This is a genomic window from Variovorax sp. J31P179, assembly GCF_030316985.1.
In the GTDB taxonomy this organism is placed as follows: Bacteria; Pseudomonadota; Gammaproteobacteria; order Burkholderiales; family Burkholderiaceae_C; genus Variovorax; species Variovorax ginsengisoli_B.
Window position 1 is genome coordinate 1 of record NZ_JASZYL010000003.1, and the last position, 443,360, is coordinate 443,360.

Annotated in this window: 435 protein-coding genes, 5 tRNA genes, 1 pseudogene and 3 riboswitches (1 of these 444 running past the window's edge); of the genes and pseudogenes, 245 read left to right on the plus strand and 196 right to left on the minus strand. The window is 68.4% G+C overall.

All coding sequences use genetic code 11. The features are described from left to right. Window positions 1–135: 135 nt before the first annotated feature. The 5 genes from QTI17_RS08100 to QTI17_RS08120 are packed head-to-tail and all read right to left on the minus strand — an operon-like array spanning window position 136 to window position 4,742. Window positions 136–1,431, minus strand: coding sequence for a TRAP transporter large permease (locus tag QTI17_RS08100; RefSeq protein ID WP_286532181.1), 1,296 nt, complete (start codon window positions 1,429–1,431; stop codon window positions 136–138). Window positions 1,432–1,434: 3 nt separating this feature from the next. Beyond that, window positions 1,435–1,923, minus strand: a complete 489-nt coding sequence (locus QTI17_RS08105; protein ID WP_286371336.1) for a TRAP transporter small permease — start codon at window positions 1,921–1,923, stop codon at window positions 1,435–1,437. Window positions 1,924–1,982: 59 nt separating this feature from the next. Beyond that, window positions 1,983–2,954, minus strand: a complete 972-nt coding sequence (locus QTI17_RS08110; protein WP_286526171.1) for a TRAP transporter substrate-binding protein — start codon at window positions 2,952–2,954, stop codon at window positions 1,983–1,985. Between the two features lie 49 nt (window positions 2,955–3,003). Continuing rightward, window positions 3,004–3,894 (minus strand): SMP-30/gluconolactonase/LRE family protein, encoded by an 891-nt coding sequence (locus QTI17_RS08115; RefSeq protein ID WP_286532183.1) that lies wholly within the window; start codon window positions 3,892–3,894, stop codon window positions 3,004–3,006. A 5-nt stretch (window positions 3,895–3,899) separates the two neighbouring features. After that, window positions 3,900–4,742 carry an NAD-dependent epimerase/dehydratase family protein gene (locus QTI17_RS08120; RefSeq protein ID WP_286532185.1) on the minus strand — a complete coding sequence of 281 codons (843 nt, stop codon included), beginning with the start codon at window positions 4,740–4,742 and terminating at the stop codon, window positions 3,900–3,902. Window positions 4,743–4,809: 67 nt separating this feature from the next. Here QTI17_RS08120 and QTI17_RS08125 point away from each other — a divergent pair, with 67 nt between their 5' ends. The 5 genes from QTI17_RS08125 (at window position 4,810) to QTI17_RS08145 (ending at window position 9,701) form a co-directional block, all read left to right on the plus strand. Further along, window positions 4,810–5,613 carry a FadR/GntR family transcriptional regulator gene (locus QTI17_RS08125; protein WP_286532187.1) on the plus strand — a complete coding sequence of 268 codons (804 nt, stop codon included), beginning with the start codon at window positions 4,810–4,812 and terminating at the stop codon, window positions 5,611–5,613. 108 nt (window positions 5,614–5,721) lie between these two features. After that, on the plus strand, window positions 5,722–6,699 hold the full coding sequence (locus tag QTI17_RS08130; protein WP_286532189.1) for a Bug family tripartite tricarboxylate transporter substrate binding protein: 978 nt from the start codon (window positions 5,722–5,724) through the stop codon (window positions 6,697–6,699). Between the two features lie 121 nt (window positions 6,700–6,820). Then, window positions 6,821–7,732 carry a 5-dehydro-4-deoxyglucarate dehydratase gene (gene kdgD / locus QTI17_RS08135; RefSeq protein WP_286532191.1) on the plus strand — a complete coding sequence of 304 codons (912 nt, stop codon included), beginning with the start codon at window positions 6,821–6,823 and terminating at the stop codon, window positions 7,730–7,732. 42 nt (window positions 7,733–7,774) lie between these two features. After that, window positions 7,775–8,227 (plus strand): nuclear transport factor 2 family protein, encoded by a 453-nt coding sequence (locus QTI17_RS08140; RefSeq protein WP_286371343.1) that lies wholly within the window; start codon window positions 7,775–7,777, stop codon window positions 8,225–8,227. A gap of 37 nt (window positions 8,228–8,264) precedes the next feature. Further along, window positions 8,265–9,701: an aldehyde dehydrogenase family protein gene (locus tag QTI17_RS08145; protein WP_286532192.1), complete on the plus strand. Its 1,437-nt coding sequence runs from the start codon at window positions 8,265–8,267 to the stop codon at window positions 9,699–9,701. Between the two features lie 112 nt (window positions 9,702–9,813). Here QTI17_RS08145 and QTI17_RS08150 read toward each other — a convergent pair whose 3' ends face one another. The 4 genes from QTI17_RS08150 to yjgA form a co-directional block, all read right to left on the minus strand. Beyond that, window positions 9,814–10,125 carry an ORF6N domain-containing protein gene (locus QTI17_RS08150; RefSeq protein ID WP_286532194.1) on the minus strand — a complete coding sequence of 104 codons (312 nt, stop codon included), beginning with the start codon at window positions 10,123–10,125 and terminating at the stop codon, window positions 9,814–9,816. Between the two features lie 44 nt (window positions 10,126–10,169). After that, window positions 10,170–10,409, minus strand: coding sequence for an ORF6N domain-containing protein (locus QTI17_RS08155; protein ID WP_286532196.1), 240 nt, complete (start codon window positions 10,407–10,409; stop codon window positions 10,170–10,172). Window positions 10,410–10,570: 161 nt separating this feature from the next. Further along, on the minus strand, window positions 10,571–11,134 hold the full coding sequence (mog, locus tag QTI17_RS08160) for a molybdopterin adenylyltransferase (protein ID WP_503011037.1): 564 nt from the start codon (window positions 11,132–11,134) through the stop codon (window positions 10,571–10,573). Between the two features lie 20 nt (window positions 11,135–11,154). Beyond that, the gene (yjgA, locus tag QTI17_RS08165) at window positions 11,155–11,811 is read right to left on the minus strand and encodes a ribosome biogenesis factor YjgA (RefSeq protein ID WP_286532201.1); all 657 of its coding nucleotides are present in this window, start codon (window positions 11,809–11,811) and stop codon (window positions 11,155–11,157) included. Window positions 11,812–11,869: 58 nt separating this feature from the next. Here yjgA and pmbA point away from each other — a divergent pair, with 58 nt between their 5' ends. After that, window positions 11,870–13,240 (plus strand): metalloprotease PmbA, encoded by a 1,371-nt coding sequence (gene pmbA / locus QTI17_RS08170; RefSeq protein WP_286532202.1) that lies wholly within the window; start codon window positions 11,870–11,872, stop codon window positions 13,238–13,240. Between the two features lie 363 nt (window positions 13,241–13,603). Beyond that, complete coding sequence (locus QTI17_RS08175) at window positions 13,604–14,806, plus strand: ammonium transporter (RefSeq protein ID WP_286526132.1); 1,203 nt, start codon at window positions 13,604–13,606, stop codon at window positions 14,804–14,806. 20 nt (window positions 14,807–14,826) lie between these two features. Here the strand turns inward: QTI17_RS08175 and QTI17_RS08180 are convergent, their stop codons facing one another. The 9 genes from QTI17_RS08180 to nirB form a co-directional block, all read right to left on the minus strand. Continuing rightward, a complete protein-coding gene (locus QTI17_RS08180; RefSeq protein WP_286532204.1) occupies window positions 14,827–15,279 on the minus strand; it encodes an NUDIX domain-containing protein in 453 nt (150 codons plus the stop codon). A 2-nt stretch (window positions 15,280–15,281) separates the two neighbouring features. After that, window positions 15,282–15,731, minus strand: a complete 450-nt coding sequence (locus QTI17_RS08185; RefSeq protein WP_286532205.1) for a GatB/YqeY domain-containing protein — start codon at window positions 15,729–15,731, stop codon at window positions 15,282–15,284. Window positions 15,732–15,840: 109 nt separating this feature from the next. Continuing rightward, the gene (gene rpsU, locus QTI17_RS08190; RefSeq protein ID WP_007833691.1) at window positions 15,841–16,053 is read right to left on the minus strand and encodes a 30S ribosomal protein S21; all 213 of its coding nucleotides are present in this window, start codon (window positions 16,051–16,053) and stop codon (window positions 15,841–15,843) included. A gap of 98 nt (window positions 16,054–16,151) precedes the next feature. After that, window positions 16,152–17,390 (minus strand): BaiN/RdsA family NAD(P)/FAD-dependent oxidoreductase, encoded by a 1,239-nt coding sequence (locus QTI17_RS08195; RefSeq protein WP_286532208.1) that lies wholly within the window; start codon window positions 17,388–17,390, stop codon window positions 16,152–16,154. Between the two features lie 10 nt (window positions 17,391–17,400). Further along, a complete protein-coding gene (gene cobA / locus QTI17_RS08200; protein ID WP_286532210.1) occupies window positions 17,401–18,189 on the minus strand; it encodes a uroporphyrinogen-III C-methyltransferase in 789 nt (262 codons plus the stop codon). Further along, window positions 18,186–19,127, minus strand: a complete 942-nt coding sequence (ybiB, locus tag QTI17_RS08205; RefSeq protein ID WP_286532211.1) for a DNA-binding protein YbiB — start codon at window positions 19,125–19,127, stop codon at window positions 18,186–18,188. Before ybiB ends, cobA begins: the two co-directional genes overlap by 4 nt. Before the next feature lie 24 nt (window positions 19,128–19,151). Next, window positions 19,152–21,968 carry a nitrate reductase gene (locus QTI17_RS08210; protein ID WP_286532212.1) on the minus strand — a complete coding sequence of 939 codons (2,817 nt, stop codon included), beginning with the start codon at window positions 21,966–21,968 and terminating at the stop codon, window positions 19,152–19,154. 8 nt (window positions 21,969–21,976) lie between these two features. Further along, window positions 21,977–22,357 carry a nitrite reductase small subunit NirD gene (gene nirD / locus QTI17_RS08215; protein ID WP_286532214.1) on the minus strand — a complete coding sequence of 127 codons (381 nt, stop codon included), beginning with the start codon at window positions 22,355–22,357 and terminating at the stop codon, window positions 21,977–21,979. Window positions 22,358–22,371: 14 nt separating this feature from the next. Next, window positions 22,372–24,828: a nitrite reductase large subunit NirB gene (gene nirB / locus QTI17_RS08220; protein ID WP_286532215.1), complete on the minus strand. Its 2,457-nt coding sequence runs from the start codon at window positions 24,826–24,828 to the stop codon at window positions 22,372–22,374. Window positions 24,829–24,894: 66 nt separating this feature from the next. On the opposite strand from nirB, the gene QTI17_RS08225 reads away from it, so the two are divergent. Next, the gene (locus QTI17_RS08225; protein ID WP_286532217.1) at window positions 24,895–26,604 is read left to right on the plus strand and encodes a bifunctional protein-serine/threonine kinase/phosphatase; all 1,710 of its coding nucleotides are present in this window, start codon (window positions 24,895–24,897) and stop codon (window positions 26,602–26,604) included. 17 nt (window positions 26,605–26,621) lie between these two features. Here the strand turns inward: QTI17_RS08225 and QTI17_RS08230 are convergent, their stop codons facing one another. After that, on the minus strand, window positions 26,622–27,890 hold the full coding sequence (locus tag QTI17_RS08230; RefSeq protein ID WP_286526114.1) for an MFS transporter: 1,269 nt from the start codon (window positions 27,888–27,890) through the stop codon (window positions 26,622–26,624). Window positions 27,891–28,144: 254 nt separating this feature from the next. Between QTI17_RS08230 and QTI17_RS08235 the strand changes: the two genes are divergently transcribed. After that, the gene (locus tag QTI17_RS08235) at window positions 28,145–29,401 is read left to right on the plus strand and encodes an ANTAR domain-containing protein (RefSeq protein WP_286532218.1); all 1,257 of its coding nucleotides are present in this window, start codon (window positions 28,145–28,147) and stop codon (window positions 29,399–29,401) included. 22 nt (window positions 29,402–29,423) lie between these two features. Here QTI17_RS08235 and QTI17_RS08240 read toward each other — a convergent pair whose 3' ends face one another. The 4 genes from QTI17_RS08240 to QTI17_RS08255 all read right to left on the minus strand — a co-directional run bounded on the left by QTI17_RS08240 (window position 29,424) and on the right by QTI17_RS08255 (window position 33,991). Continuing rightward, window positions 29,424–30,233 carry an ABC transporter ATP-binding protein gene (locus QTI17_RS08240; RefSeq protein WP_286532220.1) on the minus strand — a complete coding sequence of 270 codons (810 nt, stop codon included), beginning with the start codon at window positions 30,231–30,233 and terminating at the stop codon, window positions 29,424–29,426. Further along, entirely contained in the window at window positions 30,230–31,141 is a 912-nt protein-coding gene (gene ntrB, locus QTI17_RS08245) for a nitrate ABC transporter permease (protein WP_286532221.1), read from the minus strand. Before ntrB ends, QTI17_RS08240 begins: the two co-directional genes overlap by 4 nt. 10 nt (window positions 31,142–31,151) lie before the next feature. Beyond that, window positions 31,152–32,396 carry a CmpA/NrtA family ABC transporter substrate-binding protein gene (locus tag QTI17_RS08250; RefSeq protein WP_286532222.1) on the minus strand — a complete coding sequence of 415 codons (1,245 nt, stop codon included), beginning with the start codon at window positions 32,394–32,396 and terminating at the stop codon, window positions 31,152–31,154. Between the two features lie 323 nt (window positions 32,397–32,719). Then, window positions 32,720–33,991 (minus strand): nitrate regulatory protein, encoded by a 1,272-nt coding sequence (locus QTI17_RS08255; RefSeq protein WP_286532223.1) that lies wholly within the window; start codon window positions 33,989–33,991, stop codon window positions 32,720–32,722. Between the two features lie 86 nt (window positions 33,992–34,077). Between QTI17_RS08255 and tsaD the strand changes: the two genes are divergently transcribed. Beyond that, complete coding sequence (tsaD, locus tag QTI17_RS08260) at window positions 34,078–35,115, plus strand: tRNA (adenosine(37)-N6)-threonylcarbamoyltransferase complex transferase subunit TsaD (RefSeq protein ID WP_286526104.1); 1,038 nt, start codon at window positions 34,078–34,080, stop codon at window positions 35,113–35,115. On the opposite strand, the gene QTI17_RS08265 is transcribed toward tsaD, so the two are convergent. After that, the gene (locus QTI17_RS08265; protein WP_286532224.1) at window positions 35,075–35,800 is read right to left on the minus strand and encodes an alpha/beta hydrolase-fold protein; all 726 of its coding nucleotides are present in this window, start codon (window positions 35,798–35,800) and stop codon (window positions 35,075–35,077) included. The genes tsaD and QTI17_RS08265 overlap by 41 nt on opposite strands. A gap of 216 nt (window positions 35,801–36,016) precedes the next feature. After that, the gene (locus tag QTI17_RS08270) at window positions 36,017–36,388 is read right to left on the minus strand and encodes an Hsp20/alpha crystallin family protein (protein WP_286532226.1); all 372 of its coding nucleotides are present in this window, start codon (window positions 36,386–36,388) and stop codon (window positions 36,017–36,019) included. A gap of 127 nt (window positions 36,389–36,515) precedes the next feature. On the opposite strand from QTI17_RS08270, the gene QTI17_RS08275 reads away from it, so the two are divergent. The 25 genes from QTI17_RS08275 (at window position 36,516) to QTI17_RS08395 (ending at window position 60,368) form a co-directional block, all read left to right on the plus strand. Next, on the plus strand, window positions 36,516–37,796 hold the full coding sequence (locus QTI17_RS08275) for a branched-chain amino acid ABC transporter substrate-binding protein (RefSeq protein WP_286532227.1): 1,281 nt from the start codon (window positions 36,516–36,518) through the stop codon (window positions 37,794–37,796). A gap of 93 nt (window positions 37,797–37,889) precedes the next feature. After that, window positions 37,890–39,074, plus strand: a complete 1,185-nt coding sequence (locus tag QTI17_RS08280) for a pyridoxal phosphate-dependent aminotransferase (protein ID WP_286532228.1) — start codon at window positions 37,890–37,892, stop codon at window positions 39,072–39,074. A 108-nt stretch (window positions 39,075–39,182) separates the two neighbouring features. Further along, complete coding sequence (gene rpsO, locus QTI17_RS08285; protein WP_007837783.1) at window positions 39,183–39,449, plus strand: 30S ribosomal protein S15; 267 nt, start codon at window positions 39,183–39,185, stop codon at window positions 39,447–39,449. A gap of 205 nt (window positions 39,450–39,654) precedes the next feature. Then, window positions 39,655–41,982 (plus strand): polyribonucleotide nucleotidyltransferase, encoded by a 2,328-nt coding sequence (pnp, locus tag QTI17_RS08290; protein WP_286532229.1) that lies wholly within the window; start codon window positions 39,655–39,657, stop codon window positions 41,980–41,982. Window positions 41,983–42,066: 84 nt separating this feature from the next. After that, complete coding sequence (locus tag QTI17_RS08295) at window positions 42,067–43,065, plus strand: NAD(P)H-quinone oxidoreductase (RefSeq protein ID WP_286532231.1); 999 nt, start codon at window positions 42,067–42,069, stop codon at window positions 43,063–43,065. An 11-nt stretch (window positions 43,066–43,076) separates the two neighbouring features. Further along, entirely contained in the window at window positions 43,077–43,829 is a 753-nt protein-coding gene (gene tpiA, locus QTI17_RS08300; RefSeq protein WP_286533099.1) for a triose-phosphate isomerase, read from the plus strand. 37 nt (window positions 43,830–43,866) lie between these two features. Further along, on the plus strand, window positions 43,867–44,292 hold the full coding sequence (secG, locus tag QTI17_RS08305; RefSeq protein WP_286532233.1) for a preprotein translocase subunit SecG: 426 nt from the start codon (window positions 43,867–43,869) through the stop codon (window positions 44,290–44,292). A 122-nt stretch (window positions 44,293–44,414) separates the two neighbouring features. Then, window positions 44,415–44,499 (plus strand) — tRNA-Leu (locus QTI17_RS08310). Window positions 44,500–44,557: 58 nt separating this feature from the next. Beyond that, window positions 44,558–44,917: an NADH-quinone oxidoreductase subunit A gene (locus QTI17_RS08315; protein ID WP_286509980.1), complete on the plus strand. Its 360-nt coding sequence runs from the start codon at window positions 44,558–44,560 to the stop codon at window positions 44,915–44,917. Between the two features lie 15 nt (window positions 44,918–44,932). Beyond that, on the plus strand, window positions 44,933–45,412 hold the full coding sequence (locus QTI17_RS08320; protein ID WP_021008163.1) for a NuoB/complex I 20 kDa subunit family protein: 480 nt from the start codon (window positions 44,933–44,935) through the stop codon (window positions 45,410–45,412). A 12-nt stretch (window positions 45,413–45,424) separates the two neighbouring features. Then, window positions 45,425–46,036: an NADH-quinone oxidoreductase subunit C gene (locus QTI17_RS08325; RefSeq protein ID WP_286532235.1), complete on the plus strand. Its 612-nt coding sequence runs from the start codon at window positions 45,425–45,427 to the stop codon at window positions 46,034–46,036. Next, window positions 46,036–47,289, plus strand: coding sequence for an NADH-quinone oxidoreductase subunit D (locus tag QTI17_RS08330; protein WP_286529783.1), 1,254 nt, complete (start codon window positions 46,036–46,038; stop codon window positions 47,287–47,289). Before QTI17_RS08325 ends, QTI17_RS08330 begins: the two co-directional genes overlap by 1 nt. 8 nt (window positions 47,290–47,297) lie before the next feature. Beyond that, window positions 47,298–47,831 (plus strand): NADH-quinone oxidoreductase subunit NuoE family protein, encoded by a 534-nt coding sequence (locus QTI17_RS08335; RefSeq protein ID WP_286532237.1) that lies wholly within the window; start codon window positions 47,298–47,300, stop codon window positions 47,829–47,831. Then, window positions 47,831–49,171: an NADH-quinone oxidoreductase subunit NuoF gene (gene nuoF / locus QTI17_RS08340; RefSeq protein ID WP_286532239.1), complete on the plus strand. Its 1,341-nt coding sequence runs from the start codon at window positions 47,831–47,833 to the stop codon at window positions 49,169–49,171. The genes QTI17_RS08335 and nuoF overlap by 1 nt, the downstream gene beginning before the upstream one ends. A gap of 21 nt (window positions 49,172–49,192) precedes the next feature. Continuing rightward, entirely contained in the window at window positions 49,193–51,337 is a 2,145-nt protein-coding gene (nuoG, locus tag QTI17_RS08345; RefSeq protein WP_286532241.1) for an NADH-quinone oxidoreductase subunit NuoG, read from the plus strand. Further along, entirely contained in the window at window positions 51,334–52,410 is a 1,077-nt protein-coding gene (gene nuoH, locus QTI17_RS08350; protein WP_286529789.1) for an NADH-quinone oxidoreductase subunit NuoH, read from the plus strand. Before nuoG ends, nuoH begins: the two co-directional genes overlap by 4 nt. Window positions 52,411–52,421: 11 nt before the next feature. Next, window positions 52,422–52,964: an NADH-quinone oxidoreductase subunit NuoI gene (nuoI, locus tag QTI17_RS08355; protein ID WP_286371383.1), complete on the plus strand. Its 543-nt coding sequence runs from the start codon at window positions 52,422–52,424 to the stop codon at window positions 52,962–52,964. Window positions 52,965–53,001: 37 nt separating this feature from the next. Next, window positions 53,002–53,652: an NADH-quinone oxidoreductase subunit J gene (locus QTI17_RS08360; RefSeq protein ID WP_286532242.1), complete on the plus strand. Its 651-nt coding sequence runs from the start codon at window positions 53,002–53,004 to the stop codon at window positions 53,650–53,652. After that, on the plus strand, window positions 53,649–53,957 hold the full coding sequence (nuoK, locus tag QTI17_RS08365) for an NADH-quinone oxidoreductase subunit NuoK (protein ID WP_286532244.1): 309 nt from the start codon (window positions 53,649–53,651) through the stop codon (window positions 53,955–53,957). Before QTI17_RS08360 ends, nuoK begins: the two co-directional genes overlap by 4 nt. A gap of 13 nt (window positions 53,958–53,970) precedes the next feature. Continuing rightward, window positions 53,971–55,989: an NADH-quinone oxidoreductase subunit L gene (gene nuoL, locus QTI17_RS08370; RefSeq protein ID WP_286532246.1), complete on the plus strand. Its 2,019-nt coding sequence runs from the start codon at window positions 53,971–53,973 to the stop codon at window positions 55,987–55,989. 24 nt (window positions 55,990–56,013) lie between these two features. Then, on the plus strand, window positions 56,014–57,498 hold the full coding sequence (locus QTI17_RS08375) for an NADH-quinone oxidoreductase subunit M (protein ID WP_286532248.1): 1,485 nt from the start codon (window positions 56,014–56,016) through the stop codon (window positions 57,496–57,498). Window positions 57,499–57,506: 8 nt separating this feature from the next. Next, window positions 57,507–58,994: an NADH-quinone oxidoreductase subunit NuoN gene (nuoN, locus tag QTI17_RS08380; protein ID WP_286532250.1), complete on the plus strand. Its 1,488-nt coding sequence runs from the start codon at window positions 57,507–57,509 to the stop codon at window positions 58,992–58,994. 7 nt (window positions 58,995–59,001) lie between these two features. Then, window positions 59,002–59,325 (plus strand): DUF2818 family protein, encoded by a 324-nt coding sequence (locus QTI17_RS08385; RefSeq protein WP_286532252.1) that lies wholly within the window; start codon window positions 59,002–59,004, stop codon window positions 59,323–59,325. Between the two features lies 1 nt (window position 59,326). Further along, window positions 59,327–59,914: an NUDIX domain-containing protein gene (locus QTI17_RS08390; RefSeq protein ID WP_286532254.1), complete on the plus strand. Its 588-nt coding sequence runs from the start codon at window positions 59,327–59,329 to the stop codon at window positions 59,912–59,914. Between the two features lie 10 nt (window positions 59,915–59,924). Further along, entirely contained in the window at window positions 59,925–60,368 is a 444-nt protein-coding gene (locus QTI17_RS08395; protein WP_286532256.1) for a DUF1178 family protein, read from the plus strand. A 10-nt stretch (window positions 60,369–60,378) separates the two neighbouring features. On the opposite strand, the gene QTI17_RS08400 is transcribed toward QTI17_RS08395, so the two are convergent. Next, window positions 60,379–62,175 carry an ABC transporter transmembrane domain-containing protein gene (locus QTI17_RS08400; protein WP_286532259.1) on the minus strand — a complete coding sequence of 599 codons (1,797 nt, stop codon included), beginning with the start codon at window positions 62,173–62,175 and terminating at the stop codon, window positions 60,379–60,381. 78 nt (window positions 62,176–62,253) lie between these two features. Between QTI17_RS08400 and QTI17_RS08405 the strand changes: the two genes are divergently transcribed. The 10 genes from QTI17_RS08405 (at window position 62,254) to QTI17_RS08450 (ending at window position 73,235) form a co-directional block, all read left to right on the plus strand. After that, on the plus strand, window positions 62,254–62,808 hold the full coding sequence (locus QTI17_RS08405; protein WP_286529806.1) for a MarR family winged helix-turn-helix transcriptional regulator: 555 nt from the start codon (window positions 62,254–62,256) through the stop codon (window positions 62,806–62,808). Beyond that, the gene (locus QTI17_RS08410; protein WP_286532260.1) at window positions 62,789–64,267 is read left to right on the plus strand and encodes an efflux transporter outer membrane subunit; all 1,479 of its coding nucleotides are present in this window, start codon (window positions 62,789–62,791) and stop codon (window positions 64,265–64,267) included. Before QTI17_RS08405 ends, QTI17_RS08410 begins: the two co-directional genes overlap by 20 nt. Window positions 64,268–64,307: 40 nt before the next feature. Continuing rightward, window positions 64,308–65,615, plus strand: a complete 1,308-nt coding sequence (locus QTI17_RS08415) for an HlyD family secretion protein (RefSeq protein ID WP_286532262.1) — start codon at window positions 64,308–64,310, stop codon at window positions 65,613–65,615. Between the two features lie 17 nt (window positions 65,616–65,632). Beyond that, window positions 65,633–67,192, plus strand: a complete 1,560-nt coding sequence (locus QTI17_RS08420) for a DHA2 family efflux MFS transporter permease subunit (RefSeq protein ID WP_286532264.1) — start codon at window positions 65,633–65,635, stop codon at window positions 67,190–67,192. A 168-nt stretch (window positions 67,193–67,360) separates the two neighbouring features. Then, entirely contained in the window at window positions 67,361–68,131 is a 771-nt protein-coding gene (locus tag QTI17_RS08425) for an ABC transporter ATP-binding protein (RefSeq protein WP_286529812.1), read from the plus strand. Continuing rightward, entirely contained in the window at window positions 68,131–68,841 is a 711-nt protein-coding gene (locus tag QTI17_RS08430; RefSeq protein ID WP_286529814.1) for an ABC transporter ATP-binding protein, read from the plus strand. Before QTI17_RS08425 ends, QTI17_RS08430 begins: the two co-directional genes overlap by 1 nt. A 42-nt stretch (window positions 68,842–68,883) precedes the next feature. Continuing rightward, on the plus strand, window positions 68,884–70,080 hold the full coding sequence (locus tag QTI17_RS08435; protein ID WP_286532266.1) for an ABC transporter substrate-binding protein: 1,197 nt from the start codon (window positions 68,884–68,886) through the stop codon (window positions 70,078–70,080). Window positions 70,081–70,125: 45 nt separating this feature from the next. Next, window positions 70,126–71,319, plus strand: coding sequence for an ABC transporter substrate-binding protein (locus QTI17_RS08440; RefSeq protein ID WP_286532268.1), 1,194 nt, complete (start codon window positions 70,126–70,128; stop codon window positions 71,317–71,319). A gap of 38 nt (window positions 71,320–71,357) precedes the next feature. Continuing rightward, window positions 71,358–72,233, plus strand: a complete 876-nt coding sequence (locus QTI17_RS08445) for a branched-chain amino acid ABC transporter permease (protein WP_286532270.1) — start codon at window positions 71,358–71,360, stop codon at window positions 72,231–72,233. A gap of 12 nt (window positions 72,234–72,245) precedes the next feature. Next, the gene (locus QTI17_RS08450) at window positions 72,246–73,235 is read left to right on the plus strand and encodes a branched-chain amino acid ABC transporter permease (protein WP_286532272.1); all 990 of its coding nucleotides are present in this window, start codon (window positions 72,246–72,248) and stop codon (window positions 73,233–73,235) included. Window positions 73,236–73,454: 219 nt separating this feature from the next. Here QTI17_RS08450 and QTI17_RS08455 read toward each other — a convergent pair whose 3' ends face one another. Genes QTI17_RS08455 through QTI17_RS08470 form a run of 4 tightly spaced genes read right to left on the minus strand, consistent with a single transcriptional unit; the run spans window position 73,455 to window position 78,712 of the window. Next, complete coding sequence (locus tag QTI17_RS08455) at window positions 73,455–74,519, minus strand: lipocalin-like domain-containing protein (RefSeq protein WP_286533100.1); 1,065 nt, start codon at window positions 74,517–74,519, stop codon at window positions 73,455–73,457. A gap of 11 nt (window positions 74,520–74,530) precedes the next feature. Next, window positions 74,531–77,080, minus strand: a complete 2,550-nt coding sequence (locus QTI17_RS08460) for an FtsX-like permease family protein (RefSeq protein ID WP_286532275.1) — start codon at window positions 77,078–77,080, stop codon at window positions 74,531–74,533. Window positions 77,081–77,117: 37 nt separating this feature from the next. Next, window positions 77,118–78,359, minus strand: coding sequence for an RNA polymerase sigma factor (locus QTI17_RS08465; RefSeq protein ID WP_286532277.1), 1,242 nt, complete (start codon window positions 78,357–78,359; stop codon window positions 77,118–77,120). Further along, window positions 78,356–78,712, minus strand: a complete 357-nt coding sequence (locus QTI17_RS08470; RefSeq protein ID WP_286532279.1) for a YciI family protein — start codon at window positions 78,710–78,712, stop codon at window positions 78,356–78,358. The genes QTI17_RS08465 and QTI17_RS08470 overlap by 4 nt, the downstream gene beginning before the upstream one ends. Before the next feature lie 125 nt (window positions 78,713–78,837). Between QTI17_RS08470 and QTI17_RS08475 the strand changes: the two genes are divergently transcribed. Continuing rightward, window positions 78,838–79,803, plus strand: a complete 966-nt coding sequence (locus tag QTI17_RS08475; RefSeq protein WP_286532282.1) for a threo-3-hydroxy-L-aspartate ammonia-lyase — start codon at window positions 78,838–78,840, stop codon at window positions 79,801–79,803. A 124-nt stretch (window positions 79,804–79,927) separates the two neighbouring features. Here the strand turns inward: QTI17_RS08475 and QTI17_RS08480 are convergent, their stop codons facing one another. The 4 genes from QTI17_RS08480 to mutL all read right to left on the minus strand — a co-directional run bounded on the left by QTI17_RS08480 (window position 79,928) and on the right by mutL (window position 84,576). Beyond that, window positions 79,928–80,575: an ABC transporter ATP-binding protein gene (locus tag QTI17_RS08480; RefSeq protein WP_286532285.1), complete on the minus strand. Its 648-nt coding sequence runs from the start codon at window positions 80,573–80,575 to the stop codon at window positions 79,928–79,930. Continuing rightward, entirely contained in the window at window positions 80,572–81,549 is a 978-nt protein-coding gene (miaA, locus tag QTI17_RS08485; protein ID WP_286532287.1) for a tRNA (adenosine(37)-N6)-dimethylallyltransferase MiaA, read from the minus strand. The genes QTI17_RS08480 and miaA overlap by 4 nt, the downstream gene beginning before the upstream one ends. Window positions 81,550–81,584: 35 nt before the next feature. After that, a complete protein-coding gene (locus tag QTI17_RS08490; protein ID WP_286532290.1) occupies window positions 81,585–82,559 on the minus strand; it encodes an alpha/beta hydrolase in 975 nt (324 codons plus the stop codon). A gap of 160 nt (window positions 82,560–82,719) precedes the next feature. Next, window positions 82,720–84,576 (minus strand): DNA mismatch repair endonuclease MutL, encoded by a 1,857-nt coding sequence (gene mutL, locus QTI17_RS08495; protein ID WP_286532293.1) that lies wholly within the window; start codon window positions 84,574–84,576, stop codon window positions 82,720–82,722. Between the two features lie 49 nt (window positions 84,577–84,625). Here mutL and QTI17_RS08500 point away from each other — a divergent pair, with 49 nt between their 5' ends. Next, on the plus strand, window positions 84,626–85,273 hold the full coding sequence (locus QTI17_RS08500; RefSeq protein WP_286532296.1) for a DedA family protein: 648 nt from the start codon (window positions 84,626–84,628) through the stop codon (window positions 85,271–85,273). A 7-nt stretch (window positions 85,274–85,280) separates the two neighbouring features. On the opposite strand, the gene QTI17_RS08505 is transcribed toward QTI17_RS08500, so the two are convergent. From QTI17_RS08505 to QTI17_RS08515, 3 genes are all read right to left on the minus strand, one after another. Continuing rightward, entirely contained in the window at window positions 85,281–86,633 is a 1,353-nt protein-coding gene (locus QTI17_RS08505; RefSeq protein WP_503011031.1) for an alpha/beta hydrolase, read from the minus strand. A gap of 81 nt (window positions 86,634–86,714) precedes the next feature. Continuing rightward, window positions 86,715–86,996 carry a YMGG-like glycine zipper-containing protein gene (locus QTI17_RS08510; protein WP_286524841.1) on the minus strand — a complete coding sequence of 94 codons (282 nt, stop codon included), beginning with the start codon at window positions 86,994–86,996 and terminating at the stop codon, window positions 86,715–86,717. A 121-nt stretch (window positions 86,997–87,117) separates the two neighbouring features. Then, complete coding sequence (locus tag QTI17_RS08515; RefSeq protein WP_286532303.1) at window positions 87,118–88,032, minus strand: LysR family transcriptional regulator; 915 nt, start codon at window positions 88,030–88,032, stop codon at window positions 87,118–87,120. Between the two features lie 72 nt (window positions 88,033–88,104). Between QTI17_RS08515 and QTI17_RS08520 the strand changes: the two genes are divergently transcribed. The 3 genes from QTI17_RS08520 to QTI17_RS08530 are packed head-to-tail and all read left to right on the plus strand — an operon-like array spanning window position 88,105 to window position 90,872. After that, window positions 88,105–89,490 carry an acyclic terpene utilization AtuA family protein gene (locus tag QTI17_RS08520; RefSeq protein WP_286532306.1) on the plus strand — a complete coding sequence of 462 codons (1,386 nt, stop codon included), beginning with the start codon at window positions 88,105–88,107 and terminating at the stop codon, window positions 89,488–89,490. Next, window positions 89,487–89,852, plus strand: coding sequence for an AtuA-related protein (locus QTI17_RS08525; RefSeq protein WP_286532307.1), 366 nt, complete (start codon window positions 89,487–89,489; stop codon window positions 89,850–89,852). Before QTI17_RS08520 ends, QTI17_RS08525 begins: the two co-directional genes overlap by 4 nt. A 51-nt stretch (window positions 89,853–89,903) precedes the next feature. Then, window positions 89,904–90,872 (plus strand): Bug family tripartite tricarboxylate transporter substrate binding protein, encoded by a 969-nt coding sequence (locus QTI17_RS08530; RefSeq protein WP_286532310.1) that lies wholly within the window; start codon window positions 89,904–89,906, stop codon window positions 90,870–90,872. Window positions 90,873–90,882: 10 nt separating this feature from the next. On the opposite strand, the gene QTI17_RS08535 is transcribed toward QTI17_RS08530, so the two are convergent. Next, window positions 90,883–92,349 (minus strand): N-acetylmuramoyl-L-alanine amidase, encoded by a 1,467-nt coding sequence (locus QTI17_RS08535; protein ID WP_286532311.1) that lies wholly within the window; start codon window positions 92,347–92,349, stop codon window positions 90,883–90,885. Beyond that, entirely contained in the window at window positions 92,346–92,843 is a 498-nt protein-coding gene (gene tsaE, locus QTI17_RS08540; protein WP_286532313.1) for a tRNA (adenosine(37)-N6)-threonylcarbamoyltransferase complex ATPase subunit type 1 TsaE, read from the minus strand. Before tsaE ends, QTI17_RS08535 begins: the two co-directional genes overlap by 4 nt. Between tsaE and queG the strand changes: the two genes are divergently transcribed. Beyond that, window positions 92,829–93,899, plus strand: a complete 1,071-nt coding sequence (gene queG, locus QTI17_RS08545) for a tRNA epoxyqueuosine(34) reductase QueG (protein ID WP_286532315.1) — start codon at window positions 92,829–92,831, stop codon at window positions 93,897–93,899. The genes tsaE and queG overlap by 15 nt on opposite strands. Here the strand turns inward: queG and QTI17_RS08550 are convergent. Both QTI17_RS08550 and QTI17_RS08555 read right to left on the minus strand, forming a co-directional pair. Further along, a complete protein-coding gene (locus QTI17_RS08550; protein WP_286532317.1) occupies window positions 93,886–94,314 on the minus strand; it encodes a hypothetical protein in 429 nt (142 codons plus the stop codon). The genes queG and QTI17_RS08550 overlap by 14 nt on opposite strands. Before the next feature lie 19 nt (window positions 94,315–94,333). Then, a complete protein-coding gene (locus QTI17_RS08555; RefSeq protein WP_286533102.1) occupies window positions 94,334–95,251 on the minus strand; it encodes an AEC family transporter in 918 nt (305 codons plus the stop codon). 93 nt (window positions 95,252–95,344) lie between these two features. On the opposite strand from QTI17_RS08555, the gene QTI17_RS08560 reads away from it, so the two are divergent. From QTI17_RS08560 to QTI17_RS08585, 6 genes are all read left to right on the plus strand, one after another. After that, complete coding sequence (locus QTI17_RS08560; protein ID WP_286524819.1) at window positions 95,345–96,319, plus strand: tripartite tricarboxylate transporter substrate binding protein BugE; 975 nt, start codon at window positions 95,345–95,347, stop codon at window positions 96,317–96,319. Between the two features lie 69 nt (window positions 96,320–96,388). After that, window positions 96,389–97,303 (plus strand): site-specific tyrosine recombinase XerD, encoded by a 915-nt coding sequence (gene xerD / locus QTI17_RS08565; RefSeq protein ID WP_286532319.1) that lies wholly within the window; start codon window positions 96,389–96,391, stop codon window positions 97,301–97,303. Window positions 97,304–97,340: 37 nt separating this feature from the next. Continuing rightward, on the plus strand, window positions 97,341–98,315 hold the full coding sequence (locus tag QTI17_RS08570) for a Bug family tripartite tricarboxylate transporter substrate binding protein (RefSeq protein WP_436411569.1): 975 nt from the start codon (window positions 97,341–97,343) through the stop codon (window positions 98,313–98,315). A gap of 52 nt (window positions 98,316–98,367) precedes the next feature. Beyond that, complete coding sequence (locus tag QTI17_RS08575) at window positions 98,368–98,934, plus strand: TetR/AcrR family transcriptional regulator (protein WP_286532322.1); 567 nt, start codon at window positions 98,368–98,370, stop codon at window positions 98,932–98,934. Window positions 98,935–99,024: 90 nt separating this feature from the next. Then, on the plus strand, window positions 99,025–100,158 hold the full coding sequence (locus QTI17_RS08580) for a thiolase family protein (RefSeq protein ID WP_286532324.1): 1,134 nt from the start codon (window positions 99,025–99,027) through the stop codon (window positions 100,156–100,158). A gap of 33 nt (window positions 100,159–100,191) precedes the next feature. Continuing rightward, window positions 100,192–100,653, plus strand: a complete 462-nt coding sequence (locus tag QTI17_RS08585) for a MaoC family dehydratase (protein WP_286532326.1) — start codon at window positions 100,192–100,194, stop codon at window positions 100,651–100,653. A 6-nt stretch (window positions 100,654–100,659) separates the two neighbouring features. Here QTI17_RS08585 and QTI17_RS08590 read toward each other — a convergent pair whose 3' ends face one another. Next, a complete protein-coding gene (locus QTI17_RS08590; RefSeq protein WP_286532327.1) occupies window positions 100,660–101,463 on the minus strand; it encodes a ferritin-like domain-containing protein in 804 nt (267 codons plus the stop codon). A 40-nt stretch (window positions 101,464–101,503) separates the two neighbouring features. Between QTI17_RS08590 and QTI17_RS08595 the strand changes: the two genes are divergently transcribed. Then, window positions 101,504–102,028, plus strand: a complete 525-nt coding sequence (locus tag QTI17_RS08595) for a gamma carbonic anhydrase family protein (RefSeq protein ID WP_286532328.1) — start codon at window positions 101,504–101,506, stop codon at window positions 102,026–102,028. Window positions 102,029–102,152: 124 nt separating this feature from the next. Further along, entirely contained in the window at window positions 102,153–103,151 is a 999-nt protein-coding gene (hslO, locus tag QTI17_RS08600) for an Hsp33 family molecular chaperone HslO (RefSeq protein ID WP_286532330.1), read from the plus strand. Window positions 103,152–103,155: 4 nt separating this feature from the next. Here the strand turns inward: hslO and QTI17_RS08605 are convergent, their stop codons facing one another. From QTI17_RS08605 to pyrG, 8 genes are all read right to left on the minus strand, one after another. After that, window positions 103,156–103,572 (minus strand): hypothetical protein, encoded by a 417-nt coding sequence (locus tag QTI17_RS08605; RefSeq protein WP_286524803.1) that lies wholly within the window; start codon window positions 103,570–103,572, stop codon window positions 103,156–103,158. Window positions 103,573–103,691: 119 nt separating this feature from the next. Further along, window positions 103,692–104,282, minus strand: a complete 591-nt coding sequence (locus tag QTI17_RS08610) for an NADPH-dependent FMN reductase (RefSeq protein WP_286532332.1) — start codon at window positions 104,280–104,282, stop codon at window positions 103,692–103,694. A gap of 19 nt (window positions 104,283–104,301) precedes the next feature. Beyond that, complete coding sequence (locus QTI17_RS08615; RefSeq protein ID WP_286532333.1) at window positions 104,302–104,763, minus strand: hypothetical protein; 462 nt, start codon at window positions 104,761–104,763, stop codon at window positions 104,302–104,304. Window positions 104,764–104,783: 20 nt separating this feature from the next. Next, the gene (gene ftsB / locus QTI17_RS08620; RefSeq protein ID WP_286509893.1) at window positions 104,784–105,059 is read right to left on the minus strand and encodes a cell division protein FtsB; all 276 of its coding nucleotides are present in this window, start codon (window positions 105,057–105,059) and stop codon (window positions 104,784–104,786) included. 20 nt (window positions 105,060–105,079) lie between these two features. Beyond that, a complete protein-coding gene (eno, locus tag QTI17_RS08625) occupies window positions 105,080–106,363 on the minus strand; it encodes a phosphopyruvate hydratase (protein WP_286524800.1) in 1,284 nt (427 codons plus the stop codon). Between the two features lie 19 nt (window positions 106,364–106,382). Then, window positions 106,383–106,673 (minus strand): DUF1330 domain-containing protein, encoded by a 291-nt coding sequence (locus QTI17_RS08630; RefSeq protein WP_286524799.1) that lies wholly within the window; start codon window positions 106,671–106,673, stop codon window positions 106,383–106,385. Then, a complete protein-coding gene (kdsA, locus tag QTI17_RS08635; protein WP_286532335.1) occupies window positions 106,670–107,527 on the minus strand; it encodes a 3-deoxy-8-phosphooctulonate synthase in 858 nt (285 codons plus the stop codon). Before kdsA ends, QTI17_RS08630 begins: the two co-directional genes overlap by 4 nt. Beyond that, complete coding sequence (gene pyrG, locus QTI17_RS08640) at window positions 107,524–109,194, minus strand: CTP synthase (RefSeq protein WP_286532339.1); 1,671 nt, start codon at window positions 109,192–109,194, stop codon at window positions 107,524–107,526. Before pyrG ends, kdsA begins: the two co-directional genes overlap by 4 nt. 158 nt (window positions 109,195–109,352) lie before the next feature. Here pyrG and coaBC point away from each other — a divergent pair, with 158 nt between their 5' ends. The 3 genes from coaBC to QTI17_RS08655 all read left to right on the plus strand — a co-directional run bounded on the left by coaBC (window position 109,353) and on the right by QTI17_RS08655 (window position 111,728). Further along, a complete protein-coding gene (gene coaBC / locus QTI17_RS08645; RefSeq protein ID WP_286532341.1) occupies window positions 109,353–110,579 on the plus strand; it encodes a bifunctional phosphopantothenoylcysteine decarboxylase/phosphopantothenate--cysteine ligase CoaBC in 1,227 nt (408 codons plus the stop codon). Between the two features lie 38 nt (window positions 110,580–110,617). Continuing rightward, window positions 110,618–111,064 (plus strand): dUTP diphosphatase, encoded by a 447-nt coding sequence (dut, locus tag QTI17_RS08650; protein ID WP_286532343.1) that lies wholly within the window; start codon window positions 110,618–110,620, stop codon window positions 111,062–111,064. A 172-nt stretch (window positions 111,065–111,236) separates the two neighbouring features. Then, window positions 111,237–111,728 carry an outer membrane lipoprotein gene (locus QTI17_RS08655; protein ID WP_286532345.1) on the plus strand — a complete coding sequence of 164 codons (492 nt, stop codon included), beginning with the start codon at window positions 111,237–111,239 and terminating at the stop codon, window positions 111,726–111,728. 61 nt (window positions 111,729–111,789) lie between these two features. On the opposite strand, the gene QTI17_RS08660 is transcribed toward QTI17_RS08655, so the two are convergent. After that, a complete protein-coding gene (locus QTI17_RS08660) occupies window positions 111,790–112,314 on the minus strand; it encodes an FKBP-type peptidyl-prolyl cis-trans isomerase (protein ID WP_286524790.1) in 525 nt (174 codons plus the stop codon). Window positions 112,315–112,328: 14 nt separating this feature from the next. On the opposite strand from QTI17_RS08660, the gene QTI17_RS08665 reads away from it, so the two are divergent. The 3 genes from QTI17_RS08665 to QTI17_RS08675 all read left to right on the plus strand — a co-directional run bounded on the left by QTI17_RS08665 (window position 112,329) and on the right by QTI17_RS08675 (window position 114,293). Continuing rightward, entirely contained in the window at window positions 112,329–113,468 is a 1,140-nt protein-coding gene (locus QTI17_RS08665; RefSeq protein ID WP_286532347.1) for a JmjC domain-containing protein, read from the plus strand. Beyond that, window positions 113,458–113,961, plus strand: a complete 504-nt coding sequence (locus tag QTI17_RS08670; protein ID WP_286532349.1) for a hypothetical protein — start codon at window positions 113,458–113,460, stop codon at window positions 113,959–113,961. The genes QTI17_RS08665 and QTI17_RS08670 overlap by 11 nt, the downstream gene beginning before the upstream one ends. Window positions 113,962–114,053: 92 nt before the next feature. Further along, a complete protein-coding gene (locus QTI17_RS08675; RefSeq protein ID WP_286509878.1) occupies window positions 114,054–114,293 on the plus strand; it encodes a hypothetical protein in 240 nt (79 codons plus the stop codon). A 52-nt stretch (window positions 114,294–114,345) separates the two neighbouring features. Here QTI17_RS08675 and QTI17_RS08680 read toward each other — a convergent pair whose 3' ends face one another. The 6 genes from QTI17_RS08680 to QTI17_RS08705 form a co-directional block, all read right to left on the minus strand. After that, window positions 114,346–115,122 carry an MBL fold metallo-hydrolase gene (locus tag QTI17_RS08680; protein ID WP_286532350.1) on the minus strand — a complete coding sequence of 259 codons (777 nt, stop codon included), beginning with the start codon at window positions 115,120–115,122 and terminating at the stop codon, window positions 114,346–114,348. A gap of 10 nt (window positions 115,123–115,132) precedes the next feature. After that, the gene (gene bamC / locus QTI17_RS08685) at window positions 115,133–116,209 is read right to left on the minus strand and encodes an NlpB/DapX family lipoprotein (protein ID WP_286532352.1); all 1,077 of its coding nucleotides are present in this window, start codon (window positions 116,207–116,209) and stop codon (window positions 115,133–115,135) included. A gap of 116 nt (window positions 116,210–116,325) precedes the next feature. Next, the gene (gene dapA / locus QTI17_RS08690) at window positions 116,326–117,252 is read right to left on the minus strand and encodes a 4-hydroxy-tetrahydrodipicolinate synthase (RefSeq protein WP_286532356.1); all 927 of its coding nucleotides are present in this window, start codon (window positions 117,250–117,252) and stop codon (window positions 116,326–116,328) included. Window positions 117,253–117,293: 41 nt separating this feature from the next. Beyond that, window positions 117,294–117,845 (minus strand): class I SAM-dependent methyltransferase, encoded by a 552-nt coding sequence (locus QTI17_RS08695; protein WP_286532358.1) that lies wholly within the window; start codon window positions 117,843–117,845, stop codon window positions 117,294–117,296. After that, a complete protein-coding gene (locus QTI17_RS08700; RefSeq protein ID WP_286532360.1) occupies window positions 117,842–117,982 on the minus strand; it encodes a hypothetical protein in 141 nt (46 codons plus the stop codon). The genes QTI17_RS08695 and QTI17_RS08700 overlap by 4 nt, the downstream gene beginning before the upstream one ends. Before the next feature lie 3 nt (window positions 117,983–117,985). Then, on the minus strand, window positions 117,986–119,200 hold the full coding sequence (locus QTI17_RS08705) for an MFS transporter (protein WP_286532362.1): 1,215 nt from the start codon (window positions 119,198–119,200) through the stop codon (window positions 117,986–117,988). A 221-nt stretch (window positions 119,201–119,421) separates the two neighbouring features. Here QTI17_RS08705 and QTI17_RS08710 point away from each other — a divergent pair, with 221 nt between their 5' ends. The 5 genes from QTI17_RS08710 (at window position 119,422) to QTI17_RS08730 (ending at window position 126,156) form a co-directional block, all read left to right on the plus strand. Continuing rightward, complete coding sequence (locus QTI17_RS08710) at window positions 119,422–121,419, plus strand: DNA topoisomerase IV subunit B (RefSeq protein WP_286532363.1); 1,998 nt, start codon at window positions 119,422–119,424, stop codon at window positions 121,417–121,419. Between the two features lie 26 nt (window positions 121,420–121,445). After that, window positions 121,446–122,525 carry a PDDEXK nuclease domain-containing protein gene (locus QTI17_RS08715; protein WP_286532364.1) on the plus strand — a complete coding sequence of 360 codons (1,080 nt, stop codon included), beginning with the start codon at window positions 121,446–121,448 and terminating at the stop codon, window positions 122,523–122,525. A 160-nt stretch (window positions 122,526–122,685) separates the two neighbouring features. After that, window positions 122,686–123,543, plus strand: coding sequence for a lytic transglycosylase domain-containing protein (locus QTI17_RS08720; protein WP_286532366.1), 858 nt, complete (start codon window positions 122,686–122,688; stop codon window positions 123,541–123,543). 37 nt (window positions 123,544–123,580) lie between these two features. Beyond that, window positions 123,581–125,965, plus strand: coding sequence for a DNA topoisomerase IV subunit A (gene parC, locus QTI17_RS08725; RefSeq protein ID WP_286532369.1), 2,385 nt, complete (start codon window positions 123,581–123,583; stop codon window positions 125,963–125,965). An 11-nt stretch (window positions 125,966–125,976) separates the two neighbouring features. Beyond that, on the plus strand, window positions 125,977–126,156 hold the full coding sequence (locus QTI17_RS08730; protein ID WP_286524772.1) for a hypothetical protein: 180 nt from the start codon (window positions 125,977–125,979) through the stop codon (window positions 126,154–126,156). A 16-nt stretch (window positions 126,157–126,172) separates the two neighbouring features. On the opposite strand, the gene QTI17_RS08735 is transcribed toward QTI17_RS08730, so the two are convergent. Then, window positions 126,173–127,270, minus strand: a complete 1,098-nt coding sequence (locus QTI17_RS08735) for an MBL fold metallo-hydrolase (protein ID WP_286532371.1) — start codon at window positions 127,268–127,270, stop codon at window positions 126,173–126,175. Window positions 127,271–127,424: 154 nt separating this feature from the next. Between QTI17_RS08735 and QTI17_RS08740 the strand changes: the two genes are divergently transcribed. Further along, window positions 127,425–130,925 (plus strand): patatin-like phospholipase family protein, encoded by a 3,501-nt coding sequence (locus QTI17_RS08740; RefSeq protein ID WP_286532372.1) that lies wholly within the window; start codon window positions 127,425–127,427, stop codon window positions 130,923–130,925. On the opposite strand, the gene QTI17_RS08745 is transcribed toward QTI17_RS08740, so the two are convergent. Beyond that, window positions 130,922–132,625, minus strand: coding sequence for a magnesium transporter CorA family protein (locus QTI17_RS08745; protein ID WP_286532376.1), 1,704 nt, complete (start codon window positions 132,623–132,625; stop codon window positions 130,922–130,924). The genes QTI17_RS08740 and QTI17_RS08745 overlap by 4 nt on opposite strands. Before the next feature lie 146 nt (window positions 132,626–132,771). Between QTI17_RS08745 and QTI17_RS08750 the strand changes: the two genes are divergently transcribed. From QTI17_RS08750 to QTI17_RS08785, 8 genes are read left to right on the plus strand one after another with little or no spacing between them, the layout of a single operon-like run. Continuing rightward, window positions 132,772–133,443 (plus strand): amino acid ABC transporter permease, encoded by a 672-nt coding sequence (locus QTI17_RS08750; RefSeq protein ID WP_286532378.1) that lies wholly within the window; start codon window positions 132,772–132,774, stop codon window positions 133,441–133,443. A 15-nt stretch (window positions 133,444–133,458) separates the two neighbouring features. Further along, window positions 133,459–134,112 carry an amino acid ABC transporter permease gene (locus tag QTI17_RS08755; protein ID WP_286532380.1) on the plus strand — a complete coding sequence of 218 codons (654 nt, stop codon included), beginning with the start codon at window positions 133,459–133,461 and terminating at the stop codon, window positions 134,110–134,112. 45 nt (window positions 134,113–134,157) lie between these two features. Further along, window positions 134,158–134,955: a transporter substrate-binding domain-containing protein gene (locus tag QTI17_RS08760; RefSeq protein ID WP_286524766.1), complete on the plus strand. Its 798-nt coding sequence runs from the start codon at window positions 134,158–134,160 to the stop codon at window positions 134,953–134,955. A 24-nt stretch (window positions 134,956–134,979) separates the two neighbouring features. Further along, window positions 134,980–135,753, plus strand: coding sequence for an amino acid ABC transporter ATP-binding protein (locus QTI17_RS08765; RefSeq protein ID WP_286532383.1), 774 nt, complete (start codon window positions 134,980–134,982; stop codon window positions 135,751–135,753). Window positions 135,754–135,772: 19 nt separating this feature from the next. Then, window positions 135,773–136,510, plus strand: coding sequence for a sugar phosphate isomerase/epimerase family protein (locus QTI17_RS08770; RefSeq protein WP_286532384.1), 738 nt, complete (start codon window positions 135,773–135,775; stop codon window positions 136,508–136,510). Between the two features lie 8 nt (window positions 136,511–136,518). Next, window positions 136,519–137,469 (plus strand): sugar kinase, encoded by a 951-nt coding sequence (locus tag QTI17_RS08775; RefSeq protein WP_286532386.1) that lies wholly within the window; start codon window positions 136,519–136,521, stop codon window positions 137,467–137,469. Further along, the gene (locus QTI17_RS08780) at window positions 137,466–138,446 is read left to right on the plus strand and encodes a 2-hydroxyacid dehydrogenase (RefSeq protein ID WP_286532388.1); all 981 of its coding nucleotides are present in this window, start codon (window positions 137,466–137,468) and stop codon (window positions 138,444–138,446) included. Before QTI17_RS08775 ends, QTI17_RS08780 begins: the two co-directional genes overlap by 4 nt. Continuing rightward, window positions 138,443–139,486: a LacI family DNA-binding transcriptional regulator gene (locus tag QTI17_RS08785; protein ID WP_286532390.1), complete on the plus strand. Its 1,044-nt coding sequence runs from the start codon at window positions 138,443–138,445 to the stop codon at window positions 139,484–139,486. The genes QTI17_RS08780 and QTI17_RS08785 overlap by 4 nt, the downstream gene beginning before the upstream one ends. Before the next feature lie 41 nt (window positions 139,487–139,527). On the opposite strand, the gene QTI17_RS08790 is transcribed toward QTI17_RS08785, so the two are convergent. Genes QTI17_RS08790 through QTI17_RS08800 form a run of 3 tightly spaced genes read right to left on the minus strand, consistent with a single transcriptional unit; the run spans window position 139,528 to window position 140,954 of the window. Beyond that, window positions 139,528–140,307 carry a cyclase family protein gene (locus tag QTI17_RS08790; RefSeq protein WP_286532391.1) on the minus strand — a complete coding sequence of 260 codons (780 nt, stop codon included), beginning with the start codon at window positions 140,305–140,307 and terminating at the stop codon, window positions 139,528–139,530. A 34-nt stretch (window positions 140,308–140,341) separates the two neighbouring features. Further along, on the minus strand, window positions 140,342–140,737 hold the full coding sequence (locus QTI17_RS08795; RefSeq protein ID WP_286532393.1) for a RidA family protein: 396 nt from the start codon (window positions 140,735–140,737) through the stop codon (window positions 140,342–140,344). A 58-nt stretch (window positions 140,738–140,795) separates the two neighbouring features. Further along, complete coding sequence (locus QTI17_RS08800) at window positions 140,796–140,954, minus strand: hypothetical protein (protein WP_286532394.1); 159 nt, start codon at window positions 140,952–140,954, stop codon at window positions 140,796–140,798. Window positions 140,955–141,017: 63 nt separating this feature from the next. On the opposite strand from QTI17_RS08800, the gene QTI17_RS35025 reads away from it, so the two are divergent. Together QTI17_RS35025 and QTI17_RS08805 are read left to right on the plus strand one after the other, a co-directional pair. Beyond that, the gene (locus QTI17_RS35025; RefSeq protein ID WP_353506697.1) at window positions 141,018–141,131 is read left to right on the plus strand and encodes a hypothetical protein; all 114 of its coding nucleotides are present in this window, start codon (window positions 141,018–141,020) and stop codon (window positions 141,129–141,131) included. Between the two features lie 210 nt (window positions 141,132–141,341). Next, a complete protein-coding gene (locus tag QTI17_RS08805) occupies window positions 141,342–142,532 on the plus strand; it encodes a saccharopine dehydrogenase family protein (RefSeq protein ID WP_286532397.1) in 1,191 nt (396 codons plus the stop codon). Window positions 142,533–142,543: 11 nt separating this feature from the next. On the opposite strand, the gene amrS is transcribed toward QTI17_RS08805, so the two are convergent. The 7 genes from amrS to QTI17_RS08840 all read right to left on the minus strand — a co-directional run bounded on the left by amrS (window position 142,544) and on the right by QTI17_RS08840 (window position 152,723). Next, on the minus strand, window positions 142,544–143,638 hold the full coding sequence (gene amrS / locus QTI17_RS08810) for an AmmeMemoRadiSam system radical SAM enzyme (RefSeq protein WP_286532400.1): 1,095 nt from the start codon (window positions 143,636–143,638) through the stop codon (window positions 142,544–142,546). Continuing rightward, the gene (gene amrB / locus QTI17_RS08815) at window positions 143,635–144,444 is read right to left on the minus strand and encodes an AmmeMemoRadiSam system protein B (protein ID WP_286532403.1); all 810 of its coding nucleotides are present in this window, start codon (window positions 144,442–144,444) and stop codon (window positions 143,635–143,637) included. Before amrB ends, amrS begins: the two co-directional genes overlap by 4 nt. Window positions 144,445–144,489: 45 nt before the next feature. Further along, on the minus strand, window positions 144,490–144,969 hold the full coding sequence (locus QTI17_RS08820; RefSeq protein ID WP_286533104.1) for an Lrp/AsnC family transcriptional regulator: 480 nt from the start codon (window positions 144,967–144,969) through the stop codon (window positions 144,490–144,492). Next, window positions 144,966–145,424 (minus strand): RidA family protein, encoded by a 459-nt coding sequence (locus QTI17_RS08825; RefSeq protein ID WP_286532406.1) that lies wholly within the window; start codon window positions 145,422–145,424, stop codon window positions 144,966–144,968. The genes QTI17_RS08820 and QTI17_RS08825 overlap by 4 nt, the downstream gene beginning before the upstream one ends. Then, entirely contained in the window at window positions 145,421–146,401 is a 981-nt protein-coding gene (locus QTI17_RS08830; protein WP_286532408.1) for a transglutaminase family protein, read from the minus strand. The genes QTI17_RS08825 and QTI17_RS08830 overlap by 4 nt, the downstream gene beginning before the upstream one ends. A gap of 34 nt (window positions 146,402–146,435) precedes the next feature. Beyond that, a complete protein-coding gene (locus QTI17_RS08835; RefSeq protein WP_286532410.1) occupies window positions 146,436–149,138 on the minus strand; it encodes a circularly permuted type 2 ATP-grasp protein in 2,703 nt (900 codons plus the stop codon). An 87-nt stretch (window positions 149,139–149,225) separates the two neighbouring features. Further along, window positions 149,226–152,723, minus strand: coding sequence for a transglutaminase family protein (locus QTI17_RS08840; protein ID WP_286532412.1), 3,498 nt, complete (start codon window positions 152,721–152,723; stop codon window positions 149,226–149,228). 165 nt (window positions 152,724–152,888) lie between these two features. On the opposite strand from QTI17_RS08840, the gene QTI17_RS08845 reads away from it, so the two are divergent. The 3 genes from QTI17_RS08845 (at window position 152,889) to QTI17_RS08855 (ending at window position 157,865) form a co-directional block, all read left to right on the plus strand. After that, window positions 152,889–155,294: a DNA internalization-related competence protein ComEC/Rec2 gene (locus QTI17_RS08845; protein WP_286533106.1), complete on the plus strand. Its 2,406-nt coding sequence runs from the start codon at window positions 152,889–152,891 to the stop codon at window positions 155,292–155,294. An 86-nt stretch (window positions 155,295–155,380) separates the two neighbouring features. After that, window positions 155,381–156,874, plus strand: coding sequence for a circularly permuted type 2 ATP-grasp protein (locus tag QTI17_RS08850; protein WP_286532413.1), 1,494 nt, complete (start codon window positions 155,381–155,383; stop codon window positions 156,872–156,874). Window positions 156,875–156,908: 34 nt separating this feature from the next. Next, window positions 156,909–157,865 carry an alpha-E domain-containing protein gene (locus QTI17_RS08855; RefSeq protein ID WP_286524877.1) on the plus strand — a complete coding sequence of 319 codons (957 nt, stop codon included), beginning with the start codon at window positions 156,909–156,911 and terminating at the stop codon, window positions 157,863–157,865. A gap of 17 nt (window positions 157,866–157,882) precedes the next feature. On the opposite strand, the gene QTI17_RS08860 is transcribed toward QTI17_RS08855, so the two are convergent. Genes QTI17_RS08860 through QTI17_RS08875 form a run of 4 tightly spaced genes read right to left on the minus strand, consistent with a single transcriptional unit; the run spans window position 157,883 to window position 160,843 of the window. Beyond that, on the minus strand, window positions 157,883–158,248 hold the full coding sequence (locus tag QTI17_RS08860; RefSeq protein WP_286532414.1) for a HepT-like ribonuclease domain-containing protein: 366 nt from the start codon (window positions 158,246–158,248) through the stop codon (window positions 157,883–157,885). Next, window positions 158,245–158,535 (minus strand): nucleotidyltransferase family protein, encoded by a 291-nt coding sequence (locus tag QTI17_RS08865; RefSeq protein WP_286532415.1) that lies wholly within the window; start codon window positions 158,533–158,535, stop codon window positions 158,245–158,247. The genes QTI17_RS08860 and QTI17_RS08865 overlap by 4 nt, the downstream gene beginning before the upstream one ends. 31 nt (window positions 158,536–158,566) lie before the next feature. Next, window positions 158,567–160,060 carry a glycerol kinase GlpK gene (glpK, locus tag QTI17_RS08870; RefSeq protein ID WP_286532416.1) on the minus strand — a complete coding sequence of 498 codons (1,494 nt, stop codon included), beginning with the start codon at window positions 160,058–160,060 and terminating at the stop codon, window positions 158,567–158,569. 12 nt (window positions 160,061–160,072) lie between these two features. After that, a complete protein-coding gene (locus QTI17_RS08875) occupies window positions 160,073–160,843 on the minus strand; it encodes a DeoR/GlpR family DNA-binding transcription regulator (protein WP_286532418.1) in 771 nt (256 codons plus the stop codon). Window positions 160,844–160,941: 98 nt separating this feature from the next. Here QTI17_RS08875 and glpD point away from each other — a divergent pair, with 98 nt between their 5' ends. The 10 genes from glpD (at window position 160,942) to QTI17_RS08925 (ending at window position 171,012) form a co-directional block, all read left to right on the plus strand. Further along, complete coding sequence (glpD, locus tag QTI17_RS08880; RefSeq protein ID WP_286532420.1) at window positions 160,942–162,606, plus strand: glycerol-3-phosphate dehydrogenase; 1,665 nt, start codon at window positions 160,942–160,944, stop codon at window positions 162,604–162,606. Next, complete coding sequence (locus QTI17_RS08885) at window positions 162,597–163,673, plus strand: ABC transporter ATP-binding protein (RefSeq protein WP_286532421.1); 1,077 nt, start codon at window positions 162,597–162,599, stop codon at window positions 163,671–163,673. Before glpD ends, QTI17_RS08885 begins: the two co-directional genes overlap by 10 nt. 1 nt (window position 163,674) lies before the next feature. Next, window positions 163,675–164,745, plus strand: coding sequence for an ABC transporter ATP-binding protein (locus tag QTI17_RS08890; protein ID WP_286532422.1), 1,071 nt, complete (start codon window positions 163,675–163,677; stop codon window positions 164,743–164,745). After that, a complete protein-coding gene (locus QTI17_RS08895) occupies window positions 164,742–165,632 on the plus strand; it encodes a carbohydrate ABC transporter permease (protein WP_286532424.1) in 891 nt (296 codons plus the stop codon). Before QTI17_RS08890 ends, QTI17_RS08895 begins: the two co-directional genes overlap by 4 nt. Next, window positions 165,629–166,441 carry a carbohydrate ABC transporter permease gene (locus QTI17_RS08900; RefSeq protein ID WP_286524725.1) on the plus strand — a complete coding sequence of 271 codons (813 nt, stop codon included), beginning with the start codon at window positions 165,629–165,631 and terminating at the stop codon, window positions 166,439–166,441. The genes QTI17_RS08895 and QTI17_RS08900 overlap by 4 nt, the downstream gene beginning before the upstream one ends. A 17-nt stretch (window positions 166,442–166,458) precedes the next feature. Beyond that, window positions 166,459–166,767, plus strand: a complete 309-nt coding sequence (locus QTI17_RS08905) for a DUF2160 domain-containing protein (protein WP_286532426.1) — start codon at window positions 166,459–166,461, stop codon at window positions 166,765–166,767. Between the two features lie 83 nt (window positions 166,768–166,850). Further along, the gene (locus tag QTI17_RS08910) at window positions 166,851–168,581 is read left to right on the plus strand and encodes an ABC transporter substrate-binding protein (protein WP_286532428.1); all 1,731 of its coding nucleotides are present in this window, start codon (window positions 166,851–166,853) and stop codon (window positions 168,579–168,581) included. Between the two features lie 109 nt (window positions 168,582–168,690). After that, window positions 168,691–169,098, plus strand: a complete 408-nt coding sequence (locus tag QTI17_RS08915; protein WP_286532430.1) for an SRPBCC family protein — start codon at window positions 168,691–168,693, stop codon at window positions 169,096–169,098. 3 nt (window positions 169,099–169,101) lie between these two features. Then, window positions 169,102–170,508, plus strand: a complete 1,407-nt coding sequence (locus QTI17_RS08920; RefSeq protein ID WP_286532432.1) for a serine hydrolase domain-containing protein — start codon at window positions 169,102–169,104, stop codon at window positions 170,506–170,508. A gap of 6 nt (window positions 170,509–170,514) precedes the next feature. After that, a complete protein-coding gene (locus QTI17_RS08925; RefSeq protein WP_286532434.1) occupies window positions 170,515–171,012 on the plus strand; it encodes a flavodoxin family protein in 498 nt (165 codons plus the stop codon). 3 nt (window positions 171,013–171,015) lie between these two features. On the opposite strand, the gene QTI17_RS08930 is transcribed toward QTI17_RS08925, so the two are convergent. The 5 genes from QTI17_RS08930 to QTI17_RS08950 all read right to left on the minus strand — a co-directional run bounded on the left by QTI17_RS08930 (window position 171,016) and on the right by QTI17_RS08950 (window position 176,702). Further along, the gene (locus tag QTI17_RS08930; protein WP_286532436.1) at window positions 171,016–171,633 is read right to left on the minus strand and encodes an HD domain-containing protein; all 618 of its coding nucleotides are present in this window, start codon (window positions 171,631–171,633) and stop codon (window positions 171,016–171,018) included. 2 nt (window positions 171,634–171,635) lie between these two features. Continuing rightward, complete coding sequence (gene mltB, locus QTI17_RS08935; RefSeq protein WP_286532438.1) at window positions 171,636–172,712, minus strand: lytic murein transglycosylase B; 1,077 nt, start codon at window positions 172,710–172,712, stop codon at window positions 171,636–171,638. 53 nt (window positions 172,713–172,765) lie between these two features. Next, entirely contained in the window at window positions 172,766–174,760 is a 1,995-nt protein-coding gene (locus QTI17_RS08940) for a transglutaminase TgpA family protein (protein WP_286532439.1), read from the minus strand. After that, the gene (locus tag QTI17_RS08945; RefSeq protein ID WP_286533107.1) at window positions 174,754–175,710 is read right to left on the minus strand and encodes a DUF58 domain-containing protein; all 957 of its coding nucleotides are present in this window, start codon (window positions 175,708–175,710) and stop codon (window positions 174,754–174,756) included. The genes QTI17_RS08940 and QTI17_RS08945 overlap by 7 nt, the downstream gene beginning before the upstream one ends. A gap of 71 nt (window positions 175,711–175,781) precedes the next feature. Then, a complete protein-coding gene (locus tag QTI17_RS08950; protein ID WP_286524698.1) occupies window positions 175,782–176,702 on the minus strand; it encodes an AAA family ATPase in 921 nt (306 codons plus the stop codon). 76 nt (window positions 176,703–176,778) lie between these two features. Here QTI17_RS08950 and QTI17_RS08955 point away from each other — a divergent pair, with 76 nt between their 5' ends. From QTI17_RS08955 to cydX, 12 genes are all read left to right on the plus strand, one after another. Beyond that, entirely contained in the window at window positions 176,779–177,732 is a 954-nt protein-coding gene (locus QTI17_RS08955) for a histone deacetylase family protein (RefSeq protein ID WP_286532440.1), read from the plus strand. Between the two features lie 6 nt (window positions 177,733–177,738). After that, a complete protein-coding gene (locus QTI17_RS08960) occupies window positions 177,739–179,019 on the plus strand; it encodes a mechanosensitive ion channel family protein (protein WP_286532442.1) in 1,281 nt (426 codons plus the stop codon). Window positions 179,020–179,159: 140 nt separating this feature from the next. Next, on the plus strand, window positions 179,160–179,909 hold the full coding sequence (locus QTI17_RS08965; RefSeq protein ID WP_286532443.1) for an electron transfer flavoprotein subunit beta/FixA family protein: 750 nt from the start codon (window positions 179,160–179,162) through the stop codon (window positions 179,907–179,909). 77 nt (window positions 179,910–179,986) lie between these two features. After that, on the plus strand, window positions 179,987–180,922 hold the full coding sequence (locus QTI17_RS08970) for an electron transfer flavoprotein subunit alpha/FixB family protein (RefSeq protein ID WP_286532445.1): 936 nt from the start codon (window positions 179,987–179,989) through the stop codon (window positions 180,920–180,922). Between the two features lie 91 nt (window positions 180,923–181,013). Then, the gene (locus QTI17_RS08975; RefSeq protein WP_286532447.1) at window positions 181,014–182,804 is read left to right on the plus strand and encodes an acyl-CoA dehydrogenase; all 1,791 of its coding nucleotides are present in this window, start codon (window positions 181,014–181,016) and stop codon (window positions 182,802–182,804) included. Window positions 182,805–182,841: 37 nt separating this feature from the next. After that, on the plus strand, window positions 182,842–183,804 hold the full coding sequence (locus tag QTI17_RS08980; protein WP_286532450.1) for an NAD(P)H-dependent flavin oxidoreductase: 963 nt from the start codon (window positions 182,842–182,844) through the stop codon (window positions 183,802–183,804). A 34-nt stretch (window positions 183,805–183,838) separates the two neighbouring features. Further along, window positions 183,839–184,945 carry an acyltransferase family protein gene (locus tag QTI17_RS08985; RefSeq protein WP_478139913.1) on the plus strand — a complete coding sequence of 369 codons (1,107 nt, stop codon included), beginning with the start codon at window positions 183,839–183,841 and terminating at the stop codon, window positions 184,943–184,945. Between the two features lie 152 nt (window positions 184,946–185,097). Then, entirely contained in the window at window positions 185,098–186,753 is a 1,656-nt protein-coding gene (gene cydD / locus QTI17_RS08990; RefSeq protein WP_286532454.1) for a thiol reductant ABC exporter subunit CydD, read from the plus strand. Then, window positions 186,750–188,456 (plus strand): amino acid ABC transporter ATP-binding/permease protein, encoded by a 1,707-nt coding sequence (locus QTI17_RS08995; protein ID WP_286532455.1) that lies wholly within the window; start codon window positions 186,750–186,752, stop codon window positions 188,454–188,456. The genes cydD and QTI17_RS08995 overlap by 4 nt, the downstream gene beginning before the upstream one ends. 25 nt (window positions 188,457–188,481) lie before the next feature. After that, window positions 188,482–190,089, plus strand: coding sequence for a cytochrome ubiquinol oxidase subunit I (locus tag QTI17_RS09000; protein WP_286532457.1), 1,608 nt, complete (start codon window positions 188,482–188,484; stop codon window positions 190,087–190,089). Between the two features lie 2 nt (window positions 190,090–190,091). After that, complete coding sequence (gene cydB / locus QTI17_RS09005) at window positions 190,092–191,246, plus strand: cytochrome d ubiquinol oxidase subunit II (RefSeq protein ID WP_286532459.1); 1,155 nt, start codon at window positions 190,092–190,094, stop codon at window positions 191,244–191,246. A gap of 21 nt (window positions 191,247–191,267) precedes the next feature. Beyond that, window positions 191,268–191,390 (plus strand): cytochrome bd-I oxidase subunit CydX, encoded by a 123-nt coding sequence (gene cydX / locus QTI17_RS09010; protein ID WP_286532461.1) that lies wholly within the window; start codon window positions 191,268–191,270, stop codon window positions 191,388–191,390. Between the two features lie 7 nt (window positions 191,391–191,397). On the opposite strand, the gene QTI17_RS09015 is transcribed toward cydX, so the two are convergent. Together QTI17_RS09015 and QTI17_RS09020 are read right to left on the minus strand one after the other, a co-directional pair. Beyond that, the gene (locus QTI17_RS09015; protein WP_286532463.1) at window positions 191,398–191,976 is read right to left on the minus strand and encodes a GbsR/MarR family transcriptional regulator; all 579 of its coding nucleotides are present in this window, start codon (window positions 191,974–191,976) and stop codon (window positions 191,398–191,400) included. A 49-nt stretch (window positions 191,977–192,025) separates the two neighbouring features. Further along, window positions 192,026–192,448, minus strand: coding sequence for a cupin domain-containing protein (locus QTI17_RS09020; RefSeq protein WP_286532468.1), 423 nt, complete (start codon window positions 192,446–192,448; stop codon window positions 192,026–192,028). A 104-nt stretch (window positions 192,449–192,552) separates the two neighbouring features. Between QTI17_RS09020 and QTI17_RS09025 the strand changes: the two genes are divergently transcribed. The 5 genes from QTI17_RS09025 to QTI17_RS09045 all read left to right on the plus strand — a co-directional run bounded on the left by QTI17_RS09025 (window position 192,553) and on the right by QTI17_RS09045 (window position 195,989). After that, the gene (locus QTI17_RS09025; protein ID WP_286532470.1) at window positions 192,553–192,915 is read left to right on the plus strand and encodes an ArsR/SmtB family transcription factor; all 363 of its coding nucleotides are present in this window, start codon (window positions 192,553–192,555) and stop codon (window positions 192,913–192,915) included. An 8-nt stretch (window positions 192,916–192,923) separates the two neighbouring features. After that, window positions 192,924–194,033, plus strand: coding sequence for a chorismate synthase (gene aroC, locus QTI17_RS09030; protein WP_286524674.1), 1,110 nt, complete (start codon window positions 192,924–192,926; stop codon window positions 194,031–194,033). Further along, window positions 194,033–195,211: an MFS transporter gene (locus tag QTI17_RS09035; RefSeq protein WP_286532473.1), complete on the plus strand. Its 1,179-nt coding sequence runs from the start codon at window positions 194,033–194,035 to the stop codon at window positions 195,209–195,211. Before aroC ends, QTI17_RS09035 begins: the two co-directional genes overlap by 1 nt. 65 nt (window positions 195,212–195,276) lie before the next feature. Beyond that, entirely contained in the window at window positions 195,277–195,561 is a 285-nt protein-coding gene (locus QTI17_RS09040) for an AbrB/MazE/SpoVT family DNA-binding domain-containing protein (RefSeq protein WP_286532474.1), read from the plus strand. A gap of 5 nt (window positions 195,562–195,566) precedes the next feature. Then, window positions 195,567–195,989, plus strand: a complete 423-nt coding sequence (locus QTI17_RS09045; protein ID WP_286532476.1) for a putative toxin-antitoxin system toxin component, PIN family — start codon at window positions 195,567–195,569, stop codon at window positions 195,987–195,989. A gap of 12 nt (window positions 195,990–196,001) precedes the next feature. Here QTI17_RS09045 and QTI17_RS09050 read toward each other — a convergent pair whose 3' ends face one another. Together QTI17_RS09050 and QTI17_RS09055 are read right to left on the minus strand one after the other, a co-directional pair. Next, window positions 196,002–196,928 carry a carbohydrate kinase family protein gene (locus QTI17_RS09050; RefSeq protein WP_286532478.1) on the minus strand — a complete coding sequence of 309 codons (927 nt, stop codon included), beginning with the start codon at window positions 196,926–196,928 and terminating at the stop codon, window positions 196,002–196,004. Window positions 196,929–197,026: 98 nt separating this feature from the next. Continuing rightward, the gene (locus QTI17_RS09055) at window positions 197,027–197,806 is read right to left on the minus strand and encodes an IclR family transcriptional regulator domain-containing protein (RefSeq protein WP_286532481.1); all 780 of its coding nucleotides are present in this window, start codon (window positions 197,804–197,806) and stop codon (window positions 197,027–197,029) included. Between the two features lie 161 nt (window positions 197,807–197,967). Between QTI17_RS09055 and QTI17_RS09060 the strand changes: the two genes are divergently transcribed. The 3 genes from QTI17_RS09060 (at window position 197,968) to QTI17_RS09070 (ending at window position 201,581) form a co-directional block, all read left to right on the plus strand. Continuing rightward, window positions 197,968–199,377 carry an MFS transporter gene (locus QTI17_RS09060; RefSeq protein ID WP_286532483.1) on the plus strand — a complete coding sequence of 470 codons (1,410 nt, stop codon included), beginning with the start codon at window positions 197,968–197,970 and terminating at the stop codon, window positions 199,375–199,377. Between the two features lie 99 nt (window positions 199,378–199,476). Continuing rightward, the gene (locus QTI17_RS09065; protein WP_286532485.1) at window positions 199,477–200,883 is read left to right on the plus strand and encodes a selenium-binding protein SBP56-related protein; all 1,407 of its coding nucleotides are present in this window, start codon (window positions 199,477–199,479) and stop codon (window positions 200,881–200,883) included. 20 nt (window positions 200,884–200,903) lie between these two features. After that, complete coding sequence (locus tag QTI17_RS09070; RefSeq protein WP_286532486.1) at window positions 200,904–201,581, plus strand: hypothetical protein; 678 nt, start codon at window positions 200,904–200,906, stop codon at window positions 201,579–201,581. A 10-nt stretch (window positions 201,582–201,591) separates the two neighbouring features. Here QTI17_RS09070 and QTI17_RS09075 read toward each other — a convergent pair whose 3' ends face one another. Next, window positions 201,592–202,374, minus strand: coding sequence for an IclR family transcriptional regulator domain-containing protein (locus tag QTI17_RS09075; protein ID WP_286532488.1), 783 nt, complete (start codon window positions 202,372–202,374; stop codon window positions 201,592–201,594). Window positions 202,375–202,539: 165 nt separating this feature from the next. Here QTI17_RS09075 and QTI17_RS09080 point away from each other — a divergent pair, with 165 nt between their 5' ends. From QTI17_RS09080 to pcaD, 8 genes are read left to right on the plus strand one after another with little or no spacing between them, the layout of a single operon-like run. After that, window positions 202,540–203,463, plus strand: a complete 924-nt coding sequence (locus tag QTI17_RS09080) for a shikimate dehydrogenase family protein (RefSeq protein WP_286532490.1) — start codon at window positions 202,540–202,542, stop codon at window positions 203,461–203,463. Between the two features lie 44 nt (window positions 203,464–203,507). Continuing rightward, complete coding sequence (locus QTI17_RS09085; RefSeq protein WP_286532492.1) at window positions 203,508–204,857, plus strand: MFS transporter; 1,350 nt, start codon at window positions 203,508–203,510, stop codon at window positions 204,855–204,857. Window positions 204,858–204,880: 23 nt separating this feature from the next. Then, window positions 204,881–206,371: a carboxylesterase/lipase family protein gene (locus QTI17_RS09090; protein WP_286532494.1), complete on the plus strand. Its 1,491-nt coding sequence runs from the start codon at window positions 204,881–204,883 to the stop codon at window positions 206,369–206,371. A gap of 29 nt (window positions 206,372–206,400) precedes the next feature. Continuing rightward, window positions 206,401–207,288, plus strand: coding sequence for a sugar phosphate isomerase/epimerase family protein (locus QTI17_RS09095; protein WP_286532498.1), 888 nt, complete (start codon window positions 206,401–206,403; stop codon window positions 207,286–207,288). Continuing rightward, entirely contained in the window at window positions 207,285–208,118 is an 834-nt protein-coding gene (locus tag QTI17_RS09100) for a shikimate dehydrogenase family protein (protein WP_286532500.1), read from the plus strand. Before QTI17_RS09095 ends, QTI17_RS09100 begins: the two co-directional genes overlap by 4 nt. 5 nt (window positions 208,119–208,123) lie before the next feature. Next, window positions 208,124–209,278: a lyase family protein gene (locus QTI17_RS09105; RefSeq protein ID WP_286532502.1), complete on the plus strand. Its 1,155-nt coding sequence runs from the start codon at window positions 208,124–208,126 to the stop codon at window positions 209,276–209,278. Next, on the plus strand, window positions 209,275–210,483 hold the full coding sequence (locus QTI17_RS09110; RefSeq protein WP_286532505.1) for a multidrug effflux MFS transporter: 1,209 nt from the start codon (window positions 209,275–209,277) through the stop codon (window positions 210,481–210,483). Before QTI17_RS09105 ends, QTI17_RS09110 begins: the two co-directional genes overlap by 4 nt. Next, entirely contained in the window at window positions 210,480–211,244 is a 765-nt protein-coding gene (pcaD, locus tag QTI17_RS09115; protein WP_286532507.1) for a 3-oxoadipate enol-lactonase, read from the plus strand. The genes QTI17_RS09110 and pcaD overlap by 4 nt, the downstream gene beginning before the upstream one ends. Window positions 211,245–211,263: 19 nt before the next feature. Here pcaD and uraH (QTI17_RS09120) read toward each other — a convergent pair whose 3' ends face one another. From uraH (QTI17_RS09120) to QTI17_RS09135, 4 genes are read right to left on the minus strand one after another with little or no spacing between them, the layout of a single operon-like run. Then, window positions 211,264–211,617 carry a hydroxyisourate hydrolase gene (gene uraH, locus QTI17_RS09120; protein ID WP_286532509.1) on the minus strand — a complete coding sequence of 118 codons (354 nt, stop codon included), beginning with the start codon at window positions 211,615–211,617 and terminating at the stop codon, window positions 211,264–211,266. A 23-nt stretch (window positions 211,618–211,640) separates the two neighbouring features. After that, window positions 211,641–212,129, minus strand: coding sequence for a hydroxyisourate hydrolase (gene uraH, locus QTI17_RS09125; protein ID WP_286532511.1), 489 nt, complete (start codon window positions 212,127–212,129; stop codon window positions 211,641–211,643). Window positions 212,130–212,145: 16 nt separating this feature from the next. Beyond that, window positions 212,146–212,682, minus strand: a complete 537-nt coding sequence (uraD, locus tag QTI17_RS09130; protein ID WP_286532513.1) for a 2-oxo-4-hydroxy-4-carboxy-5-ureidoimidazoline decarboxylase — start codon at window positions 212,680–212,682, stop codon at window positions 212,146–212,148. Next, window positions 212,679–214,013 (minus strand): MFS transporter, encoded by a 1,335-nt coding sequence (locus QTI17_RS09135; protein ID WP_286532515.1) that lies wholly within the window; start codon window positions 214,011–214,013, stop codon window positions 212,679–212,681. The genes uraD and QTI17_RS09135 overlap by 4 nt, the downstream gene beginning before the upstream one ends. Window positions 214,014–214,162: 149 nt before the next feature. Here QTI17_RS09135 and QTI17_RS09140 point away from each other — a divergent pair, with 149 nt between their 5' ends. After that, window positions 214,163–215,137 carry a LysR family transcriptional regulator gene (locus QTI17_RS09140; RefSeq protein ID WP_286532517.1) on the plus strand — a complete coding sequence of 325 codons (975 nt, stop codon included), beginning with the start codon at window positions 214,163–214,165 and terminating at the stop codon, window positions 215,135–215,137. A gap of 31 nt (window positions 215,138–215,168) precedes the next feature. Continuing rightward, on the plus strand, window positions 215,169–215,846 hold the full coding sequence (locus QTI17_RS09145) for a DsbA family oxidoreductase (RefSeq protein ID WP_286532520.1): 678 nt from the start codon (window positions 215,169–215,171) through the stop codon (window positions 215,844–215,846). Between the two features lie 24 nt (window positions 215,847–215,870). Here QTI17_RS09145 and QTI17_RS09150 read toward each other — a convergent pair whose 3' ends face one another. Then, window positions 215,871–216,734: a LysR family transcriptional regulator gene (locus QTI17_RS09150; protein WP_286532523.1), complete on the minus strand. Its 864-nt coding sequence runs from the start codon at window positions 216,732–216,734 to the stop codon at window positions 215,871–215,873. A gap of 66 nt (window positions 216,735–216,800) precedes the next feature. Here QTI17_RS09150 and QTI17_RS09155 point away from each other — a divergent pair, with 66 nt between their 5' ends. From QTI17_RS09155 to QTI17_RS09175, 5 genes are all read left to right on the plus strand, one after another. After that, on the plus strand, window positions 216,801–218,006 hold the full coding sequence (locus QTI17_RS09155; RefSeq protein ID WP_286532525.1) for a YbfB/YjiJ family MFS transporter: 1,206 nt from the start codon (window positions 216,801–216,803) through the stop codon (window positions 218,004–218,006). 11 nt (window positions 218,007–218,017) lie between these two features. Further along, complete coding sequence (locus QTI17_RS09160; RefSeq protein WP_286532527.1) at window positions 218,018–218,614, plus strand: carboxymuconolactone decarboxylase family protein; 597 nt, start codon at window positions 218,018–218,020, stop codon at window positions 218,612–218,614. Window positions 218,615–218,731: 117 nt separating this feature from the next. Further along, complete coding sequence (locus QTI17_RS09165; RefSeq protein WP_286532529.1) at window positions 218,732–220,459, plus strand: ABC transporter permease; 1,728 nt, start codon at window positions 218,732–218,734, stop codon at window positions 220,457–220,459. A gap of 23 nt (window positions 220,460–220,482) precedes the next feature. Continuing rightward, the gene (locus QTI17_RS09170) at window positions 220,483–221,799 is read left to right on the plus strand and encodes an ABC transporter ATP-binding protein (RefSeq protein WP_286532531.1); all 1,317 of its coding nucleotides are present in this window, start codon (window positions 220,483–220,485) and stop codon (window positions 221,797–221,799) included. An 11-nt stretch (window positions 221,800–221,810) separates the two neighbouring features. Further along, window positions 221,811–221,886: transfer RNA gene (locus QTI17_RS09175), tRNA-Gly, on the plus strand. 102 nt (window positions 221,887–221,988) lie between these two features. On the opposite strand, the gene QTI17_RS09180 is transcribed toward QTI17_RS09175, so the two are convergent. Next, complete coding sequence (locus tag QTI17_RS09180; protein ID WP_286532533.1) at window positions 221,989–222,561, minus strand: TetR/AcrR family transcriptional regulator; 573 nt, start codon at window positions 222,559–222,561, stop codon at window positions 221,989–221,991. 147 nt (window positions 222,562–222,708) lie between these two features. On the opposite strand from QTI17_RS09180, the gene QTI17_RS09185 reads away from it, so the two are divergent. After that, entirely contained in the window at window positions 222,709–223,818 is a 1,110-nt protein-coding gene (locus tag QTI17_RS09185) for a DUF2855 family protein (protein WP_286532535.1), read from the plus strand. Window positions 223,819–223,830: 12 nt separating this feature from the next. Here the strand turns inward: QTI17_RS09185 and QTI17_RS09190 are convergent, their stop codons facing one another. Then, a complete protein-coding gene (locus QTI17_RS09190) occupies window positions 223,831–224,460 on the minus strand; it encodes a flavin reductase family protein (RefSeq protein WP_286532537.1) in 630 nt (209 codons plus the stop codon). 99 nt (window positions 224,461–224,559) lie between these two features. Between QTI17_RS09190 and QTI17_RS09195 the strand changes: the two genes are divergently transcribed. Then, complete coding sequence (locus QTI17_RS09195; protein ID WP_286524603.1) at window positions 224,560–225,447, plus strand: DUF3014 domain-containing protein; 888 nt, start codon at window positions 224,560–224,562, stop codon at window positions 225,445–225,447. Window positions 225,448–225,451: 4 nt separating this feature from the next. On the opposite strand, the gene QTI17_RS09200 is transcribed toward QTI17_RS09195, so the two are convergent. From QTI17_RS09200 to QTI17_RS09250, 11 genes are all read right to left on the minus strand, one after another. After that, complete coding sequence (locus QTI17_RS09200) at window positions 225,452–226,729, minus strand: RNA polymerase sigma factor (protein ID WP_286532538.1); 1,278 nt, start codon at window positions 226,727–226,729, stop codon at window positions 225,452–225,454. An 11-nt stretch (window positions 226,730–226,740) separates the two neighbouring features. Further along, on the minus strand, window positions 226,741–227,172 hold the full coding sequence (locus QTI17_RS09205) for a YciI family protein (RefSeq protein ID WP_286524597.1): 432 nt from the start codon (window positions 227,170–227,172) through the stop codon (window positions 226,741–226,743). Window positions 227,173–227,194: 22 nt separating this feature from the next. Then, on the minus strand, window positions 227,195–227,617 hold the full coding sequence (locus QTI17_RS09210) for a YciI family protein (RefSeq protein ID WP_286532539.1): 423 nt from the start codon (window positions 227,615–227,617) through the stop codon (window positions 227,195–227,197). Window positions 227,618–227,733: 116 nt separating this feature from the next. Next, window positions 227,734–230,643 (minus strand): aminomethyl-transferring glycine dehydrogenase, encoded by a 2,910-nt coding sequence (gene gcvP / locus QTI17_RS09215; protein WP_286532542.1) that lies wholly within the window; start codon window positions 230,641–230,643, stop codon window positions 227,734–227,736. Between the two features lie 27 nt (window positions 230,644–230,670). After that, window positions 230,671–231,048 carry a glycine cleavage system protein GcvH gene (gene gcvH / locus QTI17_RS09220; RefSeq protein WP_286524594.1) on the minus strand — a complete coding sequence of 126 codons (378 nt, stop codon included), beginning with the start codon at window positions 231,046–231,048 and terminating at the stop codon, window positions 230,671–230,673. 63 nt (window positions 231,049–231,111) lie between these two features. Beyond that, window positions 231,112–232,272, minus strand: a complete 1,161-nt coding sequence (gene gcvT / locus QTI17_RS09225) for a glycine cleavage system aminomethyltransferase GcvT (RefSeq protein WP_286532544.1) — start codon at window positions 232,270–232,272, stop codon at window positions 231,112–231,114. 49 nt (window positions 232,273–232,321) lie between these two features. Then, a riboswitch (glycine riboswitch) is annotated at window positions 232,322–232,437 on the minus strand. A gap of 10 nt (window positions 232,438–232,447) precedes the next feature. Beyond that, window positions 232,448–232,550: riboswitch (glycine riboswitch) on the minus strand. 30 nt (window positions 232,551–232,580) lie between these two features. After that, entirely contained in the window at window positions 232,581–233,081 is a 501-nt protein-coding gene (locus tag QTI17_RS09230) for a hypothetical protein (RefSeq protein ID WP_286532546.1), read from the minus strand. 82 nt (window positions 233,082–233,163) lie between these two features. After that, on the minus strand, window positions 233,164–234,441 hold the full coding sequence (locus QTI17_RS09235; protein WP_286532548.1) for a TRAP transporter large permease: 1,278 nt from the start codon (window positions 234,439–234,441) through the stop codon (window positions 233,164–233,166). Then, complete coding sequence (locus tag QTI17_RS09240) at window positions 234,438–234,932, minus strand: TRAP transporter small permease (RefSeq protein ID WP_286532550.1); 495 nt, start codon at window positions 234,930–234,932, stop codon at window positions 234,438–234,440. Before QTI17_RS09240 ends, QTI17_RS09235 begins: the two co-directional genes overlap by 4 nt. 90 nt (window positions 234,933–235,022) lie before the next feature. Next, window positions 235,023–235,994: a TRAP transporter substrate-binding protein gene (locus QTI17_RS09245; protein WP_286532552.1), complete on the minus strand. Its 972-nt coding sequence runs from the start codon at window positions 235,992–235,994 to the stop codon at window positions 235,023–235,025. A gap of 109 nt (window positions 235,995–236,103) precedes the next feature. Continuing rightward, window positions 236,104–237,642, minus strand: a complete 1,539-nt coding sequence (locus QTI17_RS09250) for an ABC transporter permease/substrate-binding protein (RefSeq protein ID WP_286532554.1) — start codon at window positions 237,640–237,642, stop codon at window positions 236,104–236,106. 122 nt (window positions 237,643–237,764) lie between these two features. Here QTI17_RS09250 and QTI17_RS09255 point away from each other — a divergent pair, with 122 nt between their 5' ends. Together QTI17_RS09255 and QTI17_RS09260 are read left to right on the plus strand one after the other, a co-directional pair. Continuing rightward, window positions 237,765–238,559, plus strand: a complete 795-nt coding sequence (locus QTI17_RS09255; RefSeq protein WP_286532556.1) for an alpha/beta fold hydrolase — start codon at window positions 237,765–237,767, stop codon at window positions 238,557–238,559. 15 nt (window positions 238,560–238,574) lie between these two features. Beyond that, complete coding sequence (locus tag QTI17_RS09260) at window positions 238,575–239,669, plus strand: ROK family protein (protein WP_286532558.1); 1,095 nt, start codon at window positions 238,575–238,577, stop codon at window positions 239,667–239,669. On the opposite strand, the gene QTI17_RS09265 is transcribed toward QTI17_RS09260, so the two are convergent. The 3 genes from QTI17_RS09265 to QTI17_RS09275 are packed head-to-tail and all read right to left on the minus strand — an operon-like array spanning window position 239,647 to window position 242,870. Further along, entirely contained in the window at window positions 239,647–241,029 is a 1,383-nt protein-coding gene (locus QTI17_RS09265) for a phospholipase D-like domain-containing protein (protein WP_286532560.1), read from the minus strand. The genes QTI17_RS09260 and QTI17_RS09265 overlap by 23 nt on opposite strands. Then, window positions 241,026–241,694: a glutathione S-transferase family protein gene (locus QTI17_RS09270; RefSeq protein WP_286532562.1), complete on the minus strand. Its 669-nt coding sequence runs from the start codon at window positions 241,692–241,694 to the stop codon at window positions 241,026–241,028. The genes QTI17_RS09265 and QTI17_RS09270 overlap by 4 nt, the downstream gene beginning before the upstream one ends. A gap of 57 nt (window positions 241,695–241,751) precedes the next feature. Continuing rightward, complete coding sequence (locus QTI17_RS09275; RefSeq protein ID WP_286532564.1) at window positions 241,752–242,870, minus strand: 5-methyltetrahydropteroyltriglutamate--homocysteine S-methyltransferase; 1,119 nt, start codon at window positions 242,868–242,870, stop codon at window positions 241,752–241,754. A gap of 146 nt (window positions 242,871–243,016) precedes the next feature. Between QTI17_RS09275 and QTI17_RS09280 the strand changes: the two genes are divergently transcribed. The 12 genes and pseudogenes from QTI17_RS09280 (at window position 243,017) to QTI17_RS09335 (ending at window position 252,445) form a co-directional block, all read left to right on the plus strand. Then, on the plus strand, window positions 243,017–244,120 hold the full coding sequence (locus QTI17_RS09280; RefSeq protein WP_286532567.1) for an aromatic ring-hydroxylating dioxygenase subunit alpha: 1,104 nt from the start codon (window positions 243,017–243,019) through the stop codon (window positions 244,118–244,120). Then, entirely contained in the window at window positions 244,117–244,875 is a 759-nt protein-coding gene (locus tag QTI17_RS09285) for a GntR family transcriptional regulator (RefSeq protein WP_286532569.1), read from the plus strand. Before QTI17_RS09280 ends, QTI17_RS09285 begins: the two co-directional genes overlap by 4 nt. A gap of 331 nt (window positions 244,876–245,206) precedes the next feature. Next, window positions 245,207–246,217: a PDR/VanB family oxidoreductase gene (locus tag QTI17_RS09290; RefSeq protein WP_286532571.1), complete on the plus strand. Its 1,011-nt coding sequence runs from the start codon at window positions 245,207–245,209 to the stop codon at window positions 246,215–246,217. 158 nt (window positions 246,218–246,375) lie between these two features. After that, window positions 246,376–247,551 carry an ABC transporter substrate-binding protein gene (locus QTI17_RS09295; RefSeq protein ID WP_286532573.1) on the plus strand — a complete coding sequence of 392 codons (1,176 nt, stop codon included), beginning with the start codon at window positions 246,376–246,378 and terminating at the stop codon, window positions 247,549–247,551. Between the two features lie 27 nt (window positions 247,552–247,578). Next, on the plus strand, window positions 247,579–248,451 hold the full coding sequence (locus QTI17_RS09300; protein WP_286532576.1) for a branched-chain amino acid ABC transporter permease: 873 nt from the start codon (window positions 247,579–247,581) through the stop codon (window positions 248,449–248,451). Beyond that, window positions 248,451–249,422, plus strand: coding sequence for a branched-chain amino acid ABC transporter permease (locus QTI17_RS09305; protein ID WP_286532578.1), 972 nt, complete (start codon window positions 248,451–248,453; stop codon window positions 249,420–249,422). The genes QTI17_RS09300 and QTI17_RS09305 overlap by 1 nt, the downstream gene beginning before the upstream one ends. Next, window positions 249,419–250,177, plus strand: coding sequence for an ABC transporter ATP-binding protein (locus QTI17_RS09310; protein WP_286532580.1), 759 nt, complete (start codon window positions 249,419–249,421; stop codon window positions 250,175–250,177). Before QTI17_RS09305 ends, QTI17_RS09310 begins: the two co-directional genes overlap by 4 nt. Then, a complete protein-coding gene (locus QTI17_RS09315; RefSeq protein WP_286532582.1) occupies window positions 250,170–250,874 on the plus strand; it encodes an ABC transporter ATP-binding protein in 705 nt (234 codons plus the stop codon). The genes QTI17_RS09310 and QTI17_RS09315 overlap by 8 nt, the downstream gene beginning before the upstream one ends. A gap of 51 nt (window positions 250,875–250,925) precedes the next feature. Further along, the gene (locus tag QTI17_RS09320) at window positions 250,926–251,327 is read left to right on the plus strand and encodes an SRPBCC family protein (RefSeq protein ID WP_286532584.1); all 402 of its coding nucleotides are present in this window, start codon (window positions 250,926–250,928) and stop codon (window positions 251,325–251,327) included. A 12-nt stretch (window positions 251,328–251,339) separates the two neighbouring features. After that, a pseudogene (locus QTI17_RS35220) lies at window positions 251,340–251,435 on the plus strand (DUF6429 family protein); the annotation flags it as partial. A gap of 109 nt (window positions 251,436–251,544) precedes the next feature. After that, window positions 251,545–251,853 (plus strand): FitA-like ribbon-helix-helix domain-containing protein, encoded by a 309-nt coding sequence (locus tag QTI17_RS35030; protein ID WP_353506698.1) that lies wholly within the window; start codon window positions 251,545–251,547, stop codon window positions 251,851–251,853. A 112-nt stretch (window positions 251,854–251,965) separates the two neighbouring features. Then, window positions 251,966–252,445: a type II toxin-antitoxin system VapC family toxin gene (locus QTI17_RS09335; protein WP_286532588.1), complete on the plus strand. Its 480-nt coding sequence runs from the start codon at window positions 251,966–251,968 to the stop codon at window positions 252,443–252,445. Here QTI17_RS09335 and QTI17_RS09340 read toward each other — a convergent pair. Next, window positions 252,442–253,059, minus strand: coding sequence for an NAD(P)-dependent oxidoreductase (locus QTI17_RS09340; RefSeq protein WP_286532590.1), 618 nt, complete (start codon window positions 253,057–253,059; stop codon window positions 252,442–252,444). The genes QTI17_RS09335 and QTI17_RS09340 overlap by 4 nt on opposite strands. A gap of 97 nt (window positions 253,060–253,156) precedes the next feature. On the opposite strand from QTI17_RS09340, the gene QTI17_RS09345 reads away from it, so the two are divergent. Continuing rightward, window positions 253,157–254,116: a LysR family transcriptional regulator gene (locus QTI17_RS09345; RefSeq protein ID WP_286532592.1), complete on the plus strand. Its 960-nt coding sequence runs from the start codon at window positions 253,157–253,159 to the stop codon at window positions 254,114–254,116. On the opposite strand, the gene QTI17_RS09350 is transcribed toward QTI17_RS09345, so the two are convergent. The 4 genes from QTI17_RS09350 to dnaG form a co-directional block, all read right to left on the minus strand. Next, window positions 254,061–255,188 carry an HPP family protein gene (locus tag QTI17_RS09350; RefSeq protein ID WP_286532593.1) on the minus strand — a complete coding sequence of 376 codons (1,128 nt, stop codon included), beginning with the start codon at window positions 255,186–255,188 and terminating at the stop codon, window positions 254,061–254,063. The two genes, QTI17_RS09345 and QTI17_RS09350, sit on opposite strands and share 56 nt — an antisense overlap. Before the next feature lie 4 nt (window positions 255,189–255,192). Further along, window positions 255,193–256,431, minus strand: coding sequence for a multidrug effflux MFS transporter (locus tag QTI17_RS09355; protein ID WP_286532596.1), 1,239 nt, complete (start codon window positions 256,429–256,431; stop codon window positions 255,193–255,195). Window positions 256,432–256,520: 89 nt separating this feature from the next. Next, on the minus strand, window positions 256,521–258,830 hold the full coding sequence (gene rpoD / locus QTI17_RS09360) for an RNA polymerase sigma factor RpoD (RefSeq protein WP_286532598.1): 2,310 nt from the start codon (window positions 258,828–258,830) through the stop codon (window positions 256,521–256,523). A 299-nt stretch (window positions 258,831–259,129) separates the two neighbouring features. Beyond that, window positions 259,130–261,088: a DNA primase gene (dnaG, locus tag QTI17_RS09365; RefSeq protein WP_286532600.1), complete on the minus strand. Its 1,959-nt coding sequence runs from the start codon at window positions 261,086–261,088 to the stop codon at window positions 259,130–259,132. Window positions 261,089–261,169: 81 nt separating this feature from the next. On the opposite strand from dnaG, the gene QTI17_RS09370 reads away from it, so the two are divergent. After that, the gene (locus QTI17_RS09370; protein ID WP_286532602.1) at window positions 261,170–262,174 is read left to right on the plus strand and encodes a YihY/virulence factor BrkB family protein; all 1,005 of its coding nucleotides are present in this window, start codon (window positions 261,170–261,172) and stop codon (window positions 262,172–262,174) included. 190 nt (window positions 262,175–262,364) lie between these two features. On the opposite strand, the gene QTI17_RS09375 is transcribed toward QTI17_RS09370, so the two are convergent. Both QTI17_RS09375 and QTI17_RS09380 read right to left on the minus strand, forming a co-directional pair. Then, window positions 262,365–263,123: a 3-hydroxyacyl-CoA dehydrogenase gene (locus QTI17_RS09375; RefSeq protein ID WP_286532604.1), complete on the minus strand. Its 759-nt coding sequence runs from the start codon at window positions 263,121–263,123 to the stop codon at window positions 262,365–262,367. A gap of 143 nt (window positions 263,124–263,266) precedes the next feature. Next, window positions 263,267–263,824, minus strand: coding sequence for a phasin family protein (locus QTI17_RS09380; protein WP_286524543.1), 558 nt, complete (start codon window positions 263,822–263,824; stop codon window positions 263,267–263,269). 235 nt (window positions 263,825–264,059) lie between these two features. Between QTI17_RS09380 and QTI17_RS09385 the strand changes: the two genes are divergently transcribed. After that, the gene (locus tag QTI17_RS09385) at window positions 264,060–264,497 is read left to right on the plus strand and encodes an acyl-CoA thioesterase (protein ID WP_286532606.1); all 438 of its coding nucleotides are present in this window, start codon (window positions 264,060–264,062) and stop codon (window positions 264,495–264,497) included. 69 nt (window positions 264,498–264,566) lie between these two features. Here the strand turns inward: QTI17_RS09385 and QTI17_RS09390 are convergent, their stop codons facing one another. Both QTI17_RS09390 and QTI17_RS09395 read right to left on the minus strand, forming a co-directional pair. Beyond that, window positions 264,567–264,968 carry a hypothetical protein gene (locus tag QTI17_RS09390; RefSeq protein WP_286532608.1) on the minus strand — a complete coding sequence of 134 codons (402 nt, stop codon included), beginning with the start codon at window positions 264,966–264,968 and terminating at the stop codon, window positions 264,567–264,569. Between the two features lie 38 nt (window positions 264,969–265,006). Further along, on the minus strand, window positions 265,007–265,240 hold the full coding sequence (locus QTI17_RS09395) for a CsbD family protein (protein ID WP_286524538.1): 234 nt from the start codon (window positions 265,238–265,240) through the stop codon (window positions 265,007–265,009). Between the two features lie 187 nt (window positions 265,241–265,427). On the opposite strand from QTI17_RS09395, the gene pncB reads away from it, so the two are divergent. From pncB to QTI17_RS09420, 5 genes are read left to right on the plus strand one after another with little or no spacing between them, the layout of a single operon-like run. Then, window positions 265,428–266,645, plus strand: a complete 1,218-nt coding sequence (gene pncB / locus QTI17_RS09400; protein ID WP_286507398.1) for a nicotinate phosphoribosyltransferase — start codon at window positions 265,428–265,430, stop codon at window positions 266,643–266,645. Next, entirely contained in the window at window positions 266,642–268,072 is a 1,431-nt protein-coding gene (locus QTI17_RS09405; protein WP_286532611.1) for a sodium:proton antiporter, read from the plus strand. Before pncB ends, QTI17_RS09405 begins: the two co-directional genes overlap by 4 nt. 2 nt (window positions 268,073–268,074) lie before the next feature. Beyond that, window positions 268,075–269,061, plus strand: a complete 987-nt coding sequence (locus QTI17_RS09410; protein ID WP_286532614.1) for a 2-hydroxyacid dehydrogenase — start codon at window positions 268,075–268,077, stop codon at window positions 269,059–269,061. 4 nt (window positions 269,062–269,065) lie between these two features. Continuing rightward, the gene (locus tag QTI17_RS09415) at window positions 269,066–270,400 is read left to right on the plus strand and encodes a DNA recombination protein RmuC (RefSeq protein ID WP_286524533.1); all 1,335 of its coding nucleotides are present in this window, start codon (window positions 269,066–269,068) and stop codon (window positions 270,398–270,400) included. Then, window positions 270,397–271,572: an MFS transporter gene (locus QTI17_RS09420; protein ID WP_286532616.1), complete on the plus strand. Its 1,176-nt coding sequence runs from the start codon at window positions 270,397–270,399 to the stop codon at window positions 271,570–271,572. Before QTI17_RS09415 ends, QTI17_RS09420 begins: the two co-directional genes overlap by 4 nt. On the opposite strand, the gene QTI17_RS09425 is transcribed toward QTI17_RS09420, so the two are convergent. From QTI17_RS09425 to earP, 3 genes are all read right to left on the minus strand, one after another. Further along, window positions 271,573–272,442, minus strand: a complete 870-nt coding sequence (locus QTI17_RS09425; RefSeq protein WP_286532618.1) for an LOG family protein — start codon at window positions 272,440–272,442, stop codon at window positions 271,573–271,575. It lies immediately after the preceding gene. 127 nt (window positions 272,443–272,569) lie between these two features. Next, window positions 272,570–273,124 carry an elongation factor P gene (efp, locus tag QTI17_RS09430; protein WP_286367245.1) on the minus strand — a complete coding sequence of 185 codons (555 nt, stop codon included), beginning with the start codon at window positions 273,122–273,124 and terminating at the stop codon, window positions 272,570–272,572. A 154-nt stretch (window positions 273,125–273,278) separates the two neighbouring features. Continuing rightward, the gene (gene earP, locus QTI17_RS09435) at window positions 273,279–274,346 is read right to left on the minus strand and encodes an elongation factor P maturation arginine rhamnosyltransferase EarP (protein WP_286532621.1); all 1,068 of its coding nucleotides are present in this window, start codon (window positions 274,344–274,346) and stop codon (window positions 273,279–273,281) included. 49 nt (window positions 274,347–274,395) lie between these two features. Between earP and QTI17_RS09440 the strand changes: the two genes are divergently transcribed. From QTI17_RS09440 to QTI17_RS09455, 4 genes are all read left to right on the plus strand, one after another. After that, entirely contained in the window at window positions 274,396–274,878 is a 483-nt protein-coding gene (locus tag QTI17_RS09440) for an OsmC family protein (protein ID WP_286532624.1), read from the plus strand. Between the two features lie 5 nt (window positions 274,879–274,883). Continuing rightward, window positions 274,884–276,851, plus strand: coding sequence for an excinuclease ABC subunit UvrC (uvrC, locus tag QTI17_RS09445; RefSeq protein ID WP_286532627.1), 1,968 nt, complete (start codon window positions 274,884–274,886; stop codon window positions 276,849–276,851). Between the two features lie 320 nt (window positions 276,852–277,171). Further along, on the plus strand, window positions 277,172–277,738 hold the full coding sequence (pgsA, locus tag QTI17_RS09450) for a CDP-diacylglycerol--glycerol-3-phosphate 3-phosphatidyltransferase (protein ID WP_286532630.1): 567 nt from the start codon (window positions 277,172–277,174) through the stop codon (window positions 277,736–277,738). After that, entirely contained in the window at window positions 277,735–278,607 is an 873-nt protein-coding gene (locus tag QTI17_RS09455; protein WP_286532633.1) for a DMT family transporter, read from the plus strand. Before pgsA ends, QTI17_RS09455 begins: the two co-directional genes overlap by 4 nt. On the opposite strand, the gene QTI17_RS09460 is transcribed toward QTI17_RS09455, so the two are convergent. After that, complete coding sequence (locus QTI17_RS09460) at window positions 278,600–279,538, minus strand: LysR family transcriptional regulator (protein WP_286532634.1); 939 nt, start codon at window positions 279,536–279,538, stop codon at window positions 278,600–278,602. The two genes, QTI17_RS09455 and QTI17_RS09460, sit on opposite strands and share 8 nt — an antisense overlap. A gap of 74 nt (window positions 279,539–279,612) precedes the next feature. Here QTI17_RS09460 and QTI17_RS09465 point away from each other — a divergent pair, with 74 nt between their 5' ends. The 7 genes from QTI17_RS09465 (at window position 279,613) to QTI17_RS09495 (ending at window position 284,833) form a co-directional block, all read left to right on the plus strand. After that, window positions 279,613–280,509 (plus strand): alpha/beta fold hydrolase, encoded by an 897-nt coding sequence (locus tag QTI17_RS09465; protein WP_286532637.1) that lies wholly within the window; start codon window positions 279,613–279,615, stop codon window positions 280,507–280,509. Then, window positions 280,506–281,591, plus strand: coding sequence for a tartrate dehydrogenase (locus QTI17_RS09470; RefSeq protein WP_286532639.1), 1,086 nt, complete (start codon window positions 280,506–280,508; stop codon window positions 281,589–281,591). The genes QTI17_RS09465 and QTI17_RS09470 overlap by 4 nt, the downstream gene beginning before the upstream one ends. A 223-nt stretch (window positions 281,592–281,814) precedes the next feature. Further along, a complete protein-coding gene (locus QTI17_RS09475; RefSeq protein ID WP_007830705.1) occupies window positions 281,815–282,087 on the plus strand; it encodes an HU family DNA-binding protein in 273 nt (90 codons plus the stop codon). A gap of 18 nt (window positions 282,088–282,105) precedes the next feature. After that, a tRNA-Val gene (locus QTI17_RS09480) sits at window positions 282,106–282,181 on the plus strand. Between the two features lie 74 nt (window positions 282,182–282,255). After that, window positions 282,256–284,169 (plus strand): SurA N-terminal domain-containing protein, encoded by a 1,914-nt coding sequence (locus QTI17_RS09485; RefSeq protein ID WP_286532641.1) that lies wholly within the window; start codon window positions 282,256–282,258, stop codon window positions 284,167–284,169. 31 nt (window positions 284,170–284,200) lie between these two features. Beyond that, window positions 284,201–284,276, plus strand: a tRNA-His gene (locus QTI17_RS09490). Between the two features lie 218 nt (window positions 284,277–284,494). After that, window positions 284,495–284,833, plus strand: a complete 339-nt coding sequence (locus QTI17_RS09495) for an H-NS histone family protein (protein WP_286532644.1) — start codon at window positions 284,495–284,497, stop codon at window positions 284,831–284,833. Between the two features lie 192 nt (window positions 284,834–285,025). On the opposite strand, the gene QTI17_RS09500 is transcribed toward QTI17_RS09495, so the two are convergent. Further along, window positions 285,026–286,012, minus strand: coding sequence for an NADPH:quinone oxidoreductase family protein (locus tag QTI17_RS09500; protein ID WP_286533108.1), 987 nt, complete (start codon window positions 286,010–286,012; stop codon window positions 285,026–285,028). A 129-nt stretch (window positions 286,013–286,141) separates the two neighbouring features. Here QTI17_RS09500 and surE point away from each other — a divergent pair, with 129 nt between their 5' ends. Genes surE through rlmD form a run of 5 tightly spaced genes read left to right on the plus strand, consistent with a single transcriptional unit; the run spans window position 286,142 to window position 291,125 of the window. After that, window positions 286,142–286,915 (plus strand): 5'/3'-nucleotidase SurE, encoded by a 774-nt coding sequence (gene surE, locus QTI17_RS09505; RefSeq protein WP_286532647.1) that lies wholly within the window; start codon window positions 286,142–286,144, stop codon window positions 286,913–286,915. Between the two features lie 2 nt (window positions 286,916–286,917). After that, complete coding sequence (locus QTI17_RS09510; RefSeq protein WP_503011032.1) at window positions 286,918–287,691, plus strand: protein-L-isoaspartate(D-aspartate) O-methyltransferase; 774 nt, start codon at window positions 286,918–286,920, stop codon at window positions 287,689–287,691. A gap of 14 nt (window positions 287,692–287,705) precedes the next feature. After that, on the plus strand, window positions 287,706–288,656 hold the full coding sequence (locus QTI17_RS09515; protein WP_286532653.1) for a peptidoglycan DD-metalloendopeptidase family protein: 951 nt from the start codon (window positions 287,706–287,708) through the stop codon (window positions 288,654–288,656). A gap of 4 nt (window positions 288,657–288,660) precedes the next feature. After that, window positions 288,661–289,647: a sigma-70 family RNA polymerase sigma factor gene (locus QTI17_RS09520; RefSeq protein ID WP_286532657.1), complete on the plus strand. Its 987-nt coding sequence runs from the start codon at window positions 288,661–288,663 to the stop codon at window positions 289,645–289,647. A 44-nt stretch (window positions 289,648–289,691) separates the two neighbouring features. After that, window positions 289,692–291,125, plus strand: a complete 1,434-nt coding sequence (gene rlmD / locus QTI17_RS09525; RefSeq protein WP_286532659.1) for a 23S rRNA (uracil(1939)-C(5))-methyltransferase RlmD — start codon at window positions 289,692–289,694, stop codon at window positions 291,123–291,125. 45 nt (window positions 291,126–291,170) lie between these two features. Here rlmD and QTI17_RS09530 read toward each other — a convergent pair whose 3' ends face one another. Beyond that, a complete protein-coding gene (locus QTI17_RS09530) occupies window positions 291,171–291,872 on the minus strand; it encodes a Bax inhibitor-1/YccA family protein (protein WP_286532661.1) in 702 nt (233 codons plus the stop codon). Between the two features lie 165 nt (window positions 291,873–292,037). Between QTI17_RS09530 and QTI17_RS09535 the strand changes: the two genes are divergently transcribed. Beyond that, complete coding sequence (locus tag QTI17_RS09535; protein WP_286532665.1) at window positions 292,038–292,445, plus strand: GlcG/HbpS family heme-binding protein; 408 nt, start codon at window positions 292,038–292,040, stop codon at window positions 292,443–292,445. A 175-nt stretch (window positions 292,446–292,620) separates the two neighbouring features. Here QTI17_RS09535 and hemP read toward each other — a convergent pair whose 3' ends face one another. The 13 genes from hemP to bfr all read right to left on the minus strand — a co-directional run bounded on the left by hemP (window position 292,621) and on the right by bfr (window position 303,750). Then, window positions 292,621–292,833, minus strand: coding sequence for a hemin uptake protein HemP (gene hemP / locus QTI17_RS09540; RefSeq protein ID WP_286524492.1), 213 nt, complete (start codon window positions 292,831–292,833; stop codon window positions 292,621–292,623). Window positions 292,834–292,936: 103 nt separating this feature from the next. Beyond that, window positions 292,937–293,350 (minus strand): ExbD/TolR family protein, encoded by a 414-nt coding sequence (locus tag QTI17_RS09545; protein ID WP_286524491.1) that lies wholly within the window; start codon window positions 293,348–293,350, stop codon window positions 292,937–292,939. 5 nt (window positions 293,351–293,355) lie between these two features. Further along, entirely contained in the window at window positions 293,356–294,069 is a 714-nt protein-coding gene (locus QTI17_RS09550; RefSeq protein WP_286532668.1) for a MotA/TolQ/ExbB proton channel family protein, read from the minus strand. Between the two features lie 20 nt (window positions 294,070–294,089). Beyond that, entirely contained in the window at window positions 294,090–294,782 is a 693-nt protein-coding gene (locus tag QTI17_RS09555) for an energy transducer TonB (protein WP_478139911.1), read from the minus strand. 106 nt (window positions 294,783–294,888) lie between these two features. Beyond that, a complete protein-coding gene (locus tag QTI17_RS09560) occupies window positions 294,889–295,161 on the minus strand; it encodes a (2Fe-2S)-binding protein (RefSeq protein ID WP_286532671.1) in 273 nt (90 codons plus the stop codon). Window positions 295,162–295,277: 116 nt separating this feature from the next. Further along, window positions 295,278–295,958, minus strand: coding sequence for a Fe2+-dependent dioxygenase (locus QTI17_RS09565; RefSeq protein ID WP_286532673.1), 681 nt, complete (start codon window positions 295,956–295,958; stop codon window positions 295,278–295,280). An 82-nt stretch (window positions 295,959–296,040) separates the two neighbouring features. Further along, entirely contained in the window at window positions 296,041–298,434 is a 2,394-nt protein-coding gene (locus tag QTI17_RS09570; protein ID WP_286532675.1) for a catecholate siderophore receptor Fiu, read from the minus strand. A 218-nt stretch (window positions 298,435–298,652) separates the two neighbouring features. Next, the gene (locus QTI17_RS09575; protein WP_286532677.1) at window positions 298,653–300,035 is read right to left on the minus strand and encodes a sulfite reductase subunit alpha; all 1,383 of its coding nucleotides are present in this window, start codon (window positions 300,033–300,035) and stop codon (window positions 298,653–298,655) included. After that, on the minus strand, window positions 300,032–301,012 hold the full coding sequence (locus QTI17_RS09580) for an FAD:protein FMN transferase (protein WP_286532679.1): 981 nt from the start codon (window positions 301,010–301,012) through the stop codon (window positions 300,032–300,034). Before QTI17_RS09580 ends, QTI17_RS09575 begins: the two co-directional genes overlap by 4 nt. 41 nt (window positions 301,013–301,053) lie before the next feature. Beyond that, entirely contained in the window at window positions 301,054–301,857 is an 804-nt protein-coding gene (locus QTI17_RS09585; protein ID WP_286532681.1) for a DUF4198 domain-containing protein, read from the minus strand. A gap of 34 nt (window positions 301,858–301,891) precedes the next feature. Further along, window positions 301,892–302,413, minus strand: a complete 522-nt coding sequence (locus tag QTI17_RS09590) for a DUF2271 domain-containing protein (protein ID WP_286532683.1) — start codon at window positions 302,411–302,413, stop codon at window positions 301,892–301,894. Between the two features lie 19 nt (window positions 302,414–302,432). After that, window positions 302,433–303,077, minus strand: coding sequence for a PepSY-associated TM helix domain-containing protein (locus tag QTI17_RS09595; protein ID WP_286532685.1), 645 nt, complete (start codon window positions 303,075–303,077; stop codon window positions 302,433–302,435). A gap of 196 nt (window positions 303,078–303,273) precedes the next feature. Further along, on the minus strand, window positions 303,274–303,750 hold the full coding sequence (bfr, locus tag QTI17_RS09600; protein ID WP_286524467.1) for a bacterioferritin: 477 nt from the start codon (window positions 303,748–303,750) through the stop codon (window positions 303,274–303,276). A 214-nt stretch (window positions 303,751–303,964) separates the two neighbouring features. On the opposite strand from bfr, the gene ahpC reads away from it, so the two are divergent. Both ahpC and ahpF read left to right on the plus strand, forming a co-directional pair. Next, the gene (gene ahpC / locus QTI17_RS09605) at window positions 303,965–304,537 is read left to right on the plus strand and encodes an alkyl hydroperoxide reductase subunit C (RefSeq protein WP_286507442.1); all 573 of its coding nucleotides are present in this window, start codon (window positions 303,965–303,967) and stop codon (window positions 304,535–304,537) included. 81 nt (window positions 304,538–304,618) lie between these two features. After that, entirely contained in the window at window positions 304,619–306,196 is a 1,578-nt protein-coding gene (gene ahpF / locus QTI17_RS09610) for an alkyl hydroperoxide reductase subunit F (protein ID WP_286533109.1), read from the plus strand. Window positions 306,197–306,248: 52 nt separating this feature from the next. Here the strand turns inward: ahpF and ppsR are convergent, their stop codons facing one another. Then, the gene (gene ppsR / locus QTI17_RS09615; protein WP_286532687.1) at window positions 306,249–307,070 is read right to left on the minus strand and encodes a posphoenolpyruvate synthetase regulatory kinase/phosphorylase PpsR; all 822 of its coding nucleotides are present in this window, start codon (window positions 307,068–307,070) and stop codon (window positions 306,249–306,251) included. 188 nt (window positions 307,071–307,258) lie between these two features. Here ppsR and ppsA point away from each other — a divergent pair, with 188 nt between their 5' ends. The 7 genes from ppsA to dnaB all read left to right on the plus strand — a co-directional run bounded on the left by ppsA (window position 307,259) and on the right by dnaB (window position 313,447). Beyond that, window positions 307,259–309,652, plus strand: coding sequence for a phosphoenolpyruvate synthase (gene ppsA, locus QTI17_RS09620; RefSeq protein WP_286532690.1), 2,394 nt, complete (start codon window positions 307,259–307,261; stop codon window positions 309,650–309,652). Window positions 309,653–309,822: 170 nt separating this feature from the next. Next, window positions 309,823–310,314, plus strand: a complete 492-nt coding sequence (locus QTI17_RS09625) for a hypothetical protein (protein ID WP_286532692.1) — start codon at window positions 309,823–309,825, stop codon at window positions 310,312–310,314. 110 nt (window positions 310,315–310,424) lie between these two features. After that, window positions 310,425–310,799 (plus strand): 30S ribosomal protein S6, encoded by a 375-nt coding sequence (gene rpsF, locus QTI17_RS09630; protein WP_286507454.1) that lies wholly within the window; start codon window positions 310,425–310,427, stop codon window positions 310,797–310,799. 4 nt (window positions 310,800–310,803) lie between these two features. Beyond that, window positions 310,804–311,106 (plus strand): primosomal replication protein N, encoded by a 303-nt coding sequence (gene priB / locus QTI17_RS09635; RefSeq protein WP_286524444.1) that lies wholly within the window; start codon window positions 310,804–310,806, stop codon window positions 311,104–311,106. Window positions 311,107–311,124: 18 nt separating this feature from the next. After that, the gene (rpsR, locus tag QTI17_RS09640; protein WP_007830781.1) at window positions 311,125–311,406 is read left to right on the plus strand and encodes a 30S ribosomal protein S18; all 282 of its coding nucleotides are present in this window, start codon (window positions 311,125–311,127) and stop codon (window positions 311,404–311,406) included. 13 nt (window positions 311,407–311,419) lie between these two features. Beyond that, on the plus strand, window positions 311,420–311,872 hold the full coding sequence (rplI, locus tag QTI17_RS09645) for a 50S ribosomal protein L9 (protein ID WP_286532695.1): 453 nt from the start codon (window positions 311,420–311,422) through the stop codon (window positions 311,870–311,872). Between the two features lie 171 nt (window positions 311,873–312,043). Further along, complete coding sequence (gene dnaB / locus QTI17_RS09650) at window positions 312,044–313,447, plus strand: replicative DNA helicase (RefSeq protein ID WP_286507457.1); 1,404 nt, start codon at window positions 312,044–312,046, stop codon at window positions 313,445–313,447. 66 nt (window positions 313,448–313,513) lie between these two features. Here dnaB and QTI17_RS09655 read toward each other — a convergent pair whose 3' ends face one another. The 7 genes from QTI17_RS09655 to QTI17_RS09685 all read right to left on the minus strand — a co-directional run bounded on the left by QTI17_RS09655 (window position 313,514) and on the right by QTI17_RS09685 (window position 318,761). Continuing rightward, complete coding sequence (locus QTI17_RS09655; protein WP_286532697.1) at window positions 313,514–314,197, minus strand: helix-turn-helix transcriptional regulator; 684 nt, start codon at window positions 314,195–314,197, stop codon at window positions 313,514–313,516. 49 nt (window positions 314,198–314,246) lie between these two features. Continuing rightward, complete coding sequence (locus QTI17_RS09660) at window positions 314,247–314,726, minus strand: GyrI-like domain-containing protein (protein WP_286532699.1); 480 nt, start codon at window positions 314,724–314,726, stop codon at window positions 314,247–314,249. Between the two features lie 20 nt (window positions 314,727–314,746). Next, window positions 314,747–315,211 (minus strand): EVE domain-containing protein, encoded by a 465-nt coding sequence (locus QTI17_RS09665; RefSeq protein ID WP_286532701.1) that lies wholly within the window; start codon window positions 315,209–315,211, stop codon window positions 314,747–314,749. Between the two features lie 4 nt (window positions 315,212–315,215). Further along, window positions 315,216–315,590 carry a VOC family protein gene (locus tag QTI17_RS09670; RefSeq protein ID WP_286532702.1) on the minus strand — a complete coding sequence of 125 codons (375 nt, stop codon included), beginning with the start codon at window positions 315,588–315,590 and terminating at the stop codon, window positions 315,216–315,218. A gap of 216 nt (window positions 315,591–315,806) precedes the next feature. Beyond that, on the minus strand, window positions 315,807–317,546 hold the full coding sequence (locus QTI17_RS09675) for a PhoH family protein (RefSeq protein WP_286532704.1): 1,740 nt from the start codon (window positions 317,544–317,546) through the stop codon (window positions 315,807–315,809). A gap of 190 nt (window positions 317,547–317,736) precedes the next feature. Then, window positions 317,737–318,213: a peroxiredoxin gene (locus QTI17_RS09680; RefSeq protein ID WP_286507466.1), complete on the minus strand. Its 477-nt coding sequence runs from the start codon at window positions 318,211–318,213 to the stop codon at window positions 317,737–317,739. A gap of 173 nt (window positions 318,214–318,386) precedes the next feature. Next, window positions 318,387–318,761, minus strand: coding sequence for an Mth938-like domain-containing protein (locus QTI17_RS09685; RefSeq protein WP_286532706.1), 375 nt, complete (start codon window positions 318,759–318,761; stop codon window positions 318,387–318,389). Window positions 318,762–318,827: 66 nt separating this feature from the next. On the opposite strand from QTI17_RS09685, the gene QTI17_RS09690 reads away from it, so the two are divergent. The 6 genes from QTI17_RS09690 to moaD are packed head-to-tail and all read left to right on the plus strand — an operon-like array spanning window position 318,828 to window position 324,880. Beyond that, window positions 318,828–320,054 carry a pyridoxal phosphate-dependent aminotransferase gene (locus tag QTI17_RS09690; protein ID WP_286532708.1) on the plus strand — a complete coding sequence of 409 codons (1,227 nt, stop codon included), beginning with the start codon at window positions 318,828–318,830 and terminating at the stop codon, window positions 320,052–320,054. 30 nt (window positions 320,055–320,084) lie between these two features. After that, on the plus strand, window positions 320,085–321,407 hold the full coding sequence (locus tag QTI17_RS09695; protein ID WP_286532710.1) for a homoserine dehydrogenase: 1,323 nt from the start codon (window positions 320,085–320,087) through the stop codon (window positions 321,405–321,407). Beyond that, the gene (thrC, locus tag QTI17_RS09700; protein ID WP_286532713.1) at window positions 321,407–322,825 is read left to right on the plus strand and encodes a threonine synthase; all 1,419 of its coding nucleotides are present in this window, start codon (window positions 321,407–321,409) and stop codon (window positions 322,823–322,825) included. Before QTI17_RS09695 ends, thrC begins: the two co-directional genes overlap by 1 nt. Before the next feature lie 15 nt (window positions 322,826–322,840). Further along, window positions 322,841–323,386 (plus strand): molybdopterin-guanine dinucleotide biosynthesis protein B, encoded by a 546-nt coding sequence (gene mobB, locus QTI17_RS09705; protein WP_286532716.1) that lies wholly within the window; start codon window positions 322,841–322,843, stop codon window positions 323,384–323,386. Next, entirely contained in the window at window positions 323,379–324,626 is a 1,248-nt protein-coding gene (locus QTI17_RS09710) for a molybdopterin molybdotransferase MoeA (RefSeq protein ID WP_286532717.1), read from the plus strand. Before mobB ends, QTI17_RS09710 begins: the two co-directional genes overlap by 8 nt. A gap of 2 nt (window positions 324,627–324,628) precedes the next feature. Beyond that, entirely contained in the window at window positions 324,629–324,880 is a 252-nt protein-coding gene (moaD, locus tag QTI17_RS09715; protein ID WP_286532719.1) for a molybdopterin converting factor subunit 1, read from the plus strand. Here moaD and dapA (QTI17_RS09720) read toward each other — a convergent pair. The 7 genes from dapA (QTI17_RS09720) to QTI17_RS09750 all read right to left on the minus strand — a co-directional run bounded on the left by dapA (QTI17_RS09720) (window position 324,867) and on the right by QTI17_RS09750 (window position 332,380). Beyond that, window positions 324,867–325,760 carry a 4-hydroxy-tetrahydrodipicolinate synthase gene (gene dapA / locus QTI17_RS09720; protein ID WP_286532721.1) on the minus strand — a complete coding sequence of 298 codons (894 nt, stop codon included), beginning with the start codon at window positions 325,758–325,760 and terminating at the stop codon, window positions 324,867–324,869. The two genes, moaD and dapA (QTI17_RS09720), sit on opposite strands and share 14 nt — an antisense overlap. 275 nt (window positions 325,761–326,035) lie before the next feature. After that, a complete protein-coding gene (locus QTI17_RS09725; RefSeq protein ID WP_286532722.1) occupies window positions 326,036–326,566 on the minus strand; it encodes a GspH/FimT family pseudopilin in 531 nt (176 codons plus the stop codon). 16 nt (window positions 326,567–326,582) lie between these two features. Continuing rightward, window positions 326,583–329,684, minus strand: coding sequence for a pilus assembly protein (locus QTI17_RS09730; RefSeq protein WP_286532725.1), 3,102 nt, complete (start codon window positions 329,682–329,684; stop codon window positions 326,583–326,585). 29 nt (window positions 329,685–329,713) lie between these two features. Then, window positions 329,714–330,274: a pilus assembly PilX family protein gene (locus QTI17_RS09735; protein ID WP_286532729.1), complete on the minus strand. Its 561-nt coding sequence runs from the start codon at window positions 330,272–330,274 to the stop codon at window positions 329,714–329,716. Next, entirely contained in the window at window positions 330,271–331,428 is a 1,158-nt protein-coding gene (locus QTI17_RS09740) for a PilW family protein (RefSeq protein ID WP_286532732.1), read from the minus strand. Before QTI17_RS09740 ends, QTI17_RS09735 begins: the two co-directional genes overlap by 4 nt. Next, a complete protein-coding gene (locus tag QTI17_RS09745) occupies window positions 331,428–332,000 on the minus strand; it encodes a prepilin-type N-terminal cleavage/methylation domain-containing protein (protein WP_286532736.1) in 573 nt (190 codons plus the stop codon). Before QTI17_RS09745 ends, QTI17_RS09740 begins: the two co-directional genes overlap by 1 nt. Beyond that, the gene (locus tag QTI17_RS09750) at window positions 331,994–332,380 is read right to left on the minus strand and encodes a type IV pilin protein (RefSeq protein ID WP_286532738.1); all 387 of its coding nucleotides are present in this window, start codon (window positions 332,378–332,380) and stop codon (window positions 331,994–331,996) included. The genes QTI17_RS09745 and QTI17_RS09750 overlap by 7 nt, the downstream gene beginning before the upstream one ends. A 279-nt stretch (window positions 332,381–332,659) precedes the next feature. Between QTI17_RS09750 and QTI17_RS09755 the strand changes: the two genes are divergently transcribed. The 3 genes from QTI17_RS09755 (at window position 332,660) to QTI17_RS09765 (ending at window position 335,410) form a co-directional block, all read left to right on the plus strand. Continuing rightward, the gene (locus QTI17_RS09755) at window positions 332,660–333,481 is read left to right on the plus strand and encodes a DUF6502 family protein (RefSeq protein WP_286532740.1); all 822 of its coding nucleotides are present in this window, start codon (window positions 332,660–332,662) and stop codon (window positions 333,479–333,481) included. A gap of 41 nt (window positions 333,482–333,522) precedes the next feature. Beyond that, window positions 333,523–334,818, plus strand: coding sequence for a DUF5666 domain-containing protein (locus QTI17_RS09760; protein ID WP_286532741.1), 1,296 nt, complete (start codon window positions 333,523–333,525; stop codon window positions 334,816–334,818). A 112-nt stretch (window positions 334,819–334,930) separates the two neighbouring features. Then, complete coding sequence (locus tag QTI17_RS09765) at window positions 334,931–335,410, plus strand: molybdenum cofactor biosynthesis protein MoaE (protein ID WP_286532742.1); 480 nt, start codon at window positions 334,931–334,933, stop codon at window positions 335,408–335,410. A 3-nt stretch (window positions 335,411–335,413) separates the two neighbouring features. Here the strand turns inward: QTI17_RS09765 and QTI17_RS09770 are convergent, their stop codons facing one another. Then, window positions 335,414–336,406, minus strand: coding sequence for a Bug family tripartite tricarboxylate transporter substrate binding protein (locus QTI17_RS09770; protein ID WP_503011033.1), 993 nt, complete (start codon window positions 336,404–336,406; stop codon window positions 335,414–335,416). A gap of 91 nt (window positions 336,407–336,497) precedes the next feature. On the opposite strand from QTI17_RS09770, the gene clpB reads away from it, so the two are divergent. The 4 genes from clpB (at window position 336,498) to QTI17_RS09790 (ending at window position 340,765) form a co-directional block, all read left to right on the plus strand. Further along, window positions 336,498–339,119, plus strand: coding sequence for an ATP-dependent chaperone ClpB (gene clpB, locus QTI17_RS09775; protein WP_286532745.1), 2,622 nt, complete (start codon window positions 336,498–336,500; stop codon window positions 339,117–339,119). A gap of 5 nt (window positions 339,120–339,124) precedes the next feature. Further along, a complete protein-coding gene (locus QTI17_RS09780) occupies window positions 339,125–339,457 on the plus strand; it encodes a hypothetical protein (RefSeq protein ID WP_286532747.1) in 333 nt (110 codons plus the stop codon). Between the two features lie 26 nt (window positions 339,458–339,483). Then, window positions 339,484–339,897 (plus strand): alternative ribosome rescue aminoacyl-tRNA hydrolase ArfB, encoded by a 414-nt coding sequence (gene arfB, locus QTI17_RS09785; protein ID WP_286532749.1) that lies wholly within the window; start codon window positions 339,484–339,486, stop codon window positions 339,895–339,897. A 79-nt stretch (window positions 339,898–339,976) separates the two neighbouring features. Next, window positions 339,977–340,765: a GntR family transcriptional regulator gene (locus tag QTI17_RS09790; protein WP_286532750.1), complete on the plus strand. Its 789-nt coding sequence runs from the start codon at window positions 339,977–339,979 to the stop codon at window positions 340,763–340,765. Window positions 340,766–340,781: 16 nt separating this feature from the next. Here the strand turns inward: QTI17_RS09790 and QTI17_RS09795 are convergent, their stop codons facing one another. The 4 genes from QTI17_RS09795 to QTI17_RS09810 all read right to left on the minus strand — a co-directional run bounded on the left by QTI17_RS09795 (window position 340,782) and on the right by QTI17_RS09810 (window position 343,764). Continuing rightward, window positions 340,782–341,519, minus strand: coding sequence for an amino acid ABC transporter ATP-binding protein (locus tag QTI17_RS09795; protein ID WP_286532752.1), 738 nt, complete (start codon window positions 341,517–341,519; stop codon window positions 340,782–340,784). Continuing rightward, window positions 341,497–342,186 carry an amino acid ABC transporter permease gene (locus QTI17_RS09800; RefSeq protein ID WP_286532754.1) on the minus strand — a complete coding sequence of 230 codons (690 nt, stop codon included), beginning with the start codon at window positions 342,184–342,186 and terminating at the stop codon, window positions 341,497–341,499. The genes QTI17_RS09795 and QTI17_RS09800 overlap by 23 nt, the downstream gene beginning before the upstream one ends. Then, window positions 342,186–342,854: an amino acid ABC transporter permease gene (locus QTI17_RS09805; RefSeq protein ID WP_286532756.1), complete on the minus strand. Its 669-nt coding sequence runs from the start codon at window positions 342,852–342,854 to the stop codon at window positions 342,186–342,188. Before QTI17_RS09805 ends, QTI17_RS09800 begins: the two co-directional genes overlap by 1 nt. A 76-nt stretch (window positions 342,855–342,930) precedes the next feature. Further along, window positions 342,931–343,764, minus strand: a complete 834-nt coding sequence (locus QTI17_RS09810; protein ID WP_286532758.1) for a transporter substrate-binding domain-containing protein — start codon at window positions 343,762–343,764, stop codon at window positions 342,931–342,933. Between the two features lie 203 nt (window positions 343,765–343,967). On the opposite strand from QTI17_RS09810, the gene QTI17_RS09815 reads away from it, so the two are divergent. From QTI17_RS09815 to QTI17_RS09840, 6 genes are read left to right on the plus strand one after another with little or no spacing between them, the layout of a single operon-like run. Further along, window positions 343,968–344,294 (plus strand): (2Fe-2S)-binding protein, encoded by a 327-nt coding sequence (locus tag QTI17_RS09815; protein WP_286532760.1) that lies wholly within the window; start codon window positions 343,968–343,970, stop codon window positions 344,292–344,294. Continuing rightward, window positions 344,287–345,735, plus strand: coding sequence for an FAD/NAD(P)-dependent oxidoreductase (locus QTI17_RS09820; RefSeq protein WP_286532763.1), 1,449 nt, complete (start codon window positions 344,287–344,289; stop codon window positions 345,733–345,735). The genes QTI17_RS09815 and QTI17_RS09820 overlap by 8 nt, the downstream gene beginning before the upstream one ends. Continuing rightward, window positions 345,732–346,880 carry an NAD(P)/FAD-dependent oxidoreductase gene (locus tag QTI17_RS09825; protein WP_286532764.1) on the plus strand — a complete coding sequence of 383 codons (1,149 nt, stop codon included), beginning with the start codon at window positions 345,732–345,734 and terminating at the stop codon, window positions 346,878–346,880. Before QTI17_RS09820 ends, QTI17_RS09825 begins: the two co-directional genes overlap by 4 nt. Window positions 346,881–346,891: 11 nt before the next feature. Beyond that, the gene (locus tag QTI17_RS09830; RefSeq protein WP_286532766.1) at window positions 346,892–347,827 is read left to right on the plus strand and encodes a dihydrodipicolinate synthase family protein; all 936 of its coding nucleotides are present in this window, start codon (window positions 346,892–346,894) and stop codon (window positions 347,825–347,827) included. A gap of 25 nt (window positions 347,828–347,852) precedes the next feature. Further along, window positions 347,853–349,265 carry a dihydropyrimidinase gene (gene hydA / locus QTI17_RS09835; RefSeq protein WP_286532770.1) on the plus strand — a complete coding sequence of 471 codons (1,413 nt, stop codon included), beginning with the start codon at window positions 347,853–347,855 and terminating at the stop codon, window positions 349,263–349,265. A 10-nt stretch (window positions 349,266–349,275) separates the two neighbouring features. After that, window positions 349,276–349,497: an FmdB family zinc ribbon protein gene (locus QTI17_RS09840; RefSeq protein ID WP_286532775.1), complete on the plus strand. Its 222-nt coding sequence runs from the start codon at window positions 349,276–349,278 to the stop codon at window positions 349,495–349,497. Window positions 349,498–349,515: 18 nt separating this feature from the next. On the opposite strand, the gene QTI17_RS09845 is transcribed toward QTI17_RS09840, so the two are convergent. Continuing rightward, window positions 349,516–351,216 carry a SulP family inorganic anion transporter gene (locus tag QTI17_RS09845; protein WP_286532776.1) on the minus strand — a complete coding sequence of 567 codons (1,701 nt, stop codon included), beginning with the start codon at window positions 351,214–351,216 and terminating at the stop codon, window positions 349,516–349,518. A gap of 70 nt (window positions 351,217–351,286) precedes the next feature. Here QTI17_RS09845 and QTI17_RS09850 point away from each other — a divergent pair, with 70 nt between their 5' ends. Beyond that, on the plus strand, window positions 351,287–352,684 hold the full coding sequence (locus QTI17_RS09850; protein WP_286532778.1) for a coniferyl aldehyde dehydrogenase: 1,398 nt from the start codon (window positions 351,287–351,289) through the stop codon (window positions 352,682–352,684). 10 nt (window positions 352,685–352,694) lie between these two features. Here QTI17_RS09850 and QTI17_RS09855 read toward each other — a convergent pair whose 3' ends face one another. Then, window positions 352,695–353,549, minus strand: coding sequence for an AraC family transcriptional regulator (locus QTI17_RS09855; RefSeq protein WP_286532780.1), 855 nt, complete (start codon window positions 353,547–353,549; stop codon window positions 352,695–352,697). A gap of 88 nt (window positions 353,550–353,637) precedes the next feature. Here QTI17_RS09855 and QTI17_RS09860 point away from each other — a divergent pair, with 88 nt between their 5' ends. After that, window positions 353,638–354,885 carry an MFS transporter gene (locus tag QTI17_RS09860; RefSeq protein WP_286532783.1) on the plus strand — a complete coding sequence of 416 codons (1,248 nt, stop codon included), beginning with the start codon at window positions 353,638–353,640 and terminating at the stop codon, window positions 354,883–354,885. 18 nt (window positions 354,886–354,903) lie between these two features. On the opposite strand, the gene QTI17_RS09865 is transcribed toward QTI17_RS09860, so the two are convergent. From QTI17_RS09865 to QTI17_RS09880, 4 genes are all read right to left on the minus strand, one after another. After that, a complete protein-coding gene (locus QTI17_RS09865; protein ID WP_286532786.1) occupies window positions 354,904–355,416 on the minus strand; it encodes a 6,7-dimethyl-8-ribityllumazine synthase in 513 nt (170 codons plus the stop codon). An 87-nt stretch (window positions 355,417–355,503) separates the two neighbouring features. Beyond that, window positions 355,504–355,662: riboswitch (FMN riboswitch) on the minus strand. A 105-nt stretch (window positions 355,663–355,767) separates the two neighbouring features. Further along, window positions 355,768–356,862 (minus strand): DNA glycosylase AlkZ-like family protein, encoded by a 1,095-nt coding sequence (locus QTI17_RS09870; protein WP_286532788.1) that lies wholly within the window; start codon window positions 356,860–356,862, stop codon window positions 355,768–355,770. 11 nt (window positions 356,863–356,873) lie between these two features. After that, window positions 356,874–357,449: an NnrU family protein gene (locus QTI17_RS09875; protein ID WP_286532790.1), complete on the minus strand. Its 576-nt coding sequence runs from the start codon at window positions 357,447–357,449 to the stop codon at window positions 356,874–356,876. Between the two features lie 48 nt (window positions 357,450–357,497). Continuing rightward, window positions 357,498–357,947, minus strand: a complete 450-nt coding sequence (locus tag QTI17_RS09880) for a GNAT family N-acetyltransferase (protein WP_286532793.1) — start codon at window positions 357,945–357,947, stop codon at window positions 357,498–357,500. A gap of 186 nt (window positions 357,948–358,133) precedes the next feature. Here QTI17_RS09880 and QTI17_RS09885 point away from each other — a divergent pair, with 186 nt between their 5' ends. The 3 genes from QTI17_RS09885 to QTI17_RS09895 are packed head-to-tail and all read left to right on the plus strand — an operon-like array spanning window position 358,134 to window position 359,735. Next, a complete protein-coding gene (locus QTI17_RS09885) occupies window positions 358,134–358,784 on the plus strand; it encodes an FMN-binding negative transcriptional regulator (RefSeq protein ID WP_286532795.1) in 651 nt (216 codons plus the stop codon). Between the two features lie 2 nt (window positions 358,785–358,786). Further along, on the plus strand, window positions 358,787–359,191 hold the full coding sequence (locus QTI17_RS09890) for a hypothetical protein (RefSeq protein WP_286532798.1): 405 nt from the start codon (window positions 358,787–358,789) through the stop codon (window positions 359,189–359,191). Then, complete coding sequence (locus tag QTI17_RS09895) at window positions 359,175–359,735, plus strand: hypothetical protein (protein WP_286532800.1); 561 nt, start codon at window positions 359,175–359,177, stop codon at window positions 359,733–359,735. Before QTI17_RS09890 ends, QTI17_RS09895 begins: the two co-directional genes overlap by 17 nt. A 6-nt stretch (window positions 359,736–359,741) precedes the next feature. Here QTI17_RS09895 and QTI17_RS09900 read toward each other — a convergent pair whose 3' ends face one another. The 9 genes from QTI17_RS09900 to QTI17_RS09940 form a co-directional block, all read right to left on the minus strand. Continuing rightward, a complete protein-coding gene (locus tag QTI17_RS09900) occupies window positions 359,742–360,620 on the minus strand; it encodes a sugar phosphate isomerase/epimerase family protein (RefSeq protein ID WP_286532801.1) in 879 nt (292 codons plus the stop codon). 8 nt (window positions 360,621–360,628) lie between these two features. Continuing rightward, complete coding sequence (locus QTI17_RS09905) at window positions 360,629–361,816, minus strand: dihydrodipicolinate synthase family protein (RefSeq protein ID WP_286532802.1); 1,188 nt, start codon at window positions 361,814–361,816, stop codon at window positions 360,629–360,631. 13 nt (window positions 361,817–361,829) lie between these two features. Beyond that, a complete protein-coding gene (locus QTI17_RS09910; protein ID WP_286532803.1) occupies window positions 361,830–362,993 on the minus strand; it encodes a Gfo/Idh/MocA family protein in 1,164 nt (387 codons plus the stop codon). A gap of 23 nt (window positions 362,994–363,016) precedes the next feature. Further along, the gene (locus QTI17_RS09915; RefSeq protein WP_286532805.1) at window positions 363,017–363,994 is read right to left on the minus strand and encodes a tripartite tricarboxylate transporter substrate binding protein; all 978 of its coding nucleotides are present in this window, start codon (window positions 363,992–363,994) and stop codon (window positions 363,017–363,019) included. Window positions 363,995–364,028: 34 nt separating this feature from the next. Then, window positions 364,029–365,474 (minus strand): enolase C-terminal domain-like protein, encoded by a 1,446-nt coding sequence (locus QTI17_RS09920; RefSeq protein ID WP_286532807.1) that lies wholly within the window; start codon window positions 365,472–365,474, stop codon window positions 364,029–364,031. A 9-nt stretch (window positions 365,475–365,483) separates the two neighbouring features. Beyond that, window positions 365,484–366,266 (minus strand): ABC transporter ATP-binding protein, encoded by a 783-nt coding sequence (locus QTI17_RS09925; RefSeq protein WP_286524369.1) that lies wholly within the window; start codon window positions 366,264–366,266, stop codon window positions 365,484–365,486. Window positions 366,267–366,276: 10 nt separating this feature from the next. Next, window positions 366,277–367,281, minus strand: coding sequence for an ABC transporter substrate-binding protein (locus QTI17_RS09930; RefSeq protein WP_286524367.1), 1,005 nt, complete (start codon window positions 367,279–367,281; stop codon window positions 366,277–366,279). A 34-nt stretch (window positions 367,282–367,315) separates the two neighbouring features. After that, window positions 367,316–368,089: an ABC transporter permease gene (locus QTI17_RS09935; protein WP_286507517.1), complete on the minus strand. Its 774-nt coding sequence runs from the start codon at window positions 368,087–368,089 to the stop codon at window positions 367,316–367,318. A gap of 132 nt (window positions 368,090–368,221) precedes the next feature. Beyond that, window positions 368,222–368,869 carry a TetR/AcrR family transcriptional regulator gene (locus QTI17_RS09940; RefSeq protein WP_286532809.1) on the minus strand — a complete coding sequence of 216 codons (648 nt, stop codon included), beginning with the start codon at window positions 368,867–368,869 and terminating at the stop codon, window positions 368,222–368,224. A 107-nt stretch (window positions 368,870–368,976) separates the two neighbouring features. Between QTI17_RS09940 and QTI17_RS09945 the strand changes: the two genes are divergently transcribed. Beyond that, the gene (locus QTI17_RS09945) at window positions 368,977–370,704 is read left to right on the plus strand and encodes a thiamine pyrophosphate-binding protein (RefSeq protein WP_286532810.1); all 1,728 of its coding nucleotides are present in this window, start codon (window positions 368,977–368,979) and stop codon (window positions 370,702–370,704) included. A 79-nt stretch (window positions 370,705–370,783) separates the two neighbouring features. On the opposite strand, the gene QTI17_RS09950 is transcribed toward QTI17_RS09945, so the two are convergent. Together QTI17_RS09950 and QTI17_RS09955 are read right to left on the minus strand one after the other, a co-directional pair. Continuing rightward, the gene (locus tag QTI17_RS09950) at window positions 370,784–371,209 is read right to left on the minus strand and encodes an SWIB/MDM2 domain-containing protein (protein ID WP_286533111.1); all 426 of its coding nucleotides are present in this window, start codon (window positions 371,207–371,209) and stop codon (window positions 370,784–370,786) included. Window positions 371,210–371,381: 172 nt separating this feature from the next. Beyond that, on the minus strand, window positions 371,382–372,308 hold the full coding sequence (locus QTI17_RS09955) for a DMT family transporter (protein ID WP_286532811.1): 927 nt from the start codon (window positions 372,306–372,308) through the stop codon (window positions 371,382–371,384). A 30-nt stretch (window positions 372,309–372,338) separates the two neighbouring features. Between QTI17_RS09955 and QTI17_RS09960 the strand changes: the two genes are divergently transcribed. Both QTI17_RS09960 and aceA read left to right on the plus strand, forming a co-directional pair. After that, complete coding sequence (locus QTI17_RS09960; protein WP_286532814.1) at window positions 372,339–372,734, plus strand: gamma-glutamylcyclotransferase family protein; 396 nt, start codon at window positions 372,339–372,341, stop codon at window positions 372,732–372,734. 249 nt (window positions 372,735–372,983) lie between these two features. Continuing rightward, a complete protein-coding gene (gene aceA / locus QTI17_RS09965) occupies window positions 372,984–374,315 on the plus strand; it encodes an isocitrate lyase (RefSeq protein ID WP_286532817.1) in 1,332 nt (443 codons plus the stop codon). A gap of 339 nt (window positions 374,316–374,654) precedes the next feature. Here the strand turns inward: aceA and QTI17_RS09970 are convergent, their stop codons facing one another. Next, complete coding sequence (locus QTI17_RS09970; protein WP_286532819.1) at window positions 374,655–375,617, minus strand: GlxA family transcriptional regulator; 963 nt, start codon at window positions 375,615–375,617, stop codon at window positions 374,655–374,657. 113 nt (window positions 375,618–375,730) lie between these two features. Here QTI17_RS09970 and QTI17_RS09975 point away from each other — a divergent pair, with 113 nt between their 5' ends. The 16 genes from QTI17_RS09975 to QTI17_RS10050 all read left to right on the plus strand — a co-directional run bounded on the left by QTI17_RS09975 (window position 375,731) and on the right by QTI17_RS10050 (window position 391,487). Then, window positions 375,731–376,042: a putative quinol monooxygenase gene (locus QTI17_RS09975; protein WP_286524358.1), complete on the plus strand. Its 312-nt coding sequence runs from the start codon at window positions 375,731–375,733 to the stop codon at window positions 376,040–376,042. Window positions 376,043–376,262: 220 nt separating this feature from the next. Next, complete coding sequence (gene thrS, locus QTI17_RS09980) at window positions 376,263–378,170, plus strand: threonine--tRNA ligase (RefSeq protein WP_286524355.1); 1,908 nt, start codon at window positions 376,263–376,265, stop codon at window positions 378,168–378,170. Between the two features lie 99 nt (window positions 378,171–378,269). Then, window positions 378,270–378,893: a translation initiation factor IF-3 gene (gene infC / locus QTI17_RS09985; RefSeq protein ID WP_286507742.1), complete on the plus strand. Its 624-nt coding sequence runs from the start codon at window positions 378,270–378,272 to the stop codon at window positions 378,891–378,893. Window positions 378,894–379,044: 151 nt separating this feature from the next. Beyond that, the gene (gene rpmI, locus QTI17_RS09990) at window positions 379,045–379,248 is read left to right on the plus strand and encodes a 50S ribosomal protein L35 (RefSeq protein ID WP_028253491.1); all 204 of its coding nucleotides are present in this window, start codon (window positions 379,045–379,047) and stop codon (window positions 379,246–379,248) included. A 24-nt stretch (window positions 379,249–379,272) separates the two neighbouring features. Further along, the gene (rplT, locus tag QTI17_RS09995; RefSeq protein ID WP_012747009.1) at window positions 379,273–379,632 is read left to right on the plus strand and encodes a 50S ribosomal protein L20; all 360 of its coding nucleotides are present in this window, start codon (window positions 379,273–379,275) and stop codon (window positions 379,630–379,632) included. A gap of 134 nt (window positions 379,633–379,766) precedes the next feature. After that, window positions 379,767–380,843: a phenylalanine--tRNA ligase subunit alpha gene (gene pheS / locus QTI17_RS10000; RefSeq protein WP_286532821.1), complete on the plus strand. Its 1,077-nt coding sequence runs from the start codon at window positions 379,767–379,769 to the stop codon at window positions 380,841–380,843. A gap of 23 nt (window positions 380,844–380,866) precedes the next feature. Then, the gene (pheT, locus tag QTI17_RS10005; RefSeq protein ID WP_286532823.1) at window positions 380,867–383,299 is read left to right on the plus strand and encodes a phenylalanine--tRNA ligase subunit beta; all 2,433 of its coding nucleotides are present in this window, start codon (window positions 380,867–380,869) and stop codon (window positions 383,297–383,299) included. Continuing rightward, entirely contained in the window at window positions 383,296–383,667 is a 372-nt protein-coding gene (locus QTI17_RS10010) for an integration host factor subunit alpha (RefSeq protein WP_286532826.1), read from the plus strand. The genes pheT and QTI17_RS10010 overlap by 4 nt, the downstream gene beginning before the upstream one ends. 63 nt (window positions 383,668–383,730) lie before the next feature. Next, the gene (locus QTI17_RS10015) at window positions 383,731–384,204 is read left to right on the plus strand and encodes a MerR family transcriptional regulator (protein ID WP_286532828.1); all 474 of its coding nucleotides are present in this window, start codon (window positions 383,731–383,733) and stop codon (window positions 384,202–384,204) included. 26 nt (window positions 384,205–384,230) lie between these two features. Then, window positions 384,231–384,307, plus strand: a tRNA-Pro gene (locus tag QTI17_RS10020). A gap of 327 nt (window positions 384,308–384,634) precedes the next feature. Then, a complete protein-coding gene (locus tag QTI17_RS10025; protein ID WP_286532830.1) occupies window positions 384,635–385,711 on the plus strand; it encodes a glycosyltransferase family 2 protein in 1,077 nt (358 codons plus the stop codon). A gap of 324 nt (window positions 385,712–386,035) precedes the next feature. Then, window positions 386,036–387,058 carry a FecR family protein gene (locus tag QTI17_RS10030; RefSeq protein ID WP_286532831.1) on the plus strand — a complete coding sequence of 341 codons (1,023 nt, stop codon included), beginning with the start codon at window positions 386,036–386,038 and terminating at the stop codon, window positions 387,056–387,058. Between the two features lie 57 nt (window positions 387,059–387,115). Further along, complete coding sequence (locus QTI17_RS10035; RefSeq protein ID WP_286532833.1) at window positions 387,116–387,988, plus strand: Tll0287-like domain-containing protein; 873 nt, start codon at window positions 387,116–387,118, stop codon at window positions 387,986–387,988. 13 nt (window positions 387,989–388,001) lie between these two features. Continuing rightward, on the plus strand, window positions 388,002–389,507 hold the full coding sequence (locus tag QTI17_RS10040; protein ID WP_286532835.1) for a serine/threonine-protein kinase: 1,506 nt from the start codon (window positions 388,002–388,004) through the stop codon (window positions 389,505–389,507). Between the two features lie 16 nt (window positions 389,508–389,523). Next, complete coding sequence (gene tagH, locus QTI17_RS10045) at window positions 389,524–390,765, plus strand: type VI secretion system-associated FHA domain protein TagH (protein WP_286532837.1); 1,242 nt, start codon at window positions 389,524–389,526, stop codon at window positions 390,763–390,765. Beyond that, window positions 390,747–391,487: a PP2C family protein-serine/threonine phosphatase gene (locus QTI17_RS10050; RefSeq protein ID WP_286532839.1), complete on the plus strand. Its 741-nt coding sequence runs from the start codon at window positions 390,747–390,749 to the stop codon at window positions 391,485–391,487. The genes tagH and QTI17_RS10050 overlap by 19 nt, the downstream gene beginning before the upstream one ends. Here QTI17_RS10050 and tagF read toward each other — a convergent pair. The 10 genes from tagF to QTI17_RS10100 all read right to left on the minus strand — a co-directional run bounded on the left by tagF (window position 391,451) and on the right by QTI17_RS10100 (window position 402,203). Next, a complete protein-coding gene (tagF, locus tag QTI17_RS10055; protein WP_286532841.1) occupies window positions 391,451–392,038 on the minus strand; it encodes a type VI secretion system-associated protein TagF in 588 nt (195 codons plus the stop codon). The genes QTI17_RS10050 and tagF overlap by 37 nt on opposite strands. After that, window positions 392,032–395,364: a type VI secretion system membrane subunit TssM gene (tssM, locus tag QTI17_RS10060; protein WP_286532843.1), complete on the minus strand. Its 3,333-nt coding sequence runs from the start codon at window positions 395,362–395,364 to the stop codon at window positions 392,032–392,034. Before tssM ends, tagF begins: the two co-directional genes overlap by 7 nt. Next, a complete protein-coding gene (locus tag QTI17_RS10065) occupies window positions 395,361–396,431 on the minus strand; it encodes a DotU/TssL family secretion system protein (protein WP_286532845.1) in 1,071 nt (356 codons plus the stop codon). Before QTI17_RS10065 ends, tssM begins: the two co-directional genes overlap by 4 nt. Further along, window positions 396,431–397,711, minus strand: coding sequence for a type VI secretion system lipoprotein TssJ (gene tssJ / locus QTI17_RS10070; RefSeq protein WP_286532847.1), 1,281 nt, complete (start codon window positions 397,709–397,711; stop codon window positions 396,431–396,433). The genes QTI17_RS10065 and tssJ overlap by 1 nt, the downstream gene beginning before the upstream one ends. Window positions 397,712–397,767: 56 nt before the next feature. Next, window positions 397,768–398,379 (minus strand): OmpA family protein, encoded by a 612-nt coding sequence (locus QTI17_RS10075; protein ID WP_286532850.1) that lies wholly within the window; start codon window positions 398,377–398,379, stop codon window positions 397,768–397,770. 63 nt (window positions 398,380–398,442) lie between these two features. Further along, window positions 398,443–399,177, minus strand: a complete 735-nt coding sequence (locus QTI17_RS10080) for a GIN domain-containing protein (protein WP_286532851.1) — start codon at window positions 399,175–399,177, stop codon at window positions 398,443–398,445. Window positions 399,178–399,208: 31 nt separating this feature from the next. Then, complete coding sequence (locus QTI17_RS10085) at window positions 399,209–399,628, minus strand: hypothetical protein (RefSeq protein ID WP_286532853.1); 420 nt, start codon at window positions 399,626–399,628, stop codon at window positions 399,209–399,211. Beyond that, window positions 399,612–401,207 carry a DUF4384 domain-containing protein gene (locus tag QTI17_RS10090; RefSeq protein ID WP_286532854.1) on the minus strand — a complete coding sequence of 532 codons (1,596 nt, stop codon included), beginning with the start codon at window positions 401,205–401,207 and terminating at the stop codon, window positions 399,612–399,614. Before QTI17_RS10090 ends, QTI17_RS10085 begins: the two co-directional genes overlap by 17 nt. A gap of 27 nt (window positions 401,208–401,234) precedes the next feature. Then, the gene (locus QTI17_RS10095; RefSeq protein ID WP_286532856.1) at window positions 401,235–401,558 is read right to left on the minus strand and encodes a hypothetical protein; all 324 of its coding nucleotides are present in this window, start codon (window positions 401,556–401,558) and stop codon (window positions 401,235–401,237) included. Window positions 401,559–401,630: 72 nt separating this feature from the next. Then, complete coding sequence (locus QTI17_RS10100; protein ID WP_286532858.1) at window positions 401,631–402,203, minus strand: hypothetical protein; 573 nt, start codon at window positions 402,201–402,203, stop codon at window positions 401,631–401,633. 140 nt (window positions 402,204–402,343) lie between these two features. Between QTI17_RS10100 and QTI17_RS10105 the strand changes: the two genes are divergently transcribed. Then, window positions 402,344–403,303: an alpha/beta fold hydrolase gene (locus QTI17_RS10105; protein WP_286532860.1), complete on the plus strand. Its 960-nt coding sequence runs from the start codon at window positions 402,344–402,346 to the stop codon at window positions 403,301–403,303. Between the two features lie 8 nt (window positions 403,304–403,311). Here the strand turns inward: QTI17_RS10105 and QTI17_RS10110 are convergent, their stop codons facing one another. The 3 genes from QTI17_RS10110 to QTI17_RS10120 all read right to left on the minus strand — a co-directional run bounded on the left by QTI17_RS10110 (window position 403,312) and on the right by QTI17_RS10120 (window position 405,477). Next, a complete protein-coding gene (locus QTI17_RS10110) occupies window positions 403,312–404,151 on the minus strand; it encodes a caspase family protein (protein WP_286532862.1) in 840 nt (279 codons plus the stop codon). Window positions 404,152–404,156: 5 nt separating this feature from the next. Continuing rightward, window positions 404,157–404,774 carry an anti-sigma factor family protein gene (locus QTI17_RS10115; RefSeq protein ID WP_286532866.1) on the minus strand — a complete coding sequence of 206 codons (618 nt, stop codon included), beginning with the start codon at window positions 404,772–404,774 and terminating at the stop codon, window positions 404,157–404,159. Window positions 404,775–404,880: 106 nt separating this feature from the next. Then, window positions 404,881–405,477 carry an RNA polymerase sigma factor gene (locus QTI17_RS10120; RefSeq protein ID WP_286532868.1) on the minus strand — a complete coding sequence of 199 codons (597 nt, stop codon included), beginning with the start codon at window positions 405,475–405,477 and terminating at the stop codon, window positions 404,881–404,883. A 179-nt stretch (window positions 405,478–405,656) separates the two neighbouring features. Between QTI17_RS10120 and QTI17_RS10125 the strand changes: the two genes are divergently transcribed. After that, window positions 405,657–405,839: a DUF3563 family protein gene (locus QTI17_RS10125; RefSeq protein ID WP_286524307.1), complete on the plus strand. Its 183-nt coding sequence runs from the start codon at window positions 405,657–405,659 to the stop codon at window positions 405,837–405,839. A 32-nt stretch (window positions 405,840–405,871) separates the two neighbouring features. Here the strand turns inward: QTI17_RS10125 and QTI17_RS10130 are convergent, their stop codons facing one another. Continuing rightward, entirely contained in the window at window positions 405,872–409,072 is a 3,201-nt protein-coding gene (locus tag QTI17_RS10130) for an ATP-binding protein (protein WP_286532869.1), read from the minus strand. Between the two features lie 89 nt (window positions 409,073–409,161). Here QTI17_RS10130 and QTI17_RS10135 point away from each other — a divergent pair, with 89 nt between their 5' ends. Genes QTI17_RS10135 through QTI17_RS10155 form a run of 5 tightly spaced genes read left to right on the plus strand, consistent with a single transcriptional unit; the run spans window position 409,162 to window position 414,606 of the window. Beyond that, window positions 409,162–410,778 carry a B12-binding domain-containing radical SAM protein gene (locus QTI17_RS10135; protein WP_286532871.1) on the plus strand — a complete coding sequence of 539 codons (1,617 nt, stop codon included), beginning with the start codon at window positions 409,162–409,164 and terminating at the stop codon, window positions 410,776–410,778. Continuing rightward, window positions 410,775–412,313: an alpha/beta hydrolase family protein gene (locus QTI17_RS10140; protein ID WP_286532873.1), complete on the plus strand. Its 1,539-nt coding sequence runs from the start codon at window positions 410,775–410,777 to the stop codon at window positions 412,311–412,313. Before QTI17_RS10135 ends, QTI17_RS10140 begins: the two co-directional genes overlap by 4 nt. Beyond that, a complete protein-coding gene (locus tag QTI17_RS10145) occupies window positions 412,310–413,578 on the plus strand; it encodes a lipase family protein (protein ID WP_286532874.1) in 1,269 nt (422 codons plus the stop codon). Before QTI17_RS10140 ends, QTI17_RS10145 begins: the two co-directional genes overlap by 4 nt. A 9-nt stretch (window positions 413,579–413,587) precedes the next feature. Then, window positions 413,588–413,839: a hypothetical protein gene (locus QTI17_RS10150; protein ID WP_286532875.1), complete on the plus strand. Its 252-nt coding sequence runs from the start codon at window positions 413,588–413,590 to the stop codon at window positions 413,837–413,839. Beyond that, window positions 413,836–414,606 carry an aspartyl/asparaginyl beta-hydroxylase domain-containing protein gene (locus QTI17_RS10155; protein ID WP_286532876.1) on the plus strand — a complete coding sequence of 257 codons (771 nt, stop codon included), beginning with the start codon at window positions 413,836–413,838 and terminating at the stop codon, window positions 414,604–414,606. The genes QTI17_RS10150 and QTI17_RS10155 overlap by 4 nt, the downstream gene beginning before the upstream one ends. Here the strand turns inward: QTI17_RS10155 and QTI17_RS10160 are convergent. Together QTI17_RS10160 and QTI17_RS10165 are read right to left on the minus strand one after the other, a co-directional pair. Continuing rightward, window positions 414,575–415,396, minus strand: a complete 822-nt coding sequence (locus QTI17_RS10160; RefSeq protein WP_286532877.1) for a GNAT family N-acetyltransferase — start codon at window positions 415,394–415,396, stop codon at window positions 414,575–414,577. The genes QTI17_RS10155 and QTI17_RS10160 overlap by 32 nt on opposite strands. Window positions 415,397–415,412: 16 nt before the next feature. Beyond that, window positions 415,413–415,766 (minus strand): DUF2784 domain-containing protein, encoded by a 354-nt coding sequence (locus QTI17_RS10165; RefSeq protein WP_286532878.1) that lies wholly within the window; start codon window positions 415,764–415,766, stop codon window positions 415,413–415,415. 119 nt (window positions 415,767–415,885) lie between these two features. On the opposite strand from QTI17_RS10165, the gene QTI17_RS10170 reads away from it, so the two are divergent. The 6 genes from QTI17_RS10170 (at window position 415,886) to QTI17_RS10195 (ending at window position 426,073) form a co-directional block, all read left to right on the plus strand. Next, window positions 415,886–417,184: a cupin-like domain-containing protein gene (locus tag QTI17_RS10170; protein WP_286532879.1), complete on the plus strand. Its 1,299-nt coding sequence runs from the start codon at window positions 415,886–415,888 to the stop codon at window positions 417,182–417,184. A gap of 431 nt (window positions 417,185–417,615) precedes the next feature. After that, a complete protein-coding gene (locus tag QTI17_RS10175) occupies window positions 417,616–420,768 on the plus strand; it encodes an AAA family ATPase (RefSeq protein WP_286532880.1) in 3,153 nt (1,050 codons plus the stop codon). After that, window positions 420,769–421,671, plus strand: coding sequence for a DUF3237 domain-containing protein (locus tag QTI17_RS10180; RefSeq protein ID WP_286532881.1), 903 nt, complete (start codon window positions 420,769–420,771; stop codon window positions 421,669–421,671). A 44-nt stretch (window positions 421,672–421,715) separates the two neighbouring features. After that, window positions 421,716–422,657, plus strand: coding sequence for an encapsulin (locus QTI17_RS10185; RefSeq protein ID WP_286532882.1), 942 nt, complete (start codon window positions 421,716–421,718; stop codon window positions 422,655–422,657). A gap of 1 nt (window position 422,658) precedes the next feature. Beyond that, entirely contained in the window at window positions 422,659–425,622 is a 2,964-nt protein-coding gene (locus tag QTI17_RS10190; protein WP_286532883.1) for an FAD-dependent oxidoreductase, read from the plus strand. A gap of 112 nt (window positions 425,623–425,734) precedes the next feature. Then, the gene (locus QTI17_RS10195) at window positions 425,735–426,073 is read left to right on the plus strand and encodes a hypothetical protein (protein WP_286524294.1); all 339 of its coding nucleotides are present in this window, start codon (window positions 425,735–425,737) and stop codon (window positions 426,071–426,073) included. 9 nt (window positions 426,074–426,082) lie between these two features. On the opposite strand, the gene QTI17_RS10200 is transcribed toward QTI17_RS10195, so the two are convergent. From QTI17_RS10200 to QTI17_RS10225, 6 genes are all read right to left on the minus strand, one after another. Next, window positions 426,083–426,367, minus strand: a complete 285-nt coding sequence (locus QTI17_RS10200; protein ID WP_286532884.1) for a hypothetical protein — start codon at window positions 426,365–426,367, stop codon at window positions 426,083–426,085. 105 nt (window positions 426,368–426,472) lie between these two features. Continuing rightward, entirely contained in the window at window positions 426,473–427,018 is a 546-nt protein-coding gene (locus QTI17_RS10205) for a murein hydrolase activator EnvC family protein (RefSeq protein ID WP_286532885.1), read from the minus strand. 59 nt (window positions 427,019–427,077) lie between these two features. Next, entirely contained in the window at window positions 427,078–428,862 is a 1,785-nt protein-coding gene (locus tag QTI17_RS10210; protein ID WP_286532886.1) for an ABC transporter ATP-binding protein, read from the minus strand. 16 nt (window positions 428,863–428,878) lie between these two features. Beyond that, complete coding sequence (locus QTI17_RS10215; protein WP_286533112.1) at window positions 428,879–429,343, minus strand: CreA family protein; 465 nt, start codon at window positions 429,341–429,343, stop codon at window positions 428,879–428,881. A gap of 17 nt (window positions 429,344–429,360) precedes the next feature. Beyond that, the gene (locus QTI17_RS10220) at window positions 429,361–429,912 is read right to left on the minus strand and encodes an NUDIX hydrolase (protein WP_286524285.1); all 552 of its coding nucleotides are present in this window, start codon (window positions 429,910–429,912) and stop codon (window positions 429,361–429,363) included. A gap of 8 nt (window positions 429,913–429,920) precedes the next feature. Then, a complete protein-coding gene (locus QTI17_RS10225) occupies window positions 429,921–430,622 on the minus strand; it encodes a fumarylacetoacetate hydrolase family protein (RefSeq protein WP_286524283.1) in 702 nt (233 codons plus the stop codon). Window positions 430,623–430,726: 104 nt separating this feature from the next. Here QTI17_RS10225 and maiA point away from each other — a divergent pair, with 104 nt between their 5' ends. Continuing rightward, window positions 430,727–431,365, plus strand: a complete 639-nt coding sequence (gene maiA / locus QTI17_RS10230; RefSeq protein ID WP_286524864.1) for a maleylacetoacetate isomerase — start codon at window positions 430,727–430,729, stop codon at window positions 431,363–431,365. A 2-nt stretch (window positions 431,366–431,367) separates the two neighbouring features. Further along, complete coding sequence (gene pgeF, locus QTI17_RS10235; RefSeq protein WP_286532887.1) at window positions 431,368–432,117, plus strand: peptidoglycan editing factor PgeF; 750 nt, start codon at window positions 431,368–431,370, stop codon at window positions 432,115–432,117. On the opposite strand, the gene QTI17_RS10240 is transcribed toward pgeF, so the two are convergent. Then, complete coding sequence (locus tag QTI17_RS10240) at window positions 432,049–432,357, minus strand: hypothetical protein (RefSeq protein ID WP_286532888.1); 309 nt, start codon at window positions 432,355–432,357, stop codon at window positions 432,049–432,051. The two genes, pgeF and QTI17_RS10240, sit on opposite strands and share 69 nt — an antisense overlap. 103 nt (window positions 432,358–432,460) lie before the next feature. Between QTI17_RS10240 and QTI17_RS10245 the strand changes: the two genes are divergently transcribed. From QTI17_RS10245 to QTI17_RS10260, 4 genes are all read left to right on the plus strand, one after another. Next, complete coding sequence (locus QTI17_RS10245; protein WP_286532889.1) at window positions 432,461–434,191, plus strand: PHA/PHB synthase family protein; 1,731 nt, start codon at window positions 432,461–432,463, stop codon at window positions 434,189–434,191. A 46-nt stretch (window positions 434,192–434,237) separates the two neighbouring features. Beyond that, the gene (locus QTI17_RS10250; protein ID WP_286532890.1) at window positions 434,238–435,416 is read left to right on the plus strand and encodes an acetyl-CoA C-acetyltransferase; all 1,179 of its coding nucleotides are present in this window, start codon (window positions 434,238–434,240) and stop codon (window positions 435,414–435,416) included. A gap of 5 nt (window positions 435,417–435,421) precedes the next feature. Beyond that, the gene (locus QTI17_RS10255; RefSeq protein ID WP_286532891.1) at window positions 435,422–436,099 is read left to right on the plus strand and encodes an RraA family protein; all 678 of its coding nucleotides are present in this window, start codon (window positions 435,422–435,424) and stop codon (window positions 436,097–436,099) included. A gap of 128 nt (window positions 436,100–436,227) precedes the next feature. After that, a complete protein-coding gene (locus QTI17_RS10260) occupies window positions 436,228–437,220 on the plus strand; it encodes a tripartite tricarboxylate transporter substrate-binding protein (RefSeq protein WP_286532892.1) in 993 nt (330 codons plus the stop codon). Here the strand turns inward: QTI17_RS10260 and QTI17_RS10265 are convergent, their stop codons facing one another. Next, a complete protein-coding gene (locus tag QTI17_RS10265) occupies window positions 437,221–438,096 on the minus strand; it encodes an endonuclease/exonuclease/phosphatase family protein (RefSeq protein WP_286532893.1) in 876 nt (291 codons plus the stop codon). A 10-nt stretch (window positions 438,097–438,106) separates the two neighbouring features. After that, window positions 438,107–439,072 (minus strand): LysR family transcriptional regulator, encoded by a 966-nt coding sequence (locus QTI17_RS10270; RefSeq protein ID WP_286532894.1) that lies wholly within the window; start codon window positions 439,070–439,072, stop codon window positions 438,107–438,109. A 118-nt stretch (window positions 439,073–439,190) separates the two neighbouring features. On the opposite strand from QTI17_RS10270, the gene QTI17_RS10275 reads away from it, so the two are divergent. The 4 genes from QTI17_RS10275 to QTI17_RS10290 are packed head-to-tail and all read left to right on the plus strand — an operon-like array spanning window position 439,191 to window position 442,967. Then, entirely contained in the window at window positions 439,191–440,150 is a 960-nt protein-coding gene (locus QTI17_RS10275; RefSeq protein ID WP_286532895.1) for a Bug family tripartite tricarboxylate transporter substrate binding protein, read from the plus strand. A gap of 2 nt (window positions 440,151–440,152) precedes the next feature. Beyond that, a complete protein-coding gene (locus tag QTI17_RS10280; protein WP_286532896.1) occupies window positions 440,153–441,385 on the plus strand; it encodes a CaiB/BaiF CoA transferase family protein in 1,233 nt (410 codons plus the stop codon). A gap of 14 nt (window positions 441,386–441,399) precedes the next feature. Further along, window positions 441,400–441,789 (plus strand): cupin domain-containing protein, encoded by a 390-nt coding sequence (locus tag QTI17_RS10285; RefSeq protein ID WP_286532897.1) that lies wholly within the window; start codon window positions 441,400–441,402, stop codon window positions 441,787–441,789. Between the two features lie 14 nt (window positions 441,790–441,803). Further along, window positions 441,804–442,967 (plus strand): acyl-CoA dehydrogenase family protein, encoded by a 1,164-nt coding sequence (locus QTI17_RS10290; protein ID WP_286532898.1) that lies wholly within the window; start codon window positions 441,804–441,806, stop codon window positions 442,965–442,967. A gap of 4 nt (window positions 442,968–442,971) precedes the next feature. Here the strand turns inward: QTI17_RS10290 and QTI17_RS10295 are convergent, their stop codons facing one another. Next, a protein-coding gene (locus QTI17_RS10295) for a carbohydrate ABC transporter permease (protein ID WP_503011034.1) crosses the window boundary here: on the minus strand, window positions 442,972–443,360 show its 3' end. It continues 445 nt past the right edge of the window; the window shows 389 of its 834 coding nt (coding positions 446–834); the start codon falls outside the window, past its right edge — the gene reads right to left on this strand; its stop codon occupies window positions 442,972–442,974.

Genomic DNA, 443,360 nt, shown 5'->3' on the forward strand with positions numbered 1-443,360 from the left:
TCGCGCAGCGTGAGGCCCGAGGCGAACACGGTGCCGGCCGCCAGGCCGCCGTCGTTGGCCACGATCGCGACGTTGTCGCGCGCGTGCATGAGGATGGTGAGCGGCGGCCTGACGGTTCCGGACATGTGCGCTCCTTTACTTGACCACCATGAACAGGCTCGGCAGCCAGGTCGAGAAGGCCGGCACGAAGGTGACGACGCCGAGCGCGAAGATCAGCGCGCCATAGAAGGGCCAGATGGTCTTCATCACGGTGCCGACCGAGACCCCCCCGATCGCGCAGCCGACGAACTGGGTGGTGCCCACCGGCGGGGTGTTGAGGCCCAGCGCGCAATTGATCAGCATCACGACGCCGAATTGCACCGAGGTCATGCCGTACTGCTGCGCGATCGGCAGGAAGATCGGCGTGCACAGCAGGATGGTCGCCGCCATGTCCAGGAAGGTGCCCAGCACGAACAGGATGATGTTGATCAGCAGGAAGATCATCCACGGCGTGGTCGTGACCTGCGACAGCATCTGCCCGGTGAGTTCGGCCACGCCGTAGAGGCTGATCAGATAGCCGAATGTGCTCGAGATGCCGATCAGCAGCAGGATCACGCCCGTGGTGCGGACCGCCTTCGCCGCCGCCTTGATGAAGTGCTCCCACTTCAGCGTGCGGTAGACCAGGATCGTCAGGGCCAGCGCATAGAGCACGGCCACGGCGGCCGATTCGGTCGCGGTGAAGACGCCCGACAGGATGCCGCCGAGGATCAGCACGACGATGAACAGGCCCGGCAGCGCGGCCGCGAACGAGCGGGCCACGATCTGCCAGCCCGGGAAGCTGCCGGCCGGATAGCCGCGCTTGACCGCCACCAGATAGGCCGCCGCCAGGTTGCTGATGGTCAGCACCGCCGCGGGCAGCAGTGCCGCGAGGATCAGCGCCGCGATCGACACCTTGCCGCCCGCCGCGAGCGAATAGATGATCAGGTTGTGGCTGGTCGGCATCAGGGCGCCGACCAGGGCCGCGTGGGTCGTCACGTTGACCGCGTAGTCGGCGTGATAGCCCTCCTTCTTCATCATCGGAATCATCACGGCGCCCATGGCCGAGACGTCGGCCACGGGCGAGCCCGAGACGCCGCCGAACAAGGTGCAGGCCACCACGTTCGACATGCCCAGGCCGCCGCGCACGTGGCCCACGAGGTTGCGCGCGAAGTTGACGATGCGGTCGGCGATGCCGCCGTAGAGCATCAGCTCGCCGGCGAAGATGAAGAACGGGATCGCGAGGAACGAGAAGATCCCCATGCCGGAGGTCATCTGCTGGAAGCCGACTTCCAGCGGCAGGCCTTCGTAGAGCAGGGTGGACAGGGCCGACAGGCCGATGGAGAACGCCACCGGCACGCCCAGCAGCAGGAAGACCGTGAAGGAGATGCAGAGGATCAGGAGAGGAATGGTCATGGCTCAGCCCCAGGCGGGTTCGACTTCGCGGCCTTGGGCGAGCGCGATGATGTGTTCGATCGAGAACATCACGATGAGGACGCCGGACACCGCGGCCGGCACGTATTTCCAGCCTTCGGAGATCCACAGCGTGGGAAGGCGGTAGCCCCAGACCGATTCGGCCAGCGAGGCGCAGTTCCAGGCCATCGCGGCGCCGAACAGCAGGATCAGGAAGTGGATCAGGAATTCCATCTTGAGGCGCAGCCAGTCGGGCGCCAGCACCAGGAAGGACTCGAGGCCGATGTGGCCCGCATCGCGCACGCCGACGGCGACGCCGAGCATGGTGACGTAGAGCACCAGCAGCAGCGCCAGGCTCTCGGCCCAAGTGGGGGTGTTGTTGAGGACGTAGCGGCCGAACACCTGCCAGCTCACGGCGCAGATCACCGCGACGAGGCCGAAGATGCCCAGCCACATGCAGGCGCGAGCCAGCGTGCGGCAGATTTTCGTGTACATGATGATGTGGGTTGGCGACGCCCTCCCGCGTGCGGGGGAGGGCGGCCGGGCTCAGACGATTACTTCGTGTCCTGCACGCGCTTGACGAGGTCCTTGAGCTTGGCGTCGACGATGAACTTGTCGTACACCGGCTTCATCGCGGCCTGGAACGGGGCCTTGTCGATGTCGATGATCTCGGCGCCGCCGGCCTTGACGGTCGCGAGCGACTTCACTTCGCGCTCTTCCCACTGCTTGCGCATGTAGGGCACCGACTCCTTGGCGGCCTGGCGCAGCCAGCCCTGCTCCTGCGGCGTCAGCTTGTCCCACGCGCGCTTGGAGAACAGCAGCATCTCGGGGGCCATCGAGTGCTCGGTCTTGGTGTAGTACTTGGCGACCTCGAAGGCGCGCGAGCTTTCATAGGTCGGGTAGTTGTTCTCGGCGGCGTCGATCAGGCCGGTCTTGAGGCCGGTGTAGACCTCGCCCATCGGCATCGGCGTGGCGTTGGCGCCCATCGCCTCGAGCATCGAGACCCACAGGTCGGACTGCTGCACGCGGACCTTCTGGCCCTTCATGTCGGCGAAGCTGCGCACCGGCTTCTTGGCCGTGAACATCGAGCGCGCACCGCTGTCGTAGTAGGCCAGGCCGATGAAGCCCTGCTTCTCGCAGGACTTGAGGATTTCCTCGCCGATCGGGCCGTCCAGCACCTTGTGCAGATGGTCGACCGAGCGGAACAGGAAGGGCATCGTCGGCACCTGCGTCTCGGGGCAGATGTTGTTCATGGGCGCGATGTTCACGCGCACCATCTGCAGCGCGCCGATCTTGGTCTGCTCGATGGTGTCCTTCTCGCTGCCCAGGGCGCTGTTGTTGAACACCTTGATGGTGTCCTTGCCGCCGGACAGCTCCTTGAGCCGTTCGCCCATGAACTTGACCGCGGTCACGGTCGGGTAGTCATCGGGGTGGATGTCGGCCGACCGGAACTCGGTGGCCTGTGCGGCCATCGCGGTCACGCCGGCCGCGATGGCGACGATGAGTGCGTGCTTGTTGAACTTCATTTGTCTTCCTCTTGCTGGTGGTTGTCGTGAAAAATTGAAAGCGATCGGTTCAGCCGCCGAAGGCCGGCTCCGGAATGCCCTGCGTGCCCGGCCGCAGCGCGAACACGCCGCCGGCCAGCGGCTGGTCCGACAGGTCGCCGCCCGGGCGGATCGAGGTGACGAACAGGGTGTCGAGCTTGGGGCCGCCGAAGGCGCACATCGCCGGCTTCTTGACCGGCACCTCGAGCGAGCGGTCGAGCCGTCCCTCGGGCGTGAAGCGGTGCACTTGGCCGGCGTCGTTGCCGCAGATCCAGTAGCAGCCGTCGGCATCGACAGCGGCGCCGTCGGGACGGCCGGGCAGGGGATTCATGTCCACGAACACGCGGCGCTTCGATGGCGTGCCGGTGGCGGTGTCGTAATCGAAGGCCCAGATCGTCTGCACGCCGGGATGCGAGTCCGACAGGTACATCGTGCGGCCGTCGGGGCTGAAGGCGAGTCCGTTCGGCACGATCAGGTCGTCGAGCTGCAGCGACGGCGCGAGGCTGCCCTTGTCGTGGCGGTAGAGCCGGCCGACGCGGGCGCCCGCAGCCATGTCCATCAGCATCGTGCCGGCCCAGAAGCGGCCCTGGCGGTCGCAGCGGCCGTCGTTGAAACGCATGCCGGGCCGCGCGTGCGACACCTCGGCGAGCCGGGTGGCAGCGAGCGTGCCGCCGTCCTGCGGCGTGAGCGAGAACAGGCCGCTCTCCATGCCGGCGATCCAGCTGCCCGGCAGGTCGGCACGCGGCGCGATGCAGGCCGGCATTTCGTCGCTGGCCCACTGCGTGTGGCCGGCCCCCGACCAGCGGTGCAGCGCGCGGCCGGGAATGTCGACCCAGTACAAGGCGGACTCCGCCACCGACCACACCGGGCTCTCGCCCGTGCCGCAGCGCGCGTCGACCACGAGTTCGGCTTGGCTCCCCATGGCGCTCAGTCTCCGAACGGACCCTGGGCGGTGAAGGCGCCGCCCTGGTAGATGGCGTTGGGGTCGGTGGATGCGACCGGTGGCTGCTGCTCGACCTTGTCGCGAAAGACTTCGGACGTGTCTTGCGGCGCGTAGCCGAGGACGGCGGCGCCCGAGTTGTCCCACCAGACGTCGCGGTTGGCCGACACGCCGTAGACCACCGTGTGCCCGACGCCCGGCGTGAACAGCGACTTCTCGATCAGCGTGGTCAGGTCGCGGTAGCTGAGCCAGGTGCTCATCATGCGGCGGTTGAGGGGCTCGGGGAACGAGGAGCCGATGCGGATGCTCACGGTCTCGATGCCCCAGCGGTCGAAGTAGAACTGGGCCACGTCCTCGCCGAAGGACTTCGACAGGCCGTAGTAGCCGTCGGGCCGGCGCTGGACGTGCGCGTCGAGGTGCTCGTCCTGCTTGTAGAAGCCGATCACGTGGTTGGAGCTGGCGAACACCACGCGCTTCACGCCGTGCCGGCGGGCCGCCTCGTAGATATGGAACACGCCCTTGATGTTGGCCTCGAGGATCTCCTCGAAGGGCCGTTCCACCGACACGCCGCCCAGATGCACGATGGCGTCGCAGCCGGCCACCAGCGCATCGACCGCCTGCTTGTCGGACAGGTCGCAGGCGACGACTTCCTCGTGCGGGCCTTCGGCCGCTGACAGCGATGCGATGTCGGAGAGGCGCAGCACGCCCGCATAGGGACGCAGGCGTTCGCGCAGGACCTTGCCCAGGCCGCCGGCGGCGCCGGTCAGGAGGAGGCGGCCGACTTGGAGGACGGGGGAGGAAGGGGTGGCGGAAGCGGAAGCGGCGCTCATTCGTGTCTCTGTCGGTGGTCGTAAGTTATCGGTTGTCGTACAACGTGGAGGCGATTATCATCACGCCATGTCGAACCTGTCAACGGGGTCTACCGCAACCACCGAAGCCGGCGGCGCTCCTCCGCGCCGCAGGGTGCGGGGCCTGGCGCATGGCTTGGTCGACGACCTCGGCGACAAGATCCGCAGCCAGCAATTGCGCCCGGGCGACAAACTGCCGACCGAGTCGGCCATCATGCAGACCTACGGCGTGAGTCGCACCGTGGTGCGCGAGGCGCTCTCCAAGCTGCAGGCAGGCGGGCTGGTCGAGACCCACCACGGCATCGGCACCTTCGTGCTGCAGCCGCGCGCCGCCGGCATGTTCCGGCTCGAGGCCTCGGACATCGCGACCTCGGTCGACGTGCTCGCAGTGCTCGAGCTGCGCATCAGCCTGGAGACCGAGTCCGCAGGCCTGGCCGCGACCCGCCGCACCGAGGGACAGCTGGCCGCCATGCGGCAGGCGCTCGACGACTTCGAACACAACGTGACGACCGCCGGCGATACCGTGGCGCCCGATTTCCGCTTCCACCTGCAGATTGCGCAGGCGACCGGTAATCCCTACTTCGCGGACATCATGAGCCACCTCGGCACCACGATCATTCCGCGCACCCGGATCACCGCCATCCGCAATCACGACCGGCGCGGCGAATACCTGAGCCGCGTGAACCGCGAGCACGAGGAAATCTACGCGGCGATCGCGCGCCGCGACGCCGAGTCGGCGCGCGCGGCGATGCGCATCCATCTCACCAACAGCCGCGAACGGCTTCGCCTCGCCCAGGAAGCGGCCCGGCTCGACGCCGAGACCGCGGCCGCAGGGCAGGCGCCGGCGGCCTGAGCGGCGGCGCAGGTCTTTTGCTGGACATCTGTCGGATCTAGTTGTACGATGACTGACGACATCGCTACCATGCGACTCTCATTCCCCAACGACCCTGGAGACAAACCCATGCGCTTGAATCGACGCCATCTGGTACTAGGTGCACTCGGCAGCGGACTGCTGGCCGCCGGTGGTGCCGCACAGGCCGCCGACGCCTGGCCCTCGAAGCCGATCCGCATCGTCGTGCCGTACCCGCCCGGCGGGTCGTCCGACATCATCGCCCGCTCGATCAGCGTACCGCTGGCCGAAGCGCTGAAGACCTCGGTGATCGTCGAGAACCGTGCCGGCGCCAATGGCAATCTCGGCGCCGACCTGGTGTCAAAGGCCCAGCCCGACGGCTACACGCTGCTGCTTTGCGACGTCGGCGCGCTGGCGATCAGCCCCTCGGTCTACACGAAACTGTCCTTCGATCCCGCCAAGGACCTGCGCGGCGTGACCATGCTGGCCTACTCGCCGCACCTGCTGGTGGTGCATCCGTCGGTGCCGGCCAACAACCTGAAGGAACTGGTCGCGCTGTCGAAGAAGTCCGACCTCAATTTCGCGGTCACCGCCACCGGCAGTGCGCCGCACCTGGCCGGCGTCGCGCTCGAGCGCGCGAGCGGCGCCCGCTGGGTCTACGTGCCCTACAAGGGTGGCGTGCAGGCGGTGCAGGACACCGTCGCCGGCCAGACCCAGGTGCTGATGAATGGCATGCTGGCGACGCTGCCGCATGTGCAGAGCGGCAAGCTCAAGGTGCTGGGCGTGTCCAAGCCCACGCGCATGCCGCTGATCGGCGATGTGCCGACCATTGCCGAGCAGGGCGTGCCCGGCTTCGAATCCGGGACCTGGCAAGGCATCCTGGTGCCGCGCGGCACGCCCGAGGCGCTGGTGCAGCGCCTCAACAAGGAACTGATCGCGATCATCCGCACGCCCGACATCCGCTCGCGGCTGGCCGGGCAGGGCGCCGAAGTCGTGACCATGACGCCCACCGAGCAGGACCAGTTCTTCGAGAAGGAACGCGCCCGCTGGGCCAAGGTCGTGAACGCCGCCCAGATCAAGCTGGACTGAATGACCCCCACGCTCGCTCACTTCGTGTGGTCGCTGCCCCCCGAGGGGGCCGCAGGCCGCCTTGGGAGCGGCCCGGCGGCGGCCTGACCTCTCCCTTTCCACCACCCTGTCCTTCCAAAAAATGACGCCTCAAGAACTCAAGACCATCATGGGCTCCGGCCTGCTGTCCTTCCCGCTCACCGATTTCGACCGCAATGGCGACTTCGACAAGAAGAGCTACGAGAAGCGCCTCGAATGGCTGGCGCCCTACGGCGCGAGCGCGCTGTTCGCGGCCGGCGGCACCGGTGAATTCTTCTCGCTGACCGGCGACGAGTACCCCGGCATCATCCAGACCGCGGTCGACACCTGTCGCGGCGTGGTGCCGATCATCGCTGGCGCCGGCGGCCCGACGCGCTTCGCGATCCAGTGCGCACAGGCGGCCGAGAAGGCCGGCGCCCATGGCGTGCTGCTGCTGCCGCACTACCTCACCGAAGCCGGCCAGGAAGGCCTGGCGGCGCATGTCGAGGCGGTCTGCAAGAGCGTGAAGTTCGGCGTCATCGTCTACAACCGCGGCCAGAGCAAGCTCTACCCCGACACGCTCGAGAAGCTGGCCGAGCGCTGCCCGAACCTGGTCGGCTTCAAGGACGGCATCGGCGACATCGAACTGATGAGCTCGATCCACCTGCGCATGGGTGACCGCTTCGCCTACCTGGGCGGCCTGCCGACCGCCGAGGTCTATGCGGCGGCCTACAAGGCGCTCGGCACGCCGGTGTATTCGTCGGCCGTGTTCAACTTCATTCCGAAGACCGCGATGGATTTCTACCATGCGGTGGCCAAGGACGACATCGCGACGCAGCACCGCCTGCTGAAGGACTTTTTCATGCCCTACCTGGACATCCGCAACAAGGGCCAGGGCTACGCGGTCAGCATCGTGAAGGCCGGCGCGAAGATCGTCGGCCATGATGCCGGTCCGGTGCGCACGCCGCTGACCGAGCTCAAGGCGGACGAGTACCAGGCCCTGGCCGCGCTGATCGACAAGCTCGGCCCCCAGTAATTTCCCAAGCGCTTGCAATCACAACAACAGGAGACAACAAAAATGCTGAAGAAACTGGTCTTGATCGCTGCCGCCACCGCGGCCTTCGCCGGCTGCACCACAATGCGTGGCAACGAGGCGGCCAAGTCGCCGGCAGTCGCCGCCGCGGCAGAGAAGCTGCGCGTGGCGATGATCGACCCGACGCCCGCGGCGCTCAATGCGCTGGTGGCCGACGACCTGAGCTACGGCCACTCGGGCGGCAAGGTCGACACCAAGACCAGCTTCATCAGCGACCTGATGGACGGCAAGTCGGACTTCGTGACCATCGCGATCACCGAGCAGACCATCAAGGTCATCGACAACGTCGCGATCGTGCGCCATACGCTCACGGCCGACACCAACGACTCCGGCAAGCCCGGCAAGGTCAGCATCAAGATCCTCGGCGTCTGGCAGCAACAGGGCCCGGGCGGCGACTGGAAGCTGCTGGCCCGCCAGGCGGTGCGCCCGCCGCAGTAAGCTGCCTTTCCCCACCCCGATTTCCAAGGACCCTGCCATGCAGAACTTCGACAACCTCATCAATGGCGAATGGCGCGCGGCCGCCAGCTACAGCCCGAACGTCAACCCGAGCAATCTCGGCGACGTGCTGGGCCAGTACGCGCAAGGCGACGCGGCCCAGGTCGACGCCGCGGTCGCGGCCGCCACCGCCGCCTTTCCGGCCTGGTCGACCGGCGGCATCCAGGCGCGCTCCGAGGCGCTGGACAAGATCGGCAACGAGATCCTGGCGCGCAAGGAAGAGCTCGGCACGCTGCTGGCGCGCGAAGAGGGCAAGACCAAGGCCGAAGGCATCGGCGAAGCGACCCGCGCCGCGCAGATCTTCAAGTTCTTCGCCGGCGAATGCCTGCGCCTGTCGGGCGAGGTGCTGCCGTCGGTGCGGCCCGGCATCGGCATCGAGATCACGCGCGAGCCGGTGGGCGTGGTCGGCCTGATCACGCCGTGGAATTTCCCGATCGCCATCCCGGCCTGGAAGATCGCCCCGGCGCTGGCCTTCGGCAACTGCGTGGTGATGAAGCCGGCCGACCTGGTGCCGGGCTGCGCCTGGGCGCTGGCCGAGATCATCAGCCGCTCGGGAATTCCGGCGGGCGTGTTCAACCTGGTGATGGGCCGCGGCAGCGTGATCGGCGATGCGCTGGTCAACCACCCGGGCATCCACGCGATCAGCTTCACCGGCTCGGTCGGCGTGGGCCGCAGCATCGCCATCCAGTGCGCGACCAACCACAAGAAGGTGCAGCTCGAGATGGGCGGCAAGAACCCGCAGGTGGTGCTGGACGATGCCGACCTGAACCAGGCGGTGGAGCTCAGCGTGCAGAGCGCCTTCTATTCGACCGGCCAGCGCTGCACGGCGTCGAGCCGGCTGATCGTGACCGAAGGCATCTATCCGAAGTTCATCGAGGCGATGAAGGCGCGGATGGCGAAGATCAAGGTCGGCGATGCGCTGGCGCAGGGCACCGACATCGGGCCGGTGTCGTCGAAGTCGCAGCTCGACCAGGACCTGGAGTACATCGCGATCGGCAAGGGCGAGGGCGCCACGCTGGCCGCGGGCGGCGAGCGGTTGAAGCTCGACACCGACGGCTACTACATGTCGCCGGCGCTGTTCAGCGAGTCGGCGGCGTCGATGCGCATCAACAAGGAAGAGATCTTCGGGCCGGTGGCGAGCGTGATCCGGGTGAAGAACTACGAGGAGGCGCTGGCCACGGCCAACGACACCGAGTTCGGCCTGTCGGCGGGCATCGCAACTACCTCGCTGAAGTACGCGACGCATTTCAAGCGCCACAGCCAGGCGGGCATGGTGATGGTCAACCTGCCGACGGCGGGGGTGGACTACCACGTGCCCTTCGGCGGGCGCAAGGGGTCGAGCTACGGGCCGCGCGAGCAGGGCAGGTATGCGCAGGAGTTCTTCACTGTCGTGAAGACGGCGTATACGCTCTCCTGAGACCTTGCGGGACAGACCAAGAAACTGCGTAGCAGTTTTTTGCGCTGTCCGGAACTTGGTGCTGGCGGGGAGTCCGGGTGGCTTTCTTGTCGATGCAGCTCGATTCGATCGACTATTTCTTGCTGCGCGCCTTCGGTGTCTTCTTCTCTTCGGGCGGCATGAACCCGAAAGGCCGTTTGGGCGGCTCGGGAGGCACCGTCAGAGCACGCATGGCCTCGAACAATTGGCGCAGTTGATTGCGCGTGTTGCGGCTGAACATGTCGTGCGATAGCTCCAGCCGCTCTGTCTTCTCCTCGATCTCGGCCAGTCGCCTGGCCAAATCCTCATGCAAGCTCGCCGCTTGCCGCAGCCGCACGAAAGCGCGCACCACGTAGATGCCCATCTCTACAGCCTGTGCCGAGGCCAGCACGTTGGCCAGGGCCACCGCGCCGAACTCCGTGAACGCGAATGGCAGCGTCCTCGAGAACTTCAGCTTCGAGAGGTGGTCACAGGTTGTGACCACCTCGGCCTTCTCGGCGGCGTCGAGTGGAACATGAAGTCCGGCGGAAAGCGTGCTGCATTGCGCTTGACGGCTTGGTTCAGCGCCTTGGTCGGCACGCCGTAGAGCTCGGCCAGATCAGCGTCGATCATCACCTTCAGCCCGCGCAGCACCTGGATGCCCCCCTCGATGCGCGGCAGCAGCGCGCTGCCCGTCGTTGTTGTAACCATGCGCTCCCTCTTCCCCGTCTTTTAGTCATCGGCTTGCGCCAACACCGTTATGGGACTGGATCAAGAACCTGCGCAGCAGTATTAATCCTGTCGTCGACCTGCTCAGACCTTGCGGGACAGAACGAGAACTGAGAAGGAGTCTTTGCTCTGTCCTCGACAGACTAGACAGACCGGATCGCCGACTTCGGCCGAAACGCCTTGCAGACCGCGTCGTCGGTCTCCAGGTACGGCCCGCCGATCAGGTCGACGCAGTAGGGCACCGCGGCGAAGATGCCCGGCACCGCCTGCGTGCCGTCGGCGTTGCGCAGTCCTTCGAGCGTCTCGGCGATTGCCTTCGGCTGGCCCGGCAGGTTGATGATCAGGCTGCGCTCGCGGATCACCGCGACCTGGCGCGACAGGATCGCGGTCGGCACGAAGTGCAGGCTGACTTGCCGCATCTGCTCGCCAAAGCCCGGCATTTCCTTGTGGGCCACGGCCAGCGTGGCTTCCGGCGTGACGTCGCGCAGGGCCGGGCCGGTGCCGCCGGTGGTCAGCACCAGCGAGCAGCCGGCGTCGACCAGCGCGATCAGTGCCGTGCTGATGCCGGCCTGCTCGTCGGGGATCAGCCGCGATTCGAAGCTGATCGGATTGCGCAGGGCGCGCTGCAGCCAGTCCTTGAGAGCCGGCAGACCCTTGTCTTCGTAGACGCCGCTGGAAGCGCGGTCGCTGACCGAGACGATGCCGATGCGGACCGGATCGAACGCCGTCATGCGTCGTCCTCGCGCGCCTGCTCGGCCGCCTCGTCGGCGAGGTCGGCCGTGCCATGCACGCGCAGCTGGGCGCGCACGATCTGGAACACCTCGCGGTAGGCCTTGCCCTGCCGCGGCGCCTCGCCCGCCGGGCCGGCCTTGATGTCCTTGCGGGCCTGGCGCACCAGGGCGCGCAGTTGCTGGGCATCGGTGGCCGGGTGGGTCTCGATCCAGCCGCCGAGGGCGTCGTTGTCGGCGATCAGCCGGTCGCGCCAGCGCTCGGCTTCGTGCAGCGCCGCGGTTTCTTCGGCCGGCAGGCGGTCCTGCTCGGCCAGGGCGGCGCGGACCGCGTCGAGCACCTCGGCGTCGAGGCCGCGCATCAGCTTGCCGATGAACTGCATCTGGCGCCGCTTGCCCTCGAAGTTGGTGATGCGCTTGGCGTCGGCAATGGCGTCCTTGAGCTTGTCGCCCAGGTCGAGCGTGTCGAACAGGCCGGCGCGCAGGCCGAGCAGGGCTTCGCCCAGCGCCTGCAGTTCGGCGCTCTCGCGTTTGAGGTCGGTCTTGCTGGCGGCGTCGGTGCCCTTGAGCTCGCGCTTGAGCTCCAGATCGAGTTCGCTGCCTTCGGCCACGAACTCGCCACGGACGAAGTAGCCTTTTTTGGGTTTGCGGGACATAGATGCAATCGTTGGCCGCACCATCGGGAACAGGGGGCGCAAGTATCATAGCCAACACATGACCACATCTTCCTCGCGCGCCGACTCCGGCTTCGCCTACAGCCGTCCTTTCTTCGAAAACCTGGTCGATTCGGCCTTGGCCCATGCCAAGAAGCTCGGAGCGACCGATGCCGGCGCGGAGGCGTCCGAGGGCTGCGGCCTGAGCGTCTCGGTGCGCAAGGGCGAGCTCGAGAACGTCGAGCGCAACCGCGACAAGTCGCTCGGCGTCACGGTCTACGTGGGCCACCGCCGCGGCAATGCCAGCACCTCCGACTTCTCCGAGGCGGCGATCGCCCAGACCGTGCAGGCGGCCTACGACATCGCCCGCTTCACGGCCGAGGACCCGGTCAGCGGCCTGCCCGACGAGGCTGATATCGCCAAGGAGCAGCCGGACCTCGACCTGTTCCACCCCTGGGACGTCACGAGCGAACAGGCCGCCCAGCTGGCGCTGGAGTGCGAGGCCGCGGCCCTGTCGACCGACAAGCGCATCACCAACAGCGAAGGTGCCGGGGTCTCGGCGCAGCAAAGCCATTTCTTCAGCGCCCACACCCGCGGCTTCCGCGGCGGCTATGCCAGCTCGCGCCATTCGATCTCGGTGGCGCCGATCGCCGGCAAGGGCGACGACATGCAGCGCGACGCCTGGTACAGCTCGATGCGCTCGGCCGACGAGCTGGCGAGCCCGGTGGCCGTGGGCCGCTATGCCGCCGAGCGGGCCCTGAGCCGCCTCAAGTCGCGCAAGATCAAGACCACCGAATGCCCGGTGCTGTTCGAGTCGCCGCTGGCGGCCGGACTGCTGGGCGGGCTGGTGCAGGCCACCAGCGGCGGTGCGCTGTATCGCAAAAGCACCTTCCTGCTCGATTCGCTCGGCAAGAAGGTGCTGCCCAAGCACATCGACGTGGTCGAAGACCCGCATCTGCTGCGCGGCAAGGGCAGCTCGCCCTTCGACGACGAGGGCGTCGTGACGCGCAAGCGCAAGGTGGTCGACGCCGGACGGCTCGAGGGCTATTTCCTCAGTACCTACTCGGCGCGCAAGCTGGGCATGAAGACCACCGGCAATGCCGGCGGCTCGCACAACCTCACGCTGACCTCCCGCCTGACGAAGAAGGGCGACGACCTCGATGCCATGCTCGAAAAGCTGGGCACCGGCCTGCTGGTGATCGAGTTGATGGGGCAGGGCGTCAACTACGTGACGGGCGACTATTCGCGCGGCGCCAGCGGCTTCTGGGTCGAGAAGGGCCGGATCGCGTTCCCGGTGCAGGAGATCACGATCGCCGGCAACCTCAAGGACATGCTGATGGGCATCGAGGCGGTGGGCGCGGATGCGTACAACTACGGGGCGAAGACGACGGGTTCTCTGCTGGTCAATCGCATGAAGGTCGCGGGGGCGTAACCGGCTCGCCCCCAGGTTGCCCGGCACTTCGTGTCCGGGCGCTCGAGTCGCTGCCAGAGGCAGCGGCCCTTCGGAGCCGTCCAAGCCTGCGCAGGCAGGCTTGGAGCCGCGGCTCCTCAGCCCCCCACCGGGGGCAACACCTGCGGCCTGGCAAAGCCAGTTCCGCGGTGTTTCACCAACGGGCCTGGCTGCGCCGGCCTTTGAGCCAGCGCGCTTTCCATGTCGGTGCGGGATGCAGCGATTTGGACAAGAAGGCACCGCAGTGAGGCGGATTTGGCACCATTTTTGCTTTCGATCGGTGCGTCAGCCGGGCCATCCGGCGTCGACGCACCATCTCCAAGCAAATATCAAAGCCAATCTCCAATGGATGCACTCACTCGGGGCACGAACGCGCTCTTTCTTCTCCTTGGCGCCATCATGGTGTTGTCGATGCATGCGGGTTTTGCCTTTCTCGAACTCGGCACCGTGCGCAAGAAGAACCAGGTCAATGCGCTGGTCAAGATCCTGGTCGACTTCTCGGTCTCGACCATCGTCTATTTCCTCGTCGGCTTCGGCGTCGCCTACGGCACGCACTTCTTTGTCGGCGCCGAGCAACTGGCGGCCGGCAGCGGCTTCGAGCTGGTGCGCTTCTTCTTCCTGCTCACCTTCGCCGCGGCGATCCCGGCCATCATCTCGGGCGGCATCGCGGAGCGCGCGAAGTTCTGGCCGCAGCTGATCGCCACGGCCGTCATCGTGGGCCTGGTGTATCCGCTCTACGAGGGCATCGCCTGGAACCGGGCCTTCGGCATCCAGGACTGGCTGGCCCGGGTCACGGGCAACGAGTTCCACGACTTCGCCGGCTCGGTGGTGGTCCATGCGATGGGCGGCTGGCTGGCGCTGCCGGCGGTGCTGCTGCTGGGGGCGCGCCGCAACCGCTACCGGGGCGACGGCTCGCTGAGCGCGCACCCGCCCTCGAACATCCCGTTCCTGGCCCTCGGCGCCTGGGTCCTGTGCGTGGGCTGGTTCGGCTTCAACGTGATGAGCGCCCAGACGATCGACAAGATCTCGGGCCTGGTGGCGGTCAATTCGCTGATGGCGATGGTCGGCGGCACGCTGGTGGCGCTGGCGTTGGGCAGGAACGACCCCGGCTTCGTCTACAACGGGCCGCTGGCGGGCCTGGTGGCGGTCTGCGCCGGCTCCGACCTGATGCACCCGATCGGCGCGCTGGTGGTGGGAGGCGTGGCCGGCGCGATCTTCGTGAAGATGTTCACCCTGACGCAGAACAAGTGGAAGATCGACGACGTGCTCGGCGTCTGGCCGCTGCACGGCCTCTGCGGAACCTGGGGCGGCATCGCGGCCGGGATCTTCGGCAGCCGGGCGCTCGGCGGCATCGGCGGGGTGAACCTCTGGGCCCAGCTGGTCGGGGTAGCGATCGGGGTCGCCTGGGCGCTGGTCGCCGGCGCAGCGGTCTACGGCGTGCTGCAGGCCACGCTGGGGCTGCGGCTGTCGCAGGAGGAGGAGTACGACGGCGCCGACCTGTCGATCCACCACATCTCGGCCACCCCGGAGCGCGAAGCCAACTGGTAGAACGGCACCCGGGCCGGCGCTCAGGCGGCGAGCGCGGCGCGGACTTTTTCGATCACCCGGACGTAGGGCGCGGCAAAGTCCTCCAGCGACGCGTCCGGCGTCAGCCAGCTGAAGCTGAACACCAACCCGTCTTCTTCCGGGCTTCCCATTGCGACATGGTCGAAGGTTTCGGGCAGCGGGTGTTCGATGCGCATCAGGAACAGGTGCCACAGCTGCGGATGGCGGTGCTTGTTGCCTTCGATGCCGGCCTCGCAGTAGCGGTCGATGGTGCCCAGCGGCTCCAGCGGCCCCGCGTAGTCGACCCCCGACTCTTCCAGCAGTTCGCGCCGCACCGCGTCCTCGGGCGCTTCGCCGGGCTCGATCGTGCCCTTGGGCAGCTGCATGCCGCGGTCCTCGGGATGGTGGAACACCAGCAGCCGGCCCTGGGCGTCGACCAGGCAGGCGCAGGCCTTGAGGACCGGGCGCGACTTCATGCTCAGGCGCTGGCCAGTGCCGCCTTGACGGCGGCGCTGACCTGGCCCATGTCGGCCTTGCCGGCCAGCCTGGCCTTGACCGCGCCCATCACCTTGCCCATGTCGCCCGGGCCCTTGGCGCCGAGTTCGGCGACGATCGCCCGGACCTCGACCGCCACCTCGTCGGCGCTCATGCGCTGCGGCAGGTAGACCTCGAGCACCTTGATCTCGGCCGCTTCCTTGTCGGCCAGGTCGGTGCGGCCGCCCTGGGTGAAGGCGGCGACCGAGTCCTTGCGCTGCTTGACCAGCTTGTCGACGATCGCGACCACCATCGCGTCATCGAGTTCGATGCGCTCGTCGACTTCCTTCTGCTTGAGGGCGGCGAGCAGCAGGCGGATGGTGCCCAGGCGCTCGGCGTCCTTGGCGCGCATCGCGGTCTTCATGTCTTCGGTGATCTGGTTCTTGAGGCTCATGGCTGGCTTTCTTTGATGGAGCGACAAACAAAAGCCGCGGCAGGGTGTCCCTGGCGCGGCTCGATCCGGATTGAACCGGGCGGTGGCCTGTGGCCAACGCTGCGGGTGCTTAGTACAGCTTCTTGGGGAGCTGCATGCTGCGCACGCGCTTGTAGTGGCGCTTGACGGCCGCGGCCTTCTTGCGCTTGCGCTCGGCGGTCGGCTTTTCGTAGAACTCCCGGGCACGCAGGTCGGTCAGCAGGCCGAGCTTTTCGATGGTGCGCTTGAAGCGGCGCAGTGCGACGTCGAAGGGCTCGTTTTCTTTTACGCGGATGGTGGTCATTTAGGAATCGGTTGGTTCAATTGGCCTGGGGAGATCGAGGCCCCGGGCCGGGGTTCCTCAACTGAAAAATGGGGTGGGCCGTTGAGGGGAGGCCGAAGTTAGCCCGACATTATAGCGTCAGCTTTGGATTGCGCCGCCAGCGCCTGGGCGCAGGCGTGCGCACTGGCCCAGGCCCACTGGAAGTTGTAGCCGCCGAGCCAGCCAGTGACATCGACCACCTCGCCGATGAAATAGAGTCCCGGCTGCTTCGATTCCAGGGTCTGGGAGGACAGGTCGCGGGTGTCGACGCCGCCGGCCGTGACCTCGGCCTTCTTGTAGCCCTCGGTGCCGCTGGGCGTGATCTGCCAGCGCGCGATGCGCTCGGCCAGCGCCGCCAGCGCCCGGTCGGCGGCCTCGTTGATCGGGCGCTGCAGGGCGGCGTCCTGGCCGACCCAGGCGTCGGCCAGCCGGGACGGCACCCAGGCCGCCAGCTCGTTGCCGATCCGCTTGCGGGAGCGCTGCTTGGCCTCGGACAGCGCCGCCGCGACGTCGGTGCCGGGCGCGAAGTCGAGGGTCAGGGGCGCGCCGGGCTTCCAGTAGCTCGAGATCTGCAGCACCGCAGGACCCGACAGGCCGCGGTGGGTGAACAGCAGGTCTTCATGGAACGCCATGCGCTCCTTCTTGCTGCCGGTCTCGATCTGCACCGGCAGCGCCAGCCCGGCCAGCCCCGCATACGGTTCCCAGGCCTCGCCGCCGAAGGTCAGCGGTACCAGCGCCGGCCGCGGCGTGATGACGCGCAGGCCGAACTGGGTGGCGATCCGGTAGCCGAAGTCGCTGGCGCCGATCTGCGGGATCGAGAGGCCCCCGGTCGCGACCACCAGGCGGGGCGTGCGCACGGCGCCGCGGCCGGTCTGGATCGCATAGCCGCCGTCGTCCGACCACGAGACGGCGCCGACGCTGCAGGGCTGCCAGTGGGTCACGCCGCCGGCTGCGCATTCGGCCAGCAGCATGTCGATGATCTGCTGCGACGGACCGTCGCAGAACAGCTGGCCCTTGTGCTTCTCGTGGAAGGCGATGCCGTGGCGCTGGACCAGCGCGATGAACTGCTGCGGCGTGTAGCGCGACAGCGCGGAGCGGCAGAAGTTCGGGTTGTCGCCGATGAAGTGGCGTTGGGGTGCGCGGACGTCGAGGTCGCGGTTGGTGAAGTTGGCGCGGCCGCCGCCCGAGATGCGGATCTTCTCGGCGATGCGCTCGCCATGGTCGAGCAGCAGCACCTTCAGGCCGCGCTGGCCCGCCACGCCGGCGCAGAAGAGGCCGGCGGCGCCTGCGCCGATGACGACGACGTCGAAGCTGTCCAACGGGCCGGTCTCAGGTGCCGAAGCGGGCCGACGGGACGCCGGCCGCCGCCAGGCCGCGCAGCACGTCGCCGACCACGATCACCGACGGGCTGGCCATGGCCGCGCCCGCGATGTCGACGCGCAGCCGCGCCAGGGTGGTCGCGATGTGGCGCTGCTGCGGCAGGCTGGCGTGCTGGATGACGGCGACCGGGGTGTCGCCGGGCAGCCCGTGCAGCAGCTCGTCCTGGATGTGGGCGACGCCGGCGACGCCCATGTAGATCACCAGCGTCAGGCGGGCGTCGCGGGCGGTGGCCGCCAGCTGGCGCCAGTCGGTCGGGTGTTCGCCGGCGGCGTGGCCGGTCTTGGCATGGCCGGTGACGAACACCACGCCCTGTGCATGGTCGCGGTGGGTCAGGGGCACGCCCAGCGCCGTGACCGCGGCCAGGCCGGCCGTGATGCCGTTGACGACCCGGACCTCGATGCCGTGCTCGCGCAGGTGCTCGACCTCCTCGCCGCCGCGGCCGAAGATGAAGGGATCGCCGCCTTTCAGGCGGACCACGGTCTCGCCTTCCTGCACCGCGGTGATCATCAGCCGCTCGATGAAGGCTTGCGGCGTGCTGCGGCAGCCGCCGCGCTTGCCGACGTGGACGATCCGGGCGCCGGGCCGGGCATAGGCCAGGATCTCGTCGTTGACCAGGTCGTCGACCAGCAGCACGGTCGCGGCCTGGATCGCCTTGACCGCCTTGAGGGTCAGCAGCTCGGGGTCGCCGGGACCGGCGCCCACCAGGGTGCAGCTGCCTTGGAGGGAAAGATGGCTCATGGGATCTCCGCGGTGTGGGCTGCGCGTGTCTCTTGCGCGCGCTGCGCCAGTTGAAGGATGTGCGCCACCTGCTGCGCCAGCGCGTCGGGCACCGGCAGCTCGCCAGCCAGCACGTGCCGGGTGTAGGTGGCCGTGGTCTCGACGTCGATCTCGCTCGGCAGGCCGGGCACCTCGGCCTGGGTGCCGGGCTGCTGCGCCTGCAGCGCGATGCGCTGCCCGCGCACGAAGCCGTCGACCTGTGCGGTGCGGCGCGGGTCGGCTGCGCTTTCGCCCTCGAGGCCGCGCGACAGCAGCGCGGTCATGCCGGTGAGCTCGAAGGTGGCGGCCATCGAGCGCGCGTATTCGGGATGGGTGTAGCTGCCGATCACCACGCAGTCGCCGAGGGCGGGCTGCATCAGCTTGACCACGCTGTGGCCCGGGTTGCGCAGGCCGACCACGCGGCGCACGTCGAGCAGGCGCTTGAGCCCGGGGCTCAGCAGCGCGGTCGGCGCGAACACCGCCTCGCCGCCGGCGATCGGGCGGATCGCCGCCAGCGCCGGCACGTCGAGCGCGGCCAGCACGCTGGACGCCAGCACCCGGGTCGATTCGGTGGCCGCGCCGTGCACCAGCACCGGCAGCCCCTCGCGCGCCAGCAGCAGCGCCAGCAGCGGCGTCAGCACCGGCAGCCGGCGGGCGCCGTTGTAGCTCGGCAGCACGACCAGCGGCCGCTCGCCGGCCGGGAAGCGCGCCAGCCGGGCATGGGTGGCATCGAGGAAGCCGGCCAGCTCTTCGGGCGTCTCGCCCTTGATCCGCATCGCCAGGCAGAAGGCGCCCATCTCGAGGTCGGTGATGCTGCCGTCCAGCACCTGGCCGAACAGGTCCGCGGCCTGCTCGCGGGCGAGCGGCTTCGCGCCGCGGGCGCCGCGGCCGATTTCCTTGATGTAGTGACTGATTCCCATGGGTGCCGGATTGTCCCGCATGCCTTATGCCGGTTGGGCAGTGGGCTTATGCCCCGCGACGCCGGCCCGCACCATGCGCTTGAGTTCGGGCAGGCAGGAGCCGCAGTTGGTGCCGCACTTGAGCGCGCCCTGCAGCGCGGCCAGGCCTTCGGTCTCGTCGCCCGGGCCGCTCGCCAGCTGCGCCTCGATCGCGGTCTGCGTGACGCCGAAGCAGCTGCACACGACCTTGCCGCGCGCGGCCACGCCGGCCGGTGCCGTGGCGCCGGGGCGCAGCAGCTGGCGGCCGTAGGCCTGGGCCGGCAGGCGGTCCTGCAGCAGGGCCTTGATCCAGGCTTCGGCGCGGGTGTCGCCGCCGAGCAGGAAGCCTTCGAGCCGGGCGTCGACGCCGTCGCGTGCCAGCCGCACGGCGCGCCGCTGGCCGCGCCGGGCATCGGCGTAGCGCAGCGTGTCGGCGCCGCCGAGCGCCAGCAGGTCCTCGATCTGCGCCAGCACGGCGTCGGGCGGAGCCTCGTAGCCGGCGGCACGGAACAGGATGCCGGTGCGCTCGGCCGCGCCGCCTTCGAGCGCGCCGCCGGTGCCGAAGGGCACGCAGCTGGCGAAGGGAAAGCTCTGCATCAGCGCGCGCAGTGCGCCGGCGGTGTTCAGCGCCGCATCCTGGGGCAGCCAGGCGGCAGCGAGCAGCGACCAGGGCAGCTCGGCCTTGAGGATCTTGACTGCCGCATGCTTGAGTTCCGGCTGCTTCGAGTCGGGGCAGTAGCTTGGCGTGGTGAGTGCGTTGACGCCAGCCAGCCGTTCGCCCGTGCTCGAGCTGCCGCTCAGGTACTCGCCGCCCCAGTGCATCGCGATGAAGGCCTGGGACAGGCCGACTTCCGTGCTGGCGGCGAGCGGCAGCACGATCGAGCCGCGGCGCGACGTCACGTGCACGAGGTCGCCTTCGGCCAGCTGGCGGCGCGCCATGTCCTGCGGGTGCATCTGCACGCTCGGCTCGGCCACGTGGCCGAACAGCCGGCCCAGCGTGCCGGTGCGGCTCATGCCGTGCCACTGGTCGCGCAGCCGGCCGGTGTTGAGCGAGAACGGATAGCGCGCCTCGCGGGCCTCGGCCACCGGCTTGTAGGGCGTGTCGACGAAGCGGGCCCGGCCATCGGGTGTCGGGAACACGCCATCTTCGTAGAGCCGTGCACGGCCGGACGCTTCGCCCTCGCGCAGCGGCCATTGCTGCGGCGCCGCGTCCAGCATCGCGTAGCTCATGCCGGTGATGTCGAGGTCGCGTCCGCGGGTGCTCTCGCGGTGCTCGTTCCAGACCGATTCGGCGTTGGCGTAGGGAAAGAGGGTGGCCGGCAAGTGGCCGCGCGCGAGGCGCGCTTCGAGCCGGCGCGCGAAGTCCACGCCGATCGCCCAGTCGCTGCGCGCCTGCCCCGGCGCCGCCACCGCCGGGCGCACGCGCGAGATCCGGCGCTCGCTGTTGGTGACCGTGCCTTCCTTCTCGCCCCAGGTGGTGGCCGGCAGCAGGAGGTCGGCGTAGTCGCAGGTAGCGGTGGTCGAGAAGGCCTCCTGCACCACCACGAACTCGCAGCGCTGGAGCGCACGGCGCACCGTCGACTGGTCGGGCATCGACTGCGCCGGGTTGGTGCAAGCGATCCAGAGGGCCCGGATCTCGCCGTCGGCCGCCGCCTGGAACATCTCGACCGCGGTCTTGCCGGCCTTCGCCGGCACCTCCGGCACGCCCCACAGGGCTGCGACTTCGGCCCGGTGCGCGGGGTTGGCGAGATCGCGGTGGGCCGACAGCAGGTTGGCCAGGCCGCCGACTTCGCGGCCGCCCATCGCGTTCGGCTGCCCGGTCAGCGAGAACGGACCGGCCCCGGGCTTGCCGATCTGCGCGGTGGCCAGGTGCAGGTTGATGAGCGCCGCGTTCTTGGCGGTGCCCGAGGACGACTGGTTGAGGCCCTGGCAGTAGAGGCTCAAGGTCGCCGCCGAAGTCGCGAACAGCCGCGCGGCCTGCAGCAGGTCGTCCTTGGCGATGCCGCAGATCTGCGCCACGCGGTCGGGCGTGCAGTCGCGCACGGTGGCCTTGAGCGCATCGAAGCCCGTGGTGTGCGCGGCGATGTAGCGGGCATCGGTCCAGCCTTCCCAGAGCATCAGGTGCAGCATGCCGTTGAACAGCATCACGTCGGTGCCGGGCTGGATCGGCAGGAACAGGTCGGCGATCTCCGCCGTGTCGGTGCGGCGCGGATCGGCCACGATGATCTTCAGCGCCGGGTTGGCGGCCTTGGCGTCCTCGATGCGGCGAAACAGGATCGGATGCGCCCAGGCCGCGTTGCTGCCGACGATGAACAGGCAGTCGGCGGACTTGAGGTCGTCATAGCAGGCCGGCGGCGCGTCGGCGCCGAGCGTCTGCTTGTAGCCGGCCACCGCGCTGCTCATGCACAGGCGCGAGTTGGTGTCGATGTTGTTGGTGCCGATCAGGCCCTTGGCGAGTTTGTTGAAGACGTAGTAGTCCTCGGTCAGCAACTGGCCCGAGACATAGAAGCCCACGGCATCCGGGCCGTGGTCGCGGATCACCTGGGCGAACTTCCGGACCGCGAGGTCGAGCGCGCCGTCCCAGCCGATCGGCTCGGGCGCCGAGCCTCGCGAGGCGCGCTGCATGGGCCGCAGCAGGCGCGTCTGCATCGTGACCGCGGCGCTGGCCGTGAGGTGCAGGGTCGAGCCCTTGGTGCACAGGCGGCCGAAGTTGGCGGGATGCTCGGGGTCGCCGCGCACGCCGGTGATCTGCGCGCCATCGGATTCGATGATCACGCCGCAACCGACGCCACAGTACGGGCAGGTGGAGCGTGTCTGGTTCATGGCGCTTCTCAAGCTGCGACCGGGCGCTTCGGGCCGGCGACCGGGCGTTCGAGCCCGGTGGCATGGCCGGCCAGTTCCGCGCTGTCCAGGTGCACCACGCCGTCCGCCACCTTGACCGCGAAGCGCGGCGTGCAGCCTTCGTCGGGCGACTTCGCGCAGCCGTCGTCGAGCCCGATCGCCCAGTTGTGCAGCGGGCAGGCCACGCTGGTGCCGAAGACGATGCCCTGGCTCAGCGGGCCGCCCTTGTGGGGGCAGCGGTCGAGCAGGGCGAAGACCTGGTTCTCGGCATTGCGGAACACCGCGACGTCGATGCCCACGGGCCGCGCCACGCGCCGTGCGCCCAGCACCGGGATGTCGTCGACGCGGCAGATGGCTGTCCATTGGCTCATGACCGTGCTCCTTGTCAAACGGTCTGCGGCAGCGCGCCGACCACCGCCACCGGCGTGAACTGCCGGACATCGACCGACGCCTGGCTCGACTCGAACCACGGATCGGGTTCGCCGTCGAGCGCGAACTGCAGCCGTTCCCAGAGCGCCTTGCGGCCCTCGGCGTCTTCGAGGATCCGCTTCTTCACGTGGTCGAGGCCGACCCGTCCGATGTAGTGCACGGTGCGCTCCAGGTACCAGCCTTCCTCGCGGTACAGCTGCAGGAAGGCGCCGGCGTAGGCCATCACTTCCTCGGCGCTCTTCACCTTGACCAGGAAGTGCGCCACCTCGGTCTTGATGCCGCCGTTGCCGCCGACATAGATCTCCCAGCCCGAGTCGACGCCGATCACGCCGACGTCCTTGATGCCCGATTCGGCGCAGTTGCGCGGGCAGCCCGAGACCGCCAGCTTGACCTTGTGCGGCGAGTACATCGCCCACAGCGCGCGTTCCAGGTCCTTGCCCAGCTGGGTCGAGTCCTGGGTGCCGAAGCGGCACCACTCGCTGCCGACGCAGGTCTTCACCGTGCGCAGCGATTTGGCGTAGGCAAAGCCCGAGGGCATGCCGATGTCCTTCCAGACGTTCTCCAGGTCTTCCTTCTTCACGCCCAGCAGGTCGATGCGCTGCCCGCCCGTGACCTTGACGGTCGGGATCTTGTATTTGTCGGCGGCATCCGCGATGCGGCGCAGCTCGTCGGGCGTGGTGTGGCCGCCCCACATGCGCGGGATCACCGAGTAGGTGCCGTCCTTCTGGATGTTGGCGTGGCTGCGCTCGTTGATGAAGCGGCTCTGCGGATCGTCCTTCGCCTCCTTGGGCCAGGTCGAGATCAGGTAGTAGTTGACGGCCGGGCGGCAGCTGGCGCAGCCGTTGGGCGTGCGCCAGCCGAGGTTGCGATAGACCTCGTCGTGCGTCAGGTAGTGTTGCTTGCGGATCGCTTCGCGCACGTCCTGGTGGCTGACGTCGGTGCAGGCGCAGACCGCCTTCTTCTTCGGCGTGGCGGAGTAGTCGCCGCCGGCCGTGAACATCAGGATCTGCTCGACCAGCCCGGTGCACGAGCCGCACGAGGCGCTGGCCTTGGTGTGCTTCTTGACCTCTTCCAGCGTGAACAGGCCGCGGTCCTTGATCGCCTTGCAGATCGTTCCCTTGTTGACGCCATTGCAGCCGCAGACTTCGGCATCGTCGGGCATCGAGGCCGCCTTGCTGTGGCCCTCGTGGCCGGTGTCGCCGATGTTCGATTCGCCGAACATCAGCTTGTCGCGGATGTCGTGCACGCTGCGGCCGTCTCGCAAGAGCTTGAAGTACCAGCTGCCGTCGACCGTGTCGCCGTAGAGGCAGGCGCCGACCAGCTTGTCGTCCTTGATCACCAGCTTCTTGTAGACGCCGCCGAAGGGGTCGCTCATGACGATCTCTTCCGTGCCTTCGCCACCCATGAATTCGCCGGCCGAGAACAGGTCGATGCCGGTGACCTTGAGCTTGGTCGAGGTCAGCGAGCCCAGGTAGCGGCCGATGCCGAACTGCGCCAGGTGGTTGGCTGCCACCTTGGCCTGCTCGAACAGCGGCGCCACGAGGCCGTAGGCGATGCCCCGATGCGCCGCGCATTCGCCGACCGAGTAGATGCGGGCGTCGGTCACGGTCTGCAGGGTGTCGGTCACCACGATGCCGCGGTTGACATGCAGCCGGGCCTTCTCCGCCAGCTCGGTGTTGGGCCGGATGCCGACCGCCATCACGACCAGGTCGGCCGCCACCTCGGTGCCATCCTTGAAGCGGATCGCGGTGACCCGGCCGTCGGGTCCGCCGACCAGCTCCTGCGTCTGCGCGCCCATCATGAACTTCAGCCCCCGGTCTTCCAGCGACTTCTGCAGCAGCTTGCCCGCGACGTCGTCGAGCTGGCGCTCCATCAGCCAGGGCATCACGTGCACCACGGTCACGGTCATGCCGCGCAGCATCAGGCCGTTGGCCGCCTCCAGGCCCAGCAGGCCGCCGCCGATCACGACCGCGTTCTTGTGCGTGCGGGCGGTCTCGATCATGTAGTCGGTGTCGGCGATGTCGCGGTAGGCGATCACGCCTTTCAGGTCCTTGCCGGGCACCGGCAGCATGAAGGGGTTGGAGCCGGTGCACAGCAGCAGCCGGTCGTAGTCGGCCTCGGTGCCGTCGTCGGCGCGCACGATGCGCCTGACCCGGTCGATCTCGACCACCTTCTTGCCGGCATGCAGCGTGATGTGGTTGTCGGCGTACCACTCCCAGCTGTTGAGGACGATCTCGTCCACGGTCTGCTCGCCGGCCAGCACCGGCGACAGCAGGATGCGGTTGTAGTTCGGATGCGGCTCGGCGCCGAACACGGTGATGTCATAGAGCTCGGGCTCGATCTTGAGCAGTTCCTCGAGCGTGCGCACGCCGGCCATGCCGTTGCCGACCATCACGAGTTTCATCTTCTTCATGGGGTGGACCTCTTTCGTGGATTCGAATCAAGCGAGCCGCCCGCGGCGCGCGTGGAGAATCGCGCCATGAGCTTTGAAGTGGACATCGGCTACAGCAGCCAGCGCGGGCCGCGCGACGTCAACGAGGACTTCGCCGGCACCGTGCACGCGCCGCCGGGCGAGGAGGCGCGCGGGCTGATCGCCGCCATCGCCGACGGCGTGTCCACCGGCGGCCATGGCCTGGAGGCGGCACAGACCACCGTGATGGGCCTGCTGGCCGACTACTTCGCAACGCCCGACACCTGGGAGCCGACCGCGGCCCTGGACCGGCTGATCGGCGCCCAGAACGCTTGGCTGGCCGACCACAACCGGCGCCGGCAGGGCGGTGGCACCGCGCTCACCACCTTGACCGCGCTGGTATTGCACGGCCAGAGCTACACGCTGGCGCACGTCGGCGACACGCGCGCCTGGCAGGTGCGCGACGCCGGCGAGCCGGCCGTGCCGCTGACCCAGGACCACGCCTTCGAGCATCCGGACCTGCGCAGCCGCCTGACCCGGGCGATCGGCCTCGATGACCAGGTGCGGGTCGACTACGCACAGGGCGACGTGCGTGTCGGCGATTGCTTCGTGCTGACCTCCGATGGCGTGCATGGCGCACTGAAGGCGCAGCAGCTGGCGCGCTTCGCGCTGCAGGGCACGGCGCTGCAGGGCAGCGAGGCGCTGGTGCGGGCGGCGCTCGCGGCCGGTTCGCGCGACAACGCCACCGCGCTGGTGATCCGCGTGATCGGCCTCGACGCGCGCCAGCTCGACGACGAGCTCGGCGACGTCCGTCGGCTGGCGCCGCCGCCGGCGCTGAAGGTCGGCGACATGCTCGACGGCTACGCCATCACGGCGCGCGTGGCCGACACCGGCGTGCACCTGCTCTACCAGGCGCGCCATCCGGTCACGCGGGAGCTGGTCGCGATCAAGACGCTGCATCCCTCGCGCGCCGGCGATCCCGAGGAGCGCGCCATGCTGGCGCACGAGGCCTGGCTGGGCCTGCGCGTCAGCGCCCGCGCAGACAGCGGCTTTGTCCGCGTGCACGAACGCGCCGAGGACGCCAGCGCGCTCTACCTCGTGTTCGACTGGCATGGCGGCCGCACGCTCGAACAGCTGCAGAAGTCGGTCCCGCGGGGCGCCACTTCCGAGGTGATCGGCGCGGCCATCGCGATCGCCAAGGCTCTTGGCCGGCTGCACCGTCAGGGGGTGGTGCACCGCGACATCAAGCCCGGCAACCTGCACCTGGGCGAGGACGGCCGCTGGCGCATCCTCGACCTGGGCGTCGCGTTGTCCGGGCGCGAGGGCGAGGCCCAGCGCGAGCTGCACGCCGGCACGCCGAGCTACATCAACCCCGAGCAGTGGCAGGGTGCCGACGCCGATGCCGGCAGCGACCTGTTCGCGCTCGGCGTCACGCTCTACCAGTGGCTGGCGGGACGACTGCCTTATGGCGAGATCGAGCCCTACCAGCTGGCGCGCTACCGGCGCGACCCGGCCGCGCTCTCGCGCATCCGGCCCGACGTTCCCGTCTGGCTCGACCACCTGGTGTGCAAGGCGGTGGCGCGCGATCCGCGCCAGCGCTTCGAGACCGCCGAGGAGCTGGTGCTGGCGCTGGAGCGCGGGGCGTCGCGTCCCGTCGGTCCGCCCGGCCACACGCCGCTGATCCGCCGCGATCCGGCCGCGCTGGTCAAGATCGCGCTGGCGGTGTCGCTGTTGCTCAACGCACTGCTCGTGCTGTGGCTGCTCTTCTTGCCGCGTTGACATGATGAGCGGCCTCTTCAGCGCTGGCGCGCCGTCTTGCGCGGGGCGGCGTACTTGACCGCCGAGGGAGAGGCCGCGACCCGTGCACGACCGCCTTTCTCGGCCCAGGTACGGGTCCAGCGGATCTGCATCACGCGCATCACGCCGAGCATCACCAGCGACAGCAGCGCGAAGAAGACGAAGCCCCAGGTGTAGCTGCCGAGGTACTGCTTGGACAGGCCCATCGCGTTGGGCACCAGGCCGCCGCCGAGGGCGCCGATCTCGCCGATCATCGAGCCCGCCACCGCGGTGCTGGCCGGCCAGCGCAGCGGCACCAGCTGGAACAGCGCGCCGTTGCCCGCACCCAGCGCCGCGAAGCAGGCGATCAGCAGCAGCGTGGTGAGCACCAGCGAGGACGACGAGATACCCACCAGCACCAGGCCGCCGGCCACCACCGTCAGCACCAGGGTCAGCGTGTTGACACCGCCCCAGCGGTCGGAGATCCAGCCGCCGACGACGCGCACCGCGGCACCCATGAAGGCGGCCAGCATGGTGAGCTGCCCCGCCTGCACCTTGCTGACGCCGAACTGGTCGTAGTAGTAGGACGGCAGGAAGGTCGTGAGGCCGATGAAGCCGCCGAAGGTCACGCCGTAGATCAGGCTGAAGACCCAGCCGTCCTTCTCGAACAGGCAGGCGATGTGCTCACGGAAACTGGCATGGCTGTCGATGTCCGGCGGCTCCTTGGCGAACACGATCATGACGACCATCGGCACCAGGATGGCACCGGCGGCGACGCCGTACACCGCCTGCCAGCCCAGCCATTGCGCCAGCGGCGGCGCCACCAGCACCGACACCGCGGTGCCGACATTGCCGGCGCCGACCAGGCCCATCGCCAGGCCCTTGTGCTGCGGCGGGAACCAGCCCGAGCCGAGCGACAGCGCGACGCCGAAGCTGGCGCCCGCGATGCCCAGCAGCACGCCCATCGCGAGCAGGTCGTTGAAGCTCTTCACGAAGAAGAAGCCGAACAGCATCGCCACCGCGATCAGGCCCATCTCGACCAGCGTCGCGTTCTTGCGGCCGATGTACTGCGACAGGATGCCGAGCGGAAAGCGCATCAGCGCGCCGGCGATGATCGGCACCGACAGCATCAGCCCCTTCTGCGCCGGCGAGAGATCGAAGGTCTCGCCGATGAAGGGCGCCATGGCGCCGTTCAGCACCCAGATGCAGCACGAGAAAGAGAAATAGAGAAAGGCCGCGAACAGCGTCGGGCCGTGGCCTGTTTTCAGAAACGTCTTGAAGCTGGTCATGGCAGTCCATGCGAAATGCCGCGGCCCGGCCGGGAGCGGGCCGTGTCGTCGGGCGGGGTTGGGAAGGTGTGGCAGCGGCGGCAGCCGGCAACCTGAAGGGTGTGTCCGGCCTTGTCGCTGCCGGACGGCGGGCAGGAACCTGCCGCTTCACCAAAGCGGTGCTTCGTTACACCGCACCCTGAATTACGCAAAAGACGTGCCAGTAACTTGAGCGTTGGCTGGCCTATGCTGTGCATCTGTTTCCGATTGCGACCGTGACCCGATTTCTCGTTGTTCCTCCTCCCGAAAGCGCTTCCCATGCGCTGCCCGCGGCCCTCGACTTGGCGCTGGCCCACGGTTTCGTCGCGGTCGCCTGCGGCGATCTGGTGCGCCAGATCGAGGCGTCGGCACCACGACAGGTCCTGATCTGGCTGCCAGGCTTGGTGCCTGAACCGTTGCTCGATGCGCTGCGGGCCTGGTCGGGCCTGCCGCCCTGCGCCATTGGACTCGTCAGCGCGCCGCTCGACGATGCGGCCCATGCGCAGCTGGTGGCGCTCGGCGTGCACGCCTGGGCGCCGGCCGATCGCATCGACGCACCGGCCCTGGCAGCGCTGAACGCGCGTGCCGATGCCCGCTGGCAGCGCGAGGTCGCGCTGCGCAGCGAACTCGAGGCGCTGCGCACCCGCCTCGATGAGCGCAAGTGGGTCGACCGGGCCAAGGGCCTGCTGATGTCGGCCCGCGGCATCGGCGAGGACGAGGCCTTCGGCCTGCTGCGCGGCGCCGCCATGCATGCCAACCTGCGGCTGGGCGAAGTCTCGCGCTCGGTGCTCGAGGCCGCGCAGTGGGCCGATGCGATCAACCGCGCCGGCCAGCTGCGCATGCTGTCGCAGCGGCTGGTGCGGGTTGCGGCACAAGCCCTGGCCGGCATCGACGTGCGGCGCGCCCGGGTGCTGCGCACGCAGTCCACCGAGCGGGTGAAGCACAACCTGGATCATCTCGCCGCCCTGGCGCTCGGCGCGCCCGCCACCGCGGCGCTGGACCGGGTGCGCGGCGCCTGGCAGGAACTGGAAACGGCCCTCGCGGCGCGGCCGGCGGCGGCGGCGCTCGATGCGATCGATGCCCGGGCCGAGGCCCTGCTGCGGGCCGCCGAGGCGCTGACCGAGGCGCTCGAAGCCTCCGGCGCCCGGCGGGCGCTGCGGATCGTCAACCTCTGCGGCCGGCAGCGCATGCGGGCCCAGCGGCTCGCCAAGGAGGCACTGCTGGCGGCGCCGTCGCAGGACCGGATGGCGACGACGATGGACGAGTTCGAGGCCGCGCTGCGGGAGCTCGAAGCCGCGCCGCTGAGCTCGCCCGAGATCCGTGCCGCGCTGGCGGTCGCGCGCGACGAATGGCTGCACCTGCTGGGTGGCGTGCGGGCCCTCGACAGCGCCGAGGGCCGGGCGTCGCTGGTGCGCGCCAGCGACGCGCTGGTCGACACCTTCGAGCAGCTCACCGCCGCATACGAGCACAGCCTGCAGGTCATCATGTCCTGAGTCCCGGTGCCGGGTGTTTGATTCAGGCGGCGACTTTTTCCACGTGCGCCTGGCGCGTGTACAGGAAGTCGATCACGGCCTTGCGCGCATGCACGTAGACCGGATCCTCGGCCAGCGCCACGCGGTTGCGCGGCCGCTGAATGTCGACCGCCAGCACTTCGCCGATGGTGGCGGCCGGACCGTTGGTCAGCATCACGATGCGGTCCGACAGCAGCACCGCCTCGTCGACATCGTGCGTCACCATCACGACGGTGCTGCGGGTCTTCTGCACGATCGCCAGCAGTTCGTCCTGCAGCTTGGCGCGGGTCAGCGCATCGAGGGCGCCGAAGGGCTCGTCCATCAGCAGCACCTTGGGTTCCATCGACAGCGCCCGCGCGATGCCCACGCGCTGCTTCATGCCGCCCGAGATCTCGCCGGGCCGCTTCTGCGCCGCCGGCGTGAGGCCCACCAGCGCCAGCGCCGCCTCGGTGCGGGCCTTGAGCTGCGCCTTGTTCTCGGTCGCCGCGAACACCCGCTCGACCGCCAGGTAGACGTTCTCGTGGCAGGTCAGCCAGGGCAGCAGCGAGTGGTTCTGGAACACCACCGCACGCTCCGGCCCCGGGCCCTTGATCTCGCGGTTGGCGCACAGCAGCACGCCCTGCGTCGGCGTGGTCAGGCCGGCGATGAGGTTCAGCAGCGTCGACTTGCCGCAGCCCGAGTGGCCGATCAGCGTGATGAACTCGCCCTTGGCGACGTTCAGGTGGATGTCGCGCAGCGCCAGGAAGCTGCCCTTGGCGGTCTTGAAACGCTGCTCGACGCCTTCGATCGCGATGTACTTGCTGTCGTCGTTCATTGCTTGACCTCTTCGAACGTGAATGCGGTGGCGATCTTGACGAGCGCGAACTCGAGCACCAGACCAACGATGCCGATGACGAAGATCGCGATGATGATGTTGGCGACGTTGAGGTTGTTCCACTCGTCCCAGACCCAGAAGCCGATGCCGACGCCGCCGGTCAGCATCTCGGCCGCGACGATCACCAGCCAGGCGGTGCCGACCGCCAGCCGCACGCCGGTCAGCATGTAGGGCAGCACGGCGGGGAACAGGATCTTGGTGAAGATCTTCCATTCGCTGAGGTTCAGCACGCGGGCGACGTTCATGTAGTCGCTCGGCACGCGCTGCACGCCGACCGCGGTGTTGATGATCATCGGCCAGATCGAGCAGATGAAGATGGTCCAGATGGCGGCCGGGTTGGCGCCCTTGAATACCAGCAGGCCGATCGGCAGCCAGGCCAGCGGCGACACCGGCCGCAGCAGGCTGATCAGCGGATTGAACATGCGAGAGAGAAACTCGAAGCGCCCGATCGCGAAGCCGGCCGGGATGCCGACCGCGGCCGCCAGCCCGAAGCCCAGCGCCACCCGCTGCAGCGACGAGAGCACGTTCCAGCCCACGCCCTGGTCGTTCGGGCCCTTGCTGTAGAACGGGTCGCTGAACACGGTCAGCGCCTGCTGCCAGGTGGCGAGCGGCGACGGGAAGCCGGTGGTGCTCTTCAGCGCCACCAGTTCCCAGACCAGGACCAGCAGCGCGAAGCCGAGCACCGGCGGCAGCACGCGCAGCCAGACGGCGCGGAAATCGCGCGGCACGCGCGGCATCGGTTGGAGCGCGACCGGCGCAGCCGCGGCGGCCGGGCGGGCGACGGCTTTTGCCGCCGGCGGCAAGGCCGCGTGAGCATCGAGGGGGGAATGGAAGACGGCACTGACCATGGTGGGCTCCTCAGGCATGGACCTTGAACGAATCGGCGTACTGCTTCGGGTTCTTGCCGTCCCAGACGACGCCGTCGAACAGCTTGCTGCTGCGCATCGTTTCCTTCGGCACCGGCGTCTTGGCCGCGGCGGCGGCCTGTTTGTAGATGTCGATCTGGTTGATCTGGGTCGCCACCTGCAGGTAGTCCGGATGCTCCTTCAGCAGGCCCCAGCGCTTGTGCTGGGTCAGGAACCACATGCCGTCCGACAGGTACGGATAGGAGACCGCGCCGTCGGCGTAGAACTTCATGTAGTTGGGGTCGTCCCAGTTCTTGCCGAGGCCGTTGGTGTAGCGCCCCAGGATGCGCTGGTTGATCGCGTCCACGCTGGTGTTGACGTAGCTCTTGTCGGCGATGGTCTCGGCCATCTTGTTCTTGTTCTGCAGGCCGGCGTCGATCCACTTGCCGGCCTCGAGGATCGCGGCGGTCACGGCGCGCGCGGTGTTCGGATACTTCTTCACGAAGTCGCCGGTGGTGCCGAGCACCTTCTCGGGATGGTCCTTCCAGATGTCCTGGCTGGTGATCGCCGTGATGCCGATGCCGTCCATGATCGCGCGCTGGCCCCAGGGCTCACCGACGCAAAAACCGTCCATGTTGCCCACGCGCATGTTGGCCACCATCTGCGGCGGCGGCACGGTGATGACCTTGGCGTCCTTCAGCGGGTTGATGCCGTTGGCCGCCATCCAGTAGTACAGCCACATCGCGTGGGTGCCGGTGGGGAAGGTCTGGGCGAAGGTGTATTCGGCTTTTTCCTTGCCCATCACCTTGGCCAGCGATGCGCCGTCGACCGCCCCCTTGTCGGCCAGCTTCTTCGACAGCGTGATGGCTTGCCCGTTGTTGTTGAGGGTCATGAGCACCGCCATGTCCTTCTTCGGGCCGCCGATGCCCAGGTGCACGCCGTAGACCAGGCCGTACAGCACGTGGGCGAAATCCAGTTCGCCGTTCACCAGCTTGTCGCGCACGCCGGCCCAGCTGGCCTCCTTGCTCGGCACGATCTTGACGCCGTACTTCTTGTCGATGCCCAGCACCGAGGCCATCACCACGCTGGCGCAGTCGGTCAGCGGGATGAAGCCGATCTTGACTTCTTCCTTCTCGGGCTTGTCGGAGCCCTGGGCCCAGACGGCGGCACGCAGCGCGGGGTCGAGCCCGGCCACGCCCGCGGCGGCGGCCTGCAGCACTCGGCGGCGACTCAGTGTGGGTTTCAGCGCATCGGTCATGGGTCGTACTCCGGGAAGTGAAAAAAGCGGTTCGGAAAAACGAAAAGGCGCCCTCACCACGCACGGGCCGCTCGAAAACGAGCCCCTGCGGGATAAGGACGCCTTTGTCCGGTTCGGTGGGCCGCACCCGCCGTTGGATGCCGCCTGCCTGAAGACCTTCGTCGGTCTATGGACTGGGAGACAGCAAGCGGCGTGCCAATTGCTGGTTGCTATGAAAAGAGGAGCGTTGAATACCCGTCAATGCTCGCCGTGGCGCGGATTCCGCAAGAGGCCTGCCGTCGCGAAGTGCTTGTGCAGTGCACCATTGCGGGCCGCCGATGCACTCAGGGCGCCTTGTCGACGGGCAGGTACTCGGCCATGGCAAGCACCGATTCGGCGACCTCGACCAGGCGCCGGCCCTGGTTCATCGCGGTCTGGCGCAGCATCTTGTGGGCCTCCTCCTCGCGGATGCGGCGGTGCGCCATCAGCAGTCCCTTGGCGCGCTCGACCAGCTTGCGCTCGTTGAGGGCGGCGCGCACGGTGTCGAGCTCGTCGCCCATCGCCTGCAGCCGGCGCGACTGCTCCTGCACCATGTCGAGGATCGAGCGCTCGAGCTGCCGGCCGTAGGGCGCGCCGCCGGCCGGTGCATCCGGCGTCGCCGGCGCGTCGAGAAAAAAATCCGCCGTTTCCACGCCGTTTCCAACCTGCAGGCTGGCCAGCAGGGCTTCGTGGGCCTGCAGTTCGCTGCGGGCCTGCGTGGTCTTGTGCAGGCAGAGCCCGCGCAGGTCGGCCGCCAGGCGCTCCTCGACCGCCTGCATGGCGTCGATGCGGCGGGTGCAGCAGTCGAACCAGGCCGGGCTCAGCTCGCTGTCGAGCGCCACGCCGGCGGGCGCTGCGCAGGCGATGCGGCGCAGCCGCTCCAGTTCGGCCAGCTGCGCCGCCGCCTGCACCGAGCCCCACACCTCGGCCAGGCCGGGCGCAGCGAAGTCTGCGAACAGCGCGAAGCAATGCTCCTGCGAAGCGATCAGGTGCAGCCATTGCTGCTGGCGGGCGCCGTCGTTGCGGCCCGAGGCGAAGGCCGCGGCGCCGCAGGCCCGCTCCTGGCCCGCGAACTCCTTGCCCTGCATGAAGTTGAACAGTGCGACCAGGAGGCGCGAGATCTCCGGGTCGGTCGCGCCGTCGGCGGCCTCGAACACCACCGCGATCAGGCCGGCGATCAGCTTGCCGAAGGCGGCGGTCGACTGCGCGGCATCGATATCCTGCGCGCCGATCCGCTGGCGCAGCCCGGCCAGGGCGTCCATCCCCGGCAGCACCCAGGCGATCCGGCTGAACAGCCGCGCACCGTTGCCGATGCGGCCGTCGGCGGCGTCGAGCTGGTCGAAGGCCAGGCGCACGGCCTGCTCCTGCCGCAGGCATTCGGCGATCTGGGCGTCGCGCTGCGCGACGAAGCGCTGGCCGCGCGACGCCAGCAGCACGTTCGAGATGCCGCGTTCGCGCTGCAGGGCATGGACCAGCCGGCCGATCGTCGCCACCAGCTCGCTGGTTCGCGCGAGCTGCTCCAGCTCGTCGATTTCGCAGCGCAGGGCGCCGACCAGGAAGCTCAATCCGGATTTCATCGGGGTGTTCTCGAGGCCCGGGGGCCGTTCCAGGGGAATGCAGCAACATCCGTGCCCCGGAACAGGGCGCCGCCTACACTCGACGGATGCATGTACTGGGAATCGAATCCTCCTGCGATGAAACCGGCGTGGCGCTGGTCGAGACCGTGGACGACGGCCTGCCGCGGCTGGCCGCGCACGCGCTGCACAGCCAGATCGCGATGCACCAGGCCTACGGCGGCGTGGTGCCCGAGCTCGCCAGCCGCGACCACATCCGCCGCGTCCTGCCGCTGACCGAAGCGGTGTTCGAAGAGGCCGGCCGGCGCCTGTCCGACGTCGACGTCGTCGCCTACACCCGCGGTCCCGGCCTGGCGGGGGCGCTGCTGGTCGGCGCCGGCGTGGCCTGCGCGCTCGGCGCGGCGCTCGACAAGCCGGTGCTCGGCGTGCACCACCTCGAAGGCCACCTGCTGTCGCCGTTCCTGAGCGCCGATCCGCCCGAATTCCCCTTCGTCGCACTGCTGGTGTCCGGCGGCCATACGCAGCTGATGCGGGTCGACGGGGTCGGGCGCTACGCGCTGCTCGGCGAAACCATCGACGACGCCGCCGGCGAGGCCTTCGACAAGAGCGCCAAGCTCATGGGCCTGCCTTATCCCGGCGGCCCCTGGCTCGCCAAGCTGGCGGAGCAGGGCGATGCCGAGGCCTTCAAGCTGCCGCGTCCGCTGCTGCACAGCGGCAACCTCGACTTTTCCTTCGCCGGTCTGAAGACCGCGGTGCTGACCCAGGCCAAGAAGCTGGGCGACCAGCTGGAGGCCCGCAAGCCCGACCTGGCCGCCTCGACGCAGGCCGCGATCGTCGAGGTGCTGCTCAAGAAGTCGCTGGCGGCGATCGAGCAGACCGGGCTCGACCGCTTCGTGGTCGCGGGCGGGGTGGGCGCCAACCGGGTGCTGCGCCAGCAGCTCGATGCCGCCTGCGCCAGGCGCGGCGTGCGCGTGCACTATCCGGAGCTGCACCTGTGCACCGACAACGGCGCGATGATCGCGATGGCGGCGGCGATGCGGCTGCAGGCCGGCGTCCAGGCGCCGACCGGGCACTACGCCTTCGACGTCAGGCCGCGATGGCCATTGGCGTCGCCGCCGGACGCCTGAGCTCGCTGCGCGCCATCGAAGGCAGCGGCAGCACGTCGAGCATCTTGCGCCACAGCTGCGACCATTGCGGCCAGTCGTGGCCGCCTTCGGTGGTGAAGACATGGCCGGGCGGCAGCGCGTCGGCCAGCAGCTGGTGGTTGGAGGCGAAGCGGTCGCTGAGCCCGTAGCCGAGGTACAGCGGCGGCAGCTGGGCGGCCTTCTGCGGCGACGCGTACTGCTGCAGCCAGGGCCACAGCTTGCGGTCGACTTCCTCGTCCGGCGGCGGCCCCTCGGGTGCCTTCCAGGCCCGCAGGCCGCCGGCCTTGTGGATCTCGGCGCCGATCGGCCGCCGGCCCAGGTAGGGCGCCAGGGCGACGATGCCGTCGACCGCGCCCGGCTTCGCCAGTTCGTGGATCAGGGCGCCGAAGCCGCCGATCGAGATGCCCACCAGCCAGATCGACCGGTAGCCCAGCGCGCGCTGCGGCTCCAGCACGTCGTGGTGCAGCCGCTCGATGAAGGTCTGGTCGTAGTAGTAGGAGACGTCGGCGTCCACCAGCAGGGCGTCGGCCGCGAACTCGCGCTCCCGGACAGCGTTGACGAAGCCCTCGCGCTCGAACTCCTCGGGCTTCAGAAAAGCGCCAGGCAGGAAGACCAGCAGGGTATCGGCCCGGGCGTTGTTCTTGGCAAACTTCAAGTGCGTTTTCATGGCGCTTCGTCGGGCGCCCGCCACCTGCTGCCACCGCAGAACTCGACGATTCGGACGCTAATTAAGAAGAAAGCATTGAAAAATACGTCACAGAACGTGACGTATTTGGCACTTATTGTCAGCCAGAAACATGACAGGGCCAGCAACAGAAAGTTACCGGCCCGTCCATTGGAGGGTATTGCGCCCGGGTCGAACCGGGCGCATGCATCGCGAGGCTCAGTTGATCGCGAGCTGGGCGACGTTGCTCACCGGCACCTGCTTGCCCAGCTTCAGGCTCAGCACGCCGTTCTCGAGCTTGGCCTCGCTGGCGGCGACGTCGATGTCCTGCGGCAGCTCGTAGGCGGCCTTGATCTGGCGCTTGGCTTCGGCCTTGCTTTCGATGCGGACCACGGCGCCTTCGATGCCGATCGTCAGGTCGTCGCGCGACAGGCCGGGCACGTCGAGCGTGAGGGTCCAGGTCTTTTCGTCCTGCTCGACGTTGAGCGAACGCTGCGCACCCGAGAAGGCCTGGTTGACGAAGCGCTCGAGGCTGCGGTCGTAGGTGCGCGGAACGAAGCGGGCGGTGCGGACTGCGGGGGCGAAAAACATGATGAGACTCCTGGGCTGAGGGATGGCTTCCGGGACAAGAATGTGTGTCCCTTACACTGCGCGGCGTTCAACAAGACAAGTGCCGCATGCCATCGCATCTAGGCGCTGCAACAGGGGATTCAAGACAATGCCTTCCAACTTTATTTGGCGTCGCCACGCCTTGAAATTGGCCGCTCTGGCGCTATGCGCGCCGGCTCTCCCGGCGGCCCTGGCGCAATCGGCGCCCCCGATCCGGCTGGCCCTGATCGAAAGCATGAGCGGCCCTTTCGCCAACACCGGCGAGGCCGTGTTCCGCAACCTGCTGTGGGCGGTCGAACGGGTCAACGCCCGCGGCGGCGTCAAGCTGCCGGGCGGCGCGCGCATGCTGCAGCTCGATCGCTACGACAGCAAGGGGCAGAACGAAGAGGCGCTCTCGGCGCTGCGGGCCGCGATGGACGACGGCGCGCGCATCGTGCTGCAGGGCAACTCGTCGGCCACGGCGTCGGCGCTGATCGACGCCATCGACAAGAACAACGAGCGCGACCCATCGCGGCGCGTGCTGTTCCTCAACTACTCGGCGGTCGATCCGGTGCTCACCAACGAGCGCTGCAGCTTCTGGCACTTTCGCTTCGACGCCCATGCCGACATGCGGGTCACGGCGCTGATGCAGGTGCTTCAGGAAGACAAGTCGCTGCAGCGCGTCTACCTGATCGGCCAGGACTACAGCTTCGGCCAGTCGGTGCTGCGCGAATCGCGGCGGCAGCTCGCGGGCCTGCGGCCGGACGTCCAGATCGTCGGCGACGAACTGCATCCGATGGGCCGTGTGAAGGACTTCGCGCCCTACGCGAGCAAGATCATGGCCAGCGGCGCGCAGGGCGTCATCACCGGCAACTGGGGCAACGACCTGACGCTGCTCGTGAAGGCCGCGCGCGAGGCTGGCTTCAACGGCAGCTTCTACACCTTCTACGGCAATGCCCTGGGCGCGCCGGCGGCCATCGGCGATGCCGGCATCGGGCGCGTGGTGGCGGTGGCCGACTGGCTGCCGAACGTGCAGACGCCGCAGAGCGAGGCCTTCTACCGCGACTTCCGCACCCGCTTCCCGAAGCCTTCGGACGACTACGTCCACATGCGCATGCAACTGCTCGTCGAGGCGCTGGCGCAGGCCATCGAGCGGGCCGGCAGCGTCGACACCGTCGCCGTGGCGCGCGCCCTCGAGAAGGCCGATGTCACCCTGGCCGGCCAGCGCGGCCACATGCGCGCCGCGGACCACCAGTTCCAGCAGCCGCTGGTGGTCGGCGTCATGGACCGGCAGGGCGCCCCCGGCGTCAAGTTCGACGTCGAGGGCTCGGGCTACGGCTTCCGGGTCATCAAGTCGATTCCCGCCAGCCGCGCCGAAATGCCAACGAGCTGCAAGATGCAGCGCCCCTGAACTTGTTGCTCGCCCCCAGGGTTCCCCCAACGGCCGGCCTGGCTGCGCCGGCCTTGAAGATACTGCGTCCATCTGATTGCAAGGAAGTTGATCATGCGAGAAGCGATTCAAAACCTCGAGGCCTCCAAGATCCGCGAGGTGGCCAATGCCGGCCTCGGCCGCAGCGACGTGCTGGCCTTCTGGTTCGGCGAGAGCGACGAGGTCACGCCCGAGGTCATCCGCCAGGCCGCGATCGAGTCGCTGCAGCGCGGCGAGACCTTCTACGCCCACAACCTGGGTCTGCCCGAGCTGCGCGAAGCCGTGGCCGCCTACATGAGCGGGCTGCATCCGAAGATCGAGGCCTCGCGCATCGCGATCACCTCGGGCGGCGTCAGCGCGCTGATGCTGGCGGTGCAGGCGCTGGTCGACGCCGGCGACGAGGTGGTGGCGGTCACGCCGGTGTGGCCCAACCTCACGGCGCAGCCTGCGATCCTCGGCGCCACGGTGCGTTGCGTGCCGCTGGTGCCGAGGGCAGGGCAGTGGACGCTCGACCTGGACGCGCTGCGCACCGCCGTCACGCCGGCCACCAAGCTCTTGATCGTCAACGCACCGAACAACCCGACCGGCTGGACGCTCACGCGCGCCGAGCAGCAGGCGATCCTCGAGCATTGCCGCGGCACCGGCACCTGGATCCTGGCCGACGAGGTCTACGAGCGGCTGTACTACGAACCGACGCCCAACGGCTGCGCGCCGAGCTTCCTTGATATCGCGGGCGCCGACGACCGGCTGGTGGTCGCCCACAGCTTCAGCAAGAGCTTCCTGATGACCGGCTGGCGGCTCGGCTGGCTGGTCCTGCCGCCGGACCTGATGGACGGCATGGGCAAGCTGATCGAGTTCAATACTTCCTGCGCCAGCGTCTTCACCCAGCGCGCAGGCATCGCGGCGCTGGCGCACGGCGACGAGATCACGCCGAAGATCGTCGCCCACCTCAAGGCCTGCCGAGACACGCTGCTGCCGCTGCTGGCCGATGTGCCCGGCGTCAAGGTCGCGCCGGCGCGCGGCGGCATGTACGCCTTCTTCCAGCTCGAGGGCTTCGGCGATTCGCTCGAAGTCGCCAAGCGCCTGGTGGTCGAGGCCGGCCTCGGCCTGGCGCCCGGCAACGCCTTCGCCCCGGAAGCCCAGGGCTGGCTGCGCTGGTGCTTCGCCTCGAAGGACCCCGGCCGGCTGGTCGAGGGGGTCGAGCGACTCAAGCGCTGGCTGGCGGCGCAGAACGGGGCGAAAAAGCCTTCCGGTATATAATTCCAAAGCTTTGCATGTCGCAAGCGCACGGTGGGTGCAGTTCCAGCGCCCATCGCAAGTCAAACATCCCGAAGAATTGAATCTCGGGATCGGAACGAAGGAAACACAATGATCGCAGCCTCCATCAAGGCCGAAGTTGTCAAGGACAACGCCCGCGCCGCCAACGATACCGGCAGCCCGGAAGTGCAAGTCGCACTGCTGACCGCCCGCATCAACGAGCTCACGCCTCACTTCAAGACGCACGCCAAGGACCACCACGGTCGCCGCGGCCTGCTGCGCATGGTGAGCCGCCGCCGCAAGCTGCTGGACTACCTCAAGTCCAAGGACGCCGACCGCTACACCGCGCTGATCGCCAAGCTGGGCCTGCGCAAGTAAGTCGAATCGCATGCAAAAACGCCTGGGTTAGTCCGCTAGCTCAGGCGTTTTTTACTTCGGAGCCGCAAAAACAGAGCGAAGCTGTGTCATTCCAGAGAGGTTCTCCCCGAGCTTCCCTGGAATGGCATCGTGTTCTGACAAGCGCTCCAGCCCCCGCGGGGCCCGTGGTCGTCACAGGTCGCCGCCATCCAAACAGGAGCACAACATGAGCCTCTTCAACAAAGTCACCAAGTCCTTCCAATGGGGCGGCAAGACCGTCGTTCTGGAAACCGGCGAGATCGCCCGGCAGGCCAGCGGTGCCGTGACCGTGGACATCGAAGGCACCGTGGTGCTGGCCACCGTGGTCGCCTCCAAGTCGGCCAAGCCCGGCCAGGACTTCTTCCCGCTGACCGTCGACTACATCGAGAAGACCTACGCCGCCGGCAAGATCCCCGGCAGCTTCTTCAAGCGCGAAGCCAAGCCCAGCGAACACGAAACGCTGACCAGCCGCCTGATCGATCGCCCGATCCGCCCGCTGTTCCCCGAAGGCTTCCTGAACGAAGTCCACGTGGTCATCCACACGCTGTCGCTCAACCCCGAAGTCGACGCCGACATCGCCGCCATGATCGGCGTCAGCGCCGCGCTGTCGATCTCCGGCATCCCGTTCAGCGGCCCGATCGGTGCCGCCCGCGTGGGCTACATCAACGGCCAGTACGTGCTGAACCCGGGCCAGACCGCCCGCAAGGATTCGCAGATGGACCTGGTCGTCGCCGGCACCGAAGCCGCCGTGCTGATGGTCGAGTCCGAAGCCCTGCAGCTGAGCGAAGAAATCATGCTCGGCGGCGTGGTGTTCGGCCATGAACAAGCCAACATCGCGATCAACGCGATCCACGAACTGGTGCGCGACGCCGGCAAGCCGGTCTGGGACTGGCAGCCGCCGGCCGAAGACGAAGCCTTCGTTGCCAAGGTCAAGGGCCTGGCCGAAGAAAAGCTGCGCGCGGTCTACCAGATCCGCAGCAAGCAGGCCCGCACCCAGGCCCTGCGCGAAGCCAACGCGAGCGTGATGAACGCGCTGAAGGAAAGCGGCGAACCCTTCGATGCCGGCAAGGTCAACGACCTGCTGTTCGCGATCGAATCGAAGATCGTCCGCAGCCAGATCCTGTCGGGCGAGCCCCGCATCGACGGCCGCGACACCCGCACCGTGCGCCCGATCGAGATCCGCAACGGCGTGCTGCCGCGCACCCACGGCTCGGCGCTGTTCACGCGCGGCGAGACCCAGGCGCTGGTGGTCACCACGCTCGGCACCGAACGCGACGCGCAGCGCATCGACGCGCTGATGGGCGAGTACGAAGACCGCTTCCTGTTCCACTACAACATGCCTCCCTTCGCCACCGGCGAAGTCGGCCGCATGGGTTCGACCAAGCGCCGCGAAGTCGGCCACGGCCGCCTCGCCAAGCGCGCGCTGGTCGCGGTGCTGCCGAACAAGGAAGAGTTCCCGTACACGATCCGCGTGGTGTCCGAGATCACCGAATCGAACGGCTCCTCGTCGATGGCTTCGGTCTGCGGCGGCTGCCTGTCGATGATGGACGCCGGCGTGCCGATGAAGGCCCACGTGGCCGGCATCGCCATGGGCCTGATCAAGGAAGACAACCGCTTCGCCGTGCTGACCGACATCCTGGGCGACGAAGATCACCTGGGTGACATGGACTTCAAGGTGGCCGGCACGACCAACGGCATCACCGCGCTGCAGATGGACATCAAGATCCAGGGCATCACCAAGGAAATCATGCAGGTCGCCCTGGCTCAGGCCAAGGAAGCGCGCATGCACATCCTCGGCAAGATGCAAGAGGCGATGGGCGAAGCCAAGGCCGAGGTGTCGACCTTCGCCCCGCGCCTGACCACGCTCAAGATCAACCCCGAGAAGATCCGCGACGTGATCGGCAAGGGCGGCTCGGTGATCCGCGGCCTGCAGGAAGAAACCGGCACCACGATCAACATCGACGAAGACGGCACCATCACGATCGCCTCGACCGATCCGGAGAAGGCCGAAGCCGCCAAGAAGCGCATCGAGCAGATCACCGCCGAAGTCGAAATCGGCAAGGTCTACGAAGGCCCGGTCACCAAGATCCTGGACTTCGGCGCGCTGATCAACCTGCTGCCCGGCAAGGACGGCCTGCTGCATATCAGCCAGATCGCGCACGAGCGCGTCGAGAAGGTCACCGACTACCTGAGCGAAGGCCAGATCGTCAAGGTCAAGGTGCTCGAGACCGACGAGAAGGGCCGCGTCAAGCTGTCCATGAAGGCCCTGACCGAGCGTCCGGCCGGCATGGAATTCAGCGAGCGCCCGCCGCGCGAAGACCGCGGCGACCGCGGCGACCGTGGTGGCGAGCGCCGCGAGCGTTCGGACCGCGGCGACCGCGGCGGCGATCGTCCGCCGCGCGCCGAGCGCGCACCGCGTTTCGAGAACAACGAGCGCGGCGGCGAGCAAGCCGTGGAGCAGGTGGCCGAGCAGCAGCCGGTTCAGGAATCGAACCGCGGCGACGGCCAGGCCTGATGGAGCCGCGATGGCGGCGACGCCATCGCGCTGGACCGCGTGCCGCCCGCGTTCTGCGCGGCGGCCGCTACCCGGAAAGAGACCATGAAAGCCATTGAGATCACATCGTTCGGCGCCCCCGAGGTGCTGCGCATGGTGGAACGTCCTGCGCCGGTTGCCGGCGCGGGCGAATTGCTGATCCGTGTGGCCGCGAGCGGTGTCAACCGCCCCGACGTGCTGCAGCGGACCGGCAACTACCCGGTGCCGCCGGGCGCCTCCGACCTGCCCGGACTCGAAGTCGCGGGCGAGATCGTCGCCGGCGACGAGAAGGCGCTGGCCGAGGCCGGCTTCAAGATCGGCGACCACGTCTGCGCGCTGGTCGCCGGCGGCGGGTACGCCGAACTGTGCGTCGCACCGGTGGCCCAGTGCCTGCCGGTGCCCAAGGGCTGGAGCGACGTCGAGGCGGCCACGCTGCCCGAGACCTTCTTCACGGTCTGGAGCAACGTCTTCGAGCGCGGCCGCCTGCAGAAGGGCGAGACCCTGCTGATCCAGGGCGGCACCAGCGGCATCGGCGTCACCGCGATCCAGCTCGCCAAGGCGCTCGGCGCCACCGTGATCGCGACCGCCGGCAGCGACGACAAGTGCGAGGCCTGCCTGAAGCTCGGCGCCGACCACGCGATCAACTACAAGACGGCCGATTTCGCCGAAGAGACCAAGCGCCTCACCGGCGGCAAGGGCGTCGACGTCATCCTCGACATGGTGGCCGGCGGCTACGTGGCGCGCGAGATCGACTGCCTGGCCGAAGACGGCCGGCTGGTGATCATCGCGGTGCAGGGCGGTGTCAAGGCCGAGATCAACGCCGGCCTGGTGCTGCGCCGCCGCCTGACCATCACCGGCTCGACCCTGCGGCCGCGGCCGGTCGCGTTCAAGGGCGCGATCGCGAAGGCGCTGCGCGAGCGCGTCTGGCCGCTGCTCGAGAGCGGCGCGGTCAAGCCGATCATCCACAGCCGCTTCGCCGCGGCCGGGGAGCCCAGCGGCGCCGCGCAGGCCCACGTCCTGATGGAATCGAATCAGCACATCGGCAAGATCGTGCTGACCTGGTGAACAACAAAGACATGACGACCAAGAAGAAGCTGATCGCAGGCAACTGGAAGATGAACGGCAGCCTGGCTGCCAACGAGGCGCTGCTGAAGGCCTTGCTGGCGGGCGTGGGCGCCCCGGGTTGCGAAGTCGCGGTCTGCGTGCCGGCGCCTTACCTGGCGCAGGTGCAGTCGCTGGTGGCGGGTTCGCCGATCGCGCTCGGCGCGCAGGACCTCTCGGCGCAGCCGCAGGGCGCCTTCACCGGCGAGCAATCGGCGGCGATGCTGAAGGATTTCGGCGTGCGTTACGCGATCGTCGGGCACTCCGAGCGGCGCCAGTACCACGGCGAGACCGACGAGGTCGTGGCGGCCAAGACCGCCATCGCCCTGGCCAACGGCATCACGCCGATCGTCTGCGTCGGCGAGACCCTGGCGGAACGCGACGCAGGGCGCACCGAAGAGGTCGTCAAGCGCCAGCTGGCCGCCGTGATCCACGTCAACGGCCATTGCATCAGCGAGATCGTGGTGGCCTACGAGCCGGTGTGGGCCATCGGCACCGGCAAGACCGCCACGCCGGCGCAGGCGCAGGCCGTGCATGCGGTGCTGCGCGCCCAGCTGCACCATGCGGCGAGCGAGCACGCCGCCGGCATCCGCATCCTTTACGGCGGCAGCATGAACGCGGCCAATGCGGCCGAGCTGCTGGCCGAAGCCGACATCGACGGCGGCCTCATCGGCGGCGCGTCCCTGAAGGCCCCCGATTTCCTGCAGATCATTGCAGCGGCCCGCTGAACGCGCGGCCGGAAGACAAATTTAGGAGTTAGATCGAATGAACGTGGTCCTCAATATCCTGGTGGGCGTGCAGATGCTCACCGCTCTCGCGATGATCGGGCTGATCCTGGTCCAGCACGGCAAGGGCGCCGACATGGGCGCGGCCTTCGGCAGCGGCAGCGCCGGCAGCCTGTTCGGGGCCAGCGGCAGCGCGAACTTCCTGTCGCGCACCACCGCGGTGCTGGCCGCCGTGTTCTTTGCGTGCACCTTGCTGCTGGCCTACTTCGGCCATGCCCGCCCGGCGGGCGGCGGCAGCCTGCTCGAACGCGCGGCGATCGGCGCGCCCGTGGCTCCGGCCCCGGCCCCCGCGCCGGTCGATTCGGCGGCCCAGATCCCGGCCGGCAGCGCTGCCCCCGCACCGGCGGCGCCTGCCTCGGCACCGGCTGCGCCCGCCGCCGGCGCGGGCCAGATCCCGGCCAAGTGATACAAGTAGAGATCTCTTCGCTCGTCGAGTGAAAACAGGCGTTTTTCAGGGTAAACTCTAAAGCTGCACCGGAAAGCCAAAGCCTCACAAGGTTCCTCATGCCATCCGGGCAAGCAAAAACCGCGGTCGTGGTGAAATTGGTAGACACGCTATCTTGAGGGGGTAGTGGCGAAAGCTGTGCGAGTTCGAGTCTCGCCGACCGCACCAAATATCACCGGCAGGAATATTGCTTCCTGCCGGTGGCAAGCGGTGATAGAACCCCCTGATGAACCTCGATTCCTACCTCCCCGTCCTGTTGTTCATCCTGGTCGGCGTCGGAGTCGGCGTTGCGCCTCAGGTTCTGGGTTACATCCTCGGTCCCAACCGGCCCGACGCAGCTAAAAATTCCCCTTACGAGTGCGGCTTCGAAGCCTTCGAAGATGCGCGCATGAAGTTTGACGTCCGGTACTACCTGGTCGCCATCCTCTTCATTCTTTTCGACCTCGAAATCGCTTTTCTCTTTCCTTGGGCCATCGCGCTCAAGGAGGTCGGTGCCGTCGGCTTCTGGGCCATGATGATTTTCCTGGCCATCCTCGTCGTGGGCTTCGCCTACGAGTGGAAAAAGGGCGCACTCGACTGGGAATGACAAGGAATCCGCAAAATGGCCATTGAAGGCGTCATGAAGGAAGGCTTCGTCACCACCACCTACGACTCGGTGGTGAACTGGGCCAAGACCGGATCACTGTGGCCCATGACCTTCGGTCTGGCCTGCTGTGCCGTGGAGATGATGCACGCGGGCGCCGCCCGCTACGACATCGACCGCTTCGGCATGCTGTTCCGCCCCAGCCCGCGCCAGTCCGATCTGATGATCGTGGCCGGCACGCTGTGCAACAAGATGGCGCCGGCGCTGCGCAAGGTCTACGACCAGATGCCCGAGCCGCGCTGGGTGCTGTCGATGGGCTCGTGCGCCAATGGCGGTGGCTACTACCACTACAGCTATTCGGTCGTGCGCGGCTGCGACCGCATCGTGCCGGTCGACGTCTATGTGCCGGGCTGCCCGCCGACCGCCGAGGCGCTTCTGTACGGAATCATCCAACTCCAGCAGAAGATCCGCCGCACCAACACGATCGCGCGCGCCTGAAGAGCGAGAGACATGACCGACTTTGCCATTTCTCCCGAGGCGCTGCAGACCCAGATCACCGAAACACTTGGCTCCAAGGCGAAGAGCGTCGTGCTCGCGCTGGGCGAGGTGACGGTGGTGGTGGGTGCCGCCGACTATCTCGAAGCCGCCACCTTGCTGCGTGACGCGCCGGGCTGCCGCTTCGAGCAGCTGATCGACCTCTGCGGCATGGACTACTCCGGCTACCGCGACGGCGAGTGGCAAGGCGAGCGCTTCGGCGTCGTCTCGCACCTGCTGTCGGTGAGTCTCAACCAGCGCGTGCGCCTCAAGGTGTTCGTGCCGAACGAAGACCTGCCGGTCGTCGATTCGCTGACCAGCGTCTGGAACGCGGCCGGCTGGTTCGAGCGCGAAGCCTTCGACCTCTACGGCATCGTGTTCGAGGGGCACGACGACCTGCGCCGCATCCTGACCGACTACGGCTTCATCGGCCACCCGTTCCGCAAGGATTTCCCGGTGTCGGGCCATGTCGAGATGCGCTATGACCCGGAACAGAAGCGCGTGATCTACCAGCCGGTCTCAATCGAGCCGCGCGAGATCACGCCGCGCGTGATCCGCGAAGACAACTACGGTGGTGGATTGCACTGATGGCCGAAATCAAGAACTACACGCTGAACTTCGGTCCCCAGCATCCGGCAGCACACGGCGTGCTGCGCCTCGTGCTCGAGCTCGACGGCGAAGTCATCCAGCGCGCCGACCCGCATATCGGCCTGCTGCACCGCGCCACCGAGAAGCTCGCCGAGTCGCGCACCTTCATCCAGTCGCTGCCCTACATGGACCGTCTCGACTACGTGTCGATGATGAGCAACGAGCATGCGTACTGCCTCGCGATCGAGCGCCTCATGGGCCTCGACGTGCCGCTGCGGGCGCAATACATCCGCGTCATGTTCGCCGAGATCACCCGGCTGCTGAACCACCTGCTGTGGCTCGGCGCGCACGGTCTCGACTGCGGCGCGATGAACATGCTCATCTACTGCTTCCGCGAGCGCGAAGACCTGTTCGACATGTACGAGGCGGTGTCGGGTGCGCGCATGCACGCGGCCTACTTCCGTCCGGGCGGTGTCTACCGCGACCTGCCGGACGTCATGCCGCAGTACAAGGTCAGCAAGATCAAGAACGCGAAGGCGATCGAGCGGCTCAACGAGAATCGCCAGGGCTCGCTGCTCGACTTCATCGACGACTTCTGCAAGCGCTTCCCGAAGATGGTCGACGAGTACGAGACGCTGCTCACCGACAACCGCATCTGGAAGCAGCGCACCGTGGGCATCGGCGTGGTGTCGCCGGAGCGCGCGCTCAACCTCGGCTTCACCGGCCCGATGCTGCGTGGCTCGGGCATCGCCTGGGACCTGCGCAAGAAGCAGCCCTACGACGTCTACGACCGCATGGAGTTCGACGTCCCGGTGGGCGTCACCGGCGACTGCTACGACCGCTACCTGGTGCGCGTCGAGGAGATGCGCCAGGCCAACAAGATCATCCAGCAATGCTCGGCCTGGCTGCGTGCCAACCCGGGCCCGGTGATCACCGCCAACCACAAGGTGGCGGCGCCGGCGCGCGAGTCCATGAAGGCCAACATGGAAGAGCTGATCCATCACTTCAAGCTCTTCACCGAAGGTTTCCATGTGCCCGAAGGCGAGGCCTACGCCGCCGTCGAGCATCCCAAGGGCGAGTTCGGCATCTACCTCGTGAGCGACGGTGCCAACAAGCCCTACCGCCTGAAGATCCGCGCACCGGGCTTCCCGCATCTGGCGGCCCTGGACGAAATGGCGCGCGGCCACATGATTGCCGACGCTGTCGCCGTGATCGGCACCATGGACATCGTGTTCGGCGAGATCGATCGATGAGCCTTCCCATGCATTCCGACACTTCTTCCCACGGCAGCCAAGCGGCGCTGTCGGCCGCCACGCTGGAGCGTTTCGCCCGCGAGGTCGCCAAGTACCCGCCGGCCGGCAAGCAGTCGGCCGTGATGGCCTGCCTGGCGATCGTGCAGCAGGACGAGGGCTTCGTGAGCGAGCAGCGCGAGCGCGAGATCGCCGCCTACCTCGGCATGGCCCCGATCGCGGTGCACGAGGTCACGACCTTCTACAACATGTACAACCAGCGGCCGCTGGGCGCGTACAAGCTCAACGTCTGCACCAATCTGCCGTGCCAGCTGCGCGACGGCGCGAAGGCGCTGGCCCATCTCGAGCAGAAGCTCGGCATCCGCATGGGCGAGACCACGCCCGACGGCATGTTCACCTTGCAGCAGAGCGAGTGCCTCGGCGCCTGCGCCGACTCGCCGGTGATGCTGGTCAACGACCGCACCATGTGCAGCTTCATGAGCAACGAGAAGCTCGACCAGCTGATCGACGGCTTGCGCGGCGCCACCGCAAAGGGAGCCCAATGATGTCGCCCGAGCAAGTACTCCAGCAGTTCCAGGCCACTGGCGTCCAGACCTGCTTCCACGACCGCCACATCGAGCCCCAGATCTATGCCGGCCTGAACGGCACCAACTGGCGCCTGGCCGACTACGAGGCGCGCGGCGGCTACAAGGCGCTGCGCAAGATCCTCACCGAGGGCCTGACGCCCGACCAGGTGATCGCCGAAGTCAAGGCCTCGGGCCTGCGCGGCCGCGGTGGCGCCGGATTCCCGACCGGCCTCAAGTGGAGCTTCATGCCGCGCCAGTTCCCGGGCCAGAAGTACCTGGTCTGCAACTCGGACGAGGGCGAGCCCGGCACCTGCAAGGACCGCGACATCCTGCAGTTCAATCCGCACATCGTGATCGAGGGCATGGCCATCGCCGCCTATGCGATGGGCATCAGCGTGGGCTACAACTACATCCACGGCGAGATCTTCCAGACCTACGACCGCTTTGAAGAGGCGCTCGAAGAGGCGCGCGCCGCCGGCTATCTCGGCGACGGCATCATGGGCAGCGCCTACAACTTCCAGCTGCATGCGGCGCACGGCTTCGGCGCCTACATCTGCGGCGAAGAGACCGCACTGCTCGAATCGCTCGAAGGCAAGAAGGGCCAGCCGCGCTTCAAGCCGCCGTTCCCGGCCAGCTTCGGCCTCTACGGCAAGCCGACCACGATCAACAACACCGAGACCTTCGCGGCCGTGCCGTGGATCATCAACAACGGCGGCGTGGCCTACCTCGAGTGCGGCAAGCCGAACAACGGCGGCACCAAGATCTACTCGGTCAGCGGTGACGTCGAGCTCCCCGGCAACTACGAAGTGCCGATGGGCACGCCGTTCTCGAAGCTGCTCGAGCTCGCGGGCGGCGTGCGCAAGGGCCGCCAGCTCAAGGCCGTGATCCCGGGCGGATCGTCGGCGCCGGTGCTGCCGGCCGACATCATGATGCAGTGCACGATGGACTACGACTCCATCGCCAAGGCCGGCTCGATGCTGGGCTCGGGCGCGGTCATCGTGATGGACGACAGCCGCTCGATGGTCGAGTCGCTCAAGCGCCTCTCGTATTTCTACATGCACGAATCCTGCGGCCAGTGCACGCCCTGCCGCGAGGGCACGGGCTGGCTCTGGCGGGTGGTCGACCGCATCCACAACGGCCATGGCAAGGCGTCCGACATGGACCTGCTGAACTCGGTCGCCGACAACATCCAGGGCCGCACCATCTGCGCGCTGGGCGATGCCGCCGCGATGCCGGTGCGGGCCATGATCAAGCACTTCCGTCACGAGTTCGAGGCACTGATCCCGGGCTACGTCCCGAAGACGGCCGCCCGGGCCTGACGAGCGCGAGAAGAAAAACATATGGTTGAAATCGAACTCGACGGCAAGAAGGTCGACATCGTCGAAGGCAGCATGATCATGCATGCGGCCGACAAGGCGGGTACCTACATCCCGCACTTCTGCTATCACAAGAAACTCAGCATCGCGGCCAACTGCCGCATGTGCCTGGTCGACGTCGAGAAGGCGCCCAAGCCGATGCCGGCCTGCGCCACCCCCGTGACGCAGGGCATGATCGTCCGCACCAAGAGCGACAAGGCCATCAAGGCCCAGCAGTCGGTGATGGAGTTCCTGCTGATCAACCACCCGCTCGATTGCCCGATCTGCGACCAGGGCGGCGAATGCCAGCTGCAGGACCTGGCCGTGGGCTACGGCGGCTCTTCCTCGCGCTACGAGGAAGAAAAGCGCGTCGTCTTCCACAAGGACGTCGGCCCGCTGATCAGCATGGAAGAGATGAGCCGCTGCATCCATTGCACGCGCTGCGTCCGCTTCGGCCAGGAAGTGGCCGGCGTGATGGAGCTCGGCATGTCGCATCGCGGCGAGCACTCCGAGATCGAGACCTTCCTGGGCGACTCGGTCGACTCCGAGCTGTCGGGCAACATGATCGACATCTGCCCGGTCGGCGCGCTCACCAGCAAGCCATTCCGCTACAGCGCCCGCACCTGGGAGCTGTCGCGCCGCAAGTCGGTCAGCCCGCACGACTCCACCGGTGCCAACCTGATCGTCCAGGTCAAGAACAACCGCGTGATGCGCGTGGTGCCGCTCGAGAACGAAGACGTCAACGAGTGCTGGATCGCCGACCGCGACCGCTTCTCGTACGAGGCCCTCAACGGCCCCGAGCGCCTGACGCAGCCGATGCTGAAGCAGGGCGGCCAGTGGCAGCAGGTCGACTGGCAGACCGCGCTCGAATACGTCGCCAATGGCTTGAAGCAGATCAAGGCCGACCACGGCGCGAAGAGCATCGGCACGCTCGCCAGCCCGCACAGCACGCTCGAAGAGCTGCAGCTGGCCAAGCTGCTGACCCACGGCCTGGGCAGCGGCAACATCGACTACCGCCTGCGCAACGCCGAGTTCGGCGCCGCCGAAGGCATCCGCTGGCTCGGCACTTCCGTGGCTTCGCTGTCGCAGCTGCAGCGCGTGCTGGTGGTCGGCTCGAACCTGCGCAAGGACCATCCGCTGTTCGCCCAGCGCATCCGCCAGTCGGTCCGCAAGGGTGGGGCGCTGAGCGCCATCACCTCGGCCGAACTGCTGGCCGATGCCGACGCCTGGGCCATGCCGATCGCCAACGCCGTCACCCTGCCGGCCGACCAATGGGTCGACGCGCTGGTCGAACTGGCGGGCGCCATCGCCGAAAGCACAGGCGCCCAGGCACCGGTCGCCCTCAGCGGCGCCGCCAGCGACGCCGCGAAGGCGCTGGCCGCCTCGCTGCTCGGCGGCGAACGCAAGGCGATCCTGCTCGGCAATGCCGCGGCCCATCACGCCCGCGCCGGCAGCCTGCTGGCGCTGGCCAACTGGATCGGCGCCCAGACTGGCGCCAGCGTCGGCTACCTGACCGAAGCCGCCAACACGGTCGGCGCGCAACTGGTCGGCGCGCTGCCGCGCGACGGCGCCCTGAACGCCGCCCAGATGCTCGCAGGCGGCCTCAAGGCCGTGCTGCTGCTCAACACCGAACCCGTGTTCGACTCGGCCGCCGGCGAGGCCGCGATCGAAGGCCTCGCGCACGCGCAGATGGTCGTCACGCTGAGCCCGTTCAAGGCCAACCTCGAATTCAGCGACGTGCTGCTGCCGATCGCGCCGTTCACCGAAACGCCGGGCACCTTCGTCAATGCCGAAGGCCGCCTGCAGAGCTTCCATGCGGTCGTCAAGCCGCAGGGCGAAGCGCGTCCGGCCTGGAAGGTGCTGCGCGTGCTGGCGAACCTGCTCGGCCTGCCGGGCTTCGCCTTCGAATCCACCGCCGACGTGCTGGCCGAGATCGACTCGCCGGTCCAGGTCGCGGCCGGAAAGCTGTCCAACGCCACCGCCGCCGAGATCGACATGGGCGTCGCGGCCGAATCGGCCCCGGTGGTCGCGAGCATCTACCAGCTCGACTCGATCGTGCGCCGCGCGCCTTCGCTGCAGCTCACCGCCGACGCCCGCCAGGCCGCGGCCCTGCAGGAGGTGTCGGCATGATCGACGCGCTGCACGGCTTCGGCCTCGGCCTGGTCTCGGCCGGCTGGTGGACCGGCTTCCTCTGGCCGGTGATCTGGACCCTGATCAAGATCATCGTCGTCGTGATCCCGCTGATGGGCGCGGTCGCCTACCTCACGCTCTGGGAGCGCAAGGCCATCGGCTTCACGCAGATCCGCATCGGCCCCAACCGCATCGGCCCGCTGGGCCTGCTGCAGCCGATCGCCGACGCGCTCAAGCTGCTGACCAAGGAAATCATCCTCCCGACGGTGGCCAACAAGGGCTTGTTCCTGCTCGGCCCGATCATGACCATCATGCCGGCGCTGGCCGCCTGGGCGGTCATTCCATTCGGACCCGAGGTCGCGCTCGCCAACATCAACGCCGGCCTGCTGTTCGTCATGGCCATCACCTCGCTCGAGGTCTATGGCGTGATCATCGCGGGCTGGGCCTCGAACTCGAAGTACGCCTTCCTGGGTGCGCTGCGCGCGTCGGCCCAGATGGTCAGCTACGAAATCGCGATGGGCTTCTGCTTCGTGGTCGTGCTGATGGTGTCGGCCAGCCTGAACATGACGGACATCGTGATGGGGCAGGGCAGGGGCCATTTCGCCTCGATGGGCATCGGCTTCCTGTCGTGGAACTGGCTGTCGCTGCTGCCGATCTTCGTCGTCTACTTCATCTCGGGCCTGGCCGAAACCAACCGCCACCCCTTCGACGTCGTCGAAGGCGAATCGGAAATCGTCGCCGGCCACATGATCGAGTACTCGGGCATGAGCTTCGCGATGTTCTTCCTGGCCGAGTACGCCAACATGTGGCTGGTCTCGATCCTGTGCGCGGTGCTGTTCCTCGGCGGCTGGCTGCCCCCGTTCGACTTCCTGGCCTTCATCCCGGGCTGGATCTGGCTCGGCATCAAGACCTTCTGCGTGGTCACGATGTTCCTCTGGGTCCGTTCGACCTTCCCGCGCTTCCGCTATGACCAGATCATGCGGCTGGGCTGGAAGATCTTCATTCCGGTCACCTTGGTGTGGCTGGTGGTGGTCGGCGCCTGGATGCAGACCCCCTTCAACATCTGGAAATAACCGGAACTGCCATGACTGCGCCTTCTGCCAGCGCGCTTGCGCGCTCCTCCACGACCGCCTCCGCGCCTTTCTCGCTCAAGGACTTCCTGTCCAGCTTCATGCTGGTGGAACTGTTCAAGGGCCTCGCGCTGACCGGCAAGTACGCCTTCAGCCGCAAGATCACCGTCCAGTTCCCGGAAGAGAAGACGCCGCTGTCGCCACGCTTTCGCGGCCTGCATGCGCTGCGCCGCTACGAGAACGGCGAAGAGCGCTGCATCGCCTGCAAGCTCTGCGAGGCCGTGTGCCCGGCGCTCGCGATCACGATCGAATCCGATGTCCGCGACGACGGCTCGCGCCGCACCACGCGCTACGACATCGACCTGACCAAGTGCATCTTCTGCGGCTTCTGCGAAGAAAGCTGCCCGGTCGACTCGATCGTCGAAACCCACATCTTCGAGTACCACGGCGAGAAGCGGGGCGACCTGTACTTCACCAAGGACATGCTGCTCGCCGTCGGCGACCGCTACGAAAAAGAAATCGCCGCCAACAAGGCGGCGGACGCCAAGTACCGCTGAAGCGGCTGGCTGAACCCGAAGAAAACGAATCCTATCCATGGACGCCAAGACCGGTCTGTTCTATCTGTTTGCCGCGGTGCTGCTGTTTGCAGCCTTCCGCGTCATCACCGCGCGCAACCCCGTGTATGCGGCGCTCTACCTGGTGCTGGCGTTCTTCCAGGCATCGGCCATCTGGCTCCTGCTGCGCGCGGAGTTCCTTGCCATCACGCTGGTCCTCGTCTATGTCGGGGCGGTGATGGTGCTGTTCCTGTTCGTGGTGATGATGCTGGACATCAATGTCGAAGGCCTGCGAGAGGGCTTCTGGAAGCACTTCCCGCTGGCCGCCGGGGTGGGTGCGCTGATTGCGCTTGAAATGGCCGCAGTGCTGATGGGCGGCTTCCGCCTGACCTCGCCGAAGACCCTGTCGGCGATTCAGGGCCCAGAGACCTCGAACACGCTCGAACTCGGCAAGCTGCTCTATTCGCAATACCTCTATCCGCTGGAAATCGCTGCCGTGATCCTGCTGGTGGCGATCATCGCCGCCATCGCGCTGACCCTGCGCACCCGCAAGGACAGCAAGTACGTGAACCCGGCCGACCAGGTCCGCGTCAAGGCGCGCGACCGCGTGCGCATCGTCCAGATGCCCGTCACGCGACAGGCCGAACCGGCCGCGGAGCCAGCAGCGCCCGCAGCGGAGACCAAGGCATGACGCTCACGCTCGGACACTTTCTTTCGCTAGGCGCGATGCTCTTCGCGCTGTCGGTCATCGGCATTTTCCTGAACCGCAAGAACCTGATCGTGCTGCTCATGTGCGTCGAGCTGATGCTGCTCGCGGTCAACATGAACTTCGTCGCCTTCTCGTATTTCCTCGGCGACATGCACGGGCAGGTCTTCGTGTTCTTCATCCTGACGGTCGCGGCGGCCGAGTCGGCCATCGGGCTGGCGCTGCTGGTGCTGCTGTTCCGCAACAAGTCGAACATCAACGTCGACGAGCTGAATGCGCTGAAGGGCTGAAGAAGGTTTACTCATGAGCGCTACTCTTTCCGCATCCACCCTGCTGGCCGTTCCGCTGGCGCCACTGGTCGGCGCCGTCGTCGCCGGCCTGTTCGGCACGAAGTTCGGCGGCAACCACATCGGCCGCCGCGTCACCCATTCGCTGACCATCCTCGGCGTGCTGGTGTCCTTCATCATTTCGGCGATGACGCTCGACAGCGTGGTCAACGACGGTGCCCGTTTCAACGCCACCATCTACGAATGGATGACGGTCGGCGGCCTCAAGATGGAAGTCGGCTTCCTGATCGACGGCCTGACCGCGATGATGATGTGCGTCGTGACCTTCGTGTCGCTGATGGTCCACATCTACACCATCGGCTACATGCAGGACGATGACGGCTACAACCGCTTCTTCGCCTACATCTCGCTCTTCACCTTCTCGATGCTGATGCTCGTCATGAGCAACAACATGCTCCAGCTGTTCTTCGGCTGGGAGGCGGTGGGCCTGGTGTCCTACCTGCTGATCGGCTTCTGGTACAACCGGCCGACCGCGATCTTCGCCAACATGAAGGCCTTCCTGGTCAACCGGGTCGGCGACTTCGGCTTCATCCTGGGCATCGGCTTGCTGGCCGCCTACGCCGGCTCGTTGAACTACGGCGAAGTCTTCGGCAAGGCCGACGCGCTGGCCAAGCTGAACTTCCCGGGCACCGAGTGGATGCTGCTCACGGTGGCCTGCATCTGCCTGTTCATCGGCGCCATGGGCAAGAGCGCGCAGTTCCCGCTGCACGTCTGGCTGCCCGACTCGATGGAAGGCCCGACCCCGATCTCCGCCCTGATCCACGCCGCGACCATGGTCACGGCCGGCATCTTCATGGTGGCGCGGATGTCGCCGCTGTTCGAACTGAGCGACACGGCCCTGAGCTTCATCCTCGTGATCGGCGGCATCACCGCGCTGTTCATGGGCTTCCTGGGCGTCATCCAGAACGACATCAAGCGCGTGGTGGCCTATTCCACGCTGTCGCAGCTCGGCTACATGACCGTGGCACTCGGCGCCTCGGCCTATTCGGTGGCCGTGTTCCACCTGATGACGCACGCCTTCTTCAAGGCGCTGCTGTTCCTCGGCGCCGGCTCGGTGATCATCGGCATGCACCACAACCAGGACATGCGCTGGATGGGCAATGTGCGCAAGTACATGCCGATCACCTGGATCACCTCGCTGGTGGGCTCGCTGGCGCTGATCGGGACGCCGTTCTTCTCGGGCTTCTATTCGAAGGACAGCATCATCGAAGCGGTGCACGAGAGCCACCTGTGGGGGTCGGGCTTCGCCTACTTCGCGGTGCTGGCGAGCGTGTTCGTCACCGCGCTCTATTCGTTCCGCATGTATTTCATGGTGTTCCACGGCAAGGAGCGCTTCGACCAGAACCCGGACGCGCACCACGACGACCACGGTCACGGCCACGACGACCATCACGAGCCGCACGAGTCGCCGTGGGTGGTCTGGGTGCCGCTGGTCGCGCTGGCGATCCCGTCGGTCGTGATCGGCTTCATGACGATCGAGCCGTTGCTTTTCGGCGAGTTCTTCAAGGGTGCGATCTACGTCGACGCAAGCAAGCATGAAGCCATGAAGGAACTGGCCGAGGCTTTCCACGGTCCGGTGGCGATGGCCCTCCACGGCCTGACGGCAGCGCCGTTCTGGCTCGCACTCGCCGGTGTCGTGGTGGCCTGGTACCTGTACCTGGTCAACCCGGCCCTGCCGGCCGCGATCAAGCGCGCCTTCGGCCCGATCTACACCCTGCTCGAGAACAAGTACTACATGGACTGGTTCAACGAGAACGTCATTGCCCGCGCCACCCGCGCCCTCGGCACCGGCCTCTGGAAGGGCGGCGACCAGGGGATCATCGACGGCGGCATCGTCAACGGCTCATGGAAGCTGGTCGGCCGCATCGCAGGTGCGGTGCGCTGGCTGCAGACGGGCTTTATCTATCACTACGCTTTCTCGATGCTGATCGGCATCTTCGTCCTGATGTCGTACTTCGTCTGGTTCAAGCGGTAAGCGGCTCTCTGGAGAAAAACAAAAATGGGTTTGTTGAGCCTTGCCATATGGATGCCGATCGCCTTCGGCGTCGTGCTGTTGGCCTTCGGTCGGGATGAACACGCCAGGGGCGTGCGCTGGGTTGCGCTGATCGGTTCGGTCGCGAGCTTCCTGGTCACCTTGCCGCTCTGGTCGCGATTCCAGAACGGCACCGCGGCGATGCAGTTCGTCGAGAAGGAGCGCTGGATCGAGCGCTTCAATATCCACTACCACGTCGGCCTGGACGGCATCTCGTTCTGGCTGGTGCTGCTGACCGCCTTCATCACCGTGATCGTCGTGATCTCGGCCTGGGAGGTCATCACCGAGCGCGTGAACCAGTACATGGGCGCCTTCCTGATCCTCTCGGGGCTCATGATCGGCACCTTCTCGGCGCTCGACGGCATCCTGTTCTACACCTTCTTCGAAGCCACCCTGATCCCGATGTACCTGATCATCGGTATCTGGGGCGGTCCGAACAAGATCTACGCGGCCTTCAAGTTCTTCATCTATACCTTGCTCGGCTCGCTGCTGATGCTGGTCGCGCTGATCTACCTGTACAACAAGTCGGGCGGCAGCTTCGACATCCTGACCTGGCACAAGCTGCCGCTGTCGGGCCAGGCGCAGACCTTCCTGTTCTTCGCCTTCTTCTCGGCCTTCGCGGTCAAGGTGCCGATGTGGCCGGTCCATACTTGGTTGCCCGACGTGCACGTTGAGGCACCCACCGGCGGCTCCGCGGTGCTGGCGGCGATCATGCTGAAGCTCGGCGCCTACGGCTTCCTGCGCTTCTCGATGCCGATCGCGCCCGATGCCTCGCACGAATGGGCCTGGCTCATGATCGCGCTGTCGCTGATCGCGGTGATCTACGTCGGCCTGGTGGCGCTGGTGCAGCAGGACATGAAGAAGCTGGTGGCCTATTCGTCGGTGGCCCACATGGGCTTCGTGACGCTCGGCTTCTTCATCTTCAACGAACTCGGCGTCGCCGGCGGCATCGTCCAGATGATTGCCCACGGCTTCGTCTCGGGCGCGATGTTCCTTTGCATCGGCGTGCTCTACGACCGCGTGCATTCGCGCCAGATCGCCGACTACGGCGGCGTGGTCAACACCATGCCCAAGTTCGCCGCCTTCGCGCTGCTGTTCGCGATGGCCAACTGCGGGCTGCCGGCCACCGCCGGTTTCGTCGGCGAATGGATGGTGATCCTCGGCGCGGTCAAGGCCAACTTCTGGCTCGGCGTCGGTGCCGCGACCGCGCTGATCTTCGGCGCCGCCTACACGCTGTGGATGTACAAGCGGGTCTACCTGGGATCGGTCGGCAACGACCACGTCAAGGAGCTCAGCGACATCAATGCGCGTGAATTCCTGATGCTGGCGCTGCTGGCGATCGCCGTGCTGTGGATGGGCCTGTATCCGAAGCCCGTCACCGATGTGATGAATGCCTCCGTGGACGGGCTGCTGCAGCACGTGTCCATCTCCAAGCTGCCCAAGCTGCCGTAAGAAACAAGATGATTGACAAACTCAGCTGGATGACGATCTACCCCGAGGTAGTGCTGCTGATCATGACCTGCGTGATCGCGCTGCTCGATCTCGCCTCGACCAGCCCGCGCCGCACCGGCACCTACATCCTGACCCTGCTCACGCTCGCGATCGTCGCGGTGCTGACCGGCTTCAACGCCTCCCTGGGCAAGACCATCTACGGCTTCGGCGGCATGGTCGTGAGCGACCCGATGGGCAACTGGCTCAAGTGCTTCGCGACGCTGGCGCTGATGGTCACGCTGGTCTACGGCCGGCCCTACGCGGGCGACCGCGGCATGCTGCAGGGCGGCGAGATGTTCACGATGAGCCTGCTGGCGCTGCTGGGCATGTTCGTCATGATGTCGGGCAGCAACTTCCTGCTGATCTATCTCGGCCTCGAACTGCTGACGCTCTCGAGCTATGCGCTGGTGGCGCTGCGCCGCGACAACGCGGTCGCCAGCGAAGCCGCCATGAAGTACTTCGTGCTCGGCGCGATGGCCAGCGGCTTCCTGCTCTACGGCCTGTCGATGATGTACGGCGCCACCGGCTCGCTCGACATCAACGAGGTGTTCAAGGCGATCGCCAGCCGTCAGGTGAACCACCAGGTGCTGGTGTTCGGCCTGGTCTTCATCGTCGCCGGCCTGGCCTTCAAGGTCGGTGCCGCTCCGTTCCACATGTGGGTGCCCGACGTCTACCAGGGCGCGCCGACCGCGGTCACGCTGATGATCGGCGCCGCGCCCGAACTGGCCGCCTTCGCGATCATCATCCGCCTGCTGGTCGAAGGCCTGCTGCCGCTGGCGATCGACTGGCAGCAGATGCTGGCGCTGCTGGCCATCGCCTCGCTGCTGGTCGGCAACCTGGCCGCGATCGCCCAGTCCAACCTCAAGCGCATGCTGGCCTACTCGACCATCGCGCAGATGGGCTTCATGCTGCTCGGCCTGGTGGCGGGCGTGGTCAACGGCAACACCTACAACGCCCAGTTCGCCTACAGCGCGGCGATGTTCTACATCATCACCTACGTGCTGACCACGCTGGCGAGCTTCGGCATCATCCTGCTGCTGGCGCGCGAAGGCTTCGAGAGCGAGGAGATCACCGACCTGGCCGGCCTCAACCAGCGCAGCCCGCTGTATGCCGGCGTGATGGCGATCGCCATGTTCTCGCTGGCCGGCATTCCGCCGCTGGTCGGCTTCTACGCCAAGCTGGCGGTGCTGCAGGCGCTGATCGCCTCCGGCCAGGGCATCTACATCGGCCTCGCGGTGTTCGCGGTCGTGATGTCGCTGATCGGCGCGTTCTACTACATCCGCGTGGTCAAGGTCATGTACTTCGACGCCCCGGTCACCGCGAGCACCGTCTCGGCGCCGCGCGACGTGCGCACCGTGCTGACGCTCAACGGCGCCCTGATCCTGATCCTCGGCATCCTGCCGGGCGGCCTCATGACGCTGTGCGCGAACGCGATCGTGGCCACGCTGGCCACCTGAGCGCGACGTGTCCCAGAGCGCGTCGGTCTGGATGGTGCTGGGGCTCGCGCTGCTGGCGGCCAACCTGCCGTTCCTGAACGAGCGCCTGCTCGGCCTGGTCCCGCTGGCGGGGCGCACCAAGTCGCTGGCCATCCGGCTGGCCGAACTGGTGCTGCTCTATGCCGTGGTCGGCGCCGTCGGGCTGCTGTTCGAGCGCCGGGTCGGGCAGATCGCGCCGCAGGGCTGGGAGTTCTACGCCGTCACGGCGGCGCTGTTCATCGTGCTGGCCTTTCCGGGCTTCACGTGGCGCTACCTCATGAAGCATCGCCACGCGCACCCGCACCCTCACTGACATGACCGACAAGCACCTCAAGGAAGAATGCACCGCCAGCGTAGAGCTGTTCAAGGGCAACTTCCTGCATGCCAAGCGCGACACGGTGCGCCTGCCGGACGGCCATACCGCGACCCGCGAATACGTGGTGCATCCGGGCGCGGTGGTGGTGATTCCGCTGCTCGAAGACGGCCGGCTGGTGCTCGAGCGCCAGTACCGCTACCCGATCGGCCATGTCATGACCGAGTTCCCCGCCGGCAAGCTCGATGCCGGCGAGGACCCGCTGCTGTGCGGCCAGCGCGAGCTGCTCGAAGAGACCGGCTACACGGCCCGCGAATGGGCCCGTGCCGGCGCGATGCACCTGGCGGTCGCCTATTCGACCGAGATCATCCATGTCTATTTCGCGCGCGGCCTGACGCTGGGCGACCGGCAACTCGACCATGGCGAGTTCCTGGACGTCATCACGGCCACGGCCGAGCAACTGCTGGACTGGTGCCGCGACGGCACGGTGTCGGACGCCAAGACGCTGACCTGCACGCTCTGGCTGCAGAACGTCCTGTCGGGCGCATGGGTGCTCGACTGGCACAGCGCGTCGTCGCCCAACGCCTGATAATCGGCGCATGAAGGTCCTCAACCTCCAGTGCGCCCATGGCCACGGCTTCGAGGGGTGGTTTGCGTCGCAGGACGCATTCGACACCCAGCTTGCCGACGGCCTGGTGGAATGCCCGATGTGCGGCGACACCGCGATCACCAAGCTGCTGGCCGCGCCGCGGCTGAATCTCGCCAATGCCCGGCCGCCGGCGGAAGCCGCGCCGGCCAAGCTGCCGGCCGCCGCCGATTCGCCCGAGGCGCGCTGGCTGCGCGCGGTGCGCGAGGTGATTTCCCAGACCGAGGACGTCGGCGAGCGTTTCGTCGACGAAGCCCGCAAGATGCACTACGGTGAAGCCGAGGAGCGCGGCATTCGCGGCCAGGCGACGCCCGAACAGGCACGCTCGCTGGCTGACGAGGGTATTCCGGTGTTCACGCTGCCCCTGCCGGCAGCCCTCAAGGAGACGCTGCAGTAGCCTGCGGCGCTCAGGCGGGCTGGGGTTCCGCCGCGAATTGCAGGGCGGCCAGCCGCGCGTAGACCCCGTTCTGCGCCACCAGCGCGGCGTGCGTTCCCTGTTCGACGATGCCGCCGTGGTCCAGCACCACGATGCGGTCGGCCTTCTGCACGGTCGCCAGGCGGTGGGCGATGACCAGCGTGGTGCGACCCGTCATGGCCGATTCGAGGGCAGCCTGCACCATCCGTTCGCTTTCGGCGTCGAGCGCGCTGGTCGCTTCGTCGAGCAGCAGCAGCGGCGGGTTCTTGAGCATCGCGCGCGCGATCGCGATGCGCTGGCGCTGGCCGCCCGACAGCCGCACGCCGCGCTCGCCCAGGAAGGTGTCGTAGCCCTCGGGCAGGGCCCGCAGGAAACCGTCGGCGAAGGCGGCACGGGCGGCGGCGTGGACTTCCTCGACGCTGGCGTCGGGCCGGCCGTAGCGGATGTTCTCGAGCGCGCTGGCGGAGAAGATCACCGCATCCTGCGGCACCAGGCCGATGCGGGCGCGCAAGGCCTCCAGGGACAGCGCCGCAAGCGGCGTGCCGTCGAGGGTGATCCGGCCGGACTGGGGGTCGTAGTAGCGCAGCAGCAGCTGGAACACCGTGCTCTTGCCGGCGCCGCTCGATCCGACCAGCGCCACGGTCTCGCCGGGGGCGATCCGCAGGTCGAAATCGCGCAGCGCCGGGGTGCCGGGCCGGGACGGGTAGTGGAAGCCGACGCCCTCCAGCGACAAGGCGCTGCCAGCGGCCGGGACCGGCGCCTGGGCCGGCTCGGCGGGCGACACGATCACCGGCCTGGCATGCAGCAGTTCCATCAGGCGCTCGGTGGCGCCGGCGGCCCGCAGCAGGTCGCCGTAGACCTCGCCGAGCACCGCGGCGGCACTCGCCAGGATGATCACGTAGACCACCGTCTGCCCCAGGTGGCCGGCCGTGATGTCGCCCCGCAGCACCGCCTGGGTGCCCTGGTAGAGGCCCCAGAGCAGCGCCGCCGAGGTGGCGATGATGATGAAGGCCACGAGCACCGAGCGCGCGCGCGTGCGGCGCACGGCGGTGCGGAAGGCGCTGTCGGTGGAGGCGTCGAAGCGGGCCGCTTCGCGGGCCTCGGCGGTGTAACTCTGCACCACCGGAATCGCGTTCAGCACTTCGGCGGCGATCGCGCTGGAATCGGCCACCCGGTCCTGGCTGGCCCGCGAGAGCTTGCGCACGCGGCGGCCGAACCACATGCTGGGCAGCACCACCAGCACCAGGATGCCCAGCACCTGGACCATCACGTAGGGATTGGTCCAGACCAGGATGGCCAGGGCGCCCACACCCATGACCGCGTTGCGCAGCCCCATGCTGAGCGAGGAGCCGACCACGGTCTGGACCAGTGTCGTGTCGGCGGTCAGGCGCGACAGGACCTCGCCGGTCTGGGTGGTCTCGAAAAACACCGGGCTCTGGCGCAGCACATGGGCGTAGACCGCGTTGCGCAGGTCGGCCGTGACACGCTCGCCGAGCCAGCTGACGGTGTAGAAGCGGGCCGCCGAGAACAGCCCCAGCGCCACCGCGACCGCGAACAGGGCGACGAAATGCTCGCGCAGCGCCATCGTCTGCGCACCCTTGTCGGGATTGACCAGGCCGCCGTCGATCAGGCTGCGCAGGGCGATCGGGAACACCAGCGTGGTCGCCGCGGCCAGCACCAGGAACACCACCGCCAGGACGATCTGGGTGCGATAGGGGCGCAGGAAGGGCGCCAGACCCGACAAGGATTTCGGTGATCCTTTGGCGGGCGAACGGGAAGAAGAGGCCATATCCCGAGCATTCTAGCGAACCCTTGCCCCACCAAAGGCCGCCTTGACAGTAATTGCCGAGGCAAGTACTATTCGGGTATGTCCGAATCCCAGACCCCCGAAGCGCGCCCCGCGCTGCCTTCGCCCGGCGAATTGCCGGAGGTCACGGCTTTCTACAAGGCCGAGAACTACCGCGCGGAAGAAAGCATCGGCTACATGATGCGCCGCATCCTGAGCGCGGTGGCCCAGTCGGTGGAACTTCGCATGTGCGATCCCGGACCGACCTATCCGCAGTGGGTGCCGCTGCACAAGCTGCACATGGGCAAGGTCACCACCGTGGCCGAACTGGCGCGCGAATGCGAACTCGACACCGGCGCCATGACCCGCCTGCTCGACCGCCTGGAGGCCAAGGGCCTGTGCCGCCGCGTGCGCTCGGTGGCCGACCGCCGCGTGGTCCACATCGAACTCACCGACGAAGGCCGCGCGGCGGCCCGGGAGGTGCCCGAAATACTCAGCCTCGTGCAGAACGAGCACCTGGCTGGCTTCAGCAACGAGGAGTGGGAGCAGCTCAAGGGCTACCTCCGCCGGATCCTCGACAACGCACAGGCCCTGTCGGCCCGTGGGGACAAGAAAAATGACTCGACTCCTTCCTGAGGGCGCCCTGCGCCGTACCAGCGCCATCGCCGCCGCCGTGCTGGCGCTGGCCGTCGCGGGCTGCGCCGACATGGGCGCCACCGCCTCGAGCCCCAAGATGCAGACCGCGGAGAGCCTCGGCCTGACTGCGGCGCCCGCTGCCCAGGCGGCGCCGGCGCTCGACAGCCAATGGTGGCTGGCCTTCGGCGATCCGCAGCTCAATGCGATGGTCGACCAGGCGATCGCGGGCAATCCCAGCCTGCAGGTCGCCCTGGCCCGGCTGGCGCGCGCGCAGGCCTCGGTGACGTACACCGAGGCCGCCGACAAGCCGCAGCTCAACGGCGGCCTCGATCTCACGCGCCAGAAGTTCAGCGACAACTACATCTATCCGCCACCGCTGGGCGGCTCGGTCCAGGAAAGCGGCAACCTCCAGCTCAGCGGCAGCTGGGAGATCGATTTCTTCGGCAAGAACCGCACCGCGCTCGACGCGGCGCTGGGCACCGCGAACGCCGCCGCCGCCGAAGCCGACGCGGCCCGGGTGCTGCTCTCCAGCAATGTCGCGCGCAGCTACGTGCAATGGGCGCGGCTGAACGACCGGATGGTGGTCGCCCAGCGCGCGCTGGCGCAGCGCGAAGAACTCCTCAAGCTGGTGCGCGATCGCGTGTCGGCCGGGCTCGACACGCGGCTGCAGCTGAAGCAGAGCGAGAGCAGCGTGCCCGAAGCACGCCAGCAGATCGAAGCCCTGAACGAGCAGATCGCGATCGCGCAGCACGCGCTCGACGCGCTGGTGGCCAAGCCCGGTGCGACCCAGGCGCTGACGCCGCCGCGCCTCGGCAACTTCAAGAACCTGGCGCTGCAGCAGAGCATTCCGGCCGACCTGCTGGGCCGGCGCGCCGACATCGCCGCCGCCCGCTGGCGCGTCGAAGCCGCGACCAGCGACGTCGCCAACGCCAGGACCCAGTTCTATCCGAACGTCAACCTGATCGCCTTCGCCGGCTTCCAGAGCATCGGCTTCGACAGCCTGCTGAAGTCGGGCAGCCAGCAGTGGGGCGTGGGCCCCGCGATCCGGCTGCCGATCTTCGAAGGCGGCCGCCTGCGTGCCAACCTGCGCGGCAAGTCGGCCGACCTCGACGCCGCGATCGACAGCTACAACGTCACCGTCATCGATGCCGTGCGCGATGTCGCCGACCAGCTCTCGAGCGTGCTGTACGTGGCGCGCCAGCAAGTCCAGCAGAAAGAGGCGCAGGACGCGGCCGAGGCGGCCTACGACATCGGCCTGCAGCGCTACAGCGCCGGACTCGGCAACTACCTGGACGTGCTGACGGCCGAAGTCACCGTGCTGGCGCAGCGCCGCGACGGCGTCGACCTCGCCGCCCGTGCGCTCGAGAACCAGGTCGGCCTGGCGCGCGCCCTGGGCGGCGGCTGGCAGCCGTCGGACACCACCACAGCCGCCGCCGCTCCCGCGCCCCGGCACCCCTGAACACTCCCGAACGAACGCTCCGAATCCGAAAGACACTGTCATGGAAAACAGCAACAACACCCCGAACGCTGCGTCTGCCGAACCCGTTGCGCAGGCCCCCGCCGCGAGCAACAAGCGCCGCCGCGCGCTGACCACGCTGGCCGCCGTCGTGGTCGTGGCCGGTGCCGCCTGGGGCGGCTACGAGTGGCTGGTCGCGAGCCATTACGAATCGACCGACAACGCCTACGTGCAGGGCAACGTGATCCAGATCACGCCGCAGATCAGCGGCACCGTGATGGCGATCATGGCCGACGACACCGACCTGGTGAAGGCCGGCCAGCCGCTGGTGCAACTCGACCCGTCGGATGCCAAGGTGGCGTTCGAGCAGGCCGAGGCGGCGCTGGCCCAGGCGGTGCGCCAGGCGCGCACCCTGTATGGCAACAACGCGTCGCTGGCGGCCCAGGTCACGCTGCGCCAGGCCGACATCGCGCGCGCGCAGAGCGATATCGCCCGCGCCCAGGACGACCTCAAGCGCCGCCAGGCCCTGGCCGGCAACGGGGCGGTGTCGAAAGAAGAACTGAACCACTCCGAGACCGCGCTGGCCAACGCCAAGAGCCAGCTGGCGTCGGCCCAGGCCGCGGTGCTGTCGGCGCGCGAGCAGCTGACCACCAACCAGTCGCTGACCGACGGCACGCCGGTGGAGCGCCATCCGAGCGTGCTCGCGGCGGCGGCCAGGGTGCGCGAGGCCTACCTGGCCACCCAGCGCGTCGCGATGCCGGCGCCGGTCGAAGGCTATGTCGCCAAGCGCACCGTGCAGCTTGGCCAGCGCGTGGCCGCGGGCACGCCGATGATGTCGATCGTGCCGCTGAACCAGGTCTGGGTCGATGCCAATTTCAAGGAAGTGCAGCTGCGCAACATCCGCATCGACCAGCCCGTGAAGCTCACCGCCGACCTGTACGGCAAGAAGGTCGAGTACGACGGCCGCGTGGCCGGCCTCGGCGTCGGCACCGGTTCGGCCTTCGCGCTGCTGCCGGCACAGAACGCCACCGGCAACTGGATCAAGGTGGTGCAGCGGGTGCCGGTGCGCATCGCGCTCGATGCCGAGCAGCTCAAGGCCAATCCGCTGCGGGTCGGCCTGTCGATGGACGCCGAGATCGATGTCTCGAAGAAGGACGGCAAGTCGCTGGCCGATGCGCCGCGCGGCAGTGCCCTGATCCAGACCCAGGTCTACAGCCAGCTCGACAGCGGCGCCGACGCCGTGGTCCAGCGCATCATCGCCGCCAACCTCGGCCATGAGCCGGCGCCGAAGCCGCCGGCGGCCAGCAGCCTGCCGGTGTCGCCGATCTCCTCGCAGGCTCATCCGGGCTGATCGGGCGACCGCGCGCGATGTCGAACGCCACCGCCCCCACGCCGGTCCAGCCGCTCGAGGGCTCCGCCCGCGTCTGGGGAACCATCGCGCTTTCGGCCGCGACCTTCATGAACGTGCTCGACACGTCGATCGCCAACGTGTCGCTGCCGGCCATCGCCGGCGACCTCGGCGTCAGCTCGACGCAGGGCACCTGGGTCATCACCAGCTTCGCGGTGGCCAACGCCATCGCGGTGCCGCTCACGGGCTGGCTCACGCAGCGTTTCGGCCAGGTGCGCCTGTTCATGGCGAGCGTGCTGCTGTTCATCATCAGCTCCTGGCTTTGCGGCCTGGCGCCCAACATGACGATGCTGATCGCCTTCCGCGCGCTGCAGGGTTTCGTCGCCGGGCCGATGATCCCGCTGTCGCAGACGCTGCTGCTGTCGAGCTATCCGCGGGCCAAGGCCGGCCTGGCGATGGCGATGTGGTCGATGACCACGCTGGTCGCGCCGGTGATGGGGCCGCTGCTCGGTGGCTGGATCACCGACAACATCTCCTGGCCCTGGATCTTCTACATCAACATTCCGGTCGGGCTGGCGGCCGCGGGCATCACTTGGGCCATCTACCGCAAGCGCGAGAGCGCCACGCGCAAGGTGCCGATCGACGGCATCGGGCTGGCATTGCTGGTGGTCTGGGTCGGCGCGATGCAGCTGATGCTCGACAAGGGCAAGGAGCTCGACTGGTTCCACTCGGCCGTGATCCTGACCCTGGCCGTCGTCGCACTGGTCGGCTTCGCGTTCTTCCTGATCTGGGAGCTGACCGACAAGCACCCGGTGGTCGACCTGTCGCTGTTCAAGCGCCGCAACTTCTGGTCGGGCGCCTTCGCGACTGCGGTGGCCTATGGCCTCTTCTTCGGCAACGTGGTGATCCTGCCCCTTTGGCTGCAGCAGTACATGGGCTACACGGCGACGCAGGCCGGCATGATCATGGCGCCGGTGGGCATGCTGGCGATCATCTTCTCGCCGATCGTCGGGCTCACGGTCGGCAAGGTCGACCCGCGCCGCTACGCGACCTTCTCGTTCCTGGTGTTCGCGCTGGTGCTGTGGATGCGCTCGAACTTCAACACCCAGGCTGATTTCTGGACCATCATGATCCCGACCATCATCCAGGGCGTGGCGATGGCCTTCTTCTTCATCCCGCTGGTGACCATCACCTTGTCGGGCCTGCCGCCCGACCGCATTCCCGCGGCCTCCGGCCTGTCGAACTTCCTGCGCATCACCGCGGGCGCGATCGGCACCTCGGCCGCGACCACGCTGTGGGAAAACCGGGCCGCGCTGCACCACGCGCAGTTGGTGGAGTCGGTCAACACCGGCAGCTCCGCCGCCAACAGCGCGATCGCCAACTTCGGCGCCAGCGGATTCAGTGCCGACCAGGTGCTGGGGCAGATCAATCGCCTGGTCGATCAGCAGTCCTTCATGCTGGCTTCGAACGACGTGTTCTACGGCTCGGCGATGCTGTTCCTGTTCCTGATCCCGCTGGTCTGGCTCGCCAAGCCGGCGAAGGGAACCGGCGCGTCGGACGCGGCGGCAGGCGCCCACTGATTCCGGGCCGGCGCAGCCCGGCCTCAGGTTGCGTTGCAGCATAGGCATTTGCCCCAGTAGGCAAGTTTTGCCGCCGCTGCAAACAATGCGGTCCGCGCAACCATGGTGGTGCGCTCAGATGGACCGCATGACCGATTTTTTCTGCCAGCCAACGGGTGACCGCGCGAGATGAGCGACATCATTCTCGAGACGCGCCAGCTCACCAAGGAATTCAAGGGTTTCACCGCGGTCAGCAAGGTAGACCTCCGGGTCGTGCGGGGCTCGATCCACGCGTTGATCGGCCCCAACGGTGCCGGCAAGACCACCTGCTTCAACCTGCTCACCAAGTTCCTCGAGCCGACCAGCGGCACCATCCTGTTCAACGGCCAGGACATCACCAGCGAGCGCCCGGCGCAGATCGCGCGGCGCGGCATCATCCGGTCGTTCCAGATCTCGGCTGTGTTCCCGCACCTGACATTGCTCGAGAACGTGCGTCTCGGGCTGCAGCGCGCGCTCGGCACCTCCTACCATTTCTGGAAGAGCGAGAAGTCGCTCAAGCCGCTCGATGCCCGGGCCCGCGTGCTGCTGGCCGAAGTCGGCCTCGAGGACCTGGCCGACGAGCTGACCGTTAACCTTCCCTATGGCCGCAAGCGCGCGCTCGAGATCGCGACCACGCTGGCGATGGAGCCCGAGCTGATGCTGCTCGACGAACCCACGCAGGGCATGGGCCACGAGGACGTGCACCGCGTCGCCGAGCTCATCAAGCGGGTCTCGGCCGGCCGCACCATCCTGATGGTGGAGCACAACATGAGCGTGGTCTCGACCATCGCCGACACGATCACGGTGCTGCAGCGCGGCGCCGTGCTGGCCGAGGGGCCGTACGCCGAGGTGTCGCGCAACCCGCAGGTGATGGAAGCCTACATGGGCACCACCGACGGCCAACTGCAGGGAGCCCATTGATGGCAGTCCCCGCACTCGAAATCAAGGACCTGCAGGCCTGGTACGGTGAATCGCACGTTCTGCACGGCGTCGACATGGTGGTGCAGCCCGGCGAGGTGGTCACGCTGCTGGGCCGCAACGGCGCCGGCCGCACCACCACCATGCGCGCCGTGCTCGGCCTCACCGGCGCCCGCAAGGGCAGCATCAAGGTCAACGGCACCGAGACGATTCACATGCCGACGCACCGCATCGCGCACCAGGGCATCGGCTATTGTCCCGAGGAGCGCGGCATCTTCGCGAGCCTGTCGTGCGAAGAGAACCTGCTCTTGCCGCCGGTGCTCAAGAGCGCCGACAAGGGCATGTCGGTCGACGAGATCTACGCCATGTTCCCGAACCTGGCGGAGCGCCGCCACAGCCAGGGCACGCGGCTCTCGGGCGGCGAGCAGCAGATGCTGGCGGTGGCGCGCATCCTGCGCACCGGCGCCCGGCTGCTGCTGCTCGACGAGATCTCCGAAGGCCTGGCGCCGGTGATCGTGCAGGCGCTGGCCCGCATGATCCACACGCTGCGCGGCAAGGGCTACACGGTGGTCATGGTCGAGCAGAACTTCCGCTTCGCCGCGCCGCTGGCCGACCGCTTCTACGTGATGGAGCACGGACGGATCGTCGAGAAGTTCGGCGCCGCCGAGCTCGAAGCCAAGATGCCGGTGCTCAACGAGCTGCTCGGCGTCTGATCCCCTTTTTTTCTCAACCTGTTGATTGAACGGAGAACTCTCATGAAGAACCAGTTCAGCGCAATGACCCTGGCCGTCGCCGCGACGGCGCTCGCCTGCGGCGCTGCCCAGGCCCAGGAAAAGGTCAAGATCGGCTTCGTCACCGACATGTCGAGCCTCTATGCCGATATCGAAGGCAAGAACGGCGCGCTCGCCATCCAGATGGCGATCGACGACTTCGGCGGCAAGGTGCTGGGCCAACCGATCGAGCTGCTCACCGCCGACCACCAGAACAAGGCCGACATCGCGGCCTCGAAAGCGCGCGAGTGGATCGACACCAACGGCGTGACGATGGTCTTCGGCGGCACCAACTCCGGCACCGCGCTGGCCACCGCCAAGGTGGCGCAGGAAAAGAAGCGGATCTATTTCAACAACGGCGCCGCCACCTCGGCGCTGACCAACGAGCAATGCAGCCCCTACACGGTGCACTACGCCTACGACACGGTGGCGCTGGCCAAGGGCACCGGCGGCGCGGTGGTCGACCGGGGCGGCAAGAGCTGGTTCTTCCTGACCGCCGACTACGCCTTCGGCCATGCGCTCGAAGCCGACACCACGGCGGTGATCAAGGCCAAGGGTGGCACCGTGGTGGGCGCGGTGCGGGCGCCGCTCAATGCCTCGGACTTCTCGTCCTTCCTGCTGCAGGCGCAGAACTCGAAGGCGCAGATCCTGGGCCTGGCCAATGCCGGCGGCGACACCATCAACTCGATCAAGGCGGCGAAGGAATTCGGCATCGGCAAGACCATGAAGACGGCAGGCCTGCTGATCTTCCTGAGCGACATCCACAGCCTGGGCCTGAAGAACACCGAAGGCCTGCTCCACACCACCAGCTGGTACTGGGACCTGAACGACGACACGCGCAAGTTCTCGAAGCGCTTCTTCGACAAGACCAAGCGCATGCCGACCGACCTCCAGGCGGCCGACTACTCGGCCACCATGACCTACCTGAAGGCCGTGCAGGCCGCCAAGACCGTCGACGCCGACAAGGTGATGGCCGAACTGAAGAAGACGCCGATCAACGACTTCTACGCCAAGGGCGTGATCCGCCCGGACGGCCGGATGGTGCACGACATGTACCTGGTCGAGGTCAAGTCGCCGGCCGACTCGAAGCAGCCTTGGGACTACCTCAAGGTCATCGCCAAGCTGCCCGGCGACCAGGTCTTCACGGCCCAGGCCGATTCCAAGTGTGCGCTCTGGAAGTGACGCGCCGTCTCCCCGATTTTCCTCACTCACCCCTTTGACTCCAACATGAAAAAAACCATCGCGCTTTCTGCTGTTTCCCTCGCCATCGCCTTCGCGACCGGGGCCGTTCAGGCACAGGAGAAAGTCAAGATCGGCTTCATCACCGACATGTCCAGCCTGTATGCCGACGTCGAGGGCAAGAACGGCGCCCTGGCGATTCAGATGGCGATCGACGACTTCGGCGGCAAGGTCAACGGCCTGCCGATCGAACTGGTCACGGCCGACCACCAGAACAAGGCCGACATCGCCGCTTCGAAGGCGCGCGAATGGATCGACACCGACAACCTGACGATGCTGTTCGGCGGTACGAACTCGGGCACTGGCCTGGCACTGGCCAAGGTGGCGCAGGAAAAGAAGCGCGTCTTCATCGTCAACGGTGCCGGCAGCTCGGCGCTCACCAACGAGCAGTGCAGCCCGTACACGGTGCACTACGCCTACGACACGGTGGCGCTGGCCAAGGGCACCGGCAGCGCGGTGGTGGCGCAAGGCGGCAAGAGCTGGTACTTCCTGACGGCCGACTACGCCTTCGGCGCGGCCCTCGAGGCCGACACCGCCAAGGTGGTGAAGGAGAAGGGCGGCACGGTGGTGGGCAGCGTCAAGCATCCGCTCAACGCGTCGGATTTCTCGTCCTTCCTGCTGCAGGCGCAGAACTCGAAGGCCCAGATCCTGGGCCTGGCCAACGCCAGCGGCGACACCATCAACGCGATCAAGGCGGCGAAGGAGTTCGGCATCAACAAGTCGATGAAGCTGGCCGGCCTGCTGGTCTTCATCACCGACATCCACAGCCTGGGCCTGAAGAACACCGAAGGCCTGCTGCTCACGACCAGCTGGGACTGGAACCTGAACCAGGAAACCCGCGCCTTCGGCAAGAAGTTCTTCGACAAGACCAAGCGCATGCCGACCGACATCCAGGCCGCGGACTACTCGGCCACGACGACCTACCTGAAGGCGGTGCAGGCGGCCAAGAGCACCGACGCCGACAAGGTGATGGCCGAGCTCAAGAAGATGCCGATCAACGACTTCTACGCCAAGGGCTCGATCCGAGCCGACGGCCGCATGGTGCACGACATGTACCTGATGCAGGTCAAGTCCCCGAGCGAGTCGACGCAGCCGTGGGACTACTACAAGATGGTCGCGAAGCTGCCGGGCGAAGAGGTCTTCACGACCAAAGCCGAAAGCAAGTGCGCCATCTGGAAATAAGCTGAGCTCCTGAATCCGTTCATCGTCATCGTCCCGTCATGCAAATATCACTGCCTGCCTTGTTGAGCCAGCTCCTCCTGGGGCTGGTCAACGGGTCGTTCTACGCGATCCTGAGCCTCGGGCTCGCAGTGATCTTCGGCCTGCTCAACGTCATCAACTTTGCGCACGGCGCGCTGTTCATGCTGGGCGCAGTGCTGACCTGGATGGCGATGAACTACTTCGACGTCAACTACTGGGTCATGCTGGCGGTGGCGCCGATCATCGTCGGGCTGTTGGGCATCGTCATCGAGCGGCTGCTGCTGCGCTGGATCTACAAGCTCGACCACCTCTATGGCCTCTTGCTGACGCTCGGCCTCACGCTGCTGATCGAAGGCGTGTTCCGCTCGATCTACGGTGTCTCGGGCCTGGCCTACGACACGCCCGACGCGCTGGCCAGCGCCACCGACCTCGGCTTCATGATCCTGCCAAACTACCGGGCCTGGGTGGTGGTCGCCTCGCTGGTGGTCTGCTTCGCGACCTGGTTCGTGATCGAGAAGACACGGCTCGGCGCCTACCTGCGCGCCGGCACCGAGAACCCGCGGCTGGTCGAGGCTTTCGGGGTCAACGTGCCGCTGATGATCACGCTGACCTACGGCTTCGGCGTGGCACTGGCTGCCTTCGCCGGCGTGCTCGCGGCGCCGGTGATCCAGGTCTCGCCGCTGATGGGGCAGAACCTCATCATCGTCGTGTTCGCGGTGGTGGTGATCGGCGGCATGGGCTCGATCATGGGCGCCATCCTGACCGGGCTCGGGCTCGGCGTGATCGAAGGCCTGACCAAAGTGTTCTACCCCGAGGCATCCTCCACCGTGGTCTTCGTGATCATGGTCATCGTGCTGCTCATCCGCCCGGCCGGTCTCTTCGGCAAAGAGAAGTAAGACGGCAGCCCCATGAAAAAGCTCTCCACAGTCATCTACCTGCTGCTGCTCGTCGCCCTCGTTCTCGCACCTTTCGTCGGCGCCTATCCGGTGTTCGTGATGAAGCTGATGTGCTTCGCGCTGTTCGCCTCGGCCTTCAATCTGCTGCTGGGCTACACCGGCCTGCTGTCCTTCGGCCATGCGGCCTTTCTCGGCGGCTCGGCCTACGTGGCCGGCCATGCGATGAAGGTCTGGGGCCTGACGCCCGAACTCGGCCTCGTCGCCGGCACCGCGGCCGGCGCCTTCCTGGGCTGGATCTTCGGCCTGCTGGCGATCCGCCGCCAGGGCATCTACTTCGCGATGATCACGCTGGCGCTGGCGCAGATGGTGTTCTTCGTCGCGCTGCAAGCCAAGTTCACCGGCGGCGAGGACGGCCTGCAGGGCGTGCCGCGCGGCAAGCTCTTCGGTCTGATCGACCTGCAGAACGACCTCACGATGTACTACGTCACGCTGGTGATCGTCGTGGCCGCCTTCCTGCTGATCGTGCGCACCATCCATTCGCCTTTCGGCCAAGTGCTGAAGGGCATCAAGGAGAACGAGCCGCGCGCGCTCTCGCTGGGCTATGACGTCAGCCGCTTCAAGCTGCTGGCCTTCGTGATCTCGGCCGCGCTGTCGGGGCTCGCCGGTTCGCTCAAGACGCTGGTGCTGGGTTTCGCGACCTTGTCGGACGTGCACTGGAGCGCCTCTGGCCAGGTCATCCTGATGACCTTGGTCGGCGGCCTCGGCACCTTGTCGGGGCCGCTTGTCGGCTCGGCGGTGGTGGTGCTGCTCGAGAACAAGATCGGCGAGCTGGGCCACCTGCTGGCGCGCATCACGACCATCGACTGGTTCAACACGCTGGGCGAGTCGGTGACCATGGTCACGGGCCTGATCTTCGTGATCTGCGTGCTGGCCTTCCGGCGCGGGATCATGGGCGAGATCATCGCCTTCATCGATCGGCGGCGCGGGGTGGCGAAGGGCTGAATCAGACCCCCAGGTGGTCGCGCCAGACCGAGCGGTCGCCGTTCAGTGGTCTGGGGCGCGTGCCGAGGGCACCGGGTGGCCCCCTTCTCTCATGTCCCCCGCCTTCGGCTCCTCCTTTACTTCGCTGCGGGGGCCACCCGGTGCCCTCGGCACGGGTAGCGCCGTGGGGTGCTGCCGAGGAAGAACCACCGCCGTGAGCCCACCCCAAGCCTTGACAACTCAGAGCTTCAACGCCTGCGCATACCCGGTGAGCTCCAGGTAGCCGCGCCCCACCGGCTTGCCGTCCGCATCGAGCAGTTCGCTCAGTCCTTCCCAGTACACCGTCCCGGTCGAGCCCTGGCCGTCGAGCTCCTGGTCGTCGAGCAGCGCGCGCACCGTGAAGACACCGGCCGGCGTGTGGATGCGCCATTGCGTCGGATAGACCGCGCGGGTGCGCGGGCTGGTCCAGCGGTGCAGCGGCTCGAAGCGCAGCGCGTCGGGCCCGAACACCTGCAGCCGTCCGTCGGCCGTACGCAGCGAGCCGCCGTGCCACAGGGCTGATCCGTCGCGCCGCCGCAGGCGGAATGCGGTTAACGCGCCGCCGTCGAAGAGGTTCATCCCGATCCAGTCCCAGCCCGTGGCCTCGGGATGCATCAGTGCCTCGCTCCATTCATGGTCCAGCCAGGCGCGGCCCTGGACCTCGAAGCGCTTCCCTTGCACCGTCAGGCTGCCCGTGGCCGCGAGTTGCGGCTCGCTGTAGTAGTAGCTCGCCTGTTCGGGCTCGGGCCCCTTGCGCGACATGCCGGCGCTGCCCTGCAGCAGCACCGGCTGGGTGGGCGCGAAGCGCAGGTCGATCGCGAAGCCGGTGGCCGGCAGCCGCGCCGCATAGCCGCCGCCGTCGCGCTGCAAGGACCAGTCGCGCAGGCGCAGGTCGGTGTCGGCTTCGGAAGCGGATGCGATGCCGAAGCCTTCGCGTGCGATGCGCTGGTCGTGCCACAGCTTGCGGCCATCGAGATCGGTGATGGCCGCGTGCGCGAAGATCAACTGCTTCGCCGCGAAGGCGGAACGCATGGCTTGGGTCGCATCGATTCGCGAGCGGAAGAAGGTCAGCTGGAAGCCGAATTCGCGCGCACCGGCGCGGGCATGGCCGGTGATGTACCACCACTCGGTGCGCAGCTCGGGGTGGCTGCCGTAGTCGCGCGGGAACTGCAGCGTGCGCGCCGGCAGCGCCCAGGCCATGGGGGCCGCGAGCGCCGAGAGCAGCAGGGCGCGGCGCGACCACCCGGCGGCGCCGCCCGGACGCATCGGGGACCGGCTCACCAGTCCTCCTTGACCGCCAGCACCGCATCGCGTCCAGCGGCGGCGCGGCCGGCCAGCCAGGCCGTGACCGTGCCGGCGGCGACCACCGCGGCGCACAGCGCGGCCAGCCGGGCCCAGGGCAGCAGCAGGTCCATGGTCCAGTGGAAGCTCTGCGGGTTGACCACGTGAACCAGAACCACCGACACCGCCAGCCCGAGCAGCAAGCCTGCGACCGCGCCGATCGCGGTCCAGGCCGCGCCTTCGCCGGCCACGATCGCCAGTACCTGGGCCCGCGTGAAGCCCAGGTGCACGAGCAGGCCGAATTCTTTGCGCCGCGCCAGCACCTGGGCGCTGAAGCTGGCCGCGATGCCGAACAGGCCGATCGCGATAGCGACCGCCTGCAGCCAGTAGGTGACCGCGAAGCTGCGGTCGAAGATGCGCAGCGAGGTGGCGCGGATCTGGGCCACCGACGAGATCTCGACCGGTTCGGCCGCCGCCGCCTCGCGGGCGGCCAGCGCCTGCACCGCCTGCTGCACCGGGCCCTCGGCCGCGCCGGGCGCCAGCCACAGCGCGACGTCGCTGGCGCCGGCGTCGCCGGTCAGGCGCTCGAAGTCGCGGGCGTCCATGGTGATGGCGCCGAACTGCCGCACGTAGTCGCGCCAGATGCCGGCAACGAAGAAGACCGGTGGGCGGCCGCCGGGCACCGGGCCCCAGGCGCGCGCCAGCGGCTCGAAGGCGGCGCCGGGCCGGGCGCCGTAGAGCTCGACCATCGCCTCGCTGACGTAGATGCCGGTCTGCCCGGCGGGCACCGGCAGGGCGGCGCCGAGCAGCGGCATCGAGCGCCCGACCTCGGTGTCGAGGCTGCGCGCGATCAGCGTCACCGCGGGCCGCGACGGATCGATCAGCAGGGGCCGCGTGCGCAGCGTGCCGGTGCGGGCCACGCCGGGCAGTTGCGCCAGCGCCTGAACGAAGGCCTGCGGGAACAGGGCCGGCTCGCCGCCGGGCCCGGCGGCGCTGCGCAGGTACAGGTCGGCCGGCAGCACGACATCGAGCCAGCGCGTGACCGAGTCCCGGAAGCTCGCGACCATCACGGTCAGGGCCACCGCCAGGCTCAGGCTCGCGACCACGCCGCTGACCGCCACCGCGGCGGTGCCGCGCATGCGGCGGGCGCGCTCGATCGCCAGCAGCGGCAGTAAACGATTCGCGGCCAAAGGCGCAAGGCGGTCGTAGACACAAGCGATCAGCCATGGCAGCGCCGTGATGCCGCCGACCAGCAGGAAGCCGACCGACAGATAGGCCGCGATCGGAATGCCGTGGATCGCCGGTGCCATGGCCAGCGCGCCGCCGGCGGCGATCAGCAGCAGTGCGACACGGTGCGTCCCGCCGCCTGCCGCCGCGGTGCCCAGGCCCTTGAGCGTCTGCGCCTCGGGCAGCGCCTGGGCGGCGCGCGCCGGCCACCAGCCGCCGACGCCCGCCGCCAGCACGCCCAGTGCGCCGTAGGTCAGCGCCGCGGGCGCGCTCCATCGCAGGGTCGGCGCGACGCCATCGAAATAGCCGCCGCCCAGGTCGCCGCCCAGCAGCTTGAGCGCCAGCTCGGCCAAGGTCGCGCCGAGGGCGATGCCGGCCGCACTGCCGATCAGCCCGAGCACCAGCGATTCGGCCAGCACCAGCCGCAGCCGCTCGCGCGGCGTCAGGCCCAGCACGCCGAGCAGCGCGAACTGCTGCGCGCGCTTGGCGACGCTGAGCGCGAGCACCGAGAACACGAGGAAGGCGCCGGTGAACAGGGCCACCAGGGCCAGAACCGTGAGGTTGACGCGGTAGGCGCGCGACAGGTTGCTCACGCGTTCGGCGGCATCGCCCGGTTCGGCGACCTGGATGCCGCTTGGCCAGCCCGGCGACTGCCGCAGCGAACGGATGAAGTCCGCGTGCCCGGTGCCCGGTGCCAACCGCAGGTCGATGCGCGTGAGCTGGCCGCCGCGGCCGAACAGGTCCTGCGCGGCGCCGATGTCCATCACGGCCAGCGCGGGGCCGCCGGCCGCAACCTGGCCGGCGATCTGGAGTGGGTGCCATTGGGTGCCGGCGCGCAGCTGCAGCTGGGTGGCCTGGTCGCCGGTGGCCTTGCGCGCGGCGGCGTTGAGAAACACCTGGCCGGGCGCGAACAGCGAGAACCGGTCGGCGCCGTCGGCCAGCCTTGGCATCAGGGCCGGTGCGATGGTCGGCAGTGCCAGCGCGTCGATGCCGACGACCCGCAGCGGCAGCCGGCGATCGCCGATCTGGGCGACGCTGGGCAGCTCGAGCACCGGGCTCGCCAGCGCGACCTGCGGATGCCGCGCGACCTGCCCGAGCAGGGCTTCGTCGAAGCTGCCCTGGGCGGCGCGCAATTCGAGATCGGGTTGGCCGTTGACCGAGCGCACCGCACTCGAGAATTCATCGAGCGCCGAGGCATTGATCAACTGCACCGAGAAGGCCAGCGCGACGCCCAGCATGACGGCGACGACCGCGGCCACGTTGCGCCACGGGTGGTGGCGCAGCTCCTGCCAGGAGAAGGTGAGCAGCAAGGCCTTCATCGCGGCTCATTCTGCGCGATGCGCCGGCTGGGCGAAGTCAGAGCCGCTCCGACGCGGCGGCCAGCCAGGCCCGCACGGCGGGGCTGGCGCTCAGCCCGGCCGCACGGGCATAGGCCAGGCGCGCCTCGGCGGCCTGGCCGTCGCGGCCCAGCAGGTGGGCGCGCGCGGCCCAGAAGGGCTGGTAGCTCGCGATCTCGGCGGCCGGCATGGCATCGAGCTCGCGCAGGCCCGCGGCCGGCCCCCGGGCCTCGGCCACCGCGCAGGCCCGGCTGACCCGGGCGCCGGTGTTGGGGCGCAGGGCGAGCAGGCCGTCGTAGAGCGCCACCAGGGCATCGGGGGGGACCTGCGCACCGAGACGGCGCGCGCAGTGAGCCGACTGGATCGCGGCCTCGATCTGGTAGGGGCCGAAGGCGCCGAGGGCGGCGGCCTGCCGCAGCGCCTGCTCGGCCTGGTCGCGCAGCGGCCGGTTCCAGCGCGCGATGTCCTGCGCGTCCAGCGGCACGTAGACGCCGTCGGCGCTGCGCCGGGCGGCGGCGCGGCTTTCGCAGAACAGCATGAGGGCCAGCAGGCCCAGTGGCTCCGCTTCGGCCGGCATCAGGCCGCAGAGGATGCGGCCGAGTTCGATCGCCTCGGCCGTGAGGCCGCGCTGCGAGGCATCGGCGCCGTCGACGTCGTCCCAGCCGGTGCCGTAGGCCGCGTAGATGCCGTCGAGCACGTCCTGAAGGCGTTGCGGCAGGTCGGGCGCGCGCGGGAATTCGAAGGGGATGCCGGCCGCCCGCACGCGCGCCTTGGCCCGCACCAGGCGCTGGCCCAGCGTCGCCGGCGCACTGAGGAAGGCGCCGGCCATGCGGGCGGCGTCGAGCCCGAGCACGGTCTGCAGCATCAGCGGGGCGCGCGCCGCGGCATCGATGGCCGGATGGGCGCAGACGAAGAACAGGCGCAGCCGTTCGTCGGGCACCGTCTCGCTGAAGGCCGGGTCGTCGCCGACCTCGTCGGCCAGCAGCAGCAGGGTCTGCGCGGCCTCGTCCTGCACCCGGCTATGCCGCCAGGCGTCGAGCGTCCGGTGGCGCGCCACCTGCAGCAGCCAGGCCTCCGGCTGCGCCGGCACGCCGTCGACCGGCCAGCGTTCGAGCGCCCGCGCGAAGGCATCGGCGAGCGCGTCTTCCGAGGCCGCGATGTCACGGGTGCGCGCCGACAGGATGGCGACCAGCCGGCCATAGGACCGGCGGGCCGCGCCTTCGGCGGCCGCGTGCGCTGCGTGCAGCGGGTCGTCCGTCACATCGTCGGGGCCGTGAACACCGGGCGCACCTCGACGCCGCCGGTGCTCGCGCAGGGCGCGCGCGCGGCCCATTCGAGGGCTGCGTCGAGGTCGGGGACGTCGATCACGAAGTAGCCGCCGAGCTGCTCCTTGCTGTCGGCGAAGGGGCCGTCCTGCACCTGGCGCTTGTCGCCGCGCACGCGCAGCGTGGTGCCGGTCAGCGGCGGGTGCAGGCCGTGGCCGTTCTGCACCACGCCGGCCTGGCGGATCGCGCCCACGTAGTCCATCCAGCCGGCACGGTAAGCCTGGGCCGCCGCCTCGTCGCGCTGGTCGAACTCGGACTGGGGTTGGTAGAACATCAGCATGTATTGCATGGAACCTCCGGGAAAGTCACAAGAGCAGGATCGCTCACTGCAATGACGGCGCAGCGGGGCGCGTTTCGACAGTGTGCGGCAGGCGACGCGTTTTTTTCCGCCGCCGCCGCAGTAAGCTCGCCGCCATGCACACACTCCCGACCTACGACGACGTGATCGCCGCGGCCGCGCGGCTCGAAGGGCAGGCGCACCGCACGCCGGTGCTGCGCTCCGCCACCGCCGACGCGCGCTGGGGCGCGCAGTTCTTCTTCAAGTGCGAGAACTTCCAGCGCATGGGCGCCTTCAAGTTTCGCGGCGCGTTCAATGCCCTTGCCAAGTTCGATGCGGCGCAGCGCCGCGCCGGCGCCATCGCGTTTTCGTCCGGCAACCACGCGCAGGCGGTGGCGCTGTCGGCCCGCCTGCTGGGCATGCCGGCGGTGATCGTGATGCCGAACGACGCTCCCGCCGCCAAGCTCGCCGCGACCCGCGAGTACGGCGCGGAGGTGGTGCAGTACGACCGCTTCACCGAAGACCGCGAGGCCCTGACCCGCCGGCTGGCGGCGGAGCGCGGCATGACGCTGATCCCGCCCTACGACCATCCGGACGTGATCGCCGGCCAGGGCACGGCGGCCAAGGAACTGATCGAGGAAGTCGGCGCGCTCGATGCGCTCTACGTCTGCCTCGGCGGCGGTGGCCTGACCAGCGGCTCGGCCCTGTCGGCACGCGCGCTGTCGCCCGGCTGCAAGGTCTTCGGGGTCGAGCCCGAGGCCGGCAACGACGGCCAGCAGTCGCTGCGGGCCGGCCGCATCGTCACCATCGAGACGCCGAAGACCATCGCCGACGGCGCCCAGACGCAGCACCTGGGCGAATACACCTTCGGCATCATCCGGCGCGACGTCACGGACATCTTCACGGTCAGCGACGCGCAGCTGGTGGACGGCATGCGCTTCTTTGCCGAGCGCATGAAGATGGTGGTGGAGCCGACCGGCTGCCTGGCCTTCGCGGCAGCCTGTGCAGCCGGCGAGGCGATCCGCGGACAGCGGGTCGGCGTGATCGTGAGCGGGGGCAATGTCGACCTGGGCCGCTACGCTGCGCTGCTGGCGGGTAGCTAGAGCTGCCTGATCCGCGACAACACTTTGCAGGGGCGCGTGCCGAGGGCACCGGGTGGCGCCGTGTCGTGCTGGCCGAGGATGAACCACCGTCGGCGTGAGCCCGCCCCGACCCAGGAAAGCCGAATCAGACCCGAATCCCTTCAGCGCTCAAATGCAGCACCCTGTCGGCGCGCGCGGCCGCGGTTTCGGAGTGGGTCACCAGCACCAGCGACGCGCCCTGGGCGCGCGTCTGGGCCAGCAGCACGTCCATCACCCGCGCCGCGGTGCCCGGGTCGAGGTTGCCGGTGGGCTCGTCGGCCAGCAGCAGCGCGGGCGCATGGATCAAGGCGCGGGCAATCGCGACGCGCTGCAGCTGGCCGCCGCTCAATTGCTGCGGCAGGCGCGGGCCCAGGCCGGCGAGGCCGACGGCGTCGAGCATGCCGGCCACCCGCGGCGGGTCATTGCGCCCCAGCAGCATCAGCGGCAGCGCGACGTTCTGCGCCACGTCCAGGTGCGGCAGCACATGGAAGGCCTGGAACACGAAGCCGACATGCCGGCGCCGCCAGAGCGCGCGCGCATCGGCGTCGAGCGTGCCGATGTCGGTGCCGTCGTGAACCACGCGGCCGGCGTCCCAGCTGTCGAGGCCGGCCATGCAGTTGAGCAGGGTCGACTTGCCGACGCCCGACTCGCCGACGATCGCCACGAACTCGCCGTCGGCGACCTCGAGCGTGACGTGCTCGAACACCGGCGTCTCTGCATAGCGCTTGCCCAGGTCGGTGATGCGCAGCGTCATGCGATCTCGAGCACCTGGCGGACCACCTGCGCGATCGCATCCGGTGCCTCGGCCGCAATCACATGGCGCCCCGGCATGCTGCGCAGCCAGGTCATCTGGCGCTTGGCGAGCTGGCGCGTGGCGGCGATGCCGCGCTCGCGCAGTTCGGTGATCGGCCACGCGCCGTCGAGCGCTTCCCAGGTCTGGCGATAGCCCACGCAGCGCATCGACGGCAGGTCGGCCACCAGGTCGCCGCGGGCGCGCAGCGCCTGCACCTCCGCGATGAAGCCGTCGGAGAGCATGGCGTCGAAGCGGGCCTCGATGCGCGCATTCAGCCAGGCGCGCTCGGTGGGCTCGAGCGAGAACAGGGCGGTGGCCGGCGTTCCGCCGCCGGACTGCGTCGCGGCGTGAAAGCTAGCGAGCGCTCGGCCGCTCGCATGCCAGACCTCGAGCGCGCGCTGTATGCGCTGGCCGTCGTTGGGCGACAGCCGCGCTGCCGTGACCGCGTCGACCTCGGCCAGCCGCGCGTGCATCGCGGGCCAGCCCAGCGTTGCGGCCTCGGCCTCGAGCTGCCGCCGCAGCGCCGGGTCGGCCGCGGGCATGGCGTCGAGGCCGTCGGCGAGCGCCTTGAAGTAGAGCATCGTGCCGCCCACCAGCAGCGCCAGCTTGCCGCGCGCCGAGATTTCCGCGATCAGGCGCCGGGCGTCGGCGACGAAGGCGGCCGCGCTGTAGGCCTCGCGCGGGTCGCGGATGTCGATCAGGTGGTGCGGCACCTCGGCCCGCTCGGCCGCGCTGGGCTTGGCGGTGCCGATGTCCATCCCGCGGTAGACCAGCGCCGAGTCGACGCTGACGATCTCGACCGGCCGCCGGCGCGCGATCGCCAGGGCGGCCGCGGTCTTGCCCGCGGCGGTCGGTCCGGCGAGCGCCACGTAGCGCAGGGCGCCCGAGTTGGACGGAGCGGTGCGGGGAAGGGCCGTGGCGGCAGGAGGCGGCATGCGCCCGAGGTTAACAAACGCGCCGCCGAGGCGGCTCAGATCGCCGGCGTGGGTGGGTGCGGGCGCAGCGCGGTGGTTTCCGCGGGCGTGGGTGTCGGCGGCGACGGCAGCGCCGCCGGCGGCATCGGCGTTTCGCCGCCCTGGACGGCCGTCTCGGTCGGGGGCTCCTTCATGCGAAAGAGCTGAGACAGGGCCGCGCGGTATTGCGCCTGGCCGATCGAATTGGCGTTGTGGTGCGAGCCGCCCTCGACCAGCACGAACATCTTCGGCACGGTCGCGGCGTCGTAGAGCTTGCGGCCCAGGGTCGGGTTGATCAGGCTGTCGGCCGCGCCGTGCACCACCAGCAGCGGGGCGCCGATGTCCTTGACCTTGCTGATGGCCTCGAAGCGCTGGGTGATGAAGGGCCTGACGGGCAGCCAGCCCCACTTGAAGCTGCTGGCCACGTCGGCGATCGAGGTGAAGGTGCTTTCGACGATGGTGCCGCTCTCGTCGTTCACGCGCGAGGCCAGGTCGATGCCGATGGCGCCGCCGAGCGAGTGGCCGAAGATGTAGCGCCGCTGCTTCGGATGGTGGGCGGCGAGCCAGGTCCATGCCGCCAGCGCATCCTCGCGCGCCGAGTCCTCCGAGGGCAGGCCGGCGGAACTCTTGCCGAAGCCGCGGTAGTCGATGGCCAGCACCGAGAAGCCCAGTTCGTGCATGCGGCGCATGCGCGGCGCCGAGCCGGCGACGTTGTAGCGTGCGCCGTGCAGGTAGAGCAGCACCGGCGTGTCGGCCGATTCCGGCGCGCCGCCCAGCCACAGGCCATGCAGGCGCGCTGGCTCGCCGGTGAGCGACGACTTGAAATCGATCCAGACGTCGTCCATGCCCTGGCTCATGGCTTCCGAATTGCCCCAGCTGCGGTCGCTCGGCTGGAAGATCCATTCGCGCTGGCGCTCGTCGAGGGTCGAACAGCCGCCGGCCAGCAGGGCGACCAGGGCAGTGGCGGAGGCGACGAGTGACCAGGATTTCATAGAAGGCTGAAGGACAGGCGGTGAGCCCGAAAGTTCAACAACAGACCCTATGCAACGGTCGTGCCGACCGGGTCGATGACCCGGTAAACCCTAGTATTTGTAACGCTTTTGGCTGCTTTCCGACTTGTTTCCGCGAAATGTAAGCGGAGGAAAAGCTTGCTCAGCGCCCGCGCAGGAAGAGCGCGTCGAGCTCGCGGACCGACAACTGGCGCCAGGTCGGCCGGCCGTGGTTGCACTGGTCGGAGCGCTCGGTGGCCTCCATCTGGCGCAGCAGCGCGTTCATTTCGTCGAGCGTCAGCTTGCGGTTGGCGCGCACCGCGCCGTGGCAGGCCATGGTGGACAGCAACTCGTTCTGGGCCCGCTGGACCACGGTGCTGGCGTCGTGGAGCGCCAGTTCGGCCAGCACGCTGCGCGCCAGCTCGACCGGGTCGCCGTCGGCGAGGGTGCCAGGCACGGCGCGCACCGCCAGGGTGCGCGGCGAGAACGGCGTGATCTCGAGTCCGAGTGCGGGCAGCACCGCCACGCAGGCCTCGGCGGTCGCCACTTCCTGAGGGGTGGCGGCGAAAGTGGCGGGGATGAGCAGCGGCTGGCTGCTGATGGCCGCGCCGTCGAGCTGGGTCTTCAGGCGCTCGTACACGATGCGCTCGTGGGCGGCGTGCATGTCGACGATGACCAGCCCCTGGCTGTTCTCGGCCAGGATGTAGATGCCCTGCAACTGGGCCAGGGCGCGGCCCAGGGGCCAGGCTTCGGCGCTGGCGGGTTCGGACCGAGGCTGGGCGCCTGCAGGCTGCGCCGCCAGCTCGGGAGCGCGCTCCGAGGCGACAACGGGTTGCGGAAACGCAGCGGGTGTTTCGCGCCGCTCGGCCGGCCACATCGCCGCCGCGTCGCCCAGCCCGCGTTCGGCACCGAACTGCATGCCGGGCTGCGTCCACGACGCCGAGGCCGGCGCCAGCCGGGGCTTGAAGAACGGCTCGGCCGGTGCCGCCACCGCGTCGCCGGCCCGCGGTGCGGCCAGGGCGTCCTCGATCGCGTGGCGCACCGCCTGGTGCACCTCGCGGCCGTCGCGGAAGCGCACCTCGATCTTGGTCGGGTGGACGTTGACGTCGACCCGCGCCGGGTCGATCTCGAGGTACAGCGCGTAGACCGGCTGGCGCTGGCCGTGCAGCACGTCCTCGTAGGCGCTGCGCACCGCGTGGGCCAGCACCTTGTCGCGCACGAAGCGGCCGTTGACGTAGAAGAACTGCTGGTCGGCGCGCGAGCGGGCCGCGTCCGGAATGCCGGCGCGGCCGCTGACCCGCACCGGGCCGCCTTCGCGCTCGACCACGACGCTGTGCTTCACGAAGTCGTCGCCGAGCGTGTCGGCCAGGCGCTGGTCGCGCCCGGTGGCGGCGCGCCACTGCTCGACCAGGCGGCCGTCGTGCCAGATCGAGAAGCCGACCTCCGGGCGTGCCAGCGCGTGGCGACGGACCGCCTCGATGCAGTGGGCCAGTTCGGTGGCATCGGTCTTCAGGAACTTGCGCCGTGCCGGCGTGGCGAAGAACAATTCGCGGACCTCGACCGTGGTGCCCGTGGCGCGTGCCACCGGGCGCAGTTCGCCGGTGCGGCCGTCGAGCGCGAAGGCACCGTCGGCACCGCTGAAGCGCGACAGCACGCTGAGCTCGGCGATCGCGTTGATGGCGGCCAGCGCCTCGCCGCGAAAGCCCATCGTGCCGACGGTCTCGAGGTCGTTCAGGCTGGCGATCTTGCTGGTGGCGTGGCGGCGCAGCGCCAGCGGCAACTCTTCGCGCGGCAGGCCGAGGCCATCGTCCTCGACCGAAATCAGCCGCACGCCGCCCGCCGAGAGCCGCACCGTGATCTGCCGGGCCCCGGCATCGAGCGCGTTGTCGAGCAGTTCGCGCACCACGGAGGCCGGCCGCTCGACCACTTCACCGGCCGCGATCTGGCTGATCAGTTCGTCGGGGAGTTCGCGGATCGGGCGCCGCTCGGCAGGGGCGAGGGAAGAGGGGAGAGCACTCACGGGGACATTCTAGAAGGGCCTGTCGCGCCGCACCGGGATAATGCGCGCCATGGAAATCATCAGCTTTCTCATCGACTTCATCCTGCATGTCGACAAACATCTCGAAGCCTTCGTCATCGCCTACGGCACCTGGGTCTACGCGCTGCTGTTCCTGATCGTGTTCGTCGAGACCGGGCTGGTGGTGATGCCCTTCCTGCCCGGCGATTCGCTGCTGTTCATCGTCGGTGCGCTGTGCGGCGCGGGCCTGATGAGCTTCGGACTGGCGGTGCCGATCCTGCTGGCGGCGGCGATCCTGGGCGACCAGTGCAACTTCAGCATCGGTCGCTTCTTCGGGCCCAAGGTGTTCCAGTGGGAGAGCTCGCGCTTCTTCAACCGCCGGGCCTTCGACCAGGCGCACGCGTTCTATGAGCGCTACGGCGGCGTGACCATCATCGCGGCCCGCTTCCTGCCCTTCATCCGCACTTTCGCGCCCTTCGTGGCGGGGGTGGCCGACATGACGCGCACCAAGTTCACCTTGTTCAACATCGCGGGTGCGCTGCTGTGGGTGGTGGGCCTGTGCACCATCGGCTTCTTCTTCGGCAACCTTCCGATCGTCAAGGACAACCTGGAGAAGGTCATCTGGGCGCTGATCCTGGTGCCGGGGCTGATCGCGCTGTTCGGCGCCTGGCGCGCCCGCCGCACTTCGGCCGTCCGCTGAAGTCTCGCTACGGCCGCTGGCGCGCCGGCACGCGCGCCGACAGCGGCTGCGGCGCGTAAGCCGGATCGATGCGGCAACCCTTGCCGAAGGCCGGCTCGAAGCTCGTGCAGCGGGCCGCGACGTCGGCCGGCGTCGGCTTCGTGCCGTGGTCGATCCAGTCGAGCAGCGCAGCGAACAGCGCCGGGTATTCGGCATCGCTCAGATAGCTGTGCTCCGATTCGCGGCTGAAGGTCTGTACCAGCAAGTCGGCCGTGCCGGCGCGTTCGCGCACCGTGCGGTAGGCCGATTCGAGTTCCACGAACGCCGTCGGGTCGTCGATGGCATGCAGGCTCAAGGTCGGAATGTCGACCCGGCCGGTCGGGTCGCTGTCGGCCGCCAGCCTGGCCACTGCCGCCGGGTCGGCCCGATAGCGCAGCACCGCGGTGTTGAGCAGTGGGTCGTCGCGCGAGCCGCTGTAGACGGCGCCGATGTTGCCGAAGGGATTGCCGCCGTCGAGCCGCTCCTGCACCAGGTCGCGGAACAGGAAGGTCGACCAGTTCATGTTGGCGACCAGCGAGCGCTCCGGGATCTTGACGGTGGAGAGGATCGCCTGCAGGTTGGCACTTTGCTGCGCGCTGCGCTCGGTGGCGGGCTTGCGCACGCCGGTGCAGGCGTCGATGCGCCGCGCCAGTTCGGCGCGGCCCAATGTCGAGTCGCGCGGCAGGCCTTGCCAGAGCGGGTAGGCGGGCTCGGTCGGCAACGGATGGTTGTTGCAGACGTATTGATAGACCACGCGCAGGTCGAGCCGGTAGTCGTAGGCCTGGGTGCCGCCGCCCAGCACGCCGCTGGTCAGCAGCAGGCCGTCGTACGGGCCCTTGCCGCTGTCGACCCGGGCATAGAGCTCGGCCGCCTTGGTGGCAACGCCGGCGCCATAGCTCTGGCCGTGGAGAATGGTGCGCCGCGGGGTGCCGAAGTTCTGCACGAACCAGGCGCGCAGGCGCTCGGTGTCCTCGGCCGCCATCGTGACGCCGTAGCCGGCGCGGCGGTAGGTCGAGCCGGCCCAGGCATAGCCGGCCTTGACCGTGACGGCCCAGCGCTGCAGGTCCTCGGTGGCACGCTCCAGCGTCGGTGCGCCGAGCTCGGGGCCGCCATGCGCGTGCATCACGAGCACGCGGTTCCAGTCGGCGGGGATCGCGACCCAGAAGAAGGCACCGGCGCTGTCCTGCCCGCTGTAGCAGCGTGTATTGGCAGGCATGCCGGCAGGGCAGGCGGTGCTCGACGGCGCGGCGATGCCTGAGGTTGCCGGAGCGCGTGCGGGCGATCCGCATGCACCGAGCACGAGCGCCGCGGCGACGCTGAAAAGCGATGTCAGTTGTCTCATGCCGCGTTTATACGTGCCGTTGCACGGCGCATGAAAAAGCGCACCCGTGGGCGCGCCTTTCGTTCACCAGGATCGGGCGGCTCAGTAGCTTGGGCCGTTGTTCGGGTAGTAGCTGTTCTGCGGGTAGTAGCGGCGCTGGTAGTTGCGCTCGTCGACGCTCTTGCCGACCTGGTTGCCGATCAGGCCGCCGACCGCCGCGCCACCGACCGTGGCCGCGGTGTTGCCGCCGATTGCATTGCCGACCAAGGCGCCACCGACCGCGCCGCCCGCGGTGCCGAGTTGCTGGTTGGGGCCGCCGGCGCAGCCGGCCAGGGTCATGATGCCGGTGGCCGCTGCGGCCACGATCCAGAGTCTCGTCTTCATGATGTCCACCTTTCAGTGATTGGGTGGATTCATTGTTCGAGGAAACGGCGCTGCGCATGTAGGAGCCGGCCCCGGTGTCTTGCCCGAATGTGCGGTCGCCACGTGCGCGACAAGCGCCCCTTCAGCCGGGCTTGAGGCCGCCCAGCCGCGCGACGATCAGGTCGTGCAGGGCCTGCGCCGCCACCGAAAGGCTGCCTTCACGCCGCCGCACGATGTGGACCGTGCGCTGCAGCGCCGCATGGACCAGCGGCCGCGTGGCCAGGGTCTCGCGCCGGAAATGGAACAGCGTCAGCGCCGGCACCGCGCTGATGCCCAGGCCGGCCTCGACCAGCCCCATCACGGTCGCGAGATGCTCGACCTCGAAGGTGGCGTTGAGCCGCAGTGGGTGCAGCACCGCGTCGATCGACTGGCGCACGCTGCTGTTGCGCGTCATCTGGATGAAGGGCCAGGGCGCGAGCTTCTTCAGGGTCAGGCGCGGCTCGGTGGCCAGCGGATGGTCGGCGCGGCAGACCAGGTGGAAGCGATCGCTGCAGAGCCGGCGCGCCACCAGGTCGCTGGCCGATGCGGTGCCCGCGTCCGAGGCGGCAAGCGCGAAATCGACCCGGCCGCCGCGCAGCAGCGCGATGCAGGCGTCGGACAGCGCGTCGTCGAGTTCCAGCGTGATGCCGGGCCAGCGCTGCTGGAACTCCTTGAAGATCGCCGGCAGCCAGCCCGCCGCGAGCGAGGGCAGGGCCGCCACCCGCACCCGGCCCGTGCGTCGTTCGACGTGGTCGGCCAGGTCGGCCAGCGCGCTGCCCATGTCGTCCAGCAGGCGCCGCGCCGGGCCTTCGAACAGCCGGCCTTCGGGCGTCAGCTGCACGCTGCGCGTGTCGCGGTCGAACAGCCGGGTGCCCAGCGCCTCTTCGAGCGTGCGGATCAAGGTGCTGAAGGCGGGCTGCGACAAATGGCTGGCCTGGGCGGCACGGGTGAAATTGCGCTGGTCGGCCAGTGTCAGGAAGGCGCGCAGCTGTCGGCTGGAGAGGTCCGGGTGTTTCATTTGAATCTTGGATGAATCTATCCGAACTTTCGATTTCACGGATGATTTTGTCAGGACTAAAGTGCGACCACCATGAACCGCATCGACCACCCCGCGCTCCTGATCGGCTGTGCCGCCGGCTTCTCCGGCGACCGCACCGACGCGGCCGGCCCGGTCGTCGACACGCTGATCGCGCGGCTGGCCCAAGGCCCCGCCGGCCAGCGCGCCTTCCTGATCTTCGAAACCCTGGCCGAGCGCACGCTGGCGCTGGCGCAGCTGCGCCGCCGCGCCGACCCCGAGGCCGGCTACGAGCCCCTGCTCGACGCCATGCTGCGCCCGGTGCTGGCGCGCTGCCTCGCGCATGGCATCCGCATAGTGAGCAATTTCGGCGCCGCCCATCCGCGCGCCGCGGCCCGCCACATCGCCCGGCTGGCGCGCGAGCTCGGCATCGCGCCGCCAAGGATCGCGGTGGTGCAGGGCGACGACCTCTCGGCGCCCGCGCAGCTCGCGCTGCTGCGGCGTGAGTTCGGCGACCGCATGGACGGCATCCGGCTGGTCAGTGCCAACGCCTACATCGGTGCCGAGCCGATCGCCGCCGCGCTCGACGCGGGGGCGCAGGTGGTGGTCTGCGGCCGGGTGGCCGATCCATCGCTCGCGGTCGGTCCGGCGATGTCCCACTTCGGCTGGCGCAGCGACGAGTGGGACAAGCTCGGCCGCGCCACGATGGCGGGCCATCTGCTGGAATGCGGCGCGCAGGTGTGCGGCGGCTACTTCGCCGATCCGGGCTACAAGGACGTGCCGGGCCTGGCGCAGGTCGGCTTCCCGATCGCCGAGATCGATGCCGACGGCCGCTGCGTCATCGGCAAGGCGGGTGGCACCGGCGGCCTCGTGACCGAGGCCACCGTGAAGGAGCAGTTGCTCTACGAGGTGCACGATCCCGCCGGCTACCTGACACCCGACGTCGTGGCCGACATCGCCGAAGCCGAAGTCGAGGCGGTGGGACCCGACCGGGTGGCGCTGCGCGGCGTGCGCGGCCATGCGCGGCCGAGCCACTACAAGGTCAATGTCTGCCATGAGGGCGGCTGGCTGGCCGAGGGCGAGATCTCCTATGCCGGCCCGCGCGCCGAGGCGCGCGCCCGGCTCGCGGCCGATGTGCTGAGGCAGCGGCTCGACGGCCTCGCGTTGCGCGTCGACCTGATCGGCGCGCTCAGCATCCTGGGCGACGACGCCGGCCATGCGCTCGCCGCCACCGCGGATTCGGGCTTGCGCGACATCCGCCTGCGCGTCGCCGCGACCCATGCCGAGCGGGCCCAGGCCGAGCGGCTGGGGCGCGAGGTCATGGCGCTCTACACCTGCGGGCCGGCCGGCGGCGGCGGTGTCCGCACCACGCTCACGCCGCGGCTCAACACGCTCTCGTGCCTGCTGCCGCGGGAGGCGGTGCCGGTGGGTTTTGAAATGCTCGAGGAGCCAGCACAATGAGCCACGACATCACGGTCCCGCTCTACCGGGCCGCCCACGGCCGCACCGGCGACAAGGGCGACCGCTCCAACATCAGCGTCATCGCCTGGCACCCCTCGCTGTATCCGCTGCTGGTGGCGCAGCTGACGCCGGAGCGCGTGGCGGCCTGCTTCCGCCATCGCTCGCCGAGCCGGGTCCAGCGCTTCCTGCTGCCGAAGCTGCAGGCGATGAACTTCGTTCTCGACGGCGTGCTCGACGGCGGCGTCAACGATGCGCTGAACCTCGACACGCACGGCAAGGCGCTCTCCTTCCTGCTGCTCGACATGCCGATCGAGGTGCCGCCGTCGCTGGCCCGGGAGCTTGTCGGCCAGGCGCCGCCCTGAGTGACTGATTCTTCTCGCTTTCGAACCATTCCAACTTCCCGGAGACAGACAATGAAAAGCCTCAAACCAACCGTGCTGGTCGCCGCCGCCCTGGCCCTTGCGCCCATGCTGGGCCAGGCCCAGGCCTTCCCCGACAAGGCCATCACCTTCGTGGTTCCGTTCGCTGCCGGCACCGCGACCGACCAGATCGCGCGCGCGCTGGGCAACGGCATCACGGCAGAGACCAAGCAGCCGGTGGTGATCGACAACAAGGCCGGCGCCAGCGGCTTCATCGCCTCGCAGCAGGTCGCCAAGGCCCCGGCCGACGGCTACACCGTGCTGATCACCACCAACACCACCCACGCGGCCAACGAGCACCTGTTCAAGAAGCTGCCCTACGACCCGGTGAAGGACTACGCGCCGGTCGCCGCGCTCGGCAAGGGCGGGCAGATCATGGTGGTCAATCCCTCGTTTCCGGCCAAGAGCGTCGCCGAGTTCATCGCGCTGGCGAAGAAGGACCCGGGCAAGTACAGCTTCGGCAGCGGCAGTTCGTCGAGCCGCATGGCCGGCGAGCTGCTGCAGCAGATGGCCGGCATCCAGCTGCTGCACGTGCCCTACAAGAGCAACACGCTGGCCGTGACAGACCTGCTGGGCGGCCAGATCCACATGATGATCACCGACACCGCCACCGGCCTGCCGCAGGTCAAGGCCGGCAAGCTGCGCGCGCTGGGCGTCTCGGGCGCCAAGCGTTCGCCGCTGGAGCCCGATGTGCCGACCATCGCCGAGGCCGGCGTGAAGGGCTACGAGATGGGCTATTGGTTCGCCGCCTACGCCCCGGCGAAGACCCCGCCCGCGGTGGTCAAGCGCCTCAATGAACTGCTGGTGAAGGCCGCAAGGAGCGAGGCCGCGAAGACCGCGTTCTACGAACCCACCGGCACCGAGGTCTTCACCAGCTCGCCCGAGGAGCTGGCGAAGTTCCAGGCCGCCGAATCGCAGAAGTGGGGCCGCATCGTCAAGGCGGCCGGGATCGAGGCCGAGTAGGCGCCCCGCGCTACAGCTGCCGGCTGCGCGCCAGCGGCGGGTTCTGCGCGAAGTAGCGCTGGATGCCGCGCATCAGCGCATCGGCCAGCTCTTCCTGGTAGGCGGTGCTGCGCAGCTTGGCTTCTTCTTCGGGATTGCTGATGAACGCGGTCTCGACCAGCACGCTCGGGATGTCGGGCGCCTTGAGCACCGCGAAGCCGGCCTGCTCGACCTGCCCCTTGTGCAGCCGTGCGCCGATGCCCTTGATCTCGCCGATCATCGCGCCGCCGAGCTTGAGGCTGTCGTTGATCTGCGCCGTGGTGCTCATGTCGAGCAGCGCGCGCTGCACCTGCACCTCGTGGTTGCCGACGTTGACGCCGCCGACCTTGTCGGCCTGGTTCTCCTTGTTGGCGAGCCAGCGCGCGGCGCTGCTCGACGCGCCGCCCTGGCTCAGCGCGAACACGCTGGCGCCGCGCGCGTCGGGCGTGGTGAAGGCATCGGCATGGATGCTGACGAAGAGGTCGGCCTGCACCCGCCGCGCCTTCTGCACGCGCACGCCCAGCGGCACGAAGAAGTCGGCATCGCGGGTGAGGAAGGCGCGCATCGGATTGCCGTTGACGCTGCTGGCGTTGATGCGGGCCCGCAGCCGGTGCGCGATCTGCAGCACGATGTCTTTCTCGCGCGTGCCGTTGGAGCCGATGGCGCCGGGGTCTTCGCCACCGTGGCCCGGATCGAGCGCGACGATGATGATGCGATCGGTCTGGCTGGCGGTCGCGCCCCGGGTCGCTGGCTCGGCCGGCGGCGGCGCGCTGGCCAGGGGCGGCATCGGCATCGGCATCGGGCCGACCGGGGCCGAGGGGCGATTGGCCTGCGAGACCGACACCTGCGGCGGCGAACCCTGCGGCGCGCCGCGCGAGAGCGGCCGCGCGGCCTGCTGGGCCATCAGGTCGCCCAGCGGGTCGACCGGGCCGGCGGCGGGCGGCGGCGACGATGCCGTCGCCGCGTCGGGGGGCGCCGCCTTGGGCGCCTCGCGCATGCGTTCGGCGATCAGCGACTCGAGCGGGTCGGTCGCCTGCTGCGGATACAGGTCGAGCACCAGCCGGTCGCGGTAGGCTGCCACCGGCGCCAGCGAGAACACCTGCGGCGCCACCGCCTGCTTGAGGTCGAAGACGATGCGCACCACGCCGGGCGCGAACTGGCCGACGCGCAGGCCGTTGATGAAGGGGTCGTCGGGCTTGATCTTGCCGACCAGCTCGCGCAGGGCCGGATTGAGCTCGATGCCGGTGATGTCGACCGCCAGCCGCGGCGGGCTGCCGACCACCAGCTGCTGCGAACTGAGGCGGCCGTCGGATTCGATCGTGACGCGGGTGTAGTCGGCCGCGGGCCATACCCGCACCGCCATGATGGTGGCACCGCGGGCGATCTCGTGCAGGCCCAGCAGCAGCGCCACGCTGCCGCCTTGCAGCAGCACGCGCCGCTTCAGTCCGCTCGCCTTCATGCAGTGGCCGCGAGCAGGCGCGTGCCTCGCTCGGTGTGGGCGCGCAGTGTCACGGTGCGGGTGTCGTCGGTCATTGCTTCGATTTTAATAGCGAGGTCCGCAAGAGGAATGCGCCCGGCCGCGTTTTCGGGCCATTCGGCCAGCTTGAGGCCCGGGCCCGCGAAGATGTCACGGAAACCGGCGTCCTCCCATTCGCGCGGATCGCTGAAGCGATAGAAGTCGAAATGGAAGATCGCTAGGCCATCGGGTGCCTCGTGTGGCTCCACCACCGCGTAGGTCGGGCTCTTGATGCGCCCGGCGATGCCGAGCGCGCGCAGCAGGTGGCGTACGAAGGTGGTCTTGCCGGCGCCGAGGTCGCCCTGCAGCGAGACGAAGGCGTCGCGCAGCGCAGGCGAGCGCGCCAGCGCCAGCGCCAGGGCCTCGGTGTCGGCCTCGGTGCGCCAGACCTGGGTCGCGCTGTGCGTTTCTACAATCGGCAGGTGATCGGCAGCCATCAAATCGTCAACAGGATTCAGGCCTTGGCCCGGGAGCTCGGATTCTCCCAAATCGGCATCGCCGGTGTCGACCTGTCGAGCGCCGAGGCCGGATTGATGCAATGGCTGGCCGAAGGCTTCCACGGCGACATGCACTACATGGCCGCCCACGGCACGCGCCGCGCGCGGCCGGCCGAGCTGGTGCCGGGCACGGTCTCGGTCATCACGGCGCGCATGGACTACCTGCCGCGCGCGACGCCGGACGACTGGCAGGCGATCGAATTCGCGCGGCTCGCGCGGCCCGCCGAAGGCATCGTCTCGCTCTATGCCCGCGGCCGCGATTACCACAAGGTGCTGCGCTCGCGGCTGGCGAAGCTGGCCGAGCGCATCGCCGACGAGGTCGGGCCCTTCGGCCACCGCGCCTTCACCGATTCGGCACCGGTGCTCGAGGCCGAGCTGGCCTCGCGCAGCGGCCAGGGCTGGCGCGGCAAGCACACGCTGGTGCTCGACCGCGAGGCCGGCTCGATGTTCTTCCTCGGCGAGATCTACGTCGACATGGCGCTGCCGCCGAGCGAGCCGGTGACGCCGCACTGCGGCAGCTGCAGCGCCTGCATCGACATCTGCCCGACCCGCGCGATCGTCGCGCCGCACCGGCTCGACGCCCGGCGCTGCATCTCCTACCTGACGATCGAGCATGCCGGGCCGATTCCGCTCGAGCTGCGGCCGCTGATCGGCAACCGCATCTACGGCTGCGACGACTGCCAGCTGGCCTGCCCCTGGAACAAGTTCGCGAAGAAAAGCGCCTTGCCCGATTTCGATGCCCGCGACGGCCTCACCGGCCGGCAGCTGGCCGAGCTGTTCGCCTGGACCGAGGCCGATTTCCTGCGATTCACCGAAGGCAGCCCGATCCGCCGCATCGGCCACGAGCGCTGGCTGCGCAACGTGGCGGTGGCGCTCGGCAACGCGTTGCGTGCCGGCGACGCCGGCGCCCGTGCCGCGCTGGCCAGCCGCAGCGACGATGCCAGCGCGCTGGTGCGCGAGCACGTGGCGTGGGCGCTGGCGGTCAGTGCCGGATGATGGCCGAGATCTGGGCGGTGCCGGCGTCCAGCGAACGCATCGAGCTGAGCCGGATCGAGGCGTACTTCAGCTGCGGGTTGAGGATCAGCTTGCCGACGAAGTGGCCGTTGAACCGCGCATCGCGGCAGCCGCTCGCCACCAGGTCGATCGAGGCATTGGCCGGCGTGATGTAGTCCATGCTCGAACCCGCCAGGGTGCAGGCCGCGTCGGGCACCGCGCCGCGCACCGCGCCGTCGATCTCGATCTGCAGCGTGCCCGCGAAGACCTCGGGCGATCCCTGGGTGCCGGTGTCCTGCTGCGCCACGTAGAACAGGAAGGGCCCGCTCCAGCTGCCCTGGTAGCGGGTGTACTCCTGCGCCTGGACCGCTATCGTCAGCGACGATGCGGCAAGGACGGCCAGGAGCGGGTAGCGCATCGCTGCATCGTAGCGGGTCCTAGCGGATCAGCCCCAGCGCGAATGGCAGGCTGGCCACGCCCAGCAGCGTGGACAGCGTCACCAGCCCGGCGACGTAGGGGCCGTTGTAGCCCATGCGCGCCGCCAGCACATAGGCGCTCGAGGCGGTCGGCACGGCCGAGAAGGTCAGCAGCACCGCGGCCTGGGCCGGATGAAGCTTGAGCACCACCGCGAGCCACCAGCCGATCAAGGGCAGCAGCAGGTGCCGGATCGTCAGCACCGACAGCGCCAGCACCTTGCCGCGCGCGATCGTCGCGAACTGCATGCCGGCGCCGGCGGCCATCAGGCCCAGCGCCAGCGAGGCCGCGCCGATGCGCGACAGCGTCGGCTCGAGCCAGGTCGGCACGCCCAGCCCCAGCAGGTTGGCGATGAGCCCGGTGACGGTGGCGATGATCAGCGGGTTGCGCAGCAGCTGGCGCGCCAGGCCGGTCTGGGCGTGCCGCGTCATCGGCCAGACCGCCGCGATGTTGAACATCGGCACGCAGACGCCGATCAGCACCGCGATCATCAGCAGGCCCTCGGGCCCCGCGATCCGGTCGGCCAGGGCGAGGCAGATGAAGGAATTGAAGCGGAAGGCGATCTGCGCGCTGGCGGCATGGTCGCGGCGGTCGATATGGGCGCCGATGCCGGGCAGGAAGGGCAGGGCATAGGAAAGCGCGATCCCACACAGGCCGACGCCCACGCCCGCGGTCAGCAGGTTCGAGGTGGCGCCGAAGTCGAGCGGGCTGCGCACGATCGAGTGGAAAAGCAGCACCGGAAAAAGAAAGTAGTAGACCAGGCTTTCGACCTGGTCCCAGACGCGGCGGTCAAGGGGGGTGTAGCGGCACAGCAGCCAGCCACAGGCGATGAGGGAGAAGTCGGGGAAGAGGAGCTGGGCATAGTTCACCGCTTCGAGGATATCCGTGTCGTCCATGGGTTATCCACGGGGTGGGCGGCGGCCGTCACCCGTTAGCATCCGCCTTTTCGTTTCTCGGCCCGAGGAGGCTATTCAATGCAACGTCGTCAATGGAGCGCGCTCGCAGGCGCTGCCGCGCTGTTCGCGCTCGCCGGTTCCAGCTGGGCGCAGGGCTACCCGACCCGGCCGATCGAACTGCAGGTGCCGTTCGCGCCGGGCGGCACCACGGACATCGTGGCGCGCGTCATTTCCGAGCCGCTCGGCAAGGCGCTCGGCCAGAGCGTGATCGTGATCAACAAAGCCGGCGGCGGCGGCATCGTGGGCGCCACCGAAACGGCGCGGGCCGCCCCGGACGGCTACAAGCTCGGCGTGGCCACGGTGTCCAGCACCGCCGCCAACCCGGCCATCAACCCGAAGACGCCTTACGACCCGATCAACGACTTCACGCCGATCGTCAACATCGCGGCGACGCCGAACATCATCGCGGTGCACCCGAGCTTCCCGGCCAAGAACTACGCCGAGTTCGTGGCCGAACTCAAGAAGAATCCCGGCAAGTATTCCTACGCGTCCTCGGGCACGGGCGGCATCGGCCACCTGCTCATGGAGCTCTACAAGAGCCTGACCAACACCTACGTCACGCACATTCCCTACCGCGGCGCCGGCCCGGCGCTGAACGACGTGGTGGCCGGGCAGGTGGCGATCATGTTCGACAACATCCCGTCGGCGCTGCCGTTCATCCAGAGCGGCAAGCTGGTGCCGATCGTGGTGTCGGCACCGCAGCGCCTGGCCGCGCTGCCGAACGTGCCGACCTTCAAGGAAGTCGGCCTGGAGCCGGTCAACCGCATGGCCTACTACGGCATCCTGGGCCCCAAGGGCCTGCCGAAGGAGGTGGTCGACAAGATCAACGCCGGCGTCAAGAAGTCGGTCGAGGACCCGGCCGTGCGCAAGCGCATCGAGGACACCGGCTCGCTGATCGTGGCCAACACGCCCGAGCAGTTCGCGGCCCAGATCAAGGCCGAATACGAGGTCTACAAGCAGGTCGTCGTCAAGCAAAAGCTGCAACTCGACTGATTTCGCTGCATTCAGGCCAAAGCCGCCCGGCATCCGGGCGGCTTTTTCTTTTTTGTTATCTTGCACGCCATGAGCGAGGCCATCGAAGCACCCCCGGAGACCCCCGAGATCGACGACTTCGTCGACGCGCTGTGGCTCGAGGACGGCCTGTCGAAGAACACGCTGGCCGCCTACCGGCGCGATCTCGCGCTGTTCGCCCACTGGCTGCATGCCCAGCGCGGCAAGCCGCTGAACGCGGCATTGGAAAGCGACCTCCAGGCCTACATGGGCGCGCGCCTGTCCGACCGGGGCAAGGCGACCTCGGCCAACCGTCGGCTCACGGTGTTCAAGCGCTACTACCGATGGGCCCTGCGCGAGCACCGCATCGCGGCCGACCCGAGCCTGCGGCTGGCGCCGGCCCGGCAGATGCCGCGGGCGATCAAGACCCTGTCGGAGAAGCAGGTCGACGACCTGCTGGCCGCGCCAGAGGTCGACACGCCGCTGGGCCTGCGCGACCGCGCGATGCTCGAGCTGATGTATGCGAGCGGCCTGCGGGTCAGCGAGCTGGTGTCGCTCAGGGTGTTCGAGCTGAGTCTCAACGACGGCGTGATCCGGGTGCTCGGCAAGGGCAGCAAGGAGCGGCTGGTGCCCTTCGGCGGCGAGGCCAGGCGCTGGATCGAGCGCTACCTGCACGATGCCCGGCCGCTGATCCTCGACGGTCAGCAGACGCCCGACCTGTTCGTGACCGCCCGCGGCGCCGGCATGACGCGCGTGATGTTCTGGATCATCGTCAAGAAGTACACCCTGGCGGCCGGCATCCACGTGCCGCTGTCGCCCCACACGCTGCGGCATGCCTTCGCCACCCACCTGCTGAACCATGGCGCCGACCTGCGCGCGGTCCAGCTGCTGCTGGGCCATGCCGACATCTCGACCACCACCATCTACACCCACGTGGCGCGCGAGCGGCTCAAGCAGATGCACGCCCGGCACCACCCGCGAGGCTGAAACGACAATGCGCAGGATGAATCCAGGAGTTTTCACGATGTCTCTGAAGTTGCGTCCTGCAGCGCTCGTCGCGGCGCTGGGCCTGATGCTGGCCTCGGTCGCCGCGCCGGCTCAGGTGGTTCCCAAGACCATCCGGCTGGTGGTCGCCTATCCCTCGGGCGGCGTCAGCGACGTGGTCGCGCGGGCGCTGGCCGACAAGCTGGCGGCCCAGCTCGGCAGCACGCTGGTGGTCGAGAACAAGGCCGGCGCCAGCGGCACGATCGGCATGGACGCGGTCGCCAAGGCGGCACCCGATGGCGCCACCTTGGGCTTTTCGGCGATCAGCCCGCTGGTGCTGAACCCGCACCTGGGCCGCTCGCCCTTCGACCCGATCAAGGACATCGCGCCGGTCGCCAGCGTGATGTATTCGCCGGTGCTGCTGCTGGCCACGCCGGCGACCGGCATGCGCGACTTGCGCAGCCTGCTCGACGACGCCCGGGCGCGTCCGGGCGCGGTTCGCTGGGCCACGTCCGGACAGGCATCGCTCGGCCACATCGTGCTCGAACAGCTGCGCGCGGCGGCCCAGGTCGACATCACCCACATCCCGTACAAGGGCGGCGGCCAACAGCTCAACGACGCGCTCGGCGGCCAGTTCGAGGTGCTGTCGACCAATGCCGGGCCGACCGTCTCGGCGCAGATCCAGACCGGCAGGCTGCGGCCGCTGGCGGTCGGCGCCCCGGCGCGGCTCGAGACCCTGCCGAAGGTCGCGACGCTGGCCGAACTGGGCTATCCGGCGGCCAACCTGTCGTCGCAGTTCGGTGTCTTCGCGCCGGCCGGCACGCCGGCCATCCTGATCGAGAAGTACAACGTCGAGATCAACAAGGCACTGGCCAGCCCCGACCTGCGCGCCAAGCTGCTGGCGACCGACAACGTGCCGACCGGTGGCCGGGCCGACACCTTCGCCGACGAGATCGCGAGCGAGTACGCGAACAACGGCAAGATCGTGAAGGCGGCGGGCATCCGGTCGGACTGAGCCCTTTCCGGCGCGGCTTGATTTCCTGGATCGCCTACCTTATAGTAGGTAGATGATCGCAGCAAATACCCTGGCCGGTGCCACCACCCGCGAGCAGATCCTGCAGGTCGCGCGGGAGCTGATCCAGACCCGTTCGTACCTCGGCTTCAGCTTCCAGGACGTGGCCGACCAGGTTGGCATCCGCAAGGCGAGCCTGTATCACCACTTCCCGACCAAGGAGGCGCTCGGCGTCGAGGTGCTGCGCACCGCGACCCAGGCCTTCAAGGATTGGACGGCCGCCAAGCCGCGCACGCCGCAGGCTGCGCTGGAGGCCTACTTCCGGATGTACCGCAACGGCCTGCGCGCCGGCGAGAGTGTCTGCCCGGCGGGCGCGTTGGCGCCGGGCTGGGACTGCATCGACGAGGAACTGCGGGGCGCCGTGCGCGACTTGCGCGGCACGCAGATCCTGTGGCTCAGCGGCGTGCTGGGTGCCTTGTCGCCGGGCGGCCGCGCGGCGGCGTCGGCGGCCTACGTGTTCGCCGTCTGCCAGGGCGCGCTGCTCTCGGCGCGCATGACCGGGCGGGTCGACGATTTCGACGAGGCCATCGAGCAACTGAGGGTGTCACTGCTGGCGGCCTGAGCCGCGAGCGTGGGTCGCGGCACGCCAGGCGTGCCTCTTTTTTGTCAGTCAAAACTACCTATTGGTTGGTAGTCAATCGGAGAAAAGTCCATGAAAGCCGTCATCGCCGGATATGCCCGTTCCCCCTTTCATTTCGCCCGCAAGGGTGCGCTGGCGGAGGTCCGGCCCGACACCCTGGCCGCGCAGGTGGTGGGCGGCCTGCTCGCGCGCACCGATCTCGACCCGGCGCTGATCGAGGACGTGATCCTCGGCTGTGCCTACCCCGAAGCGGCCCAGGGCAACAACCTGGCGCGCATCGTCGGACTGCTGGCCGGCTTGCCGCACGAAGTCGGTGGCATGACGGTCAACCGCTTCTGCGGCTCGTCGATGCAGGCGGTGCACATCGCGGCCGCGCAGATCGAGGCCGGCATGGGCGACGCCTTCCTGTGCGTCGGGGTCGAATCGATGACGATGGTGCCCCAGGGCGGCTTCAACTTCTCGCCCAACCCCGAACTGCTGGCCGGCAGCGACGCCTATATCTCGATGGGCGAGACCGCCGAGAACGTGGCACAGCGCTGGAACGTGAGCCGTGGCGACCAGGAGGCGCTGGCTGTGCAGTCGCACCGCAAGGCTGCCGAGGCGCGCGAGCAGGGCCGGCTGGCCGGCGAAATCGTCGCCATCGCCCTGCCGAACGGCGACAGCGTCACGGTCGACGGCTGCATCCGGCCCACGACCTCGGCCGAGGCGCTGGCTGCCTTGCGTCCGGCGTTCCGGCCCGACGGCGTGGTCACGGCCGGCACCTCGTCGCCGCTGACCGATGGCGCCGCCGTGGTGCTGGTCACGAGCGACACCTTCGCCGCCCGGCATGGCCTGCAGGCGCTGGCGCGGATCCGGTCGTTCGCGTCGGTCGGCGTCGATCCGGCGGTGATGGGCATCGGCCCCATCCCGGCCACGCGCAAGGCGCTGGCGCGCGCCGGTCTCGCGGTGGCGGACCTCGACGTGATCGAGATCAACGAGGCCTTCTCGTCCCAGGCGCTGGCCTGCATCCGCGATCTCGGGCTCGACCCGGCCAAGGTCAACCTCGACGGCGGCGGCCTCTCGATCGGCCATCCGCTGGGTGCCACCGGCGCCCGGATCACCGGCAAGGCGGCATCGCTGCTGGTGCGTGAAAATGGCCGCTATGCGCTGGCCACCCAGTGCATCGGCGGCGGGCAGGGCATCGCGACCGTGCTCGAACGGGTCTGAACACCGGCCGCTGCAACGACATTGGAGACCGACATGCCCGCCACCGACGCCCCGAAGCTGTACCTCGAAGACCTGAAGCCCGGCGACCGCTTCACCAGCGGCGAGCATGCGCTGGACGAGGCGCAGATCATCGACTTCGCGACCCGCTTCGACCCGCAGCCCTTCCACCTGGACCCCGAGGCGGCCAAGCGCACCTTCTTCCAGGGCTTGGCGGCCAGTGGCTGGCACACGGCCGCGATCACGATGCGGCTGCTGGTCGACAGTGGCATCCCGCTGGCCGACGGCGTGATCGGCTCGGGCGGCGAACTGAGCTGGCCGCGGCCGACCCGGCCGGGTGACGTGCTGCATGTCGAAAGCGAAGTGGTCGAGGTGACGCCATCGCGCTCGAAGCCCGAGCGCGGCATGGTGCAGATGCGCTGCGACACCCTCAACCAGCGGGGCGAGGTGGTGCAGCGCTTCTCGCCCAAGCTGGTGGTGTCGCGGCGGCCGGCCTGAGCGCCTTCAAGGCTGCTGAAGCGCGCCGAGTTCTTCGTCGCTGAAGCCCGCGAGGGCCCGGGCCTCGAGATTGAAAGGCGCCTTCAGGCGCGGCGCCTCGTGGCGGCGATACAGCGCGCGGTAGTGCGCGATCGGATCGAGCCCGTCGCGCTCGCAGAGCCAGCGGTACCAGCGATTGCCGACCGCCACGTGGCCGATCTCGTCGCGCAGGATGATGTCGAGGATGGCGCAGGCCGCCAGCGCGTCGGGTGTGTTCACGCGACGCAGCTTGGCCTGGATCAGCGGCGTGGCATCGAGGCCGCGCGCTTCGAGCGTTCGCGGCACGAGCGCCATCCGGGCCACGATGTCGTCGCTGGTTTTCTCGCACATGGACCACAGCCCGTCGTGGCCGGTGAAGTCGCCGTAGCGGTGGCCCATCGCCTGCAGGTGGTCATGCAGCAGCGTGAAGTGCTGCGCCTCCTCGTCGGCCACGCGCAGCCAGTCGCGGTAGAAATCCTCGGGCATGCCGTCGAAGCGCCAGGCCGCATCGAGCGCCAGGTTGATCGCATTGAATTCGATGTGGCAGATCGAATGGATCAGCGCGGCGCGCCCCTCGGGCGTGAACGGCGAGCGCTTCCCGACCGCGGTGGCCGAGACTCGCAGCGGGCGCTCGGGCCGCCCGGGCACGCCGCCCTCGTCGTTGCCGGTGCGCAGCGCTCGCAGATCCAGCGGCTGCGCGCCGAGGCCGGCGAAGGTCGCGCGCGTGGCTGCCACCTTGGCTTCTGGATCGGTGAGGCGCAGCGCGGCCAGGGCGCCAAGACGGGGATGCATCCCTACAATTCTAGTTTTCGTTCATTTGGAGACACTCGCGATGGCCCTCTACGAACTCGACGGCGTGGCGCCGCAACTGGCCGACGGCGCCTGGGTCGCCGACAGCGCCCAGGTCATCGGCAACGTCAAGCTGGCCGAGAACGCCAGCGTCTGGTTCGGCGCCGTGATACGTGGCGACACCGAGGTGCTCAGCATCGGGCGCAACAGCAACATCCAGGACCTGTCGGTGCTGCATGCCGACGTCGGCTGCCCGCTGACCATCGGCGACAACGTGACGGTGGGGCACCAGGTCATGCTGCACGGCTGCACCGTCGGCGACAACTCGCTGATCGGGATCCAGGCGGTGGTCTTGAATAACGCGAAGATCGGCCGCAATTCGATCGTTGGCGCCGGCAGCGTCGTGACCGAGGGCAAGGAGTTTCCGGACAACTCGCTGATCATCGGCTCGCCGGCCAAGGTGGTTCGCACGCTCGACGATGCGGCCGCCGCCAAGCTGCGGCAGAGCGCCGAGCACTATGTTGAAAACGCCCATCGCTTCGCGAAGGGCCTGAAGAAGATCGCCTGAATGAAGCTCACTCCCTGTTCCTTCCCCGTTTCCCTGGCCAGGGCACCCGTGGAACCGGCTTCGCCGGGCCACTGGGTGCGCCCCCTTGAGGGGGAGCGCCGAAGGCGCATGGGGGTGTCACGCAATGTCTGAGTTGCACAAGTTCCTGTTCGACGGCATGCCGGTGCGCGGCATGATCGTCCGCCTGACCGACGCCTGGCAGGAAATCCTGGCGCGGCGGGCGTCGAACACCACCACCGGCGCCTATCCGCCGCCGGTGGCCGAACTGCTGGGCGAGATGACGGCGGCGGCTGCGCTGATGCAGTCCAACATCAAGTTCAACGGGGCGCTGATCCTGCAGATCTTCGGCGACGGACCGGTCAAGATCGCGGTGGCCGAGGCCAAGCCCGACCTGAGCCTGCGCGCCACCGCCAAGGTGGTCGGCGACCTGCCGGCCGATGCCCGGCTGCCCGAGATGGTGAACGCCAGCAACAAGGGGCGCTGCGCGATCACGCTGGACCCCAAGGACAAGCTGCCGGGCGCCACTCCCTACCAGGGCGTGGTGCCGCTGTTCGGCGACCAGGGCGAGAAGCTCGGGCGCCTGAGCGAGGTGCTGCAGCACTACATGCTGCAAAGCGAGCAGCTCGACACCACGCTGGTGCTGGCCGCTGACGACAAGGTGGCCGCGGGCTTGCTCATCCAGCGCCTGCCGGTCAAGGGCGAGGGCAATCTCGAAGGCACTTCGGCCAGCGACCACGACCAGGCCAACGAGGACCAGATCGGGCGCAACGAGGACTACAACCGGATCTCGATCCTGGCGTCCAGCCTGACCCGCGAAGAACTGCTCACGCTCGATGTCGACACCATCCTGCGGCGGCTGTTCTGGGAAGAAAAACTGTTGCGCTTCGAACCGCAGGCCGGCCTGCTGGGACCGCATTTCGCCTGCACCTGCGGTCGCGGGCGGGTCGCCAACATGATCCGCGGGCTCGGCATCGAGGAGGCCGAGGGCATCCTGGCCGAGCGCGGCGAGATCGAGGTCGGGTGCGACTTCTGCGGCAAGCAGTACCGCTTCGACGCGGTCGATGCGGCGCAGATCTTCACGGCGCCGGGCGACCAGATGCCGGGAAGCGCGGTGGTTCAGTAGGGCGCTAGCGGGTGGTCGACAGGACCGTGGCCCGGCACCTTCCCTGCTCGCGCGGGGCCAGCAGGCTGCAGTTGTCCAGCGCGCGCTGCTGCATGTCGCTGAGCCTCGGACGTCCCGCGGACGCCGGCGGATAGTAGGGCTGCGCCGGGCGGTAGTAGGCCGGCGGCGGCGGCTGGTAGTACGCCGGGGGCGCCGGCTGGTAATACACCGGCGGCGCGGGCTGGTAGTACACGGGCGGGGCGGGCTGGTAGTAGACCGGCGGCGGATTCACGTAGACCGGCGCCGGTTGTTCATAGACGGGGCCGCCGACGCCGATCGAAAAATTGACTTCGGCATGGGCGGCCGCGGCCAGCGACAGGGCGGCGGCCACGACGGCGGCCGAAGCGACCCGGTTGGCGAATGCGGCGCGATGAAAGATCAAGGAAGTCTCCGGAAGGGGCGCGAAAACGCCCATGTTAGTCCTAACGTCCCGGCGGCGGCCCCGGTGGACAGCGTTGACATCCTGTCACGTGCGGGAGCGGCTGCAGCGGCCGGTGGCAGCTAGTACGGCGGCGCCTTCTTCGCCCGCTGCGCGCGCGCCGCCTCGGTCCACCACGCCAGGTCGTCGGCGAAACGCACGAACGACCGATCGAGCGCTTCGCCCGCGCCGCCGGTCGGCCTGGCGTCGGCATCGAGCGTCTGCGAGATCGGACCGACCGCGAGGGTGCTCGACACGACGACCATGCCCATCTCGGACAGGATCGAATGCCACACGGTGCCCGAGCGAACGCCCGAGAAGCGCCCGGCCGAATAGCTGGCGACCGCGGCCGGGCGCCAGAACCACTCTTCGAGGAAGTGGTCCGTCAGGTTCTTGAGGCCGGGTTGCGGGCCCCAGTTGTATTCGCCGGTCACGAAGACGAAGGCGTCGGCATTGCGGATCTTTTCGGCCAGGGCCTCCATGGGCGCCGGCGCGCTGCCTTTCGGGTATTCCTTGTACATGCGGTCGAGCATGGGCAGACCGACTTGCATGGCGTCGACCAGTTCGGCCTCGGCGCCCCGCGCCCGGAGGCCGGCGACCAGGTAGTCGGCCAGGCGGATGCCCATCCGGTCCGAACGGTACGAGCCGTAGAACACCAGGATCTTGTCACTCATTGCGTCTTCCCCGTTGTCTTCATGAATCGGTGCCGGCTTCGGCCCGCCGGCGAAGCAGGTCGGTGAACAGCCGATGCTCGCACGCCGGGTCGGAGCACTTTTCGCACGACCAGGCGGCCGCGCTGCGGCTTGGCTCCGCGCTGCCGAGGCCGAGCGCCCGAAGGGCGCTGGCGAGGCGCTCGGGCCCGCGGCCGTGAACGACGGCGAAAGGCAGTCGGGCCGCGGCCAGCGCAGCGCGCAGCAGCGCGTCCGCCTGCTCCCGTCGCTGCAGGGTTTCGGCGTCGGCCACAGGGAGATCCAGCCCCATCAGCAGCGTGAAGGCGCAACCGCGCGGCAGCGCCATGGGGATCGACGGGCCGTCGACGACCGCGATGCCTCGCTGTCGCAGCCGTTGCGCGAGCGCACCCGCCAGCGCTGTCTTGCCGGTGCCGTCGGCGCCGATCAGGGCGATCGTGCTGCCTGCGGGGAGGTCGGGCGTCATGCGGTCGGCCGCGCCGGCCCTCAGTGCGTGATCTGCACGAACACTTCGTTGGGCTTGACCATGCCGAGCTCCTGGCGGGCCCGCTCCTCGACCATCTCGAGCCCTTCCTTGAGGTCGTTGACCTCGGCGGAGAGCCGCTCGTTGTTGATCGCCGCCTTGGCGTTGGCCTCCTTCTGGTCGGCCAGCTTCTCTTGCAGCTGCGCCACGTCGCGCACGCTGCCGCGCCCGGTCCAGAGCTGCCACTGAAGGATCAGCAGCAGCAGGACCAGGATGATCGGTACGATGCGTGAGCGCATGGCGCCGGTCCGCCGGAGGATCAGCGCAGGTTGTAGAAGGCGCCGCGGCCCGGGTACGAAGCGACATCACCGAGGTCTTCCTCGATGCGCAGCAGCTGGTTGTACTTGGCGATGCGGTCCGAACGCGACAGCGAGCCGGTCTTGATCTGGCCGGCATTGGTGCCCACCGCGATGTCGGCGATGGTGCTGTCCTCGGTCTCGCCCGAGCGGTGGCTGATGACGGCGGTGTAGCCGGCGCGCTTGGCCATCTCGATCGCGGCGAAGGTCTCGGTCAGGGTGCCGATCTGGTTGATCTTGATCAGGATCGAGTTGGCGATGCCCTTGTCGATGCCCTCTTGCAGGATCTTGGTGTTGGTGACGAACAGGTCGTCGCCGACCAGCTGCACGCGCTTGCCGAGGCGCTCGGTCAGGTGCTTCCAGCCGTCCCAGTCGCCTTCGTGCATGCCGTCTTCGATGCTGATGATCGGGTACTTGTCGACCCAGCTTGCGAGCATGTCGGTCCAGCTCTCGGCCGTGAGGCTGAGGTTCTCGCCGGCCAGCACGTACTTGCCGTCCTTGTAGAACTCGCTGGCCGCGCAGTCGAGGCCCAGGGCGATCTGCTCGCCGGCCACATAGCCGGCCTTGTCGATGGCTTCGAGGATCAGCTGGATGGCCGCCTCGTGGCTTTCGACGCTGGGGGCGAAGCCGCCTTCGTCGCCGACCGCCGTGCTGATGCCGCGGTCGCCGAGGATCTTCTTGAGCGCATGGAACACCTCGGCGCCATAGCGCACCGATTCGCGGAAGCTCTTGGCGCCCACGGGGATGATCATGAACTCCTGCAGGTCGAGGCTGTTGTTGGCGTGGGCGCCGCCGTTGATGACGTTCATCATCGGCACCGGCAGCTGCATGCCGCCCATGCCGCCGAAATAGCGGTACAGCGGCAGGCCGGATTCTTCGGCCGCGGCGCGGGCCACGGCCATCGACACCGCGAGGGTGGCGTTGGCGCCCAGGCGGGCCTTGTTCTCGGTGCCGTCGAGGTCGAGCAGCGTGCGGTCCAGGAAGGCCTGCTCGCTGGCGTCGAGGCCGAGCACCGACTCGGAGATCTCGGTGTTGATGTTCTCGACCGCCTTGAGGACGCCCTTGCCCAGGTAGCGGCCCTTGTCGCCGTCGCGCAGCTCGATCGCTTCGCGCGAGCCGGTCGATGCGCCCGAGGGCACGGCCGCGCGGCCCATGGTGCCCGATTCGAGCAGCACGTCGCATTCGACGGTGGGGTTGCCGCGGCTGTCGAGGATTTCGCGCCCGACGATGTCTACGATTGCACTCATCTTTGCTCTTTCTCTAGGTTCAGATACCTTGGACGACGATCATGCGCATGATCGCCGCGCCCTGACGCGCCGCGCGCGCCTTGCCGTACTCGGGCGAGTCGTTGAATTTCTTCGCTTGCTCGACGCTCGGAAACTTGAGGATCACGATGCGCTCGGGATGCCAGTCGCCCTCGAGCACCTCGACCTGGCCGCCGCGCACGCAGACTTCGGCGCCATGGACCTTCATGGCTTCGGAGGACCACTTCTTGTAGTCCTCGTATTGCGTCGGGTTGGTCACCTCGACGTTGGCGATGATGTAAGCACTGGTCATTGTTGGAAGATGTCCTCCAGGAATGCGTTTTTCTTGGTGACACGGTCGAGCGCCAGCAGCGTCTCGAGCAGCGCCTTCATGTGCTTGAGCGGCACGGCGTTGGGGCCGTCGCTCAGCGCCTTGGCGGGATCCGGATGGGTCTCCATGAAGAGTCCCGCGACGCCGACCGCGACCGCGGCCCGCGACAGCACAGGCACCATCTCGCGCTGGCCGCCCGAGCTGGTGCCCTGGCCGCCCGGCAGCTGCACCGAGTGCGTGGCATCGAACACCACCGGGGCGCCGGTCTCGCGCATGATCGCCAGCGAGCGCATGTCCGAGACCAGGTTGTTGTAGCCGAAGCTGGCGCCGCGTTCGCAGGCCATGAAGCTGTCTTCGGGCAGGCCCTTTTCCTTGGCGGCCGCGCGCGCCTTGTCGATGACATTCCTCATGTCGTGCGGCGCGAGGAACTGGCCCTTCTTGATGTTGACCGGCTTGCCCGACTGCGCCACTGCGCGAATGAAGTCGGTCTGGCGGCACAGGAAGGCCGGCGTCTGAAGAACATCGACCACCTTCGCCGCCGCCGTGATGTCTTCTTCGGTGTGGACGTCGGTCAGCACCGGCAGGCCGAGTTCGCGCTTGACCTTGGCCAGGATTTCGAGGCCCTTGTCGCGGCCCGGGCCGCGGAAGCTGGTGCCCGACGAGCGGTTGGCCTTGTCGAAGCTGCTCTTGAAGATGAACGGGATGCCGAGCGCGGCGGTGATCTCCTTGAGCGTGCCGGCCGTATCCATCTGAAGCTGCTCGGACTCGACGACGCAGGGTCCCGCGATCAGGAAGAAGGGCTTGTCCAACCCGATGTCGAATCCGCAGAGTTTCATGCGACCACCTTCAGTGCCTTCTTGTCCGCGCCTTGATGCTCGAGTGCCGCGGCGATGAATGCATTGAACAACGGATGACCGCCCCAGGGCGTGGACTTGAACTCGGGGTGGAACTGCACGCCCATGAACCAGGGGTGCACGTCGTTCGGCAACTCGACGATCTCGGTCAGGTGCTCGCGCTGGGTCAGCGCCGAGATCACCAGGCCGGCGCGACGCAGCTCGTCCAGGTAGTTGACGTTGGCCTCGTAGCGATGGCGGTGGCGCTCGGTCACGACGTCGCCGTAGATGCTGTGGGCCAGCGTGCCGGGCGCGACATCGGAGCTCTGCGCGCCCAGGCGCATGGTGCCGCCCAGGTCGGACTTCTCGTCGCGGGTCTTGACCGTGCCGTCGTTGTCCTTCCACTCGGTGATCAGGGCGATCACGGGGGTCGGGGTCTCGGGGTCGAATTCGGTGCTGTTGGCGCCCTTGAGTCCGGCCACGTTGCGTGCGTATTCGATGGTCGCGACCTGCATGCCCAGGCAGATGCCCAGGTAGGGCACTTTGGTCTCGCGGGCGAAGCGGGCGGCAGCGATCTTGCCCTCGACGCCGCGCTGGCCGAAACCGCCCGGCACCAGGATGGCGTCGTACTTGCCGAGCCGGGCCACGTCTTGCGGCGTGATGGTCTCGGAGTCGATGTAGTCGATCTTGACGCGGGCATGGTTCTTCATGCCGGCGTGGCGCAGCGCCTCGTTGAGCGACTTGTAGCTGTCCGACAGGTCGACGTACTTGCCGACCATCGCGATGGTGACTTCCTTCTTCGGGTGTTCGACCTCGTAGACCAGGTCGTCCCAGCGCTTGAGCTTGGCCGGCGGCGTGTTGATGCGCAGCTTGTCGCAGATGAGCCCGTCGAGGCCCTGCTCGTGCAGCATGCGCGGCACCTTGTAGATGGTGTCGACGTCCCACATCGAGATCACGCCCCATTCGGGCACGTTCGAGAACAGCGAGATCTTGGCCCGCTCGTCGTCGGGGATCGGGCGGTCGGCGCGGCACAGCAGGGCGTCGGCCTGGATGCCGATGGCACGCAGCTCCTTGGCCGTGTGCTGGGTCGGCTTGGTCTTGAGCTCGCCGGCCGCGGCGATCCACGGCACGTAGCTCAGGTGCACGAAGGCCGAGTTGTTCGGGCCCATGCGCAGGCTCATCTGGCGCACCGCCTCGAGGAAGGGCAGCGACTCGATGTCGCCGACCGTGCCGCCGATCTCGACGATCGCGACGTCGACCTCGTGGGCGGTGCCGATGCCGGCACCGCGCTTGACGTACTCCTGGATCTCGTTGGTGATGTGCGGGATCACCTGCACCGTCTTGCCGAGGTAGTCGCCGCGGCGCTCTTTTTCGAGCACGGACTTGTAGATCTGGCCGGTGGTGAAATTGTTGGCACGGCGCATGCGCGTCGTGATGAAGCGCTCGTAGTGGCCGAGGTCGAGGTCGGTTTCGGCGCCGTCGTCGGTGACGAACACCTCGCCATGCTGGAACGGCGACATCGTGCCGGGGTCGACATTGATGTACGGATCGAGCTTGATGAGGGTGACTTTGAGGCCGCGCGATTCAAGGATGGCGGCGAGCGAGGCGGAGGCGATTCCCTTGCCCAGGGAAGACACCACACCGCCGGTGACGAAGACGAATTTGGTCATGCCAGTTCCGGACGCAGATCCGGGAAGTGGGAAATAGGGATTATAGGTGGCGCCCCGTGCCCCCGGCCGGCGCAGGGCCGCCCCAAGCGGCCGACCCCCTTGGGGGGCAGCAAGTCACGCAGTGACGCAGCCAGGGGGCGACAGATACACTGCCGGCCATGGAAGAACTTGGCGGAAAACACATCGTTCTGGGGCTCACGGGGGGCATCGCCTGCTACAAGTCGGCCGAGTTGTGCCGGCTGCTGGTCAAGGCCGGCGCCACGGTGCAGGTGGTCATGACCGAGGCGGCGGAGCAGTTCATCACGCCGGTCACGATGCAGGCGCTCTCGGGGCGCCCGGTCTACGGCTCGCAGTGGGATGCGCGCGAACCCAACAACATGCCGCACATCAACCTGAGCCGCGAGGCCGATGCGATCCTGCTGGCGCCCGCCAGTGCCGATTTCATCGCCCGCCTGGTGCAGGGGCGCTCGGACGAACTGCTGAGCCTGCTGTGCCTCGCACGGCCGGCCGAGCGGGTGCCGCTCTTGATCGCTCCGGCCATGAACCGGGAGATGTGGGTTCATCCCGCGACCCAGCGCAATCTGCGCCAAGTCGATGCAGACGGCGCGCGCGTGCTCGGCGTCGGCAACGGCTGGCAGGCCTGCGGCGAGACCGGCGACGGCCGCATGCTGGAGGCACAGCAGTTGCTCGAGGAAGTGATCTCGCAATTCCAGCCCAAGGTGCTGGCCGGCCAGCAGGTCGTGGTCACCGCCGGGCCGACCTTCGAGGCGCTCGATCCGATCCGCGGCATCACCAACCATTCGTCCGGGAAGATGGGCTTCGCCATCGCCCGGGCCGCGCACGATGCCGGCGCCGAGGTCACGCTGGTGGCTGGCCCGGTGCACCTGCCGACGCCGCGCGGCGTGCGCCGGGTCGACGTTCAATCGGCCCGAGACATGCTCGACGCCACGCTGCAGGCCACGCAATCGGCTTCGGTCTTCGTCGCCACCGCGGCGGTCGCCGACTGGCGCCCGGCGTCGCACAGCGCGCAGAAGATCAAGAAGGACGGCAGCGGCAAGCCGCCGGTGCTGCATTTCGTCGAGAACGACGACATCCTGCTGACCGTGGCCCAGGGCGCACGCGCCAAGGCCGGCCAGCTGTTCTGCGTCGGCTTCGCCGCCGAGAGCGAGAATCTCGAGGCCCATGCCAAGGCCAAGCGCGAACGCAAGGGCATCCCGCTCTTGGTCGGCAACATCGGCCCGCTCACCTTCGGCCAGGACGACAACAGCCTGCTGCTGGTCGACGCCCAGGGTGTGCGCGAACTGCCGCGCGCCCCCAAGCTGACGCTGGCGCGCGACCTGGTGGCCGAGATCGCGGCCCGCCTTCCTTCCGCCGGCTCGCGTTGAGCCGGCTCGTTTTCATCTCACGCAACAGGTCACACGAATTGAAAGTCGACGTTCGCATCCTCGATCCCCGCATGCAGGACCAACTGCCCGCCTACGCCACCCCCGGCAGCGCCGGGCTGGACCTGCGGGCCTGCCTCGACGCGCCGGTCACGCTGGAGCCCAATGGCTGGCAACTGGTGGGCACCGGCATCGCCATCCACCTGGCCGACCCGGGTTTCGCGGCGCTGATCCTGCCGCGCTCGGGCCTGGGCCACAAGCACGGCATCGTGCTCGGCAACCTGGTCGGCCTGATCGACAGCGACTACCAGGGCGAGCTGAAGATCAGCGCCTGGAACCGCAGCGACACGCCCTTCGTGCTGCAGCCCATGGAACGGCTGGCGCAACTGGTGATCGTGCCGGTGGTGCAGGCGACGTTCGAGGTGGTGGCCGAGTTCCCGCCCAGCGAGCGGGGTGAGGGCGGCTACGGTTCGACCGGCAAGCATTGACGCCTGCACCGCCTTGTAGGGCGGCGCCTTCAACGTTTGGCATTTGTTGCTCACACGTAAAGACCGGAACCGGCCATGGCCGCGGCGCTCCAATCGGCGACGATCGGTTTCAGGTCATCCGGCGCACCTGTGCCGCGTTGAACAGATAGATTTGCTTGAGGAGCACAACATCATGAAGATCCCATTTCGATTCATTTCCGTCAGCGCTTCGATGCTGGCACTCGCCACCTTGACCGCCTGCGTCGCGCCGGCGCCGGTCTACCAGACCTCCAGCTACCCCTATCAGGCGCCGCAGCCGGTGCAGCAGGGTCCCTATGTGGAATACGGCCGGGTTGCCAACATCGAGGTCGTCCAGAGCCAGAGTGCGGGCGCGGCCCCGAGCGGCGTCGGCGCGGTGGCCGGTGGCGTGGTCGGCGGCGTGCTCGGCCACCAGGTCGGCAGCGGCCGCGGCAACACCGCCGCGACCATTGCCGGTGCCGTGGGCGGTGCCCTGATCGGCAATGCGGTCGAGTCGAACAACAGAGCGCCGCGCGCCTACCAGAGCTATCGTGTCTCGGTCCAGACCGACAACGGCGGCTACCGCGCCTTCGACGTGCCGAGCCCGGGCGACCTGCGCATCGGCGACCGCGTGCGGATCGACAACGGCCAGATCTCCCGCTTCTGAGCGACCGCGCGACCAAGCAGAAAGCCGGGCATGCCCGGCTTTTTGTCGTCCGCAAACAGCTTCAGTGGAGCAGGTCGTTGCCCGGAGCGGAGGGCGGGATCTTGAAGAAGCCGGTGCCTGCGGTGCCGCGGCCGACCTCGTCCTCGGTGGCGTCGCGCACCGATTTCACGGTCATGTCGAGCCGTATCGCGATGCCGGCCAGCGGATGGTTGCCGTCCAGCACCAGGTGCTCGGGGTAGATCTCGCTCACGGTGTAGAGCACGTCCTTGGGCATGTCGGGGTTGACGCCCTTGGGCAGCGCCGCGCCGTCGAAGGTCATGCCTTCTTCGGTTTCGGGCGGGAACAGCGAGCGCGGCTCGAGGAACAGCAACTGGTCGTTGAAGTCCCCAAAGGCCTGTTCGGGTTCGAGCTGCAATTGCACCCGGGCGCCGGGTTCGTGGCCGAGCAGGGCGGCTTCGATGGCATCGAAGAGGTCGCCGCCGCCGACCAGGAACTCCACCGGGTCGTCTAGCACGTCAAGGACTTCGCCCAGCGTATCTTTCAGCGTCCAGGTCAGTCCCACCACGCATTGTTCAGTGATTTCCATTGGACAATTCTCCCATGGAGATTGATCTACCCCTGCCTCTGCTCGGCGGCCTCAGCGCCCGCCAGTTCATGCGACGCCACTGGCAGAAGAAGCCGCTGCTCGTTCGCCAGGCCGTGCCCGGCATGGTGCCACCGATCGCACGGCCCGCGCTGTTCGACCTGGCGGCGCGCGACGAGGTCGAGTCGCGCCTGGTCCGCCATCGCAAGTCCGGCTGGGCCCTGAAACACGGGCCCTTCGCGCGCCGTGCGCTACCGGGCCTGCACCAACCCGGCTGGACCCTGCTGGTGCAAGGCGTCGACCTGCATGATCAGGGGGTTCACGATCTGTTGCAACAGTTCCGTTTCGTGCCCGACGCCCGGCTCGACGATCTGATGATCAGCTACGCCAGCGACGGCGGAGGCGTCGGTCCGCATTTCGACAGCTACGACGTGTTCCTGCTCCAGGCTCAGGGGCGCCGCCGCTGGTCGATCGGCAAACAGCGCGACTTGAGCCTGCAGCCCGGCGTGCCGCTCAAGATCCTCTCGAACTTCGAGGCCGAGCAGAGCTTCGTGCTCGAGCCCGGCGACATGCTCTACCTGCCGCCGCGCTATGCGCACGACGGCGTGGCGGTCGGCGACGACTGCATGACCTGCTCGATCGGCCTGCGCTCGCCGGCTGCCGCTCCGCTCGGGGCCGACCTGTTGGCGCGCATCGCCGAGGCCCATGCCGACGCGCTCCAGGACGAACCGGCGAGGGCCGCCGTGCACTACCGCGACCCCACGCAGGACGCGCTCGCGAACCCGGCCGCGATGCCGCCGGCGCTGCAGGCCTTTGCGCGCGAAGCGGTGCTGGCCGCGGTGCGCGACGGCGAGGTGATCGACCGCGCGCTCGGCGAGTCGATGACCGAGCCGAAGCCGACGGTCTGGTTCGATGCCGGCGAGGCGCCCGGGCAGTGGAACGCCGTCATGCTGGATCGCCGCACCCGCATGCTCTACGACGCGCGCCACCTCTACATCAACGGCGAGAGCTTTCGTGCCGGCGGCCGCGACGCCACGCTGATGCGCAAGCTCGCGGACCAACGTGCACTCGGGCCGCGCGAACTGGCCGGGGCCAGCGAGGATGCGCTGGCCCTGCTGAGCGACTGGTGCGAGGCGGGGTGGCTGCATGCCGGATGACGTGACCGCGGTCGACCTGCCCGACGGCGCCTTCGACGGCCGCCGAGCTTTTCATGACCATCTGCAGGCCGCGCTCGGCGCCGCGGCGCGCCAGAACTGGCGTGAGATCGTGCTGTCCGACCCCGACTTCGTCGACTGGCCGCTGGGCGAGCGCAGCACCGTCGAGGCGCTGCAGGCGTGGTCCGCGGCCGGCCGAAGCATGGTCTTGCTGGCGCAGCGTTTCGACATCTTCGCGCGCGAACATGCACGCTTCGTGCACTGGCGGCGCATGTGGAGCCACATCATCGATGCTCGGGCCTGCCAGGGTCCGGGCTTGCCGCCGGTGCCCAGCGCTATCTGGACGCCGGGCTGGTTCCTGCATCGCGTCGACCTCGAACACGTGCGCGGCACCTGCGGGCGCACGCCCGAGGCGCGGCGCGCACTGCGCGAGCGGATCGACGAATGCCTGCGGCATGCGCGGCCGGCCTTTCCGGCGAGCACGCTGGGCTTGTAAGCCAAAGCCGCGAATCGCACCGGATCGGGGCGCGGGACCGGAGGACAGGTCTAGAATTTTTTCCTTGCTGTCTTCATCCAAAGGAGTCCCCAATGAAGAAGTCCCTGTTGATCGCTGCCCTGATGGCTGCCGCCGCGCTGACGGCCTGCGGAAAGAAGGATGAGCCGCCCGCGGTCGTCGCGCCGGCACCCGTCGTCGTGACGCCGCCGGCCGCGCCGGCACCCGCACCTGCGCCGGCACCGGCGCCCAATGCGCAGTCCGCGCTCGATGCCGCCAATGCGGCGACCGAGGCTGCGAAGAAGAACGCCGAGACGCCACCGGCCAAGCCCTGAGGGCAGGGCGCATTTCGTTGCGGGCCGCCCTCGGGCGGCCTTTTTCATGGGCTCAGAGGTCGAGCCAGGGCGATCCTTCGGCTGCCGTGGCCGTGAGCATCTCGTCGGCGCTGGCGCCCAGCGCCGCCGCCATCGCCTCGCGCACGATGTCGGGCCGGTTGTTCTGCTCGCTCAGGTGCGCCGCCAGCAGGTGGCGCAGGCCACCGTGGTGCACCGCGCGCGCGATGGCGCCGGCCGCGCTGTTCGACAGATGCCCGTAGTTGCCGCCGACACGCTGCTTGAGGAAAGGCGGGTAGGCGGAACCGGCCAGCAGGTCGCTGTCGTGGTTGAACTCCAGCAGCAGGGCATCCAGGCCCATCAGGCGGGCCAGCACGTGCGGGGTGGCATGGCCGAGGTCGGTGAGCACGCCGAGGTGGCGCGCGCCGTCGGTGCAGCGCAGCTGCAGCGGCTCGCGCGCGTCGTGCGGCACCGTGAAGGGCTGGATGCAGAGGTCGCCGACCTCGATGTCGATGCCGTCGCGCGCCAGCTGCAGCAGGCCCTCGTAGTCGTGCGCGCCGGTCGCCAGCCAGGTGCCTTCGCTCATCCACACGGGGATCCGCTCACGGCGCGACAAGGCCCGCGCGCAGCCGATATGGTCGCCATGCTCGTGGGTGATGAAGACGGCGTCGATATCGGCGGCCGCGAGGCCGGCGGCGGCCAGCCGCGCGTCGAGGTGGCGCAGCGCGAAGCCGCAGTCGATCAGCAGCCGCGTGACGCGGCCGCCGCTCGTCGCCTCGACCAGCGTGGCGTTGCCGGTGCTGCCGCTGCCCAGACTGCGGAAGCGCAGCATCGGGTCCGGCTTACTTCAGGTCGTCGGCGATGACCTGCACGATGCGCTGCGCATTGGCCGTGCTGTCCGGCGCGCCGGCTTCGTTCAGCACCGAGACCGTGCTGGTTTCGCCCTGGCCCTTGACCAGGATGCGGAACTTGAGCGGCGCCTCGGTCTTGCCCGAGCTGAACAGCTTGGAGAAGAAGCTCGGGTCCGACTTGTTCGGATTCGGCGGCACGTAGCGCACGAAGTAGGTGCCGGCGGTGCGGTCGCGGTCTTCGACCGTGAAGCCGGTGCGGTCGAGCGCCAGGCCGACGCGGCGCCATGCGCGCTCGAAGTTGTCGTTGATCTGCACCATCGGCTGGCCGCCGACATTGGCGACCTTGGCGGTCTGCGGCGCGGCGCCGGCGGCGGCGATGACCTTCGACTGTTCTTGCGAGACGCCGAGCTTGACCATCAGGCGGCGCAGGAATTCGGCTTCGAGTTCGGGGTCGCTGGCGCGCGGCTGCCAGACCGTCTGGTCCTTGCGCGAGCTGCTGTAGACCTCTTCCATGCCGCGGTGGCTGATGAAGATCTCGGTGCCGTTGGGGGTGCGTTCGAGGCGGGTGCGGAAGCGGTCGAGTTCACCGGTCGAGTAGAGCGAGTCCATGAGCTTGCCGATGGTGCCGCGGATGATGTCCTGCGGCAGCTTGGCGCGGTTCTCGGCCCAATCGGTTTCCATGATGCCGAGATTGCGCTGGTCGGTGGTCAGCAGGAAGCCGCTCTCTTGCCAGAAGTCGCGCACCGGTTCCCAGAGCTGGTCGGCCGGGCGGTTGATGACCAGCCAGCGCTGCGTGCCGGCGCGCTCCATCTTGACGTCGCCGACCGAGCTGACCGCGGTCGGCAGGCCGGGCGCATTGGCCAGGCCGGCCTGGTAGGCGTTGGCCGTGACCGCGCCGCCCGGCACTGCGTAGCGGTTGTCTCGCGACAGCTGGGTGAGATCGGGCGGGACTTCGAGCGTCGGGGCCTTGCCGGCGCTCTTGTAGTCGATTTTTTCGCTCTCGAGGGCCGAGCAGGCGGCGAGACCGGCGACCAGGGCCAGCAATGCGAATCGCGAAATTGTTTTCAACGTCTACTTCCTTTTGGAATGTTGAGCTCTATCGGTGGGCACGCGCTCGCTCTCTCTGAGCGGGCTCCGGGCAAAAGGTTGCCGGCGTCCGCGAACGCCGGCTTGTAAAGGTGGGGTCAATCCTTGAGCAGGCCGCTGGCGCGCAGCGCGGCTTCGACCGCCGGCCGGCCGCCTTCGGCGAGTTCGGTGAGCGGCAGCCGCAGCGCGCCGCCGCACAGCCCCAGCCGTGCCATCGCCCACTTGACGGGAATCGGATTCGGTTCGACGAACAGGTTGCGGTGCAGCGGCATCAGTTCGAACTGGATCTGCATGGCCCGCCGGACGTCGCCGGCGATCGCCGCGACGCACAGCTCGTGCATCTTGCGCGGCGCGACGTTGGCGGTGACGCTGATGTTGCCCTGGCCGCCGCACAGCATCAGCGCGACCGCGGTCGGGTCGTCACCGGAATAGACGGCGAAATTCTTCGGCAGTTCGCGGATCAGCCACTGGGCCCGTTCGATGTTGCCGGTGGCTTCCTTGATGCCGATGATGCCGGGCACCTGCGCCAGACGCAGCACGGTGTCGTGCGCCATGTCCGCGACGGTCCGCCCGGGCACGTTGTAGAGCACCGTCGGCAGGTCGCCCACCGCTTCGGCGATCGCCTTGAAGTGCTGGTACTGGCCTTCCTGGGTCGGCTTGTTGTAGTAGGGCACGACCTGGAGCTGGCAATCGGCGCCCACGCCGCGGGCGTATTTGGCGAGCTCGATCGCTTCCTTGGTGGAGTTCGCGCCGCAGCCGGCCATCACGGGCACGCGGCCGCGCGCCTGCTCGACCGAGACGCGGATGATCTCGCAGTGCTCTTCGACGTCGACCGTCGGCGATTCGCCGGTGGTGCCGACGACGCCGAGACAATCGGTGCCTTCGTCGATGTGCCAGTCGATCAGCCGGCGCAGGGCGGGATAGTCGACACTGCCGTCGTCATGCATCGGCGTGACGAGCGCAACGATGCTACCTGTCAGTTGCTCCAAGGGAATCTCTTTGTGGGTTGCCCGAAAAGCAGCCATTCTACTGACCTGGGCCCGTCCTCCGGTACGGGCGGGCCCCGCTAGGGGGCTTGGAGGAGATGTCGGGGCGGCATTGCAGAGGCGGCCTGCGGGCGGACGGCGGCGATCCGCTGGACGAAACGCTCGGGATCGCACAGGAAGCCGTCCTCGTACGCCACCACCCGCAGCCCGGCGCAGGCGGCCGGCAATTCGCCGGGCTGGAGCAGGAAATCGGGCCGGGAGGGCTTTCCCACCTGCTCGTTGCCCGCGGCGAAGGTTTCATAGAGCAAAACGCCGCCGGGCGCGACCGCCGCGACGATGTCCGCCAGCCGCGGGCGCCAGAGGTAGTTGGTGACGACCACCGCGCCGAAGCGCTGGCCCTCGAAAGGCCAGGGCCCCGACTCGATGTCGGCCAGCACGGCATGGCCGAAGGCCGCCGCGGCATCGACCGCATCCGGCGACCGGTCGACGCCGGTCACCGCATGGCCCCGTTCGGCGAACCAGCGCATGTGGCGGCCGCTGCCGCAGGCCACGTCGAGCACGCCGGCGCCGGGCGCCAGCAGGTGAGACCAGCGGACGATCCAGGGCGAGGGGGTGAGGCTGGCGTGATTCAAAAGCAGGCCCAGATCTGGTCGACCAGCGTGACCAGGAAGGTCGGGCGCACATAGAGCGCGAAGACGCCGGCCAGCGCCAGCGCAGCGGCGCCCAGCCAGGCGGCATGGACCAGACGATCGCGGGTGGACCTGGACATGGCTCAGGCGGGCTGGAGCCGGGGCCGCGCGATCGCGCTTTCCTTGACCGGCAGGTTGACCAGCGCCGCCATGACGCCGAACGCGATCGCGAGGTACCAGACTAGGTTGTAGCTGCCCAGGCGGTCGTACAGGTAGCCGCCGAGCCAGACGCCGAGGAAGGAGCCGACCTGGTGGCTCAGGAAGACGAAGCCGCCCAGCATCGAGAGGTGGGCGACACCGAAGATCTGGGCCACGATGCCGCTGGTCAACGGCACGGTCGAGAGCCACAGGAAGCCCATCGCCGCGGCGAACACATAGACCGTGAGCGGCGACAGCGGCACCAGCAGGAACAGCGCGATGGCGGCTGCCCGGCTCAGGTAGATGGCCGCCAGCAGCTTGCGCTTGGCCAGCCGGGCGCCGAGCGCGCCGGCGGTGTAGGTGCCGAAGATGTTGAACAGGCCGATCAGGGCCAGCGCGTAGCTGGCGACCTCGGGCGAGAGCCCCTTGTCGCGCAGGTAGCTCGGCATGTGGATGCCGATGAACGCCAGCTGGAAGCCGCAGACGAAGTAGCCCGCCATCAGCAGCACGAAGCTCGGGTATTTGAAGGCTTCCTGGACCGCTTGCAGGATGGTCTGGTCGCGCTTGCCGCTGGCGGCGGCGAGCCGCGGCTCGCGCAGGGAGAAGGCCAGCGGGATGATCAGCAGCGCCAGGGCCGCCAGCGCCAGCAGGGCGGTCTGCCAGCCGAGCCGGGCGATCAGCTGGCCCTCGACCGGCACCATGAGGAACTGGCCGAAGGAGCCGGCCGCGGCCGCGACGCCCATCGCCCAGGAGCGGCGCTCGGCCGGGATCTGGCGCCCGATGACGCCGTAGATCACCGCGTAGGTGGTACCGGCCTGGGCGGCGCCGATCAGGACGCCGGCGGTCAGGGCGAACATCAGCGGCGTGTGCGAGAGCGCCATGCCGGCCAGCCCCAGCGCATAGAAGACGGCACCGCCGACCATGACCTTGAGCGCGCCGAACTTGTCGGCCAGCATGCCGGCGAAGACGCCGACGATGCCCCATGAAAGGTTCTGGATCGCGAGCGCCAGCGAGAAGGCCTGCCGGGTCCAGCCCTGGTCCTGGGTGATCGGTTGCAGCCACAGCCCGAAGCCATGGCGAACGCCCATCGACAGGGTGACGATGAGGGCGCCGCAGATGAGCACCCGCTGGATGCTGAGCGGCTGGGAAGTGGTTGTCATGGCAGAAAATGTACCCAAAAGCCGTGAGCGGCGTCGGCGACCCGGGGACCGGGATTGTTGATATTTTTGGCCCTATTTGATGCGGGCGGCGCGGATGGCGGTGGGCGGGCCGAAACCAAGGCCTGGTCCGCCGCCGGGCCGCCCCAAGGCGGACCGCACCCCCTCGGGGGGGCAGCGACCCACACGAAGTGGGGGAGCGTGGGGGCCTAGAATCCGCCGCCATGGCAAGCAAGGAACCAGGCAGTTACGGCGAATCCTCGATTCGCGTCCTCAAGGGCCTCGAGCCCGTCAAGCAGCGGCCGGGGATGTACACCCGCACCGACAACCCGCTGCACATCATTCAGGAAGTGCTCGACAACGCGGCCGACGAGGCGCTCGCGGGCTATGGCAAGAAGATCAAGGTCGTGCTCCACGCCGACGGCTCGGTCAGCGTCGAGGACGACGGCCGCGGCATTCCGTTCGGGCTGCATCCGGAAGAAAAGGCGCCGGTGGTCGAGCTGGTGTTCACCCGGCTGCACGCGGGCGGCAAGTTCGACAAGGGATCGGGCGGCGCCTACAGCTTCTCGGGCGGCCTGCACGGCGTCGGCGTGTCGGTGACCAATGCGCTGTCGACCCGGCTCGAAGTGACCTCGTACCGCGAAGGCTCGGTGGCGCAGCTCGCGTTCTCGGCCGGCGACGTCGTCGAGCAGCTCAAGGTCCGGCCCCAGGAGAGCGCCGCGGCCTCGAACGGCGAGGGCGCGCGCGACCGCCGCCAGGGCACCACGGTGCGCGCCTGGCCCGATCCGAAGTATTTCGAATCCGCCGCGCTGCCGATCAACGAACTCACCCACCTGCTGCGCAGCAAGGCGGTGCTGATGCCGGGCGTCACGGTCACGCTGGTGGTCGAAAAGACCAAGGAGACCCAGACCTGGCTCTACAAGGGCGGCCTGCGCGACTACCTCATGCAGACGCTCAACGGCGATCCGGTGATCCCGCTGTTCGAAGGCGCGGGCCATGCCGACAAGAACGCCGACAACTTCGCCGAAGGCGAGGGCGCCGACTGGTGCGTCGCCTTCACGGAGGACGGCCAGCCGGTGCGCGAGAGCTATGTCAACCTGATCCCGACCAGTGCCGGCGGCACCCACGAAAGCGGATTGCGCGACGGCCTGTTCAATGCGGTCAAGAGCTTCATCGAGCTGCATTCGCTGCTGCCCAAGGGCGTCAAGCTGCTGCCCGAGGACGTGTTCGCGCGGGCCTCGTACGTGCTGTCGGCCAAGGTGCTGGACCCGCAGTTCCAGGGCCAGATCAAGGAGCGACTCAACTCGCGCGACGCGGTGCGGCTGGTGTCGAGCTTCGTGCGCCCGGCGCTCGAGCTGTGGCTGAACCAGCACGTCGACTACGGGCGCAAGCTGGCCGAACTGGCCATCAAGGCCGCGCAGACGCGGCAGAAGGCCGGCCAGAAGGTCGAGAAGCGCAAGGGCTCCGGCGTCGCCGTGCTGCCCGGCAAGCTGACCGACTGCGAAAGCAAGGACACGGCGCACAACGAAGTCTTCCTGGTCGAGGGCGACTCGGCCGGTGGCAGCGCCAAGATGGGCCGCGACAAGGAGAGCCAGGCCATCCTGCCGCTGCGCGGCAAGGTGCTGAACACCTGGGAGGTCGAACGCGACCGGCTCTTCGCCAACACCGAGATCCACGACATCTCGGTGGCGGTCGGCGTCGATCCGCACGGACCCAACGACACGCCCGACATGTCGGGCCTGCGCTACGGCAAGGTCTGCATCCTCAGCGATGCGGACGTCGACGGCTCGCACATCCAGGTGCTCCTGCTGACGCTGTTCTTCCGCCATTTCCCCAAGCTGATCGAGGCCGGCCACGTGTATGTGGCGAAGCCGCCGCTGTTCCGGGTCGATGCGCCGGCGCGCGGCAAGAAGCCGGCCTCCAAGGTCTACGCGCTCGACGAGGGCGAACTCACGGCGATCCTCGACAAGCTGCGCAAGGACGGCGTGCGCGAGGGCGCCTGGAGCATCAGCCGCTTCAAGGGCCTGGGCGAGATGAACGCCGAGCAGCTGTGGGAAACCACGCTCAACCCCGATACGCGGCGGCTGCTGCAGGTGCGGCTCGGGCGCTTCGACACCCAGGGCACCGAGGGCGAGATCACCAAGCTCATGGGCAAGGGCGAGGCGGCGGCGCGGCGTGAACTGATGGAGCTGCGCGCGGACGACGTGGAAGTTGACATCTAGCGAAGCGTCCTGCAGTACAACCTGAAATGACGGATCCAAGCCCGGTCGGCGTGGACTATAGCGGCATCCACGGCGACATCGTTGCGCTGCTGGAAATGGCCCGGCGCGCCGCGGCCCGCAGCGTCAATGCGTTGATGACGGCGACGGACTGGGAGATCGGCCGGTGCATCATCGAGTTCGAACAGGGCGGGCAGGATCGGGCGGCCTACGGGCAGTTCCTGCTCAAGCGCTTGTCAGCCGATCTGTCTTCGCGTTTCGGCAGAGGCTTCTCGGAGCGGAACCTCGAGCAGATGCGGCTGTTCTACCTCGCGTGGCCTGCTTCGCACATTTCGCAGACAGCGTCTGCGAAATCCGATCTGGCGGCGCTTGCTCAGGTGTTTCCGCTGCCTTGGTCTGCGTACGTTCGCTTGCTTTCGGTCAAGAACGAGCAGGCTCGCGCCTTTTACGAGACCGAATCCCTGCGCAGCGGTTGGAGCGTGCGTCAGCTCGATCGACAGATCGGCAGTCAGTTCTACGAACGTGCCGCGCTGTCGCGCGACAAGGCGGTCATGCTTCGGCAAGGCGAGGTTGCCGAGCCTGGGGACCTCATGACGCCTGAGCAGGCCATCAAGGACCCGTTCGTTCTGGAGTTTCTGAATCTCAAGGACGAATATTCCGAGTCCGATCTCGAAGATGGGTTGACCAGGCATCTGGCCGACTTCTTGCTGGAATTGGGCGATGACTTCGCTTTCGTCGGCCGCCAACGCCGGCTGCGCATCGACGACAGCTGGTTTCGCATCGATCTGTTGTTCTTTCACCGCCGGCTCAGGTGCCTGCTGGTGATCGACCTCAAAGTCGGCAAGTTCAGCTATGCCGATGCCGGGCAGATGCATCTCTATCTCAACTATGCGCGCGCGCATTGGATGAAGCCTGGCGAAAACCCACCCGTGGGGCTGATTCTTTGCGCAGAAAAGGGCACGGCCGAGGCACATTACGCGCTGGACGGACTGCCGAACAAGGTTCTGGCGGCGGAATACCTGACGGTGCTGCCGAATGAGCAATTGTTGGCGGATGAGTTGGCCCGCACGCGTCGCGAATTGGACGCGCGGCGCAAGGATCACCGATGACGGAAGGTTTCGCTGCGCGATGGGGCAGACCCATCGCTGATCGGTTGACGGCCCTCGAGAAAACAATTTGTGACGCAGTGCCCACTCATGGCAGCCCTGGTCGAAGTCATAGTGCGCGATGGTGATCTCGTTGAGACTTCCCGGACTGCTTCTGAGCCCGATGTCGGCGTTCGTATTGGCGCTGGGGTTGGCCGCGCAACCGGTTTGCGCCGCCGACATCTACGGCTACATCGACGAGAAGGGCGGCGCCCACTTCGCGGCCGAGAAGCTCGACGAGCGCTACCAGCTGTTCTTTCGCGGCGGCCAGAGCTTCGACACGGCGAATGGCCTGGCGCCGCTGCGCCGTGGGGGCGCCGCCGACGGCAAGGCGCCGCGCGCCTCGCAGGCCCTGGTGGCGCTGGTCGAGGCATCGCCGGGCTACAAGGTGGCGAAGTCGGCGCTGCGCGATGCCTCGCGCAAGCACGACATCGACTACGAGCTGCTGCAGGCCCTGATCGCGACCGAATCCGGCTTCGATGCGCAGGCGGTGTCGCCCAAGGGCGCGCTCGGCCTGATGCAGGTGATGCCGGCGACCGCCCAGCGCTACGGCGTGGCGGCGGACAAGCGGGCGTCGATCGAAACCAAGCTCTTCGATCCGCGCGTCAACATCGCCACCGGATCGCGCTACCTGCGCGACCTGATCGCGATGTTCCCGGGCCGGATCGAACTCGCGCTGGCGGCCTACAACGCCGGCGAGGGCGCCGTGCAGCGTGCCGGCAACAAGATTCCCAACTACCGCGAAACCCAGAACTACGTGACGACCGTGCTGCAGCTCTACGCGTACCTGAAGCCCTCGGCGGCCTTGGGGCGCGGCGGCAGGTCGGCCGGCCGCATCCACATGGAACTGGCGGTGCCCAAGGGCGGCGCCCTCGGACGTGGCAACATGCCGTCCGACCGGTCGCGCATGCCTCAGATGCCGGAATTGCCCGACCTGCCGCCGCCGGCGGCCGTTGAACCCGGCGCCCCGGTGGCGCCCTGAACCTCGAAAACTTCTTCTTTTCGCTTCTTTTTCTCCCATGGATTCCCAACCTTCGCTCGATCTGCAGAGCCCCGAAGACGATGGCGCGCTGACGCTGGCCGACTATGCCCAGACCGCCTATCTCGAATACGCGCTGAGCGTGGTCAAGGGCCGCGCCTTGCCGGATGTCAGCGATGGCCAGAAGCCGGTGCAGCGGCGCATCCTCTATTCGATGTCGCGCATGGGGCTCGGCTTCGGCGGCGCCAACGGCACCGTCGGCGCCAAGCCGGTGAAGAGTGCGCGCGTGGTCGGCGACGTGCTCGGCCGCTTCCATCCGCACAGCGACCAGGCCGCCTACGACGCGCTGGTGCGCATGGCGCAGGATTTCTCGCAGCGCTACCCGCTGGTCGACGGCCAGGGCAACTTCGGCAGCCGCGATGGCGACGGCGCCGCGGCGATGCGCTATACCGAGGCGCGGCTGGCCCGCATCACCAGCCTGCTGCTCGACGAGATCGACGAAGGCACGGTCGACTTCATCCCGAACTACGACGGCTCGACCGAGGAGCCGCGGCTGTTGCCGGCCAGGCTGCCGTTCACTTTGCTGAACGGCGCCAGCGGCATCGCGGTCGGCCTGGCGACCGAGATCCCGAGCCACAACCTGCGCGAGGTCGCCGACGCCTGCGTGGCATTGATCAAGGCCAACGGCAAGCTGACCGACGACGAGCTGTTCGCCCTGGTGCCGGGGCCGGACTATCCGGGCGGCGCGCAGATCATCAGCAGCGCGGCCGACATCGCCGACGCCTACCGCACGGGCCGCGGCTCGCTCAAGGTGCGGGCCCGCTGGAAGATCGAGGAATTGGCGCGCGGGCAATGGCAGCTGGTGGTCAACGAGCTGCCGCCGGGCGTCAGCTCGCAGAAGGTGCTCGAAGAGATCGAGGAACTCACCAACCCCAAGATCCGCGCCGGCAAGAAGGCGCTGTCGGCCGAACAGACGCAATTGAAGGCCGCGGTGCTGTCGCTGCTCGACGTGGTGCGCGACGAGTCGAGCAAGGACGCGCCGGTGCGGCTGGTGTTCGAACCCAAGACCTCGCGCATCAGCCAGGACGAGTTCACGACGATGCTGCTGTCGCAGACCTCGCTGGAGAGCTCGTCGTCGATCAACCTGACGATGGTCGGCATCGACGGCAAGCCGACCCAGAAGTCGCTGCGCCAGATGCTCAACGAGTGGATCGCCTTCCGCGAGATCACGGTCGAGAAGCGTTCACGGCATCGGCTGGGCAAGGTGCAGGACCGCATCCACATCCTCGAGGGGCGGCAGCTGGTGCTGCTCAACATCGACGAGGTGATCGCGATCATCCGCGCGGCGGAGGACCCGAAGGCGGCGTTGATCGCGCGCTTCAACCTGAGCGACCGGCAGGCCGAGGACATCCTCGAGATCCGGCTGCGCCAGCTGGCGCGGCTGGAGGCGATCAAGATCGAGCAGGAGCTCAAGGGCCTGCGCGAGGAACAGAAGAAGCTCGAGGACATCCTCGCCAGCCCGGCGGCGCTGCGCCGCCTGCTGGTGAAGGAGATCGAGGCCGACGCCAAGAGCTTCGAGGATGCGCGCCGCACCCTGATCCAGGCCGAGAAGCGCGCCGTGGCCGAGGTGCGCGTGGTCGACGAGCCGGTGACCGTGATCGTCTCGCAGAAGGGCTGGGTCCGCACGCAGAAGGGCTGGGCCAGCGAGCGCGCCGCCGGTGCCGCGGCGCCGGAGTACAGCTTCAAGTCGGGCGATGCGCTGTACGGTGCCTTCGAATGCCGCTCGGTCGACACGCTGCTGGTCTTCGGCACCGCCAAGGACAAGGGCGTGCGGGTCTACAGCGTGCCGGTGGCATCGCTGCCGGGCGGGCGCGGCGACGGACAGCCGGTGACGACCCTGATCGACCTCGACAGCGGCACGCACGTGGCGCACTACTTCGCGGGCCCGCTCGGTGCGAGCCTGCTGCTCGCGAACACCGGCGGCTATGGCTTCATCGCGGCGGTCGAGAACATGGTCTCGCGCCAGCGCGGCGGCAAGGCCTTCATCGACGTCGGCGAGGGCGAGCAACTGTGCCGGCCTTCGCTGGTCGGCGGGGCCGGCGGCGCCGAGCCGATGCCGGCGGCGACTCACGTGGCCTGCGCCTCGACCGGCGGCCGCATCCTGACTTTCGAGATCGGCGAACTCAAGGCGCTGCCGAAGGGCGGGCGCGGACTGACATTGATCGACCTCGAGGCCAAGGACACGCTCGCCGGTGCCGCGGCCTACACGCGCAGCGTGAAGATCGAGGGCATCGGCCGCGGCGGCAAGGAGCGCGAGGAGACGCTGGAGATCCGCACGCTCAACAACGCCCGCGGCGCCCGTGCGCGCAAGGGCAAGGCGGCCGACCTCGGGTTCAAGCCCTCGGCCGTCGTGCGCGTGCTGTAGCGGAGCCGCGGATGGAAATCGGAATCATCGGGCTGGTGATCGCGCTGCTCAGCGGCCTGGCGAGCTTCGCCCTGGGGCGCTGGCTGTCGAAGCGGCGGCGCCAGAAGAAGGCCGACCAGGCGCGCGCGGCGGCCGAGGCCGGGCAGAGCCGGCAGGTGCGGCGGGCGCGAGAGCGGCAGCAGAAGCGCTGAGGCTCGACAGGCGCTGCTACTTCAACCCCGCCCACCAGCGCACGTTGGTGCGCGGCCGGCCGACCGTCAGCACCTCGCCGATCACCGGCGTGGCGAGCGTGATCTTCCTGGCTTCGGACAGGTCGGCGATGCGGTCCAGCGGATCGTGCCAGGTGTGGAACGCGAGGTCGAAGGTGCTGTTGTGGACCGAGAACAGGACCTTGCCGCGCAGGTCCTCGAAGGCCTGCACGCTCTGTTCGGGCGTCATGTGGACCGCCGGCCAGTAGGCGTCGTAGGCGCCGTTCTCCATCATCGCCAGGTCGAAGCCGCCGAAGCGTTCGCCGATCTCGCGAAAGCCCTTGAAATAACCCGAGTCGCCGCTGTAGAAGATGCGCTGGCCGCCGCTCTGGATCACCCATGACGCCCACAGCGTCCGGTCGCGGTCGTTCAGCGTGCGGCCTGAGAAATGCTGCGCCGGGGTCGCGGTGAGCTCGACGCCGTCGAACTGCGCCTGCTGCCACCAGTCGAGCTCGGTGACCCGCTCGGCCGGCACGCCGAGCTCGACCAGCCGTGCCTTGACGCCCAGCGGCACGAAGTAGCGCTGCACCCGCTGCGCCAGGTAGCCGATGGTGGCGGTGTCGAGGTGGTCGTAGTGGTCGTGCGACAGGATCAGCCCGGCGATCGGCGGCAACTGTTCGAGCGCGATCGGCGGTGGGTGGAAGCGGCGCGGGCCGAGCCACTGGAAGGGCGAAGCCCGTTCGCTGAACACCGGATCGATCAGCCAGTACCGGCCCTGCAGCTTGAGCAGGTGCGATGAGTGGCCCAGGCGCACCAGGTGGTTGGCCTGCGGATCGAGCGCCGAGAGCTGGGCGCCGTCGAGTGCCTGCACCGGGATCGGGTCGGTCGGCACGGTGCCGGTCTTGGCTTCGAGGAGGAAGCGCGACCAGATCTTCCAGCTGCCGGCGGAGGGCAGGGCGTCCGGGTTCGGCGGGTTGCTGAAACCGCAGTCCTTGAACTGGGGCGAAGCGGCGTAGGGGCTCTCGCAGGCTTGGACGCGGCTCGCGCAGCCGGCGAGCAGCGTCCAAGCCGCCAGTGCCAGGGCGGCAGTCGCGGCACGGGAGAGCGCAGTGGTCATGGGAGGGATTTCCGGAAAAAGGGGCAGGCCGGGGCGCCGCGAGCTTAACCAATGCGGCGCCCTCGTGCCGTTCCCGGGGCTCCGGCATAGGCCGTTCGAGCCATTGATACCCCGCCGCAGGCGTGAAATATTGCATTGAACGACGAGGAGCCGAATGGACGAGACCATCCAGAAGCTGGTCGCCGAGCGTCGACGCGCCCTGCATGGCGCCGACGATGGCCGACGGCCCTGGGGCCTGGCACTGTCGGGTGGCGGCATCCGCAGCGCCACCTTCTGCCTGGGCCTGCTGAAGGCGCTGGCGGTGCGGCGGCAACTGCTCAAGTTCGACCTGATGTCGACCGTCTCGGGTGGCGGCTACATCGGCGCTGCGCTCGGGCGGCTGTGCACCAACGCGAAGTCGGCGGACGAGGTGCGCGCGATCGAGAGCGCGCTCGGCGACGTCGACCGCGCCCGCTTCGGCTGGTGGCTGCGCGCCAACGGCCGCTACCTGATCCCGGGCGGCATGCGCGACACCCTGTTCGCGACCGCGCTGTACCTGCGCAACCTCCTGGCCACCCACATCGAACTGGCGATCGCCGCCAGCCTCATCGGCATGGTGCTGGCGGCCACCAACCTGCTGCTCTGGGATGCAGTGTTCCGTGCGGTCGACCTCAACAGCGTGCCGCCCGACGCGGTGGTGCGAAGCACCCAGATCGATGCCGCGCAGTTCATGCGCCTGGCCGTCGAGTGGGCCACGCTGTGGCCGACGCTGTGGTTCACGCTGGTCGGGCCCTTCCTCGCCTCGGTGGTGCTGGCCTGCGCCTACTGGTCGGTGCACGACAAGCCATCGACCTCGTCGATGCTGCTGCAGGTCGCGATGTGGCTGGCGCTCGGCATCGGGGCCGCCTTCGTCGCGCCCGAACTGATGCTGCGCTTCAGCGGGCCGCCGTGGCTGGCGCCCAGCTTCGAGGCCTTCGCGGCCTGCTGGGTGGTCGCGCTGCTGTGGGTGCTGTACCGAAGCAGGCGGCGGTCGCCGGCCGAATTGCGCAACGAGCTGACCGACCGGCTGGCCTCGGTGCTCAACACCGCGCTGCTGATCGTCATGCTGGGTCTGCTCGACCGCAGCGCCTGGTGGCTGGCCGCCGAGGGCCAGCAGCAGCGGGTCTCCTATGGCGCGGTGCTGCTGGTGGCGGCCGCGGCGCTGCGCGGCGTGCTGCCGATGCTGCTGTCGCACCGGCAGGAACTGCCCGGCATCGGCAAGACCGTGATGCTGACCCTGGCCAGCCTGCTCGGGCTGGTGCTGGCCTTCTGCCTCGCGGCCTGGTGGATCGGCGTGGTCTATGCGGCGGTGCTGCTGCCGGTCTTCACGCCCGCCGGGCTGGACTTCATGCGCGGCTGGGCCTGGCTCGGCACCATCGCCGTGATCATCGGTGTCTACGCGCTGGCGACCGGGCGCAACTTCGCCTTTCTCAATGCGTCGTCGCTGCACATGTTCTACAAGGCGCGGATCGTGCGCGGCTACCTCGGGGCCGCCAATGCGCGGCGGCTCGGCGCGCAGCCGACCGACAAGGTGTCCGGCCTGGAGCCGCCGCAGGTGCCGGTGGGCGAGGTCGACCCGCACGACGACATCTCGCAATTGCGCTACGCGCCGCACGCCCAGGGCGGTCCGGTGCACCTGGCGAACGTCTGCATCAACCAGACGCACGACACCAAGGAAAGGCTCTTCAACCGCGACCGCAAGAGCCAGCCGCTGACCATCGGCCCTCTGGGCTGGATGCAGGCCGGCGGCGCGCCCTGGGCGCAGGCGCATGGCGACGGTGCGCTGACGCTCGGCGGCTGGATGGCGATCTCGGGCGCGGCCTTCGCCCCGGGGCTGGGCCGCCTGACCAAGCGCGGCATCTCGGCGCTGTCGCTGTTCGCGGGCCTGCGGCTGGGCTACTGGTGGAACAGCGCCGGGGCCGGGATCGTCCAGCACGGCGCGGTGGTGCATGCGAGCCCGCTTCTCATGAAGACCCGCTTCCTGCTGCTCGAATGCTTCGGCGCCTTTCCGGGCAGCAGTTCGGCCAATTGGTACTTGAGCGACGGCGGCCATTTCGAGAACACCGGCGCCTACGCGCTGCTGCGGCAGGAGGCGGCCTTGATCGTGATCGCCGACTGCGGCGCCGATCCGGACTACCGCTTCTGCGATCTCGAGGTCCTGATCCGGCGCGCCCGCATCGACCTCAACGCAGAGATCACTTTCATGAAGCCGCGCCCGGATGCCGAATGGACGCACCTGGGCGCCTTCGGCTCGCTCAACGACCTGGCCTCGCCGACCAGCCAGGCCTGCCTGGCGCTGGCGCAGGTGCGCTACGCGAGCGGCCAGACCGGGCAGATCGTGCTGGTCAAGCCCAACGTCTCTGCCTCGCTGCCGGTCGACCTGGTCAACTTCAAGGCCGCGAACCCCTTGTTCCCGCAGCAGCCGACCACCGACCAGTTCTTCGACGAGGCGCAGTGGGAAAGCTACTTCCGGCTCGGTTCGGAGATCGGCTTCCGACTCGACGAGGAGATGCTCGAGCACGTGGCGCAGGGTGCGCCGGGCCTGTTCATGCTCGACGACGGCCAGCCGGATTCGAGCGCCCGCGGCGTCAAGCCGGGCGACAAGGACAGCGCCGCGGCGGCCGCCGTGGGCTCGATGAGCCGGCTGCAGGCGCGGGTGCTGAAGGCCGGTGCGGTGACGGCATCGATCGGCATCGGCACCGCCGCCACCTTCGGCGTCGCCGCCTGGCAGGGCATCGACAGCTGGCGCGCCCAGCGCGCCGACCAGGAGAAGTCCGAGAACAGCGCCTTCAAGGACCTCACCGAGCGCTGGGCCCGCCTGCACGGCGGCGGCGGGGGCGGCGATGCGCCGGCCCTGCTGGCGGCCGAACTGCTGCGCACCGGGGACCTGCTGTGCCGCGAGGGCAGCGACAACTTCATGGCCAAGTTCCGGCTCTCGGTGCGGATGGTGGACGATGCCAAGCAGGCCTGCGCGGGCGAGGCTGCGGGCCAGCGCTCGCCGGCGTGCGCGCGGCTGCTCGATCCCGGCAACGGCATCGACTGCCTGCAGCCGGCGCAGGCTCCGCCGTGCGCGCCGCGCTACTGGGCCCGCGACTACAGCGGCCAGACCGGCTCCAAGCAGAACTGCAGCGGCACCTTGCCGCAGCCCTTCCAGCTTGCCGTCTGGCTGCGCGACCGCGTTGCCGGATTCGGGGCCGGCGACCGGGTCGCGAGCGCGCCGCCGCCGACCGCCGCGCCGTCGCCCGACGACACCCGCGGGCCGGCCACGCCGATCGCGGCCGATGCCTGCGAGGGCACGGTTGTCTACATCCTGACCTATGGCACCGGCCTGCGCGACAAGGCGCGCGCCTGGCGCGGCCCGTGGCGCGAACTGGGCGCCTCGGTGCCGCCGATCGAGGACGTGCTGAGCACCTCGCGGCGCGCCGGCCGGGCGCCGCCGGTGGGGCATCCGGTGCCGACCGTCGTCATCCGCGACGAGTCCGCGCGTGCCTGCGCCGAAGCCCTGACCGAGACCGCCGAGTCGCCGACCGGCCAGCCCTGGGCGATCCGGCTGCTGCCGCGCCCGGGCCTGACGGATCCGGCGGCGATCGAAGTCTGGCTGCCGCGGGTCAGGGATGGGGTGGCGAGTACGTCCTAGTCGGAGCCGGGGCGCCAGACCCGCGCCAGCACGCCGAACTTGTCGCGCAGCGTATTGCGCTCGTCGGACAGCGCATCGATGAAGTCCGACAGCCGCTTCGACTTGACCATGGTGTAGACCGTGAGCCAGGTGGTGAATCCGAAGACGATGCCGAACCACAGCAGCTTGCGCCACAACGGCGCATCGGCTTCCGCCAGCAGGTTCATGCCGAGGAAGCCGGTCGTGATGGTGCCGATCAGGCCGAACAGCGTGACCACCGTCAACCGCACCACCGTGTTGGCCTGCCGGCGCAGGCTGTCGGCCTCGAGGTAGGTGTTCATGTCGGCGATGCGCTCCTTGACCTCGTCGTAGAGCGGATCGAGCCCGAGGTGGGTGGTGCACAGTTGGAACAGTGCGCGCACCTGTGCCTGCTCCGAGATCTCGTGGAACCAGTAGCGGTGCGTGAAGCGCAGGAAGCCCTCGAAGCTGGCGCGGATCGCGCGCTTGAATCGCTTGACGCTGGCGACGTCGTTGACGTTCAACATGCGCAGTGCTTCGACCAGGCGGTCCGAATACATCAGCAGCGCCGCCTTCTGGAAATGCGCGATCACGAACAGCAGGAAGTGCTGGTGGCGGAACTGCGCCAGCACGCCGCGGTCGCGGCAGCAGAAGTAGTCGGCGTGGGCGTCGCCGACGACGATCAGGGCGCGGCCGTTGCACAGGTAGCGGGTGCGCGGCGCGGCGCCGGCATCGACCCAGAAGCGGTCGTAGCAATAGCGCTTCTCGAAGTCCTGCACCAGCTCGTCGGCATAGGGCAGCGGTCCGCCGCCGGTGGTGGCCGGCTCGGCGGCGCCGGTCACCAGCGCCAGCCGGATGAAGTCGTTGCGCGACAGCTGCCGCGGATCGTCGAGTGCCAGATAGGCCATCACGGGCATGCGGTAGTACTCGATCTGGCGAAAGCGCAGCGCGCCGGCTTCTTCCGAATGGTCGCTGACCAGCGGCCGCATGAGCCAGGCCCAGTGCGCGGCCAGGCGCGGCGCGCGGTGCTCGGCCACGTGCGACAGGAAGGCCTCGCGCTGCTGCGCGTCCGACGCCGCCAGCACGCTGCCGTCGGCCGCCAGCCACTCGACGCTGCTCATGCAGTGCAGCGCGTGGCCCTGCGCGTCCCAGCCGCCGGGGTAGGCGCGGCCGAAGCGATAGAGCACCTCGTGCGCCTGCGCGAGGCTCAGCCGGTCGGCGCCGACCTCGACGTTGAGCATCACGACATCGACATCGAAGAAGAAGTAGAGGTCGACATGCACCACCTCGAGGGTGATCGGCGGCGTGCCGGGACGCGCCACCACGCGCACCGCCGCCACGTCGCTGCGGCGGAACACGCGCATCGGCGAATCGCCGCCGTTGGCGCCGCCGGCCGCGCGGCCCTTGCGGCCATCGCCGTAGAGGAAGCGCTGCACGTAGGGCAGGAAGCTCACGAACTCGTTGTAGTGGCGCTCGTGGAAGCGGTCGCTGGCGCCGGTGTATTCGTCGATCTCCTCGCGCCAGGGCGAGGCGTCGCCCAGGTCCCGCAGCACCTGCCACGGGCCGCGCTGCGCATGGCGCGGCTGATGGGTCGGCATCAGTCGCAGCGGCCAGAGAAGGGTTTGACGCAGGTGCTGCACGTCAGGTGCTGCAACTGCGCCGGAAAGCTCCGCTTCGGCGTCCGCCAATTCGGTGATAGGCATGGCGCCAGTGTAGGCATCGCCGCGACCTAGGGGAATCCCTAGGATGGTGCTGAAACCGGTTTCAAATATACTTCGCTGCCCCCCGATGAAGTCTTTCGACTGCGGGGATGCACCAACCCGAACCCGCCTTCGAATCGACGCCCCCCGTGAACTACCAATTCCAGTTCGATGCCGTCTTCGCCGCCTGGCCCCTGCTGCTGAAAGGCACCTGGATCACGATCCAGCTGTCGCTGGTGGCGACGCTGCTGGGCCTGGTGGTGGCGGTCTTCTGCGCCTGGGGCAAGACCTCCGGGCCGGCCTGGCTGCGCTTCGTCGTCAATGCCTACATCGAGGTCATCCGCAACACGCCGTTCCTGGTGCAGCTGTTCTTCTTTTTCTTCGCGCTGCCGGCCATCGGGCTGCGCTGGTCGCCCTACACCGCGGCGCTGACCGCGATGGTGGTGAACCTCGGGGCCTACGCGGCCGAGATCGTGCGGGCCGGCATCGAGTCGATCCCCAAGGGCCAGATCGAGGCCGGCCGGGCGCTCAACCTCAAGCCCTGGGAGATCTTCCGCTTCGTGATCATCAAGCCGGCGCTGAAGGCGATCTACCCGGCGCTCACGAGCCAGTTCATCCTGCTGATGCTGAGCTCGGCCGTGGTGTCGGTCATCTCGGCCGACGACCTGACCTCGGTGGCGGCCAACCTGCAGTCGCAGACCTTCCGCAGCTTCGAGATCTACATCGTGGTTGCCTGCATCTACCTGGCGCTGTCGCTGGCGTTCTCGGCGCTGTTCAAGCTGATCTACCGGCGCACCCTCAACTATCCGGACCGGCGCTAAGGACAGGCCCCAACCATGCGTACCTTCGGCTTCCCCGAATTCCTGTTCATCCTCGAAGCGGCCCAGTGGACGCTGGCGCTGTCGGCGATCGCCTTCGTCGGCGGCGCGGTCCTGGGCCTCGCGATCGCGCTGGCGCGCACCTCCGACAACAAGGCGGCACGCGTGCTGTCGACCGGATTCATCCAGGTGTTCCAGGGCACGCCGCTGCTGCTGCAGCTGTTCCTGATCTTCTTCGGCGCTCCGGTGCTGGGGCTGGAGATCAATCCGTGGATCGCGGCCGGCGTGGCGCTGGTCCTCAACAGCGCCGCCTTCCTGGGCGAGATCTGGCGCGGCTGCATCGAGGCGATTCCGCGCGGCCAGTGGGAGGCGGCCGAGGCGCTGAACCTCCACTACGGCGCGCGGATGCGCGACGTGGTGCTGCCGCAGGCCTTCAAGATCGCGCTGCCGCCGACCGTGGGCTACCTGGTGCAGATCATCAAGGGCACCTCGCTGGCGGCCATCATCGGCTTCACCGAGATCACGCGGGCCGGCCAGATCATCAACAACGCCACCTTCCAGCCGCTGCATGTGTTCAGCACCGTGGCGGCGCTGTACTTCGTCATCTGCTGGCCGCTGTCGCTGCTGGCCGCGCGCATGGAGCGCAAGCGCGCCCGCGCGCTGGCCCGCTGAGTTTTTCCGTTCTTCGATTCCAGTCCTCAACCTAGGAGACCTGACATGATCCGTTCCACCACCCGCCGCGCTGCCCTCGCAGCCCTCGGCCTGGGCGCCGCACTGACCGCCTTCGCGCCCTTCGCCTCGGCCCAGAGCGTGGCCGACATCAAGAAGAAGGGCGAGATCACGATCGGCATGCTGGTCGACTTCCCGCCCTACGGCACCACCGACGCCAAGAACCAGCCCGACGGCTACGACGCCGACGTTGCCAAGCTGCTGGCCAAGGAGTGGGGCGTCAAGGCCAACATCGTGCCGGTCACCGGCCCGAACCGCATCCCCTTCCTGCTGACCAACAAGGTCGACCTGCTGGTCGCCTCGCTGGCGATCACGCCCGAGCGCGCCAAGCAGGTGCAGTTCTCGCAGCCGTACGCGGCGGCGACCATCGTGCTGTACGGCAAGACCGGCACGCCGATCAAGAGCGCGGCCGACCTGAAGGGCCTGCGCGTGGGCGTGGCGCGTGCCAGCACGCAGGACGTGGCCGTGACCAAGGCCGCGCCCGAAGGCACCGAGATCCGCCGCTTCGACGACGACGCCTCGGCCATGCAGGCGCTGATGTCGGGGCAGGTCGACGCCATCGGCGCCTCGACCACGGTCGCCGCGCAGATCGCCAAGCGCGTGCCGCCGAACACCTTCGAGAACAAGTTCAACCTGGTGCAGCAGAACATGGGCATCGCCATGCGGCCGGGCCAGGACGACCTGCTCAAGAACGTCAACGACTTCGTGGCCAAGAACTCGGCCAACGGCGAGCTGAACAAGCTCTACCAGAAGTGGCTGCAGACCGATCTGCCGAAGCTGCAGTAAGCCGGACAACTCCAGGGAACATCCATGACTGACGCAGTCGCGACCGCCGCCGACCCCATCATCCGCATGGACGCGGTGAACAAGTGGTACGGCAGCTTCCAGGTGCTGACCGGCATCGACCTGTCGGTGCGCACCGGCGAGCGCATCGTGATCTGCGGGCCCTCGGGCTCGGGCAAGTCGACCTTGATCCGCTGCATCAACCGGCTCGAGACGGTCCAGCAGGGCAAGATCGTGGTCGACGGCATCGACCTCACGGCCGGCGGCAAGAACGTCGACGCGGTGCGCGCCGAGGTCGGCATGGTGTTCCAGCAGTTCAACCTGTTCCCGCACCTCACGATCCTGCAGAACTGCACGCTGGCGCCGATGCGCTCGCGCGGCATGAGCAAGACCGAGGCCGAAGAGGTGGCGATGAAGTACCTGACGCGGGTGCGCATCCCGGAGCAGGCCCACAAGTACCCAAGCCAGCTCTCGGGCGGCCAGCAGCAGCGGGTGGCGATCGCGCGCGCGCTGTGCATGGCGCCCAAGATCATGCTGTTCGACGAGCCCACTTCGGCGCTCGACCCCGAGATGGTCAAGGAAGTGCTCGACACCATGATCGGCCTGGCCGAAGACGGCATGACCATGCTGTGCGTGACGCACGAGATGGGCTTCGCGCGCAGCGTGGCCGACCGCGTGATCTTCATGGCCGACGGCAAGATCGTCGAGCAGGCGCCGCCGGAAGAATTCTTCGGCAATCCGAAGAACGAGAAGACCCGCCAGTTCCTGGGCCAGATCCTCAGCTCCCATCAAGCGCATTGAAGCGCCCGCCCTCATCGCCATGCCGCCGCCCGTCCTGATTTCCCTTTCCTCCTTCGGCGCCGCAGAGACCGGGCGCCATGGCCAGCTCTGGTGCGCGCAGCTGGCGCGTGCCGCCGGCGCCGACAGCGTCGAGGTGCGCGGCGAACTGCTGCGCGACCCGGCCTCCGAACTGCCCGCGATGGCCGGCCTGGCCTCGGTCTATTCCAGCCCCAAGGGCCTCTGGGCCGAGGGCGGATGGCTCGACAGCGCGGCGCTCGGCCGCGGCATCGCCGCCGCCACGACGCTCGGCGCCCGCCGGCTCAAGATGTCGATCGGCGACTTCGGCCCAGGCTCGCACGGCTCGCTGTGGGGCCTCAAGGTGCAGCTGGCCGAGACCCGGATCGAGCTCGTGATCGAGAACGACCAGACCGTCTCGGCCGGGTCCCTGCCCGCGATGCAGGCCTTCTTCGACGCCGCCGACCGCTCCGGCCTCGAGCTCGGCATGACCTTCGACATGGGCAACTGGCACTGGGTGGGCGAATGCCCGTTGCAGGCGGCCCAGGCCCTGGGCCGGCGGGTGCGCTACGTGCATTGCAAGGGCGCGCAGCGGCTGCCCGCCAAGTGGGTCGCCGTGCCGCTGGCCGATTCGGTGGCACCCTGGCGCGCCGTGCTGCGGGCGCTGCCGGCCGACGTGCCGCGTGCCATCGAATATCCGCTGATCGGCGACGACCTGCTGGCCGTCACGCGCGACCAGGTCGCCCAAATCCGCTCCCTGTGACCACTGCCATGACCCCATCCGCCTTCGATGTCGCGCTGTTCGGCGAAGCCATGCTGCTGCTGGTGGCCGACCGGCCCGGCCCGATCGAAAACGCCACCGCCTTCCACAAGCGCACCGCGGGCGCCGAGACCAATGTCGCGATCGGCCTGTCGCGCCTCGGCCTGAAGGTCGGCTGGGCCAGCCGGCTCGGCACCGACTCGATGGGCCGCGCGCTGCTGGCGACCATGCAGGGCGAGGGCATCGACTGCTCTCACGTGATCTGCGATGCGACGCAGCGCACCGGCTTCCAGTTCAAGGGCCGCGTGACGGACGGCAGCGACCCGCCGGTCGAATACCACCGCAAGGGCTCGGCCGCCAGCCACATGGGGCCGGCCGACGTCGACGAAGCCTGGCTGCGCTCGGCGCGCCACCTGCACGCGACCGGCGTGTTCGCGGCCATCTCCGACACCAGCCTGCAGGCCGCGATCAAGAGCATGGACGTGATGCGCCAGGCCGGCCGCACGATCTCCTTCGACCCCAACCTGCGGCCGACGCTGTGGGCGTCGCCCGAGACCATGCGGCACTGGATCAACGACCTGGCGTCGCGCGCCGACTGGGTGCTGCCCGGCATGGAGGAGGGCCTGATCCTCACCGGCGAGACGACGCCCGAGGGCGTGGCGCGCTTCTATCGCCAGCTCGGCGCGAAGCTGGTGGTCGTGAAGCTCGGCGCCGAAGGCGCCTACTACGACAGCGACGTGGCCGGCACCGGACGCGTCGACGGCTTCCCGGTCAAGGAGATCGTCGACACCGTGGGCGCCGGCGACGGCTTCGCGGCCGGCGTGGTCAGTGCGTTGCTCGAAGGCCGGACGGTGCCCGAGGCGGTGCGCCGCGGTGCCTGGATCGGCGCCCGCGCGGTGCAGGTGCTCGGCGACACCGAAGGCCTGCCGACGCGCGCCCAACTTGAGGAGACCGGCCTGTGACACGCAAGAACATCCTCGTCTTTCGCGAGTTGCCCGACGATCAACTGGCGCGGCTGCAGGCCGCCCATGAGGTCACGGTCGCCGATCCGCGCTCGCAGCGCGCCGCCTTCGACGCCGCGCTGCCGCTGGCCCATGGCCTGATCGGTTCCAGCTTTCCGGTCGACGATGCGCTGCTGGCGCGCGCGCCGCGGCTCGAAGTCGTGTCCAGCGTCTCGGTCGGCGTCGACAACTACGCACTGGCCTCGCTGCACGCGCGCGGGATCCTGCTGTGCCATACGCCGGGCGTGCTCGACGAGACCGTGGCCGATACCGTGTTCGCGCTCCTGATGGCCACCAGCCGCCGGGTCGTCGAACTCTCCAATCTGGTGCGCGACGGCGCGTGGACGAAGAACATCGGCGAAGACCTGTTCGGCTTCGACGTCCATGGCAAGACGCTGGGCCTGCTGGGTTTCGGCCGCATCGGGCAGGCCATCGCCCGCCGCGCTGCGCTGGGCTTCGGCATGCCCGTGCTGTACCACGCACGCCGGCCGGTCGACCTCGCGGCGCAGGCGCCCGAGCTGCAGGGCCGGGCCGTCCACACACCGCTCGCCGAACTGCTGGGGGGCGCCGATTTCGTGGTCGCGATGCTGCCGCTTTCGGACAGCACGCGCGGGATGATCGATGCGAGCTTCTTTGCTGCGATGAAACCGGGTGCGGTCTTCATCAACGGCGGGCGGGGTGCCACCGTGCAGGAAGACGCGCTGCTGGCGGCGCTCGATCACGGCACGTTGCGGGCCGCCGGCCTCGATGTCTTCGCGACCGAGCCGCTGCCGGCGGCGTCGCCGCTGCGCACGCATCCGCGCGTGACGCCGCTGCCGCACATCGGCTCGGCGACGCACGAGACCCGGCACGCCATGGCCGAGCTGGCGACCACCAACCTGCTGCAGGCGCTCGCCGGCGAACGCCCCGCGGCGGTCTTCGACACCGCTTCCGCGTGAGCGCCGCCGCCCCAGCGCCGCGGCCGGCGCGCGCCACCATCGCCGACGTGGCCAAGGCGGCCGGCGTCTCGAAGGCCACGGTGTCGCGTTTCCTGAACCACCGCGAGCGGCTGCTGAGCCCCGACATCGCGGCCCGTGTCGAGGCCGCGGTGACCCAGCTGGCCTACACGCCGAGCCCGATGGCGCAGGCCCTGAGCCATGGCCGTTCGCGCCTGATCGGCCTGATCGTGGCCGACATCACCAATCCCTATTCGGTGGCCGTGCTGCGTGGCGCCGAGAAGGCCTGCCAGGATGCCGGCTACCTGGTGATGCTTTTCAACCTCGGCAACGACATCGACCGCGAGCGCGAGGCGATCAATGCGCTGGCCGGCTACCAGGTCGATGGCTTCATCCTCAACACGCTCGGGCGCGGCGCCGGCCTGATCGACGCCGACGCGCTGCACGGCAAGCCGGCGGTGCTGGTCGACCGCCGCCATGCGGGCATGCACACCGATTTCGTCTCGCTGGACAACGCCGCCGCCATGAAGGCGGCCTGCGGCCATCTGGTCGACGGCGGCTATCGCGAGCTGCTCTACATCACCGAGCCGCTGAAAGGCGTGAGCTCGCGGCGCGAGCGGACCGCGGCCTTCGGCGACTGCGTGGCGGCGCACGAGCCGCGCGTGGCCGGCGAGGTGTACGAATCCACGGGTGACGACGGCGATGGCCTCGACGCGGCGCTGCGCGCCCTGCACAAGCGTGCGAAGCGCGGCAGGCGCGCGGCGGTGCTGGCGGGCAACGCGGTCGTGACCCTGCGCGTGGCCGCCGCGATGGCGCGGCTGGGCTTGCGCTTCGGCGAGGACATCGGCTTCGTGGGCTTCGACGATCCCGAATGGGCGCCGCTGATCGGGCCCGGCCTGAGTGCCATCGCGCAGCCGACCGAGGAAATCGGCCGGACGGCGGCGGCCTGCCTGCTGGAGCGGCTGCGAGGGCTGGAGGGGCCGGCGCGGCAGCTGCTGCTGCCGGGGGAACTGGTGGTGCGGGGGTCGTCGGGCGGGGGGTGAGGCCGGGCGACATGCGCATTCGGGCGGGCGCCGCGGCTCGCTCAACCCTCGACCAACGCCAACACCCGCAGCGGACTCCCCGACCCCTCCTGGATTTTCAGCGGCGCCGACACGATCAGTGCCCCGGTCGGCGGCAGTTGGTCGAGGTTCTTCAGGCATTGCAGCCCGTAGCGGTTCGCGCCGTGCATCAGCGTGTGGCAAGGGTAGGCCATCGGCCATCCATGCGACTGTCCCGCGTCGGTGTTGATCGTCTCGACGCCGAAGCCGTGCACCCTGCGTTGGCCGATCAGCCACTCGACCGCCTCCTGCGTCGGCCCCGGCGTGTGGGCGCCGTCCTCGCGCATGTTGACGAAGGCGGCCGGGTCGGCGATGCGCTTGGACCAGTCGGTGCGCAGCAGCACCCAGGCGCCTTCGGGGATGCGGCCGTGGCGCGCTTCCCAGGCCTGCAGGAAGTCCACCGTCAGCAGCCAATCGGCATCCTCTGCCACCTCGGTGCTGGCATCGATCACCACCGCCGGCGCGATGAAGTTGCCGGCGTCGATGGTGTCGACCGTGTTGCCCGGATGGTCCTTGCCGGTCACCCAATGGGCGGGCGCGTCGAAGTGCGTGCCCGTGTGCTCCCCGCAGGTGAAGTTGTTCCAGTACCAGCCGGGACCGGCTTCGTCGTAGCGCGAGATGCGCTCCATCTTGAATGCCGCGACCTGGCCGAATTGCGGCGGCAGCTGCAGCGGCGGGAATTCTTCGCTCAGGGTGTGGGTCAGGTCGATCGTGCGGATCGATCGATCGCGCAAGGCCGCGGCGAGGTGGGTCAGGATGCTCATCGGGGTTTCCTATCCGTGGGAGAAAGTTGCTCGTTCATGCCCGGCGCCGGGCGGTGACCTCGATCTCGACCTTGGCGCCTTCGACCGCCAGTGCGCTGCACAGGGTCGTGTTGGCGGGCCGGTTGTCGCCCAGCCGGCGCTTGAGCACGCCGCTGACCGCGATCACGTCGGCGCGATCGGGCACGTAGACCCGCACCCGCACCACGTCGGCGAGGCTGGCCTGTGCCTGCGCCAGTGCGCCTTCGATGGTGTCCAGCGCCAGCTCGCATTGCCGCTCGGCCGTGTCCGGGAACTCGCCGCTGGCGAAGTCCTGCCCGACGGTGCCGGAGACGAAGATCCAGTCGCCGTCGACGACGGCGCGCGAATAGCCGGCCAGCTCTTCCCAGCGTGAACCGCTCTGGATGATGAAAGCGCGTGGGGCGGCGCTCATTGCGCAACCTCCGTGCTGCGCACTCCGGTGCGAGCGCCTTCGGGCGGCCGGGCGGCGCTCATTGCGCCTTGAACCCCGAATCGCGAATGACCTTGCCCCAGCCGCGCGAGGCATCGACCACCCACTGCTCGACCTCCTTCGACGGTGCCGCCGTGACCTCGTTGCCCATCTTGGCCAGCTTCTCCTGCAGGTCGGGCTGCGCCAGGACGTTTTTCATCGCGCGGTCGAACTGCTCGACGAATTCGACCGGCAGGCCAACCTCGCCGGCCTGAGCCGGGTCATGACATCCAACGTTCTGATGCAGCTGCAGGCGCAGGGCGTGATCGAGATGGTCAAGTCGCATTGCGTGATTCGAGAGATGCAGGCGCTGAGGCAGCGGGCCGTGGTCTTGTGATCGAAACCGGGTCGATGGCGGCCCAGTGTAGGAACCGGTCGGGGCGCCGTATGTCAACGGCTTTACAAGCCGCCAACTTTTTCTCTGACCTTTCGATCGTCCAGGCCGTCGTTTCGTCGGCGCGAGGCGCTCCGTCGACGCAATGGCGCCTTCCGCCCGACCGCGAGGCCTCCTAGAGTCGGTTCATCCGATGCCGCAAGGGAGGACCCGATGATCTCGATTCGCAACGTGCTGGTGCTGGGCGCCGGCAAGGTGGGTGGCACCGTGGCCGACATGCTGGCCGACTACCACCGGATTCCGGTCACGCTCGCCGACCGCGACCCGCCGCGACGCGCGCCGGACGACCCGCTGGTCCGGCGCACCGTGCTCGACGTCGAGGACACTGCCACACTGGCGGCCGCATTGGCCGGGCATCAGCTGCTGATCAACGCGCTGCCGTTCCAGCAGGCCGGGCGCGTCGCCGCCGCCGCACGCGCGCTGTGCGCGCACTACCTCGACCTGACCGAGGATGTCGCGGCCACCCGCGTCATCCGTGGCCTGGCCGACGGCGCCGACACCGTGCTGATGCCGCAGTGCGGCCTGGCGCCTGGCGTGATCGGCATGCTGGGCGCGCACCTCGCCGGCCGCTTCGACGATCTGCACGACCTGCACTTGCGCGTCGGTGCGCTCTCGCGCCACGCCACCAACGGCCTGCGCTACAACTTCACCTGGAGCATCGACGGCCTGATCAACGAGTACTGCCATCCGTGCGCGGCCATCGTGCAGGGCCAGCCGGTGTCGGCGCAGCCGCTCGAAGGGTACGAGACCCTGGTGCTCGACGGCGACACCTACGAAGCCTTCAACACCTCGGGCGGGCTCGGCACTTTGTGCGAGACGCTGGCGGGCCGCGTGCGCAACCTCGACTACAAGACGCTGCGCTACCCGGGCCACCGCGATGCGATGGCGCTGCTGCTGCGCGATCTGCGGCTGGCCGAGCGGCGCGACCTGCTGCGGCAGGTGCTGGAACACGCCGTCCCGCACAGCCGGGAAGACGTGGTGATCGTGTTCGCCTCGGCCTCCGGCCTGCGTGGCGGGCGCCTCGAACAGGAGACGCGCATGGCCCGCATCCAGGGTGGCCGCCTGCGCGGCGTGGACCGCACCGCGATCGAGCTCGCCACCGCGGCGGGCGTGGTCGGCGTGTTCGAGCTGCTGCGCACGGGCCGCCTGCCGGCGCGGGGTTTCGTGGGGCAGGAGCAGGCGGCGCTCGAGGACTTCCTGGCCACGCGCGTCGGCAGCTGCTATGCCGCACTCGGCGAACCGGGCAGCGGCGCGGCGTCGGCCAGCCCGCATCGCGGCGCCGCCTTCGCTCATACCTGGCCGCCTCAGCCGCGACGTCGCGCACGCCAGCAGCCACAGCCATGAACGCGAGCCGCTCAGGCCGCCAGCCGCACCGGGATGCGGCGGCGGCCGAAGGCGCGCGCGACGGTGCCGAAGCGGCCGGCGACCCGTGTGCCGCAATCCGGGCAGGCGCCATGTTCGTCGAGCCGGCAATCCAGCACCTCGTACCAGTCGCGCCGCAGCAGTACCGCGTGGCATTGCGCACAGAAGGTGGTGCCGCCCTCGATGTCGTGCACGTTGCCGGTGTAGACGTGGTGCAGGCCGTTGGCCAGGGCGATGCTGCGGGCGCGCCTGAGCGTCGCGGGCGGCGTCGGCGGCAGGTCGAGCATCCGGTAGTCGGGATGGAAGGCCGTGAAATGCAGCGGCACGTCGAGGCCGAGCCGATCGGCGATCCAGCGCGTCATGGCGTCGATCTCCGCATCGCTGTCGTTGAGTCCGGGAATCAGCAGCGTCGTGATCTCGAGCCAGCAGCCGGTGTCGTGCCGCAGGTAGAGCAGGGTGTCGAGCACCGGCGCGAGGTGGGCACCGGTCTGCCGGAAGTAGAAGTTTTCGGTGAAGCCCTTCAGGTCGACATTGGCCGCATCCATCCGGGCGTAGAAGTCGCGTCGTGGCTCGGCATGCATGTAGCCCGCCGTGACCGCGATGCTGTGCAGGCCCATGGCGTGGCAGGCGTCGGCCGTGTCCATCGCGTACTCCGCGAAGACCACCGGGTCGTTGTAGGTGAAGGCCACGCTCGAGGCGCCGTTCGCGCGCGCCGCTTCGGCGATCCGCTGCGGCGAGGCGCTGTCCGAGAGCCGGTCCTGCTCGCGGCTCTTGGAGATGTCCCAGTTCTGGCAGAACTTGCACGCGAGGTTGCAGCCCGCGGTGCCGAAGCTCAGCACGCTGCTGCCGGGAAGGAAGTGATTGAGCGGCTTTTTCTCGATCGGGTCGATGCAGAAGCCCGAGCTGCGGCCATGGGTCGTGAGCACCATCGCGTCGCCGACACGCTGGCGCACGAAACACAGGCCGCGCTGACCCTCGTGCAGGCGGCAGTCGCGCGGGCACAGGTCGCACTGGACGCGGCCGTCGTCGAGCCGGTGCCACCAGCGGGCAGCGGCCGAACCGGCCGTCCGTGTGTCGAGGTCGGTCATGGCGCTTGCTCGAAGGCGAAGGCCGCGTAGCCCACCACCCGGTCGCGATCGCCCGCCGTGTCGCCGGAGTTGCACAGGTCGAGCAGTCGCGGCGCCAGCCCACGGGCCTGGGCGGCCCGCAGGGCCCCGTTGATCGCCGTCGCCCCGCAGGCCTGCTGCGGCACGAGGCCGGCATCGAGGTCCAGGATGCGCTGCACGGTCGCGCGGTCCGCGGCCTGCGCCTGCGCGTAGGGCAGATAGTGCGACAGGTCCGAGCTGATCACGATCAGGGTTTCCGGCCCGCCCCAGAGCCGATCGAGGACCCGAGCCACCGCCTCCGGGTCGGCGTCGCCGACCACCAGCGGTGCCAGCGAGAAGGCGCCGAGCACGCTCTGCAGGAAGGGCAGCTGGACCTCGATCGAATGCTCTTGGGCGTGCGCCCGGTCGCTGCGGAGCACCTGCGGCAGGCCGTCGATCTTCGCGAGCGCTTCGGCATCGATCGCGATGCGCCCGAGCGGGGTTTCGAACGCGGCGCAGTCGGGCGCGGCCAGGCCGTCCACCCAGACCCGATGCGCGGGCCCGAGCAGCACGACACGGGTGACCGCGGCATGGCGCCCGCGTCCGAGCAGGGCATAGGCCGCGGCGGCCACCGCGCCGGAGTAGGCGTAGCCGGCGTGGGGTGCGATCAGGAGCTTCGGCGGCCCGCCAGCACGATGGTGGTTGTCGTCAGCGGCCTCGCCCAGGCAGCGTTCGACCTGCTGGCGCAGCGCCGAGGGCGCGGCCGGGTAGAACAGGCCGTCGACAGCGGCGCGGCGAACGGCAGGCATGGGCGGGACTCCTGCCGCCCAATTTGAACCGTCCGCTGCGGAAAATCAATCCGGTCCGCCCTGAGCCTGCCCCGGCGGCACCGCGCTGCGCCGATCGATCTTGCGGCTCAGCACCACCGAGGTGTGCGTGTGCTGGATGCCTTCGATCAGGCCGATGCGGTCGAGCAGCGCGTCGAGCTGCTCGTTGGTCTCGCAGCGCAGGGCCAGCATGTAGTCGTACTGGCCGCTGACGGCCGAGAGTTCCTCGACCTCGGGCAGCCGTTCGAGCGCGCGGACCACCGCGGCGCCGGCCTTCGGGGCCACGCTGAGGCCGCAGTACGCACGCACGGCTGCGTGTTCGAGGCGCTGGCCGAGCCGCACGCCATAGCCGGCGATCACGCCGTCGCGCTCCAGCCGCGCGATGCGGGCGACCACCGTGGTGCGCGCCACGCCGAGCTTGCGCGCCAGCGTCGCGGCGGGCTCGCGGGCGTCGGCCTGGAGCAGGCTCAGCAGGTGGCGGTCGGTGTCGTCCAATGAATCACTTATTGAACTTCGGCGATCAGTTCGATCTCGACGCAGGCGCCGAAGGGGATCTGAGCGACGCCGAAGGCGCTGCGCGCATGGGCGCCTTTCTCGATGCCGAAGACCTCGGCCATCAACTCGCTGGCGCCGTTGGTCACCAGGTGCTGCTCGGTGAAGGTGGGCGTGGAGTTGACCAGGCTCATCAGCTTGACGATGCGCTTGACCTTGTTCAGGTCGCCGACCGCCGCGTGCAGGGTGCCGAGCAGGTCGATCGCGATCGCGCGCGCGGCCTGCTTGCCTTCGTCGGTGCCGAGTGCGCCGCCGAGTTGGCCGACCCAGGGCTTGCCGTCCTTGCGGGCGATGTGACCGGAGAGGAAGACCAGGTTGCCGGTGCGCGCGAAGGGCACGTAGGCCGCGGCGGGCGTGGCCACCGGGGGCAGGGTGATGCCGAGGGCGGTGAGTTTGTCGTAGACGCTCATGAGGATTCCTTGTTCTGGGATTGGGATTGGGATTGGGACTGCGTTTGGGACTGCGACGCCGCCACGGCCGCCGCCTGCTCCTTCAGCTCTTCGAGCGGCCGCACCGTGACGCTGACCGCGAGCGTGTGGCGTGCACCGCCATGCAGCACGCCGCGCATCGGCGAGACATCGGAGTAGTCGCGGCCGATGGCCAGCGTCACGTAGTCCTCACCGGGCTGGCGGCCGTTGGTCGGATCGAAGTCGGCCCAGTCGCCGGGGCCGTCGGCGCCCGGCAGGTAGACCGAGACCCAGGCATGCGAGGCGTCGGCGCCGATCAGGCGTGGCCTGCCCGGCGGCGGCTGGGTCAGCAGGTAGCCGCTCACGTAGCGGGCCGGCAGCCCGAGGGTGCGCAGGCAGGCGATCATGATGTGGGCGAAGTCCTGGCAGACGCCCTTGCGCTGGGCCAGCGCCTCGATCGCCGGCGTGCTGATCTCGGTGCTGCCGGCGTCGTATTCGAGATCGCGGTACATGCGCAGCGTCAGGTCCATCGCGGCGTCGAAGGCCGGCCGGCCGGGCGCGAAGCTGGGCCGTGCGTAGGCGGCGAAGTCGTCATGGCGGGGCACGTAGCGCGACGGAAAGACGAAATCCGAGGCCGGGTCGTAGCTCGCATCCTTGACATAGCGGAAGCGCTCGCGCACCTCTTCCCAGGGCAGCTCCCGGGCGATCGCCGGCGGCAGCACCGGCGGGGCGGTGTCGACCACGCTCTCGGCGGTGACCACCAGCTCCTCGTGGGTCGCTTCGAGCGCGAAGAAGGCGCGGGTGTTGCCGTAGACGTCCGGCGATTCGCCGTGCTGGGCCGGGGTCGGGCTGATCGTCAGCGCGTGGCTCACCAGCCGCTGGGAGGCCGTGTTCATCGGCTTCAGGTGCGCCAGGTGCTGCGCCGTCTCGACCGGCGGCGCGTAGTCGTAGCGGGTGGCGTGGGTGACGTGAAGCAGCATGGACGGGACTTTACTCGCCCCCGGACGCGCGGCCTCAGGCGCCCACGGAACGCAGCGATTCGGAGGTCAGCGTGAAGTAGCGGGTGCCGATGGCATCCGACACATGGTAGGCGGCGGTTTCGCTGGCGGCGAACAACTGCACCAGGGCCGGGTATTGGGCCTCCGGACCGGCCTCGCAAAGCCCTTCGAGGGTCCAGGTGTCGGGGTCGGGCAGGTCGTACGACAGCGCGGTGAGCTTGTCGGGCGCGCTGCCCGCCAGCTTGGCGATGCGCTTGCGCAGGGTGTGCGTGACCCACGCCAGCGAGCGCGGGTTGTCGCCGTCCTGCACCAGCAGGTCGACCAGGGTGGCGACGTCGCGCCGCTGCTGGTAGCGCGCATGGAAGGTGATGGTGCTGTCGAACAGCGCCACCATCGCCTCGAAGCCGCTGACCTCGTGCACCGAGCCATGCTCGAAGCCGGCGGCCAGCGCGCTCGACAGGAAGCCGAGCCGCTCGATGTGGCGGCCGATGGAGAGCAGCCGCCAGGCGTCGTCGCGCGTCATGCGGTCGGTCTGGGCACCGGTCATGGCCGACAGCGAGGTGCTGGCCGATTCGAGCAGGCGCAGCGCGATGCCGGTGGCGTAGCCGCCCTCGGCCTTCTCGCCGGCCTGTTCGGCGCTGCGGCGCAGGAAGTCGGACTCGGCGCGCACGATCTGGTTCCAGTGGTCCTGCGACAGGCGTTCGCGCACCGCGGCGGCCGACTGGCGGATGCAGCGCAGGCTCCAGCCCACGCTGCCTCCGGTGTCGACGTTGCCGAGCTCGGCGATCAGCGCCCGCTCGAAGACGCGCCGCGACTTGGGCAGGCTCGGTACTTCGGGCGGCACCAGCGCATTGCGCTGGGCCAGCTGATGCAGCCAGACCAGCAGGGCGCGCGAGGACTGGTCTTCGCCGCTCAGCAGGTCGAGCGTGAGCCGGGCCAGCCGCACCGCGTTCTCGGCCCGCTCGGTGTAGCGCCCGAGCCAGAACATGTTCTCGGCCGCGCGGCTGGTGACCGGGGCGCGGTGGCGCGCCAGCGAGGCCGGCGTGGCGTGCGGCTGCAGCAGCGTGGTGCGGTCGACCTCGCCGTCGGTGCGCACCCACACGTCGGCGCTGCTGCCGCCGCGCTGCATCGAGGCGATCTGCGCGTCGCGTCCGGCCAGCCGCGCCAGCCCCCCCGGCAGCACGCGCCAGGAGCGCGGACCGTCGCTGACCGCGAACACCCGCAGCAGCACCGAGCGCTGCGCGATGTGGCCGCGGCCGAGGTCCTGGGTCCAGGTCGGCATCTGCGACAGCGGCAGGTAGCTTTGCACCGTGTGGGCCTCGCCCTGGCGCACGATGCGGCCGGCCCATTCGTCGAGCTCGCGGCGGCCCATGTGGCGCCCCAGCACGGCATCGAAGCTGGTGTGGGCGTCGACATCGGGGTAGGTCGCCTTGATCGCGCAGTCGGCCAGCTGCGGCAGCACGGCTTCCATCGCCGCGCGCTCGCCGCACCACCAGGTCGGCAGCGCGGGCAGCTGCAGCTTCTCGCCGATCAGGCGTCGCGCCAGTGCCGGCAGGAAGCCCAGCAGCGCCGGCGATTCGAGGAAGGCCGATCCGGGCATGTTGGCCACCAGCACGTTGCCGGCGCGGATCGCCTGCAGCAGGCCCGGCACGCCGAGCGTGGAGTCGGGTCGCAGTTCGAGCGGGTCGAGGAACTGGTCGTCGAGCCGCTTGACCAGGCCGTGCACCGGCCGCAGGCCCTGCAGCGTCTTGAGATAGAGGCGCTGGTCGCGCACCGTGAGGTCATTGCCCTCGACCAGCGTGATGCCGAGGTAGCGCGCCAGGTAGGCGTGCTCGAAGTAGGTCTCGTTGTAGGGGCCGGGCGTCAGCAGCGCGATGTGCGGCGGCTGGCCGGCCGGGCACATGCGCTGCAGGCCTTCCATCATCGCGTTGTAGGTGGCGGCCAGGCGCTGCACCTGCAGGTTCTCGAAGGCCTGCGGAAACTGGCGCGCGATGGCGAGCCGGTTCTCGAGCAGGTAGCCCAGGCCCGAAGGCGCCTGGGTGCGCTGCGAGACCACCCACCAGTTGCCGTCGGGCCCGCGCGCGAGGTCGAAGGCGGCGATGTGCAGCCAGGTGTCGCCCGGCGGCCGCACGCCGTGCAGCGCCCGCAGGTAGCCCGGATGGCCCTGCACCAGCGCCGGCGGCAGCAGGCCTTCGGCGAGCAGCTGCTGGGGGCCGTAGACGTCGGCCATCACGTGGTCGAGCACCCGCACGCGCTGCTGCACGCCGGCTTCGATCTGGGCCCAGCTGTCCGGCGAGACGATCAGCGGAAAGAGGTCGAGCGACCACGGCCGCTGCGGACCGTCGGCGTCGGCATAGACGTTGTAGGTGACGCCGTTGTCGCGGATCTGGCGCTCGAGGCTGATCGCGCGCCTTGGCAGGTCGTCGAAGCCGCCCGGACCGAGGTTCTCGAAGAAGCCGCTCCAGGCGGGCGCCAGCGGTGCCCGATCGCCGGCATCGTCGTCCGCCTGCGCGGGCGGCGTCTCGGGACGGGGGGCGGCGGCATCGTAGAGCGGCGCCGGCTGCGACGGGGCACCCTGGCGCGCTTCGTCCTCCGGGGTCGCGCCGCCGCGCAGTTCGTCGAAATGGCCGGGTGCGGCCGGGGGGGCGAGCGCGGCCGCGAGCGCCGCAGGCGCTTCCAGGGCCTGGGCGTCGAAGAGGGATTCGTTCAGTGGGTCCACGGTGCGCCGATTGTCACACTGCGGTCACGGTTGCCGAGGGAGTGCGCGTGAGAAAAGGCCGAAACGCCGCGCCGCTTCGGCATCCGCTCAGCGCCGCAGGTCGAGCGTGAACGGGAATTCGCGGCTGCCCGCCAGCTCGATGGTCGCCGGCGGCGTGCTCATCAGGCCCGGCGTGTGGCCCATGCGCGTGAAGCGCGAGTGGCGCCGGCTCTCGGCCTCGTAGGCGTTGACCGGGAAGGTGTCGTAGTTGCGCCCGCCCGGATGGGCGACGAAGTACTGGCACCCACCGAGGGAGCGCTTCATCCAGGTGTCGACGATGTCGAAGGTCAGCGGCGCGTGGGCGCCGATGCTCGGATGCAGCGACGACGGCGGATTCCAGGCCTTGTAGCGGACGCCGGCCACGAACTCGCCGACCGTGCCGGTGGGCTGCAGCGGCAGAACCTTGCCGTTGACCGTGACGACGTGGCGGCTCTCGTTGAGGCCGGTGACGCGCACCTCGATGCGTTCGAGCGACGAGTCGACATAACGCACAGTGCCGCCGGCCGAGCCTTCCTCGCCCATCACGTGCCACGGTTCGAGGGCATTGCGCAGCGACAGCTCGACGCCCATCGCCTGCACCTGCCCGACCAGCGGGAAGCGGAACTCGAAATGCGGCGCGAACCAGTTCGGGTCGAAGGCGAAGCCGGCTTGGCGCATCTCGCTGATGACGTCGTCGAAGTCCATCTTGACGAAGGTCGGCAGCAGGAAGCGGTCGTGCAGCTCGGTGCCCCAGCGCGTGGCCGGCGCCTGGTACGGCGCGTCCCAGAAGCGGGCGATGAAGGCGCGCAGCAGCAGTTGCTGGGCGATGCTCATGCGCGCATGCGGCGGCATCTCGAAGGCGCGCAGCTCGAGCAGGCCCAGGCGGCCGGTGCTGGAATCGGGCGAGTAGAGCTTGTCGATGCAGAACTCGCTGCGGTGGGTGTTGCCCGTGACGTCGACCAGGATGTTGCGCAGGGTGCGGTCGACCAGCCAGGCCGGCATGTTCTGGCCGTAGATCTCGCGGTTGCGGGCGATCTCCTTGAGCGCGATCTCGAGTTCGTAGACCTGGTCGTTGCGCGCCTCGTCGACCCGCGGCGCCTGGCTGGTCGGGCCGATGAACATGCCCGAGAACAGGTAGCTCAGCGACGGATGGTTGTGCCAATAGAGCAGCAGGCTGGCGAGCAGCTCGGGCCGGCGCAGGAAGGGGCTGTCGGTGGGCACCGCGCCGCCCAGCACGAAGTGGTTGCCGCCGCCGGTGCCGGTGTGGCGGCCGTCGGTCATGAACTTTTCGGCCGACAGGCGGGTCTCGAAGGCCGCGTTGTAGAGGAACTCGGTGTGGTCCACGAGCTCGCGCCAGTTGTGCGCGGGATGGATGTTGACCTCGATCACGCCCGGGTCGGGCGTGACCTGCAGCAGCTTCAGGCGCGGATCGCGCGGCGGCGGATAGCCTTCCATGACGATCTTGACGCCGAGCTGCTCGGCCGTGGCTTCGACCGCGGCGACCAGGTCGAGATAGTCCTCGAGCCGTGCCAGCGGCGGCATGAAGACATACAGCACGCCCGAGGCGCTGCCGAGCTTCTCGGCCGCCGGTCCGTTGGCGCGGCGCGGGTCGCGCACCTCGACGCAGAGCGCGCTGCGGGTGATCCAGTGCGCCGACTCGCCGCGCCGCGGCTGGCGCGGCGTGGTCGGGTCGATGGTGTCGTCCGTCGAGCGGTCCGGGCCGTCGCCCGGCGACTGCATGCGCAGCGCCGCCGGCGTGGCTTCGGGCGCGCCGAAGGCATAGGGCACGGCGCCTCGGTCGCCGCTCGCGCCGCTCGGCGCGAGGGCGCTGTAGCGGGCGCGGTAGTCGGCGGCACTGGGCAGGCTGCCGAGCGGCGCGGTCGGGTCGCGTTCGACCAGGTAGGGGTAGTCGCCCTTGCGGATCCAGGGCTGGGAGTCGAGCGGCAGCCGGTAGCCCATCGGCGAGTCGCCGGGGATCAGGTACATGCGGTCGTCGCGCAGGAACCAGGGGCCGGTCTTCCAGCCCGGGCCGGCCAGCGCCGGCGCATCGCTGTCGGCGTTGCCGGCCTCGATCGGCAGCATGTAGCCGATCACCGCATCGAGCTTCTGCGTGAACACCCGTCGCAAGCGGACACGCTCCATCTCGTCGTCGAGCTTGGAGTCGAAGGGATCGACGTTGACCGGCAGCCGGCGTTCGCGCCAGAGGTAGTAATAGACGTCCTCATAGCCGGGCTGGATGTAGCGCTCGGTGAGGCCCAGGCGATGCGCCAGCACGGTGGTGAAGCGGCGCGCGTCCTCGCTGGTGTAGTGCGTGGGATGGCGCTCGTCGGCGAACAGCTCGGGGTTGTGCCAGAGCGTCTGGCCGTCGGCCCGCCAGTAGATCGACAGCGCCCAGCGCGGCAGCTGCTCGCCCGGGTACCACTTGCCCTGGCCGAAGTGCAGGAAGCCGCCCTGGCCGTATTCGGCCCGCAGCTTGTGCACCAGTTCGGTGGCATAGCCGCGCTTGGTCGGGCCCAGCGCATCGGTGTTCCATTCGGGCGCATCGCGGTCGCTGGTGGCGACGTAGGTCGGCTCGCCGCCCATCGTGAGCCGCACGTCGCCGGCTTTCAGGCGCTTGTCGACCGCATCGCCCAGGGCCACGATCTCGGTCCATTGCTCGTCGGTGTAGGGCTTGGTGACGCGCGGCGACTCGTAGATGCGCGTGACCTTCATCTCGTGGCCGAACTCGACCTCGGCATCGTCGACCACGCCTTCGATCGGCGCGGCGCTCGAGGGCGTCGGCGTGCAGGCCAGGGGGATGTGGCCTTCGCCGGCCAGCAGGCCGGAGGTGGCGTCGAGCCCGATCCAGCCGGCGCCCGGCAGGTAGACCTCGCACCAGGCGTGCAGGTCGGTGAAGTCGACCTCGGTGCCGCTCGGGCCGTCGAGCGCCTTGACGTCGGGCGTGAGCTGGATCAGGTAGCCCGACACGAAGCGCGCAGCCAGCCCGCAGTGGCGCAGCAGCTGGACCAGCAGCCAGCCCGAGTCGCGGCAGGAGCCCGAGGCGTTGGCGAGCGTTTCTTCCGGCGTCTGCACACCGGGCTCCATGCGGATCAGGTAGTTGACGTCCTGCTGCACCTGCTGGTTGAGGCCGACCAGGAAGTCGATGGTGCGCTGTTCCTTGCGGTCGATCTTCTCGAGGTAGGCCTTGACCAGCGGCGTCGCCTCGTCGGCCACCAGGTAGGGCGCGAGTTCCTGGGCCTGCGACTCGGTGTACTTGAAAGGGAAGTTCTCGGCCTGTGGCTCGAGGAAGAAGTCGAAGGGGTTGTAGACCGCCATCTCCACCACGAGGTCGACCGTGACCTTGAACTCGCGCGTCTTCTCGGGAAACACCAGCCGCGCCTGGTAGTTCGCGAACGGGTCCTGCTGCCAGTTGACGAAATGCTCGGCGGGCTCGACCTGCAGCGAATACGAGATGACGTTGCTGCGGCAATGGGGCGCCGGACGCAGCCGGACCACCTGGGGGCCGAGTTGCACCGGACGGTCGTACTTGTAGTGGGTGACGTGGTGGAGTGCGGCGTGGATGGACATTGTTTCTCGGTGCGTCGAGGGTGCCTCGGAGTGAGACGCATACTAGCCGACACACAAAGCAATTTGCGCGCCAAAGAAGTGCGCAGGGAGTGAATTGCACATGAAGTCTGGAGTCGGGTCGTGAGGGCCGGCCGGGAGCGGCACGCCCTGGCCGCCTTCGCCGCGATGGCGGGGTCGGTGCTGGGCGCTGCGCTGCAGCTGCAGCAGGGCGCGTTGTGGCATGGCGCGGTCTATGCCGGGCTGCTCGGCGTCGGGGTGGCCGGCTGGTTCGCGCTGCGTGCGATGCGCTGGGGGCTGCCGGCCGGCCTGCAACTGTCGGTGGCCCTGTGGGTCGGTGCGATGGCGGGGGGCGGCTTGGCGGGCTGGCGCGCGGTGGCGTACGCCGCTGGTGCCCTGCCTGCGGCGGTCGAGGGTCGCGACCTGTGGGTCGAGGGGCGGGTCGCGGGCATGCCCCAGCATGGCGCGGGCGTGACGCGGTTCACCTTCGAGGTGGCGTCGGCGCGCTGGGTCGCCGGATCGATGGACGGCGAAGAACCGCCGCGCGTGCCGGCGCGGATTTCGCTCGCCTGGTACGCGCAGGGCGGTGGCCTGTGGGGCCGGTCCGAAACCGACGCGGCACCGCCCGCGGCCCTGGCCGCATCGGTCCGGGCGGGCGAGCGCTGGCGCCTGGCGGTTCGGCTCAGGGCGCCGCACGGCAGCTTGAACCCCCACGGCTTCGATCGCGAGCTGTGGATGTGGGAACGGGGCGAGCAGGCCAGCGGCCAGGTGCGCAACGGCGCCCGCGATCCGCAGCCCGAACGGCTGGCTTCGACCTGGCGCCATCCCGTGGAGCGCCTGCGCGAGGCGGTGCGCGACGCCATCTTCGAGCAGGTCGACGAGCCACGCCATGCCGGCGTGATCGCGGCGCTGGTCACCGGCGACCAGAACGCCATCGAGCGCAGCGACTGGGACGTCTTCCGCGCCACCGGCGTGGCCCACCTGGTGTCGATCTCGGGGCTCCACATCACGATGTTCGCCTGGCTCGCCACGCTGGGCGTCGGCGTGCTGTGGCGCCGCAGCACCCGCCTGATGCTGCGCTGGCCGGCGCCGCATGCCGCCCTGATCGGCGGCGTGCTGCTCGCCACCCTCTACGCGGTGTTCAGCGGCTGGGGCGTGCCTTCGCAGCGCACGGTGCTGATGCTCGCGGCCATCGGGGTCCTGCGTCTCACCGGCCGGCGCTGGCCCTGGCCCTTCGTCTGGCTGCTGGCCTGCGCGGTGGTGGTCGCGGCCGACCCCTGGGCCCTGATGCAGGCCGGCTTCTGGCTCAGCTTCGTCGCCGTCGGCGTGCTGTTCGCGGCCGACGCCGCGGCGCCCGGCGACGCGCCGTCGGGCATCGGTGCCCGCCTGCTGCGCCTGCTGCGCGAGCAGTGGGTCGTGACGCTGGCGCTGACGCCGCTCACATTGCTGCTGTTCCAGCAGGTCTCGGTCGTCGGCCTGCTGGCGAATGCGATCGCGATCCCCTGGGTCACGCTGGTGGTGACGCCACTGGCGATGCTGGGCGTCGTCGTGCCATCGCTCTGGCACCTGGCCGCCGGGTCGGTCCAGGCGCTGCTGGCCGTGCTGGAGTGGCTGGCGGGCCTGCCGTTCGCGACCTTGTCGATGGCGGCGCCGCCGCTCTGGACCGCCATCGCCGGTGTGGCCGGCGGCGTCCTGCTGGCGATGCGGCTGCCCTGGTCGATGCGCATGCTGGGGCTGCCGCTGCTGCTGCCGGCCCTGGTGTGGCAGGCGCCGCGCCCGGCGCCGGGAGAGTTCGAACTGCTGGCCGCCGACATCGGGCAGGGCAATGCGGTGCTGGTGCGCACCGCCTCGCACAGCCTGCTCTACGACACGGGCCCGCGCTACAGCCTCGAAAGCGATGCCGGGCAGCGGGTGCTGGTGCCGCTGCTGCGCGCGCTCGGCGAGCGGCTCGATGCGATGGTGGTGAGCCACCGCGACAGCGACCACAGCGGCGGTGCCGCCGCGGTGCTCGCCGCGCAGCCGCAGTCGATGCTGCTGAGCTCGATCGAACCCGGGCACCCGCTGCAGGCGGTGCGTGCCGCGCAGCGCTGCGAGGCCGGCCAGCGCTGGACCTGGGACGGCGTTGATTTCGAAGTGCTGCATCCCCGGGCCGACGACTACACCGTGTTTGCGCCGCCGAAGCCGAATGCCATCTCGTGCGTGCTGCGCATCGGCAATGGCCGGGTGGCCGCCCTGCTGGCCGGCGACATCGAGCGGCTGCAGGAGGCGGCGCTGGTGGCCCGCACGCCCGGGCTGCGTGCCGACCTGCTGCTGGTCCCGCACCATGGCAGCAAGACCTCGTCGAGCGGGCTGCTGCTCGACGCCGTGCAGCCGCGCATCGCGCTGGTCCAGGCCGGCTGGCGCAATCGATTCGGGCATCCGGCCGGGGAGGTGGTGGCGCGCTACCGGGCGCGGGATATCTCGCTGGTGGAGTCGGCGCGCTGCGGTGCCGCCACCTGGGCGAGCAGTGCCCCGGAACAGCTCCGGTGCGAGCGGGTGCAGGGTCGGCGCTACTGGCATCACCTGCCGCCCTGAGCGTCCCGGGGGCGCAAATTCCGTCATTCGCCGCCCGGGTTTGGCCTTGAACTTGCTAAGCTATGGCCAAGGAGATTGGTCGTCCCATGCACAAATTCGATGAGATGTACGAACAGCTGCCCTACAACGGCGCGGCGGTCCGGAGCCACTACAAGCGTTACGACCAATGGCTCGCCAGGCAACCCGGCGAGGTGATGCGGTCGCGGCGCGAGGAAGCCGAATTGATCTTTCGGCGGGTGGGCATCACCTTTGCCGTCTACGGCGCCAAGGACGAGGACGGTTCGGGCACCGAGCGCCTGATCCCGTTCGACCTGCTGCCGCGGATCATCCCGGCGCACGAATGGGCCTCGATGGAAAAAGGCCTGGTCCAGCGGGTCACGGCGCTGAACCGCTTCATCCACGACGTCTATCACGGGCAGGAGATCATCAAGGCCGGTGTGATCCCGGCCGAACAGATCCTGAACAACGCCCAGTACCGGCCCGAGATGGTGGGCGTCAAGGTACCGAACGACATCTATTCGCACATCTCGGGCATCGACATCGTCCGCGCCCCCGACGCCCAGGGCAACGGCGAATACTACGTGCTCGAGGACAACCTGCGGGTTCCCAGCGGCGTGAGCTACATGCTCGAGAACCGCAAGATGATGATGCGGCTGTTCCCCGAGCTGTTCAGCCAGAACCGGATCGCGCCGGTCGCCCACTATCCCGACCTGTTGCTCGAGACCCTGCGCGCCTCGGCGCCGCCGGCCACCGCCGAGCCGACGGTGGTGGTGCTGACGCCCGGCATGTACAACAGCGCCTACTTCGAGCACGCCTTCCTGGCGCAGCAGATGGGCGTCGAGCTGGTCGAGGGGCAGGACCTGTTCGTCAAGGACGACTTCGTCTACATGCGCACCACGCGCGGCCCGCGCCGGGTCGACGTGATCTATCGCCGGGTCGACGACGACTTCCTCGACCCCGAGGTGTTCCGCCCGACCTCGACCCTGGGCTGCGCCGGCCTGATGCAGGCCTACCGCGAAGGCAACGTCGTGATCTGCAACGCGGTCGGCACCGGCGTGGCGGACGACAAGTCGATCTATCCCTACGTGCCGAAGATGATCGAGTTCTATCTCGGCGAAAAGCCGATCCTGAAGAACGTGCCGACCTACATGTGCCGCAACAAGGACGAGCTCGCCTACACGCTCGAGAACATGAAGGACCTGGTCGTCAAGGAGGTGCACGGCGCCGGCGGCTACGGCATGCTGATTGGTCCGGCCGCGACCCAGGCCGAGATCGAGGACTTCAAGAAGGCCGTGCTCGCCAAGCCCGACGGCTACATCGCGCAGCCGACCTTGAGCCTGTCGACCTCGCCGACCTTCGTCGACGCCGGCATCGCGCCGCGCCACATCGACCTGCGGCCCTTCGTTCTGTCGGGCAAGGAGGTGCAGATGGTGCCCGGCGGCCTCACGCGCGTGGCGCTCAAGGAGGGCTCGCTGGTGGTCAACTCGTCGCAGGGCGGCGGCACCAAGGACACCTGGATCCTCGAGGCCGATCGCAGTGCCCGGCCGCGCGCGCCGGCGCAGTCGCAAAGCCAGTCCTGATCAGAAGAAGAGAGCACACGGAAGCACACCCATGATGTTGTCACGCACCGCCGATCACCTCTACTGGATGTCGCGCTACACCGAGCGGGCCGAGAACACCGCGCGCATGCTCGACGTCAACTACCAGACCTCGATGCTGCCGCAGTCGGCCGAGGTCGCGCAGTACGGCTGGCAGGGCCTGCTGTCGATCAGCGAACTGCTGCCGCTCTACAACGAGGAGCACCAGGGATTCAAGCCCGACGAGGTGATGGAGTTCATGGTCAAGGACGAGTCGAACCCGTCGTCGATCCTGTCCTGCCTGCGCGCGGCGCGCGAGAACGCGCGGGCCGTGCGCGGCTCGCTGCCGACCGAAGCCTGGGAGACCCAGAACACGACCTGGCTGGAAGTCAACCGGATGCTGCGCGCGGGCGATTTCGAGCGCGACCCGGGCCAGTTCTTCGAGTGGGTCAAGTTCCGCTCGCACCTGTCGCGCGGCGTGACGCTGGGCACCATGCTGCAGGACGAGGCCTTCTACTTCTCGCGCCTGGGCACCTTCCTCGAGCGGGCCGACAACACGGCGCGGCTGGTCGACGTCAAGTTCCATGCGCTCAACAGCGAGTTCTTCGGCACCGCCACCGAGGAAGACCAGGAGTACGACTTCTATCACTGGAGCGCGATCCTGCGCAGCGTCTCGGCCTTCGAGGTCTACCGCAAGGTGTACCGCGACGTGATCAAGCCCGAGCGCGTGGCCGAGCTGCTGATCCTGCGCGCCGACATGCCGCGCTCGCTGCACGCCAGCCTGCGCGAGGTGGTGAGCAACCTCGACATGGTCAAGAACGAGCAGAGCGCCGAGACGCAGCGCCGCGCCGGCAAGCTGCTGGCCGACCTGCAGTACGCGCGGGTCGACGAGATTCTCGCGACCGGGCTGCATGCCTACCTGACGCAGTTCCTCGACCGGGTGAACGAGCTGGGGTGGCGGATCAGCCAGGACTTTCTGGTGCCGGGGCACTGAGGGGCCTTGGCCTCTCCTCAGGGCGCTTGATCGTTGGCGTCGTCGTCTGCAGCGGGCAGTTGTTGCAGCAAGTCCGAAAGCGACGTTTGCACCGTGCCCCAGACGAGTTCGAGATCGACTTCAAAGTAGCCGTGCGCAATGCGGTTTCTCATACCGCGCATGTTGCGCCACGGGATTTCGGAATGCGACTCTGCGAACGCGGCGTATCGGTCGGTGACCTTGGTCGCAGCCTCGCCAAGGATGACGAGGCTCATGATGACGGCTTGCTGAGTGCGCTTGTCCGCCAGGAAGTCTTCCTTGCTCATCCCGTCGACGAAGCTGCGCGCATCCTGTGCGGCACTCTTCATGTGCTCCAGATAGTCCTGAAGACGGTTCTGGCTCATACGGGAAGCGCTTCGGCCAGGACTTGTTCGCGGAATTTGGGTGGAAGGTCGGCGGGCGTCTTCAGGTCGACCTGGATGCCGAGCAGGTGTTCCAGCTCATCCTGCAGCCCCCCCAGGTCGAACAACGTTGCACCCGGAAGCGCATCCACCAGCAGATCCAGGTCACTGCCGTCTTCGTCGGTGCCGTGAAGTGTCGATCCGAACACGCGCGGATTGGCGACGCGATAGCGGGCAGCGGCTTCGCGAATGGCACCGCGTTGGCGTTCCAGGGCAAGCGACGGCTTCATGGGGTTGCATCTTAGCGAACAGGCCCCGCCCTCACACCAGCGTCGCCCGCCGCACCGCCAGCGCCCACCTCCCCATCGCCTCCTCGGCCTTGGCGCGGCTCAAGGTCGGCATGAAGCGGCGCTCGACCCGCCACAGCTTCGACAGCTGTCCGACGTCGGCATAGACCCCGGTCGACAGCCCCGCGAGATAGGCGGCCCCCAGCGCCGTGGTCTCGGTCACCTCGGGCCGCACCACCGGAATCCCCAGCAGATCCGCCTGGAACTGCATCAACAGGTCGTTCACGCAGGCCCCGCCATCCACCCGCAGTTCCGCCACCGGCATGCCGCCCGCGGCGACCGCGTCGCGGCTCATGGCCTGCAGCAGCGCGGCGCTCTGGTAGGCGATGCTCTCCAGCGCCGCGCGCGCGATGTGGGCGACGGTGGTGCCCCGCGTCAGGCCGGTGATGGTGCCGCGCGCGTCGGCGTCCCAATAGGGCGCGCCCAGCCCGGTGAAGGCCGGCACCATCATCACGCCGCCGGCATCGGGCACGCTCTCGGCCAGCGCCTGCACCTGGGCGCTGCCCTGGATCGCCTTGAGGCCGTCGCGCAGCCATTGCACCACCGCGCCGCCGACGAAGACGCTGCCCTCCATCGCGAACTGCGGCGTCGCGCCGGTCTGCGCCGCGCTGGTCACCAGCAGGCCGTTGTGCGAGGGCTGGAAGGCGCCGCCCGTGTGCATCAGCATGAAGCAGCCGGTGCCATAGGTGTTCTTGGCCATGCCGGCCTCGAAGCAGGCCTGGCCGAAGAGGGCGCTCTGCTGGTCCCCCGCGACCCCGCCGATCGGCAGGCTGCGCCCGAGCAGGGCGGCGTCGATGTCGGCGAAATGAGCGCTCGACGGCTTGACCTCGGGCATCAGCGAGGCCGGGATGTCGAGCGCCTTCAGCAGCTCGGCATCCCATTGGTTGGCGTGGACGTTGAACAGCATCGTGCGCGAGGCGTTGCTGACGTCGGTCACGTGCACCTTGCCGCCGGTCAGCTGCCACATGAGCCAGCTGTCGACCGTGCCGAAGGCCAGCTCCCCGCGCCCGGCGGCGGCGCGCGCGCCCGGCACGTTGTCGAGCAGCCAGCGCAGCTTGGTGCCCGAAAAGTAGGCGTCGATCACCAGGCCGGTCTTCTCGCGGATCGGGTCGGCCATGCCGTCGGCGCGCAGCTGGGCGCACAGCGGCTCGGCGCGACGGTCCTGCCAGACGATCGCGTGATGCACCGGCTGGCCGGTCTTGCGGTCCCACAGCAGCGTGGTCTCGCGCTGGTTCGTGATGCCGACGGCATGGATGTCGGCGGGCTGCAGCCCGGCCTTGTCCAGCACTTCGCGTGCGGTGGCGAGCTGGCTGTTCCAGATCTCCATCGGATCGTGCTCGACCCAGCCGGGACGCGGGTAGATCTGGGTCAGCTCGCGCTGCGCGATGGCGACGATGCGGCCTTCGGCATCGAACACGATGCTGCGTGAACTGGAAGTGCCCTGGTCGAGGGCCAGCAGGTAGGTCATGGAAAGAATCCTTCAGGTGTCGCGCGCGATCTCGCAGCGTACCTGGGCGCGCTCCAGCAGTTCGGGAAAAGGCGGCGGCGGCTCGGCATCGGTGAACAGGCAATCGATCTGCGACAGCTTCGCCAGCTCGATCATCGCCGGCCGGTTGAACTTGCTGGCGTCGGCCGCCAGCCAGACTTCGCGCGCCTGGGCGATGATGGTCTGCGCCACCTTCACCTCGCGCAGGTCGAAGTCGCGCAAGGTGCCGTCGTCCTCGATGCTCGAGACGCCGATCAGCGCGATGTCGACCTTGAACTGGCGGATGAAGTCGACCGTCGCCTCGCCCACGATGGCGCGGTCGCGCAGCCGCACCGAGCCGCCCGCCACGATCACCTCGCAGGCCGGGTTGTCGCTCAGGATGCTGGCCACGTTGAGGTTGTTGGTGATCACCCGCAAGCCGGTATGGCGCAGCAGCGCCTTGGCGATCGCCTCGGTGGTGGTGCCGATGTTGAGGATCAGCGAGCAGTCGTTGGGCACCCGGGCCGCCACCGCGCGCGCAATCCGCGCCTTGCCTTCGGCGTGCAGCGTCTCGCGCTGCCGGTAGCCGATGTTCTCGGTGGTCGAGCTCGGCACCCGCACGCCGCCGTGGAAGCGCGCCAGCAGGCCTTCGTCGGCCAGCCGCTGGACGTCGCGGCGCACCGTCTGGAGCGTGACGCCGAGCATGTCGGCGAGCTGCTCGACCGTGATCGAGCCGCGCGTGCGGACGGTGTTGAGGAGCTTGAGCTGGCGCGGGTTGGAATTCACGGGGGGAAGGGAGAAGCGGCGCGTTCTACTTTAGAACGAACAAAAACGAATGGACTTTAGGGTTAACGACTAGGAAAATCGCATCGTAAGGAACCAAAATGAAAAGATTCGAAAGCGAAAAGCCCCTTGATCGTGAACCAAGTCACATCGGATCGGAACCTATCGCCGTGAGCGCCATTGCCTCGCCACAGCAGCCGTCGGCCACCGACTGCGACGTGCTCATCGTGGGCGGCGGCATCAACGGCTGCGGCATCGCGCGCGACCTCGCGGGTCGCGGCTGGCGGGTCGTGCTGTGCGAGAAGGACGACCTCGCGGCCCACACCTCGTCCTCGTCGACCAAGCTCATCCACGGCGGCCTGCGCTACCTCGAGTACTACGAGTTCTCGCTGGTGCGCAAGGCGCTGCAGGAGCGCGAGGTGCTGCTCAAGAGCGCGCCTCACATCATGTGGCCGCTGCGTTTCGTGATGCCGCACGACCCCTCCATGCGGCCGGCCTGGATGATCCGCATCGGCCTGTTCCTGTACGACCACCTGGCCAGGCGCGAAGTGCTGCCGGGCTCGCGCACCGTCGACCTGCGCCGCCACGAGGCCGGTGCGGCGCTCAAGCCGGCGTTCAAGCGCGGCTTCGTCTATTCGGATGGCTGGGTCGACGATGCACGCCTGGTGGTGCTGAACGCGATCGACGCCCGCGCCCGCGGCGCCGAGGTGCTGACCCGCACCCGTTGCGCGAGCGCGCAGCGCAGTGCCGACGGCTGGACCGCGGTGCTCGAGGGTCCCGACGGCCGGCGCACCGTGCGTGCCCGCGCCGTGGTGAACGCCGCCGGCCCCTGGGCCGAGGCCTTCCTGCGCGGCGTGGCGCATTCGGCGCAGGGCGAGGCGCTGGCGACGCGGCACCTGCGGCTGGTCAAGGGCAGTCACATCGTGGTCCCGCGCGTCTTCGGCCACGACCACGCCTACATCTTCCAGAACCCCGACAAGCGGATCATCTTCGCGATTCCCTACCAGGACGACTTCACGCTGATCGGCACCACCGACATCGAGCTGCAAGGCGACGATCCGGGCGCGGCGCGCATCGGCGCCGACGAGATCGATTACCTGTGCGAGCAGGCCAGCCGCTATTTCGCGCAGCCCGTGAAGCCGTCGGACGTGGTCTGGACCTATTCCGGCGTGCGGCCGCTGCTCGACGACGCCTCGGGCGACCCCGCTGCCGTGACGCGCGACTACATGCTCGAGTCGAACACCGCGGCGGCGCCGCTGCTGTCGGTCTGGGGCGGCAAGATCACCACCTTCCGCAAGCTGGCCGAGGACGCCGCCGACGAGGTGGGACGGATGCTGGGCGAAACCCGCAGCGCCTGGACCGACGGCGCCTTCATGGCGGGCGGCGACCTCGCCGACTGGATCGGCGCGACCACCCGCAGCACGCGCCCCGACGACGACTTCGAACGCTTCGTGGCCGCCGTGCAGGTGCGGCACCCCTGGCTCGAGCCCGCGCTGGCGCACCGCCTGGCACGGGCCTACGGCGCCCGGATCTCCGAAGTGCTGGGTGACGCCGCGTCGATGGCCGAGCTCGGGCCGGCCGTGGCCCCCGGCCTGCACGAGCGCGAGCTGCATTACCTGCAAGACCAGGAGTGGGCCTGCAGCGGCGACGACGTGCTCTGGCGCCGTTCGAAGCTCGGCCTGCGCTTCACGCCGCAGCAGCGCGACCAGGTGGGCGCCTGGATGCAGCGCCACGCCCGCTCGAAGGAAGGAGCCCCATGCAGCTGAGCCTCGAACGCGTCACCAAGAAGTCGGGTCCGCAGACCTGGCTCTACCCGCAGAGCATCGCGCCCCACAGCGGCGCGGTGACGGTGCTGCTGGGCGCGACGCAGGCCGGCAAGACCAGCCTGATGCGCCTGATGGCCGGGCTCGACGCGCCGACCGAAGGCAAGGTCCTGGTCGACGGCCAGGACGTGACCGGCGTGCCCGTGCGCCAGCGCAACGTGGCGATGGTCTACCAGCAATTCATCAACTACCCGTCGCTCAGGGTGGCCGACAACATCGGCTCGCCGCTCAAGCTGCGCGGCGAGAAGAACGTCGAGGCGCGGGTGCGCGAACTGGCCGACAAGCTGCATATCGGCATGTTCCTCGACCGCTATCCGGCCGAGCTGTCGGGCGGCCAGCAGCAGCGCGTGGCGCTGGCGCGCGCACTGGCCAAGAACGCGCCGCTGATGCTGCTCGACGAGCCCCTGGTCAACCTCGACTACAAGCTGCGCGAGGGCCTGCGCGAAGAACTCACGCAGCTCTTCGCGAGCGGCGATTCGACCGTCATCTACGCCACCACCGAGCCCGGCGAGGCGCTGCTGCTCGGCGGCTACACGGCCGTGATGGATGCCGGCGAGCTGCTGCAGTACGGCCCGACCGCCGAGGTCTTCCATGCGCCGCAATCGCTGCGGGTGGCACGCGCCTTCAGCGATCCGCCGATGAACCTGATGGCCGGCCGCGTGGTCGCCGAAGGCGTCCAGATCGAGGGCGGCCCGCTGCTTCCGATCGCGCTGCCGGCCGGTGTCGACGGCGCGGTCACGGTCGGCGTGCGCGCCAGCGCGCTCGACGTGCAGGCGGGCGAGGGCGGCATCGCGCTGCCGGGCAAGGTCGAGCTGGCCGAGATCTCGGGCTCCGACACCTTCGTCCACGTCGAGACCCTGGTGGGCGAACTGGTCGCGCAGCTGACCGGCGTGCACCGCTTCGATCTCGGCGCCGCCGTCACGCTGTACTTCCATGCGCCGCAAGCCTATGTGTTCGACGGCGGCGAGCGGCTCGCCGTGGCGCCCGACTGGCGCCGCCCGAAAGGCTGACATGGCACGCATCGATCTCGACCTCGCCCATGCCTACCGCGCGAATCCGACGCAGGACAGCGACTACGCGCTGCTGCCGCTGCGGATGAGCTTCCGCGACGGCGGCGCCTATGCCCTGCTCGGGCCCTCTGGCTGCGGCAAGACCACGATGCTCAACATCATCTCGGGCCTGCTGGCGCCGTCGAAGGGCAGCGTCAAGTTCAACGGCCGCGACGTGACGCTCGAGACCCCGCAGCAGCGCAACATCGCCCAGGTGTTCCAGTTCCCGGTGATCTACGACACCATGACCGTGGCGCAGAACCTCGCCTTCCCGCTGCGCAACCGCAACGTGCCGGCCGAGCAGATCCGCAGGCGGGTCGGCGAGATCGCCGAGATGCTCGACATGAGCGGCCAGCTCAACCAGCGCGCGGCCGGCCTCGCCGCCGATGCCAAGCAAAAGATCTCGCTCGGCCGCGGGCTGGTGCGCAGCGACGTCTCGGCGGTGCTCTTCGACGAACCTCTGACCGTGATCGATCCGCACCTCAAGTGGCAGCTCCGGCGCAAGCTCAAGCAGATCCACCGCGAGCTCAAGCTGACGCTGATCTACGTCACGCACGACCAGGTCGAGGCGCTCACCTTCGCCGAAGAAGTGGTGGTGATGACGCGCGGCAAGGCGGTGCAGATCGGCAGCGCCGAGGCCCTGTTCGAGCGCCCGGCCCACACCTTCGTGGGCCATTTCATCGGCTCGCCCGGCATGAACTTCCTGCCGGTGATCAGCACGGGCGGCATGCTCGACATCGCGGGCACGCGGCTGGCGGCGACGCGCGAGTTGCCGCAGGGCGCGCTCAAGCTCGGCATCCGGCCCGAGTACGTCGCGCTGGCCGAGCCCAGCGCGCCGGGCGCCGTGCCCGCGACGCTGACGCAGCTGCAGGACGTGGGCACCCACCTGATGCTCACCGCGCAGGTCAACGGCAGTGCCCTGAAGGCCAGGCTCGCTTCCGAGGCCGTGGTGCCCGCGGCCGGCGCCACGGTGTGGTTGAAGGTGCTCGGCGCCAAGAGCTGCTTCTATCGAGACGAGGAGCTGGTGGCATGAACGGATCCAACAAGCCCATCAACCAGAAGGCCTGGTGGCTGGTGCTGCCGGTGCTGCTGTGCGTCGCCTTCTCCGCCATCGTGCCGCTGATGACGGTCGTCAACTACTCGGTGCAGGACATCATCTCGCCCGAGCGGCGCGTGTTCGTCGGCACCGAGTGGTTCGCCGCCGTGATGCGCGACGACGAACTGCACGCGGCGCTGTGGCGGCAGCTCGGGTTCTCGATCGCGGTGCTGGTGGTCGAGATCCCGCTCGGCATCCTGCTCGCGCTGTCGATGCCGGCCACCGGCTGGAAGGCCTCCGCCGTGCTCGTGATCGTCGCGCTCTCTCTGCTGATCCCGTGGAACGTGGTCGGCACCATCTGGCAGATCTTCGGCCGGGCCGACATCGGCCTGTTCGGCTACACGCTGCAGAAGATGGGCATCGACTACAGCTACACCGGCAATGCCAGGGATGCCTGGCTCACCGTGCTGCTGATGGACGTCTGGCACTGGACGCCGCTGGTCGCGCTGCTGTGCTTCGCGGGCCTGCGCTCGATCCCCGATGCCTACTACCAGGCGGCGCGGATCGACGGCGCCAGCAAGTTCGCGGTGTTCCGCTATATCCAGCTGCCGAAGATGCGCGGCGTGCTGGTGATCGCCGTGCTGCTGCGCTTCATGGACAGCTTCATGATCTACACCGAGCCCTTCGTGCTCACCGGCGGCGGGCCCGGCAATGCCACCACCTTCCTGAGCCAGTACCTCACGCAGAAGGCCGTCGGCCAGTTCGACCTGGGCCCGGCGGCGGCGTTCTCGCTGATCTATTTCCTGATCATCCTGCTGCTGTGCTTCGTGCTCTACAACTGGATGCTGCGCGTCGGCACGCTGGACGTCGAGGAGGAAAAATGAACGAAGACCGCTTCCAGAAGCGCACCCTGTTCATGGTGCTCTACCTCGTCTTCGCGCTGTTGCCCATCTACTGGATGGTCAACATGAGCTTCAAGACCAACGAGGAGATCCTGTCGAGCTTCTCGTTCTTTCCGCAGCAGCTCACCTGGGAGAACTACCGGCGCATCTTCACCGACGAGTCGTGGTACTCGGGCTACATCAACAGCCTGATCTACGTCGGCATCAACACCGTCATCTCGCTGACCGTCGCACTGCCGGCCGCCTATGCGTTCTCGCGCTATTCCTTCCTTGGCGACAAGCATGTCTTCTTCTGGCTGCTGACCAACCGCATGACGCCGCCGGCCGTGTTCCTGCTGCCGTTCTTCCAGCTCTACTCGACGGTCGGCCTGATGGACACCCACCTGGGCGTGGCGCTGGCGCACCTGTTGTTCAACGTGCCGCTGGCGGTCTGGATCCTCGAGGGCTTCATGAGCGGCATCCCGCGCGAGATCGACGAGACGGCCTACATCGACGGCTACTCGTTCCCGCGTTTCTTCCTCACCATCTTCCTGCCGCTGATCAAGGCCGGCGTCGGCGTCGCGGCCTTCTTCTGCTTCATGTTCAGCTGGGTCGAGCTGCTGCTGGCGCGCACCCTCACCAGCGTGAACGCGAAGCCGATCGTCGCGACCATGACACGCACCGTGAGCGCCTCGGGCATGGACTGGGCCACGCTGGCGGCGGCCGGCGTGCTGACCATCGTGCCGGGCGCGATCGTGATCTGGTTCGTGCGGCACTACATCGCCAAGGGCTTCGCGATGGGCCGCGTCTGAGAATCGAGGAGCACACCATGTTCGAATGGATGGTCTGGACCACGCCGGTGGCGATCTTCTTCAGCTGCATCGCGCTGATGCTGGTCGGCATGACCGTGTGGGAGCTCAAGTCGCCCACCACCTTGCGTCGCGGCTGGCTGCCGCTGGAGACCACGCGCGGCGACCGGCTCTTCATCGGGCTCCTGGTCGCGGCCTACATCAACCTGATCTTCATCGGCATTGCCGGCAGGCTCCAGGAGTGGATGAGCCTGGAGGCCGAGCCGTCGATCTGGATCAGCTTCGTCATTTCAATGGGTGTGCTCGCGCTGGTGATGCGCAAGGGCTGAACCCACCTTTTCCACGGACCGGCTCTTCCGCTTTCCCGGAGCCGGATCTGCAAGAAGCGGGAAGCGCCATCGAGGAGACAAGCATGAAGATTCGCTACACAGCGTTGGCAGCGGCGGCGGCGGCTTTCGCCCTGCAGAGCGCCTGGGCCGGGGAGGCGGAGGCGAAGAAATGGATCGACAGCGAATTCCAGCCGTCGAGCCTCAACAAGGAGCAGCAGGCGGCCGAGATGAAGTGGTTCATCGACACCGCCAAGAAGCTGCAGGACAAGGGCGTCAAGGAAATCGCGGTGGTGTCCGAGACCATCACCACCCACGAGTACGAATCGAAGACGCTCGCCAAGGCCTTCGAGGAGATCACCGGCATCAAGGTCAAGCACGACATCATCCAGGAAGGCGACGTGGTCGAGAAGCTGCAGACCTCCATGCAGTCGGGCAAGTCGATCTATGACGGCTGGATTTCCGACTCCGACCTGATCGGTACGCACTACCGGTACGGCAAGATCATGTCGCTGACCGATTACATGGCCGGCGCCGGCAAGGAGTGGACGAACCCCGGCCTGGACGTCAAGGACTTCATCGGCACCAGCTTCACGACCGCGCCCGACGGCCAGCTCTACCAGCTGCCCGACCAGCAGTTCGCCAACCTCTACTGGTTCCGCGCCGACCTTTTTGCGCGCCAGGACCTCAAGGACAAGTTCAAGGCCAAGTACGGCTACGACCTCGGCGTGCCGCTGAACTGGAGCGCCTACGAGGACATCGCGGAGTTCTTCACGGTCGACGTCAAGAACATCGACGGCAAGCCGATCTATGGCCACATGGACTACGGCAAGAAGGACCCGTCGCTGGGCTGGCGCTTCACCGATGCCTGGCTGTCCATGGCCGGCACGGCTGACAAGGGCATCCCGAACGGCATGCCGGTCGACGAATGGGGCATCAAGGTCGCGGCCGACAAGTGCACGCCGGTCGGCGCCACGGTGGCGCGCGGTGGCGCGACCAATTCGCCGGCGGCGGTCTATGCGCTCACCAAGTACATCGACTGGATGAAGAAGTACGCGCCCAAGGAAGCGACCGGCATGACCTTCGGCGAGGCCGGGCCGGTGCCGGCGCAGGGGCAGATCGCGCAGCAGATCTTCTGGTACACGGCCTTCACGGCCGACATGACCAAGGCCGGGCTGCCGGTGGTCAACGCCGACGGCTCGCCCAAGTGGCGCATGGCGCCCGGGCCGAACGGGCCCTACTGGAAGCAGGGCATGCAGAACGGCTACCAGGACGTCGGCTCGTGGACCTTCTTCAAGAGCCACGACCCCAACAAGACCGCGGCTGCCTGGCTCTATGCGCAGTTCGTGACTTCCAAGACGGTCTCGGCGAAGAAGAGCGTGGTCGGCCTGACCTTCATCCGGGAGAGCGACATCCAGCATGAGTACTTCACGCAGAACGCCAACAAGTACGGCGGCCTGATCGAGTTCTATCGGAGCCCGGCGCGCGTGGCCTGGACGCCGACCGGCACCAACGTGCCCGACTACCCGAAGCTGGCGCAGCTGTGGTGGAAGAACGTGGCCGAGGCCGTGACCGGCGAGAAGACACCGCAGAAGGCGATGGACACGCTGGCCGAGGAGATGGACAACGTCATGGGCCGTCTGGAGCGCGCGGGCATGGCCAAGTGCGCGCCCAAGCTGGCGCCGAAGGGCGATCCGGCCAAGATGCTCAGCGACGAGCATGCGCCGTGGAAGAAGCTCGCCAACGAGAAGCCGAAGGGCGAGACCATCGACTACACGAAGCTGCTGACGGCGTGGAAGGAGGGCAAGGTGCGCTGAGGCCAGCGGCAGGGCGGCGCGCGGGCCCGGGCATCGCCGCGCGCGCCGTGCCTCTCGCGCCTGCGGCTAATATCTTCGAGTCGAAACCCTCAGACCCTTTCGAGCCACCATGAAAATCACCGTCGAAACCACCGTTGCCGCGCCGATCCATGATGTCTGGCGCGCCTACACCACGCCCGAGGACATCATTCAGTGGAACGCCGCGTCCGACGACTGGCACACCACGGCGGCGACAGTGGACCTGCGGGTGGGCGGTGCCTTCTCGTCGCGCATGGAGGCCAAGAACGGCAGCATGGGGTTCGATTTCGCCGGCACCTACACCGAGATCGTGCCCCAGGCGCTGATCGCCTATGCCTTCGGCGACCGGACCGGGCGGGTCGAATTCACCGAGGGGCCCGATGGCGTCAAGGTGCGCGTCACCTTCGACGGCGAGGACCAGTATCCGGTCGAGCAGCAGCGCCAGGGCTGGCAAGCCATCCTCGATCGCTTCGCACGGCATGTCGAGGCCATGCGGTAGATGGTGTCGGCCAGGAAAAGTGCGGAATCGGCCGGGCTGAAGGCTGCGCTGGACTATGTGCCCCGGTGGCTCGGCTTCCAGCTCGAGCGCTACCGGCAGCCCGGGTGCTCTGTCGCGATCGCCCAGGGCGAGAAGGTGGTCGCCGAGATCGCGCTGGGTGTCGCGGACATGCGCACCGGCAAGCCGCTCACGCCCAGGCACCGCTTTCGCATCGCGTCGCATTCCAAGAGCTTCACGGCCAGCGGCGTGATGCTGCTGCGCGAGCAGGGCAAGCTCGGCCTCGACGATCCCATCGGCCGCCACGTGGGTGGCCTGCACAAGGAGCTCGCGAAGGCCCGCATCGGCGAGCTGCTGTCCCATGGTGCCGGCGTCGTGCGCGACGGTGCGGACGGCGGCCAGTTCCTGGACCGGCGGCCTTTTCTTTCGCGTGCCGAACTGCGCGACGAGCTCTCCAGGAAGCAGCCGCTCGCGCCGGGCCTGCAGCTGAAGTACTCGAACCATGGCTACGGCCTGCTCGGCCTGATGATCGAGGAGATCAGCGGCACCGAATACCCGGCGTGGATCACGCGCCACGTGATCGAGGCCGCAGGCTTGAAAGAGACGGTGCCCGACATGCCCCAGTTGCCCAGGTCGGCGCCCCTGGCCATGGGCCACAGCGGGGAGTTTCCCTTCGGGCAGCGCCTGATCGTGCCGGGCGACAACGTCTGCCACGCGATCGCCCCGGCGGGCGGCTTCGTCTCGACCGCCTCGGACGTGGCGCGCTTCTTCGCGCAGCTGGCGCCGGACAGCAAGGAGGGCATCCTTTCGCCGGCCAGCCGGCGCGAGATGATGCACCGCCGCTGGCGCGACGACTGCAACAGCATGGAGGCTTACTACGGCTACGGCACGATGATGAACGAGCGCGGCCCCAAAGAGTGGTTCGGCCACACGGGCAGCCTGCAAGGGTTCATTTCGCGGACCGCGCGCTTTCCGGCTTCGGGCTACACCGTCACCGTGCTCACCAATGCGCAGGATGGCATGGCCTATGGCTGGGTCGATGGCATCGTGAGCATTCTCTCTGCCTTCGGACGGCACGGCGCCCCTGCCAGGCGGCTGGAAAGCTGGAACGGCCGCTGGTGGTCCATCTGGGGCGCGAGCGACCTGGTCGCCATGGGCCAGGTGGTCTGCCAGGTGGCACCGGCCCTGGCCACGCCCTTCGACGCGGCCACCACCGAGATCTCGGTCACCGGCAAGGACAGCGGCGTGATCCGCAAGACGTCGGCCTACAACAGCCCCGGACAGCCGGTCCGCCGCGTCCACGACCGCAAGGGCAAGCCATCGGAGCTCTGGGTCGGCGGCACCCGGCTGCTGCCGAAGGATGCGATGGTGGCGGAGGCGACCCGGCGCTACCCGAAGACGCGGCCGTCCTGATTCGCCATGAACCCCAAGACCCTGCTCATCGTGTACCACTCGATGACCGGCGGCACCGCCCAGATGGCGCAGGCCGCCGCCGAGGGAGCGGGCGACGAAGCGGGCGTGCAGGTGCGCCTGCTGCGCGCGCCGGAGGCCCAGCCGGACGACGTGCTGGCTGCCGATGGCTATGTGTTCGCGACACCCGAGAACCTGGCCGCGATGGCCGGGCTGATGAAGGATTTCTTCGATCGCTGCTACTACGCCGCGCTCGACCGCCTGAACGGCCGGCCCTACGCCGCGCTGGTGTGCGCGGGCAGCGATGGCCAGAATGCGGTGCGCCAGCTCGAACGCATCGCCACCGGTTGGCGGCTGCGACAGGTTGCGCCGACGCTGATCGTCTGCACCCATGCGCAGACGCCCGAGGCGATCCTGCGGCCGAAGCAGATCGGTGCCGCCGATCTCGCGCAATGCCGCGAAGTCGGGGCGGCGCTGGCCGCCGGCCTGGCGCTTGGCGTGTATTGATGCCTAACCGGCGACCGCCTGGCCCAGGTTGGCACGGGCTGCTGCTTCCTGCCGGTCACGCATCGACGCCGTGAGGTAGAGCGGATCGCGGGCGAGGAAGCCGCCCAGGATCTGGCGCCGCCGAGGCTCGAAGACCGCCGGCGGCACGTGCCCGTATTCGCTCCGGATCTGGCGCTCGTATTCGGCGAAGCGCGCCGGTGGCGCACCGAGGATCGCCAGGTCGATGTCGACCAGCAGGCGGGCATCGGCGCCGACAGGCTGGGTGTCGTGGCGGGTGGCCATCACGAGCGCATGCAGGCGTTCGGCAGCATCGGGCGCCAGGCCGGCGTCGAGGGCGGCCTGCCGCGCCCAGTCGGCGCTGCGCGCCTCGTTGTCGTGCCGATGCACGTCGTAGATGGCGTCATGGAACCAGAGCGCCAGCGCGACTTCGGCCGGGCGCTCGGCGCCGCCGCGCTCGCGCGCCAGGTGGGCGAGGCACTCGCCCAGATGCTGCAGCGTGTGATATGCGCGATGGGCCTCGCCGTAGCGGGCCAGCAGCTCGGCCAGCACGGCGTCGTCGGGAGATGCATCGAGCGCGCGCCAGGCATCGGACCACGACGCACGCAGCGCGGCTGTATCCATCGCTACTGCTCCATCGCGGTTCGCACTTCGCGCCCCAGTTCGATCACCGACATCGCGTAGTAGCTGCTCCAGTTGTAGCGCGTGATCACGTAGAAGTTCTTGGTGCCCGCGACATAGCTGGGCGGCTCGTAGCCGTTCTGCAGTTCGATCAGCGCCAGCAGGCCGGGATGGCGCAGCGCCTCGCCCTGGAGCAGCGCGCCGCCGGCGACGAAGGCATCGGCGCTGAAGGTCGGCACGATGTCCGGCGCCAGCAGCACCTGCTTCTGGAGCCGCGTCGGGTCGAAGCTGACCGGAAAGACCGGCGCCACGCCCGGCTGCCAGCCGAAGCCCTTGAAATAGCTGGCCACCGAGCCGATGACATCGGCCGGGTTGTGGACCAGGTCGATGCGGCCGTCGCCGTCGAAGTCGACCGCGTACTTCGCGATGCTGCTCGGCATGAACTGCGGCATGCCCATGGCGCCCGCATAGCTGCCCAGCGGCACCAGCGGGTTTTCGGCGGTGCGGCTCTCGGTGCTGAGGAAGCTCTCGAGCTCGCCGCGGAAGAAGGCCTGCCGTTCGGCCGCGCGCGGGTGGGCCTCGGGGAAGTCGAAAGCCAGCGTGGCCAGCGAGTCGATCACGCGGAAGCTGCCCATGTTGCGCCCGTAGATGGTCTCGACGCCGACGATGCCGACGATGATCTCGGGCGGCACGCCGTAGGTCGCCTCGGCGCGCGCCAGCGTGGCGGCGTTGTCGCGCCAGAAGCGAACGCCGGCCGCGATGCGCACCGGGTCGATGAAGCGGCTGCGATAGACCTGCCAGTTCTTCGGCGTGCCGCTCGGTGCCGGCAGCATCAGCCGCGGCACGTTGGGGAGCTGGCGTGCGTTGCCGATGGTCGCGCGCACCCAGGCCGGATCGAGACCGCGCCGCGCCGCCACCTCGTCGGCGAACTGCATGGCGTCGGCGCGGGTGGCGTAGGAGATGCCGCCGCGAACGGCCGCGTTGCGTTTGTCCTTCGCGGCCTGGGCCGCGACCGGCACCGCCGCAAGGAAGGTGGCCGCCAGCAGGAAGGCCGGCAGGGCATGGGAAAGAAGGCGTCGCATCGCTTCGATTGTGCCGTCGCGGCGCAGGCCGCCCCGAAACGACACATGTGGTTTCAGCGCGGCCATGCGAGCCGCCTGAATTCGCTGCGCAGGGCTGACAGGGCATCGCCGGGCGCCTTCGCATAGCGTTGCGCCTCGAGCCGCAGCAGCCATTGGCGCGCCGGTTCCGCGCCGCTGCCGAAGCGCTCCGACAGCCGCTGCGCCATCTGGCGCGGCGAGGCGCTTTCGGGCACCTCGACGCCGGCCTGCCGCAGCCGTTCGCGGGCCCGGCCCAGCAGCCGCAGCCAGGGGTCGCGCTGGCTGCGCTCCCAGAGCGTCCAGGCGGCGCCCGCGAGGCTGGCGGCGACCAGCAGCGCGAGCAGCACCAGCGCCAGGTCCTGCAGGCTGGGCGCCGTGAAGCCGAGGGTCTTGAGCAGGTCCAGCTGACGGCTCTGCGTGTAGTTCAGGACCCATTGGTTCCAGCCGTTGTTGACCGCTTCCCAGGCGGCGCGAAGGTTCTGCGACAGGGTCGGGTTCATGGCGCCGATGGCGCCGGCGATCAGGCCGGGCTGCGGCGCCAGGCGGCGGAACTGGCCGACCCGGTCGGGCGAGATCGCGCCGGTCGGGTCGACCCGGACCCAGCCGACGCCCTGCTGCCAGACTTCGGCCCAGGCATGGGCGTCGCTGTTGCGCACCACCCAAAAGTTGTCGACGCCGTTGATCTCGCCGCCCTGGTAGCCGGTGACGATGCGCGCCGGGATGTCCAGCGCACGCATCAGCACCACGAACGACGAGGCGATGTGCTCGCAGAAGCCGGCCTTGCGGTCGAACCAGAACTCGTCGGCGCTGTCGTCGCCGAACAGGCCCGGCTCGAGCGTGTAGGCATAGCCGCCGGTGCGCAGCCGCTGCAGCACGTTCTGCACAAGGGCCTGCGTCGAGGCGCCGGCCAGCGCCGGATCGGCGCGCATCTGCGCCGCCAGCGCGACGGTGCGCGGATTCGAGCCCGGCGGCAGCGCAACCTCGTCCTGCAGCACCGCGCTGCGCCGCGTCGGGCCGCTCTCGAACTCGGCGTAGCTCTCGGCGCGGTAGCGCACCAGGTCGCCGATCGGGCGGGTGGCGACCCACTGCAGTTCGGGGGTCGCGAACAGCTCGTAGCCCGCCAGCTCGGGCCGTCTCGGCGCCGCGTCCAGGGTGAGCACCCAGGGCCGGTTCGAGGGTTCGAGCGTGACCTCGTAGCCGACCGGGGCGCCGCGCACGCGCAGGTTCCGCGGCGCGGCGCTGCGCGAGAAGGGCGGCGGGGCGCTCCATTCGCGGCCGTCGAACCTCGACAGCACCGGGCCGCGGAAATAGAGCGTCGTGCGCGGCGGCACCCGGTCGTCGTCGAACCTGATGCGCGCGGCGATGCCTTCGTCGAGCGCGAGTTCGGCCACGCTGCCCACGCGCATCGTGTTCGACAGCCCGGTGCGCCCGGTCATGGCGTCGTTCGGCGTGCCCCACAGCGGCGCCATGCGCGGAAAAAGCATGAACAGCACCAGCATGATCGGCGCCCCCAGCAGCGCCATGCCGCCGGCCGTGCGCGCGGCCTGGATCAGCGGCGGCTTGCCCACCGGCATGTGGGCGTTGACCAGCGCCGTCAGCAGCCCCAGCAGCGCCAGCAGCATCGCGAAGGCGGTGGCGAGCGACTGCGAATAGAAGAAGTTCGTGAGCATCGTGAAGAAGCCCAGGAAGAAGATCACGAAGGCGTCGCGGCGGGCGCGCAGCTCGAGCGTCTTGAGCGCCAGCAGGATCACCACCAGCGTGACGCCGGCGTCGCGGCCGAGCAGCGTGCGGTAGGTGATGTAGGTCGCGACCAGCGTCAGCGCGAGCAGGGCGATGCGCCAGCCCCGGGCGGGCAGCGGCCGGCCCTGCACCGCCAGCGTGCCGCGCCAGAGCAGCACGATGGCGGCCAGCGTGCTGCACCACCACGGCAGGTTGGGCAGCTGCGGCAGCAGGATCAGGCCGATCACGGCCAGCAGGAAGAGGGTGTCGCGGGCGTCGCGCGGCAGGGCCTGGAGCCGGGTGCTCAGCATAGGGCCAGCGCCTCCAGGCATTGCCGCTTGTGGGCTTCGCCCTGCGATGGCGGCAGCACGCGGCCGGCGAGCCGCAGGCCGTAGTCCACGCCCAGTTTGTCGGCCATCAGCACCCAGGCGCAGAGCCGGGAGACCCGTGCTTCGAGGCCGGGCAGGCCGGTGGCCTGGGCGTCGAGCCAGAGCTCCTGCCGCTGGGCCTGCTGGGTGTCGCGGCTCACGAGGTCTTCCGAGCCTCGGGCCTGGGCCTGCGCCGCGCGCTTCCACACCACCAGCTTCAGCGGATCGCCGCGGCGGTAGGCGCGCACGCCGTCGTACTCGCCCGCGGCATGGGCGCGCAGCGCGGCCGAGGCGGCCGGTCCGGCCAGCGGCTCGCCGGCCGGCAGCGGCGGCGGATGGGTCTCGGGCGCCGGGTAGACCAGCACCTGCGAGGCCGGCCGCCACACGGTCCAGACCCGGAAGGTCCCGAGCGGAAAGCGGGTCTCGGCGGTCAGCGTGGGCACCGGGTGCAGGCCGCGCCGCTCGGGCCTGAAAGCCACCTCGACCGTGGCGCTGCCCTCGGCCGGCACGTCGCACCAGGCCCACTGGCCGCTGCGGTGCACCGCCAGCCCGATGCCGTAGCGCGTGCGCCGCCGTGTGTTGTCGAGCACCACGCGGAACACCGCGGCGGCACCGGCGTAGCGCGGCTCGGGCGTGAGCAGGTGCAGCGCCAGGCCGCGCAGCGTGCCGTGGCATACATGCATGCCGACCGCCACGCTGCCCGCCAGCAGGAAGGTCAGCAGGTAGCCGAGATTGAGCTGGTAGTTGATCGATGCGACCAGCAGCAGGAGCAGCGTGGCCGCCAGCATCCAGCCGGCGGGGGTCGGCACGATGTAGACGTTGCGCTGGGTCAGTTCGAGCGCATCGGACGGCGGGCGCCGGCTCAGGAACCAGCGGTCGATGCGCCGGCGCAACGGCGCGACAAGCGCCCTCCGCGCGGCAGCGCCCCGGAATTCGCCTTGGGAGCGGCCCGGCGCCGGCGTCGTCACGGCAGCGGCACGGCGGCGATCATGGCGCGCACCTGCTCGATCGCGCCGCGGCCGGCGTCGCCGACGGGGGTGAGCCGGTGCCCGATGGTCTGCGGCAGCACCGCCTGGACGTCGTCCGGCGCCACGTAGTCGCGGTTGGCCAGCAGCGCCTGCGCCTTGGCGGCCCGCAGCACCGCGATGCCGGCGCGCGGCGACAGGCCCTGCAGGAACCAGCGGCCCGAGCGGGTCGCGGCCATCAGGTCCTGCAGGTAGTTCAGCAGCGGCTCGGAGGCATGGACCTGCAGCACCCGCTGCTGCAGTGCCGTGAGCTCCCCGGCGGTCAGCAGGGCGGGCAGGCCGGCCAGCATCTCGCGCCGGTCGGCGCCGGCGAGCAATTCGCGCTCGGCGGCGCGGTCGGGGTAGCCGAGCGAGATCCGCATCAGGAAGCGGTCGAGCTGCGACTCGGGCAGGGCGAAGGTGCCCAGCTGGTCATGCGGGTTCTGGGTCGCGATGACGAAGAAGGGCGTCGGCAGCGGCCGGGTCTCGCCCTCGACCGTGACCTGCTTTTCTTCCATGGCCTCGAGCAGCGCGCTCTGGGTCTTGGGGCTGGCGCGATTGATCTCGTCGGCCAGCAGCACCTGGGCGAACACCGGCCCGGGATGGAACACGAAGGCCTGCTGTCCGCGGTCGTAGATGGCGACCCCCGAGAGGTCGCCCGGCATCAGGTCGGCCGTGAACTGGACGCGCGAGAAGTGCAGCCCGAAGGTATGCGACAGGGCGTGCGCGAGGGTGGTCTTGCCGACCCCCGGCACGTCCTCGATCAGCAGGTGGCCACCCGCCAGCAGGCAGGCCACGCAGTCGCGCACCTGCGCCTCTTTGCCCACGATGACCGTGTTAAGCTGACCAAGCAAACTGGCGAGCTTGGCGGCGACGTCCATTTTTGTATCCATATGCAAACAATACCGTAAAGCCCCGGCGGGCCCATGCCGCGTGGGGATACGGCGTGAATCGATCATGGGTAAGACCGGCTACTTCACACACCGCGATTGCTGGAAGCACGACATGGGGCCGGGCCATCCCGAATGCCCTGCGCGGCTCGACGCGATCGAAGACCGCTTGCTCGTCACCGGCGTCGGCGACGCGCTGGAGCGCATCGAGGTGCCGCTGGCCACCTTGCCCCAGATCACGCGCGCGCACAGCGTGGCTCACATGGAGCACCTCGAGGCATTGAGCCAGCGCCTGATCGAGGACGCGCCGGCCGGGGGGCCCGACCATGCGCAGATCGACCCCGACACCACGCTCACGCGCTTCACGGTGCTGGCCGCCCGACGCGCCGCCGGCGCCGCCATCGCCGCCACCGACGCGGTGATCGGCGGCCAGATCGACAACGCCTTCTGCGCCGTGCGTCCGCCCGGCCACCACGCCTGCCGCGACAAGGCGATGGGCTTCTGCTTCTTCAACAACATCGCGGTCGCGGTGCGCCATGCGATCGAGGCCCACGGGCTGGAGCGGGTCGCGGTGGTCGATTTCGACGTCCACCACGGCAACGGCACCGAGGACATCCTGAGCAACGACCCGCGGGTGCTGATGGTCGGGATCTTCCAGCACCCGTTCTATCCCTACAGCGGCACCGAGCACCCGGCGCCGAACATGCTCAACCTGCCGGTGCCGGCCTACACCAAGGGCATGGACGTGCGCGAGCTGATCGAGGCCTGCTGGATGCCGCGGCTGGAGGAGTTCAAGCCGCAGATGATCTTCGTCAGCGCCGGCTTCGATGCCCACCGCGACGACGAGCTGGGGCAGCTGCGGCTCAACGAGCACGACTTCGGCTGGATCACCAGCCGCGTGGTCGACGTCGCGCGGCGCCATTCCAAGGGCCGCATCGTCTCGATGCTGGAGGGCGGCTACAACCTCGACGCCCTGGCGCGCAGCGTCGAGGAGCACGTGCGCGTGCTCGCCGATCTCTAGCCGCCGATGAATTTTTCCGAGTTCACCCAGAAGCTTTCGCAGATCGAGGCCCGCAGCGTCTGGATCGAGATCGCCATCCTGGTCGGCTGCGTGCTGGTCGCCTGGGGCCTCAGCCGCTGGTTCGGCCGCGACCAACCCAAGGATTCGATCTGGTTCGGCCAGCGCACCATCGACGGCCTGCTGTTCCCGCTGCTGGCGCTGGTCATCACCGACCTGGCGCGGCGCGCCACCGGGGTCTACCAGCCGGTGCTGGTGCTGCGCATCGCGGTGTCGGTGTTCGTGTCGCTGGTCGCGATCCGCTTTTTCGCCCGCGTGCTGAGCGCCGTGTTTCCGGCCTCCGCGATGGCGCGGCTGGTCGAGCGCACCATCTCGTGGCTGGCCTGGATCGGTGCCGTGCTCTGGATCTTCGGCCTGCTGCAGCCGGTGCTGGCCGAGCTCGACGAGATCACGCTGGCGTTCGGTCGCACGGGCGTCAGTCTGCGCACCATCCTGAACGGCATTTTTTCGGCCGGCCTGGTGCTGGTCATCGCCCTGTGGATCTCGCAGACCATCGAGAAACGGATCCTGCGCGAGGCGGTGGCCGACCTGTCGATGCGCAAGGTGGCATCGAACGCGATCCGTGCCTTCCTGCTGCTGATCGGCCTGCTGTTCGCGCTGTCGGCGGTGGGGGTGGACCTGACCGCGCTGTCGGTGCTGGGCGGCGCGCTCGGAGTCGGCCTGGGCTTCGGCCTGCAGAAGCTGGCGGCCAACTACGTGAGCGGCTTCGTGATCCTGCTCGAGCGCTCGATCCGCATCGGCGACAACGTCCGCGTCGATGGCTTCGAGGGGCGCATCACCGACATCAAGACCCGCTACACGCTGGTGCGGGCGGGCAATGGCCGCGAGTCGATCGTGCCGAACGAATCGCTGATCACGAGCCGGGTCGAGAACCTGTCGCTGGCCGACCGCAAGTTCAACATCACGACCACGATCGTGGTCGGCTACGACAGCGACGTGGCGCGGGTGCAGGCCATCCTGTGCGCCGCGGCGGCGGCGCAGCCGCGCGTCCTGACCGATCCGGCGCCGGTCGCCTTCCTCTTGACCTTCGCGCCCCATGGGCTCGAGTTCACGCTCAATTTCTGGGTCGCCGATCCGGACAAGGGCCGGGACAACGTGCGCTCGGCCATCAACGTCGCCATTCTCGAAGGCCTGCGCACGGCAGGCATCGCCATTCCCTACCCGCAGAGCGTGCTGCATGTCGAGTCGTTACCAGCCGCTACTTCTCTTGCCGATGCGGGTCGCCTATAATCACAAAAAAGCACGACCGTTCTATTTCTGCGGCCCCGGCGTCGCCCCCTGATTGAAATGAACAGTTCTCGCGGAGGCCGGCGCCTAAAATCGCCTGCTGCCTGCAAGCCCCGGTTTCGCAATTCAATGGAGTCAAACCAATGAAGATTCTTGTTCCCGTCAAGCGGGTCGTCGACTACAACGTCAAGGTGCGCGTGAAGAGCGACGGCACCGGTGTCGACATTGCCAACGTGAAGATGAGCATGAACCCCTTCGACGAGATCGCCGTCGAAGAAGCCGTGCGCCTGAAGGAGAAGGGCGCGGCCACCGAGATCATCGCGGTCTCGTGCGGCGACGCGAAGTGCCAGGAGACGCTGCGCACCGCGATGGCCATCGGTGCCGACCGCGGCATCCTGGTCGAGACCACCGAAGAGCTGCAACCCCTCGCAGTTGCCAAGCTGCTGAAGGCGCTGGTCGACAAGGAGCAGCCCGGCCTGATCATCCTGGGCAAGCAGGCGATCGACGACGACGCCAACCAGACCGGCCAGATGCTGGCGGCGCTGGCCGATCTGCCGCAGGCGACCTTCGCCTCGAAGGTCGAAGTGGCGGGGGACAAGGTCAACGTGACGCGTGAAGTCGACGGCGGCCTGGAGACCATTTCTCTTTCCGTGCCCGCGGTCATCACCACCGACCTGCGCCTGAACGAGCCGCGCTACGTGACCTTGCCCAACATCATGAAGGCCAAGAAGAAGCAGCTGGACACGTTCAAGCCGGAAGACCTCGGCGTGGACGTCAAGCCGCGCCTGAAGACCCTGAAGGTCAGCGAGCCGCCGAAGCGGGGTGCCGGCATCAAGGTGCCCGACGTGGCGACCCTCGTCGACAAGCTGAAGAACGAAGCGAAGGTAATCTGAAAAGCTTGCGGGACAGACCGCAGCGCGAAGCGCAAGCTCTGTCCCCAACTGATCAGGCCAATTTTTTGGAACAAAAAATGACCGTACTTGTTATTGCCGAACACGACCACGCCACGCTCAAGCCGGCGACCCTCAACACCGTCACCGCCGGCATCGCCTGCGCCAGCGGCGATGTCCATGTGCTGGTGGCCGGTGCCAACGCCGCCGAAGCCGGCAAGGCCGCGAGCCAAGTCGCAGGCGTGGCCAAGGTGATCGTCGCCGACAGCCCGTCCCTGGCCGAGAACCTCGCCGAGAACGTCGCCGCCCAGGTGCTCGCGATCGCCAAGAACTACAGCCACATCCTGTTCCCCTCGACCGCCAACGGCAAGAACGTCGCCCCGCGCGTGGCCGCGCTGCTGGATGTCGCCCAGATCAGCGACATCACCAAGGTCGACAGCCCCGACACCTTCGAGCGGCCGATCTACGCGGGCAATGCGATCGCCATCGTGCAGAGCAGCGATGCGATCAAGGTGGTCACTGTTCGCACCACGGGCTTCGATGCGGCAGCGGCCACCGGCGGCAGCGCAGCAGTGGAAACGGTCGCAGGCGTCGCCGACAGCGGCAAGTCCAGCTTCGTCGGCCGCGAAGTCACCAAGAGCGAGCGCCCCGAACTGACCGCCGCCAAGATCATCGTCTCGGGCGGCCGCGCCCTGGGCAGCGCCGAGAAGTTCCAGGAAGTGATGGCGCCGCTGGCCGACAAGCTCAACGCCGGCCTGGGCGCCAGCCGCGCGGCGGTGGACGCGGGCTACGCCCCGAACGACTGGCAGGTCGGGCAGACCGGCAAGATCGTCGCCCCGCAGTTGTACATCGCCTGCGGCATCTCGGGCGCGATCCAGCATCTGGCGGGCATGAAGGACTCCAAGGTGATCGTGGCGATCAACAAGGACGAAGAGGCGCCGATCTTCTCGGTGGCCGACTACGGCCTGGTGGCCGACCTGTTCACGGCCGTGCCGGAACTGGTCAAGGCCCTCTGACACTTCGAGACATGTGAGCCGAAGGGCATCGTTCGCGGTGCCCTTTTTCACATCGGTTGGTATCCGGCACCAGAAGCCGCAGGAGACGCACATGAGCTATATCGCCCCCCTCAAGGACATGCTGTTCGACATCGAGCACCTCGCGAACATCGCGCAGGTGGCGCAGATGCCGGGCCTCGAAGACGCCGGCCTCGAAACCGCCCAGGCGGTGCTCGAGGAATGCGCCCGCTTCAACCAGGACGTGATCGCGCCGCTGAACGTGGACGGCGACCGCAATCCTTCGTCGTTCAAGGACGGCAAGGTCACGACCACGCCGGGCTTCAAGGAAGCCTTCGCCCAGTACGTGGCGGGCGGCTGGCAAGGGCTTCAGCATCCGGCGGACTTCGGCGGCCAGGGCCTGCCCAAGGCCATCGGCGCGGCCTGCGTCGAGATGCTCAACTCGGCCAACATGAGCTTCGCGCTGTGCCCGTTGCTGACGGACGGTGCCACGGAAGCCTTGCTGACGGCCGGCTCCGACGAACTCAAGGCGACCTATCTCGAGAAGCTGGTGAGTGGCCAGTGGACCGGCACCATGAACCTGACCGAGCCCCAGGCCGGCAGCGACCTCGCGATGGTGCGCAGCCGCGCCGAGCCGCAGGCGGACGGCACCTACAAGGTGTTCGGCACCAAGATCTTCATCACCTACGGTGAACACGACATGGCCGAGAACATCGTCCATCTGGTGCTGGCCCGCGTCACGGGCGCGCCCGAAGGCGTGAAGGGCATCAGCCTGTTCGTGGTGCCGAAGTTCATGGTGAACAAGGACGGCTCCCTGGGTGAGCGCAACGACGTCCATTGCGTCAGCATCGAGCACAAGCTGGGCATCAAGGCCTCGCCGACGGCCGTCCTCCAGTATGGCGACCACGGCGGCGCGATCGGCTACCTCGTGGGCCAGGAGAACCGCGGCCTCGAGTACATGTTCATCATGATGAACTCGGCCCGCTACGCGGTGGGCATGCAGGGCATCGCGATCGCCGAGCGCGCCTACCAGCACGCCGTGGCCTATGCCAAGGACCGCGTGCAGAGCCGTCCGGTCGACGGCTCCATCAACGCCAGCGCGCCGATCATCCACCACCCCGACGTGAAGCGCATGCTGATGACGATGCGGGCCTACACCGAAGGCTGCCGCGCGATGGCCGCCGTGGCCGCGGCCGCCTACGACGCGACCCATCACCACCCCGACGCCGAGACGCGCAAGCAGAACCAGGCCTTCTACGAATTCATGGTGCCGCTGGTCAAGGGCTACAGCACCGAGATGAGCCTGGAGGTGGCCTCGCTGGGCGTGCAGGTGCATGGCGGCATGGGCTTCATCGAGGAGACCGGCGCGGCGCAGTACCTGCGCGACGCCAAGATCCTGACCATCTACGAAGGCACGACCGCGATCCAGGCCAACGACCTGGTGGGCCGCAAGACGGCGCGCGACGGCGGCCAGACGGCCAAGGCCATCGCCGCCCAGATCGAGAAGACCGAGGCCGAACTCGCCCAGCGCGACAGCGCCGATGCGCGAGCGGTGGCCAAGAAGCTCAAGGCCGCGCGCGAAGCCTTCGTGGACGTGGCAGCCTTCGTCGCCGGCCAGACCAAGGCGTCGCCGAACGCGGTGTTCGCGGGCAGCGTGCCCTACCTGATGCTGGCGGGCAACGTGGTGGCCGGCTGGCAGCTGGCGCGCTCGCTGCTGGTGGCCGAAGACCTCGCCAAGGCCGGCACCGACGTCGCCTTCATGAAGGCCAAGATCGCCACCGCGCGCTTCTATGCCGAGCACATCCTGAACAAGGCGCCGGGCCTGCGCGACAGCATCGTGGAGGGGGCCGACAGCGTCACCGCCCTCGCACTCGAATCCTTCTAAGACCAACAGATCTCATTCATCGAATTCCGGAGACTCCATGTCCAAGCTGCCGCCCGTGCTCGCCAACCTTCCGCTGCCCATCATCGGCTCGCCGCTGTTCATCATCAGCAACCCCAAGCTGGTGATCGCCCAGTGCAAGGCCGGGGTGGTGGGCTCGATGCCGGCGCTCAATGCGCGCCCGGCCGCGCAGCTCGAGGAATGGCTGATCGAGATCACCGAGGAACTGGCCGCCTACAACAAGGCCAATCCCGACAAGCCGGCGGCGCCCTTCGCCATCAACCAGATCGTGCACAAGAGCAATGACCGCCTCGAGCACGACATGGCGATGGTCGTGAAGTACAAGGTGCCGATCGTCATCACCTCGCTCGGTGCGCGCACCGACGTCAACGATGCGGTCCACAGCTACGGCGGCGTGACCCTGCACGACATCATCAACAACACCTTCGCGAAGAAGGCGATCGAGAAGGGCGCCGACGGCCTGATCGCGGTGGCGGCCGGCGCCGGCGGCCATGCGGGCGTGAAGAGCCCGTTTGCCCTGATCCAGGAAATCCGCCAGTGGTTCGACGGCCCGGTCGCGCTGTCGGGCTCGATCGCCACCGGCGACGCCGTGCTCGCGGCGCAGGCCATGGGCGCCGACTTCGCCTACATCGGCACCGCCTTCATCGCCACCGAGGAAGCCCGCGCGAGCGACGAGTACAAGCAGGCGATCGTCGACGGCAGCTCCGACGACATCGTCTACTCGAACCTGTTCACCGGCGTGCATGGCAACTACCTCGCGCCGAGCATCGTGGCCGCCGGCATGGACCCGGCCAACCTGCCCGAAGGCGACCTCAAGACCATGAACTTCGGCGGCGGCGAGGGCAGCAAGGCCAAGGCCTGGAAGGACATCTGGGGCTCGGGCCAGGGCATCGGCGCGGTGACCGAAGTCGCGAGCGCAGCGGCCTTCGTCGAAAAGCTCAAGCGCGAATACTTCGACGCCCGCCGACGTCTCGCGCTCTAGGACCGTGACACTGCGAGGGGCGGCCATGGGTCGCATGCCGCTGCTGGACGCGGTCAAGGGCGTGGCATGCGCGCTGATCGTCGGCCATCATCTGGCGCGCTACGGGCCGCTGCAGGAAGGCGCTTCGGTGCTCGCGCCGGCGCTGTTCGACTGGCTGGCCCAGGACGGCCGGCTGGCGGTGCAGGTCTTCCTGGTGCTGGCCGGCTTCCTGGCGGCCGGCAGCCTGGCGCCCGATGGCGTGCTGCGGGTCGACCGCCCGCTGGCGCGTGTCGGCCAGCGCTACGGGCGCCTGGTCATGCCCTACCTGGCGGCGCTCAGCTTCAGCGTGCTGGTCGCCGCGCTGGTGCGGCCCTGGCTCGACGGCGACGCGGTGCCGGCCGCGCCCGGCCTGGCCCAGCTGCTGGCGCACGGCCTGCTGCTGCAGGACCTGCTCGGATTCGACGCTCTTTCGACCGGGGTCTGGTACGTGGCCATCGACTTCCAGCTGTTCGTGCTGGCGCTGGCGGCGATCGGCCTGTCGGAGCTGCTGCAGCGGCGCTGGGCGCTGGGCCGCGAGCGCTCGCGCTGGCTGGTGGCCGGCCTCGTGCTGGCGCTGGTGGTGGCTTCGCTGGCGGTGTTCAACCGCCGGCAGGAACTCGATGTCACGGCGATCTATTTCTTCGGCTCGTACGGGTTGGGCATGCTGGTGTTCTGGATCGGCCGCGCGACCCGCGACAGCACCTGGCGCTACGCGGTGCTGCTGCTCGCGCTGGTCGGCGCCGCGGCGCTGGCGCTCGACTGGCGCAGCCGCATCGCGATCGCGCTGGTCACCGCATTGGCCGTGGCCGTGGTGCAGCATCGCGACGGACTGGCCCCCGCCGCGTGGCCTCGCATCGGCGCGCCGCTGGTGCGGCTCGGCCGCATTTCGTATTCGCTGTTCCTGATCCACTTCCCGGTGCTGCTGCTGGTCAGCGCGGCGATGAGCCATCTGTTGCCGGACACACCGTGGATCGACCTGATGGGCCTGCTGGCGACCTTCGCGCTGTCGATCGCAGCCGCGACGCTGCTCTATCGCTGGGTCGAATCGCGGCCCGCCACCTGGCGCGCGGTGCTCGGCCTGTTCGCGGCCCTGCTGGCCTGCGGCCTGCTCGTCTCGGCTTGAGCGCTGCCCGCGTGCGCCGGCGCGGGCACCGAGAGTGCCCCGCGCGTCACGGGCTTCTGTTAGCTTAACGAACCGCGGCCCTGCAGCGAGGGCGTGCATCCCGTATGATTCGTGAGTTTTCAGTAAATACTGAAATTACAGAAATTTAATACGTGAACACCGCCACCCCTTCGTTCGCCAGCCTGGTCCAGGGCGCCGCCGCGCTGCTCTGGGTGCCGCAGGCGGCGCTGCTGGCCTGGGCGGTGCAGCGGCTCGGGGCGGGCGAGGGCCCGACCGCGGTGTTCTGGCCGGCGGCCGGGATCCTGCTGCTCGGACTGTTGCGGGCGGCAGCGGAGGCCTGGGGCGCCCGGCGGGTGTATGCGCAGGCGCGGCTGCAGTTGTCCGCGCTGCGGGCCCGGGTCGCGGCCGCGCTGGCCGCGCGTTCGCCGATGGACAGCGCGCGCCCGGCCGCGGGCCTCGCCGCCAGCGTGATCGCCGAGCAGGCCGAGGCGGTCGTGCCCTACCTGGTGCGCTACGGGCCGGCGCGCTGGCGGGCGACGGTGGTGCCGCTGGTCATCGTCGCGGTGGTGGCCTGCCTGTCCTGGGTGGCGGCCGCCGTGCTGCTGGTGGCGGCGCCGCTGATCCCGATCTTCATGGCCATCGTGGGCTGGCGCGCACGGGCCGCGAGCGAGGCGCAGATGGTCGAGCTGGGCGGCATGAACGGCTTCCTGCTCGATCGCCTGCGCGGACTCGCCACCTTGCGTGCGCTCGATGCGGTCGACGCCACCGCACGGCGCCTGGGCGAGTCGGCCCAATCGCTGCGGACCCGAACGATGGCGGTGCTGCGCATCGCCTTCCTGTCGTCGGCGGTGCTGGAGCTGTTCTCGGCGCTCGGTGTCGCGATGGTGGCGGCGTACGTCGGCTTCCATCTGCTGGGCACCCTCGGCTTCGGCACCTGGGGCCGCACGCTGAGCCTGGGCGAGGGGCTGTTCATCCTGCTGCTGGCGCCGGCCTTCTTCGAGCCGCTGCGGGAGCTGTCGGGGGTCTGGCACGACCGCGCGGCCGGCGAAGCCGCGCTGGCATCGCTGGCTCGCCTCCGCGAGGGTGGGGTCGCGCTGCCCGGCGCCGCTTCGACAGGCGAACGGCCGTGTCCGCAGGTCGGCATGCCCGGCGCGCCCGCGGTCCGGGTGCAGGGCCTGTGTTTCTCGCATGCCGGGGAGGCGGCTTTCTTCGACCACTACGACCTGCGCGTGGCGGCCGGCGAGCACGTTGCCCTGATGGGGCCCAGCGGCTCGGGCAAGACGGCGCTGCTGAGCCTGATCGCCGGCCTGCTCCCGGCGCAGCGCGGCGAGATCCAGATCGGCGGCGTGCCGCTGTCCGACGAGACGGCGGCCGGGCTGCGCGCGCGCATGGCGTGGATGGGCCAGAAACCGCATGTCTTCGCCGGCTCGGTGCAGGCCAACGTGGCGCTCGGACGGGCCGGCGTGCAGACGGCGCAGGTGGAGGCCGCGATGCGCTTCGTCGCGCTCGACGGCGTCGCCCAGGCCCGCCCCGGCGTCGCGCTGGGGGAGGGCGGCGGCGGCCTGTCGGGCGGCGAGGCGGTGCGGCTGGCGCTGGCGCGCGTGGCGGCGCAGCCCGGGGCCGATCTGCTGCTGGTCGACGAGCCGACCGCGCACCTCGACAGCGAGACCGCGGAGCGCGTGGCCGATGCCCTGATGCAGCTGGCGCGCGGCAAGACGCTGATCGCCGCCACCCACGACCCGGTACTGGCTGCCCGCATGGGCCGCGTGATCCGGCTCGATCACCTGCCGGCCAAGGAGGCCGCATGAAGCACTGGCGCGACGTGCAGCCGGTGCTCGCGGCCTTCTGGCAGGCACAGCCGCGCCGTCTGGCCCTCGGCGCCGCGCTGGCGCTGCTGACGGTGCTGATGGGCATGGCGCTGCTGGGTCTCTCCGGCTGGTTCATCAGTGCCACCGCGCTGGCCGGGCTGCAGGCCGCCACGGCGCTGCGCTTCGATGTCTTCATGCCCTCGGCCGGCATCCGCCTGCTGGCGCTGGGCCGCACCGGTTCGCGCTACGCCGAGCGGCTGGTCACGCACGACGCCACTTTCGGCGTGCTGGCCGCACTGCGCGAGCGCCTGTTCCGCGGCTGGGCCCGCCCCGATGCGGCACGCCGGCTGCTGGCCCGGCCGGCGCGCCTGCTGTTCCGCCTGACGGCCGACATCGACGCCCTCGAATCCTTCTACCTGCGGCTGCTGGTGCCGGCCATCGCGGCGCTCGGTGCGGCGCTGTTCGCCGGCGTCGTGCTGGGCTTCATGAACGCCTGGATCGGCGTTGCGCTGGCCCTGTGGCTGGTCATGGCGGGCTGGGGCATCGCGCTGGCGGTGGCGGTGCGGGGCCGGCCGGCGTCGCTGCGGCGCGCGCACGCCATGGAAGCGCTGCGGGCCCGGGCCGCCGACCTGGTCTCGGGCCAGACCGAGCTGGTCATGGCCGGCAGGAGCGAGGCGCAGTGCGAGGCGCTGGCCGCGGCCGACCGCCATCTGGCGAATGCGGACCATGCGCTCAACCGGCTCGAGGTGCGCGCCGGCATGGCCTACGGCATGGCCGGCACGCTGACCTTGGTGGCGGTGCTGCTGGCGGCTGCCGCGCTGGTGGGCGATGGCGCGATCGGCGCGCCCGCGGCGGCACTGGCGCTGCTGGTGGCGCTCACCGCGCTCGAACCCTTCGCCGCCTTGCGCCGCGGCGCGCTCGAGGCCGGCCGCGCCTGGCTGGCGGCGAGGCGCCTGGCGCCCCGCCTCGCGCCGGACCTGCCTGCCGAGGTGGCCGCGACAGCGTGGCCGGCCGAACCCTCCGACGCCGGCCTGGCGCTCTGCCTCGCGCGGGTCGTGGCGGCCCACCCCGGCAGCCGGGTGCCGGCGCTGCGTGACATCTCCCTGACCTTGGCCACCGGCGAGCGGGTCGCACTGATCGGGCCCAGCGGCGCCGGCAAGTCCACCTTGCTGGCCCTGGTCGCTGGCGAGTTCGCGGCGGCCTCCGGCGAGGTGCGCTGCGTGCCGCACTGCCTGCTGACGCAGCGAACGGAGCTGTTCCATGACAGCCTGCGCGACAACCTCCGGCTGGCCGATCCCGGTGCCGCCGATGCCCGGCTGTGGGCCGCGTTGCAGGCCGCCGGCCTGTCGCAGGAAGTGCGCGCGATGGCCGCCGGACTCGACACGCCGCTGGGCGAGGGCGGCCTCGGACTCTCGGGCGGCCAGTCGCGGCGGCTCGCGCTGGCGCGGTTGATGCTGCGCGACGTGCCGCTCTGGCTGCTGGACGAACCCACCGAAGCACTGGACACTGCGACGGCCCACGATGTGTTGCAACGCCTCGATGCCCAGGCGGCAGGCCACACGCTGCTGGTCGCGACCCATTTGCGGCGCGAAGCGGCGCTGGCCCACCGGTTGATCTCGATTCAGGACGGCCGGATCACGGCCGACCTGCGGCGCGGCACCGCAGCCTTCGACGCGGCACTGAAGGCGCTGCGCCCGGACTGAGAACGAAGAATACGAAAGGAACCCCATGGACCTCGACATCGTTGCCCTCTCCCGATTGCAGTTCGCCTTGACGGCGCTGTATCACTTCCTGTTCGTGCCGCTGACCATCGGCCTGGCCGTGGTCCTCGCGATCATGGAGACCGTCTACGTCATGACCGGGCGGACCATCTGGCGCGACATGACGAAGTTCTGGGGCGTGCTGTTCGGCATCAACTTCGCGATGGGCGTGGCCACCGGCATCGTCATGGAGTTCCAGTTCGGCATGAACTGGAGCTACTACAGCCACTACGTGGGCGACGTCTTCGGTGCGCCCCTGGCGATCGAGGGGCTGATGGCCTTCTTCCTCGAGGCCAGCTTCGTCGGCCTGTTCTTCTTCGGCTGGGACAAGCTGTCGAAGGTGGCGCACCTGATCGTCACCTGGCTGGTCGCGATCGGCTCGAACCTGTCGGCGCTCTGGATCCTGATTGCCAACGGCTGGATGCAGAACCCGGTCGGCGCGGCCTTCAATCCGCAGACCATGCGCATGGAGGTGACCGATTTCGCGGCCGTGCTGACCAACCCGGTGGCGCAGGCCAAGTTCGTGCACACGGTGTCGGCGGGCTACACCGTGGCCGCGATCTTCGTGCTCGGCGTCTCGGCCTGGTACGTGCTGAAGGGCCGCCATCTCGAACTCGCCAAGCGCTCGATGACCGTGGCCGCCTCCTTCGGGCTCGCGGCCTCGCTGTCGGTGGTCGTGCTCGGCGACGAGAGCGGCTACCTGTCGACCGAGCACCAGAAGATGAAGGTCGCCTCGATCGAGGCGATGTGGAAGACCGAGCCCGCACCGGCCGCCTTCACCGCCTTCGGCTTCCCGGACCAGCGCACCCGCGAGACCCACTTCGCGGTTCACATCCCGATGCTGCTGGGCCTGATCGGTACCCGCTCGCTGACCAAGGAGGTGCCGGGCATCGAGGACCTGGTTGCGCGCGCCGAGGACCACATCCGCGACGGCATCAAGGCCTACGACGCGCTGCAGACGATCCGCCAGGCCAGGAGCGATGCCGAGGTGCCGCCGCAGGCGCGCGCCGACTTCGAGGCCCACGGCAACTTCATGGGCTACGCGCTGCTGCTCAAGCGCTATGTCGACGATCCGCGCCAGGCCACGGCCGAGCAGATCACCAAGGCCTCGTGGGACCTGGTGCCGCCGGTGTTCTCGCTCTACTGGTCGTTCCGGATCATGGTCGGCCTGGGCATGTTCTTCATCGTGCTGACCGCCACCTTCTTCGTGCTGTCGACCCGGCGCCGGCTGGATGCCCATCCCTGGCTGCTCAAGGTCGCCGTGTTCTCGATTCCGCTGCCCTGGGTGGCCGCCGAGATGGGCTGGATCGTGGCCGAGGTCGGCCGCCAGCCGTGGGTGATCGAAGGCGTGCTGCCGACCGCGGTCGCGGTCTCGAACCTCGGCGCCGCGACGGTGCTCGGCACCATCGTCGGTTTCGTGGCGATCTACACGATCCTGTTCGTGATCGAGATGAAGCTGATGCTGAAGGCGATCCGCAAGGGGCCGACCGAACATCCGCCGACACCGGCCGGTGCCTGGCGCACCGGCGCCGGTCCCGACCTCGCGGGCCGTCCGCGCACCTCGCTGGGAGCTTGACCATGATTCTCCACACCCTCATTTCCTACGAAGTGCTGCGCCTCGTCTGGTGGCTCCTGCTCGGCGTCCTGCTGGTCGGCTTCGCGGTCATGGACGGCTTCGATCTCGGCGCCGGCATGCTGCTGCCGTTCGCGGGCCGCAACGACCTCGAGCGCCGCGTGATCATCAACAGCGTCGGTCCGGTCTGGGAGGGCAACCAGGTCTGGCTGATCCTCGGCGGCGGCGCGATCTTCGCGGCCTGGCCGCAGCTCTACGCGGTGTCGTTCTCGGGCTTCTACATCGCGATGTTCGCGATCCTGGTGGCCTTGATCCTGCGGCCGGTGGCCTTCAAGTTCCGCGGCAAGCGCGACGAGCCGGCCTGGCGCGCGCGCTGGGACTGGGCGCTGTTCATCGGCGGCTTCGTGCCGGCGCTGATCTTCGGCGTCGCGATGGGCAACGTGCTGCGCGGCGTGCCGTTCCGCTTCAACCCCGACATGCACATCTTCTACGACGGCACTTTCTTCGGCCTGCTCAACCCGTTCGCGCTGCTGTGCGGCCTGGTGTCGGTGGCGATGCTCGCGATGCACGGCGCCGCCTGGCTGCAGCTGAAGACGCAGGGCCCGGTGGCCCAGCGCGCGCGGGCCTACGGCAGCGTGGCGGCGGTCGCGACGATCGTGCTGTATGCGCTCGCCGGCTTCGCGTTGTGGAAGTTCGTCGACGGCTTTCGCGTGACCAGCGCGCTGCCGGCAGACGGGCCGTCGAACCCCTTGCTCAAGACCGTCGAGGTGCATTCGAGCGCCTGGTTCGCCAACTACGAGGCGCATCCGTGGCTCTACGTCGTGCCGGGCCTGGGCCTGGCCGGCGCTTTGGTGGCGCTGCTGGGCCTGCGCATGCGGGCCGAGCTGATGACCTTCGTGGCCAGCGCGCTGTCGATCGCCGGCATCATCCTGAGCGTCGGCGTCTCGATGTTCCCGTTCATCCTGCCCTCGACCATCGATCCGCGCGCCAGCCTGACGGTGTTCGACTCGTCGTCCAGCCACCTGACGCTGTTCATCATGCTGGTGGTCACCGCCATCTTCATCCCGATCATCGTCGCCTACACCAGCTGGGTGTACGCCGTGCTGCGCGGCAAGGTCGACGCCGCCGCGATCAGCGAAGACCGCGGCCACGCGTACTAGTCACAGAAAGAGAATCCGACCATGTGGTACTTCGCCTGGATCCTGGGACTGCCGCTCGCCGCGACCTTCGCGGTGCTGAATGCGATGTGGTACGAGCTGATGGACGACGAAGGCGTCCGGCACGACAAGCTGGACAAGCCTTAGCCGGCGGCTATTCCTTGGGTGGCTTCGGGGCCTTGGACCCGCCTGTCAGTCGGTCCTTGAGCCCCAGCACCTTGGTCACGGTCGCGCCCATGCCCATGAGCTGCATCGCTGTTTCCGGGGCGAGCCGCTGCACGTCGTCGAACCACTTCATGAGCCGGTCGATCAGGTCGTGCATGTCGCGCATGCGCTGCTGGGCATGGCGCTCGGCGTCGGTCTTGGGCTCTTCGAGCAGCGCCATGCGCAGCATCGACAGCGTCGGCTCGATCTCGCGCCGGCGGCGCTCCTCGGCCAGCACGCGGAAGATCTCCCAGACATCGGAAGGCGCCTCGAAATACTCGCGCCGGTCGCCCGCATGGTGGCGCAGCCGCACCAGCCGCCAGGCCTGCAGCTCCTTCAGGCCCATGCTCACGTTGGAGCGCGAGAACTCGAGCGACTCGGCGATCTCGTCGGCATTCAGCGCCCGCTCCGAGATGAAGATCAGCGCATAGATCTGGCCGACCGTGCGGTTGATGCCCCATTTGCTGCCCATTTCCCCGAAGTGGGCGATGAATTCTCGGCTGAGGGCGGGCAGGGCGTCTTTGGGCATCGGCCGATTTTCAGGCCGAATTGCTGAAGCTTCAAGAAAGACTGAAAGGCTACTTCCAGGGCGTCGGCGCCGGGACCTCGCAGGCGGGCTCGACGTCGATGCTCTTGAAGTCGGCCGGCGACACGATCTCGAGGTATTCCATGTCGGGCGAATAGTCGAACAGGTAGTGGCGGATGCCCGGGCGCTGATGGACCACGTCGCCGGCGGCGACCAGCGTCTCCTTGTCCTCGTACATGAAGCGGGCCCAGCCCTTGAGCATGTAGACGATCTGGAAATCCGCTTCGTGCCGGTGCCAGCCGGTGCCCGTTTCCGGTGCCATGTTGGCCTTGACGAGGTGCGCGATCACACGGCCGTTGGTGGCCTCCGCCACCCCGAGGTCGCGATACAGGAAGAAATCGCGCAACCCGCCTGAAACGTAGTCGGTGTCGCCGGGTTTGACATGGGAGAACTTCGTGTCGGTACGGTCCAGCATGGGCGAGCTCCTTCGGAGGGGTGGGGATGCTGCGCCGCAGCACGCATAAACCATTCCTGCCGCGTGGCTTGACAAGCAGGCGCCCGGCTTCGAAACTAAACCATATGGTTCACTCTGATGCCGGCACCCTCGATGCCGTCTTTTCCGCCCTGTCGGATGCCACCCGGCGCGACGTGCTCGAACGGCTGGGGCGCGGCGGCGGCCTCACGGTCAGCGAACTGGCCCAGCCGCATGGCATGTCGCTGACCGGCTTCATGAAGCACTTGCGCGTGCTCGAGGAGGCCGGCCTGGTGTCGCGCACGAAAGAAGGCCGCATCGTGCGCTGCGCGCTGTCGCCGGCCCCGATGCAGGAGGCCGCCGTGTGGCTGTCGCACTACGAGAAGTTCTGGGCCGGTCGCCTGGACCCGGCCGCAAGCGCTGAAGCCATGGTTCGGCCCGGCCGGAACATCGCGCCTTTGTTGGGATAATCCCCGCCATGAGCGGCAATACCTTCGGCACCCTATTCGCGGTCACCAACTTCGGTGAATCCCACGGCCCGGCGATCGGCTGCGTCATCGACGGCTGCCCGCCCGGGATGGCGCTCACCGAAGCCGACATCCAGGGCGACCTCGACCGGCGCCGCCCCGGCACCAGCCGCCACGTGACGCAGCGCAACGAACCCGACGCGGTGCAGATCCTGAGCGGCGTGTACGAAGGCAAGACCACCGGCACGCCGATCGCGCTGCTGATCCAGAACACCGACCAGCGCAGCAAGGACTACGGCCAGATCGCGCAGCAGTTCCGCCCCGGCCACGCCGACTTCAGCTACTGGAAGAAATACGGCATCCGCGACCCGCGCGGCGGCGGCCGCTCGTCGGCCCGCCTGACGGCACCGATGGTGGCGGCCGGCGCGGTCGCCAAGAAGTGGCTGTTCGAGAAGTACGGCACCCGCTTCCGCGGCTGCATGGCGCAGATCGGCGACATCGTGATCCCGTTCGAGGCCTGGGACCACGTGCCGAACAACCCCTTCTTCGCGCCCATGGCCGACGTCTCGCAGCTCGAGGCCTACATGGACGCGCTGCGCAAGGCCGGCGACTCCTGCGGCGCCCGCATCCGGGTCACGGCGTCGAACGTCCCGGTGGGCCTCGGGGAGCCGCTGTTCGACAAGCTGGATGCCGACATCGCCTGGGCGATGATGGGCATCAACGCGGTCAAGGGCGTCGAGATCGGCGCTGGCTTCGCCAGCGTCACGCAGCGCGGCACGACCCACGGCGACTCGATCACGCCGCAGGGCTTCGTGACCAACAACGCCGGCGGCGTGCTCGGCGGCATCAGCACGGGCCAGGATCTCGAGGTGAGCATCGCGATCAAGCCGACCAGTTCGATCATCAGTCCGCGCCAGTCCATCGATGTCAACAACCAGCCGGTCGAGGTCGTGACCAAGGGCCGGCACGACCCCTGCGTCGGCATCCGGGCGACGCCGATCGCGGAGGCGATGCTGGCGCTGGTCGTGATGGAGCATGCGCTGCGCAACCGCGCCCAGTGCGGCGACGTGCATGCGCCGGACCTGCCGGAGCATCCGTCGCCCCAGGCTTCGTTCCTCTAGTGGCATCCGCGCCGCCCGCCGCCGGGGGGCGCGGCCACCTGCTGGCCTTCGCGGCCCTGTCGGCGAGCTATTTCGCCCACATCGGCTTCTTCAATCCGTACCTGCCGCTGTGGCTCAAGGACCTCGGGCTGCCGATCTTCGTGATCAGCCTGCTGACCTCGGTGCAGTCGGTGACCCGGGTCTTCGCGCCGTATGCATGGGGCGCGCTGAGCGACCACACGGGCGAGCGCGTGAAGCTGCTGCGCTTCAGCGCCGCGGTGGCGCTGGTCTCTTCGTTCGGCCTGTGGTGGAACGGCGGCCCGTGGTGGCTGATGCTGGTGCTGCTCGTGATGTTCACGCACACCAGCTCGATGATGTCGCTCACCGAGGCCGCGATGGCGCACCTGGTGGCCGGCGACTGGGGCCGCTATGGCCGCATCCGGCTCTGGGGCTCGGCGGGCTTCCTGGTCACCGTGTTCTTCGCCGGCGAATGGTTCGAGCGCTTCGGCATGCGGCACTTTCCGGCCTGGGCCGGCGGCACGCTGGCGATCGTTCTGATTGCGACGCTGCGGCTGCCCGACGTGCGCGAGCCGGTGTCGCAGCACGCGCAGGCCCGCGAGCCGGTCGGTCCGGTGCTGCGCAATCCGGCGGTGCGCTGGTTCTTCGTCTCGCTGTTCTTCCACGTGATGGCGCATTTCGCGGTCTACGGTTTCCTGTCGCTCTACCTCGATTCGCTCGGCTACGGCAAGGGCACGATCGGCCTGCTCTGGGCGCTTTCGGTGGTGGCCGAGATCGTCTGGTTCTTCCTGCAGGGGCGGCTGCTCGGGCTGCTGTCGATGCCGCGCTGGCTGCTGCTGTGCGGTTTCGCGGCGGTGCTGCGCATGGGCATCACGGCCGGCTGCGGGCAATGGGTCTGGGCCCTGGTGGTGGCGCAGGCGTTGCACGCGCTGTCCTTCGCGGCCCACCACACCACCTGCATCGCGATGGTGTCGCGCCACTTTCCGGGCCGGCTGCGCGGCCGCGGGCAGGCGCTTTTCACGGTGATCGGCTATGGCTTCGGCGGCGTGCTCGGTGTCCTGGTGGGTGGCGCCATCGCGCAGCGCTTCGGCTATGTCGCCATGTTCAGCGTGGCGACGGCGGTGGCGGCGGTCGCGAGCGGATGCGCGTGGCGGGCGCAGCGGGTCGGCGGCGCGGTTTGACGGTGGAGGCGGATGGGGGCTAAAGTAAGGATTCCTTACCGGGGGGATTTCCAATGCTCGCCAAGATGACTTCCAAGAACCAGCTCACCCTGCCGCGCAGCGTGACGGACCAGCTCGGCGATGTCCCGGAGTACTTCGACGTGGCGCTGCGCGACGGCCAGATCGTTCTGACACCGGTGCGCATCCAGCGCGGCGATGCCGTGCGAGCCAAGCTGGCGGCGCTGGGCCTGGGCGCTTCGGACGTGGCCGATGCCGTGGCCTGGGCGCGCAGCGAGCAGCCGGTGCCCGTGGCCGCCGAGCCCACGCCCGCCTACCGGACTCCCGTCCCCCGACGCAAGCCCGGGGCCTGAGCCGCGTGGCCGCCGTCCGGGTGGTGTTCGACACCAACGTGGTCGTTTCGGCCTTGCTGTTCGGCGGCCCGGCGACGGCAAGGCTGCGCGGGCTCTGGCAGCAGGGGGCCTGCGTGCCGTTGCTCAGCAAGGCCACCGCCGCCGAGCTGCTTCGCGTGCTGGCCTATCCCAAATTCCGACTCTCGGCGGCGGAGCGCGAGGAACTGCTGGGCGACTACCTGCCGTTCGCCGAGATCGTGGTGGTGCCCGACCCGCCGCCCGAGGTTCCCGATTGCCGCGACGCCGTCGACCTGCCGTTTCTGCACCTGGCCGCGGTCGGTGATGTGACCCTGGTGACCGGTGACCGTGACCTGCTGGTGCTGGCCGGTGGCACGGCGATCCCGATCGTGCGGATCGAGGATTTCATCGCGGGCTTCGACCCGCGCTGAAGCCGCAGGTTCTCAGTCCAGCTCGGCCCGTCTCGGCATGTCGGCGCCCCGGCGCGAGCAGGTGATGGCCGCGGCCTTGGCCGCGAAGCCGAGCAGGGCGCCCAGCGCCTGGCCATCGAGCGCCGCGAGCGCCCCGGGCGTCAGCGCGCCGTGTTCGTCGAGCCAGGTCAGCAGGCCGGCCTGGAAGGTGTCGCCGGCGCCCACGGTGTCGATCACCTTCACCTGCGGCGTCGGCACGTCGGCGCGCGCGCTTCGGGTCCAGGCGCTGGCGCCCTGGCCGCCGCGGGTCACCGCGACCAGCACCGCGCCCTGCGCCAGCCAGCGCGCCGCGACCTGCTCGGGCGCCTCGGCCGGATAGAGCAGGCCCAGGTCCTCGTCGCTGACCTTGACCAGGTGCGCGATCGAGACCATCCGGTCGACCAGCGCGCGCCATCGCGCCACGTCGGGCTCGACATTGAGACGCACGTTCGGGTCGTAGGCGACCAGCCGCTGGCCGCGCTCGCGGGCGGCGAGTGCCAGCAACGCGCTGCCGACCGGCTCGACCGCCAGCGCGTAGGAGCCGAACTGCAGCACGCGCACGGTCGGCGGCAGCGCCGGAAGCGTGTCGTGGCTGAGCTGCCGGTCGGCCGCGCCGGTGCCGTGGAAGGCATAGCGCGGCACGCCGCGGGCGTCGACGCTGACCACGCTGAGCGTGCTGGGCGCATCGCTGCGCACGATCAGCGAAGTGTCGACCCCTTCGGCCGCGAGCGAGGCCAGCAGCCGCTCGCCAAAGGCGTCGGTCGACAGCCCGGCCAGGAAGGCCACCGGCCGCCCGAGCCGGGCCAGGCCCTGGGCCACGTTGAGCGGCGAGCCGCCGATGCGGGCATCCAGCGCCAGGCCGGTGGGGGTGGCTTCGCCCGTGTAGACATCCATCAGGGCTTCGCCGCAGACCACGAACATGGGGATCCTTGAAAGTGAGGATCAGGAGATTACAGGCTGGCGCCGGTTCGAACCAGTCCGCCAGCACCGGGCGCCGATACGCGCTTGCAAACAGCTTCTCAGATGATCGGCCGCAGCGCCTCGGCCACTTCGCGCAGCACCGGCAGCAGCTTGTCGACCAGCTGCGTGTCGGGGTAGACCTGCCGCTGCACCGTGACGCTGAGCGCGTACTGGCAGTGGCCCTTGCGGTCCTTGAGGGGCAGCGCGAGGCCGCTGAGCCCGAAGTCGAGGTACTGGTCGGCATGCGCGTAGCCGAGCCGGCGCGCCACCCCCACGTTCTCGCGGAAACGGGCCGGGTCGACCACCGTGAAGCCGGTGAAGCTGGCGAAGTCGTGGGCGGCGAGCCAGGCATCGAGGCCGGCATCGTCCAGGGTCGAGAGCAGCGCCAGCCCCGGCGCCACCACGTGGGCCGGCACCCGGGCCCCCGGGTGGAAGCCGATCGACACCACGCGCGGCGAATTGCTGCGCGACAGGTAGACCACCTCGTGCCCGTCCAGGGTGGCGACGTTGAGCGATTCGCCGCACTGCATCGACGCCCGCTGGATGAAGGGCTGGGCGATGCGCGGCACCCGCGCCACCTCCATGAAGGCCTGGCCGAGCCGCAGCACGCGCGGCAGCAGCCAGTAGTACTTGCCGTCGGTCGCCGCATAGCCGTAGTGCACCAGGCTGAGCAGGTAGCGGCGGGCCGCGGTGCGGGTCAGCAGGGCGCGCTCGCCGGCCTCGGTGGCCGTCAGGCGGGGCCGGTCCTCCGAAAAGGCCTCGATCACGCGAAGTCCCTTGCCGAGGCCTTCGATGAGGAGCTTGCGGTCGATGGGCGGTGGCTCGGCAGGTGGGAGCATGGCTGGGGGAAACCCGGTTTTCGTGCGCGTGGTGCACGGGTGCGGTCGATCATCGCTCGCGACATGCGGCTTCGGCGTTGTGGAGAACCCTGAGGCGGTCCAAAGTCGCCGCCTCGGCCCGCGAAGCGCCAGCCGACCCCCGAACCCCCAAGGAGAGACAAATGAGCAACCCCAACGACCACGAGCCGCAAGGCAAGCACCAGTCGAGGAAGGCCGCCGCCAGCGGCTGGATCGGCTCGGCGCTCGAGTACTACGACTTCTTCATCTACGCCACCGCGGCGTCGCTGATCTTCCCGCAGATCTTCTTTCCCTCGGGCAATCCGAGGATCGCGATCATCGCCTCGCTCGCGACCTACGGCGTGGGTTACGTGGCGCGGCCGATCGGCGCCTTCGTGCTCGGCCACTGGGGCGACACGCGCGGGCGCAAGCACGTGCTGCTGGTCTGCATGTTCCTGATGGGCTTCTCGACCATCGCCGTCGGGCTGCTGCCGACCTACGCCCAGGTCGGCCTGCTGGCACCGGCGCTGCTGGTGGTGCTGCGCCTGATCCAGGGCTTCGCGGTGGCCGGCGAGATCGCCGGCGCCAGCTCGATGATCCTCGAGCATGCGCCGTTCGGGCGCCGCGGCTTCTTCGCCAGCTTCAGCCTGCAGGGCGTCCAGGCCGGGCAGATCCTGGCGGCCGCCGTGTTCCTTCCGCTCGCGCACTTCATGCCCGAGGAGGCCTTCCTGTCGTGGGGCTGGCGCATTCCCTTCCTGCTGAGCTTCATCGTGATCGTGGCCGGCTACATCATCCGCCGCGAAGTCGACGAGACGCCGGCTTTCGCCGAGGTCGACAAGGCGCATGCGGCACCCAAGGCGCCGATCATCGAGGCCTTCACCAACAGCTGGCGCGACATGCTCCGCGTGGTCTGCGCGGCCCTGATGAACGTCATCCCGGTGGTGGCCACGGTGTTCGGTGCCGCCTACGCGGTGCAGCCGGCCTACGGCATCGGCTTCCAGAAAGACATCTTCCTGTGGATCCCGGTGCTCGGCAACATCCTGGCCGTGATCGTGATCCCGATGGTCGGCAACCTGTCCGACAAGGTCGGACGCAAGCCGCCGATCGTGACCGGTGCGCTCGGCGCCGGCCTGCTTTCCTTCGGCTACCTCTACGCGATCAGCATCCACAACGTGCCGCTGGCGATCGTCATGTCGCTGCTGATGTGGGGCATCGTGTACCAGGGCTACAACGCCGTGTTCCCGAGCTTCTACCCGGAGCTGTTCCCGACCCGCACCCGCTGCTCGGCGATGGCCATCTCGCAGAACATCGGCACCACCATCACGGCCCTGCTGCCGGCGCTGTTCGTCGCCGTCGCGCCGCCCGGCGCGGCCAACATCCCGCTGACCATCGGCGCGCTGACCTTCGGCATCACCATCGTCTCGGCCCTGGCGGTGCTGAGTGCCCGCGAAACCTACCGGGTCCACCTGAACGACCTCGGCAATGCCGATGCGGTGCCGGTCCCGAAGCCGGACTACGAGCGCATGCGGGCCCAGACGCTGGCCGATGCGAAGCTGGCCCGGGCCGCGGCCTGAGCTCGGCCGCGCACGGAAAGTCCCGGACCGGCCCAGGGGGTTTTTGAGAGAGCCGGCGACAGGCGCATACTGGCGCGCCATCGCCTGCAGGAGCGCGCCATGCTCGAATCGCTGCGAACCGATCCCACTTTCCACGCCTCGCCGCGGTTGGCGATGGAGGCTGAAGCCGAGCGCATCGCCTACACCGCGCTGCTGTCGCCCGATGCCTCCCGGCCAGATGCGCTGGCGGTGGTGGATGTCGACCCCGCTTCAGCCACTTATGGCCGCGTGCTGCACCGCCTGGACATGCCGAACCGGGGCGACGAATTCCATCACTTCGGCTGGAACGCCTGCAGCTCGGTGCTGTCGCCGATGTCCGGCCATGCCTTCCTGAAGCGGCGCTACCTGGTCATCCCGGGCATCCGGTCGTCGCGCATCTACGTGGTCGACACGCAGCCCGATCCCGTGCGGCCGACCATCGCCCGCGTGGTCGAGCCGGAGGAGGTGCTGCGCAAGACCGGCTACTCGCGGCCCCACACGGTGCATTGCGGTCCAGAGGGCCTGTACATCAGCACCCTCGGCGGCGCCGGCGCCGACGGTACCGAGGGGCCGCCGGGCGTGTTCCTGATGGACTGCGAGAGCTTCGAGGTCCTCGGCAAGTGGGAGATCGAGCGCGGGCCGCAGAAGCTGCACTACGACTTCTGGTGGAACCTGCCGCGCGACTACATGGTGTCGAGCGAGTGGGGCCTGCCGCCGCAGTTCGAGGGCGGGATCGTGGCCGAAGACCTGCTGGCCAACCGCTACGGGCACCAGCTTCATTTCTGGGACCTGCGCGGGCGCCGCCATGTCCAGAGCATCGACCTGGGCGCCAATCACCAGATGGCGCTGGAGGTCCGGCCGGCGCACGAGCCGACGCGCGAATACGGCTTCGTCGGGGTGGTGGTCGACACCACCAACCTCGAAGCCTCGATCTGGACCTGGTGGCGCGAGGGCGGCAAGTTCCAGGCGAAGAAGACGGCGGTGATCCCGCCCGAACCGGCCGATGCGGCGCTGCTGCCGCCGCTGCTGAAGGGCTTCGGCGCCGTGCCGCCGCTGGTCAGCGACATCGACCTGTCGCTGGACGACCGCTTCCTCTATGTGGCCTGCTGGGGCACCGGCGAGCTGCGCCAGTACGAGGTGTCCGACCCGATGAACCCGCGCCTGGCCGGCAGCGTGCACGTCGGCGGCATCGCGCGGCGCACGCCGCATCCGAACGGAACGGTTTTCGGCGGCGGACCGCAGATGACCGAGATCAGCCGCGACGGCAAGCGCGTCTATTTCACCAACTCGCTCTACAGCCGCTGGGACGCCCAGTTCTATCCCGACGGCGTGCCGGGCCGGCAGGCGATGTGCCACGTCGGTGCCGACGGGGGCCTCACGCTGGACCCGGGCTTCCTGGTCGATTTCGGCAACGACTACGGTGCCCACCAGATCCGGCTGCAGGGGGGCGACTGCTCGACCGATTCCTTCTGCTTTTCGTCGGCCTGAAGCGAGGCCTCCGAGTCGCCGTGAGCCCTCTCGCTGCAGCCTCGCTCTGGGCCGGCGTGGTGGCGATCGGCCTCTACCATGGACTGAATCCCGCGATGGGCTGGCCCCTGGCCGTGGCCAACGGCCTCGAGCGCCAGCGCGGCGCGGCCGTCTTCGCCACCTGGCTGCCGCTGGGGGCGGGCCACCTGCTGGCCATGGCGCTGGTGCTGCTGCCCTTCGCGCTGCTGGCGAACCTGCTGCCTTGGGGCCGCGAGATCCGCATCGGCGTCGGGCTGCTGGTGCTGGTCTTCGGCACCTGGCGCCTGGCCCGGCCGGGCCGCCACCGGTGGAGCCGGCGCCTTCGGCCGACACAGCTCACCCTGTGGTCCTTCCTGATGGCCAGTGCGCACGGCGCCGGGCTGATGCTGCTGCCGATCCTGGTGGGGCTTTGCGGCGTCCCGGCGGACCCGGCGCTCGATCCGCCGTCCACCCTGGCCCTGATGCGCGCGAGCGCCGCCACGGCGGTCGCGGTGTCGCTGGTCCACTCGGCCGCGATGATCGGCTCGGGGCTCTGCGTCGCCTGGCTGGTCTACCGCTACCTGGGTTTGAAGGCGCTGCGCAGCGCCTGGCTCGACCTCGACACGCTCTGGTCGGCCGGCCTGATGCTGTCGGGGGCGGCGGCCATCGCCACCGCCTGGGGCGGGGCGGCCGGGCATTGACGACGAAGGCTCAGAGCAGCCCGCGCATCGCCTGCGCCGTCTCGCGCAGCACCGGCAGCACCCGCGCCACGGCGTCCTCGCTGCCTTCGTGGCCCATCGGCATCGTGATGTTGAGCGCCCCCACGAGGTCGCCGTGGCGGTCGCGCAGCGGCACCGCGATGCCGCGCGAGTTGAGGTCCAGCTGCTGCTCCGACAGCGCCCAGCCCTGGGCCCGGATGCGCGCCAGCTCCAGCTTCATGCGCTCCTTGCTGGCGATGGTGTGCGGCGTGAAGACCGCGAGCTCATGGGTGTCGAGCCAGTGGCTGCGCTCGGCGTCGCTGCGCAGGGCGATCATCAGCATGCCCGAGGCCGTGACCTGGGCCGGGACCCGCGCGCCCAGCACGTAGCCGGTGCTCATGCTGCGGTTCGGCCCGTTGCGCGCGATGTAGACCACCTCGTCGCCGTCCATCACGCTCAGGTAGGCGATCTCGTGCGTGCCTGCCGCCACGCGCTGAAGAAAGGGCTGGACGATGCGCGGCAGCCGCGCCGATTCGAGGTAGGACTGGCCCAGCCGCAGCACCCGCGGCGTCAGCCAGAACAGCTTGCCGTCGCCGGCCACGTAGCCCATGTGCTGCAAGGTCAGCAGGTAGCGCCGGGCCGCGGTCCGCGTCATGCCGGTGCGCTGGCCGGCCTCGCTGGCCGTCATGCGCGGGTGCGCGTCGTCGAAGGCTTCGATGACGGCCACGCCGCGTTCCAGGCCGGCGATCCAGTCGCGTTTGTCGAGCTCTGGCGGGGTGGCGTCGTCGGTGGTCATCGTTCTCGGGGAAACCCTGAATGCGTGCGATTATCGAACATTTGCGTTCGATGATCGATTTCTGCGCGACGGACGAACGATCGCGCCGGGCGCGTGGCGGCCTACATTAGCGCCGCTTCTTCGAAATCGCGCGATATTCGAACAATTTGAAGCGAGACACCACCCATGTTCCCCTCCATCGTCGGCAGCACCTCCGTCTACCTGCTCCCCGGTGACCCGGTCACGAACGTCCGCCTGCCGCGGATGTTCAACGCGGTCTTCGAGCGCTGCGGCATCGATGCCGTGATGGTGCCGGTCCAGGTGGCCAAGCGCGACCTGGCGGTGTTCGTCAAGGCCGCCTTCCTGGCCAAGAACGTGCGCGGCATGGCGATCGCGCCGCCGCACAAGCCGCTGCTGGTGGACCTGCTCGACGGCTGCGGCCTGTTCGGCCGCGTGGCCGGCTCGGTCAACGTGGTGCGGCGCATCGCCAACGGCGAACTCGAGGGCGACCTGTTCGACGGCGAGGGCCTGCTCGGCGCGCTCGACCACTACAACATCCCGTTCCGGGGCAAGCGCGTGCTGATCCTCGGCGCCGGCGTCAGCGCGGCGGCGATCGGCGTCGCGCTGGCCGAGGGCGGCACGGTCAACGGCGCCGAGCACATCGCCTTCCACGACATCGTGGCCGGCAAGGCGGCCGGCGTCGCGGCCCAGCTCGACGCCTTCTTCGATGCCACCACGGTGGCGGTCGACAGCAGCGACCCGGCCGGCTACGACCTGGTGGTCAATGCGACGGCGCTCGGGCTCAAGCCCGACGACCCGCTGCCGGTCGACGTCGCCCGCATGGAACCGCATGCGGCGCTGTTCGACATCCTGCTGCGCAACCAGCCGACGCCGCTGGTGCGCGCCGCCCGCGAGCGCGGCCTCCATGCCCAGGCCGGCTTCGAGATGCTGGTGCAGCAGATGCCGCACTACTTCGAGTTCTTCGGCCACCGCGACGCCGCCCATGCGCTGCGCCACGATGCCGATTTCCTGCGCGAGCTGATCTACCCCCCGGCCATGGCCGACGAGATCCGCCACCCCCTGCGCTACCACTCGGCGAGCGTGGCCTGAGCCAGCGCCCGACCATTCCAGCACTTCCCAAGGAGACAAGCACGATGGCCATCACCCTCAACGCGGCGGACGCGCGCGCGACGCAGCCGGAGCCCGAAGGGCTCAAGACGCCGCGCAAGGCCGCCTTCGCGAGCTGGATCGGCAGCGCGGTCGAGTACTACGACTTCTTCATCTACGGCACGGCGGCGGCGCTGGTGTTCGGCAAGATCTTCTTTCCGTCGATCGACCCGAAGCTGGCCACCGTGGCCGCCTTCGCGACCTTCGGCGTCGGCTACATCACGCGTCCGATCGGCGCCTTCTTCATGGGCCACGTGGGCGACAAGTTCGGCCGCAAGAAGGTGCTGACCTTCACCTTGCTGCTGATGGGCATCTCGACCTTCCTGATCGGCCTGCTGCCGACCTACAACCAGGTCGGCATGGCGGCGCCGATCATGCTGGTCATCCTGCGCCTGCTGCAGGGACTGTCGGCGGCCGGCGAGCAGGCCGGGGCCAACTCGATGACGCTCGAACATGCACCGGCGCACCGGCGCGCGTTCTACACCAGCTTCACCTTGAGCGGCACCCAGATGGGCTTCATCCTGGCGACCATCGTGTTCCTGCCGATCTCGGCCCTGCCCGAGGACCAGCTGCTCTCGTGGGGCTGGCGTATTCCGTTCTTCCTGAGCGCGATCGTGGTGGCGGTGGGTTTCTGGGTGCGCCGCACGCTGCCCGAGACACCGGCCTTCAAGGAAGAGGCCGATGCCAAGGAGACCGTCAAGCTGCCCGCGGCCGTTCTGTTCCGCGACCACACGCCGGCCGTGCTGCGCGTGATCTTCGGCGCCCTGGTGTCGGTGGTGAGCACCATCTTCGGACTCTTCGTGCTGTCCTATGCGGTCAACACCGTGCACATCCCGCGCGCCACCATGCTGACGCTGCTGGTCTGCAGCAACGTGGTGGCGCTGGCCGCGATCCCGTTGTGGGCGATCCTGGCCGACCGGATCGGCCGCCGGCCGGTCTTCATCTTCGGCGCGCTGGGCTGCGCGGTGCTGATCTGGCCGACCTTGTGGGCCATCAGCCGCGGCGACCTGACGCTGATCTTCATCTTCGGCCTGCTCACCTCGGGGATCGTCTACAGCGCCTCGAACGCGATCTGGCCCTCGCTCTACGGCGAGATGTTCGACACCCGCGTGCGCCTCTCGGGCATGGCCATCGGCACCCAGATCGGCTTCGCGCTCGGCGGCTTCGCGCCCACCATCAGCGCCGCGATCATGGGCGAAGGCCCGAACGGCTGGATGCCGGTGGCCGCCCTGGTGACGGCGTCCTGCGTGATCGCAGCGATCTCGATCTTCACGGCGCGCGAGACCTACCAGGTGCCGATGCACGAACTCGGCAAGAACGCGAGGGCCTTCGCCTGATGCGCAACGATCCGCAACAGCCGATGCAGCCTGCCGCCGGCGCGCCCGTGCCCGGCGCCGAGACGGTGCGCGTCGACGGCGGCCTGCTGGCCGGCGTGCGCGACGCCGCCACCGGCGTGCGGGCCTACCTGGGCGTGCCCTTCGCGGCGCCGCCGGTGGGCGACCTGCGCTGGCGCCCGCCGGCGCCCGTGGTGCCCTGGGACGGCGTGCGCCGGGCCGACCGCTTCGCGCCGCAGTGCGTGCAGCCGGGCCGTGCCGCCGATTCGGTCTACGCGGAATTCTCGGGCGTGCAGCCGATGAGCGAGGACTGCCTCTGCCTGAACCTGTGGACCCCCGCGGCAGCGGCCGACGAGGCGCTGCCGGTCATGGTCTGGATCCATGGCGGTGCCTTCCAGCAGGGCTCGGCCGCCAACCCGGTCTTCGTGCGCGGCGATCTCGCCCGGCAGGGCGTGGTGCTGGTCACGATCAACTACCGCCTCGGGCCCTTCGGCTTCATGGCGCATCCGGAACTGAGCGCGGAGGCGGGCGGCAGCTCGGGCAACTACGGCTTGCTCGACATGGCGGCGGCCCTGCGCTGGGTCCAGCGCAATGTCGCGGCCTTCGGCGGCAACCCCGCCAAGGTCACGGTGTTCGGGCAGTCCGCCGGCGGCCACGGGGTCGTGGCCCTGATGGCCTCGCCCGAGGCGCGCGGCCTGTTCAGGCACGCCATCGCGCAGAGCTTCGGCATCAGCCCGACCGAGGACCTGGCGGCCGGCGAAGCGCAGGGGCTGGCCTTCGCGGACGGCGACGCCATCGCCTCGCTGCGCGCGTTGACCGCGGAGCAGCTGCTGCAGCGCTACCTGGCGCAGGGCACGCGCTTCATGCCGATCGTCGACGGCCGCTTCCTGACCCGCACCCTGGCCGAGACCTTCGGCGCCGGCGAGCAGCAGGCCGTGCCCTTTCTCACCGGCTGGAACCGCGATGAAGGCACCGCCTTCCCGGCGGCGGCCAGTGCCGAGGCATTCCGTGCCCAGCTGAAGCGACGCTTCGGCGAGCGCGCCGGCGAGGCTGAAGCCTTCTACCCCGCCAACGACGACGCCCAGGCAGCGGCGTCGAGCCGGGCGCTGTTCGGCGACGGCCTCTTCGCCGGCGGCGTGCATGCGGCCGCGCGTGCCCAGGCCCTGCGGGCGCCGACCTATGTCTATCACTTCGCGCACCTGCAGCCCTTCCGGCCGGGCCAGCGCTATCGCGAGGCCGATCCGGCCATGGCGCTCGGCGTCTTCCACAGCTCGGAGTACCCGTACGTCTTCGGCACCACGCGCGAACTCACGCGCGACTGGGGGGCCGAGGACGACCGCATGACAGCCCTCATGCAGGGCTGCTGGATCCGGTTCGCCAAGACCGGCAACCCCAACGGCGAGGGCCTGCCGCACTGGCCCTTGTTCGATGACGGCCGGCCCACCGTGCTGGAGCTCAAGCCCGAGCCCGAACTCGTCGATGTGCCCCGGCGCGCCCAGCTGCGCTTCGTGGCCTGACAACCGAATCTTCCGAACCAGGGACTGCCATGGCCATCGCCCTCGACCGCTTCGGCTTCAACACTGTCACGATGGGCGGCGAGCTCGGCCACAAGCTCGAATGCATGAAGGCGGCCGGCTTCGCCGGCGTCGAGCTGTGGGCGCGCGACCTCATCAACCATCCGGCCGGGGTCGAGAAGGCGGCGCAGCTCGTCAAGCAGAGCGGGCTGAAGGTCACCGACTTCCAGCCGCTGCGCGACTTCGAGTGCGCGCCCGACGCGATGCGCCCGCACCGGCTCGAGATGGCGCGCGAGCAGCTGCGCCAGATGGCGCTGGTCGACACCGACCTGCTGCTGTGCTGCTCGACCACCTCGCCGCTGGCGATCGACGATCCGGAGCGTGCCGCCGAGGACCTGCGCACGCTCGCCACGCTGGCGACGCCGCTGGGCATCCGCATCTGCTACGAGGCGCTTTCGTGGGGCCGCCACGTGAACCGCTGGCACCAGGCCTGGGACATCGTGCGCCGCTGCGACCGCGAGAATGTCGGTCTCAATCTCGACTTCTTCCACATGTCGGTGCATGGCGACGACGGCGCCGAGATGCTGGCGCAACTGGCCGAGGTGCCGGTCGAGAAGATCTTCCTGGTGCAGCTGGCGGACTACTTCTTCGAGTACAGCGACCGCCAGGCCGACATGATCGAGCTGGCCCGCCACCAGCGCCTGTTCCCGGGCGAGGGCCTGCACGACGTGCGCGACCTGGTGCAGCTGCTCGAGGACAAGGGCTATCACGGCCACTACACCTTCGAAGTCTTCAACGACGACTACGTCAACTCCGACCCGATGGTCATCGGCCAGCGCGCGATGAAGAGCGCGCGCTGGATCAGCGAATCGCATGTGGCTGGCGCGAGGCCGGCCGACCGAAGGACGACATCCCCATGATTTCCGGCAAGACCACCCTGATCGCCCACCTGGGCTACCCGACCGAGAGCTTCAAGGCTCCGATGATCTACAACCCCTGGTTCGACCAGCAGGGCATCGACGCCGTCGTGATGCCGATGGGCGTCAAGGCCGAGGATTACGCCGGCGTGCTGGCCTCGCTGTTCAAGCTGACCAATATCCGCGGCGCGCTGGTCACCATGCCGCACAAGATCACGACCTTGTCGCTGGTCGACGAGGCGACCCCGACCGCGAAGATCGCCGGCGCCTGCAACGCGATCCTGAAGCGGCCCGACGGCAGCTTGCTGGGCGACCAGTTCGATGGCGCCGGCTTCGTGCGCGGCGTGCAGCGCAAGGGCCGCGCGCTGGAAGGCGCGCGGGTGCTGGTGTCGGGCAGCGGCGGCGTCGGTTCGGCGATCGCCGCCTCGCTGGCCGCGGCCGGCGTGGCGCAGATGGCGCTCTACGACAGCAGCGCCGCCTCGTCGGAGGCGCTCGCCGGCCGCCTGCGCGCGCACTACCCGCAACTGGTGGTCACGACCGGCTCCAACGACCCGGCCGGCTTCGACCTGGTGGTCAACGCCACGCCGCTCGGCATGAAGGAGGGCGATCCGCTCCCCTTCGACGTCGCGCGCATCGCGCCGTCCACCTTCGTTGGCGAAGTGGTCATGAAGAGCGAATACACGCCGCTCTTGCGCGCAGTGCGCGACAAGGGCTGCGCAGTGCAGGTCGGCACCGACATGCTGTTCGAGATGATTCCGGCCTACCTGGAGTTCTTCGGTTTCGGCAGCGCCACGCCGGAAGATTTGCGGGCGGTGGCGACGCTGGCTTACTGAACGTCATGAGCCTCTTCGAGGCGGTGCTTTCCACGTCCGAGATGCGCGGCGTCTTCGGCGATCGCAGCGTGGTCGACGCGATGCTGCGCTTCGAGGCCGCGCTGGCACGCGCCCAGGCCCGGCTCGGGCTGATCCCGGCCTCGGCCGCCGCGTCGATCGCCGGCAGCTGCAAGGTCGAGCTGTTCGACGTCGCCAAGATCGTTCGAGACAGCGGCCGCGCCGGGAGCATCGCGGACCCGCTGGTCCACAGCCTCAAGGAGGCGGTCGGCCTCTTCAACGCCGACGCGGTGCCTTTCGTGCATTTCGGCTGCGGCGCCCAGGAACTGGTCGACAGTGCGATGGCGCTGCTGACGCGCGAGGCCGTGGCGCTGGTCGATGCCGATCTGGCCCGCGCCGTCCAGGCGCTGCTCGTGCAAGCCGAGCGCCATGCCACCACGCCGATGCTCGCGCGCCCGCTGGGGCAGCCGGACACGGTCACGAGTTTCGGGCGGGTGTGCGTCGACTGGGCGGCGCCGCTCGCCCGCCGCCGCGAGCGGCTGGCCGGGGCCGCGCGCCGGGCGCTGCAGGTGCGGTTCGGCGCCGGTGACGGTGTGGACGACCGGATGCAGGGGCAGGGCGCGGTGGTGCGCCGGCAGTTGGCTGAGGCGCTCGGCCTGCGCGACCCGGGGGCTGACGGGCGCAGCGAGCGCGACGACTGGATCGCACTCGGCTGCGAACTGGGGCTCTTGATCGGCAGCCTGGGCCGGGTCGCCAGCGACATCGCGCTGCTGGGCCGATCCGAGATCGGCGAGCTGGCGGAGGGCGGCGATCCCGCCCGCGGCCAGCGACCGGCGTCGGTGGTCGCGCTGGCGGCCGCGCAGCGCGCGCCGCAGCGCGTGGCGGCGCTGCTGGCCGGCATGCCGCAGGCGCATTCGCCGGGCAGTTGGCAGGCGGAGCTGGCCGAATGGCCCCAGCTCCTGATGTCGGCGCACGGCAGCGCGCGGGCGCTGGCGGACGCCTTGCCCGGCCTGCAGGTCGATGCCGCGCGGATGCTGTCGAATATCGAACAGCTGCGCCTCGACCCGGCGCAAGCCGAGGCCGCCGGTGTGCAGGCACTGGCGCAGGTGCTGGTCCTTCAGTCAGCCCCCGAACCCGTCGATCCAAGCGACATTGCGGGATGACTTCCGCCGCAGCCCGCCGCGGCATCTCGTTCGCCCTGCTGCTGCCGCTGCTGCTGGCGGCGCAGCCGGTCGCCACCGACAGCTACCTGCCGGCACTGCCGGCGATCACGCGCGACCTGGGCCCGGCCAGCGCCAGCCTGACGGTTTTCGTGCTTGCCTTCGGCTTCGGCCAGCTGCCCTGCGGCCCGCTGTCGGACCGGTTCGGGCGCCGCCCGGTGCTGCTGGTCGGCCTCGCCAGCTATGCGCTGGCGGCATTGGGCTGTGCGCTGTCCAGCGGGATCCCGATGCTGGTGGCCTGCCGGGCGCTGCAGGGCTTCTCGATGGCGGCGATCCTGGTCTGCGCGCGGGCCGCGGTGCGCGACCTCTATCCGGCCCACGAGGGGCCGCACGTGATGGCGCGCGGCCTCACCGGACTCGGCGTGGTGGGCCTGCTGGCGCCGCTCATGGGGGCCTGGACGGTGCAGTCCGCGGGCTGGCGCTGGGTGCTGGGAGGGATGGCGGCATATGCATTCCTGCTCTGGCTTCTATGCTGGCGCGGCTTCGACGAAACGCGCGCCGACAGCGCCGGCCCCTCCGCGCCCAAGGGCAGCCTGCGCGAAGTGTTCGCCAGCGCGAGCTTTCGCGCCTGGGCCTCGCTGGCCGCCGCCACCTACGGGGGAATCTTCTGCTTCCTGCTGCTGTCGCCTATGGTCTACATCAGCTACCTGGGCTTCTCTCCCGCCTGGTACGGATGGATCCCGGCCGGCGGCTCGCTGGTCTACATCTTCAGCACCACGCTGTGCCGTCGCCTGCTGCGGCGCGTGGGGGCGGTGCGCGCGGTGCAGATGGGTTCGCTGCTGAGCCTCGCCGGGCCGCTGGTGCAGGCGCTGGGCTGCTGGCTGCTGCCGCGCACGGCCTGGCCGCTGCTGCTGGGCCATGCGATCTACTGCATCGGCCACGGCATCCACCAGCCCTGCGGCCAGGCCGGCGCGGTCGGCGACCTGCCGCATCTGGCGGGGCGCGCGGTGTCGTGGTCCGGATTTGCGATGATGGCGGTGGCCTTCGTTGTCGGCCAGGTGGCCGCCGGCTTCGTCGATCCCGAACTCAGCCACGGCGCCTGGCCCATGGTGGTGCCGATGGCGCTGGCCGGCGCCGCCCTGGTGCTGATCGCCTATGTCTGGCTGCCTCGTCTGCCGCTGTCGCATCCTCGAAAGGAAAGCCCATGATCCGCTTGAACCTGGTCCGCGAGGGCGGTGGCCCGATCGTCGTGCTCAGCCATGCGCTGGGCTGCGACCTCCACATGTGGGACGGCGCGGCGGCGCTGCTGGCGCGGGCCCACACGGTGCTGCGCTACGACCACCGCAACCACGGGGCCTCCGAGTCGCTGGCCGGGCCGGTCACGATGCAGGACCTGGCGGACGACGCGGCCGCGCTGATCGAGCGCGAGGCCGAGGGCGAGCCGGTGCATTTCGTCGGGCTGTCGATGGGCGGCATGGTGGCCCAGGCGCTGGCGGCCCGTCGTCCCGAGTTGCTGAAGACCGTGGTGATCGCCAATTCGGCGTCCCACTATCCGGATGCAGCCCCTTGGCGCACCCGCATCGAGACCGTGCGGGCGCAAGGCGTGGCGGGCATCGCGGAGGGCGCCGTGGCACGCTGGCTCACACCCGGCTACGTGGCTACGCCCGAAGGCGCCGCGGCGGCCCGGCAGTTGCGCGACATGCTCTTGCGCACCGATGCGGCCGGCTACATCGCGAGCTGCGAAGCCGTGGCGGCGATCGACTTCCGCGAGAGCAACCGGCGCATCCCCGTGCCGACGCTGGTGATCGCCGGCACGCGCGACGAGGCCACGCCGCCCTCGATGTCCGAGGCGATGGTGGCGGCGATTCCGGGGTCGCGTCTGGCCACCATAGCAGCCGCTCACTTGAGCGCGGTCGAGCGGCCGGAGGCGTTCACCCAACTGCTGGTGGATTTCTGGCGCAGTCTTTGATGCACTGCGGCGCTATCGCTCAGCTGCCGCGGTAGGTCGAGCAGCTCCACGGCGTGCACAGCATCGGCACGTGATAGTGCTGCTGCGTGTCGAAGATCGCGAAGCGCACGGGCACCGTGTCGAGAAAGCGCATGTCGTTGCCGGCGCCAGGCTGGCGCCGGAAGAAGTCGCCGACGTGGAACAGCAGCTCGTACTGCCCGACCTTCGCCGCGTCGGGCGCGAGCACCGGCTGGTCGGTGCGGCCGTCGGCGTTGGTGGTGAGGGTCTTCACCAGCTTCCAGCCGTCGCCGTCGCGCACCGAGAAATCGATGCGCATGCCGGCGCCGGGGCGGCCCGTGCCGCTGTTCAGGACATGCGTGGAAATGCCTGCCATGTGCTTGTCTCCTTGTCGGCGGATCAGCTGCCGCGGTAGTACGAGTAGCCCCAGGGGGTGAACAAGATCGCGAGGTGGATGCGCTCCGCCGGGTTCGTGATGCGGAAGCGCACCGGCACCTGCGAAAGGAAATTTGGCTTCGGCAGCGGCGTGCCGCGCGCGGCGAAGTAGTCCTCCAGCTGCAGCAGCAGTTCGTAGCGGCCGGGCTGGTAGGTCGCATCGAGCAGAAGGGGCTCGTCGGTGCGGCCGCCCTTGTTGGTCTCGAAGCGGCGCAGCAGCTGCAGGTCGTCGCCGTCGTATCTGGATAGCTGCACCTTCATGCCGGCACCCGGCGAACCGCTGTGCGTGTCGATCGCATGCATCGTGAGGCGCGGGCTCAGGTCGACCTGCGACACCGGCGCGGTCGCGAGCGCTGTCGGCGCGTTCTGTGCGACAGCACCGCCGGCTGCGAGGCTGCCGAGTGCGAGACCGGCGGGCAGGAAGGCGCGGCGGGTGAGGGCGGGCGAAGTCATGGCGCGGCTGCTACGTTCAATGGGCCAGCAGCCTGCCGAGGCGGAGGCGCGTGATGATCGAGATCTGCTCGAGGGCGGCATCGAGCTCGGTGTCGGTGTCGCGCTCGAGGCGCGTGCGAAGCGCCTCGAAGATCTGCGAGCGTGTGTTCTTGAGCACCGCGATGATGAAAGGGAAGCCATGCTTCGCCGCGTACGCCGCGTTGAGCCGCCGAAGCGTCTGCAGCTCGCTGCGCGTCAAGGCATTGAGGCCGGCCTGCTCGGCGGTCGAGTGGCCGGTCATGGTGCCGGCCTGGGCCTCCTTGCCGGCCAGCTCCGGGTGCATGCGCAGGAAGTCGATGCGCACCTCGCGCGACGTCGCCCGCACCACGCCGATCATCGCGCGGTGCAGATCGTCGATGCTCGCGAACGGCCGCTCGGCGCAGGCCTGGGTCGCGACCCAGGGCGAGTGCTCGAACACCCCGCCCAGTGCGGCGACGAAGCGCACGCGGTCGAGCTGGTTGATGTCCGACAGCGTCAGCGGGAGCGCTTCGGCGGTGTGCATGACGGCGCTCATCGCGTCACCGCCTTCTTCGCGAAACGCGGCACGAAGGCGATGATGAGGATCGCGGCGCAGACCTCGACCGCCGCCACGATGTAGAGCCCCGGCGAGAGCAGACCGGTCGACGTCTTGATGGCGCCCAGCATCGAAGGGGCGCCGAAGCCGGCGAGGTTGGCGATCGAGTTGATCAGTGCCACGCCGCCCGCCGCGGCCGCACCGGCGAGGAAGCGGCCCGGCAGTTGCCAGAACACCGGGATCGCGCTCATGGTGCCGACGATCGCCAGCGTCTGCGCGGCCAGCGCGATCATCGGGCTCTGCTTCATGAAGAGCGCCGTGAGCGCGAGGCCGACCGCGCCGAGTGCCGCCGCGAAGGCGCAGTGCAGCCGGCTTTCCTGCTGCCGGTCGGAGTGCAGGCCGTTGCAGATCATGCCGACGGCGCCGCAGAGGTACGAGGCGGCCATGATCCAGCCCACCGTCGCCGGGTTGGTGAAGCCCACTTCCTTGACCACGGAGGGGCCGAAGAAAGTCAGCGACGAATTGGCCGCGATGATGCAGAAGAAGATCAGGATCAGCAGCCACATGCGGCGGTCCTTCAGCGAGGCGATCAGGCTCTCTTCGCGATGGCCGAGCGCCTTGTTGTCGCGTGCCATGTCTTCGTGCACGAGGCGGCGCTGCTCGGCCGTGAGCCATTGGGCCTGCTCGGGCCGGTCGGTCAGGTAGAACCAGGTCACGAAGCCGGCCAGGACGGAGGGGATGCCTTCGATCAGGAACACCCATTGCCAGCCCGACCAGCCGTTGAGGCCGTGCAGGTTGTTCATGATGCTGCCGGCCAGCGGCCCGCCGATGACGCCGGCGATGGCCGAGGCCGACATGAAGATTCCGAAGGCCTTGGCGCGCCGCTCGCTCGGATACCAGTAGGTGAGGTACAGGATGATGCCGGGATAGAAGCCGGCCTCGAACACGCCCATGAGGAAGCGCAGGAAATAGAACATCGCCGGCGTCTTCACGAACATCGTGGCGACGCAGACGATGCCCCAGCCGATGGTGATGCGCATGATGGTCTTCTTGGCGCCGATCCTTTGCAGCAGCAGGTTCGACGGCACTTCGAAGAAGAAGTAGCCGAGGAAGAAGATGCCGGCGCCCAGCCCGTAGACCGCTTCGCTCCAGCCCAGTTCGTCGAGCATGGTGAGCTTGACGAAGCCGACATTGACGCGGTCGACCCAGGCCAGGACCCAGAGCGCGAAGATGAACGGAATGATGCGCCAGGTGATGCGGCTGTAGGCCGCGTCGAGCGCGCTGGCCGGCGCGGTGGGCACGGCATGTTGGGGAACTTCCAGGGTGGCCATGAACAACTCCTTGACGGGATGCGGGTGGGGCGTCGGATGCGTCCATGGATTGGGCCAGCGCACCCCCGGACTGTCGATAGCGTGCCGGCATGCGAATCGCTATAGACTGCATCGGACATATCGATAGACCCGAACTAAGGGAAAACACCATGCAACGCGGCGTCGATCTACTCGACGGCCATCTGCTGCGCGTGCTCGCCACGGTGGTGGAGGAGCGCAGCGTGTCGCGTGCCGCCGCCCGGTTGCGCCAGACGCAGCCCGCCGTGAGCGGCTCGCTCAAGCGCCTGCGCGAGATCTTCGGCGACGCCCTGCTGGTGCGCGACGGCACCGCGATGGTGCCGACCGCCCGGGCCGCCGGCCTCGCCGTGCAGGCGCGGCGTGCGCTCGGCGAACTCGAAGCTTTGCTGGTCGAGCCCGAAGCCTTCGTCCCGTCCGACGCCGAGCAGCGTTTCCGGATCGCCTCGCCGGACTACATCGCGCCCTCATGGATCGCGCGGCTGGCGCAGCACGTGGGCGCCGAGGCGCCGCGCTGCCGCATCGAGTTGCGCGCGCTCGGCCCGACCTTCGACTTCGAGCGTGCGCTGGGCGACGACGAACTCGACCTAGTGATCGGCAACTGGCCGTCGCCGCCCGAGCACCTGCACATCTCGCTGCTGCTGGAGGACGAGCTCGTCTGCCTGATGGCCCGCGACCATCCGCTGGCACAGGGCGCCACGCAGGTCAGCGAGGCCGATTACCTGGCGGCAGGGCATGTGGTGCCGGTGCCCTATGCGATGGCGCAGCGCGGCGTGGTCGAGACCTACCTCGGCGAGCGCCGCCTCGGGCGCGACGCCCGCGTGCAGGTGCCTTACTTCGGGCTGGCGCCGTCGATCGCGGCCAGCACGCGGCTCGTGTTCACCACCGCGCGGCACTTCGCCGAGTACCACGCGCGGCTGCTGCCGCTGGCGCTGCTCGAAGCACCGGCGGGCTTCCCGCGCATGCGCTTCTACCAGCTGTGGCACGACCGGGTCCACCATTCGGCGGCCCATCGCTGGCTGCGCGGCCTTGTGGCGCAGTTCGGGCGCGAGCTGGTCGCCCCGGCGACGCCGCAACGAGGGCAGGGGAATCCGTCGCCCGGCGCTTGAAAAAAGCGTTGCCGGCCCCATCATCGCAACCATGCCTACCACCCGACTCCACATCGATTTCGTGTCCGACGTCTCGTGCCCCTGGTGCGCCGTCGGACTCGGCGCGCTCGAAGCCGCGCTGCGCAACGTCGCCCCCGAGGTCACCGCCGAACTGCGCTTCCAGCCTTTCGAGCTGAATCCGCAGATGCCGCCCGAAGGCCAGGACACCTTCGAGCACCTGAACCAGAAGTACGGCTCGAATCGAGAGCAGCAGGCCCAGGCCCGCGCCGCGATCCGTGCCCGCGGCGCCGACGTCGGCTTTGCCTTCAGCGAGGGCGGGCGCCCGCGCATCTACAACACTTTCGATGCCCACCGGCTGCTGCACTGGGCGGAGCTGGAAGACCTGGCCAAACAGGCGGCGCTCAAGAAGGCGCTGCTCAAAGCGTGCCACACCGATGGCGAGAATCCGTCGGACCCTGAGGTGCTGGTGCGCCTGGCCACCGAATCGGGGCTCGATCCGGAGCGCGCGCGGAGCATCCTGGCGAGCGACGAATACGCCGCCGAGACCCGCGAGCGCGAGCGCCTGTACACCGATGCGGGCATCCATTCGGTGCCGGCGATCATCATCGACAACAAGCACCTGATCTCCGGCGGCCAGCCGGTCGAAGTGTTCGAGCGCGCGCTGCGGCAGATCGCGGGCGCCGAGCCGGCCCGCACGGCCGAAGCCTGAGGCTTCAAGCCCTGCAACCGAGGGTCAGGGCTTCTGCAGCATCTCGATGAGCCGGGCCAGCGCCACCGATGGCGTGCCCTGCCAGACCAGGTGCGTGCGGTTGCCGCGGATGCGCTCCGGCAGCGGGTGCTGGCGGACATCGGCGGTGGCGCGCAGCGCCTTCAGCACCGACACCGGCACGATCGCGAAGCCGGTGCCGGCGGCGACGCAGGCGATCATCGCCTGGTAGGAAGAAAACTCCAGCGAGCGCGAGGCCGAGACGCCGCCCTTGACCAGCCATTGCTCGAGCAAGCGGCGGTACGAGCAGCCCGGCGCGAAGGCGATCAGGGTCGCATCGGCCAGGTCGCCGGCGCGGCTCACGGCGGCCACGCTGCGCGCCGTGATGAGCACCAGTTCTTCGTCGAACACCGGCATCGATTCGAGCTCCGGCGCGGCAAAGGGCTCGGACACGAACGCGGCCTCCAGCTCGAAGGCCCTGACCCGCTTGAGCAATGCGCCCGTGGTGCCGGTCGCCAGTTCGACCACCACCCCCGGATAGAGCCTGTGGAAACGTGACAGCACCGGCGCCAGCCGGCTGCCCGCCGTGCTTTCGAGCGAGCCGAGCCTGAAGGTGCCGAAGGGGAGGTCGCTGCGCAATTCGCTTTCGGCCTCGTCGGCCAGGCGCAGCAGGCGCTCGGCATAGGGCAGCAGCTTGTGGCCGGCCGGTGCCAGCGCGAGCGAGCGGCCCTGTCGATGGAACAGCTTCTGCCCCAGGCGCTCCTCCAGCTGCTGGATGCGGGTCGTGACGTTGGACTGCACGCGGTTGAGCTTGTCGGCGGCCCGGATCACGCCGCCTTCGGCCACGACGGTGCGGAAGATCTCCAGGGAGTCGAGGTCGATGGTTCTCATAAAAAGAATGAATGTTCAGAATAATTCATTTGTCGAATGAGGCGATTTTGCGTCCAATCTGGAGCCATGTCGAACCCCTCCGTCGCCCTCGGCCGGCCCTCCTTGTTCGCAGTCTGCGGCGCCGGCCTGCTGGCGCTGGCGATCGCGATGGGCATCGGCCGCTTCGCCTTCACCCCGATGCTGCCGCTGATGATCCGCGCCGGCAGCGCCGACGTCGGCGCCGGCGGCTGGCTGGCGGCGGCCAACTATGCGGGCTACCTGCTCGGTGCGCTCACGGCGGCGCGGCTGCCGCTGTCGCCGCAGCGCACGGGCCTGCTGTCGCTGGCCGTGATCGTCGGGTCGACGGCGGCGATGGGGCTGGTCGATTCGCTCGCGGCCTGGCTGCTGCTGCGCGGCATCGCCGGCGTCGCCAGCGCCTGGGCGCTGGTGAGCACCAGCGTCTGGTGCCTGTCGTGGCTGGCGCGCCTGGGCCGGCCGAACGGCGCCGGCATGGTCTATGCGGGTGTCGGGGCCGGCATCGCGCTGGCGGGGCTGTACTGCTGGCGTGCCGGCGCGGCCGACATTGCGCCCGATCGCCTGTGGCTGCATCTCGGCCTGCTGGCACTCGTCGGATCGATCATCGTGGCGGCGCTGATGCCTCGCGAGGCCGGCCCCGTGGCCGTGGCGGCCGCTGCGCCGGGCACCGGACCCGCAAGCGCAGCGCCGGGCGATTCGCAGTGGGACCTGGTCATCTGCTACGGCATGCTCGGCTTCGGCTACATCCTGCCGGCCACTTTCCTGCCGGTGCTGGCGCGGGCGGTGGTCGACAATCCTGCGGTGTTCGGTGCCGCTTGGCCGGTCTTCGGCGCCGCGGCCGCGTTGTCGACGCTGTTGGCGGGCGCTCTGCTGTCGGGCCTGTCGCGCCGCCATGTGCTGGCGGGCAGCCATCTGCTGATGGCGCTGGGTTGCCTGCTGCCGGTGCTGCACCTGTCCGCGGGCACGGTGCTCGCGGCGGCGCTGCTGGTGGGCGGGACCTTCATGGTCGCCACCATGGCGGGCATCCAGGCGGCGCGGGCCGGCGCCACGGGCGATCCCGCGCGAGCGCTCGGACGCATGACGGCGTCCTTCGCGATCGGCCAGATGGCCGGGCCGGTGCTGTCCTCCGCCCTGAGCGGCGGCGCAGCGGGCTTCGGTGGCCTCTTCATCGCACTGGCGACGGGCGCCGTCACCTTGCTGGCCAGTGCCGCATGGCTGTTGCGCGCGCCGCGCAGCGCCCGACCCTCACCGAACTGAAAGGACTCCGCATGCTCATCCCTCAAGGCCACACCGAACCCTGGGCCGAGCGCCTGCCACTGCCTGCCGCCGAAGCCATGACAGAGGCCCAGCGCGCGGCCGCGCAAGCGCTGATCGACGGGCCGCGCAAGGCCGTCTTCGGCCCCTTCGTTCCCTTGCTGCAAAGCCCGGTGCTGATGGAGCGCATCGGCAGCCTGGGCGAGTACCTGCGCTTCGACAGCGCGCTCGATGCGCGCGTGCGCGAGCTGGTGATCTGCGCGGTCGCGCGTCATGTCGGCAACCAGTTCGAATGGGTGCTGCATGCGGGCGCGGCGGTCAAGGCCGGGGTCGATGCGGGCGCGGTCGAGGCGCTTCGCCTGGGCCGCCGCGCGGCACCGCTGGCCGAGGATGAGCAGCTGGCCCTCGACTTCGCCCTCGAGCTGCTGCGGCACCATGGCGTCAGCGAGCCGACCTACGCAGCGGCCGAGGCCCGCTTCGGCAAGGCGGCGGTGGTCGAGCTGGCGGCCCTGGTCGGGTACTTCGCGATGGTCTGCTGGATCATGAACGCGGCCCACACGCCGGTGCAGGGTGCCGAGGGCCAGCCGGGGCTGCAGGCCTTCCCGCTGTAGCTTTTCCGCTGCACCGCGAGGCGGGGCGCGAGCGGTCAGGCTGGGGTCCGTTGGCGAAGGCACAATGGCGCCGCGCGCGGACCGGGTCCGTGAACCGAACCCCTTCCGCCTCCGCTCATGCTCGACAAACGCTTTTTTCCGCGCCAGGCCGTCGCGTCCGGCGGCAACCGCTGGGATTGGGCGCTGCTGCCACTGGTGCTGGCCACGCTGTTCGCGCTGGCCTACGGCGGCGCCCAGATGGCGCGGCCCTACGAGCTCGGCCAGCCGCTGCCGATCAGCCTCGACCCGTGGCAGCTGCCGTACTACCTGCTGCGCACCACGCTGCGCATGTTCCTGGCGCTCGGGGCCTCGCTGCTGTTCAGCTGCGCCTTCGCGGTGCTCGCGACCCGCTATCGCGCGGCAGAAAAGGTGCTGGTGCCGACGCTCGACATCCTGCAGTCGATCCCGATCCTCGGCTTCCTGTCGATCACGGTGACCGGCTTCATCGCGCTGTTCCCGGGCAACCTGCTGGGGGTCGAGTGCGCGGCGATCTTCGCCATCTTCACCTCGCAGGCCTGGAACATGGCCTTCAGCCTCTACCAGTCGCTGCGCACCGTGCCGTCCGAGCTGCGCGAGGCCGCCTCGGTGTTCCAGCTCTCGGCCTGGCACCGCTTCTGGCGTCTCGAGCTCCCGTTCGCGATGCCCGGCTTGCTGTGGAACATGATGATGTCGATGTCGGGCGGCTGGTTCTTCGTGGTCGCCTCGGAGGCGATCTCGGTGTCCAACCAGAGCATCATGCTGCCGGGCGTGGGCTCCTACATCGCGATGGCGATCCAGGCCCGCGACCTCGGCGCCATCGGCTGGGCCATCGGCGGCATGCTGATCGGGATCACGCTCTACGACCAGCTCTTCTTCCGGCCGCTGATCGCCTGGGCCGACAAGTTCCGTTTCGAGGAGGGCAGCAGCGAAGACGCGCCGCGCTCCTGGCTGCTGACCTGGCTGCGACGCACCGAACGCATCCGCCAAGGCATGGCCGCCGCGGCGCGGCTGCTCGAACGCTCGCTGCTGCTGTTCCGGCGCGACCACGACGGCACCTCGATCAAGGCTCGGCCGAGCACGCCGAACCCGGCCGTCGGCCGTGCCTGGGACGCGGTGCTGGCCGCTGCGGTGCTGCTCGCCGTGGTCTGGCTGGTGCGCTTCATCCACGCCGAGGTCGGATGGTCCGAGGTGGCCCACGTGTTCGTGCTCGGGCTCTACACCATGATCCGGGTGGTGGTGCTGATCGCGCTGGCGGCGCTGGTGTGGGTGCCGATCGGCATCTGGATCGGCATGAATCCGCGCTGGGCCGGACGGCTCCAGGGCGTGGCGCAGTTCATGGCCGCCTTCCCGGCCAACCTGATGTTCCCGGTGGCGGTGCTGTTCATCGTGCGCTGGCAGCTCAACCCCAACATCTGGCTGGCGCCGCTGATGGTGCTGGGCACGCAGTGGTACCTGCTGTTCAACGTGATCGCGGGCGCCTCCACCGTCCCGACCGAGCTGCGCTATGCGGCCAGCAACCTCGGGCTCACGGGTTGGCTCAAATGGCGGCGCTACCTGCTGCCGGCGGTGTTCCCGAGCTTCGTCACCGGCGCCATCACGGCCAGCGGCGGCTCCTGGAACGCCAGCATCGTGGCCGAGTACGTCACCTGGGGCGACACCACGCTGCAGGCGGCGGGCCTGGGCAGCTACATCGCCCACATGACGGCCATCGGCGACTTCCCGCGCATCGCGCTGGGCATCGGCGTGATGTGCGTGTTCGTCATGGGCATGAACCACTTCGTCTGGCGCCGGCTTTATGAACTGGCCGAGAACCGGATGCATTTCTGATGACCAACGCGCGAGGAGGGCCCATGGCCGAAGCCATCGTTGAACTCAAGGGCGTGGGCAAGTCCTTTCGCTCGGCCGACGGCGCCGCGCGCTCGGTGCTCGAAGGCGTCGACTTCCGCCTGGCCGAAGGCGAGATCGTGGCGCTGCTGGGCCAGTCGGGCTCGGGCAAGTCGACCCTGCTGCGGATCCTCGCGGGTCTGATCGGCGCCGATGCCGGCAGCGTGCGCTACCGCGGCCAGCCGCTCTACGGGCCGGCGCGCGGCATCGCGATGGTGTTCCAGTCGTTCGCGCTCTTTCCCTGGCTCACGGTGCAGCAGAACGTCGAGCTCGGGCTCGAGGCGCGCGGCGTCGAGCCGGCCGAACGCGCCCGGCGCGCCAATGCCGCGATCGAGCTCATCGGCCTCGCGGGATTCGAGGGCGCCTTGCCGCGCGAGTTGTCGGGCGGCATGCGCCAGCGGGTGGGCATCGCGCGGGCGCTGGTGATCGAGCCCGAGGTGCTGCTCATGGACGAGGCCTTCTCGGCCCTCGACGTGCTCACGGGCGAGCGCCTGCGCGACGACATCCTGCGCTTGTGGAGCGGGGGCGAGATGCCGACCAAGGCGATGCTGATCGTCTCCCACAACATCGAGGAAGCGGTGCTGATGGCCGACCGGGTGCTGATCTTCGCCGCCGACCCGGGCCGCGTGCGCGCCGAGCTGCCGATCCGGCTGGCACGGCCCCGCGACGTCGACAGCCTCGAAGTGAGGGCGCTGATCGACGAGGCCTACGCGCTGATGACGGCCAGTGCGCCGGTGGCCGGCCGCGCAACCGAGGAGCCGGTGCGCATGCACCTGGGCGACCGGCTGCCCGATGCCGACATCGGCCGCATGGAAGCCCTGCTCGAAATGCTGGTGGAAGACGGCCGCGAAGGCCGTGCCGACCTGCCGCAGCTGGCCGAAGAGGCCGAGCTCACCGACCACGACCTGCTGCCGCTGGCGCAGGCGCTGGCGCTGCTGGGTTTCGCGCAACTGGCGGATGGCGACCTGCACTTGACCGAGCTGGGTCGCCACTACGTCGCGGGTGCGCACACGCTGCGCCAGCAGCTGCTGGGCCAGCAGCTGCTGGCGCACGTGCCGCTCGCGGCGCACATCCGCCACAGCCTGGAGCAGGCGCCCGCGGGCGAATTGCCGCAGGAGCCTTTCCTCGATCTGCTGGAAGAAAGCCTGGACCGCGCGACCGCCGAACGGGTGCTGCGGACCGCGATCGAATGGGGCCGCTACGGCGAGGTGTTCGAGTTCGATCTGCGGACCGGACAAATTCATTTGCCGGCTGGTGAAGAACAGGAAAAAAATGCTCTATAATCGAAGGCTTCGCGGGAGTAGCTCAGTTGGTAGAGCGCAACCTTGCCAAGGTTGAGGTCGAGAGTTCGAGACTCTTCTCCCGCTCCAGATTTGGATAATTTTGGATACGCGAAGCATCACAGCCGGTCAACCGGTTTGTTCGATGCAGGAAGCCACCCGACGGGTGGCTTTTTTTTCGTCTGGCGAACGTCAGCTCCGCTGCGCGGCCACGCTGCGCCACGCGATCTCATCCATCTCGGCGACCCACGCCGCATCGTCGGGCGTGCCGCTGCCCAAGCCCCGCAGAAGGCGATAGCGCCGCCCGCCCCAGGCGGCGGTCAAGAGGGCGTGGACCGTCGCGTCCGTGGGCGGATCGGGCAGCTCGCAGGCGGCGAAGGCCTGCAGCCAGCGGGTCGCCAGTTCGTCGTACACGCGCAGGTGGTGCTTGGGCTCGGCCACGCGGTGTTCGAGCAGCAGCATGCCGTGATCGAAGGCCGGCAGTCCGTCGAGCCGGCTGTCGCAAGTGATGCGCACCAGTCGCGCGATGCGCTCGCGCGCAGCCAGTGCGGCCGCGGGCGGCGCGACGACGTCGGCGTCGAGCCGCGCCAGCAGGGCTTCGACGCAGTGGCGCACGTAGCCGGAGAGCAGCGCCTCCTTGTCCGGGAAGTAGTCGTACAGCGTGCCGACCGCGATGCCGGTTTCGAGGGCCACGGCGCGGGTCGTCACGCCATCCCAGCCCTCGGCCTCCCAAATCCGAACAAAGGCGTCGTAGATGGCCTGCACGGTGAACTTGCCTCGGGCCTGCGTCGGGCGTTTCAGGGGCTTGGAGCGAGGTGCGGCGGCCGGCGCCTTTTTTCCGAACCCGCGGCTGGAGGGAGGGCGATACATTTTTCGGCAAGGGGATCGGCCCCGAATCACCTGAGGCCAGACATGAACGACGCTTTCACTTTAACCCGTCTCGAAACCCGCAAGGACGCGCTCGGCACCACCCGCCTGCGCAGCGCGCCGGACGCCGGCACGCTGGCGCCCGGCGAGGTGCTGCTGCGCATCGACCGCTTCTCGCTCACCACCAACAACATCACCTATGCGGCCTTCGGCGACGCCATGATGAAGTACTGGTCGTTCTTTCCGACCGGTGACGAGGCCTGGGGCCACATGCCGGCCTGGGGCTTTGCCGACGTGGTGGCCTCGACGGTCGAAGGCGTCGCGGTCGGCGAACGCTTCTACGGCTACTTCCCGATCGCCAGCCACCTGCGCATGACGCCGGTGCGGGTGACCGGGCGCGGCTTCTACGACGGCGCGCCGCACCGCAGCGAACTGGTCTCCGCCTACAACCAGTACATGCGCTGCAGCCACGATGCCGGCTACGACCCGGCGCTCGAGGACTACCAGATGCTGGTGCGGCCGCTGTTCATCACCTCGTTCATGCTGGCGGATTTCCTCGAGGACAACGCCTTCTTCGGCGCCCGGCAGGTGGTCGTGTCCAGCGCCTCGAGCAAGACCGCCTACGGCACGGCCTTCTGTCTGCGCCGGAACGAAGGGCGCAGCCTGGTCGCGCTGACTTCGCCGCGCAACCGCGGCTTCGTCGAGAACCTCGGCTGCTACGACCAGGTGCTTTCCTATGACAGCGCGGTGCGGCTGCCCGCCGAGGTGCCGACGCTCTATGTCGACTTCGCCGGCGACGACGACCTGCGCGCCACGGTCCACCACCATTTCGGTGCGGCCCTGGTCTACGACTGCTATGCGGGCTCGGCGCAGAAGACCGCCTTCCTGGCCGAATCGCCATTGCCGGGCCCGAAACCCTTGCTCTACTTCGCGCCGGTGCAGATCCGCAAGCGCAACGCCGACTGGGGCCCGCAGGAAGTGAACCGGCGCTTCAACGAGGCGCAGGGCCGCTTCATCGCCGAGCTGAGCCGGCCGGGCAATCGCTGGATGACGCTGGCGCAGAGCCAGGGCTTCGAGGCCGCGCAGCAGGTGATCGCCGACCTGCACGCGGGCCGCGTCGACCCGCGCACTGCGCACGTGGTGCGGCTGGGCTGAGGCGCGACACGCCTACATCTCGTCGATCTGCGTGCTGCGCGTCTGCTCCTGCGCCGCCAGCGAGTAGCGCTCGCGCGTCTTCACGTAGAAGCTGGCCCCGAAGCGGCCGACCGGAAAGTAGTGCTGCAGCCGCACGCGCCAGGCGTCGGTATCGATCAGCTCGTCGCGCGCGTGCATCCAGCGCACCTGGCCGATGAAGATCTGCCGGCTCTCGGTCTCCAGCGTCTCCCAGAGCGTGCACTCGAACGCCACCGGCGCCTCGGCGATGCGCGGTGGCTTCACGGCCCGGCTCGGCAGCGGCGTGAAGCCCACCACATCGAGCTCGCTCACGTGCGGCGGGTGGCGGTCGCCGCAGCGGTGCATCTGCTCGGCGATGTCCTCGTCGGCCAGGTGGACCACGAACTCGCCGGTGCGCACGATGTTGGCGGCCGTGTCCTTGAGCGCGTTGTCCTGCAGCCGATTGACGCTGATCATCACGATAGGCGGCTCCTCGCCGAGCATGTTGAACATGCTGAAGGGCGCGGCGTTGACGACGCCGTCGGCGCCGAGGGTGGTGACCAGGGCGATCGGGCGTGGCACGATCAGGCTCGCCATGAGCTTGTAGCGCTGGTATTCGGTGAGAGCGGAAAAGTCGATGTCCATTCGGATTCCTTGACGGTCACAGGGCGTTACGGCACGAGGCGCCGGCGTGGTTTCCAATGGACCGCATGCAACGCCCGTGATTCAAAGGAGGATTCGACCATGCCCGAAAGGGACCCAGCAGATTTCAGGCCAGCGCGCGAGTCCTCGGTCTGGACCTTGGTCGTCGTCGTGGTGGTGATTCTCGCCGCTGCTTTCGGCTGGTGGCGATGGTCCCTGCAGAAGGAGCCGCCGCCGGCGCCACCTGCCGCCAGCGCACCGCCCCCGCCCGACCGGCCCGCCGATGCGCCGGCCCCGGCCCCGGTCGCGACCGGCCCGCAGAACCTGGTCGATGCCCTGGCCCAGCCCGATGCGGCACTGCCGGCCCTGAACGACGCCGACGGCCGCGTCGCTGCGGCGCTCAACGAGCTGCTGGGCAAGAAGGCGGTGGCCTCCTTCCTCGACACCAGCGGCTTCGTGCGCCACTTCGTCGCCACCGTCGACAACCTGCCGCGCGCACAGGCCTCGTCGCGCATGTGGCCGACCCAGCGCGCGCCCAAGGCCTTCGAGGTCCAGGGCAACGGCGAGGTCAAGACCATCGGGATCGACAACGCCAGCCGCTACACGCCATTCGTGCTGTTCGCCGAATCGGTCGACAGCGCACGGGCGGCGGCGCTCTATGCCCGGCTGTATCCGCTGTTCCAGCAGGCCTACGAAGAGCTGGGTTACCCGAACCGCTATTTCAACGACCGCCTCGTCGCCGTGATCGACCACCTGCTGCAGGCCCCGGAACCCCAGGGCCCGGTGCAGGTGAAGCTGACCGAAGTGAAGGGCGAGATGGCGGGCGGGCAGCCCTGGGTCAGCTACGAATTCGTCGATCCGAAGCTCGAATCGCTCTCGGCCGGCCAGAAGATGCTGGTGCGCATGGGTCCAGTCAACGAGCGCCGCATGAAGGCCAAGCTCAAGGAACTGCGGGCCCAGGTCGCGACCGGGGCGGTGGCGAAGAAGTAGCGCGTCAGCCGTCCGCGGCGCTCCGCGCGCGCGCCAGCAGCAGCTTGCGCTCGCGCGCGTTGCGCGTGAGTTCAGCGGCCCGCTTGAATTCCTCGCAGGCCTCGGCATGCCGTCCCAGCCTGGCCAGCAGGTCGCCGCGCACGCTCGGCAGCAGGTGGTAGCCCTGCAGCTGCGGCGCCGATCGCAGCGCGTCGACGTGCTCGAGCCCGACCGCCGGGCCGAAGGCCATCGACAGCGCGACTGCCCGGTTCAGTTCGACGATCGGCGACGGCGCGAGCTGGGCCAATGCCTCGTAGAGCGCCGCGATGCGAGGCCAATCGGTCTGCGCTGCCTCCTGCGCGCGAGCGTGGCAGGCGGCGATGGCGGCCTGCAGGGCGTAGGGGCCGAGCGCGCCGCCGAGCTGCTCCGCCCGTGCCAGCGCCGCCAGTCCGCGACCGATCAGCAGCCGATCCCAGCGGGCGCGGTTCTGCGCCAGCAGCAGCACCGGTTCGCCATCGGCATCGACCCGCGCGGCGGCCCGCGAGGCCTGGATCTCCATCAGCGCGACCAGGCCATGCACCTCCGGCGCGTCGGGCATCAGTTCGGCCAGGATGCGCCCCAGGCGCAAGGCTTCGTCGCACAGCGCGGGCCGCATCCAGTCCTCGCCGGCGGTGGCTGCGTAGCCTTCGTTGAACACCAGGTAGATGACTTCGAGCACCGAGGACAGGCGGGCGCCGAGCTCTGGCCCGCGCGGCGCCTCGAAGGGCACGCGGGCGGCGGCCAGCGTCCGCTTGGCGCGCACGATGCGCTGTGCGATCGTGGATTCGGGCACCAGGAAGGAGCGCGCGATCTCGTCGGTGGTGAGCCCGCCCAGCAGGCGCAGGGTCAGGGCGACCCGGGCTTCCGGCGACAGCACCGGATGGCAGGCCGTGAACACCAGCCGCAGCAGGTCGTCGCCGACCTGGTCGTCGAGGGCGGCGTCGACCGCGTCGGCGAAGTCCGCGGCGGCGATGGCGTGCCTGGCATCGATCTCGCGGGCGATCTCGCCTTCCTTGTGGGCGTGCAGCGTGCGCTTGCGCAGGAGGTCGATCGCGCGGTGCTTGGCGGCCGCCGTCAGCCAGGCGGCGGGATTCTCGGGGATGCCTTCGCGCGGCCATTGCTCGAGGGCCGCGAGCAGCGCGTCCTGCGCCAGTTCCTCGGCCAGGCCGACGTCGCGCACCCGGCGCGCCAGCGCGCCGATGATGCGGGCCGACTCGATGCGCCAGACGGCGTTGATCGTGCGGTGCGTCTCGGTCGCGTCCATGCGCCGTCGTCTCAATCGCGGGCCGCGGCGCGTTCGCGCAGATGCGCTTCCTGCTCGCGGATCTCGGGCGCGAACTCGGCACCGAAGTCTTCCGCCTCGTAGACCTGGCGCAGCTCCAGCGCGACCTTGCCGTGGCCGTCGATCGGCGGCCAGCGCTTGACCCATTCGAGCGCTTCCTCGCGCGATCCGACCTGGATCAGGGTGAAGCCGGCAACCAGTTCCTTGGTCTCGGCGAAGGGCCCGTCGACCACCGTCGGCTTGCCGCCTGCGAACTGGATGCGGGCGCCGCCGCTGGCACTGGGCTTGAGGCCCATGCCGTCGAGCATCACGCCGGCATCGATCATCGCCTTGTTGTAGGCCATCATGTCGCTGACCAGTTGTGCGGTCGGCATGGCGCCGGCCTCGGTCTCGGCGTCGGCCTTGCGGATGATCATGAACTTCATGGTCGTGCCTCCATCGGTGCGTTCAAGGCCGCTTCGAGCGGGCCGCGTCGAACACCCGCTTTTCCTGCTCGCGCAGCTCGGGCGTGAGCGCGGCGCCGAAATCGTCCATCTCGAACACCTGGCGCAGCTCGAGTTCGACGCCATCGTCGAAGGGAGCGCGGCGCAGCCATTCGAGTGCTTCCTCTTTCGATCGCACCTGCCAGAGCCAGAAGCCGGCGATCAGCTCCTTGGTCTCGCTGAAGGGGCCGTCGATGACGGTGCGCTCCTTGCCGGTGAAGCGCATGCGCGCGCCCTTCGAGCTCGGGTGCAGGCCTTCGCCGGCGAGCAGCACGCCGGCCTTGACCAGCGCCTCGTTGTAGTTGCCCATGTCGGTCAGCAGCTGCTGGCTCGGCATCACGCCGGCTTCGGATTCCTTGCTGGCCTTGACGATCACCATGAATCGCATGTCCTTGCTCCTTCGGTTGCGAGGCCGGCGGGCTGCCGGGCTCTCCAGGACGTCGAAGCAGCGGAGGCGAAATCGACAGCCCGCAGGCCGTCGATTGAAAAAATATGTATCTCGCCTCAGCCGTTGGCGTAGGCGTCCACCGGCACGCAGCTGCAGAACAGGTTGCGATCGCCGTAGACGTTGTCGACCCGCCCGATCGGCGGCCAGTACTTGGTCTGCCGGAGGCTGGCCAGCGGGAAGGCGCCGAGCTCCCGCGAGTAGGGGCGCGTCCATTCGCTGCCGAGCAGGCTGGCCGCGGTGTGCGGCGCGTTGCGCAGCGGGTTGTCCTCCTTCGGCCAGATGCCTTCCTCGATGCGGCGGATCTCGCCCCGGATCGCGATCATGGCGTCGATGAAGCGGTCGAGCTCGGCCAGCGGTTCGCTTTCGGTCGGCTCGACCATCAGCGTGCCGGGCACCGGGAAGCTCAAGGTCGGCGCATGGAAGCCGTAGTCGATCAGCCGCTTGGCGACATCCTCGGCGCTGACGCCGCTGGCGTCCTTGAGCGGACGCAGGTCGAGGATGCACTCGTGCGCCACGTGGCCATTGGGGCTCGCGTAGAGGGTCGGGAAGTGGTCCTTGAGCCGGGCGCTGATGTAGTTGGCGCTCAGGATCGCGGTCTCGGTCGCGGCCTGCAGGCCCTTGGCGCCCATCATGCGGCAATACATCCAGCTGATCGGCAGCACCGCGGCATTGCCCAGCGGCGCCGCCGACACCGCGCCGACCGCGCCGTTGGACGCCAGTCCGCCGGTCGCATGGCCGGGCAGGTAGGGCACCAGGTCCTCGACCACGCAGACCGGGCCGACACCCGGCCCGCCGCCGCCGTGCGGGATGCAGAAGGTCTTGTGCAGGTTCAGGTGGCTCACGTCGCCGCCGAACTCGCCCGGCGCCGCCACGCCGACCAGCGCATTCATGTTGGCGCCGTCGACATAGACCCGGCCGCCGTGCGCGTGCACGATCTCGCAGAGCTCCTTGACGCGGGTCTCGAAGACGCCGTGGGTGCTGGGGTAGGTGATCATCACGGCGGCCAGCGTGTCGCGATGCTGCTCGCAGGCGCGCGCCAGGTCGTCGATGTCGACATTGCCTTCGGCGTCGCAGCCGGTCACCACCACCTTCATGCCCACCATGTGGGCGCTGGCCGGATTGGTGCCGTGGGCGGAAGACGGGATCAGGCAGACGTTGCGGTGCGCTTCGCCCCGGGCCTCGTGGAAGGCCTTGATCGCGAGCAGGCCCGCGTACTCGCCCTGCGATCCGGCGTTGGGCTGCAGGCTGATGCCCGCATAGCCGGTCGCCTCGCAAAGCCAGGCGCGCAGCTGGGCATCGAGCTGCGCATAGCCCAGCAGCTGGTCGGCCGGCGCGAACGGATGGATGTTCGCGAACTCGGGCCAGGTGATCGGGATCATCTCGCTGGTCGCGTTGAGCTTCATGGTGCAGCTGCCGAGCGGGATCATGCTGCGGTCGAGCGCCAGGTCCTTGTCGCTCAGGCTGCGGATGTAGCGCAGCATCGCGGTCTCGCTCTTGTGGGTGTTGAACACCGGATGCGCCAGGAAGCCGCTCGTGCGGCGCAGGCCCTCGGGAATGCGGATGCTCACCGTGGCGGCGATGGCATCGAAGTCGGGTCCGCGCGTGCCTTCGGTCGCGAACAGGCCCCACAGCATCTCGACGTCGGCGCGCGTGGTGGTCTCGTCGAGCGACAGGCCCAGATGCTGCTGCAGGCGACAGCGCAGGTTGACGCCCGCCGCTTCGGCGCGTTCGTGGATGGCCTGGGTGTCCTCGCCGGTGCGGATGGTGAGCGAATCGAAGGCGGTGTCGTTGACCAGTTCGCGGCCCATCTGCTCCAGGCCCTGTGCGAGCACCGCCGTCAGCAGGCTCACCCGCTGCGCGATGCGGCGCAGCCCTTCGGGTCCGTGGTAGACCGCGTACATGCTGGCGACCACCGCCGGCAGCACCTGCGCGGTGCAGATGTTCGAGGTCGCCTTCTCGCGCCGGATGTGCTGCTCGCGCGTCTGCAGCGCGAGCCGATAGGCCGGCTGGCCGTGGGCGTCGACGCTGACGCCGACCAGCCGGCCGGGCAGCGAGCGCTTGAACTCGTCGCGGCAGGCCAGGTAGGCCGCATGCGGGCCGCCGTTGCACATCGGCATGCCGAAGCGCTGGGTGGTGCCGCAGACGATGTCGGCGTCCCACTCGCCGGGCGGCGCCAGCAGGGTCAGGGCCAGCAGGTCGGCGGCGACGCAGAAGGCCGCCTGGCACTGGTGGGCGTGGCCTGCCAGCGGACGCAGGTCGTGCACGTGGCCGGTGGTGGAAGGGTATTGCGCCAGGGCGCCGAAGAAGCCGCCGCTGGCCATCAGCAGCGGCAGCGGCTCGGTGGCGGTGCTGACCTTGACCACGATGCCGAGCGGCGCTGCCCGGGTGCGCAGCACCTCGATGGTCTGAGGATGGCAGTCGCCCGAGACCAGGAACACGTTGCTCTTGCTCTTGACGCTGCGCCGCGCCAGCGTCATCGCCTCGGCCGCGGCGGTGGCCTCGTCGAGCATCGAGGCGTTGGCGATCGCCATGCCCGTCAGGTCGCAGACCATGGTCTGGAAATTGACCAGCGCCTCCATGCGGCCCTGCGAGATCTCGGCCTGGTAGGGCGTGTAGGCGGTGTACCAGGCGGGGTTCTCGAGTACGTTGCGCAGGATCACGCCCGGCGTGTGGGTGCCGTAGTAGCCCTGGCCGATGAAGCTCTTCGCCACCTTGTTCTTCGCCGCGATCGCCTTGAGTTCGGCCAGCGCGTCGGCCTCGGTGATCGGCGCCGGCAGCCGCATCGGCCGGCTGCGGCGGATCGCCGGGGGCACGATGCCGTCGATCAGTTCGGCGCGCGTGGTCGAACCGATGGCCGCGAGCATCGCCGGCTCGTCTTCGGCCTCGATGCCGATGTGGCGGGCGATGAATTCTTCGGCGTTCTGCAGTTCGCGCAGCGAGGGATGGGAAGGCACGGGCGTCGGCATGGAGGGCTCGGGTGGTGGGCGTGGGAATCAGTTGTCGGCGGAGAACTTCTCGTAGGCGGTTTCATCGAGCAGCGGCTCGAGCTGGGCCGGCTCGCTCACCCGCACCTTGAAGAACCAGCCTCCGTCCATCGGCGCACTGTTGGCCAGCGAGGGATCGGCGCGCAGGTCTTCGTTGACTTCGATGATTTCGCCGGAGACCGGCATGAAGACGTCGGCCGCGGCCTTGACCGATTCGACGACACCCGCGACCTCGCCCTGGGCAAATTTCTTGCCGACTTCGGGCAGGTCGACGAAGACCACGTCGCCGAGCGCGTCCTGTGCATGCACCGTGATGCCGACGGTGACCAGTGCCGCGTCGGCTTCCTGCCGCACCCACTCGTGGTCCTTGGTGTATTTGATGGTCATGGGGAAAACTCCTTGGAAAAAAGGCTGGCTTGGAGAAATCGGAGAATTTGGAGAAGAGGGGCGTCAGCCGCGGTAGTACCGGGCCGGCACGAAGGGCAGCGTGCTGACTTCCATCGGCACCGGCTTGCCCCGCACCATGGCCTGCAGCCGGGTGCCCGGTTCGGCATAGGCCAGCGCGACGTAGCCCATGGCGACCGGCCGGTCGACGCTGGGGCCCAGCAGGCCGCTGGTGACCTGGCCGATGGGCAGGCCCTCGAAGGATTCCAGCACCGTGCCCTCGCGCACCGGCACGCGCTCCAGCGCGACCAGGCCGACGCGCTGGCGCTTCAGCGTCTCGTGGTCGAGGTGGCCGGCGGTGCCGCTGGCGGCAGTCAGCTGGGCCAGCACCCTGGCCGCGCCCGGAAAACCGCCTTCGCGTGCACCGCCGCTGCGCCGGACCTTCTGGATCGCCCAGCTCAGCGCCGCTTCGACCGGTGTCGTGTTTTCGTCGATGTCGTTGCCGTAGAGGCAGAGGCCGGCCTCGAGCCGCAGCGAATTGCGGGCTCCCAGGCCGATCGGCTGGACCTCGGGCTGGGCCAGCAGCAGCCGGGCCAGCGCTTCGGCGTCCTGGGCCGTGACCGAGATCTCGAAGCCATCTTCGCCGGTGTAGCCGCTGCGCGTGGCGAAGGCCTCGATGCCGCCGATCCGGACCGGGCCGCCGGTCATGAAGACGAAGCGCTCGATGCCCGGCGACAGGCGCGCCAGCACGGCCGCGGCCTGCGGACCCTGGAGCGCGAGCAGCGCGTGGTCGGGCATCGGCTGCACCTGGCAGCGCTGGCCGATCCGGGCCTGGATGTGGGCGATGTCGGCGGCCTTGCAGGCGCCGTTGACGATCACGAACAGCGAGTCGTTGCCTTCGTTGAAGAACATCAGGTCGTCGAGGATGCCGCCCTGGTCGTTCAGCAGCAGGCCGTAGCGCTGCTTGCCCGGCGCCAGGCCGATCACGTCGACCGGCATCAGGCTCTCGAAGGCGGCGGCCGCATCGGGCCCCACCAGGCGCAACTGGCCCATGTGGGAGATGTCGAACAGGCCGGCGGCTGCGCGGGTGTGCTTGTGCTCGGCCATCAGACCGGCGGGGTATTGCACCGGCATGGTGTAGCCCGCGAAGGGCACCATGCGGGCGCCGAGCTCCAGGTGCAGGCCGTGGAGCGGGGTCTTCAGCAGTACGTCGGATGCGGCGGCCAAGGGCGGTTCTCCAAAGGGGCAGTGCTTGTTCCATGACGAGAAGCCATGGGCCACCCCTGCTGTCCGCTTTACCTGAGAGATTCGCCCCACGATCGGGGTTTGCTCCTTCGGTGGGCGGCACGGCACGCCTGGCGTGCCGAACCACCTCTCTCCAGCAAGGAAACGCCCGGACCCGGGCGCCTTGTCAGTCCTTTTGCCTGAGCGTTCGGGCCCTTGTTTGGGGGGACCTGCGCCTTCGGCGGCCCCACCGCGGCGGGACGCTCTCCTGACCGGGGAAGTGTAAGGGAATCGGGAGCCGGCCGGCGACTTCAGTGCACCGGCGATGCCGGAAGCAGTTTCTCGATGCGCTCGCGGATCGCCTCCGCGCGCGGGGCGCCCGCCGCCTGCTCGATCTCGCCGAGCATCGCGCGGGCGGTGACCAGCATCGAATCGCGGTCGCGCGCCTCGCGCAGCGCTTCGCGGAAGCGCTCGGCCAGCACCGGGTCGCGGCGCACGAACATGCGCTCGCAGAGGTCGAACAGGAACATGCGGGTGGTGGCCAGCGAGGGCTTGCCGTCGAAGATGTCGGCCGCGACCGGCGCCGCTTCGATCACTTCGACCGCTTCGACCTGGCGCCCCTGCAGGAAGCCCTCCTGCAGCAGGTGGCGCGCCACCCGGCCGGCTTCCTCGCGGCCGCCGAACAGGGCGCCGAAATCGGTCAGCGAGCGCTGGCCGTCGGCCATCAGCAGCAGGGCGCGCTCGCGCTGCCCCAGCGTGCGGCGGCCGGGCAGGAGTTCGTGGCGCGCCTTGTCGGTCTTGGTGAGGAACATGGGATGCTGCGGCGTTGCGGTGGGCAAGCGCCGCAGCATGGGCCCTGCGCGTGACGGCTTCGTGAAACCGCCCGCGCCGGCGCTACTTGGCGTAGACCAGGTCGCGCAATCCGAGCGAGATGCCGGGCACGTACGTGACCACCATCAGGCAGGCCAGGATCACCAGCACGAAGGGGATCAGGTAGGGAACGATCCGGTCCAGCGAGATGCGCGCCACCGTGCAGGCCGCGAACAGGTTGACGCCGAAGGGCGGGGTGATCATGCCCAGTGCCAGGTTGACCACCATCACCAGCCCGAAGTGCACCGGATCGATGCCGAAGTGCTGCGCCACCGGCGCCAGGATCGGCGCCAGCACGATGATCGCCGCGCTGGTCTCGATGAACATGCCGATCACGAACAGCGCCGCATTGACGCCGAGCAGGAACATCGCTGGCGACTGCAGCACCTCCTGCAGCCAGCGGCCGATCGCGTCGGGCACGCCGGCACGCGTGATCAGGAAGGCGAACAGGCCGGCGTTGGCGATGATGAACATGATCACCGACGAGGACACCACCGACTTGCGCAGCACCGCATAGAGCTCGGCCGGCCGGATCTCGCGATAGATCAGCGTGCCGACGATCAGCGCGTAGAGCACCGCCACCGCCGACGCCTCGGTGGGCGTGAAGATGCCGCCGTAGATGCCGCCGAGGATGATCACCGGCATCAGCAAGGCCCAGCCCGCACGCCAGGTGGCGGTGCCGACGCTGAGCCGGCCTTCGCCATCGTTCTTGCCCAGCCCCTTGAACTTGCAATAGACATAGACGAAGGCCATCAGCGCCAGGCTGATCAGGATGCCCGGGCCGAAACCGGCGATGAACAGCTCGCCGATCGAGACCTCGGCGCTGACGCCGTACAGGATCATCGGGATCGAGGGCGGGATGATCACGCCGAGCTCGGCGCTGGTGGCCTGCAGCGCGGCCGCGTAGCCGACCGGGTAGCCGTGCTTGATGAGCGCCGGGATCAGGATCGCGCCGATGGCGAAGGTGGTCGCCACCGAGGAGCCCGACACCGCGGCGAAGATCATGCAGGTCAGCACGCAGGTCATCGGCAGGCCGCCCTGCACCCCACCCACGAGGCTCTTGGCGAAGTCGACCAGCCGGCGCGAGATGCCGCCGGTTTCCATCAGGTTGCCGGCCAGGATGAAGAAGGGGATGGCGGCGAGGGGAAACTTGTTGATCGCGTTGAACATCTCCTTGACGGAGATCAGCATGTTCGCGTTGGAGGCCTGGATGCCGAGGATCGAAGCCAGCCCGATCGAGACGGCGACGGAGATGGTGAGTGCGAAGCACACCACCATCGTGATGACCATCACCGGCGTCATTGGGCGGTTTCCAGTTCGTTGCGCTGCGGGTCGATCAGGTTGGCGACGATGCCGATCACGCAGAACAGGCCGCCCACGGGGAGCGCCACGTAGGCCCAGAACATCGAGATCGATTCGAGGCCGGCCATCGACTGCACGCTGCCGCGCTGCGCGTAGTCCCAGCCCCACCAGATGATCACCGCGATCAGGGTCAGCGCGGCCAGGCACACCACCCAGTCGAGCACCCGACGGACCTTCGGCGGGCTCCAGCGGTAGAGCACGTCGACGCTGACCATCGCCCCCTGGCGGAAGGCGGTCGGGATGCCCATGAAGACCATCCAGATCAGACTGATGCGGATCAGGATCTCGGACCATTCGGCCGGTTGTTCGAGCACGAAGCGGGTGACGATCTGGAACACGCCGAGCGAGGAGGCGACCACCAGCATGAAGCAGGCGATCGCCATCGCCAGGCCGGTGGTCCAGCGGTCGAGTGCGAGGAAGGCGGATTTCATAGGGGCATCAGGGAATCGAACGAAAAAGCGCCCGCCAGTGAGACTGAGCGGGCGCGCGCTGCCGCGAGCATGTCGCGGCCGCGGATGGCATTACTTGACGTCGCGGATCTTGTCGAGGTTGGCCTTGCCGAACTGCTTCTCGAAGTCGGCGTTGACCGGCGCCAGCGCGGCGACGAACTTGGCCTTGTCGACGTTGTCGATCACGGTCATGCCCTTGGCGCGCAGGTCGGCCACGCCCTTGGCGTCGTCCTCGTCGACACGGGCCCGGTTGGCCTTGATGGCTTCCTTGGCGGCGTCCAGGAAGGCCTGCTTGTCGGCGGCGCTCAGCTTGTCGAAGGCGGCCTTGTTCATCACGAAGATGCAGGGCGAGTAGACGTGGCCGGTCAAGGTGAGGTGCTTCTGCACCTGGTCGAACTTGGCCGAGATGATGACCGGCAGCGGGTTTTCCTGGCCATCGACCGTGCCTTGCTGGAGCGCGGTGAAGACCTCGGGGAAGGCCATCGGCGTGGTGATGATGCCGAAGCCCTTGTAGGCCGCGATGTGCACCGGGTTCTCCATGGTGCGCATCTTCAGGCCCTTCAGGTCTTCGGGCGCCTTGACGTCGCGCTTGCTGTTGGTCATGTGGCGGAAGCCGTTCTCGCCCCAGCCCAGCGCCTTGAAGCCCTTGGCGTCGAACTTGCCCAGCATCTCCTGGCCGATCGGGCCGTCGAGCACGGCGCGCGCATGCGCCTTGTCGCGGAACAGGAAGGGGACGTCGAGGATCTTGGTCTCGGGCACGAAGTTGGGCACCGGGCCGGTCGACGAGAAGGCGAGTTCCTGGGTGCCCAGCTGCACCGCCTCGATCGATTCGCGTTCGCCGCCGAGCGAGCCGTTGTAGAAGGTCTCGACCTTGTAGCGGCCGTTGGTGCGCGCGGCGACTTCCTTTGCGAAGGTGTCGATGGCGACGCCCTGGTGCGAGTTCTGCGAGGTCGAGATGCTGATCTTCATCGTCGTCTGCGCAAGGGCCGCGCTCGCGATGCCAAAGCCGAGGATCAGGCCTGCGGCCAGTTGGCTCAATTTCATGGGGAAGTCTCCTGAGTGGGAAGGTGTGCGGGCTCGCCCGCGAAGCAACCCTCGACTATGCGGCAAATACCGGACTCGCGACGTCGGGACTTTCACGGACATCACATGTTCAGGGCGCCCGCGCCGCGCGGCGGCGCCGCATGAAATGTTCGAGCGCCTCGAACAAGGCCTCGCTCAGAAGCGCCAGCGCAGCGGCGGGCACCGCGCCCGCGACCAGCAGTTCGCGGTCGTTCAGCGCGAGACCGGTCACGATGCGTTCGCCGAAGCCGCCGGCACCGATGAAGGCGGCGATGGTGGCGGTGCCGATCGCGATGGTGGTCGCGGTGCGCACGCCGGCCAGCAAGGTCGGCATGGCCAGCGGCAGCAGCACCGCGCGCAGGTTCTGGCCGCCGGTCATGCCGAGCGCGGTGCCGGCGTCGCGCAGGCCGGTGGGCACCTCGGCCAGGCCGGTCACGGTGTTGCGCATGATCGGCAGCAGCGAATAGAGCGTCAGCGCGATCAGCGCCGGCAAGGTGCCGATCGCGCCGAGCAGAGAGATCAGCACGGCCAGCAGCGCCAGCGAGGGAATGGTCTGCAGCAGCCCGGTCAGGCCCAGGACCAGCGCGCGCAATCGCAGGTGGCCGAACACCGCGACCCCGACCGGCACCGCGATCAGGATCGCGACACCGACCGAGATCGCGACCAGCATCAGGTGCTGGCGCGCGAGCCGGCCGAGGTCGGGCCCGAACAGCTTGGCCATGAAGCCGCGGGCGCCTTCGCCGCTTCTCGGCGCAGCCCCCGCACCCGGTTGCGCCGCGGCCAGGAAATCGCGTGCGATGACGTCGAAGGCCACGCCCTGCAGCTCGGCGCGCGCGTTCATCGCGATCATGGCGTGCTCGTCGATCCGGCCCTCCAGCTGTTGCAGCGCCGCCCAGGCCGCCGGCAGCCGCGCCGGCAGGTCGAGGCGGTACAGCAGCACGGCGTCGTAGCGGGGAAAGTAGTGCCGGTCGTCCTCGAGCACGCGCAGGCCGAGGTGGTCGATCTTGGCGTCGGTGGTGTAGATGTCGATGACGTCGATCTGCTTGGCGGCGATCGCTTCATAGGCGAGGCCGTGGTCGAGTCCGGTCGGCGCCTGAGTGAAGCCATAGCGGGCCGCCAGGCCCTGCCAGCCGTCCGCGCGGCCGATGAATTCGTTCGAAAGGCCGAAGCGCAGTTCGCGCCGGCCGGCCAGGTCGCTCAGGGTGCGGATGCCGAGCCGCTCGGCGTCGGCGGCCCGCATCGCGAGCGCATAGCCGTCGTTGAAACCGAGCGGCACCGCCGCGCCGAGCCCGAGCGGGCGCAGCGCGGCGTTCATGGCCTCGCGCGACATCGAGGCCTGGCCCTTGAGGATCTCGAGCGCGATGGTGCCGGTGTATTCGGCGTAGACATCGATGCCGCCGGATCTCAGCGCCTCGTAGACGATCGCCGTGTTGCCCAGCCCTTGCCGCACCACCGGGGCGACGGCGGTATGCGGCGCCGCGGTCTGCGCCAGCACCTCGGCCAGGATGTAGGACTCGGTGAAGCGTTTGGAGCCTGCGCGCAGCGGTTGCTCCTGGGCCGCGGCCAGGGCGGTGCCGAGTAGGAAGATGAAAGCCAGGGCGGCGAGCCCGGTGCGGCGCAGCAGTTGCATCGCGGCCAGTGTATCGGCGCCGGCACCCGCGCGCCGCCCTGGTGTCGACGGTTGGGGTCCTTCTCCTACAGCCGATGGTGCGCGCCTCTGATTCGAGCACGCGCATCCGGCCAGAATAGTGAGTGGTGCTCATCAACTATGTCCGTCGCGGCCAGGGAAAGCCTTTGTTGCTCGTGCACGGGCTGGGCAGCAACTGGCGGACCTGGCAGACCATCCTCGACCCCCTGGCCGCCGAGCGCGCGGTGGTGGCGATCGACCTGCCCGGCTTCGGCAAGAGCCCGCCGCTCGAAGGCGAGGTCACGTTGCGCAAGCTGGCGAGTGCGGTGGCCCGCTTCCTGGACGAACACGATCTGTGCGGTGCCGACGCGGTCGGCAGCTCGATGGGTGCGCGCCTGGTGCTCGAGCTGGCGCGCCGCGGCCAGGTGCTCGGCACCGTCGTGTCGCTGGGACCGGGCGGCTTCTGGGCCGGCCGTGAGCACCTGGCCTATCAAATCTCGGTCTGCCTGTCGATGCGGCTGGCGCGCGGCTTCGAATCCGCCATGCCCGCCCTGGTCGGCCATGCGTGGGCGCGCACCCTGCTGCTGGCGCGGTTCTCGGCGCAGCGCCACCGGCTGTCGCCGGCGCTGGTGCTGGAGGAGATGCACGGCTACGCCGCGGCGAAATCCTTCCAGCTCATGCTGGACGATTTCGTTCGCGGATCGCCGCCGCTGGAAGGCGCGGCCCTCGGCACGCTCGCCAAGCCCGTCGTGATCGGCTGGGGCCGGCTCGACAAGGTGTGCCTCCCGCGACAGGCGGCGCGCGCGCAGGCGCAGTTCCCCGACGCCCGGCTGCACTGGTTCGAGCGCTGCGGCCACTATCCGCACTGGGACCAGCCCGAAGAAACCACCCGCCTGATCCTCGACACCACCGCTGATTGAAATGCACCTGCCGCAATGAAGAAACACCACCCGCACGACCACCCGCACGGCGCCCGCGAACTCCCTTCGGTCATGGTCGACGGCTACAGCCTGCAGCTGCGCGGCAAGGATGGCTTCATCGGCGACCAGGCCAGCCAGACCGCGTTCAGGCAGCTGCTGGAGCGCTGGCGCCAGCGCCGCCGCCGCAAGGGCAATGATCCGCTGGGCGGCATGCATTCGAAGGATCTCAGCAAGCGTGAACTCGACGAGGCTCTGGGAGAGACGAAGACCTCCGAGGCCGCCGACATGCTGCACGGCGCGATCGAGGAATTCGCGGAAGAACTGGCCTGGGTGATCGATCGCTTCATGCGCCAGCCTTCGTGGAAAGGCGTGCAGCGGATCGTGATCGGCGGCGGCTTTCCGGGCAGCGACGTCGGCGAGCGTGCGGTGCTGCAGGCGGCGGCGATCCTGCAGCACATGAAGGTTTCGGTCGAACTGGCGCGGATCTGCCACGAGCCCGACGACGGCGGCCTGCTGGGCTGGGTTCACCTTTTGCCGCCGCCGATGCGGAAGGGGCACGATGCCATCGTCGCGCTCGACATCGGCGGCACCAACGTGCGCTGCGGCATCGTCAAGCTGCGCAAGAAGCGGGCGCCGGACCTGTCGAAGGCCAAGGTGGTGCGGCGCGAGAAATGGCGGCATGCGGACGACGGTCCGAGCCGCAAGGTGCTGATCGACCGGCTGGCGGAGATGGTCGAGTCGCAGATCCGCTACAGCAAGAAGCAGGGGATCCGGCTGGCGCCTTTCATCGGCATCGCCTGTCCGGGATTGATCCGGAAGGACGGCTCGATCTCGCGCGGCGCACAGAACCTGCCGGGCGATTGGGAGAGCGACAACTTCCACCTGCCGAGCGAACTCGTCAAGCGGCTGCCGCAAATCGCCGGCGAGCCGACCGTGGCGCTGATGCACAACGACGCCGTGGTGCAGGGTCTGAGCGAATTGCCGTTCATGCAGGACGTGAAGCACTGGGCGGTGCTGACCATCGGCACCGGGCTGGGCAATGCCAGCTACACCAACAAGACCGGGCCTGGCAAGAAAGACAAGAAGGCTAAAGCTGGAAAGCGATCGTGAGCAGCAGCCCTTCGGCCACGTCGCGGACGAGGCCCGGCCTGCGCGCCCGGTAGGTCTCGCCGGCTGAGGCCGTGGTCTCGATCCATTGCGCCAGCCAGTCGACCTCGGCACGGCCGTAGAACACCACCGCCGCCTCGTGGTTGAGCAGCAGGCTGCGCAGGTCGAGGTTGATCGAACCGCACAGCGCCAGGTCCTCGTCCATGACCACCGCCTTGGCATGCGCCATGAAGGGGAGCATCTTGAACATCACGCCGGCGCGGGCCAGGTCGCGCATGGTGCGGGCGCGCACGAAGTCGGCGAGGCGGTGGTTCGACCGGGCCGGGATCGCGATCGTGACCTGTACGCCGCGCCGGGCGGCGAGCCGCAGCGCATCGCGCAGCCCGTCGCCGGGGACGAAGTAGGGCGTCACCGCGAGCAGCCGGTGCTCGGCGCGGAAACAGGCGTCGATCAGCAGTGCCTGCGCCGTGTCCTCGGTCTGGTCGGGGCCGCTGGGCAGGAACTGCGCCGGGCCGCCGTGGTCCTGCGGGCCCGCATCGGCCGCGATGGGGCGCGACTGGCGTCCGCGCACCGATGTCCAGTCGTGGTCGAACTGGCGCGCCGCCGCGGCCGCCGCGTCGCCGCGCAGGTCGAAGGACAGGTCGCGCCAGGCCACTGGATGGGCGTCGTTGCCGGTGAAGTATTCGCCCGCCAGGTTGCGGCCGCCGGACCAGAGCCAGTGGTCGTCGGCGATCGTGAGCTTGCGATGGTTGCGGAGGTTGCGCGGGCCGCTGCGCCGCAGGCTGAAGATCGGCCGGAACACCGCGACCTCGGCGCCGGCATCGCGCAGCGAATCGAAATGCGTGCGCGGCAGCGACAGGGCGCCGAAGCCGTCGAGCAGCACCCGCACCTTGACCCCGCCGCGGGCCCGGCGCGACAGGCGGTTGATCACCTCGTGGCCGAGCGCGTCGTCGCCGATGATGAAGGTCGAGACGTCGAGCGAATGGCGGGCGCTTTCGATCACCTCGAACAGCGCGTCGCGCGCGCCCGCGCCGTCGGAATGCAGCCGCGTGTCGCAGCGGCTCGGCGCCGCGAGGCCGAAGCTCTCGACCAGCTCGGCGGCCCAGTGTCCCGCCGGCGCCGAGCGCGGCGGCCGGGGAAGGCCCACCGGCCGGAGCTTGCGCTGGCCGAACACCAGGTACATCGGCAGGATCACATAGGGCAGCAGCGCCAGGCCCATGACCCAGGCGATGGCGGTGGTGGGCGCGCGCTGCTCGCGTCGCGCCCGGGTCGTCAGCACGTAGACCAGCAGGGCGAAGGTGACGACCAGCAGATGCTGCGACGGCGAGGGCAGCCAGTCGAGCAGGTCGTCGATCTGGTTCACGGGCGGGCCAGCGCCTGCAGGTGCGGTGGCACCGGACGGCCCTCGGAAGCCAGGAACCGCATCATCGCGCCGACCACCTCGCGCACCGGCGGCCGCGCGCCGACGCGTTCGCGCCAGGCCAGCAGGCGCGGCGTGGCCTGCGTCATCGGCGCGCCCTTGCGCTCGGCGAACACCTGCGCCATGTAGAAGGCGATGTCGACGAAGGAGTAGCCGCCCGCAAGGTACTCGCGCGCGGCGAGAAGCGGCTCGAGCCTGGCGTAGAAGGCGGCGCAGCCGGCGCAGGCCGCGACCGCGGCCGGGCTCTGCATGTCGTCCTGCAGCCCGAACAGCTTGATCACGTGCGGGAAGAACACCTCGTCGGATTCGAGCTCGAGCCGGCGCGCGTGGGCTCGGGCCGCCACGTCGCCGGGCCACAGGGCGGGCTCGGGGAAGCGGTCTTCGAGGTACTCGAAGATCTGGGTCGAGTCGAACAGTTCGACCTCGCCGTCGATCAGCACCGGCACCTGCCGTTTCGGATTGACCCGCAGCACCTCCGGGTGCCTGGGCTCGTAGCGGTCGTCGCGGTCGAAGGGCACCATGATGCACTCGAAGGCGAGGCCCTTTTCGAGCGCCGCGATCTGCACCTTGGCGCCGAACATGCTGAGGGGGCCGGAATAGAGCTTCATGGCCCCCGAGCCTACTTCACACCGGCCCGGAGTCCAACCGGGCGGCGTTGCGGCGGGCTACGCGCCCCAGACTTCCTGGGCGGTCTCGACCACCAGCCGCAGCTTGGCGCGCTGCGCCTCGACCGCGATGTTGTTGCCGTGCACCGTGCTGGAGAAGCCGCACTGCGGCGACAGCGCGAGCTGGTCGAGCGACACGTACTTGGCGGCGGCCTCGATGCGGGCCTTGAGTTCGTCCTTGTCTTCCATCTCGCCGAACTTGGTGGTCACCAGGCCCAGCACCACGGTCTTGCCCTTGGGCAGGAAGCGCAGCGGCCGGAAGTCGCCCGAGCGGGCGTCGTCGTATTCGAGGAAGTAGGCGTCGAGGTCCATCTCCTTCAGCAGCGCCTCGGCCACCGGCTCGTAGTTGCCGGCCGCCGCGTGCGTGCTCTTGAAGTTGCCGCGGCACAGGTGCATCGCCAGGATCATGCCCTCGGGCTTCTGCGCCACCACCTTGTTGATGAAGGCGGCGTAGCGGTGCGGCAGCTCGTTCGGGTCGTCGCCGCGCTGGCGCGCCGCTTCGCGCATCTTCTCGTCGCAGAGGTAGGCGAGGTTGGTGTCGTCCATCTGCACGTAGGTGCAGCCGGCGGCCGCGAGCGAGCGCAGCTCGTCGCCATAGGCCTTGGCGACGTCGTCGTAGAACACCGGGTCGAGTTCGGGGTACGCCTCCCGGCTGATGCCGGCGCGCCCGCCGCGGAAGTGCAGCATGGTGGGCGAGGGGATGGTCACCTTGGGCGTGTTGCCCGCCGACACCTGGCTCTTGAGGTACTCGAAGTCGGCCAGCTGGATATTCTTGGCGTGGCGCACCTTGTCGATCACGCGCATCACCGGGGGCGCGAGTTCCTCGGTGCCGTCCGGCTTGCGGATGGTGACCGGGATGTCGGTCTTGACGCCGCCGAGCTGCTCGAGGAAGTCGATGTGGAAGTAGGTGCGGCGGAATTCGCCGTCGGTGATGCTCTTCAGGCCGATGTCTTCCTGGAACTTGACGATCTCGGTGATCGCCTTGTCTTCGACCTTGCGCAGTTGCTCGGGCGTGATCTCGCCCTTGGCTTTCTGCTCGCGGGCTTCGAGCAGGTATTTCGGGCGAAGGAAGCTGCCGACGTGGTCGTAGCGGGCAGGCAGGGAAGCGTGCTGGGACATGGGATGGCTCCGTCGTAACTGGAAAAGAACGGTCGATCGTATCCGCACAGGGAATCCCTGCAATGGATACCGAAAGATCGGTATTTACCCTGGATTTGGCTGAAAACGATGGACTTTAGCGCATCACTGTATACATTGCGTATCCCATGAAAGCCGAAACCCGCCCCTTTCCGCTCGACGCCTGGTACGCCGCCGCCTATGACGTCGAGGTCGCGCATGCGCTGCTGCCGCGCACGATCTGCAACCAGAAGCTGGTGCTCTACCGCCGCACCGACGGGCAGGTCGCGGTGCTCGAAGACGCCTGTTGGCATCGGTTGATGCCGCTGTCGCTCGGGCGGCTCGAGGGCGACGAGGTGGTCTGCGGCTACCACGGCCTGGTCTACAACAGCCAGGGGCGCTGCACCTTCATGCCGAGCCAGGAGACGCTCAATCCCTCGGCCTGCGTGCGGGCCTATCCGGTGGTCGAGAAGCACCGCTTCGTCTGGGTCTGGCCCGGCGACCCGGCCAAGGCCGATCCGGCGCTGGTGCCCGACATGCACTGGAACGACGACCCCGAATGGGCCGGCGACGGCAAGATGATCCGGGTGGCGTGCGACTACCGTCTGGTGGTCGACAACCTCATGGACCTGACCCACGAGACCTTCGTCCACGGCTCGTCGATCGGCAACCGCGCGGTCGCCGAGGCGCCCTTCGTCGCCACCCACGGCGACCGCTCGGCGACGGTGACGCGCTGGATGGAGGGCATCGAGGCGCCGCCGTTCTGGGCCGGCCAGATCCACCACGCACGCGGCTACCGGGGCCCGGTCGACCGCTGGCAGATCATTCGCTTCGAGGGCCCGTGCACGGTCAACATCGACGTCGGCGTGGCCGAGGCGGGCAGCGGAGCGGTGCCGCGCGACGGGCGGCCCGGCGACCGCAGCAAGGGCGTCAACGGCTACGTGCTCAACACCATCACGCCCGAGACCGACAAGAGCTGCCTCTACTTCTGGGCCTTCGCGCGCAACTACTGCATCGGCGAGCAGCGCCTCACGCACCAGTTGCGCGAGGGCGTGGCCGGCATCTTCCGCGAGGACGAGCTGGTGCTCGAGGCCCAGCAGCGGGCGATCGACGATCGGCCGGACTACACCTTCTACAACCTCAACATCGACGCCGGCGCGATGTGGGCGCGGCGCCTGATCGATCAGATGGTGGCGCGCGAGAAGCCGCGCGCGCCGACGATCCCGATCCAGCCGGCGGGGATTTCTGCATGAGCGCTATCGCGACCCCCGAGCCCGTCGAGGCCGGCGGTTCCCACGCGGTCAAGGCCCAGCTGCGCCTGCGCGAGATGATCCTGGCCGGCGAGCTGGCCGGCGGCGCCCGCATCGCCGAGGTGGCGGTGTCGGAGCTGCTGGGCGTCTCGCGCACCCCGGTGCGCAGCGCGCTGATGCGGCTCGAACAGGAAGGGCTGCTCGAAAGCCTGCCCAACGGCGGCTATGCCGTGCGGACCTTCTCGGAGCGCGACGTGGCCGACGCCATCGAGCTGCGCGGCACGCTCGAAGGCCTGTCGGCGCGGCTGGCGGCCGAGCGCGGCGCGCCGCCGGTGGTGCTGCGCGAGGCCAGGGCCTGCCTGCGGCGCATCGACGAGCTGCTGCGCCAGCCGGCGCTCGACGATGCCGCCTTCTCGCGCTACGTCGCCTTCAACGAGGAGTTCCACCGGCTGCTCTCGGAGATGTCGGGCAGCGCGCTGATCGCCAAGCAGATGGAGCGCGTCATCAACCTGCCGTTCGCCTCGCCTTCGGGCTTTGTGGTGGTGCAGGCCAATTCGCCCGCCGCCCGCGACATGCTGCTGATCGCGCAGGACCAGCACGGCCAGGTGCTCGACGCGATCGAGAACCGCGAAGGTTCGCGTGCCGAGGCGCTGATGCGCGAGCACAGCCGGATCGCCCAGCGCAACTTGCGGGAGGCCTTGCACGGTGTCCAGAACCATCCGCTGCCGGGCGTGCAGCTGATACGCCGCAGAGCATGAAGTCATTCGCGATGAAACTGCGCTTGGAGGGGCGGGGGCGGGCTCACGCCGACGGCGTACTCTGCTCCGCGAATGTCCCCCGCCCTTCGGGCTCCTCCTTTATTTCGCTGCGCAGAGCACGCCATCGGCGTGAGCCATCACGGCCGTTGTTCATCGGCTGGAACGACCTCCTGCTACCCGTGCCGAGGGCACCGGGTGGCCCCCGCAGCGAAGTAAAGGAGGAGCCGAAGGCGGGGGACATGAGCGGAGGGGGCCACCCGGTGCCCTCGGTACGCGCCCCCCGAGTTCCGCCCCCCAAGCCCGCAGGCGCATACCGCCATGGACCCCGAAGATGAAAAGCGATATCCACTGGATGCCGGCGCGCATCAGCGCCATCAAGGACCTCAGCCCCACCGTGCGCGAATTCGTGATCACGCCCGAGTCGGGCGAGGTCGCCGGGCACGAGCCCGGTGCCCACCTGCAGGTCCAAGTACTGGTCGGCGCGCCCGGCGCGGGACGCATGCAGAACCGTTCCTACTCGGTGGTCGGCGCGCCCGACGGCCGCAGCTGGCGGATCGCGGTCAAGCGCCTCGATGACGGCCGCGGCGGCTCGCTCGCGATGTGGCGGCTGGCCATCGGCGACCGGCTGCTGGTCAGCGAACCGCAGAGCCACTTCGGCCTCGACCTGACGGCGCCCGGCTACCTGCTGGTGGCGGGCGGGATCGGCATCACGCCGCTGGTCTACATGGCGCAGCGCCTGGCGGCGCTGGCCGAGCGCGGCGGGGTCCCGGTGCGCATGCTCTACGGCGCGCGCAACGAATCCGAGCTGGCCTACCTGCCGGAGCTGCGTGCGGCGCTGGCGCCGCACCCGAGCGCCAGCGTGCAGGCCCACACCGGCGCGGCGCCGATCGACTTCGCCGCCGAGATCGCCGCGCTGCCCGCCGGCGGCCAGCTCTACACCTGCGGACCGGTGCCGATGCTCGAGGCGGTCAAGCGGGCCTGGGCCGCCGCCGGCCGGCCGCAGGCCGACCTGCGCTTCGAGACCTTCGGCAGCAGCGGCCGGCTGCCGACCCAAGCCTTCGAGGTGCGGATTCCGCGCCACGGCCTCGCCATCACGGTGCCAGCAGGCAGCACGCTGCTCGAAGCGCTCGAGGGCGCGGGCGTCCAGACACTCTGGGACTGCCGCCGCGGCGAGTGCGGCCTGTGCGCGATGGACGTGCTGGCGGTCGACGGCGAGATCGACCACCGCGACGTGTTCCTGAGCGAACACGAAAAAGCATCCGGGCGCCGCATCTGCGCCTGCGTCTCGCGCGCGGTCGGCACCATCACGCTCGACTCCGCCTGGCGACCCGACAATCCCTGAGACCCCGCATGCGTTGCGCGATGATCGCGCAGCCGTTTTACTGATCGCGCAGAATTCGCAGCCCGGGCTTGAAGCCTAGGTATTTGCCGGCGTCCGGGCCTGCTTGCATCTGGTCACAATATCCACCGTCACGCTTCCACTGAAATAGGAGAGTTCCCATGCTTCGTCGCCATCTCGTCCAGGCCGCCAGCCTGACCGCCATCGCGCTGGCCTTGCCGCTGGCCGCCCAGGCACAGGACAACACCTTCAAGATCGGGATGATCCTGCCGATGACCGGCCAGTCGGCCTCGACCGGCCGCCAGATCGAAGCCGCCGCCAAGCTCTACATGGCCCAGCATGGCGACACGGTCGCCGGCAAGAAGGTCCAGCTGATCGTCAAGGACGACACCGGCCTGCCCGACGTCACCAAGCGCATCGCCCAGGAGATGGTGGTGAACGACAAGGTCAACGTGCTGGCCGGCTTCGGCCTGACGCCGCTGGCGCTCGCAGTGGCGCCGATCGCGACCCAGTCCAAGACCCCCGAGATCGTCATGGCCGCGGCCACCTCGAGCATCACCCAGGCCTCGCCCTACATCGTGCGTTCCAGCTTCACGCTGCCGCAGGCCGCGGTCGCGATGGGCGACTGGGCACCCAAGAACGGCATCAAGTCGGTGGTCACGCTGGTGGCCGACTACGGTCCGGGCAACGACGCCGAGAAGTTCTTCGCCGAGCGCTTCGAACTCAATGGCGGCAAGGTGATCGAGAAGCTGCGGGTGCCGCTGCGCAACCCCGACTTCGCCCCCTTCCTGCAGAAGGTGCGCGACGCCAAGCCCGATGCCCTGTTCGTCTTCGTGCCCTCGGGCGCCGGCGCGGCAGTGATGAAGCAGTTCCTGGAGCGCGGCATGGACAAGGCCGGCATCAAGATGATCGGCACCGGCGACGTGACCGACGACGACCAGCTCAACGACATGGGCGAAGGCGCGCTCGGCGTGGTCACCTCGCACCACTACTCGACGGCCCATCCCTCGGCGATGAACAAGAAGTTCGTGGCCGACTTCGAAGCCGCCAACAAGAACATGCGGCCGAACTTCATGGCCGTCGGCGGCTACGACGGCATGCGCATCATCTACGAGGCGCTCAAGACCACCAAGGGCCAGGGCGGCGGCGATGCGCTGCTGGCCGCGATGAAGGGCCAGGTCTTCGAGAGCCCGCGCGGCCCGGTGCTGATCGATGCCCAGACCCGCGACATCACGCAGGACATCTACCTGCGCAAGGTCGAGAAGAAGGACGGCCAGCTCTACAACATCGAGTTCGACGTCATCAAGTCCGTCAAGGACCCGGGCAAGTCCAAGTAAGCCAGACGAAGGATTCCGGACAGCCGCATGTTGACCATTCTCTTTGACGGCATTGCCTACGGCATGCTGCTGTTCGTGCTCGCGGTCGGCCTGGCCGTGACGCTGGGGCTGATGAACTTCATCAACCTCGCGCACGGCGCCTTCGCGATGGCCGGCGGCTATCTCACGGTGTTCGCGATGCAGAAGCTCGGGGTGCCGTTCCTGCTGTGCCTGCCGCTGGCCTTCCTGGTGGTCGGCGCAGCGGGGGCGCTGCTCGAGCGCACGCTCTACCGGCCGATGTACGGCAAGTCGCACCTCGACCAGGTGCTGTTCTCGATCGGGCTGGCCTTCATGGCGGTGGCGGCGGTCGACTACTTCGTCGGCTCCTCGCAGCAGAACATCCACCTGCCCGAGTGGCTGCGCGGGCGCACCGAACTCGGCGATGGCGCCTTGCTGCTGGGCATGGGCCACTACCGCATCTTCATCATCGCGGTCTGCACCTTGCTCACCGTGGTGCTGCAACTGATCCTGTCCAAGACCCGCTTCGGCAGCCGGCTGCGCGCGGCGGTCGACGATCCGCGCGTGGCGGCCGGGCTGGGCATCAACGTCAACGTGGTGTTCCTGCTGACCTTCGCGGTGGGCTCGGGTCTGGCGGGGCTGGGCGGTGCGCTGGGCGCCGAGATCCTCGGGCTCGATCCGACCTTCCCGCTCAAGTACATGATCTATTTCCTCATCGTGGTCTCGGTCGGCGGCACCTCGTCGATCACCGGGCCGCTGCTGGCCGCGCTGCTGCTCGGCATCGCCGACGTGGCGGGCAAGTACTTCATCCCGAAGATGGGCGCCTTCACGGTCTACCTGCTGATGATCCTGATCCTGATGTGGCGACCACAGGGCCTGTTCACGCGCAAGGGGGGCAAGTGATGGACTTCCGCCAACCCTTGCTGGAGAAGGCGCGCTGGCGGCCGTGGGAATACGCGCTGTGGGTGGTGGCCTTCGCGCTGCCGCTGCTGGTGCCGTCGCATGCGCTGATGATCAATGAGATCGCCATCGTCGCGCTGTTCGCGATGTCGCTCGACCTGATCCTCGGCTACACCGGCATCGTGTCGCTGGGCCACGCGGCCTTCTTCGGCTTCGGCGCCTATACGGCGGCGTTGTTCGCCAAGCATGTGATGCCCGATCCGACGATCGGCTTGGTGGTGGCCATCGCGCTGTCGGCGGCGCTGGGCGCCGTGGCCAGCGTCACGATCCTGCGCGGCAGCGACCTGACGCGCCTGATGGTCACCCTGGGCACCGCGCTGCTGCTGCTCGAGCTGGCCAACAAGCTCGACTGGCTCACCGGCGGCGCCGACGGGCTGCAGGGCGTGGTGATGGGGCCGGTGCTGGGCGTCTTCGACTTCGACCTGTTCGGCCGCACCGCCGCCTGGTATTCGCTCTCGGTGCTGCTGCTGCTGTTCCTCTTGATGCGCCGGCTGGTGCATTCGCCTTTCGGCGCCACGCTCAAGGCGATCCGCGACAACCGGCTGCGGGCGATGGCGATCGGCATCCCCGTGGTGTCGCGGCTGGCCGTGATCTACACCGTGGCGGCGGCCGTGGCGGGCGGCGCGGGCGCGCTGCTGGCCCAGACCACCGGCTTCGCCTCGCTCGACGTGCTGGCCTTCGACCGTTCGGCCGACGTGGTGCTGATGCTGGTCATCGGCGGTGTCGGCTGGCTCTACGGCGGCATTGCCGGCGCGATCGTCTTCAAGCTGCTGCAGGACACGCTGTCGACCGTCACGCCGCAGTACTGGATGTTCTGGATCGGCCTGATCCTGGTGCTGCTGGTGCTGGTCGGGCGCGACCGGCTGCTCAAGCCCTGGACCTGGTTCGGCGCTCGCAAGGCGGTGAAGCCATGAGCGACATCGTGCTGTCCGCCACCGGCCTCGTGATGCGCTTTGGCGGCATCACGGCCACCAACAACGTCACGCTGAACCTGCGGCGCGGTGCCCGCCATGCCCTGATCGGCCCCAACGGCGCCGGCAAGACGACCTTGATCAACCTGCTGACCGGCGTGCTCACGCCCACCGAGGGCCGCATCGTGCTGGAGGGCGAGGACATCACGCGGCTGGCGCCGCACCGCCGGGTGGCGCGCGGCATGGTGCGCACCTTCCAGATCAACCAGCTGTTCGACTCGATGACGCCGCTGGAGACGCTGGCGCTGGTGGTCTCGCAGCACAGCGGCGTGGGCGCCCAGTGGTGGCGCCCGTTGGGCTCCTCGACGGCGGTGGCCGAACGGGCCGGCCAGCTGCTGGAGCAGTTCCGCCTGGCCGACGTCGCCGGGCAGCAGACCCGCCATCTGGCCTACGGCAAGCGGCGGCTGCTCGAGATCGCGATCGCGCTGGCTTGCGAGCCGCGCGTGCTGCTGCTCGACGAGCCGGTTGCAGGGGTGCCGGCCGGTGAACGCGAAGAGCTGCTCGAGACCGTGGCGGCGCTGCCGGCCGACGTCTCGGTGCTGCTGATCGAGCACGACATGGACCTGGTCTTCAGCTTCGCCGACCGCATGACCGTGCTGGTCAACGGCACGCTGCTGACCGAAGGCGATCCGGACACGATCGCCAACGACCCGAAGGTGAAAGAGGTCTACCTGGGCCATGGAGCCGCGCATGTCTGAACTGCTGCGCATCGAGAACCTGAGCGCCGGCTACGGCGAGGCCGTGGTGCTGCACGACGTCGGGCTCGCGCTCGGCGAGGGCCAGACGCTGGCGCTGCTGGGCCGCAACGGCACCGGCAAGACCACGCTGATCAACACGCTGGCGGGCGCGACGCGCCAGCACGGCGGCAGCATCACGCTAGGCGGCACGGCGCTGCACAAGCTGTCGCCGCACCTGCGGGCGGCGGCCGGCATCGGCTGGGTGCCGCAGGAACGCAACATATTCAAGTCGCTGACGGTGCACGAGAACCTGACGGCGGTGGAGCGGCCGGGCCGCTGGAATCCGCAGCGGGTCTACGAGATGTTCCCGCGGCTGGCGGAGCGCAAGGGCAACCTGGGCACGCAGCTGTCGGGCGGCGAGCAGCAGATGCTGGCCGTCGGCCGCGCGCTGGTTCTGAACCCGACCCTGCTGCTGCTCGACGAGCCGCTCGAGGGACTGGCGCCGATCATCGTCGAAGAGCTGCTGCGGGCGATCCGCCGCATCACCCGCGACGAAGGTCTGGCGGCGATCATCGTCGAGCAGCATCCGCAGGCGATCCTCGCGATCTCCGACGAGGCGGTGGTGCTCGACCACGGCACCGTGGTGCATGCGGACCACGCGGCCAGCCTGCGGGCACAGCCCGAGGTGCTGGAGCGGCTGCTGGGGGTTGGTCGATAGGGCGCATCGGCCTAAACTCACGGGCCCTTGTTGCCGGTGAAAGGGTCGAACATGGCATCGATTCGACAGGAAATCCAGGTCGCGGCCCCGGCCGAGAAGATCTGGGACGCGGTCCGCGACGTCGGCGAAATCCACCGCCGGCTGGTGCCGGGTTTCGTCACCGACTGCAAGCTCGACGGCGATGCCCGCATCGTCACCTTCGGCAACGGCGTGGTGGCGCGCGAAGTCATCGTCGACCTCGACGACGCGGCGCGCCGCGCCGTCTGGTCGGCCAGCGGCGGCCGTCTCACGCACCACAACGCCTCGCTGCAGGTGTTCGCCGAAGACGCGGGGCACAGCCGACTGGTCTGGATCGCCGACCTGCTGCCGCACGAGATGAAGCCGGCGATCGCGGGCATGATCGCCGAGGGGCTGAAGGCGATGAAGAGGACCTTGGAGAACCCCGGCATCTGACAGGAGAAGATCATGGAACTCGATGTGCGCGCCATCGACGAAACCGTGCTGGCGCTCCTCTATCTGACCCTGCATGAACGGAATCGGGCCTGGAAAGGCCATGAATGGGGGGGCGGCGGTCTGACGGAGGCCTGCACGGGCGCCCCTGGAACCGTGGCGAGTCGGTGCTAGCAATGAAAGCAATGACTACAATCGGGTTCCACGGGAGGAACGCGCGATGGCAACCCTGACGATTCGCAATCTGGAGGATCCGCTCAAGAGCCGGTTGCGTCTGCGTGCGGCGGCCCGCAACCGGTCGATGGAAGAAGAGGCGCGTCAGATCCTGAGGGCCGCGCTGCAGGAGTCGCCGCAGCCGTCGCTGGATTTGAGCGCCCGCATTCGCTCTCGATTCGCGACCCTGGGCGATGTTCAATTGCCCATCGAGGCCAGGGCTCCGGTGCGCCCGCCGCCCGACTTCGGCGACGAGGCAGCCGCGTCCGCGCCGAGCAAACCAAAGCCCGCCCCTGCGCCCCGGAAACGACGATGAGCCGCCCGGCCGCTCAGAAGGCGAATGCCGCAGCGCTGCTGCGCAGCAGCTTTTCGGCGAGCCGGAGTCTCGCTCCAAAGAAGTCCAAAGCGCCGCTCTGCGAAAGCGCTCGATGAGCACGCTTCTCGACACCAACGTCCTGTCGGAACTCTTGCGGGCGACCCCCGACCCGGGCGTGCTGAGATGGTTCGAAGCCCAACCGGCCGACACCCTGTTCGTCAGTTCGATCACGCAGGCGGAAATGATGCTTGGGGCGCGACTGTTGCCTGCAGGCAAGCGGCGTGCGGCGCTCGAAACCGCTGTTCGGGCGATGTTCGACGAGGATTTTGGGGGGCGCATACTGCCGTTCGACCCCTCGGCAGCTTGGGTCTACGCCGATATCATGAGCGCGCGGCGGGCTGCCGGTCGTCCCATCAGCCAGTTCGACGCTCAGATCGCCGCGATCGCGAGGCACCATGGTGTCCAGTTGGCGACTCGGAACGTCACCGATTTCGAGGGCTGCGGGCTCCTGGTCGTCGATCCATGGAAGTCGACATCCGGGGTCGGCAGCCGCTTGAACATGCCGACCCGCCCGCCCCGTCCGCCCCTCTAGTACCCCACCGTGAAACGCTGACGCGGATGCTTCGGGGACTCGATCTCGTCGGCCATCGCGATCGCGTAGTCCTCCATCGAGATCCAACTCTTGCCGCCGGCGTCGTTCAGCAGGCTGTTGCCGCCGACGCGGAACTTGCCCGTGCGCTGGCCCGGCTCGAAGATCGCCGAGGGCGACAAGAAGGTCCAGTCCAGGTCCTTCTCCGCGCGCAGCGCGGCCAGCATCGCGCCACCGGCGGCGGCCTCGGCCTTGTAGGCGTCGGGGAAGCCGGGCGCGTCGATCAGCGCCGCGCCGGGCGCGACCTCGAGACTGCCCGCGCCACCGACCACCAGCAGCCGCGGCACGCCGGCCTGCCGGGCGGCGGCGATCAGGGTCGCGGCGTCCGTGCCGCCCGCGAAACGGGTCGCGCTCACGAGCACGTCATGGCCGCGCAAGAGCGGCACCAGGGCGTCGAGCGCTTTCGCGTCGGCGGCGTGGAGGCTCAATCCGGGGCGGGCGTCGACGCCGTCGACATGGCGGGCGACGCCGGTCACGCTGTGGCCGCGCGCCAGCAGTTCGTCGGCGATGCGGGAGCCGGCGCGGCCGGTGATCCCGAGAAGGGCGATCTTGCTCATGGGTGTTCCTTGGGTGGTGTTGCCCGTATCGTATGTTTCTCTATCCGATCGAAAAACCGCGTAGCATGCAATGGTTTGTTGCTTGATTCGATCGAATATGGACCGCATCGTCGCCGCCGAGGTTTTCGTCCGCATCGCCGAGCGCGGCAGCATGACCGCGGCCGCCGAGACGCTCGACATGTCGCGCGCCATGGTGACGCGCTATCTTGCGCAGATGGAGCAGTGGGCCGGCGCCCGGCTGCTGCATCGCACGACCCGGCGCCTCAGCCTCACCGAGGCCGGAGAAGAAACCCTGGCGCGCTGCCGCCGCATGCTCGAGGTCGCGGCCGAGATGGCGACTGCCGCCAGCGCCTGCGCGGAAGAACCGCGCGGCCTGCTGCGGGTGGCCTGCGCGCAGTCGCTGGCCCAGGACGTGCTCGCCTCGGCGGTGGCCGACTACCTGCGCCGCCATCCCCGGGTGGCGATCGACCTGCACATCGACGCCCGGCCGGTGAACCTGATCGAGGAACGCATCGACCTCGCGATCCGCATCACCAACGATCTCGATCCGAACCTGATCGCCCGGCCGTTGGGCCGGTGCGACTCGGTGGTCTGCGCCTCGCCGGCCTACCTGGCGGCCCACGGCGTGCCGGCCAGCGTGCAGGACCTGGCAGGGCACAACTGCCTGACCTATTCCTACTTCGGCAAGAGCCTGTGGCAGTTCGAGCAGGGCGCCGAGCGCATCGCGGTGCCGGTCAGCGGCAACCTGAGCGCCAACGAATCGCAGGTGCTGCTGGCCGCGGCCATCGAGGGCGCCGGCATCGCGATGCAGCCGGCCTACTCGGCCCGCGGGCCGATCGCCCAGGGCCGGCTGGTGGCGCTGCTGCCCGACTTCGAGCCGCAGGGCCTGGGCGTCTACGGTGTCTACGCGTCGCGGCGCCAGATGCCGGCGTCGCTGCGGACGCTGCTCGATTTCCTGGTGGCGCGCTTCGCCGAGCCGGCCCACTGGCCGCCCGGCGGGGTCAGTTCTCCGGCCCGACCGCGCGGTAGAGCGCGCGCACGAAATCCGACTGCGTGATCATCCCGGCCAGGCGGCGCTCGGCGTCGATGATCGGGATGTGGTGGTGGCCGCCTTCGGAGAACAGCGGCACCAGTTCGGCCAGCGGCCGGTCCTCGCTGGCCACGCGCACCTGGCGCGTCATGATCTGGCCCACCACCTCGGGCTTGTTCGACATCACGCTGCGGGTCGCGCGGATGAAGTGGCGCAGCCGGCCGCCGATGCCCTCGTGGTGCTCCAGGTCGATCTGGCGGAAGAAGTCGGCCTGGGTGACGATGCCGACCACCCGGCGCGTCCGGTCGGTCACCGGCAGCGCCTTGATGCGGCGCTCGTGCATCAGGGTCCAGGCGTCCTGCAGGGGCATGCCGAACTCGGCCACCACCGGGTCGCGCGACATGATGTCGGCGCAGCGCACGGTGCCGAGCCGCCGGTGCCAGGATTCCAACTCGGTCTGCCGGATCAGCGATTCGAGGTCGTCGCGGCTGATGTCCAGCACCTGGTTGTAGCGCGCCAGCACGGCGTCGATGTCGGCCGACATGGCGCCCGCATCGGCCCCGGGCGGGCGCGGCGGCGCCAACTGCAGGTGCGGATAGCGGCGTCCCGTCAAGCTGTTGTAGACCACGCCGGCCAGCACCAGCAGCAGCGAATCGGCGAACACCGGGAGGAAGGCGAAAGGCAGCTCGCCGGTGTGGGTCAGCACGGCCAGCAGCGCCACCGCGCCGCCCGGCGGATGCAGGCAGCGCATGGCGAACATCAGCCCGATCGCCAGGGCGGTCGCCAGCGCGCCGGTCCAGACGGCGTCGGGCAGCCAATGGGCGCAGGCAACGCCGACCAGGGCCGCGAGCGTGTTGCCGCCGATCACCGGCCAGGGCTGGGCCAGCGGGCTGGCCGGCAAGGCGAACACCAGCACCGCGCTGGCGCCGAGCGGGGCGATCAGCCAGCCGCTGCCGCCGGCCAGCCATTCGCAGGCGAGGCCGGTGAACAGCAGGCCGATCGCAGCCCCCACGACCGCGCGCAGCCGTTCGCGCCCGTCGACGACGGTGGGCCCGGGCAGCCAGGCGCGGGCGAAGCTTCGCAGATCGAACGACCGCATCGCGTCAGGCCGCCTCGCCGGCGACCCGGCGACCGATCTCGGGCCAGCGCCCGTGCAGCCAGGCCCAGGCCACCAGGCCGACGCCCAGCATCAGCAGCGAGGTGGCGGCCAGTGCCAGCGTGGAGTGCATCACCAGCGGCGCGACCACGCCGGCGACGATGCCGTTGGCGGTCGAGCCGATGACCGCCTGCAGCGACGAGGCCATGCCGCGGCGGTCCGGGTGCAGGTCGAGCACCAGCAGGGTCACGACCGGCACCATCAGTGCCCAGCCGAAGGCGAACACCGCCAGCGGCCACAGCGCCCAGGCGGCATGCGGGGTGAAGAGTGCGTTGGCGGCCACGTTCAGGATCGAGGTCGCCAGCATGATCACGAAGCCGTCGCGGATCTGCCGCTTCGGCGCCACCTTGCCGGCCATCCGGCCGCTGGCCCAGGCGCCGCTCATGATGCCGCCGATGGTCAGGATGAAGAACCAGAAGAACTGGGTCGGCGCCAGCGCCAGGTGCTCGCCGAGGAAGGCGGGCGCGGCCAGCACGTAGAGGAACATGCCGTTGAAGGGCACGCCGCTGGCCAGCGCCAGCAGCAGGAAGCGCGGGTCGGAGCAGAGGTCCCAGTAGCCGCGCATGAGATGCCGCACCTCGAAGGGCTGGCGATGGTCCTTGTGCAGCGTCTCTGGCAGCAGCTTGAAGTTGGCGACCCACAGCACCACGCCGACGCCGACCAGGAACCAGAAGATCGCGTGCCAGCCCAGGTGCACGAACAGGAAGCCGCCGACGATCGGCGCGATCGCCGGCGCGATGCCGAAGTAGATCGTCACCTGCGACATCACCTTCTGCGCCTCTGCCGGCGGGAACATGTCGCGGATCACCGCCCGCGAGACCACGATGCCGGCGCCGGTCGACAGGCCCTGCAGGGCGCGGAACAGCACCAGTTGCCCGATGGTCTGCGACAGCGCACAGCCCAGCGATGCGACCGTGAACACCGCCAGCCCCCACAGCACCACCGGCCGGCGGCCGAAGCTGTCCGACAGCGCGCCGTGGAACAGGTTCATGAAGGCGAAGCCGAACAGGTAGGCCGACAGCGTCTGCTGCATCTCGGCGGGCGTGGCGCCGATCGAGCGCGCGATGCCCGAGAAAGCCGGGATGTAGGTGTCGATCGAGAACGGACCCAGCATGCCCAGCACCGCCAGCAGCACGGCCAGCGCCCAGCGCGGCGCGCGCCAGAGTTTGTCGGCTTCGGGGTTCATGGGCGGCGGCTCCGGTGGATTCTTGGTGTTCTTGGAAAAAAGAAGGGCGCCCGAGGGCGCCTTCTTGTCGTCTGCTTGCGAGTGCGCGCTTACAGAGTGTCGATGAAGCTGCGCAGCTTGTCCGAACGGCTCGGGTGCTTGAGCTTGCGCAGCGCCTTGGCCTCGATCTGGCGGATGCGCTCGCGCGTGACGTCGAACTGCTTGCCGACTTCTTCCAGCGTGTGGTCGGTCGACATCTCGATGCCGAAGCGCATGCGCAGCACCTTGGCTTCGCGCGGCGTCAGGCTGTCGAGGATGTCCTTGACCACGTCGCGCAGGCCGGCCTGCATCGCGGCCTCGATCGGCGCCGTGTTGCTGCTGTCCTCGATGAAGTCGCCCAGGTGCGAATCGTCGTCGTCGCCGATGGGGGTTTCCATCGAGATCGGCTCCTTGGCGATCTTCATGATCTTGCGGATCTTGTCTTCCGGGATCTCCATCTTGGCGGCCAGGATGCTGGCGTCGGGCTCGAAGCCGAACTCCTGCAGATGCTGCCGGCTGATGCGGTTCATCTTGTTGATGGTCTCGATCATGTGGACCGGGATGCGGATGGTGCGCGCCTGGTCGGCGATCGAGCGGGTGATCGCCTGGCGGATCCACCACGTCGCGTAGGTCGAGAACTTGTAGCCGCGGCGGTATTCGAACTTGTCGACCGCCTTCATCAGGCCGATGTTGCCTTCCTGGATCAGGTCCAGGAACTGCAGGCCGCGGTTGGTGTACTTCTTGGCGATCGAGATCACGAGGCGCAGGTTGGCCTCGATCATTTCCTTCTTGGCATCGCGCGAAGACGACTCGCCTTCGTTCATGCGCTTGTTGATGTCCTTCAGCTGCGTCAGCGGCACCACCACGCGCGACTGGATGTCGGTCAGGCGCTGCTGCAGTTCCTGCACCGGCGGGATGTTGCGCGCCAGCACGGCGCTCCAGGGCTTGCCGGCGGCGGCCTGCTTCTCGACCCACTTGAGGTTGAGCAGGTTGGAGGCGACGCGGTTGCCGTTCTTGTCGTAGCCGCTGAAGTCGCGGATGAACTCTTCCTGAGGGAAGCCGCACTTGTCGACGATGATGCGGCGCAGCTCGCGCTCTTTCTTGCGGACGTCGTCGACCTGGGTGCGCACCAGGTCGCACAGCTTCTCGATCGTGCGGGCCGTGAAGCGGATCGTCATCAGCTCTTCGGACAGGGCGTGCTGCGCCTTCTCGTAGGCCGGCGTGCCGTAGCCTTCCTTGTCGTAGATCTTGTGGACCTTCTCGAACAGCACGGCGATGCGGTCGAAGCGTTCGAGCGCGTCGCGCTTGAGTTCTTCGAGCTTCTTGGTCAGCGCCTTGGAGCCGCCCTTGCCGTCGTCGTCGTCTTCCTCGTCGAATTCGTCGAAGTCTTCTTCGGCCACGTAGTCGTCGGCCTCGTTGGGGTTCGAGAAGCCGTCGACGATGGTCGAGATGACGACCTTGCCGTCACGGATTTCCTGGCCCAGGCGCAGGATCTCGGCGATCGTGGCGGGCGAGGCCGAGATGGCTTCCATCATCGCCATCAGGCCGCCTTCGATGCGCTTGGCGATCTCGATTTCGCCTTCGCGCGTGAGCAGCTCGACCGTGCCCATCTCGCGCATGTACATGCGCACCGGGTCGGTGGTGCGGCCGAATTCGCTGTCGACGGTCGACAGGGCGGCTTCGGCTTCTTCTTCGGCTTCCTCGACCGTGGTGGCGGTCGGGGCGGTGTTGTTCAGCAGCAGGGTCTCGGCGTCGGGGGTCTGCTCGTAGACGGCCACGCCCATGTCGTTGAGCATCGTGACCACGACTTCCATGGTCTCGGCGTCGACCAGCTTGTCGGGCAGGTGGTCGGAGATTTCGCCGTGCGTCAGGTAGCCGCGGGTCTTGCCCAGCGTGATCAGGGTCTTCAGGCGCGAACGGCGCTTGGCCAGGTCTTCTTCGGACAGCACGGTCTCGTCGAGGCCGAATTCCTTCATCAAGGCCCGTTCCTTGGCCTTGCTGATCTTCATGCGCAGCGGCTTGACCTTTTCTTCGGTCGTGGTCGCTGCCGGCTCCTCGCCGGCCAGGTCGTCCTCGATGTCGGACAGATCGATGTCGCTGCCCGCCGATTCATTGCCGGCCTTCGGCTTGCGGCCGCGCTTGGCGCCGGTGGTGGTGCCGGCGGCCTTGGGCGGACGGCCCACCTTCTTGGCGGCGGGCTTTTCGATGGTGGGATCGGCGGAGAGAGTCGTTTTGGTGGGCACGGTTTTCACTTTCGTTGCTGCTGACGCCTTGGAGGCGACGGCACCCGTCTTGGTTGCCTGCAGCGCGGCGGTCTTCGACGGTTTTTCTGCAGCGGGCTTCTTGGCAGCGGACACGGCAGGCTTCTTTGAACTGGGCATACGACCTCGTACAACAAGATGGACCAAGCGGAATCACACGCGCCTCGAAACCCGGCGCAGGCAGGAGCACAAACACTGAGGCTGGGGGAGCGCGAGCCCCCGGCAGCCGTCAAAAGGCAAGATGTCGGGCGAACATTTGGTGTGCAGTCCTTGCGGTGTATTGACCCTTTTCCCATCGGGAAGTGCATTGCGCTTGGGGTCGGCCCGGAGGTGCTGCTGTCGCTCTTGCCTATTTTTGCTTCAACCAGACGCCCTCGAGCGTCTGGCTAAGCCTTACATTATAGCGCGCTGCCAGTTTTTCAAGCACTGTTTGTGCTCGGCCTGAGGCGATTTCGCAACTCCAGCCGGCGCGCTTCGAGCGCCTTGTAGCGTTCCAGCGCCCGCGGATCGCTGCCGACCGCCGCGATCGCCTCGCTTTGCTGGGCTTTGAGCAGGTCGTCCAGCATGTAGTCGAGCACGTTGCGCAGTTCGCGGGCCGCATCGGCCGCCTGCTCGCCCTCGGCATCGCCGATCGGACCGCCGTCCGGGCCGGTCATGACCCGCACCGCCAGCGCTTCGAAGCTCAGGCCGCGCAGGCCCTCGCGCAGCGCCGCCCAGGGCTGGATCCCATGCTCGTGCCCCTGGCTGTCGAGCCAGGCGAACAGCTGGCCGTGCTCGCCGGGCAGGTCGCAGAGCAGGGCGTGCAGCTCGTGCGACAGGGCTTCCCATTCGGCCGGATTCGACAGCACCAGCCGCGCCGCCACGTCGGCCCGGCTGGTCGGCAGCCGGCGGCCGCCCGGGGGCGGGCGGGGAGGTGGCGGCTGGCGGAACGACTTGAAGCGCTTTTTCTCGGAACCGCCGCGCGCCTGTTCGTCGAACCACTGGTCCCGGCTGGCCCAGTCCTCCTCGGTCATTTCGGAGGCGACCGGCGCGCTGGCCCGCGAAAGCGCCGGGGCTGGCGGGCGCGGCGCCGCCGGCGTCCAGAGCTCGGCCAGCTCCTGGGTGCCGAGCTGCGCGAGGGCGGCGATCTCGGCCAGCAGCTGGCGCTTGAGTGCGCCTTCGGGCAGGGCGCTCCAGAGCGGGCGGGCATTGCTGGCCATGTGGGCGCGGCCTTCGGCGGTCGACAGTTCGCAGCCTTCGCGGGCCGCCTCGATCAGGAAGCGGCTCAGCGGCGTGGCTTCGGACACGAAGCGGGCGAAGGCGTCGGCGCCGAACTCGCGGATGAAGCTGTCGGGGTCGTGCTCGGCCGGCAGGAACAGGAACTTGATGCTGCGCACGTCGGTGGCGTAGCTCAGGGCGCCGTCGAGCGCCTTGCGGGCCGCCCGCCGGCCGGCGGCGTCGCCGTCGAAGCTGAAGACCACCGATTCGGTGAAGCGGAACAGCTTCTGCACGTGCTCGGGCGTGCAGGCGGTGCCGAGGGTCGCGACCGCGTTCGGGAAGCCCAGCTGCGCCAGCGCCACGACGTCCATGTAGCCCTCCGTGACCAGCGCGTAGCCGCGGTCGCGGAAGGCCGCCCGGGCTTCGTAGAGCCCGTAGAGCTCGCGGCCCTTGCTGAACACCGGGGTCTCGGGCGAGTTCAGGTACTTGGGCTTCTCGTCGCCCAGCACCCGGCCGCCAAACCCGATGCATTCGCCCTTGACGTTGCGGATAGGGAACATCACGCGGTCGCGGAAGCGGTCGTAGCGCTTGGCTTCGCCGCCTTCCTCGGCCTCGCCGACGATCACCAGGCCGCTCTCGGCCAGCAGCGGGTCGTCGTAGTCGGGGAAGACGCTGGCCAGCGAGCGCCAGCCGGCCGGCGCGTAGCCGATGCCGAACTGCTTCGCGACCTCGCCCGAGACGCCGCGGCCCTTGAGGTAGTCGATCGCGCCGGGCGATTGCCGCAGCTGCTTGCGGTAGGCCTCGCCGGCCTTCTCGAGCACCTCCGACAAAGTGGCTTGCTTCTGCCGCTGGCCGGCGGCGCGGGCCCGTTCCTCGGGCGAGGCGTCGTCCTCGGGCACCTGCAGGCCGTACTGGCCGGCCAGGTCGTGCACCGCCTCGACGAAGCCCATGCCGGCATGCTCCATCAGGAAGCCGATCGCGTTGCCGTGCACGCCGCAGCCGAAGCAGTGATAGAACTGCTTGGTCGGGCTGACCGAGAAGGACGGGGATTTTTCGCCGTGGAAGGGGCACAGGCCCATGAAATTGGCGCCGGCCTTCTTGAGCTGGACATAGCGTCCGACGATTTCCACCACGTCCGCGCGTGCGATCAGTTCCTGGATGAAAGAAGCGGGGATGGTCATGTAGGCTCGGAACTCCAAATGATACGCAAGCCGTCAGGCCCGCGCCGGGCCCACGAACCGCCGATGGCCCGAAAGCACCGAATGATCCGCCGTTCCCTCACCCACCCGATCGGCCCCGTGCTGCGCCACCCCCTGCGTTTCATCTGGCAGGCGCTCAAGAGCTTCAAGGCCAATCAGGGCCTGCTGCTCGCGGGCGCGGTGGCCTACTACGCGCTGCTGTCGATCGTGCCGCTCCTGATCGTCAGCGTCATCGCGCTGTCGCATTTCGTCGACCAGGCGGCGCTGCTGAGTGCGGTCGGGCGCTACCTGGCCTGGCTGCTGCCCGGCCAGTCGCAGGCGATCGTCGGTGAACTGTCGAACTTCCTGACCCATGCGGAGGTGCTCGGCCCGGTGCTGCTGGTGACGATGATCTTCTTCAGTTCGCTGGCCTTCACGGTGCTCGAGGGCGCGATGGCAGTGATCTTCCACCACCGCAAGGCCGAGCATTCGCGGCACTTCCTGATCTCGGTGGTGATGCCCTACATCTACATCCTGTGCCTGTGCGTGGGCCTGATGCTGGTGACCCTTGTGACGGGCGCGCTGCAGGTGATCGGCGAGGAAAGCGTCGAGCTGCTCGGCTACAGCTGGTCGCTGTCGGGCGTCTCGGGCGTGCTGCTCTACCTGCTCGGGCTGGGCGGCGAGATCTTCATGCTGACCTCGCTCTACCTGGTGATGCCGGTCGGCCGGCTGCGCCTGCGGCATGCCTTGATCGGCGGCGTGACCGCCGCCTTGCTGTGGGAGGTCACGCGCCGGGTACTGGTGTTCTATTTCGCCACCCTGTCGCAGGTCAACGTCGTCTACGGCTCGCTCACCACCGCGATCGTGGTGCTGCTGAGCCTGGAGATCGCCGCCACGCTGGTGCTGTTCGGCGCCCAGGTGATCGCCCAGTTCGAGCGCCTGGAGCGCACCGGCAGCCTGAAGCCCGACGAGGCTGCTGATGGTGCCCTCGGCGGCCAGCCACCGGACGAGAGGGGCCACCCAGGCCGGCGCCGGGCCGCCCCAAGGCGGCCTGCGGCCCCCTCGGGGGGCAGCGACTACACGAAGTGAGGGAGCGTGGGGGCCAGTCAGGCCGGCGCCGGGCCGCCCCAAGGCGGCCTGCGGCCCCCTCGGGGGGCAGCGACTACACGAAGTGAGGGAGCGTGGGGGCCAGTCAGGCCGGCGCCGGGCCGCCCCAAGGCGGCCTGCGGCCCCCTCGGGGGGCAGCGACTACACGAAGTGAGGGAGCGTGGGGGTCAGTTCAGCGGGGCGCCAAGCGGATCGCGCCGTCGAGGCGGATCACCTCGCCGTTGAGCATGTCGTTCTCGATGATGTGCTTGGCCAGCTTGGCGTAGTCCTCGGGCGTGCCCAGGCGCGAGGGGAAGGGCACGCTGGCGGCCAGGGCGTCCTGCACCTCCTGCGGCATGCCGAACAGCATCGGCGTGCCGAAGATGCCGGGGGCGATCGTCATGTTGCGGATGCCGCTGCGCGCCAGGTCGCGGGCGATCGGCAGGGTCATGCCGACCACGCCGCCCTTCGAGGCGCTGTAGGCGGCCTGGCCGATCTGGCCGTCGTAGGCCGCCACCGAGGCGGTCGAGATCAACACGCCGCGCTCGCCGGTGGTCTCGGGCTCGTTCCTGGCCATCGCGTCGGCCGCCAGTCGGATCATGTTGAAGCTGCCGATCAGGTTGACCGTGACCGTCTTGCTGAACACCGCCAGCGCGTGCGGGCCGTTCTTGCCGACGGTCTTCTCGGCCGGCGCGATGCCGGCGCAGTTGACCAGGCCGACGAGCTTGCCGAACTGCAGCGCGGCTGCCACCGCGGCCTGGCCGTCGGCCTCCTGGCTGACATCGCACTTGACGAAGACGCCGCCGATGTCCTTGGCGACCGCTTCGCCCTTGTCGGCCTGCATGTCGGCCACGACCACCTTGCCGCCGTTCGCTGCCAGCATCCGCGCCGTGCCTTCGCCCAGGCCCGAAGCGCCACCCGTCACGATAAAAACCTTGCCGTTGATTTGCATGCCGATCTCCAAATGGTGTGGCGGCCATTATCGAAGACCCGATCGGCCATAAAAAAAGGCCCCGTCCGGAGACGGGGCCCTGAATTGGATCCCGAAGGACCCAAGGAGACAATCGCGGCCCGTTCGCAGCGGGCCTGAAATGCTTAGCGCTTGCGCGTGGCGGTCTGGGCGGTGCTCTTGGCGGCGTTCACGGCGGTGGTCTGCACGGCCTGGAAGTTGGCTTCGGCGACGTCCGAGGCTTGCTTGACAGCCTTTTGCACCGATTCGAAGGCGTTGTTGGCGGCAGCCACGGCGCTCTTCATGACGGCGACGGCGGTTTCCGAGCCGGCCGGGGCGTTCTTGGCGGCGCTGTCGACCAGGCCGACGAAGGCTTGCTGGGCTTCAGCGGCCTTGACTTCGAAAGCCTTGGTGAACTCGGCGCTGGTGCCTTGGGCGATGTCGTACAGGTGACGGCTGTAGGCAGCGGTCTTTTCGGCCAGGGGCTGGAACAGGCTGGCTTGCAGCGTCAGCAGCTCTTGCGCATCCTTGACGCTCAGCAGAGCCTGGCTGGTGCCGGCGGCTTCGGTCAGGGCGGCCTTGGAAGCGGTCACATTGAGTTCGACCAGCTTTTCGACGCCTTCGAAGGCCTTGGTGGTCAGGCCGAACAGGGTTTCGAGGTTGGCTTTTTGCGAAGAGATGATTTGGTCGGCGGTGAGGGCCATGGTGGTGCTCCAGTTGAATTGAAAATGTTGATTCACGCTTGAGCTGCCCCTTCACTTATGTTGCGGTGCAGCATGGCCTCAAGTATAGGCAGCCACGCGTTCTGGACAAGGGGTTTTTATTGCGCTGCAGCAATTTAGAACGTGTTTTCTAAAACTTGTCCATGGGAATGTTCCGAAGGCGTTGCATTCCATTTCCGCCAGGATCGCCGAGACGGCGCTGGCAGAATGCCGCGCCATGAGCGCTGTTCGACCGACCCCCCAATCCCGCAGCGGCTACCGCTGCTTTCGGCGCATCCAGACGCGCTGGGCCGACAACGACATGTACGGCCACGTCAACAACGTCGTCTACTACGCCTGGTTCGACACGGCGGTGAATACGCTGCTGATCGAGCGCGGGGCGCTCGACATCCACCAGGGTGCGACGATCGGCTTCGTGGTGGAGACCCAGTGCCACTATTTCGCCCCGCTGGCTTTCCCTCAGACCGTCGAGGCCGGCATCCGGGTGGCGCATGCTGGCAGTTCCAGCGTGCGCTACGAGATCGCCCTGTTCGCCGAGGGCGCCGAGACGGCGGCGGCGCAAGGGCATTTCGTCCACGTGTATGTCGACCGCGAAACTCAGCGGCCGGTGAAGCTGCCGGCAGCCCTGCGAGCCGTGGTGGACGAACTCAAATAGCGAAACCCCCTGCCAGTGCTCCCGGCAGGGGGTGGGTGGCTACCAAAGATCAGCCAGCCCGGAGGCGCATTACATCTTCATGGCCTTGATCTCGGCCTTGCCCTTGGCTTCATCGGCCTTGGCCTGCTTCTCGCAAGCGCTCTTGGCATCGCTCTTCAGGTCGTCGCACTTTTCCTTGGCGACTTCGTAGTTGGCCTTGACCTTTTCTTCGGCCACGTTGCGGGCGTGCGCCGGGCTCGGCTTGTACTGCTGTTCGAGTTCGGCCTTGGCGACGTTTTCATGTCCCTTGGCTTCCTTCTCGCAGACGTCCTTGGCGTTGTCCTTCAGGGTGTCGCACTGGGCCTTGGCGACCTTGTAGTCGGCCTCGATCTTTTCCTTGGCGACCTTGTATTCGTCCTGCGTCATCGCGCTGGCCTGGCCGGCGACGAAACAGGTGGACGCGATCGCAAGCATGAGCAGATGTTTTTTCATTTCGATTCTCCAGAGTTGTGATGGGGTGGGGTGGGACGTCAGACGCGTTCCATCCAGATCGCGGCGGGGGTGCGGCCATCGCGGCGTTCCCAGTCGGCGACCTGCTTTTCGGCTTCATCGCGGCTGATGCCGTGACGCTCCTGGATGCGACCGAGCAACTGGTCGCGCTTGCCGGCGATGACGTCGAAATCGTCGTCGGTCAGCTTGCCCCATTGCTCCTTGATCTTGCCCTTGAACTGCTTCCAGTTGCCTTCGACGGTGTCTTTGTTCATGACGTATCTCCTTCAGCTTCAGATGGTTGCTCGCCGGTCGCATCGCTTGCTGGCCGGCGTGGAGACACTGTCGCGTGGGGCCGCCGTCGCCCCGGTAGGACGCCCGGGGAAGGGGCCGTAGGCACTTGCCGACGCCGCCCGTGATAATCGAACGCACACCGAAATCCGGAGACCAGCGCGCCGCACCATGATCATTCACAGCCTGCTCGATACCGACCTCTACAAGTTCACGATGATGCAGGTGGTCCTGCACCATTTCCCGGGCGCGCGGGTCGAGTACCGTTTCAAGTGCCGCAACCCCGGCATCGACCTGGCGCGCTTCGCCGTCCAGATCCGCGAAGAGGTGCGGCATCTCTGCTCGCTGCAGTTCCGCGAACCCGAACTGAGCTACCTGCGCTCGATGCGCTTCATCAAGAGCGACTTCGTCGACTTCCTCGGGCTGTTCAGGCTCAACGAGAAGTACATCGACATCGTTCCCCAGCCCTCGGGCGAGCTCGAGATCAGCATCAAGGGGCCGTGGCTGCACACCATCCTGTTCGAGATTCCCGTGCTGGCGATCGTCAACGAGGTGTACTTCCGCAATACCCAGCCCCAGCCCGACCTGGCCGAGGGCCGGCGCCGGCTCGAGACCAAGATCGCCCAGCTCCAGGACGACCGGCTGGCCGACCTCAAGATCGCCGACTACGGCACCCGCCGGCGCTTCTCGAAGGACTGGCACGAAGAGGTGCTGCGCACGCTGGTCAGCCGGCTCGGCGCGGTCACGGCGCCGGCGCCGCTGCACGCGATGTCGAAGCTGCCGCAGCTCGCTGGCACCAGCAACGTGCTGTACGCCATGAAGCTCGGCCTGATTCCGCTCGGCACCATGGCGCACGAATACCTGCAGGCCTGCCAGGCGCTCGGCCCCCGGCTGCGCGACAGCCAGGTCTTCGGCTTCGAATCGTGGGCCCGGGAATACCGCGGCGACCTCGGCATCGCGCTGTCGGACGTCTACGGCATGAGCGCCTTCCTGCGCGACTTCGACCTCTATTTCTGCAAGCTCTTCGACGGTGCGCGCCACGACAGCGGTGACCCATTCCAGTGGGGCGAGCGGATGCTGGCCCACTACCTCGCGAGCCGGGTCGACCCCCTGACCAAGACCCTGATCTTCAGCGATGGCCTCACGGTGCCCAAGACCATCGAGCTGTACCAGCAGTTCCGCGGCCGCTGCCAGCTGGCCTTCGGCATCGGCACCAACCTGACCAACGACCTCGGCTACGAGCCGCTGCAGATCGTCATCAAGATGATCCGCTGCAACGACCAGCCGGTGGCCAAGCTCTCCGACACGCCGTCCAAGAACATGTGCGAGGACGAACGCTACCTGGCCTACCTGCGGCAGGTCTTCGAGATCGAGCAGCCTGCGGCATGAGGGCGCCGATCCGCTGCGGCCGCTGGCTGCGAATCGGGGTGGCCGGTGCGTCGACCCTGGCGTTTCCGGCGCTTGCCGCCGCCGCCGAGTTCGACGGCGGCAGCCTGTCGCCGCTGTGGGGCCTGCCCTTCGCCGGCATCCTGTTGTCGATCGCGCTGCTGCCGCTGCTGGCGCCCTCGTTCTGGCACCACCACTACGGCAAGGTGTCGGCCGCCTGGTCGCTGGCCTTCCTGCTGCCCTTCGGGCTGATCTACGGCGCCCCCCAGGCCGGGGCCCAGCTGGTCCATGCGCTGGTGGCCGAATACATCCCGTTCATCATCCTGCTCACGGCCCTGTTCGCGGTCGCCGGCGGCATCCATATCCGCGGCAACCTGCGCGGCTCGGCCGGCCTGAACACGGCGATCCTCGCGATCGGGGCGGTGCTCGCCAGCCTGATGGGCACCACCGGCGCCTCGATGCTGCTGATCCGGCCGCTGATCCGTGCCAACGACGACCGCAAGCACAAGGTGCACGTGGTCGTGTTCTTCATCTTCATCGTGTCGAACGTCGGCGGGTCGCTGACGCCGCTGGGCGATCCGCCGCTGTTCCTCGGCTTCCTCAAGGGCGTCGATTTCTTCTGGACCGCGAAGAACATCTTTCCCGACACGCTGTTCGTGGTCGGCGCGCTGCTGGCCCTGTTCTATGCGCTCGACCGCTGGTACTTCCGCCACGAAGGCGTCACGCCCTTCGACCCGACCCCCGACACCGGCGGCATCGGCTTCGACGGCGCCGTCAACTTCTGGCTGCTGGGCGGCGTGCTCTTCCTGGTGCTGCTGAGCGGCGTCTGGAAGTCGCCGCTGGGCTTCGACATCCACGGCACCTGGGTCGGCCTGCCGGGCCTGGTGCGCGACGTCGGGCTGGTGGCGCTGACCTTGCTGTCGCTCAAGCTCACCGCGCCCAAGGTCCATGCCGACAACCAGTTCGGCTGGGGCCCGATGGCCGAGGTGGCCAAGCTGTTCGCGGGCATCTTCCTGACCATCGTGCCGGTGATCGCGATGCTGAAGGCCGGCCTCCATGGCCCGTTCGGCGCCATCGTCTCGGCCGTCACCCGGCCCGACGGCCAACCCGACCCGGCGATGTACTTCTGGGCCACCGGCATCCTGAGCTCCTTCCTCGACAATGCGCCGACCTACCTGGTGTTCTTCAACACCGCGGGCGGCGACCCGCAGGCGCTGATGACCACCTATGCGACGACACTGGCGGCGATCTCGGCCGGTGCCGTTTTCATGGGCGCCAACACCTACATCGGCAACGCGCCCAACCTGATGGTCAAGGCCATCGCGGAGAGCCGCGGCGTGCGCATGCCGAGCTTCTTCGGCTACATGCTGTGGTCGGGCGCGATCCTGATCCCGCTGTTCATCCTCACCACCTTCATCTTCTTCCGCTGACCATGACCCAAGCCAAAGTCCTCGTCGCCCGTTCGATCTTCCCCGAGACCATCGCCCGGCTCCAGGCCCACTTCGACGTCGAGGCCAACCAGGCCGACGACGACTGGAGCGCGGCCCAGCTGATCGAGAAGCTGCAGGGCAAGCAGGGCGTCTTCACCACCGGCAGCGAGCGCATCGACGGCGCGCTGCTCGCGGCCTGCCCCGACCTGAAGATCTGCGCCAACATGGCCGTGGGCTACAACAACTTCGACCTCGACGCCATGACCGCGCGCGGCGTGCTGGGCACCAATGCGCCCGACGTGCTGACCGAGACCACGGCCGACTTCGGCTTCGCGCTGCTGATGGCCACGGCGCGGCGGATTGCCGAAAGCGAGCATTTCCTGCGCGCAGGCCAGTGGAAGAAGTGGCGCTACGACATGTTCTCGGGCTCCGACATCCATGGCTCCACGCTCGGCATCATCGGCATGGGACGCATCGGGCAGGGCATCGCGAAGCGCGGTGCGCTCGGCTTCGGCATGAAGGTGATCTATCACAACCGTTCGCGGCTCGATGCCGCGCTCGAAGCCGAGTGCAAGGCCAGCTACGTCGGCAAGGAAGAGCTCCTCAAGACTGCTGACCACGTCGTCCTGGTGGTGCCCTACACGCCGGCTTCCCACCACACCATCGGCGCCGCAGAACTGGCGCTGATGAAGCCGACCGCGACCTTGGTCAACATCGCGCGCGGCGGCATCGTCGACGACGCCGCGCTGGCCGTTGCGCTGCGCGAGCGCCGCATCGCCGCCGCCGGCCTCGACGTCTTCGAGGGCGAACCCAAGGTGCACCCCGACCTGCTGACCGTTCCCAATGTGGTGCTGACGCCCCACATCGCGAGCGCCACCGTGCCGACCCGCCGGGCCATGGCCGATCTCGCGGTCGACAACCTGATCGGCTTCCTGGTCGACGGCAAGCCGGTGACGCCGCTGAACCCCGCGGTGCTGGGGGCACGCTGAGCCCGTGACCGAGACCTGGATCCTGCTGGCCCTCGCGGCCTTGAATATTGTCCTCCTGCTGTGGCTGCTGCTGCGGCCCGCACCGCCTTCCGACCATTCGGCGCTTCTGGCCAGCAACGAGCGCATCGAACGCGAACTGCGCCATGAGATCGGCGAATCGTCGCGCGGCGCGCGCCAGGAAAGCGCGCAGGCCTTCGCCACCTTCCAGCGCGCCTTGCTGCACCAGGGGGCGGAGTCCACGCGCACCCAGAACGCCCAGATCGACGCCTTCGCGCAGCAGCTCGCGCTGTTGCAGAAGACGCTGGCCGACACCCTCAACACCCAGCTCCAGGGGCTGTCCGAGTCCAACGCCCGCCGGCTCGCCGAGGTGCGCGCGACGATGGAAACCCAGCTCGCGCAGCTGCAGCAGAGCAACACTGCCAAGCTCGACGAGATGCGCCAGACCGTCGACGAGAAGCTGCAGAGCACGCTCGAGGCGCGGCTCGGCGAGAGCTTCAAGCAGGTGGCCGAGCGGCTCGAGCAGGTGCACAAGGGGCTGGGCGAGATGCAGTCGCTGGCGGTGGGCGTTGGCAGCCTCCAGCGGGTGCTGACCAACGTCAAGACCCGCGGCGTGTTCGGCGAAGTGCAGCTCGAGGCGCTGCTCGAGCAGGTGCTGACGGCCGAGCAGTTCGCCCGCCAGGTCGAGACCAAGCCGCGCAGCGGCCAGCGGGTCGATTTCGCGGTCCGCTTCCCGGGCCGCGGCGGCGACGGCGCGCCGGTCTGGCTGCCGATCGACGCCAAGTTTCCGCGCGACGACTACGAGCGCCTGATCGACGCCCACGAGCGGGCCGACGCAGCGGCCGCCGAGCTGGCCGCCAAGGCGCTCGAGGCGCGCATCCGCAGCGAGGCCAAGTCGATCGCCGACAACTACCTGGCGGCGCCGCACACCACCGATTTCGCGATCCTGTTCCTGCCGGTCGAGAGCCTCTACGCCGAGGTGCTGCGCCGGCCCGGCCTGATGGATGCCATCCAGCGCCAGCATCGCGTGACGCTGGCCGGCCCGACCACGCTGCTGGCCATGCTCAACAGCCTGCACATGGGCTTTCGCACGCTGGCGCTGGAGCACCAGGCGTCCGAGGTCTGGAAGGTGCTGGGCGCGGTCAAGACCGAATTCGAGCGCTACGGCGAATGGGTGGCGCGCATCAAGGAGCAGGTGGCCAAGGCCTCCGACACGCTCGACAAGGCCGACACCCGGGCCCGGCAGATGCGGCTGGCGCTGCGCAAGGTCGAGGCGCTGCCCGAGGCGCAGACCCAGGCCTTGCTGCCGCAGGCCGACGACGAGGACGCCGCCGCCCCGTGAACCCTGGATTGCTTCGCCTGATCCTGGCGCAGGTCTGCCTGCATGCCGCGATGACGGGCACCCGGCTGGCGGCCCCGCTGCTGGCCTTGCGCGACGGCTACAGTCCGGCGGCCGTCGGGATGCTGCTGGCGCTGTTCGCGCTGACCCAGGTGTTCCTGGCGCTGCCCGCCGGCCGCTTCGCCGACCGGCACGGGCTGCGGCTGCCGCTCACGATCGCAGTCGTGGCGGCGACCACGGGTGCGGCGCTGGCCGGGGCTTTCCCGGTGTTCCCGGTGCTCTGCGTGGCCGCTCTGCTGACGGGCGGCGCGACCGGCATCGCCGTGATCGCGCTGCAGCGCCATGTCGGCCGCGCGGCCACCAACCCGACCCAGCTCAAGCAGGTGTTCAGCTGGCTGGCGATCGCGCCGGCCGCGGCCAACTTCGTCGGCCCCTTCGCCACCGGGCTGCTGATCGACCACGCCGGCCCGGTGCCCGGAGACATGATCGGTTTTCGCGTGGCCTTCGCGCTGCTGGCGCTGCTGCCCATCGCCTGCTGGCTGCTGGCGCGCGGCACCGTCGAGTTGCCGCACATCAGCCTGCCGGCCGGCGCGCCCAGGCCGCGCGCCTGGGACCTGCTGGCCCAGCCGATGTTCAGGCGGCTGCTGTTCGTCAACTGGATGCAGTCGGCCGCCTGGGATGTCCATACCTTCGTGCTCCCGCTGCTCGGTCACGAGCGCGGCCTGAGCGCGTCGATGATCGGATCGATCCTCGGCGCCTTCGCGGTCGCGGCGGCCGCCATCCGCGTCGTGCTGCCGCTGGTCGCATCGCGTTTCAGCGAGCGCAGCGTGATCGCGGCATCGAACGTGGTCACGGCGCTGGTCTTCGCGGTCTATCCGCTGATGACCAGCGCGCTCGGCATGGGCGCCTGCTCGGTGGTGCTCGGCATCGCCCTCGGCGCCGTGCAGCCGATGGTGATGAGCATGCTGCACCAGATCACGCCGCATGCGCGCCACGGCGAGGCGCTCGGCCTGCGCGTGATGACGCTCAACGCCTCGAGCGTGGCGATGCCGATGCTGTTCGGCGCCGCCGGCGCGCTGATCGGCGTCGCCGGCGTGTTCTGGATCGTCGGCGGCGTGGTGGCCGCGGGCACTCGCTCGGTGTGGGGCCTGCAGGTGCCGCCGCGCGGCGAGTAGCTACAGCTTGTAGAAGGTCTTGATGTAGTTCCAGGCGTCCTGGGGCGCGTCGACGTACTCGATCAGCTTCACGTCGTTGGGCGAGATCACGCCTTCCTCGGCCAGGAACTCGAAGTTGATGAGCTGCTTCCAGTAGTCCGAGCCGAACAGCACGATCGGCACCGGCTTGGCCTTCTTGGTCTGCACCAGCGTGATGACCTCGAACAGCTCGTCGAGCGTGCCGAAGCCGCCCGGGAAGGCCACCAGCGCCTTCGCCCGCATCATGAAATGCATCTTGCGGATCGCGAAGTAGTGGAACTTGAAGCTCAGCGCCGGCGTCACGTAGGGATTGGCTTCTTCTTCCATCGGCAGCGCGATCGCCAGCCCGACCGACAGACCGCCGCCCTCGTAGGCGCCGCGGTTGGCGGCCTGCATGATGCCGGGCCCGCCGCCGGTGCAGACGAAGAGCTTGTCCTGCGGTTCACGGTCGTTGCTGTACTGCGCCACCAGCTTGCCGAAGGCGCGCGCCTTCTCGTAGTAGTGCGAGCTGCGCGCCAGCTTGCGCCAGCGGTCTGCGGCCACGCTGTCGCCGGCGGCCTCGGCCTGGGCGATCAGCGCGCCCGATTCCTCCTCGCTGCGGAAGCGCGCGCTGCCGAACACCACCACCGTGTTCTCGATGCCGTGGGCGCGCATCTCGAGGTCGGGTTTCATGAGTTCGAGCTGCATGCGCAGGCCGCGGGTTTCGCGCCGCAGCAGGAATTCCGGGTCGGCGAAGGCCAGCCGCGAAGGATCGGTGTGCAGCGGCAGTCCCTTGTCCGAATGGGCCTGCAGGGTGGCCCAGGCGTCGGCGAGCCGCTTGTCGTGAAGGTCGTGAGTGCTGTGGTTGTCCATGGTCGTGCGGGGGAAGGCGGATTCTGGATTGTGCGCGTTGCAGGTTTCGGGCCCGTTGCGGCCGCGCATCAGGGACCGGGACGCAAAAAAGGCTCCCGCGGGAGCCTTTTTGCAGGGTGGCGGTCGGTCAGACGCGCTTGCGGTATTCGCCGGTGCGGGTGTCGATTTCGATCTTGTCGCCCTGGGCGACGAACAGCGGCACGCCGATCTCGAAGCCGGTCGAGATCTTGGCCGGCTTCATGACCTTGCCCGAGGTGTCGCCCTTGACGGCCGGCTCGGTCCAGGTGATTTCGCGCTCGACGCTGGTCGGCAGTTCGACCGAGATCGCCTTGCCGTCGTAGAACACCACTTCGACCGGCATGCCGTCTTCGAGGTAGTTGAGCGAGTCGCCCATGTTCTCGGCTTCGACTTCGTACTGGTTGTACTCGGTGTCCATGCAGACGTACATCGGGTCGGCGAAGTAGGAGTAGGTGCACTCCTTCTTGTCGAGCACGATCTGGTCGATCTTGTCGTCGGCCTTGAACACCACTTCGGTGTTGAAGTTGGCGATCAGGCTCTTGAGCTTCATGCGCACGGTGGCGGAATTGCGGCCGCCACGGCTGTATTCGGTCTTCAGGACGACCATCGGGTCCTTGCCATGCATGATCACGTTGCCAGCGCGGATTTCTTGAGCGATTTTCATAATCAGGGTCTCTGGATGTTGGCCGCTCGTGCACTGTAGGGCTCGGCCCTCTGGCGCATTCACCGCGGCGGGTTCAGCGGAAGCTTCGATCGGCGTTCGGTCCAGGGGACACCTGGGTCGGAAGCGCCGTCGGAATTCCGCAAAGCCCGCAATTTTAGCTTTTTTGGGCGACGAATCGCCGAAGTCGGGTCAAAAGGTCGTCCTGCGCGAGCAACCGGGCGCGCGCCGCCTCCGTGGTTTCGGCCCAGGACGCCAAGGTGGCGGGGTCCAGGAGAGGCAGGTCGCCGTCCTGGATGCCGCTCCACAGGTGATGAAAGCCGCGCAGCGTCGGCGGCGCCTGCAGCCAGTCCAGGAAGGCGTCCAGTTTCTCGTGGTGGGCGTCGTCGTCCTGCGGATAGATCTGCCAGACGAAGGGGGCGCCGGCCCAGAGCGCACGCACCAGCGAATCCTCGCCGCGCACGAAGTTCAGGTCGCAGGCCCACAGCAGGTGGTCGAACTCCGGCTGCGGCAGGGTGGGCAGCCAGCTGATGGCGAGGGCGCCGCGCCGGGGCGGGCCGGGCGGCAGGGCGGCCGCGGCGCGCCCGGCGGTGACCAGCAGGCGGGTCGGCTCGGCCGCGCGCTCGAATTGCGCCAGCAGCGCCTCGAGGGCCGGCGGTTCGTAGCAGAACAGCGAGACCACCCGCTCGCCCTGCCAGTCGATGCCCTGGCGTCGGAACCAGGCGGCGCGGTCGAAGCGGGCGCGTCGCCCCATGAGGTCCGGCCCGCGCAGCAGCCCGCCCGTGCGCTCGGTGAACCCCGGGTAGAAGAAATACTTGGTCAGGCCCGCGCCGGGGGCCCGGAACACGGGGGAGGGCAGGCCGTGCAGGCGTTCGACGTAGGGCTCTGCGGACAGGTATTCGAGGTTGATCCAGTGGCGGCGGGCGCCCTCATGGCCCGCATGCTCGGCGAAGCGGGCAATGACCTCGGGGGCGGGATCGCAGCCGAAGGCCTCGATCAGCACGTCCGGCGCCGCCTCCGAAGCGGCCCGCGCCGCGTGGGTCGGGGTCCAGGGAACGACCGTGACGCCATCGCATCCGCCGGGTGCCATCCAGGCCAGCGCCGACGGGTCGTCGATCCAAAGGCGGACGGTGTCGTCCGGACCGGCCAGCGATGTGGCCAGCCGCCAGCAGACGCCTACGTCGCCATGGTTGTCGATCACCTTGCAGAAAATGTCCCAGCGCATCGCGGGATACTCTACAGCCCTCCACCCGAAGACACCGGAGACAGCCCCCATGTCACAACACTCGGCCGACATCCTCTGGCAGCGCGGCGACCAGGATTTTCTCGGCAACCGCTACAGCCGCCGCCACGCCATCCGTTTCGACGGCGGTGCCGAATGGCTGGGCTCGTCCTCGCCGCACGTGGTGCCCGTGCCGCTGTCGGACGCCGCCGCGGTCGATCCCGAAGAAGCCTTCGTCGCCTCGCTGTCGAGCTGCCACATGCTGTGGTTCCTGTCGATCGCGGCCTCGCGCGGCTTCTGCGTCGAGCGCTACGCCGATCACGCCAGCGGCAAGATGGGCCGCAATGCCGAAGGCAAGATCGCGATGACCGTCGTCACCTTGCGTCCCGAGGTGCAGTTCTCGGGCCAGAGCCAGCCGTCGACGGAACAACACGAGGCGATGCACCACTCGGCACATGACCAGTGCTTCATCGCCAACTCGGTCAAGACGGACGTGCGCTGCGAGCCGGTGATCGCGGCCTCCTCGCAACCCTGAGAACGATGCCTGAGACCCCTTCCGTCCATTCCGACCAACTGCTCAGCGAAGTGGCGGCCCTGCCGCAGCTGCCGGGCGTCTACCGCTACTTCGACGCCCAGGGCGGCGTGCTCTACGTCGGCAAGGCGCGCAACCTCAAGAAGCGGGTCGCGAACTATTTCCAGAAGAGCCACGGCGGCACGCGCATCGGCCACATGATCTCGAAGATCGCCCGCATGGAGACCACCGTGGTGCGCTCCGAGGCCGAGGCGCTGCTGCTCGAGAACAACCTCATCAAGTCGCTCAAGCCGCGCTACAACATTCTTTTTCGCGACGACAAGAGCTACCCTTATCTCAAGATCGCGTCGCACGAGTTCCCCAGGCTGGCCTACTACCGGGGCTCGGTCGATCGCAAGCACCGCTATTTCGGCCCGTACCCCAGCGCATGGGCGGTGAAAGAATCGATCCAGCTGCTGCAGAAGGTCTTCAAGCTGCGCACCTGCGAAGACACGGTCTACGCCAACCGCGCCCGGCCGTGCCTGCTCTACCAGATCAAGCGCTGCACCGCGCCCTGCGTCGGCCACATCACGCCCGAGGCCTATGCCCAGGACGTGGCCAACGCCGAGGCCTTCCTGATGGGCGACACGCAGGCCGTCCTGACCCAGCTCGAGGCGCGCATGATGGCGCATGCCGAGAAGCTCGAGTTCGAGCAGGCGGCCGAGCTGCGCAACCAGATGTCGGCCCTGTCGCGCGTGCTGCACCAGCAGTCGATCGAGATCGCTTCCGACAAGGACGTCGACATCCTGGCGGTCAAGGTGCAGGGCGGCAAGGCCTGCGTGAACCTCGCCATGGTGCGGGGCGGGCGGCATCTGGGCGACCGGGCCTACTTCCCGGTGCATGTCGAGGATGCCGCGCAGATGCAGCACGCCGAGGGCGAGGGCGACGACGGCCCGCCGCCGCCGGCCGACGCGGTCGAGGTGCAGGTGCTCGAGGCCTTCATCGCCCAGCACTACATCGACGTCCCGGTGCCGGCCACGCTGGTGCTCAGCGAGCTCGTCAGCCGCGAGCTGATCGAGGCCGTGTCGCAGCAGTCGGGCACCCGTGTCACGGCGGTCTTCCAGCCGCGCGAGCAGCGCCGCCATTGGCTCGAGATGGCGACCAAGAACGCCGGGCTGCAACTGGCCCGCCTGCTGGCCGAAGAAGGCTCGCAGCAGGCCCGCACGCGGGCGCTGGTCGATGCGCTCGAACTGGCGCCCGACGACCTCGACAATTTCCGCGTCGAGTGCTTCGACATCTCGCACACCGCTGGCGAGGCGACCCAGGCCTCGTGCGTGGTGTTCGAGCACCACGCCATGCAGAACCGCGAATACCGGCGCTACAACATCGAAGGCATCACGCCGGGCGACGACTACGCCGCGATGCGCCAGGTGCTGCACCGGCGCTACGGCAAGCTGGCCGAGGCGATGGCGGCCGAGACCGAGGCGCCGCCGGCCGGCGATGCCGCGGGCGTCGGCACCGACGCCAAGCCGGGCACGCGGACCGCGCGGATGCCGGAGCTGGTGCTGGTCGATGGCGGCAAGGGCCAGGTGTCGATGGCGCGCGAGGTGTTCAGCGAGCTGGGCCTGCCGCTGTCGCTGATCGTCGGCGTCGAGAAGGGCGAGGGCCGCAAGGTCGGCCTCGAGGAACTGGTGTTCGCCGATGGCCGCGAGAAGGTCTACCTGGGCCGCGACTCCGCGGCGCTGATGCTGGTGGCGCAGATCCGCGACGAGGCGCATCGCTTCGCCATCACCGGCATGCGCGCCAAGCGCGCCAAGGTGCGGGTCGGCGGCAGCCAGCTCGAAGACATCCCGGGCATCGGCCCGAAGCGGCGCGCGCGCCTGCTGCAGCGCTTCGGCGGCATCCGCGGCGTGGCGGCGGCGAGCGTGGAGGACATCGCGTCGGTCGATGGCATCGCCTTCGACCTGGCCGAAGAGATCTACCGCGCTTTGCACTAGGCCTGCGGCCCCCTTGGGGAGCGTGGGGGCGATCCAGGCCGGCGCCGGGCCGCCCCAAGGCGGCCTGCGGCCCCCTTGGGGGGCAGCGAGCCACACGAAGTGAGGGAGCGTGGGGGCGATCCAGGCCGGCGCCGGGCCGCCCCAAGGCGGCCTGCGGCCCCCTTGGGGGGCAGCGACCCACACGAAGTGAGGGAGCGTGGGGGCGATCCAGGCCGGCGCCGGGCCGCCCCAAGGCGGCCTGCGGCCCCCTCGGGGGGCAGCGAGCCACACGCAGTGGGGGAGCGTGGGGGCGATTCCTCCGGCCCCTATACTCCAGCGCAATGTTCTGGACTCTGCCAACGATCATGACCTGGACGCGCATCGTCGCGATCCCCCTGATCGTGGGCGTGTTCTATCTGCCGCTGGACGTGCCGATGCGCAACTGGATCGCGACGGTGATGTTCATCGTCTTCGCGGCCACCGACTGGCTCGACGGTTTCCTGGCGCGCCGGCTCAAGCAGACCTCGGCCTTCGGCGCCTTCCTCGATCCGGTGGCCGACAAGTTCCTGGTCTGCGCCTCGCTCCTGGTGCTGGTCCACCTGAACCGCGCCGACGTCTTCGTGGCGCTGATCATCATCGGCCGCGAGATCGCGATCTCCGCCCTGCGCGAATGGATGGCGCAGATCGGCGCCAGCAAGAGCGTGGCGGTCCACATGGTCGGCAAGGTGAAGACCGTGGTGCAGATGGTCGCGATCCCGTTCCTGCTGTTCGACGGCGTGCTGTTCGGCTGGATCGACACCGGCACCTGGGGCCAATGGCTGATCTGGCTGTCGGCCGTGCTCACCGTCTGGTCGATGGTCTACTACCTGCAAAAGGCGATCCCCGAAATCCGGGCCCGCGCGAAATGAGCGCTGCGGCCCGGTCGACGGGCTGGCTGCGGGCCATGCCGGCGGTATTCGTGCTGATCTGGAGCACCGGCTTCATCGTGGCGCGCTTCGGCATGCCCCATGCGCCGCCGCTCAAGTTCCTCGCCGTGCGCTATGCGCTCTCGATGGTCTGCTTCCTGGTCTGGGTCCGCTGGGCCCGCGTCGCGTGGCCGCGCGATCGTCGCCAGTGGGGGCATCTCGCCGTCATCGGCGTCTTGATGCAGGCCGGCTACCTCGGCGGCGTCTGGGCCGCGGTGCGGGCCGGCATGGGGTCCGGGCTGGTCGCGCTGCTGGTCGGTATCCAGCCGGTGCTGACCGCCGTCTGGCTCAGCATGTTCGGCGGCCGGATCACGCGGCGCCAATGGACCGGGCTGCTGCTCGGATTCGGCGGCCTGGTGCTGGTCGTGTCGCGCAAGCTCGGGCAGGGCGGGGAGGTCAGCGCACTGACCATGGGGCTGGCCTTGCTGGCGCTGTTGTCGATCACCGCCGGCACGCTGTACCAGAAGCGTTTTCTCGCGCCCTGCGACGTCCGCAGCGCCAGCGCGATCCAGATGGCCGCAGCCTTGATCGTCACCTTGCCGTTCGCGGCGCTCGAGCCCGACAGCATTCACTGGAACCTGGCCTCGGGCGGCGCCATGGCGTGGTCGGTGCTCGCGCTGTCGCTGGGCGGCAGTTCGCTGCTCTACATGCTGATCCAGCGCGGCACCGCCACCGCGGTGACCAGCCTGCTCTACCTGGTGCCGCCGTGCACGGCCGTGATGGCCTGGCTGCTGTTCGCGGAACCGATCACCGCCCTGACCCTGGCCGGCATCGCGATCACCGCGGTGGGCGTCAGCCTGGTCGTCAAGTAGGCCCGACGGCCTTCCACGGCTCGGCCCGAAAACTCTCGACCAGGAAATCGATCAGCAGCCGCACCCGGCGCGGCGTCTTGGGACGCCAGGGTGCGATCCACTGGATGTCGGCATCCGGCATCGCATGCTGAGGCAGCACGCGCACCAGTTCGCCGGAGGCGAGCTGTGGCGCGATGTCCCACAGGCTGCGCAGCATGATGCCGTGGCCCGACAGGCACCAGTCGCGCACCATCTCGCCCGAGTTGCTGGACAGCGGGCCGCGCACCCGCACCCGCGCGGTGCTGCCGTCCCTGGCCTGGCGCAGCGTCCACAGGGCGAACTCGCGCTCGCCGCCGACGCTGTTCTCGCGCGCCACCAGGCAGTCGTGCGCCGCCAGCGCCGCCACGTCGGCCGGCATGCCGCGGCGCGCGAGGTAGTCCGGGCTCGCGGCCAGCACCCGCTGGTTGCGCGCGATGCGCCGGCTGACCCAGTCGCCGGCCAGGCGATGCTGCGGCGCCCAGAGCCAGACCGCGCCGTCGAAGCCCTCGGCGACGAGATCGGGCAGGGCCTCGACCAGCTGCAGCTGGATTTCGAGCCCGGGGTGGCGCTGGTTGAAGCTCGCCAGCGCCGGGCCCAGCCAGCGGCGGCCGAAGCCGAAGGTGCCGGCCAGCCGCACCGGCCCGCTGAGTTCGCTCTGGCGTTCGCCGAGCTCGTTTTCGAGCGCTGCGAAGCCTTCGAGCAGGCCCTTGGCATGCTGGCACACGGTTTCGCCCTCGGCGGTGGCGCTGAGGCGGCGCGTGGTGCGCTCGAACAGCCGCTGGCCGAGCCGGGCCTCCAGCGCGCCCAGGCGCTTGGTCACCACCGACGGGACCACGTCGAGCGCGAGCGCGGCGCCGGCCAGGCTGCCGCGGCTGCGGATCGCCAGCACAAGCTCCAGGTCACTGCGTTCCATTCATGCCATTTCGGAAATTATCAATTGGCCCATTGTTGCTTGATGCCACGAGTGGCGCAACGCACAATCGACCCATGTTCGATGCCTTCACCTCCTTCGACCTGACGCGCAATGGCGTCAAGGTGCATGGCCGCATCGGTGGCCGCGGCGCGCCCCTGCTCCTGCTCCACGGCCATCCGCAGACGCACGCCAACTGGCATCGGGTGGCACCTCGCCTGGCCGAGCAGTTCACGGTCGTCCTGGTCGACCTGCGCGGCTACGGCGACTCGGGCCGGCCGCCCGCCGACGAGGCCCATTCGAACTACAGCAAGCGCGAGATGGCGCTCGATGCGCTGCACGCCATGCGCGCGCATGGCTTCGAACGCTTCGGCGTGCTGGCGCACGACCGCGGCGCGCGCGTCGCCCATCGGCTGGCGGCCGATCACCCGCAAGCGGTCGAGCGGCTGATGCTGCTCGACATCGCGCCGACGCTCGCGATGTACGAGAACACCTCGGAGGCCTTCGCCCGGGCCTACTGGCACTGGTTCTTCCTGATCCAGCCGCCGCCGCTGCCGGAAGCGCTGATCGAGAGCGATCCGGTCCGCTATATCCGCAGCGTGATGGGTGGACGGCACGCGGGTCTCGCGCCTTTCACGCCCGAGGCGCTGGCCGAATACGAACGCTGCGCCGCGATCCCCGGCAGTGCGCAGGCGATCTGCGAGGACTACCGTGCGTCGGCCGGCATCGACCTCGACCACGACCGTGCCGATATCGCCGCCGGCCGCAGGCTGGCACAGCCGCTGCGTGTGCTGTGGGGCGCGCACGGCGCGGTCGGGCGCTCGTTCGACGTGCTGTCGCTGTGGCGCGAGCGGGCCGACGACGTCGCCGGCGGCGCGCTGCCGTGCGGCCACTACATTCCCGAGGAAGCGCCGGCCGAGTTGCTGGCCGAGGCGCTTGCTTTCTTCAACGCGAACCCAAGGATCGAGACATGAGCACCCAACGCATCGCAGTCATCGCCGGCGACGGCATCGGCAAGGAGACCATGCCCGAGGGCCTGCGCGTGCTGGATGCCGTCAGCCGCAAGTTCGGCATCGACCTCAAGTTCGACCATTTCGATTTCTCGAGCTGGGACTATTTCGAGAAGCACGGCAAGATGCTCCCCGACGACTGGAAGGACCAGATCGGCGGCCATGACGCGATCTACTTCGGTGCCGTCGGCTGGCCCGAGAAGATCGCCGACCATGTGTCGCTCTGGGGGTCCCTGCTGCTGTTCCGGCGCGAGTTCGACCAGTACATCAACCTGCGGCCGGCCCGCCTGATGCCCGGCATCGTGGCGCCGGTGGTGCGGCGCGACGGCACGCCGCGCGAACCCGGCGAGATCGACATGTACATCGTGCGCGAGAACACCGAGGGCGAATACTCGAGCATCGGCGGGCGCATGTTCGAAGGCACGGCGCGCGAGATCGTGATCCAGGAAACCGTGATGTCGCGCGTCGGCGTCGACCGGGTGCTGAAGTTCGCCTTCGAGCTGGCTGCGTCGCGGCCGAAGAAACACCTCACGAGCGCGACCAAGTCCAACGGCATCTCGATCACCATGCCCTACTGGGATGAGCGCGTGGCGGCGATGGCGAAGCACTATCCGGGCGTCGCGCTCGACAAGTTCCACATCGACATCCTGACCGCGCACTTCGTGCAGCGGCCCGACTTCTTCGATGTGGTGGTGGCGAGCAACCTGTTCGGCGACATCCTCTCCGATCTCGGCCCGGCCTGCACCGGCACCATCGGCATCGCGCCCAGCGCCAACCTCAACCCCGAACGCACCACGCCGTCGCTGTTCGAGCCGGTGCACGGGTCGGCGCCCGACATCGCCGGGCGGGGCATCGCCAATCCGATCGGCCAGATCTGGTGCGGCGCCATGATGCTGGAGTTCCTGGGCCACAAGGCGGCGCACGACGCCATCCTGGCCGCGATCGAGAAGGTGCTCGCGCCCGGCAGCGGTGCCCCGCGCACACCGGACATCGGCGGAACCGCGCGAACCGCCGATCTGGGCCAGGCCATCGCCGAGGCGCTTTGAAAATCGGTTCGCCAAAACGCCACTAAAATTGCGGTCCTCGCTGCGTTTCACGGGGCTGCGTCGTATTGACACCCCCGAGACCAGTGGTTGTAATCCTTGTCGGCAGCGCGCTGCCGGCGCGTCAGAGCTGCCACCCACCTGCTGTACCCACCCCCGTGGCGTCGCCACGGGGCTGGCGCCGCTTCTGACGACCCTGATCAACAATTTTCTGCAAGGGGCCCTTGTGAACAAAACCGAACTGATTGAGCACATCGCAAAGAACGCCGACATCTCCAAAGCCGCTGCCACGCGGGCACTCGAATCCACGATCGGCGCCATTCGTACCACGCTCAAGAAGGGCGGCTCGGTCTCGCTCGTCGGTTTCGGCACTTTTGCAGTCGGCAAGCGCGCTGCCCGGACCGGTAGGAATCCCCGCACCGGCGACGCGATTAAAATCAAGGCCGCCAAGATTCCCAAGTTCCGTCCCGGCAAGGCGCTCAAAGACGCGCTGAACTGAGACCATCGTTTGAAGGTGGGGTGCTTAGCTCAGTTGGTAGAGCGGCGCTCTTACACGGCGTAGGTCGGGGGTTCGAGCCCCTCAGCACCCACCACCCGATGCAAAGGCGAACGGATCGTTCGCCTTTTTTCTTGCTGCGTCAATTTTCGTCCTAGAGAGTGCTCAAGCATGTTTGATTCCTTCCGCAAGTACAACAAGATCATCATGGTGTTCTTGTTCTTGCTGATCATTCCCTCGTTCGTGCTGTTCGGCGTCGATCGCTACCAAGGCGGCGGCCAGGGCGAGAAGGTCGCACGCGTGGCCGGTACCGACATCACGCGGCCCGAGTGGGATGCCCAGCATCGCAACGAGGTCGACCGGATTCGCCAGCAGGCGCCCACCATCGACCCGGCGATGCTCGACTCTGATGCGGCGCGCTACGCCACGCTCGAGCGCATGGTGCGCGAGCGGGTGCTCGCGGCGGCAGCCTCGAAGTCGAACATGTCGGTGTCCGAGGAACGGCTGGCGCGGCTGTTCGCGGCCGATCCGGGCCTGGCGAGCTTCCGCACCGCCGAGGGCAAGTTCGATCGCGAGACCTTCATTCGGGCGACCGGCCGCACGCCCGAGCAGTACGAAGCCTCGGTGCGCGCCGACCTGGCGACGCAGCAGGTGTCGCTCGGGGTCTCGGGCACGGCCTTTGCCACGCCGGCCCAGGCCGCGGTCACGCTCAACGCCTTCTACGACCGCCGCGAGATCCAGGTCGCGCTCTTCAAGCCGGCCGACTTCGCGTCCAAGGTCAGCGTCAGCGACGCCGATCTCGAGGCCTTCTACAAGGCCCATACGGCGCAGTTCCAGCAGCCCGAACGCGCGAAGGTCGAGTACCTGGTGCTCGATCTCGAAGCCGCCAAGAAGAACATCGCCGTGAGCGAGGCCGACCTGCGCAGCTACTACGACCAGAACGCCGCCCGCTTCGGCTCCAAGGAAGAGCGGCGCGCGAGCCACATCCTTATCGCGGTGCCGCAGGGCGCGCCGGCCGCCGAGCGCGAGCAGGCCCGCAAGAAGGCCGAACAGCTGCTGGCCGACCTGCGCAAGGCACCCAACACCTTCGCCGACGTGGCGCGCAAGAATTCGCAGGACCCGGGTTCGGCGGAGAAGGGCGGCGACCTCGACGTCGTGACCCGCGGCGCGATGGTCAAGCCCTTCGAAGATGCGCTGTTCGCGCTCAAGAAGGGCGAGATCAGCAGCGTGGTGGAGACCGAGTTCGGCTATCACATCATCCAGGTCAACGACATCAAGCCGGCCGTGGTGCCGCCGTTCGACAAGGTGCGCGCGACCATCGAGAACGAAGTACGCAGCCAGCAGGCGACGGCGGAATTCGCCAAGGCCGCCGAGGCTTTCACCGACATCGTCTACCAGCAGCCCGACAGCCTGCAGCCGGCGGCCGACAAGCTCAAGCTGACGATCCAGACCGCCAGCAATGTCGCCCGCACGCCCCTGCCGGGCGCCACCGGCGCGCTGGCCAGCCGCAATTTCCTGAATGCGCTGTTCGCGCCCGACACGTTGGAGCGCAAGCACAACACGGAGGCGATCGAGATCGGTGCCAATCAACTGGCCTCGGGCCGGGTGGTGCAGTACGAACCGGCGCGGGCATTGCCGCTCGACGAAGTCAAGGACAAGGTGCGCACCCAGTTGGTCGCCGAGCGTGCGGCGGCGCTGGCGCGGGCCGAGGGCGAGGCGAAACTGGCCGCCTGGAAGGCCGATCCGGCCGGCGCCAGCTTTGGCGCTCCGGTCACGGTGTCGCGGCTCGACCCCCAATCGCAGCCGCTGCCGGTGATCGAAGTCGCGCTGCGGGCCGACACCGGCAAGCTGCCGGCACTGGTCGGCGCCGATCTGGGTGCCCAGGGCTATGCCGTGGTGCGGGTGATCAAGAACGTGCCGCGCACGCCGCCGGCGCCCGAGATGGCCAAGCAAGAGACCGAACAGTACGCCCAGGCGGTGGGCGGGGCCGAGACTGCCGCCTACTACAACCTGCTCAAGAACCGCTTCAAGGCCGAGATTCTGGTGCCGAAGCCTGCAGATTCGACGGTGGCCGCCGGACGCTAGCTTTTTTCACGCTACAATTGATGGCTTAGCGGTGGCTGTAGCTCAGCTGGTAGAGTCCCAGATTGTGATTCTGGTCGTCGTGGGTTCGAGTCCCATCAGCCACCCCAAAGACATTCGTCAGCAAACAGGCACTTCGGTGCCTGTTTTGCTTTGTGCGCCCGCCCGACGACCCGCCGCGGGAGATTGGCGCTCCAATCAAGCCCCGAACATGCCTGCCATTGACGCAAACCCGTAGTCGAGCCGGGGTGTTTTTTTCATCGGCCCGGCTTGCGGCAATTGGGATTTGAATTAAAATTTTGGCTTTCCAATTAGAGGATAAGCACAGATGGCTTCAACCCTTGCCGACATCAATTCCCAGATCAAGAAGCACGACGAGCAGATCGCGCAATTGCGCAAGCAAGCCGAAGATCTGCGGAATCAGGAGCGGGCTGGCGTTATCGAAGAGCTGCGCAAGAAGATCGCTGAATACGGCCTGACCGCCAGCGATCTCAAGCTCGGCGCGCGCGCCGGCAAGCGCAGTGCCACCACGGCGGCGCCCAAGAGCGCCGCCAAATACCGCAGCCCGACCGGCGAGACCTGGTCCGGCGGCCGTGGCCGCAAGCCGCGCTGGATCACCGAAGCCCTGACCGCCGGCAAGTCCCTGTCCGATTTCGAGATCAAATAACCCCGGCGGTCCTCGCCAGGCCAGCAGGCCCATCAAAAAGCCCCGCATCGCGGGGCTTTTTGCTTCCCGAGGCCGGCCTAAGCCTGGCCCGTTGGTGAAACACCGCGGAACCGGCTCCGCCGGGCCGCTGGTGTTGCCCCCGGTCGGGGGTGGGCGCCCGGACACGAAGTGCCGGGCAACCTGGGGGCGAGCTCAATTCACCATGACCAGCTTGCCCTTGACGCCCCGTGAACCCATGTGCGCATAGGCCGCCTTGAGTTCGGACATCGGCATGGTCTGGTCGATCACGGGCTTGATCCTGCCCTGGCCGTACCAGGTGGCCAATTCGGCCATCATCTGCGCATTGGCCTTGGGCTCGCGGCGGGCGAAATCACCCCAGAACACGCCGACCAGCGAGGCGCCCTTGAGCAGCGTCAAATTCAGCGGCAGCGAAGGAATCGGGCCGGCCGCGAAACCGACGACCAGATAGCGGCCGCGCCAGCCGATGGAGCGGAATGCGGGCTCGGCGAATTCACCGCCGACCGGGTCGTAAATCACATCCGGGCCCTTGCCATCGGTCGCTGCCTTGACGGCATCGCGGAAGCCATTGGGCAGTACATGTGTGGTGTAGTTGATCGTGGCATCGGCGCCAATCGACTTGCAAAGCTCGCATTTCTCGTCGGTCGATGCGGCTGCAATGACGCGGGCGCCAGCGGCCTTTGCAATTTGGATGGCCGCGGTGCCGACGCCGCCGGCGGCTCCCAGCACCAATACGGTTTCGCCGGCCTTCAATTGGGCCCGATCCATCAATGCATGCCACGAAGTCGCGTAGATCATGATGAACGCCGCGGCGTCGACATGGCCGAAGCCTTCCGGCAATGGCATGCACAGCGCCGCGGGGGCCAGCGTGTGGGTGGCGAAACCGCCGGTGCCGGACAGGCAGGCGACGTTCTGGCCGACCTTCAGGTGCGTCACGCCTTCGCCGACCGCGGCGATCACGCCGGCATATTCGGATCCGGGGACGAAGGGCAGGGGCGGCTTCATCTGGTACTTGTTCTGCACGATGAGCAGGTCCGGGAAATTGAGGCTCGCGGCCTTGATTTCGATCAGCACCTGTCCCGGGCCCGGATTGGGCGTGGGCAGTTCTTTCCAGGTCAGCGCCTCGACGCCGACGGGGTTCTCGCAGAGCCATGCGTGCATGCTCGTCTCTCCTGTGATTGAGTCTTGGGGCAACGGAAAATCCGGGCCATGATAGGCGGCTGTCCCGGTCGCCGCGTGTCCCTGCCGTGACCCCACCCCCGCCTACAATCGCCGCCACAGACTGACGCCATGAAGATACTTATTTCGAACGACGATGGTTTCCAGGCGCCCGGCCTCGTCGCCCTGCACGACGCGCTGAAGGACATCGCCGAGGTCGAGGTCGTGGCCCCCGAGCACAACAACAGCGCCAAGTCGAATGCCCTGACATTGGCGGCGCCGCTGTACGTGCACAAGGCGCACAACGGCTTCCGCTACGTGACCGGCACGCCCGCCGATTGCGTGCACATCGCACTCAAGGGACTGCTCGACTACCGGCCCGATCTGGTCGTGTCCGGCATCAACAACGGCGCCAACATGGGCGACGACACCATCTATTCGGGCACCGTCGGGGCCGCCATGGAGGCTTATCTCTTCGGCATTCCGGCGATCGCCTTCTCGCAGATCGAGAAGGGCTGGGCGCACGTCGATGCCGCCGCGCAGGTGGCACGCCGGCTGGTCCAGCAGATCGAGCGCGAGAAGCTGATCGGCGGCAACCCCTTCCTGCTCAACGTCAACGTGCCGAACCTGCCCTTCGATGAATTGAAGCCGGTCAAGGTCTGCCGGCTGGGCCGCCGCCATGCGGCCGAGAAGGTCATCACGCAAGACAGCCCGCGCGGCGAGACCATGTACTGGATCGCAGGCGCCGGCGGTGCCAAGGACAGCGGCGAAGGCACCGATTTCCACGCCACCGCGGCCGGCCACGTGGCCCTGACGCCGCTGCAGATCGACCTCACCGACCACGCGAACCTCGGGGACTGGAACGACACCATGGCGCGTGTCGCGCGCAGCGCGGCGGGAGGCTGACCTTGGCAAGTCAACGGCCAGGTTTTCCGGTACGCCTGACGCCTACGGCCTCCGCGGCAACGCGCGGACGAATGCCTGCGGTGCCGGTCAAGTCGCTCGTTCCGACCACGCCCTCGATGGCGTCCGATGCGGTGCGGGCGCGGATGGTCCAGCGGCTCGCGGCCCAGGGCATCGCCGACGCCCGCGTGCTGCGCGCCATGGGCACCGTCGAGCGCCACCTGTTCGTCGACAGTGCGCTGGTCAACCAGGCCTACGAAGACACCAGCCTGCCGATCGGGCTGGGCCAGACGATCTCGAAGCCGAACGTGGTGGCGCGAATGATCGAACTGCTGCTGGGCGCTCCGGCGCTGGCCCACAAGCCCGGCGAGCGCCTCGGACGCGTGCTCGAGATCGGCACCGGCTGCGGCTACCAGGCGGCGGTGCTGAGCCACGTCGCGGCCGAGGTCTACAGCATCGAGCGGCTGCGCGGCCTGCACGAGAGGGCGCGGGTCAACCTGCGCCCGTTCCGTCTGGCGACGGTCCACCTGATGCTGGGCGACGGCATGGTGGGCTACGCGAAGGGCGCGCCTTATGCGGGCATCATCGCTGCTGCCGGCGGCGAGGCGGTGCCCGAGGCCTGGGTCGCGCAGTTGGCGGTCGGCGGCCGGATCGTCGCGCCGACCCAGTCCGCGAGCGGCGGCCAGGCGCTGGTCGTCATCGACAAAACCGCCCGCGGCCTCGAGCGCCGCATTCTTGAGGCGGTCCACTTTGTCCCCCTAAAATCGGGAATTGCTTGAAGGGAAATAACACAATGCAGGGTATTGGCAATCGGAGCTGGCTCGCCGGCGTGATGCTGGTGGGTGCGCTCGTGATTGCGGGGTGTGCCGCACCGCGCGGTCCGGTGCCGGTCGAAGACCGCGGCACCATGTCGCAGGCGCCGGGCGCCGCGGCCCCCGGCTCGGGCGTTCCGGGCGGGCCCCCGATCACCACCGATGCTTCCGGCAAGCCGCTGCTGGGCATCGAGAACTACGGCAAGCCCGGCTACTACGCAGTGCGCCCGGGTGACACCATCCGCCGCATCGGCATCGAGACCGGCCAGACCTGGCAGAACATCGCGCGCTGGAACAATCTCGACAATCCGGACCTGATCGAAGTCGGCCAGGTGCTGCGCGTGATCCCGCCGACCGGCGCGTCGGCCACTGATGCCACCACGCGGCCGGTGACCCAGCCGATCGTCGCCCCGGCCACGTCGGCGGCTGCTGCTGCTGCTGCTGCGGCGGCGGCGTCGACCCCGACCGGTGCCACGACTCCCGCCCCGGCAGCCGGCGCGGCCACCAAGCCGCCGGCGCCCGTCACGGCATCGCCGACGCCGCCGGCAGCGGCGTCGGGCGACGAGGACGTGGGCTGGATCTGGCCTGCGCAGGGCTCCTTGATCGCCGGCTTCGACGAAGCCAAGAACAAGGGCCTCGACATCAGCGGCAAGGCGGGCGACTCGGTGCTGGCCGCGGCGGACGGCCGCGTCGTCTATGCCGGCGCCGGTTTGCGTGGCTACGGCAACCTGATCATCCTCAAGCACAACAACACCTACCTCACGGCGTATGCGCACAACCGCACCCTGCTCGTGAAGGAAGACCAGTCGGTGCAGAAGGGCCAGAAGATTGCCGAGATGGGCAACAGCGACGCCGATCGCGTGAAGCTGCACTTCGAGATCCGCCGCCAGGGCAAGCCGGTCGATCCGGCCCGCTATCTGCCGGTGCGCTGATGCCATGGCCGCCACTCGCCCTCATCGCACCGCGGACGTGCGGCGAGCGGCGGGCAACGGCGGCGTTCTTCCCCTGGCGCGGATCGCCGAATCCGACCCGGACGACAGGGTCGGCGAGGCGCTGCCCGGCGAGCTGGGCGCCAGCGACTCGCTGACGCTCTACCTGCGCGAGATCCGCCGCACCGAGCTGTTCACGCCCGACGAGGAATATCGCACCGCCTGCGCCGCGCGCGGCGGCGACTTCGCGGCGCGGCAGTCGATGATCGAGCACAACCTGCGCCTGGTGGTCAACATCGCCAAGGGCTACCTGGGCCGCGGCGTGCCGATGGCCGACCTGATCGAGGAGGGCAACCTCGGGCTGATGCACGCGATCAACAAGTTCGAGCCCGAGCGGGGCTTCCGGTTTTCCACCTACGCGACCTGGTGGATCCGGCAATCGATCGAGCGTGCCGCCATGATGCAGGCCCGCGCCATCCGCCTGCCGGTGCACGTGGTGCGCGAGCTGCACCAGGTCATGCGGGCGCGCCGCACGCTCGAGGGCGATGCCGAGTTCCTGTCCCGCCGGCCCGATGGCGTGCGGGTCGAAGACCTGGCCGCACTGCTGGGGCGCGAAGTCCAGGACGTCGCCGACCTGCTGGCGCTGGCGGAGGCGCCGCGTTCGCTCGATGCCGGCAGCGAGCGCGGCGACGACAGCTTCACGCTGGCCGACACCGTGGCATCGGACGACGAGGGCGGCGACCCCACGGGCGTGACGCAGACGCACGAGGTCGAGCAGCTGCTGGGTCGCTGGATCCTGGCGCTGAGCGAGCGCGAGCGCGAAGTGCTCGAAGGCCGCTTCGGGCTGCATGACCGCGATCCCGAGACGCTCGAGGTGCTCAGCCTGCGGCTGGGCCTCACGCGCGAACGGGTGCGGCAGATCCAGAACGAGGCCCTGGCCAAAATGCGCCGGCAGCTGGCGCGCGCCGGCGTGCAGCGCGATGCCCTTCTGTAGGGGCGGGTCCCGGAGGTCCGCCGCCGCCCTGAGACAATCCGGGGATGACGGAAGCTACAGACAAAAAGGAAGCGCCCGCTGCGCACGATGAATGGCTGCGGGTCGAGTCGCTCGACCTCGACGCCCAGGGCGTGGCGCACAAGGCCGACGGCATGGTGGTCTTCATCGAGGGCGCCTTGCCGTTCGAGGAGGTGCGCCTCAACGTGCACCGCAAGAAGAACAACTGGGCCCAGGGCACGGTCACCGCGATTCGCAAGGAATCCTCCCAGCGCGTGCGCCCCGGCTGCCCGCATTTCGGCCTGCACCCGGGCGCCTGCGGCGGCTGCAAGATGCAGCACCTCGATGCGGCAGCGCAGGTCGCCGTGAAGCAGCGTTCGCTCGAGGACAACCTCTGGCATCTCGGCAAGGTGCGGCCCGAGAACGTGCTGCGGCCGCTCGAGGGGCCGGCCTGGCACTACCGCTACCGGGCCCGGCTGTCGGTGCGCCACGTGGTCAAGAAGGGCACCGTGCTGATCGGCTTCCACGAGCGCAAGAGCCGCTACCTGGCCGACATGCAGGTGTGTCCCGTGCTGCCTTCGCAGGTCAGCGCCATGCTGATGCCGCTGCGTGCGCTGATCGGCTCGATGGATGCGCGCGAGACCTGTCCGCAGATCGAGCTGGCCTGCGGCGACTCGCCCGGCGGGACCGGCCTCGGCGTGATCGCCCTGGTGCTGCGGCACCTGGAGCCGCTGTCCGCGGCCGACGTGGCGCGCCTCAAGGACTTCGCCGCGGGCAACGAGGGCGTGCAGTGGTGGCTGCAGTCGAAGGGGCCCGAGACCGTCAAGCTGCTCGAAGAAGGCGGACCGGCGCTGGCCTACGCGCTGCCCGAGTTCGGCGTCACGATGCCTTTCAAGCCGACCGATTTCACCCAGGTCAACCCGCACATCAACCGGGTGCTGGTCGGGCGCGCGCTGCGCCTGCTCGACGTCCGGCCCGACGAACGCGTGATCGACTGGTTCTGCGGCCTCGGCAACTTCACGCTGCCGCTCGCCAGCCGGGCCCGCGAGGTGCTCGGCATCGAGGGCAGCGACACGCTGGTGGGGCGCGCCGGCGCCAACTACGAGCGCAACCGCGCCGCCGTGCCCGGCCGCCGCGCGCTGTCGCCGACGACCTTCGTCGCCCGCAACCTGTTCGAGATGACGCCGGCGATGCTGGTGGCCGACGGTGCCGCCGACAAGTGGCTGGTCGATCCGCCGCGCGAGGGCGCCTTCGCGCTGGCCAAGGCGCTCGCCGACCTGCACCAGCAGGTCGAGCCGCACGACGGCGGCTGGGCGCCGCCGAAGCGCATCGTCTATGTCAGCTGCAACCCCTCGACGCTGGCGCGCGATGCCGGCCTGCTGGTGCACCAGGCGGGCTACCGCTGCACCCATGCGGGCGTGGTGAACATGTTCCCGCACACGGCGCACGTCGAGTCCATCGCGGTCTTCGAGCGGGCATGAAAAAGGGCCCCTCGGGGCCCTTTGGCGAACACGGAGGAAAGGGGCTCAGTCCCTTTCGCCGCCGAAGATGCCGAGCAGGGCCAGCAGGCTCTGGAACACGTTGAACAGGTCCAGGTACAGCGCCAGCGTGGCACTGATGTAGTTGGTCTCGCCGCCGTCGATGATCTGCTTCAGGTCGTACAGCATGTAGGCCGAGAAGATGCCGATGGCCGCCACCGAGATGGCCAGCATGCCGGCGCTCGAGCCGACGAAGATGTTGATGATGGCGCCGAACATCAGCACCAGGGCGCCGACGAAGAGCCACTTGCCCATGCCCGACAGGTCGCGCTTGATCACGGTGGCGAGCGAGGCCATGACGAAGAACACGCCGGCGGTGCCGCCGAAGGCCGTCATGATGAGCTCGGAGCCGTTCCGGAAGCCCAGCACCATCGCGATCAGGCGCGACAGCATCAGGCCCATGAAGAAGGTGAAGCCGAGCAGCACCGGCACGCCGGCCGCCGAATTCTTGGTCTTCTCGATCGCGAACATGAAGCCGAAGGCGCCGCCCATGAAGACCATCAGGCCCAGGCCGCCGGTCAGCGAGCGGGTGATGCCGGTGGCGACGCCCAGCCAGGCGCCCAGCACGGTGGGCAGCAGACTCAGGGCCAGCAGCCAGTAGGTGTTGCGCAGGACGCGCTGGCGCTCCGCCTGCGGCAGCGTCTGGCCGTAGCCGACGGAGGTGTCGAGGGTGTTGAGGCGGTCGTTCATTGCTGAAGCTCCTGGTTGGCTGCAACGCTGCAGGTGGGCGCATTCTAGGGGGCTGCAAGGCCGGGCCGGCAGAAAAACCCCGACATCGAACATTCCTGCCTTCGCCGGGGTCGGCCCCCATCCTGAACGCTATGCTTGCGGGTTGCTCAACTTTCCTGCAAGACCATGAAGACCAAATCCTTTCTCGAACTGTCCGACCTCAAGGCGATCGCCGCCGCTGCCGAGGCCGAGGCGCTCAAGAACAACTGGGCCGTGACCATCGCGATCGCCGACGACGGCGGCAACCTGCTGTGGCTGCAGCGCCTCGACGGTGCAGCGGCCCTGTCGTCCCACATCGCGCCGGCCAAGGCCCATACCGCGGCCATGGGGCGTCGCGAGAGCAAGACCTACGAGGACATGATCAACGGCGGCCGGACCTCGTTCCTGACCGCGCCGGGCGTGCAGGGCCTGCTCGAAGGCGGCGTGCCGATCGTCAAGGACGGCCAGGTCATCGGCGCCGTCGGCGTCAGCGGCGTCAAGTCGAACGAGGATGCGCAGATCGCCAAGGCCGGTATCGCCGCGCTGGGCCTCTGAAACAGGGTCACGCCAAACAAGAACGCCGTCCTGCTGGACGGCGTTTTTCTTGGGGCTCAACGTGAAAAAAAGCTTGGCTGGTCGGCGAACCGTTGGCTAGCAAAAAACGACCCTTCGGAGATGAATCTCCTCGAGTCGCCCCACGATGAAACTTGCGCGAGGGGCGTGGCCGATCCTATTTGGTCAGGATCAGCTTGCCGAGTTTGGTGGCTTGCAGGCGGTACAGCGAGCCGTTGTGAAGGATCCCGACGGCCTTGCCGCCCTTGAGCAGCTCGGCGCTCTCGAACAGGGGGGCGGGGCGGGCCGTTTCGGCAGCAGCACGACCGCCGCCTGCGTGATCCAGCGAGGGATGGTTCAGCACGGTGAAGGCGTTGGGTGTTGCGGACATTGATGACTCCTGATTCGAATCGGTTCGTTAATGATAACCATTCTCAATTAAAAGTCAATCGCGGCGATCGGTTTTTTTGACTTGCACGCCGCGCTTGCCGCGCTTACTTGGCATCGGGCTCGGTGATGAAGCCGATCTTGCGCACGCCGGCTTCCCGGGCCGCCGACATGGCCTTCGCCACGCGCTCGTAGCGCACCGCCTTGTCGCCGCGGATGTGGAGTTCGGGCTGCGGTTCCTTGGCCGCCTCGGCGGCCAGCCGGCCGACCAGTTCGGCGTCTTCGATCTTCTGTTCGTTCCAGAAGTAGCTGCCGTCGGCCGCCACGGTGAACACGATGTTCTGGGGCTTGGTCTGCTCGGGCTCGCTGGTGGCGCGCGGCAGATCGATGTTCACGGCGTGCTTCATCACGGGCACCGTGATGATGAAGATGATCAAGAGCACCAGCATGACGTCGACCAGCGGCGTCATGTTGATCTCGTTCATGACCTCGTCGGGTTCGTCCTGGGTTCCGAAAGCCATGGCGGTCAGACCTTCTTGAGGGGCACGACCGTGGCTTCGCCGCCGCTCTGGACACGGGCGCCGGTCACGAAGTAGGCGTGCAGGTCATGCGCGAAGCTGTTGAGCTTGGTCAGCACGAACTTGTTGCCGCGCACCAGGGCGTTGTAGCCCAGCACCGCGGGGATCGCGACCGCCAGGCCGAGGGCCGTCATGATCAGCGCCTCGCCGATCGGGCCGGCCACCTTGTCGATGGTCGCCTGGCCGGCGGAGCCGATGCTCATCAGCGCGTGATAGATGCCCCAGACGGTGCCGAACAGGCCGATGAAGGGCGCCGTGGAGCCCACCGATGCGAGCACCGCCAGGCCGGTCTGCAGCCGTGCCGTGAACTCGTCGATGCCGTTGCGCAGCGCGCGGGTTATCCAGTCGCTGACATCGAGCGCGTCATGCAGGTGGGCCTTGGTGTTGCGATGGTGGGCAGCGGCTTCACGGCCTTCGAGCGCCAGCGCCCGGAAGGGGTTGGCGTCGTCCTTGCCGAGCTTGGCGAGCGCGGTGGCGAAGTCTTCGCTGTGCCAGAAGTCCTGCGAGTGCTTTGCGAGGCGCTTGTACCGGACGACGTCGATCGCCTTGATCAGGATCACGATCCAGGAGGCGAGCGACATGCCGATCAGCAGCAGCGCGACAGCCTTGGTGACGAAGTCGCCTTGCTGCCAGACATTCATCAGGCCGAATTGGGAATCCATATGAAACTACTCCAAGAAAACTATTTGAGAACCCAGTTGATCGGCACGTTGAACTCCATCGGCTCAACAACCCCATTGCGTTTGCCCGGCACGTAGCGCCAGCTCATGACGGCCTGACGTGCCGCGTCGTCGAGGCGGTCATAGCCGCTCGACTGCTTGATGCTGGCCTCCTTGGGAAGCCCGTCGACCCCGATCAGTACCCGCACGATCGTCTTGCCCTGTTCGCCGAGCCGCTTGCTCATGGCGGGATAGACCGGCTTGGGGTTCTGCAGGTAGTCGGCATCGGTCGACGGCAGCTGCACCGAGGGCGGGGCGGGCGGCGCCGGCGGCGGCGCGGGCGGTTCCGGCGGGGCGGGAGGGGCCGGCGGGGCAGGCGGCGGGGGCGGTTCGATGCTGCCGGTGGGTGCGTTCGGCGCCGGCGTCGGCTTGGGCTCGCGGATCGCCTGCGGGCGCGGCGGCGGCGGCGTCTTGGCGACCTGGGGCTTGGGGGCGGGCGGTGGCGGCGGAGGCGGGGGGAGTTCCTTCGGCTTCGGCGGCTCGATGAACTCGCTCAGGATCTCGACCGGGATCACCACCTCGGCGGCGCGGCGCAGCAAGCCGCTTTGCAGGGCCCAGAGCGCCGCGACGTGGAACAGCACCACGCTGCCGGCGATGATGGCATTGCGCGACAGGCCAAGGGCCGAGGGAGGCGGGGAAAAGCGGTCAGACACGATCAACCATTCGAATACGAGAGGCGCAAAGAGTGCCTCGTGGCAGCAGAACCGCTACACCGAAAAATCTACTTGCGAAAAATCCACCAGACCGAGCTGGCGACCAGGATCAGGCTGCCGCAGACAGCCGCGAAGAGTTCCATGCGTTGCTTTCCTTGATGGAATTGGCAAGCTGGATCGCCTGGGCGCCGGTGTCGCGGTGGAGCGCGGCGACCGGATGCGAGGCGCTGCACTGCGCGACCACGTCGCGCGCACAGCCTTCGCACTGGCCGCATTGGGTGGCGACGCCGAGTTCGAACTGCACTTCGTCGAAGGTCATTCCGGCGCGTGCATGGCGCGCGATTTCACGGTCGGAGACTCGGCGGCAGACGCAGACGATCATGGCGGTGAAGGCGGCTTTTGGCTGGCTTGATTGAAGAGGACTCGATTATAAATACGAATTCTTCGCATTTGCAATAACTATCCGACCCGCAGGGTCGGGAAGTTGCCCGCCCCTGCCTAGACTTCCGACCACATCCGAAGCAGGTTGTGATATTGCCCGGTGAGCGCCACCGATTCCTCGCACTCGCCGAGCCGCCCGCGCAGCTTCTGGATGACCTGGTCGAGTTCGAACAGCATGGCGCGCTGGCGCTCGTCGCGCACCATGCTCTGCAGCCAGAAGAACGAACAGACGCGGGAGCCCCGGGTCACAGGGTGGACCCGGTGCAGGCTGCTGGACGGGTAGAGGATCAGGTCGCCGGCCGGCAGCTTGACCTCGTGCGTTCCGTAGGTGTCGACCACCTCCAGTTCGCCGCCCTCATAGTCCTCGGGGTCGCACAGGAAGAGGGTGCATGACAGGTCGGTGCGCAGTTGCTCGCCGGTGCCCGGGACCGCGCGCACCGAACCGTCGACGTGCAAGCCGTAGTGCTCGCCGCCTTCGTAGCGATTGAACAGCGGCGGCACGAAGCGCAGCGGCAGGGCGGCGGCGAAGAACAGCGGATTGCGCGACAGCGCCGCCAGGATGACCCGGCCCAGTTCGCGGCCGATCGGCGATTGCTCCGGCAGCTGCCGGTTGCGCTTGACCTGCGCCCCCTGGTCGCCGACGGTCTCGCGGCCATCGACCCAGTCGGTGGCGTCCAGGGTGGCTCGAATCTTGTGCACCTGTTCGGCGCTCAGCACATCGGGCACGTGCAGCATCATCTTCAGCAGTCCTCAAAGAAAAAGCCCCGGCAGGCCGGGGCTCGAGTGTCGCACCGCGAAGATGCGCGCGGGTTGATCGGCGTCAGAACGCGAAGTTGGCCGTCAGGCGTGCCGAACGCGGAATGCCCGGCGTGTAGCGGTAGCCGCTCTTGTTGATCGCCGCCACGTACTGCTCGTCGAAGATGTTGTAGACGTTCAACTGCAGCTCGACGTTCTTGTTGATGCGGTACGAGGCCATGGCGTCGAACACCCAGTAGGCGTCCGTGTAGGCCGGGGTGCCGATCGCGCCGTCGGTGCCGCGGTTGAGCTTGCCGTTGTAGCGTGCGCCGCCGCCGATGGTCAGGCCGAAGGGCAGCTGGTAGCTGGTCCACAGCGTGAAGGCGTTCTTGGGCGTGTAGGCCAGCACGTCGCTGCCGTCCGCGGTCACGGCCGGACCGCTCACCACCGAGGTGTCCATGGTGGTGAAGCCGGCGCTGACGCCCCAGTTGTCGGTGATCGCGCCGGCGGCGCCGAGTTCGATGCCCTGCACGCGCTTCTTGCCGGTCTGGTAGTACAGCAGCGTGGTCGGGTCCTGCACCACTTCGTTCCTGACCTCGGTGCGGTAGAGCGCGGCGGTCAGCGACAGGTGCTTGTTCAGCACGTCCCACTTGGTGCCGACCTCGTAGGTGGTGGCTTCCTGCGGCTGGAAGTCGACGCGCGAGGCGCTGCTGCCGGTGCCGCCGGCGGCCAGCGCGAAGTTGGCGCCGCCCGGGGGCTGGGCGGAGGTGCCCCAGGCCGCGTAGATGCTGCCGTTCTCGGCCGGCTTGTAGACCACGCCGAGCTTGCCGCTCCAGAGGTCGCCCGAGGTCGACAGGTCGGTCGGGGTGATGGCACGCGACGGCAGCGTCAGCGCGGTCGCGCTGTAGTCGGTGGTGTAGTGGTCATAGCGCAAGCCGCCGGTGATCTGCCACTGTTCGTTGATCTTCATCGTGTCGAAGCCGTACAGGCTGACCGTGTCGGTCTTGCCGAACGAGCCCGTGCCGTTGGACAGGCGGTTGTAGCCGGTGACGTTCGGGTTCGGGTTGTAGAGGTTGGCGACCGGCCAGGAGCCGGCCGGCGCGAAGGTCGTGTTGACCGATGCGAAGCCCGGGGCGTAGAAGTTGCCGGCCGTCTGCTCTTCGCGCGACAACTCCAGGCCGAAGTTCGCCGTGTGGCTGAAGCTGCCGGTGTTGAACTTCGACGACAGGCTGGTCTGGTTCAGGAGGATCGTGTTTTCCTGGTCCCGGTTGGTCGGCCCGTTGCGCGTGACGGTCCAGGTGAGGGGATTGCTCGCGACCGGCGTGTTGATGAAGCCCGCGGTCAGCGCGGGCACCGTGCCGCGGTAGGTGTTGGTGTTGCCGACGCGGGTCGCCGTCAGGCCGCCGAGCATGAACGAGGTCAGCATGTAGTCCTGCTCGGTCTTGCCGTAGCGCGTGATGTTGCGCAGCGTCATGTCGGGCGTGATGTCGTGCTCGACCCGCGCGGTGAACATGTCGGTCGTGACGTCGTTGAAGTCGGACGTGGTGCCGTAGAAGTTCTTCGAATCGACGCGCTGCGCGTAGTTCAGGAAAGTGCGGCGCAGGATCGGCGAGTTGATCAGCAGCGCGTCCGGCGTGCTGTAGCCGGGCAGGCCGATGGTGGGCACGCCGCCGTCAGGCACGTTGTCCTGCTTCATGTGCACATAGTCGAGGTACACGCGGGTTGGCGTGTTGAGGCCGAAGGCGATCGAGGGCGCGATGCCCCAGCGCTTGTTCTTGACCTCGTCGCGGCCGGCCACGCCGCCGTCTTCGGCGACGGCGTTCAGGCGAAACGCGGTCGCCGAGCCGTCGGCGCCGCTGATCACGCGGTTCCAGTCCAGGGTGCCGCGGCCATAGTCCGCGCTGCCGTAGGTGAGGGAGCCGGAGAAGCTGTTCTCGAGCTTGGGTTTCTTGGTGATCAGATTGATGTAGCCGGTCGGCGAGGTGCGGCCGACGTCGGTGCCCGACGGCCCCTTGACCACTTCGACCTGCTCGATGTTGAACATGTCGCGCGAGATCGCGCCGACGTCGCGCACGCCGTCGACGAAGATGCTGCTCGAGGCATCGAAGCCGCGCATGAAGATCGAGTCGCCGGTGTTGGTGCTGCCGTTCTCGCCCAGGAAGAAGGCGCCGGCGCCCGGGGTGTTTCGCAGCGCCTCGGTCAAGGTGGTGGCGCCTTGCTCGCGCATCAGCGCTTCAGGGATGACCTGGATCACCTGCGGGATGTCGACCAGCGGCGCGGTGAACTTGGGGTTGGCCGAGTTCTCGACCCGGAAGTCGTCCGCCGTGCTGTCCTCGACGCGCACTTCCTTCAGCGTGTTGGTGGAAGTCTGGGCGATGGCGGGCGCTGCCAGGGCGATCAGCGTGGCGGCGGCAGCGGCGCTGCCGAAAGGTGGGAGCGCGCGCGCGACAGCGTGCTTGCGGCTCTTGATGTAGGCCATGAGATTCTCCGAGAGGAATGAAAACCGGGAACTCGACTGGCGGGTCCCGCGCGGCCTCGGCGTCGCGGCGGCGGGATTGGCTGGGTGAGTTGTTTCGCGGAAACGCGAAGTGTCTTAATGATAATGAATCTCAATACGCCTGTTAACACAGCGTTCACATTGAGAGAAATTTTGTAAAGGCCGGCGACTTTTCGTTGCTTCAGAGCAACGCTGTAGCTTCAGTAGACGTCGCGGCGGTAGCGCCCGGCGGCCGCGAGCTCGCGCATCGGCCCATCGCCCGCAATCTGGCGCAGCGCTGCGTCGACGCCGGAGGCCATGCCTTGCAGGCTGCCGCAGACATAGATCGCGGCACCTCGTGCGATCCAGTCGCGCACCTCGTCGTGCCGTTGCAGCAGGCGGTGCTGGACATAGAGTCGTTCGGCCTGATCGCGCGAGAACACCATGTCGAGCCGCTGCAGCACCCCGGCTTGCTGCCAGGCTTCGATCTCTGCACGGCAAAGAAAATCGTGCTGCGCGTTGCGCTCGCCGAAGACCAGCCAGTTGTCGTGCCGGCCCTGCGCTGCGCGGGCGCGCAGGTGGCCGCGCAGGCCGGCCAGCCCGGTGCCGTTGCCGATCAGCAGCAGCGGGCGCTCCAGGTTCTCTCCCAGCCGGAAATTGCGGTGCGCACGCAGCTGCAGCTGGACCGTGTCGCCCAGGCGAAGGGTCGAGGTCAGCAGGCCGGAAGCGGCGCCCAGCCTGCCGTCGGGGTGCTGTTCCTGGCGCACCAGCAACTCGAGGTTCCCGTCGGAGGGGATCGAGGCGATCGAATAGTCGCGCGGCCGTCCGGGATCGCTGGCGAGGGCGAGCCGCGCGATGTCACCGGATTCCCAGCCGGCGGCCGGTGCGGCCATCGGCGCGAAGGCCAGTCGGTACACCGGCGTGCCGGCGCTGCCTTCATTGAGGAGCGTGCGAGACGCCAGTCGCCACGGCATGGCGGCCGCCGCCGCGGCTTCCGATCGGTCCGCGGTGTCGTCGGCCGCCGCGCCGCCGCCGCACTGCGCCTGCCAGGCGGCCAGGGTGGCGGGCTCGGCATTGTCGACATCGATGCGCTCGAAGCTGCGGGTCGCGCCGGCTGCGTGCAGCCACTCGTCGAGCAGGCGGCCGAAGCGGCAGAAGTTGGCGTACTGGCGGTCGCCCAGCGCGAGCACCGCATAGCGCAGCGAAGACAGCTCGGCCTTCGCACCCATCACGTGCTCGGCGAACAGGCTGGCGCCGTCGGGCGCATCGCCTTCGCCATACGTGCTGGCGATGAAGAGGGCCTTCGGCGCCCGACGCAGCAGGTCGATATCGACCTCGTTGAGCGGCATCACGCGCGCCGGTGTCCCGGCCGCATGCAGCCAGCCGCCGGTCTGCCATGCAAGGGCCTCGGCCTGGCCGGTCTGGCTGGCATACAGCACCAGGGTGGCGGCGCCGGCCCCGGCCCCGCTGCCGGCCAGCGCGGAGGCCCTCCGCTCGCTGGCATCGCGCTGCCGGCGCCGCCGCCAGTAGATCGCGGCGCACAGCGCGGCATAGGCGAACACGGTGAAGCAGGCGGCGAGCGCCCGCAGGGTCGGCTCGGTCACTGGATTGGCCAGGCGGGGCTGACGAAGGCGCGCGGGCCCTGTTCGGCGCGGCACACGAACAGCGCCGCCACGCCGTGGCGGCGGGCAAAGGCCAGGCCGTCGTCGGGACCCAGCACGGTCAGCACGGTGGCCAGCGCGTCGGCCTCCATGCACTCGGGATGCAGCACCGTCACCGAAGCCAGCGCATGGCGGACCGGCTCGCCGGTGCGCGGATCGAGAGTGTGCGACCAGCGCTGTCCCTGGTGTTCGCGGACATGCCAGCGGTCACCCGAGGTCGCGATCGCCAGGCCGTCGAGCGGCACCCGGTGCGTGTGGCCGGGCAGCGCGTCGACCAGCACCTGCCACGGATCGCCGCCGGGGCGACGGCCGGCCGCGCGCAGCTCGCCGCCGACTTCGACCAGGAAATCGCCGAGCCCCAATGCCTGCAGCGCAGCGGCGACCTGGTCGACCGCGAAGCCCTTGGCGACGCCCGACAGGTCGAGTGCCGCGCCGCCCGGCTGGATGGCGGTGCGGGTCTCGGGGTCCAGCGCCAGGCGCTGCCAGCGCACCCGTGCACGCGCCTGCGCGATCGCAGCGGGGGAGGGCGGCCCGTCGTTCGAGCGGTCGGCACCGAAGCCCCAAAGCGCGACCAGCGGGCCGATGCTCGGATCGATCGCCCCGTCGCTGGCCGCAGCCCACTGGAGGGCGCAGGCCAGCACCTTGGCAAATTCGGGTTCGAGCACGTGCCGGCTGCCGGCTTCGGCATGGTTGAAACGGCGGATGTCCGAGTCTGCTTCCCACGTGCTCATCTGCGCGACCACGCGATCGAGCGCGGCCTGGGCCGCGGCGCGCACGTCCTCGAGCGCGACCATGCGCGGGTTGTCGAAGCGCAGCGACCAGGTCGTGCCCATGCTGCGGCCGGCCAGCGCCTGCAGGCTGGCAGGGTCGGCACGGCGCGGGCTGGGCGTGTTGGCGTAGCCGCCCGCAGCCCAGGACACGAAGGACGCTCGCGCGGGCGCCGGGACTTTCGCGGCGGGACTCAGGGCATCACTTCCAGGGTCGCGGCGTAGTTCAGGCGCCGTTCCTTGGCCTGCGGCACCGAGGTCTTCTTGTCGGTCGTGCTGGCGTCGAGCCAGTACATGCCGGCCTCCGGCCAGGTCACGCTGAACTGGCCCTTGGCATCGGTCTTGACCTTGAACTCGTCGAGCTTGTCGCGATAGCGCGTGTTGCCCAGCGTGACCGTGACCTCGAGGTCCTTGGCCGGCTGGCCGTCGAGCTGCAGCGTGAAGGCGGTCTTCTCGCCCTTCACCAGGTCGGTCGGGTTGGCCGTGACCAGTTCGAGGCCCTTGCCGCTGGCACGCAGCGCGCTGGGCTTGCCGACGGTGACGAAGGTCTCGTTGCGGCCCGCCGATTGCGTGACCTCGACCTCGGTCGCATCGGCCGGGATCTGGCTGGCGATGTTCTCGGGCGTGCCGCGGGCGCGCTTGGTCTGGCCGGTCGCCTTGTCCTTCCAGCGTGCGAAGACGCCTTCGTTGACCAGGGCCAGGCGGTAGGTGCCTGGCTGCGTAAGGTTCAGGTCGAAGCCGGCCCGAAGCTTGCCCTTGAACATGTTCTCGGGCTTGACCGTGCTGCCGTCGGGCGCCGTGACCGCCAGGCTGTCGAGGTTCAGCGGGTTGTGGTTGAAGAAGAACAGGTCGTTCGACACCGCGGCGTCGACCGTGATCCAGTCGGCCTTCGACAGCACGGTGCTCGACGGCATCAACCAGGCGTTGTGGGCCTGGACGGCCGCGGTGCCGGCGCAGAGGGCGATGCCGAGAGCGAGGGTGCGCAAGGAGAGCTTCATGATGGGTTCCCGGGAAGTTGGTGACGAAGTTGAATCAGGGCTTGAGCTCGAGCGAGACCTCGCCCAGCTCGCTGTTGCCGGCGACCTGCGACTGCTCGGCCTTGGCCGGCGGCCACTGGAAGGGAATGCTCACGATCTCGCGGCCGCCGACCTCGCGCGCCGCCTCGACATACAGCTTGTAGGCGCCGGGCGCCAGCTTGGGCAGCGCCACGGAACCCTCGGACACGGCGATCTGGTGCTTGCCGGCCGGCCGCGTCGCGCTGCTCACGCCATCGGTCGGCATCTGCAGTTCGCGGCCGGTGCGGCGCCACCACTGGCGCAGGTCCTTCAGCCACTTGGTGCCTTCGCCCTCGGCGCTGCCCTTGTTCTTGACGTCATACCAGACCGCCAGCGTGCCGGCCACCGACTGGTCGGGCCGCTCGATCCAGGCCGCCACGTAGGGGCGGTGGTACTCCGCCACGTTGAGGCGCGGCACTTCGACGTTGACCGTGAGCCCCGCCGCGAAGGCCGGTGCGCCGAACAGTGCGGCGAGCGCGAGGGAATAGCGAACTTGCACGAAAAACCTCTTTCCTGGATCAGTGGATGAACAGCAGCGCGAGCAGCACCGGGATCACCAGGCCCATGCCGACCATCGGCCAGGTGAAGGGCCGGTTGCCGGCGTGCATCTTGAGAATGAAAAGTCCGGTGATCGAGAACACCAGCGTGGCGGCCGCGAAGATGTCGATGAACAGGCTCCAGGCCGCGCCGCTGTTGCGCCCCTTGTGCAGGTCGTTGAAGTAGGAGAGCCAGCCGCGGTCGGTCCGCTCGTACTCGGCTTCGCCGTCGATCAGGCTCAGGCGCAGCCAGGCATCGCCGCCCGGGCGCGGCAGCGACAGGTAGATCTCGTCGTCCGACCATTCGGCGTCGCGGCCGGCGGTGTCGACCGCCCACTGCGCCTGGATCCAGGCCTGCAGTTCGGCGGGCAGCTCGGCCTTGCCTTTGCGGGCCTTGGCGGCGGGGAGTTCCTTCAGCAGGGCCGCGCGCAAGGCGTCGTCGACGGTGGCGGTCCGGCTCGTCACCTTCGGCTTGGCCTCGATGCTGGCCGCATGGTTGAGCGTGAAGCCCGTGATGCCGAACAGCAGCAGCCCGATCAGGCACAGCGCCGAGCTGACCCAGTGCCATTCGTGCAGGGTCTTGAGCCAGTAGGCGCGGCGGCGGTTGTCGGTGGAGGCGGCGGTCATCGGAGCGGGCGATTCTAGCCGCTTAGATGAGAATGAATTCTATTTGCAGCTTGCTTGGCTGCGCCGGCCGCGGTATCCGGATGCGCAGAAAAGTCCCGTCGAATCTGACTTCATTGCTCCTTTTTCGATAGCAATGAAGTTTCGTAAAGTCAAAAAAAAGCGGGGCATGGCCCCGCTCGCCGGAAGCCGTGCCGGCCTACTCGTTCTCGCCCATCTGCGACTGCAGGTAGTTCTGCAGGCCGACCTTGCCGACCAGATCGATCTGGGTTTCCAGGAAATCGATGTGTTCCTCGGTGTCGTCCAGGATCTCCTGCAAGAGGTCGCGCGAGACGTAGTCGCGCACGCTTTCGCAGTGGGCGATGCCGGCCTTGATGGTCGCCTGCGCGCCGGTCTCGGAGCGCAGGTCGCATTCGAGGATCTCGGGGACGTCTTCGCCGACCTGGAGCTTGGCCAGGTCCTGCAGGTTGGGCAGGCCGTCGAGCATGAAGATCCGGTCCATGATGCGGTCGGCGTGCTTCATCTCGCCGATCGACTCGTCGTATTCCTTCTTGGCCAGTTTGTCGAGGCCCCAGTGCTTGAGCATCCGGTAGTGCAGGAAATACTGGTTGATCGCGGTCAACTCGTTCTTGAGCTGCGCCTGCAGATGATCGATGACTTGTGGGTCGCCCTTCATGGTTTTTCCTTGTTCTTAAAGGAGCGATTGTGCGAGTCCGCCGGGCGGCCGCGCAAGCAAACCCATGCGCAATCGGTCTGCATGCGGGTGAGGGTGATAGGTGTTCGCATTCATAGGGGTGGGCAATGCAATTAATAGCCCATGGCTATCTGAAAGCGGTTATTGGTAGTTATACTAATCACTCGCACTTTTCATCAGCCTCCAAGGAAACTCAATGTCCCTGATCAACACAGAAATCATCCCGTTCAAAGCCACCGCGTATCACAACGGCAAGTTCGTGCCCGTCAGCAACGACAACTTCAAGGGCAAGTGGTCCGTCGTCGTGTTCTACCCGGCCGACTTCACCTTCGTGTGCCCGACCGAACTGGGTGACCTGGCCGATCACTATGCCGAATTCCAGAAGCTCGGCGTCGAGGTGTATGGCGTGTCGACCGACACCCACTTCACGCACAAGGCCTGGCACGACACGTCCGAGACCATCGGCAAGGTTCAGTACCCGCTGATCGGCGACCCGAGCCAGCAGCTGGCCCGCGCCTTCCAGGTCCTGATCGAAGAAGGCGAAGACGCCGGCCTGGCCTACCGCGGCACCTTCGTGATCGACCCCGAAGGCAAGATCAAGACCATCGAAGTGCACGACAACGGCATCGGCCGTGACGCCGCCGAACTGCTGCGCCGCGTGAAGGCAGCCCAGTACGTCGCCGCTCACCCGGGCGAAGTCTGCCCCGCCAAGTGGACCGAAGGCGCCGAAACGCTCAAGCCTTCGTTCGACCTGGTCGGCAAGATCTAAGCCGCCTGACTCGCGCCACAGCCCGGGCGCGCTCGCACCCGGGCTTTTTTGTTTCCACCGCATTTGAAAAAGAAAGTCACCATGCTCGACGCCGGCACCAAATCGCAACTCAAAAGCTACCTCGACCGCATCACGCAGCCGATCGAGATCGTCGCTTCGCTCGATGACAGCAAGGCGTCGGGCGACCTGCAGGCGCTGCTGAAGGACGTGGCCGAGTCGTCCGCGCTGGTGAAGGTCAGCGAGAGCCGGGACGACCAGCATCGCAAGCCGTCTTTTTCCATCAACCGGCCCAGCGAAAACCACGGTCCGCGTTTCGCGGGCCTGCCGATGGGCCACGAATTCACTTCGCTCGTGCTGGCCCTGCTGCAGGTCGGCGGCTACCCGCCCAAGGTCGACGACGCGGTGCTGCAGCAGATCCGCGCGCTCGACGGCGACTTCGAGTTCGAGATCTACATCTCGCTGACCTGCCACAACTGCCCGGACGTGGTCCAGGCGCTGAACCTGATGGCGATCCAGAACCCGCGCATCAAGACCACGATGATCGACGGCTCGCTGTTCCAGGACGAGGTCAAGGAACGGCAGATCATGGCCGTGCCGACCGTCTTCCTGAACGGCACGGAATTCGGCCAGGGCCGTATGAGCCTCGAAGAGATCCTGGCCAAGATCGACACCAGCGGCGTCGAGCGCGAAGCGAAGAAGATCGCCGCCAAGGAACCCTTCGACGTGCTGATCGTCGGCGGCGGCCCCGCCGGTGCCGCGGCCGCGGTGTACGCGGCGCGCAAGGGCATTCGCACCGGTGTCGCCTCGGAGCGCTTCGGCGGCCAGGTGCTCGACACCATGGGCATCGAGAACTTCATCTCGATCAAGGAGACCGAAGGACCCAAGTTCGCCCTGGCGCTCGAGGAGCACGTGCGCGACTACGACGTCGACATCATGAACCTGCAGCGCGCCGCCGGCCTGGTGGCGGGGGACGACTTCATCGAGATCAAGCTCGAGAGCGGGGCATCGCTGAAGAGCCGTTCGGTCGTGATCTCGACCGGTGCGCGCTGGCGCAACATCAACGTGCCCGGCGAGCACGAGTACAAGAACAAGGGCGTGGCCTACTGCCCGCACTGCGACGGTCCGCTGTTCAAGGGCAAGCGGGTGGCGGTGATCGGCGGCGGCAACTCGGGCGTGGAGGCGGCGATCGACCTGGCCGGCATCGTCGGCCACGTGACCTTGATCGAGTACGACACGCAGCTGCGCGCCGACGCGGTGCTGCAGCGCAAGCTGCGCAGCCTCGCCAACGTCACGGTGCACCTCAACGCGCAGACCACCGAGATCACCGGCGACAGCCAGAAGGTCGACGGCCTGGTCTACAAGGACCGCGCGACCGGCGAGAGCCACCGCGTGCCGCTCGAAGGCGTGTTCGTGCAGATCGGCCTGGTGCCCAACACCGATTGGCTCAAGGGCACGGTCGAGCTGTCGAAGCACGGCGAGATCGTGGTGGACGCCAAGGGCCAGACCTCGGTGCCGGGCGTGTTCGCCGCGGGCGACGCCACGACGGTGCCGTTCAAGCAGATCATCATCGCCGCCGGCGATGGCGCGAAGGCGGCGTTGAGCGCCTTCGACCACCTGATCCGCACCTCGGCGCCGGCGGAAGAAGCGGTCGCAGCCTGAGCGGGTCGGCGCGGTTGCCGCACAAGCGACCGGGATGCCGGCTGGCAACTGACTAGTACGTGAGTCGCTCGGGGCGCAGTTCCTGCAGGATCGTGGTCGCGATCTCCTCGATCGACTTGGTGGTGGTCGACAGCCAGCGGATGCCGGCCCGCCGCATCATGGCCTCGGCCTCGCTGACCTCCTGGCGGCAGCTCTCGAGGCTCGCGTAGCGGGAATTCGGCCGTCGCTCGTTGCGGATCTCGCTCAGCCGCTCGGGCTGGATCGTGAGCCCGAAGATCTTCTTGCGGTGCGGCATCAGCGCCGGCGGCAACTGGCGGCGCTCGAAATCCTCGGGGATCAGCGGGTAATTGGCCGCCTTCAGGCCATGCTGCATGGCCAGGTAGAGCGAGGTTGGCGTCTTGCCGCTGCGGCTGACGCCGACCAGGATCACGTCGGCGCCCTCGAGGTCGCGGTTGCTCTGGCCGTCGTCGTGCGCCAGGCTGAAATCGATCGCCGCGATCCGGGCGTCGTATTCCTTGCTCTTGCTGACGTCGCTGAAGCGGCCGATGCGATGGTTCGATTTCATGGCCAGCTCGATCTCGAGCGGGCGCACGAAGGTGCCGAACATGTCGAGCAGCATGCCCTTGCAGCCGGTTTCGATGACCTCGAGCACTTCCATGTTGGCCAGCGTCGTGAAGACGATCGGCCGGACGCCCTCGATTTCGGCCGTGTGGTTGATTTTTCGCACCGCCTGGTGCGCCTTGTCGACCGTGTCGGTGAAGGGCAGCCGCACGTGGCGCGGCTTCATCTCGAACTGGGCCAGAACGGCATTGCCGAAGGTTTCGGCAGTGATGCCGGTGCCGTCGGAAACGAAGAAAACTGTGCGCGTGTGCATGAATTGGCGACCTTGTCCTGCGGCACGCCGAACCCCGCCGCGCCTACAATTCGCCCCATTATCGGGAAAGCCGAGCACTTTTCCCCTTCGAATTCCAGCATGCACCCCCCGCCGATGCCCAGAGCAAGAAGAACGATCGCGTCGTGCCGCCTGCATGCAGCCACAGTTTCAACTTCTGGAGCTTTCCCATGTCTGACCTCTTCGAAGCGACCGCCCTGGTCGTCCCTTTCGAAAACCTGAGAATGACCGACGTCGAGTCGGTCGGCGGCAAGAACGCCAGTCTCGGCGAGATGATTTCCCAGCTGCCGCAGGGCGTGCGGGTGCCGACGGGCTTCGCCACCACGGCCCACGCCTTCCGCCAGTTCCTGGCCCATGACGGCCTGGCCGACAAGATCAGCGCCAAGCTCGCCGCGCTGGACACCGAGGACGTGCGCGCCCTGGCCACCGTGGGTGGCGAAATCCGCGCCATGGTCGAGGCCCAGCCTTTCCCGGCCGATCTGCAGAAGGCGATCGCGGATGCCTTCGCCACCCTGTCGGCTGGCAATCCCCAGGCCAGCTTCGCGGTCCGCTCCTCGGCCACCGCCGAAGACCTGCCCGACGCCTCCTTCGCCGGCCAGCAGGAGACCTTCCTCAATGTGGTCGGCATCGAGGACGTGCTGCACAAGATGAAGGAAGTGTTCGCCTCCCTCTACAACGACCGCGCGATCAGCTACCGGGTCCACAAGGGCTTCGCCCACGACGTGGTGGCGCTGTCGGCCGGCGTCCAGCGCATGGTCCGCAGCGACCTCGGCGCCGCCGGCGTGATGTTCACGATCGACACCGAATCCGGCTTCGAGGACGTGGTGTTCATCACCTCGAGCTACGGCCTCGGCGAGACGGTGGTGCAGGGCGCCGTGAACCCCGACGAGTTCTACGTCCACAAGCCGACCCTGCGCGCCGGCAAGCGGGCCGTCATCCGCCGCAACCTGGGCTCCAAGCTGATCCAGATGGAGTTCGCGAGCGCGGCCGAAAAGGCCGCCAGCGGCAAGCTGGTCAAGACCACCGACGTGCCGACCGAGCAGCGCAACCGCTATTCGCTGACCGACGCCGACGTCGAGCAGCTCGCCAGGTACGCCCTCGTGATCGAGGAGCACTACGGCCGCCCGATGGACATCGAGTGGGGCAAGGACGGCACCGACGGCCAGCTCTACATCCTGCAGGCGCGCCCTGAAACCGTGAAGAGCCAGCAGCAGGGCAAGGCCGAGCAGCGCTACAAGCTGCTGGGCCGCGGCGCCGTGCTGGCCGAAGGCCGTGCGATCGGCCAGAAGATCGGCACCGGACCGGTGCGCCTGGTCCACAGCATCAGCGAGATGGACAAGGTCCAGGCCGGCGACGTGCTGGTCACCGACATGACCGACCCCAACTGGGAGCCGGTGATGAAGCGGGCCGCGGCGATCGTGACCAACCGCGGCGGGCGCACCTGCCACGCGGCGATCATCGCCCGCGAACTGGGCATCCCGGCGGTGGTCGGCTGCGGCGACGCCACCGACCTGCTCAAGGACGGCACCCTGGTGACCGTGAGCTGCGCCGAAGGCGACACCGGCTTCATCTACGACGGCTTGATCGAAACCGAGGTGACCGAAGTGCAGCGCGGCGAAATGCCCCCCATCGACCTCAAGGTCATGATGAACGTCGGCAACCCGCAGCTGGCCTTCGACTTCGCCCAGTTGCCGAACCACGGCGTCGGCCTGGCGCGGCTCGAGTTCATCATCAACAACAACATCGGCGTCCACCCGAAGGCGATCCTCGACTACCCGAACGTCGATGCCGACCTCAAGAAGGCGGTCGAATCGGTGGCCCGCGGGCATGCATCGCCGCGCGCCTTCTACGTCGACAAGGTGGCCGAGGGCATCGCCACCATCGGCGCCGCCTTCTGGCCGAAGCCGGTGATCGTGCGGCTGTCGGACTTCAAGTCGAACGAGTACCGCAAGCTGATCGGCGGCAGCCGCTACGAGCCCGAGGAAGAGAACCCGATGCTCGGCTTCCGGGGTGCCGCGCGCTACCTGAGCGGCGAGTTCGGCGAGGCCTTCGCGATGGAATGCGAGGCGCTCAAGCGCGTGCGCAACGAGATGGGCCTGACCAACGTGCAGATCATGGTGCCCTTCGTGCGCACCCTGGGCCAGGCCCAGCGCGTGACCGAACTGCTGGGCGAGCACGGCCTGAAGCGCGGCGAAAACGAGCTCAAGCTGATCATGATGTGCGAAGTGCCGAGCAACGCGATCCTGCCCGAGGAGTTCCTGAAGTTCTTTGACGGCTTCTCGATCGGCTCCAACGACCTGACCCAGCTCACGCTGGGCCTGGACCGCGATTCCGGCCTCGAATTGCTGGCCGCCGACTTCGACGAGCGCGACCCCGCGGTCAAGGCTCTGCTGGAGAAGGTCATCAAGGCCTGCAAGGCCCAGGGCAAGTACGTCGGCATCTGCGGCCAGGGGCCCAGCGACCATCCGGATTTCGCGCTCTGGCTGGCGGAGCAGGGGATCGAGTCGATTTCGCTGAATCCCGACAGCGTCATCGAGACCTGGCAGCAGCTCGCCAAGCGCTGACCGATCGTGAGGCGCGACGGTGTCACCGTCGCGCAACGACTTTGTTCACGGACTGGGTGTAATCCCCGTGTCAGCTTGGTGTATTTGAAACCAAATGCATCTTTGCTGTCACACTCCAGGCATTTCCGGGGGGCCCGAGCCGCGCCCCTGGTCCTGGCGTCGAGGAACCCATGATTCTTGTCAAGACTGAAGCCGGTCAGCGTGTCCTGAAGGATCGTTCGATCGCGCTGACACCCCGCCAGCGCACGGCGTTCATCCTCTGCGACGGCAAGCGTAGCGTCGGCGACGTGCTCGAGGCCGGGATGGGCGTGAGCCGCGAGGAAATCGACCAGATGATCGCGCAGGGCCTGCTGGCGCTGGTCGGCGAGGCCAGCGCGCCTGCGATTCCCGCCGCTCCCGCAGGTGCTGCGTCGCCGGCGCCCGCCCCCGCGCCCGTGGTTGCTGCGCCGACTGCGGGCCGCTCCGACCAGCAGCGCTACAAGGACGCCTATCCGATCGCGACCCAGCTGACGGGCAGCCTGGGCTTGCGTGGCTTCAGGCTCAACCTGTCGGTCGAGGGCACCGCCAACTACGAACAGCTGCTGGAGCTGTTCCCGAAGATCCAGGCGGCGGTGGGGCCTGACAAGGCCGCCGCACTCGAACGGGCACTGCGCGGCGCCTGAGTGCTATAATTTACGGCTTTGCCTTGCCACACCACGTCTGACGCCGCGGGTGGCTCAACCCCTTTCCTCGACCAACATCGGGGAATCCAAACGGACCACAAGGAGTGCCAATGCGTCACTATGAAATCATTTTGCTGATCCACCCGGATCAGAGCGAGCAGGTTCCGGCCATGCTGGAGCGCTACAAGGGCCTGATCACGGCCGGCGGCGGCAAGATCCACCGCGTCGAAGACTGGGGCCGCCGTCAGCTGGCCTACCAGATCAACAAGCTGAACAAGGCGCACTATCTGTGCGTGAACATCGAAGCCGAGCAGACCGTCATGGCCGAACTCGAGCACGCGTTCAAGTTCAACGACGCCGTCCTGCGCCACCTGACCGTGGTCAAGAAGAAGGCCGACACCGGTCCTTCGTCGATGATGAAGACGGTCGAGCGCGAAGAGGCCCGCAAGGCCCAGCAGGCCGAATACGCCGCCAACAACAACTGATGGCGTGAGCGTTGCCGCGGTCAATCAGCTGTTGCTGACTGCCTGCGTCGCCGAACTCGGAGCCCTGCGTTTCACGCCTGCCGGTCTGCCCGCCGTCGACCTGCGACTCGAACACGAGTCGACAGTGACCGAAGCGTCCCAGCCCCGACAGGTCAAGGCGGCCATCAAGGCCGTCGCCTTCGGCGCAGTGGCCGAACGGCTCGCAAGGCAGGAGCTGGGCAGTCTCTGGCGATTCCAGGGCTTCCTCGCGACACCGGGCAACGGCAAGCATCCAGTGCTTCACATCCAGAACTTTCAGCAAGATTAATTTTCTAGAGGTCCAAACATGGCCACGTTCAAGAAATTCAACAAGGACAAGCGTCCGAAGCGCAACACCCAGTCGCTGCTGTTCAAGCGCAAGCGCTTCTGCCGCTTCACCGTCGCCGGCGTCGAAGAGATCGACTACAAGGACATCGACACCCTGCGCGACTTCATCAGCGAAAACGGCAAGATCATCCCCGCACGCCTGACCGGCACGCGCGCGATCTACCAGCGCCAGCTCAACACCGCGATCAAGCGTGCCCGCTTCCTCGCGATGGTGCCGTACAGCGACCAACACCGCGTCTAAGGAGCGACACACCATGCAAGTCATTCTTCTGGACAAAGTCGTCAACCTCGGCGTCCTCGGCGAAATCGTCAAGGTCAAGGACGGTTACGCCCGCAACTTCCTGATCCCGTCGGGCCGTGCCCGCCGCGCCACCGAAGCCAACAAGGCCGAATTCGAAGCCAAGCGCGTCGAGCTCGAAAAGGCTGCGGCCGCCAAGCTGGCCGAATCGCAAGCCCAGGGCGAAAAGCTCGGCGGCACCACCGTCAAGCTGACCCAGAAGGCCGGCGTCGACGGCCGCCTGTTCGGCTCGGTCACCAACGCCGACATCGCCGAAGAGCTCGGCAAGCAAGGCTACAAGGTCGCGAAGGCGCAAGTGCGCATGCCCAACGGCCCGATCAAGGTCGTCGGCGACAGCACCGTCAGCGTCGCGCTGCACACCGACGTGGTGGTCGACATCACGGTCACGGTCTACGGCGAGAGCGCCTAAGACGCCCCACGCGCTTCGTGCGCGTGAAAGAGCCGCCTTCGGGCGGCTTTTCTTTTTCCGGCGGCCTGGGTTGTCCCGCACGCTGCACCGGAAGATCACTGCTTATTCACAGCCTTGTCCACGTGACGCCGCGCCCCGCCCGGCTTAGCATGCATGGTTGCAAGGAACTTCATGTCCGCACTCTTTTCCTACGCCGATAACGACCCGTCGTCAGACCGCCAGATCGCGCAACTGCGCATCCCGCCGCATTCGATCGAGGCCGAATCGAGCGTGCTGGGCGGCCTGCTGCTCGACAACGGCGCCTGGGACCGGATGGGCGACGTGGTGGTCGACGGCGACTTCTACCGCCACGAGCACAAGCTGATCTACGCGGCCATCGGCACGCTGATCAACGCCAGCAAACCGGCCGACGTGATCACGGTCTACGAGCAGTTGCAGAACCTCGGCAAGGCCGACGAGATCGGCGGCCTGGCCTACCTCAACTCGCTCGCGCAGTACGTGCCGAGCGCGAGCAACATCCGGCGCTACGCCGAAATCGTGCGCGAGCGCTCGATCCTGCGCAAGCTGGTGAGCGCGAGCGACGAGATCGCCACCAACGCCTTCAACACGCAGGGCAAGGCGGTCGACAAGATCCTCGACGAGGCCGAGCAGAAGATCTTCAACATCGGCGAGGAAGGCTCGCGCATGAAGCAGGGCTTCCAGGGCATGGATTCCCTGGTGGTCGAACTGCTCGACCGCGTGACCGAGATGGCCGAGAACCCGAACGACATCACGGGCGTGCGGACCGGCTTCTACGAATTCGACAAGATGACCTCGGGCCTGCAGCCGGGCGACATGATCGTGCTGGCGGCGCGGCCCTCGATGGGCAAGACCTCGCTGGCCATCAACATCGCCGAGCACGTGGCCCTCAACGAAGGCCTGCCGGTGGCGGTGTTCTCGATGGAAATGGGCGCCTCGCAGCTGGCGGTGCGTATCGTCGGCTCGATCGGCCGCATCGACCAGGGCCACCTGCGCACCGGCAAGCTGACCGACGAGGAATGGCCGCGCCTGACCGAAGCCATCGAGAAGCTGCGCAACGTGTCGCTGCACATCGACGAGACGCCCGGCCTCACCACGAGCGAGCTGCGCGCCAACGCGCGCAGGCTGGCGCGCCAGTACGGCAAGCTCGGCCTGATCGTGGTCGACTACCTGCAGCTCATGAGCGTCTCGAGCAGCATGAACGACGAGAACCGCGCCACCGCCGTGGGCGAAATCTCGCGCGGCCTGAAGATGCTGGCCAAGGAGCTCAAGTGCCCGGTGATCGCGCTGTCGCAGTTGAGCCGCGGCGTCGAGAGCCGCACCGACAAGCGCCCGATGATGAGCGACCTGCGCGAGTCCGGCGCGATCGAGCAGGACGCCGACATCATCATGTTCATCTACCGCGACGACTACTACGACAAGAACAGCAAGGAGCCGGGCGTCGCCGAGGTGATCATCAGCAAGCATCGCAATGGCCCGACCGGCACCGTCAAGCTGGCCTTCCTGAAGCCGCTGACCAAGTTCGAGAACCTGGCGGGCGGCGGCAACGATTTCTGAGAATCTTGAGACCTTGCGGGACAGACCAAGAAACCGCGCAGCAGTTTTTGCTCTGTCCTCAACCGACTAGGCATCCGCTTTGAGCCGGCGCAGCATGTCCGCAAGGGTCTTCCCCGGCTCGTCCCTGAAACGCTCCGGCATCACTTCGATGCGGTCGATGCGGTCGATCCGAAAGCCGCGGAAGTCGTCGCGCAGTTCGCACCAGGCCGAGAAGGTCCAGACCTTGCCCCAATAGAAGCAGCCCAGCGGACGCACCGTGCGCTGGCTGGGAGCGCCGGCGACATCGCGGTAATCCATGCGCAGCTTGTGGCGTGACTGCACCGCCTCGCGCAGGGTCTGCAGTCGATCGCGCGTGCCGGCGTCGAGCACGTAGGCCGGCGCGTAGAGCGCCAGGCTCTCGGCCGACACCCGCGCCGCCGGCGGCAGCACCGACAGGATCTTGCCGAGCGCCGATTCGATGTCGCGCGCCATCGCGGCGTCGACCCAGCTCTGCGCCAGGCGCGCCGAGGCGACCAATGCCGCCGCCTCGTCCTGCGTGAACATCAGCGGCGGCAGGTCGAAGCCGGAGCCGAGCCGGTAGCCGACGCCGGCTTCACCTTCGATCGGCACGCCCTGGAGTTGCAGGTCGGCGACATCACGATAGACCGTGCGCTCCGAGACCTCGAGCCGCTGCGCCAGGAAGGCGGCCGTGGTGAGGCGGCGTCCGCGGATGAGCTGGACGATCTGGAACAGGCGGTCGGCACGGCGCATGAAGAGGGGTCAGGCTCCGATGATTCGGGTGGCGAAATCTTCGCTCATGTCATTCCGTCAGGATTCCGATGTGGATGGCGACCTGGTCGGGGCCGCTGTAGGCCTCGAAGTCGGTCTTGTAGCGACGCTTGATCTCGGGGTGCGCATCGAAATAGTGCCAGATCGCCTGCCACACCGCGAGCACCATCTGCGGCATCTCGCCGTGGCCGTGGAAGACGAGGTAGTCGCCGCCCTCGATCCGCACGCTCGCGGGGCCGTCCGCCACGGCGACGCCGGTCGTGATGTCGAAGGCCCCATGGGCATCGGCCTCGTAGTCCGAGTAGACGCCGAACAGCCGCATGTCGTCGACGCGGTGCGGCGTCTTCTCGTAGACCCGCTCGCCGAAGAAGCGGTCCCACAGGGTGCCGATGCGGGCGGCCTGCGGATCGCTCTCGTCGCGGTTGGTGGTGCGCGCGGTCAGCCCCGCGACGCGGAAGGGTTCGAGACGTTGACGTTGGGGTTGGGGTTGAGATTGGGATTGGGATTGCATGGTTTTCTCCATCATCGGTTTCAAGGGCCGAGGCCTTGAAGCTCGGCCTGCATGGCGGCCGCGATCAGTCCGAAATCGTGGTCGTTGACCTCGAACAGGCCGAAGCGGAACTTGCCGCCCCAGTGCTTCGGGTCGTCGACGAAATCGAACTGCTCGATCAGCGGCAGGATCGGCGCTTCCCGGGCCGCCGAGGCGTAGCGGACGTCGCGCCGCCAGGGAACGAAGCCATTGCCCATGTCGGCCTCGTAGGGGTGGTCGCCGTGGACCACGCCGATCGACACGAAGCTCTGCAGCCGGTCGGCGTGGCCCAGGGTGGTGGTCGGCGCGTAGTAGGCGACATGGTCGCCGGCCCGGATGCGCTTGAGCGGCGCCAGCTTGCCGTGGCCGACCTGCATGAAGCCGCCCGCGGGATCGTCGCGGCCGCGCCGCGCATGCTCCGCGCTGGCGACGGCGATCCAGTTCCTGTGCCGGGTGGGGGCGGTCATGGCGTCAGGCCAGGGCGTGCAGCCCGACTTCGTTGCCTTCGGTGTCGCGCAGCACCGCGAAGGAGCCCATGTCGCCGGGCAGCGCCGTCTTCGGCGTCACGACCTGCCCGCCCGCCGGCGCCACGCGCGACAGCGCGGCGTCGATGCTCGGCATGCAGTCGAGATAGATCCGAACGCCGCCGCCCGTGGCGGCGGCGCGCGGCCCGCCGGCCACCAGGCAGCCGCCGGTGGCCGGTTCTTCGTAGGCGAAGATCGCCATCGCCGCGCCGCCCATGTCCTCGCGCTTGAGCGCGCGGCCGAGCACCTTCTCGTAGAAGGCCTGGGCGCGATCCAGGTCGGCAACGGGGATTTCGAACCAGTTGATGGTGGTGGCAGTCATGGAGCTCTCCTCAGTCAGTGATTGAAGGCCTCATGCTGCGCGCCGCCTGCTGACAACGTAGTGTCAGCAGACTTCAGCAGGGTGAAGAGAAGGGCGGCCGCGCGCAGCGAGGCCCGTTCGGGAAACACCGCGGAACTGGCTTTGCCAGGCCGCTGGTGTTGCCCCCGGCAGGGGGTGGGCGCCCGGACACGAAGTGCCGGGCAACCTGGGGGCGAGCTACAGGACTTCGCTGGCGAAGTCGGCGAGCCTGGAGCGTTCGCCGCGCGCCAGCGTGATGTGCCCGCTGTGCGGCCAGCCCTTGAACTTGTCGACCGCGAAGGTCAGGCCGGAAGAGCCCTCGGTGAGGTAGGGCGTATCGATCTGGGCCAGGTTGCCCATGCAGATGATCTTGGTGCCCGGGCCGGCCCGCGTCACCAGCGTCTTCATCTGCTTGGGCGTCAGGTTCTGCGCCTCGTCGATGATCACGTACTTGTTCAGGAAGGTACGCCCGCGCATGAAGTTCATGCTCTTGATCTTGATGCGGCTGCGGATCAGCTCGTTGGTGGCCGCCCGGCCCCATTCGCCGGCGCCGCCGCCGTCGCCCTTGGCCAGGAACTCGAGGTTGTCGTCGAGCGCGCCCATCCAGGGGCCCATCTTTTCTTCCTCGGTGCCGGGCAGGAAGCCGATGTCCTCGCCGACGCTGACGGTCGCGCGGGTCATGATGATCTCGGTGTAGCGGCGGTCGTCGAGCACCTGCGTCAGGCCCGAGGCCAGCGCCATCAGGGTCTTGCCGGTGCCGGCGGTGCCGGTCAGCGTGACGAAGTCGACGTCCGGGTCCATCAGCAGGTTCATCGCGAAGTTCTGCTCGCGGTTGCGGGTGTTCACGCCCCACACCGCGTTCTTGACCGAGCCGTAGTCCTTCAAGGTCTTGAGCACCGCGGTCTTGTCGCGGATCTCGGTCACGCGCGCATACATGCTCGGCTCGCCGGGCGCCTCGAAATACACGAACTGGTTGATGTAGAGGTTCGGCACGATCGGGCCGCTGATGCGGTAGAAGGTGCTGCTGCCGCTCTGCCAGCTTTCGACCGTCTTGCTTTGGCGGGTCCAGAAGTCGGCCGGCAGGGCCAGCGAGCCGGCGTAGAGCAGGTCGCCGTCCTCGAGGGTCTTGTCGTTCTGGTAGTCGTCGGCGGCCAGCCCGAGGGCGCGTGCCTTGACGCGCATGTTGATGTCCTTCGACACCAGCACCACTTCCTGCTTCGGCCGGCTGGGCGCGTCCTCGGCGTAGAGGTCGCGCAGCGCCTGCACCACGCCCAGGATCTGGTTGTCGGCCTTGCCCTGCGGCAGGCTAGTCGGCAGCGTGTAGTCGAGCGGCGCGGTCTGGAAGAACAGCTTGCCGCCGGCCTCGCGGTGGCCGGTGGTGTCGAGTTTCAGCCCCTTGCCGATGTCGGCACCCTGCGCGCCGGCCAGCGCGTCGAGCGTGCGGCTGGTCTGGCGGCCGTTGCGCGCGACTTCGGTGGTGCCTTTCTTGTGGCCGTCGAGCTCTTCCAGCACGATCATCGGCAGAAAGATGTCGTGCTCCTCGAAGCGGAACAGGCACATCGGGTCGTGCAGCAGCACGTTGGTGTCCAGCACGAAGAGCTTCGCCGGACCGTTGGACTTGCTGCGCTTGGGACGCTGGGCGACCTGCGGTGCCGGGGCGGGCGCGCGGACGCGGGTCTCGACCTGCACGGCCGGCTCCTGCACCGGACGCGGCGGCGCCTTGGCCCGGGGCAGCGGCGGCGGCTCGATCGCGGCGCCAGCCTCGGCCGCGTGGCGATCGAACAATTCGAGCGGCTGGGGCCCGTTCGAGTCGCTTTGCTCAGTCCTGCGGTCGGCCGAGCGGCGGCCGCTGCGTCCGTGCGAGGAACGGGCGGGCGCGTCGTGGGCGTCCGGCGAAAGCAGTGCGGCGCGTTTCGTGGGGGCGGGAGGCAAGGGCATGGAGGGTGTCGCTCGCAAAAGTAAAGGGGCCAGAAAGCGAAAAAGCCGCCTGAAGACCAGGGCGGCTTTTTTCGGTGGATGCGGTCGTGGAGCTCAACGGCATGAAGCCATTATGCACATCGCACGTGACGCAGCCTGTGATCGTTGCGCTTCGCCAACGCGAGCGCGAAAAACCACACGAATTCGGGTTTCAGGCGGATTTCTTGAGCGCCTTGACTGCCTTCAGGACGTCGTCGACGTGGCCCGGGACCTTGAGGCCCCGCCATTCGGCCTTCAGGATGCCGTCGGCGCCGATCAGGAAGGTGCTGCGCTCGATGCCCTTGACCTTCTTGCCGTACATGATCTTGTTCTTGACCACACCGAACATGTGGCACATCTTTTCTTCGGTATCGGCGATCAGCTCGAAGGGGAGTTCGAGCTTCGCCTTGAATTCGTCGTGCGACTTCATGTTGTCGCGCGAGACGCCGAACACGGTGGCGCCCGCCTTCTCGAAGTCCTTGTAGCGATCGCGGAATTGCATCGCCTCGGTCGTGCAACCCGGGGTATTGTCCTTGGGGTAGAAGTACATGACCAGCACATGGCCGAGGTGAGACGTGTTCGAGACCTTCAGGCCGCCTGTCGCATTGGCGTCGAATTCGGGAATGGGTTTGTTGACAACGATCGCCATGAAACTTGTTTTCTCCGTTTGATTCCATGTCCGACCCGGTCGGGATCATGGAGGATTGGTCGTTGCTTTACTGGGCTAGCTACTGGGCTGGCTACTAGGCTGGCTGCCGGTTCGCAACCCGCGATTTTACCCCGAAATGACTCCAATTGCCCTCAGGGCGACTCCAATTGCCCTCACGGCTTCTCGATCAACAGCGCAGCGAGCACATGGCGCCCCTCGCTCGCGAGGATGTTGTAGGTGCGGCAGGCCGCGGCCGTGTCCATGGTTTCGACGCCGGTGCGCTGCGCCATCAGGGGCTGCAGCCAGGCCGGCTGCGGGAAGCGGATGCGCTTGCCGCTGCCGAAGATGATCAGTTCGGCGCCCAGCGAGGCCAGCTGGGCGAAATGCTCGGCGCCGAGCTGGCTGAAGTCGCTGGCGTCCCACTCGAAGCGCTCCCCGCGGGAGCCGACCACGACGCTGGATTCGACCCGTTCATTGTTGATCGCGACCCAGCCCGGGCCGTGCGCAGTGAGGGTCTGGACGTCGGATTTGTCAGGCTGGAGCTTCATCGGAGAGGGGGTTGAAATGTGGTCAAATTATAGGTTTTCCCCTGCGCAGACCCCCTTGGAGGGACTTTGAAACCGCTCAAGAAATCGGCCAAGCTGGCCAATGTGCTCTACGACATCCGCGGCCCGATCATGGACGCCGCGAAGCAGATGGAGGAAGAGGGCCAGAAGATCATCAAGCTCAACATCGGCAATCTGGCCGTGTTCGGCTTCGATGCGCCCGAGGAGGTGCAGCAGGACATGATCCGCAACCTGCCGGCCTCGGCCGGCTACTCGGACAGCAAGGGCATCTTCGCGGCGCGCAAGGCGGTGATGCACGAGACCCAGAAGCAGGGCATCGCCGGTGTCACGCTCGACGACATCTACCTCGGCAACGGCGCCAGCGAGCTGATCGCGATGGCCACCAACGCGCTGCTCAACGACGGCGACGAGCTGCTGCTGCCGGCCCCCGACTATCCGCTGTGGACCGCGGTCGCGAGCCTGTCGGGCGGCCGCCCGGTGCATTACGTGTGCGACGAGGACAACGGCTGGATGCCGAGCCTCGACGACATCCGCGCCAAGATCACGCCGCGCACCCGCGGCATCGTGGTGATCAACCCGAACAACCCCACCGGCGCGCTCTACTCGGACGACCTGCTCAAGGGCATCGTCGCGATCGCCCGCGAGCACGGCCTGGTGATCTTCGCCGACGAGGTTTACGACAAGGTCCTGTACGACGGCGTCCGGCACACGGCGATCGCCAGCTTGTCGAAGGACGTCCTGACGCTGACCTTCAACTCGCTGTCCAAGAGCTATCGCTCCTGCGGCTACCGCGCCGGCTGGCTGGTGGTGTCGGGCGACAAGAAGATGGCGCGAGACTACATCGAGGGCCTCAACATGCTCTCGAACATGCGGCTGTGCGCCAACGTGCCGGGCCAGTGGGCGATCCAGACCGCGCTCGGCGGCTACCAGAGCATCAACGACCTGGTCGCCCCGGGTGGGCGCCTGCGCCGCCAGCGCGACCTGGCCTACGACCTGATCACCGCGATTCCGGGTGTGAGCTGCGTCAAGCCCAGCGCGGCGCTCTACATGTTTCCCAAGCTCGATCCGAAGGTCTACCCGATCGAGGACGACCGGCAGTTCTTCCTCGATCTGCTGAAGGAGACCAAGGTGATGCTGGTGCAGGGCACGGGCTTCAACTGGGCCACGCCCGACCATTTCAGGATCGTGTTCCTGCCGCACGAAGAGGATCTGCGCGAGGCGGTCAACCGCATCGCCGGCTTCCTCGAACGCTATCGAAACCGGGTTGCGGCCTGAGTCCCCCCATTGCTCCAGAAGACACATCGAATGAAACCCATCCAAGTTGGCCTGCTCGGCATCGGCACCGTCGGTAGCGGCACCTTCCAGGTGCTACGCCGCAATCAGGAAGAAATCAAGCGCCGCGCCGGCCGCGGCATCGAGATCACGATGGTCGCCGACCTCGACACGGCGCGCGCGAAGGCGGTGGTCGGCGAGGGCGTGCAGGTGGTCGCCGACGCGCGCGCCGTGATCGCCAACCCCGAGATCGACATCGTGGTCGAGCTGATCGGCGGCTACGGCATCGCCAGGCAGCTGGTGCTCGAGGCGATCGCCGCCGGCAAGCACGTGGTCACGGCCAACAAGGCGCTGCTCGCGGTGCACGGCACCGAGATCTTCGCGGCCGCCCACGCCAAGGGCGTGATGGTGGCCTTCGAGGCGGCGGTGGCGGGCGGCATCCCGATCATCAAGGCGCTGCGCGAAGGGCTGACGGCCAACTCGATCCAGTGGATCGCCGGCATCATCAACGGCACCACCAACTTCATCCTGTCCGAGATGCGCGACAAGGGGCTCGATTTCGCGACCGTGCTCAAGGAGGCGCAGCGCCTGGGCTACGCCGAGGCCGACCCGACCTTCGACATCGAAGGCGTCGATGCGGCGCACAAGGTCACGCTGATGAGCGCGATCGCGTTCGGCATCCCGGTGCAGTTCGACCGTGCGCACGTCGAGGGCATCACCAAGCTCGCGGCGCAGGACATCAAGTACGCCGAGCAGCTGGGCTACCGCATCAAGCTGCTGGGCGTGACCCGCCGCGTGGCGCAGGGCGTCGAGCTGCGCGTGCATCCGGCGCTGGTGCCGTCGAAGCGCCTGCTGGCCAACGTCGAGGGCGCGATGAATGCGGTGGTGGTTCACGGCGACGCCGTCGGCACCACGCTCTATTACGGCAAGGGCGCGGGCAGCGAGCCGACCGCCAGCGCGGTGATCGCCGACCTGGTCGACATCGCGCGCCTGCACACGGCCGACGCCGCGCACCGCGTGCCGCACCTGGCTTTCCATCCGGACGCGATGAGCGACCTGAAGATCGTGCCGATGGCCGAGGTCGTGACCAGCTACTACCTGCGCCTGCGCGTGGCCGACGAAGCCGGCGTGCTGGCCAAGGTCACGGGCCTGCTGGCCAGCGCGGGCATCAGCATCGACGCCGTGCTGCAGCGCGAAGCCGACGAAGTGGGCGGCGAAGGCTCGACCCAGACTGACCTCATCATCCTCACGCACGACACCCGCGAGGGCACGCTCGACGACGCCATGGCGCAGCTGCAGGCACTGCCGACCGTGCTGGCGCCGATCGTGCGCATCCGCAAGGAAGAGCTCTCCTGATGCGCTACCTGTCCACGCGCGGTCACCCGGACCGCCGCCGCTTCTGCGACATCCTGCTCGAGGGCCTGGCGCCCGACGGCGGCCTCTACCTGCCCGAGCAGTATCCGAAGGTCGATGCGGCGACGCTCGAGAAATGGCGCGGCCTGAGCTACGCCGAACTGGCTTTCGAGGTGCTCTCGCTTTACGTCGATGACATCCCGGCCGCCGACCTGAAGGCACTCTGCGCCAGGACCTACACCGCCGAAGTGTTCGGCAGCGACGAGATCGTGCCGCTGCGCGAACTCGAGGACGGCGTCTACCTCGAAGCCCTGTCGAACGGCCCGACCCTGGCCTTCAAGGACATGGCGATGCAGCTGCTCGGCAACCTGTTCGAGTACGAACTGAACCGCCGCGGCGAGCAGCTCAACATCCTCGGCGCCACCAGCGGCGACACCGGCAGCGCGGCCGAGTACGCGATGCGCGGCAAGAAGGGCGTGCGGGTCTTCATGACCTCGCCCGACGGCCGCATGAGCCCGTTCCAGCAGGCCCAGATGTTCAGCCTGCAGGACGCGAACATCCACAACATCGCCATCAGCGGCGTGTTCGACGACTGCCAGGACATCGTCAAGGCGGTGTCGAACGACCTGGGCTTCAAGCGCAAGTACAAGATCGGCACGGTCAATTCGATCAACTGGGCGCGGCTGCTGGCCCAGGTCGTGTATTACTTCGCCGGCTACTTCCAGGCCACGGCTTCGAACGACAAGCAGGTCAGCTTCACCGTGCCTTCGGGCAACTTCGGCAATGTCTGCGCGGGCCACGTGGCCCGCATGATGGGCCTGCCGATCCGCACGCTGGTGGTGGCGACCAACGAGAACGACGTGCTCGACGAGTTCTTCCGCACCGGCGTCTACCGCGTGCGCGCGGCCGCCGACACCCACGAGACCTCGAGCCCCTCGATGGACATCTCCAAGGCCAGCAACTTCGAGCGCTTCGTGTTCGACCTGGTGGGCCGCGACGGCGCCAAGACGCGTGCGCTGTTCGAGGGCGAGCTGGGCCGGGCCGGCCGCTTCGACCTGAGCGGCGACCCGGTCTTCGCCGAGGCGGCGACACGCTTCGGTTTCGCCAGCAGCCGCAGCACCCATGCCGACCGCCTGGCCACCATTCGCGATACCGACAAGCGGTTCGCGACACTGATCGACACCCATACCGCCGACGGCCTCAAGGCTGCGCGCGAGCACTTGGTCGCGGGCGTGCCGATGATCGTGCTCGAGACCGCGCTGCCGATCAAGTTCGCCGAGACCATCGTCGAGGCGCTGGGCCACGAGCCGGAGCGGCCGGCGCGCTTCGATGGCATCGAGGCGCTGCCCAAGCGGGTCGTCAAGCTGCCGGCCGATGCCGAGGCCGTGAAAGCCTACATTGCCCAGCACTGCGACGACTGAGCGGGCCGACCGCGCATGAAAGTCATCGGCTTCGCCGGCTACTCGGGTGCGGGCAAGACCACGCTGGTCGAGCGGCTCATTCCTGTGCTCAGGCTGCTGGGCCAGCGCGTGTCGGTGGTCAAGCATGCGCACCACAAGTTCGACATCGACCATCCGGGCAAGGACACCTTCCGCCATCGCGAGGCCGGTGCCTTCGAGGTCGTGGTGGCCTCCGACAAGCGGCTGGCGCTGATGCGCGAGTTCGAGCGCCCGACCGAGCTCGGCGTGCACGCGCTCATCGCGGAACTCGACCACGGGGTCGACTGGGTGCTGGTCGAGGGCTTCAAGCACAGCGACCTGTTCAAGATCGAGGTCTTTCGCGCGCCCGCCGAGGGTGAGGCGCCGCGCCCGGCACGCTACCTCGAGGACGCCTTCGTCGTCGGCATCGCGACCGACGATCCCGCGCGCCTGCCCCGGCCCACCGAGCTGCCGATCTTTGACCTCGACGACGTCGATGGCATCGGCGACTGGCTGCTGCGGCATGCCGAGCGTTTCGACTACAAGGTAGACCACCATGGCTAGCGCTTCGAACCGTCCCCCCCTGATGCCGCTCGATGAGGCGCTGGCGCGATTGCTCGCCGCCGCCACGCCCCGCCTGGGCAGCGAGAGCGTGTCGACCTTCGAGGCCGACGGCCGGGTGCTGGCGCAGGACGTGGTGTCGGGCCTGACCGTGCCGCCGCGCGACAACAGCTCGATGGACGGCTACGCGGTGCGCAGCGCCGATTGCGCGACTGCGGGCACCGTGCTGCGGGTGGCGCAGCGGATTCCGGCCGGCAGTGTCGGCACGCCGCTCGCCGCCGGCACCGCGGCGCGCATCTTCACCGGCGCCCAGATCCCCGAGGGCGCCGATGCCGTCGTGATGCAGGAAGACACGGCTGCGCTGGCCGAGGAGGGCGGCCTGGGCCGCGTGCGCATCGAGCTCGCGCCGGCTGCCGGCCAGTGGATCCGCCGCGCCGGCGAAGACGTCGCGGCGGGCGACGTGGTCCTTGCCCGCGGCGAGCGGCTGACGCCGGCCGGACTCGGCCTGGCGGCCAGCGTCGGGCTCGACCGGCTGCAGGTGTCGAGGCGCCCGCGCGTGGCCTTGCTGTCGACCGGCGACGAGCTCGTGATGCCGGGCGAGGTGGCGCCCGAGGCGATGAAGCCGGGCTCGATCTACAACTCGAACCGATTCTTCATGCGGGCCCTGCTGGTGCGGCTCGGGTGCGAGGTCAACGACCTGGGCATCGTGCCGGACCGGCGCGAGACGACCATCGAGGCGCTGGCCGCCGCATCGCTCGGCAACGACCTGATCATCACCACCGGCGGCGTCTCGGTCGGCGAGGAAGACCATATCAAGGCCGCGGTGCAGCATCTCGGCCAGCTCGATCTCTGGTCGCTGTCGATGAAGCCGGGCAAGCCCTTCGCCTATGGCCGCATCGGCGACACGCACCTGACGGGGCTGCCCGGCAATCCGGTCTCGAGCTTCCTGACTTTCCTGCTGCTGGTGCGGCCCTTCCTGCTGACCCTGCAGGGCGCGACGCGCGTGGCGCCCGAGCCGATCGCGGTGCGTGCCGATTTCGACTGGCCGAGGGCCGACCGGCGGCGCGAGTTCCTGCGCGCCCGGCGCAATGCGGCGGGCGGGCTCGACGTGTTCGGCAACCAGAGCTCCGGCGTGCTGACCTCCATGGTCTGGGGCGACGGCGTGATCGACACGCCGGCGGGCCAGCCCTTCAAGGCCGGCGACACGGTGCAGTTCATTCCCTTCGCCTCGCTGCTCGGCTGACCATGCAAGTCAAGGTCCGTTACTTTGCTTCGGTGCGCGAGGCGCTGGGAACCGGCAGCGAGACCGTCGACACCCGCGCGGCCGACCTCGGCGCCCTGCGCGACGAACTGATCGCGCGTGGCGAACCACATGCCAGCGCGCTGGCCCGGGGCCGGGCCGTGCGCATGGCGCTCGACCAGATCATGAGCAGCGAGAGCGCAGCGCTGCGCGAGGGCAGCGAGGTCGCTTTCTTCCCGCCGGTCACGGGCGGCTGAGCCCCTGCAGCGTGTCGAGCAGGCGCTGGCGCCGCTCGGGCGGAACGCGGGTCATCGGCGGGCGCAGCTCGTCCTGCATCAAGCCCCGGGCGGCGAGCGCCGCCTTCAGCGGACCCGGGTTGGCATCGGAGAACATGGCTTCGATCAGGGGCAGCAGCGGCTGCCATTCGGCCCGTGCCTCGGCCAGCCGCCCCTCGTCCAGCAGGCGCAGCACCTTCACGAAGCGCTCGGTCTGCAGATGCGCACTGGCGGCGATCGCGCCGGCACCGCCTTCGGCCACCGTGGCGAAGAGTTGCGCGTCCTCGCCGGCCAGCACCTGCAGGCGGCCGTCGGCGATCAGGGCCCGGGTCTTGGCCATGTCGCCGCCGCAGTCCTTGATGCCGCGGATCCGCGGGTGGGCCGCCAGCGCCAGCAGGGTCTCACGCTCGATCGCGACGCCGGTGCGGTACGGAATGTCGTAGACCAGCAGCGGGACCGCGCTGGCGTCGGCGATGGCCCCGAACCACTCTTCCAGGCCGGCTTGCGAAGGGCGGATGTAGCTCGGCGCCGGCACCAGCAGGCCGGCCAGGCCGCAGCCAGACAGCTTCCGGACCCAGGCCAGCGTCTTGCCGAGGTGGTAGCCCGACAGGCCCATGACGCGGGGCAGCGAGGGGGCGGCCGCGGCGACCGTCGCCAGCACCGCCATCTGCTCGTCCTCGTCGAGCGCGGCGGCCTCGCCGGTCGAGCCGCAGACCACGAAGCCGGCGATGCCGGTGGCGGCCAGCTTTTCGGCCAGCGCGGCGAGCGCGGCATGGTCGACCGCGTGGTCCCGGAACGGGGTCACGAGCGGGATCCAGAGACCCGAGAAGTCGGGGGAAGGGGAGTGATGAGCGTCTTGCACGCAGTGGTCCTTTCAGGAATCGACCGATGGAGGAAACCACCGTCGAATGCGCGCACGCCACCCACTTCGGCCCGAGGCCTTGCAGTTCCGTCGCTCATCCGACGACGGAACCTGGGCTCCGGTCAGACGAGCTCGGGTTTTTTGGCTTTGCCTTGCAGGCGCACGCTGGCCGTTGCTTCGCGAGAAGCGGGCAGGCGTTGGAGGGCGCTGGAAGGCATCGCGCGAGTGTATCGCAGCGCCTCGATCCGGCACGCCTCCAAGTCGAGGCAGTGGCCTCAGGCGCAAGCCGCGGGAGTCGTCGTCGTGATCGAGGTTCGTCCCGTCGCGCTGATCTTGACCAGGCGTCCCTGGCCGCCCAGCGTCGGGCTGGCGCGGCAGGCCGTGATGCTGGCCTGGGTGGCGCCCAGGCCCGTGGCCTCGTAGTTCAGGGCGGACGCGCCACCGGCCTCGCGGATGTGATAGCCGTTCACGGCCGCCGGCTGCTGGCGCAGCACGGTCGTGCCGCTGAGCACGATCCAGCCCGCTTCCCATTGGCCGTTGGTGGCGCAGGTGAGGCCGTCGGCCGAGGCGCACAGGGTGACCGATGCGTTGCGCTTGATCGCTTCGCTGCGCGCGAGCTGGCTGGCCGCGACCAGCGAGTTGGAATAGGAGCTCAGCCGGGTGCTCAGAGTCACACCGTCGAAGGCGGGCACCGCGACCGCAGCCAGGACCGCCAGCACCGTGATGGTGACGAGCAGTTCGATCAGCGTGAAGCCCCGACCTCGCACGCGCGGGCACGACATCCGATGCTTGGAAAGGCGCAGCACGGCCATCGTATTCACCCTATCGCTGGATGAACCAGTAGACCCGGCCCTTCGGCTGCTTGAAGCCTGCCTGAGGCACGGCGCCGGTCGGGGCCAGGGGCGAAACCGGGCTGCCGCCGACCACCACGTCGCGCTGGCTGCCGTCGTCCAGCAAGACCCGGTGCACCACGGGCGAGGGCGACAGGCCGCCGCCCACCACGTTCTGGAAGCGTCCGGTACCGGTGCCTTCCGCATTGGCGTAGGCGAGGTTGTAGACGTTGGCCGTGCCAAGGTCGGCCTTGCACGACTGGATATGGTTCGGGTCGCTCGGAATATGGGTGCTGAAGGTCGTCGTGCCGTAGGCCGTGACGGACGAGGTCACGACCTGCTCGCCTGCCGCCAGCGCCAAGTACCAGCCCTTCTTGCTGGCCAGCGCCGCCGGGTCGGGGTTGGTGGTGCCATTGATCGCGAGAAGCGACGCCTGGCACATGAACCCGTTGCCGACGCCGCAATTGGCGCTCTCGTTGCTCAGCCAGGTGCTGTCCGACGGCTTGTCCACCAGCATGTAGAAATGATTGACCACACTGAGTGCGCCCGTGTAGCTGCGCAGCGGCTTCTCGCGGTCGCCGGAGCCGATCAGCAGCACGTTCGCGCCGCTGCTGTCCTCGACGACGTCGGGGCTGAACATGAACTTGCGGCTGGGGCTGCAGGTCGTCACAGTGTCGCAGCCCAGCGAGGCCACCCGGGTGAGGGTCCATGCACCGGGCGCCGAGGTGGCCATGCCGTCGATGCGGTAGACGTTGCCGCCCAGGTCGGCCGCATAGGCGATCTTGGCCTTGCCGGTGCTGTCGTTCAGCACCGTGATCTCGCCGGTCACCCCGCGGCTCGTTGAGAACGTCTTGAGTATGCTGCCGGTGTCCGCATCGACCACGTAGATCTGATTGCCCTTGCTGGTGCCGGTGCAGCTGCTGGGGTCGGCGTCCTCGCATTTGTCGTAGCCGCCGCCGACCAGCAGCAGGGGGCTGGTGCCGCCGCCGTAGTTCGGCGCGGTCAGCACCTTGGGAACCGACCAGGTCTGGCCGATACCGGACGCGCCCGTGCTGCAGCCCGTGTCGTCGGATGCATTCGGGCAGCCCAGGCGCCACTTGAGCGTCGGCTTGGTCATGTTCGAGGCGTCGAAGGCATAGATCGAGCGGCCGCCGCGCCGCATGCCGGCGTAGACCCAGATCGAATTGCCGCCCGGGCTTTGGTAGCCCGCCACGGGGCCGTCCATGCCATAGGCCTTGGGTTGCGGGGCGGGGGCACTCGCGACGGTCACCAGGCCGGGGTAGCTGATCTGGGGGCTGTTGCCGTACAGGCGACCCAGGCTGCCATAGAACTCCGGCGGCATGAAGGACCACAGCTCGCTGCCGGCGGCATTGCCGTTGATGGCCGCAGTGCGGTTGCCGTTGACGGCACGCAGCACGCCGTCATTGCCGCCGTAGAACACCACCACCTGGGGCGAAGCATCGGTGCCGTAGTTGAGCGCCACCGGCCGTGAATGCACGACGTCGCCATGCACCGAGGGCCGCATGGCGGTGGCCGCCACATTGGTCAGCAGCTTGTCGGCGTCGCCGGTCACGGTGCTGTTGTTCAGGCCGCGCGCCCAATTGATCAGGTTGGTGCGGGCCGTGGTCGACGCCACGCCGAGCAGGGTCTGGGTGATCGCGGTGTTCGCGTCGTCGAAGTTGGCCAGGGCGGTGCAGCCGCTGCTCGAGCAGGTCAGCAGATTGCGACTGGCCACCGGCATGTTGCGAAGCAGGTAGCCTTGCGCGCCTTTTTCCACGACGTTGCCGTCCGGGCTGTTGGAGCTTTCGGCGTTGAGGCAGTCACCCGAGGGTGTTTGGGCCCAATAGCTGTCCGCCGCCGAAGAGGTCCAGAAGCTGCGCGCGCAGGGGGTGATGAAACCGGTCTGCGAATTGACGGCGTTCTTGTCGGCCGCATCCTGCAGGATCAGGTTGTTGCCGGCATCCAGTCCCAGCTTGTATTGCTTGATGTTGCCGTTCCAGCGCGGCTGGGCTGCGGCGTCAGGCCGGAACATGCCGATGAAGATCTGGTTCAGGTAGGTCCCTTGCGTGTTCACGCTCATCGGCAGGCTCACCGAGGCGAAGGCGCTGTTGACCGACTGGATGCGGCTGAAGATGTCGCCGAACGCATCGGTCAGGTCCTTTTCCAGCGTGGCACTGTTGGTGAGATTGAAGTAGGTGCCCTGGCTCACGGTGGCCATGCTCTGCAGCATCGCGGACCAGCCCGGGCCTTGGCCGGTCGTGCCGGGAAGGACGTCGAGGGTGAAGGTCTTCACGCCCATGCTCTGGAACAAAAAGCGCGCCCATTCGTCGGCCACGTTGTCCTGTGAGCCGCTGGGGCTGAGCACGATCGGCGTGGTCCAGTCGGTCAGGGGCAACTTGGGCGTGAAGCCAGCGCCGGCCGCCTTGAGTTCGCTGGTGGCCGCCTTGGTGTCGCTCGTGTTGTCCTGCACCGGGCCGTTGCTCAGGTAGATGATGAAGGTCCCGGCACACCCGGCCGATGTGGGCGCCAGGTAGGGCGAGCCGGCTTTCGAACCCAGCGCATTGCCGGCCAGCGCGTAGAGGGCGTCGGACGCCGTGCTGACACCCGTGTTGGTCTTGAAGTCCGTCTTTGCCTTGTTGTTGCCCGCGTAGGGGGCACCACCGGTGAGATAGCGGTAGACCTCGACCATGGTCTTCCCGGCCTTGCCGCCGTTGGACTTGTCGTTCGTCACGTCGAGGCTCTTGATCAGGGCGCTGTACTTGGGTTGCGACGTACCGTCCAGGGTCCGGATGGCGGCGCGCAGGTAGGCGCCGTCGGAATTGCTGTCACCCTTTCCCGTCTCCGTGAACATCATCACTCCGACGCGGAACTTGTTGGCCGGCAGACTGTTGAAGGCGGTCTGCAGCGCGGCCATCTCCGCCGTGAAGGGCTGGTTCCAATTGGCTGTGTTGTCGAGGACGAACAGCACGTTCGGAATATCCGTCGTGGACTGGTTGAAGCCGGTGAAGAGGTCGATGTCGTCGGCCTGCGCCGGACCCATCTGCAGCAGCAGCAGCACCGAAGCGCAAATTGCCTTGATGAGATTTTTTTTCATGGTGCGAAGCTGCGGTGGTGTGTGAAGTGCTAGTGGCAGAAGGCGTCGTACTGCGCCTGGTTGAGCAGCACGCGCACGCCGGCGCGCACGGCGGTGTTCACGCCTGTGGCGAGGTCGGCGATGGAGGTGCTGATGTCCCAGACCGAGTTGTAGGCGTTGGGCACGCCGGACAGGCCCGAGCCGCTGGAGGAGCCGCCCCCGCTGATGCCGCCGGGACCGCTTGCGCTGCCGCCGGAGCCGGACACCTGGATCGCGCGCACGCACGTGGGGGCTGCCACCTGCACCGTGTAGTCGGTGTTGCCGTCGTTGTTGATGTCCACGTTGCTCACTGTGGCGACCGGCGTCACGAGCGAGGGCGTGCCATCGGCGGCGGGCGGCAGCAGCGAGGTCATCACCTCCTCGATCGCGCGGTTGCCAGCGGCGACTGCCTCGTTGCGCACCTGGACGTTGCCCACCGCCTTGAGGTTGGCGTTGGTGAGCGAGAAGGCGGCGACCACCGTGAGCGTGATCAGCACCAGCATGATCAATCCGACGATCAGCGCTGCGCCGCGCTGACCCCGGATGCGGGCTGCTCGGACCACTCGCCTCACGGTGTGTCTCTCCGGCCAGCGACGTTGTTCAGGCGGACGCTGCTGGAGAAGGCGTGCCGCTTGTAGTGGTCGTTGAAGGGGCCCAGCGTCGCGCCGCCGAGGGTATAGCTGCGCGAATCGGTATGGCTGGGTGTTTGCTCGATGCTGCGCGCCAGCACGTAGATTTTGACGGCCACTGCGTTGATGAGCTGATCGGCCGTGCAAGGCGCAGCAGCGCTGCAGTGCACGAATGCGCCGTCGGGGCTGCCGTCGCCGCGGTCGGTCGGCGTGCTCCTGTTGCTGGCGTCGGCCCAACTGGTGGCCTTGGTGTAGTCGACCGCCGCGCCGGTGGAACTCAGGGTGTCCAGTCCCAGTTCGACGCGAAAGCCTTCGATTCCTTCGATCAGCGCCACGGGCGGCTGCTGTCCCAGAGCGCCGCCTGAGAGGTCGAAGCGCGAGCGCGCGAGTGTCGGAATGCCGTCGCCCACGGTGTCGGCGTAGTCGCGCACGTAGTAGATGTCGGAGACGAACTTGCGCTTGGGCGACGGCGTGGTGCAGTTTCGCGCCAGCATCGTGGCGAAGCCTGCCGTCGAAAGATCGAAGTCGGAAGGCTTTTGCGTGCCGCAGGTCGACGACTGGAAATACAGCGCGCCCGGGGTGTCGACACCGCAGGTGGGCGACGGCAGGCAAGTCTCGGCATGGCGCACCACCAGCACGTCGGTGTTGGCCTTCTTGTTCTTCAGCACCGCGGCGCAACCGGCGGGCACCGCATCGTAGACCTGCACCGCCACGTCGAGCAGGCTGCGCATGTAGCCGGGAGTCCAGTTTGCGGGCGTGTAGGCCAGGCAGGGATCGGGCGGTGCGCCGGTCGGCACGTTGGCCGGGATGGTGGTCAGGGTCAGGTCATCGAACTGGGGCATGTAGTTTTCCCAGAAGCCGGCATGCGCGATTTCGTTTTCCAGCACGAACATGCTGACGCGGCCGCTTTCGATTTGCTGGTTGATCTTGGCCATCTCACGCTGCGCGTTGCTCACGTTGAGGAACAGCGCTATCAGCGCGGCCACGACGATCAACGTGATGGTGATCGACACCATCAATTCGATCAGCGTCAAGCCGCGCTGGACGCGGCGCGACCGTGCGTGCGAGCGGATGACAAGGGTATGGCTGCCGCGCATCACGAGAGCTTTCCGATGCGTACCAGCGTGGTGACGGTGCGGCGGCACAGGTCGTTCTTGCAACGGGTGTTCGCGTCGTCGTACTGGTTCTTTCCGCAGGCGACGCCGGCCGAAGGTGCCGCGAGGGGCACGAGGCCTTGCCAGGCCACGGTGACCAGGTACTCGTCGTTGCCCAGGCTCTCGACGCAGCCGCGCCCGCCGATCACGGCGCCGACCTTGCTGGTGCCCGAGGTTTCACCCGCGCCCAGCAGCGCGTTGCACCATTCGGCCGCGTCGATCTGCTGTCGGGTCCCGGTGGCGCTCGGGCAGGCTGCGCCTGCGCCCAGCGGGCTGCCCGTGACGTAGCTCAGGGCCGCACGCCGATTGGTGGTGATACGGCTGGCCATGTCGTCGAGCAAGGTCAGCGCCTGCGAACGCTGGTAGGCCTCCATCTCGGTGGTCTGCATCCGTGCATGCAGCCCCACCAGGCCGAAGAGGCCGAAGGCGACAATCAGCAGCGTGACCAGCACCTCGATGAGGGTCGCGCCACGCTGTGCGCGACGAGGCGGGACATGGGGGAGGCCGGTCACCATTTGTCGGCCGGCGACTTCACGCCTTCGCTGGTGAGAGTGAGCGTGCCGTCGCTGGCCTGAGCGCCGGTGGGCGTGAACGTCAGCGTGAAGCCCGGCACGGCGGTGGTCGACAGCGTGATGCCGTAGCCATAGTTCGCGCTGACATCCGCAGGCAGCGCGTAGCCACTGTTTGCCAGCGTGGCCGCATCGGCGTAGCTGCGATTGGCCAGCAGGAATTGCTGCTGGCGGTTGGCGATGTCCATCATCTGCGACTGCGCCGCCGAACGCTTGGAACGGATGATGTATTTCGTATAGGACGGCAACGCGATGGCGGCCAGGATGGCGACCATCGCCACCGTGATGAGCACCTCGATCAACGTGAATCCATTTCGCCTGCGCATGCTCTCTCCGTTTCGCCCGCCTCACGTTGGACCGCGACATGTGTCTGAATGCGAACAATTGTAAATGGGAACTTATCACATATGGTCGTAGGACCTGTCTGACAAGCGGACTTTCATCACGGATTGGGGGCAAAGCCCCAAATGAAAAGCTGTTCAGCGAGACCCTCCGGTGAGAGCGTTCCGGCGCTGGTGGGGCGGGATTTCATGGTCTAATCTGTGACCATTAGTTACACGTAAGGTCGCACGACAGCACTCGGCGAGCAGACATGCCACATCGCCATGGATAACCGACTTGCCTGGACCCGGGCCGCGTGCGCGCGCGTCATGCGGCCGGTGGTCAAGCTGGCGTTGGCAGTGGGGTTGAAGCACTCTCACCTGGAGGAACTCTTGCGAGATCTCTTCCTGGACGAGGCGCGTCGCCTATGGCGCAGCCAGGGCGTCAGGGAGCCGAACATCAGCCAGCTGTCAGTGTCGACGGGGCTCAATCGCAAGGCAGTCACCGCCAAGGTGCGGGAGACGAACGGCGTGCTACCCGGTACCGAGGCATCCACCGCTGCGAAGACGTTCACGCTCTGGCTGCAGGGTTTCGCAGGCGACGCTGCTCTCCGGCGTTTGCCGATCACCGGTCGCGACCAGGCGCCATCATTCGAAAATCTAGCGAGACGGGCAAGCCGTGGCGATCTGCACCATCGCGCCATCCTGGACGAACTGGTGCGGTTGGGTATGGCGAAGGAGGAGGGTGGATATGTCGAGCTCGCAGCCGAAGCCTTCGTTCCTGCGCAGGACCTCCAATCCATGCTTGCGTTTTTTGGCGACAATTCGCGTGATCATTTGTCCGCCGGCGTCGCCAACATACTTGGGCAACAGCCTTCCCTGCTTGAGCGCTCCGTGTATGCGAATGGCCTGACGATGCAGGATTGCGAAGACATCCACATGCTCGTGCGCCAGCGCTGGAGCGCGTTGCATCATGAACTGACCCACGAAATGTTTCGCGCAGTCGGCGCGGCGGGCGATGCGGGTTCAGGCCGCATCCGCGTCGGCATCTACACCTACTACGAAGACGCCGCCGCAGACGCTGGCGCCAGGGTTAGCCAATCGTGAATTCCAGACCGTGGCTCGCGAGCCTCTGGCTCCTTCTGACCTTGCTGCTCCTTTCCTGTGGTGGAGGCGGCAGCAGCGGCGTGTCGGCGATCAGCGGCATCCCGGCCGGGGCGACGGCCGCTGCGGCGGCCGGCGCCGCCGCCAGCGCGCCGGCCGGCGATGCGGGCGGCGACGCGACGGGAGGCACATCGACCGCCGCGGGCGGTATCGCCGGTACGAGTACGGCCTCGAGCGGCGACACCTCCGGCGTGGGGTCGGGCGGAACGGGCGTCAGCACCGCGGATGCGACCAGCGTCGGTTCCGTCGACGGCATGGGCAGCATCATCGTGAACAGCGTTCGCTACAACGTCGACACTGCCACCGTGAACCTTCCGGATGCCGGGTCGCTCCAGATCGGTATGTCCGTCGAGGTCACGGGCACGATCGACGCTTCGAAGGTCAATGGTGTGGCCCGCCAGGTGACGTCCGCGCTGGAACTGCGGGGTCCGGTCGAATCGGTCGACCTGGTCGGCGGAAGCTTCAAGGTCATGGGCGCCAGGGTCACGCTCGACGACGCCACGGTGTGGGGCAACGTGACGGGGCTGGCCGACCTGGTGGTTGGCACGCCGGTGCAGGTCTGGGGTCTGCCGGCGGACCCTGGCGTCCTGCGCGCCACGCGTGTCGAGCGCACGGCAGCCAATGCGGCGCCGGTCGTCACTGGCGCTGTGCAGCAATTGGATCCGCTCGGCCGCACCTTGGTGCTGGGCGGTCTCACCGTCGCGTACGGCAATGCCGGCTTCGCCGGCGGCGTGGATGCGACCACCTTGGCGAACGGCGCCATCGTGCGGGTTCGCGCCGCGGCCCAGCCGTCGGGCGGCCTGCTCGTCGCGACCCAGCTGGAGAGCTGGTACCAGGTCCCCAAGACGACGGGTACACAGATACAGCTCGAGGGCCTGATCACCAACTTCGCCACGCTCGGCGCGTTCCAGGTCCTGGGTTCGACCGTCGACGCGTCCGCGGCCACCGTCACCGGCGGCCGCGCTTCCACGATCGGCAACGGGGTCAAGGTGGAGGTGAGCGGAACGCTCGTGAACGGGGTGCTCATCGCAACGCAACTCAAGATCAGGCACATTCCCGGCGCGGGTTCCTTGCCTTCCTACACATTGATCGGTTCGGTAGGCAACTACACGTCTGCCGCCCGTTTCCGCGTGCGCGGACAGTTGGTCGACGCGAGTTCGCCCGGTGTGGTGTTCATGAACGGAACGTCAGCCGGCCTGTCGAACGGCGTCAACGTCACCGTGCTTGGCACTCAGGTCGTCAACGACGTGCTGATCGCCAACCAAGTGAGCTTCGACTAGCCCGCCGACGTGTTTTTCGCGCTCGCGGGCTGGCGGCGCGGTGCCACAATCCGCGCATGAGACATCCGGTTCCAACCCCCAGATGTCTGGATGTCGAGCAGGAGTTTGGCCAGTGAGCACCGCCCGTGTTTCGATCCAGACAGAGGACTTCGACCTGCAGCAGGAGGTCGCCGCGTTGCGTGCCGGCGACGCCGGGGTCGGCGCAGTGTGCTGCTTCATCGGCACGGTGCGCGACCGCAACGACGGCAGCGCCGTGGCCTCGATGGAACTCGAGCACTACCCGGGCATGACCGAGAAGGCGATCGAGGCCATGATCGACGAGGCCCGCAAGCGCTTCGACATCCTCGGCGCCCGCGTGATCCACCGCGTCGGCCTGCTGCAGCCGCAGGACCAGATCATGATGGTCGCCGTGACCTCGGCGCACCGCGGCCAGAGCTTCCTGGCCTGCGAGTTCCTGATGGACTACCTGAAGACCCAGGCGCCGTTCTGGAAGAAGGAAGAGACGCCCGAGGGCGCCCGCTGGGTCGATGCGCGGGCGACGGACGACGAGGCCGTGGCCCGCTGGGGCATCGCCTCCGGCAATGCCGCCTGAGCCTCACTGGGGCTGGAAGCCGCTGTTCTTGATGATCTGCGCCCAGGTCTGGGTGTAGCTGCGCACGCGGCCGGCGAACTGGCCCTGCGGCATGAATTCGACCGTGAGGCCCATCGCAGTCAGGCGCTCGCGCACATCCGGCATCTTGAGCACCTTGGCCAGCGCGACGCCGAAGCGGTCGATCACGGGCTGCGGCGTGCCGACCGGCGCGAAGATGCCGTAGTAGGGCAGGTCTTCCAGGCCCGCCAGGCCCAGTTCGGCGAAGGTCGGCACCTGCGGCAGCACGGCCTGCCGCTTGTCGCCGATCACCGCGACGACGCGGATCTTGCCGGCCTTCTGGTTCTCGATGAAGTCGGGAACCGAGCCGATGCCGGCCGAGATCTGGTTGCCGAGCATGTCGGCCAGCATCGGTGCGCTGCCGCGGTAGGGTGCAGCCTGGACGTCGATCTTGTACTTGGCGCCGATCAGCTTGACCAGGAACTCGGGGATCGAGGCCGGCGCCGGAACGCCGATCGTGTCCTTGCCGCCGCGCTCCTTCCTGACCCAGGCCACGTAGTCGTTGACCGACTTGGCGGGCGTGCCGCCCGACACCGCGAGCGCATTGGCGAAGGTCGCGAAGCCGGCCACCGGCACGAAATCGCGCGCCGCATCGAAGCCCGGGTTCTTCACCACCAGCGGCAGGATCGAGATCGAATGGTCGTGCGAGAGGAACAGCGTGTGGCCGTCGGCCGGCGCGGCCTTCAGCGCCTGGGCGGCGATCTGGCCGCCGGCGCCGGCGCGGTTGTCGACCACCACGGAGGTGCCCAATTCGTCCTTGAGCTTCTCGGCCAGCGTGCGGGCGATCACGTCAGTGCCGCCGCCGGCCGGAAAGCCGACCAGCAGCCGGATCGGCGTGCCGGCCGGCTGGGCCAGCGCCACGCCTCCAGCGGCCAGCAGGCCAGCCGCGAAAAGGCCGCGCATGAGGCGCGTGGCGCCACTCCATGTTGACTTCAGCATCTATCGACTCCAATGATTGCGGGTAGAAAAAAGTCCGGACGGTCTTGAACTCGCCACGGAACGGCCCTATTTTGAATGCAGGAATCAAGCCATGCGACAAGACAAACTCACCACCAAGTTCCAGGAAGCCCTCGCCGACTCGCAGTCGCTCGCGCTGGGCAACGACAACGCTTATATCGAACCGGCCCACTTGCTGGTCGCGATGCTGCGCCAGGACGACGGCCCGCGTGCGCTGCTCGAGCGCGCCGGCGCCAATGTGCCGGGCCTGCTGCAGGCCGCCGAGGCGGCGATCAAGAAGCTGCCGAAGGTCGAGGGCCATGACCAGGTGCAGGTCGGCCCCGAACTCGGCAAGCTGCTGCAGGCGACCGAGAAGGAATCGATCAAGCGCAACGACCAGTTCATTGCCAGCGAACTGTTCCTGCTCGCGCTGGCCGACAGCAAGGCCGACATCGGCAACCTCGCGCGCAGCAATGGCGTGACGCGCAAGTCGCTCGAGGCCGCGATCGATGCGGTGCGCGGCGGCCAGGGGGTCAACAGCGCCGACGCCGAAGGCCAGCGCGAAGCCCTCAAGAAATACTGCCTCGACCTCACCGAGCGCGCCCGCCTGGGCAAGCTCGACCCGGTGATCGGCCGCGACGAGGAAATCCGCCGCGCGATCCAGGTGCTGCAGCGCCGCACCAAGAACAACCCGGTGCTGATCGGCGAGCCGGGTGTCGGCAAGACGGCGATCGTCGAGGGCCTGGCCCAGCGCATCGTCGCCGGCGAGGTGCCCGATTCGCTCAAGGGCAAGCGCGTGCTGTCGCTCGACATGGCGGCGCTGCTGGCCGGTGCCAAGTTCCGCGGCGAATTCGAGGAGCGGCTCAAGACCGTGCTCAACGAGCTCGCCAAGGACGAAGGCCAGACCATCGTCTTCATCGACGAACTGCACACCATGGTCGGCGCCGGCAAGGCCGAAGGCGCGATGGACGCCGGCAACATGCTCAAGCCCGCCCTGGCGCGCGGCGAGCTGCACTGCGTCGGCGCCACCACGCTCGACGAATACCGCAAGTACATCGAGAAGGACGCCGCGCTGGAGCGCCGCTTCCAGAAGATCCTCGTGGGCGAGCCGAGCGTCGAGGCCACGGTCGCGATCCTGCGCGGCCTGAAGGAAAAGTACGAAGTCCACCACGGCGTCGACATCACCGACCCGGCGATCGTCGCCGCGGCCGAGCTGTCCGACCGCTACATCACCGACCGCTTCCTGCCCGACAAGGCGATCGACCTGATCGACGAGGCGGCGGCCAAGATCAAGATCGAGATGGACTCCAAGCCCGAGGTCATGGACCGGCTCGACCGCCGCCTGATCCAGCTGCAGATCGAGCGCGAAGCCGTGCGCCGCGAGAAAGACGAGGCCTCGCAGAAGCGCTTCGGCCTGATCGAGGACGACATCGCGAAGCTGCAGAAGGAGATTGCCGACCTCGACGAGGTCTGGCAGGCCGAGAAGGCCCAGGCCCAGGGCAGCGCGCAGATCCGCGAAGAGATCGACAAGATCAAGTTCCAGATCGCCGAATTCACCAGCAAGGGCGACTTCAACAAGGTCGCGGAGCTGCAGTACGGGAAGCTGCCGGGCCTCGAGAAGCGGCTCAAGGAAGCGCAGGACACCGAGGCCAGCAAGGGCAAGTCGAGCGCGCCTACGTTGCTGCGCACGCAGGTCGGCGCCGAGGAGATCGCCGAGGTGGTCGCACGCGCCACCGGCATCCCGGTGTCCAAGCTGATGCAGGGCGAGCGCGACAAGCTGCTCATGATGGAAGGCAAGCTGCATGAGCGCGTGGTCGGCCAGGACGAGGCCATCGGTGCGGTCGCCAACGCGATCCGCCGTTCGCGCTCGGGCCTGTCGGACCCGAACCGCCCGACCGGCTCGTTCCTGTTCCTCGGCCCCACGGGCGTGGGCAAGACCGAGCTGTGCAAGGCGCTGGCGGGCTTCCTGTTCGACAGCGAGGACCACCTGATCCGCGTCGACATGAGCGAGTTCATGGAGAAACATTCGGTCGCCCGCCTGATCGGCGCGCCGCCGGGCTACGTGGGCTACGAAGAAGGCGGCTACCTGACCGAGGCGGTGCGCCGCAAGCCCTACAGCGTGCTCCTGCTCGACGAGGTCGAGAAGGCCCATCCGGACGTCTTCAACGTGCTGCTGCAGGTGCTCGACGACGGCCGCCTGACCGATGGCCAGGGCCGCACCGTGAACTTCAAGAACACGGTGATCGTGATGACCAGCAACATCGGCTCGCCGATCATCCAGTCGATGGTCGGCAAGCCGACCGAGGAGATCAAGGAAGCGGTCTGGGACGAGCTCAAGAACTACTTCAGGCCCGAGTTCCTGAACCGCATCGACGAGACCGTGGTGTTCCACGCGCTCGACGCCAAGAACATCGAGGCGATCGCGGCGATCCAGCTCAAGGTGCTGAAGGACCGCCTGGCCAAGATGGACCTGGGGCTGGAGGTGTCGCCGGCGGCGCTGGCCGAGATCGCAAAGGTCGGCTTCGACCCGGTGTTCGGTGCCCGGCCGCTGAAGCGGGCGATCCAGCAGCGGATCGAGAATCCGTTGTCGAAGCTGCTGCTCGACGGCAGCTTCGGGCCCAAGGACACGATCAGCGTCGGGACCGATCCTATCCGGGCGCCGGGGCAGTTCACGTTCAGCAATGACCGGGAACCCAGCGCCGGAGCGATAGCCTAAGCACGATGCTGAACTTCTTTCTCCGTCTGGTCTTGTTCATGCTGGGCCTGGTCTTCGCGGCCAGCCTGGCGGTCGCCGTGCTGCTGCTGGCGGCCGTCTGGGGGCTGCGCTACGCCTGGGCCCGCCTGACCGGCAAGCCGGTGCAGCCGTGGGTCATGCGCTTCGACCCGCGCGGCGGCTTCGACCGCTTTCGCGCCGCGGGCCGGCCGGCCGAGCCGACGGCGGCCGACGTCGCGGGCGCCCGGGCCCAGGGGCAGGCGGCCGATGCCCCGGTGCGCCTGCGCGATCCGGGTGTGGTCACCGACGTGCAGGCGCGGCCGGTGTCGCGCGACGACTGACACCCCGGGGCCGGTCAAAATAGCGGATGTCCACGCCGCGCCCGCCCGTCCTCGTCGAACCGCTCGAAGTCGAGTTCAGCGCCATCCGCGCGCAGGGCGCTGGCGGCCAGAACGTCAACAAGGTCTCGAGCGCGGTGCATCTGCGCTTCGACATTCCCGCCAGTTCGCTGCCTGAAGACGTCAAGGAACGGCTGCTGGCCCTGCGCGACAGCCGCATCACGCAGGAAGGCGTGCTGGTGCTGAAGGCGCAGAAGCACCGCAGCCAGGACATGAACCGCGCCGATGCGCTGGCGCGGCTGCAGGAACTGGTCGACGGCGTCGCCGTGGCGCCGCGCGTGCGGCGCGCCACCAAGCCGAGCTACGGCTCGAAGCAGCGACGGCTGGCGGGCAAGAGCCAGCGCTCGGAGATCAAGAGCTTGCGCGGGCCGGTCAAGGACTGAGCACCCAGTGGCACGGGGGCGGAGAACCCCGTATGCTGTGGTTCCCGGTTCGATTGCACACAGTTTGTAGACAAATCATATGAAGTCCAAAGTCGCGTCCAAGCCACCGGCGCATGCGAAGGCCAGGAAGACGGCGGCACCGGTCAAGACCGTGCGATCTCGCAAGCCCGCGCCGTCGGAAGCGCCGCCCGCGAAATCCGCGCCCGTCCCTGCCGGCGAGGCCTCGACGAACCTGACCGACCGGGCCTATGCCGTCGTGCGTCGGCTGATCCTGCAGCGAGAGCTGATCGGCGGCGAAGTGCTGGTCGAGGGACGGCTCGCCGAGCGACTCCAGATGTCTCGCACGCCGCTGCGCGAGGCCTTGCTCCGGCTGGAGGGCGAAGGACTGCTGGTGCGCGCCAATGCCCGCTCCTACGCGGTGCGGCGGATCACGGCGTCGCATTACTTCCAGTGCCTGCAGGTGCGCGAGCGGCTCGAATCGCAGGCCGTCTCGCTGGCAATGGGACGCGTGCCGCCGGACCAGGTACAGGCCTTGCGCAGCGCCATCCTGGGCTCGGATTCGAGCCAGCAGGGCTCGAGCCACTGGCAGGCCGATGACCAGATCCATGGCCTGTTCGCGCGCGCCTCGGGCAACGCGATGCTGGCCGACACCATCGCGCATCTGCGCGTGCTGTGCCGTCTGTTCGAGGTGGTCGACCCGTTCAGCCGCATCGAGGACGACCGCACCGAGCACCTGGCCATCCTCGACGCCTACATCGCCGGCAACGAGAAGGCGGCCGAGGATGCGGTGGTCGCGCACCTGCGCAACCTGGCCCGCTACACCTTGTCGAGGCTCAGCAACGGGCTGGTGACCGAATTCGCGCAGTAGGCCGGCCGGCGGCGCCTCAGTGGCGCAGGATCTTGCCGACGAACTCGCGCGTGCGGGCCTCGCGCGGCTGGTCGAAGATCTGCTTCGGACCGCCGATCTCGACCACCTGCCCGCCGTCCATGAACACGACCTTGCTCGACACCTCGCGCACGAAGCCCATTTCGTGCGAGACGATGAACATCGTCATGCCCTCGGCGGCCAGCAATCGCACCGTGTCCAGCACTTCATTGACGAGCTCGGGGTCGAGTGCCGCGGTGACCTCGTCGAGCAGCAGGATGCCGGGCTGCAGGGCCAGCGCCCGTGCGATCGCCACGCGCTGCTGCTGGCCGCCCGAAAGCTGGTCGGGATAGGACTTGAGCTTCGCGCCCATGCCGACCTTCTCGAGCAGTTGGATCGCATACGCCTCGACCTGCTTGCGCGGCCGCCCCTTGACCTTGATCGGCGCGACCGTCACGTTGTCGAGCACGCTCATGTTCTGGAACAGGTTGTACTGCTGGAACACGATCGCCATCTGCGAGCGGATCCGGCGCAGCTGTTCGCGGTCGTTGTAGTCGAGCGCCTGGCCGTCGATGCGCACCTGGCCGGCAATGGGCGGCAGCAGGCCCATCAGCACGCGCAGCAAGGTGCTCTTGCCCGAGCCCGAGGGGCCGATGAGACTGACGATCTCGCCCTTGTCGACCGACAGGTTGATGCGCTCGAGTACGGTGTGGGTGCCGTAGTTGGCCTCGAGGTCAACGATTTCGAGTTGGGGCAAGCTTGTTCTCCAGGTGTTTGCCGAACCGGGCCAGCGGATAGGACAGCATGAAATAAAGAGCCAGCACCGTGCCGTAGACCAGTGTGGCCGAGAAGCCCTTGTTGTTCATCGTCTTGCCGGCGAAGGCCAGCTCGACCACGCCGATCTGGGAAGCGAGCGCGGTGTCCTTGATGAACAGGACGAAAAAGCCGAAGACCGGCGGCAGGATGATCTTCCAGGCCTGCGGCACGATCACGAGGCGCAGCGTCTGGAGGTAGCTGAAGTTCATCGTCTCGGCGGCGTCCCATTGGTTCTGGTGCACCGATTCGAGACCGCTGCGCACGATCTCGGCGATGAAGGCGGTGGCGATCAGGCAGACGCTGATCAGGGCCACGGTGAACATCGCGAGGTCGGCGTCGAGCCCCTGGAAGATGAAGAAAACCAGCATCAGCGTGACCAGGAACGGGATGCGCCTGAACAGCTCGATGAAGACCGTGGCCGCCACGCGCAGCGGCCGGCCCGCAGGCCGGCGGCCGAGCCGCACCGCCGCCAGCAGGAAGCCGAGCGAGAAGCCGACGATGCAGCCGATGGCCGACAGGGCGAAGGTGACGCCCAGCGCCTTGGCGAAGAAGACCAGGTTGTAGTAGCTGAAAAAGCGCGGCAGCTCCTGGATGATCTGTTCGAGCATCAGAACCACCTCATCTTGGCGCGGAAGAAGCGCTTCCCGACGAAGGCGAGCGACAGGGTGGCGATCAGCGTGATCGCGATGTAGAGCATCGCGGCAACCGAGAACACCTCGATCGAGCGGAAGGTCTCCGAGTTGATGTTGTAGGCCCGCCCGGTGAGCTCCTCGACGCCGAACACGGCCGCCATCGAGGTACCGAGCGTCATCAGGATGTACTGGTTGGAGAGCGGCGGGAACAGCACGCGCACGATGTGCGGCAGGATCACGTAGCGAATGGTCTGGATGCGCGAGAAGCCCAGCGTCTCGGCCGCCTCGAGTTCGGGCCGGCGCACCGATTCGAAGCCCGCGCGCTGGATCTCGGTGAGGTATGCACCGGCATTGAGCGTCATGCCGATCAGCACCGCCTGGTAGGGCGACAGCACGATGCCGGCGTCGGGCAGCGCGAAGAAGATGAAGAAGATCTGGATCAGCTGCGGCGTGTTGGTGAAGAACACCACATAGGCGCCGACCAGGCGGCGCGCCCAGCGCGGGCCGTAGGCGCGCACCGAGGCGCCCGCCAAGCCGAGTAGCATGCCCAGGGCGAACGCCAGGAAGGCGATCTGCAGGCTCAGCCAGGCGCCGCCGACCAGGTAGGGCAGTCGTTCGAGAACCGGTGTGAAGTCGAATTGCATGGGGAGTCGAGGGCTTGAATGATCGGCGCCGCCGGCAGGCTGGCTGCCGGCGGCGCCGGAACCGTCGGCCGCGACCTTACTTGTAGCTCGGTGCGGAGCGCGGGTCGTGCAGCATCGGGCCGCCGAACCACTTCTTCCAGCGTTCGTCCACGAAACCGCTCTTGTGCATGTCCTTGATGGCGCCGTTGAGCTTCTCGCGCAGCGCATCGTTGCCCTTCTGCACGCCGATGGCGCAGAAATAGACCTCGATCGGCGCATCGACGATGCGCCAGTCGACCTTGTGCTTGGCGGTGTGCTCGGTCATGAAGTCCATCACGTCGATCATCGCGTCGGCCCGGCCCTGGGCGATGGCGCGCACCGCGTCCGGGTAGTTGTCGAGCAGCAGCAACTGGGCCTTGGGCAGCTTCTCCTGCACCAGCTTCACGGGAGTGGCGCCGCGCACTTCGACCAGCTTCACCGCCGGGTCGTTGAGCTCCATCCAGTCCTTGTAGGGCTTGGCCTTGGTGGTCAGCACGCCCAGCACCTCGGTGTGCAGCGGGACGGTGAAGTCGATCACCTTCTGGCGCTCGGCCGTGATCGTCATGGCGCCGAGCACGGCGTCGATCTTGCCGCTGCTCACGAAGGGGATGCGGTCGGGCGAGCCGACCTGCACGATCTCGGTCTTGACGCCGAGCAGTTCGCCGAGCTTGCGGGCGATGTCGACATCGAAGCCGTCGATCTCGTTCTTGTCGTTGAAGATGCCGAGCGGGGGCAGGGTCGGGTTGACGCCGATCACGATCTTCTTGCTGGCCACGATTTCATCGAGCGTGCGCGCCGTCGCCGCGGCCGAGAGGCCCAGCAGCGTCGAGCCCAGTGCGAGCGATCCGGCCACCAGCAGGCTGCGGCGGATGGCGTTCCTTGTTTGCTTCATCGAGAAGAACTCCTAGAGGTTGAAGGTGGAACCGGGCTGCCGATGCGGCCCGAGTGCGGGGGACAACGAACGCAAGACGAATGCCAGTTTACAGTTTGTCGGCAAAAAATATAACGTCTATATATGAAATGTATACAATAAACTCGGAGCGGTCCAGTTCGAGCATGCGCTCCCTGTTCGATGGCTCCCAAGACTTCTTCCTCATGACACCAAGTCCATCTTCTGCAGCGCCGGTGCTGCGCGCCGACCAGTCCGTGCGGCGCGGCCCTGCGCTGCGCTTCCTGGCCGACGGCTGCAGCGTCGATGCCTTCGAGGGTGAAAGCGTTGCGGCGGCCCTGTTCGCGGCCGGGCGGCGCGAACTCCGGCGCAGTCCGCGCGATGGCGCGCCGCGCGGCATGTTCTGCCTCATGGGCTCCTGCCAGGAGTGCCTGGTGTGGGTCGGCAGTCGCAAGCTGCCCGCCTGCCAGGTGCCGGTGACGCCTGGCCTGGAGATTGAAACGCTCGACTTCCGGGAGCAGCGCCTTGGTTGAAGCGCAGCCCGGTGCGGTCGACCTGCTGGTGATCGGGGCGGGTCCGGCCGGCGCGCGCGCGGCGCTGCGCGCGCAGGCCTGCGGCCTCGGCGTGCTACTGGTCGACGAAAACCCGGATGCGGGCGGACAGGTGTGGCGTCCGCTGCCTCCGGGTTTCGCGCGGGCGGCCGGGGTTCAACCCTCCACCGAGGCCGTTCAAGGGGATGCCCTGCGGGCCGAACTGCGTGGCGCCGGCGTGCGCTGCCTGTTCGGCCACAAGGTCTGGAACGTGGGCCGCAGTCTTCGCACCGACCTGATCGGACCCGACGGCGTGTGCAGCTGGCAGCCGCGCGCCTTGCTCGTCGCCACCGGCACGACCGAGCGCGTTATTCCTTTTCCGGGCTGGACCTTGCCCGGCGTCATTGGCCTGGCTGCGGCCACCGTCCTGCTCAAGTCGCAGAACATGCTGCCAGGTCGTCGCACGCTGGTCGCCGGCAGCGGTCCATTGCTGCTGGCGGTCGCGAACGGCATCCTCAAGGCCGGCGGCGAAGTGGCCGCGGTGCTGGACCTGGCCAGCCGGACCGATTGGCTCCGGACCTTGCCCTCGCTCGCCGCGCGTCCGGATCTGCTCTGGCAGGGTGCCCGATGGCAGCTCGCCCTTCGCAAGGCCGGCGTGCCGCTGCTCTATCGCCATGGGATCGCGTCGGCGGAGGTCCTGGGCGATGGCTTCAGGATCCGGGCTCGGCAGGTCGATGCCAGCGGTGCGCCGATCGCGAGCGCATCTTCGTCCGATTTCGAAGCCGATGCGCTGGCGGTCGGTCACGGCCTGGTGCCCGGCACCGATGTCACGCGGCTGTTGCGTGCGCGCCATCGCTACGAGGCCTCGCACGGAGGCTGGATCGCGGACGCGGATGCCGAAGGGCGCACTTCGGTGGCCGGGCTGTACGTGGCCGGCGACGGTGCAGGCATCGCCGGCGCCGCCGCGGCCGGGGCCCACGGCGAACTGGCGGCGGTGGCTTGTGCCTTCGACCTCGGTCGACTGTCGGCGCAAGACCATGCGCGGGCACGCGATCGCCTGTTTGCCGAATGGCGCAGGCCCGCCCGTTTCGGCCGCGCGATGGCGGGCTTGATGGCATTGAGGGATGGCGCCGTCGCCGCCATCCCGGCAGCCACCGTGGTCTGCCGCTGCGAAGACGTGACGCGCTCCGAGATCGACGCCGCGGCACGCGACGGCGCGCGGGACATGAATCAACTCAAGGCCTGGACGCGCTGCGGCATGGGGCCGTGCCAGGGACGCACCTGCGGCGACGTCGCGGGCGCGTTGCTGGCCGCTCACGTGGGCGGCCGCGAAGCCGCAGGCTGCTTCACCGGCCGGGCGCCGCTGCGGCCGGTCTCGCTCGCCGAAGTCGCCGGCGACTACACCTATGCCGACATCCCGATTCCGAAGGCGGCACCACTGTGAGCGCGACCTCGCATTCCCCTGGCGCCTATGACGCGGTCGTGATCGGCGGCGGCGTCATGGGCTGCTCGACCGCCCTGCATCTCGCGCAGGGCGGCATGCGGGTCGCGGTGGTCGATCGCGGACCCTTGTGCCGCGAGGCCTCGGGCGTCAATGCCGGCACGCTGACCCTGCACATGACCCGCGCGGCGCTGGTGCCTTACGCGATGCGTGCCTGGCAGATGTGGATGGACGCCGAGAAGTGGCTGGGCATGGGCGTGCTCGCGACCCGCGTGCCGGGCCTCACGCTGGCCTTCACCGAGGCCGAATGCGAACTGGTCGAGCTGCGGGCCCAGGCGCGCCGCGCCTTCGGTGCGCCGATCGAGGTCATCACGCCGGCCCGGGCGCGGGAGATCGAGCCCGGCGTGCATCCGAGCCTGCTGAAGGCCGGCTACTGCGAGATCGACGGCTTCGCCAGCGCCTACCTGACGGGCCGCGCCTTCCGCCATGCGCTGGTCCGGGCCGGCGTCGACGTGATCGAGAACGCAGCCGTTGCGTCGATCGATTCCGGCGACGCCGGCCATGTCGTTCGATTCGGTGACGACAGCGGCCGGGCGCCGCTGCGAGCGGCGCGCATCGTTCTGGCCGGCGGCGTGTGGATCGAGAACATGCTGGCCTGGCTGGGGGTCCGGATCCCGATCAAGGTGCTGATCAACCAGCTGATCGTCACCGAGCGAATCCGGCCCGTGATGCGCACCGTGCTGAGCGTCGCCAACGGCCTGCTGTCGCTGAAGCAGTTCGCCAACGGCACGGTGCTGATCGGCGGCGGCTGGCAAGGCGAGGGCGACCGCGAGCGCGGCGGCCTCGAAGCGCGGCCGCAGAACCTGGTCGGCAACATGCGACTGGCTGCCTATGCGGTGCCGGCGCTCGCCGAGGCGCGCATCGCGCGCATCTGGCTCGGCCTCGAAGCCGAAACCGCCGATGCGATGCCGATCATCGGCGATGTTCCAGGCGTACCGCGGGCCTACGTGGTCGGCAGCGCGCATTCGGGCTACACGAGCGGCCCGTTCATGGGCCGGATCATGGCCCAGCACATCCTCGGACAGCAGCCCGAGTTGCCACTTTTCGATCCCTCCCGCCTGCTGGGCATGCCGATGCCCGGCGCTTGATTCCACTTCCCATGATTCCTCGACAACCCGACGCTTTCCAAGGCATCTATGCCGCCACCCTGTGCCCGTTGCTCGACGACGGCCGCATCGACGAGGCCACGCTGGCGCGGCACCTGGAGGCCAATGCCTTCGTGCCCGGCATGAAGGGCCTGCTGATCAACGGCCATGCCGGCGAGAACTTCTCGCTCTCGCGCGATGAAAAGCGGCGGGTAACCGAGATCGCGTTCGAAGTGTGCGGCCAGCGATCGCTGCTGGTCTGCGGCATCAATGCCGAGGACAGCGTCGAGGCGCAGCGCCATGTCGATGACGCCAAGGCGGCCGGGGCCGATGCGGTGCTGGTGTTTCCGCCGTTCTCGTGGGCCCTGTCGCAGGATTCGCGCATGGCCGTGACGCACCATGCGATCGCCAACGCCAACGCGCAGATGCCGTTGATGCTCTACCAGGCCGGCGTCAACGCCGGCACGATGGCCTATCGCCCCGAGGTCCTGGCCGAGCTCGCGCAGCTGCCGAACGTGGTCGGCATCAAGGAAGGCAGCTGGGAAGCCGCCGCCTACGAAGCCAACCGCAGGCTGGTGAAGCGCGTCGCCCCGCAGGTCGCGATGATGGCTTCGGGGGACGAGCACCTGCTGACCTGCTTCGCGATCGGCAGCGAGGGCAGCCTGGTGAGCCTGGCCGCGGTCGTGCCCGAGCTGGTGATCGACCTCGACCGGGCGATCCGACGTGGCGACCTCGCCGAGGCGCGCCGTCTCAACGATCGCATCTATCCGCTCGCCAAGGCGATCTACGGGACGGCCCCCGGCGGCTACGCGACGGCGCGGCTCAAGACCTGCCTCAAGTTGCTCGGCCGATTTCCGAGCGACGCCATGCGCCCGCCGATCGGCCCGCTGCCGCGCGCGGAAATTGCTGCATTGGAAGCTGCGCTGGCCGAGGCCGGCGTGCCCGCATGAACCGAACCCGACCAGGAGCTTGCCCATGACCCAGAAGCTGATCCGCAACGGCCGCATCGTCACGGCCGTCGACGACTACACGGCCGACCTGCTGATCGACGACGGCCGCATCGTCGCCATCGGCCGTGCGCTCCCCGCCGGCGCCGACGTCGAGGTGATCGATGCCGCCGGCATGCTGGTGCTGCCTGGCGGCGTGGACTGCCATACGCACATGGACAACACCTTCGGCGACTCGACCACCTGCGACAGCTTCGAGTCGGGCACGCGCTCGGCGGCCTTCGGCGGCACGACGACGATCGTCGACTTCGCTTTCCAGCGCAAGGAGGTGAGCGTGCTCGAAGCGATCGAGCGGGCCCGCGCCAAGGGGGCCGACGGCGCCTGCATCGACTACGGCTTCCACGTCATCGTGACCGGCGTCGACGAGCAGACTCTGGTCGACATGCAGCATGCGATACGGCACGAGGGCGTATCGAGCTTCAAGATGTTCATGGCCTATCCGGGCTCGGTGATGGTCGACGACGCGGCCATCTTCCAGGCCATGCGGATGGTCGGCCAGCATGGCGGCATGATCGCGCTGCATGCTGAGAACGGCACCATCATCGAGCTCCTCATCAAGGAGGCGCTGGCGCAGGGCCACACGGCGCCCAAGTACCACGCGCTGACGCGGCCGGCGATCATGGAAGGCGAGGCCACGCACCGCGGCATCAAGCTGGCGGAGCTCGCGGAGGCCCCCGTGTACTTCGTCCACCTTTCCGCCAAGGAGGCGCTCAAGCATGTGATCGAGGCCCGCGACATGGGCGTGCCGGTGTTCGCCGAGACCTGCCCGCACTACCTGTTCTTCGACGACAGCGCCTACGACAGCGAGGACTTCGACCTGGCGCGCTACGTGATGAGCCCGCCGCTGCGCTCCAAGGAGTCGCAGCAGGCGCTGTGGACCGCGCTGCGCACCGACGACCTGCAGCTGGTGTCGACTGACCACTGCCCTTTCTGCATGAAGGAAGGGCACCTGGGGCGCATCAACCAGAAGCCCTACGGCCGCAACGATTTCTCGAAGATTCCCAACGGCGTGCCAGGCGTCGAGACGCGCATGGCGACCCTCTACGACGGTGGCGTCCGTGCCGGCCGGATCTCGCTCAACCGCTTCGTCGAGCTGACTTCCACGGCACCGTCGAAACTCTTCGGCCTGTTCCCGCAGAAGGGCACCATCGCGGTCGGCAGCGATGCCGACCTGGTGCTGTTCGACCCCGAAGCGCAGCACGTCATCTCGGCAGCCACGCAGCACGGCAACTGCGACTTCACGCTGTTCGAGGGCAAGGGCGTCACTGGACGGGTCCACAAGGTGCTGCTGCGCGGCGAACTGATCGTCGACGGCGACCGATGGCTCGGCAAGACCGGCAGCGGCCGCTACGTGGCGCGCGGCGAATCGGGCGGCTGGTAGCACGGCGGCCATGCCCAGCTACGACTACGCCTGCGAGCGCTGCGGCCCCTTCGTCGCGCGTCGGGCGCTGGCCCAGTTCGACCAGCCGGCGCCGTGCCCGGCATGCGGGGCCCCGTCGCGGCGCGCGCTCACTGTGCCTGCTGCGGGACCACAGCGCCGCCGCGCCGCACCGGCCGAGGACGCGGGTTACCGGCGGCTCAGGCACGGCGGCGCCTGCGCCTGCTGCCCGTAGCCGTACCCAGACCGGAGGTCAACTGGCGGTGATCTCGGCCGCGGGCTGCGGGGCCGGCACCCGGCTCAGCGCCGCCAGCGCCTCCGCATCCGTGCGGTAGCTGAACAGCATCGGCCCCGGCGCCAGCAGCCCGGCGCGTTCGAGCACCTGCTGCGCCGGCAGCTTCAGGCCCGAGATGTGCAGCCGCACGCCCTGCGACTCCAGCAGGCGGCGGATGCTGCCGAACACCTCGGCGCCGGTGATGTCGATCCGGTTGATCGGGTAGGCGAACAGGCAGACGTCGGTCAGCCCGGGCCGCTGGGCCAGCGCCACCGTGATGGCGCGCTCCAGCGTGCTGGCGGATGCGAAGTCGAGTTCGGCGTCCATGCGCAGCGCGTACAGGTCGGGCGCCAGTGGTGGCAGGTGCCACAGGTGGCGGTCGCGCAGGCTGCCGTCCGGGTGCAGGCCGACCTCGATGATGCGCGGGTGCAGGTGGCGGTACATGTAGTGCGCCAGCGCCGCCAGCAGGCCGCCCAGCACGCCCCAGTAGATCGACGGCGCGGTGGCGATGGTCAGCGCGAAGGTGCCGAGCGCGATCGCGGCCTCGATGCGCGAGATCCGCCACAGGGCCACGAAGGCCGAAGGCCGCAGCAAGCCGATGGTGGCGGTGGCGACGATCGCGGCCAGCACCGCCTGCGGCACGTGGTAGAGCAGCGGCATGGCCCACAGCAGCGCGGCCGCCACCACGGCCACGCTGAACAGCGTCGCCCACTGGGTCTTGGCGCCGGCGTACAGCGTGATGGCCGAGCGCGAGAACGAGGAGCTGGTCGGGAACGATCCGGTCAGGCCCGAGGCGATCTTGCCCAGCCCCTGGCCGATCAGGTCCTGGTTCTCGTTCCAGAGCTTGCCGGCGCGGGCGTTGTCGACCTTGGCGCTCGATGCGGTCTCCAGAAAGCTCACCAGCGTGACCAGGAAGGCCGGCAGCAGGAGGTTGCCGAGCTCGTTGACGGTGAGGCCGCCCGGCCAGTAGAAGTGCGGCAGGCCCGCGGGCAGCTTGCCGATCACCGCGCCGCCGTTCAGCGCATAGCCGACTGCGGCACTGATCGCCGCGGCGGCCGCGACCAGCGCCATGGTGGTCGGGAACTTGGGCGCCAGCCGCTTGCCGAGCCACAGCATCGCCATGCCGCCGAGCCCGAAGGCGATCGCGACCAGGTCGGGCAGCGGGCCGTGCATCAGCTGGACCACCGAGCGGCCGGTGTAGCCCAGCAGGGCCGGCAGCTGCGACAGCGTGATCAGCACCGCCGCGCCCTGCGTGAAGCCCATCAGCACCGGCGAATTGACCATCCGCAGCAGCCAGCCGAAGCGGGCCGCGCCCAGCGTGACCTGCATCAGTCCCGACAGCAGCGTGAGCCAGACCGCGTAGGCCACCCATTCGGCGCTGCCCGGGATCGCCAGCGGCGCCAGCGAGGCGCCGACCAGCAGGCTGGTCAGCGCGGTGGGTCCGACCGACAGCCGGGCCGAGGAGCTGAAGAGCAGCGCGACCAAGGCCGGCAGCAGCGCGGCGTAGACGCCGGTCACCAGCGGCATGCCCGCCAGCGCCGCGTACGCCACGCCCTGCGGGATGACCATCAGCGCGACGGTGACGCCGGCCGCGGCCTCGTTGACGAGCAGGGCCCGGTCGGGGCGTGGCCAGGTCAGGAAAGGGAGCCAGCGCTCGAGCTGGACGCGGGTCAGGGCCATGCGCGGTGTCCGCGGGGTGTTGGGGAATGCACCCGCCGATGATACGAAAGCGCCAAGGTAGATTCCCTCCATGACCGAACTGCGATCCCTTTTCGATGCCCAGCACCGGGCCAGCCGCGAGACCGCCGACTTGTCGGTCGCCGAGCGGCGCGATCGCGTGCGGCGGGTGCAGCGCCTGCTCGACCAGCACGGGGAAGCGATCTCGGCCGCGGTCGAGGCCGACTTCGGCGTCCGTTCCGCGGCGCTCACCGAGGTGGCCGACCTGCTGGTGCTGCGCAGCCTGCTCAAGCAGCTGCTGCACCGCCTCGAAGCCTGGAGCCGGCCGGTGCGCGTGCGCACGCCGCTGCAGCTGAAGCCCGCGCGGGCCTTCGTCCAGCGCCAGCCGCTGGGCGTGGTCGGCGTGATCTCGCCCTGGAACTATCCGCTTCAGCTGTCGCTCGGGCCGGCGGCGACCGCGCTGGCGGCGGGCAACCGCGTGATGCTCAAGCCGAGCGAGCTCACGCCGCGCACCTCGGCGCTGCTGGCCGAGTTGGTCGCGCAGGCTTTCGCCCCGCAGGAATTCACCGTGGTGCAGGGCGATGCGGACGTCGCCGCGCGCTTCGCGAGCCTGCCCTTCGACCACCTGTTCTTCACCGGCTCGACCGCGGTCGGCCGCAAGGTGGCGCAGGCCGCGGCGGCCAACCTGACGCCGACCACGCTCGAGCTGGGCGGCAAGTCGCCGTGCATCGTCGATGCCTCGGCCGACCTCGAAGAGGCGGCGCTGCGCATCGCGCACGGCAAGCTGCTCAATGCGGGCCAGACCTGCATCGCACCCGACTATGTGCTGCTGCCGCGCGGCCGCGAGGATGCCTTCGCGGCCGCCTGGCAGCGCGCGGTGACACGGCTGTTCCCGCGCTTCGACGGCAATCCAGACTACGCATCGATCCTGGGCGAGGGCCACCTGGCGCGCCTGCGTGCGCTGCTCCAGGAGGCGAAGGACAGCGGCGCCCGCATCGAGCAGGCGGCCGCTGCCGGGCCGCCGGGCTCGCGCCAGCTGGCGCCGGCGCTCGTCATCGGTCCGGACGCCGGGCTGCGGCTGCTGCGCGAGGAAATCTTCGGCCCCATCCTGCCGGTGCTGCCCTGCGACGATGGCGACGAGGCGATCCGCTACGTCAATGCCCGTCCGCGGCCGCTGGCGCTCTACTGGTTCGGCACCGACACGGCGGCCCGCGACCGCGTGCTGGCGCGCACCGTGAGCGGCGGCGTGACGGTCAACGACACATTGATGCACATCGTGCACGACAACCTGCCGTTCGGCGGCGTCGGCGAAAGCGGCTGGGGCGCCTACCACGGCGAGGCCGGCTTCCTGCGCTTCACCCAGCAGAAGGCGGTGCTGGAGCAGTCGCGCTGGTCGGCCGGCGCGATGATCTACCCGCCCTACGGCGAGAGGTTCCGCCGCATGATGAAGCTGCTGCGCCTGCTCGGATGAGGCCCGGGCGTCAGCCGCGCTTCTTGTGCTGGAAGGCGGTCGGGGACTGCCCGGTGGCGGCCTTGAACATCGCGCAGAAGGCGCTGTCGGTGGCGTAGCCGCTGGCCGAGGCCACCAGGCTCACCGCCATGCCGCGCGCCAGCAGCGGCAGCGCATGGGCCAGCACCGCCTGCTGGCGCCACTGCTGCCAGCTCATGCCGAGCTGGTCGCGAAAGAGCCGCGCCACGGTGCGCTCGCTGGCGCCGATCTGCTGCGCCCGCTCGGCCAGCGTGGCCCGGTTGGCCGGATTGCGCAGCAGCGCCTCGCACAGCTGGCGCAGGCGCTTGTCGGTGGGAAGCGGCACGTCGATGCGGATCTGGGTGGCGCGCTCGAGCTCGTCGACCAGCAGCGGCGCGATCCAGCGCTCGCGCTGGGCGGCGTGCGGGTCGGCCGGCGGCAGCCCGTCGGGCGTGGTGTCCAGCGCCAGCATCAGCGCGCGCAGCAGCGGACTGATCTCGAGCACCTCGCAGCGCTCCCAGGCCGGGCCGAGCCAGCTGTGGAGGTAGACGGTGCGCAGCTCGGCATCCTCGATCAGCGAGATGCTGTGCGGGATGTCGGCTGGTACCCAGAGGGCGCGCGAGGGCGGCACGATGTAGCTGCCGTCCTCGGTGCTCAGGCGGATCACGCCCCGGGTCGAGAAGGTCAGCTGCGGCCAGGGATGCTGGTGCAGCTCGACCTGCGTGTCGGCGTTGAGGAAGTGCTCCTTGGCCCGCAACGGACGCAGCGCATCGGGCGCGTAGAGATGCGGCGTGAGCGGGCCGACGCTGTTGGCGGGTGCGGAGCCGGGAGCGCGGTCGGTCGCGGAAGGGGCAGCGATGGGCGGCATGAATTCGACAAATCTTGTCTCTGTATCGCCATTCTGCCGCTCCGACCCGGCTTAGGATCGACCCCCGAGCCAGTTCTTGTAGCAATCCATGTCTTCCGCCACCCATTCCCCCGCCGCGCCCACCGTGCGTTCCGACGTCAAGCTGATCGGCCTGGTCGGCCTCGCGCATGCCGTCAGCCACTTCAGCCAGCTGCTACTGGCGCCGCTGTTCCCGTGGCTGAAGGACGCCTTCAATGTCAGCTACACCGAGCTCGGCGCGGTGCTGACCGCGTTCTTCGTGGTCTCCTGCGTGGTGCAGGCTGCCTCGGGCTTCATCGTCGACAAGCTCGGCCCGCGGCCGGTGCTGTTCGTCGGGCTGGGGCTGCTCGGGCTGGCGGCCTTCGGCTATGCGCTGGCGCAGAACTACTGGATGCTGCTCGGCGCGGCGGTCGTCGCCGGCGTCGGCAACGGCGTGTTCCACCCCGTGGACTACACCCTGTTCAACCGCAAGGTGGCGCCGACGCGCCTGGGCCACGCCTACAGCGTGCACGGCATCACGGGCAGCCTGGGCTGGGCGCTGGCACCGGCCATGATGGTGCCGCTGGCGATGGCTTTCGGCTGGCGCGTGGCGCTGGCGGCGGGCGGCGGCGTGGCGGTGGTGGTGCTGCTGGTGCTGTGGCTCAACCGCAGCGTGCTGTCGCTCGACGTCAAGGCGGTGCAGCACGCGACCGGCACGGCCGGCCCGGCGGCGGCGGGCGGCGAGTTCGCCTTCCTGAAGATCCCGGCGGTCTGGATGTGCTTCGGCTTCTTCTTCTTCTATGCCATGGCCCTGAGCGTGGTGCAGACCTTCGCGCCGTCCGCGGCCGGACGGCTGCACGACGTGCCCGTGGCGCTGATCGCGATGTGCCTGACGATCTACATGGTCGCCAGTGCGGCCGGCATGGTGGTGGGCGGCTTCCTGGCCTCGGACCCGACGCGCTGCGAGCGCATCGTCGGTGGCGGTTTCGGGGTGGCGGCGGGGCTCGCGCTGGTGCTGGCCCTGGCCGACTTCGCGCCGGTGCTGGTGCCGGTGATGTTCGGCGCCATGGGCTTCGCCTCGGGCATCGCCGGGCCGTCGCGCGACCTGCTGGTCAAGCGCTCGACCCCGGCCAATGCGACGGGCCGCGTCTACGGCGTGGTCTACGCGGGTCTCGACATCGGCCAGGCGGTGGCGCCGCTGATCTTCGGGCGCCTCATGGACCACGGCCAGTACGTCAGCGTGATCGTCGGGCTGGCGGTGGTGCAGGGCGTGCTGATCGCCAGCGCCTTCAATGTCCGGCGGGTGCGGCGCGAGGCGCTGGTGCCGGCCTCGGCCTGACGCCGCTCCGCCGCTCGCTCAGGCGGCGATCAGTGCCTCGACGCGGCGCAGGCCCTCGATGGTCTTGACGCAGGCCTCGGCGGCCTCGGTGCCCTTGATCGCGAAATGCCGGTGGAAGTACTTGCGGTGCTCCACGTGCTCGTGGAAGTGGTGCGGCGTCAGCACCGCCGACAGCACCGGCACGCCGGTCTCGAGCTGCACCCTCATCAGCGAATCGACGACCGTGGCGGCCACGAAGTCGTGGCGGTAGATGCCCCCATCCACCACCAGCGCGCAGCCGACGATCGCCGCATAGCGGCCCGAGCCGGCCAGGCGCTTGGCATGCAGCGGGATCTCGAAGGCTCCCGGCACGTCGAAGACGTCGATGGTGTCGACCGGCACGCCGAGGCGCTTCATCTCGGCCAGGAAGGCGTCGCGCGCCTGGTGGACGATGTCCGAATGCCACTGCGCCTGCACGAAGGCGATGCGCTGGCCGCGCGGTGCATCGGCGGCCGGAATGGCGGAGAGGGGAAGGTCGTTGATCTGACTCATGGTTTGCCTTTGCAAGGATTGCCTGAATCAGGGCGCACGAACCCGCGGCAGGGGCCGGCACGCGACGGCGCCGACCCCGCCACGGGGTCGCGCTCTCTTTCATCCGGACTGTGACCGTCGGCCCCGGGATCGCACCGGGTCTGCTGACCCTGCGGCGAGTTGCCTCGCCGCAGGCGCTCGCGGGCTCGTGCAGCCTGGGCTGCCATCACCGCCGGTGGGGAGTTTCACCCCGCCCTGAGAACGCTTGCCTCGACGGTTGTCGAAGCAGCCCGGATTCTAGGCAAGTCGGCCGCGGCGCGCTGTCGCCCACGAGCCAAGTCCCATCGCGGGGCAGGGCCGCGCCACGGCGCATCAGCGGGCGGCCAGGAATTGCGCCATGCGCTGCAGCTCGTCGTCGAGCGCGGCACGGAACGCGGCGCCCTGCGGCTGGCCTGCGGCGTAGCCGAAGGCGGGTTGCAGCCGGCCGTCGCGGGCCGGGACGTTGGCCCAGCCGATCACCTGGTCCCGCCACAGCATCGGCAGGGCGTAGTAGCCGAACTGCCGCTTCTCGGCCGGGGTGTAGGCCTCGAACTTGTACGTCCAGCCCCATAGCAGCGTGAAGCGGCGGCGGTCCCAGACCACCGGGTCGAAGGGCGCGAGCAGGCGCAGTTCATCGTCCGGCGTGTGGCGCTGCGAGCGCGGGTTCTCGTCGGCCGGCCAGTACCAGGTCGTGCCGTCGATGCGGCAGCTGGCTAGCTGCTCGCGCGCCAGCGCCAGCGCGGCTTGCGTCTGTGCCGACAGGTGCGGGGCGCCGTAGCCAAGCAGCCGCACCAGGTAGGTGAGGCTCGCGGCCGGCAGCGGCGCGTACTTGCGCACGATCAGGTCGACCAGCGCGGCGGCGCGCCGGGCGCGGCCGGCCGGGCTGTCGTCGGCGGGCGGGTGGGTCACCGCCTCGTAGATGCGGGTGCCGCCGTCGCGCCGCTGGACCCGCAGCAGGCCGCGGTAGTGCATGTCGTCGAGCAGATGCGTGCTGGCATTGCTGGAGCCGCCCCAGTAGTTCTTCATGCGGCCGTGCGCGAATTGCAGCTCGACCGCGCGCGGATGCACCGGCCCGCGCTCGCGCACGAAGGCCAGCACCTCGGCCGCCTTGCGTCGGGTCTCGGCGTCCCAAGGGCGGGCGGCCTCGCGCGGGTGCATCAGCGCCAGGTGCTCGCGCGGCAGGAAGCCGTAGTTCACGAGGCAATCCTCCTCGACCGCGAGCCGCGCGTAGCGGCCTTCGAGGTCGCCGGCGCGATAGTCCTTGACGCGATGGCGCAGGGTCAGGTCCTGGGCCCGCGCAGGGGCGCGGATCGGATCGGCCTGCACGAAGCCCAGGCGCCGGATCGCGGCCGGCAGCGTGGTGGGCGTGAAGAGGGTGCGCGCCACCGCGTAGCGGCGCAGGTGTTCGAGCGTGGGGTCGGTGGGCATGCGGTGGTGGGTCAGCCGAGCAGCGGCATGCCCGTGAGCCATCCGTGGACCTTGAACAGGAAGGCGGCATACACGCCCAAGCCGCCGACCACCACGACGATGTCGTTCACGGCGCTCGGCGGCGCACCGGGCACGCTGCGCGGCACCGCGCGGCGCTTGACGGAAATGCGGTCAGCCACGGCCCAGGCGAGAAAGGCGCCGAACAGGAGCACATCGGCCAGCGTGCCGTTGGCCAGCAGGTGGGCGGTGGCCCAGAGCTTCACCGCCAGCAGCATGGGGTGCCGCGCCGCGCGTTGAATGCGCCCGGGCAGGTAGGCGGCGAAGAGCAGCGGAAACACCGGCAGCATCAGCAGCAGCGCGAGATGCCGCATCCCGGCAGGCGGCGTGTAGAGCACCACGGGGGTCAGGCGTGCCTGACCGTATCCATGAATGAGCAACAGCAATCCGGCCAGCGAGGCCAGGGCGTACATGCCTTTCCACGCCCGCTCGCCGCGTCGCGCCACCTGCGCATCGCGCCAGGCGGGCGCGACGATCGACACGGAATGGATGCCGAGGAACAGGACGAGGCCGATGACGAGAAGGGACATGACGAACGCTCCGGATGGTGTTCAACGGTCGTTGGGAGGCGAATCAGCTTACAGCCAGGAGGGCTTGGCGATGAAGGCCTGCCTTGCCTGTCGATCGAATCCGGCGGATTCATAGAACTGGAATGTGGCTTCGTCCTTCCTGCCGGTCATCAGCATGATCTTGTAGCAGCCTCGGGACCAGGCGACGGACAGAGCCTCTGCCAGGACGGCCCTGCCGAACCCGCAGGCGCGGTGCTCCGCCTGGGTGACGACATTCTCGATGACGCCGTAGGGCCTGCCGCCGCGCGTGAGGTTCGGGATCACGGCCAGCGTGCAGCTGGACACCAGTTGAGATTCGACGAACGCCCCGAAGTAGCGAATGCCCCAGTTCGCCTGGATTTCATGCCAGACCGCTTCGATCCGCGTGGGTTCCGGAAGGGGCTCGTCGGCGTCGTGGAGATGTTTGTAGAGATGGAGCAGTGCGGGAAGGTCGGAGTGGGCGAGCTCACGTATTTGCATGGGCGGATCGATCGGAGAGCGGCTTCTATTTTGTTCCCCGCATCCTATCGATGCGACCACGCGATGACATGGGAAAGGTCCGAAAGCCGGCCAGTGATTTCAGACGGTTCCAAGTCTTCGCCTTGGACGCCACGGCTACCATTGCGCGCATGCAGGCGCGTCCCGGTCGTCGCTCGAAATTTCCCCATGTACGTTCCCAGACACCATGAACTGCCCGGCAGCGATGCCGCCCACGCATTGATCGAGGCCCATCCGCTCGGCGCCTGGGTCGTGCCAGGTGCCGACGGGCTCGTTGCCAACCATCTGCCGTTTCTTCTGGATCGGTCGCGCGGCAAATTCGGAACCCTCCTTGGCCACGTTTCACGCGCCAATCCGGTCTGGCGCCAACTTGATGCATCGAAGCAATCGATCGTCATGTTCCAGGGTCCCGACGCCTACATCACGCCGGCTTGGTACCCGGGCAAGCGCGAGCACGGAAAGGTCGTCCCGACCTGGAATTACGAGGTCGCGCACGCGCATGGTGTCGCACGAGCCATCCACGATACGGGCTGGTTGCGCGATCTGCTGGCGCGCCTCACGGCCGACAACGAGGCGGCACGGACCATGCCGTGGACGATGGCAGACGCGCCGAGCGAATTCATCGACAAGCTTCTCCGGGCCGTCGTCGGCATCGAGATTCCGATCGACGACCTCGTCGGCAAGCGCAAGGCAAGTCAGGACGAGGAACTGCAGGACCGGTGGGGCACCGTGAAAGGTCTGATGGCCGAAGGCAGCGACAACGCACTGGCGATGGCGTCGCTGGTGCGAAACGCGATCGGCCGGTCCGAGGGCGCCTGACCATGCCCGCGCAACACCCGCTGCCGACGCACCTGTGGGTGCTCGCCGTGCTGTACTTCATCGCCAGCCTGGCGCATTTCACCCACAACGCCGAGTTCATCGCCTTCTATCCCAACATGCCGAAGCGGCTCACGCGGGAGCATGTGTACCTTGCATGGCTGGCGATCACCTGCCTCGGCATTGGCGGGCTGCTCCTCGTTCGGCGCGGCCTTCGCGCCTTGGGCTTGGTGCTGATCGCCGCATACGGCGCCATGGGCCTGGACGGCCTGGCGCACTACACGCTGGCGCTGTGTTCGGAGCACTCGGTCGCGGCCAACGCCACCATCGGAGCCGAGGCCGCGAGCGGCGTGGCCCTGATGCTCGCGGCGTTGCTGCAGACAAGGAATGCAGATGCCGTTGATCGATGACTTCCTGCCCGTTTTTCAGTTCCGCGAGCGGCACGCATTGATCACCCGCGCGACGCCCAAGGCACTGCTGAACGCCGTGCTTCTCCCAGGCGTGGCCGAAGATCCTTTGGCGCGCTTCTTCATCCGCCTGCGCGAGGCACCGGACCGCCTGCTCGGCGCCCGAAGCGGGCTGTCCGGGCGCCCCGCCTTCGGCATCGAGGACTTCATGATCCTGGGCCGCGACGCCGACCGCGAACTCGCCTTCGGGCTGGTGGGACGCTTCTGGCAGCGCGACTACGGCCTCATCACGCTGGCCCACCCGAGGCAGCAGTTCGCCGGCTTTTCCGAACCCGGGCTGGCCAAGCTGGTGCTGAATGTCAGCACCGAGGCGCTGCCCGGCGGACGCACCCGACTGATGACCGAAACCCGCGTGCACTGCATCGACGCCAGTGCACGACGTCGCTTCACGCCGTACTGGTGGCTGATCCGTCCGGTCAGCGGATTGATCCGGCGCCGTCTGCTGGTGCGGATCGATGAAGCCGCCTTGCGGGCGCATCATCGATGAAGTCGTTCACACCGCGCTGCGATGCCGCTCGATGCAGGTGACCAGCGTCTCTTCGCCCGAGCGCTGCCACCAGTCCAGCGCCGAGAAGATCTCGACCTCGCTGAAACCCTCGAAGCCCGCCGCTTCGACCCAGCCGCGGATCTTGCGCAGCTCGACCACGCCGTCGCCCATCATCCCGCGGTCCGACAACAAGTCCCGCGTCGGCGTGAGCCAGTCGCAGACATGGTAGGCCAGCAGGCGTTCGCGGCCCGCCCGCGCGATCTGCTGCTGCAGCTTCGGATCCCACCACACGTGATAGATGTCCAACGCCACGCCCAGCATGCCCGAGCGTGCGGCGTCGAGTTCGTCGCACAGGTCGAGTGCCTGCTCCAGCGTGTTGATGCAGGCCCGGTCGGCCGCCTGCATCGGGTGCAGCGGTTCGATCGCGAGCGGCATGCCGACCTGGCGCGCGTAGTCGAGCGACGCCGCGATGCCGTCGCGCACCTCGCCGCGCGCGCGGCCGATGTCCTTGTAGGCGGCCTTGCCGTCGAGCGCGCCGGGGAGGGCGCCGACCACCAGCACCAGGCAGGGGGCGTCGAGCGTCTTCGCCTCGTCGATGGCGCGGCGGTTGTCGTCGAGCGCGGCCCGCAGGCCGGCCCCATCGGGCGCCGGGAAGAAGCCGCCGCGGCAGTAGCCCGAGAGCCCGATGCCGTGGGCCTTCAGCTGCCGTGCGACTTTGGCCAGCCCGACGGCGGCGACCTGGTCGCGCCAGGGGCTGATCGCACGGATGCCGTGTTCGGCGCACTGGTCGATGATCCGGTCCAGCGGCACCTCGGCGCCGCGCTGCTTGCGGATCGTCGCGGTGTTGATCGACAGCCAGTCGTGGTTCTGCGAGAAGTCGCGCATCGCCGGCCTCACCCCTCGACGCCGTGCAGCGCCAGCAAGGTCTTCATGCGCCGCACCGCCAGTTCGGGCTGCTCCAGCAGGTTGGCCGCATCGGCGAGCCGGAACAGCTCCGCGAAATGCTGCAGCGAACGCGTGCTCTGCTGGCCGCCGACCATCGTGAAGTGGCTCTGGTGGCCATTGAGCCAGGCCATGAAGACCACGCCGGTCTTGTAGAAGCGCGTCGGCGCCGCGAAGATGTGGCGCGACAGCGGCACCGTGGGCCCGAGGATGGCGTGGAACTTCTCGACCTTGCCCTGCGCCAGTTCGCCCAGTGCCGCGCTCGCGGCCGGCGCGATGGCGTCGAAGATGCCCAGCAGCGCGTCGCTCTGGCCGTGGGTCTTCTCGCTGCCGTGGCCATCGCCCGCGATCAGCTCGGCATAGTTGAAGTCGTCGCCGGTGTACATGCGAACGCTCGGCGGCAGCCGGCGGCGCATCGCGATCTCCTTGTCCTTGTCGAGCAGCGAGATCTTGATGCCGTCGACCTTGTCCGGATGGGCTGCGATGATGCCTAGCGCGGTGGCCATCGCGGCATCGACGTCCTTCGTTCCCCAGTAGCCCGCCAGCGCCGGGTCGAACATGTCGCCCAGCCAGTGCAGCACCACCGGCTGCTTCGCCTGGCGCAGGATGCGGTCGTACACCCGCTCGTAGTCGGCCGGGCTGTTCGCGACCCGGGCCAGCGCGCGGCTGGCCATCACGATCAGCTTGCCGCCGAGCGCCTCGATCGCCTCCATCTGCTCTTCGTAGCCGCGGATCACGTCATCGACGCTGCGGACCTCGTCGATGTTCAGGTGGTCGGTGCCGCAGCCCGAGGCCACCAGCGCGCCCGGCACGTCCTTCGCTGCATCGAGCGAGCGGCGGATCAGCTCCAGCGAGGTCGGCCAGTCCAGGCCCATGCCGCGCTGCGCGGTGTCCATGGCCTCGGCCACGCCCAGGCCCAGCGACCACAGGTGGCGGCGATAGCCGATGGTGGCGTCCCAGTCGACCGCGCTTTGCAGCCAGGGGTCGATGGCGGCCAGCGGGTCGGCCACCACGTGCGCCGCCGAATAGGCGATGCGGTTGAACTTGACGCCCGCGGGCGGCCGCACCGGCGCGCTGCCGCGCAGCGCGTACGGCGCCAGCGCGCCGCCGGCCACGGGGAGGGTGAGCGAGAGGGTCATGGCGATGTCCTCGTCAGATCTTCAGCGCCGGCACGTCGACCCAGCGCCGGTCCTTCCAGCTTTCGAGCGCGGTCTCGACCAGCTGAACGCCCTTGGCGCCTTCGGGCAGCGTCCACTTGTAGGGGGCGTTCTCGACCACGTGGCGGATGAAATGTTCCCACTGGATCTTGAAGCCGTTGTCGTAGACCTGCGAGTCCGGGATCTCCTGCCACTGGTCGAAGAAGTTCATGGTCTGCTTCTCGTCCGGGTTCCAGACCGGTCGCGGCGTGGCGACCCGCGACTGCGCCCGGCAGGACGACAGGCCGGCGACCGCCGAACCGTCGGTGCCGTCGACATGGAAGGTCACGAGGTCGTCGCGGCGCACGCGCGTGACCCAGCTCATGTTGATCTGGGCGATCACCGGCTCGCCGTTGTGGCCCTTGAGCTCGCAGGTGGCGTAGGCGGCATCGTCGGCGGTCGCCTCGTAGGGCTTGCCGTCTTCGTCCCAGCGCTTCGGGATGTGGGTGGCACCGATGCACGACACCGACTGCACCTCGCCGAACAGGTTGTCCAGCACGTAGCGCCAGTGGCACATCATGTCGAGGATCATGCCGCCGCCGTCTTCCTTGCGGTAGTTCCACGACGGCCGCTGGATCGGCTGCAGGTCGCCTTCGAACACCCAGTAGCCGAACTCCAGCCGCACCGACAGCATGCGGCCGAAGAAGCCGGCGCGCCGCAGCATGTCGAGCTTGCGCAGGCCGGGCAGGAACAGCTTGTCCTGCACCGCGCCGTGCTTCAGGCCCGAGCCTTCGGCCAGGCGGGCGATCTCGACCGCCTCGTTGAGGTTGGTCGCGATCGGCTTCTCGCAGTAGACATGCTTGCCGGCGCGGATCGCCTTGGCCAGCAGGGTCGGGCGCATCTGCGTGGTGCCGGCGTCGAAGAAGATGGTGTCGTCCTTGTTCTCGAGCGCGGCGTCGAGGTCGCATCCCCAGCGCGCGATGCCGTGGGCCTTGGCCAGGGCCTCGATCTTCTCGGCGTTGCGGCCGATCAGGATCGGGTCGGGCATGACCTTGTCGCCGTTCGAGAGCGTCACGCCGCCCTGGGCGCGGATCGCGACGATGGAGCGGATCAGGTGCTGGTTCATGCCCATGCGTCCGGTGACGCCGTGCATGATGATTCCGAGTCGTTGTTGTGCCATGGGGTTCTCCGCTGTAAGTTGGCTTAGGGGGCTGGCGACAGGCCGGCGGCCTTCACCAGGGTGGCGTTGCTGGCGATCTCGTCCTTGATGTAGGCGTCGAACTGCTCGGGCTTGAGGGTCCAGGCGTCGGCGCCCAGCTTCAGGAAGCGCTCCTTGACCTCGGGGCTGGCGAGGGCCTTCGCGACCTCGTCGTGCAGCCGGTTGACAACCTCGCGCGGCGTCTTGGCGGGCGCCATCATGCCGATCCAGAAGTTGAACTCGGAGCCCGGCACGCCGGCTTCGGCGGTGGTCGGCACATCGGGCAGGGCGGCCGCGCGCTTCGGCGAGCCGACCGCCAGTGCCAGCAGGTGGCCTTCGCGGATCTGGCCGATGACCGGCGCGATCGGCGAGAAGTAGTAGTCGACCCGGCCCGACAGCACCTCGGTCACGGCGTCGGCAGAGCCCTTGAACGGGATGTTGGTGGCGTCTATCTTCGCCGCCAGCTTGAACTTCTCGGCGTTCAGGTGGGTCGCGCTGCCCTGGCCGGCAGAAGCGAAGTTGATCGTGCCCGGCTTGGCCTTGGCGGCGGCGACCAGTTCCTTCAGTGTCTTGATGTTCTTCGACGGCGAGATCACCAGCGCGTTCGGCAGGGTCGAGATCGGCGTCACGCCGGCGAAGTCGGCGACCGTGTCGAAGGGCAGCTTGGCGAAGGTCGAGGGACTCACCGTGTGCGACGACGAGTGGATCATGATCGTGTAGCCGTCCGGCGCGGCCGTGGCGACGGCCTGCTGGCCGATGGTGCCGCTGGCGCCGCCGCGGTTGTCGATCACCAGCATCTGGCCCATGCTGGCGCTCATCTTGTCGGTGATGGCGCGGGCGATGATGTCGGTGGTGCTGCCGGCCGCGAACGGCACGATCACGCGGATCGGCTTGGTCGGGTAGGCCGTTTCGGCGGCCGTGGCGGCGAAGGCGGCGCCGAGGGCGAGGCAGGCTGCGAGGCCGGCGCGTCGGGTGAAGGGCATGGAGTCTCCTTTGTGGCGGGGGTGAAGCGAGCGGCTACACGAGGGCAGGCGCTTGCGAGAGGGGTTGCAGGCTGTTGAAATCGGGGTCGGCGCCATGCGCGAAACCGGGTTGCGCCAGCGACCCGATCGCGATCCGGCCGCCGCGGATCGCGAGCCGCGGCGGTCCGCCGGCGCTTTCGTAGAGGTCGCCATGGGCCGCGGCGAAGGCCTGCTGCTCGGCGGCCGGGGCGCCACCGAAGCCGTCGACGTAGTGATGGCCGTTGCGCTCGCAGTGCACCAGGCCCAGCAGCGATGCCAGCGCCAGGTCCTGCTGCACGGCCAGGCCGGCCTGGCAGGTCAGGTCTTCGGCCGACATGAAGCAGCGGTCGCTGGGGTCGCGGGCCGTCAGGTTCCACTGATCGCAACGGGCGCGGTTGAGCACCGCCTTGTAGAGGCCCTTGCAGCCCTTGCTCGAGACGCCGCGCCAGCCGTGCGCGCGGCCGATCGGAAAAGCGTCGAGCGTGCCGTCCGCCTCGTCGAGCAGCAGCGGGGCCGGGGCGCCGAGCCCTGCCAGCGCGCTGTCCAGGCTGGCTTCGCGCGGCAGCGGCTGCTCGATGTAGAGCAGCGCGTCGGGCCGCGCGGCCAGCCGCGGCAGCGTGCGCAGGCCGGCGCACAGCGCCTGCAGCGCCGCCATGTCGGCGTACTGCTCGTTGCCGTCGAGGCTGAAGCGATGGCCGGGCGCCGAGGCGTCGAGCGCGCCCAGCACGGCATCGAGCCGCGCCAGGTCGGCGGCGGGGTCGCCGCCCAGCTTGATCTTGAAATAGCGGTGGCCGTAGCGGCGCACCACCGCGGGCAGGCTGACCGGCAGCCCGGCCGCATCCTCGGTGTCGCCTTCGAGCGCATCGAGCATGCCGATCGTGTGGCGGGCCTCGAGATGGGCGGCAGGCGCCAGGCGCGCCAGCCATCCGTTCCAGTTCCAGCCGCGCAGGTCGTCGGCCAGTGGCGTGTCACCGATGCCGACCAGGTTGCGCTGGAACGCGACATGCACCGGCACCTGCATGGCGCGGCACAGCGCGTCGAGCACCGCGCGATCGAGCACCGCCTGGCCGAAGCCGGTGGCCAGCGCGGTGAGCCCCGCGGCTTCGCCCTGCATCGTCAGCGCCTCGTAGTGCCGGGCGAACAGATCGAAGGCCGTCGCCGGCGCGCCGCGGGTGTAGGCCGCCGCGGCGGCTTCCAGCGCCAGCTGGAGGTGGCGGACGTTGTCGGCCTGACTCAGCCCTGGCCGCTTGTCGAACCAGCGCGGCACCATCAGCTCCGCGGCCCAGCCCTGGGCCGTGCCTTGCGCGCCGCAATCCACGGTGGCGCGCACGAACACCTGCGGGCAGCGGGTGAGCGTGACGGCGCCGAACTTGAACGGCAGGCGCAAGGTCATTGCGCGGACGCCGAAATCGACGGCGAGGATGCGCACGGCCGGCGCGCTGGGCGAGGCGGAAGCGGTCACGGCGAGCCGTCAGTGGGCGTCGAGCTGGCCCTGCGCGAAGAAATGCGCGCGCAGGGTCCGGGCGTAGGCAGCGAAGCGTTCGGTGCCCATGACGTCGAGCGGCCGGGGCCGCGGCAGGTCGATGTCGTAGATGGCGGCGATCGAGCCCGGGCGTTCGCTCATGACGATCACCCGGTCCGACAGGAAGATCGCCTCGGGGATGCTGTGCGTGATCAGCAGCACCGTCTTCTTCGAGGCCGACCAGATGCGCTGCAACTCGAGGTTCATCTTCTCGCGCGTCATGGCGTCGAGCGCGCCGAAGGGCTCGTCCATCAGCAGCACCGAGGGGTCGTGCAGCAGCGCGCGGCAGATCGAGGCCCGCTGCTGCATGCCGCCCGAGAGTTGCCACGGGTATTTGTTCTCGAAGCCGGCGAGGCCCGCCATCTGCATCAGCGCGCGGGCCCGCTCGCGCGCCGCGGCCTTGGGCAGGCGGCGGATCTCGGCCTGCAGCAGGATGTTGTCCTCGATGCTGCGCCAGGCCAGCAGCACCGCGCTCTGGAACACGATGCCGACATCTTTCTGCGGCCCGGTGATGGGCTTGCCGGCCAGGGTCAGCGTGCCGGCGCTGATCGGCAGCAGCCCGGCCACCATCTTCAGCAGCGTGCTCTTGCCGCAGCCCGAGGGACCGACCACCGAGACGAACTCGCCCTCGCGGATCGAGAAGTCGAGCGGCTTGAGCGACTCGACCGGGCCGTCCTTGCTCTGGTAGGTCTTGGCGACGCCGCGCGCTTCGATGAGTGTGTCCAGGGCCATGGGAAGCAGGTCAGTTGGTCGGCAGGAAGTCGAGCGTGACGTAGTCTTCGGGCTTGCCGCGGGTGGCCGCGTCCATGCCGCCGTACTGCACCAGCAGGTCGAGCGAGTCGTTGACGTTCTTCATCGCCACCCGGAACGGCCGCTGGTTGGCGGTGTCCTTGGTGTGATAGAGGGCCGCACTCTGCTTCATGCCGACGATCAAGGTGTCGCGCACGCCGGCCTTGGGATTGGCCTTGAGCATCGCATCGACCGCCGCGGCCGGGTCTTTCTCGGCCGCTTCGGCGGCGCGCGTGGAGGCCCGCATGAAGCGCTTCACGAGGTCGGGGTTCTCGGTCAGCAGGTTCTTGTTGGCGATGATGCCGGAGCTGATCTGGTTGACGCCCGAATCGGCGAAGCGGATCGGCGTCACCGGCTTGCCGGTGGCGTCCTGCAGCTTGATCGCCTGGTCCATCACGTAGCCCAGCAGCAGATCGGCCTGGCCGGTGGTCACGGCATTGAGCTTGGTCTGGGCGTCGCCCGAGACGATCTTGACCTGGTCGGGCTGGATGTTGTTGACCTTGAGGAACAGCGGCCACATCTGCGACATCGAGTCGCCCGGCGTGACCGCCACGGTCTTGCCGACGATGTCCTTCGGCGCCTTGATGCCCTTCTCGCTGAAGCCCATCACCGACATCGGGCTGACCTGGAACAGCACGCCGGTCGACTTCAGCGGCGCCCCCTTGGCGGCGGCCTTGATCATGGTCGTGACGTCGATGTAGCCGAAGGTCGCCGAGCGGGCGGCGACCGCCTGGGCGGTCACGGCCGAGCCGCGGCCCTCCTGAATTTCCAGGTCGATGCCTTCATCGGCGTAGTAGCCGCGCTCCTTGCCGAGGAAGAAGGGCGCATGCTCGCTGTAGAGGTACCAGTTGAGCATCAGCGTGACCTTGTCCTGCGGCTTGTTCTGCGCCTGCGCGGGCGTCACGGCGAGCACCAGGGCGGCTGCGGCGCCGGCGATCAGCGAAGTCATCATCTTCATGCTTGTCTCCTTTGGGATGTTGTTGCGACGGAACTCACTGGACGTGGCGCTGCGAGGCGTGCCACGGAATCATCAGCCGCTCGACCCCGTCGACGGCGACGAACAGGATCACGCCGATGCTCGACAGCACCACCAGCGCGGCGAACATCAGCGGCAGGTCGAAGTTGCCGTTGGCGACCTGCAGCACGTAGCCGATGCCCGAGTTGGAGCCGACGAACTCGCCGACCACGGCGCCCACCACCGCCAGCGTGACCGAGACCTTGAGCCCGCTGAAGATCGCGGGCAGGGCCTGCGGCAGGCTGATCTTGAAGAAGGTCTGGAGCCGGCTCGCGCCCATCGAGCGGGCCAGGTCCAGCATGTCGGGCTCGACCGACTTGAAGCCCATCACGGTCGACACCACCACCGGGAAGAAGCCCAGCAGGAAGGCCGAGATCACCTTCGGGAAGATGCCGAAGCCGAACCACACCACGAACAGCGGCGCGATCGCCACCTTAGGAATGCTCTGCGAAAACACCAGCAGCGGATAGACATACGACTCCACCAGGCGCGAATAGGCGATCACCATCGCGATCGGGATGCCGATGACGATCGTGAGCGCGAAGCCGCCCAGCGTGGCGAGCGTGGTCTTCCAGCTCTCGGCCAGCAGGCGCGGCCATTCGGCGCCGAGCATCTTGACCACCTCCAGCGGCGGCGGGACCAGGTAGGCCGGGATGCCGAAGACGCGGATCGCGAGATCCCACAGCACCAGCAGCATCAGGATGAGCAGGAAGGGCCGGAGCGCGGGCGCGAGCAGAAGATTGCGGAGCATCGACGAAGGAGGTGGGTTGACCTGGAATCGAACGGCGGCGCCGCGCAACTCAATTCACCAAAAAGTGAATTAGCAATTCTAGGAACGCCCTCGTCGGCCCGTCAACCGGCGAGCCACTAGGAGATACCCGTATCAGCGCAGCACGTAGCCGAGCACCAGGTCGGTCATGTGCGACAGGCGCTGCGCCATCGCCTTCGGCGCCCGCAGGTCGCGTCCGAACACCGCCGACAGCGTGTCGTTGTTCGACAGGTAGAAATAGCACAGCGACGCGATCGAGATGTAGAGCTGCACCGGGTCGACGCCGGCCCGGAACAGGTTGTCGCGCCGGCCGCGCTCGAGCACGCCGTCGAGCAGGGCGACCAGCGGGGAGTTCATTTCCTGGATCCGTTCGGAGCGCTTGAGATGCGCGGCCCGGTGCAGGTTCTCGCTGTTGAGCAGCGTGATGAACTCGGGATGCTCGAGGTAGTAGTGCCAGGTGAACGAGACCAGCCGCCGGATCGCCTCGACCGGCTCGACCTCGTCGAGGTGCAGCCGCTGCTCGGCCTCGCGGATGTCGGCGTAGGTGCCTTCGAGCACCGCCAGGAAGAGGTCGTCCTTGCTGCCGAAGTAGTAGTAGATCAGGCGCTTGTTGAGGCCGGCGCGCTCGGCGATGCTGTCCATGCGGGCGCCGGCCAGTCCGCGCTGTGAGAACTCGTCGCGGGCGGCCTCGAGGATCGCGAGCTGCGAGCGGTCGGCATCGCGCGAGCGCGGTTCGGCCGCGGCCGGGGTGGAAGCTTTCATGCAGCGAATTTAACCAATTGGGGAATTAAGGCAAGCGGGCAGGGGGCGAACGGATAATCCGGCACATCCCCGTTGCATCCAGATCAGACAGAAAGAGGCGCCCTTCCATGAGTCCATCCCAACCTGCCGGCCACCTGATTGTCGAGTGCCTGGTCGAGCAAGGCGTCGAACTGGCCTTCGGCGTCCCCGGCGAGAGCTTCCTGGCGGTGCTCGACGGCTTCCATGCCTATGGCGATCGCATTCGCTTCATCGTCAACCGCCAGGAGGGCGGCGCGGCCTTCATGGCCGAGGCGCACGGCAAGCTGACCAACCGGCCCGGCGTGTGCTTCGTGACGCGCGGACCGGGCGCCACCAATGCCTCGATCGGCGTCCACAACGCCTTCCAGGATTCGACCCCGATGGTGCTTTTCGTCGGCGACGTCGGCAGCGACTTCCGCGATCGCGAGGCCTTCCAGGAGGTCGACTACGCCAGCTTCTTCGGCCCCAGCACCAAGGGCTTCGCCAAGCGCGTGGAGCGCATCGACGACGCCGACCGCATTCCCGAGTACGTGGCGCGAGCCTTCGCCACGGCCATGAACGGCCGCCCCGGCCCGGTGGTGCTGGTGCTGCCCGAGGACATGCTGCGCAGCATGACGGCCGCGCGGCCGCTCAGGCGGGTCGAGCCGGTGGCCGCCTGGAGCGACCCCGGCGCGCTGCGCACCCTGCGCGAGCTGCTGCTGAAGGCCGAGCGTCCGCTGGTCATCGCCGGCGGCGGCGGCTGGACGCCGCAGGCGGCGCAGGCGCTGCAGCGCTTCGCCGAGAACTGGAAGCTGCCGGTGGCGAACGCCTTCCGCTTCCAGGACACCTTCGACAACCACCACCCGCAGTACGCGGGCGATGTCGGCATCGCGATCAATCCGAAGCTGGCCGAGCGCGTTCGCCAGAGCGACCTGATCCTCGCGATCGGCCCGCGCCTGGGCGAGATGACCACCGGCGGCTACACGCTGCTCGAAGCGCCGAAGGCGAAGCAGACGCTGGTGCACATCCATGCCAGCGCGGAGGAGCTCAACCGCGTCTACCAGGCCGACCTGGCGATCAATGCCGGCATGGCCTCGGCTGCGCGCAGCCTCGAGGTGCTGAGCCCGCCGCCGGAGCTGCCCTGGGAGGCCTGGGCCGCGGCTGCCCAGGCCGACTACCTCGCCAACCTCGAACCGCAGCCGCTGGCCGGCCTGCCGCCCGACGCGCCGCGCGGCGAGGTCGACATGGTGGCGGTGGTGAAGCTGCTGCAGAAGCACCTGCCGGAAGATGCCGCGATCACCAACGGCGCGGGCAACTTCGCCAGCTGGGTGCATCGCTACTTCCGCTACCACGGCCTGGCCAAGGGCCACAAGACGCAGCTCGCGCCCACCAGCGGCGCGATGGGCTATGGCGTGCCGGCGGGCATCGCGGCCAGCATCGCGACCGGCCGCATCGCCTTCACGATCGCGGGCGACGGCGACTTCCTCATGAACGGCCAGGAGCTGGCCACGGCCTCGCAGCACGGCGGCAAGAGCATCATCGTGCTGCTCAACAACGGCATGTTCGGCACCATCCGCATGCACCAGGAGCGCGAGTACCCGACCAAGGTCAGCGGCACCGCGCTGCGCAACCCCGACTTCTGCGCCCTGGCGCGGGCCTACGGCTATGCGGCCGAACGCGTGACCGCGACCGCGCAGTTCGAGGCGGCGCTGCTGCGCGCGCTGGCGGCCGATACCGGGACGCTGATCGAGATCCCGCTCGATCCCGAGGTCATCACCACGCGCGGCACCCTGAGCGCCATCACCCGATCGGCACAGGCGCAGGCCGCGGGCCGCTAGGGCGAACACGCCGCCGGGGCGAAAAAAAAGCCGGCGGCTGCCGGCTTTCTTGAGGCAGGCGCGCGAGGCGCCCACGGGCTCACTTGACGTGCTTGCCGATCAGCGAAGCCAGTTCGAACATCGACACTTGCGGCTTGCCGAAGATTTCCTTCAGCTTGGCGTCGGCGTTGATGTTGCGCTTGTTGGCCTTGTCCTGAAGGTTGTTCTTCTTGATGTAGTCCCACAGCTTGCTCACCACGGCGGTGCGCGGCAGAGGCGTCGAGCCGACCACGGCGGCGAGGGCCGGGCTGGGCGTCAGTGCCTTCATGAACGCGGCGTTCGGGGTGCGCTTCTTGGCGGGAGCCGCCTTCTTCGCAGGAGCAGCCTTCTTTGCAGGAGCAGCCTTCTTGGCGGGTGCTGCCTTCTTTGCAGGAGCAGCCTTCTTCGCCGGTGCAGCCGCCTTCTTGGCCGGAGCGGCCTTCTTCGCGGGAGCTTTCTTGGCCGGAGCCTTCTTTGCAGTTGCCATGGTTGAATTCCTTTTTTGGTTGGACACTTTCACCAATGAAAAGCAGTGTCTCCATCGGCATTGCGGATGCTAAAGGAGAAGAAACGCGTTTCCAAGGGAAAAAGAGACTTTTTCATTGGGAGCTGTTGTTTTTTCAGAGGGGAGAAGCGGTGCCGTTCTCCTCGGAGCGGCCTCAGTTGCGGCGCGAGGGCCATGTCGCGAGCACGACGCCGAGCAGCGCGAGCGCGAACGCGACCCCTTGCATGGTGCTCAGGCGCTCGCCGAGGACCAGCACGCCGACCACCGCGGCGCTCACCGGCAGCATCACCGTGAACACGCCGGCCTGCGAGGCCGGCACGCTCTTCAGGCCGGTCATCCAGAGCCACACGGTCCAGATGCTCGCCGCCAGCGCATAGACGAACAGCAGGCCCCAGAGACCGATCGACACAGCGCCGAAGTCGAAGCGCAGCGCGAACCAGATGCCGAAGGGCGTCGACAGAACGAAGCCCCAGAGGTTGATCAGCGAGGAGATGCGCTTGGGTCCGAGCCGTCCGGTGAGCGACTTGCCGATCACCGCATAGGCGGCCTCGCAGACCACCGCGCAGAACACCAGCAGGTTGCCCAGCCAGGGCATCGAGGCGCCGGCCGCGGGCCCGGCATGCGCGCCGGCCGGCGCCGGGGCCAGCGCGAGCAGGCCGATGCCCAGCGCGGCGCAGGCGATCGCCAGCGCGACCCGCGTCGTGATGCCCTCGCGCAGGAAGACCCGGCTGCCGATCGCCACCACCGCCGGGATCGACGCCATGATCACGCCGGCCGACACCGCACTCGTCAGGCTGACGCCGAACAGCATGCAGATCGAGAACAGGAAGTTGCCGAGGAAGGATTCAAGGAAGACCAGCCCGCGGGTGCGGCGGGTCATCGGTGCCTCTCCGGGCGGCCGCCGAAGCCAGTGCGGCATCGCCAGCGCCGCGATGCCGAAGCGCAGCCATGCCAGCAACAGCACCGGAAAGGCGGCAACCAGGGGCTTGGAGAGGGCGACGTAGCTGCCGACCAGCGACATGCTCAGGGCGAGGCAGCCATAGGCCACCAGGCGGCCGGGTGCGTGGGATGCGGTGTTCAATCGAGGCGTCGTTCCGAGGATGATTCGATGATGCCTGATTCACCCTCGACACCTCGCCATGTCTTCGTCTACGGCACCCTGCGCGCGGGCGGCAGCAACGACATCGCCCGTTTCTCGCCCGCCCCGCAGCGCATCGCCGACGGCGTGATCGCCGGCACGCTCTACGACCTGGGCGCCTATCCTGGCGCGGTGCTGGGCGGCGAGGGCAGGGTGCAGGGCGAGATCTACCGCATCACGCCGGCCCTCGAGGCGCAGCTGGATGTGCTCGAAGAGGTTGGACCCGGAGACACTGGCGAGTACATCAAGCGCGAGGTCCAGGTCCGCGCGGCCGGGGCGGCGCTGGCCTGCCTGGTCTACGAGATCCATCCCGATCGCGTCGCAGGACGGTCGGTGATCGCCAGCGGCGACTGGTTCCGGCGCGACTGAAATCACCTTTCGTGCGCAGAGTTTCACGCGTGAAAAGCTCGCTTCGCATTGTGAAAAGGTCTGGTGCTGCGCTGCAATATTTTTTCTCAATACGAGAAAATTAATTTTGCATTGAGAAAAACGTCTGTAAGTCGTTGATTTTGCTCATGCAAAAATATGTCTTCTATAAGACATAAGAGTCTGGCTCTGACTTACAGTAAAGCCCAAGACGCGACAGCGCCCACCTCTCAATCAACCCTCGGAGTGACCATGCCCCAGACCCTCACAGAACAACTGAGCCGCGAACAGCAGATTGCCGCCCTCGAAAAGGATTGGGCGACCAACCCGCGCTGGAAGGGCGTCAAGCGCGGCTACAGCGCCGCCGACGTGGTGCGCCTGCGCGGCTCGCTGCCGATCGAGCACACGCTGGCACGCCGCGGTGCCGAGAAGCTGTGGGAGAAGATCAACGGCGACGCCAAGAAAGGCTACGTGAATGCCTTCGGCGCCATCAGCGCTGGTCAGGCGATGCAGCAGGCCAAGGCCGGCCTCGAAGCCGTGTACCTCTCGGGCTGGCAGGTCGCTGCCGACGGCAACACCTCCGAAACGATGTACCCGGACCAGTCGCTCTACGCCTACGACTCGGTGCCGACCATGGTCCGCCGCATCAACAACACCTTCAAGCGCGCCGACGAAATCCAGTGGGGCCGCGGCGTCAATCCGGGCGACAAGGAATTCATCGACTACTTCCTGCCGATCGTGGCCGATGCCGAAGCCGGCTTCGGCGGCGTGCTCAACGCCTTCGAACTGATGAAGAACATGATCGCCGCGGGCGCCGCGGGCGTGCACTTCGAAGACCAGCTGGCCGCGGTGAAGAAGTGCGGCCACATGGGCGGCAAGGTTCTGGTGCCGACGCAGGAAGCCTGCGAGAAGCTGATCTCCGCGCGCTTCGCGGCCGACGTGATGGGCGTTTCGACCATCGTGCTGGCCCGCACCGATGCCGAGGCCGCGAACCTCATCACCTCCAACCACGACGCGAACGACAAGCCCTTCCTGACCGGCGAGCGCACGCAAGAAGGCTTCTACCGCGTCAAGAACGGCCTCGAGCAGTCCATCAGCCGCGGCGTCGCCTACGCGCCCTATGCCGACCTCGTGTGGTGCGAAACCGGCGTGCCGGACATCGGCTTCGCCCGCGAATTCGCGCAGGCCGTGCATGCCGCCTGCCCGGGCAAGCTGCTCTCGTACAACTGCTCGCCGTCCTTCAACTGGAAGAAGAACCTCGACGACAAGCAGATCGCCTCGTTCCAGGAAGACCTCTCGGCGCTGGGCTACAAGTTCCAGTTCATCACGCTCGCGGGCATCCACATCAACTGGTACAACACTTTCCAGTTCGCCCACGCCTACGCCAACGGCGAAGGCATGAAGCACTACGTGAACATGGTGCAAGAACCCGAATTCGCGGCGCGCGACAAGGGCTACACCTTCGTGTCGCACCAGCAGGAAGTCGGCGCCGGCTACTTCGACGACGTCACCACCGTGATCCAGGGCGGCTCGTCCAGCGTCAAGGCGCTGACCGGTTCGACCGAGGAAGAGCAGTTCCACTGAGAACTGACGGACGCTGATTGACAGCCCCGCGTGAGTGATCGCGCGGGGTTTTTTGTCTCATCCAGAAGCTCCGGGGTGCGTGCCGAGGGCACCGGGTGGCCCCCTCCGCTCATGTCCCCCGGCCTGCGGCCTCCTCCTTTACTTCGCTGCGGGGGCCACCCGGTGCCCTCGGCACAGGTAGCGCCGTGGGGTGCTGCCGAGGATGAACCACCGGCTTGACGGCTCACGCCGATGGTGTGCTCTGCGCAGCGAAATAAAGGAGGAGCCCGAAGGGCGGGGGACATTCGCGGAGCAGAGCACACCGTCGGCGTGGGCCCGCCCCAATGCTCGATTCAGAAACTAGTCCGCCACGCGCAGATCGCGCACCCCGCGGCCCAGCCGCTGGCGCAGCAAGGCGCGCAAGGTGACGCCCTCGGCATAGCCCACCAGCGTCGCGATCTGCTCCAGGCTCTTGTCGCTGGTCTTCAGCAGGTGCACGGCGCGCTCGACCCGCAGGTCCTGGAAGTACGACAGCGGCGTCTTGCCCAGCACCTGCTGCATGCGGCGCGCCAGCGTGCGCTTGCTGGTGCCGGCGGCGCTGGCGGCCTCGTCGAGCGAGAAGCCCTCCGCCAGACGGCCGCGGGCCCAGCGCTCGAAGCGCTCGACGGTCGCGTCCGAGTGGCTCAGGTGGTCGGTGATGACGTAGGCGGACTGCGAAGGCCGCGAGTCGACGATCAGGTACTTCGCCACCAGCGCGGCGAGCTCGGGGCTGGCCTGTCGCACCAGCAGCAGCGCCATGTCGACATGGCTCAGCGCGGCACCCGCGGTGACGAAGGCGCCGGAGCTGACCAGCATGCGGGACTCTTCGAGCCGGACCGCCGGATAGCGCTGGCGGAACAGGTTCGACAGCCACCACGTGGTGGTCGCGCCCTGGCCATCGAGCAGGCCCGATTCGGCGAGCACGAAGGTGCCGATGCAGGCGGCGGCGATCCGCACTCCGCCCGCCGATTGCTCGCGCAGCGCGGCCGTGGCGTCGGCGATGTCGCGCCGCTGCAGCGCCACCTGGAGCCCGTCGGGCATCTTCTCGCCGATCGCCGGGATCACGGTCCAGTCGGGCGTGCCTGCCTGGCCGGCCGGCAACACCGGCACGCCGAGCCCCTGCGCGGTGCGCACCTTCCGCCGCATGCCGATCAGTGCGACCTCGAACGGCGGTACCGCGAGGCCGAGCATGCCGGCCAGCTCGTTGGCGGTGCCGAAGACGTCCTGCACCGTCGCCAGCCCGGTATCGAACACGCCATCGAGTGCGAGGATGTTGATCTTCATGGCAATAACGATAGCAAAGATGTCAAAAATGCCAATAGGGCGAATCCGTGGCGGGGCCTAGAGTGAACGCCGGTCGACGCAATCTCGCGCAACCGCATCCACCGGAGACTTTCATGATCAAGTACGCACTGTTCGCCCGCCTCGAAGCCAAGCCGGGCAAGGAAGCCGAGGTCCAGCAGTTCCTCGAAGCCGGCCTGGCCATGGCGCGCGACGAGAAGACCACGCCCATCTGGTTCGCGCTGCGCCTGTCGCCCAGCGTCTTCGGCGTTTTCGACGCCTTCGAGGACGAAGCCGGCCGCCAGGCCCACCTCAGCGGCCCGATCGCCCAAGCCCTGATGGCGAAGGCGCCGGACCTGTTCGCCAAGCCGCCGTCCATCGAGCCGATCGAGGTCCTGGGCCTCAAGAACGCCGCCGCTGCGAGCTGACGGCGCTGCGGATAGAATCTGCGGCTCCATCTCAGCACCCCACAAGAGCGAGAAAGGCACCCTGGTTATGACACCGCGAACTACACCGCACGCAACGAGCGGTCTTTTCCCCGAAGGAAAAGGCCGGTAGGCCGCGCGCGCCGGAAATCCCCGGCCCATCAACCAGAGCAAAGCGCGGTCTCGTACCGCGCTTTTTTGTTTTTCTCGACGAGGTTTTCCAATGATCCAGATCACGCTTCCCGACAACTCGCAGCGCGAGTTCCCCGGCCCGGTTTCGGTGGCCGACGTTGCCAAATCGATCGGTCCCGGGCTGGCCAAGATGACGGTCGCCGGCAAGGTCGACGGCCGGCTGGTCGACGCCAGCGACATCATCGACCACTCGGCGAAGCTGCAGATCATCACGCCCAAGGACGACGAGGGCCTCGAGATCATCCGCCACTCGACGGCCCACCTGGTCGGCCACGCGGTGAAGCAGCTCTACCCGACGGCCAAGATGGTGATCGGCCCGGTGATCGACGAAGGCTTCTACTACGACATCTCATACGAGCGCCCGTTCACGCCCGAGGACATGGAGGCGATCGAGAAGCGGATGCGCGAGCTGATCGCGCAGGATTACGACGTGGTCAAGAAGATGACGCCGCGCGACGAGGTGATCGACGTCTTCAAGTCCCGCGGCGAGGACTACAAGCTGCGCCTGGTCGAGGACATGCCCGACGAGCAGGCGATGGGCCTCTACTACCACCAGGAATATGTCGACATGTGCCGCGGCCCGCACGTGCCGAACACGCGCTTCCTGAAGGTCTTCAAGCTCACGAAGCTGGCCGGCGCCTACTGGCGCGGCGACGCCAAGAACGAGCAGCTGCAGCGCATCTACGGCACGGCCTGGGCCGACAAGAAGCAGCTCGACGACTACATCAAGCGGATCGAGGAAGCCGAGAAGCGCGACCACCGCCGGCTCGGCAAGGAACTCGACCTGTTCCACATCGATGAGGCCGCGCCGGGCCTGGTGTTCTGGCACCCGAAGGGCTGGTCGATCTGGCAGCAGGTCGAGCAGTACATGCGCAAGATCTACCGCGAGACGGGCTACCAGGAGGTCAAGGGTCCGCAGATCCTCGACAAGAGCCTGTGGGAGAAGACGGGCCACTGGCAGAACTACCGCGAGAACATGTTCACGACGGAGTCGGAGAAGCGCGACTACGCCCTGAAGCCGATGAACTGCCCGGGCCACGTGCTGATCTTCAAGTCGGACCTGCGCAGCTACCGCGACCTGCCGCTGCGCTACGGCGAGTTCGGCCAGTGCCACCGCAACGAGCCATCCGGCGGCCTGCACGGCATCATGCGGGTGCGCGGCTTCACGCAGGACGATGGCCACGTGTTCTGCACGGAAGACCAGATCCTCGAGGAATGCGTGGCCTACACGGCGCAGCTGCTCAAGGTGTATGCCGATTTCGGCTTCACGGACATCCTCTACAAGGTCGCGACGCGGCCCGACAACCGCATCGGCTCCGACGAGCTGTGGGACAAGGCCGAGAACGCGCTGATGGAGGCGTTGCGGCGCTCGGGCGTGGAGTTCGTCATCTCGCCGGGCGAGGGCGCCTTCTACGGCCCCAAGATCGAATACACGCTGCGCGACGCGATCGGCCGCCACTGGCAGTGCGGCACGATGCAGGTTGACTTCAACATGGCGGAGCGCCTGGGCGCCGAGTACGTCACGGAATCCAGCGGCCGCGCCCACCCGGTGATGCTGCACCGCGCGATCGTCGGCAGCCTCGAGCGCTTCATCGGGATGCTGATCGAACACCATGCCGGCGCACTGCCTGCCTGGCTCGCTCCGGTGCAGGTCGCGGTGCTCAACATCAGCGAAAACCAGGCCGATTACGCCGGGGAAGTTGCCAAAACGCTGCAGAATCAAGGGCTTAGGGTGGCGCTCGACCTGCACAACGAGAAGATTACGTATAAAATACGGAAGCATTCGTTGCAAAAGCTGCCTTACATCCTCGTCGTAGGCGACAAGGAAAAGGAAGCAGGTGCCGTCGCAGTGCGCGCCCGGGGCAATCTTGACCTCGGTGCCATGTCGGTGGAAGCGTTCTCCCAAAAGATCGCCCACGACATCCAACACAAGCTTTGAATTTGAACGAGTTCAAGGGCTGATTTTTTGATCAGGGGGCTTGTGGGCGCGGACTTTGAAGGCAATCGCTACATTTTTTTGTAGCATATTGTTTTAAGGATTCTGACCATCGCTACTGCATTCCGCGACCGCCGCCACCGCGAGGAACGCCAACACCGCCTGAACCGGGAAATCATGGCCCCGGAAGTCCGCCTGATCGGGCCCGAGAACGAGCCATTGGGTGTAGTGAGTCTCGCCGAGGCCTTGCGCCTGGCTGGTGAACAAGACGTCGACCTGGTCGAAGTCGTCGCGGCGGCCAATCCGCCCGTCTGCCGCCTGATCGAGTACGGCAAGTTCAAGTACCACGAGCAGAAGAAGGCGGCCGAGGCGAAGTCGAAGCAGAAGGTCATCGAGGTCAAGGAAATCAAGTTCCGGCCCGGTACCGACGATGGTGACTACAACATCAAGATGCGCAACATCCGGCGCTTTCTTGAGGATGGTGACAAGTGCAAGATCACGCTGCGGTTCCGCGGTCGTGAAATCACCCACCAGGAACTCGGCCTGGCGCTGTTGCAGCGCATTCGGGACGAACTCGCCGACCTGATCGTCGTCGAGCAGTTTCCGAAGCTCGAGGGCCGGCAGATGATCATGATGATCGCGCCGGGCCGCAAGAAGGCGGGTGGGGCGGCCAAGCCGGCTGCCGATGCGGCGGCAGCGCCGACGGCGGCGCCCGCGGCTGCCTGAGTCCGGCGCAAGCCGGCAAGTTGTTGCAGGGATTTCGCTGCGGCCTTTGCCTTCGGGTGAAGGCGGCGGCGGGATGAAGAAGTGTCTCGGGGCCAACAAGCCCGCGGAGTTTCCGCGGCGCCTCACGAGCACAAACTAAAGGAGCATTCACATGCCCAAAATGAAGACCAAGAGCAGCGCGAAAAAACGTTTCCGCGTTCGTCCCGGTGGCACCGTCAAGCGCGGTCAAGCCTTCAAGCGTCACATCCTGACCAAGAAGACCACCAAGAACAAGCGCCACCTGCGCGGTGCCACGGCAGTTCACGAGACCAACATGGTTTCGATGGCCGCCATGTTGCCCGGCAGCGGCATTTAATCCAGACGAACAAGGAGTACACACATGCCTCGCGTCAAACGTGGTGTAACGGCTCGCGCCCGCCACAAGAAGGTTCTCGCACTCGCCAAGGGTTTCCGCGGTCGCCGCGGCAATGTCTTCCGCATCGCCAAGCAGGCGGTGATGAAGGCGGGCCAATACGCCTACCGTGACCGCCGCACCAAGAAGCGCGTGTTCCGTCAACTGTGGATCGCGCGTATCAACGCCGCCTCCCGTGAACTGGGCCTGACCTACAGCCAGTTCGCCAACGGCATCCGCAAGGCGGGCATCGAGATCGACCGCAAGATGCTGGCCGATATCGCTGTGCACGACAAGGCCGCTTTTGCCGGCATCGTGGAGCAGGTCAAGGCCAAGCTGGCTGCTTGATCCTGCACAGCAGAGCGCCGTCCCCGGACGGCGATTTGCGCCCACGTCAAGGGCTGGCGCTTGAAAGGGCTCCAGCCCTTTTTTCATCCCGCGGCAGTCCTCGCATTTCTTTTTTGATCTCGAAGAATTTCTCCATGAACGAGCTGGACTCCCTGGTCGACACCGCCCGCGCCGCCTTCGCCGAAGCGAAAGCCCCGGCCGAACTCGAGAACGCGAAGGCGCTGTTTCTCGGCAAGGCCGGCCGCATCACCGAGCTGATGAAGGGCATGGCCGCGCTCAGCGTCGACGAGAAGAAGACGCGCGGCGCCGCCATCAACGTCGCCAAGCAGGCCATCGAGGCCGCGCTCACCGCGCGCCGCCAGCAACTGGCCGACGACGAGCTCGCGGTGCAGCTGCGCGCCGAGGCGCTCGACGTCAGCCTGCCCGGCCGCCGCCGCGTGGGCGGCGGGCTGCATCCGGTGAGCCGCACGCTGGAGCGCATCGAGGCGATCTTCTCGAGCATGGGCTTCGACGTCGCCGACGGCCCCGAGGTCGAGAGCGACTGGCACAGCTTCACCTCGCTCAACAACCCGCCGAACCATCCGGCGCGCTCGATGCAGGACACCTTCTACGTCGACATCGACGGCGAGGACGGCGTGCCCTACAACCTGCGTCCGCACACCAGCCCGATGCAGGTGCGCTATGCGAACCAGCATGTCAAGAAGTACGCCGCGCAATTCGAGGCCGCGGCCGCCGACACTACCGGCACGGTCAAGGCGCCCGAAATCCGCGTGATCGCGCCGGGCCGCACCTACCGGGTCGACAGCGATGCCACGCACTCGCCGATGTTCCACCAGTGCGAAGGCCTGTGGCTGGGCGAGAACGTGAGCTTCAAGGACCTGAAGGTCGTCTTCACCGATTTCTGCCGCACCTTCTTCGAGAGCGATGACCTGGTGCTGCGCTTCCGCCCGAGCTTCTTCCCCTTCACCGAGCCGAGCGCCGAGATCGACATCCAGTTCCAGAGCGGTCCGCTGGCCGGCCGCTGGCTGGAGGTCGCGGGTTCGGGCCAGGTGCACCCGAACGTGGTGCGCAACATGGGGCTGGACCCCGAGCGCTACATCGGCTTCGCCTTCGGGATGGGGCCGGACCGGCTCACGATGCTGCGCTACGGGGTCAACGACCTGCGCCTGTTCTTCGACGGCGACCTGCGCTTCCTGAGCCAATTCCAATAAACGACTAGAACGAGTACGACGAGATGCAATTCCCCGAGTCCTGGCTGCGCGAATTCTGCGACCCGCAGCTCAGCAGCGAAGCCCTGGCCGAGACGCTCACGATGGGCGGATTCGAGGTCGAGGAGCGCCGGCCGGTGGCGCCGCCGTTCAGCAAGATCGTGGTCGGCGAGATCAAGGAAGCCGTCCAGCACCCGAACGCCGATCGCCTGCGCGTGTGCCAGGTCGATGCCGGGCAGGGCGCCTTGCTCAACATCGTCTGCGGCGCGCCGAATGCGCGCGTCGGCATCAAGGTGCCGCTGGCGCTGGTCGGTGCCGAACTGCCGCCGGGCGAGGACGGAAAGCCCTTCCTGATCAAGCTCGGCAAGCTGCGCGGCGTCGAGAGCCAGGGCATGCTGTGCTCGGCGCGCGAGCTCCAGCTCAGCGACGACCATGGCGGCCTGCTCGAGCTGGCCGCCGATGCGCCGATCGGGGCCGACATCCGCGAGGTCCTGAAGCTCGACGATTCGCTGCTGACCCTCAAGCTGACGCCGAACCTGGCGCATGGCCTGAGCGTCTACGGCATCGCGCGCGAACTCGCTGCGCTGACCGGTGCACCGCTCAAGAAGCCCGCGATCGCGCCGGTGCTGCCGGCCTTCGACGACAAGCTGGCGGTCAAGGTCGAAGCGCCCGAGCTGTGCGGCCGTTTTTCGGGCCGCATCGTGCGCGGTGTCGACACGAAGGTCGCGACCCCGGCCTGGATGGTCGATCGCCTGGCGCGCTGCGGCCAGCGCAGCGTGACGCCGCTGGTCGACATCTCGAACTACGTGATGTTCGAGTACGGCCAGCCGACCCACATCTTCGACCTCGACAAGATCCATGGCGGCCTCACGGTGCGCTGGGGCAGTCCGGGCGAACAGCTCAAGCTGCTCAACGGCAACACCGTCACGGTCGACGCGAAGGTCGGCGTGATCGCCGACGAGCGCGAGGTCGAGTCGCTGGCCGGCATCATGGGCGGCGACGCCACCGCGGTCTCGGACGACACCCGCAACATCTACATCGAGGCTGCCTTCTGGTGGCCCGAGAGCATCCAGGGCCGCTCGCGCCGCTTCAATTTCTCGACCGATGCGGGACATCGCTTCGAGCGCGGCGTCGACCCGAGCCGCACCGTCGAGATCATCGAGCGCATCACGCAGCTGGTGACCGAGATCTGTGGCGGCGTGGCCGGCGCTATGGACGACCAGACCCTGCGCCTGCCGGAGGCCCGGCCCGTGACACTGCGCGTGGCGCGCGCGGCGCGCGTGATCGGCATGCCGCTCACGCAGGCGCAGTGCGCCGATGCGCTGCGCCGGCTCTCGCTGCCGGTTGCGGAGGGCGATGGCACGCTGGTGGTCACGCCGCCGCCGCATCGCTTCGATCTCCTGATCGAGGAAGACCTGATCGAGGAGGTGGCCCGCCTGATCGGCTACCAGAACCTGCCGACCACGCCGCCGCTGGCCCCGATCACCGCGCGCCTGCGGCCGGAGGCCGAACGCAGCCGGTTCTCGGTGCGCCATCGGGTGGCTGCGCTGGGCTACCAGGAGACCATCAACTTCAGCTTCGTCGAAGCGCATTGGGAACAGGAGCTGGCCGGCAACGCCGACCCGATCAAGCTGCTGAACCCGATCGCCAGCCAGATGAGCGTCATGCGTTCGTCGCTGCTCGGCTCGCTGCTGCAGGTGCTGAAGTTCAACCTCGACCGCAAGGCGACGCAGGTGCGGGTGTTCGAACTCGGCCGCGTGTTCATGCGCGACGCTTCGGTCGCCACCACCGACAGCACCGTCAAGGGCGTCCACCAGCCGATGCGGCTGGCCGGCCTGGCGTGGGGCGATGCGGCCCACGGCCGCTGGGAAGGCAAGGCCGAACGGGTCGACTTCTTCGACATCAAGGGCGATGTCGAGGCCCTGCTGGCGCCCCGCGTGCCGACCTTCGAGGCGACCGAACACCCGGCGCTGCATCCGGGACGGGCGGCGCGCGTGCTGCTCGACGGCCGCGAGATCGGCGTCGTCGGCGAGCTGCATCCGCGCTGGCGCCAGAAGTGGGACTTCGCCCAGGCGCCGATCCTGTTCGAACTGGCGCTCGATGCGGTCACCGCACGCCCGGTGCCGGTGGCGCAGCCGGTGCCCAAGCAGCAGCCGGTGGAGCGTGATCTGGCGCTGGTGGTGGCCGAGGCGGTGACGCACGACGCGCTGATGGGCGCGATCCGGGCCGCTTCGGACGCCAGCCTGCTGCGCGATCTGGCGCTGTTCGACATCTACCGACCGACCGTCGGCCGCGACGGCGCGGTGGTGGGCGGCGGCCTGGCGGCGGGCGAGAAGAGCATGGCCGTGCGGCTCAGCTTCAACAGCGACAGCGCGCTGACCGACGAGCAGGTCGAAGCGGCGGTGCGCAAGATCATCGATCAACTGGGCGCCCGGCTCGGCGCCCGACTGCGGGTATGAACGGCATGGATTTCACGCTCGAGGCCCTCGAAACGCCGGCGCTCACCAAGGCGCACCTGGCCGACCTGCTGTTCGAGCAGATCGGCTTGAACAAGCGCGAGTCCAAGGACATGGTGGAAGCCTTCTTCGACCTGATCGCCGGCAGCCTGATCGAAGGTACCGACGTCAAGATCTCGGGCTTCGGCAATTTCCAGATCCGGGTCAAGGCGCCGCGGCCGGGGCGCAATCCGCGCACCGGCGAGGCCATTCCGATCGGCGAGCGGCGCGTCGCGACCTTCCACGCGAGCGCCAAGCTGAAGGAACAAATCCACGGAAGCATCGGCGCCGCGGCGCCGCAAGAGGTGGAATGGAGCGTCGGCGCCGAATAACGTTGGTGCTCCGTGCGCCGGTGGAGTAACCTATGAGGTTTCGCTCGCACTGTCTTGATTTCAATGGAGAAAACACTCCCGCCGATCCCCGTCAAACGCTACTTCACGATCGGTGAGGTGGGCGAGTTGTGCGGTGTCAAACCGCACGTGCTGCGCTACTGGGAGCAGGAGTTCACGCAGCTTCGCCCGATGAAGCGGCGCGGCAACCGGCGCTACTACCAGCACCACGAGGTGCTCATGATCCGCCGCATCCGCGACCTGCTCTACGACCAGGGCTTCACGATCAGCGGGGCGCGCAACAAGCTGCAGGAACTGGTCCAGACCGAGCGTGACCGGCGCCGCGCCGGCGAGGTTCCGCTCGAGGGCATGGAGGCGATCGAGATCGACCAGGAAGAGTTCGACGCCGCGGTGCAAGATGGCATCGAGCAGCCGCCCGAGGGCGTCGAAGCACCGGGTCGCACCATCGATCTGTCGCAATTGCTCTACTTGCGGCGCGAACTGACTGAAATTCGTGAGCTGCTCGGCGCGAGTCACTGATTTCGGGCGGCTATAATCGAGAGCTTCGGTGTGTGGCGCAGCCTGGTAGCGCACTTGCATGGGGTGCAAGGGGTCGAAGGTTCGAATCCTTTCACACCGACCAAAATCGTTAGATAGATCAACGGGTTACGCTCACAAGGCGTGACCCGTTTCTCTTTGCGCGTGACCAATTCGGGTGTCCGTGACAAACCCGGCCCGAATCAGCCCTTTCGCCCCCCCAACGCGCGGAACTACAAGGAGTTGAGACTCACTTGCAAGCCCGTTCCTACTGCGTTTGTCGGCTTGCACCGAATCGCTCCTCACCAACAAAGCGCGAAGGGAGTCACCCGAGTCCTTCTTCCAGACTCTTCAAAGAGGTGAAATCATGACGAGCACCATCGGCGGAAACCAAGAGCGCAACGACTGAGCGCTTGCGCGTCGCGCTGTTGCCATGCCCGTATTCTTCCCCGAGCCGCGAAACCTGCCTGAGCTTCCGCCGAGCCCCAAGGTCAGCATCGCGATCACCTCGTACAACTACGGCAGCTTCCTGGCCGAGTGCCTGGACAGTTGTCTGGCCCAGACGGTGCGCGCCGACGAGATCGTGGTCGTCGACGACGGATCGACCGACGACACCCAGCGGATCCTGCAGGACTACATGGCGCGCTTCCCGAGCGTCATCGGCATCCACCAGGTCAATCGCGGCATCGTCGGCGCAACCAACACGGCGCTGACGAATTGCACTGGCGATGTAGTCCTCCTTCTCGATGCCGACGACATTCTGCTTCCTCAACGGGTCGAAAAGGTCGTGCGCGCCTTGCGCGAGACCATCGACGGGCATCGGCCGGGGTGGGTGCACCACTATCTGCTGCGCTTCACGCGCGAGCAACCCGAACTGGGGCCGGTGCCGCGCTACGCCGACGCGGCGCCGCAAGGCCTGCTCGCTGCCCAGGTGCTCGCCGCCGGCGACAGCCCGGTGGCCACCCCCACCTCCGGGCTCGCCTTCAGGCGCGAACTGCTTGCGGCGATGCTGCCCTTGGACGATGGGCGCCATATGCTGCAGGACCTGCAGCTGCGCACCGGCGCCGCGCTGTTGAGTCCGCTCGCCTGGATTCCCGAGCCGCTGACGCGCTATCGGATCCACGCGACGAACAGAACGGCGGGCCTGATGGTGAATGTCGATCAGATCGGCCGCGCGCGCCGGGGCCATGCCGACCTCGACGCCTGGGTCAGGCGGGTGCTGGACAGGCACCAGCCGGGCCTCACCTCGTCCTTGCCGCCGCTGGACCAGCAGCCAGGCTATCTGTGGTTGTGCTACCTGCACCGCTGGCTGTCCGGGGAACGACGTGACTACGGCCTTCTGCACAAGGTGCTGAAGCACCCGGCCACGCGCCGCGCGTCGAGCCAGCTGCGCCTTTACTACTACAGCGGCCTGGTCTTGCCGAGGCGCGAGTTCGTTGCCTTTTCGGACCTTCTGTTTGGATTCAGCCCCATCAAGTCCTTCCTGCGCAAGGCACTGGGCCGGGCTTGAGCCGGTGGACCTGCCGTCGCCGGCCCTGGTAGAGGATGCCGCGGCAACCCGCTCGTTGCGAGTGGGCCCTCGATGCCTGTGGCCCTTCATCGCGCGACATCGATACGTCGCTTTTGCAGGCACTCCGCGGCACCGTTCGGCCTCCTGGTCGGAAATTGGCTGGCCCGGACATGCCGTCCCGAACGTGCTGCGCGCTCGCCGGCCCGGAAAAAGACGGACACGGCGCGGGGGACTGAGTAATATCTAAGTTGTAAATTTGTCTTGCAGCTAGGAACCATGATGCTCGACGCCAGCGGAGTCACGTCTTTACGGCTCGCAAGGGTCTTGTTCGGGTTCCTGCTGCTGTGCGTCGCGAGCCTGTTCGCGTCGCCATTTGCTTGTGCGCAAGCCACCGGCGCCTCGCCGGCCCCGGCGCGATCCGGCAGCATCGTCGGCATCGTCGAAGGCGAGGTCTCGCTGATCCGCCAGACCACGCGCTACGCGCTCGCCGAGGGCGTGTTGTTGAATGACCAGGACATCATCGAGACGGCGCCCGGCGCATTCGCCCAGATCGAGCTTCCCGGGGGCGTCCTCGTCGGCATCGGTGAATCCACGCGGCTGATGCTGGCGCCTCGCGTCGGCAAGGGGCTGACGGCGCCGCCGCTTTATCTGCTCGAGGGCTGGCTCAAGACCACCGCCCCCGGCGCCTTCGGCTACATCGGCCCCGGCGTCGAGGTGGCGACGCAGGCCGGCGCTGCCGTCATCCACACCAAGGGGGCGCAGTACGAGTTGTTCGTCGAATCCGGCTCCGCCAGGCTGACGCTGCGCGACGGCTCGCAGACGGTCATGCAACTGGCCGGCGGCGACTTCGCACAGCGGCGCGAAGGCACCACGCCAACGGTCGGGCAGCGTGCCACGCCCGAGTTCGTGAGCAAGGTGCCGAGCCAGTTTCGCGATCAACTGCCCGCGCGTGGCGAGCAGCGCGCCAAGCGCAACGTCGCACCCAAGGCGCGCGGCGAAATCAGCTACGCCGATGTGGCCGCCTGGCTGCGCACCGAACCGGCGCTGCGACTGCCGCTGCTGCCGCTGTGGCAGTCGCGTGCGGCCGACCCGGACTTCCGGGCCGGGGCCAAGGCCGATCTGGCGCAACACCCCGAGTGGGAGCGCTATGCCGACCCCGAGGGGTATGCGCGCCGCCTGGCCGAAGAGGCCGAGCGTCGCCGGGCGCGGGAGGCCGCGGCCGCAGCGGCACGGGCCCGGGCGGCTGCCGCTGCTGCTGCCGCCGCCGCTGCCGCCGCACCCGCACCCGCGCCTGGATCCATCCCCGCAGCCTCGGGCACCAGCACCGGGCGCGGCACGTCTCAGTGAACCGTTCCCTGGCGTGGCGCAACCCAGCGACTACCACGACCAGGACTGGAGAATTTCATGAGCCTTCTACTCAAGTTCAATCTGATCTTTCTGGTTGTCTTCGTCACGGGCGTGGCCGGCACGGGCAAGATTTCCTACGACCTGCTGCAAGGCAACGCCAAGCAGGAAGTGCTCAACCATGCGCGCCTGACCATGGAAAAGGCGATGGCGGTACGCGCCTACACCAATGACCAGATCCGCCCGTTGCTCGAAACGCAGATGAAGTACACCTTCCTGCCCCAGACCGTGCCGGCCTATTCCGCCACGGAAGTGCTGGCGACACTGGCCAAGAGCTTCCCGGACTACACCTACAAGGAAGCGACCCTGAATCCGACCAACCCGCGCGATCGGGCCGTCGATTGGGAAGCCGACATCGTGAATCGCTTTCGCACCCAGGCCGATCAGAAGGAGTTCATTGGCGAGCGCGAGTCGGGTACCGGGCGGGCGCTCTACATCGCACGCCCGATCCGTATCACGAACGCCGCCTGCCTGAGCTGCCACAGCACGGTCGAGGCGGCGCCGCGCACGGTGATCGAGAAGTACGGGCCGGCCAACGGCTTCGGCTGGCATTTGAACGAGGTGATCGGCGCGCAGGTCGTTTCGGTGCCGATGTCGGTGCCGCTGGCGCGCGCCGAACAGACGTTCAAGATCTTCATGACTTCGCTTGTCGGCATTTTCCTGGCCATCGGCATCGTGTTGAACGTGATGCTCTACCTGCTCGTGATCCGGCCGGTGACGGCGCTGTCGAGGGTGGCCAACCGGGTCAGCCTGGGCGAACCCGATGTGCCGGAGTTCGCGACGGATGGCCGTGACGAGATCGGGACCCTGGCGAAATCGTTCACGCGCATGCGCCGCAGCCTCGATCAGGCCATCAAGATGATCGATTCCTGAGGCCCGTACCCGCATGTCGCCGCCCACCCACGTCGGTCCGTACCCGCTCCGCGGCGTGATCGGCTCGGGCGGGATGGGCATCGTGTACCTGGCGCACGATCCGGCGATCGATCGTGCGGTGGCGATCAAGACGATTCACCGCCGCCTGCTCGAATCGGGGGGCGACGACATGAGCGTGGCGGCGCGCTTTCGGGTGGAAGCCAAGGCGGCGGGGCGGCTGACCCACCGCAACATCGTCTCGATCTACCAGTTCGGCGAAGACAACGACTTCGCCTACATCGTGATGGAGTACGTTGCCGGACGCAACCTGCGCGACTATGTCCAGCCACCGCGCAAGCTCGAGGTGCCGCAGGTGCTGTGCGTGATGATGCAACTGCTCGACGGCTTGCACTATGCGCACGAGCGCGGCATCGTGCACCGGGACATCAAGCCGGCGAATCTGCTGATTGCCGATGATGGGCGCCTGAAGATCACCGATTTCGGCATCGCGCGAACCGAATCATCGAATCTGACCCGCGCCAATTCGGTCGTCGGGTCACCCGGCTACATCGCGCCCGAGCAGTACACCAACCGCGAGATCGACCGCCGCGTCGATGTCTTCTCGGCGGGCGTGCTGCTCTATCGGATGCTGAGCGGGACGACGCCATTCGTCGGCACGGACGATGCGATCATGTACAAGATCGTCTACGAGCCTCACAAGCCGCTGAGCGAAGTGACGAACGACGCCAGCCTCAAGCCGTTCGATGCGGTGCTGGACCGCGCGCTGGCCAAGGATCCGGCGCAGCGCTATCCGAACGCGATGGCGATGCGATCGGCGCTGCAGGCGCTCGCCACCGAGACCTTGCCGGAGGTGCTGCCGGCCGACATCGTGTTGGCGCCTGTCGTCGAGAACCTCGAGCCGAGCCTGCCCGTCCCGACGCTGCGCCACCTGTCCGACATGCCCGGGCCGAGCGCGCCGATCGTGCCGACGGTGCCCGACACGGAGCGGAACGCCCCGGCGCACCCGAAGTCGCTGCCCGTCACCGTCCCGCCTTCGATTCCCACCCCCACCGGATGGGACACCGCCGCGCTGGCCGAGGTCGAGCGCGAACTGGCCCAGCACGTGGGCGCGGTGGCGCGCGTGATGGTGCGCCGCGCCGCGCGTGGGTTGTCCACGCTGGCGGAAGTGCGCCATGCCGTCGCCAGCGCTATCACCGACATCGAAGCGCGCGAGCGCTTCCTGGCCAGGGCCGGCGTGCCGCCAACCCAGAGTGCGGTGTCGGCAGGACGAGCCTCTGGTTCCCAGGTCTCGAGAGCGGAGGGCGCGGCATCGAGCGGCGTGCCCATGCGCGAAGGCGATGTCGACAAGGCGGCCGCTGCACTCCTTTCCTCGCTCGGGCCGATTGCGCGGGTGGTCGCGAAGCGCTGCGCCGCGAAATCGAACACCCGCGAGCAGTTCGTTGCCAGCGTCATGGAACAGCTCGCGCCCACCGTCGATGCCCGCCGTGTGCAGGCCGACTTGTGGCGAGCCCTGGGTTGATCCGAACGGGCCCACCGTGATCGCGCTGCATGTCATGCGCCGCCCCGGCGCCACCGAGCCCGATGCGACGGCGCTTCCGCTTTCTCCGGAGGGCATCATCATCGGCCGCGCTCCCGAATGCGACCTGGTGCTGGCCGACCCGCTGCGCGGGGTGTCGCGCCAACACGCGCAAGTCGTCATGGCCGGCCAGGACGTGCTCGTGCGCTGCATCAGCGTCACCACCCCCTTGTGGGTGAACGACACGCAGCTCGCCCCGGGTGACCAATTGGGCCTGTCGGTCGGGGACTTCCTGCGCATCGGCGGGTTCGAGCTCGCTGTCGAGTGCATTGCGGCGCCGGCGGCTCCGCGGGCGCGTCTGGATCGCTGGTTCGACCTGGACGGCGCGCTCGATCCGCTCGCCGCGCAATCGCCGCTGCCGGCCCTGGCGCCGGCGCCCGAAGTGGCATCGGCGCCCGAGGCGGTGTCAGCGAGCGCGGTGGTGTCCTGGAAGACGGATCCGCTGGTCGTGCGGACCGGCACGCCGGTGATGCACAGCGCGCCCTCGTTGCCACCGCCTTCGGCGGAGCTGCCGCGGCCCGCCAGCGCAGCGGCTGCCGCATCGACCGCGCCCGCGGGCGGATCGCCGGATCTGGCCGAGCTTGCAGCGGCGTTCGGTCGCGGCGCCGAACTGGGCTGCGCCCAGGTGCCGCCGTTGACGCCGGAGTTGATGGAACACCTGGGCGCACTTCTGCGGGCAACCGCCGAGGGCACGCTCGCGCTGCTGAAAAGCCGCGCGGTCGCGAAACGCCACATGCGCGCCGAGGGCACGGTGATCGCGCCGCGTCAGAACAATCCCCTGAAGTTCTCGCCGGACGCGACCGAAGCCTTGACCCGGATGCTGCAGCGTGTCCCGAGCCCCGGCTTTCTCGACCCCGTGGCGGCGCTGCGCGATGCGAATCGCGACCTGCTGGTCCACCAGGTGGCGATGGTCGCCGGCATGCGCGCGGCGGTGTTCGAGCTCTTTTCCCGCCTGGGGCCCGAGGCCGCCGAGAACGCGGAAGGACCGCCGCGCGATCTTCTTGCGCGCCTTCCCAAGCGCCGCGCCGCGGCCCTCTGGGAGCGCCATCGGCTGCAGCACGCCCACCTGCTCGCGCACCTGGATGACGACTTCGAGACCATCTTCGGACGGGAATTCCTGCGCGCCTACGAAGCCCAGTCGCGCGTGAACGCCGATGCCGATGTCCCACCGCCGGAGCCGCCATGGCCCAACGCGCGTTGAACTACTCGGTCGCCGCGCTGTCGCGAACCGGGCGGCGCGAGTCCAACGAAGACGCCTTCGGCTATTGGCAGGGCGCTGACGCCCTTGTCGCCGTCCTGTGCGACGGTGCGGGTGGACACGGCGGCGGCCAGACGGCGTCGCGCGCGGCCGTGACGCATGTGCTCGAAGCCTTCGCGCTCCGACCCGAGGTCAGCCCGATCGCGCTGAAGCGCCTTGTCCAGGGGGCCAACGACGCGGTGGTCGCGCAGCAGGTCGCGGGCACGACCACGGCCGACATGCGCACCACCATCGTCGTGCTGCTGCTCGACCTGCGCAGTGGCGCGGCGATCTGGGCCCATGCCGGCGACTCGCGGCTGTACCGATGGCATGACGCCCGGTTGCTCGGGCGCACGCGCGATCAAAGCCTCGCGCAGAGCTTGCGCGATGCCGGGCTGAACGCGAGCGACGCCGCCCCGGGGCAGCTGACTTCGGCGCTCGGCTCGCCCGAAGGCTTCGACGTCGAGATCCTGGAAACGCCGCAGCTGCTCGCTGCCCGCGATGCCCTGCTGCTGTGCAGCGACGGCCTCTGGTCGGCGTTCGACGATCTGGCGATGGAGCGCAGCCTGGCCGGCTGCAGCGGCATCCAGGCCTGGCTCGATCGACTCGAAGCGGGTGTGCGGCGAGCCGATCGCAGCGACCAGGACAACTATTCCGCGCTCGCGATCTGGTGCGAGCCGGGTTGAACACCGAGCAGTTCGAGCAGAAGTGCCGGCTCCGGCGGCCAGGCCGCGGGCCGCGCAACGACATCGTCTGCGGCGGCGAGCGGCCACCAGAGGCTGGCCGGCGCCGGCGGCCAGGGCTCGGCCGGTTTGAAGTCCTGCTCCGGACGGGGCGGCAGGGCGGCGATCGCGGCCTCGAGCGCCTCGGGCCCTTGTGCGGCTGCGTCGAGCAGCGACGCGAGCCGTGCGGCGCCTTCGCCCGGCGAGGGCGGGGTGTTGAAGCGTTCGGCCAGCGTCAGCGGAAAGGCGCGTCCGACACGATCGTGCGACGCCGTGAAGATTCCGCACCAGATCTCGCCGGACGTCGGGAGCGCCAGATAGCGCCACGGCGCGAAGGTGCTCAGGCGTTCACGCAGCGCGGCGGCGCCCAGCGTCGTCGCGGCGAGGGCGAGGCCGCGTTGCAGCCATCCATCCCAGTCGCTGCGCCAGCGTGCGGGCAGGCCGCGGCCGACGAAGTCGCCACGCGCGGGCAACTTGCCGTACCAGGAGACGCGACGCGAGGGCGACTTCACCATGATGCCTGCGGGCAATGAAAACGTGCCAGTTCCCGGAGGGTCCAGACATCGGCGTCTGGTGTCCCGGCTGCGCTCGCCTCGACGTCGAGGGTGCGCGTGTCGACGACGAAGCTCAGCTGCGCCGGCGCGCCGTGCTCGCCCTTCCAGTCGCCGCGCAGCAGCACCCGGAGCCAGGCGAACGCACCTTCATGGACTTCGGCGCCGACGCCGGTCGGGCCGGGCGGCAGCACGCGCAGCAGCACTTTTTGCGTCGAGGCCGGTCCGGGCCAGACCAGTTCCTTGGCGCGTGGCGGGCCGTTCTCGAAGCGCAAGAGCTGGCCATCGACATCGATGCTGAACTGCAGCAACTCGGCATCCATGTGCCGTGGCGTGATGCGCAGTTTGAGCTCGGGCAGCGGCGCACCCTGGGGAAAGAACAGGCTGCCGATGGCCGCCGCCCGCTCGAATGCGTCCGAATTGCTCGAGGCACTCGAATCGGCCCCTGCGCTGCGCGCCTTCCACGGCCGGGTCGACGTGTCGACTCTTTCGGTCAACTGGTTGCGCCGGAATTCGTCGAACAGGCCACCGGGTCCGAACAGGCGCGCGAAGTCGGACGGCGCCATGTCCCGCGTCGCGGTGGCACTGAACGGAAAGCGCTCGCGCGTCAACGAACTGCAGGCCTGCGCGAGTTCGACCAGCGCGGCGTCGAAGCCCGGCTTGGCGCGGCCGCGCGAGCGGATCAAGGTCCCGAGGTCGGCATAGAGCCTGCGCAGCGGCGCTGGCGCAGCGGCCGCTTCGTTGCGCAAGGTCGCGTCGAGTTCGGCGCGTCGGGTCTCGTCGCGCTTGCCGGCGACCAGGGCGTGAAGGCGGTCGAGCGTTTGCGGTCCGGGACCGGCCGCGTAGTCGCCGAGCGCACCGAAGCGTGCCCGCAGCGTGCCATCGAAGGCGATCTCGGCGGCGCTTGCGCCTTGTGAGGTCGCGCTGAAGTCGTCGGCCAGGCGTGTCAGGAGGCGGCGCAGCGGCGAATCGGGCGCCGTGAGTTCAGTGGCCTGGCGCGAGGCATCCATTGCGTCACTGCCGGGTGCCAGCACAAGGGCATCGAGTTGGCGCGACCAGGTGGCGATCACGCGTTCGGCCTGGCGCTTGCCGACCTGGGTGGCGATTTCGTCGCGCCAGGCGCGGTCCTTCTGCAGGCGTCGCACTTCGCCGCCGGTGTCCCCGAGCACCCAGTCCGCCTCGTTCGCGAGTTCGTCGAAGGTCGTCTCGAGCGCTGGCGCCAGATTGCGCCGCCAGTCGCTGGCGCTCGAATGCGCCGGCATCGGCCCGGCGCTCGACGCCGCGAACAGAAGGGCACTGGCCGCGCCGAGGCGCGTCGGCAGATCCTGCGGCGGCTCGGGATCGGGAACGCGTCGCAGCAGGCGTTCGTGCACGCGTTGCGCCAGCGGCAGCGCCGCGAGGGCGCTGCGCGCCGCGCGTACGCCGGCGTCGTCGGGGCGCATGGCCTCGGCCAGCCCGCTGCGTTCGAGCAGGTTCCCGGCATGGCGCGCCACCTCGCCACGCTCGCCGGCGCCGCTCGCCTGTGCCAGCGTCTGCTCGACCCAGCCGCGCAACTCGCCGCGGTTCAGGCGTGGCGGGTCGGTGAGCATCAGTGCGGTGCGCAGCGCCTCGTAGCGCGTCGCGCTGTCCCCGGCCTCGCGCAGGTCGCGCCGCAATCGCTCGATGAGCAGTGGCGCCAGGCTCCGGTCCAGCATCTCGCGATAGACCTGTTCCGCCGAGCGCGCCAGCCGCGGTCCCTGGAACAGCCCGAAGCCGAAGCCCGCCGGCGGCGCGTCCGGATCGATGCCGTCGTTCGCGGCCAGGTGGTCGAGCACCGAATAGAGCGGCAACACCTGTTCGAGACTGGCCGATTCCAGGGGGCCGATGCGCCGGGTCAACTGCTCGACACGGGTGCGCACGGCGTCGACATAGTCGAGGTTGCGCCGCCAGCTCTGCCACCACAGGGCGGAGGCGGCGAGCAGCGCGGCACCGGCGAAGGCGGCGCCGAACATGCCGAGGCGCCGACGCCGCTGCAGCCGCTGCAGCCGCTGGCCCGCCAGCGGCGCTTCGACGATCACCAGGCGCTTGAGCAGCGCATGCAGGAAGAACGACTTGCCACCGGCATCGGGGCGCGGCAGCGGCTTCAGCGCCAGGCCGTGGCTGCGCGCGAGTTCGCCGATCACCCGGTCGATCGGATTGCCCTCCTGCGTGCCACTCGTCAGCGCGATCGACCGCAGGCGCTGCGCCGGCGCGGCGGCAACGTCGGCGAAGGCCTCGCGCACGAATCCTTCGAGGGGCGCGAGCAGGGTCTTGAACTGTGCCGCGAAGGCGTAGATCGGCAGGCGGCGCTGCGGCATCCGCTCTTGCTGCAGCAACTCGGGCGTGCGTTGCGCCAGGCGCTGCGCGAGGTCGTCGAGGCGTGCGCCGAGATCGGCCGGGAGGCCTGCGACATCGGCGTCGAACACAAGGCCCCAGAGCTGCTCGCGTTGCGCAGCGTCGAGATCGCCGAAAGTCTCGACGAAGCCGGCGAGCAGGTCGGCCTTGGTCACCAGCAGGTAGACCGGAAAGGCGAGATCGAGTTCGCGGCGCAGTTCCGCCAGTCGCGATGCGACGGCTGCCGACTGGCGCGCGAGTTCCGCGCCGCCTTGCAGCAGGTCGGGCACGCTGACGCTGACGATCACGCCGTTGATCGGCTGCACCGGCCGGTGCCGGCGCAGGAGCGCCAGGAACTGCTGCCATTCCCCGGCGTCGGCCACGGCGTCGCTGTCCTGCGTCGTGTAGCGTCCAGCCGTGTCGATGAACACGGCGTCCTCGCTGAACCACCAGTCGCACTGGCGCGTTCCGCCGATACCCGCGAGCGGGTCGCGTCCGAGCTTTTCGGCGAGCGGAAAGCGCAGGCCCGAATGCCATATCGCGGTGGTCTTGCCGCCCCCGGGCGCCCCGATGATGAGGTACCAGGGCAATTGCTGCACCTGTCGCCGGCGCTGCCACCAGCGATGCGCGCCTTGCGCTCCGACACCCTGGCGCAGCAGCGCGAGCGCTTCGCGGAAGCGCTGGCTCAGCTCGACGGTGGCGTCGCCGGATTCGAGGCCCTTCAGCAATTGCTCGTTGCGCCGCCGGGCCAGCCACCCGCGCAGTCCCCGCAGGCCGACCAGCAGGAGCGCCGCCAGCGCCAGCAAGGCCACGCGTGCGCGCGGGCCGTCGAAGGGATGCCAGCTGCCGAAGGCCAGCAGCGGTGCCGCGAACCACAACAAGGCGCCTGCAGCGCCGAGGTTGATGGCGCGTTGCACGAAGCGTGGCGAGGCCGTCATTCCGGGAACAGGACGATCTCGACGCGTCGAAGTGGCGCGCCGGCCGCGGCGTCGACGCGGGCCTCGACCGCCAGCCGCTCATCGCCGAGTTGTGGACGCAGGACGTCGGCGGCGCCGCGCGCCCATTCCATCGCCTGATGCCAGGCCGAGGGCGTGCGCGCCGTCGGGGGATCGCTGCCGTCGGTGTAGCCGACGACGAGCACCTTGCCCGGCATCTTTTTCAGCGCCGAGCCCAGGCGCGTCAACGGGCCGGTGGCGTCGTCAAGCGCGTTGGCGCCGATGACGACCACGCTGCGCAGCGCTTCATCGCGCACCGACAGCCGGCCCGCATCGATGTCGTCGCGCAGGCTCGAGGCCAGCCGCGGCGGCCCCTTCGCGGTGGCCACCACCGGCTGCGCGGCGACGGCGGGTGCCGGTACGAGTCGCTGCAAGGACGCCAGCACGCCGTCGACGCGCGCTGCAAGCTGAAGCTGGCTGGCGGTGTAGATGCCGACGGCAAGCACGCCGAGCAGCAGCACCGCCGGCAACGCGACACGTGACGCCCGCGGTGGGTTGGCCGCAGCGGGCGCGCAGTGCCACGGCGCCACCAGCGCCGGAACCGGGGACGCCTGTTCGAGCGCGAGGTGCACGCGCGTGCGCAGGATTTCATGGTCTCGGCTGTCGGGCGCCATGCCCGCACGCAGCCCGAGACTCAGGCAGGTATGGAAGAGCTCGAGCAGCGCGCGATGCTCGCGCGGCTTTTCGGCCAGCCGCGACAGCAGGCGCAGGAGCTTGTCGCCGCCGTCGGCCTCCCCGTGAAAGCGCTGCAGCAGTCCGCCGGCTCCGGCGCCGAACTGCTCATCGCCCCAGGCGCAGAGCACATAGCTCGCGGCCGCGACGCTGGCCTCATCGACACCTGCGACGCGCGCATTGGCCTCGAAATGGGCCACCGCCGCTGACAGCGTCCGGCGCAATTCGGCCGGATCGACGGGCGCCGAGTCGCGCAGGCGTGACAGCAGGGCAACGAGGGGGAGGGCTTCGACGCGAAGTGCGCGCGCGGCGGCCGGCTCGTCGATGCCGCTGCCCATCACTTGGCCCACCCCAGTTGCAGCCGGCGCGCCTGCGCGTCGAGGCGCGCGCGCGCCAGCGATCCACCCGGCAAGGGCAGGACGGCACGCCACTGAGAGCTCTCGATTTCCCGAAACGCGCCGAACACCGCGACGGCACGCGCGTCGCCGCGCAGTTCGAGGTCCAGCTCGCGGGCCTCGCCGGGGCGCAGGAACAGACTCTGGCGCGCAAGCATGTTCGACCCGAGGGTGGCTTCGTCATCGTCGTAGAGGCTGTCGAAGCTCGCCTTCTCGAACCCGCTCGCATCGCTCAGTACATAGACCCGCAGCGCCAACGAGGCCGATGCATCGCGCGCATCGGTGTTCAGGCTGCGTTGCGCCTGCACGAGCAGCTGCAGGTTGCGTTTCGGCCCGGCCAGCGTCGGTGCCGGCGCGGGGTTGAACATGAAATTCACGACCATCGACGTGTTGACCCAGGGGATCTGGCGTTCCTGGGTGTCGCGCAGCACCTTGATGCGAACGGTCTTCATCATCTCCTCGACATCCACCCCCGGGGTCCGCATCTCGGAGGCGAGGTAGCGCGTGTAGATGCTGTTGCCGCCGACCGGGCCGTCCTCGGCGACGCGACCGGGCGCCGCGGAGAAGGCAATGAGGGCACCCGGCGCCGCCATCTCGGCCAGGCCGTTGGCGTTGCGCGAGGCAGCACGGCGTGACGCGAAGGGGTCGTTGCGGCAGGCGTCGATGATGAAGATGCGCGCGCGCGGACGCACCCGGTCGACATGCGTGAGCAGCGCCTCCTGCATGTCGATGGCCTCGTCGCGCACTTCGGCCTCGTCGCGCAATGCGATGTCGACCGGCAGCAGGAAGTTGCGCCCGCCGATCTGTATGCCGTGGCCCGCGTAGTAGAAGACCGACGCGACCTGATCGTCGTCCATCCGGCGAGCGAATTCCCGCAGCACGCGCTTGAAGTCGCGGGCATTGAGATTCAGATGCTCGCCGACCTCGAAGTTGAGGCTGCGCAAAGTCTGCGCGACCAGGCGAGCGTCATGCTCGGGATTGTTCAGCGGGATTTCGGGGTACCGGCCGTTGCCGATCACGAGTGCGACACGGCGTTGCCCTGGCGAGTCGACCGGGGCCTGCTGCGCTTGCGCGAGGCCGGCCCGGCTCAAGCCGAAACCGAGGCCAAGGCAGGCGAGCAGGCGACGGCGATTCATGGTGACGGCCGAAAAAATGGATGCTGCGGACCTCGAGGACTCCACGGGCGATCGCATGCCATTCTCGGGCGAGCGCTGCGGCGGCACAAGGGGAGGGCGGGCCGCCGCGATCCGGTCCGCCTCGGGCATTGCGCGGCGAACGCTCAGGCGCCGCGGAACTGCACGCGACGGTTGATGGCCGAGTACGGATCGGTGTCTTCGATCGGCTGGCTGGGGCCGTACCCGACCGTCTTCAGGCGTGCGGCGTCGATGCCGTGTTCGTGAACGAGATAGTCACGCACGGCGCGGGCCCGGTTGCGCGAGAGCTCGAGGTTGTAGGCCGGGCTGCCCTTGGCGTCGGTGTGGCCTTCGACCGTGACGATGCTTCCTGGTGCCAGCAGCTTGATGCCCTTGGCGAGTGCGTCGAGCTGGATCCGTGCGGCCGGAAGGATCTCGGCGGAATCGAAAGCGAACCGTACCGGCAGGGACAGCGCCGAGGCGGGCGCTTTCGAGTCATTGCGCGCGGCACGGGTGGATTCCGAGGGACGTGCCGATGCATTCACCCGGGAGCCCGTCGCCACCGCGGTGGCCTTCGCCGGGGCGGCGGGCGCATCGTCGAGCAGGCGGATCGAACGGGTATTGCCGAGCACGTCCGCCACGTCCTGCGGGAGCACGAGCTGGCCTTCGCGGTAGACCATGACCTTCTCGGCCTTCACGAGGGGGGTGACCAGTGCGGCGGCGATGGCGAGGGCGAGGGTGCTGAGGTAGCGGATCATGGGAGGGCTCCTTGGGTGTGGGGTTCGTCGATGCCCATGGGTTGCGTGCGCCGCCTGCCCGGTTCACTCTTTCTCGACCGAGCCGATGCCGCGGATGGAACGTGTCACCGCCGGGTCGCCGTGGTAGCGCACGTTGCCGACACCGCCAATGCGCACCGCCAGCGTGGTGCTGGCGGCGAGTTGCACTTCACCGTTGCCATCGATGGCCACGTCGGCGCGCTCGCTGGCGAGCCTGGGTGCGGAATAGGTGCCGATGCCGGCGATGGCGAGCTGCTGCGCCGCCACCTTGCCGCCGCCGACGGCGACATCGCCGGCACCGGTGATTCGCACGTCGAGACTGCGCGCGTTCTCCAGGCGCTCGAGGCGGATCGAGCCGCTGCCCGCCAGTACCAGTGCGAGCGTGTCGCTGCGCAGCGGTCCGATGCTGATCTCGCCGGCGGCGCGCGACTCGAAGGCGCGCAAGCTCTGGACGCCGAGTTTCATCCGGATCGGCTGCCTCGTCTCGACCCGACCCGGCCCAAGGCCGATGAGCAGTCGCCGATCGCGGACCTCGGTCGTGATCTTGCGCAGCACCGCAGGCTCGGCCTCCAGGGTCAGCGACTCGCGCAGGCCCTGTTCGATGCGGACGTCGCCGGCGACGGCAAGCACGACCTCGTCGAAGTCGGCGACGCCGCGGGTTTCGGTGGCTGCCCGTGCGGTCCCGGAAGGAGTCGCGGCAAGAAACGCAGCGCAGCCGGCGGCAAGGGCCGCAGCCCGGAGCGACGGCGGTTGCGGGAAGGCTTGGGTGAACCAGTTCATGTCGGGGCTCCAGGTGACGGCGGAATGGGCCTCAGCGCGGCAGCCAGAGGGCGGGCGGGGGCGGGTAGGGGCGCGCCATGCAGGTGGTTCCGCCGAGATCGGCGGTGACGAACAGGGCCCCGCCACGGCGGTCGGTCGCCACCATCCTTGCGCCCTGCCGTGCTTCGGCGCTCAGCGTGACCGGCCCTTCTTCGAACAGCAGCCGGCCGTTCTGCCAGCAGCGGAGCTGGTAGGTGGCGGGTGCCTTCCCGCCCGCTGCCGGCGGCGTTGGCCCCATCGGGGGTGCGACACGGTCGTCGCCACCGATGATGGCCGCGACAGCCGCAGTCGCGCCGCGGGGCCACTGCAGGACGACGCCGGTCACGGCAACGACGGCCACCAGGGAAAGCGCTGCCAGGCGTGCGCCGCGCCGTTCCCGACGATCAGAGAGGAAATCACTTGGCTTGTACATGGAAGTTCTCCTGGGCGAGCGTGCCGCCGCTGGCTTTGTCGAAGGCGGCGCTGATCATCGCGAGCGTGGCGCCGGGCAGGGGTTCGAAGTCGATCCCGACCACCGCCTGGGGCAGCGAGGGCAGTACGTCGCGCGGCGTTGCGAAGCAGGTCACTGTCTCGGGCACGCCCTTCGCATTCATCGAGAGCTGGAAGCGCATCGAGCCGGGCAATGTCAGAGGCTTGGCCGAAGCGATGCGCGAGTCCCGCGTGAACCGGTTGGGGAAGAAGCGGATGACCTTGGCCTCCTCGTCCCGCAGGTAGCAGTAGACGTGGGCGTCCTGCGACGGCGCCAGGGAGAGGCTGATCGACTCCCCGGGGGCAAACCGGGTCTGCTGGTTCGGGGCCGAGACGGACAGCTTCAGGGGCGTCGCCGTGGGTGCGGGGGCCGTCGTCGGTGCGGTGGCTTCAGCCGTCCGTGATCCGGGCGGGGTGGCAGGCGTGCCGGGCGCAACGTAGCGTGCCGGTTGTGCCGGGCGCTTGATCTTGCTGTGGTCTGCAGCGAGGAAGGCGCTGAAGAATTTGTCGTCGAGCACTGCCGCGCGGCTCAGGCCGAGCTGCTCGCGATAGTTGGAGATCGCCTCGTCGATGGCAGGATTGAATTCGCCGTCGATCGGGCCGTCGTAGAACCCGCGATGGCGGAGCTGGTTCTGGAAGTAGGCGATCAGCTCGATGCGCGTCGAAGCCATCGCGCTGTACCAATCCAGCAGCTCGAGACGCGTTTCCTCGTTCGCCTTCGGGTCGCTGACGCCCAGGCAGGACCAGTAGGGGGTCTTCGTCAGCTTGCCGATGAGTTCCACCACCGCCAGTTCGACCAGGCCGCGCAGCGCCTGCGAGTTGCCTTCCGAACGTGCCAGGTTCATGCTGTAGTTGATGCCGAACTTCTGGTAGGCGGCATCGCCGTCGATGCCCTTGCCCTGCTTCATGATCACCACGGCATTGCGCGACGTGACCCCCGGCAGCACCCCCATGTCGCTGGTCGACAGCACGCTCAGGTCGAGCGCCAGCATGCTGGTGGACGCGTCTTTGGCAACGCCGAGGTTGAAGTACGGGAAGTAGCCGATGCCCATGTCCTTCTGGTTCTTGATCAGGTTCTCGTCGAACTGCGACACGGAGCCCTTGATGTCGTAGCGCGGAATCGCCTGGTAGACCGCTGTGGTCTGCGCTGCCGACAAGAAGCTGACCACGTTCAATGTGTCCTTGCCGAACGCGACCAGGCGCACCGCGCGGCTGCGCCGCGACATGTCCGACACCGCCGAGATCAGCATGTCACGCGTTCCGGCGTTCAGCTTCTTCGTTTCGTCGTTGATTTCCTCGGTCAGCATCGTCACGTCGTGCACGCCGAAGTCGAGCATCAGCGTGTCCATGCAGCGCAGCGCCTGCGAAAAGCCCGTGATCGAGCGCTGGGGCTTTTGCTCGGGGCCGATGCGGATCTCGGCGGTTTGTTCGATGGTTTGCTGCTTGACCTCGAGCGTCTGGCAGCCGGCGAGTGCCGCGATGGCTGCAAGGGCCAGGAAGCGCACGATGCGGGGCGGTTTCATGACATCTCCGTTCTGAGGGATTTCGGGTCACTGGCAACTGCCGCGGCCGACGATGTTGATCGCATTGGGTGCGAACACGAACACCTCGCGCGGAGCGGCTCCGATGCGCCCGCCGGTGTCGATGTTGCCGATGCTCTGGCTCCCGCAGGTGCCCTGGTTCGGGTCCAGCGACTTCCCTTGTTCTTCCGCCTTGCGCTCCTGTGCGCCGATGCGGATCTTCTCCTTCGCGATCTTCGCGCGGAACCGCGAGTCGACCTCCAGCAGTTCCTGCCCCGCGAATGCACTGGCGCATGCGCCCAGCGTGATGGCGACGAGGAGGATGCGGGAGGTGCGGACGAGGGGGGTATTCATGGGGGGTCTCCTTGCTGGAAAGCCGCCAGCGCCGTGGGCGCTGGCGGATGAGCGATGAAAGCGCAGCGCTGGTTACTTGGCGACTCCGATGCTTTGGGCGGCGGTGGACAGGAAGCCGCTTGCGGTGTTGTTGGAGTTGGTGGCGATGACGGTCGAGTTGGTCAGCTTGCCGTTGCCTTGCGCGCCGCCGATCTGCTGGCTGGCCGTGGACAGGAAGCCGGATGCGGTGTTGCTTGCACCATTGGCGATAACGGTCGAGTTGCTCACCTTGCCGTTGCCCTTGGCGAAGCCCACTTCCTGCGTGGCAGTGCTGAGGAAGCCCGAAGCCCTGTTGTTCAGGTTGGTTCCGATGACCGTGCTGTTGGTGAGCTCGCCGTTGTCCCGTGCACGGCCGACGTCTTGGTTCGCCGTCGACAGGAAGCCCGAGGCGGAGTTGTTGGCGCCGTTGGCGATCACCGTGCTGTTGGTGATCTTGGAGTTCCCCTCGGACACGCCGATGTTCTGACGCGCGGTGGCCAGGAAGCCGGACGAGGTGTTGTTGGCGTTGGTGGACAGCACCGTCGAGCCGGCGATTTCGCCGGCCATCGCGCCACCGAAGGCGAAACCGAGGGCGATGACGAGGGTTGCTTTGCGAACGATTTGCATGATGATCTCCAGGGAGTGATGACAGGGTTTGAGGTTGGGCTTGCCGAATTGCTTGCCTTCCCGCCCATGGGTTGCGGACCTTCCGGATTCGGTTCAAGGAGATTTCGGGCAAACCCCGCACCGGGGTAGGATCGCCAGCGATGCCCGACAGCGCGCCGCCTGATCCGCCGCCGAACCCCGCGCGCCTGACGGGCTTGCGCGGTGCCTTCGACGCGCTGCGCAACTTCGGATTGATGGGTCTCGGCTCACGCGGTGCGGGCGAATACGACACCTTCACGGCCACCGATGGCCACGTTGTTCCCGTGTGTGTGCTCGGCCGCGGGTCGCCGCTGGTGCTGGTGCACGGCTTTGGATGCACGCATCGCGATTGGCTGCCGGTGGCCCGGAGGCTGGCAAGGCGCCATTGCGTGCTGAGCTGGGACGCACGCGGCCATGGCAGCTGCCGGTCGGCGAGCGGCAGCATCACGCTGGCGCGGCTTGCGAACGACCTGGCCGAGGCACTCGACCACTTCGGGCTGCAGCGCTCGATCCTGGTCGGGCATTCCATGGGCGCGCTGACGTTGATGCAATACCTGCACCTGCATGGCACGCAGCGGGTTGCTGCGGTGGCGCTGGTCGACCAGTCGCCGCGCATCGTGACGGACGACAGCTGGCGACTGGGGCTGTTCGGCGGCTGCAGCGCGGCGATGCTGTCGGGGCTGATCGCTGGCGCTCGCCGGGATTTGGCCGAGACGCTGTTGAACGAGGTCGGAGCACTCGGGGGCGCTTGGTTGCGGCGCCAGCTGGCTGTCGAAGCGCCGCTCGGACGGATGCTGCGTCGCCGCCTGGGGCGGATCGATGTCAAGCCGCTGCTCGACCTGGCGGAGTCAATGGCGAAGGCCGACTTCCGCGCTTCGCTGTCGCGCCTCGACGCGCCGCTGCTCGTCGTGCTCGGGGCCCGCAGCCCGCACTACGCCGGTGTGCCGCTCGATGCCTGGTATCGCGACACGGTGAAGCACGCGCAGGTCTCGGTCTATCCGCATGCCGGCCATTCGCCGCATGTCAGTGAGCCACTGCGCTTCGCGCGCGAGCTCGAGCGCTTCATTGAAGACCACGCGTGAGGGGTGGCTCAGCTGCCGCAGCGCCCGTTGGCGTTCGATTTGAAGCAGAAGTCAGCGGTCAGGCTCGAGGACTCCCAGGGTACCTGTACGCGGCCGGTGTCTTCGGCCACACCGATACGCACCCGCTTGAAGAGTTGCTCGATCTGCAGCCCTGGCATCGACATGTTGGCCAGCAGGTGGCGTGCATAGACGCTGTGCTCGCTGCTGGCGCTGTCGAGCGCCACGCCGTTCGGCGCGGTCGAAAAGGCCACGAGCGTGCCCACCGGCGCATCGAGCGATGCCAGGCCGCCCGGCGTCGCGCCGCGGAATTTCAGGCGCCGTCCATCGGGACCCACGATGACGCCGCCGGCGAACGGGTTCACTCGGCAGGCATCGAGCACCACGATGTTGGCGCCGGTGCCGATCGCACTGAGTCGGTCGACGAACTCGCCGACGTCCGCGCTTTGCCGCTGGATGTCATCTTCGGACTGCGGGTCGGCATCGATCGGCACGAGGTAGTTGCGACCCTTCACCTGAACCCCATGGCCGGCATAGAACACCACGCGAACCGCCGCCTTGGGCGCACGGATCGAAAACTCGCGCAGCGATTCGATCAGTTCCGGCAGTCGCGTGTTCTGACGCAGGGTCACCTCGTAGCCCAGGCCGCGCAGCGCCGCCGCGACGGCGATGGCGTCGCCCGGCGGGTTCTTCAGCGGTGCAGTGCGGTAGGCGCCGTTGCCGATCACCAATGCGATGCGCGACCCGGCGGCGCTGGCGTCGGCCGGGGCGCTCATGGCGGGACCGAAGGGCAGGGCTGCGGCACCCAGTGCGCCGCGCAGCAGCAGACGACGGGTCAGCAGTGCGGCCATGTCGGCTACTCCCGGGGCGGCACGCCGGCTGCGAGCGAGGCGGCCTGAACGATCGGGGCGGCCTTGACCTGTGCGAGCGCCGCCGCTTCGCTGCCGGCCGGTACGCGCAGGTAGTAGTCGCCGAGTTGGCCAGGGCCGCCGGCCAGTTCGCCGTGAACCTGGACCACCAGCATGCGGATGTCGCTCTCCTTGGCGTCGGGCGCGAAGCTGATCTTCAGCATCGGGCCCTCTTCGACCCGAACCGCGTGCAGCGCGCGGATTTCGTCGGCGCTCTCGCGAGCGCTGCCGAGCATGTTCACGATGACGCCACCTTGCACTGCCATGACCGCCAGCGCGGCCAGCGCGTAGCTCGGGCGCATGCCGAAGTTGCCGAAAAAGGCGCCGATGCGTTCGGCCAGGGTCGGACGGTCGCCCTGGATCAGGCGCATGGTGCGGGCCAGGCCGATCGTTGCCGGCACGGCCGGGGCGTTTTCCTGCACGCGCGCCTGCAATGAGCGATACCAGTCCAGCTCGCTGCGGGACTCGGGATGCTGTGCCATGTAGGCCTCGACCCAGGCGCGGTCTTCGGCGCCCAGCGAGCCGTTGGCATACCAGGGGAGGAGTTCTTCGAAGCGTTCTTTCATGATGATCATTCCTGCACGGGACATGCCGTGTCAGCCCCTTGGTTGCACGAGCCCGGCGGACGGTTCAAATTAATTCGCGCAATTGCCAAATACGCCACGAGCATCTTCAGGATGCAAGAGCGCCCCTGGCGTCAGGGGCACTCCCCTCGCTGCGCAGCAGCGACTGCAGGCAATTCTTGATCTTCTGGCGGGCGTGGAACAGGCGCGTCTTGACGGTGCCCTCGGGGCAGTTCTGTACCTCCGCCACGTCAGCCAGGCTCATGCCCTCGTAGAACACCAGGTGCAGGCATTCGCGATGCTCGTCCGACAGCTTGCCCATGCAATGTTGCACGCCTTCACGCCGTTGCTTGCCAGCCAGCTCCGCGTAGCCGTCAGGCGTGTCGGAGGCGGTGGTCTCGGCGATGTCGTCGAGATCGCCATGCACCTCGTCAGGCCGCCGCGCACGGTAGACCATCAGCGCCTTTCTGCGCGCAATCCCGATGAGCCAGGTGGAGAACTGAGAATCGCCGCGAAAGCGATCGGGGTGGCGCCAGACCTCGTAGAACGAGTCCGCCAGGACTTCCTCGGCTCGCGCGTGGTCGCTCAGCATGTTGAGGACATACGCGTACACCTTGCGGCTGAACGCCTTGTACAGCTGACGAAACGCTTCCTGGTCTTCGCGGCCGATGCGTGCCAGCAGCTTGTTGACCTCGTCGTTGTCCATGCGGGCGGGAGCGGTGCGGTGGCGGTGACGAAATATAACGCGCCAAATATCTGTCAGGTATGAGAAAAGTCGAGTGCCTGCGGGTCGCTGGGCTATCCCTCAACGCCTGTCGGGTTTGACGAGGATCACAGCAGGAATTAGGGAAAACCCTTATTCTTCAGGTTTCTCCAAAAACTGACATGACACTCCTCTACCGTGCGTTCACCGCGCTCGCATCGCTGCAACGACGCTTCCCGAACTCGCGCGAGGCCGAAGAAACCTATCTCGCCGGGGCGGTCGACATCTATGACCTCGAGCGCCGGATGCGACAACTCGACAAGCGCGACACCCAGCAGCCGTTCCATCTTCGGCATTCGGCCTGAGGGGCGACGCCCCGCCGGTCTCGAAGGCCGGACTATGTGGCGCCCACCACCTTCTCGACGCGCCGCGCCAGTCCGACAAGCCCGTCGAGTGCCCGAAACCGCTCGTCTGCTTGCGCGTCCGGCCGGTCCGAGCCCAGGTAATCCGAGAGGCTTTCCAGGCAGCGCCGCTCCATGACCGGAAACGCGAGGCGCCGTGCCGATTCCACGGCCCGACGCAGCATCGCTTCGGTCACCGCCGGGTCGTCCGCCAGCTCCGCGTTGACCAGGGCGGCAATCCGCAGCACCTCGGGCTCGAGCCATCGGCTGCCCTCGGGCACCAGTGCGAGCGCTCGGCTTGCCGATGCCTGCGCCTGCTGCAGCCGGCCGAGGCGCCGCTGCGCATCCGCGAGGTTGGCATAGTGGCCCGCGAGGGCGAGATGGAACGACACCGCTTCGAAGGCCGCGACCGCCTGCTCGATCGCCGCAATGCCTTGCGCCAGGTGCCCGCTCTGGCACAGCGCCCAGCCGAAGAAACCCATGCCGTGGGCGCGAAAGCCCGCCAATCGATGTTGTTCCGCGAGCTGCAGCAGCCGGCGCGCTTCCCGGCGCATGGGCTCGGTCGCCTCGCAAAGGCCGAAGACCCATCCGCCCACGTACACCAGGGGGATGGCGGTCGAATGCGGATGCCGCAGCGCGTCGGCGGTACGCAGGGCGTCGACGCCCACGGCGAGCGCGGCATCGACCTCGCCGAGGCAGAACAGCGTCAGGCTCAGCAATGACTTGCTGTGAACTTCGGTGTTCTGGCCGAACATGCGCGTCGTCGCCGCATCGCGCTCGGGCGAGTAGAGCGCCAGCGAGGCTTCGATCTGCGCCCGTGCTTCGATGCCCTTGCCCTGTGACAGCAACGCCATGCCGAGCATGCGATGGCCGATCACCCGGCCGGACTCGAAGCCGTTGCGCTCCGACAGCGACAGGAACATGCCGGCGAGACGCTCGGCCTCCTCGCCCTTGCCGCAGCAGTTCACGTAGGTGAATTCGCCGAAGGCGAACGGAAAGACCAGCGGCGTGGCATCGCCCTGCGCACACAGCTGCAAGCCGCGTTCGCAGCAGGCGTGCAATGCTGTCGACGTCGCGCTCTGCGTCGCAAGCACCGACCCCATCATCGAGACCTGAAGGTTGAGTTCGAGCTGCCTTCGCTGCTTGGGGTCGTCGATCTCCGCCAGCAAGCCGAGGCCCTTTTGCAGGTGGTCGACCGCCTCGACGTGCGCCGAATTGGTGGCGGCCTTGACACCGGCCTGCAGCCACGCCTCGATGGCCTGCGGCGTGCGGCCGGCCTCCGTGAGGTGGTGCGCCATCACTTCCGGCAAGACCGGCAGCGAGGACTCCCGTTGGCGCATGACGTCGACGATGCGGCCATGGACCGCGCGCCGCTCGGTCTGCACCATCGACTCGTAGGCCATGCGCTGCAGCAGCGAATGACGGAACTCGTATTGAATCTCCGCGCCGTGGCGCTTCGGCCAGAGTATCTCGGCCGCGACCAGCACTTCGAGCGGCTTGGCGACCTGCGTCGCGTCCTCTTCGAGCACCGCCAGCAGAAAGTCGGGCACGAAAGACCGGCCGATGCATGCAGCTGCCTGCACGATGCGGCGTCCGCCGGGCAGTCGGTCGAGCTGCTCCGACAGCAACTCGGCGAGCATCAAGGGCACGCCGCCGAGCCGCCGGTTTCGGAGGCTCCCATGCACGCGCTCGTCGAGCAGGCCCATGACCAGTTGCTCCACGAAAAGCGGCACGCCTTCGGCAGCCTCCACCGCCTGGTCGAGGATGTCGGCCGTCAGCACTTCCGCGCCTGGAATCGAGCGTGCGATCTCCAGGCAATGGCGATCGTCCATCTGCTCGAGCTGGACAACCTCGTCCGTCTCCGGCAGCGCAGGGCCCGGCGGAAACGATCGCATCGTCAGCAATACAAGGATGGTCTCGTTCTTGACCGCAGCGAGCAGTTCCTGCAAGACCTCCGCCGACGAAGGATCCAGCCAATGCATGTCCTCGATCCACAACACGGTCGGTTGGCCGCCGGCCAGCTTCTTGAAGTAGTCGACGATGAACTCGGCTTGCCGGCGCCTGAAGAGTTGCGGCGTCGGGGTTGCCGTGGCGGCGGGATCGACCGCGCCCAGGCCGAGCAGCGCCAGCATCAGCTCGCGGTGCCCGGTCTCGTCCGCGCCGACCTCGTCGAGCAGCCGCGACACCTTGAGCGACGCCTCGGCCGGGCTGTCCTCCGTTGACAGCCCGGCGCGGGCCCAGAAGAAGTTGGTGAAGGTGTAGAGCGGCGTTCTGGTGAAGATCTCGTGGCAGCCGGCCTTGAGCACCTGGGCCTCCGCGAACTCGGGCCGGTTCAGCAATTCGAGCACCAGTCGCGTCTTGCCCGCGCCGGCTTCGGCCACCACTGCGACGGTCTGGCTGCGCGGTGCCGTGGTGGCCGCCATCCACCGCGCCAGCAGCCGCTCGATCGAACCCTGCCTGCCGACCATGCGCGTGGCGCCGCGCTGAAAGCCGAGTGCGGCGCGCCGCGCACCGGGCATCAGGTTGCGCACGCTGAAGACGTTGACTTCGCGCGACAGCCCCTTGTAGTGCCGCGTGCCCAGCGCCTCGATGTCCATCAGGCCGTCGACCAGGTCGAGCGTGTCGCCGCTGATGAGAATGCCGCCGGGCGGGGCATCGGTCTGCAGACGGGCCGCCAGGTTCGCGGCCTCGCCGACGATGCCCGGCATGCTGGCACCCGCGCTCATCAGCTCGTGTGCGACGACCACCAGCCCGGAGTGGATGCCGATTCGCGCGTTGAAGGCCGGGACCGTGTGGCCCTTGACCGTGGTGTCCATGAGGCGCAGTTGCCGCAGCAACTCGAGCGCCGCGCGCACGGCGCGTTCGGCGTCGCGTTCGTGCGCGCGTGGGTAGCCGAAATAGACCAGCACGCCATCGCCGATGAAGCGCGCGACGAAGCCGCCATAGCGCTCCATCGTCGCCAGCGCCAGCATCTGGTAGCGGCGCTGGAGGCTGCCGAGGTCTTCAGGGTCCAGTGTTTCGGACAGCTCCGTGTAGCCGATCAGATCAATGAAGGCGATCGTGAGGAATCGGCGTTCGGCGCTCTCGCGCCCGGGCTCCATCGTGTCCGTGGCAAGCATTGGATGTGCCTTCCGAACTCCGTCAAGTTGGATTTTTCGATGCGCAAGCGTATCATTTGTGAGAACTTTCGTGCGCAATTTGCCAATTGCTGTCAGGCATAGGCGGATTGTTCTAAGAACCACGGAGGAGGAATGATCCGCTTCGCCATTGCACCGTCAGGCGCGGGATGACTGCGCCGTCGCGAGACCGCGTCTCCTCCAGGCGAAAGGCGCTGGTGGTCTGCACGCACTTGCGCCCGAGTCGCGACAAGCGGCGATCCAACTACTACATGCAGCCGATCACGGGCCTTCACATCGGCTCGCTGATCGACCCCGGACGCTTTGACGTCCGGCTGCACCACGAAGACTGGCACGGCCCCTTCGAGCCTCGCGACTGCGGTGGCTACGACATCGTCTTCCTCACCGGCCTGCAACCCGACTTCGACCGGATGCGCCAGCTCGCCTACTTCTTTCGCTCGGCCGGCGCCATCGTCGTCGGGGGCGGCAGCATCTGCAGCAACTTTCCGGAGTTCGCGACACGTTTCTTCGACGTCGTGTGCGCCGGTGGCGTCGACACCGTTCCGGAGGTCGTTGAGGGCTTCCTGCGCGGCTCGCTCAAGCCGATCTATCGCTCCGCAGCGGCGAAGATCTCTTCGTACCGGGTGGACTACGGCCTCTTCCTGCGCAGCGGCATCAGCCCGATGCTCCACCTCATCGAATCGTCGCGTGGCTGCAGCTTCAAGTGCAGCTTCTGCGTGATGCCGAACGAGGTCGGCGCCCATGCGACCTACAGCCTCGATCACTTCGCGGATGCGCTCGAGAGCACGCTGGCGGCGAGCGCGCGCTGGAGCTTCAGGCGCTGGTACCCGCTGGTCATGCTGCTCGACAACAACTTCTCCGACGATGCCGCGCACATGCTGCGCGTGGCGAAGCTGCTCGGCTCGCATCCGAAGGTGCGCGGCTGGGCGGCCCTCGTGACGCAGAACATCCTGCACGATCGCGAACTCATCGTGCACCTTGCCAGGTCGAATTGCATCCTGCTCTTTGCTGGCGTCGAGTCGCTCGACCGCGAGATGCTCGCCCGCTACAACAAGAAGCAGAACCTCGGCCGGCGCTACAACGTCATCGAGGACATCGCCTTTGCCGAGTCGCAGGGCATCGCGATCTGCTACGGCTACATGTTCGACCAGCGCCACCAGACCGCGGCCGAGATGGAGCGGCAGATCGACGCCCTCGCGCGCAACCCTCTGATGCCGATGCCGGTGTACCTGAGTCTGGTCGCGCCGCTGGCTGGCACCGCGAGCTTCTGGGATGACCTGCGCATGGGGCATCTCGCGCCGAACCTGCGCCTGCGCGACCTCGATGGCGAGACCATCGGCCACAAGCAACTGGCCGACGACCGGGACGCGGTCGTGGACTTCATCGAGCGAATGTTCAGGCGACCGTGGACGGTGGTGTCGCGCATGCGCATCCTGGTGAAGACGCTGCGCCGCATCGTGCGCGCGGGGTCGTTCAATCCCGTGCGGTGGTACGTGATCGCGTCGGCCAACTTCCATTGCTTCATCTGGTCGAGCGCCACGCCGACCCGGCCGCGTACGTATCTTGCGGGCACGGACATGCTCGATCCACAGTACTTCGAGCGGCCGGACGATCTCACGGAAGAGGACCGGGTGCGCTATTTCGACCCGGTGGTCCTGACGGACGCGCAGGGCGGTCCCGTGGAGTGGCTCAAGCCGTATGTGCCCACCAACGTTCGGCACACCGTGCATCCCATCGTGGCGGACGTGGAAGGAGCGACGCGATGACCTACCTGGAGGCCCGGGACCAAGCCCAACTGGCGGAACTTGATCGCAGCATCACGAAATTCATCAAGCGGCGGAACGCGTATCCCTCGCCGGAGAAGCGAAGGACGGTGATCTTCTTCCCGGCTGGCTGCGGCTCGGAACTGAAGCGTTCACCCCTCGAATATTCGGGGGGAACGGTCCCGGACCCATGGCATTTCAAGACCGTCTGGCTCAACTTCCACACCCTCGTCGGCGGCGCCTTGCTTCTAAGGATGAAGCGCGATGCAGATGGTCGATGGGTCGACGCGGATAACCACATCGTGATCGCAGGCGGATCGATCGAGGTGTTCGGCTACACGCCGTACGACTCGTTTGCCAGATGGTGCGCGCGGCGCGGCATCGATGTCTTCTTCTACGGGTACGACTGGCGGCGGCCGATTCCGGAAGTCTGCGAGTTCTTTGCGACGAAGTTTCTGTCCCATTTCCAATATCGGGTTCTGCACGAGTGCAAGGTGGACCCACTCGACAATGTGACACTGATCGCGCATTGCCTGGGCGGCATGCTGGTCAACTGGATCCTGCACGAGCACATCGATGTGCTCCCGAAGCTGGACAAGGCGATCACAGTCGCCACGCCGTTCTATGGCTATGCCGGCCAGATCGGTCGGTGGTTCGTCGGCGAACCATTGCTCAATCATCTGGGCAAGGATGCGATGGTTCGCGTCATCTCCTCGTTCCCGGCCCTGTACGCCGTCAACCCGCTGGAAACGGCGATCTATCGCGCGAACAAAGAAGCCTTCAAGAACGACGCCTATCCACTTCCCGCCTATCCAGCCATCGATTCAAAGTCGCATGAAGAGGTGGATCCTTACCTCCCGGTCGAGACCTCGTCCAAATTCCGGTATCCGCGCAGGAAGATCACGGGCTTCTGCCGAAAGGAACTTGGAGTGGCCAGGGAGGTGGCCCAGAGGTTGACCGAGCCGTTGGACGAGGCACTGTCGTCGAGGTTCTACAACATCCGGGGCATTCTTCCGGCGAACCAGACTGATACCAACTTCACATGGGACTGGATCGCCCGTGACTTCGATCCAGAGAAGGACAAGTCCCCGATCCACCTGGGCCGGCGTTTCCCTGGGGACGATACGCAGCCAGGCTGGACGACGAGGTTGCTTCGAGCGAACACGGCGGAACAGGATCGCTGCGTCACCGACGTGGAGGCCATCGACACGGAACACTTGTTCATCATGGTCAGCCGAGGGGTGCTCGAGCGACTGGCGGAGCTCCTGGGCGCGCCACCCCACATAAAGGGCGACGACGAGCCCGACTATCCACAGCAGGTCGCTTCGACAGACCGCGCGATGGCCATGATTGCGTTGCTGAACGGCCGCTTCAGGGCGCGTCGCGCGGATCCGATGTCGATAGCTGTCAAGGAAATCGAGGACTACGTGCATTCGGTGGGATACACCCCCCTCGCGCTCATCGAGATCGGGCGCCGGATCCTGGTCGACCTGCAGAAGCCCCCAGCTGCATCCCGTGAATCGAAAGGAAAGCGATGAACTACGAGACCAATCGCGACCTCGAGCAGCTCAGGATGCTCGACCACCTGATCGATGATTTCGTCGACCGCTACTTTCTGATCGGCGGGCCCGCCAACGGCCAGCGGCACACCGTGTTCCTCTTCCCGGGCGGCCTCGGAAGCCAGCTCAAGCGCGCCACCAAGCCCTATGTGCAAGGCGGACCGTCGAACCAGACCTTTGCCTACGAGAGGAAGTGGCTCGACATCTGGAGCATGATGGGCACCGTGCTGGAAGTCGAGATGGTCAAGGTGGGCGGCAAGCATCGTGACAAGGGAAACCGCTTCGTCCTCGCGGATGGGCCGGTCAAGATCGCAGGCCGCACGCCCTACGACGGCTTCACAGCCTGGTGCGAGGCGAAAAAGATCGACTACTTCGTCTTCGGCTGGGATTGGCGCCGTACCACCAACGACATCGGCAAGTTCTTCGTCAAGAAGTTCCTGCCGTATTTCCAGGAGCGGGTGAAGGACGAATGCAACAACGCCGACGTGCTGCAGGACTACTCGCTCGTCGGGCACAGCGCCGGCGGCATGATCGTCAACTGGATCCTGCGCAAGCACGACACGCCGGCCCTGAGGGCGGCAGTGACCGTGGCCACCCCGTTCTACGGCTATGGCGGCCAGATCCATCGCTTCTTCGAAGGCGAGCCGCTGCTGGCGCTGCTCGACCAGAAAAAGGTTCGCAAGGTACTGACGTCGATGCCGGCGCTCTACGCCTTTCAGTTCCTCGACGCCAAGAAGACCTTTGCGAAGTACGGGGCGGCGCTGGCCGCCGATCCGAACTTTCCGTTGGCGGCATATCCCAGCACCGACATGAACACGGGGGATGTCGCCGATCCCTACTACCCGCTGACCAACGGCGCCTTGCATCGCTATCCCACTCCGAGCCAGACGGGGTTCGACCTCGCGGAAGTGAAGAAGGCGAGGAAGCTCGTCCAGCTTCTCGCCTCGGACCTCGACCCCCTGATCGCGGGCAAGTTCTTCAACATCCGTTGCGTGAGCGGGCCGCAGAACACCCTCGGCAGCACCACCTGGCAATGGGTGCCACCGATCGCACCGAGTCCCATCGGAAACGTAGCCCAGGTGCCGGGAGACGACACGCAACCCGCATGGACCGCGCGACACATCGGGCTGGCCGCTTCGAACCCTGCCAACGTGATGACGCTGGCCGGCTTCAACCTCGGACACCTCCTCACCATGAGCCAGCCGCAGACCATCGCCGCCGTTGCGACCGCGCTCAACCTCTAGGGGACTGCCATGGCCAAGAGAATCTCCCCGACAGACATTGAAGTCGTCAGTTCCGCCGAGACGCTGAGGTTCGTCAGGGATCTTCAGAAGGATTTCGCCAACAAGGCCCGGACACCCAAGCTCAGGAGGCGGATGCGCGAAAGACTGGCGAAAGCGGGCGACGAGAAGCTGGTCGGTATCGGGTTCCGGATTCTCGCGGACCTGCTGCGGCCGCCGCAGGAGGAGCCGCGCCGCCGGAAAACCAAGCCATCCAAGCCATGAGTGCCGGACCGGAACCCGCCTGGGCGACCGACGGCATCGCGCCGATGGAGCGGCCGGGCTGGGCGAGCCGTCTCTTCATGCGCGTGGTCGCGTTGGCCGAATCCCTCAATCGGCGGCAGGCGATCCTGGGCAATCGCCGCATCTTCGATACGACGGATTTTCCATGGGCTGCCGAACTCGAGCGGGACTGGCGATCGGTGCGAGCCGAACTCGACGTCGTGATGGCGCGCAAGCGCGAGCTGCCGAACGTCCAGGACATCAGCGTCGATGCGGCATCGATCAACGACGACGATCGCTGGAAGGTCTTCGTCTTCACGGCCTATGGCGTCCGTTCCCCGCGCAATTGCGCTCGGTGCCCCGAGACCTGGCGGCTGGTGCAACGTATCCCGGGCCTGCAGACGGCGATGTTCTCGGTGTTCGAGCCCGGCAAGCACACGCCGCCGCATCGCGGGCCATACAACGGCGTACTCCGGCTGCACCTCGGGCTTGTCGTTCCCGAGCCGCGCGAGCGCAGCGCGATCCGGATCGATCAGGCGCTGCAGCACTGGGAAGAGGGCCGGACGCTGATCTTCGACGACGCCTACGAGCACGAAGCCTGGAACCACACGGCGCAATCGCGGGTCGTGCTGTTCGTGGATTTCGTCAAGCCGCTGCGTTTCCCCGCCCGGGCGCTGAATGCCCTGCTGCTCAGGCTCGCGGTGTTCACGCCGTTCCTGCGCGAGGGCGAGGCGAATCTCAGGCGCTGGGAGGAACGCTTCTATCGATAGGCCGGTGCCGCCCGCTGTCGACGAAGCGGCGATGGTGGCGATGCGGCAGATTGTCGAATCGCATCAGCATCGGGAAGTCGGCGGTGTCGAAGTCCGGGTCGAAGCCGGGCGGACCCAGCACCTCGGCGCCGCATCGAAGGTAGCCCTTGATCAACGGCGGCAGCGCGGCATCGATGGCATCGCACGAGGCCGGCAAGGTCGCAGGATGAAGCGGCACCGCGCGCCGCTCGACCGGTGCGAGATGGTGCAGGGACACATGGCGCCAGACGCTGGCGGCGCGGTGCCCGCCATCCGAGGCCGACACGCTCGCGCAACCGAAAGCGATGTCGAGGCGGTGGCGAACCATGAAGTCGCCCAGGGCGGCCCACAACGACAGGATCGTCCCGCCGGTCCGCCATGCCGGATCCACGCACGATCGGCCCAGTTCGGCCATGCGCCTGCGCAAGGGCCGCAACCGTGCCAGGTCGAACTCGGTTTCGCTGTAGTACCCGCCAGCGCGCAGCGCGGCTTCCGGGGTGAGGACGCGGTAAGTGCCGACGACGCGCGGCGGGGCACCGTCGTTCGCCGCGTGCGCGCGAATCAGCAGATGGGCGCAGAAGTCGTCGAAGCGGTCGATGTCGTGGCCTTCGAGCGTGGCGCGTCCCGGCGCCAGGCGCGCGCCCATCTCTCCGGCAAAGATCCTGAAACGCAAACGCTGCGCCTCGCGAACCTCGTCGACGCTCGTCGCCCAGGTTGCCGCCAGCTTGACCCCGGCGCGTCCGGTTGAAATGCGATCGACGGTCTCACGCATGTTGGCCTCCGAATCTTCATGATCGAATCAGCGCTGCGTAGGCGGCAAGATTGACTGCGGCAAGCAGGAGCGCCAGGGAAGCTTGAGCGCCGCGCGGCAATCCATTCGCATGAACCAGGCGCCCGACATGGTGGTCGATGAACCCCCCCTCATAGGTCGACTCTCCGGCCGCGCGCCGAATCTTGAGTTCGAGCAGCGTCAACGGGCATGCCCATCCGGTGACGCCCACCGTCACCGACCAGGCCAGCAGCGGCAGATGGACCCAGGCCAGGCGGGGCCAGAGCCATGCGAATGCACAACCAGTCAACGCGAATGCCGTGACCAGTCCGTGGACCACCAGTACGACGTCCGCGAAGATGGTTTTTGGCATTTGCGACGTTCTAACGGATTCAGGCATTTTTGACCAATCCGCGGCGCGATACAGGACATCGCCTCTGCCGCTACAGTCATGGTCCACCCGCGTACGACCCCATCACCTTCGGACAAAGCATGAGCGCAGACCCGGTTGACTGGACCCAGAACGCCCAGGTGGGCGCCATGGCCTACCTTCTTCATACCCTGCTGCAGGAAGCCGAGCGGCAGAACCGCGGCTTCATCGACAAGGTCATCGAGGGCGCCGTCGACGACCACAAGGGCATCCCCGCGGGTACCCCCAACAAGCCCTTCGTCGACGCCGTCTTCGCCGAGACCCTCCAGATCCTCAGGCGATCGCAGGCCTCGACCCAACTCCCCGAACTGCCCGAACTGCCCCCGGCGCCGCGGCCGCGCGAGCTCGGCGCGCCGGCGCCGGTCAGCGACGACTGGCTGCAGTGGATCGCCGAGAACCGCCTGCGCGAATGCACGCCCGACTCGATGCTCTCGACGATGACGGCCGCCGGAATCGATGCGGTGCAATCGAAGGCGGCCATCGCCCGGATCGAGACCGATCCGGCCTTTCGCGCCGCCCGCCGCATGCAGAAGGTCGAGCGCAAGCTCGAATCTGTGGTCGCGAACCTGCAGAAGCTCTGGGCGTCGTCGCCACGCTACGGCGTGGTCGAGAAGCGCAAGTCGCCGTCGCGCGACGAGTTCGTCGAGCGCTACGTGCGGGGCTGCCGTCCGGTGGTCCTGACCGACGTCACCAAGGACTGGGGCGCCATGAAGCGCTGGTCGCCCGAGGACCTGAAGCGGCGTTTCGGCCATCTGGACGTCGAGATCCAGGACGGCCGCGATGCCGATCCGAACTACGAGGAGAACAAGCTCGCGCATCGCAAGATCGTGCAGCTGGGTCCGTTCGTCGACCGGGTGCTCGCCGGAGGGCCGACCAACGACTACTACCTGACGGCCAACAACGAGGCCTTGCGCAGCCCCGGGTTTGCGCCGCTGCTGGAAGACATCGGCCGCCTGCCGCCCGCCTGCGACCGCTCGCAGCTCGGCCACCGCTCGTCGTTCTGGTTCGGGCCGGCCGGCACCACGACGCCCTTGCACCACGACACCCTGATGCTGTTCCACACGCAGGTGGTCGGACGCAAGCGCTGGCGCCTCGTGTCGCCCCTGGAGACCCCGAAGGTCTACAACTACAACGGCGTCTTCAGCCCGGTCGACGTCGACAACCCGGACCTCGCCCGCTATCCGCTCTTCGGCGAGGTGACGGTGCTGGACGTGATCGTGGAGCCCGGCGAGACGATGTTCCTGCCGCTCGCCTGGTGGCACCAGGTGCTGTCGATGGACATCAGCCTGTCCTTCTCATACTCCAACCTCGACCTGCCGAACGATTTCGTCTACCAGAACCCCGACATCGGGAATTGGTAACAATCGAGCGTCGGCGAGCGGAAAAACGATGCCGCCGCGCCACGCCACGCCCCTGGTTTGAATCCTAATTTCTGACCGGAACTGGTATCAGTCAGTAATCTTCGGTAAAGTCTATTTATGCACCTCCTGCGACAACCAGGGAGGGACTTCCGGGGCGGCATGCCGTTCTCTCGTTCGCCTGTCGTGCATGAACCTGCCTGCGCGGCGCCTTGCGGACTGCGGGATCGGGCCAGTGCCGCCGCGGCTGCTCCCGAGGCCCTTTGCACCGATCCGGGCGATCTCGTCGCGCGTGCCTATGCGCTGCTCGAGCAAGAGGCGCAAGCCTGGCAGCAACGACAGCGGGCCGACCTGTTGCCGGGGGGTGGACGTTGATTTGCCCCTCGTGCGCTTTCGCCAATTCCGAGAGTGCGCGCTTTTGCGGCGGCTGCGGGGTGCTTCTGGACTTCGCCGTCCAGCGCGCCGATGGCGAGCGGCGCCAGATCACGGTGCTGACCTGCGACGTCGTCGGATCGACCGCGCTATCGCAGACGCTCGACCCCGAAGACCTGCATGAAATGCTGGGCGACTTCCAGCGGGTCTGCCAGGAGACGGCCGAACGGTACGACGGCTACATCTCCCAGTTCCTGGGCGATGGCGTCCAGATCTATTTCGGCTTTCCACGGGCGCACGAGGACGACGCCCGACGGGCCGTCAGCTGCGGCCTCGAAATCCTCCAGGGCACCGAGCAGCTGAACCAGGCCTCGGCGCGGCCTTCGGGCGCCAGGCTGAGGATCCGGGTCGGTGCCGACACCGGGCGCGTCGTGGTCAGTCCGGTCGGCACCGGTGCCCGGCGCGAGAACATCGCGATGGGCGACGCGCCCAACATCGCATCGCGGGTGCAGGCGCTCGCGGAGCCCGACACGCTGTGGGTCACCGAAGCCACCTGGCGCATCGCCCACGAGCATTTCCAGGGTGAGCCGCGGGGCGAATTCGAGCTCAAGGGCGTGGCTTCGGCGGTCCGCCTCTGGCGCGTGACACGCGCCGACGGCGTCGTCCCGGGCCTGGAGCGGGTCGACCTGCTGACCCTCTACGTCGGCCGGGCGCACGAGCATGCGCTCTTGGCGGCGCACTGGACGGCGGCGCGATCCGGTGCGGCGCGCTTCGTCACCGTGCGCGGCGAGCCGGGGATCGGCAAGTCGCGGCTGGTCGCCGAGTTCAGGGGCCAGGTGGCGAGCGCGGACACCACCGTGCTCGCCGTGCGCTGCACCCAGTTCGCGAAGAACAGCGCGTTCCTGCCGGTCATCGAACTGCTGGAGCGCGTGCTGGGCCTGGTCGGTGCCACCGAGCCGCAGGAGCGCCTCGGCCGCATCGACCAGCAGTTGGCGGCACTGGGGATCAGGGCCCCCGATGCGGCACCGCTGCTGGCGGCGCTGCTGTCGATACCGGTCGCCGAGCGCTATCCCTCCGTGGAGCTGTCGCCCACTCGCCGCCGCGTGCGCACCATCGAGACGCTGGTCGCCATCATCGAGGCCATCGCATCGCGCAACCCGACCATCCTGGTGGCGGAGGACCTGCATTGGGCCGATCCGTCCACGCTCGAAGTGCTCGAAGCGCTGGTGTCGCGCGCGCGCCGGTTGCCGCTGCTCGGTCTCTTCACGGCCCGGCCCGAGTTCGACGCGGCATGGCCGGACGACGAGGCGACGCCGCTGGTCGAGGTGTCGCGCCTCGACCATGCCGAGGTCGAGGCGGTGGTTCGCCATGTCGCCCACGGCAAGCCGGTGCCGGGCGACGTGATCCGCGAGATCACCCAGCGCTGCGACGGCGTGCCGCTGTTCATCGAGGAGGTGGCGCGGGCGGTGATCGAGGCGGGCGTGCTGCAGGAGAACGAATATTCCTGGGCGCTCACGGGCGCGCTGCCGTCGGACCTGATCCCGGCCAGCGTCGACGCGTCTCTGATGGCGCGCATCGACCGGCTCGGCGAAGCGCGCGGCACCGCGCAGCTCGCGGCCACGATCGGGCGCGAGTTCACCTACGCGCAGCTGCGCGCCGTCAGCGAGCGCAGCGACAAGGACCTGGCGGACGACCTCCAGCGCATCCTGTCCGCGGGCCTGGCCTGGCAGGTGTCCGCCGCTGCCCCGACCACCTTCGTCTTCAAGCACGCGCTGGTCCAGACGGCGGCCTACGAGTCGCTGCTGCGCTCGACGCGCCAGCGCTTCCACGAACGGATCGCACGGGTGCTGCTGTCCGATTTCGGCGGCGAAGTGGCGCTGCGCCCGGAGATCGTCGCGCGCCACCTGTCGGGTGCCGGCCATCACGCGGAAAGCAGCGACCACTGGTTCGCCGCCGGGCAACGGGCGCTGACGCGCATGGCCATCCCCGAGGCGCATGGGCACTTCACGCGGGCGCTCGAAGGCCTGGCCAAGCTGCCGACCTCGGACGAGGTGCTGACCAAGGAGCTCGAGCTCCAGATCGCGATCGCGCCGACGCTGATGACGCTCTATGGCTGGGCCTCGCCGACGGTGGCGCTGGCGTGCGAGCGGGCGCGCAGCCTGAGCCATCTGCTGCAGCGGCCCGACCGGCTCTATGAGCCGATCTGGGGGCTGTGGACGAATCTCTTCGTCGGTGGCCAGCTGGACCGGGCGCTCGACACGGCGAACGAGGCGCTGTCGATGGCGCTGGCCAGCGGCGTCCCGATGCTGGAGGTGACCGGCCGCCATGCGGTCGCCTACACGCACTACTACCGCGGGGAGTGGGCCGAGTGCATCGCGCATGCGCAAGCCGGCATCGCGCTCTACGCGCTGGAGCAGGAGCGCACGCTCACCAACACCTTCCAGATCAGCTCCACGGTCAACATGGTCGCCGGACTCGCCAGCAGCCTGTGGATGATGGGCCACCAGGACCAGGGTCTGGCGGAGCTCGACCACATGATCGCGATGGCGCGCGACCTGGACCACCCGTCGGCATTGAGCAATGCACTCGGCGTCGCCTGCTACATGTTGACCTTCCACCACGACCCGCAGCGCATGCTCGGCCACGCCTCGGAGGTCAAGAGCTTCGCCCGCGCGGAAGGGTGGGAGCTCTGGTATGCCGTCGGCGTCATGAGCAGCGGGTGGGCCCGCCTGCGCCTCGGCGACCGCAGCGACGGCCTGAGGGAACTGTTCGAAGGCGTGGCGCTGTTCCGGGCCACGCGCTCCGACCTCATGGGGCCGACGGTGGCCGTGATCCATGCCGAAGGCCTGCGGGCGGCCGGCCGCGACGACGAGGCGCTCGAGATGCTCGCGGCCACGGCCGAGACGGCCCGCCGCGGCCATGTCGGCGTGCTGCTGCCGGACGTCTTCCGGCTGATGGGCGAGATCCACCTGCAGGCCGGCGCGCTGCCGCAGGCGGAGGCGGCCTTCGACCAGGCCCTGGCGACCGCCCGGGCCCAGCAGGCCTTGTCGCTCGAACTGCGCGCCGCGATGTCGCGCCAGGCGCTGCTCGCGCGCACCGGCCGCGCGGCCGAGGGTCTGGCGCTCGTCAGGCGCTGCTACGAGCGATTCAGCGACAGCTTCGATCAACCCGAGTTGCGCGCCGCCCGCGCCTTGCTCGAAGGCGGCGGGCGCTAGATGAAGCCGGCACCGGCCCCGGTGGCGTTCGACGCTTTGCGCCCGGAGGTGGAGGCCGGCACGCCGCTCGATGTCTGGTGGCAGGTCTCGCCGGCCCATCCGAGCCATAGCTTGGTGGTCGAGCGGCGCGTCAATGGGGTGCAGCGGCCCTCGCTGCGGGCCTGGCCCGATGGCCGCCAGGCCGACGCCGGCGCCCAGCGCTTCCGGGCCCAGCTGCCGCCCTGCGAAGCCGGCGACCGGGTGGACTACGCACCGATCCTCTATCGGGCCGCCCAGGTGGTGGCCGAACTCCCGGTCCGCAGCGTGCTCGGCGTGCCGGCCGCCGCCCCGGCCGGCGCCGCGCCGCCTGCGCCGCTGCCGGCCACGGGCACCATCCCGCGCTACGACTGGGGCACGGACTTCCTGGGTGCTTTCACGGTCCAGCTGGCGAAGCCGCCGGAGTCCTTCGGGCCGGCGCCCGATGGGCTGCACATCACCTTCTACATCGCCTCGGGCGAGATCCACGGGCCGAAGATCAACGCCCGGATCCGCGGCGAGGGCGGCGACTGGATGCTGGTGCGCCGCGACGGCGTGGGCGTCGCCGACGTCCGCATCACCTACGAGACCGACGACGGTGCGCTGCTGCTGTCGCGCTACTACGGCATCTTCGACCTCGGGCCGGACGGCTACGAGCGCGCGCTGCGCAACGACTACGACCCGCTGCCGCCGCTGGTGCTGGCGCCGCAGTTCGTCACTTCGCACCCCGATTGGCTGTGGCTGAACCGGCTGCAGTGCATCGCGGTCGGCCGGGTGACGATGGCCGACCTGCTGGTTCGGTTCGATCTTTATGCGATTCGAGTCGGGCAGCCGCTGCCGTCCTCGGGGCTGCCGCGCGCCCCCGAGGGTGGCCGCGGCGCTTCCTGAGCGGAACGGGTTATCGAGGTCAAACACACAAAAGAGGAGTTGAGATGGCGGACAACAACCAGCAGGTTCCATGGACCGACGAGCAGTGGGCGCGGGTGCGCAAGGTGATCCAGGAGGAGGCGGCGAGGGCGCGGGTTGCGGCCAACTTCCTGCCCCTGGTGGGGCCCTTGCCGGCCAGCACCGACTACGTGGCGAACGACACGATCAGCTACGGGAGCGGGGAGGGGGCGAGGCTCCAGATCCAGGACAGGACGACCATCCAGCTGCCGACGCTGCAGGTGCGGGTGTTCCTGCGCGGCGCGCAGATGGCGGACCCCGACATGGACAGCGCGCTGCAGCTCTTCCGGCGGGCGGCCAACATGCTGGCGCGGCTGGAGGACAGCGTGGTGTTCACCGGGCTGGCAAAGGAGAGCGCGCGGCCCTGGAACGCGCCTCCGGTGGCGCAGGTGCTTGGCGGCGAGTACACCAGGGGCCTGGTGCAGGCCAATGGCGACCGGTCGCGCGACGTTGAGCGAGACCCTTCGGAAAGCCTGGGCAACCGTCTGGTGACTGCCGTGTCCGCCTGCATTGGCGATCTCGAGGCGGCGGCTCATTTCGGCCCCTTTGCCGTCGTCTTCGGCCATGATTTCTTCACCGCGGTGCAGTCGCCCGACAAGTCATCGCTGGTGCTGCCGCAGGACCGCATCATTCCGTTCCTCGGCGGCGGGCCGTTGCTGCGCTCGTCCACGCTGCCCAAGGACGCCGGCGTGGTGGTTGCGCTGGGCGCGGCGCCGGTCGAACTGGTCGTTGCGACCGACGTGTCGCTCAATTTCCTCCAGGTCACGGCGGATCCGCAATTCGTCTTCCGGGTCTACGAGAAGCTGGTCCTGCGGATCAAGGAGGAAGCGGCCATCAAGGTCATCAGGGTCAAGGGAGACAAGACCCCCTACAAACCGGGAGAGGTCGGCGAGAAGCCGAAGGATTCGGACACCAACAAGACCTCCTGAGATGAAGCCTGCAAGGGTCGTCATCCTCGGCGGTGGCGTGGCGGGCATGAGCGCCGCCCATGAGCTGATCGAGCGCGGCTTCGAGGTGGTCGTGCTCGAGCGCCGCGACATCGCCGGCGGCAAGGCGCGCAGCATCCCGGTGAGCGACAACGAGGACGGCGGCGCCGGCCACGAACTGGCCGACCGCGGCGTCGCCGCCATCGAACACCAGCTGCCGGGCGAGCATGGCTTTCGCTTCTTTCCGGGCTTCTACAAGCACGTGGTCGACACCATGCGGCGCATCCCGTCCTTCGACGGCCGGCCGGTGGCGGACCATCTGGTGGCGACCACGCGGGTCGGCTTCACGCAGTACGACCAGCCGGCCTTCGAGGTGCCGGCCAACTTTCCGCAGACACCCGGCGACGCCGGCACGGTGCTGCGCGACATCCTGCTCGCCTTCGGTCCGGTGACCGGTCTCACGCCCGACGACCTGGCCTTCTTCGGCTCCCGGATCTGGCAGATCCTGACATCGTGCGAGCAGCGCCGGCTCGACGAGTACGAGAGCATCAGCTGGTGGGATTTCATCGGCGCCGAAGGGCGCTCGCCGGCCTACCAGAAGTTCCTCGGCGACGGCATCACGCGCTCGCTGGTGGCGGCCAAGGCGCGGCGGGCCAGCGCGCGCACCATCGGCGACATCTTCGCGCAGCTGATGCTGACGATCGTCAATCCGACCGGCGGCTCGACCGACCGGGTGCTCGACGGCCCGACCAACCTGATCTGGATCGATCCGTGGCTGAGCTGGCTGCAGGCGCGCGGCGTGCAGTACCACTTCAATGCCGAGGTCGAGCAGATCCTGTGCGCCGGCGACAAGGTGAGCGGCATCGTGGTGATGGAGCAAGGGGTGCGCACCGTGGTGCAGGGCGATCACTACATCGCCGCCGTGCCGCTCGAGCGCATGGCGGTGCTGGTCAACGACGACCTGCTGGCTGCCGACCCGTCGCTGGCCAACTTGGGCACGCTGGCACCCAATGTCGAATGGATGAACGGCGTGCAGTACTACCTGTACCGCGACGTGCCCGAGGTGCATGGGCACGTGATCCACATCGACTCCGAATGGGCCCTGACCAGCATCTCGCAGTTTCCTTTCTGGCGCAGCGTGGTGCCGACGATGCTGGCCTGCGGCGAGGTCAAGGACATCATCTCGGTCGATGTCTCCGACTGGACCGCGCCGGGCCCGGACGGGCGGCCGGCGATGCAGTGCTCGCGCGACGAGGTCGCGCGCGAGACCTGGCGGCAACTCAAGCGCTCGCTCAACGCCACGCAGGAAATCCTGCGCGACGAGGACCTGCATTCCTGGTTCCTCGACTCCGACACCGCGCCCGATCCCACCCGTCCCGGCTTCCTCGCGAACGCCGAGCCGTTGCTGGTGAACCTGGTCAATACCTGGGCGTTGCGGCCCGAGGCGGCAACCGCTGTGTCGAACCTGTTCCTGGCGTCCGACTACGTGCGCACGCACACCGACCTGGCGACGATGGAGGGGGCCAACGAGGCGGCGCGGCGGGCGGTGAACGCGCTGCTCGACGCAGCGGCATTCGCCGGCCCGCGCTGCGAGGTCTGGCCGCTGCAGGAAGTCGAGGTGCTGACGCCCTGGCGGCTGCACGACGCGGCGCGCCACCGGGCCGGCCAGCCGTGGGACCCTTCGCTGACCCAGGTGGCGCTGCAGGCGCTGGGCGCGGCATCGCCGCTGCTCGACCAGGTGCGCCCGCTGATGGCGGCGATCAGCCCCTATGCGTCGCCGGTGGCCGATGCGCTGGATGCGATGGACCAGGCGATCGACGGTGCCGGCACCGGGCTCGGTGCCGATCCCGCGGTGCGCCATGGCTCCGCCTACGTGCCGACGCCCCTGGACAACGTGCTGCGGGTCACCGATCGCGTGCCCGGCATCGGCGGCGTCACGGGGCCGGGCGGCTTCGTCGAACGGATGGCGTGGTACCGCGGCATGGTCACCCAGACGCTCGAGTCCGGCGTGCCCGACTGGGAGCCGCAGACCCACCTCTACGCACTGGTGAAGGACTTCATGTCGCGCTCGGGCAAGGGCTTGCGGCCCGCCCTGTGCCTGGCGACGACGCGCGCGCTAGGCGGTCGGGTCGAGCACGCGCTGCCCGCCGCGGCCGGCATCGAGATGCTGCACAACGCCTTCCTGGTCCACGACGACATCGAGGACGGCAGCGAGTTCCGGCGCGGCGTGCCCACCATGCACCGCCGCGCCGGCATTCCGCTGGCCGTGAACACGGGCGACGCGATGAACGCGCTGGCCATGCGGCTGGTGCGCCGCAGCGGCGAGTTCCTTGGGCCGGCCGGCGCGCTGCGCATCCTCGACGAGATCGACCACATGCTGATGGAGACGCTCGAAGGCCAGGCGATGGAACTGGGCTGGGTGCGCGACAACGACCTCTCCGTCGGCACCGACGACTACCTGCGTCTGGCATTGAAGAAGACGGCCTGGTACAGCTTCATCCATCCGTTGCGGATCGGCGCGCTGGTGGCCGACCCCGAGGACCCGGATCTCGGCCGCTTCGATCGTTTCGGCTATCTGCTGGGCCTGGCCTTCCAGATCACGGACGACGTGCTCAACCTGAGCGGCGACGAGGCGCGCTATGGCAAGGAGATCGACGGCGACCTGTGGGAGGGCAAGCGCACGCTGGTGCTGACGCATGCGCTGTCCCACGCGAGCCGGGCCGAACGCGACTGGATGGGCAACTTCCTGTCGCGTCCGCGCGAACGCCGGCTGCCGCGCGAAGTGTTCCGCATGCACGACATCGTGGCGGGCACCGGCAGCATCGACTGGGCGCGTCAATCGGCGCTGGCGCTGGCCGACGCGGCGGCCAAGGAGTTCGATCTGTCGGCCTTCGCAGGGGTTGCTCCAAGCCCGGACCTGGACTGGCTGCGGGCCAGCGTGGGCTACCTGGTGCAGCGCGACTCCTAGCGCGGCGGCCCTGCGGCGCTCATTCCCGGCTCATTCTTGGCGCCTAGAGTGCGTGCAAGCCCTCCGTGGCGCCGCGTCGGCGTGCACGGGGCAGGGCCTGAAGGAGAGTTGCATGCATGCTTTGATCAAGGGTCTCGCCGTGGGCGTCTTCGGCGCCATCGCCACGCTCGGCGCGCTCAGCGCCAACGCCCAGTCGGATGGATCGGACTACCACCCGCTGCAGATGAACTCGCCCGCCAAACCGGAGGTCGACGCCGACGCGATCGCAGCATCGCATGCACAGGGCACCGAGGCCATCGGCCAGTCGACCGCCGCGCCGATGGTGAACTCGCAGGGCGTGTCGCGCGAAGCGGTCTACCGTGAAGCCGTCGCGGCCTCGCATGGGACCGGCACCGAGGCGATCGGCCAGTCGACCGGCATGGCCGGCATCACCGGCGGCGTCCCGCACTGAAGGCCGGGCTCAGAGGGCTTCGGCGAGCGCATCGACGGCGCCGAAGTCCGCCGGCGCGAGCAGCACCGCCACTTCGGGCCGCAGCGCGTAACGCGCCAGGGCCTTGGCCTCGATGAGGCCGAAGTTCGCCTGGCAGGCGGAGATCAGGCTGGCTTCATTCGTCTCGGCGCCGAAGCGCTCGCACAGGGCGCGTTCCGAGATGCGGGCGATGATGCGAGGTCCATCAAAACCATCAGGATAGATCGCGAACCTGACGGTGCCCGAATCGGGGCAATGGATCGCTTCGCAGTTCATCGGGGGCTCCTTGTCGTTTGCTGCATATTGGACGCGAGCGCGACGAAAGAAAGTCCCGGCGAACTTCGCCTTGCGAAGACGGAAGGCGCCTACAACGCGAGCAGGTCAGCGCAGGGTGCCGTTCAGGTAGGGCTCGGGGTCGACCGCCACGCCCTGCTTGCGGATCTCGAAGTGCAGTTTCACGCGATCGGCGTCGCTGTTGCCGATCTCCGCGATCTTCTGGCCCTGGCGCACCACGTCTTTCTCCTTGACCAGGATGGTCTTGGCGTTGGCGTAGGCGGTCAGGAAGGTGTCGTTGTGCTGGACGATGACCATGTTGCCGTAGCCCCGCAGTTCGCCGCCCACGTACACGACCCGGCCGTCGGCCGCGGCGACCACCGGGTCGCCCAGGTTGCCCGCGATGTCCATGCCCTTGTTGCGGGTGCCGTCGAAGCCGGACAGGGTGCGCCCGGGCGCCGGGCGGATGAAGATGGCCTGCGGCTTCGGCGCCGGCGGCGTCGCGGCGGGCGGCGCCGCCTGGCCCGAGGGCGGCAACGGGTAGAAGGGCGGGCTCGTGCTCTGCGGCGGGGTCGAACAGGCCGTCAAGGCGGCGATCGCGGCGACGCCGGCCGCGATGGCGGTGGCGCGAGAAAGTGAATTCTGGATGTGCATGGCTTGGATGGAACGTGATCGCGGCGAAGGGTTCCCTGGCGCGTGGCCGGACCGCAGTTTTAGCATGCGGCGGCCGGGGCAGGTGAGACCATGCGTTGCAGCAGCGGCTGGCGCGCCAGGACCGCTGCGCGCGGGCCGGCGTCGACCACCTTGCCGGCCTCCATGAGCACCACCGTGTCGAAGCGCTCCAGCAGGCTGAGGCGGTGGATCGACGCGATCATGCAGGCGTCGGGAAAGGCGGCCGCGATGCGTTCGAGCACCCTCGCTTCTGTGGCCGCGTCCAGCGCGCTGGTCGGTTCGTCGAGCAGCAGCAGGGAACTGCCCCGGGCCGCCAGCACGCCGCGCGCAAGGCACAGGCGCTGGCGCTGGCCGCCCGACAGGTTGAAGCCGCGCTCCGACAGCGGCGTGTCGAGGTCGCCGTGCGTGGCCTGCAGCACCTCGTCGAAGGTGCTGGCGTGCATCGCCGCGCGCAGCGCGTCGTCGCTCGCCGGCTGGCCGAAGCCGAGGTTCTCGCGCACGCTGGCCTCGAACACCTCGGTCTCTTGCGGGATCAGCGTCGCCAGGCTGCGCAGCCGCGGCCATGGCTGCGGCTGGCCGTCGATCGCCAGCGTGCCCTGCTGCGGCGCATAGAGGCCGGCCAGCACCCGCAGCAGCGTGCTCTTGCCGCCGCCGCTCGGGCCGACCAGCGCGATGCGCTGGCCGCGGCCGAGTGCCAGCGAGACGTCGTGCAGCCCGCTGCGCGCGGGCTCTGCCGTGGCCGCCGGCGTGCCGCGCGGGTCGTAGCGCCAGACCAGGTGCTCGACCGCGATCGTGCGCCAGGCGGCATCGCTGTCGATGGCTTCCTCGGCCAGGTCCCGCACCCGCGAGGGCGCCTGCCAGATCGGTGCGGCACTGGTGTAGTCGGTGTGCATGCGGGCGAAGAACTGGAAGTTGGCGGCCATCGAGGAGACCACGCTCGCGGCCTGCTGGGCGTACTGGTAGATCATGAACACCCCGCCCAGCAGCACCGCCTGGCCCGGCGCCCGCGACTGCCAGACGTAGACCACCACCAGCCCCCAGGTCAGCGCCAGGCCGAGGATGTCGACCGCGAACCACTTGCCTTCGTTGAGCACCACGGTGCGCTTCAGCGGCACCGAGATCGCGGCCATGCGCCGGCCCAGCAGCAGGCGCGATGCGGCCGACAGGCGCAGGCCGATCACGGTCGAGGCGTTGCCGAGGAAGTCGAGCAGGGCGGCCACGTAGCGGCGGTCGGCGTCGTTCTCGGCGCGGGCCAGCCGCATCAGCGCCTGGTCGAAACGCAGCACCAGGATGGCGATCACCACGTAGCCGGTGATGGCGATCGCGCCGCTGGCGCGCGACAACAGGGTCAGGGCCACCAGCGGCCCGATGAAGTTGACGATGTTCGTGAGGTAGACGAACTGGTTCTGCGCGAAGTCCGACAGGGCCTTGCTGGCCTGGTGCACGCGGTGCTGCATCTCGCCCGAATGGTGGCCGTCCTGCCAGGCCAGCGGGGCGGCGGCGATCCGGGCATAGAGCGTGTCGGCCAGGCGTTCGCGCACCCGCAGGCCGACGTTGCGTTCGAGGATCCGGCCCGGCCCGTGCACCAGCCAGGAGGCGACGTAGACCGCCGTGAGCGCCCCGATCCAGCGGCCGGAGCCGGCGAAGTCGCCGGTCTGCAGCGCGTTGATGGCTTGGGCCGCCAGCCAGGGCATCGTGAGCCGCAGCAGCTGCGAGCCGGTCAGCAGCGCGGTCGCGGCCAGCAGTTGCGGCCGGGCGCCTTCGGCGTAGTGCCAGAGCGCACCGTAGAGGGCGCGAATGGCATTGCCGGGGGCGTTGTCGCTCATCCGCCGGCGCCTCGCACTACTTCATCGGGATCGGCGTTGCCCGATCGATGGCCACCGCGGTGACGCTGTTCTTCGGCGAGCCATCGACCAGCAGGTCGGAATAGGTCAGGTAGACCAGCGTGTTGCGCTTGCTGTCGACCAGCCGCACCACGCGCAGCCGCTTGAACAGGATCGACAGCCGCTCGCTGTAGACCTCCTCGCGCTTGGGCAGCGGCTGCGTCACGCTTACCGGGCCCACCTGCCGGCAGGCGATCGAGGCCTCGGACTTGTCCTCGGCCAGGCCGAGCGCGCCGGAGACGCCACCGGTCTTGGCGCGCGAGACATAGCAGGTCACGCCGTTGACCTTGGGGTCGTCGTAGGCCTCGACCACGATCTTGTGGTCGGGGCCGATGAGTTTGAAGGCGGTGTCGACCTCGCCCACCGGCTCGGCCGGAGCGCGCGCCGCCGCCGTCATCGCCAGGCCGAGCAGCAGGGCCGGCATCCAGCCGCGGCGCGTCGTCATGCGATGTCCACCGTGTGGACGCGATCGAAGCTGCCCCGGCGGCGGTCCTCGAAGTAGCGCTGAAGCGCCTCGCGCACGGTGCGGAAGGCGATCTCCTCCCACGGGATCTCTTCTTCGGTGAAGAGCCGGGCCTCGATGGTCTCGTGGCCCGGGTCGAAGCGCTCGCTCAGCAGCCGCGCCCGATAGAACAGGTGGACCTGGCCGACCCGCACCACGCTCATCACGGCGAACAGGCCCTCCATCTCGTACTCGGCGCCGGCTTCTTCGTCGGTCTCGCGCGCCGCCCCCTGTTCGGTGGTCTCGCCGAGTTCCATGAAGCCGGCCGGCAGGGTCCACTTGCCCCAGCGCGGCTCGATGTTGCGCTTGCACAGCAGCACCCGATCGCCGAGGACCGGGATCGTGCCGACCACGTTGAGCGGGTTCTCGTAGTGGACCGTGCTGCAGGCCGGGCAGATCGCGCGCTCCTTGGTGTCGCCATCGTCCGGCAGACGGTAGACGACGGCGGTGCCGCAGTTCTTGCAGTGCTTGATGGGGACGCGCAGGATCATGGGCGTGGCTAGACGATCTGGACGGTCAGCGACGGCAGGCCGGTGATCTCGCCGACCAGCGTATCGCCGGCGACCACCGCCGCCACGCCCTCGGGCGTGCCGGTGAAGATCAGGTCGCCGGGCTGCAGTTCCCAGGCCGCCGACAGGTGTTCGATGGTCTCGGCCAGGTTCCAGATCAGTTTGCTCACGTTGCTGCGCTGGCGGTCGGTGCCGCCGACCTGCACCGAGATCTCGGCGTGCTCGATGTCGCCGGCCTGGGCCGCCGGCACGATCGGGCCGATCGGCGCGCTCTGCTCGAAGCTCTTGCCGATGTCCCAGGGCCGGCCCTGCTTCTTCATGTCGTTCTGCAGGTCGCGGCGCGTCATGTCGAGGCCGACGGCATAGCCGTAGATGTGCTTCATCGCGTCCGCGGCGGCGATGTTCCGGCCGCCGGTGCCGATGGCCGCGACCAGCTCGATCTCGTGGTGCAGGTTCTTGGTCAGCGTGGGGTAGTCCATGCGGCCGGTCGCACCGGCGTCGACCACCACCACGGCATCGGCCGGCTTCATGAAGAAGAAGGGCGGTTCGCGCCCGGTGAAACCCATTTCCTTGGCATGCTCTTCGTAGTTGCGGCCGACGCAGTAGATGCGGTGGACCGGAAAACGCGCGGCCTGGCCGACCACCGGGATCGACACGACCGGATGGGGGGTGAAAACAAACTCGGCAGTCATGGGGAAAGCGTCCTTTTTCAGCGAAACGGGAAGTGTGCCAGAGGGCAGCGCCGGTTGTCCGCGGTGGGACTGGGGGCAGGCGGCACGGCTATGCTTGCCGGATGATGAAGCTGCACAACTATTTCCGCTCCTCCGCGTCCTTCCGGGTGCGCATCGCGCTGAACCTCAAGGGCCTCGACTACGAGTACATCCCGGTGCACATCGCCCGCGGCGAGCACAAGACCGGCCCGTTCGCGGCGATCTCGCCCGACATGCTGGTGCCCCTGCTCGAGGACGACGGCGAGCGCTTCACGCAGTCGATGGCGATCATCGAATACCTGGACGAAATCCAGCCCGAGCCGCCGCTGCTGCCGCACGACCCGGTCGGCCGGGCCCGCGTCCGGGCGCTGTCGGAGTCGATCGCCTGCGAGATCCATCCGCTCAACAACCTGCGCGTGCTCAAGTACCTGGTGCGCGAACTCAAGCTCGACGACGACGCCAAGAACGGCTGGTACCGCCACTGGGTGCGCGAAGGCATGCTGGCCTTCGAGCGCCAGCTGGCCCTGCACCCCGCGAGCACCTACTGCTTCGGCGACACCCCCACCATGGCCGACTGCTGCCTGGTGCCGCAGGTCTTCAACGGCCAGCGCTTCGACTGCGACTTCAGCGGCCTGCCGCGCACCATGGCGGCCTTCGAGGCCTGCATGCAGCTCGATGCCTTCCAGCGGGCCCAGCCTTCGCGCTGTCCCGACGCCGAAGCGTGAGCATGTCCGATTGGCTGGCGCCCGACTGGCCGCTGCCCGCCGGCGTGCGGGCGCTCTGCACCACGCGCGAGGGCGGGGTCTCGGCGGGTGCCTGCCAGAGCCTCAACCTGGGCGACCATGTCGGCGACGATCCGGCCAGCGTGCGGACCAACCGGGCCCGGCTCGAGGCAGCGCTCGGCGCGCACCCGGTGTTCCTGCAGCAGGTGCACGGTACCGAGTTGCTAACGCTCGACGGCCGGACGGCCGACGGCGCTGCCGCCGACGCCTGCACCACGGTCGAGCCCGGCGTCGCCTGCACGATCATGGTCGCCGACTGCCTGCCGGTGCTGTTCACCGATGCGGCGGGCCGTCGCGTGGCGGCCGCGCATGCGGGCTGGCGCGGACTGGCCGCGGGCGTGCTCGAACAGACGGTTGCCGCCTTCGAGGGCGAGGGCGGCGCGCCGGCGCTCATGGCCTGGCTCGGGCCCTGCATCGGCCCGGACGCCTTCGAGGTCGGCGATGAAGTGCGCGCGGCCTTCGTCGCCGGTTCACCGGCGGCGAGCCGGTGCTTCCGCCCCGCCGGAACCCCGGGCAAGTGGATGGCCGACCTGGCCGGCCTGGCCCGCCAGCGGCTGCAGGCGGCCGGCGTCGCGCGGCTTCACGGCAACGACGGCAGCGAGGCCTGGTGCACGGTGCACAACCCGTTACGTTTTTTCTCGCACCGGCGCGACCGGGCCAGCGGCCGCTTCGCCGCCTGCATCTGGCGCCTCTGAATGGCCCCTGGCTGCCTCTGCGTGCGCTCGTACGGCTGCCTCTCGCTCGGCCGCCTCGCGGGCCTTGAGCGCCCTGCGACGGGCCGGCGTAGCCATCAGGTAAACCACCAGTGCCACCGGCAAAAGGCCGTAGAGTACAAAGGTAACGATCGCGCCGAGCACGGTGCCGGTGGTGTTGGTGGCTTCCGCAACGGCCATCATCAGGGCCACGTAGAGCCAGGCGATCACGACGAGGTGCATAGATGATGTTTTCAGGCAGGTATGACGGGCCGCGCTGGTGGGGCCCTGGCGAATACAGCATACTCAAAACCCGTATGCACGAGGCGAGGCAGAAGGAGACATCATGAAACACGCACAGGCCACCGGGGCCGAGACTTTCGCGCCCTTCCAGCAGGCGCTCACGCAGGGGTGGGAAAAAGCCCTCGAGTCCTTCCAGTCGCTCGGTGCCCAGGGCACGGCCTCGGCCGGCGCCCCCTGGAGCCAGATGCCCAAGCTGTCGTTCTCGGGCGAGAAGCTGCGCCAGCTGCAGGAGCAGTACGTCAGCGAAGCCAGCGCGCTCTGGCAGAACGGCTTCGCGGCCCAGGCCGGCGCCGACAAGCGCTTCGCCGGCGCGGCCTGGGGCGGCAATCCGGTCTCGTCTTTCTCGGCCGCCATCTACCTGCTGAACGCCCGCACCCTCATGGGCATGGCGGACGCGGTCGAAGCCGACGCCAAGACCCGCTCGCGCCTTCGCTTCGCGGTCGAGCAATGGATGGCGGCTTCGGCGCCGAGCAACTACCTGGCCTTCAATGCCGAAGCCCAGAAGAAGGCGCTCGAGACCCAGGGCGAGAGCATCGCCAAGGGCATCCAGAACCTGCTGCACGACCTGCAGCAGGGCCATGTCAGCATGACCGACGAAAGCGCCTTCGAGGTCGGCCGCAACGTCGGCACCACCGAAGGCGCGGTGGTGTTCGAGAACGACCTGTTCCAGCTGCTCGAATACAAGCCGCTGACCGCCAAGGTCTACGAGCGGCCGCTGCTGCTGGTGCCGCCGTGCATCAACAAGTTCTACATCCTCGACCTGCAGCCCGAGAATTCGCTGATCCGCTATGCGGTCGAGCAGGGGCACCGCGTCTTCGTCGTGAGCTGGCGCAACCCCGATGCGTCCATGGCGCACTACACCTGGGACCAGTACATCGAGGACGCCGCCATCAAGGCGATCCATGTCACCCAGGAGATCACCGGCCAGGACAAGGCGGGCGGCAAGATCGACACCCTCGGCTTCTGCGTCGGCGGCACCATCCTGAGCACCGCGCTGGCCGTGCTGGCGGCGCGCGGCGAGCAGCCGGCGGCCTCGGTCACCTTGCTGACCACCCTGCTCAACTTCACCGACACCGGGGTGCTCGACATCTTCATCGACGAGAACTTCGTCAAGTTCCGCGAAATGCAGATGGGGCAGGGCGGGCTGCTGCAGGGCGGCGAGCTGGCCTCCACCTTCAGCTTCCTGCGGCCCAACGACCTGGTCTGGAACTACGTGGTGGGCAACTACCTGAAGGGCGAGACGCCTCCGCCCTTCGACCTGCTCTACTGGAACAGCGACGCCACCAACCTGCCGGGGCCGATGTACTGCTGGTACTTGCGCAACACCTACCACGAGAACAAGCTCGCGGTGCCGGGCGCGCTCACGGTGGCGGGCGAGCAGGTCGACCTCGGCGCCATCGAGGCGCCGGTCTACATCTACGGCTCGCGCGAGGACCACATCGTGCCGATCGGCGGCGCCTATGCCTCGACCCAGGTGCTCAAGGGCAAGAAGCGCTTCGTCATGGGCGCCTCGGGCCACATCGCCGGCGTGATCAATCCGCCGGCGAAGAAAAAGCGCAGCCACTGGATCCGCGCCGACGGCAAGCTGCCGGCGACGCAGGCCGAGTGGCTGGCCGGCGCGACCGAGCATCCCGGCAGCTGGTGGACCGACTGGTCCGACTGGCTGAAGACCCACGCGGGCAAGCAGATCGCTGCCCCCAAGGCTTATGGCAAAGGCAGCGCCTACAAGGCGAGCGAGCCGGCGCCGGGCCGCTATGTCAAGGCGAAAGCCTGACCCTCACTTTTCCCGTCATATTTCAATCCACGCATCGGAGCACACCATGGAAGACATCGTCATCGTTTCAGCCGCACGTACCGCCGTGGGCAAATTCGGCGGATCGCTGGGCAGCATCCCGGCCACCGAACTCGGTGCCATCGTGATCAAGGAATTGCTGGCGCGCGCCAAGGTCGGCAGCGACCAGATCGGCGAAGTCATCATGGGCCAGGTGCTGACCGCGGGCAGCGGCCAGAATCCGGCGCGTCAGGCGCTGCTCAAGAGCGGCATCGCCAAGGAGACGCCGGCGCTGACCATCAACGCCGTCTGCGGCTCGGGCCTCAAGGCCGTGATGCTGGCGGCGCAGGCCGTGGCCACGGGCGACAGCGAGATCGTGATCGCCGGCGGCCAGGAGAGCATGAGCATGGCGCCGCACGTGCTGCCGAACTCGCGCAACGGCCAGCGCATGGGCGACTGGAAGCTGGTCGACTCGATGATCATCGACGGCCTGTGGGACGTCTACAACCAGTACCACATGGGCATCACGGCCGAGAACGTGGCCAAGAAGTACGACATCAGCCGTGCCGCGCAGGACGAGCTCGCGCTCGGCAGCCAGACCAAGGCCGCGGCGGCGCAGGACGCCGGCAAGTTCAAGGACGAGATCGTCGCCGTCAACATTCCGCAGAAGAAGGGCGACCCGATCGTCTTCGACAAGGACGAGTTCATCAACCGCAAGAGCACGGCCGAAGGCCTGGCTGCGCTGCGCCCGGCCTTCGACAAGGCCGGCGGCGTGACGGCCGGCAATGCCTCGGGCCTGAACGACGGCGCCGCCGCCGTGATGGTCATGACCGCCAAGAAGGCGGCCGCGCTGGGCCTGAAGCCGCTGGGCCGCATCGCCAGCTATGCCAGCACCGGCCTCGACCCGGCCTTCATGGGCATGGGCCCGGTGCCGGCGTCGCAGAAGGCGCTGCAGCGCGCCGGCTGGAAGCCGCAGGACCTCGACGTGCTCGAGATCAACGAGGCCTTCGCGGCCCAGGCCTGCGCGGTGAACCGCGAGATGGGCTGGGACATCAACAAGGTCAACGTGAACGGCGGTGCGATCGCCATCGGCCATCCGATCGGCGCGTCCGGCTGCCGCATCCTGGTGACGCTGCTGCACGAGATGCAGCGGCAGAACGCCAAGAAGGGCATCGCCTCGCTGTGCATCGGCGGCGGCATGGGCGTGGCCCTGACGATCGAGCGCTGAGCGTCTTGGACGACGCGCAGCTCTTTCGCCAGATCCGCGACGAGCTGTTCGTCGCCGCGGTGGGCGACGTGCTGGACACCATGGGTTTCCAGCACCAGTTCCTGCCGGCCGGCATCGCGCCGCTCGAGAAATCGATGCGCATCGTCGGCCGTGCCATGCCGGTGCTCGAGGCCGATGTCGTCAACGACGGCACGCGCTCGGCCGGGCCCCTGTCGGGCAAGCCCTTCGGCCTGATGCTGGAGGCGCTCGACGACCTGAAGCCGGGCGAGATCTACATCGCCACCGGTGCCTCGCTGCGCTATGCCCTGTGGGGCGGCCTGATGTCGACCCGGGCGCAGCACCTGAAGGCGGCCGGTGCCATCCTGGACGGCTACGTGCGGGACGCCGGCGAGATCGAGCGGCTCGGCTTCGACGTCTTCTGCCGCGGCACCTATGCGCAGGACCAGGGCGTGCGCGGCCAGGTCATCGACTACCGCTGCACGATCGAGATCGAGGGCGTGCGCATCGCGCCCGGTGACCTGCTGTTCGGCGACCGCGAGGGCGTGCTGGTGATCCCGCGCGCGGTCGAGCGCGAGGCGGTGGCCAAGGCCCTGGACAAGGTCCGCACCGAAAACAAGGTGGCCGACGCGATCCGCGGCGGCATGAGCGCCTGCGAGGCGCTGGCGACTTTCGGCGTGATGTGAGCGCCGGGCAGGGTGCGATCTGCGCATTCCTGCACAGGGTTTCCGAAAACCGAAGCCCGCCTTCCGAATTCGCCGATTGCGCGATCCCGGCGCAGCACCGACCATGCCCGTTCCACTCGGGAGACAACATGGAAACAAAGCTGAAGGCGCTGACCGGCGTCATCCTGGGCGCTGCCCTGGCCACCCTCCAGGCACCGGCCGCCGCGCAGGCCCCCTGGCCCGACAAGCCCGTCACGATGGTGGTGCCCTATTCGGCCGGCGGGCCCACCGACGTGGTCGCGCGCATGCTGGCGATCCCCATGGGCAAGTCGCTGGGCCAGACCGTCATCGTCGAGAACACGGTCGGCGCCGGCGGCACCATCGCGCCCGCGCGCGTGGCGCGGGCGGCACCGAACGGCTACACCATCCTGATCCATCACATGGGCATGGCGACCGCGCCGGCGCTCTACAAGAAGCTGTCGTACGACCCGCTGAAGGATTTCGAGTACGTCGGGCAGGTGCTCGACGTGCCGATGACCCTGCTGTCGCGCAAGGACTTCCCGGCCAGCAACTTCCAGGAACTGCTCGCCTACGTCAAGACGCACAAGGACAAGGTGTCGCTGGCCAATGCCGGCGTCGGCGCGGTGTCGCAGCTGTGCGGCCTGCTGTTCACGAGCCAGATCGGCGTCGAGCTGACCACGGTGCCCTACAAGGGCGCCGGACCGGCGCTCAACGATCTGATGGGCGGCCAGGTCGACCTGCTGTGCGACCAGACCACCCAGACCGCGCCGGTGATCAAGGAAGGCAACCGGGTCAAGGTCTTCGGCGTGACCACGCCCCAGCGCCTGTCGACGATGCCGAACATCCCGACCCTCGACGAGCAGGGCCTGAAGGGCTTCGACGTGCGCGTCTGGCACGGCGTCTATGCGCCGAAGGGCACGCCGCCGGCGGTGATCGACAAGATCAATGCCGCGCTGCGCATGGCGCTGCAGGACCCGGTGGTCAAGCAGCGCCTGGCCGACCTGAGCTCGGAGATCGTGCCGATGGACAAGGTCACGCCCGAGGCGCTGCGCAGCCATCTGACGGCCGAGGTCGCCAAGTGGGGCAAGGTGATCCGGGCCGCGGGCATCCAGGGGGAGTGATCAGTCCCCGAGCTCGATCATGACCGGCTGATGGTCGGAGGCCTGCGTCTGCAGGTCGACCTCGACCTTTCGCACCCGCGGCGCCAGCGAATCGCTCACGAAGACGAAGTCGCAGGCGACCGGATCGGGCCCATAAGTGCGGTCGAAGAGGCGGAAGGTCGGGTCCTGCGGCCGCTCGGGGTGGGCCAGCGGCCAGGCATCCTGCAGGCGTCTTGCGGGCGTGCCCCCGGCCGGCAGCGCCGGGTCGACGAAGGCCTGCACGATCTCGTCGTAGGCCGGGTCGCTTGCCGCCATGTTGAAGTCGCCGCACAGGATCGCCTGCGGCGAATGCGTCTTGGCTTGGAAAGGCGAGACTTCGCGCGGGTCGACGGGTGGCGCCGCGGCCTGCTCGCAGGCCTCCAGATGCAGCGCGCGCAGGGCCCGGGCCTGGGCCAGGCGCTGGCTCGGCGAGTAGTACTCGAGGTGGGTGGTCATCACGCGCAGCGAGCCCAGCTCGGGGCTGGTCAGCGTGACCACGGTGCACATGCGCGGCATGCTGCTCACGGTCGGATCGGCAGGCCAGGGCAGCACGTGGTGCGAGACGCGGGACACCGGCAGCCGGGTGGCGATCAGGTTGCCGAATCGCATCGGCCGGCCGTCGGCGCCGAACTCGTCGACCGCGGCGCCGAAGAACAGCCGGAAGCCCGGCAGCAGGGCCTGCAGTTCGGCCGGCTGGTCGCCGGGCTGGCCCGGCATGCCGTCGAAGCCCGAGGCGATCTCCTGCAGGCACAGCACGTCGAAGTCGGCCATGGCGCGCGCGCCGTCGACGATCCGCCGCGGACTGACGGCGTCGTCGAGGCCGCGGCACCATTGGGTGTTCCAGGTCACGAGTTTCATGGCGTTCCCATCAGCGTTGATGAGGGCGTTTTATCAGGTTGCTCCGACCCTGTTGCTGCTTGCGGCTGGGCATCGGCAGCATCGCCCCGCGCAGCCCCTCGATCGTCGAGCCGGCGCTGGCGACGAATTTCTCGAGGGCCGGACTGGTGCGGGCCGGATTCCAGACCAGCAAGGCCGGCGTGATGGCCGAGGCGCCCGTGAACGGCACGAAGCGGACGTTGTCGACGCGCGACCGCGCGAGCGAGCGCGGCACCAGCGACACCCCCAGCCCTTCGGCCACCATCGCCACGATGGTGAGCCACTGGCGCGCGGCATGGACCGTCTTCGGATGGACGCCGGCGCGGCTGAAGATGGCGATCACGTTGTCGTAGTTCGCCGGCGACACGTCGCGCGAGAACATCACGAAGCGCTCTTCGCACAGGTCGCCGAGGTCGACCGCCTTCGCGCCGGCGTAGCGGTGGGCGGCCGGCAGGCAGAGCACGAACTCGTCGTCGACCAGCGGCAGCGAGCGCAGCTGCGGCGGGACGACGAAGGCATTGAGAAAGCCCGCATCGAGCTGGCCGTGCAGCAGGCCCTGGAGCTGCTCCGCGGTCGACATCTCGTGCAGGATCAGTTCGATGCCGTGGGCGTCGGTGTCGAAGCGTTGCACGATGGCCGGCACGCCGCGGTAGACCAGGGAGCCGGCCATTCCGACGTCGAGCCGGCCGCGGCTGCCGCTGGCCACGGCCAGGGCGATCGACGAAGCCCGCGCGACGCGATCCAGGATCTGGCGGGCTTCCTCGAGAAAGGCGGAACCGGCCGGCGTCAGTTCGACGTGCTTGCTGCTGCGCAGCAGCAGCCGGACGCCCAGCTCTTCCTCCAGCGCCTTGATCGCCAGGCTCAAGGGCGGCTGGGTGATCGCCAGCCGGTCGGCGGCGCGTCCGAAATGGAGTTCTTCGGCCAGCACGGCAAAGTACCGGAGGGAATTCAGCTTCATCCGCAACGATTCTAGAAATGAATCGATCCAGCCACAATGTGAATTGGACGCAAATGATCATCGTCTCCAAGATCCGGGACGTCGCAATCCAGACGACGGACCTACAGGAGACAACCGCATGCATCCATTTCAACGGGCCCTGGCGCTGCTGGCCCTCGTCGGCTCGACGCTTGCCGCCGCGCAGGACTATCCCGCGGCGCCGATCACGATGGTGGTGCCGTTCGCGGCCGGCAGCGGCACGGACGCCGTCGCGCGCATCGTGGCGAAGCGGCTGGGCGAGCGGCTCAAGCAGCCGGTGCTGGTGGACAACAAGGCGGGCGCCAGTGCCCAGATCGGCGCCCAGTACGTCGCCAAGGCCAAGCCCGACGGCTACACGCTGTTCATGACCACGAACACTTCGCATTCGGCCAACCCGGCACTGTTCGCCAACCTGAAGTACGACCCGATCAAGGACTTCACGCCGATCGCCCGCGTGGGCGAGCTGCCCTTCGCGGTGGTCGTGGGCTCGAAGCTGCCCGTGAACAGCATGAAGGAGCTGATCGACTACGCCAAGGCGAACCCGGGCAAGCTCTCCTATGCGACGCCGAACAGCACCTCGCTGGCGGCCGCCGAGACCATCAAGCGGATCGCCGGCATCGACATGCTCGGCATACCCTACAAGTCCAGCCCGCAGGCCTTGACGGACCTGATGGGCGGGCAGGTGCAGATGTATGTCGCCGACCTCGGCTCCAGCATGTCGATGATCAAGGCCGGCAGCGTCCGGGCGCTGGCGGTGACGACCAAGGGGCCGGTCAAGTCGCTGCCCGGCGTGGCGCCCGTGGCCGACACGGTCAAGGGCTTCGACCTGACGTCCTGGAACGGCGTCCTCGGGCCGGCCGGCATGCCCCGGCCCGTCGTGGAGCGGCTGGACGCCGAGCTCCGGCAGGTGCTGGCCGAAAAGGAAGTGCAGGACCAGCTCGCGCAGCTCGGCTTCGAAGTCTGGCCCAGCAGCGGCCCGGACGATTTCGCGAAGTACGTGGCCGACCAGCTCGCGCACTGGACCGCGCTGATCAAGCAGGCCGGCATCCGCCAGGAATAGCCATGAAGCAGCAAGCAGATCGCACGCGCCGCGGCCCGCTCTCGGGTGTGCGCGTGCTCGACATGACTTCGGTGGTCATGGGGCCGTATGCGACCCAGATCCTGGCCGAACTGGGCGCCGACGTCATCAAGGTGGAGAGCCGCGAGGGCGACAACATGCGCCACGTCGGGCCCATGAAGAATCCCGGCATGGGGCACATCTTCCTGCACGCCAATGCAGGCAAGCGCAGCATCGCCCTCGACCTGAAAGCCGACGATGGGCGCGAGGCGGTGCTGAAGCTCGCCGAGGGCTGCGACGTGCTCGTCAGCAACGTGCGGCCGAAGGCGATGGCACGCCTGGGCCTGCACTACGAAGCCGTCAAGGAGCGCAGTCCGCGGATCATCTACGTGAACTGCTGCGGCTTCGACCAGGACGGGCCCGATGCGGCGCGGCCGGCCTATGACGACCTGATCCAGGGCGCCACGGGCGTGCCGTGGCTCATGCAGCAGTACGGCGCGCCCGAGCCGATCTATGCGCCGACGACGCTCTGCGATCGCGTCACCGGCCTGCATGCGGTCTACGCCGTGACCGCGGCACTGTATGCGCGCAGCCAGACGGGGCAGGGGCAAGCGGTGAGCGTGCCCATGTTCGAGTCGATGTCGCAGTTCATCCTGGGCGACCACATGGCCGGACTGAGCTTCGATCCGCCGCGGGGCGAGCCCGGCTATGCACGGCTGCTGACTCCCCACAGGAAGCCGTACGCCACGCGGGATGGGCGCCTGTGCGTGCTGATCTACAACGACAAGCACTGGCGCAGCTTCTTCGAGGCCATCGGGGAGAGCGACGGCCTCGGGGCCGATCCGCGCTTCGCGACGCACGGCGCGCGCGCGGCCCACATCGACGCCGTCTATGCCGAGGTCTCGCGGATCATGCGCACGCGCACGACGGCCGAGTGGCGGGCGCTGCTCGATGCGGCGGACGTTCCCAACATGCCGATGAACAGCCCGGCCGACCTGCTGGCGAACGCACAGCTGCGTGCGACCGGATTCCTGCGCCAGACCCTGCATCCGACGGAGGGGCTGCTGCACGTGATGGCGCCGCCGACGAAGTGGTCCGCGACCCCTCCCGAGCGCGAGCCCGCGCCCGCGCCGCGCCTGGGGGAGCACACCGTCGAACTGCTGCGCGAGGCCGGCTATTCGGATACCGCTGTCCGCGGACTCCTGGCCAGCGGCGCCTGCACGGCGCCGAGCACCTGATCATGAATCCGATCATGAAACCGAAGTACCTGGTCCGCAGCCAGGACGTCCCGAGCTACCGGCCCGCCAATCACCACCACACGAGCAATCAGCGCCTCATCGGCCCGGAAACCACGGGCGCACGTCAGATGGAGGTGGTGCTCGGCACCTTGCAGAAGGGCGGCGGCGCATTGCCGCACGCGCACCCGGGCGTCGAGCAGGCCTGCCACCTGCTGGAGGGCACGGCGCATGTGGAGGTGGCGGGCGAAGCCTTCGACATGGCAGCCGGCGACACCTGCTTCTTTCCGGCCGACGCCATGCACGTCTTCCAGGTGACCAGCGACACCCCGGTCAAGCTGCTGGTGATCTACAGCCCGCCCTACGCAGAGTCGCCGGACAAGCTTCGCCGGCCCGCCCACGATTGAATCAGGAGACCCCCATGAACTTCAGCCTCACACCGGAGCAGGAACAGATCCGCAACGCCATCGAAAAGGTCTGCGCGCCTTTCGATGCCGACTACTGGCTGCGCAAGGATCGCGAGGGCGGCTTTCCGGCCGACTTCCACAGTGCGCTCGCCGAGTCGGGCTGGCTCGGCATCGCGATGCCGCAAGAGCATGGCGGCGCGGGGCTCGGCATCAGCGACGCGGCACTGATGATGCACACCATCTCCGCGACCGGCGCGGGCTTGTCGGGTGCGTCCGCGGTCCACATGAACATCTTCGGCCTGCATCCCGTGGTCGTCTTCGGGACCGACGAGCAGAAGCGCCGCTGGCTGCCGCCGCTGATCCAGGGCAAGGACCGCGCATGCTTCGGCGTGACCGAGCCGAACACGGGCCTGAACACCCTCAAGCTGAAGACACGGGCTGTCCGCGAAGGCGACCACTACGTGGTGCACGGGCAGAAGGTCTGGATCAGCACGGCCCAGGTCGCGAACAAGATCCTGCTGCTGGCGCGCACCACGCCGGTCGAGGACTGCACGGGCACCGAGGGCCTGAGTCTCTTCTACACGGACCTGGACCGCTCGAAGGTCGAGGTCCGCGAGATCGAGAAGCTGGGCCGCAAGTGCGTCGATTCGAACCAGGTCTTCATCGACGGCCTTCGGATCCCGGTCGAGGACCGGGTGGGCGAGGAAGGCAAGGGATTCAGCTACATCCTGCATGGCCTGAACCCCGAGCGCATCCTGATCGCGTCGGAGGCGATCGGCCTGGGCCGCGCCGCGCTGGAGCGCGCCGCCAACTATGCCAACGAGCGCGAAGTGTTCGGCCGCCCGATCGGCATGAACCAGGCGATCCAGCATCCGCTGGCGAGGTCGTGGATGGAACTCGAGGCGGCGCACCTGATGGTGCAGAAGGCCGCCTGGCTCTACGACCAGCAGCTGCCCTGCGGCGCCGAGGCCAACAGCGCGAAGTTCCTCGCTGCGGAAGCCTGCTATGGCGCCTGCGAGAACGCGATCCTGACGCACGGCGGCATGGGCTACGCGAAGGAGTACCACGTCGAACGCTACCTGCGCGAAGCCTGGATCCCGCGCCTGGCGCCCGTGAGTCCGCAGCTGATCCTCTGCTTCATCGCCGAGAAGGTGCTCGGCCTGCCGAAGTCCTATTGAGCTTTCACTTGATGCCGGCGCGCATGAAGCTCTGCACGAACTGCCGCTGGAACAGCAGGAAGGCGATCAGCAGCGGCGCCGAAGTCATCAGCGTGGCGGCCGTGATGACCGACCAGTCGACGCCCTGGTCGACCGACGAGAACACCTGCAGGCCCACGGTCAGCGGCCGCGCGTTGACGCTGTTGGTGATGATCAGCGGCCAGAGGAAATTATTCCAGTGGAAGCTCACCGACACCAGCGCGAAGGCGGTGTAGACCGGCCGGGCGAGCGGCACGTAGACGCGCCACAGCGTCTGCAGCGCGCTGGCGCCCTCGACCCGCGCGGCCTCGTCGAGCTCCTTCGGAATGCCCATGAAGGTCTGGCGCAACAGGAAGATCGCGAAGGCCGAGGCGT

Excerpts from the sequence above, each read along its gene's own strand:
- pncB (WP_286507398.1), top strand. The coding sequence starts at position 265,428 with ATGATCATTCACAGCCTGCTCGATACCGACCTCTACAAGTTCACGATG.
- QTI17_RS08865 (WP_286532415.1), bottom strand. The coding sequence starts at position 158,535 with ATGAAGCCGTCGCTTGCCCTGGAACGCCAACGCGGTGCCATTCGCGAA.
- uraD (WP_286532513.1), bottom strand. The coding sequence starts at position 212,682 with ATGAGCGCCGTCATGCACACCGCCGAAGCGCTCCCGCTGACGCTGTCG.
- QTI17_RS10280 (WP_286532896.1), top strand. The coding sequence starts at position 440,153 with ATGAAGCAGCAAGCAGATCGCACGCGCCGCGGCCCGCTCTCGGGTGTG.
- QTI17_RS09665 (WP_286532701.1), bottom strand. The coding sequence starts at position 315,211 with ATGACCGCCCCCACCCGGCACAGGAACTGGATCGCCGTCGCCAGCGCG.
- QTI17_RS08655 (WP_286532345.1), top strand. The coding sequence starts at position 111,237 with ATGAAGATCCCATTTCGATTCATTTCCGTCAGCGCTTCGATGCTGGCA.
- QTI17_RS08430 (WP_286529814.1), top strand. The coding sequence starts at position 68,131 with ATGGCAGTCCCCGCACTCGAAATCAAGGACCTGCAGGCCTGGTACGGT.
- miaA (WP_286532287.1), bottom strand. The coding sequence starts at position 81,549 with ATGCCGCCTCCTGCCGCCACGGCCCTTCCCCGCACCGCTCCGTCCAAC.
- QTI17_RS08845 (WP_286533106.1), top strand. The coding sequence starts at position 152,889 with ATGGCGGGGTCGGTGCTGGGCGCTGCGCTGCAGCTGCAGCAGGGCGCG.
- QTI17_RS08900 (WP_286524725.1), top strand. The coding sequence starts at position 165,629 with ATGAACGAAGACCGCTTCCAGAAGCGCACCCTGTTCATGGTGCTCTAC.
- QTI17_RS09270 (WP_286532562.1), bottom strand. The coding sequence starts at position 241,694 with ATGAAGCTCTATTCCGGCCCCCTCAGCATGTTCGGCGCCAAGGTGCAG.
- QTI17_RS09500 (WP_286533108.1), bottom strand. The coding sequence starts at position 286,012 with ATGCACGCATGGCTCTGCGAGAACCCCGTCGGCGTCGAGGCGCTGACC.
- ftsB (WP_286509893.1), bottom strand. The coding sequence starts at position 105,059 with ATGCGCTCACGCATCGTACCGATCATCCTGGTCCTGCTGCTGCTGATC.
- QTI17_RS09110 (WP_286532505.1), top strand. The coding sequence starts at position 209,275 with ATGACTTCCGCCGCAGCCCGCCGCGGCATCTCGTTCGCCCTGCTGCTG.
- QTI17_RS09065 (WP_286532485.1), top strand. The coding sequence starts at position 199,477 with ATGCTCGAATCGCTGCGAACCGATCCCACTTTCCACGCCTCGCCGCGG.
- QTI17_RS10275 (WP_286532895.1), top strand. The coding sequence starts at position 439,191 with ATGCATCCATTTCAACGGGCCCTGGCGCTGCTGGCCCTCGTCGGCTCG.
- QTI17_RS08125 (WP_286532187.1), top strand. The coding sequence starts at position 4,810 with ATGTCGAACCTGTCAACGGGGTCTACCGCAACCACCGAAGCCGGCGGC.
- QTI17_RS10205 (WP_286532885.1), bottom strand. The coding sequence starts at position 427,018 with ATGCACATCCAGAATTCACTTTCTCGCGCCACCGCCATCGCGGCCGGC.
- pyrG (WP_286532339.1), bottom strand. The coding sequence starts at position 109,194 with ATGACCAAATTCGTCTTCGTCACCGGCGGTGTGGTGTCTTCCCTGGGC.
- QTI17_RS09545 (WP_286524491.1), bottom strand. The coding sequence starts at position 293,350 with ATGGCTTTCGGAACCCAGGACGAACCCGACGAGGTCATGAACGAGATC.
- QTI17_RS09335 (WP_286532588.1), top strand. The coding sequence starts at position 251,966 with ATGAGCACGCTTCTCGACACCAACGTCCTGTCGGAACTCTTGCGGGCG.
- QTI17_RS09440 (WP_286532624.1), top strand. The coding sequence starts at position 274,396 with ATGTCACAACACTCGGCCGACATCCTCTGGCAGCGCGGCGACCAGGAT.
- QTI17_RS10125 (WP_286524307.1), top strand. The coding sequence starts at position 405,657 with ATGACACTCCTCTACCGTGCGTTCACCGCGCTCGCATCGCTGCAACGA.
- QTI17_RS09850 (WP_286532778.1), top strand. The coding sequence starts at position 351,287 with ATGACCGAACTGCGATCCCTTTTCGATGCCCAGCACCGGGCCAGCCGC.
- QTI17_RS09235 (WP_286532548.1), bottom strand. The coding sequence starts at position 234,441 with ATGACGCCGGTGATGGTCATCACGATGGTGGTGTGCTTCGCACTCACC.
- QTI17_RS09245 (WP_286532552.1), bottom strand. The coding sequence starts at position 235,994 with ATGAAATTGAGCCAACTGGCCGCAGGCCTGATCCTCGGCTTTGGCATC.
- pheT (WP_286532823.1), top strand. The coding sequence starts at position 380,867 with ATGCAATTCCCCGAGTCCTGGCTGCGCGAATTCTGCGACCCGCAGCTC.
- uvrC (WP_286532627.1), top strand. The coding sequence starts at position 274,884 with ATGCCTGAGACCCCTTCCGTCCATTCCGACCAACTGCTCAGCGAAGTG.
- QTI17_RS09200 (WP_286532538.1), bottom strand. The coding sequence starts at position 226,729 with ATGGACGCGACCGAGACGCACCGCACGATCAACGCCGTCTGGCGCATC.
- QTI17_RS09425 (WP_286532618.1), bottom strand. The coding sequence starts at position 272,442 with ATGGACAACCACAGCACTCACGACCTTCACGACAAGCGGCTCGCCGAC.
- QTI17_RS08800 (WP_286532394.1), bottom strand. The coding sequence starts at position 140,954 with ATGAAAAACGTCCTGGCGCAGCCCGACCTGCAGGAGAAGCTGGCCAAG.
- rpoD (WP_286532598.1), bottom strand. The coding sequence starts at position 258,830 with ATGCCCAGTTCAAAGAAGCCTGCCGTGTCCGCTGCCAAGAAGCCCGCT.
- QTI17_RS09625 (WP_286532692.1), top strand. The coding sequence starts at position 309,823 with ATGATTCTTGTCAAGACTGAAGCCGGTCAGCGTGTCCTGAAGGATCGT.
- nuoN (WP_286532250.1), top strand. The coding sequence starts at position 57,507 with ATGATTGACAAACTCAGCTGGATGACGATCTACCCCGAGGTAGTGCTG.
- QTI17_RS08185 (WP_286532205.1), bottom strand. The coding sequence starts at position 15,731 with ATGAGCCTCAAGAACCAGATCACCGAAGACATGAAGACCGCGATGCGC.
- coaBC (WP_286532341.1), top strand. The coding sequence starts at position 109,353 with ATGGAAGAACTTGGCGGAAAACACATCGTTCTGGGGCTCACGGGGGGC.
- QTI17_RS08680 (WP_286532350.1), bottom strand. The coding sequence starts at position 115,122 with ATGCTGCGCTTCCGCAGTCTGGGCAGCGGCAGCACCGGCAACGCCACG.
- QTI17_RS08335 (WP_286532237.1), top strand. The coding sequence starts at position 47,298 with ATGCATTCCGACACTTCTTCCCACGGCAGCCAAGCGGCGCTGTCGGCC.
- QTI17_RS09960 (WP_286532814.1), top strand. The coding sequence starts at position 372,339 with ATGCCTGATTCACCCTCGACACCTCGCCATGTCTTCGTCTACGGCACC.
- QTI17_RS09205 (WP_286524597.1), bottom strand. The coding sequence starts at position 227,172 with ATGAAGTTCATGATCATCCGCAAGGCCGACGCCGAGACCGAGGCCGGC.
- QTI17_RS08210 (WP_286532212.1), bottom strand. The coding sequence starts at position 21,968 with ATGAACCAGACACGCTCCACCTGCCCGTACTGTGGCGTCGGTTGCGGC.
- QTI17_RS09750 (WP_286532738.1), bottom strand. The coding sequence starts at position 332,380 with ATGCGCAGGCGAAATGGATTCACGTTGATCGAGGTGCTCATCACGGTG.
- QTI17_RS08905 (WP_286532426.1), top strand. The coding sequence starts at position 166,459 with ATGTTCGAATGGATGGTCTGGACCACGCCGGTGGCGATCTTCTTCAGC.
- QTI17_RS09710 (WP_286532717.1), top strand. The coding sequence starts at position 323,379 with ATGGCTAGCGCTTCGAACCGTCCCCCCCTGATGCCGCTCGATGAGGCG.
- QTI17_RS08955 (WP_286532440.1), top strand. The coding sequence starts at position 176,779 with ATGGGTAAGACCGGCTACTTCACACACCGCGATTGCTGGAAGCACGAC.
- rplT (WP_012747009.1), top strand. The coding sequence starts at position 379,273 with ATGCCTCGCGTCAAACGTGGTGTAACGGCTCGCGCCCGCCACAAGAAG.
- ppsA (WP_286532690.1), top strand. The coding sequence starts at position 307,259 with ATGTCTGACCTCTTCGAAGCGACCGCCCTGGTCGTCCCTTTCGAAAAC.
- QTI17_RS08505 (WP_503011031.1), bottom strand. The coding sequence starts at position 86,633 with ATGAGACAACTGACATCGCTTTTCAGCGTCGCCGCGGCGCTCGTGCTC.
- QTI17_RS09860 (WP_286532783.1), top strand. The coding sequence starts at position 353,638 with ATGTCTTCCGCCACCCATTCCCCCGCCGCGCCCACCGTGCGTTCCGAC.
- QTI17_RS09015 (WP_286532463.1), bottom strand. The coding sequence starts at position 191,976 with ATGCCCAAAGACGCCCTGCCCGCCCTCAGCCGAGAATTCATCGCCCAC.
- QTI17_RS08500 (WP_286532296.1), top strand. The coding sequence starts at position 84,626 with ATGGAAATCATCAGCTTTCTCATCGACTTCATCCTGCATGTCGACAAA.
- QTI17_RS09905 (WP_286532802.1), bottom strand. The coding sequence starts at position 361,816 with ATGACCCTCTCGCTCACCCTCCCCGTGGCCGGCGGCGCGCTGGCGCCG.
- QTI17_RS08895 (WP_286532424.1), top strand. The coding sequence starts at position 164,742 with ATGAACGGATCCAACAAGCCCATCAACCAGAAGGCCTGGTGGCTGGTG.
- maiA (WP_286524864.1), top strand. The coding sequence starts at position 430,727 with ATGAAGCTGCACAACTATTTCCGCTCCTCCGCGTCCTTCCGGGTGCGC.
- QTI17_RS09055 (WP_286532481.1), bottom strand. The coding sequence starts at position 197,806 with ATGCTCCCACCTGCCGAGCCACCGCCCATCGACCGCAAGCTCCTCATC.
- QTI17_RS09380 (WP_286524543.1), bottom strand. The coding sequence starts at position 263,824 with ATGGCCCTCACCGCCGACCAAATCATCTCTTCGCAAAAAGCCAACCTC.
- QTI17_RS08330 (WP_286529783.1), top strand. The coding sequence starts at position 46,036 with ATGGCCGAAATCAAGAACTACACGCTGAACTTCGGTCCCCAGCATCCG.
- QTI17_RS08985 (WP_478139913.1), top strand. The coding sequence starts at position 183,839 with ATGCCGCTGCTGGACGCGGTCAAGGGCGTGGCATGCGCGCTGATCGTC.
- QTI17_RS09455 (WP_286532633.1), top strand. The coding sequence starts at position 277,735 with ATGAGCGCTGCGGCCCGGTCGACGGGCTGGCTGCGGGCCATGCCGGCG.
- QTI17_RS09385 (WP_286532606.1), top strand. The coding sequence starts at position 264,060 with ATGAGCGCTGTTCGACCGACCCCCCAATCCCGCAGCGGCTACCGCTGC.
- nuoH (WP_286529789.1), top strand. The coding sequence starts at position 51,334 with ATGATCGACGCGCTGCACGGCTTCGGCCTCGGCCTGGTCTCGGCCGGC.
- QTI17_RS10225 (WP_286524283.1), bottom strand. The coding sequence starts at position 430,622 with ATGACTGCCGAGTTTGTTTTCACCCCCCATCCGGTCGTGTCGATCCCG.
- QTI17_RS09685 (WP_286532706.1), bottom strand. The coding sequence starts at position 318,761 with ATGAAGCTCCAGCCTGACAAATCCGACGTCCAGACCCTCACTGCGCAC.
- QTI17_RS10200 (WP_286532884.1), bottom strand. The coding sequence starts at position 426,367 with ATGAACTGCGAAGCGATCCATTGCCCCGATTCGGGCACCGTCAGGTTC.
- QTI17_RS09350 (WP_286532593.1), bottom strand. The coding sequence starts at position 255,188 with ATGCGGTCGTTCGATCTGCGAAGCTTCGCCCGCGCCTGGCTGCCCGGG.
- QTI17_RS10090 (WP_286532854.1), bottom strand. The coding sequence starts at position 401,207 with ATGAAACCGCCCCGCATCGTGCGCTTCCTGGCCCTTGCAGCCATCGCG.
- QTI17_RS08765 (WP_286532383.1), top strand. The coding sequence starts at position 134,980 with ATGACTGACGCAGTCGCGACCGCCGCCGACCCCATCATCCGCATGGAC.
- ahpC (WP_286507442.1), top strand. The coding sequence starts at position 303,965 with ATGTCCCTGATCAACACAGAAATCATCCCGTTCAAAGCCACCGCGTAT.
- QTI17_RS10245 (WP_286532889.1), top strand. The coding sequence starts at position 432,461 with ATGAAACACGCACAGGCCACCGGGGCCGAGACTTTCGCGCCCTTCCAG.
- QTI17_RS09810 (WP_286532758.1), bottom strand. The coding sequence starts at position 343,764 with ATGAAGCAAACAAGGAACGCCATCCGCCGCAGCCTGCTGGTGGCCGGA.
- QTI17_RS08805 (WP_286532397.1), top strand. The coding sequence starts at position 141,342 with ATGATCTCGATTCGCAACGTGCTGGTGCTGGGCGCCGGCAAGGTGGGT.
- QTI17_RS08915 (WP_286532430.1), top strand. The coding sequence starts at position 168,691 with ATGAAAATCACCGTCGAAACCACCGTTGCCGCGCCGATCCATGATGTC.
- QTI17_RS09315 (WP_286532582.1), top strand. The coding sequence starts at position 250,170 with ATGTCTGAACTGCTGCGCATCGAGAACCTGAGCGCCGGCTACGGCGAG.
- uraH (WP_286532509.1), bottom strand. The coding sequence starts at position 211,617 with ATGGCAGGCATTTCCACGCATGTCCTGAACAGCGGCACGGGCCGCCCC.
- QTI17_RS08740 (WP_286532372.1), top strand. The coding sequence starts at position 127,425 with ATGGACGAGACCATCCAGAAGCTGGTCGCCGAGCGTCGACGCGCCCTG.
- gcvP (WP_286532542.1), bottom strand. The coding sequence starts at position 230,643 with ATGCCGACGCCCGTGCCTTCCCATCCCTCGCTGCGCGAACTGCAGAAC.
- QTI17_RS08175 (WP_286526132.1), top strand. The coding sequence starts at position 13,604 with ATGGATGCACTCACTCGGGGCACGAACGCGCTCTTTCTTCTCCTTGGC.
- QTI17_RS09730 (WP_286532725.1), bottom strand. The coding sequence starts at position 329,684 with ATGAAAAAAAATCTCATCAAGGCAATTTGCGCTTCGGTGCTGCTGCTG.
- QTI17_RS10095 (WP_286532856.1), bottom strand. The coding sequence starts at position 401,558 with ATGAATACCCCCCTCGTCCGCACCTCCCGCATCCTCCTCGTCGCCATC.
- QTI17_RS08670 (WP_286532349.1), top strand. The coding sequence starts at position 113,458 with ATGCCGGATGACGTGACCGCGGTCGACCTGCCCGACGGCGCCTTCGAC.
- earP (WP_286532621.1), bottom strand. The coding sequence starts at position 274,346 with ATGCGCTGGGACATTTTCTGCAAGGTGATCGACAACCATGGCGACGTA.
- QTI17_RS08110 (WP_286526171.1), bottom strand. The coding sequence starts at position 2,954 with ATGAAGTTCAACAAGCACGCACTCATCGTCGCCATCGCGGCCGGCGTG.
- uraH (WP_286532511.1), bottom strand. The coding sequence starts at position 212,129 with ATGACTTCGCCCGCCCTCACCCGCCGCGCCTTCCTGCCCGCCGGTCTC.
- QTI17_RS08720 (WP_286532366.1), top strand. The coding sequence starts at position 122,686 with ATGTCGGCGTTCGTATTGGCGCTGGGGTTGGCCGCGCAACCGGTTTGC.
- QTI17_RS08795 (WP_286532393.1), bottom strand. The coding sequence starts at position 140,737 with ATGAGCGCCGCCCCACGCGCTTTCATCATCCAGAGCGGTTCACGCTGG.
- QTI17_RS08575 (WP_286532322.1), top strand. The coding sequence starts at position 98,368 with ATGATCGCAGCAAATACCCTGGCCGGTGCCACCACCCGCGAGCAGATC.
- QTI17_RS09040 (WP_286532474.1), top strand. The coding sequence starts at position 195,277 with ATGACTTCCAAGAACCAGCTCACCCTGCCGCGCAGCGTGACGGACCAG.
- QTI17_RS10100 (WP_286532858.1), bottom strand. The coding sequence starts at position 402,203 with ATGCAAATCGTTCGCAAAGCAACCCTCGTCATCGCCCTCGGTTTCGCC.
- QTI17_RS09000 (WP_286532457.1), top strand. The coding sequence starts at position 188,482 with ATGGACCTCGACATCGTTGCCCTCTCCCGATTGCAGTTCGCCTTGACG.
- QTI17_RS10180 (WP_286532881.1), top strand. The coding sequence starts at position 420,769 with ATGAAGCCGGCACCGGCCCCGGTGGCGTTCGACGCTTTGCGCCCGGAG.
- nirB (WP_286532215.1), bottom strand. The coding sequence starts at position 24,828 with ATGAAGAAGATGAAACTCGTGATGGTCGGCAACGGCATGGCCGGCGTG.
- ahpF (WP_286533109.1), top strand. The coding sequence starts at position 304,619 with ATGCTCGACGCCGGCACCAAATCGCAACTCAAAAGCTACCTCGACCGC.
- dnaB (WP_286507457.1), top strand. The coding sequence starts at position 312,044 with ATGTCCGCACTCTTTTCCTACGCCGATAACGACCCGTCGTCAGACCGC.
- QTI17_RS10140 (WP_286532873.1), top strand. The coding sequence starts at position 410,775 with ATGACCTACCTGGAGGCCCGGGACCAAGCCCAACTGGCGGAACTTGAT.
- QTI17_RS09875 (WP_286532790.1), bottom strand. The coding sequence starts at position 357,449 with ATGTCCCTTCTCGTCATCGGCCTCGTCCTGTTCCTCGGCATCCATTCC.
- QTI17_RS08120 (WP_286532185.1), bottom strand. The coding sequence starts at position 4,742 with ATGAGCGCCGCTTCCGCTTCCGCCACCCCTTCCTCCCCCGTCCTCCAA.
- QTI17_RS08615 (WP_286532333.1), bottom strand. The coding sequence starts at position 104,763 with ATGACGCCCGACCTCCCCGCAGGCAGCACGATCGCCCTGATCGGCGCC.
- QTI17_RS08270 (WP_286532226.1), bottom strand. The coding sequence starts at position 36,388 with ATGTTTTTCGCCCCCGCAGTCCGCACCGCCCGCTTCGTTCCGCGCACC.
- secG (WP_286532233.1), top strand. The coding sequence starts at position 43,867 with ATGAACGTGGTCCTCAATATCCTGGTGGGCGTGCAGATGCTCACCGCT.
- QTI17_RS08320 (WP_021008163.1), top strand. The coding sequence starts at position 44,933 with ATGGCCATTGAAGGCGTCATGAAGGAAGGCTTCGTCACCACCACCTAC.
- QTI17_RS09210 (WP_286532539.1), bottom strand. The coding sequence starts at position 227,617 with ATGCGATTCATGGTGATCGTCAAGGCCAGCAAGGAATCCGAAGCCGGC.
- QTI17_RS09135 (WP_286532515.1), bottom strand. The coding sequence starts at position 214,013 with ATGGCCACCCTGGAAGTTCCCCAACATGCCGTGCCCACCGCGCCGGCC.
- QTI17_RS08960 (WP_286532442.1), top strand. The coding sequence starts at position 177,739 with ATGAATTTTTCCGAGTTCACCCAGAAGCTTTCGCAGATCGAGGCCCGC.
- QTI17_RS08325 (WP_286532235.1), top strand. The coding sequence starts at position 45,425 with ATGACCGACTTTGCCATTTCTCCCGAGGCGCTGCAGACCCAGATCACC.
- thrC (WP_286532713.1), top strand. The coding sequence starts at position 321,407 with ATGCGCTACCTGTCCACGCGCGGTCACCCGGACCGCCGCCGCTTCTGC.
- QTI17_RS09895 (WP_286532800.1), top strand. The coding sequence starts at position 359,175 with ATGCCGTTGATCGATGACTTCCTGCCCGTTTTTCAGTTCCGCGAGCGG.
- QTI17_RS10015 (WP_286532828.1), top strand. The coding sequence starts at position 383,731 with ATGGAGAAAACACTCCCGCCGATCCCCGTCAAACGCTACTTCACGATC.
- QTI17_RS08360 (WP_286532242.1), top strand. The coding sequence starts at position 53,002 with ATGGACGCCAAGACCGGTCTGTTCTATCTGTTTGCCGCGGTGCTGCTG.
- QTI17_RS08970 (WP_286532445.1), top strand. The coding sequence starts at position 179,987 with ATGACCGTACTTGTTATTGCCGAACACGACCACGCCACGCTCAAGCCG.
- QTI17_RS08445 (WP_286532270.1), top strand. The coding sequence starts at position 71,358 with ATGCAAATATCACTGCCTGCCTTGTTGAGCCAGCTCCTCCTGGGGCTG.
- QTI17_RS09680 (WP_286507466.1), bottom strand. The coding sequence starts at position 318,213 with ATGGCGATCGTTGTCAACAAACCCATTCCCGAATTCGACGCCAATGCG.
- QTI17_RS09840 (WP_286532775.1), top strand. The coding sequence starts at position 349,276 with ATGCCCAGCTACGACTACGCCTGCGAGCGCTGCGGCCCCTTCGTCGCG.
- QTI17_RS09585 (WP_286532681.1), bottom strand. The coding sequence starts at position 301,857 with ATGAAGCTCTCCTTGCGCACCCTCGCTCTCGGCATCGCCCTCTGCGCC.
- QTI17_RS09975 (WP_286524358.1), top strand. The coding sequence starts at position 375,731 with ATGATCAAGTACGCACTGTTCGCCCGCCTCGAAGCCAAGCCGGGCAAG.
- surE (WP_286532647.1), top strand. The coding sequence starts at position 286,142 with ATGAAGATACTTATTTCGAACGACGATGGTTTCCAGGCGCCCGGCCTC.
- QTI17_RS09780 (WP_286532747.1), top strand. The coding sequence starts at position 339,125 with ATGCTGAACTTCTTTCTCCGTCTGGTCTTGTTCATGCTGGGCCTGGTC.
- rplI (WP_286532695.1), top strand. The coding sequence starts at position 311,420 with ATGCAAGTCATTCTTCTGGACAAAGTCGTCAACCTCGGCGTCCTCGGC.
- QTI17_RS08630 (WP_286524799.1), bottom strand. The coding sequence starts at position 106,673 with ATGACCAGTGCTTACATCATCGCCAACGTCGAGGTGACCAACCCGACG.
- QTI17_RS09940 (WP_286532809.1), bottom strand. The coding sequence starts at position 368,869 with ATGAAAGCTTCCACCCCGGCCGCGGCCGAACCGCGCTCGCGCGATGCC.
- QTI17_RS08830 (WP_286532408.1), bottom strand. The coding sequence starts at position 146,401 with ATGCTGCTTCACGTCACCCACGCCACCCGCTACGACTACGCGCCGCCG.
- QTI17_RS09160 (WP_286532527.1), top strand. The coding sequence starts at position 218,018 with ATGCTCATCCCTCAAGGCCACACCGAACCCTGGGCCGAGCGCCTGCCA.
- QTI17_RS08995 (WP_286532455.1), top strand. The coding sequence starts at position 186,750 with ATGAAGCACTGGCGCGACGTGCAGCCGGTGCTCGCGGCCTTCTGGCAG.
- QTI17_RS10190 (WP_286532883.1), top strand. The coding sequence starts at position 422,659 with ATGAAGCCTGCAAGGGTCGTCATCCTCGGCGGTGGCGTGGCGGGCATG.
- QTI17_RS10155 (WP_286532876.1), top strand. The coding sequence starts at position 413,836 with ATGAGTGCCGGACCGGAACCCGCCTGGGCGACCGACGGCATCGCGCCG.
- QTI17_RS09520 (WP_286532657.1), top strand. The coding sequence starts at position 288,661 with ATGGCCGCCACTCGCCCTCATCGCACCGCGGACGTGCGGCGAGCGGCG.
- QTI17_RS10025 (WP_286532830.1), top strand. The coding sequence starts at position 384,635 with ATGCCCGTATTCTTCCCCGAGCCGCGAAACCTGCCTGAGCTTCCGCCG.
- QTI17_RS08980 (WP_286532450.1), top strand. The coding sequence starts at position 182,842 with ATGTCCAAGCTGCCGCCCGTGCTCGCCAACCTTCCGCTGCCCATCATC.
- QTI17_RS09770 (WP_503011033.1), bottom strand. The coding sequence starts at position 336,406 with ATGCTGAAGTCAACATGGAGTGGCGCCACGCGCCTCATGCGCGGCCTT.
- QTI17_RS08240 (WP_286532220.1), bottom strand. The coding sequence starts at position 30,233 with ATGAACGACGACAGCAAGTACATCGCGATCGAAGGCGTCGAGCAGCGT.
- QTI17_RS08930 (WP_286532436.1), bottom strand. The coding sequence starts at position 171,633 with ATGGATACAGCCGCGCTGCGTGCGTCGTGGTCCGATGCCTGGCGCGCG.
- rpsF (WP_286507454.1), top strand. The coding sequence starts at position 310,425 with ATGCGTCACTATGAAATCATTTTGCTGATCCACCCGGATCAGAGCGAG.
- QTI17_RS09565 (WP_286532673.1), bottom strand. The coding sequence starts at position 295,958 with ATGATGCTGCACGTGCCCGATGTGCTGAGCGCCGAACAGGTGCACAAG.
- QTI17_RS10040 (WP_286532835.1), top strand. The coding sequence starts at position 388,002 with ATGTCGCCGCCCACCCACGTCGGTCCGTACCCGCTCCGCGGCGTGATC.
- QTI17_RS08710 (WP_286532363.1), top strand. The coding sequence starts at position 119,422 with ATGGCAAGCAAGGAACCAGGCAGTTACGGCGAATCCTCGATTCGCGTC.
- QTI17_RS08115 (WP_286532183.1), bottom strand. The coding sequence starts at position 3,894 with ATGGGGAGCCAAGCCGAACTCGTGGTCGACGCGCGCTGCGGCACGGGC.
- QTI17_RS08550 (WP_286532317.1), bottom strand. The coding sequence starts at position 94,314 with ATGCGCTACCCGCTCCTGGCCGTCCTTGCCGCATCGTCGCTGACGATA.
- QTI17_RS09495 (WP_286532644.1), top strand. The coding sequence starts at position 284,495 with ATGGCTTCAACCCTTGCCGACATCAATTCCCAGATCAAGAAGCACGAC.
- QTI17_RS08155 (WP_286532196.1), bottom strand. The coding sequence starts at position 10,409 with ATGGTTACAACAACGACGGGCAGCGCGCTGCTGCCGCGCATCGAGGGG.
- QTI17_RS08910 (WP_286532428.1), top strand. The coding sequence starts at position 166,851 with ATGAAGATTCGCTACACAGCGTTGGCAGCGGCGGCGGCGGCTTTCGCC.
- QTI17_RS09310 (WP_286532580.1), top strand. The coding sequence starts at position 249,419 with ATGAGCGACATCGTGCTGTCCGCCACCGGCCTCGTGATGCGCTTTGGC.
- tsaD (WP_286526104.1), top strand. The coding sequence starts at position 34,078 with ATGCATGTACTGGGAATCGAATCCTCCTGCGATGAAACCGGCGTGGCG.
- QTI17_RS09145 (WP_286532520.1), top strand. The coding sequence starts at position 215,169 with ATGCCTACCACCCGACTCCACATCGATTTCGTGTCCGACGTCTCGTGC.
- QTI17_RS08850 (WP_286532413.1), top strand. The coding sequence starts at position 155,381 with ATGCACAAATTCGATGAGATGTACGAACAGCTGCCCTACAACGGCGCG.
- QTI17_RS08440 (WP_286532268.1), top strand. The coding sequence starts at position 70,126 with ATGAAAAAAACCATCGCGCTTTCTGCTGTTTCCCTCGCCATCGCCTTC.
- QTI17_RS10080 (WP_286532851.1), bottom strand. The coding sequence starts at position 399,177 with ATGAACTGGTTCACCCAAGCCTTCCCGCAACCGCCGTCGCTCCGGGCT.
- pgsA (WP_286532630.1), top strand. The coding sequence starts at position 277,172 with ATGTTCTGGACTCTGCCAACGATCATGACCTGGACGCGCATCGTCGCG.
- QTI17_RS09675 (WP_286532704.1), bottom strand. The coding sequence starts at position 317,546 with ATGCCCTTGCCTCCCGCCCCCACGAAACGCGCCGCACTGCTTTCGCCG.
- QTI17_RS09890 (WP_286532798.1), top strand. The coding sequence starts at position 358,787 with ATGCCCGCGCAACACCCGCTGCCGACGCACCTGTGGGTGCTCGCCGTG.
- QTI17_RS09390 (WP_286532608.1), bottom strand. The coding sequence starts at position 264,968 with ATGAAAAAACATCTGCTCATGCTTGCGATCGCGTCCACCTGTTTCGTC.
- QTI17_RS10120 (WP_286532868.1), bottom strand. The coding sequence starts at position 405,477 with ATGGACAACGACGAGGTCAACAAGCTGCTGGCACGCATCGGCCGCGAA.
- QTI17_RS10185 (WP_286532882.1), top strand. The coding sequence starts at position 421,716 with ATGGCGGACAACAACCAGCAGGTTCCATGGACCGACGAGCAGTGGGCG.
- glpD (WP_286532420.1), top strand. The coding sequence starts at position 160,942 with ATGAAAAGATTCGAAAGCGAAAAGCCCCTTGATCGTGAACCAAGTCAC.
- QTI17_RS08460 (WP_286532275.1), bottom strand. The coding sequence starts at position 77,080 with ATGAAGGCCTTGCTGCTCACCTTCTCCTGGCAGGAGCTGCGCCACCAC.
- QTI17_RS09410 (WP_286532614.1), top strand. The coding sequence starts at position 268,075 with ATGACCCAAGCCAAAGTCCTCGTCGCCCGTTCGATCTTCCCCGAGACC.
- nuoF (WP_286532239.1), top strand. The coding sequence starts at position 47,831 with ATGTCGCCCGAGCAAGTACTCCAGCAGTTCCAGGCCACTGGCGTCCAG.
- QTI17_RS09320 (WP_286532584.1), top strand. The coding sequence starts at position 250,926 with ATGGCATCGATTCGACAGGAAATCCAGGTCGCGGCCCCGGCCGAGAAG.
- thrS (WP_286524355.1), top strand. The coding sequence starts at position 376,263 with ATGATCCAGATCACGCTTCCCGACAACTCGCAGCGCGAGTTCCCCGGC.
- QTI17_RS08610 (WP_286532332.1), bottom strand. The coding sequence starts at position 104,282 with ATGAGTGACAAGATCCTGGTGTTCTACGGCTCGTACCGTTCGGACCGG.
- QTI17_RS08130 (WP_286532189.1), top strand. The coding sequence starts at position 5,722 with ATGCGCTTGAATCGACGCCATCTGGTACTAGGTGCACTCGGCAGCGGA.
- QTI17_RS08925 (WP_286532434.1), top strand. The coding sequence starts at position 170,515 with ATGAACCCCAAGACCCTGCTCATCGTGTACCACTCGATGACCGGCGGC.
- dapA (WP_286532356.1), bottom strand. The coding sequence starts at position 117,252 with ATGGCTGCTTTTCGGGCAACCCACAAAGAGATTCCCTTGGAGCAACTG.
- QTI17_RS09670 (WP_286532702.1), bottom strand. The coding sequence starts at position 315,590 with ATGACTGCCACCACCATCAACTGGTTCGAAATCCCCGTTGCCGACCTG.
- QTI17_RS08515 (WP_286532303.1), bottom strand. The coding sequence starts at position 88,032 with ATGAAACACCCGGACCTCTCCAGCCGACAGCTGCGCGCCTTCCTGACA.
- kdsA (WP_286532335.1), bottom strand. The coding sequence starts at position 107,527 with ATGAAACTCTGCGGATTCGACATCGGGTTGGACAAGCCCTTCTTCCTG.
- QTI17_RS08790 (WP_286532391.1), bottom strand. The coding sequence starts at position 140,307 with ATGAGCATCCTGACCCACCTCGCCGCGGCCTTGCGCGATCGATCGATC.
- tsaE (WP_286532313.1), bottom strand. The coding sequence starts at position 92,843 with ATGGCTGCCGATCACCTGCCGATTGTAGAAACGCACAGCGCGACCCAG.
- QTI17_RS10035 (WP_286532833.1), top strand. The coding sequence starts at position 387,116 with ATGAGCCTTCTACTCAAGTTCAATCTGATCTTTCTGGTTGTCTTCGTC.
- QTI17_RS08730 (WP_286524772.1), top strand. The coding sequence starts at position 125,977 with ATGGAAATCGGAATCATCGGGCTGGTGATCGCGCTGCTCAGCGGCCTG.
- QTI17_RS10105 (WP_286532860.1), top strand. The coding sequence starts at position 402,344 with ATGCCCGACAGCGCGCCGCCTGATCCGCCGCCGAACCCCGCGCGCCTG.
- QTI17_RS09275 (WP_286532564.1), bottom strand. The coding sequence starts at position 242,870 with ATGTCCCAGCACGCTTCCCTGCCTGCCCGCTACGACCACGTCGGCAGC.
- ybiB (WP_286532211.1), bottom strand. The coding sequence starts at position 19,127 with ATGGGAATCAGTCACTACATCAAGGAAATCGGCCGCGGCGCCCGCGGC.
- pheS (WP_286532821.1), top strand. The coding sequence starts at position 379,767 with ATGAACGAGCTGGACTCCCTGGTCGACACCGCCCGCGCCGCCTTCGCC.
- tssM (WP_286532843.1), bottom strand. The coding sequence starts at position 395,364 with ATGACGGCCTCGCCACGCTTCGTGCAACGCGCCATCAACCTCGGCGCT.
- kdgD (WP_286532191.1), top strand. The coding sequence starts at position 6,821 with ATGACGCCTCAAGAACTCAAGACCATCATGGGCTCCGGCCTGCTGTCC.
- QTI17_RS08410 (WP_286532260.1), top strand. The coding sequence starts at position 62,789 with ATGACTCGACTCCTTCCTGAGGGCGCCCTGCGCCGTACCAGCGCCATC.
- QTI17_RS09935 (WP_286507517.1), bottom strand. The coding sequence starts at position 368,089 with ATGCTCCGCAATCTTCTGCTCGCGCCCGCGCTCCGGCCCTTCCTGCTC.
- QTI17_RS08375 (WP_286532248.1), top strand. The coding sequence starts at position 56,014 with ATGGGTTTGTTGAGCCTTGCCATATGGATGCCGATCGCCTTCGGCGTC.
- nuoL (WP_286532246.1), top strand. The coding sequence starts at position 53,971 with ATGAGCGCTACTCTTTCCGCATCCACCCTGCTGGCCGTTCCGCTGGCG.
- QTI17_RS08250 (WP_286532222.1), bottom strand. The coding sequence starts at position 32,396 with ATGACCGATGCGCTGAAACCCACACTGAGTCGCCGCCGAGTGCTGCAG.
- QTI17_RS09025 (WP_286532470.1), top strand. The coding sequence starts at position 192,553 with ATGGTTCACTCTGATGCCGGCACCCTCGATGCCGTCTTTTCCGCCCTG.
- QTI17_RS08755 (WP_286532380.1), top strand. The coding sequence starts at position 133,459 with ATGCGTACCTTCGGCTTCCCCGAATTCCTGTTCATCCTCGAAGCGGCC.
- hemP (WP_286524492.1), bottom strand. The coding sequence starts at position 292,833 with ATGTCCGCAACACCCAACGCCTTCACCGTGCTGAACCATCCCTCGCTG.
- QTI17_RS09470 (WP_286532639.1), top strand. The coding sequence starts at position 280,506 with ATGAGCACCCAACGCATCGCAGTCATCGCCGGCGACGGCATCGGCAAG.
- bfr (WP_286524467.1), bottom strand. The coding sequence starts at position 303,750 with ATGAAGGGCGACCCACAAGTCATCGATCATCTGCAGGCGCAGCTCAAG.
- QTI17_RS09295 (WP_286532573.1), top strand. The coding sequence starts at position 246,376 with ATGCTTCGTCGCCATCTCGTCCAGGCCGCCAGCCTGACCGCCATCGCG.
- QTI17_RS09375 (WP_286532604.1), bottom strand. The coding sequence starts at position 263,123 with ATGCAAATCAACGGCAAGGTTTTTATCGTGACGGGTGGCGCTTCGGGC.
- QTI17_RS09340 (WP_286532590.1), bottom strand. The coding sequence starts at position 253,059 with ATGAGCAAGATCGCCCTTCTCGGGATCACCGGCCGCGCCGGCTCCCGC.
- QTI17_RS09745 (WP_286532736.1), bottom strand. The coding sequence starts at position 332,000 with ATGGTGACCGGCCTCCCCCATGTCCCGCCTCGTCGCGCACAGCGTGGC.
- QTI17_RS08745 (WP_286532376.1), bottom strand. The coding sequence starts at position 132,625 with ATGCCTATCACCGAATTGGCGGACGCCGAAGCGGAGCTTTCCGGCGCA.
- pmbA (WP_286532202.1), top strand. The coding sequence starts at position 11,870 with ATGACCACATCTTCCTCGCGCGCCGACTCCGGCTTCGCCTACAGCCGT.
- QTI17_RS09165 (WP_286532529.1), top strand. The coding sequence starts at position 218,732 with ATGCTCGACAAACGCTTTTTTCCGCGCCAGGCCGTCGCGTCCGGCGGC.
- QTI17_RS10075 (WP_286532850.1), bottom strand. The coding sequence starts at position 398,379 with ATGATCCGCTACCTCAGCACCCTCGCCCTCGCCATCGCCGCCGCACTG.
- yjgA (WP_286532201.1), bottom strand. The coding sequence starts at position 11,811 with ATGTCCCGCAAACCCAAAAAAGGCTACTTCGTCCGTGGCGAGTTCGTG.
- QTI17_RS10270 (WP_286532894.1), bottom strand. The coding sequence starts at position 439,072 with ATGAAGCTGAATTCCCTCCGGTACTTTGCCGTGCTGGCCGAAGAACTC.
- QTI17_RS08975 (WP_286532447.1), top strand. The coding sequence starts at position 181,014 with ATGAGCTATATCGCCCCCCTCAAGGACATGCTGTTCGACATCGAGCAC.
- QTI17_RS08145 (WP_286532192.1), top strand. The coding sequence starts at position 8,265 with ATGCAGAACTTCGACAACCTCATCAATGGCGAATGGCGCGCGGCCGCC.
- QTI17_RS09740 (WP_286532732.1), bottom strand. The coding sequence starts at position 331,428 with ATGCGCGGCAGCCATACCCTTGTCATCCGCTCGCACGCACGGTCGCGC.
- QTI17_RS08775 (WP_286532386.1), top strand. The coding sequence starts at position 136,519 with ATGACCCCATCCGCCTTCGATGTCGCGCTGTTCGGCGAAGCCATGCTG.
- efp (WP_286367245.1), bottom strand. The coding sequence starts at position 273,124 with ATGAAAATCGCTCAAGAAATCCGCGCTGGCAACGTGATCATGCATGGC.
- QTI17_RS09945 (WP_286532810.1), top strand. The coding sequence starts at position 368,977 with ATGAGTCCATCCCAACCTGCCGGCCACCTGATTGTCGAGTGCCTGGTC.
- QTI17_RS08100 (WP_286532181.1), bottom strand. The coding sequence starts at position 1,431 with ATGACCATTCCTCTCCTGATCCTCTGCATCTCCTTCACGGTCTTCCTG.
- QTI17_RS08950 (WP_286524698.1), bottom strand. The coding sequence starts at position 176,702 with ATGGACGTCGCCGCCAAGCTCGCCAGTTTGCTTGGTCAGCTTAACACG.
- nuoK (WP_286532244.1), top strand. The coding sequence starts at position 53,649 with ATGACGCTCACGCTCGGACACTTTCTTTCGCTAGGCGCGATGCTCTTC.
- cydB (WP_286532459.1), top strand. The coding sequence starts at position 190,092 with ATGATTCTCCACACCCTCATTTCCTACGAAGTGCTGCGCCTCGTCTGG.
- dnaG (WP_286532600.1), bottom strand. The coding sequence starts at position 261,088 with ATGACCATCCCCGCTTCTTTCATCCAGGAACTGATCGCACGCGCGGAC.
- QTI17_RS09790 (WP_286532750.1), top strand. The coding sequence starts at position 339,977 with ATGAAGTCCAAAGTCGCGTCCAAGCCACCGGCGCATGCGAAGGCCAGG.
- QTI17_RS08965 (WP_286532443.1), top strand. The coding sequence starts at position 179,160 with ATGAAGATTCTTGTTCCCGTCAAGCGGGTCGTCGACTACAACGTCAAG.
- nirD (WP_286532214.1), bottom strand. The coding sequence starts at position 22,357 with ATGAGCCAATGGACAGCCATCTGCCGCGTCGACGACATCCCGGTGCTG.
- QTI17_RS08390 (WP_286532254.1), top strand. The coding sequence starts at position 59,327 with ATGACCGACAAGCACCTCAAGGAAGAATGCACCGCCAGCGTAGAGCTG.
- amrB (WP_286532403.1), bottom strand. The coding sequence starts at position 144,444 with ATGCCTGCCGTTCGCCGCGCCGCTGTCGACGGCCTGTTCTACCCGGCC.
- QTI17_RS09250 (WP_286532554.1), bottom strand. The coding sequence starts at position 237,642 with ATGCAACTGCTGCGCCGCACCGGGCTCGCCGCCCTGGCTTTCATCTTC.
- QTI17_RS10145 (WP_286532874.1), top strand. The coding sequence starts at position 412,310 with ATGAACTACGAGACCAATCGCGACCTCGAGCAGCTCAGGATGCTCGAC.
- QTI17_RS09090 (WP_286532494.1), top strand. The coding sequence starts at position 204,881 with ATGCAGCCTGCCGCCGGCGCGCCCGTGCCCGGCGCCGAGACGGTGCGC.
- QTI17_RS08535 (WP_286532311.1), bottom strand. The coding sequence starts at position 92,349 with ATGAAGGCGAGCGGACTGAAGCGGCGCGTGCTGCTGCAAGGCGGCAGC.
- QTI17_RS08420 (WP_286532264.1), top strand. The coding sequence starts at position 65,633 with ATGTCGAACGCCACCGCCCCCACGCCGGTCCAGCCGCTCGAGGGCTCC.
- QTI17_RS09815 (WP_286532760.1), top strand. The coding sequence starts at position 343,968 with ATGACACCAAGTCCATCTTCTGCAGCGCCGGTGCTGCGCGCCGACCAG.
- tagF (WP_286532841.1), bottom strand. The coding sequence starts at position 392,038 with ATGGTGAAGTCGCCCTCGCGTCGCGTCTCCTGGTACGGCAAGTTGCCC.
- amrS (WP_286532400.1), bottom strand. The coding sequence starts at position 143,638 with ATGACCGACCTCGACACACGGACGGCCGGTTCGGCCGCTGCCCGCTGG.
- QTI17_RS08470 (WP_286532279.1), bottom strand. The coding sequence starts at position 78,712 with ATGCAATACATGCTGATGTTCTACCAACCCCAGTCCGAGTTCGACCAG.
- QTI17_RS09695 (WP_286532710.1), top strand. The coding sequence starts at position 320,085 with ATGAAACCCATCCAAGTTGGCCTGCTCGGCATCGGCACCGTCGGTAGC.
- QTI17_RS09020 (WP_286532468.1), bottom strand. The coding sequence starts at position 192,448 with ATGCTGGACCGTACCGACACGAAGTTCTCCCATGTCAAACCCGGCGAC.
- QTI17_RS10265 (WP_286532893.1), bottom strand. The coding sequence starts at position 438,096 with ATGAAACTCGTGACCTGGAACACCCAATGGTGCCGCGGCCTCGACGAC.
- gcvH (WP_286524594.1), bottom strand. The coding sequence starts at position 231,048 with ATGACCATCAAATACACCAAGGACCACGAGTGGGTGCGGCAGGAAGCC.
- QTI17_RS08405 (WP_286529806.1), top strand. The coding sequence starts at position 62,254 with ATGTCCGAATCCCAGACCCCCGAAGCGCGCCCCGCGCTGCCTTCGCCC.
- aceA (WP_286532817.1), top strand. The coding sequence starts at position 372,984 with ATGCCCCAGACCCTCACAGAACAACTGAGCCGCGAACAGCAGATTGCC.
- QTI17_RS09550 (WP_286532668.1), bottom strand. The coding sequence starts at position 294,069 with ATGGATTCCCAATTCGGCCTGATGAATGTCTGGCAGCAAGGCGACTTC.
- QTI17_RS10110 (WP_286532862.1), bottom strand. The coding sequence starts at position 404,151 with ATGGCCGCACTGCTGACCCGTCGTCTGCTGCTGCGCGGCGCACTGGGT.
- QTI17_RS09300 (WP_286532576.1), top strand. The coding sequence starts at position 247,579 with ATGTTGACCATTCTCTTTGACGGCATTGCCTACGGCATGCTGCTGTTC.
- QTI17_RS08675 (WP_286509878.1), top strand. The coding sequence starts at position 114,054 with ATGAAGAAGTCCCTGTTGATCGCTGCCCTGATGGCTGCCGCCGCGCTG.
- glpK (WP_286532416.1), bottom strand. The coding sequence starts at position 160,060 with ATGACCTACCTGCTGGCCCTCGACCAGGGCACTTCCAGTTCACGCAGC.
- QTI17_RS09660 (WP_286532699.1), bottom strand. The coding sequence starts at position 314,726 with ATGCAATCCCAATCCCAATCTCAACCCCAACCCCAACGTCAACGTCTC.
- QTI17_RS10260 (WP_286532892.1), top strand. The coding sequence starts at position 436,228 with ATGGAAACAAAGCTGAAGGCGCTGACCGGCGTCATCCTGGGCGCTGCC.
- QTI17_RS08450 (WP_286532272.1), top strand. The coding sequence starts at position 72,246 with ATGAAAAAGCTCTCCACAGTCATCTACCTGCTGCTGCTCGTCGCCCTC.
- QTI17_RS09085 (WP_286532492.1), top strand. The coding sequence starts at position 203,508 with ATGGCCATCACCCTCAACGCGGCGGACGCGCGCGCGACGCAGCCGGAG.
- QTI17_RS08590 (WP_286532327.1), bottom strand. The coding sequence starts at position 101,463 with ATGCATCCCCGTCTTGGCGCCCTGGCCGCGCTGCGCCTCACCGATCCA.
- QTI17_RS08760 (WP_286524766.1), top strand. The coding sequence starts at position 134,158 with ATGATCCGTTCCACCACCCGCCGCGCTGCCCTCGCAGCCCTCGGCCTG.
- QTI17_RS09405 (WP_286532611.1), top strand. The coding sequence starts at position 266,642 with ATGAGGGCGCCGATCCGCTGCGGCCGCTGGCTGCGAATCGGGGTGGCC.
- QTI17_RS09925 (WP_286524369.1), bottom strand. The coding sequence starts at position 366,266 with ATGGCCCTGGACACACTCATCGAAGCGCGCGGCGTCGCCAAGACCTAC.
- QTI17_RS08180 (WP_286532204.1), bottom strand. The coding sequence starts at position 15,279 with ATGAAGTCGCGCCCGGTCCTCAAGGCCTGCGCCTGCCTGGTCGACGCC.
- QTI17_RS10085 (WP_286532853.1), bottom strand. The coding sequence starts at position 399,628 with ATGTACAAGCCAAGTGATTTCCTCTCTGATCGTCGGGAACGGCGCGGC.
- QTI17_RS08860 (WP_286532414.1), bottom strand. The coding sequence starts at position 158,248 with ATGAGCCAGAACCGTCTTCAGGACTATCTGGAGCACATGAAGAGTGCC.
- QTI17_RS08560 (WP_286524819.1), top strand. The coding sequence starts at position 95,345 with ATGCAACGTCGTCAATGGAGCGCGCTCGCAGGCGCTGCCGCGCTGTTC.
- QTI17_RS09595 (WP_286532685.1), bottom strand. The coding sequence starts at position 303,077 with ATGACCGCCGCCTCCACCGACAACCGCCGCCGCGCCTACTGGCTCAAG.
- QTI17_RS09560 (WP_286532671.1), bottom strand. The coding sequence starts at position 295,161 with ATGATCGTCTGCGTCTGCCGCCGAGTCTCCGACCGTGAAATCGCGCGC.
- QTI17_RS08855 (WP_286524877.1), top strand. The coding sequence starts at position 156,909 with ATGTTGTCACGCACCGCCGATCACCTCTACTGGATGTCGCGCTACACC.
- QTI17_RS08595 (WP_286532328.1), top strand. The coding sequence starts at position 101,504 with ATGGCCCTCTACGAACTCGACGGCGTGGCGCCGCAACTGGCCGACGGC.
- QTI17_RS09080 (WP_286532490.1), top strand. The coding sequence starts at position 202,540 with ATGTTCCCCTCCATCGTCGGCAGCACCTCCGTCTACCTGCTCCCCGGT.
- QTI17_RS08275 (WP_286532227.1), top strand. The coding sequence starts at position 36,516 with ATGCCTTCCAACTTTATTTGGCGTCGCCACGCCTTGAAATTGGCCGCT.
- QTI17_RS10165 (WP_286532878.1), bottom strand. The coding sequence starts at position 415,766 with ATGCCAAAAACCATCTTCGCGGACGTCGTACTGGTGGTCCACGGACTG.
- QTI17_RS09655 (WP_286532697.1), bottom strand. The coding sequence starts at position 314,197 with ATGCGCCGTGCCGACCGCCTGTTCCAGATCGTCCAGCTCATCCGCGGA.
- pcaD (WP_286532507.1), top strand. The coding sequence starts at position 210,480 with ATGATCCGCTTGAACCTGGTCCGCGAGGGCGGTGGCCCGATCGTCGTG.
- rpsO (WP_007837783.1), top strand. The coding sequence starts at position 39,183 with ATGATCGCAGCCTCCATCAAGGCCGAAGTTGTCAAGGACAACGCCCGC.
- rlmD (WP_286532659.1), top strand. The coding sequence starts at position 289,692 with ATGACGGAAGCTACAGACAAAAAGGAAGCGCCCGCTGCGCACGATGAA.
- QTI17_RS09970 (WP_286532819.1), bottom strand. The coding sequence starts at position 375,617 with ATGAAGATCAACATCCTCGCACTCGATGGCGTGTTCGATACCGGGCTG.
- QTI17_RS08660 (WP_286524790.1), bottom strand. The coding sequence starts at position 112,314 with ATGGAAATCACTGAACAATGCGTGGTGGGACTGACCTGGACGCTGAAA.
- QTI17_RS08585 (WP_286532326.1), top strand. The coding sequence starts at position 100,192 with ATGCCCGCCACCGACGCCCCGAAGCTGTACCTCGAAGACCTGAAGCCC.
- QTI17_RS09195 (WP_286524603.1), top strand. The coding sequence starts at position 224,560 with ATGCCCGAAAGGGACCCAGCAGATTTCAGGCCAGCGCGCGAGTCCTCG.
- QTI17_RS08520 (WP_286532306.1), top strand. The coding sequence starts at position 88,105 with ATGAACCGCATCGACCACCCCGCGCTCCTGATCGGCTGTGCCGCCGGC.
- QTI17_RS09075 (WP_286532488.1), bottom strand. The coding sequence starts at position 202,374 with ATGACCACCGACGACGCCACCCCGCCAGAGCTCGACAAACGCGACTGG.
- eno (WP_286524800.1), bottom strand. The coding sequence starts at position 106,363 with ATGAGTGCAATCGTAGACATCGTCGGGCGCGAAATCCTCGACAGCCGC.
- cobA (WP_286532210.1), bottom strand. The coding sequence starts at position 18,189 with ATGAGCCATCTTTCCCTCCAAGGCAGCTGCACCCTGGTGGGCGCCGGT.
- QTI17_RS09485 (WP_286532641.1), top strand. The coding sequence starts at position 282,256 with ATGTTTGATTCCTTCCGCAAGTACAACAAGATCATCATGGTGTTCTTG.
- pgeF (WP_286532887.1), top strand. The coding sequence starts at position 431,368 with ATGTCCGATTGGCTGGCGCCCGACTGGCCGCTGCCCGCCGGCGTGCGG.
- QTI17_RS09515 (WP_286532653.1), top strand. The coding sequence starts at position 287,706 with ATGCAGGGTATTGGCAATCGGAGCTGGCTCGCCGGCGTGATGCTGGTG.
- rpmI (WP_028253491.1), top strand. The coding sequence starts at position 379,045 with ATGCCCAAAATGAAGACCAAGAGCAGCGCGAAAAAACGTTTCCGCGTT.
- QTI17_RS10285 (WP_286532897.1), top strand. The coding sequence starts at position 441,400 with ATGAAACCGAAGTACCTGGTCCGCAGCCAGGACGTCCCGAGCTACCGG.
- QTI17_RS09190 (WP_286532537.1), bottom strand. The coding sequence starts at position 224,460 with ATGGACATCGACTTTTCCGCTCTCACCGAATACCAGCGCTACAAGCTC.
- QTI17_RS08885 (WP_286532421.1), top strand. The coding sequence starts at position 162,597 with ATGCAGCTGAGCCTCGAACGCGTCACCAAGAAGTCGGGTCCGCAGACC.
- QTI17_RS09150 (WP_286532523.1), bottom strand. The coding sequence starts at position 216,734 with ATGAGAACCATCGACCTCGACTCCCTGGAGATCTTCCGCACCGTCGTG.
- QTI17_RS08570 (WP_436411569.1), top strand. The coding sequence starts at position 97,341 with ATGTCTCTGAAGTTGCGTCCTGCAGCGCTCGTCGCGGCGCTGGGCCTG.
- QTI17_RS08265 (WP_286532224.1), bottom strand. The coding sequence starts at position 35,800 with ATGAAAACGCACTTGAAGTTTGCCAAGAACAACGCCCGGGCCGATACC.
- QTI17_RS09915 (WP_286532805.1), bottom strand. The coding sequence starts at position 363,994 with ATGCCCTTCACCCGACGCGCCGGCCTCGCAGCCTGCCTCGCCCTCGGC.
- QTI17_RS08715 (WP_286532364.1), top strand. The coding sequence starts at position 121,446 with ATGACGGATCCAAGCCCGGTCGGCGTGGACTATAGCGGCATCCACGGC.
- QTI17_RS09755 (WP_286532740.1), top strand. The coding sequence starts at position 332,660 with ATGGATAACCGACTTGCCTGGACCCGGGCCGCGTGCGCGCGCGTCATG.
- QTI17_RS09900 (WP_286532801.1), bottom strand. The coding sequence starts at position 360,620 with ATGCGCGACTTCTCGCAGAACCACGACTGGCTGTCGATCAACACCGCG.
- rpsU (WP_007833691.1), bottom strand. The coding sequence starts at position 16,053 with ATGACCACCATCCGCGTAAAAGAAAACGAGCCCTTCGACGTCGCACTG.
- QTI17_RS09260 (WP_286532558.1), top strand. The coding sequence starts at position 238,575 with ATGAAGAAACACCACCCGCACGACCACCCGCACGGCGCCCGCGAACTC.
- QTI17_RS35025 (WP_353506697.1), top strand. The coding sequence starts at position 141,018 with ATGACATCCAACGTTCTGATGCAGCTGCAGGCGCAGGGCGTGATCGAG.
- QTI17_RS10240 (WP_286532888.1), bottom strand. The coding sequence starts at position 432,357 with ATGCACCTCGTCGTGATCGCCTGGCTCTACGTGGCCCTGATGATGGCC.
- QTI17_RS09870 (WP_286532788.1), bottom strand. The coding sequence starts at position 356,862 with ATGCCCACCGACCCCACGCTCGAACACCTGCGCCGCTACGCGGTGGCG.
- QTI17_RS08295 (WP_286532231.1), top strand. The coding sequence starts at position 42,067 with ATGAAAGCCATTGAGATCACATCGTTCGGCGCCCCCGAGGTGCTGCGC.
- moaD (WP_286532719.1), top strand. The coding sequence starts at position 324,629 with ATGCAAGTCAAGGTCCGTTACTTTGCTTCGGTGCGCGAGGCGCTGGGA.
- QTI17_RS08425 (WP_286529812.1), top strand. The coding sequence starts at position 67,361 with ATGAGCGACATCATTCTCGAGACGCGCCAGCTCACCAAGGAATTCAAG.
- QTI17_RS09095 (WP_286532498.1), top strand. The coding sequence starts at position 206,401 with ATGGCCATCGCCCTCGACCGCTTCGGCTTCAACACTGTCACGATGGGC.
- QTI17_RS08140 (WP_286371343.1), top strand. The coding sequence starts at position 7,775 with ATGCTGAAGAAACTGGTCTTGATCGCTGCCGCCACCGCGGCCTTCGCC.
- QTI17_RS09370 (WP_286532602.1), top strand. The coding sequence starts at position 261,170 with ATGATCCGCCGTTCCCTCACCCACCCGATCGGCCCCGTGCTGCGCCAC.
- QTI17_RS10220 (WP_286524285.1), bottom strand. The coding sequence starts at position 429,912 with ATGATCCTGCGCGTCCCCATCAAGCACTGCAAGAACTGCGGCACCGCC.
- mltB (WP_286532438.1), bottom strand. The coding sequence starts at position 172,712 with ATGCGACGCCTTCTTTCCCATGCCCTGCCGGCCTTCCTGCTGGCGGCC.
- QTI17_RS08825 (WP_286532406.1), bottom strand. The coding sequence starts at position 145,424 with ATGAGCGTCTACGACAAACTCACCGCCCTCGGCATCACCCTGCCCCCG.
- QTI17_RS08700 (WP_286532360.1), bottom strand. The coding sequence starts at position 117,982 with ATGTCCAGGTCCACCCGCGATCGTCTGGTCCATGCCGCCTGGCTGGGC.
- QTI17_RS08255 (WP_286532223.1), bottom strand. The coding sequence starts at position 33,991 with ATGAAATCCGGATTGAGCTTCCTGGTCGGCGCCCTGCGCTGCGAAATC.
- QTI17_RS09535 (WP_286532665.1), top strand. The coding sequence starts at position 292,038 with ATGAAGACCAAATCCTTTCTCGAACTGTCCGACCTCAAGGCGATCGCC.
- QTI17_RS08280 (WP_286532228.1), top strand. The coding sequence starts at position 37,890 with ATGCGAGAAGCGATTCAAAACCTCGAGGCCTCCAAGATCCGCGAGGTG.
- arfB (WP_286532749.1), top strand. The coding sequence starts at position 339,484 with ATGTCCACGCCGCGCCCGCCCGTCCTCGTCGAACCGCTCGAAGTCGAG.
- QTI17_RS08415 (WP_286532262.1), top strand. The coding sequence starts at position 64,308 with ATGGAAAACAGCAACAACACCCCGAACGCTGCGTCTGCCGAACCCGTT.
- QTI17_RS10195 (WP_286524294.1), top strand. The coding sequence starts at position 425,735 with ATGCATGCTTTGATCAAGGGTCTCGCCGTGGGCGTCTTCGGCGCCATC.
- QTI17_RS09185 (WP_286532535.1), top strand. The coding sequence starts at position 222,709 with ATGAACGACGCTTTCACTTTAACCCGTCTCGAAACCCGCAAGGACGCG.
- QTI17_RS09465 (WP_286532637.1), top strand. The coding sequence starts at position 279,613 with ATGTTCGATGCCTTCACCTCCTTCGACCTGACGCGCAATGGCGTCAAG.
- QTI17_RS09865 (WP_286532786.1), bottom strand. The coding sequence starts at position 355,416 with ATGAGTCAGATCAACGACCTTCCCCTCTCCGCCATTCCGGCCGCCGAT.
- QTI17_RS10050 (WP_286532839.1), top strand. The coding sequence starts at position 390,747 with ATGGCCCAACGCGCGTTGAACTACTCGGTCGCCGCGCTGTCGCGAACC.
- QTI17_RS09460 (WP_286532634.1), bottom strand. The coding sequence starts at position 279,538 with ATGGAACGCAGTGACCTGGAGCTTGTGCTGGCGATCCGCAGCCGCGGC.
- QTI17_RS09930 (WP_286524367.1), bottom strand. The coding sequence starts at position 367,281 with ATGAAGATGATGACTTCGCTGATCGCCGGCGCCGCAGCCGCCCTGGTG.
- QTI17_RS08105 (WP_286371336.1), bottom strand. The coding sequence starts at position 1,923 with ATGTACACGAAAATCTGCCGCACGCTGGCTCGCGCCTGCATGTGGCTG.
- QTI17_RS09155 (WP_286532525.1), top strand. The coding sequence starts at position 216,801 with ATGTCGAACCCCTCCGTCGCCCTCGGCCGGCCCTCCTTGTTCGCAGTC.
- QTI17_RS09570 (WP_286532675.1), bottom strand. The coding sequence starts at position 298,434 with ATGGCCTACATCAAGAGCCGCAAGCACGCTGTCGCGCGCGCGCTCCCA.
- parC (WP_286532369.1), top strand. The coding sequence starts at position 123,581 with ATGGATTCCCAACCTTCGCTCGATCTGCAGAGCCCCGAAGACGATGGC.
- QTI17_RS09880 (WP_286532793.1), bottom strand. The coding sequence starts at position 357,947 with ATGCAAATACGTGAGCTCGCCCACTCCGACCTTCCCGCACTGCTCCAT.
- QTI17_RS08770 (WP_286532384.1), top strand. The coding sequence starts at position 135,773 with ATGCCGCCGCCCGTCCTGATTTCCCTTTCCTCCTTCGGCGCCGCAGAG.
- QTI17_RS08580 (WP_286532324.1), top strand. The coding sequence starts at position 99,025 with ATGAAAGCCGTCATCGCCGGATATGCCCGTTCCCCCTTTCATTTCGCC.
- QTI17_RS09950 (WP_286533111.1), bottom strand. The coding sequence starts at position 371,209 with ATGGCAACTGCAAAGAAGGCTCCGGCCAAGAAAGCTCCCGCGAAGAAG.
- xerD (WP_286532319.1), top strand. The coding sequence starts at position 96,389 with ATGAGCGAGGCCATCGAAGCACCCCCGGAGACCCCCGAGATCGACGAC.
- QTI17_RS08395 (WP_286532256.1), top strand. The coding sequence starts at position 59,925 with ATGAAGGTCCTCAACCTCCAGTGCGCCCATGGCCACGGCTTCGAGGGG.
- QTI17_RS10115 (WP_286532866.1), bottom strand. The coding sequence starts at position 404,774 with ATGAAAGAACGCTTCGAAGAACTCCTCCCCTGGTATGCCAACGGCTCG.
- QTI17_RS09285 (WP_286532569.1), top strand. The coding sequence starts at position 244,117 with ATGAGCGCTATCGCGACCCCCGAGCCCGTCGAGGCCGGCGGTTCCCAC.
- QTI17_RS10290 (WP_286532898.1), top strand. The coding sequence starts at position 441,804 with ATGAACTTCAGCCTCACACCGGAGCAGGAACAGATCCGCAACGCCATC.
- QTI17_RS09100 (WP_286532500.1), top strand. The coding sequence starts at position 207,285 with ATGATTTCCGGCAAGACCACCCTGATCGCCCACCTGGGCTACCCGACC.
- QTI17_RS08475 (WP_286532282.1), top strand. The coding sequence starts at position 78,838 with ATGCACACACTCCCGACCTACGACGACGTGATCGCCGCGGCCGCGCGG.
- QTI17_RS08705 (WP_286532362.1), bottom strand. The coding sequence starts at position 119,200 with ATGACAACCACTTCCCAGCCGCTCAGCATCCAGCGGGTGCTCATCTGC.
- QTI17_RS08230 (WP_286526114.1), bottom strand. The coding sequence starts at position 27,890 with ATGACCAGCTTCAAGACGTTTCTGAAAACAGGCCACGGCCCGACGCTG.
- QTI17_RS09845 (WP_286532776.1), bottom strand. The coding sequence starts at position 351,216 with ATGGCCCTGACCCGCGTCCAGCTCGAGCGCTGGCTCCCTTTCCTGACC.
- QTI17_RS08225 (WP_286532217.1), top strand. The coding sequence starts at position 24,895 with ATGAGCTTTGAAGTGGACATCGGCTACAGCAGCCAGCGCGGGCCGCGC.
- QTI17_RS09105 (WP_286532502.1), top strand. The coding sequence starts at position 208,124 with ATGAGCCTCTTCGAGGCGGTGCTTTCCACGTCCGAGATGCGCGGCGTC.
- QTI17_RS08400 (WP_286532259.1), bottom strand. The coding sequence starts at position 62,175 with ATGGCCTCTTCTTCCCGTTCGCCCGCCAAAGGATCACCGAAATCCTTG.
- QTI17_RS08315 (WP_286509980.1), top strand. The coding sequence starts at position 44,558 with ATGAACCTCGATTCCTACCTCCCCGTCCTGTTGTTCATCCTGGTCGGC.
- QTI17_RS09230 (WP_286532546.1), bottom strand. The coding sequence starts at position 233,081 with ATGTTCCTCACCAAGACCGACAAGGCGCGCCACGAACTCCTGCCCGGC.
- nuoI (WP_286371383.1), top strand. The coding sequence starts at position 52,422 with ATGACTGCGCCTTCTGCCAGCGCGCTTGCGCGCTCCTCCACGACCGCC.
- QTI17_RS09805 (WP_286532756.1), bottom strand. The coding sequence starts at position 342,854 with ATGCAATTCGACTTCACACCGGTTCTCGAACGACTGCCCTACCTGGTC.
- QTI17_RS09050 (WP_286532478.1), bottom strand. The coding sequence starts at position 196,928 with ATGTTCGTGGTCTGCGGCGAAGCCCTGATGGATGTCTACACGGGCGAA.
- QTI17_RS10215 (WP_286533112.1), bottom strand. The coding sequence starts at position 429,343 with ATGCCGGCCCTGCTGCTCGGCCTGGCGATGACGGCGGCGGCGCGCGCT.
- QTI17_RS08455 (WP_286533100.1), bottom strand. The coding sequence starts at position 74,519 with ATGCGTCCGGGCGGCGCCGCCGGGTGGTCGCGCCGCGCCCTGCTGCTC.
- QTI17_RS10150 (WP_286532875.1), top strand. The coding sequence starts at position 413,588 with ATGGCCAAGAGAATCTCCCCGACAGACATTGAAGTCGTCAGTTCCGCC.
- QTI17_RS09345 (WP_286532592.1), top strand. The coding sequence starts at position 253,157 with ATGGACCGCATCGTCGCCGCCGAGGTTTTCGTCCGCATCGCCGAGCGC.
- QTI17_RS08840 (WP_286532412.1), bottom strand. The coding sequence starts at position 152,723 with ATGTCCATCCACGCCGCACTCCACCACGTCACCCACTACAAGTACGAC.
- QTI17_RS08530 (WP_286532310.1), top strand. The coding sequence starts at position 89,904 with ATGAAAAGCCTCAAACCAACCGTGCTGGTCGCCGCCGCCCTGGCCCTT.
- QTI17_RS09885 (WP_286532795.1), top strand. The coding sequence starts at position 358,134 with ATGTACGTTCCCAGACACCATGAACTGCCCGGCAGCGATGCCGCCCAC.
- hslO (WP_286532330.1), top strand. The coding sequence starts at position 102,153 with ATGTCTGAGTTGCACAAGTTCCTGTTCGACGGCATGCCGGTGCGCGGC.
- QTI17_RS35030 (WP_353506698.1), top strand. The coding sequence starts at position 251,545 with ATGGCAACCCTGACGATTCGCAATCTGGAGGATCCGCTCAAGAGCCGG.
- QTI17_RS10160 (WP_286532877.1), bottom strand. The coding sequence starts at position 415,396 with ATGCGTGAGACCGTCGATCGCATTTCAACCGGACGCGCCGGGGTCAAG.
- pnp (WP_286532229.1), top strand. The coding sequence starts at position 39,655 with ATGAGCCTCTTCAACAAAGTCACCAAGTCCTTCCAATGGGGCGGCAAG.
- aroC (WP_286524674.1), top strand. The coding sequence starts at position 192,924 with ATGAGCGGCAATACCTTCGGCACCCTATTCGCGGTCACCAACTTCGGT.
- rpsR (WP_007830781.1), top strand. The coding sequence starts at position 311,125 with ATGGCCACGTTCAAGAAATTCAACAAGGACAAGCGTCCGAAGCGCAAC.
- QTI17_RS09830 (WP_286532766.1), top strand. The coding sequence starts at position 346,892 with ATGATTCCTCGACAACCCGACGCTTTCCAAGGCATCTATGCCGCCACC.
- QTI17_RS09855 (WP_286532780.1), bottom strand. The coding sequence starts at position 353,549 with ATGCCGCCCATCGCTGCCCCTTCCGCGACCGACCGCGCTCCCGGCTCC.
- QTI17_RS09060 (WP_286532483.1), top strand. The coding sequence starts at position 197,968 with ATGAGCAACCCCAACGACCACGAGCCGCAAGGCAAGCACCAGTCGAGG.
- QTI17_RS10010 (WP_286532826.1), top strand. The coding sequence starts at position 383,296 with ATGAACGGCATGGATTTCACGCTCGAGGCCCTCGAAACGCCGGCGCTC.
- nuoG (WP_286532241.1), top strand. The coding sequence starts at position 49,193 with ATGGTTGAAATCGAACTCGACGGCAAGAAGGTCGACATCGTCGAAGGC.
- ntrB (WP_286532221.1), bottom strand. The coding sequence starts at position 31,141 with ATGGTCAGTGCCGTCTTCCATTCCCCCCTCGATGCTCACGCGGCCTTG.
- QTI17_RS10250 (WP_286532890.1), top strand. The coding sequence starts at position 434,238 with ATGGAAGACATCGTCATCGTTTCAGCCGCACGTACCGCCGTGGGCAAA.
- QTI17_RS09170 (WP_286532531.1), top strand. The coding sequence starts at position 220,483 with ATGGCCGAAGCCATCGTTGAACTCAAGGGCGTGGGCAAGTCCTTTCGC.
- hydA (WP_286532770.1), top strand. The coding sequence starts at position 347,853 with ATGACCCAGAAGCTGATCCGCAACGGCCGCATCGTCACGGCCGTCGAC.
- mobB (WP_286532716.1), top strand. The coding sequence starts at position 322,841 with ATGAAAGTCATCGGCTTCGCCGGCTACTCGGGTGCGGGCAAGACCACG.
- QTI17_RS09140 (WP_286532517.1), top strand. The coding sequence starts at position 214,163 with ATGCAACGCGGCGTCGATCTACTCGACGGCCATCTGCTGCGCGTGCTC.
- QTI17_RS09355 (WP_286532596.1), bottom strand. The coding sequence starts at position 256,431 with ATGAACCCCGAAGCCGACAAACTCTGGCGCGCGCCGCGCTGGGCGCTG.
- cydX (WP_286532461.1), top strand. The coding sequence starts at position 191,268 with ATGTGGTACTTCGCCTGGATCCTGGGACTGCCGCTCGCCGCGACCTTC.
- QTI17_RS10065 (WP_286532845.1), bottom strand. The coding sequence starts at position 396,431 with ATGGGCAGCGGCATCGACGAGCCGGCCGCCGCGCGCGCACTTCGCGTC.
- QTI17_RS10170 (WP_286532879.1), top strand. The coding sequence starts at position 415,886 with ATGAGCGCAGACCCGGTTGACTGGACCCAGAACGCCCAGGTGGGCGCC.
- QTI17_RS09290 (WP_286532571.1), top strand. The coding sequence starts at position 245,207 with ATGAAAAGCGATATCCACTGGATGCCGGCGCGCATCAGCGCCATCAAG.
- QTI17_RS09280 (WP_286532567.1), top strand. The coding sequence starts at position 243,017 with ATGAAAGCCGAAACCCGCCCCTTTCCGCTCGACGCCTGGTACGCCGCC.
- QTI17_RS09530 (WP_286532661.1), bottom strand. The coding sequence starts at position 291,872 with ATGAACGACCGCCTCAACACCCTCGACACCTCCGTCGGCTACGGCCAG.
- QTI17_RS09910 (WP_286532803.1), bottom strand. The coding sequence starts at position 362,993 with ATGGCACAACAACGACTCGGAATCATCATGCACGGCGTCACCGGACGC.
- QTI17_RS08940 (WP_286532439.1), bottom strand. The coding sequence starts at position 174,760 with ATGCTGAGCACCCGGCTCCAGGCCCTGCCGCGCGACGCCCGCGACACC.
- QTI17_RS08735 (WP_286532371.1), bottom strand. The coding sequence starts at position 127,270 with ATGACCACTGCGCTCTCCCGTGCCGCGACTGCCGCCCTGGCACTGGCG.
- QTI17_RS08480 (WP_286532285.1), bottom strand. The coding sequence starts at position 80,575 with ATGACGCTGCGCATCACCGACCTGGGCAAGCGCTATGCAGAGACGCCG.
- QTI17_RS09305 (WP_286532578.1), top strand. The coding sequence starts at position 248,451 with ATGGACTTCCGCCAACCCTTGCTGGAGAAGGCGCGCTGGCGGCCGTGG.
- ppsR (WP_286532687.1), bottom strand. The coding sequence starts at position 307,070 with ATGCACACGCGCACAGTTTTCTTCGTTTCCGACGGCACCGGCATCACT.
- QTI17_RS08510 (WP_286524841.1), bottom strand. The coding sequence starts at position 86,996 with ATGAAGACGAGACTCTGGATCGTGGCCGCAGCGGCCACCGGCATCATG.
- tpiA (WP_286533099.1), top strand. The coding sequence starts at position 43,077 with ATGACGACCAAGAAGAAGCTGATCGCAGGCAACTGGAAGATGAACGGC.
- QTI17_RS10135 (WP_286532871.1), top strand. The coding sequence starts at position 409,162 with ATGACTGCGCCGTCGCGAGACCGCGTCTCCTCCAGGCGAAAGGCGCTG.
- QTI17_RS08435 (WP_286532266.1), top strand. The coding sequence starts at position 68,884 with ATGAAGAACCAGTTCAGCGCAATGACCCTGGCCGTCGCCGCGACGGCG.
- clpB (WP_286532745.1), top strand. The coding sequence starts at position 336,498 with ATGCGACAAGACAAACTCACCACCAAGTTCCAGGAAGCCCTCGCCGAC.
- QTI17_RS09240 (WP_286532550.1), bottom strand. The coding sequence starts at position 234,932 with ATGAAATCCGCCTTCCTCGCACTCGACCGCTGGACCACCGGCCTGGCG.
- QTI17_RS08525 (WP_286532307.1), top strand. The coding sequence starts at position 89,487 with ATGAGCCACGACATCACGGTCCCGCTCTACCGGGCCGCCCACGGCCGC.
- QTI17_RS10210 (WP_286532886.1), bottom strand. The coding sequence starts at position 428,862 with ATGAGCGACAACGCCCCCGGCAATGCCATTCGCGCCCTCTACGGTGCG.
- QTI17_RS08490 (WP_286532290.1), bottom strand. The coding sequence starts at position 82,559 with ATGAAATCCTGGTCACTCGTCGCCTCCGCCACTGCCCTGGTCGCCCTG.
- QTI17_RS08665 (WP_286532347.1), top strand. The coding sequence starts at position 112,329 with ATGGAGATTGATCTACCCCTGCCTCTGCTCGGCGGCCTCAGCGCCCGC.
- QTI17_RS09800 (WP_286532754.1), bottom strand. The coding sequence starts at position 342,186 with ATGCTCGAACAGATCATCCAGGAGCTGCCGCGCTTTTTCAGCTACTAC.
- QTI17_RS08890 (WP_286532422.1), top strand. The coding sequence starts at position 163,675 with ATGGCACGCATCGATCTCGACCTCGCCCATGCCTACCGCGCGAATCCG.
- QTI17_RS09395 (WP_286524538.1), bottom strand. The coding sequence starts at position 265,240 with ATGAACAAAGACACCGTCGAAGGCAACTGGAAGCAGTTCAAGGGCAAG.